The sequence below is a fragment of the Pseudomonas sp. S2_H01 genome (genome assembly GCF_054668305.1).
The window spans coordinates 113939-575311 of record NZ_CP162756.1 but is presented as its reverse complement, the minus strand read 5'-3'; the positions used below and the strand labels follow the sequence as shown (position 1 = coordinate 575311).

At 58.7% G+C, this 461373-nt stretch carries 399 protein-coding genes, 2 tRNA genes, 3 rRNA genes, 1 other RNA gene and 11 pseudogenes (2 of these 416 only partly in view); 258 read left to right on the top strand and 158 right to left on the bottom strand.

The window, feature by feature from the left end:
• Positions 1-190, bottom strand: partial view of an ergothioneine biosynthesis protein EgtB gene (gene egtB / locus AB4N84_RS02615; RefSeq protein ID WP_460045154.1) — the 5' portion only. Its footprint begins 1958 nt before the window's first position; 190 of the gene's 2148 nt are visible here — the first part of the coding sequence; it begins with the start codon at positions 188-190; its stop codon lies beyond the left edge, outside the window.
• 170 nt (positions 191-360) lie between these two features.
• On the bottom strand, positions 361-717 hold the full coding sequence (locus AB4N84_RS02610) for a DUF427 domain-containing protein (protein ID WP_460045152.1): 357 nt from the start codon (positions 715-717) through the stop codon (positions 361-363).
• A 282-nt stretch (positions 718-999) separates the two neighbouring features.
• Between AB4N84_RS02610 and AB4N84_RS02605 the strand changes: the two genes are divergently transcribed.
• The 6 genes from AB4N84_RS02605 (at position 1000) to AB4N84_RS02580 (ending at position 9496) form a co-directional block, all read left to right on the top strand.
• Complete coding sequence (locus tag AB4N84_RS02605) at positions 1000-2172, top strand: XdhC family protein (protein WP_460045151.1); 1173 nt, start codon at positions 1000-1002, stop codon at positions 2170-2172.
• 394 nt (positions 2173-2566) lie between these two features.
• Entirely contained in the window at positions 2567-4246 is a 1680-nt protein-coding gene (locus AB4N84_RS02600) for an MFS transporter (RefSeq protein ID WP_074759179.1), read from the top strand.
• Between the two features lie 101 nt (positions 4247-4347).
• Positions 4348-5454, top strand: coding sequence for an HlyD family secretion protein (locus AB4N84_RS02595; RefSeq protein WP_460046925.1), 1107 nt, complete (start codon positions 4348-4350; stop codon positions 5452-5454).
• 798 nt (positions 5455-6252) lie between these two features.
• A protein-coding gene (locus tag AB4N84_RS02590; RefSeq protein ID WP_460042898.1) for an IS3 family transposase occupies positions 6253-7607 on the top strand; the annotation gives its coding sequence in 2 pieces (ribosomal slippage) (positions 6253-6712 and positions 6712-7607; 1356 coding nt in all).
• A gap of 330 nt (positions 7608-7937) precedes the next feature.
• A complete protein-coding gene (locus tag AB4N84_RS02585) occupies positions 7938-8198 on the top strand; it encodes a DUF2790 domain-containing protein (protein WP_460045150.1) in 261 nt (86 codons plus the stop codon).
• Between the two features lie 74 nt (positions 8199-8272).
• Entirely contained in the window at positions 8273-9496 is a 1224-nt protein-coding gene (locus AB4N84_RS02580; RefSeq protein ID WP_460045149.1) for a cytochrome c biogenesis protein DipZ, read from the top strand.
• Between the two features lie 12 nt (positions 9497-9508).
• On the opposite strand, the gene AB4N84_RS02575 is transcribed toward AB4N84_RS02580, so the two are convergent.
• Complete coding sequence (locus AB4N84_RS02575) at positions 9509-10051, bottom strand: cytochrome b (protein WP_074759187.1); 543 nt, start codon at positions 10049-10051, stop codon at positions 9509-9511.
• Between the two features lie 651 nt (positions 10052-10702).
• Between AB4N84_RS02575 and AB4N84_RS02570 the strand changes: the two genes are divergently transcribed.
• The 12 genes from AB4N84_RS02570 (at position 10703) to AB4N84_RS02515 (ending at position 22180) form a co-directional block, all read left to right on the top strand.
• Positions 10703-11902 (top strand): transaldolase family protein, encoded by a 1200-nt coding sequence (locus AB4N84_RS02570; protein WP_460045148.1) that lies wholly within the window; start codon positions 10703-10705, stop codon positions 11900-11902.
• On the top strand, positions 11899-12636 hold the full coding sequence (locus tag AB4N84_RS02565; RefSeq protein ID WP_460045147.1) for a sulfotransferase-like domain-containing protein: 738 nt from the start codon (positions 11899-11901) through the stop codon (positions 12634-12636). The genes AB4N84_RS02570 and AB4N84_RS02565 overlap by 4 nt, the downstream gene beginning before the upstream one ends.
• Complete coding sequence (locus AB4N84_RS02560; protein ID WP_460045146.1) at positions 12633-13364, top strand: SDR family NAD(P)-dependent oxidoreductase; 732 nt, start codon at positions 12633-12635, stop codon at positions 13362-13364. The genes AB4N84_RS02565 and AB4N84_RS02560 overlap by 4 nt, the downstream gene beginning before the upstream one ends.
• Positions 13365-13396: 32 nt before the next feature.
• Positions 13397-14581 carry a hypothetical protein gene (locus AB4N84_RS02555; protein ID WP_460045144.1) on the top strand — a complete coding sequence of 395 codons (1185 nt, stop codon included), beginning with the start codon at positions 13397-13399 and terminating at the stop codon, positions 14579-14581.
• A complete protein-coding gene (locus AB4N84_RS02550; protein ID WP_460045142.1) occupies positions 14541-15353 on the top strand; it encodes a class I SAM-dependent methyltransferase in 813 nt (270 codons plus the stop codon). Before AB4N84_RS02555 ends, AB4N84_RS02550 begins: the two co-directional genes overlap by 41 nt.
• A 21-nt stretch (positions 15354-15374) precedes the next feature.
• A complete protein-coding gene (cysC, locus tag AB4N84_RS02545; RefSeq protein ID WP_460045140.1) occupies positions 15375-15986 on the top strand; it encodes an adenylyl-sulfate kinase in 612 nt (203 codons plus the stop codon).
• A gap of 98 nt (positions 15987-16084) precedes the next feature.
• Entirely contained in the window at positions 16085-16720 is a 636-nt protein-coding gene (locus tag AB4N84_RS02540) for a CGNR zinc finger domain-containing protein (RefSeq protein ID WP_460045139.1), read from the top strand.
• 1166 nt (positions 16721-17886) lie between these two features.
• Positions 17887-18276, top strand: coding sequence for a hypothetical protein (locus AB4N84_RS02535; protein WP_460045138.1), 390 nt, complete (start codon positions 17887-17889; stop codon positions 18274-18276).
• Positions 18221-19138, top strand: coding sequence for a DUF72 domain-containing protein (locus tag AB4N84_RS02530; RefSeq protein WP_460045137.1), 918 nt, complete (start codon positions 18221-18223; stop codon positions 19136-19138). The genes AB4N84_RS02535 and AB4N84_RS02530 overlap by 56 nt, the downstream gene beginning before the upstream one ends.
• Positions 19135-19929 (top strand): endonuclease/exonuclease/phosphatase family protein, encoded by a 795-nt coding sequence (locus tag AB4N84_RS02525; RefSeq protein ID WP_460045135.1) that lies wholly within the window; start codon positions 19135-19137, stop codon positions 19927-19929. The genes AB4N84_RS02530 and AB4N84_RS02525 overlap by 4 nt, the downstream gene beginning before the upstream one ends.
• Positions 19926-21176: a cardiolipin synthase ClsB gene (clsB, locus tag AB4N84_RS02520; protein ID WP_074758381.1), complete on the top strand. Its 1251-nt coding sequence runs from the start codon at positions 19926-19928 to the stop codon at positions 21174-21176. Before AB4N84_RS02525 ends, clsB begins: the two co-directional genes overlap by 4 nt.
• Positions 21173-22180: a lysylphosphatidylglycerol synthase domain-containing protein gene (locus tag AB4N84_RS02515; RefSeq protein ID WP_460045133.1), complete on the top strand. Its 1008-nt coding sequence runs from the start codon at positions 21173-21175 to the stop codon at positions 22178-22180. Before clsB ends, AB4N84_RS02515 begins: the two co-directional genes overlap by 4 nt.
• A 75-nt stretch (positions 22181-22255) precedes the next feature.
• Here AB4N84_RS02515 and AB4N84_RS02510 read toward each other — a convergent pair.
• From AB4N84_RS02510 to AB4N84_RS02500, 3 genes and pseudogenes are all read right to left on the bottom strand, one after another.
• A pseudogene (locus tag AB4N84_RS02510) lies at positions 22256-22687 on the bottom strand (methyl-accepting chemotaxis protein); the annotation flags it as partial.
• Positions 22688-22840: 153 nt separating this feature from the next.
• Positions 22841-23476, bottom strand: a pseudogene (locus AB4N84_RS02505) (PAS domain-containing protein); the annotation flags it as partial.
• A gap of 728 nt (positions 23477-24204) precedes the next feature.
• Entirely contained in the window at positions 24205-25131 is a 927-nt protein-coding gene (locus AB4N84_RS02500) for a MurR/RpiR family transcriptional regulator (RefSeq protein WP_074758389.1), read from the bottom strand.
• A 235-nt stretch (positions 25132-25366) separates the two neighbouring features.
• On the opposite strand from AB4N84_RS02500, the gene AB4N84_RS02495 reads away from it, so the two are divergent.
• From AB4N84_RS02495 to AB4N84_RS02430, 14 genes are all read left to right on the top strand, one after another.
• Entirely contained in the window at positions 25367-27304 is a 1938-nt protein-coding gene (locus tag AB4N84_RS02495) for a bifunctional 5-dehydro-2-deoxygluconokinase/5-dehydro-2-deoxyphosphogluconate aldolase (RefSeq protein ID WP_460045132.1), read from the top strand.
• Positions 27305-27366: 62 nt separating this feature from the next.
• Entirely contained in the window at positions 27367-28302 is a 936-nt protein-coding gene (iolE, locus tag AB4N84_RS02490) for a myo-inosose-2 dehydratase (RefSeq protein WP_460045131.1), read from the top strand.
• Positions 28303-28304: 2 nt separating this feature from the next.
• A complete protein-coding gene (gene iolB, locus AB4N84_RS02485; RefSeq protein WP_074758395.1) occupies positions 28305-29114 on the top strand; it encodes a 5-deoxy-glucuronate isomerase in 810 nt (269 codons plus the stop codon).
• A gap of 28 nt (positions 29115-29142) precedes the next feature.
• Positions 29143-30642, top strand: a complete 1500-nt coding sequence (locus AB4N84_RS02480; protein WP_074758397.1) for a CoA-acylating methylmalonate-semialdehyde dehydrogenase — start codon at positions 29143-29145, stop codon at positions 30640-30642.
• A gap of 171 nt (positions 30643-30813) precedes the next feature.
• The gene (gene iolD / locus AB4N84_RS02475; RefSeq protein WP_460045130.1) at positions 30814-32745 is read left to right on the top strand and encodes a 3D-(3,5/4)-trihydroxycyclohexane-1,2-dione acylhydrolase (decyclizing); all 1932 of its coding nucleotides are present in this window, start codon (positions 30814-30816) and stop codon (positions 32743-32745) included.
• 180 nt (positions 32746-32925) lie between these two features.
• Complete coding sequence (locus AB4N84_RS02470) at positions 32926-33945, top strand: Gfo/Idh/MocA family protein (protein WP_460045128.1); 1020 nt, start codon at positions 32926-32928, stop codon at positions 33943-33945.
• Positions 33946-34263: 318 nt separating this feature from the next.
• Positions 34264-34521 (top strand): hypothetical protein, encoded by a 258-nt coding sequence (locus AB4N84_RS02465; protein WP_460045127.1) that lies wholly within the window; start codon positions 34264-34266, stop codon positions 34519-34521.
• A 59-nt stretch (positions 34522-34580) separates the two neighbouring features.
• Complete coding sequence (locus tag AB4N84_RS02460) at positions 34581-35510, top strand: sugar ABC transporter substrate-binding protein (protein ID WP_460045125.1); 930 nt, start codon at positions 34581-34583, stop codon at positions 35508-35510.
• A gap of 84 nt (positions 35511-35594) precedes the next feature.
• The gene (locus tag AB4N84_RS02455; RefSeq protein WP_460045123.1) at positions 35595-37163 is read left to right on the top strand and encodes a sugar ABC transporter ATP-binding protein; all 1569 of its coding nucleotides are present in this window, start codon (positions 35595-35597) and stop codon (positions 37161-37163) included.
• Between the two features lie 59 nt (positions 37164-37222).
• Positions 37223-38245, top strand: coding sequence for an ABC transporter permease (locus AB4N84_RS02450; RefSeq protein WP_074758532.1), 1023 nt, complete (start codon positions 37223-37225; stop codon positions 38243-38245).
• Positions 38246-38585: 340 nt separating this feature from the next.
• Positions 38586-38990 carry a TraR/DksA family transcriptional regulator gene (locus tag AB4N84_RS02445; protein ID WP_062390457.1) on the top strand — a complete coding sequence of 135 codons (405 nt, stop codon included), beginning with the start codon at positions 38586-38588 and terminating at the stop codon, positions 38988-38990.
• Between the two features lie 130 nt (positions 38991-39120).
• The gene (locus AB4N84_RS02440; protein ID WP_460045122.1) at positions 39121-40821 is read left to right on the top strand and encodes a methyl-accepting chemotaxis protein; all 1701 of its coding nucleotides are present in this window, start codon (positions 39121-39123) and stop codon (positions 40819-40821) included.
• A 307-nt stretch (positions 40822-41128) separates the two neighbouring features.
• Positions 41129-42595: a T6SS phospholipase effector Tle1-like catalytic domain-containing protein gene (locus AB4N84_RS02435; RefSeq protein ID WP_460045121.1), complete on the top strand. Its 1467-nt coding sequence runs from the start codon at positions 41129-41131 to the stop codon at positions 42593-42595.
• A gap of 136 nt (positions 42596-42731) precedes the next feature.
• Positions 42732-42920 carry a hypothetical protein gene (locus AB4N84_RS02430; RefSeq protein ID WP_074758412.1) on the top strand — a complete coding sequence of 63 codons (189 nt, stop codon included), beginning with the start codon at positions 42732-42734 and terminating at the stop codon, positions 42918-42920.
• 29 nt (positions 42921-42949) lie between these two features.
• Here the strand turns inward: AB4N84_RS02430 and AB4N84_RS02425 are convergent, their stop codons facing one another.
• Positions 42950-43192, bottom strand: coding sequence for a DUF2789 domain-containing protein (locus AB4N84_RS02425; RefSeq protein ID WP_074758414.1), 243 nt, complete (start codon positions 43190-43192; stop codon positions 42950-42952).
• A 341-nt stretch (positions 43193-43533) separates the two neighbouring features.
• On the opposite strand from AB4N84_RS02425, the gene AB4N84_RS02420 reads away from it, so the two are divergent.
• Positions 43534-44001, top strand: coding sequence for a hypothetical protein (locus tag AB4N84_RS02420; RefSeq protein ID WP_460045120.1), 468 nt, complete (start codon positions 43534-43536; stop codon positions 43999-44001).
• 976 nt (positions 44002-44977) lie between these two features.
• On the opposite strand, the gene AB4N84_RS02415 is transcribed toward AB4N84_RS02420, so the two are convergent.
• From AB4N84_RS02415 to AB4N84_RS02390, 6 genes are read right to left on the bottom strand one after another with little or no spacing between them, the layout of a single operon-like run.
• Complete coding sequence (locus AB4N84_RS02415) at positions 44978-45346, bottom strand: Na+/H+ antiporter subunit G (protein WP_074758417.1); 369 nt, start codon at positions 45344-45346, stop codon at positions 44978-44980.
• Positions 45343-45621, bottom strand: a complete 279-nt coding sequence (locus AB4N84_RS02410) for a K+/H+ antiporter subunit F (RefSeq protein WP_074758419.1) — start codon at positions 45619-45621, stop codon at positions 45343-45345. The genes AB4N84_RS02415 and AB4N84_RS02410 overlap by 4 nt, the downstream gene beginning before the upstream one ends.
• Positions 45618-46106 (bottom strand): Na+/H+ antiporter subunit E, encoded by a 489-nt coding sequence (locus AB4N84_RS02405; RefSeq protein ID WP_460045118.1) that lies wholly within the window; start codon positions 46104-46106, stop codon positions 45618-45620. Before AB4N84_RS02405 ends, AB4N84_RS02410 begins: the two co-directional genes overlap by 4 nt.
• A complete protein-coding gene (locus AB4N84_RS02400) occupies positions 46103-47782 on the bottom strand; it encodes a monovalent cation/H+ antiporter subunit D (protein WP_074758423.1) in 1680 nt (559 codons plus the stop codon). Before AB4N84_RS02400 ends, AB4N84_RS02405 begins: the two co-directional genes overlap by 4 nt.
• On the bottom strand, positions 47779-48123 hold the full coding sequence (locus AB4N84_RS02395) for a Na+/H+ antiporter subunit C (protein ID WP_062390475.1): 345 nt from the start codon (positions 48121-48123) through the stop codon (positions 47779-47781). Before AB4N84_RS02395 ends, AB4N84_RS02400 begins: the two co-directional genes overlap by 4 nt.
• Positions 48123-51059 (bottom strand): monovalent cation/H+ antiporter subunit A, encoded by a 2937-nt coding sequence (locus tag AB4N84_RS02390; protein WP_460045116.1) that lies wholly within the window; start codon positions 51057-51059, stop codon positions 48123-48125. Before AB4N84_RS02390 ends, AB4N84_RS02395 begins: the two co-directional genes overlap by 1 nt.
• A gap of 827 nt (positions 51060-51886) precedes the next feature.
• Here AB4N84_RS02390 and tusA point away from each other — a divergent pair.
• Complete coding sequence (tusA, locus tag AB4N84_RS02385; protein WP_460045115.1) at positions 51887-52141, top strand: sulfurtransferase TusA; 255 nt, start codon at positions 51887-51889, stop codon at positions 52139-52141.
• Positions 52142-52228: 87 nt separating this feature from the next.
• The gene (gene pdxB, locus AB4N84_RS02380) at positions 52229-53377 is read left to right on the top strand and encodes a 4-phosphoerythronate dehydrogenase PdxB (protein WP_460045113.1); all 1149 of its coding nucleotides are present in this window, start codon (positions 52229-52231) and stop codon (positions 53375-53377) included.
• Here pdxB and AB4N84_RS02375 read toward each other — a convergent pair whose 3' ends face one another.
• Both AB4N84_RS02375 and AB4N84_RS02370 read right to left on the bottom strand, forming a co-directional pair.
• On the bottom strand, positions 53378-54358 hold the full coding sequence (locus AB4N84_RS02375; RefSeq protein WP_460045112.1) for a zeta toxin family protein: 981 nt from the start codon (positions 54356-54358) through the stop codon (positions 53378-53380).
• Positions 54359-54515: 157 nt separating this feature from the next.
• Positions 54516-54692, bottom strand: coding sequence for a PA1571 family protein (locus AB4N84_RS02370; protein ID WP_167362122.1), 177 nt, complete (start codon positions 54690-54692; stop codon positions 54516-54518).
• A 298-nt stretch (positions 54693-54990) separates the two neighbouring features.
• On the opposite strand from AB4N84_RS02370, the gene AB4N84_RS02365 reads away from it, so the two are divergent.
• A complete protein-coding gene (locus tag AB4N84_RS02365; protein ID WP_460045111.1) occupies positions 54991-56790 on the top strand; it encodes an ABC transporter transmembrane domain-containing protein in 1800 nt (599 codons plus the stop codon).
• 18 nt (positions 56791-56808) lie between these two features.
• Here the strand turns inward: AB4N84_RS02365 and ppnP are convergent, their stop codons facing one another.
• The gene (gene ppnP / locus AB4N84_RS02360) at positions 56809-57096 is read right to left on the bottom strand and encodes a pyrimidine/purine nucleoside phosphorylase (protein ID WP_460045110.1); all 288 of its coding nucleotides are present in this window, start codon (positions 57094-57096) and stop codon (positions 56809-56811) included.
• 88 nt (positions 57097-57184) lie between these two features.
• Positions 57185-57727, bottom strand: coding sequence for a 3'-5' exonuclease (locus tag AB4N84_RS02355; protein ID WP_074758534.1), 543 nt, complete (start codon positions 57725-57727; stop codon positions 57185-57187).
• 330 nt (positions 57728-58057) lie between these two features.
• On the opposite strand from AB4N84_RS02355, the gene AB4N84_RS02350 reads away from it, so the two are divergent.
• Entirely contained in the window at positions 58058-58888 is an 831-nt protein-coding gene (locus tag AB4N84_RS02350) for a substrate-binding periplasmic protein (protein ID WP_460045109.1), read from the top strand.
• 40 nt (positions 58889-58928) lie between these two features.
• On the opposite strand, the gene AB4N84_RS02345 is transcribed toward AB4N84_RS02350, so the two are convergent.
• Positions 58929-59096, bottom strand: a complete 168-nt coding sequence (locus tag AB4N84_RS02345; protein WP_074758439.1) for a DUF2897 family protein — start codon at positions 59094-59096, stop codon at positions 58929-58931.
• 145 nt (positions 59097-59241) lie between these two features.
• Entirely contained in the window at positions 59242-60606 is a 1365-nt protein-coding gene (gene eat, locus AB4N84_RS02340; RefSeq protein WP_460045108.1) for an ethanolamine permease, read from the bottom strand.
• A 398-nt stretch (positions 60607-61004) separates the two neighbouring features.
• On the opposite strand from eat, the gene pyrF reads away from it, so the two are divergent.
• A complete protein-coding gene (gene pyrF / locus AB4N84_RS02335; RefSeq protein ID WP_167362124.1) occupies positions 61005-61703 on the top strand; it encodes an orotidine-5'-phosphate decarboxylase in 699 nt (232 codons plus the stop codon).
• Positions 61704-62021: 318 nt separating this feature from the next.
• Here pyrF and AB4N84_RS02330 read toward each other — a convergent pair whose 3' ends face one another.
• Positions 62022-63149 (bottom strand): glycerophosphodiester phosphodiesterase, encoded by a 1128-nt coding sequence (locus tag AB4N84_RS02330; RefSeq protein WP_460046924.1) that lies wholly within the window; start codon positions 63147-63149, stop codon positions 62022-62024.
• Positions 63150-63449: 300 nt separating this feature from the next.
• Between AB4N84_RS02330 and AB4N84_RS02325 the strand changes: the two genes are divergently transcribed.
• The 5 genes from AB4N84_RS02325 to AB4N84_RS02305 all read left to right on the top strand — a co-directional run bounded on the left by AB4N84_RS02325 (position 63450) and on the right by AB4N84_RS02305 (position 68568).
• Positions 63450-64808, top strand: a complete 1359-nt coding sequence (locus AB4N84_RS02325) for a diguanylate cyclase domain-containing protein (protein WP_460045106.1) — start codon at positions 63450-63452, stop codon at positions 64806-64808.
• 58 nt (positions 64809-64866) lie between these two features.
• Positions 64867-65802, top strand: coding sequence for a 2-hydroxyacid dehydrogenase (locus AB4N84_RS02320; RefSeq protein WP_460046923.1), 936 nt, complete (start codon positions 64867-64869; stop codon positions 65800-65802).
• 65 nt (positions 65803-65867) lie between these two features.
• Positions 65868-66632, top strand: coding sequence for an SDR family oxidoreductase (locus AB4N84_RS02315; RefSeq protein ID WP_460045105.1), 765 nt, complete (start codon positions 65868-65870; stop codon positions 66630-66632).
• A 221-nt stretch (positions 66633-66853) separates the two neighbouring features.
• The gene (locus tag AB4N84_RS02310) at positions 66854-67543 is read left to right on the top strand and encodes a fumarylacetoacetate hydrolase family protein (protein WP_074758451.1); all 690 of its coding nucleotides are present in this window, start codon (positions 66854-66856) and stop codon (positions 67541-67543) included.
• A 116-nt stretch (positions 67544-67659) separates the two neighbouring features.
• Positions 67660-68568 carry a helix-turn-helix transcriptional regulator gene (locus tag AB4N84_RS02305; RefSeq protein WP_460045103.1) on the top strand — a complete coding sequence of 303 codons (909 nt, stop codon included), beginning with the start codon at positions 67660-67662 and terminating at the stop codon, positions 68566-68568.
• Here AB4N84_RS02305 and AB4N84_RS02300 read toward each other — a convergent pair.
• On the bottom strand, positions 68565-69956 hold the full coding sequence (locus AB4N84_RS02300) for a GntP family permease (RefSeq protein ID WP_460045102.1): 1392 nt from the start codon (positions 69954-69956) through the stop codon (positions 68565-68567). The two genes, AB4N84_RS02305 and AB4N84_RS02300, sit on opposite strands and share 4 nt — an antisense overlap.
• 139 nt (positions 69957-70095) lie before the next feature.
• Complete coding sequence (hisD, locus tag AB4N84_RS02295; protein WP_460045100.1) at positions 70096-71403, bottom strand: histidinol dehydrogenase; 1308 nt, start codon at positions 71401-71403, stop codon at positions 70096-70098.
• Between the two features lie 186 nt (positions 71404-71589).
• On the opposite strand from hisD, the gene AB4N84_RS02290 reads away from it, so the two are divergent.
• A complete protein-coding gene (locus AB4N84_RS02290; protein WP_460045099.1) occupies positions 71590-72654 on the top strand; it encodes a LacI family DNA-binding transcriptional regulator in 1065 nt (354 codons plus the stop codon).
• 33 nt (positions 72655-72687) lie between these two features.
• Here AB4N84_RS02290 and AB4N84_RS02285 read toward each other — a convergent pair.
• Positions 72688-73577: pseudogene (locus AB4N84_RS02285) on the bottom strand (LysR family transcriptional regulator).
• A gap of 89 nt (positions 73578-73666) precedes the next feature.
• Between AB4N84_RS02285 and AB4N84_RS02280 the strand changes: the two are divergent.
• Complete coding sequence (locus AB4N84_RS02280) at positions 73667-74374, top strand: CTP synthase C-terminal region-related (seleno)protein (RefSeq protein ID WP_460045097.1); 708 nt, start codon at positions 73667-73669, stop codon at positions 74372-74374.
• 15 nt (positions 74375-74389) lie between these two features.
• Here AB4N84_RS02280 and AB4N84_RS02275 read toward each other — a convergent pair whose 3' ends face one another.
• Positions 74390-75931, bottom strand: coding sequence for an MFS transporter (locus AB4N84_RS02275; RefSeq protein WP_460045096.1), 1542 nt, complete (start codon positions 75929-75931; stop codon positions 74390-74392).
• A 152-nt stretch (positions 75932-76083) separates the two neighbouring features.
• Here AB4N84_RS02275 and AB4N84_RS02270 point away from each other — a divergent pair, with 152 nt between their 5' ends.
• Positions 76084-76572 carry a MarR family winged helix-turn-helix transcriptional regulator gene (locus AB4N84_RS02270; protein WP_460045095.1) on the top strand — a complete coding sequence of 163 codons (489 nt, stop codon included), beginning with the start codon at positions 76084-76086 and terminating at the stop codon, positions 76570-76572.
• Between the two features lie 359 nt (positions 76573-76931).
• Here the strand turns inward: AB4N84_RS02270 and AB4N84_RS02265 are convergent, their stop codons facing one another.
• A complete protein-coding gene (locus AB4N84_RS02265; protein ID WP_460045094.1) occupies positions 76932-77858 on the bottom strand; it encodes a DMT family transporter in 927 nt (308 codons plus the stop codon).
• Positions 77859-77960: 102 nt separating this feature from the next.
• Here AB4N84_RS02265 and AB4N84_RS02260 point away from each other — a divergent pair, with 102 nt between their 5' ends.
• The 7 genes and pseudogenes from AB4N84_RS02260 to AB4N84_RS02230 all read left to right on the top strand — a co-directional run.
• The gene (locus AB4N84_RS02260; protein ID WP_460045092.1) at positions 77961-78266 is read left to right on the top strand and encodes a LysR family transcriptional regulator; all 306 of its coding nucleotides are present in this window, start codon (positions 77961-77963) and stop codon (positions 78264-78266) included.
• A gap of 75 nt (positions 78267-78341) precedes the next feature.
• Positions 78342-79709: a hypothetical protein gene (locus AB4N84_RS02255; protein WP_460045091.1), complete on the top strand. Its 1368-nt coding sequence runs from the start codon at positions 78342-78344 to the stop codon at positions 79707-79709.
• Positions 79706-81721, top strand: coding sequence for a hypothetical protein (locus tag AB4N84_RS02250; protein ID WP_460045090.1), 2016 nt, complete (start codon positions 79706-79708; stop codon positions 81719-81721). Before AB4N84_RS02255 ends, AB4N84_RS02250 begins: the two co-directional genes overlap by 4 nt.
• 13 nt (positions 81722-81734) lie before the next feature.
• Entirely contained in the window at positions 81735-83837 is a 2103-nt protein-coding gene (locus tag AB4N84_RS02245; protein WP_460045089.1) for a hypothetical protein, read from the top strand.
• Entirely contained in the window at positions 83834-84343 is a 510-nt protein-coding gene (locus AB4N84_RS02240; RefSeq protein WP_460045088.1) for a hypothetical protein, read from the top strand. The genes AB4N84_RS02245 and AB4N84_RS02240 overlap by 4 nt, the downstream gene beginning before the upstream one ends.
• Before the next feature lie 444 nt (positions 84344-84787).
• On the top strand, positions 84788-85405 hold the full coding sequence (locus AB4N84_RS02235; protein ID WP_460045087.1) for an MBL fold metallo-hydrolase: 618 nt from the start codon (positions 84788-84790) through the stop codon (positions 85403-85405).
• 199 nt (positions 85406-85604) lie between these two features.
• Positions 85605-85730: pseudogene (locus AB4N84_RS02230) on the top strand (LysR family transcriptional regulator); the annotation flags it as partial.
• Positions 85731-85968: 238 nt separating this feature from the next.
• Here AB4N84_RS02230 and AB4N84_RS02225 read toward each other — a convergent pair.
• Positions 85969-91038, bottom strand: coding sequence for a hypothetical protein (locus tag AB4N84_RS02225; RefSeq protein ID WP_460045086.1), 5070 nt, complete (start codon positions 91036-91038; stop codon positions 85969-85971).
• 787 nt (positions 91039-91825) lie between these two features.
• On the opposite strand from AB4N84_RS02225, the gene AB4N84_RS02220 reads away from it, so the two are divergent.
• Positions 91826-92320, top strand: a complete 495-nt coding sequence (locus AB4N84_RS02220) for a hypothetical protein (protein ID WP_460045085.1) — start codon at positions 91826-91828, stop codon at positions 92318-92320.
• Positions 92321-92665: 345 nt separating this feature from the next.
• Here AB4N84_RS02220 and AB4N84_RS02215 read toward each other — a convergent pair whose 3' ends face one another.
• The 4 genes from AB4N84_RS02215 to AB4N84_RS02200 all read right to left on the bottom strand — a co-directional run bounded on the left by AB4N84_RS02215 (position 92666) and on the right by AB4N84_RS02200 (position 97448).
• On the bottom strand, positions 92666-93958 hold the full coding sequence (locus AB4N84_RS02215) for an MFS transporter (RefSeq protein ID WP_460045083.1): 1293 nt from the start codon (positions 93956-93958) through the stop codon (positions 92666-92668).
• A gap of 803 nt (positions 93959-94761) precedes the next feature.
• Entirely contained in the window at positions 94762-95511 is a 750-nt protein-coding gene (locus AB4N84_RS02210) for an SDR family NAD(P)-dependent oxidoreductase (RefSeq protein WP_460045082.1), read from the bottom strand.
• 47 nt (positions 95512-95558) lie between these two features.
• Positions 95559-96308 (bottom strand): SDR family NAD(P)-dependent oxidoreductase, encoded by a 750-nt coding sequence (locus AB4N84_RS02205; RefSeq protein WP_460045080.1) that lies wholly within the window; start codon positions 96306-96308, stop codon positions 95559-95561.
• A gap of 330 nt (positions 96309-96638) precedes the next feature.
• Positions 96639-97448 (bottom strand): helix-turn-helix domain-containing protein, encoded by an 810-nt coding sequence (locus AB4N84_RS02200; RefSeq protein ID WP_460045079.1) that lies wholly within the window; start codon positions 97446-97448, stop codon positions 96639-96641.
• A 210-nt stretch (positions 97449-97658) separates the two neighbouring features.
• Here AB4N84_RS02200 and AB4N84_RS02195 point away from each other — a divergent pair, with 210 nt between their 5' ends.
• On the top strand, positions 97659-99050 hold the full coding sequence (locus AB4N84_RS02195; RefSeq protein WP_460045078.1) for an MFS transporter: 1392 nt from the start codon (positions 97659-97661) through the stop codon (positions 99048-99050).
• A gap of 20 nt (positions 99051-99070) precedes the next feature.
• Complete coding sequence (locus tag AB4N84_RS02190; RefSeq protein WP_460045077.1) at positions 99071-101038, top strand: glycoside hydrolase family 127 protein; 1968 nt, start codon at positions 99071-99073, stop codon at positions 101036-101038.
• A 243-nt stretch (positions 101039-101281) separates the two neighbouring features.
• Here AB4N84_RS02190 and AB4N84_RS02185 read toward each other — a convergent pair whose 3' ends face one another.
• On the bottom strand, positions 101282-102040 hold the full coding sequence (locus tag AB4N84_RS02185) for a substrate binding domain-containing protein (protein ID WP_460046921.1): 759 nt from the start codon (positions 102038-102040) through the stop codon (positions 101282-101284).
• 18 nt (positions 102041-102058) lie between these two features.
• Positions 102059-102187 (bottom strand): annotated as a pseudogene (locus AB4N84_RS02180) (helix-turn-helix domain-containing protein); the annotation flags it as partial.
• Positions 102188-102393: 206 nt separating this feature from the next.
• Here AB4N84_RS02180 and AB4N84_RS02175 point away from each other — a divergent pair.
• From AB4N84_RS02175 to AB4N84_RS02165, 3 genes are all read left to right on the top strand, one after another.
• Positions 102394-103443 carry an SDR family oxidoreductase gene (locus AB4N84_RS02175; protein ID WP_460045076.1) on the top strand — a complete coding sequence of 350 codons (1050 nt, stop codon included), beginning with the start codon at positions 102394-102396 and terminating at the stop codon, positions 103441-103443.
• Between the two features lie 358 nt (positions 103444-103801).
• Complete coding sequence (locus tag AB4N84_RS02170; RefSeq protein WP_460045075.1) at positions 103802-104698, top strand: NAD-dependent epimerase/dehydratase family protein; 897 nt, start codon at positions 103802-103804, stop codon at positions 104696-104698.
• A gap of 1003 nt (positions 104699-105701) precedes the next feature.
• Positions 105702-107039, top strand: coding sequence for an OprD family porin (locus AB4N84_RS02165; protein WP_460045074.1), 1338 nt, complete (start codon positions 105702-105704; stop codon positions 107037-107039).
• A gap of 148 nt (positions 107040-107187) precedes the next feature.
• Here the strand turns inward: AB4N84_RS02165 and AB4N84_RS02160 are convergent, their stop codons facing one another.
• The gene (locus AB4N84_RS02160; protein WP_460045073.1) at positions 107188-107937 is read right to left on the bottom strand and encodes an SDR family NAD(P)-dependent oxidoreductase; all 750 of its coding nucleotides are present in this window, start codon (positions 107935-107937) and stop codon (positions 107188-107190) included.
• Positions 107938-108149: 212 nt separating this feature from the next.
• Between AB4N84_RS02160 and AB4N84_RS02155 the strand changes: the two genes are divergently transcribed.
• Together AB4N84_RS02155 and AB4N84_RS02150 are read left to right on the top strand one after the other, a co-directional pair.
• Positions 108150-108554 (top strand): alcohol dehydrogenase catalytic domain-containing protein, encoded by a 405-nt coding sequence (locus tag AB4N84_RS02155; RefSeq protein ID WP_460045072.1) that lies wholly within the window; start codon positions 108150-108152, stop codon positions 108552-108554.
• Positions 108547-109128 (top strand): zinc-binding dehydrogenase, encoded by a 582-nt coding sequence (locus AB4N84_RS02150; RefSeq protein WP_460045071.1) that lies wholly within the window; start codon positions 108547-108549, stop codon positions 109126-109128. The genes AB4N84_RS02155 and AB4N84_RS02150 overlap by 8 nt, the downstream gene beginning before the upstream one ends.
• Before the next feature lie 61 nt (positions 109129-109189).
• Here the strand turns inward: AB4N84_RS02150 and AB4N84_RS02145 are convergent, their stop codons facing one another.
• Positions 109190-109855, bottom strand: a complete 666-nt coding sequence (locus AB4N84_RS02145; protein ID WP_460045070.1) for a glutathione S-transferase family protein — start codon at positions 109853-109855, stop codon at positions 109190-109192.
• A 154-nt stretch (positions 109856-110009) separates the two neighbouring features.
• Here AB4N84_RS02145 and AB4N84_RS02140 point away from each other — a divergent pair, with 154 nt between their 5' ends.
• The 3 genes from AB4N84_RS02140 to AB4N84_RS02130 all read left to right on the top strand — a co-directional run bounded on the left by AB4N84_RS02140 (position 110010) and on the right by AB4N84_RS02130 (position 112514).
• Positions 110010-110900, top strand: coding sequence for a LysR family transcriptional regulator (locus AB4N84_RS02140; protein WP_460045069.1), 891 nt, complete (start codon positions 110010-110012; stop codon positions 110898-110900).
• Positions 110901-111194: 294 nt separating this feature from the next.
• A complete protein-coding gene (locus AB4N84_RS02135) occupies positions 111195-111797 on the top strand; it encodes an NADPH-dependent F420 reductase (protein WP_460045068.1) in 603 nt (200 codons plus the stop codon).
• A gap of 246 nt (positions 111798-112043) precedes the next feature.
• The gene (locus AB4N84_RS02130) at positions 112044-112514 is read left to right on the top strand and encodes a hypothetical protein (RefSeq protein ID WP_460045066.1); all 471 of its coding nucleotides are present in this window, start codon (positions 112044-112046) and stop codon (positions 112512-112514) included.
• A gap of 213 nt (positions 112515-112727) precedes the next feature.
• On the opposite strand, the gene AB4N84_RS02125 is transcribed toward AB4N84_RS02130, so the two are convergent.
• A complete protein-coding gene (locus tag AB4N84_RS02125) occupies positions 112728-113057 on the bottom strand; it encodes an EF-hand domain-containing protein (protein WP_460045064.1) in 330 nt (109 codons plus the stop codon).
• A 740-nt stretch (positions 113058-113797) separates the two neighbouring features.
• On the opposite strand from AB4N84_RS02125, the gene AB4N84_RS02120 reads away from it, so the two are divergent.
• Positions 113798-114808: an alpha/beta fold hydrolase gene (locus tag AB4N84_RS02120; protein WP_460045063.1), complete on the top strand. Its 1011-nt coding sequence runs from the start codon at positions 113798-113800 to the stop codon at positions 114806-114808.
• Positions 114809-114812: 4 nt separating this feature from the next.
• Here the strand turns inward: AB4N84_RS02120 and AB4N84_RS02115 are convergent, their stop codons facing one another.
• Positions 114813-115406, bottom strand: coding sequence for a TetR/AcrR family transcriptional regulator (locus AB4N84_RS02115; protein ID WP_460045061.1), 594 nt, complete (start codon positions 115404-115406; stop codon positions 114813-114815).
• Between the two features lie 411 nt (positions 115407-115817).
• Between AB4N84_RS02115 and AB4N84_RS02110 the strand changes: the two genes are divergently transcribed.
• Positions 115818-116147, top strand: a complete 330-nt coding sequence (locus AB4N84_RS02110; RefSeq protein WP_460045060.1) for a YciI family protein — start codon at positions 115818-115820, stop codon at positions 116145-116147.
• An 85-nt stretch (positions 116148-116232) separates the two neighbouring features.
• Here the strand turns inward: AB4N84_RS02110 and AB4N84_RS02105 are convergent, their stop codons facing one another.
• Positions 116233-116874: a TetR/AcrR family transcriptional regulator gene (locus AB4N84_RS02105; RefSeq protein ID WP_460045058.1), complete on the bottom strand. Its 642-nt coding sequence runs from the start codon at positions 116872-116874 to the stop codon at positions 116233-116235.
• Positions 116875-116981: 107 nt separating this feature from the next.
• On the opposite strand from AB4N84_RS02105, the gene AB4N84_RS02100 reads away from it, so the two are divergent.
• From AB4N84_RS02100 to AB4N84_RS02080, 5 genes are all read left to right on the top strand, one after another.
• A complete protein-coding gene (locus tag AB4N84_RS02100; protein ID WP_460045057.1) occupies positions 116982-118001 on the top strand; it encodes an MDR/zinc-dependent alcohol dehydrogenase-like family protein in 1020 nt (339 codons plus the stop codon).
• A gap of 166 nt (positions 118002-118167) precedes the next feature.
• Positions 118168-119142 (top strand): zinc-dependent alcohol dehydrogenase family protein, encoded by a 975-nt coding sequence (locus AB4N84_RS02095; RefSeq protein WP_460045056.1) that lies wholly within the window; start codon positions 118168-118170, stop codon positions 119140-119142.
• A 395-nt stretch (positions 119143-119537) separates the two neighbouring features.
• Positions 119538-120038, top strand: a complete 501-nt coding sequence (locus AB4N84_RS02090) for an alcohol dehydrogenase catalytic domain-containing protein (RefSeq protein ID WP_460046920.1) — start codon at positions 119538-119540, stop codon at positions 120036-120038.
• 208 nt (positions 120039-120246) lie between these two features.
• Positions 120247-121518, top strand: coding sequence for a GGDEF domain-containing protein (locus tag AB4N84_RS02085; RefSeq protein ID WP_460045054.1), 1272 nt, complete (start codon positions 120247-120249; stop codon positions 121516-121518).
• A gap of 14 nt (positions 121519-121532) precedes the next feature.
• On the top strand, positions 121533-122249 hold the full coding sequence (locus tag AB4N84_RS02080) for a substrate-binding periplasmic protein (RefSeq protein ID WP_460045053.1): 717 nt from the start codon (positions 121533-121535) through the stop codon (positions 122247-122249).
• A 77-nt stretch (positions 122250-122326) separates the two neighbouring features.
• On the opposite strand, the gene AB4N84_RS02075 is transcribed toward AB4N84_RS02080, so the two are convergent.
• Positions 122327-123208, bottom strand: coding sequence for an NmrA family NAD(P)-binding protein (locus tag AB4N84_RS02075; RefSeq protein ID WP_460045051.1), 882 nt, complete (start codon positions 123206-123208; stop codon positions 122327-122329).
• 114 nt (positions 123209-123322) lie between these two features.
• Here AB4N84_RS02075 and AB4N84_RS02070 point away from each other — a divergent pair, with 114 nt between their 5' ends.
• A complete protein-coding gene (locus AB4N84_RS02070) occupies positions 123323-123895 on the top strand; it encodes a TetR/AcrR family transcriptional regulator (protein WP_460045050.1) in 573 nt (190 codons plus the stop codon).
• A 4-nt stretch (positions 123896-123899) separates the two neighbouring features.
• Here AB4N84_RS02070 and AB4N84_RS02065 read toward each other — a convergent pair whose 3' ends face one another.
• The 3 genes from AB4N84_RS02065 to AB4N84_RS02055 all read right to left on the bottom strand — a co-directional run bounded on the left by AB4N84_RS02065 (position 123900) and on the right by AB4N84_RS02055 (position 125561).
• Positions 123900-124076 carry a hypothetical protein gene (locus AB4N84_RS02065; protein ID WP_460045049.1) on the bottom strand — a complete coding sequence of 59 codons (177 nt, stop codon included), beginning with the start codon at positions 124074-124076 and terminating at the stop codon, positions 123900-123902.
• A 262-nt stretch (positions 124077-124338) separates the two neighbouring features.
• The gene (locus AB4N84_RS02060; protein ID WP_460045047.1) at positions 124339-124905 is read right to left on the bottom strand and encodes a TetR/AcrR family transcriptional regulator; all 567 of its coding nucleotides are present in this window, start codon (positions 124903-124905) and stop codon (positions 124339-124341) included.
• Positions 124906-124955: 50 nt separating this feature from the next.
• The gene (locus AB4N84_RS02055) at positions 124956-125561 is read right to left on the bottom strand and encodes a TetR/AcrR family transcriptional regulator (protein ID WP_460045045.1); all 606 of its coding nucleotides are present in this window, start codon (positions 125559-125561) and stop codon (positions 124956-124958) included.
• A gap of 260 nt (positions 125562-125821) precedes the next feature.
• On the opposite strand from AB4N84_RS02055, the gene AB4N84_RS02050 reads away from it, so the two are divergent.
• The 6 genes from AB4N84_RS02050 (at position 125822) to AB4N84_RS02025 (ending at position 134197) form a co-directional block, all read left to right on the top strand.
• Complete coding sequence (locus AB4N84_RS02050; RefSeq protein WP_460045044.1) at positions 125822-126805, top strand: LysR family transcriptional regulator; 984 nt, start codon at positions 125822-125824, stop codon at positions 126803-126805.
• Between the two features lie 42 nt (positions 126806-126847).
• On the top strand, positions 126848-127411 hold the full coding sequence (locus AB4N84_RS02045; protein WP_460045043.1) for a TetR/AcrR family transcriptional regulator: 564 nt from the start codon (positions 126848-126850) through the stop codon (positions 127409-127411).
• 314 nt (positions 127412-127725) lie between these two features.
• Complete coding sequence (locus tag AB4N84_RS02040) at positions 127726-128961, top strand: efflux RND transporter periplasmic adaptor subunit (protein ID WP_460045042.1); 1236 nt, start codon at positions 127726-127728, stop codon at positions 128959-128961.
• A gap of 8 nt (positions 128962-128969) precedes the next feature.
• Entirely contained in the window at positions 128970-132104 is a 3135-nt protein-coding gene (locus tag AB4N84_RS02035) for an efflux RND transporter permease subunit (RefSeq protein ID WP_460045040.1), read from the top strand.
• Positions 132105-132148: 44 nt separating this feature from the next.
• Positions 132149-133606, top strand: a complete 1458-nt coding sequence (locus AB4N84_RS02030) for an efflux transporter outer membrane subunit (protein WP_460045038.1) — start codon at positions 132149-132151, stop codon at positions 133604-133606.
• A gap of 261 nt (positions 133607-133867) precedes the next feature.
• Positions 133868-134197 (top strand): YciI family protein, encoded by a 330-nt coding sequence (locus AB4N84_RS02025; RefSeq protein ID WP_460045037.1) that lies wholly within the window; start codon positions 133868-133870, stop codon positions 134195-134197.
• A 560-nt stretch (positions 134198-134757) separates the two neighbouring features.
• On the opposite strand, the gene AB4N84_RS02020 is transcribed toward AB4N84_RS02025, so the two are convergent.
• The 4 genes from AB4N84_RS02020 to AB4N84_RS02005 all read right to left on the bottom strand — a co-directional run bounded on the left by AB4N84_RS02020 (position 134758) and on the right by AB4N84_RS02005 (position 136610).
• A complete protein-coding gene (locus AB4N84_RS02020) occupies positions 134758-134964 on the bottom strand; it encodes a hypothetical protein (RefSeq protein ID WP_460045036.1) in 207 nt (68 codons plus the stop codon).
• 52 nt (positions 134965-135016) lie between these two features.
• Complete coding sequence (locus tag AB4N84_RS02015) at positions 135017-135217, bottom strand: hypothetical protein (protein ID WP_460045035.1); 201 nt, start codon at positions 135215-135217, stop codon at positions 135017-135019.
• 88 nt (positions 135218-135305) lie between these two features.
• Positions 135306-135875 (bottom strand): RNA 2',3'-cyclic phosphodiesterase, encoded by a 570-nt coding sequence (thpR, locus tag AB4N84_RS02010; RefSeq protein WP_460045034.1) that lies wholly within the window; start codon positions 135873-135875, stop codon positions 135306-135308.
• Positions 135876-135893: 18 nt separating this feature from the next.
• Positions 135894-136610 carry an SOS response-associated peptidase gene (locus tag AB4N84_RS02005; RefSeq protein WP_460046919.1) on the bottom strand — a complete coding sequence of 239 codons (717 nt, stop codon included), beginning with the start codon at positions 136608-136610 and terminating at the stop codon, positions 135894-135896.
• A 100-nt stretch (positions 136611-136710) separates the two neighbouring features.
• On the opposite strand from AB4N84_RS02005, the gene AB4N84_RS02000 reads away from it, so the two are divergent.
• The 4 genes from AB4N84_RS02000 (at position 136711) to AB4N84_RS01985 (ending at position 139682) form a co-directional block, all read left to right on the top strand.
• Positions 136711-137142, top strand: a complete 432-nt coding sequence (locus AB4N84_RS02000; RefSeq protein ID WP_074757881.1) for a LexA family protein — start codon at positions 136711-136713, stop codon at positions 137140-137142.
• Positions 137129-138409, top strand: coding sequence for a Y-family DNA polymerase (locus AB4N84_RS01995; RefSeq protein ID WP_460045032.1), 1281 nt, complete (start codon positions 137129-137131; stop codon positions 138407-138409). Before AB4N84_RS02000 ends, AB4N84_RS01995 begins: the two co-directional genes overlap by 14 nt.
• A 23-nt stretch (positions 138410-138432) precedes the next feature.
• Positions 138433-138672 (top strand): hypothetical protein, encoded by a 240-nt coding sequence (locus AB4N84_RS01990; protein ID WP_460045031.1) that lies wholly within the window; start codon positions 138433-138435, stop codon positions 138670-138672.
• 638 nt (positions 138673-139310) lie between these two features.
• Positions 139311-139682: a histone-like nucleoid-structuring protein, MvaT/MvaU family gene (locus AB4N84_RS01985; protein ID WP_460045030.1), complete on the top strand. Its 372-nt coding sequence runs from the start codon at positions 139311-139313 to the stop codon at positions 139680-139682.
• A 666-nt stretch (positions 139683-140348) separates the two neighbouring features.
• Here the strand turns inward: AB4N84_RS01985 and AB4N84_RS01980 are convergent.
• The gene (locus AB4N84_RS01980; RefSeq protein ID WP_460046918.1) at positions 140349-141257 is read right to left on the bottom strand and encodes a LysR family transcriptional regulator; all 909 of its coding nucleotides are present in this window, start codon (positions 141255-141257) and stop codon (positions 140349-140351) included.
• 137 nt (positions 141258-141394) lie between these two features.
• Here AB4N84_RS01980 and AB4N84_RS01975 point away from each other — a divergent pair, with 137 nt between their 5' ends.
• A complete protein-coding gene (locus AB4N84_RS01975; protein ID WP_460045029.1) occupies positions 141395-142048 on the top strand; it encodes an NADPH-dependent F420 reductase in 654 nt (217 codons plus the stop codon).
• 106 nt (positions 142049-142154) lie between these two features.
• Here AB4N84_RS01975 and AB4N84_RS01970 read toward each other — a convergent pair whose 3' ends face one another.
• Positions 142155-142556, bottom strand: a complete 402-nt coding sequence (locus AB4N84_RS01970) for a GNAT family N-acetyltransferase (RefSeq protein ID WP_460046917.1) — start codon at positions 142554-142556, stop codon at positions 142155-142157.
• 373 nt (positions 142557-142929) lie between these two features.
• Between AB4N84_RS01970 and AB4N84_RS01965 the strand changes: the two genes are divergently transcribed.
• Complete coding sequence (locus tag AB4N84_RS01965) at positions 142930-143445, top strand: GNAT family N-acetyltransferase (RefSeq protein WP_460045027.1); 516 nt, start codon at positions 142930-142932, stop codon at positions 143443-143445.
• Positions 143446-143749: 304 nt separating this feature from the next.
• Here AB4N84_RS01965 and AB4N84_RS01960 read toward each other — a convergent pair whose 3' ends face one another.
• The 4 genes from AB4N84_RS01960 to AB4N84_RS01945 form a co-directional block, all read right to left on the bottom strand.
• Positions 143750-144052 carry a hypothetical protein gene (locus tag AB4N84_RS01960; protein WP_460045026.1) on the bottom strand — a complete coding sequence of 101 codons (303 nt, stop codon included), beginning with the start codon at positions 144050-144052 and terminating at the stop codon, positions 143750-143752.
• Positions 144049-144555 (bottom strand): nuclear transport factor 2 family protein, encoded by a 507-nt coding sequence (locus AB4N84_RS01955; protein ID WP_460045025.1) that lies wholly within the window; start codon positions 144553-144555, stop codon positions 144049-144051. Before AB4N84_RS01955 ends, AB4N84_RS01960 begins: the two co-directional genes overlap by 4 nt.
• Positions 144556-144644: 89 nt before the next feature.
• A complete protein-coding gene (locus AB4N84_RS01950; RefSeq protein ID WP_460045023.1) occupies positions 144645-145265 on the bottom strand; it encodes an NADPH-dependent F420 reductase in 621 nt (206 codons plus the stop codon).
• Between the two features lie 118 nt (positions 145266-145383).
• A complete protein-coding gene (locus tag AB4N84_RS01945) occupies positions 145384-146325 on the bottom strand; it encodes an SDR family oxidoreductase (protein ID WP_460045022.1) in 942 nt (313 codons plus the stop codon).
• A gap of 187 nt (positions 146326-146512) precedes the next feature.
• On the opposite strand from AB4N84_RS01945, the gene AB4N84_RS01940 reads away from it, so the two are divergent.
• Positions 146513-146965, top strand: coding sequence for a winged helix-turn-helix transcriptional regulator (locus tag AB4N84_RS01940; RefSeq protein WP_460045020.1), 453 nt, complete (start codon positions 146513-146515; stop codon positions 146963-146965).
• Positions 146966-147729: 764 nt separating this feature from the next.
• Entirely contained in the window at positions 147730-150285 is a 2556-nt protein-coding gene (locus tag AB4N84_RS01935; protein WP_460045019.1) for a TIR domain-containing protein, read from the top strand.
• A 73-nt stretch (positions 150286-150358) separates the two neighbouring features.
• Here AB4N84_RS01935 and AB4N84_RS01930 read toward each other — a convergent pair.
• From AB4N84_RS01930 to AB4N84_RS01910, 5 genes and pseudogenes are all read right to left on the bottom strand, one after another.
• Positions 150359-150478 (bottom strand): annotated as a pseudogene (locus AB4N84_RS01930) (IS30 family transposase); the annotation flags it as partial.
• Between the two features lie 194 nt (positions 150479-150672).
• Positions 150673-151569: a TIR domain-containing protein gene (locus tag AB4N84_RS01925; RefSeq protein ID WP_460045018.1), complete on the bottom strand. Its 897-nt coding sequence runs from the start codon at positions 151567-151569 to the stop codon at positions 150673-150675.
• Positions 151570-151749: 180 nt separating this feature from the next.
• Complete coding sequence (locus tag AB4N84_RS01920; protein ID WP_460045017.1) at positions 151750-152586, bottom strand: hypothetical protein; 837 nt, start codon at positions 152584-152586, stop codon at positions 151750-151752.
• Entirely contained in the window at positions 152583-153773 is a 1191-nt protein-coding gene (locus tag AB4N84_RS01915; RefSeq protein WP_460045016.1) for a toll/interleukin-1 receptor domain-containing protein, read from the bottom strand. The genes AB4N84_RS01920 and AB4N84_RS01915 overlap by 4 nt, the downstream gene beginning before the upstream one ends.
• Before the next feature lie 6 nt (positions 153774-153779).
• Positions 153780-154355 (bottom strand): TIR domain-containing protein, encoded by a 576-nt coding sequence (locus AB4N84_RS01910; protein WP_460045015.1) that lies wholly within the window; start codon positions 154353-154355, stop codon positions 153780-153782.
• Between the two features lie 245 nt (positions 154356-154600).
• Between AB4N84_RS01910 and AB4N84_RS01905 the strand changes: the two genes are divergently transcribed.
• A complete protein-coding gene (locus tag AB4N84_RS01905) occupies positions 154601-154969 on the top strand; it encodes a hypothetical protein (RefSeq protein ID WP_460045014.1) in 369 nt (122 codons plus the stop codon).
• A 682-nt stretch (positions 154970-155651) separates the two neighbouring features.
• Here the strand turns inward: AB4N84_RS01905 and AB4N84_RS01900 are convergent.
• Positions 155652-156125: an antitoxin Xre/MbcA/ParS toxin-binding domain-containing protein gene (locus AB4N84_RS01900; protein WP_460045013.1), complete on the bottom strand. Its 474-nt coding sequence runs from the start codon at positions 156123-156125 to the stop codon at positions 155652-155654.
• Positions 156126-156188: 63 nt separating this feature from the next.
• Positions 156189-156725 carry a hypothetical protein gene (locus AB4N84_RS01895; protein WP_460045012.1) on the bottom strand — a complete coding sequence of 179 codons (537 nt, stop codon included), beginning with the start codon at positions 156723-156725 and terminating at the stop codon, positions 156189-156191.
• A gap of 241 nt (positions 156726-156966) precedes the next feature.
• Between AB4N84_RS01895 and AB4N84_RS01890 the strand changes: the two genes are divergently transcribed.
• Positions 156967-157422, top strand: a complete 456-nt coding sequence (locus AB4N84_RS01890) for a helix-turn-helix domain-containing protein (RefSeq protein WP_460045011.1) — start codon at positions 156967-156969, stop codon at positions 157420-157422.
• A 469-nt stretch (positions 157423-157891) separates the two neighbouring features.
• Positions 157892-158455, top strand: a complete 564-nt coding sequence (locus tag AB4N84_RS01885; RefSeq protein WP_460045010.1) for a LysR substrate-binding domain-containing protein — start codon at positions 157892-157894, stop codon at positions 158453-158455.
• A gap of 25 nt (positions 158456-158480) precedes the next feature.
• Here AB4N84_RS01885 and AB4N84_RS01880 read toward each other — a convergent pair whose 3' ends face one another.
• The 3 genes from AB4N84_RS01880 to AB4N84_RS01870 all read right to left on the bottom strand — a co-directional run bounded on the left by AB4N84_RS01880 (position 158481) and on the right by AB4N84_RS01870 (position 161551).
• Positions 158481-159899 (bottom strand): short-chain fatty acid transporter, encoded by a 1419-nt coding sequence (locus tag AB4N84_RS01880; protein ID WP_460045008.1) that lies wholly within the window; start codon positions 159897-159899, stop codon positions 158481-158483.
• 207 nt (positions 159900-160106) lie between these two features.
• Positions 160107-160763, bottom strand: coding sequence for a CoA transferase subunit B (locus AB4N84_RS01875; RefSeq protein ID WP_074758480.1), 657 nt, complete (start codon positions 160761-160763; stop codon positions 160107-160109).
• A gap of 86 nt (positions 160764-160849) precedes the next feature.
• Positions 160850-161551: a CoA transferase subunit A gene (locus AB4N84_RS01870; protein WP_062390523.1), complete on the bottom strand. Its 702-nt coding sequence runs from the start codon at positions 161549-161551 to the stop codon at positions 160850-160852.
• A gap of 132 nt (positions 161552-161683) precedes the next feature.
• On the opposite strand from AB4N84_RS01870, the gene AB4N84_RS01865 reads away from it, so the two are divergent.
• The 4 genes from AB4N84_RS01865 (at position 161684) to AB4N84_RS01850 (ending at position 165466) form a co-directional block, all read left to right on the top strand.
• Complete coding sequence (locus tag AB4N84_RS01865; protein ID WP_074758482.1) at positions 161684-162577, top strand: LysR family transcriptional regulator; 894 nt, start codon at positions 161684-161686, stop codon at positions 162575-162577.
• Between the two features lie 167 nt (positions 162578-162744).
• Positions 162745-164115: a GntT/GntP/DsdX family permease gene (locus AB4N84_RS01860; protein WP_460045007.1), complete on the top strand. Its 1371-nt coding sequence runs from the start codon at positions 162745-162747 to the stop codon at positions 164113-164115.
• 323 nt (positions 164116-164438) lie between these two features.
• Complete coding sequence (locus AB4N84_RS01855) at positions 164439-164714, top strand: hypothetical protein (protein ID WP_074758486.1); 276 nt, start codon at positions 164439-164441, stop codon at positions 164712-164714.
• 146 nt (positions 164715-164860) lie between these two features.
• Positions 164861-165466 carry a LysE family translocator gene (locus AB4N84_RS01850; protein WP_460046916.1) on the top strand — a complete coding sequence of 202 codons (606 nt, stop codon included), beginning with the start codon at positions 164861-164863 and terminating at the stop codon, positions 165464-165466.
• A gap of 177 nt (positions 165467-165643) precedes the next feature.
• Here the strand turns inward: AB4N84_RS01850 and ssuE are convergent, their stop codons facing one another.
• The 17 genes from ssuE to AB4N84_RS01765 form a co-directional block, all read right to left on the bottom strand.
• Positions 165644-166225, bottom strand: a complete 582-nt coding sequence (ssuE, locus tag AB4N84_RS01845; protein ID WP_460045006.1) for an NADPH-dependent FMN reductase — start codon at positions 166223-166225, stop codon at positions 165644-165646.
• Positions 166226-167499: 1274 nt separating this feature from the next.
• Positions 167500-168582 carry a polysaccharide biosynthesis/export family protein gene (locus tag AB4N84_RS01840; RefSeq protein WP_074758492.1) on the bottom strand — a complete coding sequence of 361 codons (1083 nt, stop codon included), beginning with the start codon at positions 168580-168582 and terminating at the stop codon, positions 167500-167502.
• Positions 168583-168762: 180 nt separating this feature from the next.
• On the bottom strand, positions 168763-170175 hold the full coding sequence (locus tag AB4N84_RS01835; protein WP_460045005.1) for an undecaprenyl-phosphate glucose phosphotransferase: 1413 nt from the start codon (positions 170173-170175) through the stop codon (positions 168763-168765).
• 13 nt (positions 170176-170188) lie between these two features.
• The gene (locus AB4N84_RS01830; protein WP_460045004.1) at positions 170189-171427 is read right to left on the bottom strand and encodes a glycosyltransferase family 4 protein; all 1239 of its coding nucleotides are present in this window, start codon (positions 171425-171427) and stop codon (positions 170189-170191) included.
• Between the two features lie 96 nt (positions 171428-171523).
• A complete protein-coding gene (locus AB4N84_RS01825) occupies positions 171524-172564 on the bottom strand; it encodes an acyltransferase family protein (RefSeq protein WP_460045002.1) in 1041 nt (346 codons plus the stop codon).
• Between the two features lie 9 nt (positions 172565-172573).
• The gene (locus AB4N84_RS01820; RefSeq protein ID WP_460045000.1) at positions 172574-173695 is read right to left on the bottom strand and encodes a glycosyltransferase family 4 protein; all 1122 of its coding nucleotides are present in this window, start codon (positions 173693-173695) and stop codon (positions 172574-172576) included.
• Between the two features lie 111 nt (positions 173696-173806).
• Positions 173807-175129 (bottom strand): hypothetical protein, encoded by a 1323-nt coding sequence (locus AB4N84_RS01815; protein WP_460044998.1) that lies wholly within the window; start codon positions 175127-175129, stop codon positions 173807-173809.
• 102 nt (positions 175130-175231) lie between these two features.
• Complete coding sequence (locus AB4N84_RS01810) at positions 175232-176482, bottom strand: glycosyltransferase family 4 protein (RefSeq protein ID WP_074758502.1); 1251 nt, start codon at positions 176480-176482, stop codon at positions 175232-175234.
• Positions 176479-177480: a glycosyltransferase gene (locus tag AB4N84_RS01805; protein WP_460044997.1), complete on the bottom strand. Its 1002-nt coding sequence runs from the start codon at positions 177478-177480 to the stop codon at positions 176479-176481. The genes AB4N84_RS01810 and AB4N84_RS01805 overlap by 4 nt, the downstream gene beginning before the upstream one ends.
• 264 nt (positions 177481-177744) lie before the next feature.
• Positions 177745-178269 carry a transcription/translation regulatory transformer protein RfaH gene (rfaH, locus tag AB4N84_RS01800; RefSeq protein ID WP_074758506.1) on the bottom strand — a complete coding sequence of 175 codons (525 nt, stop codon included), beginning with the start codon at positions 178267-178269 and terminating at the stop codon, positions 177745-177747.
• A gap of 6 nt (positions 178270-178275) precedes the next feature.
• Positions 178276-179076 carry a WbqC family protein gene (locus AB4N84_RS01795; RefSeq protein ID WP_074758508.1) on the bottom strand — a complete coding sequence of 267 codons (801 nt, stop codon included), beginning with the start codon at positions 179074-179076 and terminating at the stop codon, positions 178276-178278.
• A 37-nt stretch (positions 179077-179113) separates the two neighbouring features.
• Positions 179114-181330 carry a polysaccharide biosynthesis tyrosine autokinase gene (locus tag AB4N84_RS01790; protein ID WP_074758510.1) on the bottom strand — a complete coding sequence of 739 codons (2217 nt, stop codon included), beginning with the start codon at positions 181328-181330 and terminating at the stop codon, positions 179114-179116.
• The gene (locus tag AB4N84_RS01785; RefSeq protein WP_074758512.1) at positions 181331-181783 is read right to left on the bottom strand and encodes a low molecular weight protein-tyrosine-phosphatase; all 453 of its coding nucleotides are present in this window, start codon (positions 181781-181783) and stop codon (positions 181331-181333) included.
• On the bottom strand, positions 181773-182702 hold the full coding sequence (locus AB4N84_RS01780; protein WP_074758514.1) for a glycosyltransferase family 2 protein: 930 nt from the start codon (positions 182700-182702) through the stop codon (positions 181773-181775). Before AB4N84_RS01780 ends, AB4N84_RS01785 begins: the two co-directional genes overlap by 11 nt.
• A gap of 14 nt (positions 182703-182716) precedes the next feature.
• Positions 182717-184231, bottom strand: a complete 1515-nt coding sequence (locus AB4N84_RS01775; RefSeq protein ID WP_460044996.1) for a lipopolysaccharide biosynthesis protein — start codon at positions 184229-184231, stop codon at positions 182717-182719.
• Between the two features lie 48 nt (positions 184232-184279).
• Positions 184280-185401 carry a DegT/DnrJ/EryC1/StrS family aminotransferase gene (locus AB4N84_RS01770; RefSeq protein WP_074758518.1) on the bottom strand — a complete coding sequence of 374 codons (1122 nt, stop codon included), beginning with the start codon at positions 185399-185401 and terminating at the stop codon, positions 184280-184282.
• 82 nt (positions 185402-185483) lie between these two features.
• Positions 185484-186269, bottom strand: coding sequence for a hypothetical protein (locus tag AB4N84_RS01765; RefSeq protein ID WP_460044995.1), 786 nt, complete (start codon positions 186267-186269; stop codon positions 185484-185486).
• 905 nt (positions 186270-187174) lie between these two features.
• Here AB4N84_RS01765 and AB4N84_RS01760 point away from each other — a divergent pair.
• Positions 187175-188983 (top strand): aminopeptidase P family protein, encoded by a 1809-nt coding sequence (locus AB4N84_RS01760; protein ID WP_460044994.1) that lies wholly within the window; start codon positions 187175-187177, stop codon positions 188981-188983.
• A 60-nt stretch (positions 188984-189043) separates the two neighbouring features.
• Here the strand turns inward: AB4N84_RS01760 and AB4N84_RS01755 are convergent, their stop codons facing one another.
• The 4 genes from AB4N84_RS01755 to rhtA form a co-directional block, all read right to left on the bottom strand.
• A complete protein-coding gene (locus AB4N84_RS01755) occupies positions 189044-189637 on the bottom strand; it encodes a 2-hydroxychromene-2-carboxylate isomerase (protein WP_460044992.1) in 594 nt (197 codons plus the stop codon).
• Positions 189638-189697: 60 nt separating this feature from the next.
• On the bottom strand, positions 189698-190438 hold the full coding sequence (locus AB4N84_RS01750; RefSeq protein WP_074758526.1) for an SDR family oxidoreductase: 741 nt from the start codon (positions 190436-190438) through the stop codon (positions 189698-189700).
• A 257-nt stretch (positions 190439-190695) separates the two neighbouring features.
• On the bottom strand, positions 190696-190986 hold the full coding sequence (locus tag AB4N84_RS01745; protein ID WP_074758528.1) for a hypothetical protein: 291 nt from the start codon (positions 190984-190986) through the stop codon (positions 190696-190698).
• Positions 190987-191168: 182 nt separating this feature from the next.
• A complete protein-coding gene (gene rhtA, locus AB4N84_RS01740) occupies positions 191169-192053 on the bottom strand; it encodes a threonine/homoserine exporter RhtA (RefSeq protein ID WP_460044991.1) in 885 nt (294 codons plus the stop codon).
• Positions 192054-192679: 626 nt separating this feature from the next.
• Between rhtA and AB4N84_RS01735 the strand changes: the two genes are divergently transcribed.
• The 7 genes from AB4N84_RS01735 (at position 192680) to AB4N84_RS01705 (ending at position 201787) form a co-directional block, all read left to right on the top strand.
• Positions 192680-194216: ribosomal RNA gene (locus tag AB4N84_RS01735) — 16S ribosomal RNA — on the top strand.
• A 64-nt stretch (positions 194217-194280) separates the two neighbouring features.
• A tRNA-Ile gene (locus AB4N84_RS01730) sits at positions 194281-194357 on the top strand.
• A 26-nt stretch (positions 194358-194383) separates the two neighbouring features.
• Positions 194384-194459 (top strand) — tRNA-Ala (locus AB4N84_RS01725).
• 248 nt (positions 194460-194707) lie between these two features.
• Positions 194708-197600 (top strand): 23S ribosomal RNA (locus AB4N84_RS01720).
• Positions 197601-197755: 155 nt separating this feature from the next.
• Positions 197756-197871, top strand: a 5S ribosomal RNA gene (gene rrf, locus AB4N84_RS01715).
• Together the 16S, 23S and 5S rRNA genes with 2 tRNA genes alongside form the textbook arrangement of a ribosomal RNA operon.
• A gap of 383 nt (positions 197872-198254) precedes the next feature.
• Complete coding sequence (locus AB4N84_RS01710; RefSeq protein ID WP_460044989.1) at positions 198255-199355, top strand: WD40/YVTN/BNR-like repeat-containing protein; 1101 nt, start codon at positions 198255-198257, stop codon at positions 199353-199355.
• Between the two features lie 50 nt (positions 199356-199405).
• Positions 199406-201787 carry an efflux RND transporter permease subunit gene (locus AB4N84_RS01705; protein WP_074758706.1) on the top strand — a complete coding sequence of 794 codons (2382 nt, stop codon included), beginning with the start codon at positions 199406-199408 and terminating at the stop codon, positions 201785-201787.
• A gap of 240 nt (positions 201788-202027) precedes the next feature.
• Here the strand turns inward: AB4N84_RS01705 and AB4N84_RS01700 are convergent, their stop codons facing one another.
• Positions 202028-202879, bottom strand: coding sequence for a 3-hydroxybutyryl-CoA dehydrogenase (locus AB4N84_RS01700; protein ID WP_460044988.1), 852 nt, complete (start codon positions 202877-202879; stop codon positions 202028-202030).
• A gap of 14 nt (positions 202880-202893) precedes the next feature.
• Positions 202894-204078: an acetyl-CoA C-acyltransferase family protein gene (locus tag AB4N84_RS01695; RefSeq protein WP_460044987.1), complete on the bottom strand. Its 1185-nt coding sequence runs from the start codon at positions 204076-204078 to the stop codon at positions 202894-202896.
• Positions 204079-204273: 195 nt separating this feature from the next.
• On the opposite strand from AB4N84_RS01695, the gene AB4N84_RS01690 reads away from it, so the two are divergent.
• Positions 204274-205287, top strand: coding sequence for an AraC family transcriptional regulator (locus AB4N84_RS01690; RefSeq protein ID WP_460044986.1), 1014 nt, complete (start codon positions 204274-204276; stop codon positions 205285-205287).
• Between the two features lie 26 nt (positions 205288-205313).
• Here AB4N84_RS01690 and AB4N84_RS01685 read toward each other — a convergent pair whose 3' ends face one another.
• On the bottom strand, positions 205314-208433 hold the full coding sequence (locus tag AB4N84_RS01685) for a glycosyltransferase (RefSeq protein ID WP_460044985.1): 3120 nt from the start codon (positions 208431-208433) through the stop codon (positions 205314-205316).
• 349 nt (positions 208434-208782) lie between these two features.
• Between AB4N84_RS01685 and AB4N84_RS01680 the strand changes: the two genes are divergently transcribed.
• On the top strand, positions 208783-210024 hold the full coding sequence (locus AB4N84_RS01680; RefSeq protein ID WP_460046915.1) for a glutamine synthetase family protein: 1242 nt from the start codon (positions 208783-208785) through the stop codon (positions 210022-210024).
• Positions 210025-210078: 54 nt separating this feature from the next.
• On the top strand, positions 210079-211536 hold the full coding sequence (locus AB4N84_RS01675; protein WP_460044983.1) for an MFS transporter: 1458 nt from the start codon (positions 210079-210081) through the stop codon (positions 211534-211536).
• Positions 211537-211545: 9 nt separating this feature from the next.
• On the opposite strand, the gene AB4N84_RS01670 is transcribed toward AB4N84_RS01675, so the two are convergent.
• Positions 211546-211983, bottom strand: coding sequence for an SDR family NAD(P)-dependent oxidoreductase (locus AB4N84_RS01670; protein ID WP_460044982.1), 438 nt, complete (start codon positions 211981-211983; stop codon positions 211546-211548).
• 236 nt (positions 211984-212219) lie between these two features.
• Between AB4N84_RS01670 and AB4N84_RS01665 the strand changes: the two genes are divergently transcribed.
• Together AB4N84_RS01665 and AB4N84_RS01660 are read left to right on the top strand one after the other, a co-directional pair.
• On the top strand, positions 212220-212966 hold the full coding sequence (locus AB4N84_RS01665; protein ID WP_460044981.1) for an SDR family oxidoreductase: 747 nt from the start codon (positions 212220-212222) through the stop codon (positions 212964-212966).
• Positions 212967-213112: 146 nt separating this feature from the next.
• Positions 213113-214063: a GlxA family transcriptional regulator gene (locus tag AB4N84_RS01660; protein ID WP_460044980.1), complete on the top strand. Its 951-nt coding sequence runs from the start codon at positions 213113-213115 to the stop codon at positions 214061-214063.
• A 121-nt stretch (positions 214064-214184) separates the two neighbouring features.
• Here AB4N84_RS01660 and AB4N84_RS01655 read toward each other — a convergent pair whose 3' ends face one another.
• The 4 genes from AB4N84_RS01655 to flgA all read right to left on the bottom strand — a co-directional run bounded on the left by AB4N84_RS01655 (position 214185) and on the right by flgA (position 216764).
• The gene (locus AB4N84_RS01655) at positions 214185-214925 is read right to left on the bottom strand and encodes a flagellar brake protein (protein ID WP_074758724.1); all 741 of its coding nucleotides are present in this window, start codon (positions 214923-214925) and stop codon (positions 214185-214187) included.
• Positions 214926-215007: 82 nt separating this feature from the next.
• Positions 215008-215475, bottom strand: a complete 468-nt coding sequence (locus AB4N84_RS01650; protein WP_460044978.1) for a flagella synthesis protein FlgN — start codon at positions 215473-215475, stop codon at positions 215008-215010.
• Positions 215476-215524: 49 nt separating this feature from the next.
• The gene (flgM, locus tag AB4N84_RS01645) at positions 215525-215842 is read right to left on the bottom strand and encodes a flagellar biosynthesis anti-sigma factor FlgM (RefSeq protein WP_460044977.1); all 318 of its coding nucleotides are present in this window, start codon (positions 215840-215842) and stop codon (positions 215525-215527) included.
• A gap of 160 nt (positions 215843-216002) precedes the next feature.
• Positions 216003-216764, bottom strand: coding sequence for a flagellar basal body P-ring formation chaperone FlgA (gene flgA, locus AB4N84_RS01640; RefSeq protein ID WP_460046913.1), 762 nt, complete (start codon positions 216762-216764; stop codon positions 216003-216005).
• Between the two features lie 76 nt (positions 216765-216840).
• Between flgA and AB4N84_RS01635 the strand changes: the two genes are divergently transcribed.
• The 7 genes from AB4N84_RS01635 (at position 216841) to AB4N84_RS01605 (ending at position 224741) form a co-directional block, all read left to right on the top strand.
• Complete coding sequence (locus AB4N84_RS01635; protein WP_074758730.1) at positions 216841-217773, top strand: chemotaxis protein CheV; 933 nt, start codon at positions 216841-216843, stop codon at positions 217771-217773.
• 41 nt (positions 217774-217814) lie between these two features.
• Positions 217815-218642, top strand: a complete 828-nt coding sequence (gene cheR, locus AB4N84_RS01630; protein WP_074758732.1) for a protein-glutamate O-methyltransferase CheR — start codon at positions 217815-217817, stop codon at positions 218640-218642.
• A 1044-nt stretch (positions 218643-219686) separates the two neighbouring features.
• The gene (gene flgB / locus AB4N84_RS01625) at positions 219687-220094 is read left to right on the top strand and encodes a flagellar basal body rod protein FlgB (RefSeq protein WP_074758734.1); all 408 of its coding nucleotides are present in this window, start codon (positions 219687-219689) and stop codon (positions 220092-220094) included.
• 3 nt (positions 220095-220097) lie between these two features.
• Positions 220098-220541 carry a flagellar basal body rod protein FlgC gene (gene flgC / locus AB4N84_RS01620; protein ID WP_074758736.1) on the top strand — a complete coding sequence of 148 codons (444 nt, stop codon included), beginning with the start codon at positions 220098-220100 and terminating at the stop codon, positions 220539-220541.
• Between the two features lie 15 nt (positions 220542-220556).
• Positions 220557-221252 (top strand): flagellar hook assembly protein FlgD, encoded by a 696-nt coding sequence (gene flgD / locus AB4N84_RS01615; RefSeq protein WP_074758738.1) that lies wholly within the window; start codon positions 220557-220559, stop codon positions 221250-221252.
• Between the two features lie 28 nt (positions 221253-221280).
• Positions 221281-222603, top strand: coding sequence for a flagellar hook protein FlgE (gene flgE, locus AB4N84_RS01610; RefSeq protein WP_074758740.1), 1323 nt, complete (start codon positions 221281-221283; stop codon positions 222601-222603).
• Positions 222604-222932: 329 nt separating this feature from the next.
• Positions 222933-224741 carry a flagellar hook protein FlgE gene (locus AB4N84_RS01605; protein WP_460044976.1) on the top strand — a complete coding sequence of 603 codons (1809 nt, stop codon included), beginning with the start codon at positions 222933-222935 and terminating at the stop codon, positions 224739-224741.
• Positions 224742-224953: 212 nt separating this feature from the next.
• Here AB4N84_RS01605 and AB4N84_RS01600 read toward each other — a convergent pair whose 3' ends face one another.
• A complete protein-coding gene (locus tag AB4N84_RS01600; protein ID WP_167362128.1) occupies positions 224954-225130 on the bottom strand; it encodes a hypothetical protein in 177 nt (58 codons plus the stop codon).
• Positions 225131-225416: 286 nt separating this feature from the next.
• Between AB4N84_RS01600 and AB4N84_RS01595 the strand changes: the two genes are divergently transcribed.
• The 68 genes and pseudogenes from AB4N84_RS01595 to AB4N84_RS01260 all read left to right on the top strand — a co-directional run bounded on the left by AB4N84_RS01595 (position 225417) and on the right by AB4N84_RS01260 (position 307218).
• The gene (locus AB4N84_RS01595; RefSeq protein WP_074758744.1) at positions 225417-226157 is read left to right on the top strand and encodes a flagellar basal body rod protein FlgF; all 741 of its coding nucleotides are present in this window, start codon (positions 225417-225419) and stop codon (positions 226155-226157) included.
• Positions 226158-226204: 47 nt separating this feature from the next.
• Positions 226205-226993: a flagellar basal-body rod protein FlgG gene (flgG, locus tag AB4N84_RS01590; RefSeq protein ID WP_346829844.1), complete on the top strand. Its 789-nt coding sequence runs from the start codon at positions 226205-226207 to the stop codon at positions 226991-226993.
• Between the two features lie 110 nt (positions 226994-227103).
• Entirely contained in the window at positions 227104-227817 is a 714-nt protein-coding gene (gene flgH, locus AB4N84_RS01585) for a flagellar basal body L-ring protein FlgH (RefSeq protein ID WP_074758811.1), read from the top strand.
• 13 nt (positions 227818-227830) lie between these two features.
• The gene (locus tag AB4N84_RS01580; protein WP_346829846.1) at positions 227831-228940 is read left to right on the top strand and encodes a flagellar basal body P-ring protein FlgI; all 1110 of its coding nucleotides are present in this window, start codon (positions 227831-227833) and stop codon (positions 228938-228940) included.
• Positions 228941-228950: 10 nt separating this feature from the next.
• Positions 228951-230225, top strand: a complete 1275-nt coding sequence (flgJ, locus tag AB4N84_RS01575; protein ID WP_074758750.1) for a flagellar assembly peptidoglycan hydrolase FlgJ — start codon at positions 228951-228953, stop codon at positions 230223-230225.
• A 10-nt stretch (positions 230226-230235) separates the two neighbouring features.
• Positions 230236-232281 carry a flagellar hook-associated protein FlgK gene (flgK, locus tag AB4N84_RS01570; RefSeq protein WP_460044975.1) on the top strand — a complete coding sequence of 682 codons (2046 nt, stop codon included), beginning with the start codon at positions 230236-230238 and terminating at the stop codon, positions 232279-232281.
• 13 nt (positions 232282-232294) lie between these two features.
• On the top strand, positions 232295-233905 hold the full coding sequence (locus tag AB4N84_RS01565; protein ID WP_460044974.1) for a flagellar hook-associated protein 3: 1611 nt from the start codon (positions 232295-232297) through the stop codon (positions 233903-233905).
• Between the two features lie 121 nt (positions 233906-234026).
• Positions 234027-237608: a glycosyltransferase gene (locus tag AB4N84_RS01560; RefSeq protein WP_460044973.1), complete on the top strand. Its 3582-nt coding sequence runs from the start codon at positions 234027-234029 to the stop codon at positions 237606-237608.
• A gap of 170 nt (positions 237609-237778) precedes the next feature.
• Positions 237779-240721, top strand: coding sequence for a TIGR00180 family glycosyltransferase (locus tag AB4N84_RS01555; protein ID WP_460044972.1), 2943 nt, complete (start codon positions 237779-237781; stop codon positions 240719-240721).
• A gap of 25 nt (positions 240722-240746) precedes the next feature.
• Entirely contained in the window at positions 240747-241748 is a 1002-nt protein-coding gene (gene pseB / locus AB4N84_RS01550) for a UDP-N-acetylglucosamine 4,6-dehydratase (inverting) (RefSeq protein WP_460044971.1), read from the top strand.
• The gene (gene pseC, locus AB4N84_RS01545) at positions 241745-242911 is read left to right on the top strand and encodes a UDP-4-amino-4,6-dideoxy-N-acetyl-beta-L-altrosamine transaminase (protein ID WP_460044969.1); all 1167 of its coding nucleotides are present in this window, start codon (positions 241745-241747) and stop codon (positions 242909-242911) included. The genes pseB and pseC overlap by 4 nt, the downstream gene beginning before the upstream one ends.
• A 13-nt stretch (positions 242912-242924) precedes the next feature.
• The gene (locus AB4N84_RS01540) at positions 242925-243545 is read left to right on the top strand and encodes a pseudaminic acid biosynthesis-associated methylase (RefSeq protein ID WP_460044968.1); all 621 of its coding nucleotides are present in this window, start codon (positions 242925-242927) and stop codon (positions 243543-243545) included.
• Entirely contained in the window at positions 243542-244243 is a 702-nt protein-coding gene (gene pseF, locus AB4N84_RS01535) for a pseudaminic acid cytidylyltransferase (protein WP_460044966.1), read from the top strand. Before AB4N84_RS01540 ends, pseF begins: the two co-directional genes overlap by 4 nt.
• Positions 244240-245742 carry a UDP-2,4-diacetamido-2,4,6-trideoxy-beta-L-altropyranose hydrolase gene (pseG, locus tag AB4N84_RS01530; RefSeq protein ID WP_460044965.1) on the top strand — a complete coding sequence of 501 codons (1503 nt, stop codon included), beginning with the start codon at positions 244240-244242 and terminating at the stop codon, positions 245740-245742. The genes pseF and pseG overlap by 4 nt, the downstream gene beginning before the upstream one ends.
• On the top strand, positions 245735-246787 hold the full coding sequence (pseI, locus tag AB4N84_RS01525) for a pseudaminic acid synthase (protein ID WP_460044963.1): 1053 nt from the start codon (positions 245735-245737) through the stop codon (positions 246785-246787). The genes pseG and pseI overlap by 8 nt, the downstream gene beginning before the upstream one ends.
• Before the next feature lie 495 nt (positions 246788-247282).
• A complete protein-coding gene (locus AB4N84_RS01520) occupies positions 247283-248215 on the top strand; it encodes a ketoacyl-ACP synthase III (protein WP_460044962.1) in 933 nt (310 codons plus the stop codon).
• Positions 248216-248308: 93 nt separating this feature from the next.
• Positions 248309-249604, top strand: a complete 1296-nt coding sequence (locus tag AB4N84_RS01515; protein ID WP_460044960.1) for a motility associated factor glycosyltransferase family protein — start codon at positions 248309-248311, stop codon at positions 249602-249604.
• Positions 249601-249861, top strand: a complete 261-nt coding sequence (locus tag AB4N84_RS01510; RefSeq protein ID WP_460044959.1) for a hypothetical protein — start codon at positions 249601-249603, stop codon at positions 249859-249861. Before AB4N84_RS01515 ends, AB4N84_RS01510 begins: the two co-directional genes overlap by 4 nt.
• Before the next feature lie 283 nt (positions 249862-250144).
• Positions 250145-250915, top strand: coding sequence for a glucose-1-phosphate cytidylyltransferase (gene rfbF / locus AB4N84_RS01505; RefSeq protein WP_460044958.1), 771 nt, complete (start codon positions 250145-250147; stop codon positions 250913-250915).
• Positions 250897-251970: a CDP-glucose 4,6-dehydratase gene (gene rfbG / locus AB4N84_RS01500; RefSeq protein ID WP_460044957.1), complete on the top strand. Its 1074-nt coding sequence runs from the start codon at positions 250897-250899 to the stop codon at positions 251968-251970. The genes rfbF and rfbG overlap by 19 nt, the downstream gene beginning before the upstream one ends.
• Entirely contained in the window at positions 251963-253285 is a 1323-nt protein-coding gene (rfbH, locus tag AB4N84_RS01495) for a lipopolysaccharide biosynthesis protein RfbH (protein ID WP_460044955.1), read from the top strand. Before rfbG ends, rfbH begins: the two co-directional genes overlap by 8 nt.
• Positions 253285-255309, top strand: coding sequence for an N-acetylneuraminate synthase family protein (locus AB4N84_RS01490; RefSeq protein WP_460044953.1), 2025 nt, complete (start codon positions 253285-253287; stop codon positions 255307-255309). Before rfbH ends, AB4N84_RS01490 begins: the two co-directional genes overlap by 1 nt.
• Positions 255310-255341: 32 nt before the next feature.
• Positions 255342-257141 (top strand): thiamine pyrophosphate-binding protein, encoded by a 1800-nt coding sequence (locus AB4N84_RS01485; RefSeq protein ID WP_460044951.1) that lies wholly within the window; start codon positions 255342-255344, stop codon positions 257139-257141.
• A gap of 101 nt (positions 257142-257242) precedes the next feature.
• On the top strand, positions 257243-258295 hold the full coding sequence (locus AB4N84_RS01480) for an FkbM family methyltransferase (RefSeq protein WP_460044949.1): 1053 nt from the start codon (positions 257243-257245) through the stop codon (positions 258293-258295).
• 157 nt (positions 258296-258452) lie between these two features.
• Positions 258453-259754: an FkbM family methyltransferase gene (locus AB4N84_RS01475; RefSeq protein WP_460044948.1), complete on the top strand. Its 1302-nt coding sequence runs from the start codon at positions 258453-258455 to the stop codon at positions 259752-259754.
• 102 nt (positions 259755-259856) lie between these two features.
• Positions 259857-263387 (top strand): glycosyltransferase, encoded by a 3531-nt coding sequence (locus AB4N84_RS01470; protein ID WP_460044946.1) that lies wholly within the window; start codon positions 259857-259859, stop codon positions 263385-263387.
• A gap of 68 nt (positions 263388-263455) precedes the next feature.
• Positions 263456-264511 (top strand): NAD-dependent epimerase/dehydratase family protein, encoded by a 1056-nt coding sequence (locus AB4N84_RS01465; protein WP_460044944.1) that lies wholly within the window; start codon positions 263456-263458, stop codon positions 264509-264511.
• Between the two features lie 363 nt (positions 264512-264874).
• Positions 264875-265726: a flagellin domain-containing protein gene (locus tag AB4N84_RS01460; protein ID WP_460044943.1), complete on the top strand. Its 852-nt coding sequence runs from the start codon at positions 264875-264877 to the stop codon at positions 265724-265726.
• A gap of 291 nt (positions 265727-266017) precedes the next feature.
• Positions 266018-266866 (top strand): flagellin domain-containing protein, encoded by an 849-nt coding sequence (locus tag AB4N84_RS01455; protein ID WP_460044942.1) that lies wholly within the window; start codon positions 266018-266020, stop codon positions 266864-266866.
• Between the two features lie 72 nt (positions 266867-266938).
• Positions 266939-267328: a flagellar protein FlaG gene (locus tag AB4N84_RS01450; RefSeq protein ID WP_460044940.1), complete on the top strand. Its 390-nt coding sequence runs from the start codon at positions 266939-266941 to the stop codon at positions 267326-267328.
• 77 nt (positions 267329-267405) lie between these two features.
• Positions 267406-268836, top strand: coding sequence for a flagellar filament capping protein FliD (gene fliD, locus AB4N84_RS01445; RefSeq protein WP_460044939.1), 1431 nt, complete (start codon positions 267406-267408; stop codon positions 268834-268836).
• A 120-nt stretch (positions 268837-268956) separates the two neighbouring features.
• Positions 268957-269352, top strand: coding sequence for a flagellar export chaperone FliS (gene fliS, locus AB4N84_RS01440; protein ID WP_062386028.1), 396 nt, complete (start codon positions 268957-268959; stop codon positions 269350-269352).
• A 10-nt stretch (positions 269353-269362) separates the two neighbouring features.
• On the top strand, positions 269363-269659 hold the full coding sequence (gene fliT / locus AB4N84_RS01435; RefSeq protein ID WP_460044938.1) for a flagellar protein FliT: 297 nt from the start codon (positions 269363-269365) through the stop codon (positions 269657-269659).
• Between the two features lie 168 nt (positions 269660-269827).
• A complete protein-coding gene (locus AB4N84_RS01430) occupies positions 269828-271303 on the top strand; it encodes a sigma-54 dependent transcriptional regulator (RefSeq protein WP_460044936.1) in 1476 nt (491 codons plus the stop codon).
• A gap of 141 nt (positions 271304-271444) precedes the next feature.
• Positions 271445-272665, top strand: a complete 1221-nt coding sequence (locus AB4N84_RS01425; RefSeq protein ID WP_244165926.1) for a sensor histidine kinase — start codon at positions 271445-271447, stop codon at positions 272663-272665.
• Positions 272662-274089, top strand: coding sequence for a sigma-54-dependent transcriptional regulator (locus AB4N84_RS01420; protein WP_074758774.1), 1428 nt, complete (start codon positions 272662-272664; stop codon positions 274087-274089). The genes AB4N84_RS01425 and AB4N84_RS01420 overlap by 4 nt, the downstream gene beginning before the upstream one ends.
• Positions 274090-274338: 249 nt before the next feature.
• Positions 274339-274668, top strand: coding sequence for a flagellar hook-basal body complex protein FliE (gene fliE / locus AB4N84_RS01415; RefSeq protein WP_074758776.1), 330 nt, complete (start codon positions 274339-274341; stop codon positions 274666-274668).
• Positions 274669-274682: 14 nt separating this feature from the next.
• Positions 274683-276461 carry a flagellar basal-body MS-ring/collar protein FliF gene (gene fliF, locus AB4N84_RS01410; RefSeq protein ID WP_074758778.1) on the top strand — a complete coding sequence of 593 codons (1779 nt, stop codon included), beginning with the start codon at positions 274683-274685 and terminating at the stop codon, positions 276459-276461.
• Positions 276454-277473 carry a flagellar motor switch protein FliG gene (gene fliG, locus AB4N84_RS01405; RefSeq protein WP_074758780.1) on the top strand — a complete coding sequence of 340 codons (1020 nt, stop codon included), beginning with the start codon at positions 276454-276456 and terminating at the stop codon, positions 277471-277473. Before fliF ends, fliG begins: the two co-directional genes overlap by 8 nt.
• 15 nt (positions 277474-277488) lie before the next feature.
• Positions 277489-278307 (top strand): flagellar assembly protein FliH, encoded by an 819-nt coding sequence (gene fliH / locus AB4N84_RS01400; RefSeq protein ID WP_460044935.1) that lies wholly within the window; start codon positions 277489-277491, stop codon positions 278305-278307.
• The gene (gene fliI / locus AB4N84_RS01395; protein WP_074758784.1) at positions 278297-279655 is read left to right on the top strand and encodes a flagellar protein export ATPase FliI; all 1359 of its coding nucleotides are present in this window, start codon (positions 278297-278299) and stop codon (positions 279653-279655) included. The genes fliH and fliI overlap by 11 nt, the downstream gene beginning before the upstream one ends.
• A 6-nt stretch (positions 279656-279661) precedes the next feature.
• Positions 279662-280111 (top strand): flagellar export protein FliJ, encoded by a 450-nt coding sequence (fliJ, locus tag AB4N84_RS01390; protein WP_074758786.1) that lies wholly within the window; start codon positions 279662-279664, stop codon positions 280109-280111.
• Positions 280112-281213: 1102 nt separating this feature from the next.
• A complete protein-coding gene (locus AB4N84_RS01385; protein WP_074758788.1) occupies positions 281214-281519 on the top strand; it encodes an STAS domain-containing protein in 306 nt (101 codons plus the stop codon).
• Complete coding sequence (locus AB4N84_RS01380; protein ID WP_074758790.1) at positions 281516-283228, top strand: ATP-binding SpoIIE family protein phosphatase; 1713 nt, start codon at positions 281516-281518, stop codon at positions 283226-283228. The genes AB4N84_RS01385 and AB4N84_RS01380 overlap by 4 nt, the downstream gene beginning before the upstream one ends.
• A gap of 51 nt (positions 283229-283279) precedes the next feature.
• Positions 283280-283648, top strand: a complete 369-nt coding sequence (locus AB4N84_RS01375; protein ID WP_460044933.1) for an Hpt domain-containing protein — start codon at positions 283280-283282, stop codon at positions 283646-283648.
• Between the two features lie 81 nt (positions 283649-283729).
• Positions 283730-285163: a flagellar hook-length control protein FliK gene (locus AB4N84_RS01370; protein WP_460044932.1), complete on the top strand. Its 1434-nt coding sequence runs from the start codon at positions 283730-283732 to the stop codon at positions 285161-285163.
• Between the two features lie 256 nt (positions 285164-285419).
• Positions 285420-285923, top strand: a complete 504-nt coding sequence (gene fliL / locus AB4N84_RS01365) for a flagellar basal body-associated protein FliL (RefSeq protein WP_460044930.1) — start codon at positions 285420-285422, stop codon at positions 285921-285923.
• A 9-nt stretch (positions 285924-285932) separates the two neighbouring features.
• Positions 285933-286901 (top strand): flagellar motor switch protein FliM, encoded by a 969-nt coding sequence (gene fliM, locus AB4N84_RS01360; protein ID WP_074758796.1) that lies wholly within the window; start codon positions 285933-285935, stop codon positions 286899-286901.
• Between the two features lie 76 nt (positions 286902-286977).
• Positions 286978-287442: a flagellar motor switch protein FliN gene (gene fliN, locus AB4N84_RS01355; RefSeq protein ID WP_074758798.1), complete on the top strand. Its 465-nt coding sequence runs from the start codon at positions 286978-286980 to the stop codon at positions 287440-287442.
• 72 nt (positions 287443-287514) lie between these two features.
• Positions 287515-287949, top strand: a pseudogene (gene fliO / locus AB4N84_RS01350) (flagellar biosynthetic protein FliO); the annotation flags it as partial.
• A gap of 86 nt (positions 287950-288035) precedes the next feature.
• Positions 288036-288779, top strand: coding sequence for a flagellar type III secretion system pore protein FliP (gene fliP / locus AB4N84_RS01345; protein WP_460044929.1), 744 nt, complete (start codon positions 288036-288038; stop codon positions 288777-288779).
• A 25-nt stretch (positions 288780-288804) separates the two neighbouring features.
• Positions 288805-289074 (top strand): flagellar biosynthesis protein FliQ, encoded by a 270-nt coding sequence (fliQ, locus tag AB4N84_RS01340; RefSeq protein ID WP_346829880.1) that lies wholly within the window; start codon positions 288805-288807, stop codon positions 289072-289074.
• Between the two features lie 7 nt (positions 289075-289081).
• On the top strand, positions 289082-289867 hold the full coding sequence (gene fliR / locus AB4N84_RS01335; RefSeq protein WP_460044928.1) for a flagellar biosynthetic protein FliR: 786 nt from the start codon (positions 289082-289084) through the stop codon (positions 289865-289867).
• Position 289868: 1 nt separating this feature from the next.
• Positions 289869-291008, top strand: a complete 1140-nt coding sequence (gene flhB / locus AB4N84_RS01330) for a flagellar biosynthesis protein FlhB (protein ID WP_460044926.1) — start codon at positions 289869-289871, stop codon at positions 291006-291008.
• A gap of 1319 nt (positions 291009-292327) precedes the next feature.
• The gene (gene flhA, locus AB4N84_RS01325) at positions 292328-294457 is read left to right on the top strand and encodes a flagellar biosynthesis protein FlhA (RefSeq protein WP_460044924.1); all 2130 of its coding nucleotides are present in this window, start codon (positions 292328-292330) and stop codon (positions 294455-294457) included.
• A gap of 11 nt (positions 294458-294468) precedes the next feature.
• Entirely contained in the window at positions 294469-295827 is a 1359-nt protein-coding gene (gene flhF / locus AB4N84_RS01320; RefSeq protein WP_074759341.1) for a flagellar biosynthesis protein FlhF, read from the top strand.
• Between the two features lie 119 nt (positions 295828-295946).
• Positions 295947-296780, top strand: coding sequence for a flagellar synthesis regulator FleN (gene fleN, locus AB4N84_RS01315; RefSeq protein WP_062385964.1), 834 nt, complete (start codon positions 295947-295949; stop codon positions 296778-296780).
• On the top strand, positions 296777-297517 hold the full coding sequence (gene fliA / locus AB4N84_RS01310) for an RNA polymerase sigma factor FliA (protein ID WP_074759340.1): 741 nt from the start codon (positions 296777-296779) through the stop codon (positions 297515-297517). Before fleN ends, fliA begins: the two co-directional genes overlap by 4 nt.
• Before the next feature lie 267 nt (positions 297518-297784).
• On the top strand, positions 297785-298159 hold the full coding sequence (locus AB4N84_RS01305) for a chemotaxis response regulator CheY (RefSeq protein WP_175500148.1): 375 nt from the start codon (positions 297785-297787) through the stop codon (positions 298157-298159).
• Positions 298160-298178: 19 nt separating this feature from the next.
• Positions 298179-298967, top strand: a complete 789-nt coding sequence (locus AB4N84_RS01300; protein WP_074759339.1) for a protein phosphatase CheZ — start codon at positions 298179-298181, stop codon at positions 298965-298967.
• Between the two features lie 130 nt (positions 298968-299097).
• Positions 299098-301392: a chemotaxis protein CheA gene (locus tag AB4N84_RS01295; RefSeq protein ID WP_460044922.1), complete on the top strand. Its 2295-nt coding sequence runs from the start codon at positions 299098-299100 to the stop codon at positions 301390-301392.
• 198 nt (positions 301393-301590) lie between these two features.
• Positions 301591-302751, top strand: coding sequence for a protein-glutamate methylesterase/protein-glutamine glutaminase (locus AB4N84_RS01290; RefSeq protein WP_460044920.1), 1161 nt, complete (start codon positions 301591-301593; stop codon positions 302749-302751).
• The gene (locus AB4N84_RS01285) at positions 302751-303491 is read left to right on the top strand and encodes a flagellar motor protein (protein ID WP_074759336.1); all 741 of its coding nucleotides are present in this window, start codon (positions 302751-302753) and stop codon (positions 303489-303491) included. The genes AB4N84_RS01290 and AB4N84_RS01285 overlap by 1 nt, the downstream gene beginning before the upstream one ends.
• Positions 303492-303498: 7 nt before the next feature.
• Positions 303499-304380 carry a flagellar motor protein MotD gene (motD, locus tag AB4N84_RS01280; protein WP_460044918.1) on the top strand — a complete coding sequence of 294 codons (882 nt, stop codon included), beginning with the start codon at positions 303499-303501 and terminating at the stop codon, positions 304378-304380.
• Positions 304381-304419: 39 nt separating this feature from the next.
• Positions 304420-305208, top strand: a complete 789-nt coding sequence (locus tag AB4N84_RS01275; protein ID WP_074759334.1) for a ParA family protein — start codon at positions 304420-304422, stop codon at positions 305206-305208.
• A gap of 114 nt (positions 305209-305322) precedes the next feature.
• Positions 305323-306270 carry a CheW domain-containing protein gene (locus tag AB4N84_RS01270; protein ID WP_460044917.1) on the top strand — a complete coding sequence of 316 codons (948 nt, stop codon included), beginning with the start codon at positions 305323-305325 and terminating at the stop codon, positions 306268-306270.
• Positions 306271-306342: 72 nt separating this feature from the next.
• Positions 306343-306822, top strand: coding sequence for a chemotaxis protein CheW (locus AB4N84_RS01265; protein WP_074759332.1), 480 nt, complete (start codon positions 306343-306345; stop codon positions 306820-306822).
• A complete protein-coding gene (locus AB4N84_RS01260) occupies positions 306823-307218 on the top strand; it encodes a DUF2802 domain-containing protein (RefSeq protein WP_074759331.1) in 396 nt (131 codons plus the stop codon). It abuts the gene before it with no gap.
• A 254-nt stretch (positions 307219-307472) separates the two neighbouring features.
• Here AB4N84_RS01260 and AB4N84_RS01255 read toward each other — a convergent pair whose 3' ends face one another.
• Positions 307473-307790, bottom strand: coding sequence for an EscU/YscU/HrcU family type III secretion system export apparatus switch protein (locus AB4N84_RS01255; protein WP_460044916.1), 318 nt, complete (start codon positions 307788-307790; stop codon positions 307473-307475).
• The gene (gene fliK, locus AB4N84_RS01250; RefSeq protein WP_460044915.1) at positions 307790-309418 is read right to left on the bottom strand and encodes a flagellar hook-length control protein FliK; all 1629 of its coding nucleotides are present in this window, start codon (positions 309416-309418) and stop codon (positions 307790-307792) included. The genes AB4N84_RS01255 and fliK overlap by 1 nt, the downstream gene beginning before the upstream one ends.
• Positions 309419-309625: 207 nt before the next feature.
• Between fliK and ccmA the strand changes: the two genes are divergently transcribed.
• From ccmA to AB4N84_RS01190, 12 genes are all read left to right on the top strand, one after another.
• On the top strand, positions 309626-310261 hold the full coding sequence (ccmA, locus tag AB4N84_RS01245; RefSeq protein WP_460044914.1) for a cytochrome c biogenesis heme-transporting ATPase CcmA: 636 nt from the start codon (positions 309626-309628) through the stop codon (positions 310259-310261).
• Complete coding sequence (ccmB, locus tag AB4N84_RS01240) at positions 310258-310929, top strand: heme exporter protein CcmB (protein ID WP_074759327.1); 672 nt, start codon at positions 310258-310260, stop codon at positions 310927-310929. The genes ccmA and ccmB overlap by 4 nt, the downstream gene beginning before the upstream one ends.
• Before the next feature lie 116 nt (positions 310930-311045).
• Entirely contained in the window at positions 311046-311849 is an 804-nt protein-coding gene (locus tag AB4N84_RS01235; protein ID WP_460044913.1) for a heme ABC transporter permease, read from the top strand.
• A complete protein-coding gene (gene ccmD, locus AB4N84_RS01230) occupies positions 311846-312022 on the top strand; it encodes a heme exporter protein CcmD (RefSeq protein ID WP_074759326.1) in 177 nt (58 codons plus the stop codon). Before AB4N84_RS01235 ends, ccmD begins: the two co-directional genes overlap by 4 nt.
• On the top strand, positions 312019-312498 hold the full coding sequence (ccmE, locus tag AB4N84_RS01225) for a cytochrome c maturation protein CcmE (protein WP_074759325.1): 480 nt from the start codon (positions 312019-312021) through the stop codon (positions 312496-312498). Before ccmD ends, ccmE begins: the two co-directional genes overlap by 4 nt.
• 3 nt (positions 312499-312501) lie before the next feature.
• Positions 312502-314475 (top strand): heme lyase CcmF/NrfE family subunit, encoded by a 1974-nt coding sequence (locus AB4N84_RS01220; RefSeq protein WP_460044911.1) that lies wholly within the window; start codon positions 312502-312504, stop codon positions 314473-314475.
• Complete coding sequence (locus AB4N84_RS01215) at positions 314472-315008, top strand: DsbE family thiol:disulfide interchange protein (RefSeq protein ID WP_074759323.1); 537 nt, start codon at positions 314472-314474, stop codon at positions 315006-315008. Before AB4N84_RS01220 ends, AB4N84_RS01215 begins: the two co-directional genes overlap by 4 nt.
• A gap of 80 nt (positions 315009-315088) precedes the next feature.
• Positions 315089-315541 carry a cytochrome c-type biogenesis protein gene (locus AB4N84_RS01210; protein WP_074759343.1) on the top strand — a complete coding sequence of 151 codons (453 nt, stop codon included), beginning with the start codon at positions 315089-315091 and terminating at the stop codon, positions 315539-315541.
• A complete protein-coding gene (ccmI, locus tag AB4N84_RS01205) occupies positions 315538-316743 on the top strand; it encodes a c-type cytochrome biogenesis protein CcmI (RefSeq protein ID WP_074759322.1) in 1206 nt (401 codons plus the stop codon). The genes AB4N84_RS01210 and ccmI overlap by 4 nt, the downstream gene beginning before the upstream one ends.
• Before the next feature lie 26 nt (positions 316744-316769).
• Positions 316770-317183 carry a hypothetical protein gene (locus tag AB4N84_RS01200; RefSeq protein ID WP_460044910.1) on the top strand — a complete coding sequence of 138 codons (414 nt, stop codon included), beginning with the start codon at positions 316770-316772 and terminating at the stop codon, positions 317181-317183.
• A gap of 470 nt (positions 317184-317653) precedes the next feature.
• Entirely contained in the window at positions 317654-318247 is a 594-nt protein-coding gene (locus AB4N84_RS01195) for a hypothetical protein (RefSeq protein ID WP_460044908.1), read from the top strand.
• Positions 318248-318574 carry a hypothetical protein gene (locus AB4N84_RS01190; protein ID WP_460044907.1) on the top strand — a complete coding sequence of 109 codons (327 nt, stop codon included), beginning with the start codon at positions 318248-318250 and terminating at the stop codon, positions 318572-318574.
• Positions 318575-318944: 370 nt separating this feature from the next.
• Here AB4N84_RS01190 and AB4N84_RS01185 read toward each other — a convergent pair whose 3' ends face one another.
• From AB4N84_RS01185 to AB4N84_RS01165, 5 genes and pseudogenes are all read right to left on the bottom strand, one after another.
• On the bottom strand, positions 318945-319943 hold the full coding sequence (locus AB4N84_RS01185; protein ID WP_460044905.1) for a sulfate ABC transporter substrate-binding protein: 999 nt from the start codon (positions 319941-319943) through the stop codon (positions 318945-318947).
• A gap of 110 nt (positions 319944-320053) precedes the next feature.
• On the bottom strand, positions 320054-320911 hold the full coding sequence (locus AB4N84_RS01180) for an ion transporter (RefSeq protein WP_460044904.1): 858 nt from the start codon (positions 320909-320911) through the stop codon (positions 320054-320056).
• A 45-nt stretch (positions 320912-320956) separates the two neighbouring features.
• Entirely contained in the window at positions 320957-321841 is an 885-nt protein-coding gene (locus AB4N84_RS01175) for an urea transporter (RefSeq protein WP_460044903.1), read from the bottom strand.
• 602 nt (positions 321842-322443) lie between these two features.
• A pseudogene (locus AB4N84_RS01170) lies at positions 322444-323031 on the bottom strand (methyl-accepting chemotaxis protein); the annotation flags it as partial.
• A gap of 318 nt (positions 323032-323349) precedes the next feature.
• A pseudogene (locus tag AB4N84_RS01165) lies at positions 323350-323937 on the bottom strand (cache domain-containing protein); the annotation flags it as partial.
• Between the two features lie 719 nt (positions 323938-324656).
• On the opposite strand from AB4N84_RS01165, the gene AB4N84_RS01160 reads away from it, so the two are divergent.
• Positions 324657-325067, top strand: a complete 411-nt coding sequence (locus AB4N84_RS01160; RefSeq protein WP_074754450.1) for a response regulator — start codon at positions 324657-324659, stop codon at positions 325065-325067.
• 3 nt (positions 325068-325070) lie between these two features.
• On the opposite strand, the gene AB4N84_RS01155 is transcribed toward AB4N84_RS01160, so the two are convergent.
• A complete protein-coding gene (locus AB4N84_RS01155; RefSeq protein WP_074754448.1) occupies positions 325071-325679 on the bottom strand; it encodes a TetR/AcrR family transcriptional regulator in 609 nt (202 codons plus the stop codon).
• A gap of 160 nt (positions 325680-325839) precedes the next feature.
• Here AB4N84_RS01155 and AB4N84_RS01150 point away from each other — a divergent pair, with 160 nt between their 5' ends.
• The 4 genes from AB4N84_RS01150 to AB4N84_RS01135 all read left to right on the top strand — a co-directional run bounded on the left by AB4N84_RS01150 (position 325840) and on the right by AB4N84_RS01135 (position 330472).
• Positions 325840-326769, top strand: coding sequence for a DUF808 domain-containing protein (locus AB4N84_RS01150; protein WP_074754446.1), 930 nt, complete (start codon positions 325840-325842; stop codon positions 326767-326769).
• A 30-nt stretch (positions 326770-326799) separates the two neighbouring features.
• Positions 326800-327024 (top strand): hypothetical protein, encoded by a 225-nt coding sequence (locus tag AB4N84_RS01145; RefSeq protein ID WP_074754444.1) that lies wholly within the window; start codon positions 326800-326802, stop codon positions 327022-327024.
• Positions 327025-327295: 271 nt separating this feature from the next.
• Complete coding sequence (locus tag AB4N84_RS01140; protein ID WP_074754440.1) at positions 327296-327577, top strand: hypothetical protein; 282 nt, start codon at positions 327296-327298, stop codon at positions 327575-327577.
• An 81-nt stretch (positions 327578-327658) separates the two neighbouring features.
• Positions 327659-330472, top strand: coding sequence for an RHS repeat domain-containing protein (locus AB4N84_RS01135; protein WP_460044901.1), 2814 nt, complete (start codon positions 327659-327661; stop codon positions 330470-330472).
• 104 nt (positions 330473-330576) lie between these two features.
• Here AB4N84_RS01135 and AB4N84_RS01130 read toward each other — a convergent pair whose 3' ends face one another.
• The 7 genes from AB4N84_RS01130 to puuE all read right to left on the bottom strand — a co-directional run bounded on the left by AB4N84_RS01130 (position 330577) and on the right by puuE (position 337853).
• Positions 330577-331365: an outer membrane protein OmpK gene (locus AB4N84_RS01130; protein WP_074754438.1), complete on the bottom strand. Its 789-nt coding sequence runs from the start codon at positions 331363-331365 to the stop codon at positions 330577-330579.
• A gap of 358 nt (positions 331366-331723) precedes the next feature.
• The gene (locus AB4N84_RS01125) at positions 331724-333079 is read right to left on the bottom strand and encodes a nucleobase:cation symporter-2 family protein (RefSeq protein ID WP_460044900.1); all 1356 of its coding nucleotides are present in this window, start codon (positions 333077-333079) and stop codon (positions 331724-331726) included.
• 232 nt (positions 333080-333311) lie between these two features.
• Positions 333312-334616, bottom strand: a complete 1305-nt coding sequence (locus AB4N84_RS01120) for a urate hydroxylase PuuD (RefSeq protein WP_460044898.1) — start codon at positions 334614-334616, stop codon at positions 333312-333314.
• Between the two features lie 48 nt (positions 334617-334664).
• On the bottom strand, positions 334665-335168 hold the full coding sequence (locus AB4N84_RS01115) for an ureidoglycolate lyase (protein ID WP_460044896.1): 504 nt from the start codon (positions 335166-335168) through the stop codon (positions 334665-334667).
• Positions 335169-335377: 209 nt separating this feature from the next.
• Positions 335378-336373, bottom strand: coding sequence for an allantoicase (gene alc, locus AB4N84_RS01110; RefSeq protein ID WP_074754431.1), 996 nt, complete (start codon positions 336371-336373; stop codon positions 335378-335380).
• Between the two features lie 41 nt (positions 336374-336414).
• A complete protein-coding gene (gene uraD / locus AB4N84_RS01105; RefSeq protein WP_460044895.1) occupies positions 336415-336930 on the bottom strand; it encodes a 2-oxo-4-hydroxy-4-carboxy-5-ureidoimidazoline decarboxylase in 516 nt (171 codons plus the stop codon).
• A complete protein-coding gene (puuE, locus tag AB4N84_RS01100; protein WP_460044894.1) occupies positions 336927-337853 on the bottom strand; it encodes an allantoinase PuuE in 927 nt (308 codons plus the stop codon). Before puuE ends, uraD begins: the two co-directional genes overlap by 4 nt.
• A 383-nt stretch (positions 337854-338236) precedes the next feature.
• Between puuE and uraH the strand changes: the two genes are divergently transcribed.
• The gene (gene uraH / locus AB4N84_RS01095; RefSeq protein WP_460044893.1) at positions 338237-338590 is read left to right on the top strand and encodes a hydroxyisourate hydrolase; all 354 of its coding nucleotides are present in this window, start codon (positions 338237-338239) and stop codon (positions 338588-338590) included.
• A gap of 259 nt (positions 338591-338849) precedes the next feature.
• Here uraH and AB4N84_RS01090 read toward each other — a convergent pair whose 3' ends face one another.
• Both AB4N84_RS01090 and AB4N84_RS01085 read right to left on the bottom strand, forming a co-directional pair.
• A complete protein-coding gene (locus tag AB4N84_RS01090) occupies positions 338850-339476 on the bottom strand; it encodes a LysE family translocator (protein WP_460044891.1) in 627 nt (208 codons plus the stop codon).
• A gap of 171 nt (positions 339477-339647) precedes the next feature.
• Positions 339648-340955, bottom strand: a complete 1308-nt coding sequence (locus AB4N84_RS01085) for an NCS2 family permease (RefSeq protein ID WP_143024422.1) — start codon at positions 340953-340955, stop codon at positions 339648-339650.
• A 413-nt stretch (positions 340956-341368) separates the two neighbouring features.
• Between AB4N84_RS01085 and AB4N84_RS01080 the strand changes: the two genes are divergently transcribed.
• On the top strand, positions 341369-342133 hold the full coding sequence (locus tag AB4N84_RS01080; protein WP_460044890.1) for a GntR family transcriptional regulator: 765 nt from the start codon (positions 341369-341371) through the stop codon (positions 342131-342133).
• A 148-nt stretch (positions 342134-342281) separates the two neighbouring features.
• Here the strand turns inward: AB4N84_RS01080 and guaD are convergent, their stop codons facing one another.
• From guaD to xdhA, 4 genes are all read right to left on the bottom strand, one after another.
• A complete protein-coding gene (gene guaD / locus AB4N84_RS01075; protein WP_460044889.1) occupies positions 342282-343586 on the bottom strand; it encodes a guanine deaminase in 1305 nt (434 codons plus the stop codon).
• Between the two features lie 23 nt (positions 343587-343609).
• A complete protein-coding gene (gene xdhC, locus AB4N84_RS01070; protein ID WP_460044888.1) occupies positions 343610-344461 on the bottom strand; it encodes a xanthine dehydrogenase accessory protein XdhC in 852 nt (283 codons plus the stop codon).
• A 269-nt stretch (positions 344462-344730) separates the two neighbouring features.
• A complete protein-coding gene (gene xdhB / locus AB4N84_RS01065) occupies positions 344731-347139 on the bottom strand; it encodes a xanthine dehydrogenase molybdopterin binding subunit (protein WP_074754412.1) in 2409 nt (802 codons plus the stop codon).
• A complete protein-coding gene (gene xdhA / locus AB4N84_RS01060; RefSeq protein WP_460044886.1) occupies positions 347132-348601 on the bottom strand; it encodes a xanthine dehydrogenase small subunit in 1470 nt (489 codons plus the stop codon). The genes xdhB and xdhA overlap by 8 nt, the downstream gene beginning before the upstream one ends.
• Positions 348602-348911: 310 nt before the next feature.
• Here xdhA and AB4N84_RS01055 point away from each other — a divergent pair, with 310 nt between their 5' ends.
• The 6 genes from AB4N84_RS01055 to AB4N84_RS01030 all read left to right on the top strand — a co-directional run bounded on the left by AB4N84_RS01055 (position 348912) and on the right by AB4N84_RS01030 (position 359995).
• Entirely contained in the window at positions 348912-349571 is a 660-nt protein-coding gene (locus AB4N84_RS01055; protein ID WP_460044885.1) for a GntR family transcriptional regulator, read from the top strand.
• Between the two features lie 3 nt (positions 349572-349574).
• Positions 349575-353063 (top strand): chromosome segregation protein SMC, encoded by a 3489-nt coding sequence (gene smc, locus AB4N84_RS01050; RefSeq protein ID WP_460044884.1) that lies wholly within the window; start codon positions 349575-349577, stop codon positions 353061-353063.
• Between the two features lie 264 nt (positions 353064-353327).
• Positions 353328-354185 (top strand): cell division protein ZipA, encoded by an 858-nt coding sequence (zipA, locus tag AB4N84_RS01045; RefSeq protein ID WP_460044882.1) that lies wholly within the window; start codon positions 353328-353330, stop codon positions 354183-354185.
• Positions 354186-354396: 211 nt separating this feature from the next.
• On the top strand, positions 354397-356754 hold the full coding sequence (gene ligA / locus AB4N84_RS01040) for an NAD-dependent DNA ligase LigA (protein WP_460044880.1): 2358 nt from the start codon (positions 354397-354399) through the stop codon (positions 356752-356754).
• A 91-nt stretch (positions 356755-356845) separates the two neighbouring features.
• The gene (locus AB4N84_RS01035) at positions 356846-358012 is read left to right on the top strand and encodes a zinc-binding metallopeptidase family protein (RefSeq protein WP_460044879.1); all 1167 of its coding nucleotides are present in this window, start codon (positions 356846-356848) and stop codon (positions 358010-358012) included.
• Between the two features lie 177 nt (positions 358013-358189).
• On the top strand, positions 358190-359995 hold the full coding sequence (locus AB4N84_RS01030; protein WP_460044878.1) for a putative bifunctional diguanylate cyclase/phosphodiesterase: 1806 nt from the start codon (positions 358190-358192) through the stop codon (positions 359993-359995).
• An 18-nt stretch (positions 359996-360013) separates the two neighbouring features.
• Here AB4N84_RS01030 and AB4N84_RS01025 read toward each other — a convergent pair whose 3' ends face one another.
• The gene (locus tag AB4N84_RS01025; RefSeq protein ID WP_460044876.1) at positions 360014-360502 is read right to left on the bottom strand and encodes a GNAT family N-acetyltransferase; all 489 of its coding nucleotides are present in this window, start codon (positions 360500-360502) and stop codon (positions 360014-360016) included.
• A gap of 145 nt (positions 360503-360647) precedes the next feature.
• On the opposite strand from AB4N84_RS01025, the gene ffs reads away from it, so the two are divergent.
• Together ffs and AB4N84_RS01015 are read left to right on the top strand one after the other, a co-directional pair.
• Positions 360648-360744: signal recognition particle sRNA small type (ffs, locus tag AB4N84_RS01020), an RNA gene on the top strand.
• A gap of 348 nt (positions 360745-361092) precedes the next feature.
• Positions 361093-362175 carry a type I restriction endonuclease gene (locus AB4N84_RS01015; protein ID WP_460044875.1) on the top strand — a complete coding sequence of 361 codons (1083 nt, stop codon included), beginning with the start codon at positions 361093-361095 and terminating at the stop codon, positions 362173-362175.
• A 171-nt stretch (positions 362176-362346) separates the two neighbouring features.
• On the opposite strand, the gene AB4N84_RS01010 is transcribed toward AB4N84_RS01015, so the two are convergent.
• The gene (locus AB4N84_RS01010; RefSeq protein WP_460044874.1) at positions 362347-363666 is read right to left on the bottom strand and encodes a hypothetical protein; all 1320 of its coding nucleotides are present in this window, start codon (positions 363664-363666) and stop codon (positions 362347-362349) included.
• 674 nt (positions 363667-364340) lie between these two features.
• Here AB4N84_RS01010 and AB4N84_RS01005 point away from each other — a divergent pair.
• From AB4N84_RS01005 to AB4N84_RS00980, 6 genes are all read left to right on the top strand, one after another.
• Positions 364341-364616 (top strand): metal/formaldehyde-sensitive transcriptional repressor, encoded by a 276-nt coding sequence (locus AB4N84_RS01005; RefSeq protein ID WP_074754392.1) that lies wholly within the window; start codon positions 364341-364343, stop codon positions 364614-364616.
• A gap of 25 nt (positions 364617-364641) precedes the next feature.
• A complete protein-coding gene (dmeF, locus tag AB4N84_RS01000; protein ID WP_460044873.1) occupies positions 364642-365610 on the top strand; it encodes a CDF family Co(II)/Ni(II) efflux transporter DmeF in 969 nt (322 codons plus the stop codon).
• A gap of 189 nt (positions 365611-365799) precedes the next feature.
• Positions 365800-366702, top strand: coding sequence for a type I pantothenate kinase (gene coaA, locus AB4N84_RS00995; protein WP_244165862.1), 903 nt, complete (start codon positions 365800-365802; stop codon positions 366700-366702).
• Complete coding sequence (locus AB4N84_RS00990; RefSeq protein ID WP_460044872.1) at positions 366690-367070, top strand: Rap1a/Tai family immunity protein; 381 nt, start codon at positions 366690-366692, stop codon at positions 367068-367070. Before coaA ends, AB4N84_RS00990 begins: the two co-directional genes overlap by 13 nt.
• 108 nt (positions 367071-367178) lie before the next feature.
• On the top strand, positions 367179-367757 hold the full coding sequence (locus tag AB4N84_RS00985; RefSeq protein WP_460044871.1) for a TetR/AcrR family transcriptional regulator: 579 nt from the start codon (positions 367179-367181) through the stop codon (positions 367755-367757).
• 39 nt (positions 367758-367796) lie between these two features.
• On the top strand, positions 367797-369020 hold the full coding sequence (locus tag AB4N84_RS00980) for an MFS transporter (protein ID WP_460044870.1): 1224 nt from the start codon (positions 367797-367799) through the stop codon (positions 369018-369020).
• Positions 369021-369158: 138 nt separating this feature from the next.
• Here AB4N84_RS00980 and AB4N84_RS00975 read toward each other — a convergent pair whose 3' ends face one another.
• The 5 genes from AB4N84_RS00975 to AB4N84_RS00955 form a co-directional block, all read right to left on the bottom strand.
• The gene (locus tag AB4N84_RS00975) at positions 369159-369995 is read right to left on the bottom strand and encodes a PhzF family phenazine biosynthesis protein (RefSeq protein WP_460044868.1); all 837 of its coding nucleotides are present in this window, start codon (positions 369993-369995) and stop codon (positions 369159-369161) included.
• 123 nt (positions 369996-370118) lie between these two features.
• Positions 370119-371045, bottom strand: coding sequence for a LysR family transcriptional regulator (locus AB4N84_RS00970; protein WP_460044866.1), 927 nt, complete (start codon positions 371043-371045; stop codon positions 370119-370121).
• A 196-nt stretch (positions 371046-371241) separates the two neighbouring features.
• On the bottom strand, positions 371242-371472 hold the full coding sequence (locus AB4N84_RS00965; protein ID WP_460044865.1) for a hypothetical protein: 231 nt from the start codon (positions 371470-371472) through the stop codon (positions 371242-371244).
• Between the two features lie 53 nt (positions 371473-371525).
• Positions 371526-373157: a methyl-accepting chemotaxis protein gene (locus AB4N84_RS00960; protein ID WP_460044864.1), complete on the bottom strand. Its 1632-nt coding sequence runs from the start codon at positions 373155-373157 to the stop codon at positions 371526-371528.
• Between the two features lie 173 nt (positions 373158-373330).
• On the bottom strand, positions 373331-374332 hold the full coding sequence (locus tag AB4N84_RS00955) for an AraC family transcriptional regulator (protein ID WP_460044862.1): 1002 nt from the start codon (positions 374330-374332) through the stop codon (positions 373331-373333).
• 326 nt (positions 374333-374658) lie between these two features.
• Between AB4N84_RS00955 and AB4N84_RS00950 the strand changes: the two are divergent.
• From AB4N84_RS00950 to AB4N84_RS00925, 6 genes and pseudogenes are all read left to right on the top strand, one after another.
• A pseudogene (locus tag AB4N84_RS00950) lies at positions 374659-374766 on the top strand (OprD family outer membrane porin); the annotation flags it as partial.
• An 88-nt stretch (positions 374767-374854) separates the two neighbouring features.
• Positions 374855-375583 (top strand): DUF969 domain-containing protein, encoded by a 729-nt coding sequence (locus AB4N84_RS00945; RefSeq protein WP_460044861.1) that lies wholly within the window; start codon positions 374855-374857, stop codon positions 375581-375583.
• Positions 375580-376530, top strand: coding sequence for a DUF979 domain-containing protein (locus tag AB4N84_RS00940; RefSeq protein WP_460044859.1), 951 nt, complete (start codon positions 375580-375582; stop codon positions 376528-376530). Before AB4N84_RS00945 ends, AB4N84_RS00940 begins: the two co-directional genes overlap by 4 nt.
• Positions 376531-376977: 447 nt before the next feature.
• Complete coding sequence (rbsK, locus tag AB4N84_RS00935) at positions 376978-377898, top strand: ribokinase (protein WP_460044858.1); 921 nt, start codon at positions 376978-376980, stop codon at positions 377896-377898.
• 80 nt (positions 377899-377978) lie between these two features.
• Positions 377979-379310 (top strand): L-fucose:H+ symporter permease, encoded by a 1332-nt coding sequence (gene fucP / locus AB4N84_RS00930; RefSeq protein WP_074754367.1) that lies wholly within the window; start codon positions 377979-377981, stop codon positions 379308-379310.
• On the top strand, positions 379307-380392 hold the full coding sequence (locus AB4N84_RS00925; RefSeq protein ID WP_460044856.1) for an aldose 1-epimerase family protein: 1086 nt from the start codon (positions 379307-379309) through the stop codon (positions 380390-380392). Before fucP ends, AB4N84_RS00925 begins: the two co-directional genes overlap by 4 nt.
• 126 nt (positions 380393-380518) lie before the next feature.
• Here AB4N84_RS00925 and deoR read toward each other — a convergent pair whose 3' ends face one another.
• Positions 380519-381289 (bottom strand): DNA-binding transcriptional repressor DeoR, encoded by a 771-nt coding sequence (gene deoR / locus AB4N84_RS00920; RefSeq protein ID WP_460044854.1) that lies wholly within the window; start codon positions 381287-381289, stop codon positions 380519-380521.
• 143 nt (positions 381290-381432) lie between these two features.
• Here deoR and deoC point away from each other — a divergent pair, with 143 nt between their 5' ends.
• Entirely contained in the window at positions 381433-382113 is a 681-nt protein-coding gene (deoC, locus tag AB4N84_RS00915; RefSeq protein WP_460044852.1) for a deoxyribose-phosphate aldolase, read from the top strand.
• A gap of 457 nt (positions 382114-382570) precedes the next feature.
• A complete protein-coding gene (locus AB4N84_RS00910) occupies positions 382571-383524 on the top strand; it encodes an alpha/beta hydrolase (protein WP_074754359.1) in 954 nt (317 codons plus the stop codon).
• Here the strand turns inward: AB4N84_RS00910 and AB4N84_RS00905 are convergent, their stop codons facing one another.
• Positions 383525-384256: a CatB-related O-acetyltransferase gene (locus tag AB4N84_RS00905; protein ID WP_460044851.1), complete on the bottom strand. Its 732-nt coding sequence runs from the start codon at positions 384254-384256 to the stop codon at positions 383525-383527. It lies immediately after the preceding gene.
• A 277-nt stretch (positions 384257-384533) separates the two neighbouring features.
• Here AB4N84_RS00905 and AB4N84_RS00900 point away from each other — a divergent pair, with 277 nt between their 5' ends.
• Positions 384534-385373 (top strand): AraC family transcriptional regulator, encoded by an 840-nt coding sequence (locus tag AB4N84_RS00900; RefSeq protein ID WP_460044850.1) that lies wholly within the window; start codon positions 384534-384536, stop codon positions 385371-385373.
• Positions 385374-385786: 413 nt separating this feature from the next.
• Here the strand turns inward: AB4N84_RS00900 and AB4N84_RS00895 are convergent, their stop codons facing one another.
• From AB4N84_RS00895 to AB4N84_RS00875, 5 genes are all read right to left on the bottom strand, one after another.
• Positions 385787-387034 (bottom strand): aspartate aminotransferase family protein, encoded by a 1248-nt coding sequence (locus AB4N84_RS00895; RefSeq protein WP_460044849.1) that lies wholly within the window; start codon positions 387032-387034, stop codon positions 385787-385789.
• Between the two features lie 101 nt (positions 387035-387135).
• Positions 387136-387960 (bottom strand): ABC transporter permease, encoded by an 825-nt coding sequence (locus AB4N84_RS00890; RefSeq protein WP_074754352.1) that lies wholly within the window; start codon positions 387958-387960, stop codon positions 387136-387138.
• 5 nt (positions 387961-387965) lie between these two features.
• A complete protein-coding gene (locus AB4N84_RS00885; RefSeq protein WP_460044847.1) occupies positions 387966-389213 on the bottom strand; it encodes an ABC transporter permease in 1248 nt (415 codons plus the stop codon).
• 10 nt (positions 389214-389223) lie between these two features.
• On the bottom strand, positions 389224-390303 hold the full coding sequence (locus AB4N84_RS00880) for an ABC transporter ATP-binding protein (RefSeq protein ID WP_074754348.1): 1080 nt from the start codon (positions 390301-390303) through the stop codon (positions 389224-389226).
• A gap of 166 nt (positions 390304-390469) precedes the next feature.
• Entirely contained in the window at positions 390470-391531 is a 1062-nt protein-coding gene (locus AB4N84_RS00875; protein WP_074754346.1) for an ABC transporter substrate-binding protein, read from the bottom strand.
• Positions 391532-391907: 376 nt separating this feature from the next.
• On the opposite strand from AB4N84_RS00875, the gene AB4N84_RS00870 reads away from it, so the two are divergent.
• On the top strand, positions 391908-392543 hold the full coding sequence (locus AB4N84_RS00870) for a cupin domain-containing protein (protein ID WP_083370713.1): 636 nt from the start codon (positions 391908-391910) through the stop codon (positions 392541-392543).
• 37 nt (positions 392544-392580) lie between these two features.
• Here AB4N84_RS00870 and AB4N84_RS00865 read toward each other — a convergent pair whose 3' ends face one another.
• Complete coding sequence (locus tag AB4N84_RS00865) at positions 392581-393480, bottom strand: LysR family transcriptional regulator (protein ID WP_074754344.1); 900 nt, start codon at positions 393478-393480, stop codon at positions 392581-392583.
• 104 nt (positions 393481-393584) lie between these two features.
• A complete protein-coding gene (locus tag AB4N84_RS00860; RefSeq protein WP_460044846.1) occupies positions 393585-394121 on the bottom strand; it encodes a 2,4'-dihydroxyacetophenone dioxygenase family protein in 537 nt (178 codons plus the stop codon).
• A gap of 229 nt (positions 394122-394350) precedes the next feature.
• On the opposite strand from AB4N84_RS00860, the gene AB4N84_RS00855 reads away from it, so the two are divergent.
• On the top strand, positions 394351-394743 hold the full coding sequence (locus AB4N84_RS00855; protein ID WP_460047192.1) for a cupin domain-containing protein: 393 nt from the start codon (positions 394351-394353) through the stop codon (positions 394741-394743).
• A gap of 101 nt (positions 394744-394844) precedes the next feature.
• Here AB4N84_RS00855 and AB4N84_RS00850 read toward each other — a convergent pair whose 3' ends face one another.
• On the bottom strand, positions 394845-395729 hold the full coding sequence (locus AB4N84_RS00850) for a LysR family transcriptional regulator (protein ID WP_460044844.1): 885 nt from the start codon (positions 395727-395729) through the stop codon (positions 394845-394847).
• Between the two features lie 128 nt (positions 395730-395857).
• Here AB4N84_RS00850 and AB4N84_RS00845 point away from each other — a divergent pair, with 128 nt between their 5' ends.
• The 8 genes from AB4N84_RS00845 to dctM all read left to right on the top strand — a co-directional run bounded on the left by AB4N84_RS00845 (position 395858) and on the right by dctM (position 404963).
• Positions 395858-396697, top strand: a complete 840-nt coding sequence (locus AB4N84_RS00845) for an HTD2 family dehydratase (protein ID WP_074754340.1) — start codon at positions 395858-395860, stop codon at positions 396695-396697.
• A 66-nt stretch (positions 396698-396763) separates the two neighbouring features.
• On the top strand, positions 396764-397927 hold the full coding sequence (locus AB4N84_RS00840) for an acyl-CoA dehydrogenase family protein (protein ID WP_074754338.1): 1164 nt from the start codon (positions 396764-396766) through the stop codon (positions 397925-397927).
• A 10-nt stretch (positions 397928-397937) separates the two neighbouring features.
• On the top strand, positions 397938-399287 hold the full coding sequence (locus tag AB4N84_RS00835; RefSeq protein ID WP_074754336.1) for an MmgE/PrpD family protein: 1350 nt from the start codon (positions 397938-397940) through the stop codon (positions 399285-399287).
• A 178-nt stretch (positions 399288-399465) separates the two neighbouring features.
• Positions 399466-400665 (top strand): CaiB/BaiF CoA transferase family protein, encoded by a 1200-nt coding sequence (locus AB4N84_RS00830; protein WP_460044842.1) that lies wholly within the window; start codon positions 399466-399468, stop codon positions 400663-400665.
• Between the two features lie 74 nt (positions 400666-400739).
• Positions 400740-401564: an HpcH/HpaI aldolase/citrate lyase family protein gene (locus AB4N84_RS00825; RefSeq protein WP_074754332.1), complete on the top strand. Its 825-nt coding sequence runs from the start codon at positions 400740-400742 to the stop codon at positions 401562-401564.
• Positions 401565-401952: 388 nt separating this feature from the next.
• A complete protein-coding gene (locus AB4N84_RS00820) occupies positions 401953-402948 on the top strand; it encodes a TRAP transporter substrate-binding protein (RefSeq protein ID WP_074754330.1) in 996 nt (331 codons plus the stop codon).
• 99 nt (positions 402949-403047) lie between these two features.
• Positions 403048-403680: a TRAP transporter small permease gene (locus AB4N84_RS00815; protein WP_460044841.1), complete on the top strand. Its 633-nt coding sequence runs from the start codon at positions 403048-403050 to the stop codon at positions 403678-403680.
• Positions 403680-404963, top strand: a complete 1284-nt coding sequence (dctM, locus tag AB4N84_RS00810; RefSeq protein WP_074754326.1) for a C4-dicarboxylate TRAP transporter large permease protein DctM — start codon at positions 403680-403682, stop codon at positions 404961-404963. The genes AB4N84_RS00815 and dctM overlap by 1 nt, the downstream gene beginning before the upstream one ends.
• Before the next feature lie 1166 nt (positions 404964-406129).
• On the opposite strand, the gene AB4N84_RS00805 is transcribed toward dctM, so the two are convergent.
• Positions 406130-406930 carry an aldolase gene (locus AB4N84_RS00805; protein WP_460044839.1) on the bottom strand — a complete coding sequence of 267 codons (801 nt, stop codon included), beginning with the start codon at positions 406928-406930 and terminating at the stop codon, positions 406130-406132.
• A 10-nt stretch (positions 406931-406940) separates the two neighbouring features.
• Positions 406941-407657, bottom strand: a complete 717-nt coding sequence (locus AB4N84_RS00800; protein ID WP_460044838.1) for a haloacid dehalogenase type II — start codon at positions 407655-407657, stop codon at positions 406941-406943.
• Between the two features lie 106 nt (positions 407658-407763).
• Between AB4N84_RS00800 and AB4N84_RS00795 the strand changes: the two genes are divergently transcribed.
• Positions 407764-408633 carry a LysR substrate-binding domain-containing protein gene (locus AB4N84_RS00795; RefSeq protein ID WP_460044837.1) on the top strand — a complete coding sequence of 290 codons (870 nt, stop codon included), beginning with the start codon at positions 407764-407766 and terminating at the stop codon, positions 408631-408633.
• Between the two features lie 180 nt (positions 408634-408813).
• Here the strand turns inward: AB4N84_RS00795 and AB4N84_RS00790 are convergent, their stop codons facing one another.
• Complete coding sequence (locus tag AB4N84_RS00790; protein WP_074754320.1) at positions 408814-409746, bottom strand: hypothetical protein; 933 nt, start codon at positions 409744-409746, stop codon at positions 408814-408816.
• Between the two features lie 413 nt (positions 409747-410159).
• Here AB4N84_RS00790 and AB4N84_RS00785 point away from each other — a divergent pair, with 413 nt between their 5' ends.
• From AB4N84_RS00785 to AB4N84_RS00775, 3 genes are all read left to right on the top strand, one after another.
• On the top strand, positions 410160-410636 hold the full coding sequence (locus AB4N84_RS00785) for a GNAT family N-acetyltransferase (protein WP_074754318.1): 477 nt from the start codon (positions 410160-410162) through the stop codon (positions 410634-410636).
• Between the two features lie 369 nt (positions 410637-411005).
• Positions 411006-411269 (top strand): DUF1652 domain-containing protein, encoded by a 264-nt coding sequence (locus tag AB4N84_RS00780; protein ID WP_074754316.1) that lies wholly within the window; start codon positions 411006-411008, stop codon positions 411267-411269.
• A gap of 371 nt (positions 411270-411640) precedes the next feature.
• Positions 411641-412057 carry a hypothetical protein gene (locus AB4N84_RS00775; RefSeq protein ID WP_460044836.1) on the top strand — a complete coding sequence of 139 codons (417 nt, stop codon included), beginning with the start codon at positions 411641-411643 and terminating at the stop codon, positions 412055-412057.
• 20 nt (positions 412058-412077) lie between these two features.
• On the opposite strand, the gene AB4N84_RS00770 is transcribed toward AB4N84_RS00775, so the two are convergent.
• On the bottom strand, positions 412078-412392 hold the full coding sequence (locus tag AB4N84_RS00770; protein WP_074754312.1) for a hypothetical protein: 315 nt from the start codon (positions 412390-412392) through the stop codon (positions 412078-412080).
• Between the two features lie 904 nt (positions 412393-413296).
• Between AB4N84_RS00770 and AB4N84_RS00765 the strand changes: the two genes are divergently transcribed.
• The 4 genes from AB4N84_RS00765 to AB4N84_RS00750 all read left to right on the top strand — a co-directional run bounded on the left by AB4N84_RS00765 (position 413297) and on the right by AB4N84_RS00750 (position 416257).
• Positions 413297-414727, top strand: coding sequence for a pyridine nucleotide-disulfide oxidoreductase (locus tag AB4N84_RS00765; protein WP_460044835.1), 1431 nt, complete (start codon positions 413297-413299; stop codon positions 414725-414727).
• 197 nt (positions 414728-414924) lie between these two features.
• Positions 414925-415470 (top strand): 2-dehydropantoate 2-reductase N-terminal domain-containing protein, encoded by a 546-nt coding sequence (locus AB4N84_RS00760; protein ID WP_460044833.1) that lies wholly within the window; start codon positions 414925-414927, stop codon positions 415468-415470.
• A gap of 51 nt (positions 415471-415521) precedes the next feature.
• Positions 415522-415866: a ketopantoate reductase C-terminal domain-containing protein gene (locus tag AB4N84_RS00755; RefSeq protein ID WP_460044832.1), complete on the top strand. Its 345-nt coding sequence runs from the start codon at positions 415522-415524 to the stop codon at positions 415864-415866.
• A gap of 148 nt (positions 415867-416014) precedes the next feature.
• The gene (locus AB4N84_RS00750; protein WP_074754306.1) at positions 416015-416257 is read left to right on the top strand and encodes a DUF465 domain-containing protein; all 243 of its coding nucleotides are present in this window, start codon (positions 416015-416017) and stop codon (positions 416255-416257) included.
• A gap of 374 nt (positions 416258-416631) precedes the next feature.
• Here AB4N84_RS00750 and csrA read toward each other — a convergent pair whose 3' ends face one another.
• From csrA to AB4N84_RS00735, 3 genes are all read right to left on the bottom strand, one after another.
• Positions 416632-416820 carry a carbon storage regulator CsrA gene (csrA, locus tag AB4N84_RS00745; RefSeq protein WP_062380972.1) on the bottom strand — a complete coding sequence of 63 codons (189 nt, stop codon included), beginning with the start codon at positions 416818-416820 and terminating at the stop codon, positions 416632-416634.
• A 514-nt stretch (positions 416821-417334) separates the two neighbouring features.
• Positions 417335-418687, bottom strand: a complete 1353-nt coding sequence (locus AB4N84_RS00740) for a GntP family permease (protein ID WP_460044830.1) — start codon at positions 418685-418687, stop codon at positions 417335-417337.
• A 115-nt stretch (positions 418688-418802) separates the two neighbouring features.
• Positions 418803-419318, bottom strand: a complete 516-nt coding sequence (locus tag AB4N84_RS00735; protein ID WP_460047191.1) for a gluconokinase — start codon at positions 419316-419318, stop codon at positions 418803-418805.
• 273 nt (positions 419319-419591) lie between these two features.
• Between AB4N84_RS00735 and gntR the strand changes: the two genes are divergently transcribed.
• The gene (gntR, locus tag AB4N84_RS00730; protein WP_074754300.1) at positions 419592-420608 is read left to right on the top strand and encodes an HTH-type transcriptional regulator GntR; all 1017 of its coding nucleotides are present in this window, start codon (positions 419592-419594) and stop codon (positions 420606-420608) included.
• A gap of 161 nt (positions 420609-420769) precedes the next feature.
• On the opposite strand, the gene AB4N84_RS00725 is transcribed toward gntR, so the two are convergent.
• From AB4N84_RS00725 to AB4N84_RS00700, 6 genes are all read right to left on the bottom strand, one after another.
• Positions 420770-422950, bottom strand: a complete 2181-nt coding sequence (locus tag AB4N84_RS00725) for a malate synthase G (protein ID WP_460044829.1) — start codon at positions 422948-422950, stop codon at positions 420770-420772.
• 253 nt (positions 422951-423203) lie between these two features.
• Complete coding sequence (locus AB4N84_RS00720) at positions 423204-423611, bottom strand: heme-binding protein (RefSeq protein WP_460044827.1); 408 nt, start codon at positions 423609-423611, stop codon at positions 423204-423206.
• Positions 423612-423660: 49 nt separating this feature from the next.
• Positions 423661-424884, bottom strand: a complete 1224-nt coding sequence (gene glcF, locus AB4N84_RS00715) for a glycolate oxidase subunit GlcF (RefSeq protein ID WP_460044826.1) — start codon at positions 424882-424884, stop codon at positions 423661-423663.
• A gap of 3 nt (positions 424885-424887) precedes the next feature.
• Positions 424888-425985 (bottom strand): glycolate oxidase subunit GlcE, encoded by a 1098-nt coding sequence (glcE, locus tag AB4N84_RS00710; protein ID WP_460044824.1) that lies wholly within the window; start codon positions 425983-425985, stop codon positions 424888-424890.
• A complete protein-coding gene (gene glcD, locus AB4N84_RS00705) occupies positions 425985-427484 on the bottom strand; it encodes a glycolate oxidase subunit GlcD (RefSeq protein ID WP_074754290.1) in 1500 nt (499 codons plus the stop codon). Before glcD ends, glcE begins: the two co-directional genes overlap by 1 nt.
• Before the next feature lie 237 nt (positions 427485-427721).
• Positions 427722-427880 carry a hypothetical protein gene (locus tag AB4N84_RS00700; protein ID WP_460044822.1) on the bottom strand — a complete coding sequence of 53 codons (159 nt, stop codon included), beginning with the start codon at positions 427878-427880 and terminating at the stop codon, positions 427722-427724.
• Positions 427881-427915: 35 nt separating this feature from the next.
• Here AB4N84_RS00700 and glcC point away from each other — a divergent pair, with 35 nt between their 5' ends.
• The 3 genes from glcC to hppD all read left to right on the top strand — a co-directional run bounded on the left by glcC (position 427916) and on the right by hppD (position 430629).
• On the top strand, positions 427916-428734 hold the full coding sequence (gene glcC, locus AB4N84_RS00695; protein WP_460044821.1) for a transcriptional regulator GlcC: 819 nt from the start codon (positions 427916-427918) through the stop codon (positions 428732-428734).
• 43 nt (positions 428735-428777) lie between these two features.
• Positions 428778-429410: a maleylacetoacetate isomerase gene (maiA, locus tag AB4N84_RS00690; protein WP_460044820.1), complete on the top strand. Its 633-nt coding sequence runs from the start codon at positions 428778-428780 to the stop codon at positions 429408-429410.
• Between the two features lie 142 nt (positions 429411-429552).
• The gene (gene hppD / locus AB4N84_RS00685) at positions 429553-430629 is read left to right on the top strand and encodes a 4-hydroxyphenylpyruvate dioxygenase (protein WP_074754284.1); all 1077 of its coding nucleotides are present in this window, start codon (positions 429553-429555) and stop codon (positions 430627-430629) included.
• A 145-nt stretch (positions 430630-430774) separates the two neighbouring features.
• Here the strand turns inward: hppD and AB4N84_RS00680 are convergent, their stop codons facing one another.
• Entirely contained in the window at positions 430775-431566 is a 792-nt protein-coding gene (locus AB4N84_RS00680) for an IclR family transcriptional regulator (RefSeq protein ID WP_460044819.1), read from the bottom strand.
• Between the two features lie 110 nt (positions 431567-431676).
• Here AB4N84_RS00680 and hmgA point away from each other — a divergent pair, with 110 nt between their 5' ends.
• Complete coding sequence (gene hmgA, locus AB4N84_RS00675; RefSeq protein ID WP_460044817.1) at positions 431677-432993, top strand: homogentisate 1,2-dioxygenase; 1317 nt, start codon at positions 431677-431679, stop codon at positions 432991-432993.
• Entirely contained in the window at positions 432990-434285 is a 1296-nt protein-coding gene (gene fahA, locus AB4N84_RS00670; protein WP_460044816.1) for a fumarylacetoacetase, read from the top strand. The genes hmgA and fahA overlap by 4 nt, the downstream gene beginning before the upstream one ends.
• 264 nt (positions 434286-434549) lie before the next feature.
• Here fahA and AB4N84_RS00665 read toward each other — a convergent pair whose 3' ends face one another.
• From AB4N84_RS00665 to AB4N84_RS00650, 4 genes are all read right to left on the bottom strand, one after another.
• A complete protein-coding gene (locus AB4N84_RS00665; protein ID WP_460044814.1) occupies positions 434550-436007 on the bottom strand; it encodes an N-acyl-D-amino-acid deacylase family protein in 1458 nt (485 codons plus the stop codon).
• 3 nt (positions 436008-436010) lie between these two features.
• Positions 436011-436871, bottom strand: coding sequence for a MurR/RpiR family transcriptional regulator (locus AB4N84_RS00660; RefSeq protein ID WP_460044812.1), 861 nt, complete (start codon positions 436869-436871; stop codon positions 436011-436013).
• On the bottom strand, positions 436872-438221 hold the full coding sequence (locus tag AB4N84_RS00655; RefSeq protein WP_074754272.1) for a GntT/GntP/DsdX family permease: 1350 nt from the start codon (positions 438219-438221) through the stop codon (positions 436872-436874).
• A 254-nt stretch (positions 438222-438475) separates the two neighbouring features.
• Positions 438476-439456 carry a GlxA family transcriptional regulator gene (locus AB4N84_RS00650; protein ID WP_460044810.1) on the bottom strand — a complete coding sequence of 327 codons (981 nt, stop codon included), beginning with the start codon at positions 439454-439456 and terminating at the stop codon, positions 438476-438478.
• A 109-nt stretch (positions 439457-439565) separates the two neighbouring features.
• On the opposite strand from AB4N84_RS00650, the gene AB4N84_RS00645 reads away from it, so the two are divergent.
• Positions 439566-440246 carry a DJ-1/PfpI family protein gene (locus AB4N84_RS00645; RefSeq protein WP_074754268.1) on the top strand — a complete coding sequence of 227 codons (681 nt, stop codon included), beginning with the start codon at positions 439566-439568 and terminating at the stop codon, positions 440244-440246.
• Here the strand turns inward: AB4N84_RS00645 and AB4N84_RS00640 are convergent.
• On the bottom strand, positions 440243-440872 hold the full coding sequence (locus tag AB4N84_RS00640; RefSeq protein WP_074754266.1) for a TetR/AcrR family transcriptional regulator: 630 nt from the start codon (positions 440870-440872) through the stop codon (positions 440243-440245). The genes AB4N84_RS00645 and AB4N84_RS00640 overlap by 4 nt on opposite strands.
• Positions 440873-441094: 222 nt before the next feature.
• On the opposite strand from AB4N84_RS00640, the gene AB4N84_RS00635 reads away from it, so the two are divergent.
• Positions 441095-442192 (top strand): MBL fold metallo-hydrolase, encoded by a 1098-nt coding sequence (locus tag AB4N84_RS00635; RefSeq protein WP_460044809.1) that lies wholly within the window; start codon positions 441095-441097, stop codon positions 442190-442192.
• 9 nt (positions 442193-442201) lie between these two features.
• Here AB4N84_RS00635 and AB4N84_RS00630 read toward each other — a convergent pair whose 3' ends face one another.
• The 3 genes from AB4N84_RS00630 to AB4N84_RS00620 all read right to left on the bottom strand — a co-directional run bounded on the left by AB4N84_RS00630 (position 442202) and on the right by AB4N84_RS00620 (position 444540).
• Positions 442202-442366 (bottom strand): hypothetical protein, encoded by a 165-nt coding sequence (locus AB4N84_RS00630; protein WP_167362082.1) that lies wholly within the window; start codon positions 442364-442366, stop codon positions 442202-442204.
• Positions 442367-442421: 55 nt separating this feature from the next.
• A complete protein-coding gene (locus tag AB4N84_RS00625) occupies positions 442422-443969 on the bottom strand; it encodes an FAD-dependent oxidoreductase (RefSeq protein ID WP_460044807.1) in 1548 nt (515 codons plus the stop codon).
• Positions 443970-444054: 85 nt separating this feature from the next.
• A complete protein-coding gene (locus tag AB4N84_RS00620) occupies positions 444055-444540 on the bottom strand; it encodes a GFA family protein (RefSeq protein ID WP_074754260.1) in 486 nt (161 codons plus the stop codon).
• Between the two features lie 194 nt (positions 444541-444734).
• On the opposite strand from AB4N84_RS00620, the pseudogene AB4N84_RS00615 reads away from it, so the two are divergent.
• The 3 genes and pseudogenes from AB4N84_RS00615 to AB4N84_RS00605 all read left to right on the top strand — a co-directional run.
• A pseudogene (locus AB4N84_RS00615) lies at positions 444735-445454 on the top strand (MCP four helix bundle domain-containing protein); the annotation flags it as partial.
• A gap of 42 nt (positions 445455-445496) precedes the next feature.
• The gene (locus tag AB4N84_RS00610) at positions 445497-446360 is read left to right on the top strand and encodes a methyl-accepting chemotaxis protein (protein WP_425262237.1); all 864 of its coding nucleotides are present in this window, start codon (positions 445497-445499) and stop codon (positions 446358-446360) included.
• A gap of 265 nt (positions 446361-446625) precedes the next feature.
• The gene (locus tag AB4N84_RS00605) at positions 446626-447870 is read left to right on the top strand and encodes a D-mannose isomerase (RefSeq protein WP_460044806.1); all 1245 of its coding nucleotides are present in this window, start codon (positions 446626-446628) and stop codon (positions 447868-447870) included.
• 33 nt (positions 447871-447903) lie between these two features.
• Here AB4N84_RS00605 and AB4N84_RS00600 read toward each other — a convergent pair whose 3' ends face one another.
• On the bottom strand, positions 447904-448983 hold the full coding sequence (locus tag AB4N84_RS00600; RefSeq protein ID WP_460047190.1) for an AbrB family transcriptional regulator: 1080 nt from the start codon (positions 448981-448983) through the stop codon (positions 447904-447906).
• A 122-nt stretch (positions 448984-449105) separates the two neighbouring features.
• Here AB4N84_RS00600 and AB4N84_RS00595 point away from each other — a divergent pair, with 122 nt between their 5' ends.
• The 5 genes from AB4N84_RS00595 to AB4N84_RS00575 all read left to right on the top strand — a co-directional run bounded on the left by AB4N84_RS00595 (position 449106) and on the right by AB4N84_RS00575 (position 453809).
• Positions 449106-450008 carry a LysR family transcriptional regulator gene (locus tag AB4N84_RS00595; RefSeq protein ID WP_074754254.1) on the top strand — a complete coding sequence of 301 codons (903 nt, stop codon included), beginning with the start codon at positions 449106-449108 and terminating at the stop codon, positions 450006-450008.
• A 61-nt stretch (positions 450009-450069) separates the two neighbouring features.
• The gene (locus tag AB4N84_RS00590) at positions 450070-450285 is read left to right on the top strand and encodes a hypothetical protein (protein ID WP_074754252.1); all 216 of its coding nucleotides are present in this window, start codon (positions 450070-450072) and stop codon (positions 450283-450285) included.
• 168 nt (positions 450286-450453) lie between these two features.
• On the top strand, positions 450454-452268 hold the full coding sequence (atzF, locus tag AB4N84_RS00585; protein WP_460044805.1) for an allophanate hydrolase: 1815 nt from the start codon (positions 450454-450456) through the stop codon (positions 452266-452268).
• Positions 452269-452328: 60 nt separating this feature from the next.
• Positions 452329-453042, top strand: coding sequence for a GntR family transcriptional regulator (locus tag AB4N84_RS00580; RefSeq protein ID WP_460044804.1), 714 nt, complete (start codon positions 452329-452331; stop codon positions 453040-453042).
• A 227-nt stretch (positions 453043-453269) separates the two neighbouring features.
• Entirely contained in the window at positions 453270-453809 is a 540-nt protein-coding gene (locus tag AB4N84_RS00575) for a cytochrome P460 family protein (RefSeq protein ID WP_460044803.1), read from the top strand.
• A 52-nt stretch (positions 453810-453861) separates the two neighbouring features.
• Here the strand turns inward: AB4N84_RS00575 and AB4N84_RS00570 are convergent, their stop codons facing one another.
• Positions 453862-454989 (bottom strand): alkene reductase, encoded by a 1128-nt coding sequence (locus tag AB4N84_RS00570; RefSeq protein ID WP_460044802.1) that lies wholly within the window; start codon positions 454987-454989, stop codon positions 453862-453864.
• 148 nt (positions 454990-455137) lie between these two features.
• Between AB4N84_RS00570 and AB4N84_RS00565 the strand changes: the two genes are divergently transcribed.
• Positions 455138-456067 (top strand): LysR family transcriptional regulator, encoded by a 930-nt coding sequence (locus AB4N84_RS00565; protein WP_460044800.1) that lies wholly within the window; start codon positions 455138-455140, stop codon positions 456065-456067.
• A gap of 158 nt (positions 456068-456225) precedes the next feature.
• On the opposite strand, the gene AB4N84_RS00560 is transcribed toward AB4N84_RS00565, so the two are convergent.
• The 5 genes from AB4N84_RS00560 to AB4N84_RS00540 form a co-directional block, all read right to left on the bottom strand.
• Positions 456226-457098, bottom strand: coding sequence for an NAD(P)-dependent oxidoreductase (locus AB4N84_RS00560; protein WP_460044798.1), 873 nt, complete (start codon positions 457096-457098; stop codon positions 456226-456228).
• Between the two features lie 100 nt (positions 457099-457198).
• Positions 457199-458035: an ABC transporter ATP-binding protein gene (locus AB4N84_RS00555; protein WP_460044796.1), complete on the bottom strand. Its 837-nt coding sequence runs from the start codon at positions 458033-458035 to the stop codon at positions 457199-457201.
• Complete coding sequence (locus AB4N84_RS00550; RefSeq protein ID WP_074754236.1) at positions 458023-458826, bottom strand: ABC transporter permease; 804 nt, start codon at positions 458824-458826, stop codon at positions 458023-458025. Before AB4N84_RS00550 ends, AB4N84_RS00555 begins: the two co-directional genes overlap by 13 nt.
• A 13-nt stretch (positions 458827-458839) precedes the next feature.
• On the bottom strand, positions 458840-459826 hold the full coding sequence (locus AB4N84_RS00545; protein ID WP_460044795.1) for an ABC transporter substrate-binding protein: 987 nt from the start codon (positions 459824-459826) through the stop codon (positions 458840-458842).
• A gap of 333 nt (positions 459827-460159) precedes the next feature.
• On the bottom strand, positions 460160-461373 hold the 3' portion of the coding sequence (locus AB4N84_RS00540; RefSeq protein ID WP_460044793.1) for a GMC family oxidoreductase. 457 nt of this gene lie beyond the right edge of the window; 1214 of the gene's 1671 nt are visible here — the last part of the coding sequence; the start codon falls outside the window, past its right edge — the gene reads right to left on this strand; it ends in the stop codon at positions 460160-460162.

The window sequence follows — 461373 nt, the reverse complement described above, 5'->3', positions numbered from 1 at the left end:
TTTCGAAAAACCAGGTAGTGTGCGCCATGTGCCATTTCGCCGGGCTGGCGTCGGGCATCGACTGCACCACCATGTCCTCGGCACTGAGGGGAGCCACCAGTTGTTCAGTGCGAGTACGCACGCCCTGATAGCGCTTGCACAGAGGATACGTGGCGGATGTTTCGCGAAGCTGGCGTGAATGGCGCGTCATCGGGTGTTCTCCGGATCTTGCCGGCGCCCGGTTGGCTGAGTCGGTGCAGCCAGGCGGTACGGCTTTCCTGCGTTCTTCTCATGAGCGGGCCGCAACGGTGTTCGTTGCGGCCCGGACGTCGTGTGGCAAAAACGATGGAGCGATGCAGCGAGGCCATGACTGGGAAGGACTCAGTGAATGTCCAGGGTCACCTTGTCCGGGTAGAACGCGACGTGGCCCTCGATTTCTTTCACTGAGGGATACGCCTCTTCATAGGTCCAGACGGCGTTTTCAGCGGTTTGGCCGTTGGCGTTCAGGCTGAAGTAGCTGGCATCACCCTTGTAGGGGCAATGGGTTCGATGTTCGGTTCTTTCGTAATGTTCAATCGAAATATCCGAGCGGGGCACATAAATGACTGGCGGATAGCTGGCTTCCTTCAGTTCCAGTGCCTTGTCGCTTTGCGCGACCTGGACGCCATTGAACTGAACCGTGACCCGGCCGTTGAGTGGGGAAAGGGTAATGGGGTGATCGGGACCTGGAATTTTCATGACGATAATCCTGTGGCGATGAATTCTGTTTTACAGAAGAGACCGACAAGCCAATACCCGTCGGCACGTTGACACCGAAGAAGGAAAAGCAGTGTAGTAGGAAGCAATATGGATGAACGTATTTTTTTGCGTTGCTCTGTGCGGGGTGCCTGTGCGGAATGATTGAACGCTTGAACCTGAGGCGCTGCCGGCAGTCAGCAAGTAAACGCACCAATATGCTAGGCAGCGATGCCTTGCCGATTGAACAGTACCGTTTCAGCTCATGACTCAGTGGGGACATGCATGAATGATCTATCCAGTCTGCTCGCGGCGCTCGATCAGGCGCAGGCCGGGCAGCAGGAAACAGTGATCGCCACGGTGGTCAAGGTCGAGGGTTCGGCTTACCGACGACCCGGTGCGCGGATGGTCATCGCGCAGGTGGGTGAAGCCACGGGAACCGTCAGTGGGGGTTGCCTGGAAAGTGACGTGAGCAAGAAGGCCTGGTGGTTGACGGCCAGTGGCAAGCCGTCGATCCGTGCGTACAGCACCGGCGACGACGACGATGAACTGGAAGAAGCCGAGTTGAGTTTTGGCCTGGGTTGCAATGGCACGGTGCATATCCTTTTCGAACGCGTGCTGCCAGAAGGTGAAAGCCTGGTGGTGGACATACTGCGCGAGGTCAAGGCCAGCGGTCACGGCGCCGCGTTGGCGACGGTGATTGGTTCGCACAACGAGCGGCAGGTCGCGGTCGGTGAGCGGGTCGCATTGTCCCCGTCGAGCGGGTTGCGCACGCACATGCATGAACGCCGGCTGGCGCAGGTGATTGCCGAGGATCTTCGTGCGGTACTCAGTGCCCGTCGTTCTGCCACTCGAACGTATGAAGGGGCGGGCGGGGAGATCGAAGTGCTGCTGGAATACATTCCGGCGCCGCGTCGGCTGGTGATTTTCGGGGCCGGTCATGACGCTTCTCCGTTGGTGAGCATGGCGCGCTTGCAGGGCTGGCACATCACGGTGATCGATGCCCGCCCGCATTTCGCCCGGGCTCAGCGGTTTCCCGAAGCAGACCGGGTTCTGGCGGCGCCGCTTCAAGCCTTGCCCGATCTCACCGCGATGGTGGCGGATGCCGCTGTGGTGGTGATGACCCATAGCCTCACGCAGGATCGTCACTGGCTCGGTCAGGTCCTCGACGGTGCGCCGCGCTACATCGGGCAACTGGGGCCGCGCAGCCGCACCGAGCGGTTGCTCGATGAAATGCCTGCTCAACTGCGCGAAGGCCAGGCGTTCTCCACCCTGCATTTCCCCGTCGGCCTGGACCTGGGCGGTGACACGCCGGACAGCGTGGCGTTATCGATCCTGTCGGAGATCAATGCGGTGTTCAACGGCCGTGCGGGTGCCATGCTCAAGCACCGCGAGGCGAGCATTCATGCGGTGGACGTGAAGCTTGAGCAGGAGCCAGGATTGCGGATGATCGGGTGAGCCCGGCGACCGTTCGCTCGCAGGTCGCCCTCGAGCGATGTCAGCGTGCAGAACCTGTGGGGTCAGGTTGCTCACGGGTACTGAGTTTCAATCTTGGCAGGCCGGCTGGATGTTCCGGCCTCTTCGTCAGCACGCTGACTCCCACAGGTGATGTGCCTGATATCGCTTATGGGTATTGCTGACAGTCTGCTTGCTTTCGTCGTGGGCAAGCCAGGTTAGCAGCAGGGTTGCAGGTGAACTCCACGCGCTGCATATCCGTCGGTAACATCTAAACTCCCTCAAATGAATCCTCAGACACTCGACAAATAATGCCGAATCATCATCACGCGCGAGCGGCCGGTGAGTCATATCGTTCTGGTCACGGTCTCAGGACAGCATCCATCAGGTCTGCTCGATGAACGACAAGTACACGCCTCATAACTGGGCTCCCCATGAGCGGCCGACCATACCGGGTTCGCCTTCCACGCCGTTGCACTCGACGCCCAAGCGGCTGGCGTTTGCCATTGTCGGCGTGATCGTCGCGCTGACCGGCGGGTTGGGTAATGCGCTGGTGGTTGCCAACCTGCAATACCTGCAGGGCGCGCTGGGGGCCACGCAGGCAGAAATTGCCTGGCTGCCAGCCGCGTACGTCATGACCAACGTCTCGATCAATCTGTTGCTGGTGAAATTTCGCCAGCAATACGGACTCCGTGCGTTTACCGAAGGCTTTCTGGTGCTGTATGCGTTGGTGACCTTCGCCCATCTGTTCGTCAATGACATCAACTCGGCCATCGCGGTACGCGCGGCGCATGGCATGGTCGGTGCGGCCCTCAGTTCGTTGGGGCTGTATTACATGATTCAGGCGTTCCCGCAGAAGTGGCGGATGAAGGCCCTGGTGCTGGGGCTGGGAACTGCACAGTTGGCGACCCCGCTGGCACGGTTGGTCTCCGAAGACTTGCTGCAGATTGCCGAGTGGCGGGGGTTGTATCTGTTTGAGCTCGGCATGTGTTTGCTGTCGCTGGGGTGTGTGCTGGTCCTCAAACTGCCGCCGGGCGACCGCTTCAAGGCGTTCGAGAAGCTCGACTTCCTGACCTTTGCATTGCTGTCCTCAGGCTTTGCGGCCCTGTGTGCGGCGTTGTCGCTGGGACGGATCGAGTGGTGGCTGGAAGAGCCCTGGATCGGCATGGCGCTGGCGTTTTCCATCGCGACGATCTGTGCAGGGCTGGCGATCGAACACAACCGCACGCGACCGCTGCTGATCACCCGCTGGCTGGGCAGCGGGCGAATGCTGAGGTTTGCCTTGAGTGTGCTGTTGACGCGCATTGTGCTGTCCGAGCAGGCAACGGGGGCCGTGGGTTTTCTACAGGGCCTGAACCAGGGCACGGAGCAGTTGCACACTTTATATTTATTCATGTTGCTGGGCAGCGTCGCCGGGCTGCTGGTCAGCGCCATGACCATCGACCCGCAGCACCTGTTCAAACCCCTGATCATCTCGCTGGCGCTGATGGCCATCGGTTCCGGCATGGACAGCTTTTCCACCAGCCTGACCCGTCAGCCACAAATGTATTTCAGTCAGTTTTTGCTGGCGTTTGGCGGTACGTTCTTTCTGGGTCCAACCTTGGTACTGGGCATCAGCGGGGTGATCAGCAACCCGCGAAACATGGTGAGTTTCTCGGTCATGTTCGGGATCACCCAGAACGTCGGCAGCCTGATCGGATCGGCCTTGCTGGGGACGTTTCAGGTCTGGCGCGAGAAGTTTCATTCGTCCTACCTCGTCGAGAACGTGACCTTGCTCAACCCGCAGGTCCAGTCACGTTTGCAGAGTTCGAGCGGGTCGTTACTGTCAGCGATTGCTGACCCGACCTCACGCACCAGCCAGGGCATACGCACCCTGGCGACGGCCGCGACCCGCGAGGCCAATACGCTGGCCTACAACGACGTCTTCATGCTCATTGCATTGATCGCGGTCTTGACGATGATCTGGATCACCAGCCGTGCGACCTGGTTGTGGATCACCACAGAACCGGTGGCGCCGTTCACCCCGTCGGCACCTGCACCTTCCTCCGTTCCCTCTTCTGGCGCGCACTCTTCATGACAGAACCCGGCAATCCTTCGGACAAACCTTCAGGCGATGCGTCCGGCAACTCCGCAACCCAATCGACACCGACCACCGGGCCGGCGCCTGCTCCCGCGGTGATGCCCGCCACCACGCAACCGCGCTCGGCACGCATTCGTCTGGTGTCGTCGATCCTGTTTGGCGGCGTCGCGCTGGCGGGCGTGTTGATCGTGCTGTACGCCTGGCAGCTGCCGCCGTTCAGCAGCCCCATCGAAAGCACGGAAAACGCGCAGGTGAGGGGGCAGACCACGATCATTTCGCCGCAACTGAGCGGCTACGTTTATGAAGTGCCGGTGCAGGATTTTCAGTGGGTGAAGGCGGGTGACCTGCTGGTGCGCATTGACGACCGGATTTATCAACAGCATCTGGATCAGGGGCTGGCGCAACTGGGGATCCAAAAGGCCGCGCTGGAGAACAACCTGCAGCAGCGGCGCAGTGCCGAAGCCACCATCGTGCAGCGTCAGGCGACTGTTGCAAACGCCGAGGCGCAGAGCCAGAAGGCGGCGGCGGACCTGCGCCGCAGCAACGCGCTGGTGACCGATGGCTCGGTGTCTAAAAGTGAACTGGACGTGACCCGCGCGGCAGATGCGCAGGCGCGTGCGGCGCTGGCTGAAGCCAAGGCAACACTTGAAATCGCCCGGCAAGATTTGCAAACGGTGATCGTCAATCGAGGCTCGCTGGAGGCGTCGGTCAAAAACGCCGAAGCCGCCATCGAGCTGGCGCGCATCGACCTGACCAACACCCGCATCACTGCACCTCGTGACGGTCAGTTGGGGCAGATCGGTACGCGACTGGGCGCTTACGTGAACTCGGGTGCGCAGTTGATGGGGCTGGTGCCGCGTCCGCGCTGGATCATCGCCAACATGAAGGAAACGCAGATGGCCAATGTGCGTTTGGGTCAGCCGGTGTCGTTCACTGTGGATGCCTTGGAGAACCGCAAGATGCGTGGACGTGTGCAGCGGATCTCGCCGGCGGCGGGGTCGGAGTTCAGCTTGTTGCCCGCTGACAACGCGACGGGCAACTTCGTGAAGATTGCCCAGCGGATTCCAGTGCGTATCACGGTGGACGGCGGTCAGGATGATCTGGCGCGTTTGCGTCCGGGCATGTCGGTGGTGGTCAGTATCGACACCAGTCAGGACGGCCCGATTCCGCCGGATCCGGTGGATGGGTCGGTTGAGCAGCCGTAAACAGTTAGCCTGCCTCGTGCTTGGCAGTGAGAGTACGGTGCCATGCCGTCCAGGATTTGGCCTAACGGCCAAACTGTTCCGCCTTCGGCGGGTTACTTGATAACCCCAAGTAACCAAGGGTTGAACTCCCGGCTGGGCTCCTCCTTCGTCGGAGTACCTTCACTCCGGCGACGCTCCGTGGGCCCGCCGCCATCCGCCATCCATGGCGGGGGGCGGCTCTCGCGGCATCCATGCCGCTCGGCCCACTCCGCGCCACCTGCGTTCAGCCTGCACCCAAGTCGCGTTTTGTGGTGTCTGGGCTGTCGCGTAAAAGAGCAACGTGGCTGGAGCTAACGCTCTTCGCGTCTTGATTCGTGCATCAATCTCCCTCGCTCCACTCTTTAGCGTAGGAGCGCGCTTGCCCGCGATCTGGCGGGAACCGGCAGCAAAACCGGTGCATGCGGTATGTCAGGCATAACCGAGTTGTCTGATTTTGCTACCGCTGCGCGGTAGATCGCGGGACAAGCCACGCTCCTACAAGATTCGCGTCATTCGATGCTTTTGATTTTGCTGTTCTAACGCGATAGTCCGAACACCACAAATCGCGACTTGGGTGCAGGCTGAACGCAGGCGACGCGCAGTGGGCCGAGCGGCATGGATGCCGCGAGAGCGCCGCAAGGACATGGATGTCCGTTCGGCGCGGGCCCACGGAGCGTCGCCGGAGAGAGGGTATCCCGACGCAGGAGGGACCAAGCCGGGAGCCTCAAACCTGAACTGACCCCCGAAAGTTGGACACCCAGTCCAACCGAGGGAACAGCCATGACGAAGTACGATCCAGCCTTCAAACTCAAACTGGTTAAACAATGCCTGGCCGGCAGCAGCACCAACGGGGTTGCAGTCAAAAATGGTATCGGTCATTCCATCCTGCAGCGCTGGGTGCGCAGCTATCAGCAACACGGTCTGCCCGGCCTTGCGAGGCAGTACAGCCGCTATGACGCCCAGTTCAAACTCAGTGTTCTACAGCGCATTGAGCAGGATGGATTGTCGGACCAGCAAGCCGCCATTCTCTTTGGCATCCGCGGGCAAAACAGCATCGGGGAATGGAAGAGGCTGTACCATGCCGGAGGTATCAATGCGCTGAAGCCGCATCGGGAGAGAGAGCCTGCCATGCCCCAAAAACCATCTGAAAAAGCTGTACAGCCTTGCCCTGGCGATGACGAGCGTACTCGCCAGGAACTGCTCGATGAGCTGGGTTACCTGCGAGCGGAGAATGCCTACTTAAAAAAGCTCGATGCCTTGATCCGGGAGCAGAATGCAGCGCGAGCCAAAAAGCGCACATAATCCAGGGATTGAGGCATGAGCATTCGATGCAATGGCTGTTGCGTGCTGCCGGCTTGGCCCACAGCACGTTCTACTATCAGGCCAAGGCCGTTGCCCGCGATAAACACGCCGGGCTCAAGGCTCACGTGCGACGCATCTATGAGCAGCACAAGGGACGTTACGGCTATCGCCGTATCACCGCGGTCCTGAGACAGATAGGCGAACATGCCAATCACAAGACGGTACAGCGGTTGATGCAGATGATGGGGCTCAAGTCGTTGGTCAGGATCAAGAAATATCGCTCCTACAAAGGCCCGGAGGGCGAGACAGCGCCTAATCGGTTGGCGCGCCAATTCAAGGCCGACCTTCCCGACCAAAAATGGGTGACCGATGTCACCGAGTTCAAGGTCAACGGGCAAAAGCTTTACCTGTCACCAGTACTGGATCTTTGTACCCGGGAGATCGTGGCTTACCAGACCAGCAGGCGGCCGGTGTTTGAGCTGGTGTCAAAAATGCTGGAGAAGGCTCTGGCACGACTGGGGCCAGAGCAGACTCCTTTGCTGCACTCGGACCAGGGGTGGCAGTATCGTCAGGTTAATTACCGGCATCGGCTGGCCCAAAAAGGCCTTCAACAAAGCATGTCGCGTAAAGGGAACTGCTATGACAACGCTGTGATGGAGCGCTTCTTCGGCACTCTGAAGAGCGAGTTTTTTTACCTTGAGCGCTTCGACACCGTTGAGCAATTAGAAGCCGGGCTCGACGAGTACATCCATTACTACAACCACGAGCGGATCAGCATGAAGCTCAACGGCCTCAGTCCGGTACAATTTCGAAGCCAGATAATGAGTCTGTAATTTGTCCAACTTTCGGGGGTCAGTTCAAACCCTTGGTTACTTGGGGTCATCAAGTAACCCGCCGAAGGCGGAACGCTTCTGCCGCCAGGCAGAACCAATCTATCAGCGCCACCCAGATAGTGGATGTACCGAGCTCTGATAGCGCCGACCGTACGCCAGCGCAGCCCACCCATTTGTATCGCACTGTATCCACACCCCCCTGCGACACGTAGCGATGCCATTGACCGCTTTGCTGACACATCCGCGATACCTCCAGACCGTTCAATAGGCGCCATCGAGGAACAACGCCTCGGCCCACTTGAACCATCAGCCATCGCTCTGGAGATCGCCATGAACTGGAAAAATCTTTCAATCGCCACCCTGTTTGCCGCCCTCAGCCTGGGCGCTCTGTCCGCTCAAGCGCAGGACGCCGTGAAGTCTGAAACCTACACATACGGTACCCATCTGGACATCAAGAAAGTGATCTCGTCCAAAGAAGGCACCACCCCCGCCTGCAGTGTCGTGACCTCGCAACTGACCTACCTGGACTCGACGGACCAGGTCCACGTCCTCGACTACCTGAGCATGTCGGACGGCTGCCACGACAACTGAGTCGTCCCTTCAAGACGCCGGTTTCCAAGGGGCGAGGTTAACGCTCGCGCCTTTTCTGATTGCAGGTAATGCGTATGTTGCTCATCGCTTTTCTGGGCGGGATCGTCACGGTCCTCAGCCCGTGCATCCTCCCCGTCGTGCCGTTTCTGTTCGCCCGCGCCGACCGCTCGGCCTCTTCAGTGCTGCTGACGTTGCTGGGGCTGACGCTGACCTTCGCGTTGGTCTCCAGTCTGGCGGTGGTGAGCAGTGACTGGGTGGTGACGGCCAACGGCATCGGTCGCCAGGTCGCGCTGGTGGTGTTGGTGTTGTTTGCGCTGTCCTTGCTGTCGGCGAAGGTCGGGAGCTGGTTGATGTGGCCGTTGGTGACCCTCGGCAACCGGCTTGACCCGGCCACCCGACGGCTGTCAGGTCCTTCGGCTTCGCTGTTGATCGGCGTGGCGACCGGGCTGTTGTGGGCGCCGTGTGCCGGACCGATTCTGGGGATCATCCTGACCGGTGCCATGCTGCAAGGACCGAGTGCGCACACCAGCCTGTTGTTGCTGGCGTACGGGCTGGGGAGCGCAGTGTCGCTGGGCACGCTGATATTTGCCGGACGCGGTGTGCTGACCCGAATGAAACTGTCGTTACCGGTGACCGCGTGGCTCAGGCGCGGCGCTGGTTGCGCAGCGTTGCTGGTGGCTGTCGTGATCGCCAGCGGGAACCAGAATCAACTGCTGGCCGGGACATCCTCAGAAGGTGCAGCGGCCATTGAGCAGCGCGTACTGACTGGCGTGCCGGCGGTCATCGATTACCTGGTGGACAGCGTGAAGGCTGCCACGGCGCCTGATGTCAGCAACAAAGGGGACATGCCATCGCTGTCCGGCGCGGTGCAGTGGTTGAACTCGCCTGCACTGAGCAAGGCGTCATTGAAGGGCAAGGTGGTGCTGGTGGATTTCTGGACCTTCGACTGCATCAATTGCCAGCGCAGCATTCCCTACGTGAACGGTTGGGCGAAGAAATACGAGAAGGACGGTCTGGTGGTGATTGGTGTACACACCCCCGAGTACCCCTACGAGCGCGTCATCGACAACGTGCGCAAGAACGTGGAGAAGCTGGGCCTGAGCTACCCGATCGCGATCGACAATGACTACGCCATCTGGCGCGCGTTCGGCAATCAATACTGGCCCGCGCATTACATCATCGATGCGCAGGGCCAGATTCGATACACCCACTTCGGTGAGGGCAGCTACGACATCCAGGAACAGGTGATCCAGCAACTGCTCGACGAAGCCAAGGCCCAGGCCAAGCCCAAGGGCTAGTGCCGGGTGGGGTTACACCATGCGCCGCACGGTATTGTCCTTGCGCACGAAGTGATGCCAGACCGCCGCAACCACGTGCAAGCCGATGACGTAATAGAAGATCGTGCCCAGCAACACATGGAAGTGTTCCAGGGTTTGCGCGGTGTCCTTGGCGATATCGAAGGGCGCCGGAATGGTCAGCGACGTCAACGGGACCGGCAGCGCGCCGCGTTCGAGCAGCACGGTGAACAACCCCAACAGCGGTTGCGCGAAGAGGAATGCATACAACGCGTAGTGCGACAAGGTGGCGGCCAGCCGCAGGATTCCTTCCAGCGGCGGGGTAACCCCCGGCGGCGTATGACGATGACGCTCCGCCACCCGGAAAAACGCCATGATCAGTACCACGATCCCCACCCAGAAATGCGATTGCACGACAAAGGTTCGCAGGTCGGTACCCTTGGCGAACTGACTGCGGCTGAGTATCAGGGCATACGCCAGCACAATCAGGGCAGCCATCACCCAGTGGAACCAGCGAGCCCGGTAGCTGTAGCGTTCAGTGTTCAGTGGTGTCGTCACGGTCAGGTCCCTCGATTTTTTGATGTTCTCGCCTGATTTAAGCAGGTTGCCGATAAGAACACGATGCTCGCTACAGGTTTCAGCAGGCCTTCACATGAACGCCTCGACAGGAATGACGAGTGCAACTTGCAAGCGCTGTAAGAGTTATTCCAAGACGTGGATGTTCTGTGCATCAGGCCGATCTCATAATGGCGATTGAATAACTGTCCACTAAACGGCTTAATGATGTCATTAAGCCTTCAATGAAGTTTTCCCGGCTAGCCACGTTATATGGGGGATATCATTGATCCGTTTGTTAATGTCGGTTGTACGATGTTCTAATAGTATATGTCTGAATGTTTCTTATTCTTCTCCATATGAAGTTATTCAAACGAGGGGGTGAAACGTGTTTGAACGCGTTTGCTAATGGCGTCATATAAAGTTCTGTTCTTATACGTATTCGTGATTAACAAACCATCAAAACGAGTTTGACAGGTAATCCGCTTGGATCCATCTTTACCCCGGAAGGTTCAGAGCGTCTGACTATCAGTCTGATCAGACTGGCATTTTGCCCAGCTTTGCTGGGGCCCTCGTCATCATTAATGGATACCTGCATACAGGACTCTTCACATGGAAGTCCCCGGATTCGCTTGCCTTTTGAAAAAGAACACTGTGGATTCCGAACTATGGTGGGATTCGTCTCCGACGATCTATGGCGCCTTTAAAGATCGAATGATTACCCAATACCCGAGCATGTTTAACGTGATCGAGAGTTGGCTTCCCGATAACTTTTCAGCCAGTCAATCAGGTCTCAGCGGTGCAACTACCAATCCACGACTGGTTGCACGTGCGGTACTGGAAGATCCTCAACGGTGGCAGGATTTTGCCGACCGTCTTCCCTCGCAGCTGACGGATTGCGACAAAGCGCGTCAGCTCTACGACCAGGTGATCGTGGAGGGGGCGGGGAAACTTCGCGCGTTTTGGGATGCTACGCAGCAACGTCAGGGCTGGTTGTCGGCACAAATCGAAGGCGGCGAATGGATGCACGAACGCCTGCTCGTCACACGCGGGCTGCAACTGGCCAGTCTGGCCCCCAACGTGATGATCAAGGTGCCCGGCAGCGAGCAGGGGTATCGGGCGATCGAACAGCTGGTCGCCCAGGGGTGTTCGATCAATAACACCTTCTGCTTCACCGTTTCGCAGTTCGCCGCTTGCCTGAAGGCCATCCACAGCGGTCGTCTGCGCGCACGGGTGACGGGGGTGAACACGGACCGGGCGCGTTACGTCATCACATTCATGATGGGGCGGCTGGGTGCCGAACATGAATTTGAACGTCAAGCCGCGCAGCGGCGGCTGTGCCTGACCGCGACGGACCGGCGCTGGGCGGAACTGGCGGTTTATCAGGCGATTCAGGCGTTGATGCGGCGTTGGCAGACACCGGCGCGGTTGTTGCTTTGCAGCCTGAAAGTCGACACCGATGTGCGCGGGCGTGAGCATTGCTGGCACCTGCAGCGCACGGGCGCAGACACGACCTTGTACACCCTGACGCCGGACATCCTTGAGTTTCTCATCCGCCGGCAACAGCTCAATCAGCCGGTGACGCCCGCCACCGAATGGGTGCAAGTACCACGGCGGGTTCTGAATCGGCTGATGGCGATTCCTTACTTCAACCAGGCGTACTTCGAAGGTGAACTGGCGCCGTCACGGTTCGCGCTGCATCCTGCGTTCGTCACCGCCAGCCACGACGCCCGAGAAGGACAAGCGCAACTGCTGGCGTTTGTGAAAGGCCCCAGCAACACGGCGTTGTTCCCCGAGATGAGACCCCTGAGCGATCTGGCCATGCGTGATATGGCGATGGGGCGTGTGTCATGAATCGCATGATCGCGCTGTGGGCCCATCCGCGTTCGCGCTCCACAGTGCTGGAGCGCGTGTTCATCGAACGGGGGGACTTCGAGGTATTCCACGAACCCTTCGCGCACATGGCTTTCAATGAGCAGTCGGCCATTCCCCACGACGATCTGGACTGTGGCCTGCCGCGGACCTACGAGGGGATCAAGTCCTTGCTGCGCAGCACCCGTGAGCGGCGCAACGTGTTTCACAAGGACATGTGCTACCACTGCCTGGATGAACTGAAAGCAGACACCGACTTTCTGCTTGAGCAGCAACATGTGTTCATCATTCGCGAGCCAGGTCGGGCCATCGTTTCGCACTTCGCGATGTTCGCTCAGATGCCCTTGCACGCCATCGGCCACAAAGCCCTGTACGACGTGTTCTGTCGGGTCACCAAGCTCACCGGCAAGATTCCGTACGTGATCAACGGGGACGATCTGGCGAACCAGCCGGAAGAAACGCTGCGCAGGCTCTGCGATCACTTGCAGCTGGAGTTCCTCCCCGAAGCGCTCAGTTGGGCGCCGTCCTGCCCGCCCCAATGGCAGGCCTGGCGTAGCTGGCACAAAGACGCCGAACGCAGCACGCACATCGTCGCGTCGACATCGGATTTCGACGAGCGACAGCTCACTGCCCACCCGCATCTGATGGGTTACTACCACACACACCGGCCGTTCTACGAACGCATGAATCAATTTACTCAGCAGGGACGCTCATGAAAAAAATTGTCATCACCGGCGCTGCCAACGGCATAGGCAAAGCAACCGCCATTGCCTGTGTGGAAGCAGGTTATTACGTCATTGCCGCCGACAAGGACAAACAGGGTTTGCGTAACCTCCAGGACCTTTTGCCCGCCCATCGGCTGGAAGCGCATGTTGCCGACTTCTCCAGGCCAGACACTTATCAGTCCTTTATCAGTGAGCTGTACCAGCGTGACGATCGCCTCGCGCTGCAGGGACTGGTGAACAACGCGGGTCTGTACCACGGCAAAAGCGTTTACGAATACAGCGATGAGGAGATGGAAGAAATGTGGGCGGTGAACCTCAAGTCACTGGTCTACCTGTCAAGGGACTTCGCCCGTCACGAGCTGCAAGCGCCGCACGCGCGCTGCATCGTGAACATCACATCGGTGGCCGGTGAGGTCGGCAGCATGGATGCGCTCTATGGCGCCACCAAGGCTGGCGTCATTGGCCTGACCAAGGCCAATGCCTGGAATTTCGCGCCCCGTGTACGCGTCAATGCGGTCTCGCCGGCCTTGATCCGGGAGACCTCGATCCATGACCGCATCCCCGAACATCGGCGCAAAGAGTACGAGCGACAGGAAGTGCTCAAAGAGCCGATTCATCCGGAGGGGGTCGCCGATGTGATCCTGTTTCTGTTGTCCGATCAGAGCCGTCACCTGACCGGAAAAATCATACCCGTGGACAACGGTGCCTACCCGCGCTGATGCGCAGTCTGGACACTCAGGGAGATGAAATCATGCAACGCAAAAAATTGCTCATCGTGGGCGGCGGCAACCTGTGCCTGCAGGTTTTGCAAATCCTCGCGCCCCGCAATCAATTCGACTTTCATGTAGCCAGCCGCAACCTGGAACAGGCGACCCGTTTGTGCAACCTGGTCAGCCTGGGTGCGCTGCAGCTGAATGTGTCGGTCCGCATTCAGGCGTGGGAAATGGACCTGACGGAGTCCGCGATCGAACGCAACGCCGAAACGCTGTCCCGGATAAAACCGGACGTCATCCTCAATTGCGCGTCTTTGCAGTCCTGGCGGGTGATCACGCAACTGCCCAAGGCGACGTTTTACGCACTGGATCAGGCTCAGTTGGGGCCTTGGCTACCGATGCACCTTGCCCCGGCGTACGCGTTGATGCGTGCGGTGAAACAGTCCTGCCCCAAAAGCCTGGTGCTCAACGCGGCATTCCCCGACGCGGTCAACGCCGTGTTGTACAAGGTCGGGATGGCGCCGGACGTCGGCGTGGGCAACATCGCAAATCTGATTCCCGCCACGCGCTGCGCCATCGCCCGTCTTGCGCGGTGCGAGCCGTCGCGGGTCTGCGTCAAACTGATCGGCCAACACTTTTTCAGTCACTACGTGCCACGCCATGGTTTGCCACAGCAGGCGAACTTCAATCTGTCTTACTGGATCGATGGCCGGGAACGCACGGATGAATTCAGTGCCGACGTGATCTTTCGCAGTGTGGCGGACAACTTCCGTCGCCTGGGGGGCGTCGATGGGCAGTACCTGACGGCGATGTCGGCCATCAGTGTCCTGGACAACCTGTTCGCCGACGAAGAGGTGCATGTGCATGCACCCGGACCACACGGTTTGCCGGGCGGGTATCCGGTGAAGGTCGGGATGGGGCAGGTGCTGCTCGGACTGCCTTATGGCGTCCGGCGTGAGGAAGCCATTCAGGTTAATGAGGCCGGGCAACGACAGGACGGCATTCAGTCGATCATGGCCGATGGCACGGTCATGTTCGGGAGTGCGCAAATGAACGTCATGGAGCAGATGCTCGGCTACTTCGTGGCGGGCATGAAGGTCCAGGACGCCGCCGAATGCGCCAATGAGCTGGGTCAAAAATATCAAGCGTTTGCTCACAACATCAGCCAACAAGGAGTCAGCCATGTTCCCCAGCAACGCATCCTCACCCGTCAATTCGGCTGATTGCCTTGACCTGAGCGGTGTGAGGCAGGCCGTCGCGCCTGCCGCCTATACCGAACAATACAACGCTGATTTTGTCAGTCGCTGGGACGAGTTGATCGACTGGAACAAGCGCGCGGAGGGAGAGGGGCCATTCTTTTCGCAGCTGCTGTTGCAGGCCGGCGCGTGCCGGATATTCGATGCCTCCTGCGGCAGCGGTTTTCATTCGGTACAGCTGCGTCGCGCAGGGTTTGATGTGACGGCCTGCGACGGTAGCCCGACCATGGTCAGGCAAGCGAAAGCCAACTTTGCCAGCCGAGGCCTGGACATTCCCACCCTGTGCTGCGACTGGCATGACCTGGACCCTCGGCAATTGGGCACCTTCGATGCGGTGCTGTGCCTGGGCAGCTCGCTGTGCCATGTCTTCGAGGAGGCCGAGCGCATCGCGGTGTTGAAGCGGTTCCGTCGGCTGCTCAATCCGGGAGGCTTGCTGCTGGTGGATCAGCGTAATTTCCAGGCCATTCTCGCCGGGCAGTTCTCGTCATCCGGTCGCTACTACTATTGCGGCAAAACGGCGAAGGTCACGTTGGGCGAGTTGCACGAGTCGTTGTGCGAATTCGTTTACACCTTCGCCGACGGTGCCAGGTATCGCTTGCGGGTGTTCCCGATTCTGCCGGGTCGGCTTCGAGGCGAGATGAGAGCGGCCGGGTTCGTGGTGAAGCAAAGCTACGGCGATTTCAAATCGGTCTACGACCCGATGGCCGCCGATTTCATCATTCATCAGGCGCATGTTTAAGTCACACAAGGAGGTGTACTCATGGATATTCAACAGCAGCCCCAATCGTCGCGTCACAACCTGTTCGCCTACAACTTCGCCCACGGCACTGCGCCGCAGGGGCAGCCGACGCCTCATGTGATCTGGCTGACAGGGCTGTCCGCTGCCGGAAAATCCACCATTGTCGACGGGCTGAACCCGGTGTTGCAGGCGCGCGGGCTCAAGACCTGCATTCTGGATGGTGACTCGTTACGCAGCGGCCTGTGCCGGGACTTGGGGTTTACGGATCACGACCGTGACGAAAACGTTCGGCGTGTGGCCGAAGTCGCGGCATTGATGGCCGACGCCGGCCTGACGGTCATGGTGGCGCTGATTTCGCCCACCCGTGCCGCGCGGCATTACGCCCGCTCGATCATCGGCAACGAACGCTTCGTCGAAGTCTTCGTCGATGCGCCGCTGGCAGTCGCCGAAAGCCGTGATCCCAAAGGGTTATATCGCCGTGCCAGAGAGGGCGAGATACGCGGTTTTACGGGCATCGATTCGGTGTACGAGCCACCGGTCTTTCCGGAGCTGCATATCCACAGCGACCAGGTCAGTGTGGCGACAGCGGTAGAGATGATCGACGACTGGTTACGCCATTCGCGGGGATTTTAGAGGCGATTCCGCGCAATTCGAGGGGGGTTGGTCAGAAAGTCCGGTGTGTTGGCCCATCTCTGCCATTATTTAGGCTTCAGCCAATGCCGGGGTGGGCCATGTCCGTCGGTCAATTGAAGATCAACGCTATTCGTTTGGTGGGTGGCGCGAGTGTGCTCGACTATCTGAATACATGTGATGGCCGAAGGCCCGGCACATCGCTGACGGCGGTGGTGGATAAGCTTTCGAGCCTTGAGGAGATCGTGCACTGGTTTCTTCACGCCGGGCTGATCGGTGAGGCCGAGCACGCCCGGTGTGTGGAGCTGGTGCAGCAATCGTCCTGGCATTCGGTGACGGCGTTCAGGCGGTTGATCGGTTTTCGTGAGTCGCTTTACCGGCTGTTTCTGTCTGTGGCGTTGGGAGAGCCGGTTGACGCTCGCGAGCTTGAGGCGTTGAACGAGGTGCTGGTGTCGACGTCGTCGCAACGCGCGCTGATTTCGATACCTGCCGGTTTCGCCTGGACGTGGCGCCCGTGCGAGACCCTGGATGGGATGACGTCCGGTTTTACGGGGCGGATCGCAGTACAGGCGGCGGCGCTTCTCACTTCTCCGGACTTGGCGAGGCTCAGGCTGTGTGCCTTGCCGGATTGCGATTGGTTGTTCGTGGACACGTCGAAGAATGGTCGTCGGCGGTGGTGTCAGATGAACGTATGCGGGGCCAAAGAGAAAGCGCGGCGCGCGGTGGGGCAATTTTAAGCTGTTTTTTTGGTTTGGCAGTTGGCATTGGGCCGATTCATGACTGTTTCTTTAAGGGGGCGCTGGCTTCTGGTTCTGCCTAACCGGTGACGCCAGGGGTAGGGTGCTTATCCGCTTGCTCGGGTGTTGCTGAGTTTTCGGGTTGGCCTAACGGCCAACTGTTCCGCCTTCGGCGGGTTACTTGAAAAGACCCCAAGTAACCAAGGGTTGAGGCTCCCGGTTTGGCCTCGACTTCGTCGAGGTTCCTTCACTCCGGCGACGCTCCGTGTGCCCGCCGCCATCCGCCATCCATGGCGGGGGGCGGCTCTCGCGGCATCCATGCCGCTCGGCCCACTACGCGCCGCCTGCGTTCAGCCTGCACCCAAGTCGCGTTTTGTGGTGTCTGGAAGTACGTGGTATGAAGATCAAAAGCGAGAGCAGGAGCAGCTTGGTGCTCTGCTTTTGATTCTGCCGAAGGCGTAGGAGCGCGCTTGCCCGCGATCTACCGCGCAGCGGTAGCAAAATCAGGCGACTCAATCATGTCTGGCACTCCGCATGCACAGGTCTTGCTGCCGGTTCCCGGCAGATCGCGGGCAAGCGCGCTCCTACAGTTGAAAATGCAGTGCGGGAGATGGATGTACGAACCAAAAATGCGAAGAGCGTTAGCTCCAGCCCGCGTTGCTCTTTTACGCGACAGTTCAGACGATACAAATCGCGACTTGGGTGCAGGCCGAACGCAGGCGACGTGGAGTGGGCCGAGCGGCATGGATGCCGCGAGAGCGCTGCTAGGACATGGATGTCCGTTCAGCGCGGGCCCACGGAGCGTCGCCGGAGTGAGGGTACGACGACGAAGGAGTCGCCAAACCAGGCTTCAACCCTTGGTTACTTGGGGTCTTTTCAAGTAACCCGCCGAAGGCGGAACGTTTCTGCCGTTAGGCAGAACCAAACGTATAAGCGTCACCCCAAAAACGGATAAGACCCCAATCCCATCCCAATCCCAATCCCAATCCCAATCCCAATCCCAATCCCAATCCCAATCCCAATCCCAATCCCGCATGCGGACCTCTGGCCAACCCGCTCAGGTCTGACCGATAAACGGCCCCCAAAAACCCTGAACACCCACCCCCGATTATTTTCAAACACTTCATGACCCGCCCCAAAAACCGCAGACAACCCCAAGGTGCGCCATGAAAAAGAACCTGATGGACCAACCCGGCTTACAGAACCCACTCTCCCAAAACCCCGGCACCGACTACGACGAACTCCTCGATCCTGTCTTCACCGACGGTGGAAAAGTCCTTGAAGGTGACGATGTCCGCACGCCAGGGGCCGATCCCAGCCGACCTGAAACATTGCCCAATGGACCCGACGTCATCGACGACACCCACCCCGACCCGAAAAAACGGGCATCTGACGCCACAGCGACAAAAACCAGGGAACCTGCCTGTTTCCCAAGCTTCTTATCTCTTGTTCAAGGCAGTCGCGACACCGGTCGTGGCCCAGAGCACAGAGAGCACTTGCATGAGCGATATTCGTATCGGCATCTCGGGCTGGCGCTACGTGCCGTGGCGCGGTGATTTCTACCCGGAAGGTCTGGTTCAGAAAAACGAACTCAAATTCGCCTCCAGAGCGGTGAACAGCATTGAAATCAATGGCTCGTTCTACTCTCTGCAGTCGCCGGATCTCTATGCCCGCTGGTACGCCGACACGCCCAAAGGCTTTGTCTTCAGCCTGAAGGGGCCGCGCTATATCACCCACGTCAGACGCCTGAACGACATCGCTGAGCCCATCGCCAATTTCTTCGCTTCGGGCATTTTTCAGCTCCGGGACAAACTGGGCCCGATCCTCTGGCAGTTTCCGCCCAGTTTCAAATTTGATGCCGAAAAATTCGAAGCGTTTTTGCTGTCGTTGCCGTTCGACGGCAAAGCCGCCAAGGCCTGCGCCAGGCAGTGCGCCGCACGCATGGAAAAGCCGGGTTATCTGGAGATCCCCGCGAAAGCCAAACTGCGCCACGCCGTGGAAATTCGTCATGAGAGTTTTGCCGTTCCGGCGTTCATCACCCTGCTGCGCAAGTACAACGTCGCGTTGGTGATCGCTGACACGGCGGGCAAGTGGCCGTATCTGGAAGACCTGACCAGCGACTTCGTCTACCTGCGCTTGCACGGCGACAAAGCGCTGTACGCCAGCGGTTACACGCCCAAGGCGCTCAAGCGCTGGGGCGATCGCATCGATGCGTGGCAGCAGGGCTCGCAGCCGAAGGACGCCCATCTCACTGCCCCTAAGTCACCTCGCGTGCGCAAGTCGCGGGACGTTTATTGCTATTTCGACAACGACATCAAGGTCAGGGCGCCTTATGACGCCCGCGCGTTGCTGGAGCGTTTTGACCTGACCGCCGACCTGGAAGTCGCCCCCGGCGATCTGCAAGGAGTGAAGTTTTGACCAGTGCCCTGACCCCCGAAGGCATCGCCAGCCGCCGACAGAACGCGTCCACCGACGTCACGCTCAACGTGCTGACGATGAACATGCACATGGGCTTCGGCTTCCTCAATCGACGTTTCATCCTGCCGGAGCTTCGCGATGCCGTACGCAGCGTGTCGGCGGACGTCGTGTTTCTGCAAGAGGTCCACGGTGAACAGCAAAATCACGCCCAGACGGTTAAGAACTGGCCGACCACCTCGCAGTATGAGTTTCTCGCCGACAGTATGTGGAACGACTTCGCCTACGGTCGCAATGCGGTGTACCCCCACGGCCATCACGGCAATGCGTTGCTGTCGAAATACCCGATCGTGCGGCACGAAAACCTCGACATCTCGATTCTCGGTACTGAAGAGCGAGGCTTGTTGCACTGCGTGTTGCAGGTCCCGGGTTTCGGTGAAGTCCACGCCATTTGCGTGCACCTTGGCCTCAAGGAGGTGCACCGTCAGCAGCAGCTGTCGTTGATGGCGGAACTGGTGTCGCGCTTGCCGCCAGAAGCGCCGGTGATCATTGCCGGAGACTTCAACGACTGGCGACAGAAGGCCGACGCGGCGTTGATGCCGACCGGCTTGCGCGAGGTATTCGTCGAATCGTTCGGCGCCCCGGCCAAGAGTTTTCCGGCGCGCTTCCCGTTGCTGCGGCTGGACCGAATTTATGTTCGCAATGCCCGTCCCCGGGCGCCCAGGGTGTTGTCGAACCGACCCTGGTCGCATCTTTCCGATCATGCGCCATTGGCGGTAGAGGTCACACTATGAAGGCGTTCAATGATCAATGTGGCATCTGGCAAGACGGCAATTCCGTCGAGCTGCTGATCAATGGCGAGGATTTTTTCAGCAACGTTTTTGAACACATTCGCACGGCGCGGCGGGAGGTGTTGATCGAGACGTTCATCATTTTTGAAGATCGCATTGGTGAAGGCCTGCAGCAGGCGGTGATCGAGGCGGCCAGCCGTGGCGTGCGCGTGGTGATTACGGTGGATGACTACGGCACCAGCGACCTGAGTACGTCGTTCGTGCAGGAAATGGTCAGCGCCGGCGTGCAGATTCAATTGTTTGACCCGCGCCCGAAATTCATGGGCATGCGCACCAACCTGTTTCGTCGGCTGCACCGCAAGGTGGTGGTGATCGATGCCGAACTGGCGTTCATGGGTGGCATCAATTACAGCGTTGACCACATGTCCGACACGGGCGTGACCGCCAAACAGGACTACGCAGTGCTGGTGCGCGGCCCTATCGTGGCCGACATCTACCGGTCCACGCTGGGCATGCTCGGACCGGCGTTGCGCGGGTCCTTCGCGCCGCTCAAGGCGATGACACGCCAGGCAGGCAGCGCACGCATGCTGCTGGCCGAGCGAGACAATCGTCAGCACACCACCGACATCGAAGAGCAGTACCTGCTGGCGATGCGCGGCGCTACCCAGCGCATCACCATCGCCAACGCGTATTTTTTCCCGAGCTACCGGTTCTTGCGCGAGCTGCGCAATGCGGCCCGCCGCGGCGTGAAGGTCACGCTGATTCTGCAGGGTCAGCCAGACATGCCGTTCGTGCGCATGTGCTCACGCCTGACGTACACCTGGCTGCTGCGTGAGGGCGTGGTGATCCATGAATACAAGCAGCGCGCGTTGCACGGCAAAGTCGCGCTGATCGACCATGAATGGTCGACGGTGGGCTCCAGCAACCTCGACCCTCTGAGTCTGGCGTTGAACCTGGAAGCCAATCTGTTCATCCGCGATCACGCGCTGAATCAACACCTGCACGAGCATCTCACGGAACTGGCCGCTGCCCACAGCAAGCAGGCCAGCCTGAAAGGTCTGGCGAAAGGGCAGTGGTGGAGGGCGCCGATGATTTTCCTGAGCTTCCACTTCCTGCGGCATTTTCCAGCAATTGCCGGGTTGTTTCCGGTGCACGGGCCGCGTTTGAAGCCGGTGCGCTCGCCGGACGTGATTGCGCAAGCGAGCGAACTCAAGCGCGAGCTTTCGCCTGATCAGGAGAAGTCGCTATGAACGGGGTGTCGCAGGCGTCCACCGGGCAGGACAAATCCTCTGCCCCGGGCAAACACAAGGCTTGGCTGACCTGGGCCAAACGCGCTTTCACCGTGTTCTTCTTCATCGCTGTCCCGGCCTTGCTGTTCATGCTGGTGAAGAACCTCGACTGGAACGAGGTGGTGCATGCGCTGGAGTCGTACAAGGCAAGCACGCTGGCGCTCGGTTTTCTCGTTGCGGTCGGCAGCTACCTGACCTACTGCGGATTCGACGTGCTGGCGCGGCGTTACACCGAACACAAACTGTCGGTGAAGCAGATCGTGCCGGTGACCTTCGTCTGCTACGCCTTCAATCTGAACCTGAGTTCGTGGGTCGGCGGCATCGCATTGCGGTATCGGTTGTATTCGCGCCTCGGTCTCGACGTGCCAACCATCACCCGGATTCTCAGCCTGAGCCTGATCACCAACTGGCTGGGTTACATGTTGCTGGCGGGGTTCGTGTTTGCCGGCGGTTTCATCGACTTGCCCGAGGGCTGGAAGATCGGCGACACCACCCTGCAACTGATCGGCTTCGTGTTGCTCGCCGTGTGCTTCGGGTATTTCCTGGCGTGTCGGTTTTCCAAACGCAGGACCTGGACCATTCGCAAGCAAAAACTGGTACTGCCGTCGCTCAATCAAGCACTGCGTCAGGCGTTGTTGGGGGCGCTGAACTGGGGCCTGATGGCGCTGTTGATCTTCATACTGCTCCCGGAAAAAGCGTTCTACCCGGCCGTCCTGGGGATTCTGCTCATCAGCAGCATCGCAGGCGTCATCGCGCACATTCCGGCGGGGTTGGGTGTGCTGGAAACGGTCTTCATCACCCTGATGCAGCATCAATTCAGCAAGGGCCAGTTGCTCGCGGCGCTGATTGGCTACCGCGTTATCTACTTCCTGATTCCGCTGATGTTGGCGGTGGTGGTGTACCTGGTGCTGGAGAAGCGCGCCAAATCCATGCGCAGTAAGAATGAAGCGCGCAATGCAGGCTGATCCCTTGCCGGCACCGGCTGCTGGCGAAAACTCCTTGTAGGAGCCAGCAAGCCGACCCCTAGAGGAGTGGAAACCTCAATCCTTCCCCGCAAACATCCGCACCGCTTCCACTGCTTCGTTCGTGCCATTACTGATCTGCACGATCGCCGAGCCCGCCTGATCGGCGAGATCCACGCCTTTGGCCGCGTTGTTGCGGGTGTTGTCCATGCTGAGGATCGCCTGACGGGTTTCGGTCTGGATCAACTGGATCATCTCGGAAATTTCCTGCGTCGAACGACTGGTGCGGCCTGCCAGTTGCCGCACTTCATCCGCCACCACAGCAAAACCTCGGCCCTGATCACCGGCGCGCGCCGCTTCGATGGCTGCGTTAAGCGCCAGGAGGTTGGTCTGATCGGCGATGCCATGGATGGTGTTGACGATGGTGGTGATCTGCTCGGACCGCTCACCCAGCTGACCAATGATGCGCGACGAATCGTCAATGTTGCGTGAGATCTGGCGCATTTCGCTGGCCGCTTGCTGAATCACCTGAGTGCCTTGCTCGGCGACTTTCTGCGTTTGCACGGAAATGTGATACGCCTGCGCGGCGCTGTGAGAATCCTGTTCGTGCTTCTCGATGCGCGCGGTCACGTCGGAGGCAAATTTGACCACCTTGAGCAGCTTGCCGCAGGCGCCGTACACCGGGTTATAAGACGCTTCGAGCCACAGCGTTTGGCCGTGCCTGCCGATGCGTTTGAACTGGCCGCTGAAAAACTCGCCCTTGTTGAGCTGGCGCCAGAAGTCCTGGTATTCCGGGCTGCTGGCGACTTCTGCCGGGCACAGCAGCTTGTGGTGCTTGCCCAGCAACTCCTGGCGGTTGTAACCGAGCAGGCGCAGAAAGTTGTCGTTGGCGGCGATGATGCGGCCGTCCAGATCGAACTCGATCACGGCCATGGCGCGGTCGATCGCCTGCAACTTGTTGCGGGTTTCGCTTTCGGATTGAAGCTTCTGGGTGACGTCCATCGCGAATTTGACGACTTTCACCACCTTGCCGTCGATATCCCTGATGGGGTTATAGCTCGCCTCCAGCCATACCGTGCTGCCGTCGCCCGCCACGCGCTGGAAGGTGGCCGAGACGAACTCGCCATTGCGCAGCCGAGACCACAACTGTGAGTACTCGGCGCTGCGGGCGTACTCAGCGGTGCAGAACATCCGGTGCTCCTTGCCGATCACCTGTTCCGGGCGGTAGCGCAGCGTTTTGAAGAAATTGTCGTTGGCACTGAGCACGACGCCATTGAGATCGAACTCAATGCTGGCCATCGAACGGTTGATGGCTTCCAGCAGGCTTGCCTGGTGAGCGACGGTCAGTTGCAGGTCTTGGATGGTTTTGTTCTTGGACGAGTTGAAAAACATGATGGCGGCTCAGGCAAGTGGAACGGCAGGGTTTTCCGTTCCATGGCCTGAAGAGCGAATGTCAATACTCAGCTGCGATTTCCGTCTGCAGTGCAAAGATCATCACAAAAGTGATATCAAAAAGCTACAAAATAGTTGTACAGCTCGTCGGTTTTTGTACAAGTTATTGGCCGAGGGTGGATGAATTCTCGCGCACGTCGACGTTCATGGCGTCGGCGATGTGTTTTTCGATTCTGGTGGTAGGCCGTAGCAACTGTCCTCCTCACGCTACATGTACAGCCGCTTCTGGAGGCTTTGATTCTGCCCGCAGGGCGTAGGAGCGCGCTTGCTCTGGGCCGCAGTCGGACGATCTGGCGCGCAGCGGCAGTGAGTCCTGCAAACACGATCAGCCTGGCACACCGCGCTGGATGATTTCAGGACCGCTGCGCGCTCCATCGCGTCCGTCGTAACCTCCGAATGCTCCCACGCCCTCCGGGCAGAAGCGGGATTGCGGTCTGCCTGCACGCCCTCCGGGCAGAAGCGGGATTGCGGTCTGCCTGCACGCCTTCTGGGCGGTAGCAACGTCGCAATAGGCGTGACGGTATGCGATTGGTTTTTCATTCTCGCCGCAGTCCGGAGCGCGTCAACAAAAGCGCTCAGTCTTCAAACCCGACCTGCTCCGACATCTCGTCCACCTTCAACTCCAGCCGGTACGCCACGGCGATGAACAGTGCCTGGCACAGGCACAGCGTGGCGCTGAGGGAACGGAAGGCGAATGAGCTGCCTTCATTGACCAACAACACCGAGTTGGCGCGCTTGGCCAGTGGCGAGAGGTTGCTGTCGGTAATGATCAACGTCTTGGCCTGATGGTGCTGAGCGATGCGCAGGCAATGTTGGGTTTCCTTGCCGTACGGGGTGAAGCTGATGGCGATGACCAGATCGTTGGCGCGCACGCTGCGCATCTGCTCGCGATAACTGCCGCCCAGGCCCGAGATCAGGTGGATGCGTTTGTTGGTGTGTTGCAGGTTGTAGACCAGGTAATCCGCCACGGCGAACGAGCGACGCACCCCGACCACGTAGATGTTGTCGGCATTGACCACCAGATCCACGGCTTTCTCGAATGCTTCATCGTCCAGTTCCAGCGCCAGGCGTTCCAGCCCGGAAAGCGTGGCGTTCACGCATTCGCGGGCCAGATCGCCGCCGCTGGCTTTTTGCGACTTGTTGGCGATCATGCTGCGGATACGCTGCTGGTAGTTCTGCACCGGCGTGGCTTTGTGGGTGTAGGCCTCGCGGAACAGCGCCTGCATTTCACTGAAACCGCTGAAGCCGAAACGCTGGGAAAAACGCACGATGGCAGAAGGGTGGACTTCACATTCGCGGGCGATGTCGCTGATGCGGTCGACCATGATGCGGTCGCTCTGCTGGCTCATGTAGCTGGCAATGCGTTTGAGCTGGCGCGGCAGGCTTTCGTATTCCGTGGTGATCAGCTTGAGCAGAGACTCCGCGGTTTCCGGCGCGGTGACCTGGGAGGACGCCGCGTCGGCGCCGGTATCGGACAAGGAGGGCTGATCGGTGCTGGACATACGGTTGAATTCCTCAGGCTTTCTTATGACGCGAAGTTTACAGCGCTTCGCGTTTATATCCTGCCTGTTTAGCACGAACTGCCAGTCTTTGCGCAAAGTGGAAAAAATATTCCACATGAAAAAAATATAGAAAAAATCATTGATCCTTGCCCTTGAGCGTTCTAGTCTGCATCCACGAACAGCGCTTCAGGCAGACGCTGCTGAAGCCAGGCTTATAAAAATAACAGGAGCCAGCATGGGCCAGACTCGTTTTGCCAGTGGACGTCAGTTAGACGTGGTGTGCCTCGGACGTCTGGGCGTCGATCTCTATGCGCAACAGGTCGGCGCGCGCCTGGAGGACGTCAGCAGTTTCGCCAAATACCTCGGCGGGTCCTCTGCCAACATCGCCTTCGGTACCGCCCGCTTGGGTGTGAAATCCGCCATGCTGACCCGCGTCGGTGACGATCACATGGGGCGGTTCCTGACCGAATCCCTGGCGCGCGAGGGCTGCGATGTCAGTGGGATCAAGGTCGATGCTGAACGCCTCACCGCCATGGTTCTGCTGGGCATCAAGGACCGTGAAACCTTCCCCCTGGTGTTCTACCGCGAAAACTGCGCCGACATGGCCCTGAACGCCGAAGACATCGGCGAAGCGCAGATTGCCTCCAGCAAGGCGTTGTTGATCACCGGCACACATTTCTCCACCGATCAGGTGTTCAAGGCCAGCAGCCAGGCGCTGGACTATGCCGAGAAGCACAACGTCAAACGCGTGCTCGATATTGATTACCGGCCGGTGCTCTGGGGCCTGACTGGCAAGGCCGACGGCGAAACCCGCTTCGTCGCCAACCAGAACGTCAGCCAGCATGTACAGCGCATTCTGCCGCGCTTCGACCTGATCGTTGGCACCGAAGAAGAATTCCTGATTGCAGGCGGCGCCACCGACTTGATCGCTGCATTGCGCAACGTGCGTCAGCTGACCGCCGCCACGCTGGTGGTCAAACTGGGCCCGCAAGGTTGCACGGTGATCCACGGGGCAATTCCCGCCCGCCTGGAAGACGGTGCGATTTACCCGGGCGTGCGGGTTGAAGTGCTTAACGTGCTGGGCGCCGGCGACGCGTTCATGTCGGGTTTCCTCAAAGGTTGGCTGAACGACGAGAGCGATGAACGCTGCTGCCAACTGGCCAATGCCTGCGGTGGTCTGGTGGTGTCGCGGCATGCCTGCGCACCGGCCATGCCGACGCCGGTCGAACTTGAGTACCTGTTCAACAGCCCGGTGCCGATCACCCGGCCTGATCAGGATCTTATGCTGCAGCGCCTGCATCAGGTCAGCGTGCCGCGCAAAGAATGGAAGCAGCTGTTCATCTTTGCCTTCGACCATCGTGGCCAGCTGGTGGAGCTGGCGCAAAAAGCCGGTCGCGATCTGGCGTGCATAGGGCAGCTCAAGCAGTTGTTCATTCAGGCCGTGGAGCGGGTTGAGGCGGACCTCAAGAAGCGCGGGATCGAAGCGGACGTCGGCCTGCTGGCCGATCAACGCTTCGGGCAGGATTCGTTGAACACCGCCACCGGTCGTGACTGGTGGGTGGCTCGGCCGGTGGAAGTGCAGGGTTCGCGCCCGTTGGCGTTCGAACACGGCCGTTCCGTTGGCAGCAATCTGCTGGCCTGGCCGAAAGAGCAGATCATCAAGTGCCTGGTGCAATACCACCCCGATGACGAGCCGATGCTGCGCCTTGAGCAGGAGGCGCAGGTGATGGGCCTGTATCAAGCCTCCCAGGCCAGCGGTCATGAATTGTTGCTGGAAGTCATCCCGCCGAAGGATCATCCCTCGACGCACCCCGACGTGATTTACCGTTCGCTGAAGCGCCTCTACAACCTGGGCATTTTCCCGGCGTGGTGGAAGATTGAAACGCAATCCGCTGAGGTCTGGGAAAAACTCGACGCGCTGATTCAGGAGCGCGATCCGTACTGCCGTGGCGTGGTCCTGCTCGGTCTTAATGCTCCGGCCGAAGCCTTGGCCGCAGGCTTTCGGGAAGCCAGCAACAGCACCTCATGCCGAGGCTTTGCCGTGGGCCGGACGATTTTCCATGAGCCGAGCCGTGCATGGCTGGAAGGTGAGATCGACGATGCGGGATTGATCAGCCGGGTGCAGAGCACCTTTGGTTTCCTGATCGAATCCTGGCGCGACGCCCGAGCGTGAGCCTGCAAACTGAATCAGCCGTATGAACCTGTTAAAGCGAAGAAAACAATAAAGGTGCAGCCATGCCCGCTTCCGCAATCCGAATTGGCATCAACCCGATTTCCTGGAGCAACGACGACCTGCCGGCCCTGGGCGGCGAAACGCCGCTGAGTACCGCGCTCAGTGAAGGCAAGGAAATCGGTTATGAAGGGTTTGAGCTCAACGGGAAATTTCCCAAGGACGCCAAAGGCGTCGCCGATGTCTTGAAGCCTTACGAACTGGCGCTGGTGTCGGGTTGGTATTCCAGCCGTCTGGCCAGCCGTTCGGTGGCGGAAGAGATCGAGGCCATCGCCGGGCACGTCGACCTGCTCAAACACAACGGCGCCAATGTGCTGGTGTACGGCGAGGTCGCCGACTCGATTCAAGGCCAGCGTATTCGTTTGGTCGAGCGCCCGCGTTTTCACAGCGACAGCACCTGGCAGGCGTACGCTGACAAACTCACGGAGCTTGCGCGCTTCACCCTGTCGCAGGGTGTGCGGCTGGCGTACCACCATCACATGGGCGCTTACGTCGAATCCCCTGAAGACATCGACCAGTTGATGGCGCGAACCGGCAGTGAAGTCGGTCTGCTGTTCGATTCGGGCCATTGCTACATGGGCGGCGGCGAACCGTTGCAGGTACTGCGCAAACACATTGCTCGCGTGTGTCACGTCCATTTCAAGGACGTGCGCAAACCGGTGGTGCAATTGGCGCGTAACAACCTGTGGAGTTTTCCGGATTGCATCGTCAACGGCACGTTCACCGTGCCGGGCGATGGCGACATCGATTTCGCGGCCTTGCTGGACGTCTTGATCGAGGCCCGTTACGAAGGTTGGCTGGTGGTCGAGGCCGAGCAGGACCCGGCGGTTGCGCCCAGCTACGTCTATGCGAAGAAAGGCTATGAAACGCTGCGCGATCTGCTGGCAGCTGCTCAAGAAAGCCACTTGGGTTTACATCAGCCTGCACAAAGGAGCCTGTGAGCATGAATCTCCTGGTCAAGAGCAAAGCCGAGGGCCGCGATGTGGTTGCGCTCGGTGAAGGCGTGCTGGAATACGTCGGTTTCGCTGCCCATCGTCTGACCGTCGGCGAACGTCTGCCGGTCACCGCTGGTGACAAGGAATTGTGCCTGGTGCTGCTCAGCGGTCGCGTCAGTGTCAGCGGCGAAGCGCCGGGGCAGGGCGCGTTCAATTGGGAAAACATCGGCGACCGGCAATCGGTGTTCGAAGACAAATCCCCGTTCGCGGTGTACCTGCCGCCCAACAGCCAGGCGCAGGTCACGGCGTTGAGCGCGGTACAGATCGCCGTGTGTGCCGCGCCGGGCGACCCGAGCAAGGACTTGCCGGCGCGGCTGATCACGCCTGACGCGATGAAACGGAGCGTGCGCGGCAAGGCCGCCAACACCCGTTACGTGTGCGACATCCTGCCCGATTCCGAGCCCGCGCATTCGTTGCTGGTGGTCGAGGTGCGCACGCCGTCCGGTCATTCCTCCAGCTACCCGCCGCACAAGCACGACAAGGATGATCTGCCGCACGAGAGCTTCCTCGAGGAGACCTATTACCATCAGGTCAATCCGCCCCAGGGTTTTGTGTTCCAGCGTGTCTATACCGATGACCGCAGCATCGACCAGGCCATGGCCGTGGAAAACAACGATCTGGTGACCGTGCCCAAGGGCTATCACCCGGTCAGCGTGCCGTATGGCTACGAATCCTACTACCTGAACGTGATGGCCGGGCCGAAACGCGCCTGGCAATTCCACAACGATCCCAAGCATCAGTGGTTGCTGGATCTTTGAGTTCACCCCTGTTTTGAAGGAGCCCGCAATGAGCAATGCCCCGATTATCGGCCACTACATCAATGGCCAGATGCACGACGCGAGCGAGCGTTTCAGCGATGTATTCAACCCGGCGACCGGCGCCGTGCAGGCCCGTGTGGCCCTGGCCGAACTGAAGACCGTCGACGAGGCCGTCGCTGCTGCCCAGGCGGCGTTTCCCGCGTGGGCCGATCAGTCATCCTTGCGCCGCGCGCGGGTGATGTTCAAGTTCAAGGAATTGCTCGATCAGCACCATGACGAACTGGCGGAAATCATCTGCCGCGAACACGGCAAGGTGTTCTCCGATGCCAAGGGCGAAGTGGTGCGCGGCATCGAAATCGTCGAGTTTGCCTGTGGCGCGCCGACGCTGCTGAAAAGCGATTACAGCGACAACATCGGCGGCGGCATCGACAACTGGAACCTGCGCCAGCCACTGGGCGTATGCGCCGGTGTCACCCCGTTCAACTTCCCGGTGATGGTGCCGCTGTGGATGATTCCCATGGCACTGGTGACAGGCAACTGTTTCATCCTCAAGCCTTCCGAGCGTGACCCATCCGCCAGCCTGTTGATGGCGCGACTGTTGAAGCAGGCCGGCCTGCCGGACGGCGTGTTCAACGTGGTGCAGGGCGACAAGGTGGCCGTGGATGCGTTGCTGCAACACAAGGGCATCGAGGCGATTTCTTTTGTTGGCTCGACGCCGATTGCCGAGTACATCCATCAGCAGGGCACCGCGCACGGCAAGCGCGTTCAAGCGTTGGGCGGTGCGAAGAACCACATGATCGTGATGCCCGATGCCGACCTGGATCAGGCCGCCGACGCGCTGATCGGCGCCGCGTACGGCTCGGCGGGTGAGCGCTGCATGGCGATTTCCGTGGCCGTGGTGGTGGGCGATGTCGGCCAGAAACTGATCGACAAACTGTTGCCGCGCATTGACGCACTCAAGGTCGGCAACGGCATGAACGCCGACTCCGACATGGGGCCGCTGGTGACGGCAGTGCACAAGGCCAAGGTCGAGGGCTACATCGATCAAGGCGTGAAAGAGGGCGCGAAACTGATCGTCGACGGGCGCAATTTCAAGGTGCCTGGCGCTGAAAACGGGTTTTTCGTCGGCGCTACGTTGTTCGATGACGTGACCCCGGAGATGACCATTTATAAGGAAGAGATTTTCGGGCCGGTGCTGGGCATCGTTCATGTGCCGGACTTCGCCGCAGCGGTCGAGTTGATCAACGCTCACGAGTTCGGCAACGGCGTGTCGTGCTTCACCAGCGACGGCGGCATTGCCCGTGCCTTTGCGCGAAACATCAAGGTGGGCATGGTCGGCATCAACGTGCCGATTCCGGTGCCGATGGCCTGGCACTCGTTCGGCGGCTGGAAGCGCTCGTTGTTCGGCGACCACCATGCCTACGGCGAAGAAGGCCTGCGATTCTACAGCCGCTACAAGAGCGTCATGCAGCGCTGGCCGGACAGCATCGCCAAAGGGGCGGAGTTCAGTATGCCGACGGCGAAATGATCGAGGTCTCCATTTGAAATGCGATTCTTTGTGGGAGCGAATTCATTCGCGAGAGGCCGGGAAATTCGACACAAAAATGGGTTGGCTGTCAGATCGCATCGCGAATGAATTCGCTCCCACAGAAGACCTCATCGCCCCGAACACCGCCTCCAATAACAACAAGGTGCAAGCATGACCACGACACGGTTGACCATGGCTCAGGCCCTGGTGAAATTTCTCGATAATCAGTACGTCGAAGTGGACGGCGTGCAGAGCAAGTTCGTTGCCGGGGTGTTCACGATATTCGGTCACGGCAACGTGCTGGGCCTGGGTCAGGCGCTGGAGCAGGACAGCGGCGAGCTGATCGTGCATCAAGGGCGCAACGAACAAGGTATGTGCCACGCGGCAATGGGTTTTGCCAAGCAGCACCTGCGGCGCAAGATCTATGCGTGCACCTCGTCGGTCGGACCGGGTGCGGCGAATATGATCACCGCGGCGGCGACTGCGTCGGCCAACCGCATTCCGCTGCTGTTGCTGCCGGGTGACGTCTACGCCAGTCGTCAGCCCGATCCGGTGTTGCAACAGATAGAACACTTCCACGACCTCAGCATCAGCACCAACGATGCGTTCAAGGCCGTCAGCAAATATTGGGACCGGATCAACCGGCCCGAGCAATTGATGAGCGCCGCGCTCAACGCCATGCGCGTACTGACAGACCCTGCCGACACCGGCGCCGTGACCCTCGCCTTGCCGCAAGACGTGCAGGGCGAGGCGTACGACTACCCCGACACCTTCCTGCAAAAGCGCGTGCACCGTATTGATCGTCGTCCGCCGACCCAGGCGATGCTCAAGGACGCAATGGAGCTGCTCACGGGCAAGCGCAAGCCGTTGCTGATTTGCGGCGGCGGGGTGCGTTATTCCGGCGCGGCAGCCGAACTTCAGGCGTTTGCCGAGCGGTTCGACATTCCGTTCACAGAGACCCAGGCGGGTAAGAGCGCGATTGTCTCGGCTCACCCGCTGAACATGGGCGGCATCGGCGAAACCGGGTCGCTGGCAGCCAACACGCTGGCACGCGAGGCGGATCTGATCATCGGCGTCGGAACGCGTTACAGCGACTTCACCACCGGCTCGAAATCGCTGTTTCAGAACCCGGACGTGCAGTTTCTCAACCTCAACGTCGGCGCATTCGATGTGCAGAAACTCGACGGTGTGCAAGTGCTGGCCGACGCGCAATTGGCACTGCAATCGTTGAGCGATGCGCTGGGTGACTACACCGCCGGTTGGGGGGATGCGCCGAAGCAGGCCAGGGCGGCGCTGGATGCCGAGGTGGATCGGCTGTACGCCGTGGAGTATCAGACTCAGGACTTCGAACCCGAAGTCAGCGGGCACCTCGACCCCCAGGTGCTGCGCGATTTCATCGAAATGACCGGCTCATGCCTTACCCAGAGCCGCGTGCTCGGGATACTCAATCAACGGTTGCCTGCCGATGCGGTGATCGTGGCGGCAGCGGGCAGTCTGCCAGGCGATCTGCAACGGGCCTGGCGCAGCACCAGTGTCGACAGTTACCACGTCGAATACGGGTATTCCTGCATGGGCTACGAAGTGAATGCAGCCCTCGGCGCGAAGATGGCTGCGCCCGAACGCGAGGTTTATGCACTGGTCGGCGATGGCTCCTACATGATGCTGCACTCGGAGCTGGCGACCTCGATTCAGGAGCGGCGCAAGATCAACGTGGTGCTGCTGGACAACATGGCGTTCGGTTGCATCAACAACCTGCAGATGGGCAATGGCATGGGCAGCTTCGGCACCGAGTTCCGCTTCCGCAATCCCGAAAGCGGGTTGCTCGATGGCGAGTTCGTGCCGGTGGATTTCGCCATGAGCGCCGCCGCGTATGGCTGCAAGACCTACACGGTGAAAACCGTCGAGGCGCTTGAGGCCGCCTTGATCGACGCGCGCAAACAAACCGTGTCGACGCTGATCGACATCAAGGTTCTGCCCAAGACCATGATCCATGGCTACCTGTCGTGGTGGCGGGTGGGCGTGGCCGAAGTGTCGACGACGGGCACCACCGCAGAGGCCTACGAACGGCAGAAAGCGATGCTGGCCAAGGCCCGTCAATACTGAATTAAGTAACCCCTGTAGGAGCGTGGCTTGTCCCGCGATCTGCCCGGGTTTGCGTCCGGCGCATCGGCAGTAAATCCATCGAGCGCAGCGTGTCAGGTTTATTCGGGTTGCAGGTTTCACGACCGGTTCCCGGCCGATCGCGGGACAAGCCACGCTCCTACAGGAAACGGAGAACACATTATGAAAATCGGACTCATCGGCTACGGCAAGGGCGGGCGCTTCTTTCATGCGCCGCTGCTGGCCAGCATGCCCGGCGCAACCTTTGCCGGTGTGGTGACGTGCTCACCCGAACGACGCCAGGCACTGAGCCAGGATTACCCCAAGGTCCCGGCCTTCGACAGCCTGGCCGACATGGTTGCGGCGGGCGTCGATGCCGTGGTGATCTCCACACCCTTGGCCTCACGGCGTGCGTTGATCCTGGAGGCAATCGAACTCGGTGTGCCCGTGGTCAGCGACAAACCTTTTGCGCCCGACGCCAAACAGGCGCAGGAACTGGTGGATGCCGCCGAACGCCGGGGCGTGTTGCTGGGCGTGTACCAGAACCGTCGTTGGGATTCGGATTACCTCACGGTGCGCAAGTTGATCGATCAAGGCGTACTGGGTGAGGTCAGCCGCTTTGAGTCCCGCGTGGAGCGCTATTCACCTTCATCGGTGGGCAAGGAAAGCGGCGGCGGGATTCTGCGGGATTTGGGCAGTCACCTGGTGGATCAGGCGTTGCAACTGTTCGGGCCCGTTAAACGGGTGTACGCCGAACTCGAATTCGCAACCCCGGAACAAAAGGTCGATCACGGCTTCTTCGTTTCACTCATTCATGCCAGCGGCGTGACCTCGCATCTGTGGGGCAACTGCCTGCAAAACGCTCAAGGCCCACGCTTTCGGGTCAATGGTTCGCAAGGCTGCTATACCGTTGATGGCCTCGACGGACAGGAGGCGGCGGCGCTGGCGGGGCTGTCCCCCAAATCCGAGGGCGAACGCTGGGGCGTCGAGGAGCATCGCCGCTGGGGCTGGTTCGAGCAGGGCGAACACCGCGAGCGCGTGCCTTCCGAGCGCGGCAGCTGGCCAGAGTTCTACCGGCAGTTGCAGGACGCGGTGATGAATCAAGGGCGTAACCCGGTGGACGCACGGGATGCCGTCGCATCGGCGAAAGTGCTGGATGCCGCCAGGGTCAGCGCGCAGGAAGGGCGGGTGGTGGCGCTGTAACGGTTGCCAAGGGGTCAAAGGGTGGGACGAATTCATTGGCGAAGCACTGTGTCAGGCGATAGGGACGTGTGGAATGTGCCTGCCTCTCGCGAATGAATTCGCCACAGTAGGTGTGCATCAGCCGTTTTTCCGCAAGGTTGCATGCAGTGAAAATCAAAATAGAAATAAATTCTAAAATCTGTTGAAGTAGAAATTATTTTCCAATAGAGTCATTTCCAGGTTGCCGACTATCGACGTCCGAACCTGCTGTCGGATGCTTGCGACGCCAGGCCGGACGAACGAACCAAAACAAGAAAGCCAAAAAGACAGGTACCGTCGATGAACATTTTCAAACATGCCGCCAGGGCTTGCCGATCAGTATCCCGCGCGCTTCTCGTTGCTCCCCGCGTCGTCCTGCACGCGAAACCCTTTGTGACCCCTGCCATTGAGCGCGTCTTGGAAACCGTTGCCCGCGTGCTGTGCGTGGAGAGCCACGGCGTGATGGTGTGCGGCACCTCGGCGGCGTCGGTCGCGCACTTCACCAATCCCCACTTCTCGAATCAAAGCACCGTTCTCAATAAACCAGCAGTCCTCTGAACACCCAGCAGTCGTTAGCCAATTCACTACAACAACAAGAATTTGGAGAAAGACCGTTCATGATTACCAAAGCCCGTTTTACCTCTCTTGCACTGGCCCTGATGCTCAGCAGCGGTGCCGTCATGGCCGCCGACCTGAAGATTGGTGTCGCCATGTCGCAGTTCGATGACAACTACCTGACCTACATGCGCGAAGACATGGGCAAGAAGGCCAAGGAAATGGGCGGCGTCGACCTGCAGTTCGTCGATGGCCGCAACGACGTGAACAAGCAGCTTGACCAGGTGCAGGAGCTGATCGGCAAGAAAGTTGACGCGCTGATCGTTAACCCCGTAGACACCGCCGCCACCGGGCGCATCACCAAAGCCGCTACTGAAGCCAAGATCCCGCTGGTTTACGTCAACCGTCGTCCAGATGATCCCAAGTTGCCCGCAGGCGTTGCCTCCGTGACCTCTGATGACAAAGAGGCCGGTCGGATGCAGATGCAATACATCGCCGACAAACTCAACGGCAAAGGCACCGTGGTGATCCTGCTGGGCGAACTGTCGAACAACTCCACCCGCGACCGCACCGAGGGCGTCAAAGAAGTCCTGAAAAAATACCCTGCCATCAAGATTACCGAAGAACAGGAAGGCGCATGGGACCGCCAGAAAGGCATGGACATCACCAACAACTGGTTGACTCAAGGTCGTGATTTCAGTGCGGTGCTATCCAACAACGATGAAATGGCCATCGGCGCGTCCATGGCCCTGAAGCAGGCGCGCAAAAAGCAGGGCGACGTGCTCGTCGCCGGTGTCGACGGCACGCCTGACGGTCTGGCGGCGGTCAAGAAAGGTCAATTGACCATCTCGGTGTTCCAGGACGCCAAAGGCCAGGGCGAAGGCTCCATCGACGCGGCCGTGAAGCTGGCGAAGAAGGAGGCCTTGCCGCAACAGGCCATCGTGATTCCGTTCAAGCTGATCACGCCGGAAAACGTCAGCACCTTCAAATAACGTTCACAACACAACAACTGACAGGACGCAGAGGTCGGCAGTGCCGCACCTCTGTCACCGATGTCACTTGAGGAGCCTGTGACCATGTTCGCTTCCGCTACTGCTTCGACCGCGGCCCCGACCGATGCAACGAGCGATGTCGCTGCAACCACCGCCGAGCATCCCTACCTGCTGGAAATCACCAACATCAGCAAGGGGTTTCCTGGCGTGGTGGCGCTGGACAACGTCGAACTGCGCGTGCGTCCGGGCAGTGTGCTGGCCTTGATGGGGGAAAACGGCGCGGGCAAGTCCACCCTGATGAAAATCATCGCCGGCATTTACCAGCCCGACACCGGTGAGATCCTGCTGCGGGGCAAGCCGGTGGTGTTTGAAACGCCGCTGGCAGCGCTGCAATCGGGCATCGCGATGATTCACCAGGAACTCAACCTGATGCCGCACATGAGCATCGCCGAGAACATCTGGATCGGCCGCGAGCAGCTCAACGGCCTGCACATGGTCGACCACCGCGCCATGCATCGCTGCACTGCCGAACTGCTGGGGCGCTTGCGCATCAATCTTGATCCCGAGGAGCAGGTGGGCAACCTGAGCATCGCCGAGCGGCAGATGGTCGAGATTGCCAAGGCCGTGTCCTACGACTCTGATGTGTTGATCATGGACGAGCCCACTTCTGCCATCACCGAAACGGAAGTGGCGCACCTGTTTTCCATCATTGCCGACCTGCGTGCCCAAGGTAAGGGCATCATCTACATCACCCACAAAATGAACGAAGTATTCGCCATTGCCGACGAAGTCGCGGTGTTTCGCGACGGCGCTTACGTCGGCTTGCAACGCGCCGACAGCATGGACGGTGACAGCCTGATCTCCATGATGGTGGGCCGGGAATTGACGCAGTTGTTCCCTGAGCGGGACCAGCCCATCGGCAAGCTCATGCTGTCGGTGCGCGATTTGTCGCTTGAGGGCGTCTTCGAGGGTGTGTCGTTCGATCTGCATGCGGGCGAAGTCTTGGGTATCGCCGGGTTGATGGGGTCAGGGCGCACCAACGTGGCGGAAACCATTTTTGGCATCACCCCCTGCACCCGTGGAGAAATCCACCTGGACGGTGCGCCCATCAAAGTCACGGACCCCCATTTCGCCATCGAGAAAGGCTTTGCGCTGCTCACTGAGGACCGCAAGCTCAGTGGCCTGTTTCCCTGCCTCTCGGTGCTGGAAAACATGGAAATGGCGGTCCTGCCGCATTTCGTTGGCAACGGTTTCGTGCACCAGAAAGCCTTGCGCGCCTTGTGCGAAGACATGTGCAAGAAGCTGCGGGTGAAAACGCCGTCGCTGGAGCAGTGCATCGACACTTTGTCCGGTGGTAATCAACAGAAAGCCCTGCTAGCGCGCTGGCTGATGACCAACCCGCGGGTGCTGATTCTCGACGAGCCCACGCGCGGTATCGACGTGGGCGCGAAGGCTGAAATCTATCGGCTGATCGCGTTGCTCACCAGTGAAGGCATGGCCGTGATCATGATTTCCTCCGAGCTGCCGGAGGTCCTCGGCATGAGCGATCGGGTGATGGTCATGCACGAAGGCGAAATGATGGGCACCCTCGACCGCGCCGACGCGACTCAGGAGCGGGTCATGCATCTGGCGTCGGGTAATTCGACTCATTGAAGGCCCGTTTGCCAATGGCCCGCTGCGGGTCTGAACAAGAATAAGAGGCACGTATGAAGATGAACGCGATACTGGAAAACAAACCGGCTCTGGCACCGACCAAGCACAAGCGCCGCCTGCCCACCGAACTGAGCATCTTTCTGGTGCTGATCGGCATCGCCCTGATCTTCGAAGTGTTCGGCTGGGTCGTGCGCGATCAGAGTTTCCTGATGAATTCTCAGCGGCTGGTGCTGATGATTCTGCAGGTGTCGATCATCGGCATGATCGCGATCGGGGTGACTCAGGTGATCATCACCACCGGGATCGACCTGTCCTCGGGCTCGGTGCTGGCGCTGACGGCCATGATCGCGGCCAGCCTCGCTCAGTCCTCCGACTACACCCGAGCGGTCTTTCCTTCGTTGACGGATTTGCCGGTGTGGATACCCGTTGTGGCCGGACTCGGGGTCGGTCTGCTGGCAGGTGCGATCAATGGCAGCATCATTGCCATCACCGGAATTCCGCCCTTCATCGCCACGCTGGGCATGATGGTGTCGGCCCGCGGCCTGGCGCGTTTCTACACCGGCGGTCAGCCTGTGAGCATGCTCAACGACTCCTACACCGCCATTGGTCAGGGCGCGATGCCGGTGATCATCTTCCTGGTGGTCGCGGTGATCTTCCATATCGCCCTGCGCTACACCAAATACGGCAAGTACACCTACGCCATCGGCGGCAACATGCAGGCGGCGCGGACTTCCGGCATCAACGTCAAGCGCCATCTGGTGATCGTCTACAGCATCGCGGGGCTGCTGGCGGGACTGGCGGGTGTCGTGGCGTCGGCGCGTGCCGCGACCGGTCAGGCGGGGATGGGCGTTTCCTATGAGCTGGACGCCATCGCCGCCGCGGTGATCGGCGGCACGAGCCTGTCGGGCGGCGTCGGCCGGATCACCGGCACCGTCATCGGCGCGCTGATTCTTGGGGTCATGGCCAGCGGATTTACCTTCGTGGGCGTCGATGCCTATGTACAAGACATCATCAAAGGGTTGATCATCGTCGTCGCGGTGGTCATCGACCAATACCGCAACAAACGCAAGCTCAAGCGCTGAGTGTTTGAGAAACGTTGAAAAGGGCCTGGTTCAGGCCCTTTTTGTTTTTAGCGAGTTTGAACGCGGACGCGCGTGACGGGTCAGACACCGTCGGCACTGTACCTGCGACGATCGGCGTGAGGGCACGCACAAACCCGGTTTCGCCCAGCACTGGCGGGGATTTGAGGGCTTGTTGAGCGAATCTTGTTCAATTATGTTGCCGAGTACGAAACCCGGCCTTAGACTGCCGCCCCTCGTAAATTGAGTGCCCGATGGCGCTTGGAGACTACGGCGCTTTTCAAACACGGGCCAAGGCGCTCCCTTGATTCGCCTTAATGCACGTTTTTTTATAGAGAAATCAATGACCAAGGAAAAGTTGCTGGCGATGCCGGCCGATGACTACATGAACGCGGAGCAACACGCTTTCTTCGTCAAGCTGTTGCAAGACATGAAAGTGGAAATCCACGAGCGCATCGAGCAGAGCCGTATCGCTATCGAAAGCCTGGACACCCCGGCTGATCCTGCTGACGCTGCTTCCGTCGAAGAAGAGCGTCACTGGCTGGTCAACGTGATCGACCGCGATCAGCGCATGCTTCCGCAGCTGGAAATGGCCCTGACCCGTATCGCCGAAGACACCTTTGGCTGGTGCGATGACAGTGGTGAGCCTATCGGCCTGAAGCGTTTGCTGATCAGCCCGACCACCAAGTACTGCATCGAAGCCCAGGAACGCCACGAACAGATCGACCGCCACCAGCGTCAGGCCTGATCCAGCCGACGTGAAGGCCAAGGCCCGACTGCCTGTATGCAGGCAGTCGGGCTTTTTGTCGTCCGCAGTTTGCTGAGTTGCACCAGACTCACCTTCATTTGTAAATCCGACCGACTACCACCATCGGCTCATGGCGCATGGCCGCCATGTGGCGTTTAATGCTTGCAAAATAATAAGCAGGTGGGTCACGGATATGGCTGCGAATGGACGTTACACAGGGACGCTTTCCCCACAACTGCAACCGGCCGTTGCACAACCCCCTGCACCGTCCTGGCGCCGGGTGGGGATCTCGATGCAGAGCGTCGCGCTGTGCGGGCTGTTCGCGGCCATGGCGTGGGGCGATGTGTCGGTGTATGCCTGCCTGCCATTGGGTCTGTTGACGCTGTGGTTGCCGCGTCTGCTGACGCCGCGTGCGGTGGCCGCGCCGCGCGCCGTTGAGGAAGACGCCATCGGCAAGCTGACCCGCGACCTTTCCCGCAGCACCAGCCACAATGCGCTGTCTGCGGCAGCGGTGGCGTTTTCGGTCAAGCAACTGGCGGGCAAGCTGCAGTCTCAGGTCGATGCGGCCGAGCAGATCGTCAGCAGCGCCGACGTGATGATCGCCACCGAACGCGCGACGTCCTCCCTCAGTCAGCAAGCCCTGAGCGCCGCCAGCGAGGCGCGGCAAAGCAGCGATGCGGGACTGACCGTCCTCAACGAATCCATCGCCCTGATGCATCAGCTCAGCGAACGCGCCGACAACAGCCGGCACTTGATCGAAGCCCTCAGCCAGCGCAGTGAGGACATCCAGCGGGTGACGGCCGTGATTCAGTCCATCGCCAGCCAGACCAACCTGCTGGCGCTCAACGCCGCTATTGAAGCCGCCCGGGCCGGTGAGCATGGTCGCGGCTTTGCCGTAGTCGCCGATGAAGTACGCGGGCTGGCGCGGCGTACCGCCACGGCCACCGGCGAAGTCGGGGACATGGTGGCCGACATTCAGCGACGCACCGCGCAGGTGGTTGAACAGATCCGCCAGTTGTCCGGCGACCTGAACGGCGGTGTCGCGCACGTGGAAATGACCGGTCAGCAGCTCGCCAGCATTGCGCGACTGGCGGCGGGTGTAGAGGGGCAGGTCAATGAGATTGCCTTGGGCGCGCAGACCAATCAGGCGCAACTGAGCAGCCTTTTCGTGGCCGTGGAACAGATGCGCAGCGACCTGGCCATCAGCGACGACCAGACGCGCCAACTGGCCAAGTCGGCGGTGCAGATGGAAGGGCAGGCGGAGACGATCAGTGAACGCCTGGCGGAGGTCGGGCTGGACGATTATCACCAGCGTGTTTATGACCTCGCGCGTGAAGGCGCCAGCCAGATTGCGCAACAGTTCGAACGGGACCTCGATCAGCGGCGGGTGAGCCTGGAAGACTTGTTCGACCGGTCTTATCAGGCCATTGCCAACACGTTCCCGACCAAATACCAGACCCGTTTCGACCGTTACACCGATCAAGTGTTGCCGGTCATTCAGGAGCCGTTGCTGTCGCGTCATGAGGGCCTTGTGTTTGCGATCGCCTGCACCCAGCAGGGGTATGTGCCGACCCACAATCAGGCGTTCAGCAAACCGTTGACAGGCGATGGCGCGGTCGACGCCGTGAGCAACAGGACCAAGCGCAAATTCGATGACCGAACGGGCATTCGCTGCGGCAGCCACCAGCAACCTGTGCTGCTGCAGACCTACACCCGGGACACCGGTGAGCTGATGCACGATCTGTCGGTGCCCATCATGGTGAAGGGCAGGCATTGGGGAGGTCTGCGCCTGGGGTACAAGCCGGAAAGTGGAACCAGCAAGATCGGTTGAGGGTGCGATAAGCGGGGGCTGACCGACAGCGAGGTCGGATGAGAGGGGTCAATAAAGAGCAGGCGGTTGTATCTAAGGGTTGTTTAAACGGGATTTGTTTGTTTAGTTTTGCAACGGGCGCTCGGAGATAATTGCTGGATAAGTGGGATAAATGAGGTTGACGGTTTTAATGGTCTGATAAACGAGTGGGACGTTTCTGAAGTTCAATTCTCCCCGTTGACGCTGTCAGGGGTGTGAGCATTCTGTGAGTGATAGGTCCGGTTACAAGAAGTCCGGATTAACGTCAACCCTCACAGGTGATTAACTTATGACAGCACTACTTGCACAAACAGGTTCAGGCTCCGCGGCGAGCGCGTTGAGCGCTACCGTGCGCATCGGCGTGTTCTTTGACGGGACGGGCAACAACCGTGTCAATAGCCAGATCGGCGCCGATTGCCAGGCAATGGCTGAAATTTATAACAATGCTCATATCAAGGAATGCGGTGGTCGACATTCCGATCCCTCCAGCAGTTACAGCAATGACCTCACTAACATTGCTCGACTGGCCGCGTTATATCGGCGTCAACCGAAAGCCATGAACGCCGGTGACGGATTGCGGGTGTATCACGCCGTGTATGTTGAAGGCGTGGGTACAACGTCTGGCGGGCGAGATTCCAGAGTGTCCGGCCAGGGATTTGGCCGAGGTAATACGGGCGTCGTTGCGAAAGTCTATCGAGGCGTCAAAAAGATTGGCGATGTACTCGATACCTTTGAAACTGACAATCCAGGGTGCGTGATTGCAGCACTCGAACTGGATCTGTTCGGCTTCAGCCGCGGTGCGGCATCTGCCCGCCATTTCGCCAATGAAGTGCTCAAAGGGCCGCGTGGTGCCCTTGTGTCGATTCTCAATCCTCGCAAGCTGCCGCTGGCTGCAGAATTCTCCTGGGACAGCGGCTGCATACGTCTGAAAGTGATCGGGCTGTTCGACACTGTGGCGGCAGTGGGTGGCATTTCCGACCTGGGTAACGTCCGCGATGGGGTCAACACCCGGGTCAATCTGTTTCTGCCTCCGGGGTGTGCGCAGCAGGTTCTGCACCTGGTGGCCGCCGACGAGCACCGACGTAATTTCTCCTTGAACAGCGTGGCGCCTGACTGGCCCCGGGAAATCGTCGTGCCGGGGAGTCATTCCGATGTTGGCGGCGGATACCACCCTCAGTCGGTGGAGAAGATTGCACTGACCCGACCGCGTCGCAGCCAGGTCAAGGCAGACACCCCATTCGATAGCACGGATGCTTGGCTGGAAACCCACGCCGAGATGGTTCGCGTGGATGCGCAGCGCTGGATCGACCCGCTGGACGATACGGCATCGATGGGGGTGGAGTGCATCGAGCGAATGATGCAGCGCGGGTCAGGGACGAAGAGCGTCGTGGCGACCGTGATGTTGGAGCGCCGGGTGTTCGGTCATCTGTCCAGAGTCTACCTGCGCGTCATGCACGCGTTGGCGTGCGACGAAGGCGTGCCGTTTCAACCTGTTCCCGAGTCGCCGGACCTGAGCCTGCCACCGGAGTTGCGGGAGGTCGCGGTTAAGCTGATTGCTCATGCGCGCGGGCAGGGCGGGTCATTGAGCGAAAGCGATCTTCAGATGCTGTACCGACGCTACATTCATTGCTCGGCGCATTGGAACAGCACGCTGGGGCGACGTGGGACGCTGGTGGACAGCTTGTTTGTGCATGCCCCCGCCCGTGGCGGACGACTGCGGTTTCCAAACGAGAGTCAGTCGGGGTATCCGCATTAGTCCGGCCTTGTGGTTGAGACGGGTATTTTGTTACCGATCATGCAAGAAACCTATTCCGCAGATAGCTTTTTCCCCAGCTGGTCGGTGATTAAGATGCAGCTATCAGACAATGCTCCTGAGATCCCCGGAGGATGCGATGCAGAGCAAGATCGATGTCGCCGTGATGATTGGCCTGGGCGTACCCCAATCGTTTCGAGACAGGGGCCAGCGTGTTTGCTGGGTCGTGTTAATCAACGGCGAACAACGTGGAACGGCTTTTTCAAGCCGGGCCGAAGCCGAAGAATGCCGCAGCGCGTGGATGCGGCAACTGACAATGGCGGCCTGAAGGGCCGCCATTGCTTTCAGGGCCGTCGCTCAGTCGGCTTTGGTCGAATGGAGCAGTTCGTTGAGCTCGTCCACGACGGGCGCCCATTCGGCGTCCACGTGTAACTCCTCTTTTAGAAAGCGTGCCTGTTGCGGTGTCCAGAAGTCCGCATCAATCAGCTTCACGTCATCGGGCAACGAATGGGCGCTGACAAACGCGTCGATGCTCGCCTGATCGGAGTCAAGGCCCAGCTGTTCGAACAGCGTCGCAAGTGTCGGTGGAGTAAGTTCCATGGTGTCTCCCTGGCGGGTCAAAGACCCGGGTTAGCGTGGGCGTGAATGAAGCATGTGCTGCATGTGAGTCCTTTGAGGGGGCAAGAGTTCTCAGTGTTCGCCTTAACGATTCAGCGGCCGCCGTTCGGGTTGTCCAGAGGATTGGACACAGCACTGTCGGGACGTTCGTGCACAAAATTGGCCACATAACGGACGAAAGGCATATATCCCGTATAGACTCTGAGCCGGTAGAATCCACAGCCATGCCAGTCCCCGGCAACCGGGGGCGTACCGTTTTTCTCGTGTTTTCCTTGCCTGGCCCCTTGGCCGGGCGAGTTCATATCAGGTTGGGAGTTTGTACATTGGCAGTAAGTAATCTGGATACCCATGCGTTATTCGTACTCGGCGATTTGCGCGCGAAGTTGGTAAAGCAGTTCCAGGCACGTTTCGTTTACGTCATCGAGCAGTCCCCTGAAGGCATCTACATGTCTGAAATCGACACCGAAACCGCATTGGTGGTCGATGACAAACCGCGTCTGGAGTTGAAAGTAGGCGACCACTTTCGCGCCGCCGTACTGCCCAGTCGTGAAGGCGGCAAGTTCGAGATCAAGTTTCGCGACATCAAGATGACCCTCTATGGTCTGGGCGAGTACGCGTTTGTCGATGTGCCGGAAGGCCACGGTATTGTCTTCAAGGAATCGCACTGCGTGTTCATGGTGTTTGCTGCCCATGAGCAGATCCAGCTGGGGTTGAGCAAAGTGCTCAAGTCCGCAACGGCCAAGGCCGCCAAATGGCGCAAGGGCGAACTGGTGTTCAAGGCCAGCGAGTAATCCACTGGCGTGAATCGTGATGACGGTTTAGAAGCGCGTTTGTACGGCGAGTTACTTGAAAACCGGAACGCGGGACCATCCCCAAGTCACCAGGGGGATTGTCCTGGTTCTGCCTAACGGCAGAAGCGTTCCGCCTTCGGCGGGTTACTTGAAAAGCCCCCCTCTTTGTTTCAAGAGGCAGCCAAGTGTCCTGGCTCCTGGTTGGGCTTCTCCTTCGTCGGAGTACCCGCACTCCGACGACACTCCGTGGGCCCGCGCTGAACGGACATCCATGTCCTGGCAGCGCTCTCGCGGCATCCATGCCGCTCGGCCCACTGCGCGTCGTCTGCGTTTGGCCTGCACCCAAGTCGCGATATGTGGTGCCTGGACTATCGCGCTAGAAAAGCAAAATCAAAAGCATCGGATCATGTGAATCCTGTAGGAGCGTGGCTTGTGTCTGGGCCGCATCCGGACGATCTACCGCGCAGCGGTAGCAAAATCAGACGACTCGGTTGTACCTGATACACCGCATGCACAGGTCTTGCTGCCGGTTCGGAACATCAGGTTGACGCAGTCATTGTAGGAGCGCGCTTGCTCTGGGCCGCACTCGGACGATCTACCGCGCAGCGGTAGCAAATTCAGGCGACTCCGTTTTACCTGACACACCGCATGCACCGGATTTGCTGCCGGTTCCCGGCAGATCGTCCGAGTGCGGCCCAGAGCAAGCGCGCTCCTACAGGGGGGACGGCAGGTTTAGGATCGTTCCCACGTCGCTGCGTTACCACGCGGAGCGTGGGAAAGAGCGCGAACGACGGATGCACGCATCAAGAATGCGATGAGCGTTAGCTCTAGCCCGGTTGCTCTTGTGCGCGTTAGTCCAGACGCCACCAAACGCGACTTGGGTGCAGGCTGAACGCAGGCGGCGTGCCCACGGAGCGTCGCCGGGGTACTTCGACGAAGGAGAAGCCAAACCTATACCCCGACCCCAACCCCCGCATCACTTCCCCTCACGGCCTCCCTCGGAAACCTCAGGCGGTACATCTCCATCCCCCGCCATACGCTTGCGAAACAACCCCGTCCGGGCCAACAGCAAGGTCGTCACCGGCACCGTGATCGCCAACAGAATCGGGATCAGCCAGGCATGCAGCACCGGTGCTTCCTTCATCGCCGAGAAATACACGATCGAGGCCAGCGCCACACACCACGCACCCAGCGTCGAGGCCAGAGCAGGCGGGTGCATGCGCTGAAAAAAATCCTTCATTCCCAGCAGCCCCACCGCACCGACCAGCGCGAACAGACTGCTCAACACCAGCAGTACCGCCGTCAGCACCTCCACCCAGAAGGGCAACACGTACAACGAATTCATTCGATCACCTCGCCGCGCAACAGGAACTTCGCCAGGGCGAATGAGCCCACGAAACCAAACAACGCAATCAACAGCGCCGCTTCGAAATACGTGTCGCTGGCGTAGCGAATCCCCAGCACCAGCATCATCAGCATGGCGAGGATGTACAGATAATCCAGCGCCAGTACCCGGTCCTGCGCAGAGGGGCCTTTGAACAGCCGAATCAGGGTCAGCACCATCGCGACCGTGAACACGGACAAGCTGAGCAGGATGGCGTGGGCGAGCAGCGGGCTCATTGGAAAATCTCCATCAGCGGACGTTCGTACGTGGTCTTGAAGTGCTCGATAAACTGCACTTCGTTGTCCAGGTCGAACACATGCAGCAGCAATACGCTGCGGTCCAGCGCCAGTTCCGACCACACCGTGCCGGGCACCACCGTGCAAATCATCGACAGCGCCGCCAGACCGTGAGCATCGTGCAAATCCAGCGGCACCTTGATGAACGCAGAGCGCGGCGGTTTCTGGCGAGCACGCAAAACGCCCCACGCCACCTGCAGGTTTGACGTGATCACATCACGTCCGACCACCCAGAACAATGTGAAGGCCACACCCGGCTTGCGAATGCGTGCAGGCAAAGGACGAAGGGGGGCGAACATGATTGGGGCGAGAAAACCCAGCAGTGCGCCGAGCAGCAGATTGCCGACACTCAGCGAGAGGTTGAGCAACAACCACAGCGCCCACAGCGCCAGTGACAACAGCGGCGCAGGCAACAGACGCTTCATGGCTGCACCCCCGTCGTGGCGGTGGTCGGGCCGGGTATCGGTTTGGCGGCCATGACCGACAGCACGTACTGCTGAGGATCGTGCAACGCCTGCGCCGTGTCCTGGGTGTAGCGCAACAGCGCCTGGGCCTTGAACGTGAGCACGATGCACGCGCAGAGCAGCAAGGCAATGGGGATGCACTCGTTACGTCGCAATGCAGGCGAAGGCCGATCCTGCGCGGTCCAGAAACGCTTGATGCCCACGCGCACGAAGGCGAACAGCGACGCGAGTCCCGACACGATCAGCAAGGCCACCAGCGTCCAGCTGTCCGCGCGAATGGCCTCGTCTTTGGCCACGTCCAGACCTAACGGGTTCAGCAGGGCGCTGATCAAGGTGAGTTTGCCGAGGAAGCCCGACAGCGGCGGCATGCCGATGATCAGCAGCGCGCAGACGATGAAGCTCAGTCCCAGGAACGCCATGGTCCATGGAATCACCTGGCCGACCACGGCTTTCTGTTCGTCATCCAGGTTGGTGCCCGGCACCGGGTGCAGCGATTCCATGGTCTTGGGCAATTGGTCGGCGTCGTCTTCCAGCGGGATTTCATTGGCCGAGCGCGAACGTTCGATCAGTTCTGCCAGCAGGAACAACGCACTCAGCGCCAGCGTCGAGCTGACCAGATAGAACAGTGCACCAGAGGTCAGGCTCGGCTGACCGAAGCCAATGGCCGACAGCAGAATACCGGCCGACACCAGGATGCTCAGGCTCGCCATGCGCTCAAGGCGCTGGGCAGCGACCACGGAAATCGCCGCCACGGCCAGCGTGGCCATGCCGCCCCAGATCAACCAGTCACCGCCGAAGAAGGCCGAGTCACCGGCTTGCCCTGAGAACAGCAGCGTCCACAGGCGCAGCAGCGTATAGGCACCGACCTTGGTCATCAGCGCGAACAACGCTGCGACCGGCGCGCTCGCGGCGGAGTAAGCGGGCACGAGCCAGAAATTCAGGGGCCACATGCCGGCCTTGGCCAGAAACGCCACGGCCAGAATCGCGGCGCCTGCGTGCAGAAGCCCGATATCGGCCTGTGAAACCTGCGGGATCTTCACGGCGAGATCAGCCAGGTTCAGCGTGCCGGTAACCCCGTAGATCAATGCCGCGCCGATCAGGAACAACGACGAGGCCAGCAAATTGATCGTGATGTAATGCAGACCCGCCGACACCCGCGCGCGTCCCGAGCCGTGCAGCATCAGACCGTAGGAGGCCGCCAGCAACACCTCGAAGAACACGAACAGGTTGAACAGGTCGGCGGTCAGAAAGGCGCCGTACAATCCCATGAGTTGAATCTGGAACAGCGCATGGAAACTCGCACCCGCCCGGTCCCAGCGCGCTAGCGCGAACAACAGGGCACAGAAGGCGACGATACCTGTCAGCACCATCATCAGCGCCGACAGGTGATCGACCACCAGCACGATGCCAAAAGGCGACTCCCAGTTGCCCGGCAGGTACACGCCAATCGAGCCGGTGGTGCCTGTCTTCTGTACCCACATCATCAGCGTGATCGAGATCGCCAGGCCGAGGGCCGTCGACAGCAGGTTGATGCGGGCTTTCAACGGCCGGTGTTTTTCACCGAGCCAGAGCATCAGCGCGGCGGTCAGCACCGGCAGCAGGATCGGTGCGACGATCAGTTGGTTCATCAGACTCATTCACTGCTCTCCCGACCGTCGACGTGGTCGTTGCCGGTCAAGCCACGGGACGCCAGCAGCACTACCAGAAACAGCGCGGTCATGGCGAAGCTGATCACGATAGCGGTCAGCACCAGCGCCTGGGGCAGGGGATCGGTGTAATTGAGCAGGTCATGGGGCACGCCGTCCTTGATGATCGGTTCCTTGCCGATGAACAGGCTGCCCATGCTGAAGATGAACAGGTTGACGCCGTAGGACAGCAGGCACAGGCCCATGACCACCTGAAAGGTCCGTGGGCGCAGGATCAGCCAGACGCCGGAGGCGGCGAGCACGCCAATGGCAATGGCAATGACTTCTTCCATCAGATGGCTCCTTGTGTCGGGGTTGGCGCTGCAGGTTCGATCGGCTGCGGCAACGAGGTCGGCCGATGGCTGCGCACCGACTGGTGCGCCAGCGCCGTCAGAATCAACAGCGTGGAGCCGACCACCACGGCGTACACGCCGATGTCGAAAAACAGCGCGCTGGCGACGTGGACATCACCCAGCAATGGCAGGTGCAGGTGTGCGGTATGCGTGGTCATGAACGGGTAGCCCAGCGCCATCGAACCGAGTCCGGTGATGAGCGCGAAGAACAGCCCGGTGCCCATCCAGCGCAGCGGTCGCAGGCTCATGTTGGCCTCGACCCACTGCGTGCCGGCGACCATGTACTGAAGAATGAACGCGACCGACATCACCAGGCCAGCGACGAAGCCACCCCCCGGCTGGTTGTGGCCGCGCATGAACAAGTACATCGACACCACGAAGGCGACCGGCAGCAGCAGGCGCACCAGCACCGCCGGGACCATCATGAAGCCCAGCGCCGTGTCCTTCGCGTGGCGCGGGTTGATCAGATCGGTGACCACATCGCGGGCCAGCAGACGTTGCTGCGCAGGCAGTGCGATGCTTTCTTTCGGCGGGCGGAAGCGTCGCAGCAGGGCGAACACGGTCAGGGCGACCACTGCCAGCACGGTGATTTCGCCAAACGTGTCGAAGCCACGGAAGTCCACCAGCATCACGTTGACGGCATTGGTGCCGCCGCCCTGGGTCAGTGCCCGACTGAGGTAAAACTCTGAAATCGTGTTCGGGGTCGGGCGCGTCAGCATCGCGTAGGACAACAGCGCCATGCCGCCACCGACCCCCACAGCGAGAATGAAGTCGCGTACCCGCCGCACCCGTGCGCGGTGGCGTGAGCGAGTCGTTGGGGCAACGTTCTCGTTACGCCGTGGCAGCCAGCGCAGGCCCAGCAGGATCAGCACGGTGGTCACCACCTCGACCGCCAGTTGCGTCAGCGCCAGGTCAGGCGCGGAGAACCAGACGAAGGTCACGCAGGTCATCAGCCCGCAGACACCGACCATGGTCACGGCGGCAAGCCGGTGATATTTGGCCTGCCAGGCCGCACCCACGGCGCAGGCAATGGCGATCAACCAGAGCATGACGAACACGCCGGAACCCGGAATCTTCGGGCGATCGCCCCAGCTCAGGCCGTTTTCGTACATCGGCACAAAGCCTGCGATCAGTGCGACAGCCACCATCAGGAACAATTGTGCCTGCAGGGGTCGGGTGGTCAGTAAGCCTTCCAGTGTGCGTGCGACACGCAGTTTGAGGATCAGCACGCGCTCGAACAGTCGCTTGCCATTCAGGCGCCAGATGATCGGCGGCCCCACGAAACGCTCGCGCCTGAGCGGTTTGCGCAGCAGCAGATACAGCAAGATGCCAGCGCCCATGGCAATCAGGCTCATGATCATCGGGGCGTTCAAGCCGTGCCAGATAGCCAGGCTGTATTCGGGCAAGGTGCCGCCCACGACAGGCTGCGCGGCGGCGGCCAGCAATGGGCCTACTGAATGGGCCGGGAAAATCCCCACGATCAGGCAGGCGAGCACCAGCAGTTCGACCGGCACGCGCATCCAGCGCGGCGGCTCGTGCGGGGTGTGCGGCAAGTTGTTGGCTTTCGGGCCGAAGAACACATCGACCGTGAAGCGCAGGGAATAGGCGACGCTGAAGGTCCCCGCCACCGTGGCAATCACCGGGAGCGCGGTCTCCACCCAGGCCGTCGAGGTGATGAATACGGTTTCGGCGAAGAACATCTCTTTGGACAGAAACCCGTTGAGCAGCGGCACGCCGGCCATCGACGCGCTCGCGACCATCGCCAGTGTCGCGGTGTATGGCATCAGCTTGATCAGGCCGCTGAGTTTGCGGATGTCACGGGTGCCGCTTTCGTGGTCGATGATGCCGGCGGCCATGAACAGCGACGCCTTGAAGGTCGCATGGTTGAGGATGTGGAACACCGCCGCGACGGCGGCCAGCGGGCTGTTCAGCCCCAGAAGCAGGGTGATCAGACCTAAGTGGCTGAGGGTGGAATAGGCGAGCAAGCCCTTGAGGTCGGTCTGAAAGATGGCCGCGTAAGCGCCGATCACCAATGTACAGGCACCCGCGCCGCTGACGATCCAGAACCATTGCTCGCTGCCGGACAATGCTGGCCAGAGCCGCGCCAACAAGAACACCCCGGCCTTGACCATGGTCGCGGAGTGCAGATACGCCGACACCGGCGTCGGCGCGGCCATGGCGTGTGGCAACCAGAAATGGAAGGGGAACTGCGCGCTCTTGCTCAGCGCGCCAATCAGGATCAGCGTCAGCAAGACCGGGTACAACGCGTGGGCACGAATCGCATCGCCTGAGGCCAGTACTCGGTCCAGGTCGTAACTGCCGACCACGTGCCCGAGCAGCATGACGCCGACCAACAGCGCCAGTCCGCCAGCGCCCGTGACCATCAACGCTATATAGGCGCCACGGCGCGCGTCGGCGCGGTGGTGCCAATAGCCAATCAAAAGGAATGAGAAGACGCTGGTCAGTTCCCAAAAAAACACGATCTGGATCAGGTTGCCGGACATGACCAGCCCCAGCATGGCGCCCATGAACGCCAGGAAAAACGAGAAGAATCGCGGTACCGGATCGTCCGGCGACATGTAGTAACGCGCGTAGAGCGACACCAGCGTGCCGATGCCCAGCACCAGCATCGAGAACAACCAGGCGAACCCGTCCAGGCGCAGCACGAAGTTCAGGCCCAGGCTGGGCACCCAGAAAAACTCTTCGCGAATGACGCCGCCGTGGGCAATTTGCGGGTACCAGAGCGCAACCTGAACGGCACCGATCAAGGCGATCACGCCTGCCAGGATGGATTCACTGTTGCGTGCGTTGTGCGGCAAAAGCGCCGCCAGACAGCTGCCAATGAACGGCAGAAGCAGTAGAACTATCAGGGACATAGGCTTCTAATCTGCGGGAAAAATGTCAAGGATCATACGTGCCGGGTCATGCATCACCAACCGTCAAGATGTCGCAGAATCCTACAAACTCTGTAGGCAGCAGCGTAGTAGAGCGGTGTGAACCCCGAAGGGTAAGGCCCAAATACAATGCCCCTGTGGGCGTTCCAAGGTTTCAAGCCTGTGGTGTCAGTCCGCTTCTTGAGAGTTGCAAAGCCTGACAGCATTCGCCACATCCCTGATGACGCAGAGCGTCATTGGATGTGTTACCACGCGGAGCGTGGGAACAATCAGCAATCTAAAGAGCGCAAAGCCCGCTCTGGCTTTTGATCTTCATACCGCAGCAGCCCAGACACCACAAAACGCGACTTGGGTGCAGGCCAAACGCAGACGACGCGCAGTGGGCCGAGCGGCATGGATGCCGCGAGAGCGCTGCCAGGACATGGATGTCCGTTCAGCGCGTGCCCACGGAGCGTCGTCGGAGTGCGGGTACCCGACGAAGTCGGGCCCAACCAGGAGCATAGGACACTTGGTTACTTGGTGTCTTTTCAAGTAACCCGCCGAAGGCGGAACAGTTTGGCCGTTAGGACAAACCCAACCATCAGCGTCACTCCAAATAGTGGAAATGCACACGATACACGTTCAGCTTGCTAACCAACGCGGCGTACCAGTCAATGACGTGTTGTCTTGCCTGACGCCTTCGTCGGAATGCCGCCCAGACCAAGCTCACTCCTACAGGTTTGTGTCCCCAAAGGCATGGCAACCTATCAGGCGGATTTGGCGCCTCGCCACATTTAGGCGACAATGCCCGCCAGTTTTTGGAGCGCCCCATGTCTGATTCCATCGAAAGCCTCGCCGTCGACGCCGTCCTCGACGCGACCGGTCTCAATTGCCCGGAACCTGTAATGATGCTGCACCAGAAGGTACGCGACCTGCCGGCGGGCGGTTTGCTGAAGGTCATCGCCACCGACCCTTCGACCGAGCGGGACATTCCCAAGTTCTGTGTTTTTCTGGACCATGAGCTGGTTGAGAAGCAGGCCGCCGATGGCGTGTACCTGTACTGGATTCGCAAGAAACAGGGCTGAGTCTTCCCGCTCCTGGCTGCGGCGTTGCACCGCGCTGGCCCGCCCGCGTGCGAGCGCCTACACTGCCGCGACTCCAGGGAGCCCATCATGCGCATAGTTGCTGACGAAAACATTCCACTGCTCGACGCCTTCTTTTCCGGCATAGGCGAGATTCGCCGATACCCCGGACGTACCCTCGACCGGGCAGCCGTGGCCGACGCCGATATCCTGCTCGTGCGGTCGGTGACCAAGGTTACCCGCGAGCTGCTGGAGGGCACACCGGTCCGTTTCGTCGGCACCTGCACCATTGGCACCGATCATCTCGATCTGGACTATTTCAACGACGCGGGTATTCAGTGGTCCAGCGCACCGGGTTGCAACGCCCGAGGCGTGGTGGACTATGTGCTCGGCAGTCTGTTGACCCTCGCGGAAATCGAAGGCGCTGACCTCACTCAACGCACCTATGGCGTTGTCGGGGCGGGGCAGGTCGGCGGCCGCCTGATCAAGGTGTTGCGCGGGCTGGGCTGGAATGTGCTGGTCTGTGACCCGCCACGACAGGCGCAGGAGGGCGGCGATTACGTCAGCCTCGACGAGATCGTCGCTCGCTGCGACGTCATCAGCCTGCACACGCCGCTGAACAAAACGGGCGACCTGCCGACCTGGCATCTGTTCGACCGCGCCCGTCTGCTGGATCTCAAGCAGGGTGCCTGGCTGATCAACGCGGCCCGTGGGCCCATCGTGGATAACTCGGCGTTGCGTGACGTGCTGCTCGAGCGCGAAGACCTGCAGGCGGTGCTGGATGTCTGGGAGCAGGAGCCGTTGGTGGACGTCGAGCTGGCCGAGTTGTGTGTCATCGGCACCCCGCACATCGCCGGTTACAGCCTTGACGGCCGCCAGCGCGGCACTGCCCAGATTTATCAGGCGTTGTGCGCGCACCTGGGGCAATCGCCGACTATCAGTCTCGACGATTTGCTGCCCAAGCCCTGGCTTGCTCACGTGACACTCGATGCCGCCACCGATCCCGCATGGGCTCTGAACATGCTTTGCCGGGGAGTCTACGATCCCCGCCGCGACGATGCGGACTTGCGTCGCAGCCTGGTCGGTGACTCCGCCAGCCAGCGGCTGGCCTTCGATGCGCTGCGCAAACACTACCCGCCGCGTCGGGAAATCGACAGTTTGAACGTAAGCATCAACGGCCAATCCGACGTCTTGCGCAGGATGGTGGCGGCGCTGGGTGCCGTGTGCGTCAGTGACTGATCACTCCGTGTATTTTTTGATGTAGGACCACAAGGTCTCGGCGAGGCGAGGAGGCGTCTGCTGCCAGAACGTTCTCATGCGGGCCAAGGCCGCGTACGCTTCCTGCCAGGCCTCTTGGCGATCCTGCTCGCCGGTGATCGGCGCGTGGACTAATGCGGTGAAGCTGGCGAAGCTGCAAGGCACAGGGTATTGCTCGCTGCGCACGATACGGTGAGTCTGTTCCTGCACGGAGACGACCGTTCCTTCGTCGTCGGTAAATGCGTGTGGCGTCAGGGTGGTGATTTGGTCGCATCGGCTGCTGCACAGCATTTTGCGGTTTCTCAGCTCGCCAAAGCCTCGTTCGTACATGCTGATCGTTGAGCCGCTGACCCTCATGCACGCTGTTTCAAAGGCATTCAGGATCACCTCCGCGTTATCGATGCTGGTTTCGATGGTCGCAATGTCGACAAAACGCTCGAGCGTACCTTTCTCCAGCGCATCGAGCGCTCGCTTGATGGTGGACAGATGCACGAAGTCCTTCTTGCAGCCGATCAGGTGAACATCAAACTGGTAATCGGCCAGTTCGTCGCCTGAAATGACGTTGGCGAAGGCGCGGGTATCCAGCGCCGTTTCCATGATGATGTTGAACTTGTTCTTGTGCGCGTGGCTGAAGATACGACTGCACAGCTCCCAGATGAAGGTTTCGGTGTGCTTGTAACGGCTGGTCACGTCCTGGTCGGCGAACTCGGCATAACGCGGGTGCAGCTCACGAAAGCTCTCCAGGTAAAGGCGCACATAGTTGCTGTAACGCGGGTCCTTGAGCAGGGTGTTGTTCAGCATGTAGGTTTTGCCGGAGCCCTGAACGCCTGCCACGACGAGGATTTTTGGGGACGGCAGACCGTCCTCTCCAATGTCTCGTTTAACGCCGAACAAGGTGGTTTCCAGCGTGTGGTAAACGGAGTCGAGTTCTGCGCAGGTGTAGCTGTAATGAGTAGCGGACATCGTGATGTTTCCTGGATTGTCTGGATTTGAAGGGCCGGACGTAATCGCAGGAAGTGAATGACCGCAATGGGGAGTCGGTGGGGCATGTGTTGCGGAATGTTTTTTCTCCCGCATAAAAAACCCGGCATCGAGGCCGGGTTTGAATTCAGTAGGCTCATCAGTCTTGTTTTTCAGGCTTGACCCAGTACTTTTCGCATTCCTGACATGCGGCCTGAACCATCTCTTCAGTAATCAGGATTTCCTGCCCGTTTTCGTCGAAGATCGCACCCCCCAGTTGTGCCTGGGGTTGGGGGCGAACGACGGGTTCGTGATTGCTGCTGTTCTGCAAGCTCATGGCCTGTCTCCTTCATCAGGTTGTGCGCTTCAATTTACCCACGCTCGATGACTGCGCCATGACATCCCTGGGCGCTTCAAGCGTTCAATCAGTCCACCAGATGACGGCGAAAACCGCCACCCTCTCGTTAGACCGATCCGCTCTAAACCCCCGCGCTTGTGTTCATAACGCAGCCCCACACCGCGTGGATACCTTTACCCAGACTGGCGTCTGTCGGTTCAGTTCAGCAAAAGTCGACGAGCGTACATCGGGGTGCCGGTGTAGGCTCTGCGCTTGAATCGTCTATCAGGTGCATCCCATGGCTTCAGTGTTTTCCGGGCGTCAGCGCCATGCCATTCGTCTGGCTTGGCGGATGATCGCGCCGTACCGCAAGCAGGCCATCGGTGCACTGGTGGCACTGATCGTGACCGCCGGGATTACCCTGTCGATGGGGCAAGGCATTCGCCTCATGGTCGATCAGGGGTTCATGACGCGCTCGCCGACCCTGCTCAACGAGACGATTGCGCTGTTCATGGTGCTGGTGCTGGCGCTGGCGGTCGGTACGTTCACCCGGTTTTATCTGGTGTCATGGATCGGGGAGCGTGTGGTGGCCGATCTGCGCAAGCAGGTGTTCGACCACTTGGTGAGCCTGCATCCCGGCTTTTACGAGAACAACCGCAGCTCGGAAATCCAGTCCCGTCTCACCGCGGACACCACCCTGCTGCAATCGGTGATCGGATCGTCGCTGTCGATGTTTCTGCGCAATGCGCTGATGGTGATCGGCGGGGTCATCCTGCTGTTTTTCACCAACCCCAAGCTGACCAGCATCGTGGTCATCGCGCTGCCGCTGGTGATCGCGCCGATCCTTATATTCGGGCGGCGCGTGCGCAGTCTGTCCCGTGAGAGTCAGGACCGGGTGGCGGATGTCGGCAGTTATGTTTCCGAAGCGCTTGGTCAGATCAAAACCGTGCAGGCGTACAACCATCAGGAACAGGATCGCCAGCGCTTCGCACAAACCGCCGAAGACGCGTTCGACACCGCTCGCAAGCGAATCTTGCAGCGCTCATGGTTGATTACCCTGGTGATCGTGCTGGTGCTCGGCGCCGTGGGGGTGATGCTGTGGGTCGGCGGGATGGATGTCATTGCCGGGCAAATTTCTGGCGGCGAGCTGGCGGCGTTCGTGTTCTACAGCCTGATCGTCGGCAGCGCATTCGGCACGCTCAGCGAGGTGATTGGCGAGATGCAACGGGCGGCGGGTGCGGCTGAACGCATCACCGAGTTGTTGCAGGCGCGAAGCGAAATCACGCCACCGGCCAGCCACCTGCTGACGTTACCGGAACGGGTCAGCGGCCGATTGGCCCTGGAACGTATCAGCTTCGCGTACCCGTCACGGCCCGAACGCAATGCGGTCGAGGGCTTGAGCCTGACGGTCGAGGCAGGGGAGACGCTGGCGCTGGTGGGGCCATCGGGCGCGGGCAAGTCAACGCTGTTCGATCTGCTGCTGCGCTTCTACGATCCGCAGCAGGGGCAAATCCTCATCGAAGGTTTGCCTGCTGAGCGCCTCGACCCTCTGGACCTGCGTCGCTGCTTTGCCTGGGTATCGCAAACCCCGGCGCTGTTCTTCGGCAGCGTCGAAGACAATATTCGCTACGGCAACCCCGTCGCCAGCGTCGAGCAGGTCGAAGCCGCTGCACGCATCGCTCACGCCCACGAGTTCATTCAATTGCTCCCTCAGGGGTATCAAACGCATTTGGGCGACGGCGGGATGGGACTGTCGGGCGGCCAGCGTCAGCGTCTGGCGATCGCTCGCGCCTTGCTGGCCGATGCGCCGATTCTGTTGCTCGACGAAGCCACCAGCGCGCTGGATGCGCAGAGTGAACATCTGATCCAGCAGGCATTACCGACCCTGATGAAGGGCCGAACCACGCTGGTGATCGCCCACAGGTTGGCGACGGTGCAGAACGCTGACCGGATCGCCGTCATGGATCAGGGGAAACTGGTGGCGGTGGGCACGCATCGGGAGCTGATCGCCAGCAATCCGCTGTACGCGCGACTGGCGGCGTTGCAGTTCAGCACGGGAACGCAGGATGTCGCGGTTGAGATGAAAACGGCGCCTTGAGCGCCGTTTTGTGAATCATCAGTGTTTGTGGTATTCGCAGAGGTAGGCGGTCTCTTCCAGGACCTGCAGTTTGAATTTGCTGTTGGCCGGCACGGGAAACTGAGCGCCGGTCTTGAAGTGTTCCCATTGCGTGCTATCGGGCAGCAGGACGCTCAGGGAGCCAGAGACGACATGCATGATTTCGCGATCAGCAGTGCTGAACTCGTATTCACCCTTTGACATGACACCAACGGTTGCTTCGCCGAGTTCTCGCTGGAAGGCGATGGACTTGACGGTGCCGTTGAAATACTCGTTGACTTTGAGCATGACTGATCTCCACGGAAGGGCTGAAAAAGGTTGGACAGTATGCCCAACGTACAAAAGGCCGTCATCCGCTTTGAGAAATGCGTCACGATCAGCCGGGAATGACCAATGGAAGCAGCCGGGCGGTGTTGCGCGCGTCGGTCAGGGCACGGTGCTGCTGCCCGTTAAAATGCATGCCTGCCAGTTGCAACGCGGTGTTGAGGCCACAGGGTTTCTGCAGTTGGCGTGCCTGGGCGAAGCGCTGCTTCAGGTTGATGTGGGCCAGACCGCTAAGCTCGCTGGTGAGCTGGTGCTGCTGCCATTGCACTTCAAATTGCTGGCGGTCGTAGTCACCCCAACTGACCCAGCCGAGCAGGCGGGTGCGGTGATGGCTCAGCCAGCGCTCGAACTGCGGCCAGACAGCGGTGAACAGTGGCGCGCTGTCGATCTGCGCCTGTTGTATGTGCGTCAGCTCACGACAGAACGAGGTGAGCATCGGCCTGCGCGCGGGCCTGACAAAGCGCTCGAAGTGGTCCACTTCGCGTCCGTCCGAGTTGACCACGCAGGCGCCGATCTCAATGATTTCCATCTCTGCCACCGGCCATCCACCCTCTTCGGTGGTGGCCTCCAGATCTATCACCAACCAATGTGGCATCTCGAACTCCAGTTTCTTAACCTGTGGCACCGTCATGGAGCGTAGTCATATTCGGTTGATCGCGTCCAACGGCTGAACACGCCCCTGACTGATGCATGGGACTCGAATGAGGGACGATGGTTTGCCCCAGCGCTGCTTTTTATCGTGCAGGCTGAGCGGAGCCTCGGAGAAGCGCTTGCCTGGCTGACGGGCTCGGCATAAATTGCGGCGCGACAATGACTCAAAGATTCGGGTTGTGAATAAAGCGGTTCTGACGTCGTTTGACCGTTGTCTAATTGTTCGCAAGCGCATAGCTTACGTACTCCGATTCGCCAGAGGTGCTTTGTCTTGATGTCTACGCCAGTGCGGATGGTTGTTAAAACGCTGCTGTTGGCAACCACGACGCTGTGGGCCTGGCAAGCGGGTGCGGCACAGGTGGTGCGCATTGGCGCGGCGCACTTTCCGCCGTACACGATTCGCCCTGAGCGCGGTGAAGACACAGGCTTGCTGCCACAGATGATCAGTGCGCTGAATGCCATGCAGAGCGACTACCGGTTTGAAATGGTCCCGACCTCGATTCCCCGTCGTTTCCGGGATTTCCAGCAGGCTCGCTTTGACATGGCAATCTTCGAGAACCCCGCTTGGGGCTGGAAGGACATTCCTCACCAGGATGTCGACATGGGGCTGGAGGACGCCGAAATTTTCGTCGCCCATCGCGCCCAGGGTCGCTCGCAACATTATTTCGATGACCTGCATGGCAAGCGCCTGGCGCTGTTCAGCGGGTATCACTACGCCTTCGCCCATTTCAATGCCGACCCCAGGTTTCTGGCAGAGAATTACAACGCCACCTTGACCTACTCCCACGACAGCAACTTGCTCATGGTGCTACGGGACCGGGCAGACATTGCGTTGGTCACTCGTTCCTATCTGAGTACGTTTCTGTCCAGCAATCCCGCCGACGCCGATCAGTTTCTGGTGTCGGACCGAGTGGACCAGGTCTACCGGCACTTCGCTTTGTTGAGGCCCAATGCGCCGATTACCGGGGAGAAGTTCGGTGAATTGCTGAAGCAACTGCGCGAGAGCGGGCAGATGTTCAAGATCTTCCAGCCCTTTCGCATTGCCGTGACGCCGCAGGCAAGCCATCACGCCATTGCGCTGGATGAAAGTGACAGTCGGGATTGAAAGCGCAAGGCGGGCGGTGAGTGACCACCGCCCGAGGGTGTCAGCGGTCGCGTGCTTCCTTGGCGTCCATTTCAGCATTGCGCTCGTGGACGCGCTTGAGTTGTTCTTCGGTCAGGGGCAGTTTTTTCGCTGAGTCCTTGAGCATCAGCAAACCACCGACGATCGAGCCGATTGCAATAACCAGAATTAACCAGGCGTACCAGGGCATGAGGCTCTCTCCTTCTTGTGATACCGCTTTGAGCAACGGCGCTGCCCAGTGGTTCAATTGTAGGAGACGCCCGGTCTGAGCGGTATAGGTCAAGGCACCTTTGCAGGCGCCGGGTTGCCGACGCCTGCACGGTGTCGTGGGTGCGTCAGACCCCGGTCAGCATCGAGTCGGCCGGCGCCGCTGAGCGTGCGTTTGCGGTCAGGCCGAAATAGATGAAGCCCACCGCCATGAACGCCAGGAAGATCAGACCGATCAGGGCATTGAACCAGGCCATGGCAATCAGGCAGACCACCGCGAGCACCAATGCGATGCCGGGCACGATCGGATAACCCGGAGCGCGGAAGGTGCGCTCCAGCAGCGGTTCGGTCTTGCGCAGCTTGAACAGGCTCAACATGCTCATGATGTACATGACGATGGCGCCGAACACCGCCATGGTGATCATCGCGGCGGTGAGGGTCATGCCGCTGAGGTTGATCAGGCCGTCGCTGTAGATCGCTGCGATGCCGATCAGCCCGCCCGCGATGATCGCGCGGTGCGGGGTCTGGAAACGCGACAGTTTGGCCAGCGATGCAGGGAGGTAGCCGGCGCGGGCGAGGGCGAAGAACTGCCGCGAATAGCCCAGGATGATGCCGTGGAAACTGGCCACCAGCCCGAAGAGGCCGATCCACACCAGCATGTGCAGCCAGCCCGAGCTTTCGCCGACGACGGCTTTCATCGCTTGAGGCAATGGGTCGTTGATGTTCGACAGGGCTTTCCAGTCACCGACGCCGCCTGCGAAGAACATCACGCCCATCGCCAGCAATACCAGGGTGATGATGCCGCTGATGTAGGCCTTGGGAATCGTGCGCTTGGGGTCCTTGGCTTCTTCGGCCGCCATGGCCGCACCTTCAATGGCGAGGAAGAACCAGATGGCGAACGGGATCGCGGCGAACATCCCGGCAATCGCGGGCGCGCCGAAGGTGTCTGAGCCGGCCCAGCCGTTGAGTGCGAAGTGACTGAAGCTGAACGCCGGGGCAACCACACCCATGAACACCAGCAGTTCCAGCACTGCGAGGACGCAGACCACCAACTCGAAGGTTGCGGCCAGCTTCACCCCCAGAATGTTAAGGGCCATGAACACGATGTACGCGCCCACGGCCGCATGTTTCGGGTCCAGCGCCGGGAACTGCACGTTGAGGTAAGCGCCAATCGCCAAGGCAATGGCGGGCGGGGCGAAGACGAATTCGATCAGTGTGGCGAGCCCTGCGATGAGTCCGCCTTTCTCGCCGAACGCCCGGCGACTGTAGGCGAACGGACCGCCTGCATGAGGGATCGCGGTGGTCAGCTCGGTGAAGCTGAAGATAAAGCAGGTGTACATCGCCGCGACCATCAGTGACGTCAGCAAGAAGCCCAGCGTTCCGGCCACTCCCCAGCCGTAACTCCAGCCGAAATATTCACCGGAAATCACCAGACCGACGGCGATCCCCCACAAATGCAGTGTGCCCAGCGTGGGCTTCAGTTGCGTATTCATGCGTCACTCCCTGGATTGATTGGATCATCGGGACAGAGCGCGCTGCAGTGGTCGTGCCAGCGGTTGGCAGGTAGGTCGTAATGTTTCGAATAGGGTCGTATACAGGATGCTTGTTCGGCGATTCAGAGCCGATCGTGCCTGATTGGTGCGCAGTGGCAGTTGCCGGGAGACAGAATGTGGCACGGCGCAGGCGAGCGTCCCTGTGGGAGCCAGTTCATTGGCGAACGATGTTCCAGACGACGAATCCATGGCGACCGAATTGGCCCATCGCGACTGAATTCGCTCCCACAGCTGTAATCCGTGCTCTGCCCGAGCACCATTTACCGATCGCCGGGTCCCGTCCCGCGGGATGATCAGCTACAATGCGCGCCGATTTCGACTTGCCAGAGAACCCGCTCATGTCCGCCTGCCAGACCCCTATCATCGTCGCCCTGGATTTTCCGACCCGCGAAGCCGCGTTGAAACTGGCTGATCAGCTGGACCCCAAGCTGTGTCGGGTCAAAGTGGGCAAGGAGCTGTTCACCAGCAGTGCGTCGGGCATTGTCGAAACCTTGAACAGCAAGGGTTTCGAGGTGTTTCTGGACCTCAAATTCCACGACATCCCCAACACCACGGCGATGGCGGTCAAGGCCGCTGCCGAGATGGGCGTGTGGATGGTCAACGTGCACTGCTCCGGTGGCCTGCGCATGATGGCCGCCTGTCGTGATGTGCTGGATCAGCGCAGCGGGCCGAAACCGTTGCTGATCGGTGTGACCGTGCTGACCAGCATGGAACGTGAAGACCTGGCGGCGATAGGTCTGGACATCGAGCCGCAAGAGCAGGTGTTACGTCTGGCGGCGCTGGCCGAGAAAGCAGGCATGGACGGGCTGGTGTGCTCGGCGCTGGAAGCCCAGGCCTTGAAAACCGCGCACCCGTCGTTGCAACTGGTGACGCCGGGCATTCGTCCCGCTGGCAGCGCGCAGGATGACCAGCGCCGCATTCTGACGCCGCGTCAGGCCCTGGATGCCGGTTCTGATTACCTGGTCATCGGCCGCCCGATCAGCCAGGCGGCCGATCCGGCGAAAGCGCTGGCGGCCGTGGTTGCAGAGCTGGCGTAAACGCTCCACTTGCGTCCTGTAGGAGCCGGCTTGCTGGCGAACGCCGCGGGCCAACCACCACTGATGTATGGTTTCTGACGCATTCGCCAGCAAGCCGGCTCCTACAGGTTTTTTGTTTAGCCAGTAAAAAGTGCCATAGACCTGAATAGCGTAATGCGCACTTCGCTTTGTTGATCGTTCCCACGCTCCGCGTGGTAACGCAGCGACTGACGCTCTGCGTCAACGTGGGCGCGGAGCGTCTTGGCAGGCATTCCCACGCAGAGCGTTGGAACGATCCCACAGGTTTTGTGTTCAGCCAGTGACACGTTTGTGAGATGCCTAGTACCCGATCCGCTTCAAGATTGAATCCATGCTTTCTTTCGACGGCCGTCCGTAGAACTTCAACAGTTCCGACGCCCGGTTGGTGAAGAAACCATCGACACCGCGCTGGCTGATGGCCTTGAAGTCCACCGCGTCATCCACGGTGTACGGATGAACGATCAGGCCACGATCGTGGGCCATCTTGTTCATCCACGGTTGCACCAGATCCATGTAGCTCTGGTCGCCACCGTTTTTCAAAGCGGACGCAGGGCCGGTGCCGATCGCGCCGTGTGCTTTTGCCCAGTCCATCCACGCCGCGAACTCTTCCTTGGACTTCACTTGCTGAGTCGCATAGAAGCTGGCTTTGTCTTTGGCGCCGGAGTCTTTGAAGGTCTTGTCGGATGCCGCCTGGATAGAGCCGTCGCCCAGCCACAGCAACAAGATTTTCGGCGTGTTCGGCATGGCCTTCTGCAGCAGCTCCAGGCTCGGTTTTTCGAACGTTTGCAAAATCACCCGGCCCGGCATGTGCGCCACGTTCACATGACCTTTTTCCGCCGCGGGGCGCTGACTCAGCCAGCCGCGTTGTTCCAGTTTCTTCTTCAGGTCTTCTTCGATGCCGGGAAACTGCGCCGGCACCTTCGTTTCGATGTACAGGCCGGGTTTGTTCTTGCCGCCTTCGGCAATGTCGATCACCTCGTCCAGCGTCAGAATTTTCAGCCCTGCGTAGCTTGCGCGTGCGCGGTCAGGGTGTGCCTTGTTGAACCAGGAGCCTGCATCCAGGCGCTTGATCTCCTCCAGGGTGAAGGTGCTCAAGGGGTCTTTTACCCGATTCGGATAGACCTCTGCGATGTTAGTGGTGCGCTCAAGGGTGTCGTCGTGCAGGGCGATCAGCACGCCGTCCTTGGTGCGCTGGATGTCCATTTCCAGGTAATCGGCACCCAGTTCACGGGCGAGGGTGTAGGACGGGATTGTCTCTTCCGGCGCATTGAACGAAGCACCGCGATGCGCAATGACCGCAGGCCAGGGTACGCCGATCTTGGCGGCAAGCGCCTTGCCGGGCTCGTTAGCGGCCATGGCAAACCCTGACGACAACATGGCACCGGCCAGCGCGGCGGTGCCCAACGTTCTGGAAATTCCTTTGAGCATGGTGATGACGTTCCTTTTGTGCATGATTCATTCATGAAGCGGTGCGAACCACCGCAGCGCGTACCGGCGTATTTGCCGCTACTGTTATCCAGGCGCACCACTCAGACCTTAAACAGCAATGTCGGGTGCCGGCAACCGGCGTGTCGCTGCTGGAAACGAGCGGTCGTTGTGAGGTTATGCTCATTCGGCACATAGCCGAACGCAGGGCGTTTGGGCACTATGGCGACGAGTTTCAGGATTTTTCATGACGCTAAATCGTCAGGCGCATGACCGTTTGACTCTGCAGGTGGCTTTTCTCGCATGGAAACAAACACATACGCGGCATTGACTGGATTTGTCGACCTGCTGATGGACGCCATCTGTGTGGTGGACGTACAAGGTCGGTTCGTCTACGTCAGCGCCGCCTCGGAGCAGATTTTCGGTTACCTTCCGCACGAGCTGATCGGCCTCAAGATGATCGAAATGGTCCATCCCGAGGACCGTGAGCGCACGCTCGCCGCCGCCGGTGAGATCATGTCGGGGCAGCCTAACGTGGGTTTCGAGAACCGCTACGTGCGCAAAGACGGCCGGGTGGTGCACATCATGTGGTCGGCACGCTGGTCGGAGGTCGACCAACTGCGTATCGCCGTCGCCCGGGACATCACTGAACGCAAACGCTCGGAGTCCATGCGAACGGCGCTGTTCCGCATTTCCGAAGCGGCTCATGTGGCCAGTGATCTGCCTGCGCTGTTCAAGGAGATTCACCGCGTCATCGGTGATTTGCTGCCCGCCCGCAATTTTTTCGTCGCGCTGCTCGATAAATACAGCGGATTGCTCAATTTCCCCTACCGCGTCGACGAGCTTGATCCGACCCTGGCGCATCCCATGGCCGATGCACTGGCGACTGAAATCGTCGGGACGGGGCGCACGATGCTGGTGGCCCCTGCCTGCGATCTCCTTGGCACCGGCCATGCGGTCCCTGACTACCTGAGGCGGATGCAGGGCAACGATGGCCTGTCCTGGCTCGCAGCGCCGCTGGAGACGCAACACGGCATCATTGGCGCGCTGCTGGTCAAGAGTCACCCTGACTGTCCGCAGTACGGCGAGCGTGACAAGGAACTGCTGCAATTCGTGTCAACCCAGGTCGCGGCCGCCATTGAACGCAAGCAGTTGTACGACCGACTCAAGAGCATGGCCCAGTACGATCAGTTGACTCAACTGCCCAACCGTATGTTGCTGCAAGAGCGCCTGCTTCAATCACTGGAGCGGGCGAAAAACAGTAAAGGGCGTCTGGCTTTGCTCTATCTGGATCTGGACAAATTCAAACAGGTCAACGACACCCTTGGCCACGCCGCAGGTGATCTGCTGCTGCAGGAAGTGGCCCATCGCTTGAAACAGTGCGTGCGCGAAACCGATACCGTGGCGCGCATCGGCGGGGATGAATTCGTGATACTGCTCGACCGGGTCAACAGCACCGAGGACTCCGGCAAGGTCGCGGAAAAAATCTGCAAGACCCTCAACGTGCCCATGGTCCTCAAAGGCCATGATTGGCAGATCCTGCCCAGCATCGGCATCGCCAACTACCCGGAAAACGCCATTGACCTTGCGCAACTCTTCCGCCATGCCGATGAGGCGATGTATACCGCGAAGAAGTCTGGCGGGAATCGGTCTCAGGGGTGAAAACCGCTCTAACTCGCGCTACTGTCTGTCCCATCGAATTTTCCGGGGCGCAGTGATGATGACGAAGACGGTGCTGGTGTTGGTTGAAAGCGTGAACGAGTACTTGCCGATTCTGGAGGAGAGCGGTTTTCGTTTGATTCTGGCGCCGACGCCTGCAACGCGGGCGGAGGCGGTCGCGACCCGCGGGGATGAAATCGATGCGGTGTTGACGCGCGGACCGTTGGGTTTCAAGGCTCATGAGATCGCGGCGCTGCCCAAGCTGGGCATCATTTGTGTGATCGGGGCGGGTTACGAACAGGTCGATCTGCTGGCCGCCGAAGCGCGCGGCATTACGGTGACCAATGGCGCCGGGGTGAACGCGCCGAGCGTGGCTGATCATGCGATGGCGTTGCTGCTGTCGGTGGTACGCGATATTCCTCAAGCCGATGCATCGGTACGCCGCAGCGAGTGGCGCAAGGTCACGCGGCCGTCGTTTGCGAACAAACGCCTCGGTATTTTGGGCCTGGGTGCAGTGGGGATGGCGATTGCCAAACGGGCGCTGGGCTTCGACATGCAGATCAATTACCACAGCCGTTCGCCGCGCGCGGACGTCGATTTTCACTACTGCGCCACGCCGCTGGCACTGGCCGCCGAGTCCGATTTTCTGATGGTGGCCACGCCGGGCGGCGCCGGAACGCGGCATTTGATCGACAAGGCCGCGATTGAAGCGCTGGGTGCGGACGGTTTTCTGCTGAACATCGCGCGGGCCAGTGTGGTGGACACCGAGGCGTTGATCGACGCCCTGCAGCACGGCCGTCTGGCCGGTGCGGCGCTGGACGTGTTCGACGACGAACCCCAGGTGCCGGATGCGCTGAAAACCCTGAACAACGTCGTGCTGACCCCGCATGTCGCCGGCCTGTCGCCGGAAGCCTCGCGGGGCACGGTGCAGTTAGTTGCCGATAACCTGCTGGCGTTCTATGCCGGCAAACCGGTGCTGACCCCGGTGCATAGCTGAGGCAGCCAGACCACCGGATTGATTGCGGTTACAACCGATCCCCTCTAATAAAAAAGGAAACCCACATGTCTTCATCGTCTGCCCTGAAAGTCGCGCTGGTCACCGGCGCTGGAAGTGGTATAGGTCGCGCCGTCGCGCTCCAGTTGCTCAAGGACGGCTATGCCGTAGTCCTCGCGGGGCGTCGTCTGGAGCCGTTGGTCGAGCTGGCCGAGCAAGCGAAAGCCTCAGGGCAGCAAGCCTTAGCGGTGTCGACCGACGTGCGTGATGCGGCCAGTGTCGAGGCGCTGTTCGCGCAGATTGAAAGCACGTTCGGTCGCCTGGACGTGTCGTTCAACAACGCCGGCATTGGTGCGCCTGCGGTGCCGATGGACGAGTTGACGGTCGAGCAGTGGAAAAACGTGATCGATACCAACGTTACCGGCATGTTTCTATGTGTGCGTGCAGCGTTCGGTCTGATGCGCCGGCAGGTGCCGCAAGGCGGGCGAATCATCAACAACGGCTCGATCTCGGCGCACACGCCGCGGCTGTTCAGCTCGCCGTATACCTCCAGCAAACACGCAGTGCTGGGCCTGACCAAGAGCACCTCGCTGGACGGTCGTCAGTACAACATCGCCTGCGGACAGATCGACATCGGCAACGCCCTGACTGAAATGACCGATCGCATGACCAAAGGCGTGTTGCAGGCCGATGGCGAGCTGCAGGTGGAACCCACGATGAACGTGCAGCATGTGGCGGACGCGGTCAGCTACATGGCGAGTCTGCCGTTGTCGGCGAACGTGCTGGCCATGACCGTGATGGCCAGCAGCATGCCGTTCGTTGGGCGCGGCTGACCAGTTGACGCGAACCTGTAGGAGCGCGCTTGCTCGCGATCTGCCGGGAACCGGCGGTCCACTCAGGCGCCTTGGTCGGCGGGCAAGTGCGCCTGCAGAAAGACGGCGCTGATACGACTGCGTTGTTTCGTCCAAAACCCCGTGGGATCTGTCCAACCCGGCCCGTGGTTGTTAGCACACACTGTGGTCATGTCGATCAACCTTCCATCAAGGACATGACCATGAGTGAATTCGTCATTGCACCGGTCGCTACGCCATCGCTGGCCGTGGCGGGTACTTCCAGCCGTTTTCCGATCCGCCGCGTCTTTTGCGTCGGCCGCAACTACTCTGAACACGCGCGCGAAATGGGCCATGACCCTGACCGCGAACCGCCGTTTTTCTTCATGAAGCCTGCGGACGCGGTCGTGCCGGCTGAGGGCAACATTGCTTACCCGCCGCTGACCCAGGACCTGCACCACGAGATCGAACTGGTAGTTGCGATTGGCAAGGACGGCGTGGACATCTCTGCGCAAGACGCCTTGAGTCACGTCTGGGGTTACGGCGTCGGGCTGGACCTGACCCGTCGCGACCTTCAGGCGCAGGCAAAGAAAATGGGGCGTCCATGGGAATGGGCCAAGGCGTTCGACGCCTCGGCACCCGCCACCGCGCTGCTGCCAGTCAGCAAGATCGGCCACCCGGACACCGGTTCCATCTGGCTGGACGTGAACGGCGAAAGCCGTCAGCGCGGCGATCTGGCCGATCAGATCTGGGCAGTCAGGGACGTGATTGCGTACCTCTCGCAATCGGTGGGTGTCAAAGCCGGTGACCTGATCTACACCGGCACGCCGGCAGGCGTCGGTGCGCTGCAGCGCGGCGATGTGGTGACGGCAGGCATCGAAGGCATCGCCGAGCTGACCGTGACCCTCGTTTGATCCCGACATCGATCATCGTCCGCAGGCACTGAACGCCCTGATAATCCCTTGGTTCGACGGCTGCTGTTGGCCTAACATGCGCCAGATCGAACCAAGTGATTTCAGGTGTTTCCGCGATGGCCAACCCGTCCCGCATCCAGACCTATGGCATGCAACAGCGCAGCGACCGGATGGATTTCTACATCCGTGACAAGTCCGCTCGTCCTGCCCTGACATCACCCCATCGTCACGAATATTTTCAGATCCAGATCAATCTCGGCGGCGACACCGTGCAGCATATCGGCGGCGCTATCCGGCCGTTTCCGCGCAACACCCTCGCGTTCATCCTGCCGCATCGGCTGCATGTGATTCCGCACCCTGAAGACGGCAACTTCGTGCTGATCAATTTCTCTCAGGAATTTTTGCTGCATCACCTGCAATGCGATCCGATGGACCTTGAAGATGTCTCCCTCACCGAGGCACCGGAGCTGGCGCCTTTTCGCTTCCAGGAGCATCTGGATTTCATCCTGCAGGACGCTGATTTCGCGCAAGTGACCGCATTGCTGGAGCAGATGCGCGAAGCGGACCTGTCGCGGCAGCTGGGGTCAGGCTCGATTCTGCGCGGTTACCTGCTGCAACTGATCGGCAAGGTCTGCAACCTGTTCGAGCCTCAGTTGCTCGGGTTGTCGGCCAACAAGGCCGAGCGAAGAGGGCGGCGCGATGCGATGGGCCGGGTGATGGAGTACATCCGCGCGCACATGGCCGATCCGGCCATGAGCCTGACTGACGCTGCAGCCGCAGCCTTCTTGTCGCCGAATTACCTGACCCACCTGCTGCGCAAGGAGACGGGCAGTACGTTCTCGGAACTGGTGCTGGAGCGGCGCATGCGCCTTGCGCGCACGCACCTGATGAACAGCGACAAACCCTTGAGCCACATCGCCCAGATCTGTGGATTCGCCGATGAAGCGTACTTTTCCCGGCGTTTCCGCAAGGCCCACGGCGTCCCGCCGGGGCAGTTCCGGCGGGAGCAGGCGGCCAGGCGTTAAACCAGGCCGGTCGTGTAATACACGCCAATCACGAAGAACGCCGCCAGCACTTTGAAGATCGTCATGCCGAAAATGTCCTTGTAGGCCTCGCGGTGGGTGAGGCCGGTGACGGCCAGCAACGTGATCACGGCGCCGTTGTGCGGCAGGGTGTCCATGCCGCCCGCTGCCATCGACGCGACCCGGTGCATCACTTCCATCGGGATGTGCGCGGCATTCGCAGCGGCAATAAAGGTGTCGGACATCGCCGCCAGCGCGATGCTCATCCCGCCCGAGGACGAACCGGTGATCCCCGCGAGGATGTTGATCGTGATTGCCTGATTGATCAGCGGGTTGGGAATCGCCTTCAGCCCGTCGACCACCACCAGAAACCCCGGCAACGCTGCAATCACCGCGCCGAACCCGTATTCCGAGGCGGTGTTCAGCGTCGCCAGCATCGCCCCGCCCACGGCCGTCTTGCTGCCATCGGCCAGTTTGCTGGCGACGGTGCGGAAGGAGAACACCAGCACCGTGATGATGCCCACCAGCAGCGCGGCCTGTACCGCCCAGATGGCGGTCAGCTTGGCCACGTCGGTCTGGATCGGCGCCTTTAGCCCCGGCAGGTGAATGCCGTAGGAGCCGCCGTACCAGCCCGGAATCCATTTCGTGAACAGCAGGTTCATCACCCCGACCAGCACCAGCGGCAACAGGGCGATCAACGGGTTTGGCAAGGCGATCTCTTCAGGCGTTTCCGGTTCGTTGCGCAGGTTGGTGCCGTAGCCTTCGCCTGCGCGCGCGGCTTTGCGGCGCTGATGCTCCAGGTACAGCATGCCGCACACCAAAACGAACAGCGAACCCAGCAGGCCGAGCCACGGCGCGGCCCAGGAATTAGTGCCGAAGAAGGTGGTCGGGATGATGTTCTGGATCTGCGGCGTGCCCGGCATCGCGTCCATGGTGAAGGTAAACGCGCCCAGCGCGATGGTCGCCGGCATCAGCCGTTTGGGGATGTTGCCCTGACGGAACATCTCGGCGGCAAACGGGTAGACCGCGAACACCACCACAAACAGCGAGACCCCGCCGTAGGTCAGCAATGCGCAGACCAGCACGATCACCAGAATCACCTGGCTGCTCCCCAGCAGGCCGATGACCGATTTGACGATGGCACGGGAAAACCCTGACAGCTCGATCAACTTGCCGAACACGGCACCGAGCAGGAACACCGGAAAATACAGCTTGATGAAGCCGACCATCTTGTCCATGAACAGGTCGCCGAACACCGGCGCCACGGCGGTGGGGTCGGTCAGCAATACGGCGCCCAGGGCAGCCAGTGGCGCGAAAATGATGACGCTGTAACCCCGATACGCAGCCAGCATCAGAACGCACAACGCCAGAACGGCGATGACAACACTCATGAGGACATCCTTTCGAAGCGGTACGGCGAGCCATCCCCGGAGCCGCATGGGGCTCGGCGATGGCTCGCAGTCGGTTGATTGTTTTTATTGTCGGGCGCGCGTTTTACCGCTCGCCCTGTCCCGCAAAGAACGCGATTTTTTACTGGGCGGCACCGGCGTACGGCACGTTCTTGTGGCCGTACCGACGCACGCGGATGTTGGCTTGCTCGCCATGCCCGGCGAAGCCTTCCAGGGCGCACAGGCGCGAACAGTACTCACCGATCATCGAAGAGGCTTCGTCGGTGGTGACCTTCTGGTAGGTGCAGGTCTTGATGAATTTGCCGACCCACAGCCCCCCGGTGTAGCGCGCCGCTTTTTTGGTCGGCAGGGTGTGGTTGGTGCCGATCACCTTGTCGCCGAACGAAACGTTGGTGCGTGGACCCAGGAACAGCGCGCCGAAGTTGCGCATGTGCTTCAGGAAATAGTCCGGGTCTTTGGTCATCACCTGCACGTGCTCGAAGGCCAGGTCGTTGGCGATGGCCAGCATCTCCTCATCGTCCTCGGCGACGATGACTTCACCGAAGCTTTCCCAGGCGCGGCGCGCGATGTCGGCGGTCGGCAGGATCTGCAGCAGGCGCTCGATTTCGGCCATGGTTTCGCGGGCCAGTTTTTCCGACGTGGTCAGGAGAATGGCCGGAGAGTCCGGGCCGTGTTCGGCCTGGCCCAACAGGTCGGTGGCGCACAGCTCGCCGTCAACGCTTTCATCGGCGATCACCAGTGTCTCGGTCGGCCCGGCAAACAGGTCGATGCCCACACGGCCGAACAACTGGCGCTTGGCTTCGGCGACAAAGGCGTTGCCCGGGCCGACCAGCATGTCCACCTGAGCGATGGATTTAGTGCCCAGCGCCATGGCGCCGATCGCCTGAATGCCGCCCAGACAATAGATTTCGTTGGCGCCGGCCATGTGCTGCGCGGCGACGATCGCCGGTGCCGGTTTGCCCAGGAACGGCGGGGCACAGGTGATGATGCGTGGAACGCCGGCGACCTTGGCGGTGATCACCGACATGTGCGCCGAGGCCAGCAGCGGGTATTTACCACCAGGGACGTAGCAGCCCGCGGCGTTCACCGGGATGTGCTTGTGGCCCAGGATCACGCCCGGGAGGGTTTCCACTTCGACGTCGACCATGGAGTTGCGTTGATGCTGGGCGAAGTTGCGCACCTGGGTCTGGGCGAATTCGATGTCCTTGAGGTCGCGGTCGCTGAGTTGATTCATGCACGCCTGGATCTCGGCGTCGCTGAGGCGGTAGTCCTCACGGTCCATCTTGTCGAAGCGAATCGCCAGCTCACGAACGGCAACATCGCCACGGGCTTCGATGTCGGCCAACAGGTTTTCGACGGTGTCGCGCACTTCACGGGCAGCGGTTTTGATGACTTCTGCTTCGGCGCCTTGTTTGAGCCACTTAGCCACGGTGTTCTCCTGCGAGGTTGTTGTTATTGAGTGAGGAAGGCTTGCATACGTATGCAACGTCGCCGATGGTAATGGATGATGGGCAGATTGCAAACCCCCTCGGCGCAAGTGGGGCGAATTTCATGTGCGGGCTGTGGGAGAACCGATTGGCAGGTATGATCATTTTTTTTCGGCGGTTAAGGCGATATGTCAGAGAACATGGAGCGAGGGCGGCGTCCGGTCACGGCCCACGATGTGGCTCGGCTGGCGGGGGTTTCCCAGTCGGCGGTCTCACGCACGTTTACCAAAGGCGCCAGCGTTTCCCCCGACACCCGGCGCAAGGTGGAGGAGGCTGCTGCCAGCCTGGGTTACCGACCCAATCTGGTGGCGCGCTCGCTGATCACGCGGCGCTCCAACTTGATTGGCGTGGCCATTCCTGGCATGGCCAACCCGTTTTACGCGCGAGTGCTGGAATCGCTGTCGGCGGCGTTCGAGCAGCTTGGCTACCGCATCCTGCTGTTCTCCATGGCCAACAACGAAGACTCCGACCCGGTGCTGGAAGAAATCCTGCGATATCAGGTGGACGGTCTGGTGCTGGTGTCCGCCAGCCTGTCTTCACGATTCGCCGAAGAATGCCGAACCATCGGCCTGCCGGTGGTGTTGTTCAACCGCACCAACGGCAGCACCTCGGTGTCCAGCGTGACCAGCGACAACATCACCGGCAGCCGCACCATCGCGCGTTTCCTGTTGGCAGGCGGGCATGAGCGGCTGGCGTTCGTTGCCGGCAAGCAAAGCTCGTCCACCAACCGTGACCGCGAAGCGGGTTTCAACGCGTACCTGCAAGAGCAGGGCAGGCCGCTGCCACTGCGCGAAGTCGGGGATTACACCTTCGACGGCGCCATCACGGCGGCCCGACGCTTGCTGGCACAGGATGCGCCGCCAGACGCCATCTTTTGCGCCAACGACCTGATGGCGTTGGCCGCGATCAACGTCTGCCACGAGCTGCGCATGCAGCCGGGCAGGGACGTGTCCATCGTCGGCTTCGATGACTTGCCGCAAGGGCAATGGCCGATCTTCGGTCTGACGACGTTCGAGCAGCCTTTGGCCGAGATGATTGGACGCGCGGTGAATATCATTTGTGCCCAACTGGCGGATCCCGGTACATCGGCTATCCAGGAAATCGTGCCGGGCAGAATGATCGTGCGCCAGACCGCAAGGCTGCCCGCGAGCGGGATGGTCGAGGTCGATGGCGAACGTATCTGGCAGCCTTGATTCGAGGTATCGATCCCGCGCCTGCCTTGCCGCTCAGTCGATGGAGGCCAGCGCGAGGTTTCGGCTCAATTCGCTGAACAGCGCCGACACCGAGCGCAACGCCCGGCAATCCGGACGGGTTAGCAGCCACAGCGCCGTGTCGTAGCCTGCGAGCGGCTCGCCCAGTCGCCGGAGTTCCCCTTCACGCAGCATGAAGTCAGGCAGCGCCGCGACCCCCATTCCGGCGCGTACCAGTTGTGCCACCGCCAGCATCGAACTGCAGCGATACGCCAGGTTTACCCGAGGCCATTGCTGGCGCCGCCAGGTGACGGTGGGGTGGTCCGGTAGAAAATCGTCCGGTGCAATCCAGTGCAGGTCTTCAAGTGGGACAGAGCCCGCGCGCTGCAGGTATTCCTCGCTGGCGCAGACGTGGTACGCCACGGTGCCCAGCCGCGTGCCGACCAGATGCTCAGGCGGCGTATTGGTCAGACGCAGGGCGATGTCGGCGTCGCGACGGCTCAGGTTGGCGAAGGTGCTGGAGGTGTTCAGTTCCAGTTTCAGGCCCGGATAGGCCGGCATGAAACGGCGTAACGCGGGCAGCAGCAGGCTTTGCATCACCGCTTCGGTACACGTCAGGCGCACCGTTCCGCTGACGATCTGTTGCCCCTGCTCAAGACTGATCTGCGCCAGAGCCAGCGCTTGTTCCGCGCTTTCCGCCTGTTGAGAAAGGGCGAGCGCTGCACTGGAGGGTTGATACCCGGCACGGCTTTTTCAAACAGCGCGGTGCCGACCGACGCCTCCAGCCGACGCACCGAGCGAAACACCGTCGACACATCTACGTTGAGCTGTTCGGCAGCGCGCGCCAGGGTCCTGCCGCGCACCAGCGCGAGGATCAGGGCGAGGTCGGCGTGGTTGATTCGGTATTGCACGGCTGCATTGATCATTTGCTTGGCCGCCCATATTGATTGCACAGCGACAAGCTTATAGTCCCGCCCGGACCTATCGCAAAGCGTTTTGATATCAGGGAGCAGGTATGAAGCAGAAGCACGACATCCGCATTGCCTTGGTGGGTGACTATGACGAGAGCGTACCGGCGCATCAGGCGATTCCCGTGGCGCTGGACCGAGTGGCAGGCGAGACCGGCATCGTCGTCGAGTTTCACTGGCTGCCAACGCCCGAGGTGGGTGAGGGTGCCGGGCTTCAAGCGTTTGACGGGATCTGGTGCGTCCCGGCCAGCCCCTATCGCGACATGAAGGGTGCGCTCACGGCCATACGTTACGCCCGCGAAAAACAGGTGCCGTTTCTGGGCACGTGTGGCGGTTTCCAGCACGCGTTGCTGGAGTACGCGCGCAATTACCTCGGCTGGTCGGACGCCGAGCACGCCGAGACAGCGCCGGATTCTGCGCGGGCCATCATCACACCGCTCAGTTGCTCGCTGGTCGAGGCGTTCGCGCCGATTCGGCTGCTGGCGGGTTCGCGGATTGCCGAGGCCTATGGCGCGCTGCACACCCAAGAGCGTTATCGCTGCCGTTACGGGCTGCGAAAGGCGCTGGAAGCGGAGGTTTTCGCCGGGCCGCTGAAGGTCAGTGGATACGATGACGAAGATGAAGTGCGCGCGATGGAACTGCAGGGGCATCCGTTCTTCGTCGCCACGCTGTTTCAACCCGAGCGCGCGGCGTTGCAAGGCGACACTCCGCCGCTGGTCAGGGCATTTGTGCAGGCGTGTGCCACGGCAAACTGAACAGATCCGTGGCCGTTATTCCGCCTGAGGCACCACAGCACCAGGGTTCTCGATATGACGTGGCGTCGGTGCGGTGTCGGCGCTGCGTACCAGCAACCACGCCAGCAAGGCGGCGATAAGGGCGATACCAGCACCTACCCAGAGGATGGCCTGGTAACCGCTGCCGAAACTGTGCAACGCCAATGCCTGCAGATCGATGCCGCTTGACGATGCCAGGGGGCCGCCCGACAGGTCGCCCGCTGCGATGCGGCGGGTCAACGACACTGGATCAATCGCCGAGTCGGCCGGCAAACCGCTCGCCAGCGTCGCCGACACCCGAGAAAACAGAATCGCCCCCAGCGCTGCGAAGCCCACCACAATGCCGGTGAAACGCACCGTTCCTGAAATCCCCGAGGCCATGCCGGCACGTTCTGGCGGGATCACCGACATGCTGACCTTGGCGGTTTCACCATTGAGGATGCCAGCGCCGATACCGGCGATCAGCAGGCCGGCGACCATCGAGGTGTAATCGAAACTCAACGCGTGGGCGCCCAGCCACAGCAGGCCGACGCCGATGGTTGCCAGGCCGAGGGTCAGCAACGCGCGGCCGCTGAAACGGTGGGTCAGGTAGTTGGCGACGATGCGTGGGACCACAAACAACGGCACCGCGATGGGCAGCATCAACAACCCGGCCTTTTGCGGGCTGAGCCCCAGGCCGCTCTGAAAATAAATCGGCAGATACGTGAACATCGTCAGCAACGCCGAGGCGTAGGCCAGCCCCGCGATATTGGCGCCGATGTAGGTCGGACGGCGGAAGAAGCTGAGGTCGAGCATCGGACGATGCTGCTTGAGTTCCACAATGAGAAACAGGGCGAACAGCACGGCCGCGCTGGCGAATTCGATGAGAATCTGCAGGCTGCTCCAGCCTGCGTGGTTACCGGTAATCAACGCCAGCGTGATCAGGAACAGGCTGCCACAGAACGTGATCGAGCCCGGTACATCGATCTTGCGTGCGTGGGGATCGCTGGATTCCTTCACGGCGTACAGCGTCAGGGCAATCATCACGACGCCTATCGGGCCATTGATGTAGAACACCCATTGCCAGCCGAAATGCTGCGTGATGAAACCGCCCACGACCGAGCCCCAGAACGCAAAAGCCCGCGCCCGATGCGGACCGCGAAACGTGTGCGACAGGGTCGCCAGCGCCGAGCTCAGCAAGATCGCCGCACCGACGCCTTGCAAGGCTCGGGCGCCGTTGAGCAGTGCGACACTGCCCGCTGCACCGCAGAACAGCGAGGCCAGGGTGAACACGGCCAGGCCGATCACCAGCATGCGTTTGCGACCATAGCGGTCGGCAAGCGCGCCGGCCGGCATGACGCAGGAGGCGAAGGTCAGCGTGTACGCGCTGATCACCCATTCGATGTCGGCGAAGTCGGCGTGCAGGGACTGTGCGATGGACGACAGCGAGACCGCGACAATGTTGGAGTCCAGGTTGATCATGAACGAGGGGATCGACACGCACAGCAGGATCAGAAACCGCTGTAAGCCTGCGGCAGGAGAAACGTGTTCGGCGTTCATGGCTAGCTCTCGAAGGCAAACGAACAGTGGATTAGAGGTATATGCTCCTATTTCAATTTGCGGGTATATGCCAGTATCGGTCAAGGCTTATTTTCATCAATGGACCGCAGGCGCCGGATGGGCCTGCGCGCAACGTCCTCGGAGGAGGGAAGATGAGTAACGTGCACAACAAGGCAGCGACGGTCCCGGAAGGCCTGCACATTCCGCAGAACGTGGTCTGTCACGCCACCCATCTGCGCAAGGCCACGCGCCGTATCACGCTGCTCTACGATGCGCTGCTCGCGCCTTCCGGGTTGCGCTCGACCCAACGCTCGATCCTGATGCAGATCGCCCGCAGCCAGGTCACCAGCCTGTCGGAGCTGGCGGCGATTCTGCTGATCGACCGCTCAGCGCTGGCGCAGAACCTCAAACCCCTTGAGCGTGAAGGCTGGTTGTCAGTCACCGTCGACCCTGCCGACAAGCGCAGCCGACGCGTGAGCCTGACCCAGGCCGGGATGAACAAACTGCTCGAAACCCAACCCCTGTGGGAGCAAGCCCAGGCCAGCTTCGAAAAGGGCTACGGCCTCGAACAAGCCCTGGCATTGCGCAAGGCACTGATTGACGTGGCGGCGGGGGAATATGAAGGGGTGGATAAAGCGTGAGTTCGGATCACATGCGCTTTTGTGGGCCAGCTTGTCGGCGATTGGAGTGAGGCAGCCACATCAAGGGTGAAAGCCCCACCGCATTCGTCAGCAAGCTGACTCCCACAGGTTTTGTGTTGCACCTGTGACAGGCGAACCGCCCCCCAGATCGCGGGCAAGGTGGAACGCCACCCCGGTCGCTTACATTGGCTGAAGATTTATATACAGGATCGTTCCAACGCTCTGCGTGGGAATGCCTGCCAAGACGCTCCGCGTCCCCGTTGACGCAGAGCGTCAGTGACTGCGTTACCACGCGGAGCGTGGGAACGATCAGTTACAAGTCGTCCCTACCGGCCGTGTCGTCAGGTCCAAGTCTGGTTCTATACGGTCGAGGCTGCTGCGGCCTTGACTGGAACCTCCCGCGCCGCCACCCGTCGCCCGCTTTGCAACACAAACACCCCACCCAGAATCGCCGCAATCGCCACAACATCCAGCGCATGCGCCGGCTCACCCGCGACGAAAATCCCGATCAACAGCGCAATCACCGGCGGAATGTACGTCGCAGAAGCCGCCACCACCGCACCGAGCCGTTCAACGATGAAGTAATAAAGGATGTACGCCACGCCGGTTCCCAACAGACCCAATCCAAGGGAAACCCCGATCATCGCCTTCGGGCTTTGGGTGATGTGCTGCATGCCGGTCTTGTCCGTGACCAACAACAGAATCAGCAGCGCCAGACCGATCTGGTAGGTGCACAGCGCCACCGCCGAAATGTTCAGGCCGGTCAGGAAGCGCTTGGCGTAGACGAACGAGCAACCGATGCTCAGCGAGCCAAGCATCATGTACATCACGCCCTGCACCGAAATCGCCGCGTCACCTGTAGCCCAGGGCCGTGCGATCAACAGCACGCCGAAAAAGCCCAGCAGCACACCCATCGTCATGCGCGCATTCAGCTTTTCTTCCCGCAGAAACAGAAACGCACAGCCGAAGGTGAACAACGGAATCACACCGCTCAGCAAACCGGCGACGCTGGACAGCAACAGCGTGGTGCCCTGGGCGTACAGGTAGTAGTAGATCGCCGTCGCCAACAGCGCCATGACCAGGAAATGATGGATGTACCTCACGTGGCTCCAGCTCAACGCGCGGGTCGCCAGCGCATAGATCAGGATGGGCAGAAAGCCGAAGAACGAACGAAGCAGCACGATCTGCGCGGGTGAAATCCACTCCACCGCCCACTTCATGAACATGAAGTTCGTGCCCCAGATCAGCCCGAGCAGGGCGAAGGCCAAGTAGGCGATGTTTTTCATGGTGTGTGCTCAGCCGCATGAAGGGTGGGATAGCGATTGTGCGCGGCGATGTGATCCGTTACAAATCATCATCTCTACGACATGAAGTAGAAAAACGACATCATGAAAACGTCTCCGCCGCTTAAAGCCTTGCTCTGTTTTGATGCCGCGATGCGATTGAACAGTTTTTCTCTAGCGGCCGATGAGCTGAGCGTGACGCCCGGCGCGGTGGGGCAGCAGATCCGAAATCTGGAGCAATGGCTGGGCGTGGCTTTGTTCACGCGACAGATTCGACAGATTCAACCGACGCCCGACGGTCAGGCGTACTGGTCGCAGATTCAGCCATCGCTCCTGCAGATCATCAATGCCAGTCATGCGCTGCGCGACCGTCATAACAACAACGTCTGGCTGAACATGCTTAGCCGTTGATGCCGAAACCACTATACGGGAGTTGCGATAACCCATAAGTCAGCTAGCGTACAAGCATCCGTGAAGGAGCTCATCATGACCTTCGGCCACCAGACCATTTATACCGACAGCGAGTACTTGTCGCTCGCCGGGTACGGCAAGGTTGCGATGCTGCCTTGCATCTTCGACAGCAGGCCTGGTTACCACCGGCTCGGAAGTCGATTCCTTATTGATCGTGGATTGGGATTATGGGAGCCGAAAACTCATGGCGCGATACCTAGCGTGTATCCACCGTCCGCGAAAAGTCTTAAAAATTATGCTGAACGGCTTTGCAATTTTCTCGAGTGGTGTGAAATAAGAGGCTTAGAATATTTGGCGATTGAATATTCCCAAGACCTCATAGGGAAATATCAGTCGGAAATGTTGATTGGAAGTTGGTCTCGGGATGGTAGAGCTCTTTCGGAAAGAACAATCAATACGCGTGTAAGAACAGCAATTGAGTTTTTAAGTTGGGCTGCTGATAAGGGCTATCGAGAGCCTTTGCTTATTCCTGAGTCGATAAAAAGCTACTGCCAGACAGACTTTCGTTCGTGCGCTGATAGTGTAAAAAAAGTTGTTGTTAGGAAAGGGAAATTACGGGAGAGTAAACGGCGGCTTGGGTTTCCCGACAAGACGGAGCTTTATCATTGGCTCACAAAAATCTATGAGCGGCCGGTCAGGGGGGAGGTCGATGGGCTTATCGCCGAGCTGATTTTAGAGACTGCTATCAGGCGGGAAGAGGCTGCCTGTTGGAGACTCGATACACTGCCATTAGAGGTCTCTGACTGGAAAATAGCTAATCCCAGTGCCCCAGAGGAGCATCAGGCCGTACTGGTTGATCTACGATTTGGAACTAAAGGTATTGAATATGGGCGCGATAATGGTGATAAAATAGGGCCAAGGGGCACAATACGTGTACCGTTGTCTGTCGCGCTGAAACTACATGCTTATCGCCAGTTTCTCCGGCCAAAAGCCCTCGCGCTTGCAGTAGCAAAAGGACGCACGCTCAATGCTCAAAAGAGCATTTTGTCTAAGTCTGTCCATTTGTTTTTGAATCCCATAACTGGTGTACGGTATACCGGCGATAATATTTACGATTTTTGGCGGTATGTCGACAGGCCGAAAGGATGGTCCCCCCATAAGGCTAGGGATTACTGGGCATGCACTTTGCTTTGGGAAAGAATGCAAAGGCAGATAGAACTAATTGATATTGCAAGGCAAGGTAGTATTGATGTTGTCATAGTAAAAGCCCTGCAACTTAATGTGACTTCAATAATTCAGTTGGAAATACAACCCCAGCTTAGGCATCGGTCTATAGAGACTACTGTAGTTTATCTCCAGTGGGTAGTCGATCGCTTAGGTTTTAATTTGAATTTATACGAGTCGTGGTCAAATAGTCTAGAAGTGAAGGGGGACTGGCAATGAGTCTCCGTTATTATGACAAAGATCATGCATCAAATCCGAATGTTAAAGGAGCAGGCGCTTCAGAGCTATTAGCCATTCCGAACTCAGAAAATCCGCTCCAATTTTGGGCGAAAGGGGTGGACAAGATTGTCTACGTTGATCTTCAAGAGTTTTCTGACGGCCATGGTGTAATGCCGGAGTTTGGGGCTTTTACGGGAAGGCCAAAGTTGATTCGTCAGATCGCTCCCGAGATTAACACATCTATGACTGGCCTTAGCAGCGGAGCAGTGCGTTTGAGGCTGACGATGCTGCGTGCATGGTGGAAATTGTTTGATTCATTTGACACGTTATTGAACGGCGCCGAAAGTTTTCATAAGGTTGACGAAGTGTGCGACATCACCCGATTTCATTGCGAATATGCAAAGCAGATTGGGATTCGGGTCGACTTATATACAAGGTTCCTTGGTTTAGTAAATGCAGTACTTGCACAGCTGGGTAAACCCTCTCTGGTGTCGAATATTGCTGCTCCTGCCAGACGTTATCGGTATCTGCCAACAGAAAGTCAGGTATCCATACTGCGAGTTGGTATGAAACAAGCATGGGAAGCAGTTAAGAAAAAGTGGCTGCTACACGAGCGTATCCGGTCAGTAAATTTCATGCCTCAGTCTGGTGAAGAGGAGGAGTTGCTGCGGAATTGGCTTTATTTTCATCATAAGCAAGAAGAGTGCAACTGTATGTTGCCTACATCAAACCAGCTTCGTAACCAAATTGAAAGCAAGCACTTTTCCACTATGCTGGGCCTCAATCTTCTCACGATGAGGTCTGTCGCATTTCCCACCACGTGGGATGCAAACACTGCGTTTCATATGTGTTTGTCAGGCACAGGGTGGAATCCGGCGGTACTGTATAGCTTGAGTGTTAGCGATAAAGCCCCTTTTTTACAGACCAATATGTATGATACCACCCGTTATATTCTAACTGGAAAAAAGGCTAGAGCGCAGGGGAAGGAACAAGTAGTAACAGGGCTTTGGAAAACATCATGGGGGCCTGGACCAATCATTAGAGATTATCTAGAAAAGGTTAAACCTCTTCGTGGGATTTTAGAGTCTGAGCTGTTGGTTGCGCAAGATAAGCTGAAGGAGCTGAAAGAGAACAACGCATCAGACCAAGATCTTGTTAAGCAGCACAATGTGATAAAAACATTAGAATTTGGCTGCCGAAGTGTTTGGCTCTTTGTGAATAGGAACGGGGAAATTGGATGGCTTACAGAAGGCCGTACTCGGTTTCATTACTTGGATGGAAAACAAGTGCCATACTTGCACGTTTTAATATCTAGAATAAATGATCGACGTGCACGTAGTGGTGATTCCCCAATTGAGCTTGTAACCGCGTCAGATTTTCGAGATATTTTTGCTCTGTATGTATGGCGCCAGAGTGGTGGAAATATTCTCGCGGTAATGAGAGTCTTAAACCATTTTCAGCTAAAAACGACTCAAGGTTATCTCGATAATAATATTTTGAACAACGAGCGTGACGATCAGCTTAGAAGTTTTTTAAATAATCTATTTGTAGAATTGGATAAGGGCAGACTGGATATTACGATTTTGGCGCACTTGCACCGTTACGGCAGTTTGCCTGAAGAGTTAGAAAGCAGGCTTGTGAGATACCGAGCGCTTGAGAAAAGTCGACTAGATGTAGCCTGTCTAGACCCATTTAATCCACCCCGGTATATTCAACCTCCTACATCGGGCGCAGCGCGTCGCTGTAGTACGCAACGGTGTTTGTTATGTGCAAAGAATGCAATAATTTTACCTGAGTCTCTCTCAGGTATTGCAATGCGAGCGGAAGAAGTTATAGCTATCCAGGCGAGAATTTCAGTTCAAGACTGGCTTGTCTCTAGTTTTTCGGAAGAGCTTGATAATTGCTTGGTCGCACTTTCTGTATTTCCAGAAGAAGAAGTTTCTAGAAGGCGAAAATACTGGGCAAATGCGATTTTGAACGGTACGCATCGGGTGCCTGGATTGTTAGGTTAAACAGGGCTTCGTAATGCCAAAAGGTAATGCTTTTATTTTTGCATCTAAGTCGGCCTCTGCTGAACAGTATAATGATGCGTCTTCGTCCCAAGATTGGGAACTTTCGGATTTTCAGAATTTCAGCAGGGGTTCAATTATTGCCTGCCAGCATGTGGCAGGGCATGGTAGCGTGTTTGGAGTTTGGGAGACCCCTGAGGAAATTACGGGGCAGCAGCTGAAAGCAAATTTACGCAGGATAGTCTATCGCCATCGGATTATCAGTTTTGTCTCCGCTCAAGCCCTAGATGATCCGAGGGTGGGCGATGTTCTCGATGAAGCCGAAATTTGGATAAGCAGATATGCGTTGCTGCTTAGGTTCGGGCCAAGCTCAATGGTCAGGCGAAATAGTAGCTTTTCTTTGGATGTCACCTCAATTGCGGGGATTTTAACCAACATAATTCCGAAGATTATCGGGTTCGCGGTCTGTAGAAAATTAGCGGATGCAGGATCATCGACTTCGGGAAATTTACTTTCATATTTAACAGATGTTGATATACATTTCCTAAAGTCTACGAGGGCAACGCGTGGTGAGATGAACCGCGTAGATCGTCTAGTTGCTCTGGGGCTCTGGAGTGACAGCTGCCATGTTCTCAAACTAGGCTCTATAACGGATCCAACGGGAGATCCGTTGCCAGTTAGTGCTGAACCGCAGGTATGCCCTTTTTTGCCGTTTTCGGACAGTTACCTTGCCGAGTTTGGTCCCAGAGTACTTTGGACTATTTTGGATCTTGGTCCTAATTTGATAGATTTAGCAAAAAGCTTGCCAAGCGTAATTGGTGGTTTGAAATCCCCTCGGGGAGAATTTCAACGTAGGATAGCGCGATATTTTTCCCAAACTCCGTGGTTGGATCGTGACGGAGAAATAATCCGGAGTCCTCCATTTAAGCTGAGAACTGGAAGCAATCATCACCCGTTTCTTGAGAAAGATGTGGCAGATTATGAGTGGCCTCCGCGGACGTGGCAGCAAGTTTATGGGCTACTCACTACTCTGCAAAGTGCTCACCTATGGATCGCGCTTTTATCTTTGGCGGGCAGGCTTCAAGAAGTGTTAATGCTGACCAAGGATTGTGTCGAACAAAATTGTGATGGTCAGTCCCATGTGAATGGGAAGACTTATAAGTTGAGCCCGTTACTTGCGGGGGAGGATCGGGAATGGCCCGCTCCCGAAATACTGGGCGTTGCTATAGCTCAGCAGGTCCAGCTAATCGAAGCCTGTGAAGACGTTAGCTGGATCAACTTGGGGGATACGTCCACAAAAAAAGGAACGCATCTTTGGTGGTCTTTTGGGACTGGGGGGGCAATCCCAGGAGGGAGGCTCGTCGAAGTAAATCATGCATTAGTTACGCTGGCAATGAGACTTGATTTACCGATTGCCCCGGATGGTCAGAATATCCACGCCCATAGATTTCGTAAGACGATTGCACGCTTGGCTGCGCTTGCAATTGTCGAGAGTCCACGGGTACTAATGCAGCTCTTTGGTCATCGTGATATTGCTATGACGCTGCATTATATTCTCACGGACAAGGCGTTGCAGACTGATATTGAGCAGATATCTAGGGAGTTGCGGATAATGCGTTGTACAGACGTTGTCGAGGATATTTATGCTTCGCTTCATAATTCCAGCTTACCACCGGATGGAGGGCACGGCGGCGGAGGCGTTCGTTATATTTCAGATGCTATTAAAAACAAGGAAGGCTATTTAAAATTAAATGATGACAAATGGAGCGCAACGTCTGCTTACGAGCTTGCTGTAGCTCTTACATTAAATGGACAGTATTTTAGAATAATTAGGCCGGGAGTACTCTGTATGAGACCGGCAAAGGACTTTGAGCCCTGCGAATGTAAGTCTGATTGCGTGAATCGAATTGAGAGCCAGACCGCAAGGCGGGATCTTGTGGAGCTTATACCCTTGCTTCTCGCAGAAGGGAATCGTGCGTTGGAAAATGGGCAGCTGTTAGTTGTTGCTAATATTGTTGGGCAGTTAGAAGATGAAATATCACGTTTTGAAGATTTTAATAAAGTTTGGAGCGATCATCCTGATGTGATGAAATTACGCAAAGCGCTGGAGGCAGAATGACTGAAAGACATGTGACTGCTGCAAGGGTCCGTGGATTGAAGCGTACGGACGAAATTTGGCGCAAAATAATCTCAATTATGTCAGTTATTTCTGAGGAGCTAAAAAATAATGACGGCATTTATCCGAACAATGGAGGAGTTTTGAGCAAGAATGAGGTTGCTAGGCGAGCAGGTATCGGAAAAACTACATTGTTTTCTGCGGCGCAGAAAGAACTAAACTGTAAAGTCGACCTCTGGCTCGATGGTTTAAAAAACTCTACCTTGCCGCCTCGATCAGTTGCGAAAGGGAAGTATCTACAACGTTTAGATGCCTGGAAAGCTAAGTATGATGCTCTTGAGAACAGTCACCGCAAGACGGAGCTAGATTTGCAAACGTTGGAGGCTGAACATGAAAAGCTGCTTTCAAAGTTGGCGGATATGCGAGTGATCATTGATGGGCTAAGATCAGCTGAAAAGCTATTGACTAGCGCTAATATTCTTTACCTTCCTTCAGATAAACATAAGTAAATTTCATTCTTGCACTCTTAGACCAGCGAACCGGGCAAGGCAGTGTGCGAGAGATCCGCTTTGTCGTCAAACTTTCTGATCTCGACCGCGCCTGGCCTCAAGCCGGCAACTGGTGAGGGCTCTGTTTGCCATGCGCTCCCATTATCGGTTAATCCGCTGCTTGCTCTGGGCCCCAATGCTCTACGAGGCACTGCTGTTCCTTGCGGTCGATATCAATCTAGTGAACTCTTTCTGGTGGAGCCAAGCGTCGCTGTACTCGAAGGTCGCCTCGCCCTAGAGGGGCCCACTCGAGTAGCTGCCGAACCTTAAACCAGAGTTTTCGGCTACATCGGGACAAAACGCTGCATCAGCCTATACAAAAGTCTAGATGAGCTATGCGCATTGATACTGGTGGGGCGCCGTGGATTGCCGGATTCTGCACCGAAATTTCTCGGGAGAAGATTAATGAACCGGTACCCGTCGTCAATTATTGCTGTTGCGTTCTCGCTGGCCGCCATTGGGCAGTCGTACGCCGCAACGCCTGAGCTCAAGATGTACCGCTTGGACTGCGGTTATATGAGACTTGGCGACAAATCGATGATGTCGGACTCCGGCCCCAATAAAGGTCAGTCTTACGATATTGTCGTGTCCTGCTACCTGATAAAACACGGCGGCGACTGGTTGCTATGGGATGCCGGACTACCCAAGAAATATCTTCCTGGCCCATTGGTCGAGGGATCGCTCACCACAGGGCTTAATCGAACGATCGTTGATCAGCTTCACGACCTTGGCCTGACCCCCGATGACATCAAGTACGTCGCTGTCTCCCACGCACACAGCGACCATGCCGGTCAGGTGAATGGCTTCCCTAATGCAACGCTGATCATCCAACGCAAGGAGCTCGAGGCGCTGGCGGACACCAAGACAGCTTCCGAGCACTTCATAGCGGCAGACCTTTTCAGCACTCATGTCGAGGGTCGAAACCTGAAGAAGGTGATGGTGATCGATGGCGATGTCGATCTTTTCGCAGACGGTACGTCTGAACACCATCCAGACGCTTGGCCACACACCGGGGAGCGATGATGTGCCGCTCTTCGGATTTGGTTGTTTGCATGTTTTTACCCTGGATTTAGACGAACCCTTGGCTGGCGCGAAATGACCGAATCACGTCCGGCCATTCGACATACAGCGCCAGATTGCGACGTTATTTACTCGGAGCGCTTTTCGAAGATACCTTTGGCGATGTCTGCCGCCGACATTGCGTTCGGCCAACCGGCGTAGACGGTTAATCCGTGTTCTTGAAGACTGGTCGCCAACTTTTCCCGGATATCACCTATATTATCCGAGCCGCAGGCAGTCCTTGCCAGCCTTTGCACTGATAGTCAATGCGCTCCGCTGCAAGAGTTAAACGACTCTGCGGTGAAATCCAGTATTGGTTGCGATTTTCTCATTGGTGACCGACAACCTCCAGCAGTTGATCAACACCTTTATCAATGTCTGCTTTTGGCTGTGGATTCAACCGGTAGACGCAGCGGTCTAAAGGTAACCCAGCAAGAGGAGTGTTCTTATGAAGCAACGGCCTCGGATCTACTCCGCCGACACGAAAAAGGCCCTGCTGGGGTTTGGAAGGTTAGTTCGCCGGACGCTTACCTTTGAGTGCCAACCGTTGAAGGCGAAGTCGCCAAGTAGTCCCGAAGCTGGAATCCGAGCGACGATCCGGCGTCAACAAGCCGATCGAGTATGTCGAGTGTTGCCCTGCGCAGGTTGATGTCTCGAATCAGGATCTCTCGATGATCATGCACTGCTATTCGGCAGATAGTCTCCGCGTGCCACAAGCTGTTTCCGTCGTCGAGTAAGTCGGCGGGAGCTCTGCCCAAGGCGTCTCGCAGTTGGGGGAGTGCAGAAGGGATCGCGGATTTACGACCGACACCCGCTATCAGTTGTAACAGGAGCTCTAAGCCTTTCCGGCTATCGCCTACAGCAATTAAGCAGCTTGAGATGAAATGTGGGCGGGACCTGAAGAGCGCTAAGTCATGCCAAGCCTTCGGCCAGGGCGTTGAGCACAGTAAAAGCGTCCTCAGTATTTTGTCGAATCGATTATAGAATCTCCGACTCTCGGTTCTGAGCGAGTCTTCCCCGAAGACCCTAGCAGTCGCGCGATCCCATACACGCCATAAGCTTGCGGCGTTTGCGAACTCCTGCTTCATGCACTCGCTAAGTACAGATTCCAGAACCCTTTCGCTGAGTTCAGGTGCTCTCTCGATACACTGGTCAAACATATCAAAGAGGGGTGAGCTCTCATTTGACTGCGCCATGAGCTCGACTGCGATCAAGTCCCCAAACTCCCACCTCGCCTCGAAGTCAATATAGTCGGGGTCATGCCGCTGAACCCTTGGCCCTTTCTCATGTTCCACCATCAGCCTAGTAAGCGTCATGAGCGTATGTACTCGCCAGGTCTCGGGCATCTCGCCACGCGCAGCATCAAGAGCTATTGCCCACTCCTTGAGGGCCGCCAGACTCTTCGGTGAAGGACGCTGGCCAGGCTCCAGCTTTTGCAGTGCAGTGTTAAGTGAATCAGCCGTAGCTGCGCGGGCTTCACTGACGAAATCATGGGGCCTTCTACGCGGATGTTGGATAGTTAGGTCCAGTGCCTCGGCATACTGAGCGAGACCGTTAGTTAGCACTTCGGCTAGCGTAGGCTGCTTCGGCCTCAGCTCGTCTGAGATTGCTTTGGCTGCAGCCCGGCGTATTTTCCACATCGGCTCAGTCACGATGTTGACTAATGCTTCAACCATCATGGGTAGAGATGGGGCGACTGCTGCAATTGAGACAACCGCTCGCGCCCGGGCTTCCCCCCTCAGGTGGTCTCGGTGCAGCCATGCATCATTATCTTCGATAACAGCAGTGCGTTCGAGGACAAGAGCCCGGGCCCACTGTAGCGCCTGTGAGGTATCGACGGGCCACTTGTATATCAGAGCGCAAGCAAGCTCATCTTCGAGGCCAGCGAGCAAACTAACTTCCTCTTCTTGGATCTCATTACAGAGGCGAAGGAATTCTTCATAGGGCTCAGACGGCAACGAAAATCGTTCTGTCGTTCCTGGCTCTGCTGTGGAAAATCTTCCCGTGATTGCTGCAGCCCAAGCACTCACGGCACTAATGCGGTTCATCCGCTGCATATCGGCCTGAGCTTTGTCACTGGCTTGCTGCAATTCGGGTTCTAGGTTGGCAATCTCCAGGGATACTCCCTTACCATCTCCAGTGAATTCTCCGAGTTTTAATCCACGGATGTCCATACGTTTCAGCGCCATACGCCAGCCGTCTGGTACCTCCTCCGCTCCATTCAGCGCTTTCGAGTGGCTGTCCAGAATCCTGTGGATAGTCTCAAGAAGGTCTGGATGGTTGAACTGCAGTTGAAGAACTAGATCTTCCAGGTACCGCCGTCTATGTGGCAACTGATTGCTTGCCAAGCGCTCCTGCTGCCTAGAAGCTTCCAGCCCATCGTGGCCTCCGTGGATGGCTAGCGCACCTGCCTCTTGTATTCTACGAACAATGTCGTCGGAGAAGAATTGCGGGCATTTGAAGATGGAAAGCATCTTCTCGGTTACGAGCTGAGGGTGGGCCATCAAGACCCCTGCCACCATTCCTGTAGTGAAACTCGACTCTCCCAGCTCCAGGATAATCTCAAGTACCTTCGAGATAGTCGTGGGCTGCCCTTTGGCTTCTATAAGCAGGCGTTCTTCCAGCGCCATCAAAGCCGCATTCAGGAGGTAGCTGGTGACGGAAAGACTGCGATAGGTTGCCCATAGACGATAGTCATGGATGTGTGGTCGATCATTGGGGCTTTGCTCCCGCGGAATAATTGAAACTTCATTCGGGCGCATCGTGGCAAACGCCTTAGCTGCGTGGTTGCATAGATCAACCACGAAGCGCACGCTCTTTGGCCAGGCGTAGAGCAATAGTGATCGGAAAGGTCCCTGTAAGGCCGACGGTGGAAAGAATTCCTGATCTGCTAACTGACTAAGTCCCATTGCGGACTCCCACCCGATCATGCCGAAGTCTCGTTCAACTTCCGGTTCGGACTTCGTATAGAGGCTCCAGAAGACCTTCCACACCAAGTCGGGAACAAAAAAGCTAACCTCGCGGCAGTTTTTGACATTGACCAGGAACTGAAGACGTTCCTCAGCATAGGAGTGGCGCATATCGGCGCCAGCCAGGAAGCGCTGCAAGAGTGCCTCAGTGAATGTCGTGAACCGGCGAGTGTCTGCACCTAGGCAGCGACACAAAAGCGCATAGAAGCGCTTGCTAATCGATTGCTCACGGTACCAATCCTCTTCATCGCGCAAGCAGAAGTGTTCAGCCATATTGAACACGTCAACCGTCCGCCGGGTGGGCTTGTGCCAGTTCTCGTCGTGAGAAGTGGCGTCTTCTGCCAGCTGGACAATCCAGGAGTGGTTTTCCGACGGCAGGTCGGGAAACGCCTTTGCAACTAACCCGATTACTACATCCCAAGCTTTGCCAACGGGGGCAGCCATACCGATCCGTAGCATGAACTCTCTGTTAGCAGGATCCTCTGCAAGGTGGGAGTAGTCGATAGAGGTTGGCCCTTTGCATGCAACGCGAAGGAGGTGGCTTAGGCGCTGTAGGAGATTTGCGCTGTTGAAGAAGATACAGTTATCCAGCTTTGCGATTAAGTCTTCCACACGTTCGGAGCGTAGTAATCCAATGGCCACCTCGTCTCGCCAAAGCTGTGGAATGGTCGAGTTTAGTTTGAGAGCGGCTTCGAGCAGCGCATAGGCATCTAGGTCATCTTCAGCTGAGCGCTGCGCTGTCCAAGTACGCAACGCCCGGCGCATGCCCGCGTGTGAGCCAAGCTTGCCGAAAAGCACACCCCATGCCCTCTCGGCACCGCGTACTTCCTGGTCGACCCGGAAGAAGAGTGACCAATCTTCCAAGACATCATGAGTGGGAGCCACTCGGAGCGCGGCGTCTTGTGTTAGCACCCCGTCTTGCACGAGAAGAGCCACTGCTTCAGCGTCCCCTGGTGCTTTTACGAACTGGGCAAAGCGCTCCGTGCGCTCGTAGCAGACCTGGTTAAATGCTATTCGACGGCGTTCAGCCATCCCTGCTAGCAATCCCCGACTGGGAGCGACCAGTTCTGTCCACAGCCGCAAGCGCAAGTCATTGCCAGCGGCCTGGGGAAGAGTTGCCCCAGTCGCAGTGTAGTTGAACGCAAGGCGCAGATAGTAAGGTGCTCGGAGAACTTCTCGTACGCCACCGTCCCTAGCCGTAATATCTTCGAGAACCGTTCCGGTCACTGCCGAAAATATCTCCGCATCTGTCAGTAAAGGGACGTCGACAACTTGGTATGGGAAATCGGCGAGGAAAATGGAGTAAAGAGCGTTGAGAGCATAGGAGCGTGTCGTCACGCACAACCTCACCCCTTTGTGCTGGCGAACAAGCGCCAGCAGCTCTTCAAGGGCACCTGGGCTCCTGGCTTCGAGCGCCTTTTCCAGCGAGTCGATGACGACAGTTGGTGTGCCGCAGCGCAATAGACTCTCCATGCTGAGCACAGCATCCGGCATGCTACTAAGTGACTGAACTGCGGCTAGGCTTGGCTGGCTGAGCTCATCGGCTCGAAAGAAGAACAGCGGGCCAGACTCAAGAAGGAGTGGTGCAAGTTCTGCGATGACCGCTGACTTACCCGCACCAGGGCCGCCTGTGATTATGACGAGCTGTCGCTCATCGAAGCTCGAGAGCACTTTGGCAACGCACTGGCCGCGGGGAATGTGTGTGCCGTTGGGAAGCTTCGTTGAGATGAGCGAGAGCTGATGTCTAGCCCGATCTCTGAATTGCTCGGCAATGCTGCCAAGGCCACCTCGACCAGTGAGGCGGCTGACAGCTTTTTGGATACCAACTTGCGCAGTCGTTTTCCAAGTTTCAGGTGTAATAGTACCGACCCTAATGCCTTGTTCTAGGACATAGGAAAACAGCCCGTTCCATACCTGCTCGCCGGAATCTCCAGGCTGGTTCGAAGCCAATAGGGCTTGAACCAGACTTAGCTCTTGCGAGCCCTCGGTTCCGAGGTCATGTATGTCGACACGTAGCCGTAGCAGTAGGTCGAAGACAAGCTCGTCGGAATATTTGTCGGCCAGCGCGTTCCTTGAAACCTCCTTGAAGGCACTCCACGTACGCTTGTGCTGTGCGTCAAAAAGCTTGGAATCGAGCTTTTGGAGGAAGTCGGCCAAGTTCAGTGAAGATCGAGATAACTCACAGAGCCGTTTGGCAGCTTGGTTGGCGGGTGTCGCTGGTGCCACGGTAGCAAGAATCAGAACATCACACACCCGATTAAAAGGGCTGCCCTCTACTCCTAGATAGTCGCGCCAAGCCCCCTGCAAACCATCAATGAAGTCTTCGTCGCTAGCTGCAGCATTAAGGCCGCGCTTGCACTGGATGAGCTGAAGTCGGGACTGCCCGCTGTCACTAACCTGACAATAGATATCGTCGGTGTGAGCGCCTGTGTAGCGTGCCTCAAAGCGAAGTGACTCTACCCGGGCGCCGTGCAGCCCAAAGGCACTCGGCGCCCCTGTTAGCATATTTGCGAGATACAGGGCGCCAACCCGCGCTTGAAATACCCCACCGCCGCCGCCAGTAGCAATGGTGCTAATTAGCTGTGTGCCTTGAAGGGGTGCACGTTTCGATTTTTTTTCTTTGCTCATCCGGAAATATCCTCGCCGCTCCTCGGCACATCTGTATTAAGCATAAAGGTTCTGTAACCGTCACTGCTGGAATGTCTACTCTGTGCGCCCGGCAGGTATTGGCGCCAGACCTTAGCAATGTCTGCTATTGGCCGATTCTGTTGAAAAAGTCGGATATGGTTTCCACGGCAGAAAAGTGCGTGAGATTGAAATCTCGAATCGCCTTAAAGGCATTCAGACTCAGATTTCACGTAGTAGTACGGGAAAAAGGAGCTTTCACCGATCAGTCTTCTGGCCGTTTGAGAAAACCGACTTTTTCAACAGAATCGGCCGATAGCTGTCAGGAGTAGCCATTCGGGCGTAGCATGGAAGCTAACCCCATCAACCCCGGGAGGGCCTTCCCTAATGAGTAAATCCTTGCGGACAATCGTAAAATGCCAAGATCCAGGTGATGGCAGCGGAGACGTCATTATCGATCTCCCACCGGATCTCCTTGCAGAAGTGAACGTCGGGTTGGGTGATTCCTTGAGCATCGAGCTGCTCGGCGGATCGATAGTGCTAAAGCCAGTCCGCGACACTGACACGCAATCTTGAGGCGACTATCGACCCAAAGCGGACGCATACGACCGATCTCCCCGTGCGCTGCTTCCGTTACCAGGCATTGAAATTCAATGCGGGTCCGCACCCCGCAAAATCCTGCAGCGCATCGTGAAAACAAACAGACCGTCAAACATTCATCTAATGTTAAGCGAGGTTGGCGAAGCAGTCGGATTCACGTCGTGCTCATCATTTTCCAGGGAGGGCTTTGATGCGAAAACGTTATTTGATCATGATTTTTGTGATATTTGCCATTGAGTGCCTGATCGTGGTCGACAAGCTGATTTCGTCTACGTGGCCCGAACCGTTGGAGGTGGCTGTCGGGACGTTTTCCGTCAAAACAGGTGGGCGAGACGAGTACTTGTCAATCGGCAATGAGCAGGGGGCTGTTGTTCTCAGTTGCTCTCTGGGTATCAGTGGCACGACGCGATGCTTTTCCGAAGAGCAGCTTCAAGCTTTGACCGGTAGGCGTGTAATAGCTCTTTGGTATCGTCAGTCATTTTATGGCGGAATCAGAAAGAACAAGCTCGTTTCACTTGTTGATGGCGAAAAACTCATACGTGATCCAGAAAGAACCAAATCTTTGGATCGATCTAATATAAAGCACTCGGCCATTGTTGGCGGTGTAGTTGTAGGTGTTATATTTATAGTGTGGGGCGTATTTGTATTACGACTGAGAAGTCGGCATGACGTCGCCCGTAGCTAAGAATGTAGTGACTGGTGCGACTTCTGGCCGGTTGCTGCCTGTCGGTAAGGGGAGCAACCCACTCATAGTGGTCGCCCCGAAAGCCTCTGAGGTCTGAGGTTCTGCGACAGTCAGTGGTATCAAGCTCGCCATTACAGCTAGCTATATTGATCGAGATTTGTGCACTTTTAGCAGGGTGTATCGAGATCGACAGCAGCTTGGGTCAGAAATCCGAAGGCGCGAGAATCATGTGATAGAACACCGTGATCTTTTCGGCTCTTCCAACGCAGATCGATAGTGAGGTACGGTGGTTTCCAGCTCAACGAAAAGTGCAGTCGTTGAGCTGGCGCCCTTTGCTATCAAATCTTAAGGGGTAGCAAACTCAGATGCAGGTTTCTTCTGCCTGATGGTCATAATTATTCCCGCAGCAAGCAAGCACAGTACACCAGCCGTAAAAAACGCCGGCAGGTAGCTAAACAGATTTACTCGGGACCACCCAGCTCCGTAAGCAGCTACCGCAGCACCAATCTGGTGGCCTGCGAATACCCACCCAAACACCAAGCCTGCACGCTCTGGCCCGAACTTATTGACGGCCAGTCGAACTGTAGGCGGGACAGTTGCGATCCAGTCGAGCCCGTAGAACATCGCGAAGGCCGATAACCCGAAGATCGTGAAGTCCGAATACGGTAGTGCGATCAGCGAAAGACCGCGCAGCGCGTAGTACCAAAACAGCAGATGCCGGCTGTCGTAACGATCCGAGAGCCATCCTGAAAGAACAGTGCCGATCAGGTCGAAAACGCCCATCGCTGCAAGCAGACCTGAAGCTTGAATCTGATTAATACCGAAGTCGCCGCACAGCGGGATCAGATGTACTTGAACCAAACCAGCGGTACTCGCGCCACAGATAAAAAAGGTGGCGAACAAAATCCAAAACACGCGCGTTTTGGATGCATCGCGCAGCGTATGTAAAGTCGCCGTGAACACTGACTTACCGCTTGCGTCCGGTTCAACGATTGGTTCAATGCTCGTATTGCCGTACGGTCGCAGCCCTAGATCGCTCGGGCGGTCGCGCATGAACATTAGAACAGCGAACGCAGCCAGGGCGAGCAGCGAAGAGAGCACAACGAGCGCCCAACGCCAGCCATATTGTTCGGTGATGCTTGCGAGCAGCGGCATGAAAACAAGCTGGCCTGTGGCGTTACTTGCGGTTAATACACCGATCACAAGACCTCTGCGCTGGTCGAACCAACGCGACGATACGACTGCCCCCAGTACCAAGGCAGTCATGCCGGCCCCTACGCCAACTCCCACTCCCCATAATGCAACCAACTGCCAAAGCTCGGTCATATTGAGCGATACAAGGAGACTTGTCATGATTAAGATAATTGCTGCGACTGTGACCTTGCGAGGCCCGTGTTTACTCATCAGTGCAGCGGCGAACGGAGCCGTCAGACCAAACAAGACAAATCGAATTGAAAGTGCTGACGAGATTTCCGACGTGTTCCAACCAAATTCCATCTGCATTGGTACGATGAAAATGCCGGGCGCCCCTACCGCTGCGGCGCTCACCAAGGCAGCCATAAATGTTACGGCGACCATCGCCCAGGCGTAGTGGGATCCTCGGCGCGTGAGTAGATTGGAGAGCCATTCTGAAAGCATAGATACCTCTAAATTTTGCCGCGTAGCGATTAGAAAAGAGCAGTCAGCTGGCCTGTCCAACCATCTGCAGCTCCGTTGCGTTTGCCATCAGGTATTCTCACTAACTTGACATGTGCATATTCAAAGTATGTTCAAAGCGAGCCCGTTAATAGTCAGAATAGTGTTGCCGAATATCATTTTTGAACGCGTGCATTCTGCTCTGGATCTTGCATACCTTTTGCGAGAGCCGCCGAAATATTCGTTCAGACGAAGGAATGGCCTCGCCTCGATCTGTCCTGAAAAATAGTCGTAACATACTTTGTGGGGGGGGGGCATCGGCTTATCTCGAAAACTGGGATTTGGCTAGGTTCAAAGATTCTCGTTTTTGATGCATTCAATTCTTACAGATTGCTACTGCTCCAGCCTAGAAAAAGTCATGCGAGCTGTCAGATAGCGTTGGTATTTACTGCGCGAAGTCAAGTAGAGTTCAATGTCGCATTTACACGTCTAGCATTAAATCAGTCGATTTTTAAGAGTGTCATGCAAATAAGTAACAATATTAATCGTTAAGGTAAATTAAGACTAGGTTGCCATTGACTCGTAGCTATGAAATAGCCCTAAGGCATATAAGTCATCTTGCTGTAGAAGAAGTGCTTAATGACACTAAGGGCCAGTTCACGATCGCCGGAATCCCATTGGCGCTTAGACCCTCGCTGAAAATCCCAAAGCCGGAAAGCAACCGCTGGTGAAGCGGCGCCTCCAAGCCATCTACTCTCTAAAGTAAATTTATGGCGACAGCATTATGTGTATTGGTCGATCTCATCCTAGATCTGGGTGAAGCCGCCATCCACGAACATTTCCGAGCCCGTTGTGAAGCTACTGTCGTCGGACAAAAGGAAAACAGCTGCTTTGGCGATCTCATCAGAACGGGCCATTCGACCTAGGGGAATGGTCGAGGCAATACGGGTCTTGATCTGAGCGGTCTGCTCGGCGGATACGCCCGGTGAATCGAATGCAGGAGTATCAGTGGGACCGGGGCTGATTGCATTAACACGGATGTTTCGGGACTTGAGGTCGTTCGCCCACGAACGTGCAAATGATCGAACTGCCGCCTTCGAGGCTCCGTAGATGCTGCGGCCTGGGTTGCCTTTTGAACCTGCAACAGATGCCATCAACAGAACGGAGGCGCCGTCCGGCAACAATGGTAGAGCGCCTTGTACGGTAAGCAAAGTGCCGCGCACGTTTACGTCAAAAACACGATTGTACTGCTCGATGTCGATCGCACCCAACGGCGCACTGGCTTGAGTGGCCGCATTGGCAAATACCATGTCGAGCCGGCCTTTCTCTTCAGTGATGAGTTTAAACAACCGATTTACGTCATCAATATTACTCATGTCGCCTTGGACACCTGTCACATTGCGACCGATCAAGCTAACTGCATCATCCAGATTAGCCTGACGACGACCCGTGATGAATACGTGCGCGCCTTCGTCCACCAACAGGCGTGCTGTCGCGAAACCAATGCCTGAACTGCCACCGGTGACGAGTGCAATTTTCCCTTCCAATTTTTTCATGCTGCATTCTCCAGTAATTTAGCAAAGCCATCCGTATGTTGCGGCGACTAGATGTTGTAACCACCATCGGCATCGATGGTCGTGCCAGTGATATAGGATGCGGCAGGGCTTGCAAGGAAGAGAATCGGTGCAACAACCTCTTCCAGTAGGCCAAATCGTGGGAAGCACAAGCGCTCGACTAATGGCGACAGAGCGTCTCGCAAATGCGCATTCAGATCCGTTTTCATGAACCCGGCATGAACAACGTTTACCGTGATGTTGCGCTCTGCAAGGTCTCGGGCAACACCCCTGGAATACCCATCGATGGCTGCACGCAGTGCCGCTAGGTCGGCAATTCCCGGCATGCCAGGTCTGTTGCCCAAGTTTGATCCGATCATCACAATTCGGCCCTGATCGCTGAGCACTTTGGATGCTGCTCGCACAGTCGCCATAAACCCTGAAAGCGTAACAGCCCAGAAGCGATCGAATGCTTTAGCGTCGCGGTCAGGATCGTCAACTCTACCCAACTGATCAATGGAGGCGTTGTTGATGAGGATGTCAATACGATCGAACTTGGCGATGACTCGATCGATGAGCGATTGCGCGGCGTCGACGTCTGCCTGATCGGCTTGGAAGGCTTCGCCTCGGACGCCCTGAGCGGTCACGTACTCGATGACGTTGAGCGCTTGCTCCTCGGAAAACACGTAACTGATGGCTACGTCTGCGCCTTGTTCCGCGAGGGCCCTGGCTGTCGCTGCGCCTAAGCCACGTGACCCGCCAGTTACCAATGCAACTTTGCCGGTGAATAATTTGGTCATGCTGAATCCCGTAATGACTGAAGACACTGGTAGGTCTTGAATCAAAGATAACCGGGACACGGACAGGGGATAATCGCTCGAGCCCCGATAACACCTATCGACATACGGAATAAATCAGCATGAATTCAACTTGGCAGTTTCGGTCAGGCCTGCATGTATTCGGCAACCTCGTCAGGCAGTTCGAACTGCGGTCATGCGCGGAACCAGGTCTTTGTAAATACTGTCATCGTGACTCAAACGATGCGGGGCTGATCGGGAGTTCTAGCGGTGACCACCGTCTCTGTGCGTATTTCAAAGCCTCAATGAAGATATGCCATGGATCCAAATAAATTACTCAACATTAACATGCTCCTTGCAGTACAACCGTCGATAGGCAGCAGGGGTCATCCCCACTTTTCTAATGAAAATGCGCCGCATGTAGGCGCTGTCCTTGAAGCCGCAAAGTTGCGCTATGACAGCGATCGTGGAGTCGTTTCTCAAGAGCATCCGTTCCGCCGCAGTAACCCGCTGACGGTGAATCGCCTCTGTAATATTGATACCAAATGCCTGTCGAAATACTCGTCCAAGGTAGTCTGCGTTGCAGCGAAGCCGTTCGGCGATCGAAGATGCGCTAAGTTCATTCCCAAAGCCGATGCCAATCTCTTGTTTGGCACGGTAGGCCAAGGCCACGCCGCGCCCGGCGGTGCCAGATTCCTCTTTGTGACGTGACAGTTTTTGAAGCATTAGCAGTACCAGCAGTCCTAACGTTTCAGGCGGTGCCCCGTCCTCTTGTTCGCCGAGGAAAAGCCTCAGCAAAGCGACGAATCGTTCAGGCTCCGTCACTGCGGTCCGGCGCCGAACCACAAAGGATTCGCTGCCCGGTGTGGTAGGTTGTGCCAGCTCGAAATGCAACCAATAAAAACGCAGCGTAGGGTCATAATCAGTGATCCCTTCATGCAACTGCCCGGGTTGCAGCACGAGGGTTTCGCCCTCACTAAGCACGAATTCCTCGTTTTGCTCGCGCAATGCACGGCTGCCCTTGTCGACGTAGATCAACTCGTAGGAGTCAATGATCCTGCGCGGATGGCGGCCAATCCCGCGGGAAATGAAGTAACCGCCGTTTTGGGCCACTACAGGGCTTGCAAAATTTAAAGCCAACATAAAATTTTCTCCAAAAGCCAAGTGACATTTCGGCTCTCCAAATCCGTTGAAAAGTCGGAATCGTCCCGCTCTTATACCGTTTAGCTCCCTTGAGGAGGGGGAGGGCAGCTGCCAACATACTGGTTAAACCGGGCACGTTTCCAAATGCAACCCGCACAAGCACCGCCGTTCAAGGCGGCGCTAATAATTACAAGAATTGGAGATAACTGCATGACTACGTCAGCCTTGACGTCTTCGGGTGTGGTTTTGACGCCAGCGCCGCTTACAAAATTATCCCGCTCAGAAAAGTTAGGTTATGGTCTTGGTGACGCAGGGGGCACGATCATCACCTGCCTGATCGCTAACTTTCTAACGTTCTTTTATACAGATGTCTTTGGTCTGACCCCCGCATTGGTTGGCACAATGTTCTTAACGCTGCGCTTCGTCGACGCCATTGCCGACCCTTTGATGGGCGCAATCGCCGACCGTACTAACAGCCGTTTTGGACGATTTCGTCCTTGGCAGCTTTGGGCGGCGCTGCCAATTGGATTGGCAGGCATTCTCACCTTCAGCACGCCGGAACTAGGCGCTACGGCTAAGATTGTCTACGCCTTTATCACCTACCTCATGTTGTCGCTCAGCTACAGCGCTATAAATGTGCCGTACTGTGCTCTGATAAGCACGATGACCAAGGAACATCAAGATGTCGTCGCCTGCCAGACTTGGCGTTTTATGCTCTGCGGCGCCGCTGGTTTTCTGGTTTCGGTGGGCTTGCCGTGGATGGTTGACCTGCTGGGCCAAGGGGACCTTGCCAAAGGCTATCACTGGGGCGTCACTGTGCTCTGCGGCGTGGCGGTCGCCATGTTTCTCTGGTGCTTCTTCAGCGTCCGCGAACGCATAACACTAACCGAGCTTGGAACCTTCAGTCTCCGCCAGCACCTGTCAGGCATGCGCCAGAACGATCAACTGATGTTGATGCTTTTGTTGTCTTTCTTGCTTATCAATGTGTTTAACCTTCGCGGCGGCGGCTACTTGTATTTCATTACCTATGTACTGCGGGGGGATACTGCTTACACGTCTTTATTCTTCGGCATGGTGGCGATTGCTACCATTCTGGGCGCCTTTCTTGTCCCATTCCTTTCGCGCATTACTGATCCGCTGAAGTTATACATAGGAGCCAACCTCTGCTTGGCGGCCTGGAGCGGTGGGCTCTATTTCGTACCTGCGTCTGCCGACCATGCAAGTCTGTGGTTAGCGCTGATCTTCATGACCTGCCTTGTTCAAGGCATGACATTGCCGCTGCATTTCTCTTTCATGGCCTTCTCAGACGACTACGGTCGCTGGAAAACCGGTATTCGTTCATCGGGCATGAACTTCGCTGCCAATCTCTTCTGCATCAAACTGGCCTGGGCGTCCAGCGCCGTCATCATCAGCATTCTGTTCACTCTGGTCGCTTACCAGCCGGGCCAGGCAGCTCAGACGAACGCATCGTTGGTTGGCATCTCCCTGTTACAAACCTTGATACCCGCCGCGTTTCATCTCATCCAAGTTGCAGTACTGGCCTACTGCAAGCTTGATCGTGCTTTTCTCAAGCGCATATCCGCAGATTTGAAAACCGCTTAATTGCCCTAGGAAATTTCTCTATGTCTGTTTACGACAGTCCCATCGGAAGCTTGTATACACGGGTCCTGGATGGCTTCTGGACGCCCTACCAGAAACTGGTTAAGGACGTCGTGATTCCCTATCAATGGGATGCCTTGAACGATCGCATCGACGAGGCTGAGCCCAGCCGTGCAATCGAGAATTTCCGCATTGCAGCGGGTCAGCAAAAAGGCGAACACCACGGAATGGTGTTTCAAGACAGTGATGTCACCAAGTGGATTGAGGCTGTGGCGTACCAGGTAGGCCAAGCGAGGGATCCGGTTTGTGAAGCCATCGTTGACGAGTTGGCCGAGCTCATCGGTGCCGCACAGCAAGAAGATGGCTACCTCAACACCTATTTTACTGTGAAGGCGCCAGGGGATCGTTGGACCAATCTGGCGGAATGCCATGAATTGTACTGCGCTGGGCACTTGATCGAAGCTGCGGTTGCCTATTACCAGGCAACCGGAAAAACAGCTCTGTTGGATATTGCAAGACGCCTTACAGATCACATTGATCAGGTCTTTGGTCCCGAGGAGGGACAAATACGAGGTTATCCCGGTCATCCAGAGATCGAACTAGCGCTGACCCGGCTATTCGAGGTTACAAACGAGGATCGCTATTTACGTTTGTGTCGCTTCTTCGTAGAAGAGCGCGGGCAGACTCCGCACTTTTATGACCAAGAATACGAACGCAGAGGACGCACCTTTTTCTGGCCTAGTCACGGGCCTGCATGGATGATCCACGACAAGGCGTACAGCCAGGCGCATGTACCCGTCGTCCAACAGGTGAAGGCAGTCGGGCATGCAGTCCGTCTGCTTTACCTATACACAGGCGTCGCCCATCTCGCGCGACTGAATGGCGATGCTGATAAGGCGGCGGCTTGCCAGCGAATTTGGGAAAACCTGACGCAGAAACAGATGTATGTGACGGGCGGCGTCGGCGCCCAGAGTCACGGTGAGTCCCTTACCAGCGATTATGATCTGCCTAGTGACACTGCTTATACCGAAACCTGCGCCTCGATCGCCCTGATAATGTTCGCCCGACGAATGCTTGAATTGGCACCAGATGGTCGCTACGCCGACGTCATGGAGCGCGCGCTTTACAACACGGTACTAGCTGGCATGGCATTGGACGGTCGGCACTTTTTCTACGTCAATCCTCTTGAAGTACAGCCGTCGGCCCTAGCGGGTAACCACATTTACGATCACGTCAAAGCGGTACGTCAACAGTGGTTTGGTTGCGCCTGCTGCCCGCCAAACATCGCGCGTATTTTGGGTTCATTGGATCAGTACATATACCTCCTGCATCAAGATGTGCTCTATGTGAATCTGTATATAGGCAGCGACTTGCGCTTCGAAGCTGCCGGCAAAAAGTGGCATCTGCAACAGCGTGGGAGCTATCCATGGCAAGGGAAAATCAGCTTCACGCTCAATGGCGGCGAAGGTGCTGTGCTGACTCTAGCGCTTCGTATGCCGAACTGGTGCATGGCTGCCGAGGTATGGGTGAATGGCGAACGATTCCAGTCCGAGGCATCAATGCTCGCGGGTTACTGTCGAGTAGAGCGTGAGTGGCACGAGGGAGATCGTATCGATGTGGTTCTGCCGATGTCACCTATGCTGCTCAAGGCTAACCCCGCCGTACGCAAGTTGGCCGGGAAGGTCGCCATCCAGCGCGGTCCGATAGTTTATTGTCTGGAACAAGCGGACAACGGTCCGGAGTTGCATCAATTGACTTTGGCGCAAACGGCTGATTTCACCGAGATCTCTGGTCAAGGAGTATTGGAAGGAATGGTGCAGCTCAAGGCTGAGGGCATGCGGCTTTCTACCGTTGATTCAGAACAAGCGCAAAGTCTCTATAGTCAAACCCCCGCCACGAAGCTAACCGCGCAGACGCTGACGTTCACACCTTATTTCGCGTGGGCTAATCGCGGCGAAGGTGAGATGCGGGTGTGGGTGGACGAGCGATAGCGGCGTGTAACACTTGGCTATATCTCTGAGAGCGCTGTGTGAGTTACGAAAGAGAGAATGTCCCCCCTGTTGTCGATCTGCTTTGATAGTCGATATCAGGGGGGGCGAGCGTGTATCACCAGCAACAGTTCCGCAAGCGGCGCGAGCTACTGCATCCTCTCGGAGATTGCAATGCGAAACGGCAGGTTGGCGCCGGACGAGGACTGACGCCATGGATATCTAACAGAGGCAGCGTCAGATGGGTCAGTTGTGTTGTGTGCTGAACGAGCCCGGAATGATAGAGACAAGATGCTGCACGAAAAGCCTTGTTTTCTTTGAGGGCTCGCGACCACCCGGAAAAACTGCGTGAACGCTAACTGAGGGCACTTCAAAGTTGGTCAAAACCGGAACTAGGCGCCCAGCGCGCACTTCATCACCTGCAGACCACCATGAGCCAATCGTTAGTCCTAGCCCAGCGAGTGCGCATCCGATGAGGGATTCGGCCGAGGCCACCTTTACCAGAGGCTCGATCTTCACCAAAAATGTCTTCCTTCCCTGCAGCAGCGTCCATTGGGGCTTGTCTGATCCACCCGGGCCCACTAAAAACTTATGATGGTCTAAATCTTCCAGAGTCGTGGGAGTGCCATTCAGAGCCAAATAGCCTGGTGAGGCCATTATCATTCTTGGAACTGTCGCTATTCTTTTTGCGCCGAAGGAGGAGTTTTCGAGATCTCCGAAGCGGATAGCAATGTCGACACCTTCTGCCACGAGGTCGTGATGTCTATCGGCGGTTAACAGTTCCACTTTGAGACCCGGGTGCTTGCTCATAAACCCCGGAAGGCTAGGTATAACCGCACTCGTCGCTAAAATTCCCGGTAGTGCGACTCTCAGTATTCCGCTAAGGCTATCCGTTGCCCTTGCCGTCTCCTCTGCATCCTCCAGCAGCCTTAATGCTTCCTTCGCTCTACTTAAAAAAGCTATCCCTGCTTCAGTCGGCACGATTCGTCGAGTGGTGCGTAGCATCAACCGTGTTCCAAGCCGCGCCTCGAGCTCGGATATTACCCGTGATACCGATGGCTGCGACAATCCCAAACTTCGTGCAGCCGCGGAAAAGCTACCTGATTCGGCAGCTCGCACGAAAATAGTCAATTCCTGAAAGCGGTCATTCATTTGTTAAGCAGATAACTGATGTTCATTGAGGATAGGTTCCGAAGGTATCACGGATGCAGGAGGATAGGTTTCAGGATTTTCCCGCTTCACTCATCCAAACCTATGTCCTTAGACCCGGAGTTGATTATGCGCTCAGTACACGGAATTCGTTTATCGGCACCCTATGTTGCGGCACCCGCAATCCTTGCCCCCGTAGGAGCGTCAGTATGAGTACTCTTCGAAATGCCTTAGTGGTCGGCAGCAGTGGAATCATCGGCAGTGCCGTCGTTAACTCGTTGGTGGCTGACGCGCGATGGACCGTCCACTCTCTGCGTCGAAATCCTGATCCACTCAATAGAGCCATTCATTGCGATCTTGCTGATGAGCAAGATACGTTAAACGCGCTTGCGCATTCCGGGCACATTTCGCACGTGTTTTACGCTGCCTTAAAGCCGGAGAAGAATGCCTTGGTCGAAGCTCAAACGAACGCGAAAATGCTACTGAACGTTTTGAATGGGCTCAAAGCTGCTGGCGCCAATCTGCAGCGAGTGGTGCTCTATCAAGGTGCAAAAGTCTACGGGGGGCATTTGGGGGGACCAGTCCCTACGCCATTCTATGAAGATGCTTCCCGACATTTACCTGCCAATTTTTACTTTGCTCAAGAAGACGTCCTACGTAAGAAACAGCAGGATGGAGAGTTTGATTGGGCAATACTTCGGCCTGATGCGGTTTTGGGCGACGTCCCGGGAGCCCCCTACAACATTGCGCTGGTCATAGGCGTTTATGCAGCGCTCTGTAAGGAGGCGGGAGTGCCGCTGAAATTTCCAGGGTCTCTTTACACGTACAGCGGCATGTACGCCCAGTTGACTGATGTTAGATGGTTGGGGCAAGCGAGTATCTGGGCCGCCACAGCTGATAATGCGCGTAACGAAGCATTCAACTTGGTGGGAGAGCCTTTCCGCTGGAATTATCTGTGGAAAAAGTTAGCGGCTGCTATGGACATGGCTATCGACGAACCGCAGCCAATGTCCTTGAGCACCCACATGCCTGATCAGGCTGAGGCGTGGCTAGGGCTGGTCAAGAAGCATGGTCTGGATACGCTTCGCTATGACCGGCTCGTGAATTGGGGCTTCGGCGATTTCGTGTTCAACATCCAGCAGGATCTACTCTCTGACATGGGGAAAATCCGTCGCGCCGGCTTCACCGAGCCCATGAACACTGAATCAGCTTTGCTCGACATGATCCAGAGTTTAAAAACTCAGCGCGTCCTGCCTTAACGCCGCGCACTGGCGTGCAAAATCCTTCGCGTAGAAAAAAAGTGTTTCCGGTTTTTCGAGGCGTGGGACGGTCCCTCAGCACGCCCAACCACTCTCCCATGCCGAACTGGGTGCGCTTCGCACTGGCACGTTTGCGCGAGAGTGGGTTTGAACGCTTCTGCGTGACGACTCTGGCATTGGTCCTCGCAGCGCCTTATCCATGTTAAAGAAAGATGTTGAGGAAGGCGGGATTCATCCGCTTTCCGAATGACTGATAGTCGGAAGCGCCGTCTACTGTCTCTGATCGAATTAATCAATGCTTTCCCTAGGCCAAGCGGTGAGGCCGCTTGTTTTGTCAAAAATTGAAAGGAAAGTGCATATGAAAGTCTTTGTTACTGGAGCAGCAGGGTATCTGGGTGGATCGATCAGCCAACGCCTTGTAGCCGCAGGCCATGAGGTAGTCGGATTAGTCAGATCCGAAGAGCAAGCGGCGTGGTTGGAAAGCCACGGAGTTACACCAAAATTTGGCAGCTTAGACGACGCCATGTTGCTGGGTGAGCTGGCTCTAGATGCCGACGCTACCATCAACGCCGCCAACTCCGACCACTATTTCTCGATTCGCGCTTTGATCAGCGCGCTCTCCGGTTCGGGTAAGACGCTTATCCACACTAGCGGTGCGAGTATTGTGTGTGACGACGCCTCTGGAGGGGGAGGGACCGATGTTGTGTATGAGGACGACAGCCCCTTCCCGGTAATGCTTCATCGAATCCCTCGCTTGGAAATTGACAGGATGGTGAGAACCGCAGGGGTACTTGATGGGATACGCGCTTTTGTTATCTGCCCGTCAACGGTCTATGGGAAAGGTCTGGGTTTGAAGACTGAAAGTGACCAGTTGCCAAAGATTGTTTCCAAATCGCGTGAGCGTGGAGCAGGGGTGTATATCGGAACCGGTGAGACATCTTGGTCCAATGTTTACATCCAAGACCTGGCTGATCTGTATGTCATCGCCTTGGAAAAAGCTCCAGCGGGAGCATTGTTCTATGCGGAAAACGGGGTCAGTACATTCAAGTCCATTGCTCAGGCTGTGAGCACCTCCTTGGGATTTGAGGGACGGGTCGTGAGCTGGGATATCGATGATGCCATTTCCGAACTCGGAGGTTTCGCACGTGTGGCGCTTGCTACGAATGCCCGAGTCAGGGCGAAAAACGCGCGCCAGCTTTTGGACTGGCGCCCGGCTGGGCCCTCGCTAGAAAAAGCGGTGATAGAAGGGCTGTAATTCGGATTCGCTCTGCTCAATCACGAAAGCTTTGTGTAGTGCAAAGCGTTGCATCCCTCGACAGAGGGATGCATTCACAACGACCTAGGGGCAGCAGCACCTAAAAATGCTCTCAAGATTTTAGGGAATGAACCTCGTAGACGACCACCTTTTCAAAATCTTGGCTGAAATTAGTGGATTAAAGAGAGGGTGGAGCTTGACTCATTAATTGTGATCGATTTTAATGGGTTCACGCCAAACCAACCCCATTTGCGGGGCTAAACAAAGGTCACATTGACGCGACGAATTTATTTTTTCTGCTCAGCTTTCAGCATGGCTGCCGCCGCTGAGGGTTCCGCAGGCAGTTTGTCTATCGGTCAGCTCAGTTCTCAGCTGCCAATCTGTCTATCCATCCGTCTAGAGATGGGACAGTTTTCGTATATTTCGTAATTAGCTTTCTAGGTTGATAGCAGTGGCTGTGCAGTTCCGCAGATTCTGAGCAGACTGTAGTAGGTTAAGACGCCTTTGTTTCTCGGCGGGAAGTTTCGTGCCCTGCTTTTTTGAAATAACTTGGTCGCTTATAAAGACCGGCTAAATGAGATTAGTTAGGGTGGCAGCTGTGGTCGGCTGGTAAACCGGACAAAGGAACCGGCAGCACGAAGCCTCCGAACCACAGTCGCCATAAAAATAAACGCAGTAGCAGATTATAGATGAGATACAACTGCTACTGCGCCTATGTTAATCGGGTTACCATGCCCGGCCTCTCGAATCAGAGACGAGCGAAGAATAGCGGTGAGTTTTATGGAGCGCAATACTTAAAGTTGGAAAATTTGAAATATCGAGTTTGGTAATAAATCGTCTTTTAGACCGTCGCCAATAGCAGCTACGAGAGTTAGTCTTGAGCTGGCGATATAGTGGTGATCTTTATTCGGGCGAAAAGTGATTCGCGAAAAAACTGCATAAAATTTCAAATGTGAGTACCCGTCAACAGCAATAATTTCAAACCCAAAGGAGCAAGGTCACCATGAGAGTGATGAAGTGGAGCGCAATCGCCCTGGCAGTTACTGCGGCCAGTACCCAATTGGCATCGGCTGCGGCATTCGTAAGCGATCAGTCCGAAGCAACTGGTTTTGTTGAAGGTAGCAAGCTGGACGTAAAGGCTCGTAACTACTACTACAACCGCGACAAGATGAACGGTGGCGTAGACGACAAAGACTGGACTCAAGGTTTCTGGGCTAATTACAGCTCCGGCTACACCCAAGGCCTGATAGGCGTGGGCGTTGATGCGTTCGGCTATGCCGGCTTCAAACTGGACGGCTCCGACAAGTACTCGGGTTCGGGCAACTTGGTGACCGACAGTAACGGCAAAAACGAAGACAGCTTCGGCAAGGCCGGTGGTGCTGTTAAGTTCCGCGTCTCTAAAACCGAACTGAAAATCGGTGACATGCAGCCACAGAACCCGGTGTTTGCAGTCGGCGGTTCCCGTTTGTTGCCACAAACGGCTACTGGCGTGACCTTGCAGAGCAGCGAAATCAAAGGTCTGGACGTTGAAGCGGGTCGCTTCACTTCCGGTACCAGCCAGGACGAAACCAACCGTAACGGCGATATCTGGGCGACCTACGGTGGCGTGACTTCCAAGTCGGCTACCTACGGTGGCGGTAAGTACTCGATCACCGACAACCTGGGTGTTGGTTTCTACTACAACAAACTGGAAGACGTGTGGAACCAGTACTACGGCAACGTGAACTACGCACTGCCGTTGACCGATGACCAGTCTCTGGCCTTCGACTTCAACTACTACAACACCCAGGACACTGGCAGCAAGAAAGCAGGCGACATCAACAACAACGCCTACTCCCTGTCTGCAGCCTACTCGTTCCTGGCCGCTCATACCCTGACCCTGGCGTTCCAGAAAGTTAACGGTGATACACCGTTCGACTACATCGGTATCGGCGACAACAACCGCGGTGGCGACTCGATCTTCCTGGCGAACTCGATTCAATACTCCGACTTTAACGCCCCGGGTGAGCGCTCGTGGCAAGGTCGTTACGACCTGAACATGGCTCCGTACGGCGTACCTGGTCTGAGCTTCATGGCTCGATATGTAAGCGGTACTAATATAGACGGCACCCACCTAGCCGCTAACTCAACTTATCGGAATTCTGACGGTACGTCGCTCTATGGTTCAAACGGCAGCCACCATGAGACCAACGTTGAAGCCAAATATGTTGTTCAGACTGGTCCGGCAAAAGATCTATCGTTCCGCATCCGTCAAGCGTTTCACCGTGCTAATGCGGATGAAGGCGAAGGTGATATTAATGAGTTCCGGTTGATCGTGGATTATCCGATCTCCGTTTTATAATCGCCTGATGTCAGCGAGTGTGGATGACCGCAGCCGCTGATGATGCAAAGTTTTGGAAAGAGTGACAAAGCCTGAGACCGCATAGGTCTCAGGCTTTTTTATGTGGGTTGGGTCTTTCTTCAACTCGCACGGTCAATCGGATATGGAGTCAGGCGTTGTAACCGCCGTCGGCGTCGATGGTCGTACCAGTGATATACGAAGCGGCGGGGCTAGCAAGGAATAGGATGGGGGCAACGATTTCTTCCAGGCGGCCAAAACGTGGGAAGCACAAGCGCGCAATCAATGGCGCCAAACCTTCGCGCAGATGTGCATTGATATCCGTTTCCATAAAACCGGCGTGAACCACGTTTACGGTGATGCTGCGTTCCGCCAGATCACGAGCGACTCCGCGGGAATACCCATCAATGGCTCCTCGTAGCGCTGCCAAATCGGAGAGGCCAGGCACACCTACACGAGTACCAAGATTCGAGCTGATCATAATAATTCGGCCTTCATCACCGAGTACTTTTGATGCCGCTTGAACGGTAGCCATGAAGCCGCTTAATCCGACTGCCCAAAATCTCTCGAATGCTGAGCTGTCGCGATTGGGGTCATCAACCCGGCCCATCTCGTCGATGGAGGCGTTGTTGATAAGAATGTCAATTCGGCCAAATTTTGCCAAGACCTGGTCGATCAAGGCGTGTGCTGCTGCAGCGTCTGCTTGGTCGGCTTGGAATGCCTCGCCGCGAACACCTTGCGCAGTGACTTGAGCAACCACCGCTTGTGCCTTCTCCGCGGAGTACACATAGCTGATGGCAACGTCTGCACCCTGTTCTGCCAGCGCTTTGGCTGTTGCGGCGCCCAGTCCGCGCGATCCGCCGGTGACGAGTGCTACTTTACCTGCCAATAGTTTTGTCATTTGAATCCGTCGTCGCTCAGTGCTTATTGATGGAGCACAGAGGCTATCTGGATGACCTTGAGCGGAGAATGACCCAGAGACCGATAACACTTATCGGAATGTGGAATGAATTCCGGCGAACGGCAGGGATGGGGGTAGATAACATTGAAAGTGACCACTATGATAACGGTGGTTCTTTGAATCCTCAATCCCTTCGTCCAGGTGAGCTACGCATGAAAGCGATCCAGATAAAAGCATATGGTGACCCTCTCGAAGGCCTCGAGGTGATCGACATCGCCGAGCCTGCTGAACCAGCGGCGGGTGAGGTTTTGATCGGTGTCGAGTTCGCCCCAGTGAACCACAACGACCTGCTACTGTTTGGCGGTAAATTTCCAGTGCATCCGCCGCTTCCAAGCGTCGTAGGTAACGAAGCCGTTGGCATAGTGCTCAAGGTTGGAGGAGGGGTAGACAACGTCAAAGTGGGAGACCGTGTTACGCCACCTCTCTACAGCTTCACCTGGCGCGAGCGCATGACCATTCCCGCCCTTGGACTGTTTGCTTTACCTGATGATGTAGACATTCAACAGTTGGCGATGCTTCGTATTAATCCCCCCCACAGCAGCTCTTTTGTTGAGTGAGTTCGTAGATCTTCAGCCGGGGGACTGGGTGGTTCAGAACTGCGCCAATTCAGGCGTGGGTCGAGCCGTGATTGCCATTGCTAAAGGACGAGGATTTCGTACGGTCAATTTCGTGCGGAGACCGGAGCAGGTTGCTGACGTCGAGGCGGCAGGCGGGAACATCGTACTGGTAGACGAAGGTAATGCAACTGAGCGAGTGCAGGACATGATAGGTGACGGAATCGTGCGCTTGGCCTTGGACGGCGTCAGTGGCGATGCAACTGCCAGATTAGTGAGCGCACTGTCATTGGGTGGCAAGCTGGTGAACTATGCGCAGATGAGTGGTGAGATGTCAGCTCCAGGCGACTTCAGGCCGCTGATGAGAAAGAGCATCACCATGCACAACTTCTATCAGAACAAGAAAGAATATGCGCCGAAAATCCCGACCATATTGCTGGAAGCGGTTGAGTTGATTCGGACTGGTAAGCTCCATGTTCCAGTGGCTAAAGTGTATCCGCTGTCGGCGGTCAAGGAGGCCATCGTCCACACGCGTAACGGCGGTAAGGTTCTGCTGGACATTGGTGGTGCTCGCTGATTCGCTAGAAACAGGAAAAGCGCTCGACCTATACGACAGGTCGAGACGCTCATGCTTTCGGTCAGAAGGTGATACCGAATGCGTTGAAGGCTGTGTCCATGCGATCGTCGAGCAATTCCTTGGTCTCTTTCCAGGCAGGAACCTCATCCAAAAGGCGTTGCTGCCATGCCAACAGGTTGGGGAACTCATCGTATGGGAGCTTGGTTCGAGCCATCTGTGAGAACGGGGCTGCAATGTCGAAGTCAGCTAGTGTCACTTGATCGCCGACGACGAACTTATGTGTCTCGAGATGCTTGTCGAGGACTGCGGCGTTGCTGCGAATGTTTTCCAGAATGAATGCAACCATTGTTGGGTCTTCGGACGCGCCCATGACCCGCTTGCCGATGCGCTCATTGAACAGATAGCCAGAGAATGTACGCCAGTGTTCCGCTGACCAGAACATCCATTTCAGCGTTTCATATCGGGCGCTGCCTTTCGGCAGAAGGGGTGAGTCGAATTTTTCGGCAAGATAAATATTGATTGCAGAGGCTTCGGTAATGACGGTTTCACCATCTACCAATACTGGCACGCGTCCGGCAGGGTTCAAGGCCAAGAACTCTTGTGCGTGGCTCTCCCCTTTGAGCAGGTCAACCGGAATATGCTCAAACTGGATACCCATTTGTTTTGCAGCGGTCAAAACTCGGCGAAAACTGCCGGAACCGATATCACCGTAAATGCTAATCGTCATAATTGCCTTCCTACTGATGGGGTGTGAATTTCTTCAGGGGGGTAAGCCTAACGGAACTGCATCCGACCGTTAATCAGGCTAAAACCGATATAATTTATCGGATTTTGGAATATATAGAATTGTTAGTGGTGAATGTGTGGATCGACTTTTAGCAATGGAAACCTACGTCCGAATTGTAGAATTGGGCAGTTTCTCTAAAACAGCGGTTGAGTTATCAGTAAGTCAGTCCACGGTAAGCAAGCAGATAACAGATTTGGAGAAGCAGCTTCAGGTTAAGCTATTGTCACGTACTACGCGCAGCCTGGTTTTGACGTCTGCGGGTGAAAAGTTTTACGAGCATGCAAAGTTGATACTTGAGCAGTACGCAGTCGCAGTCGGCGATACTGAAGAATCCCAAAGGGCAGTCTCAGGTCGCTTGAGAATTTCCACGCCAATATTATTAGGGCGTAAACAGCTCACACCGCTTTTACCAAAATTTCTTGCTAAATACCCTAATATTATTGTGGAGCATTTTCTAAATGACTCGGAAACGGATTTGATTCGCGATGGGGTCGATATATCTATTAGGGTAGGTGAGCTGAAGGACAGTTCTCATCGAGCCCGCAAGCTTGGGATGCTGCAGCCTGTTACCGTCGCATCACCTGAGTTGCTTAAGCGCGTTCCACCGATTCACCACCCCGACGATCTAGCAGCAGTCCCGTGTCTGATTTACCTTCGCCACACTAATCCATACCAATGGACCTTTACGGGAGCGCATGAAGAAACCTTCTCTGTCAGTGTCGATGGTCCTTATCGCGTTGATGTTTTCGAGGCATTGTGCGATGCCGCTATCGCTGGCGTAGGGGTGCTTCGAGCGCCACTCACGGCTTGTGGTGATGATCTCGCGGCAGGGCGTTTGGTGAGAATTTTGCCCGCCTTTGACTCAGCTTATGTCCCTGTCTATGCCGTCATGCCTTCCACATCATGGATCCCCCGAGCCACGCGGGTGATGGTAGATTTTTTAGTAGAAGAATTTCAGAAGAGTGAATGGCTTAGGTGTCCCTAACCCATCGAGGCGAAGGCTAGGTAATTACAACGGCAACGAATAATCAAAGAGGTGATCCTTGGCGCCTCGCGTTAAGCACACAGTCAGCCCTCGGTCTCGCCCTACGCTCTATTCAGCGCACCAGCGCTCCCTGTATGTATCTCTTGGGAAGCTGGTGGTCTCTGAGCGTGCAGTGTAATCACTTAATTAAGAATCACTCGCTCCAAAATTCCTTGACGTTGAGTTTTTCTAAGGGCTAGTATGGATATTGGTAGCAATCGCTCCAAAATAATCGATAGCGTCGTTGGAGATGTCATGAAAATAGGTATGCTGGGTGCCGGAACAGTTGCACTTTCAATCGCACGCCACGCTATTGAGCAGGGCCATGAAGTTCTCTTAAGCAATCAAAGTGGGCCTGACAAGCTTGCAGATGCGCTTAAAGCCTTGGGACCAAGAGCTTCGTTTGCCGGAATTAACGAAGCTGCGTCTGCGCCTGTCGTACTGCTGGCTACCCCATGGACGACGGTCAAGTCAGTGCTCCAAGGTTTGCCTGCTTGGGACAATCGCATCCTCATAGACGCAACTAATCCCTTCCTCCAAATCGTGCCGGAATGGGTGTTTGATGACTTGGGCGGCCGCGGCGCGAGTGAGGTGGTGGCCGAACTGGTACCAGGCGCTCGAGTGGTCAAAGCCTTTAACAGCCTATTGATGTCTAATTTCAATGACGGTCCAGTGTGTCAAAGCGCCCGTCGCGTCTTGTTCGTCTCTGGAGATGACGCAGAAGCGAAGAATTTTGTCCTAGATTTCATTCAAAAAATGGGGTTTCGAACGATTGATCTCGGCGGGCTAAAGGAGGGTGGAAGGTTGCAGCAGGCGGGTGGGCCGCTCGCTGGTCCAGACTTTCTCCTTCCCGATTAAAGGCATTATCCTGATGTAAGCCTGACACGGCCCTACCGCTGGTGACTGTGATGAAACACTGAATTGGAGTGGTCCCGATGAATTTTACGATTCAGGCACGACTGCGCCAGTGGCTACTTTTTTGCGAAAATTTAGACCGCTTTTTGCTTAGTGTGAAAAGTAGGATTTCTAATTAAGCTAGGCTGAGATCAAATGTCACACTATGTTAGCAGAATGTCAGTTAATTCCTGGACTAAAAGACTCATCATGGCAGTCATGTTGTTACTTTCGCCCCTGATGTGTTCCGCTGCATTGAAATCCAATACTCCAGAGGAAATATGCGGCGTTCTTAAGGATAATCAGCTTCGTGCGGGAGGTTGGGATACAATTCAAGATGATATCGAGGGGTGTTCTAGCACACGTCGCCCGCTATCAAGTAACAGTACTGGTAGCGCTCGTATCACATTTGCTGCGAAGGGTACTGCTGGCGCGGCAACTCAGGTGTCGTTAGTTATTACCGCGATCGCCGATCAAGATAAAGATGCCGCCAGCAGAGAGCTGATAAGAGCTGCCAAAAGGCTTTCAGTCCGTGTGCTGGGAGTCTCCATGCCCCAAAGCATGGTAGGGGCTATTACGAAGGGAATGCCGATGCATTTGCCCGCAGGCACTGGAACGATCGTGCTTATGACAAATATGGCAGGGGACAAGCTCTATGAGATGACTCTAGTGATGGAGTGATCCTTGGGGTACGTCCTGACGCAGCATTGCTTTGCATAGACGGATCGGAATTCAAGCTCTACGGCAGATTGCGGAAGAGTATTTTGACGTGGCTTCACACCGGAATCGGAACAATCCTATCAGCAAATTTTAGTGGAAGTTGGAAGCATGGCCGTTTCGCTCTCCGATAGTGACCATGCCTTCCCTGGCCGTCTCTCTAATCGCTAGAGTGCATTAACTCCGGCGGGACCAGAATTTTGTTGCCATGGCTGACCCTTCCGCCAGAAATTGATTGGTCGCTTGCTCATTCGCAGATCCATCGGCGTTGCGGGTGTAGGCATCGATAAGCGACTGGAACAGGGCCGTGGCCTTTTCGCCTCCAGCCTTGATGCCTGCGTAGTATTCGTCTAGCGAAAGCGATCCGTCTCCCGACGTATCGAAGTTCTTGAACATTGATTTGGCACGACTGGAGTCGACGCCAACGATCGCCAGTTGCTTTGAAAATTGATCAACATCAAGCTTTCCACCTCCCCCCCGGCGCGAACAAAGAGTTGTGGAGCCCATGCTTCGCTCAGAGGCATTTCACTCTTGATATGTCCTTCCGGAATGATGCCAAGCCGCAATGCCTCTACGCCCTCTTCTGGGGTCAGAGTAATTCCTTTTTCCCCTCTGGCGTAAGCAGCTAAACCAGGGAATTTTTTCTCATCGACCGCAGAAGTTTTGGCTGCACTTTCAGACGGTGCCTTCGAGGACGCCTCCGACGGCGCTGAGCTAGCTCCTTGCTCCGTCGAAATTGGATTCTGAGTTGTGCTCAACGTCACGATAGTGGACGGGCGTACCGAAGATTCAGACACCTCTAGTGGTTCTGGCGAAGTGGTAACGAGCGCTCGACTAGCTGGAGACACCGCTTCGGTAGTTACTGCTGTGGAGCCGCTTACGCTTGAAATAGGCATCACAAACCTCCGAGAAAAATGATTAGACCTGGGTCGGCATTTGCATGATTTCCGTCATGTGATCTCACGTCCTCTGCCCGCCTGAGTGGACCTAGGATCAACGCCTGAGCGTGCGTGGTAGACGATGAAATTTTGTTAGCAAATCCGTTGACAGCCTCAGTCCAAAGGCTGATAAAGAGCATATTAGTAGCGAACGCTATCAAATAGAAGCGTGAGGTGTACTCAGCGTCGTGATAGGTCTCCATTGGTGAGCTGGTAGGTTAGTCATGCGGGGCTATGCTTCACCAGGACGGAGGCTGCCGGAGGGGCGACATTCAAACCGGATGATATTTGGCCGAAAGGTAGGTGCTCATGAAAACTGATCCGAACGGCGGCGTGTCGCGTCGCCTGCTCTTGCAATCAGCCCTGCTGTTGGCGGCAGCTGGAAGATCTCGGACTTTGCTCGCGCAGTCCGCACCTGTGCCGGATCCTCGTCCCCCGTTTTCTAAAAGCGCTAAAGGCGCATATGCGGAAAAGCAGGTAGAACGGGAAGGGCACCAGATATACGTTCGCGACTATCCTGGCCGAGGCCCAACCTATGTGATGGTTCATGGGTTTCCGGACAATTGCCGCATCTATGAAGACATTGCGTCACGATTATCCGCCGATGGACATCGAGTTGTTACTTTCGATTTCCTCGGATTCGGCATGTCGGATAAACCGGAAGGTTTCGCTTATAACTTTGCTCAGCAGATGGCTGACCTCAATGCCGTGGTCGATGACCTGAAGCTGGGTAGCGTCATCCCTGTCGGACATGACGCGGGGGGACCTGCGGCAGTGAATTTTGCGCTGGATCATCCTGATCGGGTCACTTCACTAGTTTTGCTCAACTGCTATTACGCCAATTCCCCTGTACTGGCGTTCCCCGACTTCATCGAGCTGTGCTGCAATCCGAAGACCAAATTGTTGGCGCATGCGATGATGAATGATCCCAAACAAGCGGGATATCTCTTCAATTTTCAGCAAGGGTTACTCCTGCAGAATATGACCCCTGCGCTCCGGCAACGCTTTGAGCAGGAGCTTCAACCTATCATTGCTCAAAACTTCACACAGCAACCCGGCGCGATGCCTGCTTTTCTCGCTATGACTGGCGACGCATATGCGAACTTGGCAGCGAATGATTTACGTATCAAGGACATGGGCAATTTCAAAAAGCTAGTGAAGCTGATTTGGGGTGTCTGGGACAAATACCTCAGCAAGCCCGTGGCACTGGATATTGCCAGTCATTTTCCTCACGCCACTTTTGTTGGGCTTGAGGCTGAGCATTGGCCTCAGTTCGACGTACCTGACCAGGTTGTGACGCACATTTTGGCTACCACCTGAATTCTTATGAGGAAGACTTGCCGGCAACCAACATGAGGCTTTCTCTGGTGGCTGTAATGATCTCAGCTGCAAGTTTTGGGTCGGTGGATGTGGTCGCACGAGCCAAGGCGACTGTTCCTACCATGCTGCACATGAAGAACAGGGCGTTACGTCGGGCGTCCTCATCATCGAAATCTTTCGTGAGCACGTCATTCAGAACGCCGGCCATGTCTTGGAGCCCCTGAGTGAATGTGTCCTTAACCGGTGCATCCTGGCTCTTGATCTCCGATGCGTAGGCCGCCATTGGGCATCCATCCGCTGGGTCATCCACGTGCATTGGGGACACATACGAATCAACGATGGTTTTCAAATCGTTGGCTGGATTTGCCCTCATTGCCATCCATGCGCCGTGGCATGTTGAGAAAGCTTTTTGGCAGGCGGCCTGAATGAGCAATGTCTTGGATTTGAAATGCGCATAAAAAGCGCCTTGCGTAAGCCCAGCTTCCTCGCTGATCTGGGCAACGCCAGTCGCAGCAAACCCTTGGGCTTGGAAGAGTTTGGAAGCTGCGGCGATGAGTGCATTACGGTTCAGGATGTTTTGCTCTTTTGAAACCTTCACTCTGTCTCCTTCTGATTCACCGAATTTCTTCAATTAATGGGGGTATTCGTAAGCCGGTTTGCAACCGATCACTATGATAGGCCCGCTTTGGGCACAATCAACAAATTTATCCGGGGTTTTGCTGGGTGCGAAGGTAATGATCAGCCCAACTGAACCGGTCTGATTTTGGGCGTTTTACCGAATGAATCTGAGGCTTTGGGTCTGAGCACTGATGCGGGGGATATGACACTGACCCGCTCAAGCGGATTTGTTCGTAACGACCACATTCTTGGACACTTCCGGATATGGACCTTTACAGGAAGTGTATGCGAGCAGCACTCGTGCATACCGTCGTTCGAGGAGCAATACCCCAACCACGGCAGAACACTGCCGATTCTTGTTATGGCGATTTCGCCTGATGGAGTACCAATCATGATTGATGAAAACGGTCCCCACTATTTTGTCGCGTTCCAGACTCCTGGTCCAAAGTGGGTCCAAGGAGTGAAATACAATGAGCAGCCCGAGTTCATGGACCATGTCAATTACATGGTCCAGATGCAGGAGAAGGGGATGACGGTGCTAAGCGGGCCGTTCATGGAGAAGGCGGGCGGTCTGAATGGCGTGCTAGCTGACGGCGGAATGACCATATTCAAAGCGGCAAATCTTGATGAGGCTATAAAAATCGGCACCGATGACCCGACAGTTAAGTCGGGAATGCTTAATGTCGAAGTCAAGATGATGTGGGTACCGTTCCACTCCTGACATGTGTCGTTGCTGAGAGAGGTATGGCCATTTCGCTACAGAACTTTGAGGGGACGGAGTTGGCGCTTGGTGGTGTCCGCCCCTCTCATTTCACCGCGGCTTTCTTCAGGTCAGGAAAAACTGACACCGCAATATCTGCGATGGCTAACAGCTGATCTGGGGTTGCGCCGTCACGCGCGCGAACTGCCAGTCCTCGCGACAATGCATTAAAAAAGTCCGCCATAGCCTTCACGTCAGTGTCGGGCGCCAGGTCACCGTCCTCAACGCCTTTCTGAACTCTTGCCTCCATGGCTGCGCCCGATGCCGCACGATGCTCGGCCATCATGTCTCGAACTGAATGAAGTGCAGGCGGCACGTGTACGCATGCCAGAGAAATCATGCACCCAGTAGGCATGTCTCCTCTGGTGAACTCGGTAGCGGTGGCTTTCAGGAGGCGATGGAAGGCCGTACGAGTGTCGGTATTGGCGTTCAGAATCCCAAGAAACCACTCACCCGAAGCGGTCAGATAGGCGTCAGTCGCTTCGGCGTAAAGCTGTTCCTTGCTCCCAAAGGAGTTGTAAAAGCTGGATGGACTTATCCCCATCGCGGCAGTCAATGCGTCGAAAGATGTCCCCTCATAACCAGATTCCCAGAACAATTTCATCGCCTGCTTTACCGCTGTTGCCCTGTCAAAAGAAGAAGGCCGGCCGCGACTGCGTTTTTTTACCTCTGATGTTTTTGTCTCCATCGCTCCAATATTCCTTGACGAATGGTTTTTCATAGTCCTAGTATCGCATATAGGAGTGCTCACTCCAAAAATATTTAACAATGAAAACGGGCAGGGGGATATTTCAGATGAAAAGCATCATACATCGCCATTATGGCTCGCCGTTGTCTGTCCTAGCTGTTGAAGACTTACCTGAGATCACCGAGTTACCAGCGGGCTCTGTTCGAATCCGCGTACTGCTGAGCCCCATTCACCAAGGGGATCTCCAAGGTATAGCCGGTTCGCCTGCTGCCGGTTCAGTTTCGCCAATCAGTGAGTTGGGACGTGGTCCAGGCGTGGAGGGTGTAGGCGTTGTCGTTGACCTGGGTTCAGCTGTGGACCCTGCGCTGGGGCTCTCGGTGGGTGTCCGCGTCGCCTTTTTTCCGGTCAGCGGTGGGTGGAAAGATACGGTGATAATCCCCGCGACTGCGACCGTTGTCGTCCCCGAAGATGTAACTGATCAGGTCGCTGCGCAGATGCTGGTGAATACCATCACCGCACGGATGCTAATGCGTGCCGGGCATAACTCGTTGTCCGCAGACAAATTAAAGGATGTGGTCGTGCTTCAAACCGGAGCCGGATCTGCGGTGGGGAAATTACTCAGCAAGCTGCTGATCGACGCTGGAGTAACTCCGATACGACTGGTCCGCAGTGCTCAGAGCGCGCAGATCTTGAATACTGTGTTACCAGGCTCTCCGATCGTCTCTACCGATAACTCCAACTGGAAATCGCTCGTCAAGCACCACGCCGACGGGCGAAAAATCCACGTCGCCCTGGATGGTGTTGGCGGCTCGCTGCTGGCCGAGATTGCCACGCTTGTTGAACCTCAGGCGACCATCGTCAATTTCGGCACACTCGGTGGAGAAACGACAGACATCCGATGGTTCGTGCCACGAGCGCTCGTGCTTAAGGGTGTTTCCATTGCTTATTGGGCGGGTGAACCGGCTGATCTCCGTAATGCGGATATTGAAGCCGCTCTTGGACTGGCCCAATCCAGTCCTGAACTCTTCGAGCTAGGTGGCGAGTACGCCCCATCGGAGCTCGAGAGTGCAATTCAGCATGTCATTGATCGAAAACACGGTACCGCTTTTTTCTCCTTCCGTACCTGAGGCGAGCCATCGCAAATCCTCGTTCTGCAGGTCAACTCCACAACTCTTTTCGTCATAGGAAGCATTTGCCGTCAGATGAGACTGGCAAGCGGTTCATCTCCAACTGCGGTGTTTTCTACGTTTCTCAATTCATCGGCTTATTCGGCCTTCATCAGGAAAGCTTTGCATGCGTGCGATTCTAAATTTTGCATTTGGAGAACCCACTCAAACCCTGAAACTTGTCGACCTGCCTGAGCCTGAAGAACCCGAGGCTGATGAGGTATTGGTGGCAATGGAATTTGCACCCATCAATGGCAATGACCTGCTGGTTGTCAAAGGGGTCTTCGCCTTTAGGCCTCAACTGCCAGCGGTTGCTGGAAATGAAGGCGTGGCGAAGGTCCTCGCGGTCGGCCAGGGCGTGACTAACGTTCGTGTAGGCGATCGTGTGTTGCCTCCACTCTACGGATCGACCTGGGTAGAACGTCTGGTGATTCCCGCCAAGGGCCTTTTCGCATTACCCGAAGAGGTTGATCCACAACAGCTCGCCATGCTGCGGATTAATCCGCCGACTGCTGCGTTGCTGTTGAGTCAGTTCGTAGACCTGCAACCAGGCGACTGGATCATTCAGAACGCGGCAAATTCGGGTGTTGGCCGCGCAGTTATGGCCATCGCGAAGTCTCGTGGATTGAAGTCCATCAATCTTGTGCGACGCCCGGAATTGATCGAAGAATTACAGGCGAGCGGGGGAGACGTCGTGCTCTTGGATGAACCGGGTTCCGCACAGAAAGCTTCCGCGCATGTGGGTGATGGCAAGGTCCGCCTCGCCATCGACGGCATCAGTGGAATCGCAGGGGCAAGTCTCATCCACTATCTATCACCCGGCGCGACATTAGTGACCTACGCTCTGATGAGCGGGGAGTTCACTGTACCCGTCAACGTCATGGATACGATCTTCAAACGCATCACAGTGAGGGGTTTTTTCCAGAGCCATCCTCAATACGATGCGCTAATTCCCGACGCGCTCAAGGGGGCTGCGCAGCTCCTTGCTGATGGTCTCTTGCATGCGCCAGTTGCTGCCGTTTATCCGATGTCCGAGATCAAGCAAGCCGTCGCACACGCCGAACGAGGCGGAAAGGTCTTGCTCGATATTCAGGCGAGTTGAGCACTGCGTAGTTGCTTCAAAACCGAATCCATTTCATCCCTTGAGCGGCGCTGGTACAGGCCGCTTTTTTTGTCTTGCGTCCAGTTATTGAAAGGGCCTTCGCGCTCTCAAAACGTCGTCAGGCATGTTACTGCTCTCGATTAAATACCATCGCTTTCTGCCTTGACACATTGATAGTGATCACCTTCAATGTAATCGTGTGGTCGTCTTCCCAGGCTCTGCGACAGAGCTTAAGTGTGGGAACTCCTGAAGGGGTTATCAATATGCGAGCTGTTCTTCGCTACGCTTGCGCTTCAGCAGGAGCTCTCGTTCCGGCAGTTTTGCCTGAGCCACCATTACCTGGTTCCGGCGAAGTATTGATCTCCATGGAGTTTGCACCCGTCCGCATTGAGGATTTGGCTTTCCAAGCGAGCCCAGTCAATACGTCGGGCCATTTTCCTACGTTGGTAGGTGTTGACGGGGTTGGCCGAGTGATCGCAGTTGGCGGTCAAATCGAAAACGTCCGGGTGGGCGACCGTGTTTTTATTCCGCAGGGTGTGCATACGTGGCGGCAACGATTGGTCGTAGCTGCCGATGGCTTGTATGCGCTTCCCAGGACCATTGACCCACGCCATTTGGCCATGTTGTTGAGGCGCCCTAGTGCGGCTGTATCAGGCGGGGCTCGAAGCAACTCCCTAGATTTTCAACTTCGGTCCCTTCGCCGCAAAATCGCGCTGGTTGTACATGGACGATTGAAAATGCCCGCGCCCAAAGTTTTTCCGTTATGGAGGATTGCGGAGGCAGTTGAGGAGGTACGCGGCGGAGCGCGCGTTCTTCTTGATCTACAAGCTGCACCGAGATCCGTTCAAGAAAACCAAGCCCGGTGGCGTGGTTTTCAAACTCGCGATTTGAGGTAGCGCCAAGTAGCCCAGAAAGCCTTACTTAATAAGCGCACTGCGGGCTAGTTTTCTGACGAATAAAAGGATTTGAGTATGAGTCACATTGCCGGGCCGCGACTTTACGCACGCAAGGCGTGTGAGGCGGTGCTCTTTGTTTGCTAGCCCAAGGATGACATACGAGACGGATGAATCACTGCCGAAGGTCCGGCGCACGCTGGGACAGCGCATGGTGCTCATCACTCTGGTCTTCTGTGGGTTATTCACCGTAGGTGCGGTAGCCGTGCGTACGTGGTTTGCCTGGAGCAGTAATTTTCGAAACATGCAGATTGAGCTGCAGTTGATCGACCAAGTGTTTCAGGGCTCGCTGTCAAAAGCGGTCTGGGAGATGGATGACAAGTCCATTGCGGCGCAGCTCGACAGCGTGGCATTGGCATCCTCTTTAGGACGCGTACAGCTCCGGATACTTAAACCTGGACGTTCACCTGCATTGCTGGAGCATCGAGCGCCGACGTTCACCGAGTCGGATCTGGTTCCCAAACTGACTCGGGACCTGGTGGTGTCGCCATACGAAGGTGTCTCCGAAAAGGTTGGAGACCTTACAATCGAAGGGAGTGAGGAGGTGTTGTGGGCACGCCTATGGCAAGAGGTAGTCAGCATTATCCTCACGCAGATGTTGCAATCGCTTGCGTTGGCCGTGCTGATCATGGCGATCTTTAATCGCTCGGTGACGACCCACGTTCGCAAGATCGCAATCCACCTTGGCCGGATTTCCGCAAATACTCTCGACCAGAAATTGGTGCTTGATCGTCCATCGTCTGTCGAAGATGAGCTCACGCTGCTAAAAATCGGCGTGAACGATCTGCAGGACAAGCTGGCTGCCTATCTGGTACGGCAACGTGCTGACGAACAGGCGATGGCGGACAGTCATGCGCGGCTTGCCGATCTGGTAAGGGAGCGCACTTCGGAACTGGAAGAGCTCAACAGGCGGCTCGAAGATCTGACCCGTAGAGATCCATTGACGGGTCTTGCCAACAGGCGGCAGTTCGAAGAGATGAAGGTGCAGGAGTTCGACCTGGCCAAAGAGAGGAGGTCTCCTCTATCGGTGCTCATGTGTGACGTCGATTTCTTCAAGCTCTATAACGACACACTTGGACACGGGAAGGGCGATGAATGTCTGAAGATTGTGTCTCGAGTTATTCAGTCGGTGGTGAATCGAAAAACCGATGTGGCAGCTCGGTATGGTGGTGAGGAATTCGCGCTACTGTTGCCAGGTATTGGGGTTGCTGAAGCTCAACTGTTGGCGGACAGAATTCGAGACAGGCTGAAAGAGAGAAGTGTCGCGCACCCAGCGTCACCAACTTCAGAATTCGTCACACTAAGCATCGGCATAGCTGGTCTCAATCATTTCACGACAACCAGCTTCGATGAGCTGTTGAAGCAGGCAGACGATGCACTCTACCGTGCCAAAAAGCAGGGGCGCGACCGGGTTAGTTTCTAATTGGAGAGGTATGGATGAAGGCTCTGCTCCTAACGTTCGGTTTGATCTGGGTTGGTTCAGCAGGAGCTGACGCTATCGAAGTCGTCACGGAGGACTCATCCTATACCTACGTACAACAGGGAAAAGTCGTTGGCCCCGCCACCGAGGTGGTAAAGGAAACGTTGAAGCAAGCAGACATCGCTGACTACCATTTAACGCTTTACCCGTGGGCCAGGGCTTACAGTCTTGCGACACAAAGACCGAACGTGTTGATTTACCCGATCGTTAGGACGCCGGAGCGTGAGACGTTGTTCCGCTGGGTGGGAGAATTGGCGACCGTAGCAATATTTCTCTACAAGTTTCGTGATCAGACGGGCGTGCGAGTTGACAGCTTGGAGGCGGCGAAGGCGTACACCATCGGTGTGGTCAGAGATGATTCACGAGAGCAATACTTACGCGCTCAAGGCTTTCAGAAACTGGTGGTGTCTGCGGACAATGATGAGAATTTTCGACTGTTCAGTTTGCATCAGGTACAGATGATTCCGATGCCTGAGAGAGACGCCAAGTCATTCTGTGCCGAGAAGCACATTCCCTTTGGGGATCTCGAAGTCGCCTACCCGTTGCATGATTTGAAGAAGGGAATCTTCATGGCCTACAGCCTCGGTACTTCAGACGAACTGGTATCGCGGACGTCCCAAGCCTTTAGATCGGTTGTGGCAAGCGGCGCGCTGCGAAAAGCGATGGGTGAGTGACAGGAGCGTTGCAGCTATTGCAGCGCCGGCGCCCTGAGGTGACATTTGTTGCCTCAGGGCGTCATCGCTCAGAATGCTCAGGCGTTGAACAGGTCCCGGTGTAGCGTTACAAACTCCTGAACCGTCATCGGCGCCTGACCGGTTACGTCCCTGATGATCGAGTCCTCCCCCTCAAAGACGCCGTGCTGATAGTCCTTAGCGACTTCAATCAAGTGCTGGATAATAAATGGCGGCAATCCTGCGTCGGCCATTTCCTGATGATACTGCTCAAGGGTGATAGGAACGTATTGGACTGGACGCCCCAGTACCTCTGCGACTGCATCAGCCACACCTTGCTGACTGAGTTCAACAGGACCATGCAGGGTGTATGTCTTGCCATGATGCGGTTGCGGGTTTAGCAAAATATCGGCAATCAGACGCGCTTGGTCTTCTGCTGCGATCGGGGCATGACGGCCGTTACCGAATGGGAGGCGAATTTCACCGTCCTCTACGATGTGCTTGCGCCAATGCGGGTAGATCAACCACTGCGAGAAGTAGGTTGGACGCAGGTGCGTCATCGCGAGACCTGACCAGTCAAATACACGTTCAGCGGTGTAGTGATCCAAGGCTGCGTCGCTCTGCGCCACCCGGCGCGCTGAGATCTGCGACATGTTGATTACCGATTCAACGCCTGCCTCCTTTGCCGCCAGCGCAAAGCGAGCAGTGGCATCGATTAGGCCTGGAGCAATCGGAAAAATGAAGTAAGCCGATTGAATGCCTTCCAATGCTGCACGTACTGCGTCGAGGTCTAGCAGATCGCCGACCACGACCTCCGCTCCAAGACCGCGTAGTTCCTCAGCTCGGTCATCATCTGTCCGTACGAGGGCGCGCACCGCGACGCCTTTGTCGCGAAGGATTTCGACAGTTTTTCTGCCGGTAAAGCCGGTTGCACCGGTTACAAGGATGGTTGCTTTGGTCATGAGTCTGTCCTCAAAAAGCTGCTTGCGCAGCGCAGATGTTTATATGATGATTGCAATATTATTAGATGGTGGTCACCATCTAAGTCAACTTATTTTTTGATCCAGGTGGATGCGATGCGCAGAACCAGAGAAGAGGCGGCGGCCACGCGGGATAAGATTGTGGAAGCCGCAGCGGTAGAGTTTCGTCGTCACGGAATAGATGGCAGCGGTCTTACAGGGTTGATGGCCGCGGCGGGTCTTACGCAGGGTGGGTTCTACAAGCACTTTTCATCCAAGGCGCAGCTGGTAGCTGAAGCAACGAAGGTGGCGGTCGATGGACTCGTCGAAGAATTGCAAATGCTGCTGCCAAAGGTAGAGAGCAGAGAAAGGTTCGGCGTCCTGGTGGGTGGATATCTTTCGCAGTCACATCGAGATGGTGTCGCTGGTTGCCCTTATGCGGGGGTGGGCAGTGAGCTGGCGCGTGCTGAAAAACCAGTACGGGACGTCGCCTTAGAGGGGTTTGAACGCATGGTGACGCTGCTGGCTGATCAGTTGGAGGGTCAGAGCAAAACCTTAACGCGAGAGCAGAGCTTATTGGCAATGTGCGCGATGATGGGGGCGCTGACCATTTCGCGGATGGCGGAAGGTGCGCCGTTGGCCGACGAAGTGCTTGAGGCTGTGGGCAACCGATTAGTCGATGTGCGTTAGTCGGTCAACCGATCGCTTCTTCAAAAGCCTGTCGCGCAGGTCGGTCAACGCCGCGAGCAGCTTCATTACGTCCTCGAACAGTAGGTGAATGGCTTCTGGACGCAATTTGGTCCAGCGCGCGTGCTTTAAGCGCCTGCTCCTCTCCGGTCAGCTTGACCCGTACCTGACGTTCGTCGTTCATATCCCGGCTACAGGAAACCAAGCCGGTTTCCAGACGCTTGACCGGCGGGTCAGGTTGCTGGACTCCAGCATTGTCTTTGATATGTCGCTAGAGCTTCGGCTTCGGGATTTGTGAGGCGTCGGCAGCAAATCTCATTGTTGTGCTTAGCTGACTCGCGAATCGCTGTCGCCAGAATTGCCTTAAGGTCTTTAATACCTGCCCGGCACGCCAGGCAATTCCATTTCACCACGCTTGCGATGGGGCCGCGATGATCAACTTGGACTCAAGTTTTCGCAGGTTCCTCGGCCCACAGTTTGATCACGGACGACATGAATTTTTTTGCGAGTGCAGGATCGCTGGAGGCCCGAGCGATCAGAAGGGCGCCGGCCATCGAAGACATCATCTGCATGGCGCGCTCTTCCGAGGTGTGATTGGAGTCACCATCCTTCTTTTCCATGATCACAGCAAGCATCCGCCGTAAGCCCTCTGTATAGGTTTCACTGACTGCGCCACCCATGCGTGCTACATCGGCTGCAAGGGTCGGCATCGGGCAACCGTCCTGCTTATTCTGCAGATGGTCATTGCTAAGGTAACCCTTAACGATGGATTTCGCCGAACGCTTCGATGACCATAACTCGCAATACTCGTCGAATGTGCGAGCGATCGCGTCGGACACCAGTTGCTCTTTGCCCTCGGGAAACTGGCGGTAGAAGCCGCCGTGAGTGAGGCCGACGGACTTTGACAATTCGCCGATTCCGATGCCGTCGATGCCATGTTCGCGATACAGTTTGGAGGCCGCGACTAGGATTTTTTCCCTGTTTAGCGTGCTCTGTTCTTTCGTTACTTTCATGGCAGCCTCTGGCTAAATCCGTCTCTGAAGTATACCGCCCGGGTGGCAGATCACCGATGTTGCTCGTCATCATTCTGGCCATAGATATCCGACGTTTTAACGTCAGCAGACCAGTAGCCTGCGACTGTTTCGGTCAAGTCCCTGGACAGAGCGCTGTCGTTGAGGGCATTAGCCATCAGCATGGCTCCGGCCATCGAGGCGAGTAGACACATGGTCTTGGTGCGCGCTTCGGGGTCGGTGTTCTCACCCTCAAGGTGGCGTTGCAGTGAGCTGATCATGTCCTTCACGCCTTGAGTGAACGCATCGCGGATCTTTTCTCCGCATCTGGCGACATCTGAACCCAGTGTTGGAATCGGGCATCTCTCTTTAGGGTCGCGGTGCAACTGCTCCGCAAGGTAGTGCCCCACTATGCAATCAAGTGATTCAGCGGCGTCCCATTCTCGAAGCACATCGGCGAACGCCCCGCATACCGCTTCAGCTGCTAGTTGTTCCTTGCCGCCAGGGAAGTGGCCATAGAAGCCGCCATGCGTCAGCCCCGCGGCTTTGGTGAGTTCACTGATGCCGATGCCATCGATACCGCGCTCCCGATAAAGGGCGGTGGCTGCGCGCAGAATGGCTGCCTTGTTGAGTGCTGCCTGTTCTTTACTGACTTTCATTTGCCTCCTTAGGAACACCTGAAAAAGCATATTGACAAGATCGGGCTTCGTCGTAATGATGATAGTCGTAATCTTTGAAGATGAAAATCCTCCATGGCTAATTGCACTCAGCCGAAGCCTGTTTCGGCGACGAGAGGCGACTGGCAGTCACCGTGCGTGAGGTTTTTGGCAGAAGATCTGCCAGCATTAACCACGCTTTGGTGCCAAGGAAAGGTTGAGACTGACGGTCCTTTTTGCCCTATGAATGGGAGACGTTCTGTATGACAGATGGCTCCCTCAAATCTTTCGATCTGAATTTACTGATCGTATTCTCGACGTTGATGAAAGAGAAAAGTGTCACCCAGTGCGCCTGCAAGCTGAACGTAGGTCAGTCTGCGGTGAGCAATTCACTCGTTCGCCTGCGCGCAGCCTTCGACGATCCTCTGTTCATACGTGCAGGAAGAGGTGTCGAGCCCACACAGAAGGCGCTCAACATTGCTCAACTCATCGGACCAGCGTTGGACCTCATACAGTTGGCACTCGAAGAGCCTAAAGAAGTTTTTAAGCCCGAGGCCTGCCGAGAAGAGTTTTCAATAGCCGTCAGCGGCGGCGTCTGCGCGTCATTGATTCTTGGGCTGATCACGCCGATCAGGGAGCAAGCTCCCTGGGTTGCGATGACTGTTGAGCGTGCGGAGTCCAGCGCTGTTCCAGGTCTTCTGGCTCTGAGTGATTCTTCAGTGGGGATCGGCTATTTCAAGCACGATATCAAGGGCTTCGAATCCTCAACGTTGGTTCCGTGCCGAAGCGTTCTAGTCAGAGCGCAAGGAACGCCCCCAGTGACCTCTATCAGCGACTTGTGCGGTCGCCCCCACGCTGTTGTGCCTTTCGGTGACGGATTGGAAACCGATGTAGATAAGCAAATTGCCAAATTCGATATGCAGCGGCGGATCGCTGTGAAACTTTCCAGTACGGACGCCCTAGAGGATGTTATCGCTGGCACAGACATCGTTGCGGTGATGCCTGACTTCGAGGCACACCGACTAAGGGACCCTTCCCGGTTTTCCGTAGACGCGCTTCCGGATGAGCTGGAGTCGAGCTTTGATCTGCGTATGACCTGGTCGGAAGGCAAAGCCGTTTCAGCCCCCGACGTTTGGTTCAGAAAACAGGTATCTGATCTGATTCAAGCCGTATCGCATGAGTTTTCTCAGCCGGGCCGCGCTTTCAAAAGTTTGGATGAAGCGGGTGCACAGTGCATAAAGCAATGAGCCGGGGCTGTTCCTTGAAAACATTACGCAGTAGGAGACCATATGGCTCGTTACGGTCCAGATAGGGCGTCGCTAACGCGCGCTCGAGTGGTCGAATCTGCGGCCAGGCTTGTACGCGAGCATGGCGTCGATGGAGCAGGGCTTAAGCTCATCATGCATTCGGTCGGACTTACGACTGGCGGTTTCTACAAGTATTTCAATTCCAAAGATGAGTTGATGGCAGAAGCCCTCACAGCAGCTACGGCCCCGCTCGATGATCTTGATGCATCCAAGGTTTCCGTTGCCGAAGCACTTGATATCTATCTCTCCCGAGAGCATCGAGACCGGCCAGGATCAGGGTGCGCGGTCGCCGCAGTCGTCAGTGATGCCAGCCGATCCGCTGGATATGTCAAAGACGCATATACCGAGAAAGCGATTTTCAAGCTCGACTTCTTTGAGACGCTTATGGGGCAGCGACCGGATGCGCGTGAGCTAAGCATATTGATGGTCTGTGCATGCCTCGGTGCAGTGAATCTATCGCGGGCTGTTAGTAGTGAGCATCTGTCTGACGAAATCCTCGAAGCGGTCTCCAAAAAACTGAAGGCTCTTGAGGATCAGGCGTCGTAAAAACTCCTGATCGTCCGCCGCCATTTAATTTGGTTTCACCCAGCAGAACCAAACCGCGAGGGCTAAATCACCTCGCGGATTCATCAAGCACGTCACCCGTTCAACCTGTAGTCGACCTCGCTTTCCGTGAAGTCCGTTCAGCGTATCGCTCCTATTGATAGCGATCGACATCTTTACACTATTAATGGTGAGGCTTATCATCATTAAATCGCTAGGGTAGGTCGTATTTCACCCTGCGCCATTACCAATTGCGTGAAACGGGGCAGCCTGGCTTGGCCCGTTAACTTTGTGGGCCTAAGCAAAGGGGATATCCCGTGTATACAAAACCGTTCGAACCGCAGATGCGGTCGGCCAAAGGCCGCCTGCTCAGCAACAAAATGTTCGTCAAAGCCATTGGCGGAAGCCTGTTGTCGGCAGCCATCTGCGCGGGGCTTTTCATTGGCCTGGGCGAGACCGACGTATCGGCAGCCGACGCTGCACCGCCGGCCGCAGAGGTCGTTGTCAGCAAGCCTCTCGTTCAGGATCTGGATAAGCGGCTGAGCTTTCTCGGCCAGTTCTCCGCCGTCGACAAGGTGGAGCTGAGAGCGCAAGTGGGTGGCACCCTAATGGGCATTCACTTCAAAGACGGGCAGTTAGTTCAGAAAGGTGCGTTGCTGTTCACCGTCGACCCCGTCCCCTACGAGATTCGGCTGGCACAGGCAAAATCGCAGTTGCAGCGCGCAACTGCTCGTCTGGCTTACGCGAAGAGTGAATATCGCCGCGCCGACGAACTGGCCCGTAATGACGCAGGGTCAGTGCAGAGCCAGGAACAGCGCAAAGCTGAGTGGCAGGAAGCTGAAGCTGCAATCGCGGATGCCAACGCGCAAATCAGAGACGCCCAATTCGACCTGGACCATTGCCAGATCTATGCCCCTTTTGCAGGGCGCATGGGCAATCACCAAGTGTCAGTGGGTAACTTGATCGCAGGTAGCCGCGCCGCAGGCGCGCCTACCACGCTGCTGGCCACCGTTGTGTCTCTTGATCCCATCTATCTCGACTTCGACATGAGCGAATCGGATTACCAGAAATACAAGGGTTTTAAGGCGAGCAACAAAGCGGATAGCCCGGACAAAGTTCAGATCGCCTCCGGCGGCGGACATGACTATTCGAGCGAAGGCTCTCTGGACTTCATCGACAACGTCTTGAACCGTTCAAGTGGAACGATTCATGCCCGTGCCACCGTGAAGAACACGGACCGCAGGCTTACGCCCGGGGAGTTCGCGCGGGTTCGAGTGGTAGCCGTTGCGGCCGCTCCCACATTGCTTATCCCTGACAACGCAGTGCTTCCAGACCAATCGCACTTCGCCGTAATGACCGTCAACAAGGATGGTCAGGTTGCGCCGAAGACCGTAGAAGTTGGCGATATGCGCATGGGTCTGCGTGTCATCAAGTCCGGCCTGACACCTGATGATCGCGTGATCATCGGAGGGCTGCCATTCGCAGCGCCAGGTGCAACGGTAAATGCCAAGGATGGTGAAATCAAAGCTGATAGCGATGAAGCGAAGGAATAGGCCCCATCATGCGTATAGCCCATTTTTTTATTGATCGCCCGCGGTTCGCGGTAGTGGTGAGTTGTTTCCTCACCCTGATCGGCCTCGGCGCCATGTTCGTACTGCCTGTTGCGCAGTATCCGGAAATTGTTCCACCGACTGTGCAGGTGGTGACGTCATATCCCGGGGCTTCGGCAGAGACCATCGCGCGCACTGTTGCAACGCCGCTTGAGCAGCAGATCAACGGTGTCGAAAACATGATTTACATGAGCAGTCAGTCGACTGGCGACGGCAAGCTCACAATCACGGTGACATTCCGTATTGGCACTGATCTGAACGTGGCTCAGAACCTGACGCAGAACCGCGTACAAAATGCTATTCCGAGGCTGCCGGAGGACGTTCAGCGTCTTGGTGTTCAAGTAAGAAAGGCAACGCCTAGTATCTTGCTCGCTGTGCACCTTTACTCCGATGACAGCACCAAGGACACGCTATACCTCTCCAATTACGCCACTCTTCATATCAAGGATGTTCTCGCCCGAATTCCAGGTGTGGGTGATGTGCAGTTCCAGGGAGGTCGCGAATACGCGATGCGGATATGGCTCGATCCCGATAAGGTCGCGGCGTACAACCTGAGTGCGAGTGAAGTGCTCTCCGTACTGCGTGCACAAAACCTCCAGGTTTCGGCCGGCGTGCTGAACCAGCCACCTATCAAAAGTTCTTCGGCGTACCAGATCAACATTGAGGCCCTGGGACGACTCACCACGCCTGAGCAGTTCTCTGAGATCGTGGTGAAGAGCGATGCCAATGGTCGCGTTACGCGAATTGCAGACATCGGCCGGGTGGAAGTAGGGGCGGTTGATTACGGTTCAACCGCTTTCATGGACACTAAAGATTCCGCTTCACTGCTGATATACGCACAGCCAGGTGCGAACTCGCTTGACGTCGATCACGACGTACTCGCCGCTATGGAAGAGCTGCAAAAAGACTTCCCGTCGGGTGTCGCATACAAAATCATTTATGACCCGACCATCTTCATCGGCAAATCGGTGCACGAGGTAATCCAGACGATCCTTGAAGCAATCGCGTTGGTCGTCATCGTAGTGTTCTTGTTCCTGCAGAATTGGCGCGCCACGATCATTCCCGTGGTTGCAATCCCGATCTCCCTATTGGGCTCTTTTACCGTTCTGTATCTGCTTGGCATCTCGCTGAACAACCTTTCACTGTTCGGGCTGGTACTGGCGGTGGGTATCGTCGTCGACGATGCGATCGTGGTGGTGGAGAACGTTGAGCGAAACATACACGATGGTATGTCCTCTACAGAAGCTGCGCATCGGACCATGGACGAAGTAGGCGGAGCGTTGCTTTCGATCGCCCTGACGCTGTGTGCGGTCTTCGGTCCTGCAGCATTTCTGAGCGGGATCTCGGGACTGTTCTTCAAACAGTTTGCGGTCACCATCGCAGCATCCACCATCATCTCGTGTGTGGTCTCGCTGACTCTGAGTCCTGCACTATGTGCTGTGCTGTTCAAAGCCAAAAAACACGAAGATCATGGACGCCATGGGGTGCTGCGCCGGGGAATGGACGCAACGTTTGGCCGGTTCAATCGTGGGTTTGACAAGCTTTCGCATGGTTATGGTGATTTGACCCGTCGACTTGCACGTTATCTCGGCCTAGTGCTGGCGGTGTACCTTGGCTTGATATTCCTGACCGGACTTGGCTTCCAGCGCACGCCGACTGGCTTCATTCCTGAACAAGACCAAGGCTATCTGATCACTATCGTTCAGCTTCCACCGGGCTCGTCATTGGATCGCACCGAAAAAGTCGTTCGGCAGGTTATCGATATCGCGTTGGCCACTCCTGGGATCGAGCACGTAGCTCCTTTTGTTGGACTGGACGCGACATCTTCGACCGTCGCGTCTAATGCGGGCACCGTTTTCACCGGCCTGCCATCCCTCTACAACCATGAGATGCCGGGAGTCACTGCACAGTCGGTGTTGGCCGATTTACGCCAGCGACTGTCGGTCATCAAGGAAGCCTACGTGTTGACCATCCCGCCGCCGCCTGTTCAAGGGTTGGGCAGTTCGGGCGGCTTCAAGCTGATGCTCGAAGACCGCGCAGGTCTGGGCTCAAAGGCTCTGGCTGACGCTTCGAACAAGCTGGTGGCGGCGGCGCGGCAAGATCCACACTTTGTAGGAATGTTCACTCTGTTCAATGCAGGCTCGCCTTCCATCTTTACTGACATTGATCGCGTGAAGGCAGAAAAAGTCGGTCTCAAGCCTGCCGACATCTTCTCGACGCTTCAGGTTTACCTTGGCTCCCAGTACATCAACGACTTCAACTATCTGGGGCGCACCTACCAGGTCATTGCTCAGGCAGACGCTAAATTCCGGGCATCACCGGAGGACATCACCCGCCTGAAAGTCCGTAACGAAGCAGGCGATATGGTGCCTATTGGCTCGGTCGCCAGCGTCGAAACCAGCACCATTCCTTACCGAGTCCCGCGCTACAACCTATACCCAGCGGCAGAAGTGTTAGGTGCCGCCGCTCCTGGTGTCGCAACCGGCACAGCACTGAAAGCTATGGAAGAGCTAGCTCAGAAAACTCTGCCTAAGGGCATTGGTTTTGAGTGGACAGAGCTTGCATACCAACAACAGCAAAAAGGCACACCTACCTTGCTGGTGTTTGGCGCCGCAGCCCTCTTCTGCTTCCTCGTGCTGGTTGCTCAATACGAAAGCTGGAGACTACCTCTTGCGATCATCATGATTGTGCCGATGTGTATTCTCGCCGCCATTTCTGGACTGATCACACGTGGCATGCCGATCGATATCCTGGCGCAGATCGGATTTATCGTGCTGATAGGACTAGCGGCCAAAAACGCGATCCTCATCGTCGAGTTTGCCAAGCAGAATCAGGATGAAGGTGCGAGCGCTGTAGACGCAGCAGTCCACGCAGCCAAGACTCGTTTGCGCCCGATCTTAATGACGTCCTTCGCATTCATCCTGGGCGTTGCACCACTGACCCTCGCAACTGGTGCTGGGGCCGAGATGCGTCAATCGCTAGGCACCACTGTGTTCTTCGGCATGCTGGGAGTGACTTGCTTCGGCTTGCTGTTCACACCCGCGTTCTACATTTTCATCCGTAAATATTTCCATGGGAGGCGTTGATGCTAGGTAAAACTTTTCTCGACCCTCAGATGGAGGCTACCAGTATGAGGAAAAAATCGGGTGTGTTCGCATGGGCGCTATTGGCTGCCTTCGGCCTGTCCGGGTGCATGGTTGGACCGGACTACAAACAGCCAGAGGTGACACTGTCACCCTTCCATAACCAATTGGCCAAAGCCAACCAAGGTCAAAGCGACTCCGCGGAACTCGCCACTTGGTGGACGGGTTTCAACGATCCGGTTCTGGTGGATATCGTCAACCGTGTAACCGCGCAGAACCTTGATCTTGCCGCGTCGCTCGCGAGAGTTGAGCAGGCGAGGGCAGTGGCTAATGCTGCCGGTGCTGATCTTTATCCCACGTTGGACTTTGATGGTTCCGCTTCGAAGCAGCGCCAGAGCCTCCAGAGCCCCCTTGGCTCCCTCGGCAGAAATCTGCCTGGTTACGAGCGTAACCAGAAAGAGTTGACGGCCGGGCTTACTGCGAGTTGGGAAGCCGACCTTGCGGGCGGTTTAAGACGTGGTGCAGCCGCTGCACGGGCAGACGCCCAAGCGGCAGAAGCGGCACATCTCGGAACGCGAATCACCGTGGTGGCTGAAGCTGCAGATGCCTATATGCAGATTAGAGGTTACCAGGCACGCCTTGCGGTAGCGGCAGACCAGATCAGTACCGACGAGCGTCTTCTGAAAGTTGTGAACTTTCGACGCAGTGTCGGCGATGTCACCGGTCGTGACGTCGCTCAGGCTGAGGCATTGCTCAGGCAGGCCCGCTCGACGGTGCCAACTCTGCGCATAGGGCTTGAAGCCCAGATGAATCGGCTAGACGTGCTCATGGGTACTCAGCCTGGGACCTCAGCTGAACAGTTGTCAAAAAACACGCTGATTCCAGCGCTGCCATCAGTCAAGGACAGCCTTGCGCCGGCAGATGTGCTTCGTCGACGCCCGGATATCATGGCAGCCGAACGCAAACTTGCTGCTTCCAATGAACGTATTGGTGCTGCCATTTCGGACTATTACCCGAAGGTCTCGCTGTCCGGTGCTCTTGGCTATGACAGCGTCACCGGCAACCGGATGTTCAGCTCCCGCTCTTTCCAGCCATCGATTACAGGTCTCGTCCGTTGGCGCCTGTTCGATTTCGGCAAAATCGACGCAGAGGTCGCGCAAGCTAAAGGCGAGAACGCAGAGGCTTTGGCGGAGTATCGCCAGTCAGTCTTGAAAGCTGCTGAGGACGTGGAAAATGCGCTGGTTTCTCTGTCTCAAACGCAGGAGCGTACCGATGAGTTAACGGAAGAAGTCGCTGCACTGACGCGCGCGCGCGATCTCTCCGAGAAAGCCTACAAGGCCGGCGCAACGCCGCTCACTGACGTGTTGGATGCCAACAAGGATCTGCTGGTGGCCAGGGACGGTTTGAACAGCACTCAAGCTGATTCTGCCCGCGCAGCAGTCAGTCTTTTCCGTGCCATCGGCGGTGGCTGGGAAAGCCCGCGACCGACAACCACGCAACGGTAACGAGTAGGGAAGGGGAGCATCGGGCTATCGTTCGCAGCTCCCTTTTTTCCAAAAATATTCTGGCCCATTGAGACGATTTTATTTTTGATTGTTTCGCTCCATAAATACTTGACGGGTGCTCCTGCCTGCATTAAAGTCATTTAAGGAGTTATCGCTCCACAAATGAATTTCAGCGAAATGCTGCAGCTTGAAATCGCTGCTCGGGCCCAGTCCAAACGATGATTTCTTGTTGCCTTAAATTACTTTTCCGGAGTTGAAACGATGGTTGACGAAAACGGCCCACACTACTTTGTAGCTTTCCAAACCCCTGGCCCGAAATGGGTTCCTGGCGTTAAGTACAACGAGCAGCCAGAGTTCATGGTGCACGTGAACTACATGATCGAGATGCATGAGAAAGGCCAGACCGTTCTCAGCGGTCCATTTATGGAAAAAGCAGGCGGCCTTAATGGCGTGCTGGCAGACGGCGGCATGACGATTTTCAAAGCGGCGGACCTTGAGGAAGCTACCAAGATTGCGAATGATGATCCGACTGTGCAATCTGGTTTCCTGAATGTCGAAGTCAAAATGATGTGGGTACCGTTTCACGATTGATTTCGAGAACAGGCGATCCTCTTAAGTGTTGCGGCCCGGTGAGTTGCGTGCAGCCACGGGCTATTACCAGGCCGCATTTTCATCTGAGGGGATCGCTGCGAACCGCAAGCGCGGTGAAGTGCCTATGGAAATCCCGAATTCGAGTTGGGTGCGGAACGTGGCGTAGGTGACAACATCGTGAATGCACTCCGAGTTTTCGTGGTAGCCATGAGCGGGAATGTCATCAGCAACGCTGGGCACTATCTGCAAGAAGAAGCTCCGAATCTCATAGCCGCAGAGCTAATCGAATTCTTCGACTAGGCGCGGGGACTCCAAGGGTCGATTTCTTAGGGGCGGGGTTTCGTTCTCGAAGTTCCTCTAAGGTATTTGCTGTGAACCGCTGGGGCTGGATGGTGCTCAACCAGGTATCACGTCAGCGGAAAACATCATGGCTGAAGAGAAGAAAGAACTTCCTAAAGAGACGTTCCAGCTCATTCAACCGAGCAAGAAAAGCAGCGATTGAAAAATTCCAATGGGAGGAATTCCGCCTGGTTCAAGCTAATGGCTGAGCCATAGGGGCGTTAGGATCTTTTGGCGCATTGCTCGGAGAGATATTGCGCCAAGGCTGACACTCGGGAATTGAGCGCATCCAGCTTAGCAAGCACGTCCTCAGCTTCTAAAGCATGCCCTTGGTTGAAGGCGGCGCCGACGGTAGCCTCGATTGTAGCTGCCATCTCGACTTGGTTCTCGATGACGTTTGTATATGCAGTTGTAAATTCGTCCTTCATTTTAAAATCCTTTTGTTATTTTAAAGCATCCCCGGAAGCTGAAGCGCGCAGGTCAGTGCTCGCTCATCTGCACGATCTTTCCCACCCCTGCATCCTTTGCATGCTGGCGAATCTTTGCCTCTGCGCCTTGAATGCTTTTTGCCAGCTCAATGAGCCGGATGGCTTCTTGATCTTGACCGGCTTCCGCCAAGCGCACTGAGGCGCTTAACAAGGAAGTGTAGGAGCTGTTCAGGGTCGAGGCGACCTCACGCATACTCCTGATGAGCTCTGCTGTTGGAGCATTTCGCTGTGCACGTTCGCTCACAAGACTATGCCTCGTCGGTGAGTGGGAAAACTCGCAATCACGAGCTTACCCTAGCTGTCTGAGCTCCATCTGCAGGTTGAACGAGCGGCCAATCTGCTATGAGGGTGTACTGCCCTTTGTGAGATCGGTAAAGCCCGAAGCGGTCGGCTCTGAGAAAAAACTCCGGCGGACTGCCTGCCTCTGGAACTGCAGACTGATAATCGCGCGACAAGGTGAGGTGAGGCCGAAATTCCTTTGCCCCCTTATCGTCCGCAAATTTCAACATTGCTTGGTCTAGCGCGTATGAGAGCCGCATCAGTTCTGGCGGAGCATCGTCTGGGGTCAGCACCAATGCCTTTGATTTACGCCATACATCCAGCCGGTCAAGAGCTAGCGTCAACGGCTTCCCTGGCACCTTAATCTTCGATGCGGCTGCGCAAATGTCTGCGATCTGGGCCTTATTGACATCGCCGAGAAAAAGTAGCGTGAGATGAAAATTAGTAGCAGGAACTGGCCTACCGACCCGAAGCGAAAGTGATGCCCTCCATTGGGAAATCATCTTTCTAAGAGCAGGTGAGCATGTGAGCGCGAAAAACAGTCGCGATTGCGGTTCATTGATCAACGTCATACCTCGCTCCACACCAAATTACTGTTCCTCTGGGCCCTCACGCTTCACTTCAACGGGCTCAATCAGATGCGGCCCCTGGTTACGGACATTGCCGACATCCTTTCCAACTTTGTACCAGTTAAAATCCGCGACGGGGCGGCAGTGCTCGATTGCGATCTCTGCCGCACGCTCAGGTGACGTTTCTGGATCTATCCACTCACGCGCATGCTCGGGAGCGAGCACCAATGGTCTGCGATCATGGATGTCGACCATCCCTTGATCGCTCGCAGCAGTGATGATGACGAAGCCGTCTCGCTCCTCCGGTTCAAGGCCTTGGTGCACTTGAGCCAACCCCGCAAAAAACATCGGAATCTGCTCTTTCAACGTGATGAAGTAAGGCTGTTTCTTCTTCGCATCGATGGGATCTTTGACCCACTCGTACCATCCGTTAGCCGGTGCCAAAATACGTCCGTTTGGCCACAGCTGTTTGAAGAACTTTCCCGTCATGACCGTCTCGACCCTGGCGTTTATCGGATCAGGGCGCTTGCCTTTGGCCCAGAATGGAGCCCATCCCCATTTCACCTTGTCGACACTCAACCCGCCCGCAGTTGGACGGATGATCTCCACGCGTGTCGTCGGCGCGACGTTGTAGCGTTCAATCGGCCAGAGATCGTATCCATTGATCACCAGCTGCTTTGGAGCGAGCTCCTTGAGGTAGTGATCCATGGATTCGTAGATCGAGTACCGTCCACACATGCTGTCACCCGTCGAAATTTCCTGCTTATGAGATTGACCGCAAGCAGCGTAAATCGTTAACTGTATATACGTACAGTTAATCAATCTCAAGGTTTGCATCATGAGCGTCACGATCATCGGCCCAGTGGCAGCGGGCGGCGATAAACTGCCCCTTTACTCGTTTCATGTCCCTGCAGGCTTTCCATCGCCGGCGGCGGATCACATCGAGAAGCATATCTCCCTGGACGAGCTATTCGACATCCGCGCGCCTCATGTGTACCTCGTGAAGATCGATGGCGACAGCATGCAAGGCGCTGGCATCTACCATGGCGACCTAGTGATTGTTGATCGCAGCCTGTATGCCGAGCACGGTGACATCGTAATTGCGGCGCTCAACACGGAACCACTCTGCAAGCGTCTGCACATGCGTGAGAACGAGGTGATCCTCATGTCCGAAAATCCCAAATATCCCGCGCGTCACGTGATGGAAGGGGACGAACTCGTCATATGGGGCGTCGTCAAATACAGCGTTCGCGATCATGACAAAACCTGAGCCGGTCTTTGCGCTGATCGACTGCAACAGCTTCTATGCGAGCTGCGAGCGCGTCTTTCGACCCGATCTTGCGAAGACTCCCATCGTAGTGCTTTCGAACAATGACGGCTGCGTGATCGCGCGCTCCTACGATGCAAAACCATTTGTGAAAATGGGCCAGCCGTTTTTCCAGATCAAAGACCATCTGCGTAGAAATGGCGTGGTCGCATTTAGCAGCAACTACGCGCTCTACGGCGATATGAGTGAGCGCGTCATGATGATCATTGAGTCCATGGTGCCAGCCCTTGAGGTGTACTCAATTGATGAAGCCTTTGCTGATCTGACCGGTGTGCCTGGCGATCTCACAGCGTTTGGCCGCAAGCTACGAGCGACCATTTTCAAGTACACCGGCATCCCGGTAGGCGTCGGGATTGCGCGTACCAAGACCTTGGCCAAGCTAGCGAATCACACAGCCAAACGGCTGCTCGATAAGACAGGTGGTGTCGTCGATCTCTGCGATCAGTTCAAGTGTGACTGGACGCTTCGCAACACCGAGGTCGGTGAAGTGTGGGGTGTCGGTAAGCGGATGAAAGCGCATTTTGAGGTCATGGGCATCAAGACTGCGATGGACTTGGCGAAGGCCGATGCCTGGACACTCCGGCAGAAATTCAGCGTCGTGATCGAGAAGACGGCTCGCGAGCTTGCCGGCACGTCATGCCTGGAGCTCGGAGAAGCTGATCCGCCCAAACAAGAGATCTGCTGCAGCCGGATGTTCGGCAGTCGCTTGACCGACATTGAGCCGATCAAAGAAGCCGTGGCCACGTACACCCAGCGCGCGGCTGAAAAGCTTCGGGCGCAGAACTCACTGTGCAAGAAGATCCGCGTCAGCATCCGTACAGGGATGTTCAATCCCGAAGAGGCCAAGTACGCCAGTGGGGCTTTGGTCGAGTTGCCGTATCCCACCAATGATGTGCGACTCATGACCAAGGCTGCCACCGAGGCGGTGAATCGCCTGTTTAGGCCAGGTTTCAAGTACAGCAAGGCCGAGGTCTTGCTGATGGATCTGCGTCAGCCTGATGAGTTCACCGATGACCTATTCGCTCATTCACAGCCAGCCATTGCCGATACATTGATGGGAGTACTGGATGACATCAATAGCAGGTGGGGAAGAGGAACGCTCCGTGTTGCCAGCGTGCCCAGAAACCCTGGATGGGCCATGCGTCGCGACTTGATGAGCCAGAGCTATACGACTCGGCTGGATCAGCTGTGGACGGTCAAAGCCATATAGGGAAGGGGCAAGAGGAAGCCGACATGAACAATCCAAACCAAAACCTACGCAGAGATTTGCAGGGTCTAGCAGCTGATCTCAAGTGGTCGGCCGTTGAGCTCATGAGGATTGCAGAGCGGCTGAGCCAAGCCGGCAATGATCCTGACGCTCAGGCTCTGCACCGTATGATTGCCATGTTCCAGCGTGAAGAGGATCGTCTTCAATGCTTGGTGAACGACGTTGCTGAAGGGCGGATCGTTCATGTGGAAGTAGTGCCGGGCTGACCCTGATCCTGTCCGAATAATTCCATACTGTCTTAGCTATCTATCATCCCTGCGGCAGGACGCTCAGGGGAAAGTCGAAATTTCGCATGCTGTGATGCGGTTTATCTCCGCACCTGGCTGAGCCGGCTGAGGGCTCGGGATTGGCATATCGCCAGTGCACTGTGCGCTCAACGCGAGGGGCGAAGCGCGGAGGCGCAATTCGCTAAGCATTACTACCGACTGCTGGGGCCAGTGGGCGACTAATACCATCCCTCCATCAATGTGATTTCTGGAAATACCATCGCAGGTGTGTCACCGATCCTGGGCTAGGACTGGAGATTGATGCGCTTGGGCGCTGACCTAATGGCAGACGTGTGTGGCATCACTGAAATTGCGTGATGCAGATAACGCCAGGCTGGTTGTTCACAAATACGAAGTCGGCGTCCAACTTGCAGCAGAGCGAGTCAATGATCTTCACCCCTAGGTCAGCGGTTCATCAGCCGAGGGTCAGTAACAGCTTTGTTAGCTGTGAACCGCGTGCCTGATGAACCTTTAGGCGAGACGATGCCTAATTATCTTGCCGCGCGCGTGCTGACTTGCCCTAGGCTTTCAACTAGGATGATACCAGCAGTGCCATCATTAGGATTAAGGAGCTTCACATGTCTCGTCTCGCCGAGTTCCGCAAACTCGAACAACAGCTTGCCGCTCAACTGGCCGAACTGGAAACGCTGAAAAACGACAGCGGCTTGAAGAAAGAAATCGAATTTGAATCAAAACTGCGAGACCTGTTAGGTGAATACAGTTTTAGCTTGCGTGACGTAGTCAACATTCTGGATCCGGAAAGTGGCAAAAGCCGGAGGAACGCTCCGGCAGTTGCCGAGAAAGCGACTCGCAAGGCACGCTCGGTAAAAGTCTACAAGAGCCCGCTTACAGGCGAAGTAGTGGAAACGAAGGGCGGAAACCATAAGTTGCTCAAGGCGTGGAAAGCCCAGTTTGGTAGCGCAGAGGTTGAGTCCTGGCTGACCAAATGATCTCCGGTGGTGAGTATAGGAGCCGTCCAAGCTACGGCTCTCTTGGGTTTGGAAATAGGCATCCATATCTAATAGTTTGCCCTGGTAAGACAAACTCGCCCTAAAGATCAAGCTCTAAATTGATTCAGGGTGGTCTTGAATGCTGACGGCGACCGTCTGTTCCGATTGGTCAGGCTTCAAAGACGACTATTCGATACGAGCCATCCGTGCATTTGTTTCCTTGAGATCTAAAGGGAATGCAGTGTGCAAGAAGAGGAAAAGGGTCCTACTGGTCTAAATGACTGCTTTTGGCCGATAGCCGACACTCCAGATTCCTCAGGTTCAATTCCGGACTTGGGTCACTGCCGTACACTCAACGCTAAATCAGCCCGCCGCACAGACGGTCAATCACTTTTTGCGCTTCTAATACGCCAAGGTGGTCCTGGACTGCACAACGCCAGCCTAGTACCGCAACGTTATATTGCTGCTTCTCTTCTTCCTTGATTTGTCGGTGCTCGCCCGGCCTACATTGTCGATGTCAGCTGATGCTAACCAATGGGCCAGATAAAATTCACGCAGTTTGCCGGTTGAGCCTTCCTTTTCGACAAGCGTGGTTGGCCAACCAAGCCTGGGGTCTTTATCGACGGCGTCGGATCTCAAACGCTGGCTGGGCCCCCGTCTACACCGTCACCTCATTGAACCCGGATCAATTTCAAGTTCTGCCACCACTTGTTCGATAAAGCTGCGCAGCTTGGGCGGCATACGCCGGTCGCTCGCATACAACAGGTGAACCGGTCGTGCTGGTGTCTGGAGCTGGGGAAAGAGGCGTACCAGGCGACCTTCACGAATATCGTCTGCGAGCATGATCTCAGCCCCCACGATAATGCCCAAACCGTCGCAGGCCGCAGCACGCTGTGCGCGTGCATCGTTGACTTGAAGCCGACTTTGCCGGGCGAGCTGTTGCAGATTTTCTCCGCCCAGCATTCTCCACTCGCCTGACACCGTCGCGGGCCAGGCGTTTGATCCCAGGCAATGATGACCGGTGAGGTCGTCGGGCGACAGTGGGGTGCCGTGCTCGGCAAGGTAACTTGGGGCGGCGCAGGCAATTAGCCGGTAGGGGGCCAATGGACGAGCGATAAGGCTGGAGTCGTCCAGCTTCCCGATCCGGATCGCGACCTCGAAGTCATCATCGACAAGATCCACGAAGCGGTCATTGAGCGACAGTTCTACCTTTACCTCCGGATACCGACGCAGGTAGCGGTTCAACAGTGGCATCAGGCAGTAGGTGCCGTAGGTCACAGGGGCGCTGATGCGCAACCGGCCACGTGGCGCTTCCGTGTAGTTCTCGGCCACGGCGTCGGCGGCTTGGGCTTCGGCCAGCACGCGCTTGCAGCGTTCGTAATACTGCTGGCCGATCTCGGTCAGGCTTTGCCGACGTGTCGTGCGATTTAGCAACTTCACGCCCAGACGCTCTTCCAGAGAGCTGACATGTTTGCCAGCCATCTGCGAAGAAATGCCCAGAGCTACTGCGGCCGCGGAGAATGAGCCGCTGTCTGCGGCCTTGATAAACACGGCCATGCTTTGCAATTGGTCCATCATTCAATACTCATGGTTTCGACTATCGCAATCTAAAGCCAATATTTAATCCGCCCGATTTCAAATAGCATCCTGACTATCGAGCTGACGGGCAAGGGCCTTTCAGCAATATCTCTCTGGAAAGCAGGAGTGGAACAATGCGAATAGGCATTATCGGAGCGGGATTCATCGGTGGGGCAATCGCTGCCCTCGCCATGAAAAATGGGTGCGAGGTCATGCTCAGCAACTCGCGCGGGCCCCATACATTAACCAGCACTGTCGCATCGCTGGGATGTCAGGTCGGAACGGTCGAGCAGGCCGCAACCTTTGGCGACCTGGTGTTACTCGCTATTCCTTTTGGCCGCTACTCAGAGCTGCCAGTACAGGCGTTTACCGGCACAATCGTGCTGGATGCTGGTAACTACTATCCCCAGCGTGACGGCCAGATCGCCGAACTGGACAACCATGAAAGCACCACCAGCGAGATATTGGCGCGGCGTCTCTGCGGTGCCAGGGTGGTCAAAGCATTCAACGCCATTCTGGAGCGCGATCTCATTGCACATTCACATCCGGACAGTTCGATGTGGCGCCGGGCATTGCCGATTGCGGGTGATGACGCGGACGCCAAGCGTAGGGTCATCGAACTGCATGAGCGGTTCGGGTTTGATGTGGTCGATGCGGGTGCCCTCGCAGAAGGTCATCGTTTCGAGCGGGCTCGTCCGGCCTACTGCCGGCCGCTGGACATCGCTGGCTTGCGCGAAGCCTTGGCCGACGATGGGCCCGATCAGCTTCAAGGTGCATGGAGAAGGTGATGAAGACTGTGGCGCGAAGGTCTGAGCGAGTTGGACAGACTGCACGTAAAGAATCTTCCAGGCCTAAGGTCGCGCCGGGTAGATTCTGGACGATAGCCAAAAAAACTTAGAGGTTTTTGATCTGGACTATGTGGGTCGCGTGAGCGTCGTCTGTTCGAGTGAAGCCGCAGCGCAGATAAAAAGCGCTCCCCTCTGAGGTGTCGGTGTACAGACGCACACTTTCAAAGTGCAACGCGGCGTGGGCAAGCAATGCGCTTACCAGTCTGCGGCCAACCTGCTGCCCACGTGATGCAGGCGCCACATACACACGTCGCAACCTTCCTGTACGGTCATGCGTGAACGGATCAACACACAAACCCGCAATGCCCACCAAGCGCTGGTTCAGATACGCCGCCATGAGGGATTCGCCGGGCGCATCGAAGCGATTGGTGCCGGAATTCCATTCTGAAATCAGTCTGGTGAGAAACCTGAAGCCTTCTGCAACTGCTTCTTTCTCAAGGGTAGCCATTTGTGGCGGCAGGTGCGTGAGCTGTTGAACCTTCAAGGGGTCAATCCTCCTTGAATTGGTGCGTAGTCTTCTTTGCCAAGAGATCTTGATGGGCGGGCAGGAAACGCGCAAATGGCCGCTTTCGACCCGTAGCGGACATTCAATCATGAACCCATGGCCGACGCAGCCTGTCGTCAGGCGCTAAGTCCGACGCAAGTCAGATCGTTGTAATGATCGCCTCGCGACCAAAGCGAACCGTATCAATACATCTGTTGCCGTTCGAGCGGCCCCTCCACACCCGATGCGGCTGGCGTATCACCGGTAACCCAGCGGCCCTATCTGAATCATGTTAAAAACGAGTAATGAGCACGAGTTTATACAAGGAGTTCACAACATGAATTACGCGTTTACCACTTCCATGCCATGCCTTGAGACTGAGCGTCTTACGCTTCGTGAATACAGGCGCGATGATTTCGATGCATTCGCGGAACATCTGGCGAATCCTGAAAGTGCGGCCCATCTCGCCTTGGCTGACCGCCAAACAGCGTGGCGGATATTCAACTCACACGCGGGACTATGGCTACTGGATGGTGCTGGTTGGTGGGCGGTAGAGGTGCGGCAGACTGGTCAACTCGTGGGGAATGTTGGAGCATTCTTTCGCGACGGGTCAATTGTGATGGAGCTTGGCTGGAACACTTATCGTGCATTCTGGGGACAAGGATTCGCGAGCGAGGCAGCGGCAGCAGCTATGCATTATGCCCTAGAGGTTCGTCGAGAGCCGAGGATCCGGGCACTCATCACTCATGGCAATGAGTCATCCCTTAGTCTCGCCAAGCGCCTTGATCTGACCTTCGAGGCAGAAATTGAAGTACATGGCAAAGCCATGGGCGTCTACACGCGTGAGCCCTAAACCAAAGCGTCCGGTTGTGAACAACAAAGGTCTGGCGATCAAAAATGGTCACTAATGGACGAATTGCGCACCGTGAAGAATGTCGTCCATTGCCATACTGCGTTCCGAAATCCTGCTAATGACACCGGAGCCCGAATGAAACGTGTTCCTCGCGGAAGCCGGTCTTGTGTAAACGTCCACTTGAGCCCGTTTTCCACCTTATTCGATGGGCCGCTTTTGGCCGATAGCGGTCTGTCGCAGCCGGCTGCTTTCGACCCAAAGCGGACGTCCAGGGCGAGCTTCTGAGAATGGTCGATAAGACGTTTTACGCGGCAAAAGTAAGCACCCTTACCTCTTGAGTATCTGCTATGAACGCATTGACTTGCTCTTGCGGATGCGGGGAAAGCTCTGGGTATTCATCTGCAAGATATTCGATGACCGTATCTTCTTCCCAAGGGCCGAGTGAAGTCATGTAGTCAGGGTACTGATTTTGAATTTCTCTCCATGATTGGTAAGGATGCTTGGAGAGCAATATGACTGTTCGGGTGTAGATAATATGAATCTGCACGAATCTATTTCCGTATGTTGACGTTTGAGAAATCGCCAGGCGAGTTTGAATCCTTTTCAAGATTGCCTTCCTGTCGGCAGCTTTTGCATGAAGAAAAGTGGTGGGCTGGACGTCCGCTCCTGGCCGATAGCTGCCACTCTATGTTTACCGCGCGACGAACCGCTCTCGTTTTTTTGGAGGCTCTTGCCAAATGCTTGCGTGTCGACGTATTCGCGGATGTGTTTCGCCCTGCCAGTGTGGACAGTCACGGCAAAGACAAAGTGGTCTTCGAACGTCTTGCCCGTGGCGTTTACTTTCCCAGTGGCAAATCCGATCACAATAACTCGATCTCCTTGGGCTACAAAGTTGGGTGGCTCCGGAAATGAGGTTTGTATTTGTGAGGCTTTCTGAAGCAGAAGGGCCAAGCCTTCGTGCCTGCGGTACGTGCCCGCCAGAGGCCAATCCTCGCCCGGAATGACCCATTCGATGTCTTCGTCAGACAACGCCAGCAAACTTGGCTTATCGACGCGGCTGACGGCGGCAAGAAAGTCTTTTACAGTCTGGACATTCTCTAGTGTGCTCATTGAAATCTCTCTATTTCCGTTACCTGGCATCGTGTCCAATTCGATCGGACACGATGTGGGCCTGAGAGTGAGGACTTGGTGTCAATCGCTCACCCGATATCGACTTTCGTTGCGATGTCCCAAGTTCCGGCGCCGTTTTTAGCGAGGCCGATCATCATCAGTCCAAGCCACTCCAGCGACTGTGCCATTTGCAAGCTGCCGACATCCAATGGACGCAGTCCGAGACTTTCCAGTAGCGTCGAGACGCGTGTCTTCGCATCGGCATCGTCCGCCGCGATGAATGCATCCAGTCGTTCACCCTTGGCGAGTACGTGGCCGAAAAGCGTATTGAACGCCTTGACGACATGCGCGCCGGACGGGGCGCCCTTGGCAATCTCCTGTGCGCCGGAACTGCCTTGGGGCGTGACGAGGCCCGAGAGGTCGGGAGCGACCGGGTTGGTGATATCGACGATCACCTTGCCGTCAAGGGCCTCTCCAAAGTCGGCCAGTACCACCAACGCACTGGTGTATGGCACGGCGAGGATGACGATGTCACCCGTAGGCCTGTCTCCGTAAGCCCGTGTGATTGTCCCGGATGCGAGCTTGTCGGCCAGTGCCTGGGCCTTGGCGGGATCGCGGTTAATGACCTCGACGGTTTTGCCGGACTTGGCGATCCGGCCGGCGATTGATGTCGCCATGCCCCCGGAACCTATGATGCTGATAGTGCTCATGAGCTGTCTCCGTTCTGAAATCAGGTATTTCTGTCTTTTCTGGATGGGTTACGCCGACGCGGTTTTACAAACACCATCCGCTGGGCGCAGTGCGTCCCAACGGTTTGACGTTGGCTCGTCAGTCGGCCGGGAAGTAATGACCGTTATCAAGATCGGCGAAGAGTCCGGGCTGGGCCGGTTCCCAGCCAAGAAGCTGGCGCGTGATAGTGTTTGATGTCGGGGTGTCCAGCGTGACCAGGTTCGCAAGGAACCCGAAATAGCCAGGTAGCATCAGCACGTCTGCGGGAATGGGCACGGCCGGCAGATTTAACCGACTGGCAATGGCTTCGGCGATTTGGCGGTAAGGGACAGCCACATCAGCGATGGCATGCCAGCTTCTGCCTGCGGCGCCTTTCTCCAACACGAGGCGAAACACGGTGGCGAGATCACGTGCGTGCACGGCTCCCCAGTGATTGGCGCCGTCTCCGGGGTAGCCGACGATCCTCTTCTCCTTTGCCAGCCCGATCAACAACGGAAGGAAACCGGCGTTATCGGTGGAGCTGTGCATGATCTCGGGGATTCGTACGATCGAAGACCGTATATCCTTTTCGGCAAGACCGATCACTGTGGTTTCGACAATGTTCCGAACCCGCAGGGTGTTCTTGTGCGGGTCGCCGCCGGGAAGGGGCAGGTCCTGTTCAGTGGCCGGCCGGCCCAGGCCCTCCCACCCTGGCGAGCCGACGCTGCCAGAGACAACCAGCGGCTTTCCGCTTCCGGCCAGTGCCTGGCCATAGGCAAGCATGATCTCAACTTCTGCCGCCGCAACTGCGTTAATCCCGCCAGTGGGCATTAGGTCCTGCCGGTGCGCAACGTGGATGACGCCGTCCGAAGCGGCGGCAGCCTCTTTAAGCCCGTCGAGATCCTCAAGACTGCCGCGACGAACGTTGGCCCCCAACGCAATAGCTGACGCTGCGGCCTTATCGGACCGAGCCAGTGCAGTGACCTCATGGCCGGCAGCGATCAGGTCGGAGATGATGTACGGGCCAGAATGGCCGGTGCCTCCGGTAACGAAAACGTGCATGTGATGGTCCTTTTTCAGCAATGTGATACGAGAGGTGCTGGCGTTTGTGCTCAGCCGTGACGCTGATGCCAACCGCAAAATGGGTGTCTGTGACCCAGTGGAAATCATGCTGGTCTTTTCACTTGTAAAAAGCAAGTGATATGCCTAGATGTTACTTGCTATGTGCAAGCGATGCTAGAATCCAGTGATGAAAACGACACCTAAAGAGGCCTTCCGGTCTCACTGTGCAGTGAATTACGGCGTGGAGATATTCGGTGACCGATGGTCGCTGCTGATCATCCGCGACATCGTCTTTACCGGGAAAAAGACCTATGGCCAGTTCCTTAAATCGGAGGAGGGAATTGCGACCAACGTCCTCGCGTCTCGTCTGGCCTTTCTTGAGGAGCAGGGAGTTCTTTCAAAAGAGCCCATCCCCGATGACCGGCGCAAGGATTTTTATGAGTTGACGGAGAAGGGCATAGACCTCGTTCCCATCCTGCTGAACATTGTGATGTGGAGTGCGAAACACGATTCGCAATCGTACGTGCGTCAGGGCTCTAAGCTCTTTGAGCAGTTGAACCAGAACCCAATACAGACGATTGAAGAGGTGAAAGCGCTAATACGTAAGGGCGGATGCATCTTCCCCACGGCTGACGGATAAGTTGCCAGCGCGGGCGCCGTGACCCCGTTCTGACGGAGAGCCAAGGTGCTCGTGAATTGCACAGTAACTTCGGCTCCTGTGGATGGCGTTCTGCGAGGGGCTGCCGCTTGTGAACGTCTGGCTCATTGGCGGCGACGCAGATGCATCCGTAAATAATGTCGACAACACCGCCGTCGACGCGCAGTGCGTCACCGGTCATTGCGGACGCCCTTTTGCCATTCATCTGGAGGTGACAACGGCAAGAAAAACCCCAATCCATGGGAAAACCTTCGCGATTTCCAACACCCACTCTGGTCGATCTTGCCCCAGGGGTGCCCACAAGAATCTCTGACTTGCTCAGAGGCTGCTTCCGACCCAGAGCGGTCGGTCCTGACAGGCGGAAATCGGTCGAGGCTGTGTAAAAACGCTTTCGAACGCAACCAGCACTCATAACTGTTTTTACGCAGCCTAGGCCAATAGCGGACCCTCAACACCAGACATGCTCCTCGCCGAAGAGGGATATTCGACTGATTTCAGTTTCAGTTAACGGCATTTACTTGATATAGATTGAGTGATCGCGCATTGTGATCACGCCCCCCCGTTCAACCGGCTTTACCTTTCGACTCACCGCCGCCTTCCGGCATATACTCTGAATGTTGATCTGAGGAGCGTGCGTGCGGCGCAGTAGGTAATCGGACAGGTGTACTCGTTATTAAGTATCGGTTGAAACGTTTTTACGATTATGATTGCCAAATAACTATCGGTCGGTTTAGCAAGGAGCCGTAATGAGCAAGGCTTTTCTGTCGCACAGCAGCAAGGATAAAGGTTTCGTAAAGGGCGTGGCCGATGCGCTTGGCAGCGCGCTTTGTCATTGTGACGAAAGAACTTTTGAGCCGACTGGTGATTCGGCTGATGAGATACTTTTGGCGTTGGGGAGTTCTGAGGTATTTGTCCTGTTCTATTCGCAGAATGCTTTAGATTCACCTTGGGTTCAAAAAGAAATCAGATATGCCAAGCATATGTTTTTTGAGGGGAAAATTACTAGCGTTGCGATTTTTCCATTAGATAAAACCCCGCGCGACATGCTAGATCCTTGGCTACGCCCGTTTGTTGTACAGACCTTAATGGTTCAAAAACTCGTGGGGCTAAGAATTCGCTCAATGCTCATTACGCAAGATGTGATCTCATCCGCTCGATTTATTGGCAGAGACAACGAGCTTTCCACTCTGAAGTCAATGTTAAGAGACCGATCGGCTGCCAGGCCATCTGCGGTAATGATTTCTGGCATAAGTGGAATTGGAAAACGTCGCTTATTAGGGCGCGCATATGAGGATCTATATCCTTTCATTCCAAAGCACTGGGTGCAGATTGAATTAGGATCATACGAGGGCGAAGCTGTACTTTACGAGCGATTGCTTGAGTATTTCGAGCCGGCACCTGATTGGAGTGCCTCTTTAAAAAAACTCGAATCTTTTCTTGAGCTCACTTCTGCAGAAAAAACATTAGAGTTGTCGCGACTGTTTGGTGAGATCGAAAAATCAAAGCAGGTCGTTGTCGTAATTTTCTCAAACGATATAGTTAACTCTGATGGTAATTTCGAGGAATGGTTGCTAAGTGCAATTAGAGCCTCAAGTCCTAGCTATCCTGTCTTGGCAGTTTCTACCGTCCGTGGCCCTGGGCCGAGGTCATTAGCGTCAATTGGTGATATTCCCTACTTAAAGCTAAACAGTATTGACGATAAAGATGCGAGGCACCTTTTTGAGCTTTTGTGCGATGATTCTAACAGTGCAGCGTCGGAAATCTTAATAGATCAGGTGGTCGCATCTGTTGGCGGACATCCGGGTCTTTTAGAACTTTCTGCGAAGTTAATGAAAGCGGCTGGTGTGGCTCGTTTTAAGATAGATTTGTCATCTAAAGATGGCAAGTCGGCATTGGAAGAGTATGTCGAGAAAGCGCTTGAGAACGTTCCTTTGTCTGATGTCGAAAAGGCTATCATTATTCTTGTTGACGAATTGGGAGGTGCTACGCCAGAGGATGTCTTATTCGGATTTACCAATGACGAGCATTACGAAGATGTTTCCGCATCGCTCGCCAAGCTTTTAGATTACGGCATGCTTGAGGATTCGGGAGAAAACCTACGAGCCGCTTCCCATCTAAGATTGGTAATGCGTCGGTGGAAAAAACATCGAGGTCTTCAAGGATTATTGGTGCCAGTTCGTAAAAATCTTGTTTCTATTTTGGATCAAGCACAAAATCTTGAAGGCGGTTCCTATTTAGCCCTTCGGGCTTCTATTGCTGCAGCAATCCGAGCGGATGGCGAATTCAGCAGTGTGCTAGTAAGTAAACCTTTACTTGCTGCTCAACAGTTACGTGTCGCTCGTAAACTATACGATGAAAGAGCGTTCATTCCGGCTGCTGAAAAAGCTAAAGCTGCGTTTGAAAACAGGATTGCGCTCAGTGACGAAGGCATCGTTGAAGTGCTAAGGATATTAGGCCTTGTGGGGGTTCGTAAGAACAACGACACTCTGAAAGAGTTTAGTTATACCGAACTTGACAGAATCGCAAGCGGTAAGACACGAAAGATTGCTGCGTTTATCCGAGGCTTCGAAAAGCGTTTGGCTGGTGATTTCCGTGGAGCGGAACAACAGCTGATGGTAGCGTTGGGTAACGGAGGAACCGGTGACTTCCATGTTCTTCGGGAGTTAGCGGCCTCACTTTTGGAGCAGGGCCGAGCGCAGGAAGCTGAACAACATGCTCGAGGAGCACTACGCATCGCTCCAACGAACCCCTTTGTTATGGATATTCTGGTTGCTTGTTTGATAGATCGCTTTCGTGATTCGATTCACGACCAAGGTCTAAAGGAAGAAATCCGAACTCTATTATCTAGGCTGGCATCTTCTGACGAGCGTGAGCAGCAATCATTTAGCCCTCGTAGAGAGATTGGGTTTGCCATGGCGAGCCGTCGTTATCCCGAAGCCAAGAGTTTGCTGGATAGCCAAAAGAAGAATAGCCATACGGTTTGGTATCGCGCATTGCTAGCGGAATGGCTACTGCGCAGTGGCGACTCCCGGGAGGCGTTAACAACTTTAGACGGATTGCACCGGCCTCCTCAGAATGATGATGCAGACGAAGGTGTTCTCGAATTTGCTCTTGTCCGAACGACGAGAATCCTCGCCCTCGCTGATTCTGGCCGATTTGACGAGGCTATAATTGACTATGATCGTAATGCTAGATTTCTCAGTTCGAAAAGTGCTGAAGAATTGCGAAAAGTCTTAGTGGAAGAGATTGCTCGAGCACCAGGAGTAAAATCTGAGGCTGTGAGGGATTTCGCGAAAAAGTAAATTTTTATCTCGTTGCTTTGGTTTTTCCGGCCATAAGCGGGCCTGATTCGAACGTCCGCTTGTGGTTGTGGATTCAACCGGTCGACGCAACAGATTGGGTAAATAGCTCCGCTGGCGTTTGGTAATTTAGTGTTTTTCGAGGCCGGCTATTCAGCTGCCTCGCCACTTCATCAAGCATGGCTTGCGAGTGTTCCGCCAAAATCGCCCCGAACTTGCTTTTATACGACTGTCTGCTCGAACCGAACGGCAATATGGCTGCTGAGGCTAATGCTTGGTACGTTGGTGCGCTTAACGATGCACGGTTCGGTCAGGATCTGGATAACGGCGGTCGCGTAATTGATCCGCTCATTGGGCTTACCGTTCAAGCACTACTTCCGCTCATTGGGCTTACCGTTCAAGCACTACTTCCGCTAGCTCCTTAGCAATTTCCTCGATCGTCATAAGCGACGAGTTGAGCGCAACCTTGTCGGCTAGGGTGGGGCTAAATTTGATAACCTCGCTTTTGGACGTTTTGTGCCATATAGGGAGGATCATCTTCCTGCCATCCATCTCCAGAGCGGTCATCCCGTCCAATTCGTACTGAGGCCACTGCTTAGCAAAAAACGCTGATGACAGGACCACAGTGCCGAAACGAGAATTCGATAGCCCTTGGTCGATCTTCTTGCGCAGGCTGTCTCCGACCCTGAGAGTGAATTTGTCGTACCACACCTTCACTTCCAGTGCTTGAAGAGCTTTTACAAGAGGCTCGACCAAGTCGTCTTTATCGTTAGAAGCATGAGAGATAAACAGGTCGTACTTAATCTTTGGTTCGTCATCTAGAGAGGCTACTGAGGAGTGGGCCTTAGTAAGCTTGCTGCTGGCAGCGCGCTCTGCATTGAGCTGACGCTGCAAAAGCAAATGAGCTGCTTGCCCTTGTCGTACGAGGTCGTTCTCCTTTCGGATTTCGCGTTCCCTGGCTGTTGAAATGCGTTTGCGTTCACGCTCCTCCTCCTTTGCTAGATCTAGCTTCGCTTTCAATAGCTGGCTGTTCTTTTCAGCCTCCTTTTTTGCAAGTGTTGCTTTTTTGCTCGCAACCGAAGCTACATCTTTTTGTTTACGCGCAATTTCACTGAGCTTGCTATTCAAGGTGCTTACTGACGTGTTCTTGGTTATTGAACGCTGGATCTGGCCAATACGACCGATCAGGTCGGCTTCTTTTTTTACCTCCTGGCTTATGCCCCTGGAAATGTCCGCCAGCTCCCGTTGTAACCGGTTGATGGTGCTTGTCAGCGAGGAAATTGACATACCTGACCTCAATATGGTGCCTCTCTCCGCAGCAAAGTGAAGGAGAAGCTGAAAATGAAAAAAATCGTGTGTAAGTTGTCGCCACGCATCATCTGCCAGCAAGCCATTTTTTCGCCAGCATCGTTCTAGCAATGAGAAGCGCAGATCGGCACCGCTGAAATGCGCTACCTGAGTTGCGCGCTAGGTTGCGATCTTTAATCCTTCTGTTTTGACCAATTGCATCAGCCCGCGCAGGATTAGCGTTATAGCTTGGTCTACGTGCGGGGTACATGCGAGCGTTGCATTCTCCTCGTCGGTCAAACCGTTATTCAGGTTCGCGGTAGTGAACGCGGCGAATTCACTGCGATGAGCCCATCCAGGATTAGATGTCGGTCGAGGCTGTATTAGGCCTAAGGTTTCAGCGATATCACGAGTACACCCTCCAAAACCGCCGACTAGGAAAATCGCCATACCTGCCCTCAATGAAAGAAGCACCTCTTCGGCAATACCCGGCATAGTCCCCTTGTAGCCTTCTACTCGACCACCCACGACGATTCTTGCGTCAGAGTTCGACATCATGGTGATACGCATGGACGTAAGTCCGTTTGCCCAGTCTTGCTCTGTAGGTACTTGAGGCGGAAGGCCGCGACGCTCTTCAATGGGTAGCCCGCTACCGTCAATTCGCAGGCAAACGAGCTCCGCTGAATCCCCAAGGTCGGTAATTTGTGTTTCAAGATCAGCCGTTTCTTGAAGGATGTGGACCGGCCATGCGAGATAGTTTGTCACTCCGCTAAGGCTATCACCTTCGTTTGCGTCTCGACGATGCCGGGCAACAAGTTCGAATAGTAGGTCGCTGAATCCATACTGTCGTAAATCCCCTCCATAGATCAGCCTCGCTCCGAGCGCGAGCAAGTGACGGGCTATTTCCGCCATGGCATCTCGCAAATGTTCGTTACCCAGACCTAAGACAGCCATGTCTGGGCTCTCCGAAATGGAGATCGCTATGGTCTTTTGTCCGAGAATCTCCTGATAGCTCATCGTACAGCCCCCGCTTTCCATTCCGTAAGGCTACGTAGCTGAACCCGAGGTGATATCTCTGCGAATAGCCGCTCTTCTTCTGCACTGAGTGGCGGATCCGGATAAACAATAACCGGATGTGGCACATCCGCCTCGGAGGGCAGGCTCGCAAGTGAAATGAGCTCTGGGGGTCTGGGTACGAAAAACACCGTGGGATTGAGCTTTTCGCCGGAAAGCTCAAGCGCAATACGGCAGCGCCATAGGAAGTTTTTCAGAACCTCGTCGAGCAGCCGGGCAATTACGAAGTCTATGCGATCGGCACCGCCTGGTTCCAGACGGACCACCGGAACGTTGCCCATATAGGGGAAGCCGCGCTCGTCGATGTCGCTAATACTATTGGCTACAACAAGAGGTACGTGCCAACGCTTCGCCTCAATAATCTCTTTGCGACACCATTCACGTGACGAGTAAGAATCAGTGTGGATGGCGACCATCGCGCTCACGCGCACTTTGTGGATCAGCACTTTCTGAAAATGAAGACCGGCTGGAATGTCATAGACATCGAAAAAGCTGTCCATCCCTGGCGTGTTGTGGAGCCTGCTTCGGACGTTTCGGGCGATATCTTCGCCATGCTGGTCGTGTTTTGAATGGCTGAGGAATATCTGTACCTTCTTTAGGTAAGCCTCAAGTGCTTCCTCCTCCACTTCGGGACGCGTGAGGTGCTCTAGGTAATGCCGTAACAGGCGGCAAAATGCGTATGTCAATGCCGCCGTCAATCGACGGCCACGTTCGGTAAGTTCTCCATCCCAGCGTGCCCATAGCAACGCTTGCTCCATAGTTCCTAGGCGCGTCAGCACATCGGTATCAATTTCGACGGGGAAGACTCTCGTTCCTAAGCCCGCCGCCTCAGTACGATGGCAGAGTTCTTGGACGTAGGCCGTCCAGGCAGTATCGCCGACGAGATTGTTGTCGGCGAGGACTACAATGGCGGCAGTGTCCGCGTCCGCGAGGTCAATAGGCAGAGGTTGAGTGGATTCCGGTGCCACAACATATCTGTATATGACGCTAAGCCCAGTACCTCCTGCGATATTTTCGTAAAGCTTTCGGCGAAAATGTTGCCGAAGGATCTCGGCGATGACAAGGCCGTCGGAAAAAGCCGGGTGCCAAACGACGTACACCACTAGGAACGGGCGGGTTGAATCAGTCATCTGCGCTTATCCGTTGCGGACACGACGTGCCCGAGTGTTATTGATTTTTAAAACACTTCGGTTTTTTGCCTCTGCAATGTGCTGACCAAGCTGCGCTGTGCTAGCTGTAATTTGGTCCCACGTAAGCCATGACGCGAAGCCGGAGTTGATATTGTCAAGGAGCCGATCAGGGACGAGGACATACTGATTATCAGGAGTTAAGCGGGCAGTTGGTAGGCGGACGCCAATGAGCGCGTGGCCTTTTTCAAGTGTCGCCGAGATTTCCCAATCGATGTACTTCCGCTTCGGACTTTCCGCACCAACAAGCACGATAGTACAAGAGGTGCCTGTAATGTGGTTTTCCCGAATACGGCGCATCACGTAATTGACGTCATCGCTATCGATGCTGCGTTCAAGGGAGTTGTCGTAGATCACGTTGTAGGTATCGTGAAATGCTTTTGAAAAAGCGTCGTAGTAAGCCTGGTCACCGTGGTGGTGATAGCTCACGAATATTTTGTGTTTCACCGGCGCCTGGGGACGGTAAGCGCCACCAAAATTCCCATAATTCATCAGCTTTCCCTTGAAATTGTCGTCGATAGTCAAGTCCTATTCCGGACGTTATTGACCCTTGCTCAGGTTGTCCAGCATGAAGGGCTCACGGCTTGGGTGCTAGGAGAATCCGCCTCAGTGACGTAATCAACCAATGACCGCTTCTGGCCGATAGCAGTCGGGTACGAGAAACTGTCATCGATCTGAAGGCATTTCAAAGAAGCTTCTCCGACTATTTCCAGTATTTTTAGGCGACAATCCAGATGTAATGGGGAAGCCAGACCAGAGGATCGAGCCACATGACTGACCGCTTGGCATCAAGCAATCCTGACTTATACCGTGCTTTCGACGCAATGGAGCCCTCCACGAAAAAGCAGGTAGCTACTCGTATTGTTCTCTGGGCGATTGATGAGGTTGGTGGTGATTCTAACGAGGTCGCTGAACTGTTGTCGCGTGAAGGTCATGCTCGACTTGCGGCTTTATGTGCTGAAATGGAGGAAAAATACTTCGATCTGCTGGAGCGCGATGAGCATCAATCTTGCGCCTGGTTTTGTAAGGCTCGCGCATACAACGCCAGCGTTCTCCTTGCGCGTGAAGAGCTTGATGACGCGGTTTACGAGTCAATTTTCGCGACTGAGAAACCGATACAGGTCAGCGATTTCTTGTGAAACGTCCTAGGGTAGGGCGCGAACGATGTCGGGCGCTTGCTGAAGCATGTGATAGTGTCACTGTCACTGATACATTGCCCTAAGACAAAGAAAAAAGTTGACTTAGCATTATTCTCCGATCAACAAAATGGACAGCTAAACTCGGAGACCTGCCAGGCTGCTGCGTGCTTGCTCGAAGGTAGCGAAATGTTTGAAACTTCGCAGGTACCCTTAAGGCAAAGGGCAGCGACTGTTGAATGCAATCGGCTGTAGGAAATAAAAGGGATTTGAAGACTTCACTCATTATGGTTTGCAAACTACATGGCTTTTCCCCTTTCAACGGCCTGACAGCGAACTGGTTTTGCTGAGAATCCAATCCTTCACGGGCTGATGCTGATAAGGAAACGATCAGTTGGTGGCGCGCGCATGACGTGCTCCTGCGAGCACCCCCAAAGGCTCTCTGGCGTCTGTACTAGCTACTGCAATAGATAAAAATTTACCAACTCTGCGCAAATGGTCTTCGGATTGTAGAATCATCCTAGCCTCTGCCAAAAACTTGGCTTTCATGCGCCATTTCGCTGTTTTAAGCTTCCGCCGTCCTTTCATCATGCTTCCTTCGCAATCACCCACTCATGCAGAATTGTATCTGGTGTTAAGTCGGTAGAGCTTTGCACTGTGACCTCATAAACCGCTTAGGCTAAGGTCACTGATAAACTCCATATTCAATCCTCTTGAGATACTCCTCCACCGCCTGTGCCCCAATCACGTTTTCAACCATGCTCAGCGGGACATTCCCATCTAAAAATTTGCATGGCTGGCCCAGCCATTCTTCGGCAAAAGTCTGGGTGCCGAACACCCTAGTCGAACGCTCGAGCACTTGTGCGTATTGATAGGCCAATGCGCTTTGCAGAGCCGTAAGACGGACATCTCCTTTGTCATTTCGGTGACGTTGGTATGCGCGGGTCGACATGCCCAGACCTCGGAGCATTGTGCGAGTGGTCGACTCAAGCACACATCCCCCCAGTAACGCTCGCATGTCTTTTGTCGAAAAGCCCTCCATGATGCGTCGATAGATCATAGCTAGGCTAAACTGATCAGCGCGGTTATGTAGCAAGCATTCCGTAGGAAGACAGGCCGAGGTTTTGGGGGCTAGCTCCTGCAGAAGAGATTTGATCATCACTGGTTCTCCATCTGTCGGATCGCATTGCAAGTGAAGACAGCGTCAAATACGCAATCATTCTCACTTACCGCGTAGGTGCTTATCTGCGTCGAAGATCACGCTCACAACCTTCGCAGTCCGCAATTCGTTCCCGCCGTTAAGGAAGTATGAGTGGCCTCCCGAGACATCCACGCGTAAGCCATATCCGCCCTCGGCACCCGGTAGCGCAAGCACTACAATTTTTGTTAACGGCTCCATCATCCAGCGGCTCAGGTCATTAACGTGTGGTGGGGAGACGAACTGGATCTCCTCAATCCAAATCAAATTTGATTGGCGGTCAGCCAGTTCTCTCAACTCATGGGCATGTTGAATCATCATCATTGACGCGGAGGATTCGGTCCGGCCCCATCTCCCAATTTGCACATAAAACCAAGAATGGATGATTTCCTGCTCAACGCAGCGCCAAATTTGAGTCGCCGGTGATTCAGGATAGCCCTCAATCACCATCTCTGAGGATCGGTAGGTGGTAAACATAGCGTCGCCTAAAATGAGCACTGTAATTTGAAGCCCTTTCAAAGCGCGCTCTGAGACTAGAGGTTGCTCAGCGGCATTCAGCACGTATATCACTTTGATGGCACCATTTCTGAATGAACTTAATCTCGCAGACGGCACCATGAGTGGGTCAACCGGTCGTTAGCTGGGATACGAAGGCTCGTCGATCAGTATGTGCTGAGGTCGGGGTAACTCTTGCGTACCTGAGGCGCTTGCGGTTGTGCGTTATTAGTGCATGTTATACCCCCACGATGTGATGCGTCAAAGCGTGGCCTTATTATCTCTTTTGTGAGTACACGGAAGAGAGATGGACTATTTGGAGGCTTTGGGGCAGATCCTGAGGGAAGTTCGAGTTGCCGCAGGGATCAGCCGAGAAGGCTGCGCACAGGTACTAAACCGAGATCATCTAGCCAAGGTCGAGCAAGGGCGTCAGCCCATTTCTGTACTCAAATTCAATTCATTATGCGAGTACCTCGGCATCTCGCAAAGCCTTGTGCTTACGGCGGTAGAAGCGCGCTTGGTTGGTATCGAGTTAAAGGCGTATCGGGACCAGCAACAGGCTGACTTCAATAGACTGGTCGAAGACGGTGTGCTTAGCAGTGTAGTCAAAAGAGGGGCGATCCGCGGAGTTCGAGGTAAGCGGGCTGACGACAACCGATTGGCTATCCAGATGCTGCAGGCTGAGGGATTACCGAAAATGGCGATCGTTCGTAGGCTAGGCCTTAGTCGAGCAACAGTGGATCGTTACTGGGTCAAGCTCTGAGCTATAAGCCACGCTCATACTGGCCGCTTGATGGAGATGAAACCGTCCAACACATCGCGAAAAAATGCCAAGAAACACCGAAAACCTAAGGCTGGGATAATCGAAAGGATATTCAAGCCTGCAGGCATAGGGATATGAATACGTAGAGTTGTTCTGAAATCAATCCTGGCCGATCAACCATTGAGTGGTGTTGGGCAAGCCCTAAGGTGCTCGAAGGTCACCGTGGTGCGAACTCCGAAACGCGGATTAGAGGTTTTCCCAATTGCTACAGCGATGTCTGGCGCTGATACGGTGCAACCTCCCAGACAGATCAGAGATGAAAGCACAGAAACCACCAATTATTCGGCTATTTTTCCAATAGCGCTATATCTAATAATTTCATTATAAATCAGCAGTTTAATTTACAAATAGCGCTAGCTAACGTCTAAACCACGCGCCCAGTCTGGCGGCCAAATGGTTTGCGCGGCGTATGGCCGGCTTTCTTGAAAGCCATCCCACTGTCGCGCTGCACCTGAGTTCATCGACCACACTGGCCGATTTCAGCAGCGAGCGGGTCGATCTGGCGATTCGGCATTTCGACGGGCATGCGCCGGAGCTGGACGTCGAGTTGTTGCATCAGGACGACGCGCGCGTCTATTGCAGCCCTGCTTATGCCGAACAGCACGTTTTGAACAGCCCGGGCGACCTGCGACGTGCGACGTTGCTGCACAACACCTTGCACCCGAACTGGCCGGAGTGGTTGCAGCGCTTTGCCGGTATAGGTGAGCAGGAAGGGCGGAACATTCCCGGCATCCACTTCGACCAGTCTTTGATGGCCATTGAAGCGGCGCGGCGGAATCAGGGCGTGGTCATCACCAGCGAATGGCTGACCCAGGAGGAGGTGGCGAGCGGGGCGCTGATTGAACCCTTCGAGCAGCGTTTGCCGCTGTCGAAGGGGTATTACCTGGTGCAGCCCAGACATTCGATACTGCGCCCGACGGTGCAGGCGCTGAAGGTCTGGCTGATGGGGGAGGCGAGGGACGCGTCAAAATGAACACGACCCACGCTCCGACAGTTTTTTACGGCATCACAGGCGGAATGTACGCCAGCGTGGTGCCCAGCGCCCACAGCAGGAACAGCACCAGCGGTGTGTGCACCAGCAACTGCACGAACGAGAAACCGATCAGGTCGCGCGCTTTCAGGCCCAGTACACCCAGCAGCGGCAGCATGTAGAACGGGTTGATCAGGTTCGGCAGCGCTTCAGCGGCGTTGTAGATCTGCACTGCCCAGCCCAGGTGGTATTTCAGGTCGTTGGCGACTTGCATTACGTATGGCGCTTCGATGATCCACTTGCCACCGCCCGACGGAATGAAGAAGCCGAGGATGGCCGAGTACACGCCCATCAGCAGTGCGTAGGTGTCGTGGGAAGCGATGCTGGTGAAGAACAGTGAGATGTGGTGCGCCACGGTTTGCGCGTCACCGCCCTTGACCGTCGTCAGCAGCGCGGCAATCGAACCGTACAGCGGGAACTGAATCAGCACGCCGGTGGTGGTCGGCACTGCGCGGGCCACGGCATCCAGGAAGCTGCGCGGACGCCAGTGCAGCAGCGCGCCGACCATGATGAACAGGAAGTTATACGTGTTCAGGCCGGAAATTGCGGTGATCGCAGGCTTGGTGCTGAACTCGTTGAACAACCAGCCGGACGCCAGCACGACCATCAGGATGATCAGCAACGGGCTGTATTCCAGCCATTCGCCTGGACGGGTGCGCGGGGGCAGCGGCGGCAGGCTGAACGCTGGATCGACGCCGCATTCCTTGGCGTCACGGGCGTTGGCCGGGCCAGGCGCGGTGGCGTAAGCGACGATGATCGAGATCACCACCAGCGCCAGCAGCATCACGCCGGATTGCCACAGGAAGATGGTCTGGGTGAACGGGATCATCCCGGTGATCGCCAGAATGGACGGGGGCAGGCTGGCCGGGTTGGCTTGCAGCTGTGCAGCCGACGACGACAGACCCAGCGCCCACACCGCGCCCAGACCCAGATAGGCGGCGGCGCCAGCAGCGCGGTAGTCCATCTTCAAATCCGTGCGACGTGCCAGAGCCCGGACCAGCAGGCCGCCGAACACCAAGGACAGGCCCCAGTTCAGCAGCGAAGCGACCATGGAGATCAGCGCGACCCAGGCCACGGCCGAGCGGCCGTTTTTCGGGATGCGTGCCAAACGGTCGATCAGTTTGACCGCAGGCGGCGAACTGGCGACGACATAGCCGCCGATGACCACGAAGGCCATTTGCATGGTGAAAGGGATCAGGCTCCAGAAACCGTCACCAAAGGCCTTGGCGGTGTCGGAGGGTTTAGCGCCGATGACTAGCGTTGCGAGGGTGACGATGACCACGGCAAGGGCGGCGAACACCCACGAGTCAGGGAACCAGCGTTCTGCCCATTTGGCGCAGCGCAGGGCAAATCGGGCGGAGCGGCTTTCTTCGATATCGGCGGCCACGTTGTTTTACCTCTTGGAGTTATTGTTCGGGTGCTATTTGAAATAGCTGTTTTTAGTGTTGGCAGTGACGCAAAAAAGGTTCGGCTCTAGATACAGCAAAGCCCCTTCATGACTGAAGAGGCAGAATGGCACAACGGTATGACGCCGGTGTATCAAGAGAGTAGAGGATGGCGCGCTCCTACAGGGGAACGCGACCCATCAGACCCTTCAGAATTTCATCTCGACCACATCGTCCGGCACGATCAGCTTGCCGGCGGTCTTGGCGACGATTTCCTCAACGGTCACGCCCGGTGCGGTTTCGCGCAGGATGAAGGCGCCGTCCTTGATTTCCAGGTACGCCAGGTCGGTCAGGACTTTCTTGATGCAGCCAGCGCCGGTCAGCGGCAGGCTGCAGCGCGACAACAATTTGGATTCCCCGTCCTTGGACGCGTGGGTCATGGTCACGATGATGTTGTCGGCACCGGCGACCAGGTCCATCGCGCCGCCCATGCCTTTCACCAGCTTGCCGGGAATCATCCACGAGGCGATGTTGCCCTCGACGTCGACTTCGAAAGCGCCCAGCACCGTCAGGTCGACATGGCCACCACGGATCATGGCGAAGGACTCGGCGGAGGAGAAGATCGACGCGCCTTTGCGCGCGGTCACGGTCTGTTTGCCGGCGTTGATCATGTCGGCGTCGATGGTCGCTTCCGTCGGGAACTCACCCATGCCGAGCAGGCCGTTTTCCGATTGCAGCATCACGTCGATGCCGTCGGGCACGTAGTTGGCGACGAGGGTCGGAATGCCGATACCCAGGTTCACGTAGAAGCCGTCTTGCAGTTCGCGCGCAACGCGCTGTGCCATTTGTTCGCGGGAGAGTGCCATGATCGTGGGTCTCTTTTATTGTGTCCGGCAGGCTCAAGAATCGTCTGCGGAAAAATCAATGGAGGGTGTCGAGTCGACTCGGCGCGTCAGGATTTCTTGATCGTGCGCTGCTCGATGCGTTTCTCGAAAGTGCCCAGGATCACGCGATCCACATAGATGCCAGGGGTGTGGATCTCGGTTGGCAGCAATACGCCCGGCTCGACAATCTCCTCGACTTCCACCACGGTGATCTTGCCCGCAGTGGCAACGACCGGGTTGAAGTTCTGCGCGGTATGGCGATAGACCACGTTGCCGAAGTGGTCGGCTTTCCAGCCTTTGACGATCGCGAAGTCGCCGGTGATGGCTTCTTCCAGGATCACATTGCGGCCGTTGAACTGGCGGGTTTCTTTGCCTTCAGCCACCGGTGTGCCGTAACCGGTAGCGGTGTAGAAAGCGGGAATGCCGGCGCCGCCAGCGCGCAGTTTTTCAGCGAGGGTGCCTTGCGGGGTGAGTTCGACTTCAAGTTCGCCGCTCAGCAACTGGCGTTCGAACAGGGCGTTTTCGCCGACATAGGAAGAGATCATCTTGCGGATCTGACGGTCTTCGAGCAGGACGCCCAGACCAAAACCGTCGACGCCGCAGTTGTTGGAAACCACCGTCAGGCCTTTCACGCCCATGCGCTTGATCTGCGCGATGAGGTTTTCCGGGATACCGCACAGACCGAAACCACCGGCCAGAACAGTCATGTTGTCAGTCAGCCCGGCAAGGGCTTCTTCGTACGTTGCCACTCGTTTGTCGAGTCCAGCCATGATGATGCGACCCCGCTTCGTTGTAGTTGTGTCTGACAATCGGGCTGTCAGAGAGCGTTGACTGCATCTTCTCTCTGCATCAATGATTTGTTAATTTTGTTTTTTTCATAGATTGATAAGAAAACCAAATATATGAACGTGAAGCAGCTTCGGGCGTTTCTGGCGGTGGCGCAATGTTTGAGTTTTGCTCAGGCCGGAGAGCGGCTGCACCTCTCCCAGCCCGCGCTGAGCCTGACCATCAAGGCGCTTGAAGACGATCTGGGTGGGCAACTGCTGGCGCGTACCACGCGCAATGTCAGCCTGACGCCGGAAGGCGAGGCGCTGTTGCCGCTGGCCCGGCAACTGCTCGCCGACTGGGACAACACCGAAGAGCTGTTGCGCCAGCGCTTCACGCTTCAAATGGGCAAGGTTTCGGTCGCGGCGATGCCGTCGTTCGCCGGCAACCTGCTGCCTATTGCGCTCAAGGTGTTTCGCGAGCGCTATCCACGGGTCAACGTGGCGGTGCACGACGTGATCAATGAGCAAGTGCTGGAAATGGTGGATCACCGTCGGGTCGAACTTGGCATCGGGTTTGAGCCCGAATCGAGCAACAACCTGACCTTTACCTCGTTCTACCTGGACCGGTTTGTCGCCGTAGTGCCGATGGATTCACCGCTGGCCGAGCGTGCGCAAGTCACTTGGGACGAACTGCTGCACCATGACTTCATCACCCTGCAACGCCCGTCGGCGGTGCGTCTGTTGTTGGAGCAGGACCTGCAGACCCAGCACGGCAAGCTCTCGGTTGCATTTGAAAGTCATCAACTGTCGACGGTGGGACGTATGGTCGCCAACGGTTTGGGCGTAAGCGCGGTGCCTTCGTTGTGCATTCAGCAGATGGAAGAGTTGGGCGCGCGCTGCATCGCCCTGGAAGGCCCGCGCATCGAACGACGGATCGGCCTGATGACCTTGGCCGATCACAAGTTGTCGGCCGCGGCGCAGGCGTTGAAGGATGTGTTGATTGAATGCGCCCAAGCGCCTGTGGTTTAAGCGACTGAACCGATTCATTTAGATGAATGGATGAATGACAGGTCTTTTCGGCCACTTTCTATGAAAAAATCGCTGCGACGTCTTGCCGCATCCGGTATCGTTTGGCCATCTGAAACAAATTGTTTCAGATCATCTTTCAATAAGAATCGAACGATAAGGGGTTCCGCTTGGATTTGTCGTCTGCTGCGTGGGTGTTCCATGACACCCGCTTGATCATCTGCTGCCTGATCGCCATCGCCACGATTATCGTGCTGATCAGCGCCACCAAACTCCCGCCGTTTCTGTCGATTCTGGTGGGCACTTTCATCGCAGGGATAGGCGCGGGGTTGCCAGCGGAGGCAGTCGCAAAAGCGTTCAGCAAGGGCGCGGGCGGGATTCTGGGCGAGGCCGGGATCATCATCGCGCTGGGTGCGATGCTGGGCGCGCTGATGGCCGAGTCGGGAGCGGCAGATCGAATTGCATCCACCTTGCTCAAGTTGGGCAAAGGCAAGACGCTGCCGTGGGTGATGGCGTTGGTGGCGATGGTCATCGGCTTGCCGCTGTTCTTCGAAGTGGGGCTGGTGATGATGGTGCCGATCATCTTCGTCATGGCGCGCCAGTCCAACCAGCCGCTGCTCAAAATTGCCATTCCGGCACTGGCGGGCATGACCACGCTGCACGCCCTGATGCCTCCGCATCCGGGGCCACTGATTGCGGTCAGCGCGTTGCACGCCGACCTGGGCCTGACCATGTTGCTGGGTTTCTGCATCGCTGTTCCTGCGGTGATTCTCGCCGGCCCGATTTATGGCAACTGGTTGTCCAAGCGTCTGCATATCGAAGCACCGGCTGAATTGGGCGAGCTGTTTTCGGCCAGGCCCGGTGTCACCCGTCAGCCGGGTTTTGGTATCTCCCTGCTGATCATCCTGCTACCGGTGATCCTGATGCTCGGCAGTACGCTGGCCAAGATCGCCCTGGAGCCGGAGAGCAACCTTGCACTGACCCTGAAATTCCTCGGCGAGCCGTTGGTGGCGTTGGGCATTGCCGTGTTGGCGGCCACGGTTTGCCTGGGTTGGGCCAATGGCATCTCCCGGGAGCACGTGGGCGGCACGCTGCGCAAAAGCCTGGCACCGATCGCTGTGCTGTTGCTGACGATTGGCGCGGGTGGCGGCCTCAAGCAGACGTTGCTGGATGCCGGCGTCAGCCAGACCATCAGCAAAGTGGCCGAAGGCGCGCACATGCCTTACCTGCTGCTGGCGTGGCTGATCGCCGTGGCACTGCGTCAGGCGACAGGCTCCGCGACCGTTGCGACCACGACGACCGCAGGCATCCTCGCGCCGATGATGGCCGGCCTTGCGCCGATTGAAGCGTCGCTGGTGGCGCTGGTGATCGGTGCAGGTTCGGTGTTCTTCTGCCATGTGAACGATGCGGGCTTCTGGATGGTTCGCGAGTACTTCGGCCTGCAACTCAAACAGACGATCTGGGTCTGGTCGGTGCTGCAGACCATCGTCTCGGTGGTCGGACTGATCGGCACGCTGCTGTTGTGGCATTGGTTGGTTTAACAGTTTCCGACCTTCACCGATCCTCTGTGGGAGCTGCCGGAGGTTACGACGGTGGCGAATGCAGTACGTCAGGAAGACCGCGTTTACCGCATTCGCCACCGTCGTAACCTCCGGCAGCTCCCACAGGTCACGCGTTTTCTGCTCCATGCCGATAAGGCAGCTCCCACAGGTCACGCGTCTTCTGCTCCATGCCGATAGGGCCGGTGAAGCAGGCAGACCGCGTCGGCACAGCCAATACCGACTATCAAGACGACTGATTTCTGCTCGAACGGGGCGGGGCGTAGCCTTGGCTCATTCCCGAAACGAGCCGAATGGAGTCTCTCATGAACCGTCTTCTTGCCCTTGCCATGCTGCTTTCAGTTGCCGTTCTTTCTGGCTGTGCCGCTGGCAATCATCCTGAACTGCGCCCTTACACCGCTGAAGAAACTCACCAACTCGCCCTTGAAGACCTGAACCGTCGCGGCTTGTCCTACGACGACTATCAGGCTCGCAAAAACCAGCTGATGGCTCAGCCACAGATGCAGCAAGCGCACGAGTTCGATAACCGTGGTGAAGTCAACGCTCAGGTCAATACACCGTCCAAAGCGCGCCAAGGCTGAGTGGGTTGCTTCGAGGTGGTAACAGTTTCCTGACGATTGCGATTTACTTGAAACTGTATGGTTAAAAGTCAGTGTGTCTGTCTATGTGTTTCCGGTCGGGCTTTCGATAGCGTGGTGGCCTGAAATCAAGACATTCCTGGACCCGCATCATGCTGACTGCCGACCTGCTGCTCGCCTTCATTCTGTTCGCTTTCGTTTCATCGATCACGCCCGGTCCGAACAACACCATGCTGTTGTCTTCAGGCGTGAACTTCGGTTTCAATCGCACCATTCCACACATGCTCGGCATCAGCTGCGGCTTCGCGCTGATGGTGCTGGCGGTCGGCTTTGGATTGGGCGCGGTGTTCAAGGCCTACCCGATTCTGTACACCGTGCTGCGATACGCAGGCGCGGCGTATTTGCTGTACCTGGCGTACAAGATCGCCACTTCCGGCCCTGCCAAGGACAGTGATCAGAGCAATGCCCGGCCCATGAGTTACCTGAGCGCGGCGGCATTTCAATGGGTGAACCCCAAGGCGTGGGTCATGGCGATCGGCGCGATCAGCACCTACACGCCCATGAATGGCTACTTCACGAATGTCGCGATCATTGCCTTGGTGTTTGGCATCGTCAATTTGCCCGCCGTGAGTCTGTGGGCGGGGTTTGGCAGCCTGTTGCGCAATGTGTTGCGCGATCCGTTGTGGTTGCGGGTGTTCAACGGGGTGATGGCGGCGTTGCTGGTGTTGTCGTTGTATCCGTTGCTGGAGCATTGATCGCATCGGCTTCTGACCGAGCGAGCGGTGGCTCAGACCGCAATCTCCTGTGGGAGCGAATTCATTCGCGATTGGCCGGCAGGATCAACACCTCTCTTTTGCATGAGCCATCTTTCGCGAATGAATTCGCTCCCACAGTTGATCTGCGTTCGGCGGGATGATTGTTGTGAAGGGCGATCACAACGCCAGCTTCAAATGCCCACCCGCTTCCTTGTGCCGCGCGTTTGTGCGGTGCTGCAGACCGAGATGAAAATGCTCCAGGCCGTCTTGCAGGCGCTGGGTCAGCAGCTCGTCCAGATCGCCGCCGAGGTCGTTGTCGCCGTAGCTGATCTGGCTGTCGATGGCGAAGACGCCGTGCAGCACTTCCTGGCATTTGAGCGCGGACAGCACCGGCTTCAAGGCGTAATCCACGGCCAGCATATGGGCGATGCTGCCGCCGGTGGCCAGCGGCAACACGACTTTGCCGTGCAGCGAGCGTTCTGGCAGCAGGTCCAGCAGGGTTTTCAGTGCGCCGGAGAACGACGCTTTGTACACCGGGGTGCCGATCAACAGCCCGTCGGCCTTGGTCACGGCATCGATGAAGGCAGTGACTTCGGGGCTGTCGAACCGGGCGTATAGCAGGTCTTCGGCATTGAAGTCCTGAATGCGTACGGCCTTCACGTCTACGCCGTGATCGGCCAGCCATTGCGCGGCGTGTCTGAGCACCACGCCGGAGCGGGAGCGGGTGGAGGGGCTGCCTGAGATTGAAACTACCAACATGTCGTAGGTCCTTGGGGTCGGTCACCCGAGGTGCTGCGTGGCACCGTGCAGGTCGCGGTTAACGCGATGGGATGGGCGGATAGACCCTTTGGAAGGTTCAAAGCAGCATGCGTGCCAGGCTCGGCGATGGTCCTGAACGGCCGTGAAACCGGGGGCTTTAGGGGGTTCAGGGGGAATGTGTTTGGAGGGAATGATTGATTCTGGAGGGGGTAACTGTTGATTGGCTGTTGCTGGGGAAACACTTGGATGTTCAGGGTTCAGGGTTCAGGGTTCACGGTCATGGCTGGTGTCAGGGTGGGCATTGGGTTCTGAGTGTATATCCATTATTGAGGGTGGCGCTGATTACGGTTCCGCTCTTACAGCGGGTCACTTTTTCCAAGAGCCGAAAAAGTAACCAAAAAGGCCCTGCTCCTGGTTTGGCCCTCCTGCGTCGGGTACCCGCACTCCGACGACGCTCCGTGGGCCCGCGCTGAACGGACATCCATGTCCTAGCAGCGCTCTCGCGGCATCCATGCCGCTCGGCCCACTGCGCATCGTCTGCGTTTGGCCTGCACCCAAGTCGCGTTTTGTGTCGTCTGAACGTTGTCGGTATGAAGATCAAAAGCGAGAGCAGCAGTTCTCTGCCCCGCTTTTGATTCTGCCGAAGGCGTAGGAGCGCGCTTGCCCGCGATCTACCGCGCAGCGGTAGCAAAATCAGGCGACTCGGTTGTATCTGATACACCGCATGCACCGGATTTGCTGCCGCTACGCGGCAGATCGCGGGCAAGCGCGCTCCTACAGGGTGGTGTGCGGCAGGCCGATGCACGGACCAAGAATGCGAAGAGCGTTAGCTCCAGCCCGCGTTGTTCATGTCCGCGCCAGTCCAGGCACCACCAAACGCGACTTGGGTGCAGGCTGAACGCAGGCGACGCGGAGTGGGCCGAGCGGCATGGATGCCGCGAGAGCCGCCCCCGGCCATGGATGGCCGATGGCGGCGGGCCCACGGAGCGTCGCCGGAGTGAAGGAACCCGACGAAGTCGGGCCCAACCAGGAGCATAGGACCCTTGGTTACTTGGGGTCTTTTCAAGTAACCCGCCGAAGGCGGAAGAGTTTGGCCGTTAGGCCAAACCTACAGGCGCCACCGAAATCAAGGATGCACCCCCCCAACCCCAGCACCCCCAGCCCCCCAACCCCAAAAAAAGCCCAAAAAAATCCCCGCAGTCGGCCTCTGCGGGGATTTTGGCTTTCGTCTTACGCTTAACCGACAACCCGAAAGTTGCCGCTCGAAACAGCCATCAGTTCCGGAACATCGCACCCGTCTGGATGATGTTGTTCGAACCCAGCAGTTGACTCACATAACGGCTCCAGCGGGTAATGTTCGCAGGCCCCACGAACACCACATCCTGCGCCGCCAGCTCAAACCCTTTGGCCAATGCATAAGCGGTCGGCTTCTTCGCGTTCAAGTGATACACCGTGGCCGAATGCGTCGCATCCTGCGCACGAATCACGTACACCGCCTCACCATCGGCCGCATCGGGGCTCAAGCCACCGGAGGTACCCAGCGCCTCAAGCAGCGTCACGCTGGTGGTGCTGAACGAGATCACCTGTGGACGCTGAACCTCGCCCAACACGTAAATCTTGTTCTTGGAGTTGCTGTTCAGGTGCAGATAGTCGCCGTCTTTCAAGTAAATCTTGCTCAGCTGCGAATCCTTGCGGTTGAGCGAATCAACGTCGATCACGTAATCCTTGCCGTCGCGACGCAGGGTCAGGCCGGCGAGGTTGGCGTCGGTCAGATCAACACCAGCCTGGCTGATGGCCTGAACCAGGCTCAGCGGAATGTTGGTGACCGGCTGTGGGCCAGGCGTTTTGAACGCACCCGACAGCAACACGCGCTGGCTGTTGTAACGCAGCACTTTGACGTCGACCTTGACCTCGGTGTACTGCGGCGCCAGGCCCATGCGCAGCTGTTCACGGATCTGGGAAACGGTCTTGCCACCGGCCTGGATACGACCGACATAGGGGAAGAACACGGTGCCGTCGTGCAGCACTTCCCGGGTGTTTGCGTCGAGCTGATCCTGGGAACCCGGAGCGGTCAGCTCAGGGTGTTCGAACACCGTGACCAGCAAGGTGTCGCCTGGGCCGACGATGTATTCAGGCGTCTTGTAACTCAGCAGCTCAGGTGGCAGTGGTTTGGTCATCGCCGCAGCCGATTTCTGCTGTTGGGCCAGGGTGGTAGGGGTGATATTGACGAGGGTGACCGCGGGACCGTCCGGGTCTTTATCGGTTACATCATCGAGGGACATGTATTGACCAGGGGCGAATGCGCAGCCTTGCAAAACCAGACTGGAAAGCAGCACTACCGCTAACGTTACTTTCATATGAATGTTCCTTCTAATCCTAAAAGGTGCGTACTGGCACCGCAGTGATTTCGTTGCATCCCTTACTTACACCGAACTTCGGATCACAATCGTTCAAACACTCAAGCACCTCCCGCCGAGCTTAGTAGCCATCGGCCATCTTTGTTGTTATTGGCAGACATTCTTTTTTTTAACGAGCGTTTAGAAGGCGTTCTTGTTGACGAAGCCTTTGAAGAGCGTCAGCAGGATGATTTTCATGTCCAGCCAGACCGACCAGTGCTCGATGTACTGCAGGTCGAATTCCACGCGTTTCTGCATTTTGTCCAGCGTGTCGGTTTCGCCGCGCCAGCCATTGATCTGTGCCCAGCCGGTGATGCCTGGCTTGACCTTGTGCCGCAACATGTAGCCCGACACCTGCTTGCGGTACTGCTCGTTGTGCGCCACCGCGTGAGGGCGCGGGCCGACGATGGACATGTCGCCGCGCAGCACGTTGAAAAATTGCGGCAGCTCATCAAGCGACGTGCGACGCAGGAACGCGCCCAGTGGCGTGATACGGCTGTCGTTGCGCGTGGCCTGGGTCACCACAACGCCGTTTTCCTGCACGCTCATGCTGCGGAATTTCCAGACCATGATCGGACGACCGTCCAGGCCATAGCGGCGCTGACGAAACAGCACCGGGCCTGGCGAGGTGAATTTGATCGCCAGGGCAATCAGCATCAAGGGCAGGGCAATCATCGTCAGGATCACACTCGACAGCACGATGTCTTCCACGCGCTTGACCATGCTCCAGGCGCCATCCATGGGCGAGTCGAAAATGCTGATGCTCGGCAACCCGTTGATGCTTTCGCTACGGGCGTGCAGCAACTCGAACATGAACACGTCAGGAATCACGTAGACCGAGGCGGTGGTGTCGCTGAGGCCTTTGATCAACTCCTGCAGACGCGCTTGCGCGCCCAGGGTCAGGGTGATGTAGACCTTGTCGATCTTGCCGTCGCGGGCGTCCTGGATCAGTGCGTCCAGATCGCCCAGTACCGGAATGCGTCGGCCAATGCGCGCCAGGTCCATCTGCTCGGGCGACTCGTCGTAAAACCCCAGCAGGTTCAGGCCCATCCAGGGTGCTCGCTCGATGGACAACGCCAGGCGTTCGCCACAGTGACCGGTGCCGACAATCGCCACGCGGCGGGTGTTGAATCCGTGGCTGCGCAGTGTGTGCAGCAGGCTGCGAATGGCCAGGCGATAGCCACACAGTGCGACCAGCACGGCGGCAAACCAGGCCATCTGGCTGTTGTCCGCCAGATTGTCGGGCTGCAACAGCATGTAGTCCACGAACAGCAGCAGGACGAAGGCCAGTCCCCAATAGTTGGCGACTTTCAGCAGTTCACGCAGGATGCGTTCGCCGCGCCAGGAGCCGTACAACTGGTGATATTCGGCCAGCCAGTGGAAGGCCACCGCGGCCAGCAGAATCTGCATCCATGTTTCGGTGCTCATCGGGGTGCCGGTGAACAGGTTGACGCTGTAACCGCCCAGGGTGATCACCGCCAGGTCCAGCAAACGGTGGGCGACGGACAACGTCGATTGATGAGCATGCAAGATGCCGCGAAGTGGTGTGCTCATATTCTGTGCTCGCTCAGACGGATTTGATCGGAACAACGCGGGCGGATACATCGTTGGCATGTAACGTGGGCGCGACCAGGGTCGGAGGAATCTGAGTCGCGCGGAACTGCATGGACAGACGGGCCTGACGCGAGGCGCTCAAGCGCAGCTCGACGAATTGCCGCATCTCTTGCTCGAAGCGCGCTTCGCTGAAACGCTCGGCGTTGGCCCGGCAGGCGTGCGCGGTAATGCGGTCACCTGACGCCTCGAACGTCTCTATCGCCGCGATCAGCGACGGGACGCTTTGCTCTTGGTAGAACACCCCGGTCGGTTGCGGGTGATCCAGGCCACAGACCGTTTCCAGCACGCCACCCTTGCCGAAGGCGATGACCGGCGTGCCGCACGCCTGGGCTTCCACCGGGCTGATGCCAAAGTCTTCTTCAGCGGCAAACACAAATGCCTTGGCGTTGCGCATGTGTTCCTGCAACACCGCGAACGGCTGGTAACCGAGCAGGGTGACATTCGGCGCGTTGGCGGCAATGGCCTTGGCCTTTTCCATTTCCGGACCGTCACCGACCATGACCAGACGCTTGTCCGGCATCGCTGCGAAGGCTTCGACGATCATCGGCATGCGCTTGTAGGGGACCATGCGCGAGGCGGTGAAGTAGTAGTCCTGCTTTTCTTCCTGGATCGTGAAACCGCGGGTGTCGACCGGCGGATAAATCACGGTCGACTCGCGGCGATACGACTTGGTGATGCGCGCGCCGATGAAGTGCGAGTTGGCGATGAAATCGTCCACGCCGGCGGCGGTGCGCTGATCCCACATGCGCATGTAATGCAGGATCATCCGCGCCACTTTGCCTTTGAAGCCAGCGCTCATGTTGGCTTCTTTCAGGTACTGGTGCTGCAGGTCCCACGCGTAGCGAATGGGCGAGTGCACGTAGCTGACGTGCAGTTGGTCCGGGCCGCACAGCACGCCTTTGGCGACGGCGTGGCTGCTGCTGATGATCAGGTCGTAGCCGGACAGGTCGAGCTGCTCGATGGCCAGCGGCATCAACGGCAGATAGCGCTGGTATTTGGTTTTGGCTTTGGGCAGGCGCTGGATGAAGGTGGTGGTGGCGACCTTGCCGCCCAATTGGGCGCGGTCCTGGTCGCTGAGAAAGTCGATGACGGAGAACAGATCCGCCTCGGGCCAGATTTTAATCAACGATGCCAAAACCCTTTCGGCACCGGCATACGTCACCAGCCAGTCGTGGACGATTGCGATTTTCATTGGAATTCTCTGCAGTAACGGCTTACAGAAATCCGGCACGTCGAGCGAAGCTCGCGAGGATTTCCCCAAAGCGTTGATATTTGCGCAGGCTCTACTTCAGACGCTTAACGGTTGCGTCTTGGCTTTGCGATTATTGAGGCGTTTTCCAAGCTGGATAAAAGGCGCTTCGATGAAGTGGAAACACAGATGAGCGGCACCCAGCGTCAATAGCGTGGCGAACAGCGCGACGATCAGCGCTGACGCCCCGGTGCGTGCCAGCACGAACTCGGCCAGCATCCCCATCGTCGGGTGCAACAGGTACAGCGAGTAGCTCACCGCGCCCAACCACACCAGGGCGGGGTGGTCCAGGCGCACGCTACGGGTCAGCAGCAGAAAACTGCTGATCGCCACGGCGTAGGTGAAGCAGTAACGGCCCCAGGTTTCCCCGGTGCCCATGTCCTGGTGATACGCCATGATCAGCGTCGGTGGCAGCAGCACCACAAACGCAATCAACAGCATCTTGAGGTTACGTGTCAGCTCCTGGCTGTGTTCGGCCAGCAACCATTGACGCCACACCGAACCGAAGAACATCAGCGAGAGCGCCAGCGGCAAGGCCACCGGCAGCTTGCGTTCGGTCAGCGCGCGAACCACACCCATCGCCAACGCCATCAGCAGAAAGGCCAGCGAGCAGCGCGCGCGAAACGTCTGGTCGTACAGCTTGCCGCCCATGAACAGCGCCAGGCACAGTCCGTAGAACACCAGCTCGATGAACAGCGTCCAGTACAGACCGATGACATCGTCAAACCCCAGTGCCGCTTGCACCATCGTCAGGTTGGCGATGACCTGTTTGAGCGGCGGCAGCGGTGCGCCGGTCAGGCCCAGCATCACCACGAACAGCAGCAGCGACACCCAGTACGCCGGATACAACCGCATGAAGCGCGAGATCAGAAAGCGCCGCGCGCCGTCGGGCACCGGCTTGAGGCTGTAAGGAATCACCACGCCGCTGATCATGAAAAACCACAGCACGCCGAGCTTGCCGGGGTCGATCAGGGCGTCGAAGACCCAGGCATGACCGATGACCGGCAAGAACAGGTGGGTGAACACCACCATCAACGCTGCGACGCCACGCAGCGCATCGAGATAGGCCAGACGTTTCATGGGCATGCCTCAAAGCTTGCTGGAGGATTCGCGACGCAGCGCGTCGTTGCCGGTGCTGGCGCGACGATCCCTGGGCTGATTCAGCAACGCGTCGATGCGTTGAGAGACACGGCGTGCCGATTCGTCCCAGGAAAAGCGCGCCACATTGTTCAGGCCGCGCCGGCGCAATGACTGGCGCAGCGGCAGATCCGTGAGAATCCGCTCCATGGCCGAGGCCATGTGCGTGATGTCCATCGGGTCGAAATACAACGCGCTGGCCTGCAGCACTTCGGGAATCGACGCGGCGTTGGCGGCCAGCACCGGGCACCCACAGGCCTGCGCTTCCAGCGGCGGGATGCCGAACCCTTCGTACAGCGAAGGAAACACAAACGCCGTGGCGCCCTGGTATTGGGCAATCAGTTCGTCATCGTTCAACCGACCGAGAAAGCGAATGCGCCGGTCGCGGCTGGCCAGGCGTTGCAGGTTGTCATCGGCGAACACGTCACTGGCGCCACCGACGATGTGCAATTCCAGATCATCGTGGTCGCGTAGCATCAGGAACGCCTGAATCATGCGGCTGAAGTTTTTGTGCGCGCTGGGCGAAGACACGGCCAGCAGGTATTCCGGTTGGTCCTTGAGCGGCGGGCCGGGCTGAAAGGCCCCGCTCACGGCGTTGGGCACCACGAAGATCTTCTTTTCCGGGTAGTTGTAGAACTGCGATATCTCGCCCTTCGAGAAATTGCTGACGGTCAGCAGGGCCTTGATCCGCGACAGCATGATCGGTGTCATGGTCCGGTACAGCAGGCGAAACATCCGGGTGTAGCTTTCCGGGTGACGCACATAGGTCACGTCGTGGTGGGTTGCGATCTGATTGCCGTAAAACAGCGGCGCCGTGCTGCACAACGAAATCAGCAGCGGGCTGCCCTGGCGTTTCAGATACAGCGGCAAGTCCAGCTGTTCCCACAGGTGGCCGCTGTTGCGACCGATGCACTGCACGTCCAGTGCCTTGGCGCTGTCGTGCATCTTGATGCCATGAGGGGCGACGAAGACCACGTCGTCGCGTTGTTGCTTGAGCGCCAGACAGGTCTGTTCGGCGAAGCGTTGAACGCCGCGCAACTCCTGAGTGAGAAAGCGTGCATTGATCACAATCATGGTGGACGACCTGTTGAAGAGGTAAATGAGTCATACGCGACGCAAAGGTCCGGGAGCGCCCTGAGTGAAGGGGCGCTCTCAATGCGGACGTGAAAAAGATGAAGAGATGAATCAGGGCAAGGCGAACAGGGCAGGGCGGGTGCCCAGGCTTATTATTTTCGGGAACTCATCGATCGGTATCTGTGCCGAGCAGCGGCCCTCGTTGCAGTTCCAGGGAATGCCACTGTCGACCTGGCCGTTCTGGGGCTCGCGGGTATCGATGTACTGCACATTGCCGCGTAACACGCTGCTGGCGTCCACCTTGATCGGTCTGGGCAAACCGGCCGTCCAGGCGACCATCACCTGATCCGAACCCCGGGCAAACCGCAACAGATACTGCGAGTCGATCTCACGACTCTTCTCGGCGTCATACCGGAACTGATGCAGCGTCGGGCTGATGGCTTTCAGCGTCAGGTAAGCCTGCTTGATGCTCAGGTCCTGGTTGAGCAGACCAAAGTTCTGCTCGGGGTCGCTGTTGTCGGGGCCATCGTTGAGCAGACCGTTCCACCACATGCCTTTGATGTTCGGCATCGTCTGGGCCAGAAAGAAGCTGCGCGCCAGAAAGGCTGCCTGCGTCTTCTCGTCGCCGCCGCAGCGTCCTGTGTTGCTGGGCCAGCCCATTTCGGTCAGGTACAGCGGCACGTCCGTTTTGTTTTTGGTCTTCTCCTTGAGGTCTTCGTTGATCCGCCTGAGCCAGGCAATCCAGTTTTCCGGGGTGTTGCGTTCATCCGAGCGGCAATGCACGTAAGGATGCAGCGACAAGCCGTCGACGTGATTGAGGATTCCCGACTCGACCAGCCGATCCGCAAAGCCCAAATCCATCCCTTGGCTGGTGACCGCACCCGCGAGGATCACCATCGGTCTCTGGTTACTGCGAATGCGCCGGGACGCTTCTTCGATCAGGACGCTGTAGTCCTTGGCAAACGCCGGGTCAACGGGGTTCTCCTTGTCCCATTCGTTCCAGATCTCATAGAAGTCCACGCTGTCGGTCAGCTGCTTGGTCACGAAGCTGACGTAGTTGCCGTAGGCCTCGCGCACATTGGGTTTTCGCGGTTTGGCGTAGTTGTCGTAGAACGGGTTGCCGTAACCGAGCACCAGCAGCGGCCGTAAATGATGCTCCTGAGCCTTGCTCAAGTACGCCTGCCAGGCCGGTTCAATTCTCATCAAGCCTCGTCGGGGCTCGGCACTGGACCAGTAAGCGTCATCACGCACTGAATCCACGCCCGCCGCTTCGAGCAATTGCAAGGCCTTGGCCGACGTTGTGTTTTTGTTCATCAGGTGGGTATCGACCCCGATGATGAAGGTATCGTCGGCAATGCTTGCGCAGCTGATGAACCACCCCAGCAGCAGAAACGCAGAATGTCGTCGTAACCTCGTCAGGCGCTTGATGGGCATGGCTTGTCTCAATGAAGAGGCACGGTCCGGAGCGCATGCTCAGGTAGGTCTCGGGCCGTCGGCAAGTGGATCGGCATCGCGCGTAGGCAAGGCCGGGCGTCTTCAAACCGTGTGAGGCAAGGCCGGGTCGCGGTGCGCAATGTTGTCCAGCAATGTCTGGGCGAAGATGCTTTCGTAACTGTCGAGCATCAGCTCCAGATTCAGCAGCGCGGCGACACTGACACGCGCCTGACTGCTCAAGCGGGCCAGCAGGTCCGGTTGTTGATGCAGTCGAAGCATCGCGTGCCCCAGCGAGTCAGGATCATTCGGGCTGCAGAGCAAACCGTTGAGCGGGTCCTGGATGATTTCCGGCAACCCGCCCATGCGGCTGGCGATTACGGGTACCGAGTGCGCGCACGCCTCGACTGCGACCATACCGAACGGTTCATTCCAGAGGGATGGCACGATGGCGACATCGATCTGGCTGTAAAACGCTTCGGGTTTCTGGTAACCGACGAAACTGATGTTCGGCGATGTCGCCAGAGCCTTGAAGGCTGCTTCGTCGCTGGCCTGACCACGGCCGGCAAGCTGCAGAGTGGCGTCAAACGGCAGACGCTGAAACTGTTCGATGAGCCAGCGTACGCCTTTCTGCTCGGACAGGGTGCCCATATATCCGAAACGCAAAGGCGCTTTTTTCATCGACGGATCGAGCTGGCGCTGCTTGCTCGGTGAGTTGCGCACCGCGGCATACGGGCTCGCGTTGTGCACCACATACCCTTTCGCCGCGCTGAAATAACCGCGCTTTTGCAGCTTGTCGAGAATGAACTGGCTGACCCCGACCACCGCCGAAACCTGTGCGGAGCGGGCGTCATGACCCTTGCGAAACGACTGGCAGCTGCTGCATTGCTGCTGGCAGCACTGACCGCGCTTGAACATGTTGCTGCTCGGGCACATCAGGTACATGTCGTGCAACACCTGCACGATCGGCAGTTCGGCAGCGGTGATCTCGTCCCACACCGACACTGACCAACCGGACAGGTTATGGCACACGACCAGTTGCGGTTGCTCGTCCTTGATCACTTGCTTTACGTACGAGCGCATCGCGCCGTTGTAGCGGTCGCGCAGGTGCCAGCCCAGGCGCGCCAGGCGTCCCGGCCGCTGTGCGCCGAAGTGCCAGTAGAAATTATGCAAACCGGCGCGGTACACCTTCACACCATTCACGGTGTCGGTGGCCAGCCCCGCGTCGGGACCGGTCACCAGCACGCTGACCTGGCAGCCGCGTTGTTGCAGGCCTTCGACGGTGCGCTGAAGAATGATCTCCGCGCCGCCGCCGACGTGAGGTGAATACAGGCTGCTGATGAACAGTATTTTCATAGTGGATACGACTGATTCAGACCCAGTACGCCGGACTCACCGTCACGGATGGCTTTTTCGATCAAACCCAGACGCTCTTCAGCGCCGCGCCGCTTGGCGATCAACCGCAACAGCCGGAAGAACACCCAGCGGTTGAGGCTGTACAGCAGCGACGAATTGGCCCAGATGTTCTTGTCGAACCAGGCCTGGTTGCGCGCGCCGTAGTAGGCCCGCAAGTCCGAACCGCCCAACAGGAAACTTTCGTAGATGTTGTTGGTGTGGGCCTTGATGTTCCAGGAGTTCTCCAAGTCATCGAGCACAGCGTCCGGAACCAGGAAAATCCGTCCGCCGCCTGCCGTGATGCGCCAGGTGTATTCGCTGTCGTCGGCGTAGAGCAGCAGCGCATCCAGCGGCAGGCCGATTCTGCGGTACAGGTTGCGGTGGGCAAGCAAGCCGCCGTAGGTCGCGAAGGGCAACTGCACCATCGGCAGTTTGCTCTGCGGGCTCTGCGGCGCGCCCCATGGCAGGCGACGCCAGACCTTGTAAGGCAGTTGCGCGATGTGGAAGCCAAAGAAGCTGGAGCGCAATTGAATCGCAAAACGCTTCGGCACACCGGCGGCAATGTCGGCCTGATGCGTGGGACGAAAGCCCAGCACGGCGGCCTTGTCATCGCCGTCGACGATTTTGCGCTCTTCAAGCACCTTGTGCAGCGTGGCGATCGCGTTGATCGTTGGTGCGTTGTCATCGTCCATCAGCCAGATGTGTTCGGCGCCCGCATCCAGTGCGGCCTGAATGCCTACCGAGTAACCACGGGCCGATCCAGTGTTTTCATGCAGGTAGATGACGCTCACCTGGCCCGGCCAGGTGCGACGCAATGTTTCCAGCGGCGCGGTGGAGGCATTGCTGACGATGATCACACGGTCGATGAGCGGGCTCTCGAGCGATCGGCTGACCAGCGTGTGCAGGTAATTGAAACGATCACCATAGGTGAGCGTCACCAGCGTTGTCTTGTGGGTCATGGTGAGTTCCGGGCGAAAGGGGTTCAAGAGGCTGAAAGTGTCAGCCCCGAGGGAATCTGGAGTGCTGTTGAGGTAGTTCTGTAGGAGCGTGGCTTGTCCCGCGATCTGCCGGGCATCGGCAGTAAATCTTTGCATGCGGTGGATCAGACGAACCGCATTTACTGATTTTACGACGGGTTCCCCGCCGATCGCGGGACAAGCCTCGCTCCTACAGGTATCGCGGTGAGACGTCTGGATGCGCTCCAGGTGCCCGCAGGCATCAGATCAAGCCCGCGCTTCCATCCGCGACAGGCTGCTGACCGGCAAGGTCACTTTCTGTTCGCGTTGCAGCAGGTTGAGCAGGATCACGGCACGTTCATCACCGTCGGCCGCGAGGAAAATCGCCTCGACGTCGTTGAAGCCGTCTGCGGTGATTCGCACGGTGTCGCCGTGCTGAAAGGTCTCTTTGGGTGGCGGTGCGAGCAGGCGTTCACGGATCTGCTCGATCAGCGCGTCTTTCACCGGCACCGGCAAACCGCCGAAGGTCACGATACGCGCCACGCCCCGGGTGGAGCGGATCGGGTACCAGTTATCGTTGGTCTGGTCCATGCGGATGAACAGGTAGCCGGGGAACAGTTCCTCTTCGGACGGGGCGCGGGAGCCGCGTTTCTTTTCGCCATGCTTGACCGGTCGGTAGCATTCGAAATGCTGACGCTGCAGGTGTTCCTGAGCACGGCCTTCCTGGCGAGGTTTGGTTTGAATCAGGTACCAGCGCGCTGGGCTGCTCGGGTTACTGTCGGCATGAGACATAATTCTTCACTCCACTGCAATGCGGTTCGACAGGGTTGAAACTGGCTCAGGGTGTTGCGTCAGTCTGGCCAGCACGCCGGGTTCGGCAGCGGGCGGGTGCTTGTCCAGTCGGTATTGGGTCAGCATCTGCTGGACCTGCTCGACGCAGTTGAACATCAGCACGTCGATGATGGACAGGTTGGCGACGAAAGGTTGCCTGAACTGCCGATACTCCACCGGATTCATCCGGAAAAACCTCACCAGTAAGCGGTTGCGCGCAAAGTGATCGCGGTCATACACCACCGATCCGCCCTCGGGCGTGATAAACGTCGTCGCCTCGAACGTATGCGCGATACGGATGATGCGCTCCTGTTTGTCGACAGGGCTGCCAAGAATCAGGTCAGAACTGCGCATGATCGGCGTGACGATGTGTAGATAAGCACACATTTCACGAATTGCATGTTCGGCGTACAGCGAGATGTTCGGTTGTGGGAAGTGGATCAGGCGTTCGACCAGCGGCATGACCTGAGCGAAATAGGGCGCTTCTTTATAACTCTCGGCAATCAGGCGAATCAGCCGTTCGGCCTCATCGCTGAAGTGATCGCACAGTTGCCGTTGATTGATCTGCAACTGAAAGCGGTCTTTCTTCAGCGGGAAGGTGATCAGCCGCGCTTCATCGTTATGCAGAATGCGATTGCGGTTGACCCAGCCGGACCGCACATATTGCAGATCGTCTCCCAGGACGAAGACGTCTGCAGCGGCGATGAGCTGAAAGTAACCCAGATAAGGAAAGAGATAGGGTTGCATCACTGCAATGGTCCTGGCCATCAATACGTCTCCTTTACTTCAGTGACTCACAGCGCGGTCATTTGCGAACCGTGGTGTAGTCGTAGCCATAGGCTGCGCAGTCATAGTCGGCGGTCGAGGCCTTGCGCAGGACGCCGTTGAAGATTGCACCCTTGATCAGGATGCCGTTGTGCAGCAGGCGGCGTTTGCACGCTTCGATTTCCTTGGCGGTGCTCAGCCCGAACCGGGTGACCAGCAGGCACGTACCGGATTGACGGCCCACCAGCGTGGCGTCGGTGACGGCCAGGATTGGCGGGGTGTCGACGATCACCAGGTCGTACAGCGGTGACAGGTCGGTGATCAACTTGTTGAAGTTGTCATGCATCAACAGCTCCGACGGGTTGGGCGCCGCGAATCCACAGGAAATGAAGTCCAGGTTGCGCACTTCGGTGTGGTTGATCACTTCCTTGCTCTTCAAACGGGCGGCCAGGGTGTCGGACAGACCGTGCTTGGGCGTCAGGTTGAACAGCTTGTGCAGGTAGCCTTTGCGCATGTCGGCGTCGATCAACAGCACGCGTTTGCCGGTCTGGGCAATGATCACCGCCAGGTTGCTGGAGACGAACGACTTGCCCACGCCCGGCGTCGGGCTGGAAATCATTAGCACGTTGTTGCGGGCTTCGAGCATCGCGAAATGCAGGCTGGTGCGCAGACTGCGCAACGATTCGATCGCCAGCTCCGTTGGCGCGCTGACGCTGAGCAGGCGAGGTTCCTTGCTGCCACCGCGGCTCTGGCTTGCCTTGTCCATGCGTTCCTGCTGACGCGAATACGGCAGCGATGCGTAGACCGGCATGCCAAGGTTCTCAATGACGTCCGGGTTGTCCACACCGCGATAGAACGCCTGGCGGACGAACACGGTGGCCACGGCCAGCAGCAGACCGACGAGGGCGGCGACCAGCACGATGATTTTCTTCATCGGCTTGACCGGCTCTTCGACGTTGGCGTCGGCGTTGTCGATGATGCGCACGTTCCCGATGCTGCCGGCACGAAGAATGTCTTGCTCCTGGCTCTTGTCCAGCAACAGGGTGTAGGTCTGCGAGGTGACTTGCATGTCGCGAGTCAGGCGCAGCAGTTCCTGTTGGGTGGCGGGCAGGGTTTCGATTTTCTTCAGCAAGGCTGCTTTCTGGGCTTCCACCTGACTGATCTGAGTCATCAGGCCGCGATAGGTCGGGTGCTCAGGGGTGTACAGACGCTCGACGTCGACGCGCTTCATCTTCAGGTCAGACAGCGTGCCTTCCAGCTTGACCACCTGGTCCAGGACCGATTTGGTCTCCACGCTCAGGTCCACCGACTTGGCGCTGGTCTGGAAGTTGTTCAGGGCGATTTCCGACTGCTCCAGCTGCTTGCGCACGGCAGGCAGTTGCGAGCGCAGGAATTCCAGACGCTGGGCGGCTTCGGCCGAACTGCGCTCAACGTTCTGACGCACATACAGGCGGCTGACTTCATTGAGGATGCGTTTGGCCAACACAGGATCGGCGTCCTGAATTGACAGGTAAACGATCCCCGAGTCCTTGCCGGCTTCAATGATCTTCAGACGGTCCTGATAATCCAGGGCGGCGGTCAGGGTGCGCTGACGTATCACGGTAAACTCGGTGCCGGGACGGCCATTGAGCGCCGCGACCTGAATTTTCACGCCACTGCCTTCGACGGTTTGACCGACCGGGCCGCTGAGCAGCTTGTTGTGGTCTTCGTCATACAGACTGAAGCTGTCAGGCTTGTCCACGACCATGGTCAGCTTGTCGCCCAGCAGAGCGTCAGGCACTTCCAGCTGGAAGATGTCGATCTTCTCGCCACCCCACGCGTAGCTGTCCAGACCCAGGAGGGGCGAGGCCAGTTCACCGTCGTGATCAGGCTTGAAGTGACGGGCCATGTAGGCGCCGATGCCCGGTACGTATTTGGGTTTCTGAATGATGTTGAGCTTCAGGTCGTCAACGACCTTGCCCAGCACCGCGCGGGATTTGATCAGCTCGATCTCGGTGGTCGCCTGGGACACCGACAGCGGCTTGGCGCTGATTTCGGTGCGGCCCTCGATGCCGATTTTCTTCGGCTCGATCTGAATCATCGCGTTGGCCTGAAAGATCGGTGTCGCGAGCACGGCGTAGGTCACGCCAATCAGGACGCAGACACCGATGATCGATGCAATCATTCCCTTGTGATCGAAAAGTGTGCGCAAGATAGTCGCCAAATCGATCCGGGAGTCCTGGACCTCGTCCAGGGAAGTACGGTTCATAGCGGTCATTTATCTTGGATCTCCTGACTGAAGATAAGGAAGCCAGTCGTCGACGCAACGCGAAAGCTGCTCGTAGGTCTGTTCAAAGGCTAGTTTCGGGCGCCGGTACGGGTCGGCTATTTCCAGTTCTTGTTGCCATTTGCCAATCAGAAACGTCTTGCCGCGCACCTCGGGGGCGAGCTTGAGCACGCTTTGGGTCTGGCGGTGCTCCATGAGCAGGATCAAGTCCGCGTCGTAGAGCATTTGCCGAACCACCTGTCGGCTCTTGTGCCGGTGTGCCTCGACACCGTTGACCTGCAACACGGCCCTGGCGAGTGGGTCCATGGTGGAGCTGAGCATGGCGTGGGTGCCTGCCGACGAAATCACGATGCGGTCGTTCTGCACGCGCTGTCGGAACATGGCTTCGGCCATGGGGCTGCGACAGATATTGCCGACGCAGACCACCAATACGTTACTGAACATGGCCTTTGTTAAGCGTCGTCATCAGTCTCTTGCCGATGTTGGTGCTGAAATTTCGCCCGACTTGCAACAGGGTCTGAACCTTGCGCTGAGGGGTGATCGCGGAGAGCGAGTAGCCGACCAGTTGCATCAGGAAGTACTCGTAGAGTTCATCGTTACCCAGGCGGTTGTAGTAGTTGGCCAGCGCGCCGGACGTCTGCAGGGCCATGTGCAGCTTTCGCTTGTTGGAACGCATGGAGAACACACCGCCCGGGTGCAGGCGATACATCGCAGGCTTGATCTCACCCATGAATTTGCCCTTGCCGTAGGCACCCAGCAGCGACCACCAGACCAGATCGTTCAAAGGCGCCGCAGCGAGTTCTTTGGGCAGTGAGTCGAAGACGTTGCGAAACACGGTGGTCAGCGTCGAGATCGGGCGCGCCTTCTGCAACCCCAGGGCCGTGGCGTCAGCGCGAAGCTCGTCTTGCAGCTGAATGCCGTATTGGCCGTTGGTGTCGAAGGAAATGGCGTCGTGGTACGTCAGGGCGTAATCGGGGTGGCTTTCGAGAAAGTCCACCTGGATTTGCAGCTTGCGCGGGTCGGTCCAGTAATCGTCGGCTTCGCAGTAAGCGATGTAGCGGCCACGGGCCTCACCGAACAGGCGCGGTACCGATGGGTTGCCTTGCGAATACTGGTTCGTCTCGTGATAGAAGGCGCGGATCAACGTCGGGTAGCGCTTGACGTAGTCGGCAATGATGCGGGCTGTTCCATCCGTGGAGGCGTCGTCGTTGACAAGGATCTCGAAGTCAAACGTGGTTTGCTGCATCAGAAAGCCTTCCAGCGTCTGAGCGACGTAGGCTTCCTGGTTGTAGGCTGGGCAGACGATGCTGACCAGGGGTGCGGCAGACGGCGAAGGGCTCGTCTTTTTGCTAGTAGCATCCATGGCTTAATACTCGTTTAGAGACTCGGTTTGCTGAACAGGACGGAAATCTTCGTCACCAGTGGCTTGTAGCTTGCTGCTACCACCATCAGCGTGATCAGGCCGCTGACGGCCAGACCCAAAAACGTGTTGATGCGGCTTTCGCTGGCGATCATGCGTAACACAGGTTCGCTGATTGCCAGGCCCACGGCAGTCATCACGCTGATGCGGATGATGTCGCGCAGCCACTGGCTGTGAATGCCCGGCGCCAGGCGCTGGTGAACGATCATGGGCCAGATGGCGAACGACACCAGGCGCAAGACGAACCAGGCAATGGCAGCGCCAAAAGCGCCTTGGTAATGAATCGCCGCAAACATCGTCGGCACGGTGATCACGGCTGAAACGACGCTGTACCAGACGTGCAGCCGCATCTGCCCGTAGGCGTACTGCAAGTAGAACTGAAAGGCACTGACCGCCATGATCGCGCTGCCCAGCGAATACCACGGCAACACCGAGCGGCTCCATTCGGCGGCGGGCTCGTCGCCGGACCAGGCGTAGACCATCTCGTGAGCGTGCAAGGCAATCAGCGCCGCCAGCGGAAACAGGAACGTGCAGACAAAACGGTTGGCCGCGAGGAACAACGCGTGCATGTCATCGCGACGCCCCTCGGCCATCAGCACGGTCAGTCGCGGCAACAACGTCTGCGCCAAGGGATTGCTCAGCATCATGATGCCGGTGGTGATCAGCGCCACCAGCGAGAAGTAACCGTACTCGTTGAGCGGTAGCAGCTCCGACAGCAGCACCTTGTCGATCTGGGTCAGCACGATCCACATCACCGCCGTGCCCGACATGCTCGCTGCGAACGGGATGATAGGTTTGACCAGTTGCCAGTCGAAGCCGGTCAGCCAGGAGGGCGTCGGCATCTGTTGGTAGGCGCGGGCAGCGAAGATCACTGTTTCGACCACGCCCACCAGCACCTGAAACTCAAAAAACAGCACCGGGTCGCTGGAAATCGTGCTCACCAGAAACAACCCGCCGAAGTAGCGCAGGGTGGCGATGATGACGTTGGCGATGTTCAGCCAGGCGTGTTGTTCAAGGCCTTGAATCCCGCTTTTATAAAGCGTTGAGTACAGACGCAGCGCGATCACGATGCCCATCAGGCAGATGCATTCGATCAGCGTCTGTGTCGAGAGCTCCTTGGCATTGAGCCAGCGCACCGCGATCCAGTCGCTGCCCAGGTACATCGCGATGCAGCACAGGCTCGCCAGCGGCAGGAAGATGATTTCGAACGAACGCAGCAGGCGTCCCGAATGCCGGTCGGCGAGGTCGGCACCTTGTTGATGCGCCACCGCCCGGACCAGGCTTGGCGACAGACCCGCGTCCAGCAATTGCAGCCAGGCCTGCAGTACCGAGAAGAATCCGATCAGGCCGTACGCCTCGGCACCCATGTGGCCGAGGTAAAACGGCATGATCAGGATGCCCACCAGCAGCGTGTAGGCTTGTCCTGCATAGCTCAACGCAGTGTTGCGTATGACTGAGCGTTTGGTTTGCATGGGGTGTCCTTTCTCGCCAAAACGTATGCGTCTTCCCGGAACCGGGTACTAGATGACCTGTGCCAGGTTCGGTGTGCGATACGGCGCGCGGCCCAGACTGCATTCGGCGATCACGGTGTTGATCACGCGTTCCTGATCCTCCAACTGCAGGCCCGGGTAGATCGGCAGGCACAGCACGCGTTCGCTCAAGGAGCGCGAGGCGGTTTGCGCCGCCTGCGGTTGCAGGTATTCCAGCGTGTCCAGCGATGGGTAGAAGTAACGGCGTGGATTGATGCCGTTGGTGTTCAGGGCGCTGCGCAGGCGCAACAACTGCTGTTCGTCGCTCAGGGCGATCGGGTAGTAGCTGTTGTTGAGCTGGCTGTTGTCTTCCGGCTTTTGCAGGTCGACGTAATCGCCCAGGCGCGTGGTGTAGCGGTGAGCGATTTCCGCGCGCTGCTGAAGGATGTTCTCGATGTCGTCGAGGATGCACAGGCCCATTGCGGCCGAGAATTCGTTGAGCTTGGCGTTGATGCCGATGCCGTCGATCTTGTCGACGTCAACGATGCCGAAGTTGCACAGCAGGTGAACGCGACGTGCGAGCTCATCGTCATTGGTGATGATCGCGCCGCCTTCAATGGTGTGGAACAGCTTGGTTGCGTGAAAGCTCAACGTGCTGATGTCGCCCCAGTTCAGCACCGACTGCCCGGCGTGACGCACGGCGAAGGCATGCGCGCCGTCGTACACCACTTTAAGATTGCGACGGCGGGCGATTTCTTCGATGCGTTCTACGGCACAAGGGTTGCCGAACACGTGAGTGCCGACGATGGCCGTGGTGTCCGAGACGATGCGGCTTTCGATGTGCTCCGGCGAAATGTTCCAGGTCTGCGCGTCGATGTCAGCGAAGATCGGGCGAATGCCTTCCCACTGCAGTGAGCTGCTGGTGGCCACGAAGCTGAACGGCGTGGTCACCGCGCTGCCGCTCAGGCCCAGAGCGCGGTAGGCAACCTGAAGGGCGAGGGTGCCATTGTTGGTGAGGATGACGTGCTTGACGCCCAGATAGTCTTTGAGGCGCTGCTCCAATTCACACACCAACGGCCCATGGTTGGTCAGCCAGCCACGGGAATAGATGCCTTCGACGTAAGTCTTGAACTTGTCGATATCGCCCAGGTAGGTTTTGGTTACGTTGATCATCGAATTCTCCATTTCTGACGCAATGCTTAAGGCGTTGTGTGAGGCAGCCATGCTTTCGGGGCGTGAACGTGTGCGAACCGGGCTAGCTCTGTGTGGGAGCGGGTGGCTGGTTGCCGGCTTTGTTGCTCATCCGTCGTGCCCGACCCTGGTTGATCCTGAGGATCAGGCGAGTCGCCAGACTTCCTGTATGTGGGTCACCGAAATGGAACAGCGCCGTCGCGCGCTTGACCTCCGGGCCGCACGGCTTGTTGGCGTGCAGGGTGCGATAGCCCCAGAAGAAGTAAACGTTGCCCGGCTCCAGGCGCAGGATGTAAGGCTTGAGCCAGTTGCGCTGCATGCCCTTGATGATCCAGCCTCGGGTGAAGGTGTTCTGCAGCAGCGCCTTCTCGAAAACGTTGAACAACACCCAGGTACGTACGCGACGAATATTGGGAAACAGCATCAGATCACCGCGCTCTTCACCTTCGGTCGGGATGAACACGGGAATAAGTGCGGTCACCAGGCTGGCGTCGTAGTGAAAGCTGTTGGATTCGCGTTTGCCTTGGTTGCCCTGGACGCAGCGCAGGACCGGGAAGATTCGGTCGCTGGGGGCGTCGGTCTGTGCCGCGTGCCTATAAAGGCCGGCAAGCAGCGACTTGAAGCGCGGGTCAGCCCAGTAGCTCGCCAGCAGGCTTTCCCCCAGCATCGCTTCGCCGTGATACGCAAAGTATTCGCCCTGATGTTTCTGCGCTTGCTCGTCAGTCCAGGTGCGTAACTGTTGCAGATCGGAATCAGTGACGGCACCGCTCAGTTTTGCAAAGCCGTTGGTATCGATTTCGTCAGCCAGGCGGAGTACCAGCTGCTCATCCATGTCGAATGATAGGGGCATTGCATCGCGTCCTCTTGACACGTGGGAAGGACACGGCAGGGTGATTCAGTGCCTCAGGCACGCTACCGCCCGAATCTGCAGATCCTGCCGTTCTTTTCGGAAGTGGACGGTGCCTGTCGAACGCTTGAACAGGATTGCCTTATCAAGTCGTTGGGCAAAGCTACCGCCCTACCGAGCACTTTCAGTAATTTTGAAAATTTTCTTACAGCCAACAATTGCCCACCGGCGCAAGCAACGCACCGTTGTGTTCATTAACTTCGTTGGCAGGTACAGAGTGATGAAATCGCAATGTCTTCTGCGCGCAGCTCTGCGGCTACGCAGCTAACAACAAGAAAACAATGGACAGGCATATATATCGACGGCGGCGCAGTGTCTGTCAAATTATTTCGCCAACATTCTGTTAAATTTTTGATAAGCGGGAATTCTATCGATCTAACTCATTGATTTATATAGCAGTCAAAAAACCATCAGCGCCCTATCACGGTGCGCTGACGCTTTGTATGGCCTCCTGTGTAAGGGCCGTGAGTCACGTAAAAATGACGGATTGGCATTTTTCCAACGCCAGAAAGCGGGCGCGGGTGGGGAGGATCGGTTTTATGGCGCTCATTAATTGAACGGGTAAGTTGAAGGGTTAAAGTTGAAAAGTGCCGAGCGCCCTAATGCATGTAATAAAGAAGCTGTCTCGTTTATGTTTTACCCAGTATTGGGGGGCTTTAATAAAACAATGAAGTCCTCGCGCAACTTTTAGTGAAGGTTTATGTCGTCGATTTTCGGGCGAGTACGAACCGTGCTGCTCGTCCTTTTAGTACCTGTCATCCATGACGTTCTGTACGAGGTTGCTCCTGAACGATGCGTCCGCCATTATCTGGCCGTTGTGACGCACACATTTCGGGTCAGGAGAGTCAATGAATACGCAGTCGAAAACCAATGGAGTGGTGGCGCAACGCCTGGCGCAGGCGCGCGCCCTGATGAGTCGCGAAGGTATCGATGCCTGGCTGGTGCCGTCGGCCGACCCTCATCTTTCCGAATACCTGCCAGGCTACTGGCAAGGCCGGCAGTGGCTGTCGGGTTTTCACGGTTCGGTGGGGACGTTGATCGTCACGCAAGACTTCGCCGGCGTCTGGGCCGACAGCCGTTACTGGGAGCAGGCGACCAAAGAACTGTCAGGAAGCGGGATCGAGCTGGTCAAACTGCAGCCTGGGCAACCCGGCCCGCTTGAATGGCTGGCCGAACAGGCGAAGGCCGACTCGGTGGTGGCCGTCGACGGTGCCGTATTGGCGGTGGCGTCTTCGCGCACGCTGGCCAGCAATCTGTACGCGAAGGGCGCCAGGCTGCGCACGGACCTCGATCCGCTGACCGAACTGTGGGACGGTCGTCCGACGCTGCCGCCCCAGGCTATTTATGAGCACGTGGCCCCGCAGGCTACCCAGCTGCGCAGCGACAAGCTGACCCGGTTGCGTGGGGTATTGGCCGAGCGCGGCGCCGACTGGCATTTCCTGGCGACACTGGATGACATCGCCTGGCTGTTCAACCTGCGCGGCGAAGATGTTTCCTATAACCCGGTGTTCATTTCCTTTGCGCTGATCGGCCCTGACAGCGTCAGCCTCTTTGTGGCCTCTGAAAAGGTGAACCCTGCATTGCGTAAAACGCTGGAGAGCGAAGGCATCACCTTGCGTGAGTACACCAGCATCGGCGCGGCGTTGCGCGAGGTCCCGCGTGAGGCGCGCCTGCTGGTCGATCCGGCACGGGTGACGTGCGGTCTGCTCGATTACCTGGACAGCGAAGTGACGCTGGTCGAAGGACTGAACCCGACGACGCTGTTCAAATCGCAGAAAAGCGCGGCGGATACCGCCCACATTCGTCAGGCCATGGAGCAGGACGGCGCCGCGTTGTGCGAATTCTTCGCCTGGCTGGAATCGGCACTGGGTCACGAACCCGTCAGCGAGCTGACCATTGACGAGAAGCTCAGTGCTGCACGGGCGAAGCGTCCGGGCTATGTCTCGCAGAGCTTCGCGACCATCGCCGGTTTCAACGGCAACGGTGCGATGCCGCACTATCGCGCGACGCAAGAGGAGCACTCACAGATCGAAGGCGACGGCCTTTTGCTCATCGACTCCGGCGGCCAGTATCTGGGCGGCACCACGGACATCACCCGCATGGTGCCGGTTGGCACACCGACCGCCGAGCAGAAGCGTGATTGCACCCGTGTGCTCAAAGGCGTGATCGCGTTGTCTCGCGCGCATTTCCCGCGCGGCATTCTTTCACCGTTGCTGGATGCTATCGCTCGTGCGCCGATCTGGGCCGAGGGCGTCAACTACGGTCACGGCACCGGCCATGGTGTGGGCTATTTCCTCAATGTGCATGAAGGCCCGCAGGTCATTGCCTATCAGGCACCGGCGACGCCGCAGACGGCGATGCAACCGGGAATGATCACCTCCATCGAGCCCGGCACGTATCGACCGGGGCAGTGGGGCGTTCGTATCGAAAACCTGGTGATCAATCAGGAGGCGGGCAAGACCGAATTTGGCGAGTTCCTCAAATTCGAAACGCTGACGCTGTGCCCGATCGACACCCGTTGCATCGAGGTGAGTGTGCTGACTCAAGAAGAGCGCGACTGGTTGAACGCTTATCACGCTGAGGTCAAAGCACGTTTGAGCCCGCTGCTGGAAGGTGCTCCGCTGGCATGGCTGAACACTCGCACGGCTGCTGTCTGATTGAGTCTCACGACATCGCCGCCTTGTGCGGCGATGTCGTGCCTTCCCCGCAACCTGGTATCAGGCGGTGAGCGCTTCCCTTACAAAGTCGACGCGATCCTGACCAAAGAACAGGTCGTTCCCGACAAACATGCTCGGCGCCCCGAAAATACCCCGCGCAACGGCCGCCTCGGTCGCTGCTTTCAGCGTTTCCTTCACCTGCGTGTCGTTGACCCAGCCGAACACCTGCGCAGGGTCGAAGCCACCTTCCTTTAATGTCGTACTCAGAACGCCTGGATCGTTGAGATTGCGGGCGTCGATCCACATCGCCTTGAACGTCAGCTCGAGGAACTCAATGAACCGCTCCGGTTGCAGGCGCTGCACGGCAACGATGGCGCGCATCAGGTTCAGCGTATTGATCGGGAAATAGGGATTGAACACCAGCGGGACGCCATAGCGCCTGGCAAAGCGGTCGAGATCGATAACCGAGTAACGCGCTTTGGCGGGGACCTCATTGGGGGAAGCGTTGCCCGTGGCCTTGAACACCCCGCCAAGCAGCATCGGTCGGAAGCTCAGTGTGCTGCCGGTTTCATCACAGACCTTTTGAAGCTGCGTGTACGCGAGGTAACTGGTCGGGCTGCCCACGTCGAAGTAGAACTCCACGGTTTTGCTCATCGCCGGCTTCCTTCTTCTATAGAGAGGTGAGGTTGTTATGGGTGATAGGGCGGGGGCCTCTCACCAGCGCTCATTCCATGGCCGCAGGTCCAGTTCAAAGGTCCAGGCGTCGCGCGGCTGACGGTGCAGGTACCAATAGTTTTCGGCGATGTGTTCGGGGTCGAGAATGCCGTCCTCAGACTTGAGCGCGTAACGCTCCGGGAATTGGGTGCGGATGAAGTCCGTGTCGATCGCGCCATCGACCACGACATGCGCCACATGAATGTTCATGGGTCCGAGTTCACGCGCCATGCTCTGAGCGAGCGCGCGAATGCCATGTTTGGCGCCTGCGAAGGCTGCGAAGTGTGATGCGCCTCGAAGGCCGGCGGTGGCACCGGTGAAAAGAATCGTGCCGCGTTTTCTGCTGGCCATTCGAATGGCCACTTCGCGAGCATTCAAAAAGCCCGAGAAGCAGGCCATTTCCCAGATCTTGAAATATTTTCGTGCGGTTTCTTCCAGAATGCTGCAAGGCACATTGGCGCCGATGTTGAACACAAAGGCCTCGATGGGCCCGATGTCATTCTCGATCTCTTCGATCAGGGCGACGACATCCTCCTCTTTGCGGGCGTCCGAGGCGAACCCGTGCGCCTCGCCGCCTGCCTGCCGAATGCTGTCCACCAGCGGCTGCAGCTTGTCGGCGCTGCGCCGAGTGACACACGCCACATAGCCTTCTCGGGCGAAGCGTCTGGCAATCGCTCCTCCCGTCGCATCGCCTGCACCGATGACCAGAACCACCTTTTTCTTGTTCGTATCGACGGTCATTGCATTTCCTTGTTCAAGCGGTCGTTTGCTTGAAGGACGTTAGGCTATGGGGTCTCAGGCGTCCACGGGGTGAACCGGCTAATGCATGTGATGATTCAGCCTTGGTCTGCAGGCATCGGGAACTCGGCCGCAGACGCCGGCTGGACAAGGGAGGGGGTAAGCGGCTCTGTGTGTGCAGGAAGGGGATAGGCGATAGGCACAACAATCCAGCCGTTGTTCTGCTGTGTCGGCAGAAGCAACGGACTGAGGACGCGGGATTAAGGCTTCTGCGGTTTCTTGCAGATGATGATCATGCTGCGGCTGGTATAGCCGGCGGGATTCAGCCCCAATGGGAAATCACCGGGATCTTCTGCGGAGTCCCCTGATTTGGCAATGACCCGATACTGCTTCGACTCACAGGACTCGGTCGCCATTTCGTAGCATTTGTCCCAAGAAGACGAGAGTCCGGAGCAATTGATATGCAGGCCTCGTTTGCTCATGACTGGCTTGGCGTTGGCCGCGCACCCGGCGACGGTCAGCACTGCCATTATTATTAAAATGTACTTCATTCACTTCCTTACCTGACCGGAGTCATCCGCTCAGTCTCTAGCCTTGAATTCGCTCGCTTGCCTGAAGCCAACAGTCATGCCCGTCCGGGTGGTTCTCCGCAATGGAGGAGGGCTTGGGCGTAAACATGGCGCAACAGCGTTACAAATGCTAGTGACATCGTGTAACGAACGGAAAAAAGCAATCAGTCCGAGGGCATCAGAGCGGCGGGTTCCGGTCGCGTCGTCAGCGTAGCGCCTGCAGACGCTACGATAATCGCGCCGATGGCCAACCATTGGGTCAGCGTCAGGCTTTCGTGCAGAAACAGTAAACCTGAGACCGCCCCCACCGCGGGTTCCATGCTCATGAGTGTGCCGAACGTGCGAACCGGCATGCGAGTCAGTGCAACCATCTCCAAGGTATAGGGTAACGCTGTAGAGAGGATGGCCACCCCGATCGCCACAGGAATGAGAGAGGGGTCGAGCAAGGCGCCGCCCGCATGTGCAATGCCGATAGGCGCGATGAAGACCGCCGCGATCACTACACCGAGTGCTGCCGTCTGGACGCCGTGATCGGCCCCTGCCTTCTGTCCAAACAGGATGTACCCGGCCCAACACACTCCGGCACCTAGTGCATATAAGGCGCCGGTCAGGTCAAGGCTGTGCGCCTGACCCGTGGGGATCAGCAATGCCAACCCTGTCACTGCGAGTACGATCCAGATGAAGTCGGTGATCTTGCGTGAGTGGAACAGGGCGACGGCCAGCGGCCCGGTGAACTCCAGCGCCACGCCGACGCCGAGAGGGATGGTGCGGATCGCCATATAGAAGAGGAAGTTCATCCCGCCCAAGGCGATGCCATATATAAGCACCGTGCGCAGGGAGCTGGCCGTGAAAGTCGTACGCCAGGGGCGAAGGATCAAGAGCATGAGAAGGCTGGCGAAGATAAGGCGCAAGGTCGTGGTGCCTTGAGCGCCTACGGCCGGGAAGAGTGACTTTGCCAAGGAGGCGCCTGTCTGTACTGACGCCATGGCGATTAACAGCATGCCAACGGGAAGGAGGGCCGAAATCAGGCTGCTTTGTTTTACGTTCATTGCTTTATAAGGATCCGCAGGCGGTGAGAGTCAGGAACAAAGGCCGCCATGATGCTCAAGAACGGCTTTCTGAGCAATATATTGCTCAACGTTCCTGTTTTAAGCTGAATTTGCCGAAAGTGAAATTAAGTGTTGACGCCCCTCTGAATGTCTCTATAATTCGCCCCACTTCCGGCGCAGACGAAACGGAAAACTCCTTGATAATCAACGAGTTGGACGAAGTAAGCAGCGAGGAAGCGCTTCGGTTCAGATGCTTGAATCGACAGCGGTGAGAAAGGAGTTGACAGCAGATTGTAACGCTGTAGAATTCGCCTCCCGCTGACGTGAGACGGTAAGTCGAACGAAGCGCAAGTGGTTGAAGTTGAAAAGGAAACTTTGAAAACTTCTTAAAATAACCGCTTGACAGATACAGAGGGTGCTGTAGAATGCGCGCCTCGGTTGAGACGAAAAGGTCTTAACCAACCGCTCTTTAACAATTGAATCAAGCAATTCGTGTGGGTGCTTGCGCTGTAAGACTGAAGTCAACTGATTATCAGCATCGCATGTTGCTCCACGAGAAATCATGGTTTAACCAACGATTGCTGAGCCAAGTTTATAAGGTTTTCTCAAAACCTAATTGCAGTATTGAACTGAAGAGTTTGATCATGGCTCAGATTGAACGCTGGCGGCAGGCCTAACACATGCAAGTCGAGCGGATGAAGGGAGCTTGCTCCCTGATTCAGCGGCGGACGGGTGAGTAATGCCTAGGAATCTGCCTGGTAGTGGGGGACAACGTCTCGAAAGGGACGCTAATACCGCATACGTCCTACGGGAGAAAGTGGGGGATCTTCGGACCTCACGCTATCAGATGAGCCTAGGTCGGATTAGCTAGTTGGTGAGGTAATGGCTCACCAAGGCGACGATCCGTAACTGGTCTGAGAGGATGATCAGTCACACTGGAACTGAGACACGGTCCAGACTCCTACGGGAGGCAGCAGTGGGGAATATTGGACAATGGGCGAAAGCCTGATCCAGCCATGCCGCGTGTGTGAAGAAGGTCTTCGGATTGTAAAGCACTTTAAGTTGGGAGGAAGGGCATTAACCTAATACGTTAGTGTTTTGACGTTACCGACAGAATAAGCACCGGCTAACTCTGTGCCAGCAGCCGCGGTAATACAGAGGGTGCAAGCGTTAATCGGAATTACTGGGCGTAAAGCGCGCGTAGGTGGTTTGTTAAGTTGAATGTGAAATCCCCGGGCTCAACCTGGGAACTGCATCCAAAACTGGCAAGCTAGAGTAGGGCAGAGGGTGGTGGAATTTCCTGTGTAGCGGTGAAATGCGTAGATATAGGAAGGAACACCAGTGGCGAAGGCGACCACCTGGGCTCATACTGACACTGAGGTGCGAAAGCGTGGGGAGCAAACAGGATTAGATACCCTGGTAGTCCACGCCGTAAACGATGTCAACTAGCCGTTGGGAGTCTTGAACTCTTAGTGGCGCAGCTAACGCATTAAGTTGACCGCCTGGGGAGTACGGCCGCAAGGTTAAAACTCAAATGAATTGACGGGGGCCCGCACAAGCGGTGGAGCATGTGGTTTAATTCGAAGCAACGCGAAGAACCTTACCAGGCCTTGACATCCAATGAACTTTCCAGAGATGGATGGGTGCCTTCGGGAACATTGAGACAGGTGCTGCATGGCTGTCGTCAGCTCGTGTCGTGAGATGTTGGGTTAAGTCCCGTAACGAGCGCAACCCTTGTCCTTAGTTACCAGCACGTTATGGTGGGCACTCTAAGGAGACTGCCGGTGACAAACCGGAGGAAGGTGGGGATGACGTCAAGTCATCATGGCCCTTACGGCCTGGGCTACACACGTGCTACAATGGTCGGTACAGAGGGTTGCCAAGCCGCGAGGTGGAGCTAATCCCACAAAACCGATCGTAGTCCGGATCGCAGTCTGCAACTCGACTGCGTGAAGTCGGAATCGCTAGTAATCGCGAATCAGAATGTCGCGGTGAATACGTTCCCGGGCCTTGTACACACCGCCCGTCACACCATGGGAGTGGGTTGCACCAGAAGTAGCTAGTCTAACCTTCGGGGGGACGGTTACCACGGTGTGATTCATGACTGGGGTGAAGTCGTAACAAGGTAGCCGTAGGGGAACCTGCGGCTGGATCACCTCCTTAATCGAAGACTCAGCTTCTTCGCAAGTTCCCACACGAATTGCTTGATTCATTGAAGAAGACGATTGGGTCTGTAGCTCAGTTGGTTAGAGCGCACCCCTGATAAGGGTGAGGTCGGCAGTTCGAATCTGCCCAGACCCACCAATTACCGGTGCACCCTGTAGCGATACGGGGCCATAGCTCAGCTGGGAGAGCGCCTGCCTTGCACGCAGGAGGTCAGCGGTTCGATCCCGCTTGGCTCCACCATTACCGCAGTAGTTGGGTACAGGCAGTTGTCCGCGAAAGCTTAGAAATGAGCATTTCCTTCGGTTGAAGGCTAAATGTTGATTTCTGATCTTTGTCAGAATCGTTCTTTAAAAATTTGGGTATGTGATAGAAAGATAGACTGGATGGCACTTTCACTGGTGTTCATTCAGGCTAAGGTAAAGTTTGTGAAATGCAAACTTTCGGCGAATGTCGTCTTCACAGTATAACCAGATTGCTTGGGGTTATATGGTCAAGTGAAGAAGCGCATACGGTGGATGCCTTGGCAGTCAGAGGCGATGAAAGACGTGGTAGCCTGCGAAAAGCTTCGGGGAGTCGGCAAACAGACTGTGATCCGGAGATGTCTGAATGGGGGAACCCAGCTGTCATAAGACAGTTATCTTACGCTGAATACATAGGCGTAAGAGGCGAACCAGGGGAACTGAAACATCTAAGTACCCTGAGGAAAAGAAATCAACCGAGATTCCCTTAGTAGTGGCGAGCGAACGGGGACCAGCCCTTAAGTTGATTTGAGATTAGCGGAACGCTCTGGAAAGTGCGGCCATAGTGGGTGATAGCCCTGTACGCGAAAATCTCTTGTCAATGAAATCGAGTAGGACGGGGCACGAGAAACCTTGTCTGAACATGGGGGGACCATCCTCCAAGGCTAAATACTACTGACTGACCGATAGTGAACCAGTACCGTGAGGGAAAGGCGAAAAGAACCGCGGAGAGCGGAGTGAAATAGATCCTGAAACCGTATGCGTACAAGCAGTGGGAGCCCACTTTGTTGGGTGACTGCGTACCTTTTGTATAATGGGTCAGCGACTTATTTTCAGTGGCGAGCTTAACCGAATAGGGGAGGCGTAGCGAAAGCGAGTCTTAATAGGGCGTCTAGTCGCTGGGAATAGACCCGAAACCGGGCGATCTATCCATGGGCAGGTTGAAGGTTAGGTAACACTGACTGGAGGACCGAACCGACTACCGTTGAAAAGTTAGCGGATGACCTGTGGATCGGAGTGAAAGGCTAATCAAGCTCGGAGATAGCTGGTTCTCCTCGAAAGCTATTTAGGTAGCGCCTCATGTATCACTGTAGGGGGTAGAGCACTGTTTCGGCTAGGGGGTCATCCCGACTTACCAAACCGATGCAAACTCCGAATACCTACAAGTGCCGAGCATGGGAGACACACGGCGGGTGCTAACGTCCGTCGTGAAAAGGGAAACAACCCAGACCGTCAGCTAAGGTCCCAAAGTCATGGTTAAGTGGGAAACGATGTGGGAAGGCTTAGACAGCTAGGAGGTTGGCTTAGAAGCAGCCACCCTTTAAAGAAAGCGTAATAGCTCACTAGTCGAGTCGGCCTGCGCGGAAGATGTAACGGGGCTCAAACCATGCACCGAAGCTACGGGTATCATCTTTTGATGATGCGGTAGAGGAGCGTTCTGTAAGCCTGTGAAGGTGAGTTGAGAAGCTTGCTGGAGGTATCAGAAGTGCGAATGCTGACATGAGTAACGACAATGGGTGTGAAAAACACCCACGCCGAAAGACCAAGGTTTCCTGCGCAACGTTAATCGACGCAGGGTTAGTCGGTCCCTAAGGCGAGGCTGAAAAGCGTAGTCGATGGAAAACAGGTTAATATTCCTGTACTTCTGGTTATTGCGATGGAGGGACGGAGAAGGCTAGGCCAGCCTGGCGTTGGTTGTCCAGGTTTAAGGTGGTAGGCTGGAATCTTAGGTAAATCCGGGATTCTAAGGCCGAGAGCTGATGACGAGTGTTCTTTAGAACACGAAGTGGTTGATGCCATGCTTCCAAGAAAAGCTTCTAAGCTTCAGGTAACCAGGAACCGTACCCCAAACCGACACAGGTGGTTGGGTAGAGAATACCAAGGCGCTTGAGAGAACTCGGGTGAAGGAACTAGGCAAAATGGCACCGTAACTTCGGGAGAAGGTGCGCCGGTGAGGGTGAAGGACTTGCTCCGTAAGCTCATGCCGGTCGAAGATACCAGGCCGCTGCGACTGTTTATTAAAAACACAGCACTCTGCAAACACGAAAGTGGACGTATAGGGTGTGACGCCTGCCCGGTGCCGGAAGGTTAATTGATGGGGTTAGCTAACGCGAAGCTCTTGATCGAAGCCCCGGTAAACGGCGGCCGTAACTATAACGGTCCTAAGGTAGCGAAATTCCTTGTCGGGTAAGTTCCGACCTGCACGAATGGCGTAACGATGGCGGCGCTGTCTCCACCCGAGACTCAGTGAAATTGAAATCGCTGTGAAGATGCAGTGTATCCGCGGCTAGACGGAAAGACCCCGTGAACCTTTACTATAGCTTTGCACTGGACTTTGAATTTGCTTGTGTAGGATAGGTGGGAGGCTTTGAAGCGTGGACGCCAGTTCGCGTGGAGCCATCCTTGAAATACCACCCTGGCAACTTTGAGGTTCTAACTCAGGTCCGTTATCCGGATCGAGGACAGTGTATGGTGGGTAGTTTGACTGGGGCGGTCTCCTCCTAAAGAGTAACGGAGGAGTACGAAGGTGCGCTCAGACCGGTCGGAAATCGGTCGTAGAGTATAAAGGCAAAAGCGCGCTTGACTGCGAGACAGACACGTCGAGCAGGTACGAAAGTAGGTCTTAGTGATCCGGTGGTTCTGTATGGAAGGGCCATCGCTCAACGGATAAAAGGTACTCCGGGGATAACAGGCTGATACCGCCCAAGAGTTCATATCGACGGCGGTGTTTGGCACCTCGATGTCGGCTCATCACATCCTGGGGCTGAAGCCGGTCCCAAGGGTATGGCTGTTCGCCATTTAAAGTGGTACGCGAGCTGGGTTTAGAACGTCGTGAGACAGTTCGGTCCCTATCTGCCGTGGACGTTTGAGATTTGAGAGGGGCTGCTCCTAGTACGAGAGGACCGGAGTGGACGAACCTCTGGTGTTCCGGTTGTCACGCCAGTGGCATTGCCGGGTAGCTATGTTCGGAAAAGATAACCGCTGAAAGCATCTAAGCGGGAAACTTGCCTCAAGATGAGATCTCACTGGAACCTTGAGTTCCCTGAAGGGCCGTCGAAGACTACGACGTTGATAGGTTGGGTGTGTAAGCGCTGTGAGGCGTTGAGCTAACCAATACTAATTGCCCGTGAGGCTTGACCATATAACACCCAAGCAATCTGCGACTCGATGAGCACAGATTGCGGTGACTGTGAAGACGACACGCACCGAAAGTTTGCAGGACACAGGCAAGACACCTGATCACATACCCGATTTGCTGAAGCGAGGCCATACGGTCACGAGTCAGTACCCGAATTTCTTGACGACCATAGAGCGTTGGAACCACCTGATCCCATCCCGAACTCAGCAGTGAAACGATGCATCGCCGATGGTAGTGTGGGGTTTCCCCATGTGAGAGTAGGTCATCGTCAAGATTAAATTCCAAAACCCCATTTGCGAAAGCAGATGGGGTTTTGTTTTTGCGCCCGGGAAACTCGCGCAAAGCTTGCCGTCTTACGCCAGCGTCAGCTCATCCCAGTATCAACGCCGTGCCTCTATCCAAAGATGGCTCATTGCTTGTATGTCGACCCTCAGCCTACCCCAGCGTCTAGAGTTGCCAATCAACCGGAGTGATAGGGCTCTAATCACCATGTCGTTGCTTAACAAAAGATAACGTCATGTCGATTGTCATACGTTTCTAAAGCTGGATAGGATGGGTTCGCTTCGGTAAGGCCACGTCTGACGCAGGCTAGAGCGCTCGCTGCTCCTGCACTGGCCCCCAGGAGAACCTAATAAAAATAAAGGAAGGGGAAGCTCCATGCGTGAGCCAGTCATTCGGCGCACTCGGTCCGCGGTCATTCATGGCAATGACGGTTCCCGGACGTTTTACACGAGCAAGCCTCTGCACGTTGTGGTGGCGCTGCTCATCTCCATGACCTTGTACGGCACCGCTTTAGCGGCTGACAGTACCCCGGCCGATGCCCAAGGCAATGCCGGCGATGCAGCTGTCTTCGCGCTCGAATCTGCGAAAGCCTCCCGTAGCCTTTTGCTGGACGTCACCCATGCTGGCAAGCGCATGGTCGTCGTGGGGGATCGTGGGCACATTCTCTATTCCGACGACCAAGGTAAAACCTGGACTCAGGCCAGCGTGCCGACCCGCCAACTGCTTACTGCCGTGTACTTCGTCGACGACCAGCATGGCTGGGCGGTCGGTCACGATGCGCAGATTCTGGCCAGCGCCGACGGTGGTGCAACCTGGAAGAAACAGTTCGAGGACCTCAAGCGTGAAGCGCCGTTGCTGGATGTCTGGTTCAAGGATTCGTCCACCGGCATTGCTGTGGGGGCGTACGGAGCGATGCTGGAAACCGCCGACGGCGGTCAGCATTGGGAAGACATCGGTGAGCGTCTGGACAACGAAGATCAATTTCACCTTAACGGCATTGCTTACGTGAAAGATGCCGGCCTGTTCATCGTGGGTGAAATGGGCAGCATGTTCCGTTCGGCCGACGACGGCCAGACGTGGGAAAAGCTTGAGGGCCCTTATCAAGGCTCGCTGTTCGGCGTAATAGGTACAGCGCAGCCCAACTCGCTGCTGGCCTACGGGTTGCGCGGCAACCTGTTCCGCTCTACCGATTTCGGCAGCAACTGGGAGGCGGTTTCCTTGCAGGGGGAGCGTGGGCCGCTGGAGTTCAGTATTGCAAATGCCTCTCTGCTACCCGACAACTCCATTGTGCTAGTAGGCAACGGAGGCAGTGTCATGCGCAGCACCGATGACGGAGAAAGCTTTACGGTCTCCAATCGTTCGGACCGGCTCTCGCTCGCGGGTGTCGCGGAGGGCGACAAGGGCACTTTGATTCTGGTAGGACAGGGTGGCGTTCACGTCACCTCGCCAACGGGCGCAGATGTCACTCAGCAGTAAGAGCTGATTGCGCTCAACAATAAGAACTGACCAGGCCAGGACGCTTTCGCATGACAAACCTTCAACACCCTCACGATAAACCGACGCTGCTGGAGCGGTTGATCTTCAACAACCGTCCGACCGTGATCGGCATTTGCCTGCTCGTCAGCATCGTCCTGTTCTGGCAGGCGACGTTGGTACGTCCCTCCACCAGCTTCGAGAAGATGATCCCGCTGAGCCACCCGTTCATCCAGAACATGATGGAGCACCGCAATGATCTGGCGAACCTGGGCAACACCGTGCGAATTTCGGTCGAAGCCAAGCAGGGCGACATCTTCTCCAAGGAATACATGGAAACATTGCGTCAGATCAACGATGAGGTCTTTTATATCTCCGGTGTCGACCGCTCGGGCCTGAAGTCGTTGTGGAGTCCAAGCGTGCGCTGGACGGAGGTAACCGAAGAAGGGTTCGCCGGCGGTGAAGTCATCCCACAGAGTTACGACGGGTCGCAGGAAAGCCTCGACAAGCTGCGAAACAACGTTCTGAAGTCCGGTCAGGTCGGGCGTCTGGTCGCCAATAATTTCAAGTCCAGCATCATCGACGTACCGTTGCAGGAGTTCTACCCGGACCCCGCCGACCAGGGGAAATTGCTGCCGCTGGATTACCGGCAGTTCTCCCACCAGTTGGAAGAGAAGATCCGCGACAAATATGAGGCACAGAACCCTAACGTCGAAATCCACATCGTAGGTTTCGCCAAGAAGGTGGGCGACCTGATCGACGGCCTGATCATGGTCGTGATGTTCTTCGGTGTCGCCTTCCTGATTACCCTGGTGCTGCTGATGTGGTTCACCCGCTGTACGCGCAGCACCGTGGCGGTATTGAGCACGACGCTGATCGCGGTGATCTGGCAATTGGGCTTGATGCACGTGGTGGGTTTCGGCCTGGATCCTTACTCGATGCTGGTTCCGTTTCTGATCTTCGCGATCGGGATATCCCATGGCGTGCAGAAGATCAACGGTATCGCGTTGCAGTCCAGCGACGCAGAGAACGCATTGATGGCTGCACGCCGGACGTTCCGTCAGCTCTTTCTGCCGGGAATGATTGCAATTCTGGCGGACGCGGTCGGTTTCATCACGCTGCTGATCATCGACATCGGTGTGATCCGCGAGCTGGCGATCGGCGCTTCCATCGGCGTTGCGGTGATCGTGTTCACCAACCTGATCCTGCTGCCCGTGGCGATTTCTTACGCGGGTATCAGTAAAAGGGCAGTGGTACGCAGTAAAGAAGATGCGGTCCGCGAGCACCCGTTCTGGCGCCTGCTGTCGAACTTCGCGGCGCCAAAAGTGGCGCGCGTGTCCGTAGTGCTGGCCTTGCTCGCGCTGGCCGGAGGCCTCTGGTACGGCCACAACCTGAAAATCGGTGACCTCGACCAAGGGGCACCGGAGCTGCGGCCGGACTCTCGCTATAACCAGGACAACAACTTCATCATCAGCAACTACTCGACCAGTTCCGACGTGCTGGTGGTCATGGTCAAGACGCCGCCTGAGGGGTGCTCGGCCTATCAGACGTTGTCGGCCATCAACGAGTTGTCCTGGAAAATGGAAAACACGCCCGGCGTGCAATCGGCGATATCCCTGGTCACGGTGTCCAAGCAAGTGATCAAGGGCATGAACGAGGGCAATCTGAAGTGGGAGTCGCTGTCGCGCAACAAGGATGTGCTCAACAGCTCGATCTCTCGTGCCGATGGTCTCTATAACAACACCTGCTCGTTGGCACCGTTGCTGATCTTCCTCAACGATCACAAGGCCGAAACCCTCGATCGCGCGGTGCATGCCGTTCAGGAGTTTGCAAAGGTCAACAACAAGCAAGGCCTGGAATTCCTGCTGGCTGCGGGTAACGCCGGGATTGAGGCGGCGACCAACGAAGTCATCAAACAGGCAGAGTTGACCATTCTGATTCTGGTCTACATCTGCGTCGCGGTGATGTGCATGATCACCTTCCGCTCGTGGGCGGCCACGCTGTGTATTGTGCTGCCCTTGGTGCTGACGTCGGTACTCGGTAACGCGCTGATGGCGTTCATGGGGATTGGCGTGAAAGTCGCGACGTTGCCTGTGGTGGCCTTGGGCGTGGGCATCGGCGTCGATTACGGCATCTACATCTATAGCCGCCTGGAAAGCTTCTTACGTGCCGGGTTGCCGTTGCAGGAAGCCTATTACGAAACATTGAAATCCACGGGCAAAGCGGTACTTTTCACCGGTTTGTGCCTGGCCATCGGCGTTTGCACGTGGATCTTCTCCGCGATCAAGTTTCAGGCGGACATGGGCCTGATGCTGACGTTCATGCTGTTGTGGAACATGTTCGGTGCGTTGTGGTTGTTGCCAGCGCTCGCACGGTTCCTGATCAAGCCGGAGAAGATGGCTGGCAAGGTGGGCAATTCGCTGTTCTCACACTGATCGGCGGATGAAATAAAAAACCGCAGCCTGTTGAAGGGCTGCGGTTTTTTTATAGGTAAAACACGAGACTTGTAGGAGCGCGCCTGCCCGCGATTGCGGAGTGTCAGCTTCAAATCCGGAGACTGAAACAATGCAATCGCGGGCAAGCGCGCTCCTATAGGTTAGATGCTCGGCACTAGAGGATTGATTGCCGCAGTCCTGTGTGGGTCTTGGCAGGAGTGCCAACTGAGGCCGGGTTTATCAGTTATAGACAAAGAACCCACGCCCGGTTTTGCGTCCCAGATAACCCGCGGCAACCATCTCTTTGAGCAGTGGAGCAGGGCGGTATTTGCTGTCGTTGAAGCCATCATGAAAGGCTTCGATGATCGCCAGCAACGTGTCCAGGCCGATCAGATCCGCCAGCGCCAACGGCCCGATGGGCTGGTTGCAACCCAATCGCATGCCGTCATCGATGTCTTGCGCAGTCGCCAGCCCTTCCTGCAATACCAGGATCGCTTCGTTGATCATCGGGACGAGGATCCGGTTGACCACGAAGCCTGGACGGTTGCCGGCCGTGATAGCGGTCTTGTTCAGTCGCTCGGCCAGCTTGATCGCTACCAGATGCGTTTCATCAGCGGTTTGCAGGCCGCGAATCACTTCAATCAGGCCCATCATCGGCACCGGATTGAAGAAGTGCAGACCGATGAAACGCTCCGGGCGGTCGACACTGGCCGCCAGCTCGGTGATTGATAACGATGAGGTGTTGGACGCGATCACGCAGTCTGTACCGACGTTCTCGGCAATCTGCTTGAGCAGGCGCAGCTTGAGGTCGAGGTTCTCGGTGGCGGCTTCGATCACGACCTGTGCGTCGCTGAGCAGCGCATAGTCTGTGGTGCATCGGATGCGGCCCAAGGCATCTTCTGCCAGTTCGGCCGTCAGCGTGTGCTTGTTCACCTGGCGTTCCAGGTTTTTGCGCACGGTCGCCAAGCCTCGCTCAAGCGCGGCGTCGTTGATGTCCAGCAGCGTGACGTCGAAGCCGGCAATCGCGCACACCTGGGCGATGCCGTTGCCCATGGTGCCGGCGCCGATCACGGCAATGTGATGCATGGTCATGGAAATCTCTCCTTTCACACGCGTTCGAAGATGACGGCGATGCCCTGACCGCCGCCGATGCACATGGTCACCAGCGCATAACGGCCGCCGATACGGTGCAGCTCGTGGATGGCTTTGGTGGCGATGATCGCGCCGGTAGCGCCCACCGGGTGCCCGAGGGAGATGCCCGAGCCGTTCGGGTTGACCTTTTCCGGGTCGAAGCCGAGCTCACGGGCCACGGCGCAGGCTTGCGCGGCGAAGGCTTCGTTGGACTCGATCACGTCCAGATCGGCGACGGTCAGCCCTGCGCGTTCCAGCACTTTGCGGCTCGCCGGAATCGGACCCAATCCCATCATCGACGGCTCGACGCCGGCATGGGCGTAAGCGACCAGACGCGCCATGGGCTTAAGGCCGTGCTCACGCACCATGTCGCCGTTTGCCATGACCAGCGCCGCCGCCCCGTCGTTCAGGCCCGAGGCATTGCCTGCCGTGACGGTGCCCTCTTTTTTGAACGCGGTTTTCATTTTTTCCAGCTGCTCGGCGGTGACGTCGCCGCGTACGTGTTCGTCCTGTGCGAAGGTCACGGTACCTTTGCGGGTGGCGATTTCAATCGGGACGATCTGGCCTTCGAATCGGCCTTCGGCGATGGCGCGGGCGGCGCGTTGTTGACTGGTCAGCGCCAGCGCATCCTGATCGGCGCGCGTGATGCCGTAGTGCTCGGCGATGTTCTCCGCCGTGATGCCCATGTGGATGTTGGCGAACGGATCATGCAGCGCGCCGAGCATGTAGTCATACGCCTGCACGTTGCCCATGCGCGCGCCCCAACGGGCCTGGGGCATGATGTAGGCGCCACGGCTCATGGACTCCGCGCCACCGGCCAGTACGGCCTGGGCATCGCCGAGCATCAGCGACTGTGCGGCCGAGACAATGGCCTGCAGGCCGGAGCCGCACAGACGGTTGACGTTCATAGCCGGCGTTTCTTTGGTCAGGCCGGCTTCCAGGGCAATGACCCGAGACAGATAGGCATCGCGCACTTCGGTCGGAATCACGTGCCCCATGACCACATGCCCAATGTGCTCAGCGGCCAGGCCCGCTTTCGCCAGGGCGGCGCGGCTGACCTGGGTGCCCAGCTCGATGGGCGAGACGTCCTTGAGAGACCCGCCGAATCCACCGATGGCGGTACGCAGTGCGCTGACGACGAAAACTTCGGTATTGCTCATGTCGACTCCTGAAACCTGTTGAATTTATTGTGGGTGGCACCGACAAACGGCATTTCGGCCAGGTGCTGTTTGCGGGCAAGTCTAGATCGGCGTTCGAGGCGGGCCTATGCCAAAACTGTCCAGATCGACTGGCGTTCTTTACCATCGGTGCCTTGGCGTGTTTGGAGCGCACCACGAGAAAAGGAAAGGCGGCTCATGCGGGAAAAGGATTCGGTGTCGATCTACTTCGTCCAGTTGGTGGTTCATGCGTTACGCGACCAACCGCTGCGCCTGCAATCGGTGCTGGAAGCAGCCGGGATCGACATGGCGCTGCTCAGTGATTCTGAGTCGCGGGTTCCGGCCAGTGCATTTGCGACGCTGTGGCTGGTTCAGATCAAGGAGCTTGGCGACGAATTCTTCGACCTGGATTCCCATGGCATGCCGCCAGGCAGTTTCGCGCTCATTTGTCGGGGGTTGATTCAGGAGCCCAACCTGGAAAAAGCCCTGCGTCAGTGCCTGGCGAACTTCGGGCTGTTCCTGCGCGACTTTCGCGGCAGCCTGATCGTGCGTGGACAGCGCGCGATCATTGCGGTCGACAATCACGCCACCGATCCGGTCAAACGGCGCTTCGGTGAAGAGACCTTTCTGCTGTTGATGATCAGCCTGTTGTGCTGGTTAGGCGGGCGTCGTATCACCATTGACCGTGCGCAGTTTCGTCACAGCCGTGACCGGCTGAGCGACGACTCATTGCTGTGGGGGTTCAACCTGAGCTTTGGCGAGCCGCGCACCGAGGTCGAGTTTTCCAGCCACTACCTACGGCTGCCCGTGGTGCAGTCGTTGCCTTCGCTGAAGTCTTTTCTGCGCACCGCGCCACAGTGGCTTGTCATCCGTTTTCGCAATCAGCGAGGGCTGGCGGCGCAGGTGTACCAGCGTCTGAGAAACAGTCATTACGGCCATTGGCCGACATTGCTTGAAATGGCGGATGAACTGAAACTCAGTCCCACCACGTTCAGGCGTCGGCTTGAACGCGAGGGCTGTGCCTTTCAAGGGATCAAAGATGACGTGCGACGCGGGATCGCTCAGCAGAAGCTGCGAGAAACCGACATGAGCGTGGTCGAGATCGCGGCGCTGGTGGGTTTTCAGGAGCCCAGCGCGTTTCACCGGGCGTTCAAGAAGTGGACAGGTGAGAGTCCAGGTGCCTACCGACGAGCGCGATCCGACGAAGTGTGAAGGTACTCAACCCGGCCAGGAACTGATCAAGGCAGCCATCCCTCAAGCGATGCCTTACAACGGGATGCGTCTTGAATCCAGTCATTGAGCACGGTGCTGCGCAAGGCCTCCCCTTGTTTGATCCTGCCCCCCGTGTCGTGCAAGTGCTGAGCTATCTCTGCGAGCCATTCGTCGGCGGCATGACCCAGGCGTGTGACGGGTAGTCCTGTCCGGAATCCGCTGACGTCGCTACAGATCACAGGCACGGCACAGGCTCCGTATTCGAGCAGCAGACTGTGGTCGCGGCAATGATTGCTCAGGTTGTCGGATAGCGGGATTAACGCCAGATCCAGGTTTAATGAAGCAAGTGCATCCCGGTCATCCCTATAGTGGACGTTGCGGTGTACCTCGCGGGCAGCACCCATGAGACGTGGATGAACATGACCCAGCAACACCCAGTCGACGTTGGGCAGGCGGCTCATCAGTGTCTCGACCAACGAGAGATCGGAAACACGTTCACTGCTGACGTAACATCCGATTCGCAGACGTGAATTAAGGAGCCTTGGCGTCAGCGGTTGGGCCCAATGCTGTCCCAGGGCAGTGGACAGGATCACGACCTGAGCCGCAGATCCAGTCAATAAATCGGCCAGTTCCGGCGTCGACACGACGATACGGTCAACGAGCGATTGAACGGTTTTTACCGCCCCTTGCATCTCCAGCTCGCTCGGCAGGCAGTCCAGATCGAGCGTTTTGAAACTGTTAGAAAATGCCTTCAGATTCTTCAGCACCTCCAGACGAGGATTATTCAAACGACGCTGAAGCACAATCGCATCGGGCTGGTAGCGCTCAACATCGATCACCCCAGGCACATAGGTGGTTATCACGCCATCGATAGCACCCTGTTCGCGCAAAGCTGTGAACGGCTGGAAAATTCGCCGCTGTGCCGATGCCGATAAGTCAGCTGGGTGTGCCAGTATCGCAGGCAATGACGGCAGTTTTACTGGACGCCAGCTCCACTCGGTTCGCCCCTCCAGATCAAAACCGTTTCCAGTGTTGGAAAGATTGCGGTTGTAGGCGGGATCTTTAGCCAGCGTGGGTAGCCATTTGCGATACATCGCATGCTGCTCTGCCGTAAAACGTTTAAGTTTGGCGGCGAAGCTCGCTCGGTCTGTCTGGGTCTGACTGACACTTCCTTCATGAATCAGCACGACTCGAGGAGTCCATACCGTCAAATAACCTTGAGCGCCTACTTTCAGACAGAGATCCACATCGTTGTAAGAAACCTTGAAGTGCTCTTCGTCCATCCCGACAACATCATCGTAAACAGAGCGTCGGATCATCAGGCATGCGGCAGTCACCACATTGTAGTTTTGATCGACTATCAAACGCTGCATGTAGCCATGCGCGGCTGCGGGCAAGCCGATAAAGGGATGGCCTGCCGGGCCGCCGAGGCCGGTTATAACTCCTGCGTGCTGAATGTAACCGCTGGGGTAAAGCAGCTTGACGCCAACGATTCCGACCTCTGGTCGTTGCGCATGATTGAGCAACTCGTCAAGCCAGTCTTCCTGAATGATCGCGGTATCGTTGTTGAGCAACACGAGGTACTCGCCATGGGCATGACCTACGGCGAAGTTGTTGATGGCCGAAAAGTTGAAGGGGTGCGGGTACGACAGAACACGGATTTTCTGCCCGCCGATTGCGTTGATTTCCGCCAGCCAAGTGATTGAATCTCGCTCCTGGCTATTGTTATCGACGATGATCACTTCGTAGTTGAAGTACCGGGTTTTCTCCAGCAATGACTCGACGCATCGCCGAAGCAGAGGCAATTGATCCTTGGTTGGAATGATGATCGAGACCAGCGGTTGCGTTGAATGCCCGTAAGTGACGTGGTAGTGGCGTGTTGGATACTCGTGCACGTGATGCGCAGCGTACCCGCGATTACGCAGGTGGCTTTCCAGGGCGGCGATTTCGTCCGGGTTGCTGTCCAGGGCTGGCGCAGGGCAACTGATCAGCGGCTCGGCTATGTGTTCGATGCTGTTGATGCCCTGAGTCTCGATCAATCGCAGAATAAGATCGAACTCCATCGCCTGTGGCCACCTGGGGTCGAAGCCGCCGCATGCCAGCACCGCTTCGCGGTTGAACAGCCAGTGGCCAGCCATAATCACCGGCAGGCTGAGCAAATAGTCGAGGTTGACGCCTGGACGAAAAACCGCGCCTACATTGCAACCGTGATGATGAATTTCGTCGCAATAGACCATGCTGGCCGAGGTTGGCCCCAGATGCTGGTCGAGCATGCAGATGCCGCTCTCGATCAACTCGTCCCCGGCATCAAGCATCAGCAGCCATTGACAGTCCGAGTTTCCCAGCAGCCCGTTTATTTGCGAGGCCGGACAGGCTGCAAAGGTTTCTGCAGCGAAGTCGGATGCGTGCTGTGGAGCAGGTGATAACACGCTGAGGACATGCACGCCAACCTTCCCGGCCGATTCATTTCGCCACAGTCCTACGCTGGTCAAGGTTTTTCTCAGCGGCTCCGCCAGCCCATACTTGTCCCGCACGATGACCATCACGCCAGGCTGACACGTTGCAGCCTGACTCTGCTGTAAATGTCGCCGTTGTATCGCCGAGAGCGTGCGCGCTTTGAGCCAGTCTGAAACACGCGGGAGCATACGCCGTTGCTGGTCGCGGGCGGTCTGCTGAGTCAATTCGATCAGTTGTTGTAGCTGATCGGGGTCCGGCAGAGGCCCGGGCAGCGCGATCGTCAGAATATTTGCGTCATTGGCGCCATGGGATGCCTCATCCGAGTAGTAGAACATCAGGTCGGTATCTTCGCCGCCAACCTCCTTGATCATTTGGCCCTGTGCGGCATCGAGGATATAGCGCACGACCACGATGCTCGACATCGGGTTGCCGTCCACCGATCCGGGGTAGATCGTTATCGGAAGGCGTTTTTCGGCCTGATGCCGGTCCCTGATCTCCTGTGTCAGTGCAGGTACCTGTGGGTCATGGTCAATATGGGCCGAAGCGGAGATATACGCTTCGTAGCCGGTCAGCCTAAGCGCATGACACAAACGATGCATAATGCTGCCGGTGCCTGCAGACTGCAGACCGCTATCGGCATACACGTAGTAAGGATTACGGGTGTCTTGCTGCGGATGACCGGTGATCAAATCCTGCTCCCTTAAGTGACAAGTGATGGGGGGGCGAAACAGTCTGGGTGCTGCCATTAAACTGACTTTCCGACGGCTATTCGGGTATGACGAGCAAAAAACCGGCCAGATACATCCGGAGCTGCCGCGCTCGTGCGGCCAAAGGGAATAGGGATGCTTCAGTACTTTCTTGATATTCCGAACGGCTGATGCTTATTTTGTACGCCTTGCCGCCGTGCGGCCTGCACAACCATTAAAGGACTGAGTCATGAGTAGCGATGGCCACAATTCACTCGCGCAGCGATTGATGGGCATTGATGAAATTGAATGTGTCACCCCGGATCTGAACGGCGTGCCACGCGGGAAAGTGATGACGGCCGAGGGTTTCCTTGAAGGCCGACGCTTGCAGCTGGCGCGCGGTGTGCTGCTGCAATGCATCATGGGCGGCTATCCGCCGGCGAAATTTTACGGCAGCGACGACGGTGACCTGGCGCTGATCGCAGACCCTCGGCAGATTCATCGATTGCCCTGGAGCGAGGAACCCCGTGCGTTGGCGATCTGCGATGCCGACGAGCTGGACGGCGAGCCTTCGAACCTGTCGACGCGGGGGCAGCTCAAGTCGGTCATTGCCCGTTATGCGCGTCACGGATGGTCGCCGGTGGTGGCCACCGAGCTCGAGTTCTTCGTCTTTGCGCCCAACAGCGACCCCAATCAGCCGTTCAAGCCTCCCATTGGTCTGGACGGTCGCCGTGAAGATGGTCAGTCGGCGTTCAGTGTCAGTTCCCATAACGGCCTGCGTCCGTTCTTCAGCGAAGTCTACAAGTGCATGGCGGCGCTGGACCTGCCGCGCGATACGTTCATGCACGAGATGGGCGTCAGTCAGTTCGAGATCAATCTGCTCCACGGCGACCCGTTGTTGCTGGCCGATCAGACGTTCCTGTTCAAGCACATGCTCAAAGAAGTGGCGCTCAAGCACGGGCTGACCGTGGTGTGCATGGCCAAACCGCTGGCGCATACGCCGGGCAGCTCGATGCACATTCATCAGAGCGTGGTCGACAGCGTGACCGGGCAGAACATTTTCAGCGACGCCCAAGGCGAACCGACGTCGGCATTCCATCACTTCATTGGCGGTCAGCAGGCGGCGATGGCAGATTTCACCGCTTTGTTCGCGCCCAACGTCAATTCGTATCAGCGTTTGTGTCATCCTTTCGCCTCACCGAACAATGCGTGCTGGTCTCACGATAACCGTGCGGCAGGTTTGCGCATTCCGGCCAGCGCACCGGTCGCGCGTCGTGTCGAAAACCGTTTGCCGGGCGCAGATGCCAACCCGTATCTCGCCATTGCAGCTAGTCTTGCAGCCGGGCTTTACGGAATGGAGCAACGGCTGGAGCCGTCGGCTGCGATCCAGGGGGAATTCTCCGTGCCGGACAATCTTTCGCTGCCATGTACCTTGCATGCCGCGCTGGAACGTCTGAAACGCAGCCCTTTGGCCAAGGAACTGTTTGGTGCCGAATTCATCGAAGGGTACATCGCGTCGAAGACGCTGGAATTGACCAGTTTCTTCAACGAAATATCGCCTTGGGAGCGACGAGTGTTGGCTGCCCAAGCTTAAAAATCGTGGTTCGGAAACCCTCCATTGAAGAGGGTTTCCTCTTTTGGAAAGCCGATGCGCCAAATCTGGAAGTCCTTTCGAGCGCTGTATTTTGCCTCGCTGATGATGTTGATCGGCTCGGGCCTGCTGAGTACCTACCTTGCCTTGCGTCTCGCTGCCGATCAGGTCGATGGCCTGTGGGTCGGTGCGCTGATGGCCGCCAACTATGTGGGCCTGGCGCTGGGCGGCAAGATCGGTCACCGGCTGATTGGCCGGGTCGGGCACATCCGTGCCTACGCCACCTGCGCGGGTATCGTCGGCGCGGCGGTGCTGGGGCATGGCCTGATCAACTATCTGCCGGCCTGGATCTTCCTGCGGATGATCGTCGGTCTGGGAATGATGTGTCAGTACATGGTCATCGAGAGCTGGCTCAACGAGCAGGCATCGCCCAAACAGCGAGGTCTGGTGTTCAGCGGTTACATGATTGCGTCCTACATGGGCCTGGTGCTCGGTCAGCTGATTCTGGTCATCCATCCTCAGTTGGGGCTGGAACTGCTGATGCTGGTTGCGATGTGCTTCACCTTGTGTCTGGTGCCCGTGGCGATGACCCGCAGCATTCACCCCGCACCGATGCGTCCTGCGCCGCTTGAGCCGTTGTTCTTCATGCGCCGCGTCCCGCAATCGCTGACGACCGTACTGAGCGCCGGGTTGATCATCGGTTCGTTCTATGGCTTGGCGCCGCTGTACGCCGCTCAGCAGGGGTTGTCTACGGAACACGTCGGTATGTTCATGGCGTGCTGCATCGGCGCCGGTCTGCTGGTGCAGGGCCCATTGGGCAAGCTCTCGGACCGTTATGACCGTGCCTGGTTGATTCGTGGCGTCGCGGGGTTGCTGGTGCTGGCGGCATTGCCGCTGGCGATCTTTCCCAATGTGCCGATGGAAGTCCTGTTTGCCGTCGGGTTCGTGGCGTCGCTGCTGCAGTTTTCGTTGTACCCGCTGGCCGTGGCGTTCTCCAACGACCACGTCGAAGGCGAGCGCCGGGTTTCGCTGACGGCCATGCTGCTGATGACCTATGGCGTCGGGGCGAGTATCGGGCCGTTGGTGTCGGGCGTGCTGATGAAGCAGTTTGGCAGCAACATGCTCTATGCCTTCGTCTGTGTTACCGCGCTGGTGCTTGTGCTGCGTATTCGTCCGAAAGCTGTCACCAACCTGCACCAGGTCGAGGACGCGCCGCTGCATCACATTGCGATGCCTGACAGCATGTCCAGCTCGCCCTTGGTGGTCGCGCTCGATCCGCGTGTCGACGAACAAGTGGTTCAGGACCAGATGCAAACTGCAACGGAGCCTGCTGCGCCGCCGGAACACGAGCCCGAGGTTGAAGGTGAGGCGCCGGAGCGGGTTGTGCCGTCAGGCGAAGGCGTTGTGCGCCCAGTGGCGGTCGTCGATGAAGCCGTCAGCGCCGAACCCCAGGCGGCACGACCTGACGCTGCACACGATGCATCACGGGACGTCGGGGTGGACCGGCCGCTGTAGCGGCTCGTCTCAATGCGGCAGGCCTGTGTTGCGCATCCCCAAAAGGTACTCAGTCCAAGCCACATCCTCCGTCGGGCACGGGGCTTTGCCGGTCACCTCGACCACGGCCCCTCGGCGGCGCCTCATGAATCCTGGCTTAAGCGCCCGCCAGAGGCCGCTGGAGCAGGACAGGGGAGCGGCGTAGTTCACCAGCAGCGTGATGCTGGCGTCCTGACTCAAAGCGCGCGCTATGCGCTGGCGGTCTTGCTCGACGCTCAGATTGCCTGCTATCACCTCCACGGACTGACCTGACGCATCGGTGATACGTCTGGCCAGTGTGTGGAGCCGCTCCAGGTCCTGAGCGATCAGGATCAGGTCGTAACCGTCGACGGCCATTTGGCGGGCGTAGGCCTGGCTGCGGGCTGACGATACGCCGGTGATGACGACGGTGCCTCGGTGCTTGAACATGGTGGGTCTTCTGTCGCAGCGTTCTCAGGCATAAGGGTAAGAGGATCTCCGACCGTAGATCGGCCATAAAACCCACCTATCCAGACGTCTTTTCCGGCCTTGCAGCGAATGGCCGAAAAGGGTGGTTTTACGACAGATGCCGGGTGGTTCATCGCTCTAACATCGGTTCTCGAAATGCACGACACGGCTCGAGCTGGCACGTGTTGCGCATCACCCCTTTCCCTCGGAGAACCGACATGAACCTCACTGACAACACCATCTTCATCACCGGCGGCACTTCCGGCATCGGTCGTGCCTTGGCCGAAGCGCTGCATGCTCGTGGTAACAAAGTGATCATTGCGGGACGTCGCAAGGCGTTGCTCGAACAAGTGACCGGCGCCAACCCGGGCATGGAAGCCGTGACACTGGACGTGGGTGATGCGGCCGACATCGCCCGGGTTACCGCTGACATCATCCGTCGTTTTCCGGACTTGAACGTGCTGATCAATAACGCCGGCATCATGCAGATCGACGACGCGAGCAGCGCGATTGACGAACAACTGCTGATCGATACGCTGACCACCAACGTGTATGGCCCGATCCGTGTCACCTCCGGTTTGATCGAGCATCTTAAAACCAGGCCCCAGGCCGTTGTCATGAACGTGTCGTCGGTACTGGCGTTCGTGCCGCTGGCCGTGACGGCCGTGTACAGCGCGACCAAAGCCGCCATGCACTCGTATTCGATGTCCCAGCGCTTCATGCTGCGCAACACGTCGGTACGGGTTCTGGAAATCGCGCCGCCTTGGGTTCAGACCGACCTGCTGGGCAGCAACGACGAACCGCGCGCCATGCCGCTGGCTGAGTTCATTGAAGAAACCATGGCGGTGCTGGCAACCGACGCCGATGAAATTCTGGTCGAACGCGCCGTTCCCCTGCGCGCCGCCGTAGGGCCGAACGAAATGGGTTTCGTGACTGCCTTCAATGAGTCATTCCTGGCGGGCTGAATCGTCCAGAAAGTGCGCCGCCACATCAACCGGTGTGGCGGTCAACCGTCCGTCATCCATCGCGCAATACCGAGGCCTTGCAGGCAACGCTTGCGTGCAAGGCGCCGGGGTCTAGAATCGATATCTTTGTGGCGGACCCAGCCCTCATGCAAACCGTTGCTCTCATTGTCAGGCCTGACTTTCAGGTCATGAGCCTGGCAGCGCTGTCGGCGTTCGAGTTCGCCAACATTGCCGCCGAAAAAAAGCTGTATGACATCCATCTGCTGTCAGAGCACGGCGGCCTTGTGGCGGCCAGCTCGTTGTTCACGTCGGTGTCGACCCAGCCATTGGATCATGCGCAGTTCGACACCTTGCTGATCAGCGGCGCCATGGATCGCTCATCGGCATCGCCGGCCATCAATGCGTTCCTGATCGAGGCTTACGCCCATTCCCGCCGAGTGGGCGCTTTGTGCGTGGGGGCATTCGCGCTGGCGGAAGCCGGACTGCTCGACGGTCGTCGGGCGACGGTGCACTGGGCGCGGGCGCGTGAAATGCGCCAGAACTTTCCGGCGATCAAGGTCGAGGAAGACCGGATCTACATCGTTGACGGCAAGATCTGGACGTCGGCCGGGATGTCGGCGGCGCTGGATTTAACCATTGGCATGGTGGAAAAGGACCATGGCCCGGAGCTCGCGCGCAAGGTGTCGCAGCATCTGGTCCTCTACCACCGCCGTGCCGGCGGTCAGTCGCAGCACTCCGCAATGCTGGAAATGAGCCCGAGCTCGGACCGGATCCAGATGTCCCTGGAATACGCCCGCAAGAACCTGCGCCGCGAATTGTCGGTTGAAGAGCTGGCCGATGCCGCGTGCTTGAGTGCGCGTCAGTTCAGTCGTTCGTTTCGGGCCGAAACCGGGATTTCGCCCGCCAAGGCGGTGGAAAATCTGCGCCTGGAGGCCGCACGTCTGATGATGGAGCAAGGGCGTCACTCGCTGGAAGCGGTGGCCAGTGAAACCGGATTCGGCGATCGGGAAAGGATGCGGCGGGCGTTTCTGCGCGTCTACGGGCAGTCGCCACAGTCATTACGGCGCAGTTTCGGGCCGGTGGTGGATGCGTTTTAGCCAGGTGGGACGTTGAGGCAGCGCCCACAGGATCCCGTGCAGATGCGCTCGATGGCGTTCAGGTGAAGAGAGGGCAGGCCCACAGGATTTGCATTGGCTACAAACCCTGTGAGCGGCCTGATCAGAAGTCGTCGTCTTTATCGAAGCGACGGGCTTCGCGTTGCAGCTGGTAGACGAAACGCTCGACCTGACGCTGCACCAGTCCACTGATGTTGTGAAAGCGCACGCCGGCAAAGGTGGTGTTGATTCGTTCTTCGAAGTGCAGATACCGCAGCTCGACCGGCGTGGTCATGCTGCCGAAGGGCAGGGAAGCGATGAAGCGCTCGTAGACCTGACCCAGCTGCATGCGTTCGGACACATCGCCTTCGAAGCGCAGTTTGCAACCGGTCGCGGAAATGTCCAGCAGCTTGCCCCTGAGCGGAAACTTCAGCTTGTCGCCACCGATTTCGATATCGACCAGAGACGCCAGTTTCAGGGCGGCGCGGAAGGCATTGCGGCGCTGGTGATACACCACTTCTTCAGGCAGGGGCCCACGATAACAATGCGGGTCCTCGATGATGGTCATCTGCGCTTTGACTTCCCAGGCGATGCGCACACCGTCATGGAAACCTTCGACACGGAACGCTTCACCGTTGGCCAGGAAGCGTTCACCGTCACGCGGGATCATCTCATCGAGCGAGATCTCGTTGCTGTCACGGTCGACGTCGATCACATAGCTCTGGAAGCGTTGGCTGCGTTCGTGGAAGGTGATGATCAAGGGATCATGGCTTTCCATCAGCAACCGCAGGTTGGCGGCAATTTCCAAAGGCGTAGTAAGTACCTTCGGGGGCTGCGGAACATCTTCCGCGCTTGAGGCATTCACGGTTTATCCATCTCCAGGCAAAAAACGACAGCGTGCGGCGGGCGGCATTTTGCCATCATGTCGCACGCCTTGATACAAGAACTTACGCCTGGCTGAGCGGACGTGGTCTGATCTTCCCGGACGTCGATCCCCGGCTGTCGTACAGCGCTGGAGTATCGCCACCGTTGAGGATTCTGAGCTGTTGGGCCGTGGTCAGCTGCTGGAGCTGGATCAGACTGCCATTCTGCTCGTTGGCGGCCTGACACTCGGTCATCAGCGCGCTCAGCTCATCACCCGCTTGCAACAACGCTTCACCGACCGATGAATGCTTGGCCACTTCTTCGAGTCCCGCGCGATTGGCGGGCAGGCCTAGACTGGTCATCAGTTGGCTACGTCTGCGTCCGTGCTGTTCGAGCACGATCACCAATGCCTGCTTCTGCGCCAGGATGTGTTCCATTTCGACCATATTGCGGCCGTGAAGCGCCAGTGACTCGGCCCTCAGGATGTCCAGCAGATGCCGGGTCGGCGCAATATCGTCCGTGATCAGTTGAAGCAATGTAGTGTCTTGCATCGCATGCCCTGGGATTTAAGCGTCCAGAAGCCCCTGCGCGTACCGGGGGCTAGCGCTGGGCTTCGAAATTAAGCAGTTTGTTCGCAACACGGTTGCTGTCGACCTTGTAGCTGCCGTCCGCAATAGCCTGTTTCAACTCAGCCACGCGGCTGTTGTTGACGACGGGCTGATCACGCAACGAATCAGTGATCTTCTGCAACTGTTGAGCTTCACTGCTCAAACTGACTGTCTCGCCGCTACCGCTGACGCTTCCAGAAGTGCTGACCGTCGCCGGGGCTTCGGTTTTGCTGGCTTCTTTGGTGTTGACGGTACGTGGAGTACCTCCAACGGTAGTGGAGTTATTCAAACGACTGAAGTCGATGACCATGATTGAAAACCTCTGGGTTCTAGGACGCTTGCCTTGGTTTCGGCCAAACCCGGAATAACTTTAGGGCCCGTGCGAAAACAGTCTTGAATTGACTTCGCACTGGGCATATCGGTTCCGAGTGTAGAAAAAGCGCAGGCGTAGCGCCAGAGGTCAATACCCGTCACATAGCAACCTCTACCTGGCCGGGGGCCACGATGTTGGCCTTGATCACCCGTTTGGAGTTCAGGTTTTTCACCCGTATTTGCTCGTTGAAACCGCCGTCGGACAAGGCTTCGCCCGGCATGCGCACGCTCATTGACCCACTGCGTGCGCTGATTACCACCTGATCGCCCTTGTGAACCATTTGCGGTTGTTCCAGGTGGACGGGCGTCAGCACTTGATCGATGACCGTTGGTCGGACAACTTTCTGCCCGACCGCCTGATCCAGCGAATCAAGGAAACCTTGTCCCAGCGTGCCTACGTCGCGCTCGCGCATCGCCACATCAGCCTCGGAAACGATCGCGTCCCGCTTCATGGGGCGGATGGCCGTCACCACGTTGCGAAACAAATGTACCTGGGCTGGCACGAACACCGTCCATGGAGCACTGCCTTCGCAACGCAGCTTCACGGTGACCCGGCCAATTGGCTGCGCCGGGCTTTCCAGCGACGCTGTCAAATCCCTGTCGCAATGCGGCATCCGCAAACGGGGATCGAGCTGTTTGACCTCGATTTCATAGCGGCCCTGGGTTTGACTCGTCGCCAAATAGTCTTCCACTGTGAATTCAAGAAAGCCCTGGGTGACGCCGATAAGTTGTTCAGGCAGGGTCACGTTGTCTGCTCGGCTCAGGCCGGCGGTGCCCAGCAGGCACACTGCAGCCAACACGCCCAAGAAATGGCGGGTTGCGGATGTCGGGCGTCGAGATACTGTCGTTTGTGTGTTCATGACGGGATAAATAGCAAGGCCCGTGCCGTTTGCCATCTGGCAGCGCGCAATTGGTCGTTTTGGGAAGGAGTGGGGCATGGCTGGTGTTTTGGATTCAGTGAACCAGCGCACTCAACTGGTAGGGCAGAACCGCCTTGAATTGCTGCTGTTCCGTCTGGACGGCAAGCAGTTGTACGGGATCAACGTGTTCAAGGTAAAAGAGGTGCTTCAGTGCCCAAAACTTACCCACATGCCCAAATCCAGTCCGATTGTGCGCGGAGTGGCAAATATTCGAGGCGGTACGATTCCGATCCTCGACCTGGCGATGGCCACCGGCTCGGCGAAGCTGGGCAGCATTGACAACGCGTTCGTGATCATCACGGAATACAACACCAAGATTCAGGGTTTCCTGGTGCATTCGGTCGAACGCATCGTGAACATGAACTGGGAAGACATTCATCCGCCGCCCAAGGGAACCGGTCGCGATCACTACCTGACGGCGGTGACGCGGATCGACAACCAGTTGGTGGAAATCATCGACGTGGAAAAAATCCTCGCCGAAGTGGCGCCGGTGTCGGAAAACATTTCCGCAGGTGTGGTCACCGAGGAGGTCGCGCACAAGGCATTGTCGCTGCGGGTACTGACGGTCGATGACTCGTCGGTGGCGCGCAAGCAGGTGACGCGTTGCCTGCAAACGGTGGGCGTCGAGGTCACTGCGTTGAATGACGGTCGTCAGGCACTCGAATTCCTGCGCAAACTGGTGGACGAGGGCAAGAAACCGGAAGAGGAGTTCTTGATGATGATCTCCGACATTGAAATGCCGGAGATGGACGGCTACACCCTCACTGCTGAGATTCGTAGCGATCCGCGCATGCAGAAGCTGCACATCATCTTGCACACGTCGCTGTCCGGGGTGTTCAACCAGGCGATGGTGAAGAAAGTAGGTGCCGATGATTTTCTGGCCAAGTTTCGGCCGGACGATCTAGCAGCTAGAGTGGTAGATCGTATCAGGGCGGCAGATATCAGCTGAGGAAGCACTTCCTCGGCTGTTCACATGATTTGAGAGGCGGCATGTCTACAGGTAATTTGGATTTTGAACAGTTCCGGGTCTTCCTGGAAAAAGCCTGTGGCATTTTGCTGGGTGAAAATAAGCAGTATCTGGTCTCCAGTCGCCTGAACAAGCTGTTGGAACAGCAGGGCATCAAGTCCCTTGGGGAGTTGATCCAGCGCATCCAGAGCCAGCCGCGCAGCGGGTTGCGCGAGCAGGTGGTGGACGCGATGACCACCAACGAAACCCTGTGGTTTCGCGACACCTACCCGTTCGAGGTGCTGAAGAACAAGGTCTTGCCGGAGCAGTTGAAGGCAAGTCCCGGCCTGCGTCCTCGTATCTGGTCCGCGGCGTGTTCGTCGGGGCAGGAGCCGTATTCGCTGTCGATGTCGATCGATGAGTTTGAGCGCAGCAACCCGGGGCAGTTGAAGGCCGGTGCGCAGATCGTGGCCACGGACTTGTCGGGCAGTATGTTGAATAACTGCAAGACGGGTGAATACGACAGTCTGGCGATCGGGCGCGGTTTGTCGCCTGACCGTTTGCAGCGTTATTTTGACCAGAAGACGCCTGGGCGCTGGACGGTGAAGGCGCCTATCAAGAGTCGTGTGGAGTTTCGTTCGTTCAACCTGCTGGACAGTTATGCGGCGTTGGGCAAGTTCGATATCGTGTTTTGTCGCAACGTGCTGATCTATTTTTCGGCTGAGGTGAAGAAGGACATTCTGCTGAGGATTCATTCAACGTTGAAACCAGGCGGGTATTTGTTCCTGGGGGCTTCGGAGGCGTTGAATGGTCTGCCGGATCACTACCAGATGGTTCAGTGCAGTCCCGGGATTATTTATCAGGCCAAATGATTTCGCTGGTTATCTGAAAAAACCTCGCTTTGGCGGGGTTTTTTTATTGGTAGGTTTTGATGTGTTCTAGTTTCTTGGTGGCGCTGGTTATTGTGTGCATATCCTTTTTTGAAGGCGAGGCGGATTGCGGTTCCGCTCTTACAGCGGGTCACTTTTTTCAAGAGCCAAAAAAGTAACCAAAAAGGCCCTGCTCCTGGTTGGGCCCGACTTCGTCGGGTTCCTTCTCTCCGGCGACGCTCCGTGGGCCCGCCGCCATCGGCCATCCATGGCCGGGGGCGGCTCTCGCGGCATCCATGCCGCTCGGCCCACTGCGCGCCGCCTGCGTTCAGCCTGCACCCAAGTCGCGTTTTGTGGTGTTTGACCCGTTGGTGTACAAGAACAAAATCAAAAGCAGGAGCGGAACAAAGCATCAGGATTTCGCAATCTCTGTAGGAGCGCGCTTGCCCGCGATCTACCGCGCAGCGGTAGCGAAATCAGGCGACTCGGTTGTACCTGATACACCGCATGCACCGGATGTGCTGCCGGTTCCCGGCAGATCGCGGGCAAGCGCGCTCCTACAGGTATCGCGTCATCCGATGCTTTTGATTTTGCTTTTCTAGCGCGATAGTCCAGACACCACAAATCGCGACTTGGGCGCAGGCCGAACGCAGGCGGGCCCACGGAGCGTCGCCGGAGTGAGGGTACGACGACGAAGGAGTCGCCAAACCAGGAGTTCAGACCCTTGGTTACTTGGGGATGGTCCGGCATTCCGGTTTTCAAGTAACTCGCCGGAGGCGAAATAATTTGGCCGTTAGGCCGAATCGTGGCGATTACGGATATGTCCCGGTTCTCGAAGACAAACTGGCAGTTACCGCGTCAGCGGCAAAAAAACGGCACCCACCTTGCCGCTTGCCTCCCCACCAGCGGAAATCGCTTGCCGCTTTTCTGGCATCACCCTTGCCGATCGCCTCCGAAACCCCCGGAATACGGGCGTTTCTAAAAGTGGCACGCCGCTTGCTATCTCTCTGTCACGAACATCTGGTCAACCGGTAAAGGTTTCCCGACATGAGCATCAGCTTCGACAAAGCACTGGGCATTCACGAAAAGGCGCTGAACTTCCGCGCCCAACGTGCCGAAGTGCTGGCCAACAACATCACCAACGCCGACACGCCTAACTACAAGGCGCGCGACCTGGACTTCTCCAAGGTGTTGGCCGCTGAAAGCGACAAGGCCAACAACGGCACCTTCGCCCTCAACATGACCAACAATCGTCATATCGAAGCGCAAGGCATGACCGATGGCGACGCCAGCTTGCTGTACCGCACGCCGTCGCAGCCTTCGCTGGACCAGAACACCGTCGATTCCCAGGTCGAGAACGCCAACTACGCCGAGAACGCCATTGGCTTTCAGGCCAGTTTCACGTTGCTCAACAGTAAGTTCAAAGGGCTGGTAGCAGCCCTGCGTGGAGAGTAATTCATGTCGCTATCCAGTGTTTTCAATATCGCCGGCAGTGGCATGAGTGCGCAGAACACTCGCCTGAACACCGTCGCCAGTAACATCGCCAACGCCGAGACTGTTTCGTCCAGTCTGGACAAGACCTACCGCGCCCGTCACCCGGTGTTCGCCACTGTGTTTCAAGGGCAGGAGTCCGGCGGCAGCGCGTCGCTGTTCGAAGATCAGGGGCAGGCCGGCACCGGCGTGCAGGTGTCCGGCATCGTCGAAGATTCTTCCAATCTGGAAGCACGTTACGAGCCCAACCATCCAGCAGCCGACAAGAACGGTTACGTCTATTACCCGAACGTCAACGTCGTCAATGAGATGGCTGACATGATTTCGGCGAGCCGCTCGTTCCAGACCAACGCGGAAGTCATGAACACCGCCAAAACAATGATGCAGAAGGTCCTGACTCTGGGTCAGTGATAAGGGGCGAATGCAATGAGCGTGACTAACGACACGACGACCAGCGACTACCTCAAGTCGTTGCAGACGGTGACCTCCGGCAAGACCGGCGACTCCGCCACGGGCGCCAGCACGCTGGGCAAGGACTCGTTCCTGCAGCTGCTGGTCACCCAGATGCAAAACCAGAACCCGCTCGACCCGCAAGACAACAGCGAATTCGTGGCGCAACTGGCGCAGTTCAGCAGCCTGGAAACCATGCAGAACCTGAGCACATCGGTTGATGCGATTGGCGGCATGTACCAGTCATCGCAAGCGCTGCAAGCGTCGTCGCTGGTGGGTCGCTCGGTGATCGTCGACAGCGGTTCGACCAACGTGGACACCACTAAGGGCATGACCGGTCAGGTCGTTCTGCCTTCTACCAGCACCGTGACCAGCGTCGATGTTTACGACAGCACCGGCACCATCGTGCGCACGATCGACCTCGGTGAGCAGAAAGCCGGCAATGCCAGCTTTACCTGGGATGGCAAAGACGACGCGGGCCAGACACTGGCGACCGGTAACTACAGCTTTAAAGCGTCGGGCAGCCTGGACGGTACGAAAACAGGGCTCACGACCTACCTCCCTGCGACGGTGACCAGCGTCACCATGGGCACGGCTGGCACTGCCATGACGCTTAACCTGGCCAACGGCGAAAACATCGCCTTGTCCAAAGTTCAACAAATCGGAATCTAGAGCCGACTCGACGGCGCAGGAGTGATACATGTCTTTCAATATCGGTCTGAGTGGGCTCTACGCAGCAAATAAAAGTCTCGACGTCACCGGCAACAACATTGCCAACGTCGCGACCGTCGGCTTCAAGTCGTCCCGTGCCGAGTTCGCCGACCAGTACGCGCAATCCATTCGCGGTACGTCCGGTGGCACCAGCGTCGGCAGCGGCGTGACCACCGCAGCGGTCACGCAGAACTTCACCCAAGGTGCGTTGACCACCGGTACCGGTCGTGATCTCGACCTGGCAATCAACGGCAACGGCTTCTTCATGGTCAGCAACAATGGCGAGAAGCTGTACACCCGTGCCGGTAACTTCCACACCGACACCGCCGGCAACGTCATCGACACCAACGGCAATAATCTGCAGGGTTATGGCGTTGATGCCAATGGCAACGTGAAGACGGGCGTTTTGACCAACCTCAAGGTCGACACCTCGAACATGCCGCCGAAGGCGACCAGCGAGATCACCATCAGCTCGAACCTGAATTCCGCTACAGAAATCAACACCGCTGCGGCGTTCGATCCGGCGAAGGTCGAGACCTATGACCTGACCTACAGCACCAAGATCTACGACAGTCAGGGTAACGAACACCAGCTGAACCAGTATTTCCGGAAGACGGGACTCAATACCTGGGACATGTACACACAGATCGACGGCCGCAGCATCAGTGACCCGACGCAGACCACGCCGGATGTGACCAATCTGACGTTCGATTCGGCGGGTAACATGGTCACCACGCCAGCGCCGACTTCGACTGCCAACATGGTGGTGAACGCCGACGGTACGTTCACCATCGCGAACTGGATCCCAGGCCAAAGCAAGACCGTAGGCTCCACCACCACCTGGGCAGCCAACGGCGCCGCCGCAGCAGCGGGTGGCATGAAGTTCGACATGTTGGCGACCACGCAGACCAATGCTACTGGCGGTGCGATCTCCAAGAATCAAAATGGTAACTACACCGGCCAGATCAGTGCGATGAGCGTTGACTCCTCGGGTAAGCTGTTCGCTACCTACACCAATGGTTTGTCTCAGACTATCGGCCAGGTAGCGTTGACATCTTTCGCCAACGTCCAGGGCCTGTCTCCGGCGGGCGGTACCATGTGGCGTGAAACCTACGCTTCGGGCATTCCGGTGACCGGCGCGCCGGAGTCCGGTACGTTGGGCAACATTACCGGTTCGGCGCTGGAAGAGTCCAACGTTGACCTGACCACCGAACTGGTCGAGCTGATCAAGGCGCAAAGTAACTATCAGGCGAACGCGAAGACCATTTCGACTGAAAGCACCATCATGCAGACCACGATTCAGATGACCTGATAACGGTTCTTTTTTATTGAGCCCCTCCTCGGAGGGGCTTTTTTTTTGAGTGTTAGAAACTGAATCGGGTTCGGCCCTCAGGACGAACCATCAGCGTCATTCCAAACAGGATCTTCATCCGAATCACAGCAGCACAGCCGCCCCATGCGGTGCAAAAAACATCAAGAGTCATCCCACTCTCTTCCTGGAAATTTCCTACTTCCGTTAATGCGAGACTCAAATTCGCTGACAAATAAATGCCATTGAAAGGTCGCTTTCGATCGCATTCGTTTGCCTGCGAAACCCATGCATTGACGGACGTGCCGTGCATAGCGGCTCAGGGAGAGTTCATGTCATTCAACATCGCAGTGGCCGGTCTGCACGCGGCGCATAAACGAATGGAAGTTGCCGGCAATAACATTGCCAACGTCCATACCTCAGGTTTCAAGTCTTCGCGCGCGGAATTCGCCGCGGTTTATTCTTCTGCAGGCCTGGGGAGCGGTCGATCTTCAGGTGATGGCGTACGCGTGGCGGATGTCTCGCAAAACTTCGCGCAGGGGGGCGCTAAATCGAGCGAGGGACGCCCGCTAGACATGCGGATCCAGGGCCAGGGTTTTTTCGTGATGAGCGACGGCGGCGCATTGAGCTACACGCGCTCGGGGGCCTTTCACATGGACAAGGAAAACTTCGTGGTCGATGCCCAGGGCAGTCGGTTGCAAGGGTATGGCGTCAATAACGAAGGCGAACTCATCAGCGGGGTGCGAAGTGACCTGAAAATCGACACCGCCAATCTTGCACCTGAACCCACGAGCAAGGTGGGGCAGACCGTAAACCTTGACGCCGCCACGGCTTCGCTGGCGGCTGTTCCGCGTTTCAATCCCGATGATTCACGTACGTATACACGTATGGTCAGCCGCACGATTCAGGACGCGGGCGTGCCGGAAGTGAAGGAGGTTCTGGGTATCGACGCTGCGGGGAACAGCACCGTCGTGGTCCCGGCAAAAGCCGCTGTGCCACCGCAGGATCATGAGCTCAAGCAATACTTCGTCAAGCTCGATGACAACACCTGGACCTCGTATATCCTCATCGACGGCATCAATCCGCTGGACCCTTCTAACAGGTCGCCGCTGGAAGTGGGGTTGCACACTGCGCCCAACGGCGCGCTGTCCCTGACCGGCAATTCGGCGGCGATCGACAAGACGTCCAACACTGAACTGGCCCTGCGAGACTGGCGCCCGGCGATCAAGGTCAATGGCGGCTGGGTGCCGAGTGACGCGGCCAATGCCGGTCCGATTTCCATCCCGCTCAGCGATGGCAGCGGCAGTTTGCTCAGCCCGACGGACGCCGTCATCCCGCGTCCGGTTCCGACGTTCAACCCGAACGACCTGTCCACCTACAACAAGGTGTTCACCTCAACCGTGTTCGACAGCCTTGGCAACGCGCACCCGATGGCGCAGTACTTCGTCAAGGACGGCAGCAACAGCTGGAAGATGCATGTGCTGGTCGACGGTCTGAACCCCCAGGACCCCAGCCGCAAGGATCCGGTGACGGCGAGCATGCTGTTCGACAGTCGTGGCAACTTGCAGTCGTTGGTTGGCGGTGCCGGGTTGGTGGGGGCGAGCCAGACATTGACCCTGACGGGCTGGGTGCCGGCCAAGCCGATGGAGGGCGGTCGCCCCGGCAGTTCGTGGGGCAGCAATGGCGCTTCGGCCAACGGTGACGGGATCGTCATGGACATGAGCAAGCTCAGCCAGTACCGCGCACCCACGGCCTTGACCTCGCCGGTGGTCGATGGGCATGCGCCGGGGGAAATCCGGGCGATCTCGATTGATCGCACGGGTGTCATCAGTGCCGGTTTCAGCAACGGCCTGCACCGCAAGATCGGTCAGGTCATGCTTGCCAGTTTCACCAACGAACAGGGTCTGCAGGCCATCACCGGCACGCGCTGGAAAGAAACCCATGAATCGGGCGTCGCCCAGTACGACGGGGCGGCGATCGGCAGTCTGGGCAGTATCGCCGAGCAGTCACTGGAGGGCTCCAACGTCGATTTGTCGCAGGAGTTGGTGGAGCTGATTCAGGCGCAGACGGCGTACCAGGCGAACTCGAAAACGCTGTCCACTGAGGCCGAGTTGATGCAGACGTTGATCCGGGCGACGTGATCGAGAGGATGGCGGCGTGCGCGGATGCCGGGTGCGCCGCCTTTCCAAAGGCTATCGACTAACCCTGTGGGAGCGAATTTATTCGCGATGCGGTCGAGCTGGCGATGGATCTCTATCGCCTGCCCACGCCTCTCGCGAATGAATTCGCTCCCACAGGCGTGGACTGGATGCTTGCTTAAAGGGTTAATGATTGTGCCAGCACCCGATTCAACTCAAATAGAACAATCAGCCTTCACAAACCCTCTGCTGACCTTGGTCCAGCCCTTGCCAGGGCTGGTCTGTGCGCAGACGGTTTTGTCCTTTCCTTGCCACAGGTAATACGGCGCTCGCGCGGCAACGGCCACGGTGGAGCAGGCGAGGAGGAGGGCGAGGACGAGCGGCAAGCGCATGGCAGGTTCCTGTGGCAAAAAAGGCCGGTGAGCAAATCGCTGCAATTATCGCTCCTCGGTTAAAGCGCCTCACGCGAAATTTTTTTGGCGGCGCAGACGACGGATTTCGCACAAAGCGGCGGTCCACCGTCGCGGCTGGAAATCGTCTCGGTCAGCGACAGTGATTTGGCCCCGTAAGCATTGGAAAATCAGCACTTTGTATCGCCGCTGAAAAACTGGTTCGATTATTGCTATGACCTCTGCAGTACAGCTACAGGCGGCAAACGTCTGTCGGAGGAGGAAGACTGTGGACAAGTTGCTTTACGTGGCCATGAGCGGTGCGTCGGAAAACGCCATTGCGCAAAAGGCCCATGCCAACAACCTGGCGAACGTCTCGACCAACGGATTTCAGCGCGACCTTGAACAGGCCCGCTCGATGCCGGTGTTTGGCGAGGTTAACCCGTCGCGCGCCTATGCCATGAGCGAGCGTCCGGGCACCGACTTCAGCCAGGGTTCGATGATCGACACCGGTCGTGAACTGGACGTTGCCGTCAAGGGCAATGGCTGGATGGCGGTCCAGACCCCCGACGGCGGTGAGGCCTACACCCGCACTTCCAGCATGAACATTGACGCCCTCGGCGTGCTGCGTGATGGCAATGGTTTGCCGGTCATGGGCAACAGCGGGCCGATTGCCGTGCCGCCTCAGCAGCAGATCGAGATCGGCGCCGACGGCACGATCAGCGTTCGCTCCCTGGGTGAAAGCCCGCAGGTCATGGCTGAGATTGACCGCATCAAGCTGGTCAAGCCGAACCTGGCGAACATGGAAAAAGGCCCCGACGGTCTGATGCACACCAAAGACGGCAAACCGGCGCAGGCCGATGCCGATGTGCAGGTGGAATCCGGGTTCCTGCAGTCGAGCAACGTCAACGCCGTCGAGGAAATGACCTCGGTGCTGGCGTTGTCCCGTCAATTCGAACTGCACATCAAGATGATGAAGACCGCCGAGCAGGATGACGAGTCGATGGCTCGCGTCTTGCAAATGGGCTAATGACTGACAGCTTGCGCCGATAATCAGGCGCTCGAGGAGAAACACGAATGCTTCCGGCACTCTATGTAGCGAAAACCGGCCTGGCGGCTCAGGACACCAACCTGACCACCATTTCGAACAACCTGGCCAACGTCTCGACCACGGGTTTCAAAAGTGATCGCGCCGAGTTCCAGGACCTGCTCTACCAGATCAAGCGTCAGCCAGGTGCTCAGTCCACTCAGGACAGCGAGCTGCCTTCCGGTCTGCAGTTGGGTACCGGTGTGCGCATCGTCGGCACGCAGAAAAACTTCACGGCGGGCAGCCTGCAAACCACCAACCAGCCGCTGGACATGGCGGTAAACGGCCGTGGTTTCTTCCAGATCCGTCAACCTGACGGCACCCTGGCCTACACCCGCGACGGTACGTTCCACCTCGACCAGAACGGCCAGATCGTGACCTCCAACGGTTATGCGCTGGAGCCTGCGATTGTCGTTCCACAAGACTCGCAGACCTTCACGGTCGGTGAAGACGGCACCGTGTCGATCACCACGTCGACCAACACCGCGACGCCACAGATCATCGGCAACATCCAGACCGCCGACTTCATCAACCCGGCCGGCCTGCAATCGCAAGGCGGCAACCTGTACCTGGAAACCGCTTCCAGCGGTGCGCCGCAGGTCGGTACGCCAGGTCTGAACGGTCTGGGCGTGGTCAAGCAGAACACCCTGGAAAACTCCAACGTCAGCACCGTGGAAGAGCTGGTGAACATGATCACCACTCAGCGCGCCTACGAGATGAACTCCAAAGTCATCTCGACCGCCGACTCGATGCTGCAGTACGTGACGCAGAACTTGTAATCCGGCGTTGTAAACGGAGCCTGAGACACCTGATGTTCTTCAACGAAACACCTGATCAATCCGATGGGGCGCCTGAAAACCGCCTGCTACACCGCGAGGTTTTAAGTGTCATGAAACGGCTTTCTGTATTGCGGCTTTCCCTGTTGGCAGCACCGCTGTGCGGTATCGCGCTGCTGACAGGTTGCGTTGCGCCTTCGGCCAAACCCAATGACCCTTACTACGCGCCGGTGTTGCCACGAACGCCGCTGCCTTCGGCGGCGAACAACGGTTCGATCTATCAGGCCGGTTTCGAGCAGAACCTCTATGGCGACCGCAAGGCCTACCGGGTCGGTGACATCATCACCATCACCCTGTCCGAGAGAATGGCAGCCAGCAAGGCGGCCAGTTCCGGGATCAGCAAGACCAGCAAAACCAGTGTCGGCCTGTCGTCGCTGTTTGGCGTGGGCGTGAACACCAATAATCCAGTGGGCAGCGGCGACCTGAGCCTGGACGCCGGTTACTCCGGCGACCGCGCCACCAAGGGCGACGGCAAGGCCGCGCAGAGCAACAGCCTGACCGGTTCGATCACCGTTACCGTGGCCGATGTGCTGCCTAACGGCATTCTGTCGGTGCGTGGCGAGAAATGGATGACGCTCAACACCGGCGATGAGCTGGTGCGTATCGCGGGCCTCATCCGTGCCGATGACATCGCCACCGACAACACCGTGTCGTCCACTCGCGTGGCCGATGCGCGCATCACATATTCCGGTACAGGGGCGTTTGCCGATTCCAGTCAGCCAGGCTGGTTCGACCGATTCTTCCTGAGCCCGTTGTTCCCTTTCTGATACCGGGATAGCCATGATCACGTTCAAGCAACTGATAGCGGCAGCGCTGCTGTTCACCACGGCCATCGGCGCACACGCCGAGCGCCTGAAGGACATCGCCAGCATTTCCGGCGTGCGGACCAACCAATTGATCGGTTACGGTCTGGTGGTGGGCCTGAACGGCACGGGTGACCAGACCACCCAGACGCCGTTCACCCTGCAGACCTTCAACAACATGCTCTCGCAGTTCGGCATCAAGGTGCCGGCGGGTTCGGGCACGGTGCAGCTGAAAAACGTTGCGGCCGTGGCGGTGTACGCCGACCTGCCACCGTTTGCCAAACCGGGTCAGCAGATCGACATCACCGTGTCGTCCATCGGTAACTCGAAAAGCCTGCGCGGCGGCAGCCTGTTGATGACCCCGATGAAAGGTATCGACGGCAACGTGTATGCGGTCGCTCAGGGCAACCTGGTGGTTGGCGGTTTTGATGCCGAAGGCCGTGACGGTTCCAAGATCACTGTCAACGTTCCGTCGTCGGGTCGTATCCCGGGCGGTGCATCGGTGGAGCGCGCGGTGCCGAGCGGTTTCAATCAGGGCAACTCGCTGACGCTGAACCTTAACCGCAACGACTTCACCACCGCCAAACGCATCGTCGACAAGATCAACGACATGCTTGGCCCTGGCGTTGCTCAGGCACTGGACGGCGGCTCTGTGCGCGTGACCGCGCCGCTGGACCCTAACCAGCGCGTCGATTACCTGTCGGTGCTGGAAAACCTGGAAATCGATCCGGGCCAGACCTCGGCCAAGGTCATCATCAACTCGCGTACCGGCACGATCGTGATCGGTCAGAACGTCAAGGTGTCGCCTGCTGCGGTGACCCACGGCAGCCTGACCGTGACCATTACCGAAGACCCGGTGGTCAGTCAGCCGGGTGCGTTCTCCAACGGCCAGACCGCCGTGGTCCCGCGTTCCAAGATCAACGCGCAGCAAGAGCTGCACCCGATGTTCAAGTTCGGTCCCGGCACCACGCTGGACGAAATCGTGCGTGCAGTTAACCAGGTGGGCGCAGCCCCGGGTGACTTGATGGCCATTCTCGAAGCACTCAAGCAGGCCGGCGCATTGCAAGCCGATCTGATCGTGATTTAAGGGCGCAGCGATGAGTATTCCAAGTGGCGGTCCGTCCAGTACTGCTGGCGATTCGGGGGCGTATACCGACCTCAATCGTCTGACCGCCTTGAAGACAGGCGACCGCGACAGCGATGCCAACCTGAAGAAGGTGGCGCAGGAATTCGAGTCGCTGTTCGTCAGCCAGATGCTCAAGGCCATGCGTTCGGCCAACGAAGTGCTGGCCAAGGACAACCCGATGAACACCGCAGCCACGCGGCAGTATCAGGACATGTACGACCAGCAATTGTCGGTGAGCATGTCTCGCGAGGGCGGTGGTATCGGTCTGCAGGACGTGTTGATGCGTCAACTGTCCAAGAACAAGACCACCGAAATCGCGCCTGCGACCAACGCACTTAATGCCGCTGCCAAGCCTGACGCCGCTTCGGCGCAGCCGGGGTTGGCAACTCGAATTGCCCAGCGTCCGCTGTGGGCAACACGTTCCGTTGCCGCGCCTGCCACGTCGGCCGACGGCACGCCGCACAACGACGTCGCCGCCCTGAATTCCCGTCGCCTGTCACTCCCGAGCAAGCTCAGCGACCGGATCCTGGCAGGTATCGTGCCGAACACCTCGGGCACGCAGGATGCCGCTGCCAGTGCGACCACGCTGAAGAATCGCATCGCCGTTGCCAATGCCGTCGACGCCGCCAAAAAAGCCGGCAGTCAGGGCAATGGCGACTGGACCATCGGCCCGGAATTCAACGCCCAGGCCAATGCCTATGTGCGCAGCCGGGTGCAGACCCCGTTGGCACCGGGCAAGGCGGCGTTCGCCAACGCCGACGAATTCGTCTCGACCATGCTGCCGCTGGCCAAGGACGCCGCCGCGCGTATCGGCGTCGATCCGACCGTGCTGGTGGCGCAGGCGGCGCTCGAAACCGGCTGGGGCAAATCGATCATGCGTCAGTCCGACGGCAGCAGCAGTCACAACCTGTTTGGCATCAAGGCACAGGGTAACTGGCAAGGCCCTGAAGCCCGCGCGATCACCAGCGAGTTCCGTGACGGCAAGATGGTCAAGGAGACGGCGGACTTCCGTTCCTACGACTCGTACGCCAGCAGCTTCCATGACCTGGTGAGCTTCCTGCAGAACAACAATCGCTATCAAGCGACGCTGAAATCGGCCGATAACCCGGAACAGTTTGTGAAAGAGCTGCAGAAGGCCGGTTACGCCACGGACCCGGACTATGCCAGCAAGATTTCTCAAATAGCGAAACAGATGAAGAGTTACCAGAACTACGCAGCCGCATCGGGCTCTTCCACGACTTTATAAGGTTTGAACCATGTCACTGATTTCAATTGGGCTTTCGGGACTGAACGCCAGCAGTGCAGCGATGACCACCATCGGCAACAACACTGCGAACGTTGACACGCTGGGTTACTCGCGTCAGCAGGTGATGACCACCTCCGGTGCGCAGCAGAACATCGGCGTGGGTTTCATCGGCACCGGTACCACGCTGTCCGACGTGCGCCGGATCTATAACGGCTTCCTGAATACCCAAGTGCAAACCAGTACATCGCTCAACTCCGACGCCCAGGCGTACCTGGGGCAGGCGAGCAAGCTGGACTCGATCCTGTCTGACAGCTCCACCGGGATCAGTTCGGTCTTGAGCAAGTTTTTCTCTAATTTGCAGGCACTTTCGTCCAAGCCGACGGGCTCGGCTGAGCGCACTAACTTTCTGACCAGTGCCTCAGCGCTGGCAGGGCAGTTCAACGCCATCTCTTCGCAGATGAAGGACCAGAATGCGAGCGTCAATACCCAGCTGACCTCGCTTTCAGGTCAGGTGAACTCGCTGGCGTCTTCGATTGCCAACCTGAATTCCCAGATCACCCAGGCCAAAGCCACCGGTGCCGAGCCCAACTCGCTTCTCGACTCCCGTGACGAAGCGGTGCGCCAGCTCAACGATCTGGTAGGCGCCAAGGTCGTCGACAACAACGGCAGCTACGACATCTACATCGGTACCGGTCAGCCGCTGGTCACCGGCAACAAGGCCAACACGCTGAGTGCCGGCCCAAGCGACAGCGACCCGAACGTCTACTCGCTCAAGCTCAATTACCAGAACAGCAGCGTCGACGTATCGTCGGTCGTGACCGGCGGCACCATCGGCGGTCTGCTGCGCTATCGCAGCGACGTCTTGCAGCCTGCGCAAAATGAGCTGGGCCGTCTGGCGCTGGTGGTCTCCGACCAGATGAACCAGCAGATGAATCAGGGTGTGGACGCCAACGGCGACTTCGGCTCGAACCTGTTCAACAGCATCAACGACCCGAGCCTGACCAGCCAGCGCAGCATTGCCACCAAGGGCAACAGCGCAGGCTCAGGTAATCTGGACGTGACCATCGCCAACACAGGCGCTCTCACGACCAACGATTATCAGGTGACGTTTACCAGCGCCACCGGTTACAGCGTCACCCGCCTGCCGGACGGCAAGGACATGGGCGCCTACAGCACGACCACGACGCCACCTCCGGTCATCGACGGCTTCTCGCTGAAGCTGAGCGGCGGCGCAGTGGCCGCCGGTGACAGCTTCAAGGTCAGTCCGACGAACACTGCCGCCAGCGGTATCAAGACGGTGATGACCGATCCGAAGACCCTCGCCGTGGCCGCGCCGCTGACAGGTACGACCGGCAGTAACACCGGTACCGGCACGTTCTCCCAACCGACCCTGACCACGCAGGCCGATATCTACAACCCCACGGCCACCGCGGACATGCGCAAGGCGATTGGCGGCGCGACGCCGATGCGCCTGCAGATGGGGGCGCTTCTTGCGGATGGCAGTCAGAGCTACGCATTGCTCGATTCAAAGGGAAACGCGGTTAACGACAAGAACGGCAACCCGATCACCGGCAGTATCGTCCCTGGTAAGAACAACGACATCAGCATGGAAGTGGGGTACACCGACTCTTCCGGCACCGCGCAGTCCTTCAAGATCGGCATGTCCATCTCAGGATCACCTGCATCGGGCGACACCTACAGCATCAACCTGACCGGTGCGGGCTCCTCCGACAACCGCAACGCCGAGCTCGCGATGGGCCTGCAGACCAAGCAGACGATAGACACGGCCTCGGGCAACGGCACCGGCATGAGCATGAGCGATGCCAACAGCAAGATGATCACGACGGTGGGGTCTCAGGCCGCTCAAGCCAAGGACGATGCCACGGCGACGACGGCCGTACTGGCCCAGGCAAAAAGCTCGCGGGACAGTGTCTCAGGCGTTTCGCTGGATGAAGAAGCCGCCAACCTGGTCAAGTACCAGCAGTACTACACGGCGTCATCGCAGATCATCAAAGCGGCTCAAGCCATCTTCAGCACGCTGATCAACAGTCTTTAAGGGGTCGTAATCCATGCGTATTTCTACTTCTCAGTTTTACGAAACCAGCGCTGCAAACTACTCGCGCACCTATGCCAACGTCACCAAGACCGGTGACGAAGTCGCCAGTCAGATCAAGCTGAATACGGCTGCCGATGACCCGGTGGGTGCGGCGCGTGTGCTGCAGCTGCAGCAGATGGGCACGATGCTCAATCAGTACACGTCCAACATCGACACCATCAACACCGGTGTGGTGAACACCGAAACCGCGCTGAACGCGATCACCTCGTCTATCCAGCGCGCTCAGGAGCTGGTGCTGGCGGCGGGTAACGCCACCTACACCGACAAAGACCGTCAGGCGAGCGCTGCCGAGCTCAAAGAATTGCAGACGCAGATTCTGGGCCTGATGAACAGCAAGGATGCCGACGGCTCCTACCTGTTCTCGGGCTCCAAATCCAGCACGCCGCCGTATGCGGTCAACCCGGATGGCACCTACAGCTACCAGGGCGACCAGACGCGCAACACACTGGCGATCGGCAGCGGCATCAGCATGGCCAGCAACACCACAGGCTGGGATGCGTTCGAGCAGGCGGTCAACACCACGCGCACCTCGACCACGCGCACCTCGCCGGCGACCGACGACGGCATCGTCTCGTTGTCCGGCGGCAGCGTCAGCAATTCGGCCGATTACAACAGCAAGTTCACGGGGGGGCAGCCTTACAGCATTACCTTCCTGAGCAGCACGCAGTACAAGATCACGGACGGTTCCGGGGCAGACGTCACGGCCGAAGCCACCTCCGCCGGCAAATTCAGCTCCACCAGCGCGGCCAACCAGACCATCGGCTTCCGTGGCCTGGAACTGAACCTGAACATCAACCTGACCGACGCTCAGTACGCGGATTCGTCGTTGGCCGATACGGCCCTGACCACGCCCGCGCACAGCTTCCAGTTGGCCGTGTCTCCGAGTACCGTCAGCACGGCGCGTCTGCCGGGTAACCCGTCGACCACCGTGATCACCGGATCCACGGTCACGGACCAGGCCACGTTCGACAAGACCTTCCCGTCCGGCGGCGCCATTCTTCGATTCACCAGCGCCACCAACTTCGATCTGTACGCAGCACCTTACGACCCGGCCACCAGCTCGCCGGTGTCCAGTAGCACCCTGAGCGGCACGCCGGTCGCCAACCAGGCGGTTGCAGCCGGTGTGACCTTCACGCTCAGCGGTACACCACCTGCGCCGGTCGCAGGTGATCAATTCACCGCTCAGTCGTCGAGTCAGCAGACCCAGAACGTACTGAACACGTTGTCGAACATGATCACTGCACTCAACGGCAAGGTCGATGGCGACCCCGTCGCGAAGCAGAACCTGCAAGCTACCTTGACCTCGACCATTGGCAACCTGACAAGCGCGGCCAACCAGATCAGCGACGCGGTGAGCGATGGCGGTGCCCGCTCGGCCACAGCGACCGACCAGGGTGTGACCAACCAGAATCTGCTCGACAACGGTACCACCGAGTCGAGCACGATCACGGCGTCTGACCCGGTGGATGCCATTGCGCGTCTGACCTTGCAGAAAACCATGCTGCAGGCATCGCAACTGGTGTTTACCCAACTGTCCGCGCTGAACCTGTTCAGCAAGTTGTAATCGCACCACCGGAAGGCGGCGTCCTGTGTGACAGGCGCCGCCGCCGCTGAGCATCAACCGTTATTGTCAGCGGTTAGGCCGATCCTTGGAGCAAGGGGAGGCGCCGCTCGTGAGTCCGCCCGTGAATTCAGTTCCTCTCGTCAGCATCGTCATTCCCGCCTACAACCCCCGTTTCTTTCAAGCGGCACTTGCCAGCGCACTGACCCAGACCTACAGCCGTCTGGAAGTCATCGTCTGTGACGACTCCCGTGGCAACGAGATCAGTGACGTCGTCGAGAGTCTCCGAGCGCTGAGCAGCGTGCCGTTGCGTTATGTGCGCAATCCCCAGCGTCTGGGATTTGTTGGCAACCTGAAGCAATGCTTGTCCCAGGCGCGTGGTGAATACATCAAGTTTCTGTGCGACGACGACCGTCTGTTCCCCGGGTGTGTGACGCTACAGGCCCAGGCCTTCGATCAGAACGCTGACGTGAACCTGGTGCTGGCGCAGCGTTTTCTGTGGGATGCGGACAGCATCCAGCTGCCTTCGCGCCTCGAAAACACCCCTGTGGCCCCCAAAAACTCAGTTTTTCTGGGCACTGACATGCTGGCGATTTTCGAGAATTTCCCCTCCAATTTTCTCGGCAGTTTCACCAGCGCCCTGTTTCGGCGTGCGGACGTCGAGGCGTTCTTTCCGGCGCTGACGGGGGCAGAGCAGGGCTTCGCTGCCATGCTCGATCTGGCGCTTTATACCTGTCTGCTGCGTCGCGGAAATCTGGTCGTGCTCAACCAGGTATTGAGCGTGGAGCGTCTTCATCCGGAGCGTCTGAGCCGCCAGCAAGCGATGCGCACCGCTGCCGTCAATGAACTGCAGTGGCTGGTGGACCTGCTCAAGGCACGCACCAGCGAGCCGCCCCCGGCCCAGGGTTGGGTGCGTTATGTGGAGCTGGAGAACGCGGGCAAACAGCCACGTGTCTGGGAGGAATTGGCGCTGAGCCGAACGTTGGGCAGTCAGCAGGCGGTGCTGCCACTCAAGGTCGGTGTCGACAGCCAGAGCTTCGCCGAGTTGTACGCCCAATGGCTCAGTTGCCGCACCTTCACGCCGCAGCAGTTGGCATTGCTGCCTGACCGGCTGCATCGCTTGCCGATGCAGCCGAAAATCGTCGCAGTGGTCGTCGACGACCATAACCGCAGTGCCCGTCGTACGCTGACGCTCGACAGCCTCGCTGAACAGTTTTATCCGGCAGATCTTGTACTCTTGCTGAGCGAGTCGGTCAGCGAGCCAGTGCTGGAAGACCGTGTGTTCAAGCTGCCGCTGGAGAGCGACTGGCATACACAGTTGAACGGTTTACTGGCTCAGCTTGAGGGCGCGGATTGGTTCTATCTGCTCCGTGCAGGTGACCGTTTGGTCCGCCCGGCGTTGCTCACCCTGGCCGATCGCATTGCCACGTCGCCTCAACTGGCGTGTCTGTACAGTGACGAAGGTGCGCTTCGCGAGGGCGAATCGGCGGAGCCGGTGTTCAAACCGGCGTTCAACCTCGACTTTTTGCGCAGCTATCCCTACGTTGGCCGAGCGCTGGCATTCAACCGTCAGCGTTTCCTGGACCTCGGTGGATTCGACGCCGATTTCGGCGAAATGGCACCCCATGACGCGTTGTGGCGTCTGGTTGAGGCTGACGGCGACGCGGTGGTCGGCCATGTGGCCGACCTGTTGCTGGAAAGCCAGTTCCCGTTGGGGCAATGGCTGACCTCCAGCGCTGTGATCGAGCAGAATCCGCGCGTGGTGCACGCGCATCTGCAACGTTGCGGGATCGCCCATCAGATCCGTGAGGGTCATCAGGCGCTGTTGAACCGTATCGACTACCGCCATGACGATCGGCCACGGGTGTCGATCATCGTCAGTCATCGTAATCAGCTGGCCGCGTTGCAGCGCTGTGTTGAAACCGTACTTGAGCACACTGCTTATGCTCACTACGAACTGCTGATCGTCGACAATGCCAGCGACAGCACAGACGCGCTGGCCTGGTTGAACGAGCTGGCCGGTATGGGAGGCGACAAGGTGAGGGTGTTGTTTTGCGAGCAGCAAACCAGCGTCACCCACTTGCGCAATCTGGCGGCCCTGCATGCACGCGGCGAATACCTGCTGATGCTGAACCCCTACATCGTCATCACTCAGGGGGATTGGCTGGATGAGCTGCTGATCCATGCACAACGGCCTGAGGTCGGTGTGGTCAGCGGCAAACTGTTCGATCCCAATGGTGCCATCGTTCATGCGGGCATGATCCTGGGTCTGCAGAATGCCGCAGCGACGCCGTTCTACGGCGAGTCACTGCAGGCACCGGGTTACATGCAGCGCTTGCAGGTGGTTCAGGACCTGAGTGCCGTCGGCCCGGACTGCCTGATGGTGCGCAAGTCGGTATTCGATGAGGCGGGGACGCTGGACGCTGACGCGTTCGCCGATACGTTCAGCGAAGTGGATCTGTGCTTGCGTATTCGGCAACTCGGCTATCGGGTGGTCTGGACGCCGTATGCAGTGATGGCGCTGGGCGATCAATCGGGCAGCCCGGTGGATGAAGCGGCCCAGCAAAGCCGCACCCAAGCGCTCGAAACCTTGTACCTGCGCTGGCTGCCGATCGTTGCCCGAGACCCTGCCTACAACCCGAGCCTGACCCTTGACGCCTACAGCTTCCGCCTTGACCCCGGCTTGCGCACGGGGTGGTCGCCGTTCTCCGAGCGCTCGTTACCCAGTGTGTTGGCGTTGCCGATGAACGCGACCGCAGTGGGTCATTATCGGGTGACCCAGCCGTTTACCGAGCTGGCCGCGGCGGACAGGATCATAGGGCAGATCTCGTACGATGCACCGACCACCATTGAGCTGGAGCGTCGTTCGCCCGACGTCATTGTGCTGCAGGGGCGTTATCACGAAGCGTCCATGGAAGACACGGTGCGATTGAAGACCTTCTCGAATGCGCGTCGGATCTTTGAGCTTGATGACTACGTGATCAGCGTGCCAAAGAAAAACGCCCATGGCCGACACATGCCCACTAACCTGGAGGCAGTGGTGCGCCGGGGGATCAGTCTGTGTGACCGCGTTGTCGTGTCGACCCAGGCATTGGGCAATGCGTTGTCGTCAATGCATCACGACATCCGTGTGGTGCCGAACATGCTTGCTCCCCACCTGTGGACGGGGCGTCGAGCCCAGCGTCGCACGTCGTTCAAGCCGCGAGTGGGCTGGGGTGGGGGCACCAGTCATGGCGGCGATCTGGAGATCATTGCGCAGGTCATCCGTGAACTGGCCGATGAAGTGGATTGGGTGTTCTTCGGCATGTGCCCTGAAGAACTACGGCCCTACCTCAAGGAGTTTCATGCGGCTGTAAGTCTTGAGGCCTACCCGGCCAAGTTGTCCAGTCTCAACCTCGACCTGGCACTGGCGCCGCTGGAGTACCACATTTTCAATGACTGCAAGAGCAACCTGCGTCTGCTGGAGTATGGCGCGTGCGGCTATCCGGTGATCTGCACGGACACCGAGGCGTATCGGGGTTACCTGCCGTGTACCCGCATCACCACCAACTCCACCGAGGAGTGGCTGGAAGCGATTCGCATGCACCTCGCGGATCCTGATGCGAGCTATCGCATGGGGGACGACCTGCTCGAAGCGGTGATGCGCGACTTCATGCTGCGCGGCGATAACCTTCAATATTGGGTCAACGGCTGGCTGGCGGACTAGGCATCGATGACCGGCACTGGCCGCTGATGAACCCACGCCAGCGAACCGAGCTGGCGCGTTTCCTGCAATCTCCCCTGAATAACGCCATGCACCGCAGATTTTCCGGCGCGGTGCATGGCCTGTGAGGCCGATTATCAAGGCCTCGACTTCAATTTCGGTGGGGATGGGCAATGTCCGGCGTTACGACTCAAGCGTCCAGTGTCAAAAAAACCGCAGCGTCAAGCGAGCTCAATACACTGGTCGTGCTGACGCAAGACCGGTCTGACTTTTTGCGTCGCACGCTGCAGTACTACCGTGCTTACGCCGGCCCGGTGCTGGTGCTGGACTCATCGCTTCTGGCAGAGGGCGATGATTGCATCCGAGCACCCCTGGTCACTTACCTGCACGTGCCACAGCTCGCCCAGGCCAGTGAGCAAGACAAGCGTGCCCATGTTGCCGAGCTCGTCACCACGCCTTACCTGACCTTTGCTCATGATGATGACTTCATCCTCCCTGATGCGATGGCCGAGAGCGTGAGTTTTTTGCAGGACCATCCTGACTACGGTTTTTGTCACGGTTACTCGCTCAGCTATCGCAGTACCGGCCACCAGGTCGACTACTTCCGCCGCGATAAAAAAGTCCTGGAGAATTTCAGCTCGGAGAACGTGCAGGAGCGAATTCTGCAGGCGATGGGCGCATTCATCTCGCCGTTTCACGCCGTCACGCGTACCGAATTGCTGCGTCATTGGTACCGTTCCATGCCACAAGGCATCAGTTCGCAATGGCACGAAATCGGCGTCGCCTGGTACCTGTTCGCCAGCGCCAAGGCGCGCGTGCTGCCGATGCCTTATGCGGTGCGCGAGGTGGCGGATGCGCCCGCTCGCAATAAGGCGCAACAGGTCGCCGCGTTGAGCAACGCCGATCCGGCATCCAAGGGCTCGCGAGAATCGTTCGCCGAGTTCCTGGCCTCGATGTCAAAGACGGCGCTGGGGCACGACGCGCGGGCTGCGCAAGGGTTTGTACTCAAAAGCTTCGAGACACTGCTCAAATGTGTTCGTGAGGACGCCGCCTCGGCCCATGAACTGATTGTCGAGTCGACATGGAAAAGCCCGCTGGCGGATCCGGTCCGACAGTTCGGCTCGAATCAGTACGTGGAGTTGCCTTTCTACAATCAGATGTTCTTCGACCAGTTGGCCGACATCGAATTTCTCATCGGTGCGATTCCAGCGGGCGATGCGCAACTGCTAGCGCTGGAAGGGGCTTGGGTTGTGCAGGCGCAGTTATTGGCGCGGCATGACAACGATACACCGGAGACCATTACCGACCGCCTGTGGAAAGCGCTGGACATCAATGTGTTCAACACGGCAGTGATTGCGCAACTGGCCGATCAGTTGGACACGCTCAATGAGCCGGACGAAGCACGCGGCATGCACGCATGGCTGCAACGTCTGGGCGAGGTCGCCACCGTTGATCGTCATCAGTTGCTGCAAGCCACGCCGTCAGGGCAATTGCTCCAGTGGCTGGATGCCCGTCTTCCGAGCGCCGATGAGGCCGCTCGAGCCAACGAGTCCCTGATCCGGCGCGGCGCAGCGCCTCAGTTCGGCATTTTTCTGCTGGACCTTGACGACGATCTGGAAAAACTTCAGGTCACCCTGGACAGCCTCGTCGAGGGTGCGTATCGGTCGTTCAAGATTGTCGTGTTCACCACAGGCGAGCCACCGGTGGCGACCTCGGTTCAGAACACGCTGCATTTCGTCAAAGTCAGCAAAAGCAACTACGTCGACAAACTCAATCAGATCGCACGGCAGTCGATGTCCACCTGGTTGCTGCTGGCAGAGGCGGGCGATCAATTCATCTCCAGCGGCTTGCTTCGCGCTGCACTGGAGTTGCAGGATGCGCCGCAAGTGCGTGCGGTAGCGGGGGATGAAGTCCAGCGTTCGTCCAATGGCGCGCTGAAGGACATCTTCAGGCCGGGGTTCAATCTGGACCTGCTGTTGCGAGTTCCTGCATTGATGGCTCGCCATTGGTTGGTGCGCAAGGATGTGCTGCTTGATGTCGGCGGTTACTCCCCGGATTACGCGGGCGCTCTGGAGTTCGATCTCTTGCTGCGCATCATCGAACAGGGCGGCCCTGCGTGGCTGGCACACCTGGATGAGCCCCTGCTGATCGCTGATGCGCCAAGCCTGCAAGACAATACTGACGAGCGGCTGACGCTCACCCGGCACCTCAGTGCGCTGGGTTACAAGGCTCAAGTCACCTCCTCGTTGCCGGGCACCTGGCAGATTGACTACCGCCACAGCGAGCGCCCGCTGGTCTCGCTGATCCTGCGCAGCGAGGACAATCAGGCTCAGCTGCAACGTTGCCTGACAGCCATCCTGCAGCGCACGCGCTACACCCGTTATGAGGTGCTGATCGCCGATAACGGGAGTCAGTCCGCTGAGCTGCGAGAGTGGCTCGACCGCCAACAGCAGCAGAACAAACGTATCCGTATCCTGCGCAGTGAGACGCGTCTGAGCAATGCGGCATTGGCCAACACCGCCTCGCAGCACGCCGAGGGTGAATACCTCGTCTTCTTGTCGCCGGAGAGTGAGGTGGTCAATCCAAATTGGATCGACGCGCTCCTCAATCACGCCATGCGTCCAGAAGTGGGTGTGGTGGGCGCCAAGCTGATCGATCGCGACGGTGCAGTCACCGGCGCGGGTCTGATCCTGGGCATGAACGGCGCAGTCGGGTCGGCTTTTCTGGGGCAGGCCAAGGATGCACCAGGTTACCTGCAACGTCTGATGCTGGAGCAGAACTATTCGGCGGTGAGCGGGGCCTGCCTGATGGTACGCAAGGCGCTGTTCAACGCGGTGGACGGTTTCGATGACGATCAGTTTGCCCTGGCGTACGCAGACGTCGATCTGTGCCTGAAAATCGGGCAGAACGGGTTCCTCACCGTTTGGACCCCTCAGGTGCACATCATTCACCCTGGCCACCAGCCTGATGCTCCAATCGCTCTGGCTGCCTTGCAGGAAAAATGGGCCGACGCGTTCGATCACGACCTGGCCTATAACCAGAACCTGGCATTGACCGGAACCGGCTTCACCCTTGGCGCAGCCAGCGGTGTGAACTGGCAGCAGTGGCTCGTCTGAAGTCGCCTCGTTAAAGGACGCAGTCATGTTTAACGGCAAATCAATCTTCATCTCTGGCGCGACCGGCTCGTTCGGTCGTCAGTTCATCCGCACGCTGCTGGAGCGCTATCAGCCCCGGCGCGTGGTGGTGTTCTCCCGCGACGAGCTCAAGCAGTACGAAATGCAGCAGGAATTCAATGCGCCCTGCATGCGTTATTTTCTTGGCGATGTGCGCGACGCCGACCGGTTGCAGCAGGGCATGCGCGGCATCGACTATGTCGTGCACGCGGCAGCCCTGAAGCACGTGCCCGCGGCGGAGTACAACCCGACCGAGTTCATCCGCACCAACGTCAATGGCGCGGAAAACATTATTGCGGCCGCGATTGCCAACGGCGTGAAGAAAGTCATCGCGCTGTCCACCGACAAGGCCGCCAGCCCGATCAACCTGTACGGCGCGACCAAGCTGCTGTCGGACAAACTGTTCGTGGCCGCCAACAACATCGGCGGGGAAGAGCAGACTCGTTTTGCGGTAGTGCGCTACGGCAACGTGGCGGGTTCGCGCGGTTCGATCGTGCCGTTCTTCAACAAGCTGATCGCAGGCGGTGCCAGGGAACTGCCGATCACAGACCCGCGCATGACGCGCTTCTGGATCACCCTGGACCATGGTGTCGACTTCGTGATGCAGAGTTTCGAACGCATGCACGGGGGTGAAGTCTTCGTGCCCAAGATCCCTTCGGTGCGCATCGTCGATCTGGCCCACGCCATGGCGGCCGAACTGCCGCACAAGGTGGTCGGGATTCGTCCGGGCGAAAAGCTTCACGAGCTCATGGTCCCGCAGGATGACGCCCGCATGACCCTTGAGTTCAAGGATCACTACACCATCGTGCCGTCGATCCGGTTCAACAACGTCGACACCGATTTCGCTGTCGACGCGACGGGCGAAAAAGGTCAGCCGGTGTCCGATGACTTCGAGTACCGCTCCGACACCAACCCCGACTTCATGTCGGTCCGCCAGATCGGCGATCTGCACGCTGCCATCCAGCCATGATTCCGTATGGTCGCCAGAGCCTCGATCAGGCGGACATCGATGCAGTGGTCGAAGTGCTCAAGTCCGACTGGCTGACCCAAGGCCCGACGATTGAGCGTTTCGAAGCAGCCATGGCCGAGCGCTGTGAAGCGCGCTTTGGCGTGGCGGTCAGCAATGCCACGGCGGCGCTGCACATCGCCTGTCTGGCGGCCGGCCTGGGCGAGGGCGACGCATTGTGGACCAGTCCCAACACGTTTCTGGCGTCGGCCAACTGCGGTCGTTACTGCGGCGCCGACGTCGATTTCGTCGACATCCACCCGCTGACCTGGAACCTTGATGCTCAGGCCCTCGAACGCAAACTCGAAGCCGCCGAGCGCACCGGCACACTTCCCAAAGTGCTGGTGGCCGTGGCGTTTTCGGGGCAGAGCTGCGACATGCGCGCGGTGGCTGAACTGGCCCGTCGTTACGATTTCACGGTCATCGAAGATGCGTCCCACGCCGTAGGCGCGCGCTACGCCGGACGCCCGGTGGGCTGCGGTGAATTTGCCGACATGACCGTGTTCAGCTTCCACCCGGTGAAGATCGTCACTACAGGCGAAGGCGGTCTGGTGCTGACCAATCGTCCCGAGCTGGACGAACGGCTGCGTCGGCTGCGCAGCCACGGCATGACCCGCGATCCCGCGCAGATGGACGAGCCCAGCCATGGGCCGTGGTATTACCAGCAAATCGAGTTGGGCTTCAATTACCGCATGACCGACATGCAGGCCGCGCTGGGTTTGTCGCAGTTGAACAAGCTCGAGGGATTTCTGGCCCGTCGTCGCGAACTCGTGGCGCGCTATCAACGCCTGCTTGCCAATCTGCCGCTCACCCTGCCGACGTTGCAAGCCGAGGCCGAGTCGGCGTGGCATCTTTACGTCGTGCGTCTGCAGACCGCGGGTCTGACCCTCGGCCATCGGCAGGTGTTCGAAGGCTTGCGCGCGGCGGGCATCGGCGTCAACGTGCATTACATCCCGGTGCATCTGCAGCCGTACTATCGGGACCTGGGGTTTATGGCGGGTGACTTCCCCGAGGCAGAAGCCTATTACGCGCAAGCCATCAGTCTGCCGCTTTTCCCGGCGATGACCGATGCCCAACAAGACTATGTGATTGATCAGCTAAAACAGCTGTTGATCGTTTCTGAATAGACGGACGCAAGACATGCGTGATCTGACTGAACAAGAACAATTCTGGCAAGGCGATTTCGGCGATCAGTACGTGGAACGCAATCAGGGGCACGCGCTGGTGTCGGCCAACGTCGCGCTGTTTGCCAAGGCGCTGGGGCGCGCGCACGGGCTCAAGAGCGTGCTTGAGCTGGGGACCAACACCGGCAACAACTTGCTGGCGCTGAGTCAATTACTGCCGACCTGTGAATTCCAAGGGGTCGAAATCAACGTCAAGGCGCACGCACAGGCGCAATCGCTGAACATTGGCGACATCTGGCAAGGCTCGCTGTTCGACTTCCCCCGTGAGCGCCGGTATGACCTGACCCTCACCAAGGGCGTGCTGATTCACCTGGCGCCCGAGCTGCTGAGCAAGGCGTACGACCAGCTGTATCACCTCAGTTCGCGCTATGTGTTGATCGCCGAGTACTACAACCCGGCGCCGGTGGAGGTCTCTTATCGCGGTAACAGCGGCAAGCTGTTCAAGCGGGATTTCGCGGGCGAGATGCTCGATCGTTTCGCCGATCTGCACCTGCTCGATTACGGCTTCGGTTATCACCGTGATCCGCAGTTTCCGGTGGACGATATCACCTGGTTCCTGCTGGAAAAACGTCCATGAGCGCGGTGGCGATCATTCCGGCGCGCGGCGGCAGTCAACGGATTCCTCGCAAGAATCTGAAGCTGTTCAACGGCGAACCGATGATCGTCGGGTCGATTCGCAAGGCCCTGGCCAGCGGCCTGTTCGAACGCGTCGTGGTCAGCACCGACGACGATGAAATTGCCGACGTGGCGCGTGCCCATGGCGCAGACGTGCCGTTCATGCGGCCTGCCGACCTGGCCGATGCCTACACCGGCACGGCGGCGGTGATTCAACATGCCATTCAAACGCTGGATCAACGCTACGATTTCACCTGTTGCATCTACGCGACTGCGCCGCTGCTGCAAGCCCGCTTTTTGCGTCAGGGCTTTCAAGCCTTGCAAGCGGCGCCGGATAAATCCTATGCCTTTTCCGTCTGTGGTTTTGGTTTCCCGATCCAGCGGGCGCTGCTGATCAACGACGATGGCAGCCTGGACTCCATGCACCCCGAATACCGCCACGTGCGCTCCCAGGACTTGCCCGCGGCCTATCAGGACGCGGGGCAGTTTTACTGGGGTCGCAGCGACGCGTGGTTGCGTGGCGACGTGATTTTTTCGTCGCAGAGTCTGCCGGTGGTCCTGCCACGTCATCTGGTACAGGACATCGACAACGAGGAAGACTGGGTGCGCGCTGAATACCTGTATGCGGCGCTCAAGGCGGGCGGAGAACTGGAACCGTGAGGGTACTGATTCGGGCGGACGCGTCGATGGCGATCGGCAGCGGCCATATCGCGCGCTGCCTGACGCTGGCCAATGCCTTGCGCAAGCATGGCGCGGAGGTGATATTCGCCTGTCGGCAATTGCCCGGGCACCTGCTTCAGCGTCTAAGCGATCACGGTTATTTCGCCCTTGGATTGCCGGAGCGCTACCCGCAGGAGGCGTCTGGGGCCGACATCGAAGCGTGCTTGCCGTGGCAGGCCGATATCGATGCGCTGGCGAGTGCGCTGGGCACTCAGCAACGCTACGACTGGCTGATTGTCGATCACTATGGGCTGGATGCGCGATGGGAAAGGGCCGCTCGCCGGTTCGCCGACCACCTGATGGCGATTGACGACCTCGCCAACCGTCCCCATGCGGTGGACGTGCTGCTGGATCAGAACTTCGCCGCGCAAGCGCAGAATCATCCTTACGCGCAATGGATCGAGGGCGACTGCAAGACGTTCCTCGGCCCTCGCTTTGCGCTGATGCGCGATGAGTTTCAGTGCGAGCCGATCACCGTCAAGCCGCGCGTGGAACGGGTGATGGTCAACTTTGGTGGCTTCGATGCGGCGCGTCAGGTGTATGCCACGATGTTGGCACTGCAGGGTTTCGATGACCTGTACGTAGACTTCGTCGCAGGGCTGGACAATCCCGAATGGGAAGCCATGAGCGCACTGGCCAAGGCGCATCCGAACTGGCGACTGCACACCTTGGTGAGCGATTTTTTTGGCCTGATGCAGCAGGCCGATCTGTTCATTGGCGCGGGTGGCGGCACCACGTGGGAGCGCGCGGCTTTGGGCTTGCCGACGATCTGTATTACCGTCGCCCACAACCAGCAACTCAACGCGCAATTACTGGCGCAGGCGGGTGGGCATCTTTACCTGGGCGCGCATGACACCCTCGATCCGCAACGGCTGGTCGACGCTGTCGCGGTATTGCGGCACAACCGCGATTTGCGCCAGAGTTTCGCCGAGCGTTCTCGGGCGCTGGTGGACGGCAAGGGCGCGCAACGCCTGGCGGTCGTACTGGCAGCGCCGGTCCTGGCGCTGCGTCGGGCCACCGAACGGGACGCCACGTTGCTGTTTGAAGGGCGCAATGCTGCGCATGTCCGGCAATGGGCCTTCAACCGCGAGCTGATCGACTGGGACAACCATGTCGCCTGGCTTGCGAGCAGCCTTGAGCATCCACAGCGACTGATCCTGATCGGCGATACCCCAAGAGGGCCGGTCGGCATGGTGCGTTACGACCGTGAAGGGGACAGCGTCGAGGTGTCGATCTATCTGTTCGAAGGCCATGCAGGCGTCGGTTGGGGTCAGGTTTTACTGGCCAGTGGCGAGCGCTTTCTGCGACGCCACTGGCCGGATACCCGCCTCATTCAGGCGCAGGTGCTGGCTGACAACGCCGTGTCCGTTTCTCTTTTTCAGAAGGCCGGGTACGCCCAGGCCGAGCGTCATTTTCAGCGAGTGCTCAACGATGAATAGTTTCAAGATCGGTTCCAGAACCATTGGCCCGGACGCGGCGCCGTTCGTCATCGCGGAAATGAGCGGCAACCATAACCAGTCGCTGGATCAGGCACTGCGCATTGTTGAAGCCGCCGCGAAGGCTGGCGCTCATGCGCTCAAGCTGCAGACCTACACCGCCGACACCATGACCCTGGACATCGCCGAGGGTGAGTTCTTCATCAAGGACCCGAACAGCCTGTGGGCCGGTTCGTCCTTGTACGCGCTGTATGAGCAAGCGCACACCCCTTGGGAGTGGCATGCGCCGATCTTCGCCCGCGCCAGGGAACTGGGGTTGCTGGCGTTCTCCACGCCATTCGATGAAAGCGCCGTGGACTTCCTCGAAAGCCTCGACGTTCCGGCCTACAAAATCGCCAGTTTCGAGAACACCGACATCCCGCTGATTCGCAAGGTAGCGGCCACCGGCAAGCCGATGATCATTTCTACCGGCATGGCGAGCATCGCCGAACTCGACGAAAGCGTGCGTGCCGCGCGCGAAGCCGGATGTAAGGACCTGGTATTGCTCAAATGCACCAGCACCTACCCCGCGTCACCCGAAAACAGCCACATTCGGACCATTCCGCATTTGGCGGGACTGTTCGGCTGCCAAGTGGGGTTATCCGATCACACCATGGGCGTCGGCGTGTCCGTCGCGGCGGTCGCGATGGGGGCGACGGTCATCGAAAAGCACTTCACCCTGGACCGTGCCGACGGCGGCGTCGATGCGAGCTTTTCGCTGGAGCCTGCGGAAATGGCCAGCCTGGTTGTCGAGACCGAGCGCGCCTGGCAAGGCTTGGGCCGTGTGCAATACGGCGCGACCCAGGCTGAGCAGAAATCGCTGGTGTTCCGTCGCTCACTCTACGTGGTGCGGGACATCGCAGAGGGCGAGGCCTTCAGCAAAGACAACGTGCGCGCGATCCGACCCGGTCTGGGGCTGGCACCCAAACACATCGACAGCGTCCTCGGCCGCACCGCCCGCCGAGCCCTCGCCAGGGGAACTGCCCTGAGTTGGGAGGCGATTGGCTAGGAACGCGGTGTGTCCGACACTGAGGATGTCAACCACCCATCGCATTTGTCTCTCGTCACGACGCCATACGTGTAGGAGCAGCCCGAGGTTACGAGCTGGGCCGCACTTCGGACGAATGCGGTGGTTCAAACACCGGTGATGTTGACTGACTCAACCCATGTGTCCAAACGCTGCCTGCACCAAAACCGCGTCGTTGATCGGGATCGAATCAGTGACGCCTTCATGTCTATTCCCTGTCTGAAAGGCAATCGACCCTTGCACCGGACCCATCGGTCAGCTAAAAGCTTGTAAAACTTTTGGTGACCTGTGAGTCATAACGGGCATCTTCACTGTATCGTGCTTGCAGGCGATGAAGGCATCAGGCTGATTTCAGAGACTTTCTGAAGCCGCCAGAGTCTTCCGGTTGCCTTTTTTTTCGGCTTCAAGCCCCGGATTTTCAATGCCTCGCCTTTGGGCGACGGGCGATGTTCAGCAGTTTTTGATTGGGAAGCCATGATGATTGGCATTAAAAGCATAGCGAGTTACGTGCCAGCAGCCGGCGTTGACAATTACGCGCAGGGTGCCAAATTCGGGAAGGATGAAGACTTCATCCTCGGCAAGATCGGTTCTGCTTTTTTGCCACGCAAGGACGATGCTCAGGAAACCTCCGACCTGTGCGTCGAAGCAGCCAACCAGCTGTTCGCCAACAACCCTGAGCTTTCGCGCGACGCCATCGATGTGGTGATCGTGGTCACCCAGAACGGTGACGAAGAAGGCCTGCCGCACACCGCAGCCATCGTTCAGCACAAACTCGGCCTGCCGACCCATGTGGCGGCCTTCGACATTTCGTTGGGCTGCTCGGGTTACGTTTACGGTATCTACGCGCTCAAAGGCTTCATGGAAGCCACTGGCCTGAAAAACGGCCTGCTGATCACCGCTGACCCTTATTCGAAGATCGTCGACCCGGAAGACCGCAACACCACCATGCTGTTCGGCGACGCCGCGACCGCCACCTGGATGTGCGACGGCGCGCCGTGGCAACTGGGTAAATCCAAGTTTGGCACCGACGGCGGTGGCGCAGAGTTCCTCAAGACCACCAACGGCGCCTTCTTCATGAACGGTCGTCAGGTGTTCAACTTCGCGCTGGTCAAGGTTCCGGCGCACCTGAACGAGCTGCTCACCGATTCGGGTCTGCAATCGACGGACATCGATGCGTTCTGTATCCACCAGGGCAGCGCCGCGATTGTCGACGCGGTGGCCCGCCGTTTCGAAGAAGGCAGCTCGCCTGAGAAGTTCGTCAAGGACATGCTCGAGACGGGCAATACCGTGTCGTCGAGCATTCCGCTCCTGCTAGAAAAGCACGTGCTCAACGCGACCTGGAAGCGCGTGGCACTCAGTGGTTTCGGCGTAGGCTTGTCCTGGGGTTCGGCGATCATTTATCGTCCCTGATCCTGACCTGCTTCTGATTGAGCCCACACAAACGGCGACACTGGATTTCAGGTCGCCGTTTTCATTTCTCCCGTTTTTATAAGGACAGTCGCGGTGGACGAGATTTATCAGCGCAACAGCGCCGTTGTGGCCGAACGCTGGCCCGCAGTCATGCAGCGCCTGTCCGGCGAAGATCCATCCTCTGTCCCGGCTCAAGTGCTCGAAGGACAAGGCTCGACCCTGAGCGTTGCGGGCATCCAGCTCACCAGCCGCCACGACCGTCTCGCCGAAGCGCAGATACAGGCGGACAGCCTTCCTGCAGAGAGTCCCGTGATTCACCTCTACGGCACAGGCCTGGGTGATTTGCAGCGCGTGCTCTTGGCCTGCGACCGTCTGCAGCAGCTGCATGTGCACATCCTCAATGGCGCGCTGTTCGCCCTGGTGATGCAATTGCTTGAGCAAAGTGACTGGTTCAGCGACCCCCGCGTGGTGCTGGACTACGCCGATGCACGTACGGAAATCCAGCTACCGTTCTTCGCGCTGCCCGCCGAGCTGGTGCTGGCCGACGATGCCAATGCGCGAATCCGCGATCGTCTGGTCAGTGAAGTGCATGTCGATTTCAATAATCAGGAGTTTTCGCCCGACAACCCGGAAAACGTCCGGCGACTGGAGCAGGGCAGACCGCTGTTGGAGAGCGACATCGACGTCGCGGCGCTTTTTGGTACTCAGGCCGGGCGAGACGTGTTTGTCATCGCCACGGGTCCGAGCCTGCAGCAGCACCTGCCGCGCTTGTCGAGCACCTTTGAGCGTGCTGATCGGCCGCTGTTCATCTGTGTCGACACCGCGTATGTGCCACTGCGCAAGCAAGGGATCAAGCCGGATCTGGTGGTCAGCATCGACCACCGCATCACCTCCCGTCATTTGCCTGCTGACGATACTCAAGGCATCGCATTGGTCTACCTGCCACGTCAGGACGCTGCGATGCTTCAGGCATGGCAAGGACCGCGCTACGTCGGCTATTCCTCCAGCCCGGTCTACTCGCGAATTCGTCAGCAGGTCCCGCGCGCCAACTTGCATGTGGGGGGCAGCGTGATTCACCCGGCCATCGACCTCGCGGTGAAAATGGGCGCGACGCGCATCATCCTGTTTGGCGCCGACTTCGCCTTCCCGGGCGGCAAAACCCACACCGGCTGGCAGGACGGCGATCTGGGGCCTGAAATGAGCATCGCCAGGCATTGGGTGCTTGACGGTCGCGGCAACAAGGTCAAAACGCAGCTCAACTTTCGCAGCTACCTCATTGAACTGGAGCGCTACATCGTCCAGCACCCTGAGGTGCGAGTTTTCAACACCAGCCGCGACGGTGCCCTCATCGCCGGCACCGAGTTCGACCCGGAGTGGACCGCGCCATGACCTCCAATGCTCAAATCATTGCCGACGCAGAGCACTGCGCCCGCCTGTTTCGCCTAGGGCGCGATATTGAAGCTGCGTTGAACATGGTCGAACTGATCGATATCGCCATGCCGCTCTCAACCCGGTTAGCGCCCGAGCAGACGGCTCAATGGACGCAGGTCTTGACTGAACTCTTGCGCTGCCAGGAACGGCAGGACTGGTTAGGTGTGGCGGACTGGTTGGAAGTGGAGTTTGTCGGGCTGTTAGAGGCTGCTTGATAATCCTGCCGGTCACATAATCTCCTTCTCCCCCGGACAGCCGCCAGGACAATCAGCCGTCCTCGCCCCGCTGCCCCCGCTGCCTCATCTTGAAAGTCGAAAATGGTACGAATGTTGCTCAAGGGTCAGTGGGCGGCAAAATCGTCGATGGAATCGCCGACTTATTGGCGTCGTCTCGAACCGACGTACCTCTGACGTATCGGGTGTTCCCAGTGCCGGAGCGCCATGGCGATAAGAGGCAATCAGTTGATGTCTAGGCAGTTGGATTTTTTGAGAGAAGCACATGAAGGCAGTCATTCTGGCCGGGGGACTCGGGACTCGCATCAGCGAGGAATCTCATCTCAAGCCCAAGCCCATGATCGAAATCGGCGGTAAACCGATCATTTGGCACATCATGAAGATCTACTCTCACCATGGCATCAACGATTTTGTGATTTGCCTGGGGTACAAGGGTTACCTCATCAAGGAATACTTCGCCAACTACTTCCTGCACATGTCGGACGTGACGTTCGACATGGCGGAAAATCAAATGCACATTCACCAGCGCCACGCCGAGCCTTGGCGTGTCACGCTGGTCGATACCGGAGAAAGCACCGGCACCGGTGGTCGACTCAGGCGTGTGGCCGATTATCTTGACGGCGAGAGTTTCTGCTTCACCTATGGCGACGGTGTCAGCGACGTCAATATTTCCGAGCTGATTCGCTTTCATCGTCAACACGGCAAGCTGGCCACTGTCACTGCCGTACAGCCGCCCGGGCGTTTCGGTGCCCTGGAGCTGGAGGGCGCTTGCGTGCGCGGCTTTCAAGAAAAGCCTCGTGGAGATGGCAGCTGGATCAATGGCGGCTTCTTCGTACTCGAACCTGCGGCACTGGAGTGTATCGAGGGCGATGCGATCACCTGGGAGGCCCAACCGCTGCGTCAGCTGGCGGCGCAAGGGCAGTTGATGAGCCATTTTCATGAAGGTTTCTGGCAGCCTATGGACACGATGCGCGACCGTGTTTTCCTCGAGGAGCGCTGGAACAGCGGGCAGGCGGAATGGATGCTCTGGCGTTGAAAGCGTTCTGGTCGAACAAGAGGGTCCTGCTCACCGGACATACCGGTTTCAAGGGTGGTTGGCTCGCCGTGTGGCTCCAGCAATTGGGTGCCGACGTCCGCGGCTATGCATTACCTGCCGGAGCGACACCTTCCTTCTGGAGCGTTGCCGGGCTCGGTCAGCGTGTGACAGGTGATCTTGCGGACATCACCGATGCAGAGGTACTCAACCGTGCCGTTCGGGCATTCGAGCCGCAGATCGTTTTGCACCTGGCAGCTCAGCCACTGGTCCGGGAGGCGTACCGCAACCCCGCGCAAACGTACGCCACCAACGTCATGGGCACCGTCAACCTGCTTGAAGCCGTGCGTCACTGCCCCAGTGCGCGCGCCTTGGTCGTGGTGACCACCGACAAATGTTACGAGAACCGTGAGTGGTTCTGGCCTTACCGCGAACAGGATGTGCTCGGTGGTTTCGACCCTTACAGCAACAGCAAGGCCTGCGTGGAACTGGTTTGCGCTTCCTACCGCGATTCGTTCTTCCGTGAGTCTCAGGTGGCGCTGGCCACGGCGCGCGCGGGCAATGTCATCGGCGGCGGTGACTGGTCTGCCGAGCGTCTGGTGCCGGATATCTTGCGTGCCTGGCAGAGCGGCGAGCAGGTGGTCTTGCGTTATCCCCAGGCGACGCGGCCTTGGCAACACGTGCTCGAACCCCTGATGGGCTATCTGATGCTGGCCCAGGGGCTATTTGAGGAACCCGAGAAATATGCGCAAGCCTGGAATTTCGGGCCGGACAGCTCAAGCGTCGCTACGGTGCAGACCATCGTCAGTGAATTGGCGCAACGGTGGCCAAACCCTGTGCGCTGGAGCGTCGATCCACAGGCGCACCCCCATGAGGCCGGCATTCTGGCACTGGACTCGAGCAAGGCCCGGCAGTTGCTGGGCTGGCAACCGCGCTGGTCACTGCGCGAATCACTGCAACGCACGCTGGACTGGCACATGGCCTGGCAAGACCAACGTGACATGCACACCTTCACCCGCGCACAGATCGCGGACTACCAGGGCTCAACCCATGAGTGACAGGACTTCGCAGCAACTGCGTCAACACATCATCGAGCTGGTGGGGGAATACGCACAACTGCAGTACCGCTCGCACGTGTTCGTCCCTGGCGAGACCACCGTTCCTCCGGCGGGAAAAGTCATCGGTGCAGGCGAGCTGCAGTCGATGACGGACGCTGTGCTCGACGGCTGGCTGACCACCGGGCGCTTCAACGATGCCTTTGAGAAACGCCTTGAGCAATACCTGGGCCGCCGCAGCGTACTGACGGTCAATTCGGGGTCGTCCGCCAACCTGGTGGCGTTCTCCGCATTGACCTCGCCACGTCTGGGTGATCGTGCGATCAAGCCAGGTGATGAGGTCATCGGTGTCGCCGCGGGTTTTCCGACCACGGTCAACCCGATCCTGCAATTTGGCGCAGTGCCCGTGTTCGTCGACATCACGTTGCCCACCTACAACATCGACCCGGCGAAAATCGAGGCTGCCATCACCCCCAAGACAAAAGCCATCATGTTAGCCCACACACTGGGCAACCCCTTCGATCTGAGCGTGATCCGGGCCCTGTGCGACAAGTACGAACTGTGGTTGATCGAAGACTGCTGCGACGCGCTGGGTTCGACGTACAACGGCCAGATGGTGGGAACGTTCGGTGACATCGGTACGCTGAGTTTTTACCCCGCGCATCACATCACGATGGGTGAGGGCGGAGCGGTGTTCACCAATAGCCCGCTGTTGAGCCGGATCATGGAGTCGTTCCGCGACTGGGGCCGCGATTGCTATTGCCCACCCGGCCAGGACAATACCTGCAAGCAGCGCTTCTGCCAGCAGAAGGGCGACCTGCCTGAAGGTTACGACCACAAGTACACCTATTCGCACTTGGGCTACAACCTCAAGATTACTGACATGCAGGCGGCCTGTGCATTGGCCCAGATGGATCGTCTGGACGATTTCATTGTCGCCCGTAAGCGTAATTTCGACTGGCTGAGCACACGGCTGGCAACTTGCAACGACTTTCTGATACTGCCGCAGGCGACCCCCAACAGCGAGCCTTCCTGGTTCGGTTACCCGTTGACGCTGCGAGATGGTTGCGGGATCAAGCGAGTGGAATTACTGCAGTACCTCGATGCTCAGCGCATCAATACCCGGCTGTTGTTCGCTGGCAATCTTGTGCGCCAGCCTTATATGACCGGACGCAACTACCGCATCAGCGGCGAACTGACCGTCACCGACAAAATCATGCACGACACCTTTTGGGTGGGGGTATGGCCAGGATTGGGCGAAGAGCACCTGGAACATGTGGCGCGTTGTCTTGAACACTTCTTCGGACTGAGGTCGTAATGGGTACTTATCCGGTCATTCCAGCGTCAACTGACAGCAATCAGCCGACTTACCAGCATCGGTTGACCTTGGCTCCCCTTCGCGTCAAGCCCAATGCCATGACGCTGGATAAAACAGACGCTGCGCAGGAGCATCTTTTCAAGATCGACGATTTTGTCATCGGCGCAGACCGCACGTTCATCATCGCCGAGATCGGAAATAACCATAACGGTTCACTGGAGCTCGCACGCCGGCTGGTCGATGTCTCGATCGAGGCAGGCGCCGATTGCGTGAAGTTCCAGTTGCGCAACCGTGAAGCCTTGTACCGGCGCAAGGCTGATGGTTCTCGGGCCGAAGACCTGGGCGTGGAATACATCCAGGACCTACTCGACAAGGTTGAGATGGACCTTCATGACCACGAACAGATTCGTGCGTATTGCGCGCAAAAGGGCATCAGTTACATTTGCACGCCCTGGGATGAGCCAAGTGTTGACGTTCTGGCAGGTTTTGACGTGCCGGCGTTGAAAATCGCCTCTGCGGATCTGTGTAATCCTTATCTGATCGCAAAGGCCGCGAGCCTGGGCAAACCGCTGATCGTCTCCACTGGTATGTCGCTCGACCACGAAATCATACGCGCGGTCGCTCAACTGAAAGGGCTGGGCGTGCCATTCGCCTTGCTGCATTGCAACAGCACCTATCCTGCGCCTGAAAGCGATATCCAGCTGGGGTATCTCAACCGTCTGCGCGAAATGCATGATCTGATCGGCTATTCGGGGCACGAGCGCGGTACGGCTATCAGCATCGCAGCGGTTGCGTTGGGGTCAAAGATCATCGAACGGCACATCACGCTGGACCGGGGGATGGAGGGGCCCGATCATCTGGCAAGCCTTGAGCCCGTCGAGTTCCGGCACATGGTCGATGGTATCCGCCAGGTGGAGAAAGCCCTTTCGAGCACCGGGCGCAAGCGTCACGCCAGCCAGGGCGAATTATTGAACCGGGAAAACCTCGGCAAAAGTGTCATTGCGGCGCGGGATATCGAACCGGGTGAAGTCTTTACCGAAAATATGTTGCGCGTCGCCAGTCCTGGTCAGGGACTGGCGCCTTATCGCTTGAGCGATCTGCTGGGCAGAAAGGCCGGGAGACGGATCGCTCAGAGTAATTTTCTGTTCGACAGCGACCTAATCGAGCAGGAAGAGGTGCGTCGCAACTTCGAGATGCCGATTCCGTGGGGCGTGCCGGTGCGGTATCACGATTTCCGCCAGTACGAAGAATGGATCAAGCCCGACCTGTTCGAGTTCCACCTGTCGTACCGCGATCTCAGCGTCGATCCGACTCCGTATCTGAAAAATGTGCAGTGCTCGCGTCTGGTCGTGCACGCGCCCGAACTTTTCGAGAACAGCGAACTGCTGAACCTGGTGTCCGATGACCTGGAGTACCGTCAGCGTTCCATCGCCAATATCCAGCGCATCGTCGATGTCACACATCAGATCGCCGAATATTTCCCAAATGCGGATTCTTTGCTCATCGTGGCGAATGTTGGCGGTTTTTCGGCCGATAAGCCTTTGCCGGTAGAACATCGGGCGGAGTTGTATCACCGCTTCAAGGCGTCCTGTGCGCAGGTGGATTTCGGTCGTTGCGAGTTGATTCCGCAAAACATGCCTCCATTCCCCTGGCATTTTGGCGGGCAGCGTTATCAGAACATTTTCATGGCGCCGAACGAGCTGGCCGAGCAGGCCCAGGTGCTGGGACTGCGCCTGTGCCTGGATCTGTCGCACTTGCAGATGACCTGTTTCCATTTTGGGCTGGATTTTCAACAGGAACTTGAGCGTTTGTTGCCGCACACCGCACACCTGCATGTGGCCGACGCCAAGGGCAGTAATGGCGAGGGCGTGCTGATGGGCACCGGCGACGTCGACTGGGCTGCGACCTGGACCCAGCTCAAGCGTTACCCGACCACCAGCTTCATTCCAGAGGTTTGGCAGGGTCACAAAGATCACGGTGCCGGTTTTTGGGCGGCGCTTGAATTCCTGCACTCATTGAATTGAGCCGAGCGGCTCTGCACATTGGATTTTTCGATATGAGTACCACCATGCGGGTTGCTGATTACATCATGAACAGGTTGGCGAAACTGGGCATCAAGCAGGTGTTTTTCCTGCCAGGCGGGGGCGCCATGCATTTGAATGATGCCCTGGGCCGTCATCCCGACCTGGAGCCGATCCTGTGCCTGCACGAACAAGCCTGCGGTGTCGCAGCCGAGGCTGCGAGCAAACTGTCAGGTCTGCCCAGTGCATGTATGACGACCTGCGGGCCGGGCGCCACCAACGCCGTGACTGCCACGCTGGGAGCCTGGCTCGATTCGACGCCGGTCTTTTTCATCTCGGGTCAGGTCAAGACTGCTGACCTCAAAGCCGATACAGGCCTGCGAATGCTGGGCGTGCAGGAAGCCGATATCGTTTCGATCGTTTCTTCGATCACCAAGAAAGCGGTGACGCTGACCGATCCCGAGGCGGTCGCGGAGGTTTTCGATGAACTCGAACACGCTGCATTGACAGGCCGTCGTGGTCCGGTCTGGCTTGACGTGCCGCTGGATGTCCAGGCTGTGCAGATCGATCCGTCCAGGTTACGTCGCGCAACATTGCCGCCTGTCGCCGCCGCGCCGGACCTCAGCGAACCCGTCGCGCGTACCCTGGCGTTGCTTCTGAGCGCCAAACGTCCTGGCATTATCGCGGGAAGCGGCATCCGCATGGCCGGTGCGGTTGAGGCCTTTACCCGTCTGGTCGAGCGGGCGGGTATTCCCGTCATGCCCACGTGGCTGGCGATGGACCTCATCGAAGATGATCATCCCCTGTATGGCGGCCGACCGGGTTCGATTGCGCCGCGCTGGGCGAATTTCACCCTGCAGAACTGCGATCTGCTGATCGTGCTGGGGTCGCGTCTGGACATGGCGTTGACGGCTTACAACCACGCGCATTTTGCACCGGGTGCGAAAAAGGTCGTGGTCGATATCGATCCTGCCGAAATAGCCAAACTGCAAATGCCGATCGATGTGCCAGTCGTCAGTGACGTCAAGCCCTTCATTGAGGCATTGCGCGCCACCATTGAGGTGCAACCGCTGCCTGCCTACTCGGCGTGGCAGGCCCGCATCGACAACTGGCGCGTTCGCTACCCCCTGCTGCAACCCGAGCATAGCGATGACACCGATGGTGTGAGCATGTACCACTTCACCGATCGGCTCTCCACGTTCTTGAAAGAAGGGGATGTGATTGCGCCCGGAAGCTCCGGATTCGCCGCCGAACTGTTTTTGCTCAATATCCGCCTAAAGAAAGGTCAACGCTGCTTCCACAATCGGGGCACCGGCTCCATGGGGTTTGGTATTCCTGCTGCCATCGGCGCCTGCCTGGCCTCAGGGCGCAGGCAAACCATCTGTGTGGAAGGTGACGGCGGTCTGCAGATGAACATTCAGGAGCTGGCGACCCTGGCCGGGCAAAACCTGCCGGTCAAATGCTTCGTCATCAACAACCAGGGTTACGCCTCAATTCGTACTTCTCAAAACGCGCATTTCAAGCTGCTGGTTGGCGCCGACGCGACAAGTGGTCTTGCTCTGCCGCAACTGGAACAACTGGCCGCCGCTTACGGTGTCGGTTACGCCCGTATCGACGCTCACGCCGGGTTGGATAGCACCTTGCTTGACGTGCTCGAGCGAAGTGGTCCGGTGATTTGTGAAGTCATGGTTCAGGTCGACGAAGCACGCGTGCCACGTGTAATGACCCGTATCAACGAGCAGGGCAAGCCGGTGACAGGCGCTCTGGAGGATCTGTACCCGTTCCTGCCGCGCGATGAGTTCGAGCAGCAGATGCTCAATGAAGAGATCGTTTGAGATGGCGAAAGGTTGGCTGCGCTGTCCACGAGTGCCGACTGACGACCGTCGGCCAACGCCATCGAAGCCGGGCGCGGATGCCTTCAGTTCGGGAGAGTCCCATGTTTGATGAGCAATGTTTCGATCACGTCCTGGTATACGGTGCCGGGCTGGCTGGCCAACAGGTTCAGGCCTACCTGTCGGACCGTGGCGTCGAGGTGTCCGGGTTTCTGGACCGGAACACCGCGTTGAAGCCAGGAGCAGGTCTCGCAGTCACGACTGCCGCTCAATGGGCAGAGCTTCACGATCCGGCTCACGCCTGTGTGTTCATCGGGTTGTTCAACAGCGGTGTGGATGTCGGGGAGGTGGTCGAGCAGCTCAAGCAGCTGGGCTACCGCCGTGTGGTCAGCATCGTGGAGTTCGTACGGCATTACCCTGACGATCAGCCATTTCGTTTCTGGCTGGTGGATCCGCGTTTTCTCGAACGACACAGCGACCGTGTGGCGGCGATGCGCGCTCGTCTGGCGGACGATGCCAGCCGTGATCTGCTCGACCGCATCGTTGCCTTCAGAACCCACGGCGACTATGTCCTGAATCCCCCGGTCCCACAGCAGTACTACCCGCACGACCTCCCGGCATGGCCTCAACCGTTGCGTTTCATCGATTGCGGCGCCTACACCGGTGATACAGTCCAGGCCATGCGCGCTGACGGCTTCACCTTCGAGGCCGTGGCGACGTTCGAGCCGAACTTGGTCAACTACCAGGCGCTTGTGCGTGTGCTCAGTGACGTCAATGCGATGAATTTTCCTTGCGGCGTGTCCGACGGCAACAGGCACGTCGGTTTTGACGGCTCATTAGGGCAAGGCGGACATCTGGTGGACTCTGGGGGCGAGCGGGTCACGTGCGTGCGTCTGGACGATGCTTTGCCGGGTTTCGTACCCAACCTCATCAAGATGGACATCGAAGGTGAAGAGCCTGCCGCGCTTGAGGGTGCGCTCGGACTTCTGCGGCGCTATCGACCCCATCTTGCGATCAGCGTCTATCACCGTGCCGATCATCTCTGGAGCATCTTCGAGCAGATCGACGGGTATGGGCTCGGGTATGAGTTTTATTTGCGCTGTCACGCGCACAGTTCCTTCGAGACCGTGCTGTATGCGATGGCGCCGCAACCGTAAACGTTGCACTGCATGGGGCATGCTTGCTGCGAAGGTCGCTGCGCGATTGCGTAATGATCCTGAAAAGTTCGCCAGCCTGGATGACGCACACAGCGATTAATTGTTAACAGCATTGAGGGCCATCAACAGGCCTTCATGCAGATTGAGGGCAGGCGTTATGAGTTTCAAACTGGTTTCCGGAAAAGCGGCTTTGACGAGCGAAAACGCCGATACGCTGTTACTGCCCGATGGCGTCTGCATCCCTGTGCGTCTGTCCGGCTTGCCCCTTGCCAGCGTCGAAGAGGCGGTGTTGGTGCGGTCTAATGATGACCTCGATGTGCTTTCCCGATTGCAGGAATACCCGCACGTCTACAACCTTCTGCATGGCGACGACCTGCGCGCGTTTCTGAACCAGCGCAAGGCCCAGATGCAACGTTGGCTGCAAGAAGGCATCTACATTTTCGGCGCTTACAAAGTCGGCACCTACGTTGCCCGGGAAGCGCGTCAGGTCGGCGTCACCATCAAAGGCTTCATCGACAATGATGCCGCCAAGCGAGGAACGATCTTCGACGGCGCACCGGTATTGGGTCCCGCGGATCTGGATTGCAGCGACGCCACCATCGTCATCGCCAGTGGTCGCTACAGCAACCAAATCATCGAGCAGTTGGGCACCCAATGCCGCAAAGTGCTGAACATGAGCGAGTTTCTGTACGCGGCCGACGCCTCTCATGGTCCGGAAAAGTATTTCTCCAGCGTGGTTCATGAACCCATCGATCAGACTTACCGATACATCTCGACGTTTTTGCGTCTGGTGGATGAGCCTTCGCGTCAGGTCTTCAATGGTTTGATCGGCATGCGTACGACGCTGTCCATTAGGTCGGCGCTGGAGACCAAGTCAGCCTTTCAGGATGAGTACTTCGACAAGGATTTGGTCAGCACCGAAAACGCCCGCTTTTTCGTCGATGCAGGCGCCTACACCGGTGATACGCTGGCCAGTCTCGAACAGCATTTCGGTCCTGTCGAACAGGCCTACCTGTTCGAGCCGGAGCTTGCGCCTTACTACGAGGCACTCAAACGCTTCAGTGATCGTGAGAACGTGCTGGTGTTCAACATGGGGCTGGATCAGCAGCCATCGCGCTTCAAATACGACCCGGCGCTGTCCTGCAACGTGACGAACGAGATCGACGGGCCGGTTTCGCCAAGCGTCGTTTCCTACATCCAGGGCGTGCGTCTCGACGGTCTGGTCCACGGCAAGGTCGGTTTGTTCAAACTCGACATCGAGGGCATGGAAGAGCGTGCCTTGCTGGGCGCGCGGGCGTTGATTCAACGTGAAAAGCCGGTGCTGGCGGTATGTGCCTATCACCGCGCCGACGACTACTGGAAGTTGATTGACGCAGTCGATTCCATTCGCCCGGACTACCGAATATCTATCCGCCACTACGCCGATATCCTCCACGACATTACCTTGTATTTTCATTGATGCATGAATCGCTGGTGCGAATCCCGCCGCCGGGGTCCAGGCCCTTGCCCGTCATGATCGGCCGTCTCTTCGTAATTTTTGATGTGTTCCACCGGGGTGTTGATGAAACGTTCACTGTATGCGTCTCGACCAAATCCGTATTACATCCTCGCCCCCAATTTCCGCAAAAATTCCGCGGGCATTCGGGTACTTCACATGCTGTGCGATGCTTTGATCAGGTCGGGTCAGGAAGCCTATGTGACCGCCGATGGCTTCAGCCCGGCGTTGATGACGCCACCGTTGAACAACGCGGTGCTGGGCTACCACAAGGCAGATGGAATCGAGCCGATCGTCATTTACCCTGAAGTCGTGGACGGCAACCCGTACGAATCCGAGGTGGTGGTTCGTTACCTTCTCAATACCCCGGGTCTGGTGGGCGGGCAGGGCTGTTATGACGACCGCGATATTCTGTACGCGTTTACCCAAGGCCTGCTGCTTCCGGGAATGCCTGAGCAGAACGTACTGTTCCTGCAACCTGTCGATCTCAGCGTCTTTCGACCGCCAGCGGACCCTGCCAAGCGTGTTTCGGGCAAGGTGTGCTTCTATCAGGGGCGATCGGGTTCGGGTGTTGACGAATCGCGTCTTCCCCCTGATGCGATTCGCATCACCACGGGGTTCCCGTCCACCTGGGAAGAATTGGTGGATATCTTCCAGACGTGCGAATTTTTCTATTCGGCGTCAACCACAGCGTTGTCGGCCGAAGCAGCGTTGTGTGGTTGCATCGGAGTGGTCATTCCCGGCGTTGATTCACCGTTGAATTTTTCTGCGCAGGAAACCGGCTCTCATGGCGTTGCGTGGGGCGACAGTCCACACGAAATTGACCGCGCACGCAGGACATTGCCGTTACTCAGAGAAAGTCTTGAGAAACAATCCAGAGAATTCTGGCCAGCCCTCGATCATTTCATTCGGATCACTCAAGAGGCTGCCGCTGAAGTGACTCGGCGCAAGGCCGGCGGCAGGATCAAGGAATGGCTGAGCAGGCGAACACCTTCGGCGGCTCAAGCACGGTTGATTGAGCAGCGGCTAAGGTCTGAGGCTGCCCCGTGTATTTTGGTGGTGATTATCGATACGGATGTCGATCCGACCGGCCAGCGAATGAGGGCAACCCTGCACAGCATGGCGGCCCAACATTGTCCCAGTCTCGCGCTCAAACCGGTTGTGGTGTCGTCTCGTGGTTTTTCTCATCCCGATGTCCAGGTGGTTCATTTCGAGGACGAACATCTGGTTGGCGCCATTAACCAGACCATTTCCGGATGCGTGGCGGACTGGTTTGTCATTCTGCGTGCCGGTGACGAACTGACCGATAATGGACTGACAGCGGCGGCGCTGGATCTGATCGGAGCGGACGCCTACCGTGCGGTTTACTCCGACCTCATCATGCGTCAAAGCGATGGCGAATCTGGCATGCTGCTGCGGCCGAATCTGAATATCGACCTGCTGTTGAGCTTGCCGGTGACGATGGTTTCGAACTGGCTGTTCCGACGTGAAAACTGGCTGCAAGCCGGCACCTTCGATGAGCGGTTCAACGAAGCATTCGAGTTCGATTACATCTTGCGTCTTGTCGAAGAGCAGGGGTTCTCAGGGATTGCGCATCTCAGCGAACCGCTTCTGGCGTCGGGGCTGTCCATGTTGGGCGACCGCGGCGAAGAGCGGCAAGTGGTCGAGCGACACCTGCACGCTCGCGGCTTTGAGTCTGCCCGGGTCGAGCGTTCAGCCCTTGGTAGCAATGAGCTGGATTACCGTCACTTGCAGCAGCCCAAGGTCAGTATTCTGTTAACGGTGATGGACGACCTGCTGAAAATGAAGCTCTGTCTGGCACTCTTGCTGGAAAATGCAGCGTACGAAGACTATGAGGTACTGTTCTTGGATCAAGGAGGATTCAGTCCGTCTGTCGAGCAATGGCTTTCGGACGTCGATCACGTGAGTGACGAATTGATGAGAGTCGTGCGGCTGCCGGTCAACGTCAGCCTTGAGCAGGCGCGCAATGCCGGTGCTCTGCAGGCACTGGGTGAGTTCCTCATTTTCCTGGACCCCGAGGTCAATGTGCTGGGCAGGGACTGGGTGCAACGTCTGCTCAACCATGGACTACGTCCGGAAGTCGGTGCGGTCGGCCCCAAGATCGTCAAGCCAGACGGCACTATTTACAGCGCTGGTCTGCATCTAGGACTCAAGGGACCTGCTGGCACGGCGTTCAGCAATATCGCAGCTGACGACACCGGTTATCTGCTGCGCCTGCAAGTCGATCAGAACTATTCCGCGCTCAGCGGTAAATGCCTGATGGTCCGACGTGAATCGTTCATGTCGGTCGGCGGCTTCGACGAATCTCCGCAAATGGCCATCTGGGCCGACGTCGATCTGTGTCTCAAGCTGCAGCAGGCCGGTTTTCTGAACGTGTGGACGCCGCATGCAAAAGTAATGTTCACGGACGACAAAGAAACCCGGTTCTGCGCTGAATCCAACGCAGCCGTCTACGCTAAGTGGCTGCCGGTGATCTCGAATGATCCTGTGCAGAGTCCCAACGTTTCGTTGAGAGGAAAGGGATTCGAACTGGAAATGGACCTTGCCTCGAGCTGGCAACCCACGAACGCGCGGCCTTTGCCAGTGGTCATGGTGGTCAGTCCTGTACCGGGTATGCCTAACCCCTCAAAGGCGCGCGAACGCTTCGAGGCGCTAAAGGCTGCGCAAATCGTGGACGGGATAGTGGTGATGTCGCGTCCTTCATTACCCGAGCTCTACCGCTACGCTCCGGACGTTCTGGTATTGCAATACCCGTTGTCCGACCAGGCGCTTGTGTGGCTTAAGTCGGTCAGGGAGCTGACAGACACGTTCGCAGTGCTTGAGGTCGACGCCCTGGGTCAGGTAATCAAGGGAACTCAGAATTCGGACTTGGGGCCGCATGCGCGACCCCTTCTGCAGCAGTGCTTCGATCTTGTTGACCGGGTTGTGGTTCCCAACGCGTCGATGGCTGGCGCGCTAAGCGGGTTGCATCAGGATATTCAGGTCGTACCTGCGCGGCTGTCGCCGACGGGTTGGGGCAATGAAGGTGTTTTGCGCGGTCGCGTCGACAAGCTGCGGGTCGGATACGTGTCCGAGCGGGGCCGTCAGGATACGCTTCAACTCATTGCCGACACTGTGCGTGAGCTGGCTGACAGGGTCACCTGGGTGTTTCTGGGCGAATGCCCCGATGCCTTGCGGCCTTTCGTCAATGAGGTCCACACCACCGTTGGCAGCGAGGAATATCCGCGGAAGCTGGCAGCATTGAACCTGGATTTAGCCGTTGTCCCTTCGGCGCCCGACTGGCCTCATGAACATGCCAGTGAGCTGCAGCGCCTGCTGGAGTTCGGCGCCTGCGGTGTGCCCGTAATCTGCAGCCATCGAGAATCCTGCGTTGGCGATTGGCCGGTGACCGTGGTAGGCGATGGTACGGCAGACTGGGTGTTTGCAATCGAATCCTGTATCGCAGATGTCGCTGCAAACGCACAGCGGGGCATCACGTTACGCGCGGCGGTACTGCAGGAGGGTATGTGGAATGCTGACGCTTTGCAGGTGTTGAGCAGCAGTTGGTTGCCTGACCCAAGCCGGGCGCGTACATGACTGGGCCGATCGAGGGGGTACCTGGCCTCGGTCTGCCTGCCCTTCGTGCCTGACGTGAGTGTATGACAATGAATGTAGACCTGGCATCGGCAGAGATCCGGACGCAGGTGCAGCTGGCACTTGAGCGGATCACCGTCGTCCCGCAGCTTGCAGGCAAGCATCTGCTGATAACCGGAGCAACCGGCTTTTTTGGCAAGTGGCTTCTGGCGGTCATCGCGGGCATGAACGCGCGAGGCGCAGAGATTGCAGTCACTGCAGTCTCTCGCTCGCCTGAGCGTTTTCTCGCGCAATATCCCCTTTATCGCGACGTCGCCTGGGTGACCTGGCTTGAGGGGGATGTCCGCGCGTTGGCGCCTGTCAAGCTCGTGCGCGCCCCTGATCTGATCCTGCATGCTGCGACCGACACGTCCGCGGCAGGACAGGCGGACGGTTTGCACACATTTGACACGATCGTTGAGGGGGCCCGTAGTGTGCTTGAACTGGCCGAGAGAACCGGGGCCGGGCGCGTGCTGTTCACTGGCTCAGGTGCTCAGTATGGGCCTTTGACGCCAGGGGTACCGGTGCGCGAGGACGATTTCCAGGGCTGCGACAGCGCCAGCGCCGACAGCGCATATGCCGAGGCCAAGCGAGCTCAAGAGCTGCTTGCTGCCCTCTTCGCCAAGCAACATGGCATCGACGTCATCCTGACTCGATGTTTCGCTTTTGCCGGCCCGGGATTATCACTTGATGGCCATTTTGCGATCGGCAATTTCGTCCGGGATGCGCTCACGCGCGAGGAACTGATACTGAATTCCAGCGGACAATCGGTGCGCAGCTACCTATACGCCGGGGACCTGGTCGTCTGGCTGCTGACGCTTCTCATCGTCGGTCAATCAGGGCAGGCCTACAACGTGGGCTCAGATCAGGCGCTGACAATCACAGAGCTCGCGCAAAAAGTGCTCGAAAGAATTGCACCGCACAAGCCACTCCGGATTCTGGGGAGTCCTGACAGCGGTCCAGTGCGCTCCTGGTATGTGCCAGACATCCAAAAGGCAAGGGGGCTGGGCCTCGATGTATGGACATCGCTGGACCGCTCCATCGACAGCATGGCTGCCTGGGTGCGCGAGCAACGCAGCTTCGATTGACTGCCCTTTCTTTGTCGGGTCTGGCGCGCCGATACGCAAGACGCGCACTCGAGCTCGTCCTCATCCTTAGATCGCGCATTGCCTTCGCCTTAACAGTTGCGGAATCTTCCTACTTGGAAGGCTGTTAGAGGGTAGGGAGTCGATGCCGGTCTTCACATTTTTATAGTATTTTTATTTGTTAGTTATATGAATGACTTAGCAGGATAATTATCCGTCAAATGTCGTGATGGCACTGTTTTGTCTCGCGCTAAGTTGCTCAAGCCTGCTTTCTGATCGTCGATAACGAAACTGTAGGTTTTCCGGGAGAAATGGACTTCCCCGATTTTTGAAAACCTGCCGTTTCTATCAACGAGGGAATTCAAAATGGCTTTAACCGTCAATACCAATATCGCGTCGCTGTCGATTCAGACAAAGCTCAATCGTACCAGTGATGCACTGAGTACTTCCATGAGCCGCATCGCCTCCGGCCTGCGTATTAACAGTGCTAAGGATGACGCTGCCGGCCTGCAAATCGCTACCATGATGACCAACGATGTGAGAGGACAAGTGGTTGCATTGCGAAATGCGAGTAACGGAGTATCCATGGCACAGGCTGCCGAGGGCGGGCTTGATCAAGCGGCTCAGATTCTGCTCAGGATGAAGGAGTTGGCGACTCAGGCACGAGATGACACTAACGGGACCGTTCAACGCACAGCGCTGAATAATGAGTTTGCATTGATGAGCAATGAGCTTACACGGCTTTCTCAAAATACCAAGCTCAACGGCCGAGCTCTTCTTGATGGTTCAGCAGGTAATATGGAGTTACAGGTAGGTACCGGCACAACGGCGGCCGATCGAATCAGTCTTGACCTCAGTGCTAAGTTTGATGCCGCTTCATTGGGTGTCGATTCAGCTGTGATGGCGCTTTCGGGAGCCACTGTCGCGGAGGCTCACACAAATACAGACGCCGCTATGGTGGCAATCGACGCCGCACTGGCGACTGTCACATCCACGCGGGCGGGTTTGGGTGCCTCACAGAACCGGCTTTCTTCGACTGTCACTAATCTGCAGAGCATGAATGAAAACACAGAAGCCGCCCGCGGCCGCATCCAGGACGTCGATTTCGCCGCTGAAACCGCTGAGCTGACCAAACAACAAACCCTCCAACAAGCCTCAACCGCCATCTTGGCTCAGGCCAATCAACTGCCAGCCGCGGTATTGAAGCTGCTTCAGTAACCGTCTGTCCGCTACAGAACCTTGACCTCCGTGCACGTGAGAGGGCGTGTACGGAGAAATAAATCATATGAATCAGAAAGTTATCGCTCGGGTTAAAGATTGCGAAGGTCACGCCGAAACGTTGTGTAACCCCCGTCAAAAGCAGGGGTGGCGCTCTGGTGGCAAAAAATTTTCAAATTGTCCTCAAGCTCCTTCCAGATACGACGATAAACATTACGAAGGTTCTCTAGGCCACACCCGGCGCTTGCCAGGGCCGGAAAGCCGCAGTACCCAACCAACGAGGAATTCATCATGGCTTTAGGCGTAAACACTAACGTAGCTTCCTTGGCTGTTCAGAAGAACCTGGGCAAAGCTTCCGATGCACTGTCGACTTCGATGACTCGTCTGTCTTCCGGTCTGAAAATCAACAGTGCTAAAGACGACGCAGCCGGCCTGCAGATCGCTACCCGCGAAACTTCGCAAATCCGTGGTCAGACTGTAGCAATCAAGAACGCCAACGACGGCATCTCGATGGCTCAGACCGCTGAAGGCGCTCTGCAAGAGTCGACCAACATTCTGCAGCGTATGCGTGAACTGGCTGTTCAGTCGCGAAACGACACTAACGGCACTGCTGACCGTACCGCTCTGAACGCCGAATTCGGCCAGATGTCCGACGAATTGACTCGTATCTCGGCTTCCACCAACCTCAACGGCAAAAACCTGCTGGACGGTTCGGCTGGCACCATGACCCTGCAAGTCGGTTCGAGCACTGGTTCGGCCAACCGCATCGACCTGGTTCTGAGCTCCAAGTTCGACGCCACCTCTCTGTCGGTTGCCAGCGGTTCAGTTGCCATCACCGGCACCAGCGCCACTGCGTCCACCAACATCGACAACGCGATTACTGCAATTGACGCTGCTCTGGCAACGATCAACGCCACCCGTGCAAACCTTGGTGCTTCGCAAAACCGTCTGACCAGCACCATTTCCAACCTGCAAAACGTCAACGAAAACGCCACCGCTGCACTGGGCCGTATTCAAGACACCGACTTCGCCGCTGAAACCGCTAACCTGACCAAACAACAGACTCTGCAACAGGCTTCCACCTCTGTTCTGGCCCAGGCTAACCAGCTGCCATCCGCTGTACTGAAACTGCTTCAGTAATATCGGTTAGAGTTTTAGCGGGGGAGTGTGCTTGCGTGCTCTCCCGCTTTTTACTTTTAGAGGTGAGTGGACATGGACATTAGCAACCGGTTGAGCACGGTCTACCCTGCGGTGCAGTCGTTGCCAACGGTGCCTGTGGTTGCTGACAAGCAAGCCGTGGCGCCTCAAGTCGTCTCCGCGCCCGCAGCGTCTGCGAAGTCGGATACGGCGACAAGTAAAGACGCTGACCCTCAAGAGAAGTCAAAAGACTTGAAAGCAGCTGTGCAGGAAATGGAAAAATTCTTTCAGTCGGTTCGCCGCAATCTGGAGTTCTCGATCGACGAGGGATCCGGTCAGGTGGTCGTGAAGGTCATTGCCACTGAAACGGGCGAAGTCGTGCGGCAATTGCCGTCAGCCGAAGCTCTGAAAATCGCCGACAGCCTGAAGAATGCAAACAGTCTGTTGTTCGACGCAAAAGTGTAAATGGCATGAAACGTGAACGCAGTTCTTCTGAGCTGGCACGTAGTCAAAAGACTGACTCAAACTGAAAGGAGACACAAATGGCTAGTCCAATCACCCCTTCAACCGGCTTGGGATCTGGCCTGGCGATCGGGGAGATCGTCACCGCGCTGGTGAACTCCGACAAGCTCGCCAAGCAGACACAGATCACTACACAAACCAAGCTGGTCACCACCAAGCTCTCTGGGATAGGCACGCTGAAGTCGGCGATGTCGGCGTTTCAGACATTATTGAAGCCACCCACCGGCACCACCAGCACGTTGCAATTCGCAGGTTACGCGGCCAAGTCGTCTGACGAAACCAAAGCAACCGTAACGTCCGACAACAGTGCAGTTCCGGGTAACTACACCGTCAAGATCAACAAGCTGGCCACCAGCTCCAGTGTGGCGACCGCTGCATTTTCTGGCGGCTCTAACAGTGCTATTCCGAGTGGCAATCTGACCGTCACTCAAAATGGCATTTCCAAAAGCTACACGATCCCGACAGGCGCGACGTTGGCCTCGGTCGTCAAGCAGATCAACGCTGACACCAAGACCACGAACATCAGTGCCAACATCATCACCGACGCCAACGGTTCACGCATGGTGTTGGGTTCGAGCACAACGGGTGCGGGTTCGGACATCACGACAAGCAGTGATATCACCGGCTTTACCATTGCATCGGGTGTGGCGATCAACACTGCATCAGCGACCTCTGCCGGTTATATCGGTAGCCCGCCGATCAGTGCGGACGTCGATATCAATGGTTTCAACGTGATCAGCAAGAGCAATACCATTGACAAGACACTCGGCGGTATTTCTCTGCAATTGGCGGCGGTGGGAACAACGACTGTCAACGTCTCGACCAACACCGATGGTCTGAAGACGTCCTTGCAGGCGTTTATCGACTCGTACAACGCTGTGGTCAAAGCTATTTCCACGGTGACCAAGGCCACCGTCAGTGATACCCCGGACCCGACAACCGGTGCGACCGTCACCCCGGCTGCCTTGACAGGCGATGCGATGCCTCGTTCGATCCTGTCGGCGATGCGAAACGAGTTGGTGACAACCGGCGCCACGGGCAATCTTTCAGTGTTGTCGCAGTTGGGTATTACCACCACTCAGTCAGACGGCACCCTCTCGCTTGATGCCACCAAATTCACCGCGGCCATGGACAAGGGCTTGGCCGGCGACGTGCAGCAGTTGTTCAGCGGCACCGGCGACGGTTCCAACGGTCTGATTGCGCGCATGAACGCGGCCATCACGCCTTATACCCAGACGGGTGGCATTTTTGACACGCGTACCACGAGTCTGAACAAACAGCAGAATGATCTGCAGGACCAGCAAGCTGCGCTGGACCTGCGTGTCACCAACTTGACCGCAACCCTGACCGCCAAGTACAACGCCATGGACTTGCTGGTAGGGCAGCTCAAGGCCTCTGCGACCAGCATTACGTCGTTCTTCGACTCGCTGAACGCGCAGAAAAGTGGCTGATCATTGAAATGAAAACAAGGACCCGGCCCAGTGCCGGGTTTTTGGCATCTGGCCTTAAAGTTTCTCAAGGCCGTGTCGATACCCTGAATATAGAAACTTCGAGTTGTGTGAGGTAAGTACATGAACCGGATGGCAGCCCTTCGGCAGTATCAGAAGGTCAATTCACACGCACAGACCGCCGTGGCCACGCCGCACCGTCTGGTGCAGATGCTGATGGAAGCGGGACTGGACCGTATCGCCCAGGCCAAAGGTGCGATCGAGCGCAAGGACGTGGCCGCCAAGGGCACGTTGATTGGCAAGGCCATCGAGATCGTGGGTGGCCTGCGTGAAGGTCTGGACATGGAGAAGCAGGCAGAGGCCCTGGCCCATGTGGACAACCTGTATGTGTACATGATGAAGCGTCTGGCGGAAGCCAACATCAAGACCGACCCGAAAATTCTCGACGAAGTCAGCGGTTTGTTGACTACCGTGAAGGAAGGTTGGGACGCGATTGGCGATCAGCAGCAAGCGCTGTAAGGAGATAACCATGAGTGCTGCACTCAAGCGAATCGAAGAAACTCGCGAAGCCTTGGTCGGTGCCCTCGCCGAGCGAGATTGGGAGGCGATCGGCAAGCTCGATCTGGCTTGCCGTGCCTGCGTCGACGAAGTCATCCGCGAGGCGACTGACGACGAGCCTGAGGTGCGCAGCAATCTGGAAGAGTTATTGGGCGTGTATCGGCAGCTGATCGATATCGCTGCAGGGGAGCGTCAGGCAATTGTCGATGAAATGTCGCAGATCCAGCGAGCGAAAAGCGCTGCAAAGGTTTACCATCTGTTTGGTTGACGCTTGGTTGATCTGAAAAATTTGTGCGCCATAAAATTGACTGTGTACGGTTTTTTGACTTAACTAGTGATGTTCACTAATTTCTGGTTGATGTAGCGTCCTGCGGACAGTACAAATGCCAAGCTTGCCCCTGATGGGCATCGAGTTGACTAGGGAAGTTGCTATTGCATGTGGCGTGAAATCAAGATTCTGCTGATCGATGACGATAGCCAGCGCCGCCGTGACATGGCGGTGATTCTGAATTTTCTCGGCGATGAGAACCTCTCCTGCTCCAGCACTGACTGGCAGCAAGTCGTGGGTTCTTTGACCTCCACTCGAGAAGTCCTCTGCGTGCTGGTCGGCTCGGTGAATTCGCCCGGCAGTCTTCAAGGGCTGCTTAAGACCGTCGCTGCGTGGGATGAGTTCCTTCCTGTCTTGCTGATGGGCGAAAATTCTTCTTCCGAGTTGGCCGAAGACCTTCGCCGACGCGTGTTGTCCACCGTCGAGATGCCGCCCAGCTACAGCAAATTGCTGGACTCCCTGCACCGCGCCCAGGTCTATCGTGAAATGTACGATCAGGCCCGTGAGCGGGGTCGTCAGCGCGAACCCAACCTGTTCCGTAGTCTGGTCGGCACCAGCCGCGCGATTCAGCATGTGCGTCAGATGATGCAGCAAGTGGCCGACACCGACGCCAGCGTCTTGATTCTGGGCGAGTCGGGCACCGGCAAGGAAGTGGTTGCACGTAACCTTCACTACCATTCAAAGCGTCGCGATGCGCCGTTCGTGCCCGTCAATTGTGGCGCGATTCCGGCCGAGCTGCTGGAAAGCGAACTGTTCGGCCACGAGAAGGGCGCGTTCACGGGCGCGATCACCAGCCGGGCAGGGCGCTTTGAGCTGGCCAACGGCGGCACGCTGTTCCTCGATGAAATCGGTGACATGCCGTTGCCGATGCAGGTCAAGTTGCTGCGGGTCTTGCAGGAACGCACCTTTGAGCGTGTGGGCAGCAACAAGACCCAGAGCGTCGATGTGCGGATCATTGCAGCGACCCACAAAAACCTCGAAGACATGATCGAGACCGGTGGCTTCCGTGAAGACCTGTATTACCGCCTGAACGTGTTCCCGATCGAAATGGCGCCGTTGCGTGAGCGCGTGGAAGACATCCCGCTGCTGATGAACGAGCTGATTTCGCGCATGGAGCACGAAAAACGCGGTTCTATCCGTTTCAACTCGGCCGCCATCATGTCCCTGTGCCGCCACGGCTGGCCGGGCAACGTGCGTGAACTGGCCAACTTGGTGGAACGCATGGCGATCATGCACCCCTACGGCGTGATTGGCGTTGCCGAGCTGCCGAAGAAATTCCGCTACGTCGATGATGAAGACGAGCAACTGGTGGACAGCCTGCGCAGCGATCTGGAAGAGCGCGTGGCGATCAACGGTCACACGCCCAACTTCGCCAACAGTGCGATGCTGCCGCCAGAAGGCCTGGACCTGAAGGATTACCTCGGTGGTCTGGAACAGGGCTTGATTCAGCAGGCGCTGGACGATGCCAACGGTATCGTGGCGCGCGCCGCCGAGCGCTTGCGTATCCGCCGCACCACGCTGGTGGAGAAGATGCGCAAGTACGGCATGAGCCGCCGCGACGGCGATGATCAGGTCGACGACTGACACTCGTTTGACGCGCTAAAAATAAGCCGCTGATTTCTCAGCGGTTTTTTTTCGGCACGAGGATTGCTAAGTCTCTTGCAACATACCGTTTACTGACGGTTCGCCACGCGAGAGATCAACACTATGCCCCAGGCCGCTCAGATGTCTTCCGAACCTGTTTTACCGGGTTCGCAAGTGCAGCCGTCCCCGGAAGTGGAAAGTCGCCAAGGACTGGAACAGGCATTTGCCCTGTTCAACCAGATGTCGACACAACTGACTGATTCCTACAGTTTGCTGGAGGCGCGGGTCACCGAGCTCAAGGGTGAGCTGGCGGTCGTCAGTGCTCAGCGGATGCAGGAGCTGGCCGAGAAAGAGCGTCTGGCCAACCGCCTGCAGAACCTGCTCGACCTGCTGCCGGGCGGTGTGATCGTCATCGATGCTCACGGCAGGGTCCGCGAGGCCAACCCGGCAGCCCTCGATCTGCTGGGCGAGCCGCTGATCGGCATGCTCTGGCGCCATGTCATCGCGCGTTGCTTTGCGCCGCGAGAGGACGATGGTCACGAGATCTCGCTGAAGGACGGTCGTCGCCTGTCGATTGCGACCCGATCCCTCGATGCAGAACCCGGCCAACTGGTGCTGCTCAACGATTTGACTGAAACCCGTCATTTGCAAAGTCAGCTGGCGCGCCATGAGCGTCTGTCGTCGCTGGGCCGCATGGTGGCTTCGTTGGCGCATCAGATTCGCACGCCCTTGTCTGCCGCGATGATTTACGCCAGTCATTTGACCGAACAGGCGCTGAATGTGGAAACGCAGCAGCGTTTCGCCGGCCGTTTGAAAGAGCGGCTGCACGAACTCGAACATCAGGTGCGCGACATGCTGGTGTTCGCGCGCGGCGAGTTGCCGCTGACTGACCGCCTCACGCCCAGTCAACTGGTCGGTGCCCTTGAGTCTGCCGCGCAGACCCATGTGCGTGATGCGGCGGTGCGTTGGCAGTGCGATGACCTCAATGGCGAACTGCTGTGCAACCGGGACACGTTGGTCGGCGCGTTGCTCAATCTGATCGAGAACGCGGTGCAGGCGAGCGCCGGTCGGTCGCGCATCAAGGTTCATGCGTACAGCCGTGGCAATACGCTGCGTCTGTGTATCAGCGACAATGGCAGCGGCATTGATGCTGCTGCGTTGGCCCGCATCGGTGAGCCATTTTTCACCACCAAGACGACGGGCACCGGGCTGGGTCTGGCCGTGGTCACCGCCGTTGCGCGGGCTCATCAGGGACAGGTGCAATTTCGTTCGCGTCCGGGGCGCGGCACCTGTGCCATCGTTTCCTTGCCGCTGATTCCGGGTCTCAGCGCAGCGGTCGCCACGGTGGGTGATGACTCATGACGATCAACGTACTGCTGGTCGAGGACGACCCTTCACTGCGCGAAGCCTTGGGCGAAACCCTGACGCTCGCGGGGCATGACTACCACGCGGTCGGTTCGGCGGAGGAGGCCCTTCTGGCCGCTGCCCAGGCGTCGTTCAGCCTGGTGGTCAGCGACGTCAACATGCCTGGCATGGACGGGCATCAATTACTCAATCAGCTGCGAACGCGTTACCCACAGCTGCCTGTGCTGCTGATGACGGCGCATGGCGCGGTGGACCGTGCGGTCGAGGCGATGCGTCAAGGCGCCGCCGATTACCTGGTCAAGCCGTTCGAGCCCAAGGCATTACTCGCCCTGGTAGCGCGCCACGCCCTTGGGCGTCTCGGGCCGGCCGACGGCGAGGGGCCGATTGCGGTCGAGCCCGCCAGCATACAACTGTTGAACCTGGCGAGCCGCGTGGCCAAGAGCGACTCCACGGTGTTGATTTCGGGTGAGTCGGGAACCGGTAAAGAAGTGCTGGCGCGTTTTATTCACCAGCAATCGCCTCGTGCCGGGAAGCCATTCATTGCCATCAACTGCGCGGCGATCCCGGACAACATGCTCGAAGCGACCCTGTTTGGTCACGAAAAAGGCTCGTTCACCGGCGCTATCGCGGCCCAGCCCGGCAAATTTGAACAAGCCGATGGTGGCACCATTTTGCTCGACGAAATTTCCGAAATGCCCATGGGTTTGCAGGCCAAGCTGCTGCGTGTGCTGCAGGAGCGGGAAGTGGAGCGGGTCGGTGCGCGCAAGCCCATCGAGCTGGACATTCGTGTGCTGGCGACCACCAACCGCGATCTGGCGGGTGAGGTCGCCGCGGGCCGTTTCCGAGAAGACCTGTTCTATCGCCTGTCGGTATTCCCGTTGGCGTGGCAGTCGCTGCGTCAGCGTCCCGCCGATATTTTGCCGCTGGCCGAGCGTCTCCTGGCCAAACACGTCAATAAAATGAAGCACGCGCCGGTGCGCCTCTCGGCTGACGCGCAAAAGTGTCTGGTCGGATACAGCTGGCCGGGCAACGTGCGCGAACTGGACAACGCAGTGCAGCGGGCGCTGATTCTGCAGCAGGGCGGGGTGATTCAGGCGGAAGATTTTTGCCTGACCGGCCCCATCACCTTCGCATCCCTGCCGACGCCTGCGCCGGTCCTTCAGGTTCTGCCGACGGTGCCGACACCCTCCGGCGCCATGGATTCGTCGTTCGAGACGCCCAGCGGCGATCCGGGCGGTGCATTGGGTGAGGACCTGAGGCGTCGTGAGTTTCAGATGATCATCGACACCCTGCGGGCCGAGCGCGGTCGCCGTAAAGAAGCCGCCGAGCGCCTGGGTATCAGCCCGCGTACGTTGCGCTACAAGCTGGCGCAGATGCGCGATGCCGGAATGGATGTCGAGGGGTATCTGTTCGCTTCCTGAATGAACGCAAGCCTGTAGGAGCGCGCTTGCCCGCGATTGCGGTCAGTCAGCCAGGTCTTTGTTGACTGACCTGCTGCGATCGCGGGCAAGCGCGCTCCTGCAGGTTCAAAACCTGCAGCGTTGCAATCCTCCCAATACTTTCATGAAAGCTGGCACTGTGCCTCCATTGGTCTGGCACCGTTGTTGCTACTACATGGGTAATCGCTAAATCCGTGTCAAAAATTTGCGGGCCCTTTGAGAGAGAAGTCCATGAGCCAAGGTGTTGAATTTAATCGCTTGATGTTGGACATGCGCTCCATGCAAATGGACGCCATGGCCAAGCCCAAGGCTATCGAGGCGCCGGAGCAGACGGGCGCGACCAGCTTTTCCGACATGCTCGGCATGGCGGTGAACAAGGTCAACGATACCCAGCAAGCGTCAGGCCAATTGGCGACGGCCTTTGAGATGGGCAAGAGCGGGGTGGATCTCACCGACGTGATGATTTCCTCGCAGAAAGCCAGCGTGTCGTTTCAGGCGCTGACCCAGGTACGCAACAAGCTGGTTCAGGCGTACCAAGACATTATGCAAATGCCGGTTTGAGGACGATCTAAGTCATGGCTGAAGCCGTCGCCGATAACGTACCCGCCAAAACGGGTGCGACAGGAAGCAAACCGCCGATGTTCGGTTTGGCGTTCCTGCAAAATCTGTCCGAGATGACCATGCTGCGGCAGGTCGGCCTCATGGTCGGTCTGGCTGCGAGCGTGGCGATTGGTTTTGCCGTCGTGCTTTGGTCGCAACAGCCGGACTACAAGCCGCTTTACGGCAGTCTGTCCGGGATGGACACCAAGCAGGTCATGGACACGTTGGCGCAGGCCGACATTCCGTACACCGTCGAACCGAACTCCGGTGCGCTGCTGGTCAAGTCCGATGACCTGGCCCGCGCACGCATCAAGCTCGCCGGTGCCGGCATCGCGCAGACCGATGGCAACGTCGGTTTTGAGATCCTCGACAAGGACCAGGGGCTGGGCACAAGCCAGTTCATGGAAGCCACGCGTTATCGCCGTGGTCTGGAAGGCGAGCTGGCGCGTACCATCTCCAGCCTGAACAACATCAAGGCCGCTCGTGTGCACCTGGCGATTCCGAAAAGCTCAGTGTTCGTTCGCGACGATCGTAAACCCACCGCTTCGGTGCTGGTGGAGATGTACGCCGGTCGCAGCCTTGAGCCGGGTCAGGTCATGGCCATCGTCAACCTGGTGGCAACCAGTGTTCCGGAGCTGACCAAGTCCCAGGTCACCGTGGTCGACCAGAAAGGCAACCTGCTGTCCGATCAGGCGGAGAACTCCGAGCTGACCATGGCCGGCAAGCAGTTCGACTACACCCGTCGCATGGAGAGCATGCTGACTCAACGCGTGCAGAACATCCTGCAGCCGGTGCTGGGCAATGACCGTTACAAGGCTGAGGTCTCGGCAGACGTTGACTTCAGTGCAGTCGAATCCACCGCTGAGAGCTTCAACCCTGACCAACCTGCATTGCGCAGTGAGCAGACCACCAATGAACAGCGCTCCAGCAGCAGCGGTCCGCAAGGCGTTCCGGGTGCGCTGAGCAACCAGCCACCTGGCCCGGCGACTGCTCCGCAGAACGCGACCGCTGGTGCGGGTGGTGCCACAGGCCCGATCGCTCCCGGTCAGCCGCTGCTGGACGCCAACGGTCAACAGATCATGGACCCGGCCACTGGTCAGCCAATGCTGGCGCCGTACCCGTCGGACAAGCGTAACCAGTCGACCAAGAACTTCGAGCTGGACCGTTCGATCAGCCACACCAAACAACAGCAGGGCAAGATCAATCGCCTGTCGGTTGCGGTGGTCGTGGACGATCAGGTGAAAGTGAACGCGGCCAATGGTGAAACCACCATGGTGCCGTGGACCGCCGACCAGCTGGCACGCTTTACCCGTCTGGTGCAGGACGCCGTGGGCTTCGACGCCAGCCGTGGCGACAGCGTCAGCGTGATCAACGTGCCGTTCTCGGCCGATCGCGGCGAAGTGATTCCGGACATTCCGTTCTACTCGCAACCGTGGTTCTGGGACATCGTCAAACAGGCCATGGGCGTGCTGTTCATCCTGGTGCTGGTGTTCGGTGTGCTGCGTCCGGTGCTGAACAACATCACCAATCCGAAGAGCAAGCACGGTGACGGTGACGTCGAACTGGGCGGCATGGTCGGCCTGGACGGTGAGCTGGCAAACGACCGCGTAAGTCTGGGCGGTCCGCAAAGCATTCTGCTGCCTAGCCCGAGCGAGGGTTATGACGCGCAGCTCAACGCAATCAAGAGCCTGGTGGCTGAAGACCCGGCTCGTGTGGCTCAGGTCGTAAAAGAGTGGATCAACACAGATGAGTGATAGTCGCGCTGCAGCGGTCAAAATGACCCGAGTTGATAAGGCCGCCATCCTGCTGCTCACCCTGGGTGAGACAGATGCTGCGCAGGTGCTGCGTCACATGGGCCCTAAAGAGGTTCAGCGTGTCGGTGTGGCCATGGCGCAAATGCGCAATGTGCACCGCGAGCAGGTCGAGCAGGTGATGAGCGAGTTCGTCGACGTCATCGGTGACCAGACCGGCGTCGGCATCGGCTCGGACGGCTACATTCGCAAAATGCTCACCCAGGCCTTGGGCGAAGACAAGGCCAACGGCCTTATCGACCGGATCCTGCTGGGCGGCAACACCAGCGGTCTGGACAGCCTGAAGTGGATGGAGCCGCGCGCGGTGGCGGACGTCATTCGCTACGAGCACCCGCAGATCCAGGCCATCGTCGTTGCGTATCTGGATGCCGATCAGGCCGGTGAAGTGCTGAGCCATTTCGACCACAAGGTGCGCCTGGACATCATCCTGCGTGTCTCGTCGTTGAACACCGTGCAGCCAGCGGCACTGAAGGAATTGAACCAGATCCTCGAGAAGCAGTTCTCGGGCAACGCCAACACGTCGCGTACCACCCTGGGTGGTATCAAGCGTGCAGCGGACATCATGAACTTCCTCGACAGCTCGATCGAAGGCCAGCTCATGGATTCCATCCGCGAAGTGGACGAAGACCTGTCGACGCAGATCGAAGACCTGATGTTCGTCTTCAACAACCTGTCCGACGTCGACGACCGTGGCATTCAGGCCTTGCTGCGCGAAGTGTCCTCCGATGTACTGGTTCTGGCATTGAAGGGGTCGGACGACGCCATCAAAGAAAAGATTTTCAAGAACATGTCCAAGCGTGCCGCCGAGCTGCTGCGCGACGATCTGGAAGCCAAAGGCCCGGTTCGCGTCAGCGACGTGGAAGCAGCTCAGAAAGAGATCCTCACCATTGCCCGTCGTATGGCGGAGGCCGGGGAAATCGTTCTCGGCGGCAAAGGTGGCGAGGAAATGATTTAACAGTAGGTGCAGTCGATGTTCAGCTCCGATAAAGAAGCACCCAGCGAGCTTATCCGCGCCAAGGACCTGCGCGGATTGGATGTCTGGGCCTTGCCCAGCTTCGATCCTCAGGTGGCGGAGCCAGAGCCTGAACCGGTGGCTGAAGAGCCGGAGCCTGCCGAAAGCGAAGAAGTGCCGCTGGAGGAAGTCCAGCCACTGACCCTGGAAGAGTTGGAAAGCATCCGCCAGGACGCCTACAACGAAGGTTTCGCCATCGGTGAGAAAGAAGGTTTCCATAGCACGCAGCTCAAGGTGCGTCAGGAAGCGGAAGTCGCCCTGACCGCCAAGCTGGAGGGTCTGGAGACCTTGATGACGCACCTGTTCGAGCCTATCGCCGATCAGGACGCGCAGATCGAAAAATCCATGATTCAACTGGTCGAGCATCTGGCTCGCGAAGTGATCCAGCGCGAATTGAAAACCGACTCCAGCCAGATTGGCAAAGTGTTGCAGGACGCATTGCGCCTGCTGCCGATGGGCGCCAACAACGTTCGCATTCTGGTCAATTCCCAGGACTTCGCCCAGGTCAAAGCCCTGCGTGAACGTCACGAGGAAAGCTGGCGCATTCTTGAAGATGACACCTTGCAGCCAGGCGGTTGCCGGGTCGAAACCGAACACAGCCGCATCGACGCCACCGTCGAGACCCGGCTGAGCGTGGCGATCGCCAAGATGTTCGATCAGTTGCATGAACAGGCCCTGCACCCGGCTGCGCCGGACGTCAGTGTCGACCTGGAAGCGGCGATCAAAAGCGCCGAAGAAGTGATGCACAAGCACGCGGACGCTTCCGATGCGTCTTGATCGCACCAGCTTCGGCAAGCGCCTGAGCACCTACGCCGACGCGATTACACTGCCGGTACAGCCGGTGGTCGAAGGGCGCCTGCTGCGCATGGTCGGCCTGACCCTCGAGGCTGAAGGCCTGCGTGCCGCCATGGGTAGCCGCTGTGTGGTGATCAACGACGACAGCCATCACCCGGTGGAAGTCGAAGCCGAAGTCATGGGGTTTGCCGGCGGCAAGGTGTTTCTGATGCCGGTGGGCAGCGTCGCCGGGATCGCGCCGGGCGCGCGCGTGGTGCCGTTGCCGGACACCGGGCGTCTGCCGATGGGCATGACCATGCTCGGCCGCGTGCTCGATGGCGCCGGTCGTCCACTAGACGGCAAAGGCGGCATGAAGGCCGAAGACTGGGTGCCGCTGGACGGCCCGACCATCAACCCGCTCAAGCGTGACCCGATCAGTGTGCCGCTGGACGTGGGAATTCGTTGCATCAACGGTTTGTTGACGGTCGGTCGCGGCCAGCGTCTTGGTCTGTTCGCCGGTACCGGCGTGGGCAAGAGTGTGCTGCTCGGCATGATGACCCGCTTCACCGAAGCCGACATCATCGTCGTCGGGCTGATCGGCGAACGGGGCCGGGAGGTGAAGGAATTCATCGAGCACATCCTGGGCGAAGAAGGCCTCAAGCGTTCGGTGGTCGTGGCATCCCCTGCGGACGACGCGCCGCTGATGCGTCTGCGCGCGGCCATGTATTGCACGCGCATTGCCGAATATTTTCGCGACAAGGGCAAGAACGTCCTGTTGCTGATGGACTCCCTGACCCGCTTCGCCCAGGCCCAGCGGGAAATCGCGCTGGCCATCGGCGAACCCCCGGCGACCAAGGGTTATCCGCCTTCGGTGTTCGCCAAGCTGCCGAAACTGGTGGAGCGTGCGGGTAATGCCGAGAAGGGCGGTGGTTCGATCACGGCGTTCTACACCGTATTGTCTGAAGGCGACGACCAGCAGGACCCGATCGCCGACTCGGCGCGGGGCGTGCTGGACGGGCACATCGTGCTGTCCCGGCGCCTGGCCGAGGAGGGGCATTACCCGGCCATCGACATCGAAGCGTCGATCAGCCGGGTCATGCCGTCGGTGGTCGATCCCCAGCACATGGTGCAGGCGCAATACTTCAAGCAATTGTGGTCGCGTTATCAACAGAGCCGCGACTTGATCAGCGTCGGTGCGTATGTGGCCGGGGGTGATCGCGAAACCGACCTCGCCATCAACCTGCAGCCACAACTGGTGCAGTACCTGCGTCAGGGCCTGCACGATAACGAAAGCATGCAGAGCAGCGAAGCTCAGTTGGCGAAGATCTTCAATCCCCAGGGTGGGAGCTAGTAGGTCATGACGCAGAGTCGCGCGGCCCGCCTGGCTCCGGTGGTGGACATGGCTGAAAAAGCCGAAAAAACCGCGGTCCAGCGTCTGGGGCATTTTCAGGGGCAGGTCCGGCTTGCCGAGACGAAATTAGGCGATCTGGAGAAGTTTCGTTCCGATTATCAGCAGCAGTGGATCGACAAGGGCGCGCATGGTGTGTCGGGTCAGTGGCTGATGAACTATCAGCGCTTTCTCAATCAACTGGAAACGGCGGTCAGTCAGCAACGTCAGAGCCTGGCCTGGCATCAGAACAATGTGAACAAGGCGCGCGGTGAGTGGCAGAAGGCTTATGCGCGGGTCGAGGGTTTGCGCAAGCTGGTGCAGCGGTACATCGATGAGGCGCGTGCGCTGGAGGACAGGCGCGAGCAGAAGCTGCTGGATGAGTTGTCGCAGCGGTTGCCTCGGCATGAGGCGTTTTGAGGTTTTGAGGTTTTGAGTTTGTGAGTGTTTGGATCGCTGTGGATCAGTTCTTTCGGTGGTGATCTTTAGGGTCTGGCTAACGCCAGAGCTGTTCCGCCTTCGGCGGGTTACTTGAAAACCGTAATGCCGGACCATCCCCAAGTAACCAAGGGTTGGCTCCTGGTTGGGCCTCGACTTCGTCGTCGTACCCTCACTCCGGCAACGCTCCGTGGGCCCGCGCTGAACGGACATCCATGTCCTAGCAGCGCTCTCGCAGCATCCATGCCGCTCGGCCCACTCCGCGCCGCCTGCGTTCAGCCTGCACCCAAGTCCCGATTTGTGGTGTCTGGACTATCGCGCTAGAAAAGCAAAATCAAAAGCATCGGATGACGCGATACCTGTAGGAGCGCGCTTGCCCGCGATCTGCCGCGCAGCGGTAGCAAAACCATGCGACTCGATCATGCCTGACACCCCGCATGCGCAGGGTTTGCTGCCGGTTCGAAATATCAGGCTAATGCAGTCACTGTAGGAGCGTGGCTTGTCCCGCGATCTGCTGCGAAGCAGCAGTAAAACCGGACACCTTGGCAGTATCAGGTAAACCGCATCCACAGGATTAGCTGCCGGTTCCCGGCAGATCGCGGGACAAGCCACGCTCCTACAGTGACTGCATCAGCCTGATATTTTCGCTCCTGCTCCTGCTCCTGCTCCTGCTTTTGATTTTCCTGCCTCGTCAGTCCAGACACCACAACGCGCGACCTGGGTGCAGGCTGAACGCAGGTGGCGTGGAGTGGGCCGAGCGGCATGGATGGCGGCGGGCCCACGGAGCGTCGCCGGAGTGAAGGAACGACGACGAAGGAGTCGCCAAACCGGGAGCCAACCCTTGGTTACTTGGGGTTTTCAAGTAACCCGCCGAAGGCGGAACAGGTCTGGCGTTAGCCAGAATCAGGGCAAACACCTGTATGTCAGAGTGGAGCGACAACCGGACTTTTCAAGTCACTCGCCGAAGGCGAAACAATCTGGCCGTTACGCCGAACGTAAGTGCTGCAATCTTCCATTTGCCGCGCCGCACAAGCAGTGCTAAAACTTCAACCGTCTGACGTCGTTTCATATAAAGGATTTGTCCATGTCAGTAACTTCCAATCGTTCACCAGACGAGCAGCAACTGACCATCAAGATCAAGGGACGCTTCGATTTTTCGACGCATCAGGACTTTCGCGGTGCTTACGAAAAAGAGACCAAGGCCAAGCGTTACGTGGTCGATCTGAAAGAAACCAATTACCTCGACAGCTCGGCGTTGGGCATGCTGCTGCTGTTGCGCGATCACGCCGGGGGCGAGCGGGCGGATGTGCGGTTGGAAAACTGCAGTGCCGACGTCGTCAAAATCCTCGCCATCTCCAACTTCTCCAAACTCTTCACAATCGGCAAATGACGGGATCTGTGCCACCTGAGCGCCTGAAGATTCTCATCGCCGACGACAACGCCACTGACCGCATGCTGCTCTCGGCGATTATCAGTCGCCAGGGGCATGAGGTGCTGAGCGCGAGTGATGGTGCCGAAGCGGTGGCGCTGTTCGAGCGCAATCGTCCGCAACTGGTGCTGATGGACGCGTTGATGCCCGTCATGGACGGTTTCGAGGCGGCCCGGCAAATCAAGGCGCTGGCAGGCGAAGCGCTGGTGCCGATCATCTTCCTGACCTCCCTGACCGAAGGTGAAGGGTTGGCCCGTTGCCTGGATGCCGGCGGTGACGATTTCGTCGCCAAGCCTTACAACCAAGGCGTACTGGCCGCCAAGATCAATGCGATGAACCGTCTGCGACTGCTTCAGGAAACCGTCTTGCAGCAGCGTGATCTCATCGCTCGACATCACAAATACCTGCTCAACGAGCAGCGTGTGGCGAAGGCCGTGTTTGACCAGATCGCCCATTCCGGCTGCCTGAGCGCCCCGAACATTCGCTACCTGCAATCGCCTTACGCGTTGTTCAACGGCGATCTGCTGCTCGCGGCGTGGGCGCCCTCCGGCAACATGCATGTGTTGCTCGGCGACTTTACCGGCCACGGCTTGCCTGCGGCGGTGGGGGCAATGCCGTTGGCGGAAGTGTTTTACGGCATGACTGCCAAGGGCTACGGCTTGCCGGAGACCCTCCGCGAGATGAACGCCAAGCTCAAGCGCATCCTGCCGGTGGACATGTTCTGCTGCGCGGCGCTGATCAGCGTGAATTTCAAACAGCACCTGGTGGAGGTCTGGAACGGCGGTCTGCCGGACGGTTATCTGCTGCACGCCGATGGCCGGCCGCATACGCCGCTGGTGTCAGCGCACCTGCCGTTGGGTGTGTTGAGCGCCAACAGCTTTGACGACAACACCCAGGTGTATCCCTTTGGCGCGGGGGATCGTGTGTTTCTGTTGTCCGACGGGGTGGTCGACAGCACCGACGAAAGCGGCGAGATGTTTGGCACCCGGCGCCTGCAGAACGTATTCGTGTCCAACCGCAATCCCGCGATGCTGATCGAGGAAGTGCAGTGGGCGCTTGCGCGGTTCCGCGGGCAGGTGCGTGATGACGTCAGCATGGTCGAAGTCGGCTTCACCCAGCCTGAGTTGCTGGGGCCGCCTTCGGTCATCTACACCGACAGCGGCGATTCAAGCCCGCTGGACTGGTCGGCGAGTTTCGAATTCCGCGCCTCGACGCTCAAACGCTTCAATCCGTTGCCGTACCTGTTGCAACTGCTGCAAGAGGTTCACGGCTTGCGCCTGCAGAGCAGCGAGTTGTACATCGTGCTCTCCGAGCTCTACAGCAATGCGCTTGAACATGGCGTGCTGGGACTGGATTCCGCGCTCAAACGCGATGCCGAAGGTTTTGCGCTTTACTACCAGCAACGTGGCGAGCGACTGGACGCGCTGGCGCAAGGGTTCATCCGCTTTAATTTTCAGATAATCCCGGTCGGGCAGGGTGGTCGCCTCATCGTCGAGGTGCAGGACAGCGGCAGTGGCTTCGACGCTCAGCAGGTCTTGTCGCTGCCGCCGGCGATTGACCAGTTGTCCGGCCGTGGCTTGAGCCTGGTCCGTCAACTCAGCGACCGCTGCCAGTGGTCGCCGGATGGCCGTACGGCCTGTGTGGAGTTTGCGTGGGAGGGTCTGGCATAATCCCGCGATTCTTGATCAAGGAGCGAGCAAGTGTCGGAAGAGCATGTGGATATGAGCGTTCTCGGAACGTTGCGTGAAGTGATGGAGGGCGAATACCCGTCATTGCTGGACGTTTTCATCAAAGATTCGGAGAAGCGCGTCAGGGCGTTGAACCAGCTCATCCGCACACCTGGTTTCTCGGCCGAGTCGGCCGCGCAATTGCAGCCGTTGGGCATGATGGCCCATAGCTTTAAAGGCAGCAGCAGCAACATGGGCGCCACGCGACTGACCGAGTTGTGCCGTTTACTCGAAGAGCTAGCGCGCAACCAGTCCGCCGCCAATGGCGCGGCGGTCAGTCAACTGGTGCAGGCGATCACCGACGAGTTCAGCGTGGTACGTGACCTGTTCGACGTCGAGTTGCAGGCCTGCACGCTTCGGTAATGTCCCCGTCCATCATCGCTTTGCCGAACTGGCCCGCCATTTGCTAGATCTCTGTGCAATCGTGCTCTTGCGGAGATCAACATGGCCCTTGCCAACAATCCTTTACTTGCGGCTCTGACGGCTGCCAAAGCCCAGAAAGCCAGTGCCAGCACTTCGGTAAAGGCGCCCGACCCCGTCAAGGACAAGACTTCCAGCTTTTCCAGCGTCTTTGCCAAACAGGCAGCGCCCAAGCCTTCCAGTGTCGACGATACGCCGGCCAAGCCTGCGAGCGCCAAGAGTTCGGCAGTCGACAAAAAGGACAGCGTCAGTCATTCGTCTGCCGCTCCTGACAAGACCGTTGCCGATAGCGGCAATGGCTTGCCTGCCAAAACGGTCAACGGTAAAGACGACAACGGCGCCGGCAACAGTGGCAGCGACGATAACGACGATGACACCGAAGACGACACCACGAGCGCAGCGGATGCGTCCGTCGACGCGACGCTGGCGGACGCGCCGGTCACCGACCCGGCACTGGACCCCACGCTGGTCGTGACCCCGCCCGTTCAGGATCCCGCCCCGCAAGTGGTGGCATCGCAAGCCGTGGTGGATCCCGCAACGTTGCTGTCCAACAGCGGCGCACCGGTTGTTCCGCCTCCGGTCGTGCAGGCGCCGACTGACGCCACCGACGCCAAATTCGACCCGTCGGCCGACCCCTTGGAAGGGCTGACGGCCGTGCAAGTCGCGCTGGCAAACAAGGCGCAACAAAACGCCCAGGCCACGGGACACACTGCCGAGTCGGGCAAGACGTCAGGCAAGCAAGACCCGAACGCCGATCCGGCACAATTGCTGGCCGGGAATCTGGCGGCAGCCGGTGATCAGCCGGTCGACAAGAGCACCACCGAAGGCGGCGGCGACAAGGCGTTCAGCGGGTTGCTCGCTGACGGTTTGAAAGACGTGAAGGGCGCGACCAGCGATACGCGCGTGGATAATTTCGCCGAGCGTCTGGCAGCACTCTCCCAGGCCGCTCAGACCAAAACCAGTGCCGCCACCCCTGCGCCGCTGATGAACCAGCCCTTGGCGATGAATCAGAACGGCTGGACCGAGGGCGTGGTCAACCGCGTGATGTACCTGTCCAGCCAGAGCCTGAAACAGGCGGATATTCAACTGGAACCGGCCGAGCTGGGCCGCCTCGACATTCGCGTCAATATGGCGGCGGACCAGCAAACCCAGGTGACCTTCATGAGCGCCCACGTCGGCGTGCGTGAAGCGCTCGAGAGCCAGATGTCGCGTCTGCGTGACTCCTTCGCCCAGCAGGGCATGGGGCAGGTCGACGTCAACGTTTCGGATCAGTCGCGCAACATGCAGCAGCAGGCGCAGCAACAGTCCGGCGGTGACGCCCAGCGCGGCAACGGCACCGGTCGATCCGGTGGCGGCAGCGACCTGATCGCCGACGGCGCACCGGTCGATGCGGCAACTGCAGCAGCGAACGCGCCGTTGACGGTGGTCGGTTCGAGCGCGGTCGACTATTACGCCTAACCCTGCGTGTGAACAACGGTGGGAGCGAGCGTGCTCGCGAAGGCTTAAGGTCCGGCACTGGAGAATGATCCGCCGGGCCTTGGTTTTCGCGAGCAGGCTCGCTCCCACCCTTCGTTTCATGGCCGATAACCGGCGCCGTCGGTCCATCGGCTTTGAATTGAAAGCTTCAAACTCCTCCCGCGCCAACTCTGGCACAACCCTTGCTCTTCCTCTGTCACGCAACACAGAACCCCTTGGATAGTGACGGATTATTGGCATGGCGAAGAGCGACGACGCAGTTAAAGACCCCGCGAAAAAAGGCAAGCTGAAGGTCATCATTCTGATAGTGGTGGGCTTGTTGCTGGCGATCGGTCTGTCGGTCGGCGCTACGTGGTTCATCATGCACAAGGCTGAAAGCAAGCCCGACGCTGCGGTGGCCGCCGAGGAGGCGAACGTCAAGAAGGAAGCGATCTTCGAACCGCTGACGCCGCCTTTTGTCGTTAACTACAACGTCAACGGCCGTCAGCGTTACATGCAGGTCAGCATTACTTTGCTGGCTCGCGATCACGCGGACCTGGAAGCGTTGAAAGTTCACATGCCGGTCATTCGCAATAACCTGGTCATGATGTTCTCCGGTCAGCCGTTCGACACCATCGCGACTCCGGTCGGCATGGAGATGCTGCGCCAGAAAGCCGCTGCCGTGGTGCAGGAAGTCGGCCAGAAAGAGCTGAACAAAAGCGTCATCGAACAGGTACTTTTCACTAACTACGTATTGCAGTAGGACCACGACATGGCCGTGCAAGACCTGCTGTCCCAGGATGAAATCGACGCGCTGCTGCATGGCGTGGACGATGGTCTGGTGCAGACCGAAAGCGTTATCGAACCTGGCAGCGTCAAGAGTTACGACCTGACCAGCCAGGACCGCATCGTCCGTGGACGCATGCCGACCCTGGAAATGATCAACGAGCGTTTCGCCCGCTACACCCGCATCAGCATGTTCAACCTGCTGCGTCGCTCTGCCGACGTCGCCGTGGGCGGTGTGCAGGTGATGAAGTTCGGCGAATACGTGCACTCGCTCTATGTGCCGACCAGCCTGAACCTGGTGAAGATCAAACCGCTGCGCGGCACCGCGCTGTTCATTCTGGACGCCAAGCTGGTGTTCAAGCTAGTGGATAACTTCTTTGGTGGCGACGGCCGGCACGCCAAGATCGAAGGCCGTGAATTCACGCCGACCGAGCTTCGGGTGGTGCGCATCGTCCTCGATCAGGCGTTCATCGACCTCAAAGAAGCCTGGCAGGCGATCATGGAAGTCAATTTCGAGTACATCAACTCGGAAGTAAACCCGGCCATGGCCAACATCGTCGGCCCGAGCGAAGCGATCGTGGTATCGACCTTCCACATCGAACTCGATGGCGGTGGCGGCGATCTGCACGTGACCATGCCGTATTCGATGATCGAGCCGGTCCGCGAGATGCTCGACGCCGGGTTCCAGTCGGATCTGGACGACCAGGACGAGCGTTGGGTCAATGCGTTGAAGCAGGACGTGCTCGACGTGGCGGTGCCGATGAGCGCCACTGTCGCTCGTCGCCAGCTGAAATTGCGCGACGTGCTGCACATGCAGCCCGGCGATGTGATTCCGGTGGAGCTCCCAGAACATCTGATCATGCGCGCCAACGGAGTGCCCACGTTCAAGGTCAAGCTGGGTTCGCACAAGGGCAATCTGGCCCTGCAAGTGGTCGAACCGGTAGAGCGCCGCTGACGGACTGCCGTCGGTGTCAGAACGTAGTGTTTAAACGAATTGCTGTGTCAACGAATATTGCTCGCCGAGGACAACCATGGCTGATGAAAACGAAATGAACTCCACAGACGACCAGGCACTGGCCGACGAGTGGGCTGCCGCCCTGGGTGAAGCGGGTGAGGGTGGTCAGGCTGATATCGACGCGCTGCTGGCCGCCGACGCCGGCAACGCCTCCACCAACCGTCTGGCGATGGAAGAGTTCGGCAGCATGCCGAAGAACAATGCGCCGGTGACGCTGGACGGTCCGAACCTGGACGTGATCCTCGACATCCCGGTGTCGATTTCCATGGAAGTGGGCAGCACCGACATCAACATCCGCAACCTGCTGCAACTCAACCAGGGCTCGGTGATCGAGCTGGATCGTCTGGCGGGTGAGCCGCTGGATGTCTTGGTCAACGGCACGTTGATCGCCCACGGTGAGGTGGTGGTGGTGAACGAGAAGTTCGGCATTCGCCTGACCGACGTGATCAGCCCGAGCGAACGCATCAAGAAGCTGCGTTAAGTGGGCGGTTTTCTTGTGAAGGGGCTCAGGGCGCTGTCAGGCCTGTCGTTGCTGGCGCTGTCATGGGCCGTCATGGCGGCTGATTCCGCCGCCCCCGCTGCAAGTGCGCCTGCTGCACCGGCTGCGGTCGCGGCAACGGCGCCTGCCGCTGCGCCAGTGTCCGTGCCGCCCGTGTCGAGCGCGCTGAGCAGCGGAGTGGGCAGCCAGTTGCTGCAACTGGTGCTTGGCCTGTTGTTGGTGGTCGGTCTGATTTTCGTCCTGGCCTGGCTGATGCGTCGCGTGCAGCGCGCCGGCCCTGCGGGCAATCAGGTGATCGAGCTGGTGGGCTCGCGTGCACTCGGTCCGCGTGACCGGCTGGTGCTGGTTCAGGTCGGCAATGAGCAAGTGTTGCTCGGTGTTTCGCCGGGGAGCATCACGGCGCTGCACGTGATGAATGAACCGGTTGCAGTGCCCGAAACGCAGAACGCCACGCCAGAGTTCGCCCGACGCCTGATGGAAGCATTGGGCAACAAAGGCATTGCCGCGCCGCGCGCCGACAAAACGCGTCCAGGCGCAGACGGTTCCGGCAACCCGGGTCAGAAGGATAAGAACTGATGCGCATTGTTTTGACGCTGCTGTTGCTGCTGGCAGCGCCATTGGCGTTTGCCGCCGACCCTTTGTCGATCCCGGCGATCACGCTGGGCACCGGTGCCAATGGTCAGCAGGAGTATTCGGTCAGCCTGCAAATCCTGCTGATCATGACCGCGCTGAGTTTCATTCCGGCGTTCGTGATGCTCATGACCAGCTTCACGCGGATCATCATCGTGTTCTCGATTCTGCGTCAGGCCCTGGGCTTGCAGCAGACGCCGTCGAACCAGATTCTCACCGGCATGGCGCTGTTTCTGACGCTGTTTATCATGGCGCCGGTGTTCGACCGGGTGAACAACGACGCCTTACAGCCCTACCTGGCTGAAAAACTCAGCGCGCAGGATGCGGTGGCCAAGGCCGAAGTGCCGATCAAGGACTTCATGCTGGCGCAGACCCGCTCCAGCGACCTGGACCTGTTCATGCGCCTGTCCAAGCGAACCGACATCCCGACGCCTGATGCCGCGCCGCTGACGATCCTCGTTCCGGCCTTTGTGACGTCGGAATTGAAGACCGCGTTTCAGATCGGTTTCATGATTTTCATCCCGTTTCTGATCATCGACCTGGTGGTCGCCAGCGTGCTGATGGCCATGGGTATGATGATGCTGTCGCCGCTGATCATTTCGCTGCCGTTCAAGATCATGCTGTTCGTGCTGGTGGATGGCTGGGCGCTGATCATCGGTACGCTGGCCGGCAGTTTTGGTGGCGTATGAGTCTGTTTGACGAGGAGTGCGCAGCATGACCCCAGAAGTGGCCATTGACCTGTTTCGCGAAGCGTTGTGGTTGACCACCACGATGGTGGCGATCCTTGTGGTGCCGAGCCTGATCGTCGGCCTGATCGTGTCGATGTTTCAGGCGGCCACCCAGATTAACGAACAGACCTTGAGCTTCCTGCCGCGTCTGCTGGTCATGCTCGTGACCCTGATCGTTGTGGGTCCATGGCTGGTGCGGACCTTCATGGAATACATCATTTCGCTGTACACCAGCATTCCTCAAGTCATCGGCTGATTGTCGAATGGAACCTGTGCTGGCGCTGACCGACACGCAGATCAGCACGTGGGTGGCGGCCTTTATGTTGCCGCTGTTTCGCATCGCGGCGGTGCTGATGACCATGCCGATCTTCGGTACGACGCTGGTCCCGACCCGCGTGCGTCTTTATCTTGCCCTGGCGATCACGGTGGTGGTCGCGCCCAGCCTGCCGCCCATGCCGGCGGTGCACGCTCTGGACCTCAGCGCGCTGTTGCTGATCGCTGAGCAGATCATCATTGGCACGGCGCTGGGGTTGTCGCTGCAAATGTTCTTTCAGGCCTTTGTCATCGCCGGGCAGATCATTGCCGTGCAGATGGGCATGGGCTTCGCGTCCATGGTCGACCCGGTCAACGGCGTTTCGGTGGCGGTGATCGGGCAGTTCTTCACCATGTTGGTGACGCTGTTGTTCCTGTCGATGAACGGTCACCTGGTGGTCTTCGAAGTGCTCATTGAAAGCTTCACCACGCTGCCGGTGGGCGAGGGCCTGGTGGTCGCCAATTTCTGGGAGTTGGTGCTGCGTCTGGGCTGGGTGCTGGGCGCGGGGTTGATTCTGGTTTTGCCGGCGATCACCGCATTGCTGGTGGTCAACGTCGCCATGGGCGTGATGACCCGCGCAGCCCCGCAGTTGAACATCTTCTCCATCGGTTTCCCGCTGACGCTGGTGCTGGGCATGGGGATCCTGTGGATCACTCTCGGCGACATTCTCAATCAGTACCAACCGCTGGCGGTCGACGCCTTGCAGTTGCTCAAGGAAATCATCAGGGCGCGCTGACATGGCTGAAAGCGAGAGCGGTCAGGACAAAACAGAAGACCCCACGGACAAGCGAAAACGTGAGGCCAGGGAGAAGGGCGAGATCGCCCGCTCCAAAGAGCTCAATACGGTCATCATCATGATCGTCGGGGCCGCCGGTTTGCTGGCGTTCGGCGGGTCGATGGCGGAAATGATGATGCAGCTGATGCGCGACAACTTCACCATCACCCGTGAAGCGCTGATGGACGAGCGCAGCATGGGCCTGATGCTCATGACGTCCGGCAAGGCGGCGTTGTTGGCGGTTCAGCCGATTCTGGTGGCGTTGACCATCGCGGCGTTGGTTGGTCCGATCTCGCTCGGTGGCTGGCTCTTCGCGGCAGGCTCCCTGGCGCCCAAATTCAGCCGGATGAACCCGGCGGCGGGCCTTAAGCGCATGGTGTCGCCAAAGGCATTGATCGAGCTTCTCAAGTCGTTGGCCAAGTTTTTTATCGTGCTCATTGTGGCGCTGGTGGTGCTGTCCAAGGACAAGGCCGACCTGGTGTCCATCGCCCACGAACCCATGGAAATGGCGATCGTGCACAGCCTGCAACTGGTGGGTTGGAGCACGTTGTGGATGGCGTTCGGGCTGGTGATCATCGCCGCCGTGGACGTGCCGGTGCAGTTGTGGGAGGCGCACAACAAGCTGTTGATGACCAAGCAGGAAGTGCGTGACGAGCACAAGGACAACGAAGGGCGCCCGGAGGTCAAGCAGCGGATTCGTCAGTTGCAGCGCGAGATGTCGCAGCGGCGGATGATGTCGGCGATTCCCGAGGCCGATGTGGTCATCACCAACCCGACCCACTACGCGGTGGCGCTCAAGTACGATCAGGACAAGGGCGGGGCGCCGGTGTTGCTGGCCAAGGGCAGTGATTTCATGGCGCTGAAGATTCGCGAGATCGCCGCGCAGCATCAGATCCTATTGCTGGAGTCGCCTGCGCTGGCGCGTTCGATTTATTACAGCACTGAGCTTGAGCAGGAGATTCCGGCGGGGTTGTACCTGGCGGTGGCTCAGGTGTTGGCGTATGTGTACCAGATCCGGCAGTTCCGGCAGGGGCGTGGCAAGCGGCCTGATCCTCTGCGGGAAGACTTGCCGATTCCGCCGGATTTGAGGCGGGATTCGTAACGGGCGCTTGAGGCTTGAGGTCAAGGTCAAGGTCAAGGTCAAGGTCAAGGTCAAGGTCAACGGCGCTTCGTCCTAACGGCCGAACTGTTTCGCCTTCGGCGAGTTACTTGATAACCGCAAGTAACCAAGGGTTTCAGGCTCCCGGTTGGGCCCGACTTCGTCGGGTACCCGCACTCCGACGACGCTCCGTGGGCCCGCGCCGAACGGACATCCATGTCCTGACGGCGCTCTCGCGGCATCCATGCCGCTCGACCCACTGCGCGTCGTCTGCGTTTGGCCTGCACCCAAGTCGCGTTTTGTGGTGTTTGGACTCTCGCGCATGAAGAGCAGGATCAAAACCAGAGCAAGTGAGAGGATCGCCTCCCGCCTTTGATTCTGCCGAAGGCGTAGGAGCGACCGGGGTGGCGTTCCACCTTGCCCGCGATCTGCCGGGAACCGGCAGCAAATCCGGTGCATGCGGTTTATCAGATACAACCGGGTCGCCTGATTTTACTGCCGCTGCGCGGCAGATCGCGGGCAAGGTGGAGCGCCACCCCGGTCGCTCCTACAATTTGGGGTGCGTTCGGACGTTTGATGATCGAATCAAGAAGCGAAGAGCGTTTGTGATCGTTCCCACGCTCCGCGTGGTAACGCAGCGACCGACGCTCTGCGTCAATGTGGACGCGGAGCGTCTTGGCACGCATTCCCACGCAGAGCGTGGGAACGATCCTGACGCCATCCCAAACTGTAGGAGCGCGCTTGCCCGCGATCTGCCGGGAACCGGCAGCACATCCGGTGCGTGCGGTGTATCAGGGACAACCGAGTCGCCTGATTTTGCTACCGCTGCGCGGTAGATCGCGGGCAAGCGCGCTCCTACAGGGACTGCGTCAGCCTGATATTTCTGCCGGTGCTCATGCTTTTGCTTTTGATCTTCATACCGAGAACGTTCAGGCGCCACAAAACGCGACTTGGGTGCAGGCTGAACGCAGGCGTCGCGCAGTGTGCCGAGCGGCATGGATGCCGCGAGAGCGCCGTCAGGACATGGATGTCCGTTCGGCGCGGGCCCACGGAGCGTCGTCGAAGTGAGCAACCGACGAAGTCGGGCCCAACCAGTTCAGACCCTTGGTTACTTGGGGTTATCAAGTAACTCGCCGAAGGCGAAACATCGGCCGTTAGGCTGAGCCCTTTCGGGCAGGCACAAAATGCCAACCACCCCACAAACCCCATACTGGCACCTTGCTATTTTCAACCCATTCCAAGAGTTGGACAGGTTTTTGCAATACCTGCGTTACAACGCCTCTGGCGTCAAAAGTTTGATTTAGCGCGCAGGTACAGAATCGGTGGATCGCTCTCAGTTAATCTCTAACGCTCGCATTGGACTGGTCGGTCTGGGCCGTGGCCAGTTGGGTGTTCCGTTGCTGTTGCTGGTCATGCTGGCAATGATGATGTTGCCGATGCCGCCGTTCCTGCTGGACGTGTTCTTCACGTTCAACATCGCGCTGTCGATCGTCGTACTGCTGGTCTGCGTGTACGCCCTGCGTCCATTGGACTTCTCGGTCTTCCCGACCATCCTGCTGATCGCGACGCTGTTGCGCCTGGCGCTCAACGTCGCGTCCACCCGCGTCGTGATGCTCCACGGTCAGGACGGTCACGCCGCTGCCGGTAAGGTGATTCAGGCATTCGGTGAAGTGGTAATCGGCGGTAACTATGTCGTCGGTATCGTGGTTTTCTCGATCCTGATGATCATCAACTTCGTCGTGGTGACCAAGGGTGCCGGTCGTATCTCCGAGGTGAGCGCGCGTTTCACCCTCGATGCGATGCCTGGCAAACAAATGGCAATCGACGCTGACCTCAACGCCGGTCTGATCGATCAACCCGAAGCCAAGCGTCGCCGTCTGGAGGTCGCCCAGGAGGCCGAGTTCTACGGCTCCATGGACGGTGCCAGCAAGTTCGTGCGCGGTGACGCGATCGCTGGCCTGCTGATTCTGTTCATCAACCTCATCGGCGGCATGCTGGTGGGCATCATCCAGCACAACATGACCTTCGCCGACGCGGGCAAGGTGTATGCCTTGCTGACCATTGGTGACGGTTTGGTGGCGCAATTGCCATCGCTGCTGCTGTCCACCGCCGCCGCGATCATGGTGACCCGTGCATCCGGCTCGGAAGAAATGGGCAAGCTGGTCGGTCGCCAGATGTTCGCCTCGCACAAGGCGCTGGCCGTTTCCGCAGGCATCATGATCGTGATGGGCCTGGTGCCGGGCATGCCGCACTTTTCGTTCATCAGCCTGGGGCTGGTGGCGGCGGGCGGTGCGTACCTGCTGTGGAAAAAGCAGAACATGGTCAAGCTGGCGGCGATTCAAGAGGTCAAGCGTCAGCAGGAATTGCTGCCAGCGCCGAGCCGTGCGCAGGAGTCCAAAGAGCTGGGCTGGGATGACGTGACCCCGATCGACATGATCGGCCTGGAAGTGGGCTATCGCCTGATTCCCTTGGTGGACCGTAACCAGGGTGGTCAGTTGCTGGCGCGGATCAAGGGCGTGCGCAAGAAGCTCTCGCAAGAGCTGGGCTTCCTGATGCCGACCGTTCACATTCGCGACAACCTCGATCTGGCACCGAGTGCCTATCGCTTGACCCTGATGGGCGTGACGCTGGCTGAAGCCGAGATTTATCCGGACCGTGAGCTCGCGATCAACCCGGGCCAGGTGTTTGGCAGCCTGAACGGCATCAATGCCAAAGACCCGGCGTTTGGGCTGGAAGCGGTGTGGATTGAAATCAGTCAGCGCGCTCAGGCGCAGTCGCTGGGCTACACCGTGGTGGATGCCAGCACTGTAGTGGCAACCCACTTGAACCAGATCCTCTACAAACACTCTCATGAGTTGATTGGTCATGAGGAAGTCCAGCAATTGATGACGTTGCTGGCCAAGAGCTCGCCAAAGCTGGCCGAGGAGCTGGTGCCTGGCGTGCTGTCGCTTTCCGCGCTGCTCAAGGTGTTGCAGGCGCTGCTGGCCGAGCAGGTCCCGGTGCGCGATATTCGCAGTATTGCCGAAGCCATCGCCAACAATGCTGCGCGGAGTCAAGATACCGCCGCATTGGTGGCGGCCGTGCGCGTCGGTTTGTCCCGCGCAATCGTCCAAAGCATTGTCGGCATTGAGCCGGAGCTGCCTGTTATCACGCTTGAGCCAAGGTTGGAACAGATATTGCTCAATAGTCTGCAGAAGGCGGGTCAGGGTCAGGAAGAAGGCGTTCTGCTCGAACCGAGCATGGCTGAGAAACTTCAGCGCTCGTTGATCGAAGCGGCGCAGCGTCAGGAGATGCAGGGTCAGCCGGTTATTTTGTTGGTTGCAGGTCCGGTTCGCGCCATGTTGTCTCGCTTTGGACGCCTGGCAGTACCGAATATGCATGTTTTGGCTTACCAGGAAATTCCTGACAATAAGCAAGTCACCATCGTAGCGACTGTCGGGCCGAACGGCTGAGGTAGTGAGTCATGCAAGTTAAGCGTTTTTTCGCCGCCGATATGCGACAAGCCATGAAACTGGTTCGTGATGAGCTGGGCGCTGAAGCCGCCATCATCGGCAACCGGCGCATTGCCGGCGGCGTGGAACTGACAGCCGCGCTGGACTACAAACTGTCCGCGCTGGCGCCGCGTGTGCCGAACATCGAGCTCGAAGACGAGCTGCGCAAGACTCAGTCGCGCATCGTCACGGCTCAGGCTGAGCTGACCCATCGCAGCGAGCTGGACACGGTCGCCAACCGTCAGTTGTTCGCCGGTGTTTCGATGGACGACAGCAAGCAGATCGAACCGACGCTGGATGAACCGTTTCGCCCGTCGATCCATGCAGCCATCGCGGCGGATCGTGCCGAACGCGCAGAGCGTCAATCGGCTGCCGAGCCTGCTGTGAGCCGGCATGCGTACGACTCGATGCGTTCGGAATTGAACGGGTTGCGCGAACTGCTGGAAGTGCAGCTGGGTTCGCTGGCCTGGAATCAGTTGCAAGGCAGCCGTCCGCAGCAGGCGAACCTGTGGCGTCGTTTGCAGCGCATCGGCCTGTCCGGTCCGCTGTCTCGCGACCTGCTGGCGATGGTGCCGGACGGCGGCGATCAGGCCCACACCTGGCGCATGTTGCTGGCGCATCTGGCGCGCATGATTGCGACGCCTGACGTCGAGCCGCTGGAAGAGGGCGGTGTCATCGCCATGGTCGGGCCTGCCGGTATGGGCAAGACCACCACGCTGGCAAAACTTGCCGCGCGATATGTGTTGAAATACGGCGCGCAAAACATCGCGCTGGTGAGCATGGACAGCTTCAGGATCGGTGCTCAGGAACAACTCAAGACGCTGGGACGTATTCTCAATGTGCCGGTGACTCACGTCGATCCGGGGCAGTCCCTGGCTCAGGCACTGGAACCGTTGCTGCGCAAGCGTGTGGTGTTGATCGACACTGCCGGCCTGCAGGCGAGCGATCCGGCCCTGCGTCTGCAACTCGAAAGTCTGGCAGGTCGTGGCATCAAGGCGCGTAACTACCTGGTGCTGGCGACAACCAGCCAGAAGCAGGTGCTGACAGCGGCCTATCACAGTTACAAACGTTGCGGCCTGGCCGGGTGCATCCTGACCAAGCTGGACGAAACCGCAAGTCTCGGCGAAGTGCTGAGCCTGGCGGTGACTCACGAGTTGCCCGTGGCCTACCTGACGGATGGTCCACGGATACCGGATGATCTGCATCTCCCACGTCGGCACCAGCTCGTGAGCAGGGCTGTCAGCGTGCAGATGCAGGAGGAGCCTAGCGAGGAAGCGATGGCGGATATGTTTGCGGATCTTTATCACAGCACCGGCAAGCGCGCGGGCTAGGGTAAGGAAAATGACATTGGAAAATACCTGCATCGATGGTCTGCCAAGCATTGTTCACACAGTGAACGTGCAGCCCGAAATGTGGCTTAGGTCTAAGCAAGACAAGGTAAAAAATTAACATGGGCAGCATGCATCCCGTTCAGGTTATCGCGGTGACCGGTGGCAAAGGTGGCGTAGGCAAGACCAACGTGTCAGTGAACCTCTCGCTGGCCCTGGCCGAGCTGGGACGTCGCGTCATGTTGCTGGACGCCGATCTGGGTCTGGCCAATGTCGACGTATTGTTGGGATTGACCCCGAAACGCACCCTTGCCGATGTCATCGAAGGGCGCTGCGAGCTGCGCGATGTCCTGTTGCAGGGCCCCGGCGGCGTGCGCATCGTGCCGGCGGCGTCGGGCACCCAGAGCATGGTTCACCTGACGCCCGCGCAACACGCAGGCCTGATTCAGGCGTTCAGCGATATCGGCGACAACCTGGATGTGCTGGTGATCGACACCGCTGCCGGGATTGGCGAATCTGTGGTCAGCTTCGTGCGCGCCGCGCAGGAAGTCCTGCTGGTGGTCTGCGACGAGCCGACCTCGATCACTGACGCCTACGCGCTGATCAAGCTGCTTAACCGCGACTACGGCATGAACCGCTTCCGCGTGCTGGCCAACATGGCTCAGAGCCCGCAGGAAGGGCGCAACCTGTTCGCCAAGCTGACCAAGGTGACCGACCGCTTCCTCGACGTGGCGCTGCAGTATGTGGGCGCCGTGCCTTACGACGAGTGCGTGCGCAAGGCTGTGCAGAAGCAACGCGCGGTTTACGAGGCGTTTCCACGTTCCAAATGCGCGCTGGCGTTCAAGGCCATCGCGCAGAAGGTCGATACCTGGCCACTGCCGGCGAACCCGCGTGGCCACCTTGAATTTTTCGTTGAACGTCTGGTTCATCAGACCAGCGCAGGGCCAGTGTCATGACACCGAGCGGGTATCGCATGTACAGCAAATCTTCCAAAGATTCCCAGTATGAGCTGATCGAGCGTTATGCCCCTCTGGTCAAGCGCATCGCTTACCACCTGCTGGCGCGTCTGCCGGCGAGTGTGCAGGTCGAAGACCTGATCCAGGCGGGCATGATCGGTCTGCTTGAGGTATCGACCAAGTACGACTCCACCAAGGGTGCGAGTTTCGAGACCTACGCGGGTATCCGTATCCGCGGCGCGATGCTCGATGAAGTGCGCAAGGGTGACTGGGCACCGCGCTCGGTTCACCGCAATACGCGCATGGTCAGCGACGCAATTCGTGCAATTGAAGCAAAAACCGGCCGTGACGCTAAAGATCACGAGGTTGCTGCCGAACTTCAATTGAGTCTCGACGATTACTACGGGATTTTGAACGACACCTTGGGCAGTCGCCTGTTCAGCTTCGACGACCTGTTGCAGGACGGCGAGCATGAAGGGCTGCACGAGGACGGCGCGAGCCAGTCGCTCGAACCGTCGCGCGATCTGGAAGACGAGCGTTTCCAGAGCGCATTGGCGGACGCCATTGCCAACCTGCCCGAGCGTGAACGCCTGGTGCTGGCGCTGTACTACGACGAAGAGCTGAACCTCAAGGAAATCGGTGAGGTCCTGGGGGTCAGCGAGTCGCGCGTCAGTCAGCTGCACAGTCAGTGCGCTGCGCGGTTGCGGGGTCGGTTGGGCGAGTGGCGCGCGCGTTGACTCATCGAACGCAGGCCGTGGTGTCTGCGTGATGCATGTAAGGCCGGCTGTGCAATAACCGTTGTGTGGGTGAGAAGGGAGACAAGGCAGGAGCCGGTCGGATCAGGTCTTTCAGAGTCCGGTTCCGCTGTGCTCGTCCGTTGTCGATTCGCAAACCCCCTTAATTGTTTTCGCAGACTGGTCATTGGGTTGTGCCGGTATTGATTGAACGCGCGTCCAGGTGCTGGACGCGTTAAAGACTGCTTGGAGGTCGAATTGGACAAGAACATGAAAATCCTCATCGTTGATGACTTCTCAACGATGCGGCGGATCATAAAAAACCTGTTGCGTGACCTTGGGTTCACCAACACGGCCGAAGCAGATGACGGTACCACCGCATTGCCGATGCTGCAGAGCGGGGCTTTTGACTTCCTGGTGACTGACTGGAACATGCCTGGCATGTCCGGCATCGACTTGCTGCGTCAGGTGCGTGCCGATGAACGCCTGCGCCATCTGCCGGTGTTGATGGTGACTGCCGAAGCCAAGCGCGAGCAGATCATCGAGGCTGCTCAGGCCGGCGTGAACGGCTACGTGGTGAAGCCATTCACTGCACAAGTGCTCAAAGAAAAGATCGAGAAGATATTCGAGCGCGTCAATAGCTGATGTCCGCTGCGAGGGCGCTATGGATTCCAAAGATTCGACAATGGGTGACTTCGAGTCGACCCTGAAGAAACACGCACAGGAACTCGTCGCCAGCCTTGAAAAAGGCAAGTTCGGCGACGCCGTGCAACTTATCCATGAGCTTAATCAGACCCGGGATCGCGGCCTGTATCAGGAAGTTGGCAAGCTCACGCGTGAACTGCACAGTGCGATCGTCAATTTCCAGATTGACCCGCACATGCCGCAAGCCGAAGAAGTGTCCCAGATCACCGATGCCACCGAGCGCCTCTCGTATGTCGTCAGGCTCACGGAAGGTGCGGCCAACCGCACCATGGATCTGGTGGAGCAAAGCACGCCTTTGATGAACGGCCTCAGTGCCGACGCGAAGGCGTTGAGTGCCGACTGGGGGCGTTTCATGCGTCGCGAGATCGGCGCTGAAGAGTTTCGTGACCTGGCCCGCCGCGTCGATGGTTTTCTGACGCGCAGCGAGAAGGAAACCCACGAGGTCGCCAGCCACTTGAACGACATTCTGCTGGCTCAGGATTATCAGGACCTGACCGGTCAGGTGATCAAGCGCGTCACGCAGTTGGTGACGGAAGTGGAGAGCAATTTGCTCAAGCTGGTGCTGATGGCCAGCCAGGTCGACCGCTTTGCCGGGATCGAGCACGATCAGGAAGTGTTCCGTAAGCAAAAAGAAGAAGAAAAACTTCATTCCAAGGGTGAAGGTCCGCAGATTCATGCCGATAAACGTGAAGACGTCGTATCCGGTCAGGATGATGTAGACGATCTGCTATCCAGCCTTGGCTTCTAACTTCTAGATCCCAGGTTCTATGTGAAAGTGGTTGTGGTGCTGCGCGCGAATGCTTCGACGAAGGTAATGCGCGCCGCCCCTCGATGCAGCCTCTGGATCGGTTTGACGGTTAATTTTAGGAGCACCCCCAATGAGCTTCGGCGCCGATGAAGAAATCCTTCAGGATTTTCTGGTAGAGGCCGGCGAGATTCTGGAGCAGCTGTCTGAGCAGTTGGTCGAGCTGGAAAGCCGACCTGACGATGCGGACCTGCTCAATGCAATTTTTCGCGGTTTTCACACTGTAAAAGGGGGCGCCGGCTTCCTCCAGCTCAACGAGCTGGTTGAATGCTGTCACATCGCCGAAAACGTGTTCGACATCCTGCGCAAAGGTGAGCGCCGGGTCGACGCGGAGCTCATGGACGTCGTACTCGAAGCACTGGACACCGTTAACAGCATGTTCGGTCAGGTCCGCGAACGGTCGGACATCACACCGGCCACGCCTGAGTTGCTTGCCGCGCTGTCGCGTCTGGCAGAACCTGCGTCGGCTGACGAAGCCGCGGCCGCACCTGCTCCTGAGGTCGAAGCGGTTGCCGAAGCGCCGTCCGACGACATCACCGATCAGGAATTCGAACAACTGCTGGATTCGCTGAACGCGGTCAAGGCCCAAGCAGCCGGTGCTACGGTGTCGGCGGCAGCGCCTGCCGCTGCGGTATCGACGCCTGCTCCAGCGGCGGACGCGGCCAGCGACGAAATCACCGATGCTGAATTCGAATCACTGCTCGATCAGTTGCACGGTAAAGGCCAGTTTGCGGCCGACGCCGTGGCTCCTGCGGCGGCTGCCGCACCCGCTGCGCCACCTGCCAGCGACGAAATCACCGATGACGAATTCGAGGCGTTGCTGGACCAGTTGCATGGCAAGGGCTCGTTTTCGGCCGACGCCAGTACTGCTCCTGCTCCTGCTGCTGCTCCAGTGGCGCCTGCTGCTGCGACCGACGCCAAGGCCGCTGCGTCGGATGAAATCACGGACAACGAATTTGAAGACCTGCTGGATCAACTGCACGGCAAGGGCAAGTTCGAGCCTGCGGTAGCGGCGTCTGCGGCCACCGCGACTGCGCCAGCCAAGAAAGCCGAGCCTGCTAAAGCGGAACCACCGAAGGCCGAGCCAGCCAAGGCGGCTGCTGCTTCTGCTGCACCTGCCAAGGCTGCTCCGGCGCCTGCAGCTGCACCTGCGGCAGCACGTGCACCGGCGCCGGTCGCCGAAAAAGCACCGACCGAAGCCGAAACCACCGTGCGCGTCGACACCGCACGGCTGGACGAAATCATGAACATGGTCGGCGAACTGGTGCTGGTGCGTAACCGCCTGGTGCGCTTGGGCGCCAACAGTTCCGACGAAGCCATGTCCAAGGCCGTGTCCAACCTGGACGTGGTCACCGCTGACCTGCAGACCGCGGTGATGAAAACCCGCATGCAGCCGATCAAGAAAGTGTTCGGTCGCTTCCCGCGACTGGTTCGCGATCTGGCGCGTCAGTTGAAGAAAGAAATCAACCTTGAACTGGTGGGTGAAGAAACCGACCTGGACAAGAACCTGGTCGAGGCGCTGGCCGACCCGTTGGTGCACTTGGTGCGCAACGCGGTGGACCACGGCATCGAATCGCCGGAAGAACGTGAAGCATCGGGCAAGGCCCGGGGCGGTCGCGTGGTGCTCTCGGCGGAACAGGAAGGCGACCACATCCTGCTGTCGATTTCCGATGACGGCAAAGGCATGGACCCTGCGGTACTGCGCGCAATCGCGGTCAAGCGTGGGGTCATGGACAAGGATGCGGCGGACCGTCTGAGCGACACCGACTGCTACAACCTGATCTTCGCGCCGGGCTTCTCGACCAAGACCGAGATTTCCGATGTGTCGGGCCGTGGCGTGGGCATGGACGTGGTGAAAACCAAGATTGCCCAGCTCAACGGCTCGATCAACATCTACTCGACCAAGGGCCAGGGTTCGAAGATCGTCATCAAAGTGCCGTTGACGCTGGCGATCATGCCAACCCTGATGGTGATGCTGGGCAACCAGGCGTTCGCCTTCCCGCTGGTCAACGTCAACGAGATCTTCCACCTCGACCTGTCGACCACCAACGTCGTCGATGGCCAGGAAGTGGTGATCGTGCGCGACAAGGCACTGCCGCTGTTCTACCTCAAGCGCTGGCTGGTGAGTTCGGCCGCGCATGAAGAACAACGCGAAGGCCACGTGGTGATTCTCTCGGTCGGCACTCAGCGCATCGGCTTCGTCGTCGATCAGCTCGTGGGGCAGGAAGAAGTGGTCATCAAACCGCTGGGCAAGATGTTGCAAGGTACGCCAGGCATGTCGGGCGCCACCATCACCGGTGACGGCCGCATCGCCCTGATCCTCGACGTACCGAGCATGCTCAAGCGTTACGCCGCACGGCGTATTTGAACTCGGCGATGCGATGAACTGTGTGGGAGCGAATTCATTCGCGAAAGATGTCTCAGGCGACGTGGCTGTGTCGTTTGAGCTGGCCAGTCGCGAATGAATTCGCTCCCACAGGTTTTTTATCCACCGTGGTAATTCCGGTGGGGCAGATGTTGACGAAGCGGGCTGTGCAACTGGCCGGTTTTGTCCAATGGAGTGTTTATGGCAGTCAAGGTTCTGGTGGTAGACGACTCCGGCTTTTTTCGCCGGCGAGTCTCGGAAATTCTTTCCTCTGACACAACGATTCAAGTGGTCGGCACCGCCACCAACGGCAAGGAAGCGATCGAGCAGGCCCTGGCCCTCAAGCCCGATGTGATCACCATGGACTACGAAATGCCGATGATGGACGGCATTACTGCCGTTCGCCACATCATGCAGCGCTGTCCGACGCCGGTTCTGATGTTCTCCTCGCTGACGCACGAAGGCGCCCGCGTCACCCTGGACGCGCTGGATGCGGGTGCGGTGGATTTCCTGCCGAAGAACTTCGAAGACATCTCCCGTAATCCCGACAAGGTCAAGCAGATGCTGTGCGAGAAGGTGCACAGCATTTCTCGCAGCAACCGTCGCTCCACCGGTTTTGGTGCGGCAGCCGTTGCCGCGCCTGCTGCCCCGGCCCCGGGCGCGTTGCGCAGCCAGGCCCCGACGGCAGGGACGGCGCGTACTGCACCGGCTCGTCCTCTGGCCGGGACGTCCAGTCACGCTGCGCCCGCTCATCATGCGTCGGCGCCTGCCACGCACCACTCGCCGGCGCCCAAGCGCAAGGCCTACAAGCTGGTCGCCATCGGCACCTCGACGGGTGGCCCGGTTGCGCTGCAGCGCGTGCTGACTCAGCTGCCCGCCAATTTTCCGGCTCCGATCGTGCTGATTCAACACATGCCTGCGGCGTTCACCAAGGCCTTCGCCGAGCGCCTCGACAAGCTGTGCCGCATCAGCGTCAAGGAAGCCGAAGACGGCGACATTCTGCGTCCGGGCCTCGCGCTGCTGGCCCCTGGCGGCAAGCAGATGATGGTCGACGGCCGTGGCGCGGTGAAGATCCTCCCGGGGGATGAGCGGCTCAACTACAAGCCGTGCGTCGATATCACCTTTGGGTCGGCGGCCAAATCCTACGGCGACAAAGTGCTCGCGGTCGTACTGACCGGCATGGGCGCGGACGGTCGTGAAGGCGCACGTCTGCTCAAGCAGGGCGGCAGTCATATCTGGGCGCAGGACGAATCCAGCTGCGTGATTTACGGCATGCCGATGGCCATCGTCAAAGCCGATTTGGCGGACGCCGTTTACAGCCTGGACGATATCGGGCGTCATCTGGTCGAGGCGTGTCTGTAATGGATGTTTTGACACTTATCGGGATCATTCTGGCGTTCGTCGCCATCATCGGCGGCAACTTCCTGGAAGGCGGTCACCTGGGCGCCTTGCTCAACGGGCCTGCCGCGCTGATCGTGCTGGGCGGCACCCTTGCGGCCTGCCTGTTGCAGACGCCGATGAGCGCGTTCAAACGCGCGATTCAGATCTTCGTCTGGATTCTGTTTCCGCCGCGCATCGACCTGGCAGGCGGCATCGACCGTGTCGTGTCCTGGAGCCTGACTGCGCGCAAGGAAGGCCTGTTGGGCCTTGAGTCCGTGGCCGATGGCGAGCCCGATGCGTACTCGCGCAAAGGCCTGCAATTGCTGGTCGACGGTGCCGAGCCGGAAGCCATTCGCAGCATCCTGGAAGTGGACTTCATGACCCAGGAAAGCCGCGACATTCAGGCGGCCAAAGTGTTTGAAAGCATGGGCGGCTACGCGCCGACCGTGGGCATCATCGGTGCGGTCATGGGCCTGATCCACGTCATGGGCAACCTCGCCGATCCGAACCAGTTGGGCAGCGGCATTGCGGTGGCTTTCGTGGCGACCATCTATGGCGTGGCCTCGGCGAACCTGATCCTGCTGCCGGTGGCCAACAAGCTCAAGGCCGTGGCCATTCGTCAGTCGCGTTACCGTGAAATGCTCCTCGAAGGCTTGCTGTCGATTGCCGAAGGCGAGAACCCGCGTTCGATCGAATTGAAGCTGCAAGGCTTCATGGAGTGATGGACTGATGGCCCGTCGACGTCGCCACGAAGAGCACGAAAACCACGAACGCTGGCTGGTGTCCTACGCGGACTTCATCACGCTGCTGTTCGCGTTCTTCGTGGTCATGTACTCCATTTCTTCGCTCAACGAAGGCAAGTACAAGGTGCTGTCCGAGGCGCTGGTCGGCGTGTTCAACGAAGCCGAGCGCAGCGTGAAGCCGATCCCGATCGGCGAGCAGAAACCGCAGACCGTCCGGCCTGCCGACCCCCTGGTTCAAGACAGCGAGCAGACCGATGCCGCCTTGGGGCAGGGCGCGCAGGACCCGCTCAAATCCATCGCCGATGACGTGAATGCCGCGTTCGGCGATCTCATCGCCTCCAAGCAGATGACCGTGCGCGGCAACGAACTGTGGATCGAGATCGAACTCAACTCCAGCCTGCTGTTCGGCAGCGGCGATGCCATGCCCAGCAACCTGGCGTTCGACCTGATCGACAAAGTGGCGAAAATCATCAAGCCGTTCGACAACCCGATTCACGTCGAAGGCTTCACCGATGACCAGCCGATCAATACGGCTCAGTTCCCGAGCAACTGGGAATTGTCCTCGGCACGTTCGTCGAGCATCGTGCGCATGCTGGCCATGGACGGGATCAATCCGGCGCGCCTGGCGTCGGTCGGTTACGGTGAGTTCCAGCCGCTGACGTCCAACGCCACCGCTGATGGCCGTGCGCGCAACCGCCGTGTGGTGCTGGTGATTTCTCGTAACCTGGACGTGCGCCGCAGCCTGACAGGCTCTGGCACCGCGGCCAATGCGAAACCGGATGCTGCACTGCGCCGTGCTGGCACACAAACTGCACCTGTCCCAGCCAAGCCGTCGCAAGGCGTCAAATCTTCGTCATCTGCCCCTTAATTCTCGGTCACCGTTTGGGTCCGGGGGGAAAACGAACACATGAGAGTCTGGGCAGTAGCCAATCAGAAAGGCGGGGTCGGCAAGACCACCACCTCAATCGCTTTAGCCGGGTTGCTGGCCGAGGCGGGCAAACGCGTGGTCGTGGTCGACCTGGACCCTCACGGCTCGATGACCAGTTATTTCGGCCACAACCCTGACGCGCTGGAACACAGTTGTTTCGACCTGTTCCTGAATAAAGGCGCCGTGCCCGATGGCTTGCCCGGTCAGCTGTTGTTGCCCACCAGTGACAAACGTATTTCCCTGCTGCCTTCCAGCACCGCGCTCGCCACCCTTGAGCGCCAGTCGCCGGGTCAGAGCGGGCTGGGCCTGGTGATTGCCAGGAGCCTTGCGCAACTGTGGCAGGATTTCGATTACGCCATCATCGACAGCCCGCCGTTGCTGGGCGTGTTGATGGTCAACGCGCTGGCGGCCAGCCAGCAACTGGCGATTCCGGTGCAGACCGAGTTCCTGGCGGTCAAGGGCCTGGAGCGCATGGTCAACACGCTGGCGATGATCAACCGTTCGCGCAAGGTTCCGCTGCCGTACACCATCGTGCCGACGCTGTTCGACCGCCGCACGCAGGCGTCGATGGGCACCTTGAAGTTGCTGCGCGACAGCTTCCCAGAACATGTGTGGAACGCCTTTATTCCGGTGGACACGCGCTTGCGCGATGCCAGCCGTGCGGGCGTCACGCCGTCGCAGTTCGACAGCAAGAGCCGGGGTGTGCTGGCGTATCGGGCGCTGCTCAAGCACATGCTCACCGAACAGCTTGTGGGACAGGTGGCCTGACATGTCCGCTGATCGTTTTATCCCGGGCAATGCGCCTGCGCGCTCAAGTCGGCCTGTTGTTCAGCCGATATCGGGTATAGGCGGTAATCGCATCACTTATTTTCGGGCTCCCGTATGAACCGCCCTCTGGACATCGCATCACGACCGCAACTGGCGCTGCAGAACTACCTCGACGCGTTGCTTCAGGACGCCACCGAAGAACTGGAAGTCGTCGAAAGCATTGATGAGTTTCAAGCGGCCGTGCTCGAAGAGCAGGCCCATGATGCACGCATGCGCTCGGCCGTTGCCGAAGCCGTTGCGGCGGCCGTGCCGGTCGGCCGACCTGCGCCGGTGTCGCTGGCGTTTACGCCTGAGGCCAGGCCTGAGCCGGCTCGCGAGACAGCACCGGTGGCCAGACCGCTTGCTGAACCCGTGACGACCACATTATTGAAAGCGCCGGTTATTTTGCCGCCGGTGATCGCGCCGCCCGTTGTCGCTCCTGCCGTCGTCGAACCGGCTGCTGCGGAACCGACAGTGGCGCTGGTCGAGCCCGTGGCCGAGGTGCACTTGCCGGCGCAACGCACGCCAACGCCGCCGCCGACGTCCGATGAGCGTCCGGCCTGGGCAGACGAGCCGTTCGAATGCCTGCTGTTCGATGTCGCCGGGCTGACCCTGGCGGTGCCGCTGGTGTGTCTCGGTTCGATCTATCCCTTGGCTGGGCATGACCTGACGCCGCTGTTCGGGCAACCGGACTGGTTCCTCGGCATCCTGCCGAGTCAGGCCGGCAACCTGAAAGTGCTGGACACCGCGCGCTGGATCATGCCGGACCGCTACCGCGATGACTTCCGTCAGGGTTTGCAGTACGTCATCTCGGTTCAGGGCTACGAGTGGGGACTGGCGGTGCATCAGGTCAGCCGTTCGCTGCGCCTGGACCCGAAAGAAATCAAATGGCGCACCCATCGCGGTCAACGTCCGTGGCTCGCCGGGACCGTGATCGAACACATGTGTGCGTTGCTTGACGTTTCCGAATTGGCCGAGCTGATTGCCAGCGGTGCGGTCAAGCAGATGCAGGCGCGTAAATAAACACCATCAAATAAACACAGGCCGGTGCTGAACGCGTCGGCCGCACAGCACAATACGCAAGGGGTTAGGGGTATGAAGAAGTCGTCAGCACAGGGTTCCGAAGATCCGATTCTGCAGTGGGTCACCTTCCGCCTGGACAACGAAACGTACGGCATCAACGTGATGCAGGTTCAGGAAGTGCTGCGCTACACCGAGATCGCGCCAGTGCCGGGTGCGCCAAGCTACGTGCTGGGCATCATCAACCTGCGTGGCAATGTGGTCACCGTGATCGACACCCGCCAGCGCTTCGGCCTGTCGCCGGTTGAAGTCAGCGACAACACGCGTATTGTGATCATCGAGGCCGATAAGCAAGTGGTCGGGATCCTGGTCGACAGCGTCGCTGAAGTGGTTTACCTGCGTCAGTCGGAAGTCGAAACCGCGCCGAACGTGGGCAACGACGAATCCGCGAAATTCATCCAGGGCGTCTGCAACAAGAACGGCGAGCTGCTGATCCTCGTGGAGCTGGACAAAATGATGTCCGAGGAAGAGTGGTCCGAGCTGGAGAACATCTGATTGATTCTTGAGGTTGCGGTCATTTTTCTGGCGGTGTTGTGGGTCGCGACGGTTGCGATGTTCATGGCCCACACCAAGCGCCTACGTACACTGGCCACGCAGCAGGTCGAAGCCGACTCGCTGCGTGATCAGCGCATCCGCGAACTGGCCCGGCGCCTGGAGAACTACCAGGGCGGTACGGTGAAGATGGGCGAAGATCTGCACGAACTGCGCTCCATCGTCGCGCCGCTGCCGGACAAGATCACCGCGCTCGAACAGCGCGACCCTTCCACCCTGTCGTTTGCCCAGGCCGCACGCCTGGTCAGCATGGGCGCCAGCGTCGACGAACTCACCCAGTCCTGCGGTCTGACCCAGGCCGAGGCGCAGTTGATGAGCAAGTTGCACGGGAATAATTGATAGCGGGGTTGTTGGTTCTGCCGTTGTTGGGCACGGTGTGTATATCCGTTTCTTCGGTAACGGATGCCACTGCGCATCGCCTGCGTTCGGCCTGCACCCACGTGGCGTTCTTCGGCGCCTGACATTTCTCGCAACAAGATCAAAAGCCAACGCCTATCCAGGCTTCGCCCCGGACGTGTAGGAGCAGTCGGAGGTTACGACGGCCGCGAAAGCGGTGGATCAGATACAACGCCTTCGCATCGGGATAGCACCTATCAACGCGGCGTAATATCCCGCTCAACCGGCTGCGGATCCTGATCAAACCCCACCGGAAACTTGCCCTTCAGGTGCCAGGCAAACGCGATGATTTCGGCGATGGTCAGGTACAGCTCTTTGGGAATGCTGTCGCCCAGTTCCAGGCGCGCGAGCATTTTCACCAGTTCGGCGTTTTCGTAGATCGGGACGTTGTACTCGCGGGCGATGGCCAGGATCGCTTCGGCCAAGGCGTCGTCGCCCTTGGCCGTGAGGGTAGGGGCTTGCTGGCCGTCGTAGCTCAGGGCAATCGCCTGCCGCGGATTCTGGTCGGTGTTCATCAGGCGTTCTCGTCGATCCAACGTTGTTCCAGCACCGTGCGCGGCCCATGGGTCGGTGTACCACGGTTGCACTCCAGTTCCTTGACGTTCAGGCCGACCGCCACCAGACGGGCGCGCAGGTTGTCCAGCTCGCCGGAAATCAACGCCGCGCTGCCCTCGCGTTCCGCCCACAGCTGACTGGACAGGTTGCCCGCGATGAGCTGTGCCTGCACCTGCAACGGGCCCAGCGGTTCCAGATCGAAGGCCAGTTCGACGCGCCAGAGCTTTTCCTTTTCCCTGACGTCCTGTGCCGCCGTCTCAGGCGCGTCTTCACGCTCCGGGGTGTCTTCGCGCTGAACCCTGACCTGCAGCGGCACAATGTCGTGGGCGTTGCGCATGGGGATTTCCAGCTGCCAGGTCGTGACCTGAGTGCCATCGGCGTTGGTGCGGGTCTGTTCCAGTCCGCCCAGCTGATGGCTTTGCAGGCGCGAAATAGCGCCTGCAGCCAGTTTGAGCAGGGTTTCCAGATCGTCCTTGCTGTCCGGGCTGCCCAGCGTGCGTGCCGGTAATGGAAAGTTGATCGGCACGTTCGGCGCAGCGACCAGTCCCAGCGTGCCCAGGGCATTGCGAATCACGCTGGGCATCGCCCGGGCGAGGGTATTGGCGGCCGCGGCGCCGTCGTAACTGACGTTGCCCGGCAAACCCGGAAGGATTTGGGCAATGACCCGCAGCAGATTCGCTTTGAGGTCTGGCACCAGGGTCGGGTTTTCCCCTGCCAGCAGGCGCGACTCCATGAACAGGCCACTGGCGTTCAGCGCCTGCGCCACACCTTTGGCGGTGGTCAGTTGTTGCACATCCGGCAGGTCTGCGAGCAACTGGTCAATGCTGCTGCGCAAAGACGGTGGCAGATTGTCCTGGCTGTTCGTTGCGGCAGGCGGCAGGTTTTGCAGGGCGGTCAGCAGGCTCTGCAACGAGCCTTGCCGGCTTTGTTGGGTCGACAGTTGCTGGGCCAGCGCCAGCTCGTCCAGTCGATTGGGCATGGCGATGAAGTTCAGCGCCTGGCTGTTCTGAACCTGCGCGCTGAGCAAACTGCCCACGCGCAAAGGCTGTGGGCTATCAACGGTCAGGCTGCTGCCCGCCAGCGCGGTATTCAGCAGCATGACAATGGAGCGGTAGTTCGCGGTCGGCGTTGCGGTGCTGCCTGCGGGTTGCCCTGCCAGTTGCGCGACGTTCTGGGCCATGACTTGCGTTGTCAGCACCTTGCCTTGCAGCAGCGTGCCCGCAGGCAGTTGGCGGGTGTCGATGCTGGTCAGGCTGTTGGCGATCGCTTTCTGCAGATCCTGCACGCTGATCGTCAGGGTATCGGCCGAACCCTGGGCAACGTTGACGTTGGTGCCGGGCGTCAGCGGAAGGGTGCTGCTGACGGGCAGGGTGGTTTGCTGGCCATTGTTCATGGTCAGTTTGAGCAGCAGCTGAAAATCCTGGCCAAGTTGCTTGAGGCTGACCACTTCGGCGTTCGCGACCTGACCGGAATTCAGCAGGCCCGCGCGTGGCTCCATGAGCTTGAGCACTTCGCCCGGCGGAACGCCTGCGCGTAACAAGGCGGTGGCCGCCGCTACTGGAGAAAGATTGGGTATGTCGCCTGTCATCAGATCCCGACTCGGTAAAGGTGCGCTCTGGGCCGCCAGTCCTGGAAGCTATCGCCGTGTCAGCCTGCGCACGGCAACAGCGCCTATCTATGTATAATCCTGCGCCGACGTCATCGGCGGGCTACCGTTAAGCTGCATCAGTATAACGGCCGTCACAACGTTGACTTGAACCGCCGTGCACACCTGCTATCCGAAAAGAAGGTCCCCATGTCGATCCCTGTTCTTGAAGCCGTGTCGCTTGCTTGCGAGCGTGACTGGCGCCTGCTGTTCGAGAAGCTCGACCTGCGGCTGGCGGCGGGTGACATGGTGCAGATCAGCGGCCCGAACGGCAGCGGCAAGACCAGCTTGTTGCGCCTGTTGAGCGGCTTGATGCAGCCCACGGCCGGCGATGTATTGCTCGACGGTAAACCTCTGTCGCAGCATCGCAGCGAACTCGCCCGCAACCTGTTGTGGATCGGCCATGCCGCCGGTATCAAGGAACTGTTGACCCCGGTTGAAAACCTCACCTGGCTGTGCGCCTTGCACCACACTGTCGAATCCGATGCCATCTGGCACGCCCTTGACGCGGTTGGACTGCGCGGTTTCGAAGATGTCCCGTGCCATACGTTATCGGCTGGACAGAAACGCCGTGTCGCGTTGGCCCGCCTGTATTTGCCAGGGCCGGCGCTGTGGATGCTCGATGAGCCCTTTACCGCGCTGGACAAACAAGGCGTGGCGCAACTTGAAGCGCATCTGGCCGATCACTGCGAAAACGGCGGCACCGTGGTGCTGACCACCCACCACACGCTGAGCCGCACACCGGCCGGTTACCGCGATCTGGACCTGGGGCAGTGGGCCGTATGAGTCATGTGTTCACCTTGCTGATCGCCCGCGAAACCCGCCTGCTGTTTCGCCGTCCTGCCGAACTGCTCAACCCGTTGGTGTTCTTCGCGATCGTCATCGCGTTGTTTCCCCTGGCCGTTGGGCCAGAAGCGCAATTGTTGCAGACCCTGTCACCGGGGCTGGTCTGGGTGGCCGCCTTGTTGTCGGTGCTGTTGTCGCTGGATGGCCTGTTTCGCAGCGACTTTGAAGATGGTTCACTTGAACAGTGGGTGCTTTCGTCGCACCCTCTGTCTTTGCTGGTGCTGGCCAAGGTCCTGGCGCACTGGATGTTCTCCGGTCTGGCGCTGGTGCTGCTGGCACCGCTGCTGGCACTGATGCTGGGACTGCCGACCGCGTGCCTGCCGGTGCTGCTGTTATCGCTGTTGCTGGGCACGCCGGTTCTGAGCCTGCTGGGGGCGGTGGGTGCCGCGTTGACGGTGGGCCTCAAGCGCGGCGGTTTGCTGCTGGCGTTATTGATTCTGCCGCTGTACATCCCGGTGTTGATTCTGGGCAGCGGCGCGTTGCAGGCTGCACTTCAGGGCATGCCTGCGACCGGCTATCTGCTTTGGCTTGGCAGCCTGACCGCACTGGCTATAACCCTGACACCTTTTGCAATTGCCGCTGGCCTGAAAATCAGCGTTGGCGAATAATCAGGTTCTGACCGATCGGACAAGTTTTAATCTTCAGAACCACAGGACGCTTCACTCAATAGAAGCGCCAGAACAGAACCAGACTATGAAAAGCACCGTGATGAAAAGGCAGCGTGATGAACACAAGCGCCAAGGCTAAAGGCGGTATCAGTTGGGCCTGGTTCCACAAACTGGGCTCGCCGAAATGGTTCTACGGCATCAGCGGCCGCCTGCTGCCATGGCTGAGCATTGCCGCCGCGTTGCTGATCGGCATCGGCGTGGTCTGGGGCCTGGCGTTCGCGCCGCCGGATTACCAGCAAGGCAACAGCTTTCGCATCATTTATATCCACGTGCCGTCCGCGATGCTCGCGCAATCCTGCTACGTGATGCTGGCCGTGTGTGGCGTGGTCGGTCTGGTGTGGAAGATGAAGATGGCCGATGTCGCGCTGCAGTGCGCCGCGCCCATCGGCGCCTGGATGACGGCCTTGGCGCTGGTCACCGGCGCCATCTGGGGGAAACCGACCTGGGGTTCGTGGTGGGTCTGGGATGCCCGACTGACCTCCATGCTGATTCTGCTGTTCCTGTACTTCGGTCTGATTGCGCTGGGCAACGCGATCAGTAATCGTGACAGCGCCGCCAAGGCCTGCGCGGTGCTCGCGATCGTGGGCGTGATCAACATCCCGATCATCAAGTACTCCGTGGAGTGGTGGAACACCCTGCATCAGGGGGCGACCTTCAGCCTGACCGAAAAACCGGCGATGCCGGCTGAGATGTGGCTGCCGCTGCTGTTCACCGTGCTGGGGTTTTATTGCTTCTTTGGTGCAGTGCTGCTGGCGCGGATGCGTCTGGAAGTGCTCAAGCGCGAGTCCCGCGCCACCTGGGTCAAGGAAGAAGTCTTGAAGCGCCTCGGGCAATCCCCTCGACAAGGAGCCGGGCAGTGAGTTTTGAATCGTTCGGCGATTTTCTCGCCATGGGCAAACACGGGCTGTTCGTCTGGACCGCCTATGGCATCTGCTTCACCGTACTGGCGATCAACGTCGCGTCACCGCTGTTGGCGCGTCGGCGTTACCTGCAACAAGAGGCGCGCCGTTTGCGCCGGGAGAGCAACACGTGAATCCGCTGAGAAAAAAGCGACTGTTGATCATCGTGGCGATTCTCGCCGGGGTCGGCATCGCCGTGACGCTGGCGCTCAGCGCCCTGCAAGAGAACATCAACCTGTTCTACACCCCGACCCAGATTGCCACTGGCGAAGCGCCCCATGACACCCGCATTCGCGCCGGTGGCATGGTCGAAAAGGGCTCGCTGCAACGCTCCGCCGATTCGCTGGACGTGACCTTCGTCGTGACCGATTTCAACAAGTCGGTGACCATTACCTACCGCGGCATCCTCCCGGACCTGTTCCGCGAAGGGCAGGGCATCGTTGCGTTGGGCAAGCTCAATGCCGACGGCGTGGTCGTCGCCGATGAAGTGCTTGCCAAACACGATGAAAAATACATGCCGCCTGAGGTCACCAAGGCCTTGAAGGACAGCGGCCAGTCAGCACCCGGCGCGGCGGCCCAGCCAGGCGCTCTCCCGGAAAAGCAGGGGTAAACCATGATTCCCGAACTCGGCCATCTGGCCATGATCCTGGCGTTGTGCTTTGCCGTCGTGCAGGCCATCGTCCCGTTGTTCGGCGCCTGGCGCGGTGATCGGCTGTGGATGGGCCTCGCCCAGCCAGCGGCCTGGGGCCAGTTCGCCTTCCTGCTGTTTTCGTTCGGGTGCCTCACCTACTCGTTCATGGTCGACGACTTTTCGGTGACCTACATCGCCGAGAACTCCAACAGCGCCTTGCCGTGGTACTACAAGTTCAGCGCCGTCTGGGGCGCGCACGAAGGGTCGTTGCTGCTCTGGGCCTTGATCCTGGGCGGCTGGACCTTCGCGGTGTCAGTGTTCTCGCGTCAATTGCCGCAAGTCATGCTGGCGCGGGTGCTGGCGGTCATGGGCATGATCAGCGTCGGCTTCCTGCTGTTCCTGATCCTCACCTCCAACCCGTTCAGCCGTCTTCTGCCACAGATCCCGCAGGACGGTCGCGACCTCAACCCGTTGCTGCAGGACATCGGCCTGATCGTTCACCCGCCGATGCTGTACATGGGGTACGTGGGCTTCTCGGTCGCCTTCGCCTTCGCCATCGCGGCCTTGCTCGGTGGACGTCTCGATGCGGCATGGGCACGCTGGTCGCGCCCCTGGACCATCGTCGCCTGGGCGTTCCTGGGCATTGGCATTACGTTGGGCTCGTGGTGGGCGTATTACGAGCTGGGCTGGGGCGGCTGGTGGTTCTGGGACCCGGTGGAAAACGCCTCGTTCATGCCCTGGCTGGTCGGCACGGCGCTGATTCACTCGCTGGCCGTGACGGAAAAACGCGGCGTGTTCAAAAGCTGGACCGTGCTGCTGGCCATCGCCGCCTTTTCGTTAAGCCTGCTGGGGACGTTCCTCGTGCGTTCCGGCGTGCTGACATCGGTCCACGCCTTTGCGTCCGATCCTGCACGCGGCGTGTTCATCCTGATCTTTCTGTTGATGGTCGTCGGCGGCTCGTTGACGCTGTTCGCCATCCGCGCGCCGGTGGTGAAAAGCCACGTGGGTTTCGGTCTCTGGTCGCGGGAAACCTTGCTGCTGGGCAATAACCTGGTGTTGGTGGTCGCAGCGTCGATGATCCTGCTTGGCACGCTTTATCCGCTGGCACTGGATGCATTGAGCGGGGCGAAGATGTCGGTCGGCCCGCCGTACTTCAACGCGCTGTTCGTGCCGCTGATGGGGCTGCTCATGGCGGTAATGGCCGTGGGCGTGCTGGTACGCTGGAAAGACACGCCGATCAAGTGGTTGCTGAGCATGCTCGCGCCGGTGCTGATCGGCAGTGCGGTATTGGCGGTGATCGCCGGTTTTGCCATGGCCGATTTCCACTGGGCGGTGCTCGCCACCTGCCTGCTCGCCGCCTGGGTGCTGCTGGCCGGGGTGCGTGATCTGCTGGACAAGACCCGCCACAAAGGTTTGCTCAAGGGCATGCGCTCCCTGACCCGCAGTTATTGGGGCATGCAAGTCGCACACATAGGCATCGCGGTGGTTGCACTGGGCGTGGTGCTGTCGAGCCAGAACAGCGCCGAACGCGACCTGCGTCTGGCCCCTGGCGAGTCGGTCGAACTGGGCGGCTATATGTTCGTGTTCGATGGCGCCAAACACGTTCAAGGCCCCAACTTCACCTCCGACAAAGGCACCATTCGTGTGCTGGAAAAAGGTAAGGAAGTCACCGTGCTTCACCCGGAAAAACGCTTGTACACCGTTCAGCGCTCGATGATGACCGAGGCCGGTATCGACGCCGGTTTCACCCGCGATCTGTACGTTGCGCTGGGCGAGCCGCTGGACAATGGCGCGTGGGCCGTGCGCGTTCACGTCAAACCTTTCGTGCGCTGGATCTGGTTCGGTGGCTTGATCACCGCGCTGGGCGGATTGCTGGCAGCGCTGGACAAGCGCTATCGGGTCAAGGTCAGAGCGAAAGTGCGTGATGCACTGGGGTTGTCGGGGGCGGCGGTATGAAGCGTTGGGTGTTATTGATTCCGCTGGTGCTGTTTCTGGGCATGGCAGTGTTTCTCTACAGAGGCCTCTATCTGGACCCGTCGGAGCTGCCGTCGGCGCTGATCGACAAGCCATTCCCGGCGTTTTCCCTGCCGGCCGTGCAGGATGGCAAACCGCTGACGCGGGAGAACCTGCTGGGCAAGCCGGCGCTGGTCAACGTGTGGGGCACGTGGTGCATCGCCTGCCGGGTCGAGCACCCGGTGCTGACCAAACTGGCCCAGCAAGGCGTGGTGATCTACGGCGTCAATTACAAGGACGTCAACGCCGACGCCTTGAAGTGGCTCAAGGACTTTCACGACCCGTATCAACTGAACATCAACGATGAGGCCGGCAGCCTGGGCCTTAATCTTGGGGTGTACGGTGCGCCGGAAACCTTCCTGATCGACCGCAAGGGCATCATCCGTTACAAGCATGTGGGCGTGATCGATGAGACGGTCTGGCGGGAAAAACTCGCCGGTCTGTATCAAGGGCTGGTCGACGAGGACAAGCAATGAGGCCTCTTGAAGATGCAGTGACAGCGCGGGCCTCTTCGCGAGCGAGCTCGCTCCCACAGGTTGGGCGGCGCTTGTTTGCGATGGTTTTGCTGATGCTGGCAAGTGCGAGCATTGCTCAAGCCGCCATCGACGCCTACACCTTCAAAGACGAAGCCGAACGCGCCCGTTACACCGAGTTGACGCGTGAACTGCGTTGCCCGAAATGCCAGAACCAGGACATCGCCGATTCCAACGCGCCCATTGCTGCTGACCTGCGTAAAGAGATCTATCGCATGCTTGGCGAAGGCCAGAGTAATCAGCAGATCATCGACTTCATGGTCGACCGTTACGGCGAGTTCGTACGTTACAAGCCTGAGCTGAACGCGCACACCTGGCTGCTGTGGTTCGGTCCTGCCGGGCTGTTGTTGGGCGGTGTGCTGCTGATTGGCGTGATCGTTGTGCGTCGTCGCGGCCAGCGCAGTGAAGACGCCGATGTGCTTTCCGACGAGGAGCGTCAGCGCCTCGCCCACCTGTTGGATAAAAACCACGAATGATCGATTTCTGGCTAGCGGCCGGCCTGCTGTTGCTGGTGGCCCTGAGTTTTCTGCTGATTCCCCTGGTGCGCGGCCGTCGCGCTCAAAGCGAAGAAGATCGCACCGCCCTTAACGTCGCCTTGTATCAGGAACGTCTGGCCGAACTGCAAGCACAGCAGGCTGAAGGGGTCTTGTCGCCCGCGCAACTGGACAGCGGTCGGGCTGAAGCCGCCCGTGAGTTGCTGGCCGACACCGAAGGCGCCGCGCCCGAGCGTGTCTCGCGCCTGGGCAAGCCGCTGCCGTTGCTGGTCGCGGTGCTGGTGCCCGTGCTGGGGCTGGGGCTGTACCTGCATTTTGGTGCGAGCGACAAGGTCGAGCTGTCACGTGAGTTCGCGCAGCCTCCGGGCTCGCTGGCGCAAATGACCAATCGTCTGGAGCGTGCGGTCAAGGCCCAGCCGGATTCGGCCGAGAGCATTTACTTCCTTGCCCGTACGTACATGGCGCAAGACCGGCCGGCCGACGCGGCGAGCATGTTCGAGCGCGCGGTGGGGCTGGCAGGGCGTCAACCCGAGTTGCTTGGGCAGTGGGCACAGTCCCTGTACTTCGCCAGCAACAAAACCTGGACGCCTCAGGTTCAGGCGCTGTCCGACGAGGCGTTGAAGCTTGATCCCAAAGAAGTCACCAGCCTGGGTCTGAAGGGCATCAATGCCTTCGAAGGGCAGCGGTATCAGGAGGCGGTGGATTACTGGAAGCGCCTGCTGGCTGTGCTGCCGCCCAACGATCCCTCGCGTTCGGCGCTGGAAGGTGGCATTGCGCGCGCCAGTGACAAGTTGGTGCAGAACGGCGGCACCGTAGAGGACACGCCACCGGTCGCCGCTCAAGGTGCGCGGCTCAAGGTTCACGTCACGCTGTCCGATGCGCTCAGAGGCAAGGTGGAGCCGGGCGACACGGTCTTCATCTTCGCCCGCGCCGTGTCCGGTCCGCCTGCGCCGTTGGCAGTCAAGCGCGTGACCGTGGCTGACCTGCCGGTGGACGTTGAACTGACGGATGCTGACGCGATGATGCCGCAGCTGAAACTGTCGAACTTTCCGGAAGTCCAACTCGTTGCCCGGGTATCCCGTGCAGGCCAGCCCACCGCCGGTGAGTGGATCGGTCGCAGTCAACCGTTGCCCAGTAACGTGACTGCCCGACAGGCCTTGACCATTGACAGCCCCGATCAGTAACCCTGATCCGTAGAGAGCCTTCGCTTATGTATCGCGTCGCACGATTTGCCTTGTTGAGTGTGGTGGTGGCGCTGAGCGCCGCGTGTGCGGTCCAGCGCCCTGGCCCACAGAGTTCAGAGCCGATTCCGACCATCCCGGGGCCGTCACCGACGCCTCAGCCGGGAACCCCGCGCACGACGCCACAGACGCCGCCGTCAATGCCGATTCCTTCGGGCCCCAAAACCTCCGCTCACTTCGCGCCACCGCCAGGCGGCAACAGCCATTGGGATGCCCGGCTGGGCGTGCATGTGCTGGATAACGTGCCGAACACCTTTTACCGTCAGCGCACGTACTACCGCTGGAACAACGGCTGGACGTGGTCCACCTCCCCAAGCGGCCCTTGGCAGGAGACCGATTCCAGCGGCGTGCCACCGGGGTTGAGTAAGCAATTCGGGAATTGAAGAGCGTCTGGCTGATGCCAGACGTGTCTTGCTGGTTTACGTGTAAGAGCAGTTGATCGTTCCCACGCTCCGCGTGGTCACGCGTTGATTGACGCTCTGCGTCAAAGAAAAACGGACGCAGAGCATGGGAACGATCAATCCCCATGCGGTACAAGGCCTTGCGCGAAGTGTGGACAGATGAGATTTCCAGTGGGAGACGTCGGAGGTTACGACGGCAGCGAACTCGGTGGGTCAGTGAAATGAATGTGTGCTAACCACCGCATTCCCGGCCGTCGTAACCTCCGACTGCTACAGGTTGATTTGTCGTTTCCGTGTTCTGCGGCGCCATAAAGATCGCATGGTTCGGGGGCATGCAGCTTTCGAAAGAGGCTACAGAAGCTTCAGTAACTTCCTACGCATTATCGGTTTACATAGAAGGCTTTCTGTAGAAATATCCTCGGCTGTCTGAATAATATGCGGCGGTCGAGGATATGACGGTTGAAGGATTTTTGATGAGGGCCTGGCTAGGACTTGCGTTGCTGGTATTTACCAGTGTCGCGCTAGCGAGCGATCAATGTGCTTACAAGCCACCAACGTTCGAAGCATTGCCCTACAAAGAGGGTGATTACCTGCCGGTATATTTTTCAAAGTTTCAATTGAGTTTACCTTCCAAACCAGTCGCTTTTTTGAGTACGAATGGCTTTATCGCTGTCTACCCTGATAAAAAAAATGTGGGTATGAGCCACATCGGCACGCGTGAGATGGAAGGAACTCTGGAAAGGCTGGTGCCTGAACTGACCAAGGTGTCTGAATATTATCGCCTTATCTACGGAGCTCCAACTTCGATACGCTCATGGGACAGCCAAGAACTTAAGTTGCAGCGAACGCTCGCAGAGTTGGATTGCACCTCAAAAGTTAAGTTTTTTAGGATTAATGACGTAGAGGTTATCTTTCACAGGGCGGAGGATAAAGGGGGTTTTCATAGAATAATTGTCATGGACGGCGATAGCGTAGAGTTGATCACGGTCTTTGGAGCTGATGACATGGCGTTACAGATTGTAAGTAGCATAAAACGGAGATTATAGATGCTGTTAATGGATCATTCTGATGAGCGCGTTCTAAAAGAAGTATTGGTGAAATGGTATGGTCCGCAGGCAAGAACTTGGGATATTAATGAGTCAGTAGTGAAGGTTCTGATGGAGATGCTGGAAAAAATGCATCGTTGTACCTCCATTATGCATTTTGTTCCAATGCCGACGACATTTGGCAGCCAAATAGGGCAACTGACCAAAGCTTATTTGAAGAAAGTTATCGGAATCCTGAATGACCACACAGATGTCTATTTGACGTGTTCAAGAAGTATTATTTTGGGGTATCGAACCAAAATGCAGGAAGCGTCGTTAGGATTGTGATCGTGGATACCTCGTTTTTGATCGTTCCCACGCTCCGCGTGGTCACGCGTTGATTGACGCTCTGCGTCAAAGAAAGACGGACGCAGAGCATGGGAATAATCAATCCCCATGCGGTACAAGGCCTTGCGCGATGTGTGGGCAGATGAGATTTCCAGTGGGAGACGTCGGAGGTTACGACGGCAGCGAACGCGGTGGGTCAGTGAAATGAATGTGTGCTGACCCACCGCATTCGTCCGAGTGCGGCCCAGACCCTCGTAACCTCCGACTGCTCCCACAGGGTGTCTGGCGTTTCTATGCGATCCATAAAGGCCCGTGACTACGAAAAAAAACGGCGACCTCTTCAGGTCGCCGTTTTGCATCCAACCCAGGCTTACTTGGCCGGGTAGATGTCGTCGAACACGCCACCGTCGTTGAAGTGGGTCTTCTGGACGGTGCGCCAGTCGCCGAAGGTTTTCTCGACGTTGAGGAAGTCGACTTTCGGGAAGCGGTCGGTGTATTTCGCCAGGATTGCCGGGTCACGCGGACGCAGGTAGTTGTTGGCGGCGATTTCCTGGCCTTCTGGCGACCACAGGTACTTCAGGTAGTCCTCGGCCAGGGCGCGGGTGCCTTTTTTGTCGACGACCTTGTCGACCACGCTTACCGGCGGCTCGGCCTCTGCGGAAACGCTCGGGTACACCACTTCGAACTGATCGCGGCCGAATTCGCGGGCGATCATTTCCGCTTCGTTCTCGAAGGTCACCAGCACGTCGCCGATGTGGTTGGTCATGAACGTGGTGGTGGCGCCGCGACCGCCGGTGTCCAGCACGGGCACGTGGCTGAACAGCTGGCCGACGAATGTCTTCGCGGCCGCTTCATCTCCGCCGTTTTTCAGGGTATATCCCCAGGCCGAGAGGTAGGTGTAGCGGCCGTTACCCGAGGTTTTCGGGTTCGGTACAACCACTTCAACGCCATCCTTGATCAGGTCCGGCCAGTCTTTCAGGGCTTTTGGGTTGCCTTTACGCACGATGAACACGGTGGCCGAGGTGAATGGCGCGCTGTTGTTCGGCAGGCGGGTGACCCAGTTGTCCGGCACCAGTTTGCCGTTGTCTGCCAGCGCGTTGATGTCAGTGGCCATGTTCATGGTGATCACGTCAGCCGGCAGGCCATCGATGACCGAACGCGCCTGCTTGCTCGAACCGCCGAAGGACATCGTCAGGGTCACGTCTTCCTTGTGCTCGGCTTGCCAGTGCTTCCGGAAGGCGGCGTTGTAGTCCTTGTAGAAGTCGCGCATCACGTCATAAGAGACGTTGAGCAATTCGGGCGCGGCGTGGGCGGCACTGCCAAACGCCAGTCCGGCGGCCAGCAGGGAAGCGGAGAAGAGTTGTTTCACTGCAAATTCCTTTGTCGTGTCAGAAAGTTATTCTTATATAAAAAGCGATGGCTAATCGCCGCGACTATAACGAAAACGGGCAGTCGGCCCTAGATTAAAAACGTCTGTGCTTATGCCTTGTCCGCAGGCTCTCTGGCTGAAATCGAGTCCACTTTCGGGAACAGCGCGTTCCCGCAACGCGAGCAAAACGCAGCGGCAGGTTCATGGCTGTGTTTGGCGCACACCGGGCAATCGTGCTCAATCTGATCGCCGCGCATGGCATTGGCTAGCTCAGCAGTAAATATCCCCGTGGGCACGGCGATGATTGAGTAACCGGTGATCATCACCAGCGACGACAGTATTTGCCCCACCGGCGTCTTGGGGACGATGTCGCCGAAGCCCACCGTGGTGAGCGTGACAATCGCCCAATAAATACCTTTGGGAATGCTGGTGAAGCCATGCTCCGGCCCTTCGATGACGTACATCAAGGTGCCGAACACGATGACCAGCGTCGACACCGTGACCAGAAAGACGATGATCTTCTGTTTGCTGCCGCGCAGCGCCGCCAGGAGGTAATTGGCCTGTTTCAGATAAGGGCTGAGCTTGAGCACGCGGAAGATTCGCAGCATCCGCACGATACGTACGATCAGCAGGTACTGCGCGTCGCTGTAATAGATCGCGAGGATACCGGGCACGATGGCCAGCAGGTCGATCAGGCCATAGAAGCTGAAGGCATATTTGAGTGGCTTGGGTGAGCAATACAGGCGAAGGATGTACTCGACCAGAAACACGAAGGTGAAACCCCACTCGATGTACGCCAGAACGTCGGCATAACTGCGGTGCACGGCTTCGATGCTGTCGAGCACGACGATCAGCAGACTGCTGAGAATGATCAGCAGCAGGAGTTTGTCGAAGCGTCGACCGGCCTTGGTGTCCGTTTGAAAAACGATGATGCGTAGCTGTTCGCGCCAGCCGGTGTTGCTGTCCATGGGGCATTTCCGAGTGCAAGGTCGGGAGAGCCTGTGACAAACCGCTCAGGAGCGCAACCGCAGATCGTTGGCCGATTGCTTCAACAGCCTGCTGGCGGCCTGAACCAGCCAGCACGCCAGAATGAACGGCGCGGTCAGCGTTGCCAGCCCCAGCCCCGAGAACCCCGGTTGCAGGACAATCGCCAGCACAATCGCAATGCCAGGCAGCCAGGGTTTATAGCGCACATGACTGAACGCCAGCGCCGCCAATGCCGGGTTATAACCGCAGAGCCCCAGCAATGCGAGATTGCTTTCCTGTTGCCACACTGCGAAGGCGACTCCGCTGATGCAGCCCACCGCCGCCCACAACGCGGCGGTACGGTTGGCGATGAGCAAACCGATCCCGATCAGCACGCCTGCCAGTGGGTGATCCAGCAGAAACACCTGACCCAGACCTGCGGGCAATGCCTGAATCAGCGTGGCGTCGGCGGGCGGCGCGTTCGGTAGCGGCGCGGCGAACACCAACAGCACCCAGCTGAACAGCACGAAAGGCGCTGTATACGCCTTGAGGCAGGAGGCACGAGGCGCGCGTTGCAGCCAGGCGTGCATCAGCATCGCGCTGAGCCCGCCACAGGCGATGATCAGCAATGGCAACAGCGGGGACCATTCGAATCGGTAACTGATCAGCAAGCCCAGCAGCACGCCGTTGTAGCTGTAGACGCCGGACTGACGTTCGGGTTTGGCGTAGCCGCGCCGTTGAGCCGTGAGCAAACCTGCCACCGCGCCGAGCAATGCGCCGCCGAGGGAGGAGGGCGCACTGATCAGAATCGCGAGCAGGCAAAACAGACCGCACACGGGATTGCGTTGCAGCAGCACCTGACTGAAGCCGTTAAGCAGGGCTTCGGCCCAGTCGGGGCAATGGGAGGAGGGGGCAGCGTTCAGGGTTTCCATGGATGTATTCAATAATTGTTCTTATTGTATACATAGTGGCTGAGCGCGTTGCCATGAGCAAGTCCCATGCGTGGATGACAGTTTGCTCGCGATGGGCGTGAGCCAGTTTCATCACGGGTGAATGACACACCGCATTCGTCAGCAAGCTAACTCCCACAGGTTTTGTGTTCAGCCAGTGACAGGAGTTGTTTACCCAAACACCGCAAAGCGCGCTCTTGCTTTTGATTTTCATACCGCAGCAGCCCAGACACCGCAAAAACGCGACTTGGGTGCAGGCTGAACGCAGGCGACGCGGAGTGGGTCGAGCGGCATGGATGCCGCGAGAGCGCCGTCAGGACATGGATGTCCGTTCGGCGCGGGCCCACGGAGCGTCGCCGGAGTGAGGGTACGACGACGAAGGAGTCGCCAAACCAGGAGCCAACCCTTGGTTACTTGGGGTCTTTTCAAGTAACCCGCCGAAGGCGGAACAGTTTGGACGTTAGGACAAGCCAAACCATCAGCCTCACCCCAAATAGTGGAAATGCACACCCCACGTTCGCCAGCAAGCCGGCCCGTACGGTTGATACGCTGTTTCCAGTGATGCCCCTATCGCATGCCCCCCGTCAAACCTTGAACTGCCTCAACAACCCGTTCAACTGCTCACTCAAGCCTTTGAGTTGCGCACTGGCCGCGCTGGAATGCTCGGCCGCAACGGCCGTGCTTTGCGACAGCTGCGCCGCCTGCGTGACGTTCTGGTTGATGTCCTCCACAACGTGAGACTGCTGCAGCGTCGCGCTGGCGATCGAGGCATTCAGGCCGTTGAGATTGCGCAATGCCTGGCTGATCGACGTCAGGCTCTGGCCTGCCAGATTGGCCTGCTCGATGGTCAATTGCGACGCGCGGCTGCTGTCGCCGATCACCTTCACGGCAGCGTCGGAGTGACTTTGCAGGCGTTCGATCATTGCCTGGATCTCAGCAGTGGACTTCTGCGTGCGTTGCGCCAGCAAGCGGACTTCGTCGGCCACCACCGCAAACCCTCGGCCCTGATCACCCGCCCGTGCCGCTTCGATCGCAGCGTTCAAAGCCAGCAAGTTGGTCTGCTCGGCGATGGAGCTGATGACTTCCAGTACGCCGCCGATCTGCGTGCTTTCGCTGGACAGCGTACGGATCACTTCCACCGCCTTGTCGATGGTGCCGGACAGGTGATCGATCTGCTTCAGGCTGCTGTCGATATTCGCCTGACCTTGTTGCGCCTGGGACTCGGCATTGCGCATCTCGCTGGCGGCGTGCTCGGCATTTTTCGCCACGTCCTGAACGCCATAGGTCACTTCGTTGACCGCCGTGGCGACCTGTTCCATCTGCAGCGACTGCTGCTGGCTTCGTTCCTGCGCCTGCACGGCGTTGGTGCCCAGGTCGCTGGACGCCTGACCCAGCCCGACGGCCGACAGTTGAAGCTCGCCTACGACCCGGCGCAGTTTTGCGGTGAAGGCGTTGAAATGAGTGGCCAGTTGCGTGATCTCGTCATTGCCCTGTGTTTCCAGGCTACGGGTCAGGTCACTTTCGCCGCTGGCGATATTGGCCATCGCGTCGACGGTGTTCTTCAGTGGGCCCGCAATGCTGCGGCCAATGAGCGTCAGCAGCAGGGCCATGACCAGAATGATGCCGATGCTGATCGACAGCGCCTTGATCACCTGTTGCTGGAACTCGGCCTGCACATCGTCCACATACACGCCGGAGCCGATGATCCAGCCCCATGGCGTGAACAACGAGATGTAGGAAGTTTTTTGAACGGCATCGCTGGCTCCCGGCTTCGGCCAGCGATAGTTGACCATGCCGGCACCCTTGGCCTTGGCCAGCGTGACCATCTCGTTGAAGACCTGAAAACCATCGGGGTCTTTGACGCCCGACAGGTCCTGGCCCACCAGCTTGGGGTTGGCCGGGTGCATGATCATCACCGGGCGCAGATCGTTGATCCAGAAATAGTCGGTCTGGTTGTAGCGCAAGCCGCGAATGGCATCCATCGCCTGCTGCTGGGCCTGTTCTCGGGTCAGCGTTCCGGCGCTTTCCAGGCCATGGTAGTAGTCGAGCAGGCCGCTGGCGGTTTGCACCACATGCATGGTTTTCTGCGCCTTGGCGTCGTAGAGGTCGTCGTGGATCTGTTTGAGCATGGCCACGGCCAGCGTGAACAACATCAAAACAGCGACGATAAGGATCAGCCACAAACGCCGGCTGATCGAGAGATTGCGCATAGTCATAACCGTCACTCCGTTCATTGTTCTTGTTATTACGCCAAACCGTTTCTGAGTCCGGCTTGCGTGAGGGGGAATCTTCCACGCCCGCAGCTGGCAAAAGCGTGCCCGTCATAAAGCATCTCGGCTCCGCAGAGACAAACCTGAGAGCGTTGTAGGGCATTTCTCAACTAGTCGTCGAATAAGTCTGAATCGTCGTAAGTGATGACCAAAAAGTGACGTCAGAATTTTTACAGATATGGCGAAAGGCTTACACGAAGTGGAGATTTTTGCTCTAGGTTGGATCCCATTTCAGAAGTACATTGGATCCATCAACTGCAGCAATGGACCGCTGCAGGATCAGGGACGATCGACCGTTGCCAGGCATTGGCGGCCGACAGGAAGTTGGACGGTCTTGCAAAAACCCGCTTCGGCGGGTTTTTTTATGCTTGCGAAAACGACGCTTCCGTCCCTGCGCGCGGCCTCTGTTACAACCGTTTCGACCAAATGTCATCACTTAATGGAATTTCCAGCGCTTGCGCCGTTCACAGTACGGACGACAACCCGAGTCCAGGACAGGGCCGGCCGGGCAGGCAATGGGAAGAATTATGGTGGACGCAGCGCAAATGGAAGCAAACGGGCAGCAAAAAGGACTCATTCTGGTGGTGGAGGATGAGTCGATCATTCGCGATTTTGTGTGTGAGATTCTGGGGGACGAGGGATTTTCAACCCATGCCCTGGAGAGCGCAGACGAGGCCGCGAAATTTCTCGACGATCACGCCGAGCGAGTGTCGCTGCTGTTGACCGACATTTTGATGCCGGGCACGTTGAACGGTGCTGACCTGGCAAATCTGTCGGGGAACAAATGGCCGCAGATTCCAATTCTCATCATGTCGGGTCACGAGACGCCAGAAAGCTCCGGCGTCCAGCACGCTGTGACCTTTATCCGCAAACCCTGGAGCTTTGGCCAGCTGCTCGACGGTGTCGACAAGGCGCTGCAAGGCGGCAAGGCGCTTTAGGGATCAGCGGTCGGGCTCACAGCCTTTCAGCACAAGACGGATGATGGTCTGGGCGGCGGCTTCATAGTCGGCGTCGTCCAGCTTCGGCTTGCCCGTGACCGTGGAAATCTGCCAATCGAAATCCGCGTACGTCTGGGTCGCCGCCCAGATGCTGAACATCAGGTGGTTAGGGTCGATCGGGGCGATCAAACCGTCGTCGATCCAGCCCTGGATACAGTCGATGTTGTGCTTCGCCTGGCCATTGAGCTGCTCGACCTGCTCGGGCGTCAGGTGCGGCGCGCCGTGCATGATCTCGCTCGCAAACACCTTCGAGGCGAACGGCAGTTCCTGTGAAATACGGATCTTGGAACGTATGTAGCCGCTCAGCACGTCAGCGGGCACACCCTCGCGATTAAAAGGAGTCGATGCCTGCATGATGGGCTCGATGATGCTTTCGAGCACCTCGCGGTAAAGGTTTTCCTTCGACTTGAAGTAGTAATAAACGTTGGGCTTGGGCACACCGGCCTTGGCGGCGATGTCGCTGGTCTTGCTGGCGGCGAAACCCTTGTCGGCGAATTCTTCACTGGCTGCGCGCAGGATCAGTTCTTTGTTGCGCTCGCGGATGCTGCTCATAAAGCTGAATGTCCTTGCCTGCTCGGCGGTGGCGAATGGTAGCACCGGCGTCGCGGCAGGCTCAAGATTGCTGCCGGAGCGGGCCAGCGTCCGCCCGACAGGTTATGCTCGGCACTTAAAATGCACTCCATCGGAACACCTCTGGAACAGGACAACGCACATGGCAGGAAGCAGTTTGCTGGTATTGATCGATGACATCGCGACCGTCCTCGACGACGTTGCGCTGATGACCAAGATGGCGGCCAAGAAAACCGCTGGCGTGCTGGGTGACGATCTCGCCCTCAATGCCCAGCAAGTGTCGGGCGTGCGTGCCGAGCGCGAGTTGCCGGTGGTCTGGGCCGTCGCCAAGGGTTCGTTCGTCAACAAACTCATTCTGGTGCCCGCAGCGTTGGCCATCAGCGCCTTCATTCCTTGGGCCGTCACGCCCCTGTTGATGCTCGGCGGAGCGTACCTGTGTTTCGAAGGTTTCGAAAAACTGGCGCATAAATTCCTGCACAGCCCGCAAGACGATCAAGCGGAGCACGCGCAACTGACCGACGCCGTGGCAAACCCGGCGACCGATCTGGTGGCGTTCGAGAAAGACAAGATCAAGGGCGCGGTGCGCACCGATTTCATTCTTTCGGCGGAAATCATCGCGATCACGCTGGGCACGGTGGCCGAGGCTTCGCTGACGCAGCAGGTCATCGTGCTGTCGGGTATCGCGATCGTCATGACCGTCGGTGTGTATGGCTTGGTGGGCGCCATCGTCAAACTCGATGACGGCGGCCTTTACCTCAGTGAACTGAAAGGCGAGGGCGGACTGCGGCGCATGCAGCGGGCGCTGGGTCGAGGCGTGCTGAGCGCGGCGCCGTACATGATGAAAAGCCTGTCGGTGATTGGTACGGCGGCGATGTTTCTGGTGGGTGGCGGCATCCTGACCCATGGCCTGCCGGTGCTGCATCACGGCATCGAAAGCCTGGCGTCTGCAGCCGGTGCTCTGTCGTTTGCGGTGCCCACGCTGCTCAACGCGGTGGCGGGAATAATTGCCGGTGGTATTGTGTTGGCGGTGGTCATGGGAGCAGGAAAAATCTGGCGCCTTTTCAAGGCCTGAACGGGTATTAGGTGGCGAGGTGTCGGCAGAATGAACAGCCCTTTGTTTTCCAGTGTGGTCGCTTACGCCCAGCATTGTGAGCGGCAGCTGGTGGAGATCCTCCATCGTCGACCGTCGCTCGACCGGCAACAGGTCATGACGTGGGTGGATGAGCAAAGTCATGCGATGAAAGACCGTGATCCTCTGGACCTGTTGCGCTCGCTCAACGCCCGGGTCCGTGCTGGCAAACCGTTGCCGTGGGAGAGCCATCCCTGAGGCCCTCCGTGGGCGCACGCAACGGCGGATTGCCTCAATTGGCAGTGACCTGCCCGTAGGCCTTGGCCAGTTGGCGGTTGTCAACCGTTCCCGCGCTCACCTGCAGCGCCATGAACGAAACCGTGGCCGCTGCACTGGCGGACAGTGCGCGACCCGCCGCGCAATCCACCGTGTGAGGAGGAGTACAATGCCGGTCGGCGTGTCGATAAGCGAAGCCGCTGATTGAGTGTCCAGGATTGAAATCAGGAGAGATCCCATGCATGGAAATGGAATGTCCGGAGACTTGTTGCACCTGTGTGTTTATCTGTTGACCATCGTTGCCTGGTTGTACTTGTGGCTGACGTGTGTGTTCAGCGCAAAAGTGCCGTTCAAACGAAAATTGGGAACCCATGCGTTGCTGATCTTCGCACTGGGCGTGCCCAGTCTGGCGACTGTCATGGTAGGCGGCGCTTTTCTGCTGTTCGGGCTGGAGTACATCCTCTGGAGCCTGATGGTGGTCGGGGTCGGGTTCCCACTGGCCAGCGCCCAGATGGTTCGCGCTCACCGGATCTGACGACCGTGCGTCGCCCTTGAACGCTCACTGCCGCGTTCGTGTCTAGCCTTAATCCATGGCACAGACATGGATGTCGGCACAATGAACCTTCACTCCCATACGCCTTCGCTCATGGTCATCGACGCCCGCGGGTTGTCGGTACGACACGTTCGTTTCTGCCGCGCCGAAGAGCTAGCGGCTGCCGAAATCCGGCTCGTCAGGCAGGTCTTCGACCTTCCCGGTCGGCGGGTGTCCAGCTTCGATTCCCGACTCGACATTCCCCATACCTCCACGATTACTGCCCTTTCCAGCGCCGCGTTGCTCACCGAGAGCGTCGATGCGGGCTGGCGATTGAGCCTGTGGGGCGAATCGGGACAGGTGCTGGAGACATGGGACAGCCGGGGCAGCCGATCCTCCATCAGCCACGACGCCCTGTTACGGCCGGTGGCGGTCGTTGAGCAATTGGAGGGCCAAGCGGCCGGGACGGTGGAGCGCTTCACGTATGGTGATGCTTCGAACCAATCCGCTGCTCTTAACCAATGCGGGCAACTGTTGCGAAGGGATGACCCTGCCGCAAGTACCGCATTTCTGGCATTCGGTCTGACGGGTGCGTGTTTACGTCAACGGCGGCGCTTTCTATTGGAACTCGATCAACCGGACTGGCCAGATGCGCTCTCGGAGCGTGATGCATGGCTTGAGGTTGAAGGTCATGTGTCGTCGAGTGTTGTCGGTCCATTGGGCGACGTGATTGAAAGCTGCGACGCTCAAGGGCATCGGCAATTGAGGGATTTCGGACTCAGCGGGCAGCTCAAACGCGTCAGTGTGAAACTGGCCACCGCTGAGTCGACGCAGACGCTGGTCAGTGATATTCACTACAACGCATTGGGCGCTGCGGAACAGGAAGCCGCGGGCAACGGCGTCATCAGCACGGCCGTCTACGACGAGGGAAGCGGGCGTTTGCTCAGGCTTCTGGCGCAGTCTGCCGAGCGGACATTTCAGGACCTGAATTACACCTACGATCCGGTTGGCAACGTGGTGAGCATCGAAGACGCCGCGCAATCGACCGGGCATTTCAGCCAGCAGCGCACGGACCCGATCAATCGCTATCGATACGACAGCCTGTATCAACTGATCGAAGCCACGGGGCGAGAAGTCGCTGCGTTCAGTCATGGACCGCACCTGCCTTCATTTCAGACGTTGCCCCTGGATGCCGGTTGCCTGATCAATTACACCCAGCGCTTTGACTACGACCCGGGCGGCAACCTGATTGCCCGTCATCACAGCGGGACCGACACGTGGCGCATGGCAACGTCGACGACCAGCAATCGCAGCGTGCCTCAGCGTGCGGACGGTTCGCTTCCCGGTGATGAGCAGATTGCTGCCGGATTTGATGGCAACGGCAATCTCATCGAACTCCAGCCCGGTCAAATTATGCACTGGGACGCGCGGAACCAGCTCAGCGATATCACGTCGGTGGTTCGGGACGACGGCCCGAACGATGGCGAGCTTTATCGTTACGACGGTGACGGCCAGCGTGTGCGAAAAGTGCGTTTTGCACAGACCCGCAGCCTTACCCTGACAGGTGACGTTCGTTATTTGCCAGGCCTGGAAATCCATCGTAATGACGCCACCGCAGAAGTCAGGCACGTGCTGACGGTCGAGGCAGGACGTTGCACCGTGCGCATGTTGCGCTGGGACTCGGGCAAGCCGGATGAGGTGGTTAACGACCAACTGCGCTACAACATTAGCGATCATCTTGGCTCAGCCACGCTGGAACTCGATGACGCCGCACACCTCATCAGTCATGAAGGCTATTACCCGTACGGCGGCACCGCATGGTGGGTAGGACGCAGTGCCGTGGAGGCCAAATACAAAGTCGTGCGGTATTCAGGGAAAGAGCGGGATGCGACAGGGCTTTATTATTATGGACTGCGGTATTACGCGCCGTGGTTGCAGCGGTGGGTCAGTCCGGATCCAGCGGGGAATGTGGACGGGCTGAATCTTTATCGCATGGTTGCTGACAACCCGATTAGCTGTTCTGACTTTCAGGGGTTAATCACTATTCCTGCCGACATATTCGTCAGCGACATCATGAGCATTGAAGCCCGATCAATCAGTACTGGCTGGTTTGAGGAACTGCAATGGGACACAGAGAGTAGGCAGTTTCACGCCAGGGACGAAGTCTACGGTCGAGGGATGACCGTTTACAAAGAGGAACGCCCCAGATGGGAATTGTCCGAAGACGGCAGCGCGATTGCCTTTTTCCGAGACGCTGAGCAGCGACTGCGCCTGTTTACCAATACTTACCAGCAACACATGGGAATTCAGCCAGCTATGGGGCTGCCGCTGGTTGCTGGCGTTCTTCGCATGGAAGACGGGCAGTTGATCGCCGACAACCATTCCGGTCATTACAAACCCCCAGCGAATATTGATGTTCAGGCGTTGTTTGAGGAGTTCGCTCCAGGCTCGACCGTGCAGTATCGACCGATTTCCGAACCGAGAGATTTCAGCTCAATCCCACGGTTGAGCGAATTACAGTCACCTGAAGACTACGCCGATGCCATTGAGCGCTTTAAAATCCCGGACAAGCAACCGCTTATCTCTTTTTTAAAAGATCAAAGGGTTTGGGAGCCATTAACGGAAGCATCAACGCTCACTTTCGGGTTGAAGATATTGAAGCGGATTGATTCAACCGGCGAAGGCCATGCCGAAGCGGCGAACGCACTGACCCGCCAAGAGATGCTTTCAGCGTCCAAGCCGCCTGCAGTTCGGGAGGGCAGAAAACCGATCGCCAGACCTGCAACGCCCGTCGCAGTGCCTTCGAACGTCAGGGCAAACGGATCGTCCCGCAGCGGTTGGCGCAGTGCGTTGTCAAGCCTGTCTGGAAAGGCGAGTTCATTCCTCAATCGAAGATGAACCTTCATCCCTGCGCCCAAGTGGAGGTGGCAGAAGCAGCGCAATGGATGATCAGCCAATCGGTCAGGCAGTGCGCACGCGACCGTGTGCGCACCGCAGCGACGTCAGAAAAACACTTTCACCAGCAAACTCGCGGTGTTCTGGTCGGTGTCGAAGTAACGGGTGTCGTTGATCCCGTACTTGTTGGTCCAGTAGTCATACTCGATACCCACGTACAACTGTCTTTCCGGCAGGTTCATCGCTTTGCCCAGGTCGTACTTGATCTGCGGGTTGAAGTGCAGGTTGGAGTGGTAGTCGCCTTTGGTGTTGGACTGCTTGTTGTCCACGACCCAGTCCATGAAACCGTCGATCAGGATGTCGGACTTGCCCACGGGAATGGTGTAGGACCAGACCGGGGTGATCTGCCAGGCGCCGTAGCCGGCACGATGACCGTCGTTATAACGCTTGTAGAAGTTCAGCTGGAAGTAGTCGAAGCCCGGGATGTTCAGGTCAAAGCCCGGACCGATGAGGTAGGACTCGACATCGCCTTCGCCGAACTCGTAAGTGCCTGCCAGCAGCACGTCCTTGATTGGACCCAGCTCGAATTTCTGATCGAAGATCTTGCCCAGGGACAGGCGAGGGGAGAACTCACCGTACAGGGTGTTATTGCCCACACCCGCATCTTTCTTGCCGTTGTAGAAGATGTTATCGACGAACAGGAAGTTGTCGCCGTATTTCCAGCCATCAGCATGTTCAAAGGTAAAGGTTTGCTGAATTTCCGGGTTCACGGCGAAGTCTTTGCCGTAAAGGTACGTCAGGCTGTTGCTCTGCCACTGCAGCAGATCGCCGGACATGGCCGGAGCGGCGGCAAGCAGGCTACCTGCGGCCATCAGGCTGGAAAGCGTACGGTTCATGCGGTTACTCCCTAAGGTTGAAAGTCGTTGTTGCCCATGGTTGACGCTCTGTCCAGGCGCCTTTTTTTTGCTGATTAAGTTGTCTAATTGGTCAGCTTTGTGTTGATAGCAAGAGCTGAGCCAACACCCTGAAAAAAGACAAAAAAGTCTCGTCGGCTGTTTAGAAAACAGTCGATTCGCGGATTTCTTCGTGCCTTTTCGAGTGTGTTGAGACTGATCGGTAATCTGTCCGACCAGTCAGGATAAAGTCAGCGGTCGTTCCGGGCTGATTTCGAGCGGCGGCGGAGGATACTGACTCGCGCAGCCGTCCTCAAGTGCTCTGCGACAGAGCACCCGAGTCGAAAACAGGGCAGTGGGTTTAGTGCGAGTGTGCCGGCCCGGCCATGGCTGCGCGTTCGGCACCGCCTAACACGTTGAACAGCAGGTTCAACAGCACTGCGCTCAGGGTCGCCATCGCGATGCCGCTGTGGGTGATCGGGCCCATCCAGTGAGGCAACTGGCTGAAAAACTCAGGCCGTACCACCGGGATCAGGCCCATGCCGATGCTCACCGCGACCAGCAACTGGTTGCGGCGATCAGAGATATCGGCTTCCTGAAGGATCTTGATACCCGTCGCCGCCACCATGCCAAACATCGCGATGGCCGCGCCGCCCAGGACTGCAGGCGGAATCGACGCCACAAGGTACGCCGCTTTGGGCAGCAGGCTGAGGAGGATCAGGAAACCACCGGCGACGATGGTCACCGAGCGGCAACGCACGCCGGTCATCTGCACCAGGCCGATGTTTTGAGCGAACGAGGAGTGGGTGAAGGTGTTGAGGAAACCGGCGAGGAACGAGGCTGCGGCATCGCATAGCAAGCCGCGACGCAGCATGCCGGGTGTGACTTCGCGATCGGTGATCTTGCCCAGCGCCAGAAACATCCCGGTGGACTCGACGAAAATGATCACCACCACCAGGCACATCGAGAGGATCGGTGCGAGGCTGAACTGCGGCATGCCGAAGTGCAGCGGCGTGACCACTTTCACCCAGTCGGCCTGGGCCAGCCCGCTGAGGTCGACCATGCCGATGAAGCCGGAAAGGATGTAGCCCAGGCCCATGCCGATCAGCACCGAAATGTTGACCCAGAAACCGCGCATGAAGCGATTGATCAGCAGGATGGTCAGCAGCACGAGAGCAGCGACGCCCAGATAAAGCGGGTCGCCGAAGCTGACCGCTTTGTTGCCGCCGCCCGCCCAGTTCACCGCGACGGGAAACAGCGACAAACCGATCGAGGTGATGACGGTGCCGGTGACGAGCGGTGGAAAGAAGCGGACGATTTTCGACATGAACGGCGCGATCAGCATGCCGAAGAACCCGGCCGCGATGGTTGCGCCGAAGATACCCGGCAAGCCCACGCCCGGCATGCCTGCCATGGCGACCATGCTGCCGACGGCGGCGAAGCTGGCGCCCATCATGATCGGCATGCGAATGCCCAGTGGGCCGATGCCCAGCGACTGCACCACGGTGGCGATGCCGGCGACGAGCAGGTCAGCGTTGATCAAAAAGGCGATTTCTTCACGGGAGAGGCCAGCGGCCTGGCCGATGATCAGCGGCACCGCCACGGCACCCCCGTACATCAACAGGACGTGTTGCAGGCCCACCAGAATCAGTTGCATCAGTGGCAGGGGCTGTCGTGGTGGCGCAGCAGGGATGCGCGCGTGAGTTGACTCGGACATGCAACACCTCATTTGTTCTTATTTTTTGAGTACGCCCGTTGCGGCTGGGCGGTGAAACGTTGGTTGAGCACATTCTCTGTAGGAGCGAGGCTTGTCCCGCGATCGGCGACGAAGTCGTCGTAACGGCAGCGATGCGGTTTTTCAGATACACCGCGTTCACCGAATTCACGACTGCTTCGCAGCCGATCGCGGGACAAGCCACGCTCCTACACTGGGCGCGTGGCTCGGCCGCTTAATTCGTCTGCGCCCCCTTATCAATCCACTGCCCAAGCAGGTCGCGTTCCTGTTGAGTCATCTGGGTGATGTTGCCCAGCGGCATGATCTGCGCGGTCACGGCCTGGGCCTGGATGCGCGGCGCCAGTTGCTGGATCTGTTGCGGGGTGTCGAACATGATCCCGGCCGGTGCGCTGCTGAACAGCGGGCTGGTCGGTTTGGCCGAGTGGCAGACCGCGCAGCGCTCCTGAATTACGCTGTGCACCTTGTCGAAATCCACACCACCGCCGTTGCTGGCCTGTGCAGGCGCTGCGGCCGGAGCAGGGGCAGGCGCGACTTCCGGTTTGGGTTCATCGGCACGGTGACCGCCAATCGCCGTGGCAGGCAGCGGCTGGTATTCGATCCTGGCGACCTCCGGACCACGCGGCATTTGCGCAGGGCCCGTCACGTAAGCCAGGCAGATCATGCCCAATGCGCCGACCGGCAAGGCCCAAGCAAATTTGTGGCTGTTGTGACGGGTGTTGAAGTAGTGACGCACCAGCACCGCACACACCGCGATCGCCGCCAGAATCAGCCAGTTGTACTGACTGCCGTAGGTGCTCGGGAAGTGGTTGCTGATCATGATGAACAGCACCGGCAAAGTGAAATAGTTGTTGTGACGCGAACGCAGCAGGCCTTTGGCTGGCAGCATCGGGTCCGGCGTGCGGTTCTCTGCAATGGCCGCGACCAGCGCGCGCTGCGCCGGCATGATGATGCGGAACACGTTGCCGACCATGATGGTGCCGATGATCGCGCCGGTGTGCAGGTACGCACCTCGACCGCTGAACACCTGGCTGAAGCCGTAGCACGCGCCGATGACCAGCACGAACAGCACCAGACCCAACAGGCCGGGACGCTTGCCCAGTGGCGAGTCGCAGAGCAGGTCATAGATGAACCAGCTGGCAATCAACGCACCGACGCCGATGGCGATGCCTTCGCCGCCGCTCAGCGTGCTGCCGGGGGCCAGCAGGTAAAGGGTAGGGTTGGAATAGAACACGATGCACAGCAGCACGATGCCCGACATCCAGGTCCAGTAGGCTTCCCATTTGAACCAGTGCAGGTTGTCCGGCATGGTCGGCGGGGCCAGCTTGTATTTTTCCAGGTGGTAGATACCGCCACCGTGGATCGCCCACAGATCCCCCGAAAGCCCGTCGCGCGGGTTGGCGCGGTTGAGGTTGTTCTCCAGCCAGACGAAGTAAAAGGACGCGCCGATCCAGGCGATCCCGACGATCATGTGAATCCAGCGCACGCCCAGATTCAGCCATTCCATCAGATGTGCAGCCACAGTCTTTACCGTTAGTCTTCCGCCACTTAACGAGCGGTCAGACCCTCATTATTTTTGGGGATCGAGAATCATCTTCTGACTCTCTTCGAAGAAATGCTCATCGCAGTTATTGCCACTGCCACTGCGATCAACCACCAGGAAGTCATCCCGCTTTTCGATCGTCAGCACCGGGTGGTGCCAGACGCCGCGATGGTAATTAACACCCTGCCTGCCATTGGAAATGAAGGCGCGGGTCAACTCTGGCTCAGGTACATCGCCAAATGGCGCGACCACGACCAGAAAAGGGTTGCCTAGCAGCGGAATGAAAGCCTGGCTGCCCAGCGGATGGCGCTCCAGCATGCTGACGGTCAATGGCATGTCCTGCGCGTCGGCGCGGAAGATGCTGATGATCGCCTGGTCGTCCGGGGTGGCCGTTTCCACGGTCGCCAGACGATGAAAGCGCATGGTCGAGCCGTTGTTGATCATGAAATGATCGCTGCCATCGGTTTCGATGACATCACCGAAAGGGGCGAAGGCTTCTTTGGTCAACGGCTCGATAGTCAGTGTGCGCATGCGGGTTCTTCTTTCTCGAAATTCGTAAATGAAAACACAGCAATTTTTGTCTTTACGCGATCTTCTGTAGGAGCGCGGCTTGTCCCGCGATCGGCGACGCAGTCGTCGTAAATCCGAGAGATGCGGTCGGTCTGATACACCGAATTTGCCGGTATCACTGCCGCTTCGCGACAGATCGCGGGACAAGCCACGCTCCTACAGACTCAGCATTACTTCGCGACCTTACCCAACACGCGCAACCGGCTCACACCGCCGTCCGGGAAAACGTTCAGGCGGATGTGGGTGATCGGGCCCAGGCTTTTGATCTGCTCGACGAAGCTATGCTCGGCGTGCATTTCCAGCTTCTGGCTCGGCAGCAGTTCGCGCCAGAACAGGCTCTGGGTCTCGATCTGGCTGTCGGTGCCACCTTTGACGTAGGCGCCCTGAATCGAGCAGCTGTCCGGGTAGTTGCCTTTGAAGTGCAGGGTGTCGACGACAATCTGCTCGACTTCACCGGCATGACCCAGGGCCACGATGACCCAGTCGTTACCAGGCGTGCGACGACGTGCCGTTTCCCAGCCGTCGCCCATGTTCACGCCACGGCCCGGGTTGAGGATGTTGCTCATGCGGCCGAAGTGCTCGTCGGAGCAGGCCAGTGCGCGACCACCATTGAGCGCCGCGGCCAGATCGACCTGTTCGTTGTCGCCCACGGCAGACCAGTCGCGGTGCGGCACGCCGTACACGCGCAGACGCGCCACGCCGCCGTCCGGGTAGATGTTGAACCGCAGGTGGCTGTAGGCCTTGGTGTCGCTGATTTCGTGGTAGTGATGGCTGTCGCCTTTGAGCTCCACGGCGGGCAGCACTTCGGTCCACTCGGTGCTTTCGTCTGGCTCGCCCGAGGCCAGGAAGCAGGCTTCCAGCGAGGCCGATGGCGGGTAGTTACCGGTGAAGTACGAGGTGTCGATGTCCACACCTTTGATCGAACCGGCCACGCCCAGGCGAATCACCGCGCTGTCATAACCTTCGAAGCGCTTGCGGCGCGATTCCCAGCCGTCCATCCACTTGCCGTTGTCATCGAACACGCCTTCTTTCCATACGGCCGGGGTCGGCTGGAACAGGCGGTTGGCATCGGCGAACCAGTCGTCGGTGACGGAAATGATTTTGGTGCCCAGACGGGCGTCGGCAAGATTGACGAATTTTTCGAAGGGTACGGCGTAAGCTTTCATTATTGTCTGCCTCTGGTAGTGGGCGTGGGGATGGTCACGGCTCAAAGGGTCTGCAAACGGAACATCGCGATCTTGTTGATTTCGGCCAGCGCGCACGCGAACTCGACGTCGGGCGAGTTGTGAATGCGCGTCTCGAACGCCGCGAGGATCTGATGCCGGTTGCTGCCTTTTACCGCCATGATGAAGGGGAACGCGAACGTGGCCTTGTAGGCGTCGTTCAGCTCGGTGAAGCGTGCGAACTCTTCAGCCGTGCATTGGTGGATACCGGCGCCAGCCTGTTCATTTGTGCTGGCTTCGGTCAGTTGGCCTTGCACGGCGGCTTTGCCGGCAAGATCCGGGTGAGCGTTGATCAGTGCCAGTTGCGTGGCGCGATCGGCGCTCAACAGGATATCGCTCATACGTGCATGCAGGACGTCGATGTCATCGATGTCGCTGTCGTGCCCCAGGTCATAGGCTTTCTCGGCGACCCAAGGGGAATGCTCGTAGATGTCGGCGAAGGCTTTTACAAAGTCTTCACGGCTCAAGGAAGAGGGTGTCAGGGTCTGGAAACGGCTCATTTTGCGTCTCCCTTGAAGGGATGGACGTCATGCCAATGGCGAGCGATTTCGACGCGACGGGCAAACCACACCTGCTCATGGCCTTTGACGTATTCAAGGAAACGCTGCAGCGAAGCGAGGCGGGCAGGGCGGCCGATCAGGCGGCAGTGCAGACCGATCGACAGCATTTTCGGCGCGTCGGCGCCTTCGGCGTACAGCACGTCGAAGGCGTCCTTCAGGTAATCGAAAAAGTCGTCACCCTTGTTGAAGCCTTGCACCTGGGTGAAGCGCATGTCGTTGGTGTCCAGCGTGTAGGGAATCACCAGGTGAGGTTTGCCGGTCGGGTTGTTGGGTTCCCAGTAGGGCAGGTCGTCGTCGTAGGTGTCGCAGTCATAAAGAAAACTGCCTTCTTCCATCACCAGCCGACGGGTGTTGGGGCCGGTGCGACCGGTGTACCAGCCCAGCGGGCGTTCGCCGGTGAGCTCGGTGAGGATGCGGATCGCTTCGAGCATGTGCTCGCGTTCCTGCGCCTCGTCCATGTTCTGATAGTCGATCCAGCGGTAACCGTGGCTGCAGATCTCGTGACCGGCTTCAACCATCGCGCGGATGACGTCCGGGTGGCGCTGCGCGGCCATGGCCACGGCGAAGATCGTCAACGGGATGTCGAATTGCTTGAACAGCTTGAGGATGCGCCACACACCGGCACGGCTGCCGTATTCGTACAGCGACTCCATGCTCATGTTGCGCTGGCCTTGCAGCGGTTGCGCCGCGACCATTTCGGACAGGAACGCTTCGGATTCCTTGTCGCCGTGCAGAATGTTGCGCTCGCCGCCTTCCTCGTAGTTGAGTACGAACGACAGCGCGATCCGGGCATTGCCTGGCCAGTGTGGGTGGGGCGGGTTACTGCCGTAACCGATCAGGTCGCGTGGATAGTCGGCGCTCACTGCAATCTTCCTTATCTACGTGTTGTCTGTGGCAGGGCCTTCGTTGAATCATCAGGCCGCCGCTGCGATGGGTAGATTGTATACAACTTTATTTCGGATTTGTAAGCCTGTTTTTTCGCTTTTTCTGTGCCGTACGTCACTGCAAGAAACTTGCCTGAGTGGTCAGGATCCGTGGAAAAACCCTAATAATTTCCGAGATGCCCGTGAATTCGGGCGTGTCGGTAGTCGAGCGGCGCTCGCGTCATAAAATCTGATTTTTATTGTGTACAATATTTTTGAAAAGTGTCTTAATCGGTCATCGGTCGCACCCGAAGGATTGCCATCACGGCACCAAATGGGTGCGGCTCCTCGACATCCAACCACCAATGAGGCACTGACACGCCATGGGACGACTGACCACACACGTACTGGACGCCGCGCACGGCTGCCCCGGCAGCGGAATCCGGATTGCCCTGTACAGGGTCGAAGGCGAGCGCCTCGAGAAAGTCGCCGAAGCGCTGACCAACAGCGACGGCCGCTGCGACGCCCCCTTGTTACAGGGCGATGATTACCGTTCAGGTGTCTACCAGCTGCAATTCAGCGCGGGGGACTACTACCGCGACAAAGGCGTCAAGCTGGGTGATCAAGCCTTTCTGGATGAAGTCGTGCTGCGCTTCGGCATCGATGCCGCTCAGGACCACTACCATGTGCCTCTGCTGATTTCGCCTTACAGCTATTCGACCTATCGCGGCAGCTAGCCATCCCGTTTCACCCGCTTCATTGCTTTGCCCCTGTTCCTCTTGCCCGCCCCACACTGCGGGCTTTTTTTCGTCTGGTGAAAACGGTGCTGACGCTTCATGACTGTAGGAGCGTGGCTTGTCCCGCGATCGGCTGCGCAGCAGTCGTAAACTCATATGCATTGGCAATATCTGATAGGCGCATTCACATGTTTTACGACGACTGCGTCGCCGATCGCGGGACAAGCCACGCTCCTACAAGGGCGAGGCGTGTGCGGCATCAATGACTGATCAACGCCGCCGTCCCCGCCGTACCAAACAGCCCGGCGCTGATACGGTTGAACCAGCTCTGACCCTTGCCGGTGCGCAGGTAACGCGCCGCGCTCTGGGCGCTGAGGCCGTAGAACAGCTTGCAGGCCAGGTCGAGCAGGGTCCAGGTGATGATCATCGTGAGCAGTTGGCCGAGGAAGGGTTGGTCGGCCTTGAGGAACTGCGGCAGAAAAGCGGCGAAGAACAGAATGTCTTTGGGGTTACTGCCGCCGAGTACGAAGGCGCGCCAGAACAGTGAGCCGAACCCTGGATGACTGATCGCGCCAGGCACGTCGGCGCCTGTTGCGGGCTGGCGTGATTGTTTCCAGCTTTGCCAGGCCAGATAGAACAGGTACAGCCCGCCGACGATCTTCAGCGCGCTGAACCCCTGTTCCGACGCCATCAGCAAGGCGCCCAAGCCCAGCGCCGACGCACTGAGCAGGCAGATCGAGGCGCAGACCCCGCCGAGAAACGCCGGGTAAGAACGCAGCAGGCCATAGTTGAGGCTGTTGCCAATCATCAGCAGCGACAGCGGTCCCGGGATCAGAATCACCACCAGCGCAGCGCCGCTGAACAGCAGCCAGGTTTCCAGGGTCATGCGGGTTTCTCCTTGTTGAACATCAGAAAAGCAAAAACGCCTTTCGGCGTTGATGTAGAACCCTTGTAGGAGCGCGCTTGCCCGCGATTGCGTTCTTTCCGTCACCAGATCCCTGGCTGAGATGACGCATCGCCGGCAAGCGCGCTCCTACATTTGGGTATTCATACGGGCTTACAAAAACACAAACTTGGCAATGAAGATCGCACACAGCGCCCAAAGGCTCACTGAAATCTCTTTGTGTCGCCCGGTGCAGGCTTTCAGCACCACGTAGGTGATGAAGCCCAGCGCAATCCCGTCAGCGACCGAGAACGTCAGCGGCATCATGATCGCGGTCACGATGGCGGGGATCGCGTCGGTCGCCTCGTCCCATTCGATGTGCGCCATGCCGCCCATCATCAACATCGCCACGTAGATCAATGCCCCTGCGGTCGCATAAGCGGGAATCATGCCAGCCAGCGGCGCGAAGAACATCGCCGCGACGAACAAGACACCGACCGTCACCGCGGTCAGGCCAGTACGACCACCGGCGGCCACACCCGAAGCACTTTCCACATAGCTGGTGACCGGCGGCACACCGACCATCGCGCCGAACACGCTTGAGGCGCTGTCGGCCTTGAGGGCGCGGGACAGGTTCTCGATGCGGCCGTCGTCATTGACCAGACCTGCGCGCTGGGCCACGCCCATCAACGTGCCTGCGGTGTCGAACATGTGCACGAAGAGGAAGGCCAGGACCACGCTGATCATGCTGACGTTGAAAACGCCTGCGACGTCCATCGCCATCCAGGTCGGCGCCAGGCTCGGCGGGGTCGAAAAGATGCCGTTGTAATGCACCAGCCCCAGGCCCCAGCCCGCCAGCGTCACGGTAATGATGCTGATCAGGATCGCACCGAACACGCGGTGATAACTGAGCACGGCAATCATCAGGAAGCAGATGGCGGCCAGCAACGGGCCAGGCTCACGCAGCGAACCCAGCTTGATCAATGTTGCAGGGCTGTCGACCACGATGCCCGCAGTCTTCAGGCCGATCAGCCCGAGGAACAGGCCGACACCGGCGCCCATGGCAAAGCGCAGGCTCACCGGGATGCTGTTGAGCAGCCATTCACGAATGCGCGACAGGGTCAGGACCATGAAGATCAGCCCCGAGATGAACACCGCGCCCAGCGCCGTTTGCCAGCTGTAGCCCATGGTGCCGACCACGGTGTAGGTAAAGAATGCGTTCAGGCCCATGCCTGGCGCCAGGCCGACGGGCCAGTTGGCGTAAAGGCCCATCAACAGGCAACCCAGCGCGGCAGCGATGCAGGTGGCCACGAAGGCAGCACCATGATCGATACCGGCGTCGGCCATGATGTTCGGGTTGACGAAGATGATGTAAGCCATGGTGATGAAGGTCGTCAGCCCCGCCAGCAGCTCGGTTTTGACCGTCGTGCCATGCAGGCTCAACTTGAAGATGCGTTCAAGCAGACCGGTGCGAGGCGGCATGCTTTTGAGATCGGTGGCTTCAAGTTGAGTGGCATCCAGCGGCGCGGCTTCGGTTTTGCGACTTTCCACAGTGAATTCCTCGGAACGTTTTTGTTGTTTTTTTCAGAGCCGGTAACTGCTCCGTGAGGCGACTTGACCTGTCAGTGTGATTTGTTGACTGAAAGGTCAGAAACGTGCACGAGCGAATTATGCTTTTGTATACAAAAATTGCAAATAATGTTTTTGGTTTTGTCGTGAGTATTTTCGGGATTGTGTGCATAACGGCTTGATGAGCAGAAGCGTGTTCAGACTTTGCACACTGTGTACAATGCGCCATTACTTTTACTGTGACTTTTGGGCGATATCTGCTATTGATTTGCTCATTACCGATCACGGTCACGGCCCCGCGCCGGATTCAGTTCTTACGAGTGCCCATGAACGATCAGCTGCAACCCCTCAAGAAACAACCGCGCGCCGCCAAGGCTGGCCGCAGCGGCACCCAGGACGACATCGTCTACGCGCACATCTTCGAGGCCATCCTCGAGCAGCGGCTGGCGCCCGGCACCAAGCTGAGCGAAGAAGCGCTGGGCGAGATCTTCGGGGTCAGCCGCACCATCATCCGTCGTGCCTTGTCGCGCCTGGCCCATGAAGGGGTGGTGTTGTTGCGTCCGAACCGTGGCGCGGTGGTTGCGAGCCCAAGCGTTGAAGAAGCGCGCCAGGTGTTCTTCGCTCGCCGCATGGTCGAGAAGGCGATCACGGAACTCGCCGTCGAGCACGCGACGGCCGAGCAGCTCACTGAACTGCGCAAGATGGTCAGTGACGAGCGCGACAGTTTTTCCAGGGGCGATCGCGGGGCGGGCATTCGTCTGTCCGGCGAGTTTCACCTGAAACTGGCAGAGGCGGCGAAGAATGCGCCGCTGATCAGCTTCCAGCGCAGCCTGGTGTCCCAGACATCGCTGATCATCGCCCAGTACGAAAGCGGCAACCGCTCGCACTGTTCCTACGATGAGCACACCCAACTGATCGACGCCATCGAAGCCCGCGACGCGGCGCTGGCGGTGAACCTGATGATGCACCACATGGACCACATCGACAGCAAGCTCAACCTCGACGAAGAAAGCGCGTCGGACGACCTGCACGCGGTGTTCTCGCACCTGATGCTGCCGAAGAAGAAAGCGGGGCGCAGCACGTCGGTTTGATGGAGTTTGATCGTTCCCACGCTCCGCGTGGGAATGCATCCCTGGACGCTCCGCGTCCAAAGTCGACGCAGAGCGCCGAGAAAGGCGCTACCACGCAGAGCGTGGGAGCGATCAGAAAGGGCGCGCTCATGACACCAGGCTTCGAGCCTCAGCGCTTATGCACCAAAACCCCCGCCGAATACGTCTCGCTGACCGTCCTGTCATCCCCCAGCGTCATCAGCACGAACAACTTCTCTTCAATACTGGTCGCCTGTTTCATGCGATAGGACAGCAGCGGCGTGGCGTTGAAGTCCAGCACCACGAAGTCGGCCTCGGTGCCTTCATGCAGGTTGCCGATCTTGTCTTCCAGACGCAGCGCTCGCGCACCGCCGAGCGTCGCCAGGTACAGCGACTTGAACGGGCTCAGCTTGGCGCCTTGCAGTTGCATCACCTTATACGCCTCGTTCAGCGTCTGCAGGATCGAGAAGCTGGTGCCGCCGCCAACGTCGGTGCCCAGGCCGACATTGACCTTGTGCCGCTCGGCCATCGGCAAGTTGAACAGCCCGCTGCCGAGGAAAAAGTTGGACGTGGGGCAGAAGGCGATGGCCGAGCCGGTTTGCGCCAGGCGCTCGCATTCCTGATCACACAGATGCACCCCATGCGCAAACACCGACCGCTCGCCCAATAGTTTGAAATGGTCGTAGACGTCCAGGTAGTTCTTGCGCTCCGGAAACAACGCTTTAACCCATTCGACTTCCTTCAGGTTTTCACTGATGTGGGTCTGCATGTACAGGTCCGGGTACTCGGTCAGCAGTTGGCCCGCAAGGGTGAGCTGCTCCGGTGTACTGGTCGGCGCAAAGCGCGGCGTGACGGCGTAATGCAAGCGACCCTTGCCGTGCCAGCGCTCGATCAGCGCCTTGCTGTCGACGTAACTGGACTCGGCGGTGTCCACCAGATAATCCGGGGCATTGCGGTCCATCATCACCTTGCCGGCGATCATGCGCAGGTTGAGCTTCTCGGCGGCGGTGAAGAATGCGTCCACCGATTCCTTGTGACGGCTGCCGAACACCAGCGCAGTGGTGGTGCCGTTGCGCAGCAGTTCCTTGATGAAAATATCGGACACTTCAGCAGCGTGGCCAGGGTCGGCAAACTGCCGCTCGACCGGGAAGACGTAGGTGTTGAGCCAGTCCAGCAACTGTTCGCCGTACGAGCCGACCATGCCGGTCTGCGGCAGATGGATGTGGGTGTCGATGAAGCCGGCGGTGATCAGCGCGTCCGTGTAGGTCACCACTTCGACGTCGCTGGCGAGGCTGCCAAGGAGGTCTCGGGTGTGGCCGACGGCCGTGATTTTGCCGTTCTCGACCACCATCAGGCCGTCTTCGAAATACTCGTAGGAGGCTTCGACGACTACCTCGGCAGGGTCGGCGATGCTGTGGACGATGGCGGCGCGGTAAGCTTTCTTTTCAATAGTCATGTTCAGGATTCGTTCGTCTTAATTCATTGAGCCTGACTGCGGCGCGAGACCGGCAGCAGCTTGGCAACAGGTTCGGCGTTTGAGCGTTGCTCACCGCTCTCCATGCCGAAGCAGGCGTTGTAGGTGGCGATCACTTCTGCGGCGACCGAGACCGCAATCTCTATCGGCAGCTTGCCCTTCACCTCGGCCAGGCCCATCGGGCAGCGCATGCGCTGAACCAGGGCCGGATCGAAGCCGCGATCACGCAAACGGTGTTCGAATTTCGCGCGTTTGGTTTTCGAGCCAATCAGGCCGAACCAAGTGAAGTCACCGCGCTTGAGAATCGCGGCGGTGAGCTCCAGGTCCAGTTGATGGTTGTGGGTCATGACGATGCAGTAACTGCCGGCGGGCAGATTGTCCACTTCATCGACGACCTCCTCGCTGACGATTTTGGTCACGCCTTCAGGCAGGTGCGCCGGAAATTCGGCGTCCCGCGAGTCGATCCAGCGCACGCGACACGGCAGGCTGGCGAGCAGCGGCACCAGCGCGCGGCCGACATGGCCTGCACCGAAGACCGCGATCTGTGCGTGCGGCTGGCCCATCGGTTCGAACAGCAAGACGTTCACGCCGCCACAGCACTGACCCAGGCTGGCGCCCAGGCTGAAGCGCTCCAGCCGCGTTTGCTGGCTGCCGCTGTCGAGCATTTCACGGGCAATCGCCATGGCCTTGTATTCCAGATGGCCGCCGCCGATGGTGTCGTAGATCCGCTCGGCGCTGACCACCATCTTCGAGCCCGCATTGCGCGGCGTTGAGCCACGCTCCTCGATGATGGTCACCAGCACGCAGGCTTCACCTTGGGTTTGCAACTCGGCGAGGGCGCTGATCCAGTTGTTCATGTGTTTCTCCTGATCACCTGTGTGGCAGATCAAAAATTCTGGTTGTCCTTTCGGGCGTCATCGCGAGCAAGCTCACGCCTACAAGGGACCGTGTTCCTACTGTAGGAGTGAGCTTGCTCGCGATAGGGCGGTGCGGACACCCCAACAATCCCGGCAAACTACGTCGGTCCTTCTGGCCAATCGCGAATGAATTCGCTCCCACAGGTTTACCGCGTACCTCCTGTGGGAGCGGATTCATCCGCGATGGCGTCGGTCCAGACGACAGTCTGTTAAACCGGCGAAACCGTCAGCTCATGGGCCACGCCTTCCGCTTCCGGCGCTGCGGCCTTCAACTGGCGCATCTGCTCACACCCCCACAGCACTCGCTCCGGTGTTGCCGGTGCGTCGATCTTCGGCTGGTGCCGGTAATCGCCCAGGCTCGCCACCGCATCCTTGATCGCACACCACGCCGCGATCCCCAGCATGAACGGCGGTTCACCCACGGCCTTGGAGTGGAACACCGTGTCTTCGGGGTTCTTGCGGTTCTCCACCAGTTTTACGCGCAAGTCGGCTGGCATGTCTGCCACCGCCGGGATCTTGTAGCCGGCCGGACCGTTGGTCATCAGCTTGCCTTTGGCGTTCCACACCAGTTCTTCGGTGGTCAACCAGCCCATGCCTTGAATGTAGCCGCCCTCGACCTGACCGATGTCGATCGCCGGGTTCAGCGAGGCGCCGACGTCATGCAGGATGTCGGTGCGCAGCATTTTGTACTCGCCGGTCAGTGTGTCGACGATCACCTCGGTGCACGCCGCGCCAAAAGCGAAGTAGTAGAACGGCCGGCCGCGTGCCTGACTGCGGTCGTAGTAGATCTTCGGCGTTTTGTAATAGCCGGTGCTCGACAGCGACACCTGCCCCATCCATGCCTGCTGCGCCAGGGTGTCGAAGCTGATCACCTGCTCGCCGACGCGCACGTGGCCGTTGCGGAACTCGACCTGCGACGCTTCGCACTGATAGTGTTTTGCCGCGAACTCGATCAGCCGTTGCTTGATGGTTTCGGCTGCATTCTGTGCCGCCTTGCCGTTCAGGTCCGCGCCGCTGGACGCTGCGGTGGGCGAGGTGTTCGGCACTTTGTCCGTGTTGGTCGCAGTGATCTGCACGCGGTCAATGCTGACCTGAAACACTTCCGCCACGACCTGCGCGACCTTGGTGTTCAAGCCTTGGCCCATCTCGGTACCGCCATGGTTCAGGTGAATGCTCCCATCGGTGTAAATGTGGATCAGCGCACCGGCCTGATTGAGGAAGCTGGCGGTAAAGGAAATACCGAACTTCACCGGGGTCAGCGCCAGGCCTTTCTTGAGGATCGGGCTGTTGGCGTTGTAGGCCATGATCGCCTTGCGACGCTCCGCGTACTGACTGCTTTCTTCCAGTTCGGCGGTCATCTCTTCAAGCATGTTGTGCTCGACGGTCTGATAGTAGTGCGTGACGTTGCGCTCGGTCTTGCCGTAGTAGTTGGCCTTGCGCACGGCCAGCGGATCCTTGCCCAGATGCCGGGCAATCGCGTCCATCACTTCTTCGATGGCGACCATGCCCTGCGGGCCGCCGAAGCCGCGGTAGGCCGTATTGGAAGCAGTGTTGGTCTTGCAGCGATGGCCGTTGATGGTGGCATCGCCCAGGTAGTACGAGTTGTCGGCGTGGAACATCGCCCGGTCGACGATCGAGGCCGACAGGTCAGGGGAGCAGCCGCAATTGCCCGCCAGTTCCAGCTGAATCCCGTGCAGACGGCCGTCGTTGTCGAAGCCCACGTCGTACTCGACGTAGAAGGGGTGGCGCTTGCCGGTCATCATCATGTCTTCGACGCGCGGCAGGCGCATCTTGGTCGGCTGACCGGTGAGCCGCGCCACCACGGCGCAAAGGCAGGCAGGGCTCGCCGCCTGTGTTTCTTTGCCACCGAAACCGCCGCCCATGCGACGCATGTCCACGACCACCTTGTTCATCGACACGTCGAGCACTTCGGCGACGAGCTTCTGTACTTCGGTCGGGTTTTGCGTGGAGCAGTAAACGATCATGCCGCCATCTTCGGTCGGCATCACCGAGGAGATTTGCGTCTCCAGGTAGAAGTGTTCCTGGCCGCCAATGTGCAGCGTGCCTTGAATGCGGTTCGGCGCGGTTTCCAGCGCCCCGGCTGAATCGCCGCGTTGATGGGTGTGGCTGTCGAGCACGAAATGCTTCTTGCGGTAAGCCTCGACCACGTCGAGCACCGGCTCCAGATCCTCGTATTCGATGATCGCGGCCATCGCTGCTTTGCGCGCGGTTTCGTGGTCGCGCGCCGCCACGGCAATCACCGGTTGACCGACGAACTCGACGGTGTCGATGGCCAGCAGCGGGTCGCCGGGCAGCAACGGGCCGATGTCTTTCAGGCCGGGAATGTCTTCGTGAGTAATGGCGATGCGCACGCCTTCGAAGTCGTAGCACGGCGAGACGTCAACGCTGACGATTCGCGCGTGCGCCCGGTCGGACATCCGCGCATAGACGTGCAGCTGATTGGGAAACTCCAGCCGGTCATCGATGTAGATCGCTTCGCCCGACACGTGCTTGTCGGCGCTGTCGTGCTTGACGCTGCGGCCAACGCCGGTGGTGAGGTCCTGCTGGAACAGGGCGACCAGTTCTTCTTGAGTCTTTTGGGGCGCGTGATTAGACATATGCAGTCACCCGAGTCTCGATGTGTGGCGTTTGCAGCTCGATGAAGTATTTGCGCAGCAGGTTCTGCGCGCTCAGCAGGCGGTATTCCTTGGTGGCGCGGAAATCCGAGAGCGGCGTGAAGTCTTTTTCCAGCGCAGCACAGGCGCGCTCGACGGTGGCCGACGTCCAGGGCTGACCGATCAACGCCTGTTCGCAGTTCGCGGCACGCTTGGGAATCGCCGCCATGCCGCCGAATGCCGCGCGGGCGTCGACGATGGCGCCGTTCTCGACCTGCAGGCGAAAGGCTGCGCAGACGGCCGAGATGTCGTCATCCAGACGTTTGGACACTTTATAGGCGCGGAAGGCCTGTTTGGCATTGGCCTTGGGCACGATGATCTTCTCGATGAACTCGCTTTCCTGACGTGCGGTCACGCGGTAATCGATGAAGTAATCTTCCAGCGCCAGGGTGCGAGACGTGTCGCCTTTGCGCAGGACGATCTTCGCGCCCAGTGCGATCAGCAGGGGAGGCGAGTCGCCAATTGGCGAGGCATTGCCGATATTACCGCCCAACGTGCCCTGATTGCGGATCTGCAACGATGCAAAACGGTGCAGCAGTTCGCCGAAATCCGGGTATTGGCTGCTCAGCGCTTCGTAGCAATCGGTCAGTGCGGTGGCGGCGCCGATCTCGATACGGTCGTCGAAGTGTTCGATCTTCTTCATCTCGGCGACGTTGCCGACGTAGATCATCACCGGTAATGGACGATGGAACTGCGTGACTTCCAGCGCCAGGTCGGTGCCGCCGGCCAGCAAGCGTGCCTGAGGGTACGAATCGTAGAGGTCGGCGAGGTCCGCGACGGTCAGCGGCACCAGGCAGCGTTTGTCGCCGCTGTTCAGCTCGGCGGTTTCCTGCGGTTTGATGGCTTTCAGGCGGGCGATGGTCTGCGCCTGGCGGGTGTCGAACTGGTCGGGCTGACGCTGGCTGCAGCTCTGTTCGGCGGCGGCCAGAATCGGGCGATAGCCGGTGCAGCGACAGAGGTTCCCGGCCAGGGCTTCATGGGCCTGAGCGTGTTTGGCCTGAGTCGAGTCCGCCTCATTGCTGTTCTTCTGCAAGGCAAACAGCGACATCACGAACCCCGGTGTACAGAAGCCGCATTGCGAACCGTGGCACTCGACCATGGCCTTTTGCACGCTGTGCAGTTCGCCCTGGTGCTTGAGGTCTTCGACGCTGATCAGCTGTTTGCCATGCAGCGATGCCACGAAGGTCAGGCACGAATTGAGACTGCGATAGCTCAGGTGATCCTGACCGTCGTCATCGGTGTTCAGCTCGCCCACCACCACGGTGCAGGCGCCGCAGTCGCCGCTGGCGCAGCCTTCCTTGGTGCCGGATTTGTGCAAATGCTCACGCAGATAGTTGAGCACCGTCATGTTGGGGTCCAGAGCATGCTCGGTTTTCAGCTCTTGGTTCAGCAAAAACTGGATCACGGGTCGCGCCTCGTCTTCTTGTAATGGATAGCGATCTTGGAAAGGTATAACGGAATCTGTGATTGAACCTGCCGATGAATCTATCAGTTCTGACTATTGGGTCAATTAAATTCTGACCTTTAAGTCAAGAAAACGGTTTTTCCGGTGACTGGCCGATTAACGGCAACATGCCCTTGCAATGAAACGGTGTGGAGACGCTCAAAGTTTTGCTTATTTCGTGCCAGTTTCCGTGCATATGGCCCTGCGCCACAGGTATCCAGTGCGATACACTGCGCCGCTTGTGTGCAGCTATTGGATTTAAAGGAAAGACATGACGTTCAAGGCACCGGACAGCCTCGCTGAGCAGATCGCTCACCACCTCGCCGAGCGGATCATTCGCGGCGAGCTCAAGCCAGGGGAGCGGATTCAGGAGCAGAAGGTCACTGCTGCACTCAACGTCAGCCGCGGCTCGGTGCGTGAAGCGCTGCTGATCCTCGAGCGCCGGCACCTCATCGTGATCCTGCCGCGCCGTGGCGCCCAGGTGTCGGTGCTCACGCCGCATAACGTCACCAGCCTTTGCGCACTGATGAGCGAGCTCTACATCCTGCTCGGCCTCGCGGTGGCCAGAAGCTGGACGGAAGAACTCGAACTGGCGCCTTTCCTGCAGATCCAGCAGCGTCTGATCGCCAGTTGTGAGCGCCAGGATGTGAAGAGCTTCGTCGAGGACAGTTTCAACGTGATGCGCGCGGCGTATCCGTTTGCCAACAACCCGTACCTGGAAGAGACCGTCGAGAATCTGCAGCCGTCCATGAGCCGTTTCTACTATCTCGCGCTGGAACAACGCCAGGCCGAGATGAGCGAATACCTGACCCTGTTCGGTCAGTTGCTCGAAGCGGTGGTTGCACGAGATCTGGCGCGCATTCGCGCCGTGCTGACCCGCTACGCCGAGCGCAGCTGCCAGTCGATCCTGTCTGCCTTGGCGGCCAGCTGACCCATGCGCCTTAAATGCATCAGGCTGGCGGGGTTCAAGTCGTTCGTCGACCCGACGACGGTGAACTTCCCCAGTAACATGGCGGCCGTGGTCGGCCCCAATGGATGCGGCAAATCCAACATCATCGACGCGGTGCGCTGGGTCATGGGCGAAAGCTCGGCCAAGAACCTGCGCGGCGAGTCGATGACCGACGTCATTTTCAACGGTTCCACCAGCCGTAAACCGGTCAGTCAGGCCAGCATCGAGCTGGTGTTCGACAACTCGGACAGCACCCTGGTCGGCGAATATGCCAGCTACGCGGAAATTTCCATTCGCCGCAAAGTGACCCGCGACAGCCAGAACAGCTACTACCTGAACGGCACCAAGTGCCGTCGTCGGGACATCACCGACATCTTCCTCGGCACCGGCCTTGGCCCACGCAGCTATTCGATCATCGAGCAGGGCATGATCTCCAAGCTGATCGAAGCCAAGCCTGAGGACCTGCGTAACTTCATCGAAGAAGCAGCGGGCATTTCCAAGTACAAGGAACGCCGTCGCGACACCGAAAACCGCATCCGCCGCACCCACGAAAACCTCGCGCGCCTGACCGACCTGCGCGACGAGCTGGGTCGTCAGCTGGAGCGGCTGCAGCGTCAGGCACAGGCCGCCGAAAAGTATCAGGAATATAAAGCCGAAGAACGCCAGCTCAAGGCACAGCTGTCGGCGTTGCGCTGGCAGGCCCTGAACGAACAGGTCGCCCAGCGCGAATCGGTCATCGGCACTCAGGAAATCGGTTTCGAATCCCTCGTGGCCGATCAGCGCAGCGCCGATGCCTTGATCGAGCGTCTGCGTGACGGCCATCACGACCTGTCCGAACGGTTCAACCTGGTGCAGGGCCGCTTCTATTCGGTGGGCGGTGATATCGCGCGCGTCGAGCAGAGCATTCAGCACGGTCAGCAGCGCTTGCGCCAGTTGCAGGACGACCTGCGCGAAGCCGAACGTGCGCGGCAGGAAACCGAATCGCACCTGGGCCATGACCGCACGTTGCTGGCGACCCTCGGCGAAGAGCTGGAGATGCTCGAGCCGGAACAGGAAATGACCCTCGCCGCCGCCGAGGAATCTGCCGCATCGCTGGAAGAGGCCGAAGCCTCGATGCACAGCTGGCAGGAGAAGTGGGATGCCTTCAATCTGACCTCCGCCGAGCCTCGTCGCCAAGCCGAGGTTCAGCAGTCGCGCATCCAGCAACTGGAAACCAGCATGGAGCGGCTGGCCGAGCGTCAGCGCCGTTTGGGCGAAGAACGCCAGTTGCTGGCCGCCGATCCTGAAGACGCCGCCATTCTTGAGCTCACTGAAGACCTCGCTGCACGTGAGATGGCCTTCGAGGAACTGACGGCTGAAGAAGAACAGCTGATCGAACACCTTGAGGAGCTGCGCCTGGAACTGCAACAGGCCTCGCAATCCCAGCAACAGGCGCAAGGTGATCTGCAACGCCTGAACGGGCGTATCGCCTCGCTGGAAGCGTTGCAACAGGCGGCGCTCGATCCCGGCACCGGCACCGCCGAGTGGCTGCGCGATCAACAGCTCAGCGAACGCCCGCGTCTGGCCGAGGGCCTGCGCGTCGAAGCAGGTTGGGAGCTGGCGGTGGAAACCGTGCTCGGTGCCGATTTGCACGCGGTCTTGGTGGACGACTTCTCAGGGCTTGATCTCGCCGGTTTCAGTCAGGGCGATTTACGTCTGGTGAGTCCGGCCGCAGACAAAACGCGCATTCCCGGCAGCCTGCTGGACAAAGTGGACACGCAGGTCGACCTGACCCATTGGCTGGGGCAGGTCAGGCCGGTCGAAACCCTGGACGATGCGTTGTCGCTGCGTGCACAACTGAGTGCCGGACAGAGCCTGATCAGCCGTGACGGCTACTGGGTCGGTCGGGATTTTCTACGGGTTCGTCGTGCCAGCGAAGCCGAGAGCGGTGTGTTGGCGCGTGGTCAGGAACTGCAGCGTCTGGCGCTTGAACGTGAAGAGCGCGAAGCGACCCTCGCGGCGCTGGAAGAACAACTGCTGACGCAGCGCGAGCAGCAACGGTTGCAGGAAGGCAATCGCGAGCAGTTGCGCCGGCGACTGCAGGATGAAACCCGTCAGCAAAGTGAACTCAAGGCACACCTGTCGGCGGCCAGAGCCAAGGTCGAGCAGTTGACCTTGCGCCGCACGCGGCTGGATGAAGAACTCACCGAACTGGGTGAGCAGCGCGCCATGGAGCAGGAAAGTCTCGGTGAGTCGCGGCTGCAATTGCAGGAAGCCCTGGACAGCATGGCGCTGGACACCGAGCAACGCGAGTTGCTGCTGGCCCAGCGCGACAGCCTGCGTGAACGGCTCGACCGGGTGCGTCAGGAGGCGCGTCAGCACAAGGACCACGCCAACCAGCTGGCCGTGCGGCTCAGCTCGCTACGGGCACAGCACGACTCAACGCGTCAGGCGCTGGAGCGTCTGGAAATGCAGTCAGAACGGCTGACCGAAAAACGCGAGCAGTTGAACCTCAACCTGGAGGAGGGCGAGGCGCCCCTTGAGGAGCTGCGCCTGAAGCTCGAAGAGTTGCTGGAAAAACGCATGGTCGTCGACGACGAAATGCGCACTGCGAAAAACGCGCTCGAAGACGCCGACCGTGAGCTGCGCGATGCCGAGAAACGCAGAACTCAGGCCGAGCAGCAGTCACAACTGTTGCGTGGACAGCTGGAGCAGCAGCGCCTCGAATGGCAGTCACTGACCGTGCGCCGCAAGGCCCTTCAGGAGCAACTGCACGAAGATGGCTACGATCTGAATGGTGTCCTGGCGACGCTGACGCCCGAGGCGACCGAGAAAGACGCCGAGGAAGAGCTGGGGCGTATCGACGCCCGTATTCAGCGTCTGGGTGCGATCAACCTTGCGGCCATCGACGAGTACCAGCAGCAGTCCGAGCGCAAGCGTTATCTGGATGCTCAGGACGCTGACCTGGTGGAAGCGCTGGAGACGCTGGAAAACGTGATTCGCAAGATCGACAAAGAGACCCGTAATCGCTTTAAAGAGACCTTTGATCAGATAAACAGCGGAATTCAGGCACTTTTTCCAAAAGTTTTCGGTGGTGGCAGCGCTTACTTGGAACTGACGGGCGAAGATTTACTCGATACAGGGGTGACGATCATGGCGCGTCCCCCGGGCAAGAAGAACAGCACGATCCATTTGCTGTCCGGTGGCGAAAAAGCCCTGACCGCATTGGCGCTGGTTTTTGCCATTTTCAAACTCAACCCGGCACCGTTCTGCATGCTCGACGAGGTCGACGCGCCGCTGGACGACGCCAACGTGGGTCGCTACGCCCGACTGGTCAAGGAGATGTCGCAAACCGTGCAGTTCATCTACATCACCCACAACAAGATCGCCATGGAAATGGCCGATCAGTTGATGGGCGTCACCATGCATGAGCCTGGGTGTTCGCGCCTTGTGGCCGTTGACGTAGAGGAGGCGATGGCACTGGTGGACGCGTAGCGGACTGCCACGCGGTCAAACAGATTAACGAGGGAAAAGTGGCGCTTCGAAGGCACGGCACAGGAATAACTGTCGTAGCGGTACAGATGCTCGCGACATGCAGATGTAACAGACGGTGTAAAGTTACCTTTGGTCGTGCTAGCTTAATGTCCACTTTTTCATTTTGCGTGGGTAAAAGGCCATTCAGAACATAGAGTTGGCTCCACGTTTTAAAGGGGTTTACGCCCTTAATTTTCAGAATTTTCATTAGAGGCACGGGATTACATGGAAATCGGTCTGCGAGAGTGGCTGATCGTCATCGGCATCATTGTCATTGCCGGTATTCTTTTTGACGGCTGGCGCCGGATGCGCGGCGGTAAAGGCAAGTTGAAATTCAGGCTGGACCGCAGTTTCTCGAACCTGCCGGACGACGAAGAAGGCTCGTCCGCCGAGGTATTGGGCCCTGCACGTGTCCTCGACACCCAGAAAGAACCGCAGCTCGACGAGCATGACCTGCCCGCCATGAGCGCGGCCCGCGAGCGACCGGAACGCCCCGAGCGCGAAAGCAAACGCAACAAGCGCAAGGATGAGCCGCAGCAGGGCGACCTGAATCTGGATGTCGACGGCCCGAGCCTGTTCAGCGCCCGCGACGACGATTTCCCGGACGACAAGCCGCCTCAGCGCATCACCGAAGACAAGGATCTGCCGCCGGTCGAAGAAGTGCTGGTGATCAGCGTGATCTCCCGCGACGAAAGTGGCTTCAAAGGTCCTGCGTTGCTGCAGAACATTCTGGAAAGCGGCCTGCGTTTCGGCGAAATGGACATTTTCCACCGCCACGAGAGCATGGCCGGCAACGGTGAAGTGCTGTTCTCCATGGCCAACGCGGTCAAGCCGGGCGTGTTCGATCTGGACGACATCGACCACTTCAGTACCCGTGCAGTGAGTTTCTTCCTGGGTCTGCCGGGTCCGCGCCATCCGAAGCAGGCGTTCGATGTGATGGTGGCCGCTGCTCGCAAGCTCGCTCACGAGTTGAATGGCGAGTTGAAAGACGATCAGCGCAGCGTCATGACCGCGCAGACCATCGAGCATTACCGCCAGCGCATCGTCGAATTCGAACGCCGCGCCCTGACTCAGCGTCGTTGATAGGGCTAACGGGTCCTTATGACGAATGAGGACCCACTGTGGGAGCGAATTCATTCGCGAAAAATGCTTCAGACGATATAGCTCTGTCGGCTGTACGCCCGCCTCGCGAATGAATTCGCTCCCACAGAGAGCAGTGTGGCGCCGTGATTGCGCGGCAGCACCATGAATTGAGCAGCTCCGGCTGCTCTTTTGCATTCTGAGAGAACACCGTATGAAAGCCGCCGAAACCCGAATCCTGGAACTGCGCGCAGAGCTGGACCTTCACAACTACCGCTACCACGTTCTCGACGAGCCGAGCATTCCGGACGTTGAATACGACCGTCTGTTCCACGAGCTCAAGGCGCTGGAAGCTGAAAATCCGCATCTGGTCACGCCGGATTCGCCCACGCAGCGGGTCGGCAGTGCGGCGCTGTCGGCGTTCACTCAGGTGCGTCATGAAATCCCCATGCTCAGCCTGGGCAACGCCTTCGAAGAAACCGACATGCATGAGTTCGACCGGCGTGTCACCGAAGGTCTGGACTTACCAAACGACGGGTTGTTCGCAGAAAAGGTCGAATACAGCTGCGAGCCCAAGCTCGACGGTCTGGCGGTGAGCCTGCTGTACCAGAACGGCGCATTGGTCCGGGGTGCCACGCGTGGTGATGGCACGACCGGCGAAGACATCAGCGTCAACGTGCGCACCGTGCGCAATATCCCGCTCAAGCTGCACGGCGAAGGCTGGCCGGAAACCCTCGAAGTGCGCGGCGAGGTGTTCATGTCCAAGGCGGGCTTCGACCGCCTCAACGAAAGCCAGCTGGAAGTCGGCGGCAAGACCTTCGCCAACCCGCGCAATGCCGCTGCGGGCAGCCTGCGCCAGCTGGACTCGAAGATCACCGCCAACCGGCCGCTGGAGTTCTGCTGCTACGGTATCGGCCAGGTTTCGCACGACATCTCCGACACCCATATCGGCAATCTGAAGCAACTGAAAGCGTGGGGCATGCCCATCAGCCGCGAGCTCAAGGTGGCCGCCGGCATTGAAGACTGCCTGAAGTACTACCACGACATCGGCGAGCGTCGCCTGTCGCTGCCGTATGAAATCGACGGCGTGGTGTTCAAGGTCAATAGCATCGCCGCGCAGCGTGAACTGGGTTTCCGCGCTCGCGAGCCGCGCTGGGCCATCGCCCACAAATTCCCGGCCATGGAAGAGCTGACCGAGCTGCTCGACGTGGAGTTTCAGGTCGGCCGTACCGGCGCCGTGACCCCGGTCGCGCGTTTGAAACCGGTCAAGGTCGCTGGCGTGACGGTCGCCAATGCCACGCTGCATAACATGGACGAAGTGGCGCGCCTGGGCCTGATGATCGGTGACACCGTGATCATCCGCCGTGCCGGTGACGTGATCCCGCAAGTCGTGCAAGTGGTGCTTGAACGGCGTCCTGACAACGCGCGCAAGGTCGAGATCCCGCAAACCTGCCCGGTCTGCGGCTCGCAGGTCGAGCGCACGCAACTGATCAAGCGCAGTAAAGGCAAGGAAACCGTCAGCGAGGGCGCGGTGTATCGCTGCGTCGGGCGTCTGGCGTGTGGCGCGCAACTCAAGCAGGCGATCATCCACTACGTGTCCCGTCGTGCGATGGACATCGAAGGCCTGGGCGACAAGACCATCGAGCAGTTGGTGGACGAAAAGCTCATCGGTTCGCCCGCCGATCTCTACAAGCTCGAATACGACCAGATCATCGAGCTGGAAGGCTTCGCCGATATTTCCAGCAAGAAGCTGCTGAAGGCCATCGACGACAGCAAGACGCCGACGCTGGCGCGCTTCATCTACGCACTGGGCATTCCCGATGTGGGTGAAGAAACCGCCAAGGTACTGGCCCGGTCTCTGGGGTCGCTGGAGAAGGTCAAGGTCGCGCTGCCGGAAGTATTGACCTACCTGCCGGACATCGGCCTGGAGGTCGCCCACGAGATTCACAGTTTCTTTGAAGACGACCACAACCAGAACGTCATTGGTGCGCTGCTGGGCGAATGCAAAATGCAACTGCAGGACACGGGCGATCTGGGCGCCGAGTTCGCCGCCAGCGCGACGCTGGGTGGCATGCTCGACAAACTGAACATCCCGTCCATCGGGCCGGGCGGCGCACAGAAACTGGCGGACAAGTTCGGCACGCTGGAAGGCGTGGTCAAGGCCGACTGGCTGGACATGCGCCAGACCTTGCCGGAAAAGCAGGCGCAGTCTGTCAGAGCATTTTTCGATGTTCCGGAAAACGCCGAGCGAGCGCTCAAGATCGAACAGCAGCTCAAAGACTTCGGCATGCACTGGCAGAGTGAGAAGAAGGTGGTCGAGGGCTTGCCGCTGACCGGCCAGACCTGGGTGCTGACCGGTTCGCTGGAGCTGATGAGCCGCGACGTGGCCAAGGAAAAGCTCGAAAGCCTTGGTGCGAAGGTGTCGGGCTCAGTGTCAGCCAAAACCCACACCGTGGTCGCAGGGCCGGGGGCGGGCTCCAAGTTGACCAAGGCCAATGAGCTGGGCTTGAAAGTGCTGGATGAAGAAGCGTTCGTGGCGTTTCTCAAGCAGCATGATATTTCGGTGGAGTAAGCCGCTCCTGCAGGTGGTGCGGCGCAAACAAATCATGGAACCGCCGCACCCCCCAACGATCTAGTGCTTGCAGCCCCTTCAGGAGATCGCCATGTTCCAGTTCTTCGAACAACTCAGCACACGGATCGCGGCGCCCTTCGCCGGCGAAAGCAAGCGCAACAGCAAGGTCTGGCAATGCCATTGCGGACAGTCGGTGTTCTTCCGCAACAGCCAGTGCCTGGCGTGTTCAGCCGCGTTGGGGTATTTGCCTGAACAAAGCAAAATTGCTGCCCTTGAACCGGGCCCCGACCTCCATACCTGGCGTCTGAGCGACGAGCCGCAGGCCGGTCTCTATCGTCGCTGCGCCAACCTCGACACACCGGCTGCCTGCAACTGGCTGTTTCCGGCGCACAACGCCGGGGAGTTTTGCATTGCGTGCAGCCTGAACAGGACCATCCCCGATCTGTCCGTCCCGGAAAACGCCGAGCGCTGGCGCAAGATCGAGATCGCCAAACGCCGGCTCGTCGCACAGCTCATCACGCTGGGCCTGCCCGTCATCCCGAAAAGCGTCGATGAAGAGCGCGGCCTCGCCTTCGAGTTTCTCGGCGTCGACCTGGAAGGCAACCTGCCCACCACCGGCCACGCCAATGGCCTGATCACCCTCAACGTTGATGAAGCCGACGACGCGATTCGCGAGAAAGTGCGCGTGCAGATGCACGAACCCTACCGCACGCTGCTCGGGCATTTCCGTCATGAAGTGGGGCATTACTACTGGGACAGGCTGATCGCGAACACCTACTGGCAGGACGGTTTTCGCCATCTGTTCGGAGACGACCGCGCAAGTTACGCCGACGCGCTCGATCACCATTACCAGCACGGCGCGCCAGCGGACTGGCAGCAACGTTATGTCAGCGCCTACGCCACGATGCATCCCTGGGAAGACTGGGCCGAAACCTGGGCGCATTACCTGCACATGATGGATGCCGTCGACACGGCGCTGAGTCTGGGCATGAGCGCACGCGACATGGACCTCGACTATCAGCCCTTCGAGCTGGAAACCCTCTACGATCCGCAGCATCCGGGAGGGCCTTCGTTCCTCGCCTTCGTCAATGCCTGGATCGAGCTGGCGGGCATGCTCAACGAACTGTCTCGTGCGATGGGCCAGCCGGATTTCTACCCGTTCGTGCTGCCGCCAGCGGTGATCACCAAGCTGCACTTCATTCATCTGGTGATACAGGGTGCGGGCGGCAAGGCAGATGAAGTGCTGCAGGTTCAGTGACCCACTCATCTGGAGGGTGAGGGCCCGGGCGCTGCAACATGTTGCAACTTTGTTGGAGGGGCTCGGCCATTGCCGTCGGTCTGCGAGTGCCTGCAGGCCGTTGAATCTAGTGCTACTTTGCCTAGCAATATCGTTTTGATACTACTGGCGTAGAGCAGTTGCACAGGGATTTCGCATATGGCCAATAGCGCTCCAATACCGTTGAACGAGGCCTCACGGCTGTCCCGCATCACCCACATGGGGCTTCTCGATTCAGCCGCTGACGAGGTGCTGGATCACATCGTCGACATGGTTGCTCACTACTTCGACGTACCCATCGCGCTGGTCTCCATTGTCAGTGAGCACCGGCAGTGGTTCCGCGCGGGCACCGGCCTGGACGAGCGTGAAACACCGCGTGAAATTTCTTTTTGTGCCTACTCCATTCTCAGCCACGACGTGTTTCAGGTCCCCGACGCACTGCTCGATACCCGCTTCAATGACAACCCGCTGGTCACGGGCGAGCCGCACATTCGTTTCTATGCTGGTGTGCCGCTGGTCACCGCCGACGGATTGGCGCTGGGCACGCTCTGCATCATCGACAACCAACCCCGACCGCCGCTGGCGCCGCGCGACCTCACCATGCTGGAAATGTATGGCCAGCTGGTGATGAAGCGGCTCAACAACATGCGCAAGGCCAGCTATGTCGATCAGCCAACCGGGTTGTTCAATCGTCTGCGCCTGGAAGAAGACATCATGGCCCTGGCTGAGCGCGACGATCATGCGTTGGTCGCCCTGGACATGGTCAACCCGGTGTTCCTCGATAGCATCATCAAAGCGCTGGGTTACAACTTCGCCCAGGAATTGGTGCGGTGCATGATCGATAGCTGCCGCGAGCAACTGCCGGCCGACACGGCGTTGTACAAGGTCAGCCCGACACGCATCGCGCTGCTGACCCGACACGACGGGCCTGAGCAGGCAGAGCACCTGTTTCGCCGGTTGATCAAGCATTTTCAGCGCCCGTTGATCTGCCGCAACATCCCGATCCAGATGGACGTCGGCATCGGTGTGCTGCCGTTGGGATTGGGCCGTTGTGATGAAAAAGACTGGATTCGTCTGGTGGTCAGCGCCGCCGACGAAGCCCGCGGCAAGGCGACGGGCTGGCGCTGGTACGAACCACATCTGGATTTCGCGCAGCAACGCGCCTTCCTGCTGCTGGCGTCACTGGCCGACGCCGTTCGCAGCCCGGATCAGCTGTCGCTGGTGTTTCAGCCGCGGCTCGAAGTCTCGACCGGGCGTATTGTCACCGTCGAGGCGCTGCTGCGTTGGCAGCATCCTGTCCTGGGGCCGATCAGCCCGGCCGAGTTCATTCCTCTGGCGGAGAAGACCGCACTGATTCGCTCGCTGAGTCTGTGGGTGCTGCGCAACGCCGTCGAGCAGGCGAGGAGCTGGCAGCGCCAGGGTTATGCATTCAAGGTCGCCATGAACGTGTCTGCCATCGACCTCGCGAACTCGCAGTTCAGCGACGCGCTGTTCGAGCAATTGGCGATCAGTGGCCTCGACCCAGGCCGCTTTGAGCTCGAATTCACCGAGAGCGCGCTCTGTGATAACCCTGATGTCACCCGGCAGCAACTCGAACGCCTGCGCGCGTTGAACATCGACATTGCCATCGACGACTTCGGCACCGGCTACAGCAACTGGACTTACCTGCGCCAGTTGCCCGCCACCACCGTCAAGCTCGACAAGTCGCTGGTGGAGAACGTGGACGCTAACGAAAAGGATCGGCGGCTGGTGGAAGCCATCGTCGACCTGGCACGGCGTCTGGGTTATCGCGTCGTCGCGGAAGGGGCGGAGACGGAAGACGTCTACGAGATTCTTTGCCAGCTCGGCTGTCATGAAGTGCAGGGCTACCTCATCGCCCGACCCATGACCGTCAGCGCGCTGGAACACTGGATGAATGGCGAGCGCAGCAACAAGGTCAAGCAACTGCGCGCGCTGGGGCGCTGATGGCCTGACCTCCGCGTGCTAAGGCAGTTTGAGCAGCATTCGGCGCTCGAACCCCACCAACGCCCGGTCGGCGTCGCCGTAGTCCTGCCAGCCAAGGCTCCGGTACAGCGCGTGGGCGGTCGTGTTTCCCAGATCGACCGCCAGCATCAGTTGCCGGGTCTCAGGCCACAGTTCGCGAACCAAGCCCGGTAACTGCTCAAGGCAGTTTTTCCCCAGCCCACGGCCCTGGTATCGCCGATCAATCATCAAGCCGTGCAACGTGACCGTCTGACCGTTCGCCCAGCGCGGCAACAGCGACCGGCGCTTGAGCAGGAAAAAGCCACGGGCAACGTCATCCACCAGCAGGGCGTAGCCCTGAATGTCAGACGCCGGTCGCGCTGTCAGCCCATGCACGGCGCCGTAGGCGTCCCCGACCAGGGTTTTCTGCTCACCCAGCAACTCGATCTCCAGCACCTGCTGACGCTGCAACGCCGAGAGCGTTTCGTATTTCTTCAAAATGCTTTTCATGAACGCCACCATGCCGCGTCCACAGCCACCCGTGCAAGTGGTTGAGCCCTATCAAATTTTTTATCTGAAACCAGAGGTTGTAACTTCGCGCCAGACCGGTACAATGGCGCGGCTCGCCGACTGGCGAGCGTCGTTATGGTGACCCCATCGGTCCCCCCGCAACGATTACCCGTGAACCTGGTCAGAGCCGGAAGGCAGCAGCCACAGCGGGAACATTGTGTGCCGGGGTGTGGCTGGTGGGGTTGCCTCCATAACGAATCCTCTTCGGAGTTTTCGCTCCCGCTTCAAACACCATGCTGCTGAACGACAATCCTTCAACTTTCTTCATTTCTCTGAATCAAATGCCCACTCACAGGCCTCCAGACGCCTGTATCTCATCGGCAACAGCTCTCGACCCTGCATAGATCGAACAACGTAAGACTGGCTCGGTTGATACACCCGTTTCGGTTTCGTGGCGAGCCTTCGAGGAATGTAGGAGCAATGGGGACGTTTCGGTCAGATTCTTCTGATTTCACTCGCCGTTGCATGATCTGTAATTGCCAGCATTTCGGGTTGCTACTACGCTGAGTTTTCTCAGCAAGGAGCGAGCGATGGAATTTCTAGAGCGAGTGAACGCCTTATCGGCAAAGATCCAACAGCAAAGTGCAGCGATTCAGACTGAAGAGGCGACCAAAACAGCCTTTGTGATGCCATTTATCAACTCAGTTCTTGGCTACGATGTGTTTGACCCCTCCGAGGTTACGCCCGAGTACGTTTGTGATGTCGGGACGAAGAAAGGGGAGAAAATCGATTACGCCATTATGAAAAATGGCGAAGTTCAAATTCTCATTGAGTGCAAAAAAGTCGGCGAACCCTTGCACATTAATCATGCCAGTCAGCTTTTCAGATACTTTCATGTCACCAGTGCACGCATTTCCATTTTAACCAACGGCCGGTTATATCGGTTTTATACCGATCTGGATGCGCCGAACAAAATGGACGAGAAACCGTTCCTCGAGCTCGATCTGCTGGATATTGATGAACACGCATTGCCTGAACTGCAGAAGCTGACCAAGTCCGCTTTTGACGTTGATTCGATCATCAGTGCAGCGGGAGAACTGAAGTACGTAGGTCAGATAAAGAAGGAAATTGCTGCTCAATTCACACAGCCTGACGATGACTTCGTGAAGTTTTTTGCAGCGCGGGTATACGACGGAATCATCACACAAAAGGTCCGCGAGCAGTTCGCTTCCTTGACGCGCAAGGCTGCGGCCCAGTTTCTAGGCGATCAGGTTAATGATCGTCTGAAATCGGCGATGAGTGGGCCCGTTCAACCTTCATATGCGCTAGCGTCGATCGAGTCTAATGCTACGAGTCAACCTTCAGACGAAGATGAAGATGATCGGGTTCAGACCACGCTGGAAGAGCTGGAAGGCTTCCATGTCGTCAAAGCGATTGTCCGGTCGGTGGTCGATGCCAAACGAATTGTTCATCGGGATACGCAAAGCTATTTCGGGGTACTGCTTGATGACAACAATCGGAAACCCATCTGTCGTCTTCATTTCAATCGAAGCCAGAAGTATATCGGTATCTTCGATCATGAGAAAAATGAGACACGCCACCCCATAGCTTCAGTGGATGACATCTATGGTTTTTCGGAGCAGTTGAAGGGTGTTATTTCCTATTACGGATAGATAGTCTCTTAAAGATAGTTGGCTCGCATCAGCCCACGCCCAGGGTACTGGCGATCGGTGTGCGAGCCAACGGCGCTTGAATTCGCTTACCTATTGGTCAGCGCGTTGGCCTATCTAGACGCCTTTGAATTTGCGTAAACCCAACTGTTACCTGCTCGATTTACGCGTTGGTCATTCCCCGCCACTCGACATTTGCATGATCGCCGACCCGATCTCACTCCCTCCCTGAATCAACTGCGCAAAGCGGAACATCATTTCCGGCCCCGAGTCGTTCATCAGTGCGTCATACAACAAACGGCGTACCACTTCGGCTTCAGGCAGGTTCGCAGCGTCTGTGCTTTCCTCGGGCTGCAATTCGGCGAAGCGCGCCAGAACGTCGCAACCCGGCGTGTCTTCATCGATGCCGAACAGTTCGTTGAACAGCATGCCCAGCGTGCCGGCAGGCTGGTAGTCAGGCCGGTCCCATTTGCGAACGGTGGAGCCTTCTTTCTCGATCTTTTCCAGGGTTCGGCGGATCTTTCCGGGTATCGTCGCGGTGGCCCGGATTTCGGTGTAGTACACCAGCCTTGCAAGGCTGGCGGCGTCCTTCACGTTTTTCCAGATCACAAACCAGATCTGCGAGACGCTGTGGGTTCTGAGTCCGTTTCGAAGCGTACTCCTGATCTCATTGAGCTGGTTTTCATTCAGATCGTGGTGAAACGCCCTGCATTTATCCAGCAAGTAGCAAACCGTATCGGCGCAGGCAAAGTCGAGCCACAGGTTGAATAGCGCGGCGCTGTCGCAAAATTCTCTGGCGAGCAACATTTGCATCGCTTCTTCGTTTCGCCCCAAGTGCTGGTCGGGTACCAAAGCGTAAGGAATGAAATGCGTATTCACCATCAGGTTGTCGTCGCGCAGAAAATAGGTGCCTGGGGCTGCGCTATGGGGCTCTTCACGCACTACGCCCGCGGTTTTCAGTTTGTCGATCAGTAAGGCCACGTCCATCGGCGCCAGCGCTTTGCATTCATCGATAGTGAAGGACGCGTTGATCAGTCGTGGCGAGATGGCTATATCCAGTGCCAAAAGCAACAGAACTGCATCATCGCCCAGTTGGTGGTAGTCGATTGGCCCGCGAGGCAGTCGCTCCACATAGGCATTAAGACGCAGCTCGAGCGCGGCCGCAGCCGCCGCCTGTTCCGCCCGCTTTTGCCGCACCTGCGCTTCTTCACAGACGGGACAGGGCGAAAAGGATTTTTGTGGGTTTTTCTTCACCGCCGAACGGCTTTTGACTTCCATGCAAGCGTCGCAATGCGGACAGGTGAGGTTGTTATCGAATGCGCGGCAAAGCTCGCGAACATGGCTGGCGAGTGTTCCGCTGTGCGTGATGTGGCGGAAGGGCACCAAGTCGATCACCTTCTCCAAAAACTCCCCGGTGTCACTCATCGCCCAGTAGCGAACAGCCAGTTGCCTTTCTTCGGGGTCGTCCGTCATCAGTTCAAGGTATACGGTCATTATCAGTTCAATCCAGTTTTCATGATGATCCAGAAAACAGGGAAAGACCGGCGTTATGCAGCGGCTCCCCTGCGACGGCAGAAACAACAAGTAACTACCGGCGCACAGGGTCGCTGTATGTAGGCAAAGCATCTGTAGGTCGACGATGTCCGGCTGTGTAGGTGGGGTCCGGAAAATACACCGCGACGTCTGTAGGAACTGTCGCTGCAGGAAGGCAGCAAACGGCCGAGCCTGCTGCCAAGGGATCCGATGTCTGACTTATTGCTTTATTTGAAGGGGCGGAACGCTCATCACCTCTCGTTCGCCCATGCCTCCGATGAGCGCGCCGCTCGCTCACTGGCAAACTGTTTCCCTTGAGCCGTGCGCTCTGCTACCACGCATCCATCCCTGACAGACACGGATGCATAGCCCTGATCCCTGAGGTAGAGCAGTGCGGTGAAATCCAGCGGGTTGACTCTGGACGTCGCTCCATCCGTGAGCGTTTGAAGAAGTCGAATGGCCAACGATTCAAGCCGCATGAAGCACGCCTCGGGTGGTGTGTGGGGGATAGTGGCTATTCGTCACCAGCGGGCATTGTGTAGTTCCATTTATTTGCGCTGATGACGCTTGAATGTCGGTTGCGCAGGCAAGCGGATAAGTTCATCATGCCGCCCAATATAGGTAGGGGGTATGGTATGGCGCATTTGCACGCCGAGAAAGACGATCTGCTCAAGCGCGTCAGGCGCATTGCGGGGCAGGTGCAGGCGATCGAGCGGGGTCTGGAGTCGGATACCGATTGCGCCAAGACCCTGCATCTCGTGGCCGCCACCCGCGGTGCGATCAATGGTCTGCTTGACCAGATCATCGAAGCCCATGCTCGCGAGCATGTGGCTCATCCAGATTTGAGTGATGAAGATCGGGCGCAAGGGCTTGAAGATTTGCTCGAAGCGATTCGTCGGTATTCAAAATAAGTCGCAGGCGACACATGGAGGCCGCATGGTCCTTTCGCAGAAGCACACACACGAACATGTTTTCCTCAGTCAGTCTCACGACGAAAATGCTCGCCGCACGTTATGGGTGGTGGTGCTGACCTTCGTGATGATGGTCGGGGAGATTGCCGCCGGTTACGTCACAGGCTCCATGGCGCTGCTGGCCGACGGCTTTCATATGGCAACCCATGCCGGTGCATTGGGCATCGCGGCGGCGGCCTATTCGTTTGCGCGGCGCAACGCCAATAACGGTCGCTTCAGTTTCGGCACCGGCAAGGTAGGCGATCTGGCGGGGTTCGCGTCGGCGCTCATTCTGATGATGGTCGCGCTGGGCATCGGCATCGAGTCGCTGATGCGCCTGTTCGAACCGACGCAGGTGGCGTTCGGCGAGGCCACCTTGATTGCGGTGGTCGGTCTGTTGGTCAACATCGTCAGCGCCTTCATGCTGTCCGGCGGCCATGGCCACCACGGGCATCACCACCATGGGCATCACTCGCACGATGATCACGATCACCATAGCCACGATCACCACGCCCACGAAAAGCATCATGGCCACGGCGGGGACAACAACCTGCGCTCCGCCTATGTGCACGTCCTGGCCGATGCATTGACGTCGGTATTGGCGATCGGTGCATTGCTGGCAGGACGTTACCTGGGCTGGGTCTGGCTCGATCCGTTGATGGGCGTGGTCGGCGCGGTGGTCATCGCCAAGTGGTCTGTCGGCCTGATCAAGCAGAGCGCCAACGTGTTGCTGGACGTCACCGATGAGCACGTCGCAGAAGAAATTCGTGAAGTGCTCGAAGCCGATGGCAACGTGCAGATCACCGATCTGCATGTGTGGAAGGTCGGTCCGGATGCCCGTGCGGCGATTGTCAGCGTGCTGGCGAAGGTCGAGGTGACGGCAGAGGCGATTCGTGAGCGGCTCGGTGTCGTGCACGAGGTGTCGCACCTGACCATCGAGTATCGAACGGCCTGAAGGGCGGCTTCATGCTGAATCGTATCCAGCGCTTTTCGGGGCGCTGGAACGATGCCGAATCCGCCAATAATGCGTGTCAAATCAAAGAAATCTGCCCCGTTTTTAGGGCAATACGATAGTCTTCGCACCATTGTCGATACAGACACCTGGATTGGAAGGCTATAGATGGCGCCTGATGACTATCTCGTAATGACCAGCAAGGAGTGGGCGGGGCTGCGCGCCAGTACGCCACTGACCTTGTCCGAAGAAGATCTGGCGGCGTTACGAGGCGTAAACGAAGATATTTCCCTGGAAGATGTGGTCAACATCTACCTTCCGCTGTCGCGCCTGATCAATCTGCACGTCAGCGCCGCGCGCAATCTGGCGAGCATCAAGGACACTTTCCTCGGGCGTCCGGCGAAAAAACAGACCTATGTCGTGGCGGTTGCGGGCAGTGTCGCGGTCGGCAAAAGCACGTTTGCCCGTGTCCTGCAGGCGCTGATGGCGCGCTGGCCGGATCATCCTCGGGTCGATCTGGTGACCACCGACGGTTTCCTGCACCCGAACGCCCGGCTGGATGCGGACGGCATCATGCACCGCAAGGGTTTTCCGGAGAGCTACGATCGCAAGCGCATGGTCAAGTTTCTCTCGGACCTCAAGGCGGGCATTCCCGTGATCAGCGCGCCGGTCTATTCGCACATCAGCTACGACATCGTCCCGGATAAATTCATCGAGATCAGCCAGCCGGACATCCTGATCTTTGAAGGTCTGAATGTGCTGCAGACCGAGGGCAATGACGGCCAGAAGCCTGGCAGCATCGTGTCGGATTTCTTCGACTTCTCGATCTACCTGGACGCGGCCGAAGGGGATATCGAGCGTTGGTACGTCGAGCGCTTTCTCATGCTGCAACGCACTGCATTTCGTGCCCGGGGCGCTTATTTCCGTGAACTGGCCGACTTGCCGCCCGAGAAATCCCCGGACGCCGCGCGCAAGATCTGGCGCGACATCAACCGTCCCAACCTGCTGGAAAACATTCTGCCAACTCGCGAGCGGGCAAGCCTGGTGGTGCGCAAGGCAGCGGATCATTCGGTGAAAGAGCTGTGGCTGCGCTGACGATCGGCGCTGCCGTGCGCTTTTCAGCATTGCTCGCCCTGTGCTTCAGCGCTGCCGCGATGGCAGACGGCAACAAACTGCTGCTCGAATGCCAGGACGGTATCAACAGCATGAGCGGCGGGGTGGCCAAGAACCCGGTGGGGATTGGCCATTGCGTCGGCGTTTTGCAAGCGACCATGGACACCCTCGACATTTTTCACGAAGCCGGCGGCGTGCCCAAGCTGGTGTGTGTGCCGGAAGGCGGGATTCCGATGGTGCAGTCCATGCGCGTGGTGGTCCAGTCTCTTGAAGCACATCCCCAGAGTCTGCACCTGAACGAATCGGTGCTGGTCGTCTCCGCGCTGAAAAACGCCTTTCCCTGCCGCTGATCACCTCCCAGTCTTGATGGCCGTTCGTCGTAGCCGGTGATCAATGCTGGTTTTTTTTGCTTCGAGGTCTATCCTTACCGGTCAGTACAGTTCAATTGAGAGGCGACCATGCCGACCACCCGAGACGCCAGCGTCAATCATCAACGTCTGATCGACGCGGCCTCCGCGCTGTTTTTTCGTGACGGGATCAATGCGACGGGAATTGCCGCCGTGGCGGAATTTGCGGGCGTGTCGAAGATGACGCTGTACGCCCACTTCGCGTCGAAGGACGAGTTGATCGTGGCGTTTTTGGACAAACGCAATGAGCGCTGGGAAGCCGCGGTGGAGCAGACGTTGGCGGCCAGCGAGGCGCCAGCCGAGAAACTTCTGGGGCTGTTCGACCTGCACCGGCAGTGGCTGCGCGAAGGCGGGTTGCGCGGCTGCCCTTATGTGAACTCCGCTGCAGAGTTTCCGGACCGCAGTCACCCGGTTCGCCTGGCGGTGGATCGGCATAAACAAGGGGTGAAGCAACACCTGCTGGACCTCGCTGAAAGGGCGGGGCTGACCGACCCGCAAACGTTGGTAAGACGATTGTTCCTGTTACTGGAAGGGGCGTTTCTCACAGGCGCCCTGGAAAACGACGACAGCGTATTTCTGGTGGCGCGAGAACTGGCCGCAGAGCTGATTGACGCGGCGCAACCGGCGTAATCCTGTTCTCTCCTTCACATTCAAGAAAGGAAGCTGACCATGCGTATCAATGCACTGATTGTCTCGCTGCTCACCGGGCTGGTGGCGGCGACGTTTGGTTTCGGTATCTACCTGTTCGCGCAACTGGTGCCCGACATGCGCGCCAGCCTCGGTTTTGACATTGCCTACGTTGGCACCATTACCGCGTCCGGGCAGTTCGGTTTCCTGCTGTGTGCGTTGTTGGCGGCGTGGATCACCCCACGGGTGGGCGGGGGTTGGGTGATTTTCGGTTCCGGGGTGGTGTGCGCCGTAGCGCTGCTGCTGATCCCGCTGACCCACAATATCCTGCTCATCGGCGCCTTATTGACGGTGTTGGCGGGCACGGCAGCGACCGTTTTCGTGCCCATGGTCGACGTGATCTCCCGCACGGTTGCCTATAAATCACGCGGCATGGCGATGGGTCTGGTGTCCAGCGGCACTAGCTATGGCGTGTTCATCAACAGTCTGTTGGTGCCGCTGTATGCGCCGCAGGGCGAGTGGCGCATGGTGTGGTGGATCGTCGGGCTGATCACCGTGGCGCTGGCGGTTGGCGTGATGGTGGTGTTCAAGCGGGCGCGGTTGTTCGTCCATGAAAAGGTTTCGGCACCCGAGACTGAACAGACCGCACTGGCGGGCAGAGCCGCGCTGAAGCAGCCATGGGTGCTGACGGTGTGGACGATGAACTTCCTCCTCGGTTTCTCGACCTTTCCTTTTCAGAATTACCTGTCGTCCTACCTGCGCAGCGAATTGAATTTCGACGTGACCTACACCGCGCACATCTGGGCGAGTGTCGGTTTCGTTGGCATGTTTGCCGGGCTTGCCGTCGGTGGGTTGTCGGATCGCATCGGCCTGCGTGCGGCGATGGTGCTGGTCTACGCCTGTGTAGGCGCGGCGGCGTTGATCTTCGTTGTTCATCCTGTCGGTTACTGGCCGTTGGCAGCGGGGGTTCTGTTCGCGGTGGCGTTTTACCCGATCTTCGGCTTGATCCCGGCGTATGTGTCGAAGATGGCGGGCAGTGCGACGCTGGCCGTGACGATTTTTGGCGTGGCCAACATCCTGCAAGGCGTCGGCGGCATGATCGGAAACTTCTGCGGCGGGTTGCTGGCCAGTTTCAACGGCTCGTTCGTGGGTGTTTACGTGGCCATCGGCATGGTGGCCGTGTTGCTGGCGGTGCTGACGCTGCGTTTGCCGAAGGAGGCTCGCGATCTGGAGCAGGATGACGCGCTGGCCTGCGTGAATGGCTGATTATCCGAGGCCGGGCGCGGGTGCAAGCCGCCCGGATGGGGTGTCATTCCACCGCCCCATTCAGGCAGCATCATTGTTGATCGCCGCGCCTGAAGTTCCGGCCGGGCTGATCCTTGGATCGGCGACGCAGCCCGTGGGTTACAGCGTGACATTCCCCGCGATGCAGGTCTGCACCTCACCGCCGACCCAGATTTGATCCCCGACCTGTTCGACGGAAACGCGTCCGCGGTGGCCGAGCACGGTGCCTTGGCGCGTGGTGTACTGGCGCGGCGCGAGACCGGCCGGGATCAGCCATTGTGCAAGGCTGGCGTTGAGGCTGCCGGTCACAGGGTCTTCGGCGTTGAGGTCGCCGGTCAGGGCCCGCACCTCGAAGTCGGCCTCGGCGTCCGGCCCGGTCCAGGGGGCGACGATGCCTACATTCAGGCCTTTGAGTGCCGCGTAATCGGGACGGATCGCCAAGACCTCTTCACGGCTCGACAGCATCACCGCGACCCAGCCCGGCCCGTTATCCGCCCACTGACTGCCGATGATCTGTTCGCGGCGCACGCCAAGCCCGGCTACCAGACTGGCCAACACTTCGTCTTCCACCGGGCCGCTGCGCAAAAGCGGCGGGGCGCAGAACGCCAGACGTGAGCCGTCCCGGCGAATGCGCACCAGCCCTGCGCCGCACTCCTGAACCACTTCCTGGGCTTTGGCCGCGCCGCCGTCATCCAGCCAGACGAAACAGCTGCCCAGCGTCGGATGACCGGCAAACGGCAATTCACGCGTGGTGGTGAAGATGCGCACACGGTAGTCCGCTTCCGGGTGAGTAGGGCGCAGCAGGAAAGTCGTTTCACTGAGGTTGGTCCAACGGGCGAACGCGGCCATTTGCGCGTCGGTCAGGTCATCGGCGGCACTGACCACGGCCAGCGGATTGCCTTGGGTGGCGGCGCTGGAAAACACGTCAACCTGCTGGAATTTGAGGATGTGTGCCATGACGTTATCTCCTTGGACGGTGGCGGGATCGGCCACTCTAGGGAGGCGGTACGAGGCTGTACAGAGACAGATGACCGTGATTTTTTTAGCCGTCTGAATGGTTCAGGCGGCTGTCATCCACGGTTACGCCTCACCGCCCGCCAGCACGAAGCCTGTCGGCATTTGTTGCGCGTATTCGCTCACCACCTCGCGTGTCAGGCCGACGATGTCCTCCACCAACTCCATGCCCGCGCCGGTTCGCCAACTGGCGACAATGTCCATGACCGGCGGCAGCGGCACATTGTCGATGCGCGTCAGCACGCCTTGAGTGAGTTCGCCATGCACCAATGTGGCGGGCAGGGCGCCGATGCCGAAGCCGTCGCGCACCAATCGGGTGATCGCGGACGCTGAGTTCACGCAGTTGATGCGCGGCGTGACGATGTCGGCCGTGTGCAGCATGTTGAGGATGTCCTGATGCGGCCGTGAATGACGGGAAAAGGTCACGATGCGCGCCATGGCAATCTCTTCCAGCGTCACGTCCGCGCGGTCGAATTCTGAGCCCGTCGGCACCACCCAATGCAGCGGGTATCGGGCGAGCACCGCGTTGCGAACGGTGTCGAAGCGCAGGATGTCGGTCTGGAAAATGATGTCCTGGTAACCCTTTTCCAGTTGCGAGCACAGGTTGCTGGCCGTCTCGGCGGTCAGTTCGATCTCAAGATTGGGGTAACACTTCATCAAGCGTGTTACCAAGGGACTGAGCCAGGTGTGTATCACCGTATCCATGGCGCCGATGCGAATCCGTCCACGCACCTGGCTCGGGTCCTTGATCGCTGCCTTCATGCTTTGCAGGGTGTCCATGATGTGCTCGGCGTACTCGAGCACCCGCAAGCCCTCGGGTGTCAGTGACACGCCTTTGGAGTCACGCACGAACAGCCGCACGCCCATTTCGTCTTCCAGCGCCGGGATCCGGCTGGAAATAGAGGCCTGCGTGCTGAACAGTTTTTCCGCCGTGAGCCGGAAGCTTTTCAGCCGTGCAACCCAGACGAAGGTTTCCAGAAACTTGAGGTTCACCGAATGATTTCCTTGAGCGGGGTGCGACGATGCGCGCTGGACGGGATGAACCGTCTAACGCCTTCGCCCGCGTTGGCATGCATGTCATGGAGAGACAGCAGGTTGCATGCCAGTCGATCAATGGAAATTCTTATCGGGGCGCGCGATTTTTCTTGTTTGACGTCGCTGTCACGTTCTGCCGCCCCGACCCAAGCGCTTATTTGACCAGGTACAGCGCTGGCCTCCGGGGCTGCGACTGAGGCCCTGTTGCTGGCTGATTTCGGGCCAAGGCTTGCAGCTGGATGTTCAGTTTCTCGGTGGCGATGAGGAGTTTTCTCAGGGCATCAAGGAGGATTTTTTGACCTTCAATGTCCAGGTCGCACCGTTTCTCGGCGATCTCCTGCAGCAGCGTTGTCAGGTTCATGCTCAATTCGTTGATAGGTTCCATGGCTAATCCTGGCTCAATCCTTCCTGTAGCGGTTGTCGTGCCGCGTCGCGTGTTCACCCGAAGGTGAATCCGTCCAGGCGCTGCTTGAGTGCGACGGCGATCTGCGCCAGTTCTTCACTCGCGGCTCGGGTCTGATCGGAGCGCACCGACGACTGCACCGAGAGGTCGCGAATGCGGATGATGCTGCGGTCCACATCCTTGGCGACCAGGGCCTGCTCTTCACACGCCGTGGCGATCAGGGCATTGCGCTCGTCAATGCTGTTGACCGTGGTCGTGATGCCTTGCAGCGCCTTGTTGGCGGAAGCCGCCTGTTCGCGGGTCTGCGCGGCTTGAATGGCGCTGTCGTTCAACGCGCCCACGGTGTCCTGAGTGCCGTTCTGGATATGGCCGATCATGCGTTCGATATCCATGGTCGACGTACTGGTGCGGTGCGCCAGCGATCGGACTTCGTCGGCGACGACGGCGAACCCCCGTCCTGCTTCCCCTGCGCGTGCGGCTTCGATCGCGGCGTTAAGCGCCAGCAGGTTGGTCTGGTCGGCGACCGAACGAATCACCTCAAGCACCTTGCTGATTTCCACGGTGTTGGCCGCCAGAATGCCTGCGCGCTCGGAGGCGCCGTTGACGCTGGTGTCCAGCCGGGTGATCGCATTGAGCGTCGAGGTCAGTTCCTGCTGGCCATCGCGAGCGAGATTCAGCGAGGCCCGCGACTCCTCGCATGTGCTGCTCGCGTTGCGTGCGACCTCGTCCACAGCCTGACTCATCTCGGTGATGGCGGTGGCTGCCTGTTCCAGCTCACTGTTCTGCAACTGCAGGTCTTCGTTGCTGGTGCTGACGAGCATGCTCAGCTCCTCGGCAGCGCTCGAAAGCTGGCTGGCGGCCTGGTGCACACCGGTCAGCGTCTGACTGAGGCTTTCACGCATGGTCACCACCGCTCGCAGCAATTGCGCAGCCTCGTCATTGCCACTGACGTCCAGTGCGGTTTCACGCAGATCGCCCCGCGCGATGGCGTCGGCAGCGTGCAGCGCCTGCGCGACAGGGCGTGCAATGCTTTCGGTCAGGCGATAGGCGATGACGATCGCGCCCAGCGTCGACAGCACGATCACGATCAAGGTGACACGAAGCGAGGTCTGATACGCCTGCTGCCCGGCCGCGCTTGCGGTTTGCTGCGCCTGGTCGTTGAGCAGCTCAAGCTCGCCCAGTGTTTTGGTCATGGCCTGAGCGAGGGTCGACATTTCGCCGTTGACCAGCGCGTTCGCGTCGTTGGAAGCGCCTTGCTTGAGCAAGTCATGAACGCGGACGGCAGAGGTCCGGTACTGTTCGAAAAGCGTGCCAATGGTATTGAACAGGGTCCGTTCCTGATCCCCGCTGATGATCGGCCGATAGGTGTCCTGAGCTGTCGCGAACTCCCGGGTGTCGGAGACAAACGCCGCATAGTTGCTGTCCAGCGCGCTGTCGCTGGTGGAAGTCAGCAACCGAATCACGCCGAAGCGGGTTTTGGTAAAGGCCAGCGTGATGTCGTCACCCAGAGCGATGCCGGGCAGGGCATCCTGTTCGACCACCAGACTCGCCTGACGTATTTCCCTGGCTTGATACATGGCAAAGGCGCCCACGCCCATCAGCGCCGCGATCACCAAGGCAAAACACAGTCGGATTCGCATCGCGAAATTAAAACGTCTTAGCTGCATCGTTCGATTTATCCACGTGAAGGTCAGGTCTTACTGCCAATTCTCACCTTGTTAGTAGCGTGATGAGTAAGACTGTCCTGCCGCGGATAAATGAAAACCGGATGCGGATAACAATTATGGACGGCGCGTTACTGCATGTTCCCGACTATCGGTTACGCCCGCTTTCGAATACCTCAGGCCCGTCTGCCCAGGCGATAAGTACCCGGAGACATACCGAACCATCGTTCGCATGCTTTGTTAAACGCGCTGGGGTTTTTGAAACCCACGCTGTATGAAATCTGTTTAAGGCTGAGCGACGTGTTCATCAACAAATGGTGACTGTGTTGCTTCTTAACGATGTCCACCAGCTTTTGAAAACGCTGCCCGTCTTTGTCCAGCGACCTGATCAATTGATGGTTGGAGAGCCCCAGCGTCTTTGCGATGTCTTCCATGCCAAGTGCCCGGGCTTGATTGAGGTGTTGCAGTATTGCGCCGGTGGTCCTTGCGGTGATGCTGTCGCTGTTCTGCTCGTCCTGACAGCGTTTCAGGTATTGATCGTGGATATGTTGCAGGGAAGGATCGAAGGTGGCGACGGCATGCTCTGCGTCAGCCCGCTGGAACGTCAACGCATTCACCGGGCATGAAAAGCGTAGGTCGGTACCGAACAGTTGTTCGAGTCGCCCCGTGTTCCGGGGCTGCTCGTACATGAATTCCGCTCTGACCGGCGTAATTCGCAGCGATGGGGCGAGCCAGTGGAGCAGGCCCAGCGTGATCGACGCCACCGCATCGACGAAGACCCGGGGCAATGCGTTCTGTGGGGTCGCAGACAGCCCGGCCATTCTGAGGGTGCTCGCCGTGCTGTCCATAAACATGCAGAAGCCGGTGCCGATCATGGTGTGGTGTTCCACCATCCGCGCCATGGCCTCGCTCAGTGTGGCGCTGGACATGGCCGCGTAGCCCAAGGCTCCCAAGTGAGCCGGGTGGGCCTTTTCATAGGCCAGCAGCCCAAGGTCTTCATTCCCGCTGCGCGCCTGAACGTCTTCAATGAGCCGTGAAAGTTCATGCAGGGGTATCCGCTCAGGCGTCAACGGTGCGGTCGTTTTGGTGAGCGTTACTGCAAGCGGATTAATCGGTGTATCGGCACTGCCCATTGCCTCGATAAGTGCGAGGGCGAACGCAGAAGAAATACTTTGCATATCGATTCCATTGGGAGAGTTATCGAGCTCCTGTTGTTCTTGTTGTGCGAGGTATTATTGTTGACTCATTGATCAGGAAAATAAGACGGACATTTCCAGTGTGGTGTCATGGGAAGCGTTCGAGCGCATTCAGGACACTTTTTCATACAGCGCAAGTTTGCGACTCATTAAAGGCGGGCGTTATTCCAGTCAAATACCTGAGCCCGCCGCTGAACAGAAAATGTTATCGGGCATAGTGGTTTTTTCCCGTTGGACGCAGCGCCCCGGCCTGCAGAAAGATGGCCGTCGAGAAGAGCAAGGGACGCCGCCGGAGTGGACGCAGCACGCTGGAAAACCTCGGCCTGAAGTGGCGCAATGCGACCGTGCGCTCGAACGTCGGCAATGACCTGGACGAGAACCGCTTGATCGTCAGCTTTACCGTGCCGATGGGGTAGGCGCGTTGGCATCTGCGCCGAATTGGTCGGTCCACCGTCGATGTGTCCATTCCCCGAATCAGGGCACCACAACCACGAGATCTCGATTATGCAAACCGCTATCAACCTCTGGCCGCTGCTCGGTGTGCTGGTGATCGTTCTGGGATTTGTCCTGCGCTTCAATCCGATGCTGGTGGTGGCGCTGGCGGCACTGGCCACGGGCCTGGCCGCGAGCATGCCGCTGGACACCCTCCTTGCCACCATCGGTACGGGGTTCATCAAGACCCGCACGCTGCCGCTGATCATCCTCCTGCCGCTGGCCGTCATCGGTCTGCTGGAACGGCATGGCCTGCGTCTGCACGCGCAGAACTGGATTGCGCGGTTCACTGGCGCCACCGCCGGACGCTTGCTGATCGCTTACCTGTTCGTGCGTGAAACCACGGCGGCGTTGGGGCTGACCAGCCTGGGCGGGCATCCGCAAATGGTTCGCCCTTTGCTTGCCCCGATGGCCGAAGGCGCCGCCGAATCCCGCTTCGGCACATTGCCCGAAGCGCTTCGCATCAAGCTGTTGTCGTTGTGCGCGGCGACCGACAACGTCGGGCTGTTCTTCGGTGAGGACATTTTCGTTGCGTTTGGCGCCATTGCCTTGATGCACACCTTTTTGCTGGGCTCGGGCATCGATGTCGACCCGATGCACATCGCGTTCTGGGGCATTCCGACGGCAATCTGTGCGTTCGTCATCCATGGGATCCGTCTGCACCGATTCGATCAGCGACTCAATCGTGAGCTTAATGCGTTGCCACAACCCTCCACGGTCGTCACGGAGATCGCGCCATGATCATTTCCATCCAATACCTGTACTGGCTGGCAGGTGTGATTCTGGCCATCACAGCGTTCATGACGCTGACCGACCGCAGCAATCCCAAACGCTGGAGCACCGGGGCGTTCTGGGGGTTGTTTGCCATAGCCTTTCTGGTGGGCGATCGCCTGCCGCCGGTGTGGGTCGGCGTCGGGGTCATCGTCATGGCATTGATCGCCGGGTTCGGCGGAGTGGGTTTCGGCCAGCACGACACCCTGCCAGACACAGCGCGTCGCGAGAGTGCAGGGCGCCTGAAGAACAAGCTGTTCATTCCGGCGCTGGCGATTCCACTGGTCACGGTCATCGGTGCGGTGCTGCTGAAGAACATCAAGTTTGGCGACGTGTTTTTGCTGGATCCGGCCAACAGCACCTTTGTCTCGCTCGGGATCGGCAGCCTGGTGGCGCTGGCCTTGGCCTGCTGGCTGACCCGCGACACGCCGGTGCAGGCGATGCGCGAGTCCCGACGTTTGACCGAAGCCTTGGGGTGGGCGCTGGTGTTGCCGCAGATGCTGGCGATGCTGGGCCTGGTGTTCAACGATGCGGGCGTGGGCAAGGCCGTCGCGCATCTGGCAACGGCGTACATCAATCTCGATTTCCGCCTGGTGGCGGTGATGGTGTACGTGTTGGGCATGGCGCTGTTCACCGTTGTGATGGGCAACGGTTTTGCGGCATTTCCGGTCATGACCGGCGGCATCGGTGTACCGGTGTTGGTGGGCATGTACGGCGCCAATCCTGCGGTGATGGCCGTCATTGGCATGTTCTCCGGCTACTGCGGCACGCTGATGACTCCCATGGCGGCAAACTACAACATCGTGCCAGCGGCATTGCTGGAATTGCCGGACAAGTACGCGGTGATCAAGGCGCAGATCCCGACGGCGTTGGCGATGCTGGTGGTGAATATCGTGCTGCTGTATTTCCTGATGTAGTGCGCAGGGCGTTTGGTCCTGCCCGATATACCTGACACACCGCATGCGCCTGTTTTGCTGCCGGTTCCCGGCAGATCGTCCGAATGCGGCCCAGACCAAGCGCGCTCCTACAGTGAATCGCGTTCAGCCAGATGAGCGTGGGGCGCACGGTGAAGGTGTTTAGCCGTATGGGCGTGCGGCTGGCAGCGATCTCGAGATGACGAAAAAAGGTGATCGCAAACGATTGCGACTGGCGGAGGTCTGTATAGACCAACGGCGCCAACCCCTCTAAATCCAAGGTTTTCACGGGCCAGGCAGCGATGTCCGGCCCGTTTTCGTCTGTGCAGCACGACCGCCTATAAAAAATAGGTTGAATAGTCACAACAAATGTTATTTAAATAACAAAAATAATAACGCGCTGTGGTTCGTTTTCCAGAACCTCACCGCGTGCACAAGGTAATCACACACATGAACAAGATCGCGGTCATCGGCAGCAACATGGTGGATTTGATCACCTACATCGACCGGATGCCGGCTCAGGGCGAAACCCTTGAAGCGCCGAATTTCGCCATGGGGTGCGGTGGCAAGGGGGCCAACCAGGCCGTCGCGGCTGCCAAGCTCGGCGCCGACGTGCTGATGCTGAGCAAGGTCGGCGACGACATGTTCGCCGACAACACCCTGGCCAACTTCAAGCGCTTCGGCATCGACACCCATTTCGTGCAGCGCGTGCCTGGCGTATCCAGCGGCGTCGCACCGATCTTCGTGCAGAGCGATTCGCACAACAGCATCCTCATCGTCAAAGGCGCCAACGCGCACCTCAAACCGTCCGACATCGACGCCGCGCACGCCGCATTGCGCGACTGCAAACTGATGGTGCTGCAGCTGGAAATCGAGCTGGAGACGGTTTACTACGCCATCGAATTTGCCAAGGCCAACGGCATCCCGGTGTTGCTCAACCCTGCGCCCGCCGTCAAAGGCCTGAGCCGTGAGCACCTGTCGCAACTGGACTTTTTCATCCCCAACGAGACCGAGCTGGCGCTGATTACAGGGCAAGTCGTCGACTCCCTGGAGGCTGCCCGCGCTGCCGCCTTGCAACTGGTGCAGGACGGCATTCGTCACGTCATCGTGACCCTTGGCGAGAAGGGCGCGCTGTACGTGGGCGAAGAGGGTGAATTCCGCGTCGAGGGCATTAAGGTCAACGCCCGCGACACGACAGGCGCAGGCGATGCCTTCATCGGTTGTTTCGCTCGCCACTGGAGCGAGGACGGTGACATGCGCAATGCCATGACCCAGGCGGTGGCCTACTCCGCCTGTTCGGTCACCGGCCTGGGCACTCAGAGTTCCTATCCGGACGCTGCCACGTTCGGGCAATTCCTCGAAACGCTGTAAGTCATCCACGCGCCGCCGCGCCATGACCGATTACTGCATCGGCGTGGCGCGGCAGTCCCTGCACTTCACGGAGAACAACAATGACAAAACCCGCGCTCCAACAATCACCGGACGGGTTCTACCTGAACCGCACGCCCTGGTTCGCCTTCCTGCTGCTGTGCTGCTGTTTCGCGTTGTGGGCGGCGGCGGCGAGCATGAACGATGTGCTGATCGCGCACTTCAAGAAGGCCTTTCTGCTCAGCGATTTCCAGACCGCCTTCGTGCAGTCGGCGTTCTATCTGGGTTACTTCTTCGTGGCGATTCCGGCGGCCATGGTCGTCCGGCGTTTCAGCTACAAGACCACCATTCTGATCGGCCTGTTGTTGTACATGGTGGGTTGCTCGCTGTTTTTCCCGGCAGCGTCCATGGCCAAGTACGGCATGTTCCTGATGGCGCTGTTCGTCATCGCAGCGGGGCTGTCGTTCCTGGAAACCGCCTGCAACACTTACTCCACCCTGATGGGCCCTCGCGAAACCGGTACTCGCCGCCTGAACATCTCGCAGACCTTCCACCCGTTCGGCGCCATGGCGGGCGTGTACGTCGGCAGCTTCGTGATGTTCAAGGACACCGACGCCACCCGTGAGCAGCTGACGCAGATGAGTGCCTCCGACGCGGCGATCCAGCAACTGGAAATGATCCAGTCGACCCTGCTGCCGTACAAATGGATGATCGCGGTACTGATTCTGATGTTCGTGCTGATCGCCTTCACCAAGTTCCCGGCCTGCAAAGGCATCGTCAAAGCCAGCGTCAAATCCAGCAGCATCGGCCAGAGCCTATCGCGCTTGTGGCGCAATCCGCGTTTCACCTTCGGTGTGCTGGCGCAGTTCCTGTACGTCGGGGCGCAAGTCGGTGTGTGGAGCTTCACCATTCGCCTGGCGATGCAGATGGGTGGCATGAACGAACGCAGCGCGTCGTGGTTCCTGCTGACCACCTTTGCTGCTTACTTCGTCGGCAAGATGATTGCCAACCTGCTGATGCGCAAGATGCACCCTGCAAAGGTGCTGGCGATCTACGGCGTGCTGACCATTGCGCTGCTGGCGTACACGATTCTGGTGCCGAACATCAGCGCGGTTTACGCCGCGGTGGGTGTGAGTATCTTCCTCGGCCCTTGCTGGCCGACGATTTATGGCCTGACCATTGATGGCCTGGGCGAAGACACTGGCGTGGGCGGCTCATTGCTGGTCATGAGTATTGTCGGTGGCGGCGTCATGCCGATCTTCCAGGGCCTGCTGTCCGATGCCACCCACGGCAATATGCAGATTGCCTACACCGTGCCGCTGTTGTGCTTCGTGGTGATCGTCGCCTACGCGATCAAGTGCATGCGTGATCCGCGCAGCGAAACAGCACCTGTCGGTGCGGTGACGGCATCATGACCGGTCTCGACACACGCACCACGATCTCGCTCTACCCCGAGCTGTTCGGTGGCGACGAGAAAACCCTGCTCGAATCGGCGGATTTTCGCGTGCTCGCGTGGACGTACCCAAGCGGTGTAAAGGCGCTGGCGCTGGAGAACAATCGCGGTCGCGTGGTGGTCTTGCCGTATCAGGGGCAGATGATCTGGTCGGCCGTGTTCGACGGTTGCGACCTGACCATGCGCAACATGTTCGAGCACCCGCGCCCGAGCGCGTCCGTCATAGGCACTTATGGCTGCTTTATGTTCCACAGCGGCCTTCTGCGCAACGGCTGCCCGACCCCGCAGGACGATCATCCGCTGCACGGCGAAATGCCGTGCGCGCCCATGGACAGTGCCTGGCTGGAAGTCGGCCAGGATGCGGCCGGCGCGTTTCTGCGCGTAGGCGGCGAGTATGAGTACGTGATGGGCTTTGGCGATCACTACCGCGCCCGGCCCAGCGTGACGCTGCGTGCCGGTTCGGCGCTGTTCGACATCGGCATGGACGTGCGCAACCTGGCCGGCAAGCCGATGGAACTGATGTACATGGCGCACATGAACTACGCCTACGTCGCGGACGGGCAATTCGTCGAGCCGCTGGGCGTTGAACGCACGCGGGTTCGCAGCAGCGTGCCGGCGCATGTCAAGCCGACTCCTGCATGGTCGGCGTACATGGCCGAGCTGACGGAAGATCCCTCGCGCTTGCAGACCTTGAACACGCCCGAGCTGTATGACCCGGAGATCGTCTGTTTCTTCGACGGCGTTCAGGCGGACGCCAGGGGCGATGCGCATTTTCTGCTCAAGCACCCCGACGGGCCTGCGTTTTATACCCGTTACAAACCGCAGCAGTTCGACCACGCGGCACGCTGGATTCTGCACAACGTCGATCAACAGGTGGCGGCGTTCGTATTGCCCGCCACCTGTGAGCCCGAGGGATACCTGGCCGAGAAGTCCAAGGGCAATGTGCGGATGCTGGGGGCAGGGGAGAGTGCGTCGTTCAGCGTGACGACGGGGTATCTGGCGGCGGGTGAAGTGCGGCAACTGGAAGGTGATTTGAAACGCTGATGCCATTTCTTTTGTAGGAGCGCGCTTGCCCGCGATGGCGGTGTATCAGACGCCACTATTGCAACTGACAGACCGCAATCGCGGGCAAGCGCGCTCCTACAAGGGCCAGCGTCTGTCAAGACAACATCACATCACCAACTGCGCCCCATACCCTTGAATCAGGTCGCGGTAAGGTTTGGGCAGTTTCTTGTCGGTGACCACCACATGGAAGCTCTCCAGCGCGGCGAAGTGCGCGGTGCGCACGGCGTCGAATTTGGTGTGGTCGGCCAGCAGCATGCAGTGGCGCGCCTGGCGCAGGACTTTCTGCTTGACCTCGACCTCGTTGAAGTTGAAGCAGGTCACGCCGAATTCATCGCTGACACCCGCAGCCGAGACAAAGGCCCAGGTCAGGCGAATGCCGTCCAGGATGCTGGCTTCGCTGTGATGCTCGAAGACCTGGTTCTTGCGATGAAACGTGCCGCCGCACAGCACGATGGTGCAGTTGGGTTTCTGCTGCAGCTTGAGCAACACGTTGAGCGAGTTGCACACGGCAGTGAACTCCAGCTCGTCGGGGATGAAATCGATGACGAAAGGGATCGTCGTGCCGCAGTCGAAGAACACGGTGTCACCCGGCTTGATGAAGGCGGCTGCCAGTTTGCCAATGCGGCGCTTTTCTTCGACGTGGCGCGTGCCTTGCTCGGTGACCTTGTAATCGCTGGCGTCGGACGGATCGAAGGCCAGCGTGATGTGCCCGCCCAGCAGGTGGAATTTGTCGGGATGACGGCCCAGGTCACGGCGCAACGTCATTTCCGAGACGTCCAGCAGGTCAGCCATTTCACGCAGGTGAATGGCTTTCTGATCCTGCAGGGCTTGTTGAATCAGTTTGATGCGGTCGGATTTTTTACTGTCCACAGGCATTCCGGCTGTCGATTGAATATGGTAAAAAAATAACATTTACTGTTATATATACAACACAAAATGAAGCGCACAGGCTTGCAGCTTAAAGCGTGTCGCTGGTAACTGCTTCTCTTACCCGCTCCCCGACAGGAAGAAGGACCGAAATGAAGATCGAACCCGCAGCACTCGCGCAGTATATCGACCACACCTTGCTGGCCGCCGATGCGACTCGCGAGCAGATCGCCACATTGTGCCGTGAAGCGCAGGAGCATGGATTCTATTCGGTGTGCGTGAACTCAGGCCAGGTGCCATACGCCGCCTCGCTGCTTACCGATGGGCAGGTCAAGGTCTGCGCCGTGGTCGGCTTCCCGTTGGGCGCCGGCTTGAGCGACACCAAAGCCTTCGAAGCGAAGCAGGCGATTGCGGCAGGGGCTGGCGAGATCGACATGGTGCTGAACGTAGGCGCGTTGAAAGATGGCCTGCTGGATCAGGTCGGTGACGACATCGCCGCCGTCAAACAGGCTTGCGGTGATGTGCCGCTCAAAGTGATTCTGGAAACCTGCCTGCTCGACGATGCGCAGAAAACCAAAGCCTGTGAAATCTGCCGCGAGCTGAACGTGGCGTTCGTCAAAACCTCCACTGGTTTCAGCCGCAGCGGCGCGACCCTCGAAGACGTTGCCCTGATGCGCAAGGTCGTGGGGGCCGACGTCGGCGTCAAAGCGTCGGGTGGCGTGCGCGACTACAAGACGGCCATCGCCATGATCGAAGCCGGCGCCACGCGTCTGGGCACCAGCTCCGGGATTGCCATCATCAGCGGCGCTGAGGCGTCGAGTTCGGGGTACTGAATCCTTCCGCCGTGTAAAACGATTCGCCAGCCTCCAGGTTTGCGCATCGGCACAATACCTGTGGGAGTTAGCTTGCTCACGAAAGCGGCATTCCGGCGAAGCGGTGTGTCAGTTGACGATGATGTTCAATGGTCTACCGCCTTCGCCAGCAAGCCAGCTCCTACAGTATCCGCGTCATGCTCAAGTCTTTGGTGCCCCCGATTCTTTGGTGCCCCCGATTCCTGTAGGAGCAATCGGAGGTTACGACGGTCGCGATTGCGGTGTGTCATTCACCCTTGATGCTGCTGACCCACCGCAATCGCCAGCAAGCCACAGATTCAAACCACCTCGCAGGCTTCGTCAGTCCTCTGACGTTCAAGCATGCAAGGCTGGCTTTCCTTTCAGCAGACAGACATGACCTGCCTCGGTAATGAGTGGCACACTGCCCCTGTACGTCCTCTCACACCGGAAACGCTTTATGCCGCAACTCTCCCTGGCCCACTTCAAGGCGCGCTGGTTTTTCTGGCTGTGCATGCTGTTGATCGTCGTCGGCCTGCCGGTCGGGTGCGCGGCATTGCAGCACAAGGAGCGGGAGCTGGTGTTCATGATCGAACCGGGCGTCGCCAGTTGGTATCACGGGATCCCGGAAGACGTTCAGGTCCTGGAGCTCAAGGCGCCGTCGTTTGGCGTCTCCCAGAACATCCACGCATGGTGGTGGCTGGCGGAAAAAAAGGACGCGCCCGCTGTGCTTTACCTGCATGGGTCGCGCTGGAATCTCACCGGTCAGTTCTTTCGCATCGAACAATTGCATGCCTTGGGCTTTTCCGTGCTGGCCATCGACTATCGCGGCTTTGGCGAAAGCAAAGGGCAGCTGCCCTCTGAAGCCTCGGTGTACGAGGATGCGCGGATCGCCTGGGAGCGGTTGAAGCAACTGCAGCCCGATCCGCAGAAGCGCCTGATCTACGGGCATTCGCTCGGTGGTGCGGTGGCCGTGGACCTGGCCGCCGAGCTGGGCCGCGATGCGCAAACGGGAAAGGAGCCAATACAGGCGCGCGGCCTGATTATCGAGTCGACCTTCACCAACCTCGCCGATGTGGCGGCGTCCGTTGCAAGTACGCGAACATCGCTGCCGGTGCGCTGGCTGGTGTCGCAAAAATTCGACTCCATCGACAAAATCGCCGAGGTCCACATGCCGCTCCTGATCGTTCACGGGACCGCCGATCCGTTCGTCTCGCCGCGCTTCAGCCAGGCGCTTTTCCAGGCGGCGCAAGAGCCCAAGCATCTGCTGATGGTGCCCGGTGGCAATCACAACAACAGCATGAACCTGGGACGACAGGCCTACAATCAGGCGATTCAGGCGCTGCTCAATGCCAGGATGCCTGACGCGCATGCCACCAACGACGCGGCGGTCAGCACGAAACAGTCGGGTTAGTCACTGCGCTGCGTGGTAGTCCACCGCAAATGGCTGGTTGCGCACCAGGACCTTGCCCGGGTGACTGTCCGGCACGACAAAACCTTTCAACGCGTCCAGCAGCGCCTCGGGGTCTTCAATCGGCAGTTCGGCGAGTTGATGCGGGGTCAGGTTCCACCACTGGCTGGCGAGCAATCCGTCGATGATGTGCGGCTCGAAGCGATAGCGCTGCACCTTGCCCGGCGACCCCGTCACGATGGCGTACGGCGGAACATCCTTGGTGATGAGCGACTGAGCGCCAATCACCGCGCCGGTGCCAATGGTAACGCCTTCCAGAATCAACACGTCCATGCCGATCCACACGTCATGCCCGACGACGGTCTGCTTGACCTCCTCGTGAGTCGAGGTGGCGGGGCTTTGGCGCTGACGCAGGCCGACCAGACCACTGTGGGAGCTGAGCCAGCTCAGTGGATGCGATTTCCGGTTTTGACCGATGGTCACATTGCGGGCAATGGAGCAGTAGCGGCCGATGCTGGAGACATTTTGCAGCTCTGAACCGCTGACGATATCGGTGTAGGCGCCGATGCTCAGTTTGCTGGCGTTGATCTTGATCTGGTGCAGCTTCACGCCGTATTCCAGGATCAGCTCCATATCCTTGCGCAGGCCTCGGATGCCACTGTCCAGTCGGCATTTGTTGCGGGACAGGGAGTGTTTGAGCTGTCGATCAAGCACGCTACGGCGCAGAAAATTCATAGTGAGGCAGTCCGCGTAAATAAGGAGGCATCAAGGGCTGCGTGTGCCGAATCGGTCGATGCCACGCGCCTGTTTTTATTTGAGAACGGTTCTCGATGGTGTCACATTAATGGCCATTCCGGTAAACGAGAACCCGTGGGTCACGCGTCAGTCGTCTGAAAGGTGCTGGATCAATCTGACGCAGCCCGTTGGACCGTCCATGCACCTGAACATTCCCAATAATGTTGCCAGATGGTATCTGTGTCGCGTTGCAACCTTTCGATTATGAGTCGTCACGATGGATAAATATTCAAACGGAGAAGCCCACCTCGCCCATTCCGAGCGGGACTGGGTGGTGCGTGCCAAACCGTTACCGCAGATGGAGCGGATCGAGGCGTTTTTCCATGGCCATGGTTTCGAGATGCATCGGCACGACACCTATGCCATCGGGCATACCTTGTCGGGCGTGCAAAGCTTTCAGTACGGCAAGGAGCGGGTGAACAACCTGCCAGGTCAGACCATGGTGTTGCACCCCGATGAGCCGCACGACGGGCATGCGGGCACCGAAGACGGTTTTCGCTATCGGATGTTCTACCTGGAACCGGCGATGATTCAGGATGTGCTGGGCGGCAAACCGTTGCCGTTTATCAAAGGCGGTGTGTCCAGCGATCCGCGGTTGTTCAAAGCGACGCAGGGGTTGTTGCAGGACTTGCACACAACGCTCGATCCGCTGGAGCTGGACGACGCCGTGTTCGACATTGCCATGGCGCTGCAGGACGCGGCGGGCGTGCGCAAGGGGCGGCAATCGGTTGACTATGCGGCTGCCGAGCGTGCGCGGGAGTTGCTGATGGCGAGCCTGGAGCAGGGCGTCAGCCTCGACCAACTGGAGCAGGCCAGTGACACCGACCGCTGGCGCCTGTCGCGGGATTTTCGCGTGCTGTTCGGCACCAGCCCGCATCGCTACCTGACCCTGCGAAGACTGGATCTGGTGCGGCATTCGATTTCACTGGGCGTGTCGCTGAGTGACGCGTCCGTGATGGCCGGATTTTCCGATCAAAGCCACATGACGCGGCATTTCGTGAAGACCTATGGTTATCCGCCAGGCCGGTGGCTGAAGATGCTCGGCACTCGAATGTGATCTCAAGCCTGAGAGCGGGGGAGTGCATCAGTCACCGGCGATGTCACTGACCCACCTCCTTCGTCGGAATGCCGCCCAGACCAAGCTCGCTCCCACAGGTTGAGTGTCCACCGCAAATTCTGGTAACCCCGCATTACCTGTAGGAGACGTCGGAGGTTACGAGGGTATGGGCCGCACTCGGACGAATGCGGTGTGTCATGCAGCATGGATGTCGCTGACCTACCGCATTCGCCAGCAAGCCGGCTCCTACAAATCGATGTGTGCCGCAAAATCCCCGAAACGCCGCGATACCTGTAGGAGACGTCGGAGTTTACGAGGGTATGGGCCGCACTCGGACGAACGCGGTGTGTCATGCAGCATGGATGTCGCTGACCCAACGCATTCGTCAGCAGGCCGGCTTTCAGGGCCAGCCTTCAAGCGTCGGCAAATGCCGGCTTCAATTTTGCGGCAGCGGTTTCAAATGCCGCTTTCATCGCGTCAATCACCTCGTCGGTATGCTCGAACGAAATGTAAATCCGTCCGTAAGGCGACGGCATCATCAGCAATCCCGCTTCACGCAGCGCCAGGTGAAGCGCGGTGGTGAATGCAGGGTTCGCCTTGTGCGCCGCTTGCTCATAGGTCACCGGCGCGTCCGCTGAAAGCCAAATGCCAAAGACGTTTCCATAGCCGCTGGTGACCACCGTGATGCCCTGGGATTTGAAGGCAGCTTCAATCGACTGACGCAGCGCGTCGCCGCGTTCGATCAGCGCCTCGAAGTCGCTTTCGTCCAGCTGCGCCAAGGTGCTGGTCACGGCGGCGCAGGCCAGCGGGTTGCCGCTGAACGTGCCGCCGCGTGCCACACGACCTTCCTCGAAACCCGCCAGAATCTCGGGCTTGCCGACCACCGCCGACACCGGAACGCCATTGCCGATGGCCTTGCCGACGCTGGCCAGGTCAGGGTCCAGCCCTTCACGCAAACCGGCGAGGCCTGCGTACAGGCGAAACCCCATCAACACTTCGTCGCAGATCACCAACGCGCCGTGCTGGTGGGCGATGTCCTGCACATGCTTCAGATAACCGGGCAGCGGCATGATACAGCCGGCGTTGGCGAGCATCGGTTCCAGAATGACCGCCGCAATGTCCTGATCTTCGGCGAACAGTCGCTCTACATCCTCGAAGTCGTTGAAGCGCAGCAGCGTGGTCCGCTCGGTCGTGGGGCGAGCGCCATTGCTGAAACTCGCTTCGTTCGAGGTCACGTTGCCGAAGCTGACGTCATCGAACCAGCCGTCGAAACCGGCCGCCATCTTGGCTATCTTCTTGCGACCGGTGTACGCCCGCGCCGCGCGGCAGGCCAGGTGCACTGCCTCGCTACCGGAGTTGGTGAACATCACTTTGCTCAGCGCACCGGTGTGCTGCGCCAGCGCCGTGGCTGCGCCGTGTTCGCGAACGTGCGCCCAGGAAGGCGCCGCACTGTCCGCCAGGGCTTGGGTCACGCCGGCGTTGACCGAGTCATTGGCGTGCCCGAGCAACACCGCGCCGAAACCCAGCGCGGTGTCGATGTACTGGCGGCCCTTGTCGTCCCAGAGATACGCGCCCTTGCCGTGACGAATGAACAGCTTCTCGCCGTTCAATTCCGGAAGGATGCGGGCAGCGCTGGATACATCGCCAACTAAGTTAGCCATTTTGAACCTCTGAATCTGGACAGTAGTTTGCCGTCCCGAAGGCGGTCCGGGAGGCGTCACGTGGTTTTCTTCAATGCGGCCGACAGGGCGGCGCGGCCTGCTTATTCTTGTTTTACCTTCAGTTTTTCGTTGCGCCGCCTCAGCACCTCCAGCGTCAACAACATCAGCACCGACAAAACGACCATGATGGTGGCGACGGCGGCGATGTTCGGGCTGATGTTCTCCCGGATCCCGGCGAACATCTGCAGCGGCAGGGTGCGTTGCGACGGGCTGGCGAGGAACAGCGTGACCACCACTTCATCGAAGGAGGTCGCAAACGCAAACAGCCCGCCGGAGATCACACCCGGCGCAATCAGCGGCAACACGACCCTGAAGAACACGGTCAACGGCGGCGCGCCGAGGCTTGCTGCGGCGCGGCTCAGGTTGGTGTTGAACCCCTGCAGCGTGGCGTTGACCGTGATCACGACGAAGGGCACGCCGAGCATGGCGTGGGCCAGCACCAGACCGATGTAGCTGTTGAGCAATTGCAGCTTGGCGAAGAAGAAGTACAGGCCGACCGCCACGATGATCAGCGGCACGATCATCGGCGAGATCAGAAACGCCATGACCACGCTTTTGAAGCGGAAGTCACCCCGGCACAGACCCACCGAGGCCATGGTGCCGAAGACCATCGCCAGCAACGTGGCGCCGGGCGCGATGATGAAGCTGTTCTTGAACGCCTGCTGCCAGTCCTGCGAAGACATCAACTCCTCGTACCACCGCAAGGAAAAACCGTCCATGGGGTACGTCAGGAACGACGACGAATTGAACGACAGCGGAATGATCACCAGGATCGGCACGATCAGGAACAGCAGGATCAGGATGGACGCCGACACCAGGGCGAACCGGGCGAGCTTTTCAGCGGGAGACGCGTAAGGCTGCAACATGTCGATTACCTCGCCTGGGTCGGTTGGGTGAGCTTGCCGTACACCACGTAGAGCAACAGCGTCGCGATCAGCAGCAGGCTGCCGAGCGCCGACGCCATGCCCCAGTTCACCGTCTTGTTGGTGTAGAACGCGACGAAGTAGCTGACCATCTGATCGGCAGCGCCGCCTACCAAAGCGGGGGTCACGTAGTAACCGATGGCAAGGATGAACGTGAGCAAACCGCCCGCCGCCAGCCCCGCGAAGGTCTGCGGAACATAGACGCGCCAGAACGCCACGAACGGGTGAGCACCCAGGGAAATGGCGGCACGCACGTAGTTCGACGGAATGCTTTTCATGACGCTGTACAGCGGCAGGATCATGAACGGCAGGAGCACATGGGTCATCGCGATGATCACCCCGGTCCTGTTGAACACCAGTTGGATCGGCGCATCCACGACGCCGAGGAACATCAAGGTCCGATTGATCAGACCGTCCGATTGCAACAGCACGATCCACGCCGCCGTGCGCACGATCAACGAGGTCCAGAACGGCAGCAGCACGCAGATCATCAGCAGGTTGCTTTTGCCTTCCGGCAGGATCGCCAGCCAGTAAGCCACGGGAAATCCGAGCAACAGGCAGAGCACCGTGACGATGGCGCCAATGTAGAACGTGCGGGCGAAGATATCGACGTAGATCGACTGATTGGGGTCGGCCTTGACGATGCTGCCCGTCGCCGAATCAAAGCGATGATCCAGCGAGGCCAGCAGGTAATACGGCGTCAGTTTCGACGAAGCTTGCTTGAGCGCTTTCCAGTAGGTGACGTCGCCCCAGGCCTTGTCGATCTCAATGAGCGCGTCGCGTTTCGATGCGGCGCTGTCGTCCGGCAACTTGCGCAAGGTCTTGGTGATGACCGTGCGGTAGTCCGGAATTTCGTAACTCAGGCGTTTGCTCAGCGCCAGAATCTGACCGTTCTCTTTGGCATCGGCCAGGTCCTTGATCAAGGCCACGTAGGTGCGTTCATCAGGCAGGGCATTGCCTTGCCAAGTGCTCAAGGCGGCAGTCGTCGCCGGCATCGCCGTGTTCACTTCAGGGTTGTCGACGCTGCGACTGAGCATCGTGCCGATGGGGAATGCAAAGCACACCAGCACGAACAGGAACAACGGGGCGATCAGCGCAAGGGACTTCAGTTTGTAGGCGCGCTGGGACTTGCGCAGCTTGGCCCTCAGGTCGAAGGTATCTTCATCGCCCGGAAGCAGTGTGGCGGTCTGGCTCATGATCGGCGCCTCAGTGCTGGATGACGTCGAGGGCGCGAATATGCTCGGGCGCCCACGAGAGGGAAATGGAGCTGCCGACGGTCCAGCTGCTGTCCATCTGCGCGGTCGGCAGCTTGATCATGAAGTCAGGCTGGCCGGCGATTTCGGTGATCATCCGCACGTGGTCACCGAGGTAGATGTACTCGCGGATGCGCGCGGTCAAAGGCGTTGTTCCGGCGGCGCTGACAATCACGCGCTCAGGGCGGATGCACAGCGCGACGGACTCGCCCGGTTGCGCGTCGGTGACCGTGATTGCCTGCACGATGCTGCCGTCCTTGAGACGAACGCTGGAGTGGGTCGCGTCTCTGGAAAGCACGGTGCCCAGCAACGTGTTGTTCTCACCGATGAACTGCGCCACGAAGCTTTTGGTCGGGGTTTCGTAAATGGCGGCCGGGCTGTCGATCTGCTGAATCACGCCGTCGTTGAACACGGCCACGCGATCCGACATCGTCAGGGCTTCGCTCTGATCATGGGTCACGTAGACGACGGTGAGCCCGAGTTGCTTGTGCAGGTGTTTGATTTCCAGCTGCATGTGTTCGCGCAGTTGCTTGTCGAGTGCGCCTAGCGGTTCGTCCATCAGCACCAGCTTGGGCTCGAACACCAGTGCGCGCGCCAGGGCGACACGTTGTTGCTGGCCGCCGGACATTTGCGCCGGGTAGCGTTTTGCGAAATCGTTGAGCCGGACCATGTCCAAGGCACGCCGGACTTTCTCGGCACGCTCGATGCGGTTCATCTTGCGCACGGACAGCGGAAACGCGAGGTTTTCCTCAATGGTCATGTGCGGGAACAGCGCGTAGTTCTGAAACACCATGCCGATGTCGCGCTTGTGCGGCGGCAGGTTATGCAGCGGCTTGTCTTTCAGGAAAATCTCGCCGTGGGTGGGCGTTTCAAAACCGGCCAGCATCATCAGACTGGTGGTTTTGCCCGAGCCGGAAGGGCCGAGCAGGGTGACGAATTCGCCTTCCTTGATGTCCAGGTTCAGGTCTTTGACGACAGGACGAAAGCCGTCGTAGGTTTTTTGTATGTTCTTGAAGCTGACCAGGTGTTTCATGTCGCAGCCCTCATCAGGGAGTAGGCAGAATCCGTTTTCGCTACTCATCTGCCTGCTCACGCAAAATGAAGAAGCAAACAGTGACCGCACCTCGCGAACAGCGCGAGGCGGGGATCGTTCATGGGTTAAACCGCCGCCCTGAAGCGGGCGGCAGGGAAGGTGAGTCTTACTTCTGCGCGATCCAGGCGTTGAAACGCTCGGTCAGCGACTCGGTGTTGTCGACCCAGAACTCGACGTCCAGCGGCAGCGCGGCGGCGAGATTGTCCGGCGTGGTCGGCAGGTCGGCCTTCAGGTCTGCCGGCACCAGGTCGTTGGCTTTCTTGTTGGGCAGGCCGTAGGCGATGAACTTCGGCAGCTTGGACAGGTTTTCCGGCTTGCTGGCGAACGCGATGAAGTCCATGGCGGCTGCTTTGTTTTCGCTGCCCTTGAGCACGGTCCAGGAGTCGATCGCCGACACGCTGCCGTTCCACAGGAACTTGAAGTGCTTGCCTTCGTTACGGTTGAAACCGGTGATGCGGCCGTTGTAGGCCGAGCTCATGACCACGTCGCCCGCGGACAGCATCTGCAGCGGCTGAGCACCGGCTTCCCACCAGACGATGCTGGATTTGATGCTGTTCAGCTTGTTGAACGCGCGGTCCACGCCTTCAGGGGTGCGCAGCACTTTGTACACGTCGGCGGGCTTCACGCCGTCGGCGATAAGGGCGAATTCCAGCGAGTATTTAGGGCCTTTGCGCAGGCCGCGTTTGCCAGGAAATTTCTGCGTGTCGAAGAAGTCGGCCCACGAGGTCGGTGCAGTTTTCAGCTTGTCACCGTCCCACGCCACACCGGTGTTCCACACGATCGCGCCGACGCCGCAGTCGTTCACGGCTTCGGGGATGAAGTCAGCCTTGTTGCCGACTTTCGCCCAGTCGATTTTTTCGTAGAGCCCCGAGTCGCAACCCAGCGCCAGGTCTTCGGCTTCCACTTCGACGACGTCCCAGTTCGGGTTGCCGACTTTCACTTTGGCGTCGAGGACACCCACGCCACCGTCCCAGCTTTGGTCGAGGACTTTCTTGCCGGTTTGCTGGGCAAACGGCGTGAAGAAAATTTCCCGTTGCGCGTCCTGAAAGTTTCCTCCCCAGGAAACGATGGTCAGGTCACGGGCGCTTGCAGTCTGTGCGGCGGCCAGACCGGCGACGGCAAACGCGAGAGCGGCTAACGCGTGGCACGGCTTGTGCTTCTTGTGCATTTGGAACCTCGACGCAGATGGTGTGTGTTGTGGTGGTAAAAATTTTTACCACTGCGAAATCTGCGACGCAAGTTTTATTTTCGTGCGCCTCTGAAAACTGAAATTGCCCGGATGACCGGTAAGCGATTGATTTTTCATGCCTGAAATTTGATATTCGGCCACACGGATTTCCGCGCCCGCTGTCGCCTGCACGCTCGCCAGGCAGCGCCTTGCCAGACCGAGCGCGATTCCCGCCTGTTACTTTTGCGCTTGTCAGGTGACGCGCGTTGGTGCGAAATACCCAACATGGTGCGCCGCGATTCCCTTGGCATCGCGCGCGCGCAAACCACAGCACGGCAGCGCCGTGATGTGTCGCGTTCATTCGAGGAATAACACCGTGACCGATACGCCGGCGATCAGCCGCAACCCCCACGCGCCGGAAGAGCCGCCTGAAGACGAGATCGCGGGCGAAGAAACCGACTCCGTCGGTGCGCGGCTCAAGGCCCTCCGACAAAGCCGGGGCTTGTCCATACGCGGCCTCGCCGAACTGGCAGGCGTGCCTCACGCCACGCTGTCGATCATCGAGCGGGACAAATCCAGCCCCTCAGTCAGTATCCTCAAGCGCTTGCTCAAGCCACTCAACGTGACCTTGAGCGTGTTTTTTTCAGACTCCGCCGTGGTCGATCGCGCGGTGTTCTACAAGGCCAACGAGCTGGTCGAACTGGCGGACGGCAAAATGCTGTCGTATCGACAGGTCGGCGCCAACCTGACCAACAGCTCGATGATGATCCTGCACGAACGCTACGAACCCGGCGCCGACACCGGCCAGGAAGGCGAAGAGCTTTACTCCCACGAAGCCGAGGAGGGCGGCATCATCATCGAAGGCCGGCTGGAAATGACCGTGGGCGATGAGGTGCGGGTCCTGTCGGTCGGAGACGCGTACTACTTCGACAGCCGCCTGCCGCACCGGATGAGAAACCCCTTCGATGAAGTGTGCGTGGTGGTCAGCGCGGTGTCGCCGCCGACGTTCTGACGTCTGTGCCTGCGCTCAGGCGCGCGGATGCAGGGCATTAATCCCAAGGCGACTCCCGCAGCCTGTTCTCCAGAAAATCGCGAAACACGCGGATTCTGGGGCTCAGGTGCTTTCTGTTCGAATAGATCAGGTACAGCGGCTCTTTGTCCGGCAGGTCGAATTCGGTCAGCAACGGGACGAGTCGCCCGGCACGAATGTCTTCGCCGATGTGAAACTGCGCCAAGCGCACGATTCCTGCGCCGCCCAGCGCTATCTCGCGTAGCAGGTCTCCTTGAGCGAACGCCGCTTTGGGCGTGATGGGCACCGTCACCACGCCTTCCGGTGTCGAGAACCGCCAGTTGTTCCAGGCGCTGGTGAAACCAAAATTGAAGCAGTCGTGGGCGAGCAAGTCCTGCGGCCGGGACGGCGTGCCTCGTCGCGCCAGGTACGCGGGCGACGCGCAGGTGATCCACGCGCTTTCGCCGATCTTTTTCGCCACTCGGGACGAGTCAGACAGCACGCCGCTGTGGATTGCGACATCCAGCCCCTGATCGAAAGTGTCCACGTACTGCGCGCCCACCTGAATGTCGACGGTCAGCCCCGGGTAAGTGGACAGGAATTCCGGCAGCCACGGCAGAATCTGATGTTTGGCGAACGTGGTCATGGTGTGGATGCGCAGCGATCCGCTGACCCGGTTCGGAAAGGCTTCGGCCAGCGAGTCCGCTTCGGCCATGGCATTAATGACTTCGCGCGCGCTGAGCAGGTACGCCGAGCCTTCTTCCGTCAGGGTGAGGCTGCGTGTGCCGCGCTGAAAAAGCCGGGCCTGCAAGCGGTTTTCAAGGCGAGTGATCAGCTTGCTCACCGCTGACGGGGTCAGCCCGTGCGCGCGCCCTGCAGCGGAAAAGCTGCCGTGTTCGGTCGCCCACATGAACGCCAGCATCTGTGAGTAGTTATCCATCCGCCTCTCGCGACCGCCAGTGATTTGCCATGCAGCCTGCCAGTATTTCGACCCTCGAACAACACACGCACCCACGGCGCGCCTGTCGTCTCTCGCGGCGCCACTCAGCGAATGAACTGCTCGATGTAATCGTCAGGCAGGCCCAGGGATTTGTAGTGTTTACGTGCGGCTTCAAGCTTGGTGAACACGTCTTCGTAGCCGACCGCGACCCCCTGAGGATCGACATAGGTGTAGCCGCCCTGAACGTGGAACCAGGTGATCATTTCCTCGACGTCTTCCGGCACGAACAAAGTATGGGTTTCACCTGGCGGCTCGTAGGCAAAAGAGCCCTCTTCGGCGACCCAGTCGTGCTCCAGGTAATACCAGCGACCTTTCAAGACGATCGCGTGAACCCCGCCGCTGTGGCGATGGCGGGACAGCACACCACTCTGGCGAACGCGCAGCAGGTTGATGTAGTAGCCCCCGGTGGTGCTGAGCAGCAGCGGCTTGAATGAAACGGAACGGGTCACTGGCACCCAGAGGTTGTCGTCGTCGAGCCAGGTCGTGAGCACGCCAGGGTGCACCATGTCTGGCGTCATATACGGCACTTGTGGCAATTGATAGGGAATGGCGAGTTCGTCTGGCTTGGCGGGTGTGCTCATCGGCGGCTGCTCACGGTAGGTGATCTGAATCCCGGGATGCTCGAAGGTCCAGGGTTGAGTTCAGCCTATGCCGTTCCTGAAAGAGGAAAAAGCCCCTTGCTGGCACACCTGCTATGAACCTGTGTCACAGGTAACAGCCATGGCGCGTGCAATAACGTACAAGACGTTCCCGGCGGGTACCCCTTAGATTCACCGCTCCACCGAACCCTTTGGAGTCGCTCACGTGTCTATCCCCGATACCGCGCATACCCGCTCAACCGTCCATACACCCATCAACTTCGCTCAGAAATACAGCCTGTTCACCGAGCAATGGCAGCCCAAGGTCGTTGCACAAATGAACGACTACCAGTTCAAGCTGGCGCGCCTGGAAGGGGACTTTTTGTGGCACAGCCACGCCGACACCGATGAAACCTTCATCGTGCTCGAAGGCTGCCTGCGCATCGATTTTCGTGACGGCTTCGTCGAGCTCAACGCCGGCGAGTTGTACGTCGTGCCAAAGGGCCTGGAGCACAAACCCTATGCCGAGAAAGAAGTGAAGCTGATGCTGATCGAGCCGGCCGGCGTGATCAATACCGGCGACGACACCAACGAGCGCACGGCGCAAAATGACGTGTGGATCTGAGTGCTGAGGCGCCTGACCCGCCGCATCCGGATGAAGACTGAATTTTTGACGCTCCAGATCAGACAGCCATACGGGCACTTTCAGTGAGTGCGGTGTTTTCGCTAACCCGGCATCAACGTCGCAATCAACGCCCTGACCACGCCTGGCAGGGCGTCCAGTTCCCGGACCAGAATGCTGCGCTCGCGTACAGCCCATGGCTCGTCCAGCTCAATGGTCACCAGCTTCATGGTTTTGCTGTGCCGCAGTGCCGCCGACTCGGGGATGATGCCGATGCCCACGCCCGCTTCCACCATCCGGCAAATCGCTTCGAAGCTCGACACCTGAATCCGCAACGAAAGATTCTGTCCCAGCCGCTCGACGTGATCGCGTAGAAAACTCAACAACGTGCTGCCTTCGTGCAGACCGATGTGCTGAAACGCCAGGGTCTGTTTGAGCGTGACTTTCTTCTGCTTCGAAAGCTCGTGTCCTTCTGGCACCGTCAGCACCAGGCGGTCGGTGCTGAAGTGGATGATCTGCAAGCCTGCGGCTTCGACGGGGCCGGCAATGATGCCCATGTCGGTGCTGCCGTCGAGCACGCCGCGCACGATGTCGCGCGATAACCGTTCCTGCAGGTCCACCGTCACGCCTGGCCGCTTGGCAAGAAACCCGGCCAGCACTTCAGGCAAAAACTCGGTCACGGCGGTGGTGTTGGCGAAGATGCGGATGTGCCCGGCCGAGTCTGTCCCGTAATGGGTGAACTCACTCTTCAAGTAATCCACCTGACTCATGATCAGCCGCGCGTGCTTGAGCAGACGTTGCCCGGCCGGGGTCAGTTCGACCCCCCGGCTGTCGCGATAGAGCAGGCGCGTATCGAGCTGACCCTCAAGTGCCTTGATGCGCGCACTGGCGGCAGCAGGAGACAGAAAAGCACGGCGAGCGCCTTGGGTCAGGCTTGGGGATTCACCGATGTGAATGAAGAGGCGCAAGTCAGCCAGGTCGAAGTGCATGGTTGTGTCCGAACATTGCAGAAGGCGTTCAGCATACATGAACGCCGGTATATGCAAATGCAAATTCACAGAATGCCGGACAGCTCCCATGATCTGCCAATAACAACAAACGCAGAAGGTTCCTTGCCATGAGTGCTTCAGATTCGCCTGTGGATTTCAGTGCCTGGATTGGTCGAACCGAGCAAGCGCAGGATCACTTGAGCCACAACCTGATCAAGCGCATTGCCGCCACCTTTGGCGAGCCCACGCCTGCCGATGGTGATGCATTACCGCCACTGTGGCAGTGGTGCTTTTTTCAGGAACCGGTGTTTGAAGCGCAGCTGGGCGGCGACGGTCACCCCGCGCGCGGCGGCTTTTTGCCTCCCGCCGACAACCGCAATCGGATGTGGGCCGGGGGGCGCGTGGAATTCATCCAGCCGCTGATCGTCGGCGCGGATGCCCATCGTCTGTCGACCATCCTGCACATCGAAGAAAAGCACGGCCGCACGGGTTCGCTGCTGTTCGTGACGGTGCGTCACGACTATTCGCAGCATGGCGAACTGTGCGTGCGCGAAGAACAGGACATCGTGTACCGCGAACCCAATCCGCCCAAGCTCACCAGCGGCGAACCGCCTGCGCAGGGTGACTGGAGCGAGACCGTCGAGCCGACGCCGACCCTGCTGTTCCGTTATTCGGCCGTGACCTTCAACGGTCATCGCATCCACTACGACTACCCCTACGTGACCGAGACCGAAGGCTACCCGGGGCTGGTGGTGCATGGTCCGATGATCGCCACGTTCAACCTGCGTGCCTTTATCCGTGGCAACCCGGGCAAGCGCGTGCGTCATTTCGCTTATCGCGGCGTCCGGCCGCTGAACGTCCCTGATGCGTTTCGCGTCGGCGGTCGCATCGTCGAACCCGGCAAAGCGCAGCTGTGGGCGGGTAATGAAGCCGGTGTCGCGCAGAGCGCTGAAGTCAGCTTCGACTGAATCCTTCTTCTTATAGATCGCCAGGCCCGGCTATACACGGGCGGCTGGCAGACGCGAGCAAGCACGATGAATCCATACGAAAACGAAGACCTGAATGCCATCCGCGAAGGCGTGCGCGCCCTCTGTGCCGAGTTCCCGGCTGAATACTGGCGCAAGATCGATGAAGAAAAGGGCTTCCCCGAAGCCTTCGTCAAGGCGCTGACCGACGCGGGCTGGCTGTCGGCGATGATCCCGGAAGAATACGGCGGTTCGGGCCTGGGCCTGGCGGAAGCCTCGGTCATTCTCGAAGAGGTGAACGCCTGCGGCGGCAACTCCGGCACCGTGCACGGCCAGATGTACAACATGTTCACCCTGTTGCGTCATGGCAGCGAGGAACAGAAGCGCTACTACCTGCCCAAGCTCGCCAGCGGCGAACTGCGCCTGCAATCGATGGGTGTCACCGAGCCCACCACCGGCACCGACACCACCAAGATCAAGACCACGGCAGTGAAGCAGGGCGACAAGTACGTGATCAACGGCCAGAAGGTCTGGATCTCGCGCATTCAGCACTCCGACCTGATGATCCTGCTGGCGCGCACCACGCCGTTGGCTGAGGTGAAAAAGAAATCCGAAGGCATGTCGATCTTCCTGGTCGATCTGCGTGAAGCCATCGGCAAAGGCCTGACCGTTCAGCCCATCGCCAATATGGTCAACCACGAAACCAACGAACTGTTCTTCGACAACCTTGAGCTTCCGGCCGACAGCCTGATTGGCGAAGAGGGCAAGGGCTTCAGGTACATCCTCGATGGCCTGAACGCCGAGCGCACCCTGATCGCCGCCGAGTGCATTGGCGACGGTCGCTGGTTCATTGAGAAATCCGCGGCCTATGCCCGCGACCGCGTGGTGTTTGGTCGCCCGATTGGGCAGAACCAGGGCGTGCAGTTCCCGATTGCCGAAGCGCACATCGAGATCGAAGCCGCCGACCTGATGCGCTGGCGTGCCTGCGAGGAATACGACAGCGGCAAAAACGCCGGCGCCAGTGCCAACATGGCCAAGTACCTCGCGGCCAAAGCTTCATGGGAAGCGGCCAACGCGTGTCTGCAGACCCACGGCGGTTTCGGCTTTGCCTGCGAATACGACGTGGAGCGCAAATTCCGCGAGACCCGTCTGTATCAGGTCGCGCCGATCTCCACCAACCTGATTCTTTCCTACGTCGCCGAGCACTTGCTCGAACTGCCACGCAGCTTCTGAGGACACCGAGATGAGTCATACCCAGGCATTGGCGGGCTTCCTCGCCGAGCTGACCTACGAACAGATCCCGGGCCATGTGCTGGACCGGACCGAAGACCTGTTTCTGGACTGGATCGGCTCCGGCCTCGCCAGTCAGGGCGCGCGGCCGATTCCGATCTTCGAACGTTATGCCGAGCGCATGGGGCCGGCAGACGGCAAGTCGAAGATTCTGGTTAACGGACGCGGCACCTCGGCTTACTTCGCGGCGCTGGTCAACGGTGCGTCCTCGCACTTGGTCGAGCAGGATGATCTGCACAACAGTTCGGTGTTGCACCCGGCGACCGTGGTGTTCTCCGCGGTGCTGGCCGCGGCGCAGGACCTGGATAAATCCGGGCAGGACCTGTTGCTCGCTTCGGTGGCCGGTTACGAAGCCGGGATCCGCATCGGCGAGTTCATGGGCCGCTCGCACTACCGCATCTTTCACACCACGGCCACGGTCGGCACCCTCGCCGCAGCGGTCGCAGTGGGCAAGCTGCTGAATTTCGACAAAGAGCAGTTCATCAACCTGCTGGGCAGCGCCGGGACCCAGGCGGCCGGTTTGTGGGAATTTTTGCGCGACGCCGCCGACTCGAAACAGCTGCACACCGCCAAAGCGGCGGCGGACGGCTTGCTCGCCGCCTATATGACCCAAGACGGTCTGACCGGCGCGCGCAACATTCTCGAAGGTGACCAGGGCATGGCGGCGGGCATGTCGACCGACAGCGACCCGGGCAAGTTATCCGACCGGCTTGGCTCGCGTTGGGCGCTGGTGGAAACCTCGTTCAAGTTCCATGCCTCGTGCCGTCATACGCATCCGGCGGCCGATGCGCTGTTGCACCTGATGCAGCGCGAGCACCTGCGTCATGACCAGATCGCCAAGGTCGTCACGCGTGTTCACCAAGGGGCGATCGATGTGCTGGGGCGGGTCGATGTGCCGCAGACCGTGCACCAGGCCAAGTTCTCGATGGGCGCCGTGCTGGGCCTGATCGCCGTACATGGCAGTGCGCAGCTGATCGAGTTCCGCGATCTGGCCCTGACCGATGCCGACGTGGCGGCCTTCCGTGAAAAAGTGACGATGGAGCTGGACCCTGAAGTCGATGGCGCCTATCCGGCGCGTTGGCTGGGACGGGTGGTCGTGACGACCACTGACGGGCGCACGCTGACGGCTGCCATTGATGATCCGAAGGGCGATCCGGGCAATACCTTGTCGCGGCGGGAGCTGGAGGACAAGGTCCAGCGCCTGCTGGCGTTCTCCGGAGCCCGCACGCCGGAACAGGGCCAAGCCTTGATCGAGCGTGTCTGGCACCTGCGCGATGCGCGGGATTTGGCTGATTTGATTTAACTGCAAGCGGATTCCCCTGTAGGAGCGTGGCTTGTCCCGCGATCTGCCGCGTAGTGGCAGCAAATTCGGAGTTCCCGGAGTGTCTGGCACACCGAGGTGTCTGGTTTTACTGCCGGTATCCGGCAGATCGCGGGACAAGCCACGCTCCTACAAGGGAGCGTATGAGAGGTTTCCACACATGAATCAACAAAATCCCCGTCCACTGGACGGCATCACCGTCGTCAGCCTGGAGCACGCGATCGCGGCGCCGTTCTGCACGCGGCAACTGGCGGATCTGGGCGCGCGCGTGATCAAGGTCGAGCGTCCGGGCGTTGGCGACTTCGCCCGTGGTTATGACCAGCGTGTCGATGGCCTGGCCTCGCATTTCGTCTGGACCAATCGCTCCAAGGAAAGCCTGACGCTGGACCTCAAGCAGGACCAGGCGGGCGACATTCTCGAGTCGTTGCTTGGTAAGGCCGACGTGCTGGTGCAAAACCTGGCACCGGGTGCGGCGGCGCGCATGGGCCTGTCATTCGAGGCGCTGCATGAGCGTTTTCCGCGGCTCATCGTGTGCGATATTTCCGGCTACGGCGAAGGCGGACCTTATGAAAAGAAGAAAGCCTACGACCTGCTGATTCAGAGCGAAGGCGGCTTTCTGTCGGTCACCGGCGGCCCGGGCGAAAACGAAATGGCCAAGGCTGGATGCTCCATTGCCGACATTGCCGCCGGCATGTACGCCTACACCGGGATCCTGTCGGCCTTGTTGCTGCGCGACAAGACCGGCGAGGGTAGCCGCATCGACGTGAGCATGCTGGAAAGCCTGGTGGAGTGGATGGGCTATCCGATGTATTACGCCTACCACGGCGCGCCTCAGCCACCAAGGGCGGGCGCTTCACACTCGACCATCTACCCGTACGGGCCGTTCCCGACGGGCGGTGGCGGCACGATCATGCTCGGCTTGCAGAACGAGCGCGAGTGGGCGCTGTTCTGCGAAAAGGTGCTGCTGGACAAGGCCTTGGCGACTGACGAGCGCTTCTCGGCCAACTTCAAACGCTCGGAGAACCGTGAGGTGTTGCGTCAGATCATCGTCGATGGCTTTGCCTCGTTGAGCGTCGACGAGGTGGTCGCACGGCTTGAAGACGCGCAGATCGCCAACGCACGCGTCAATGACATGCAAGGGGTGTGGAATCACCCTCAGCTCAAGGCTCGCGACAGCTGGCGCGAAGTGGACAGCCCGTCCGGTCCGTTGCCATCGCTGTTGCCCCCGGGACGCAACGCAGCGTTCACCCCGCGCATGGACGGCGTGCCGGGATTGGGACAGCACACAGGCAGCATCCTTGGCGAGTTGGGTTTCAGTGACGAGGACCAGGCGCGGATGGCCGCGGCCGGAGTGGTTTAGCGCCCCACACATTCTTCTGTAGGAGCGCGCGCTGACCTCGTGCGCCCGAACTTTTATTCAGGAGTTGATCCACCATGCCCCCATCCACCGTCCGCTCAGCACTGTTCGTGCCTGGCAGTCGACCCGAACGCTTCGCCAAAGCCCTGGCGGCTGGCGCCGATGCGGTGATTGTCGACTTCGAAGATGCCGTTGAGGAACCGCTCAAGCGTCAGGCCCGGGATCATCTCTCGGCGTTTCTGCACGCCAATCCGCAGGTCTCGCTCTGGGTGCGGGTCAATGCCCCCGATCACGCCGAGCACGTGGCGGATCTGGCGTTCTGCAAACAACACGCCGGGGTCACTGGCGTGTTGCTGCCCAAAGTCGAAAGCGCCGCACACGTGGCGGCCGTGTGGCAAACCGGTAAACCGGTCTGGCCGATCATCGAGAGCGCCAAAGGCCTGCTGGCGCTGGAAGCCATTGCGCATGCACCCGGGGTGCAGCGCCTGTCATTCGGTGGGCTGGACCTGGCGCTGGACCTGAACCTCAACAGCGGCACGCCTGCTGCGCAGATGTTCCTCGATCAGGCGCGGATGTCGGTGCAGTTGCATTCACGAGGCGCAGGGTTGTTGCCGCCGCTGGATGGTGTGCACCCGGCCATCGGCGACCCCGATGGCCTGCACCGCGCGATTCGCCATGCCTATGACATGGGCTATGGCGGCGCGCTGTGCATCCACCCTAAACAGGTGGCGGTCATCCATGCTGCGCTCGCGCCCAGTGCAGATGACCTGAGCTGGGCCCAGCGAGTGGTGGATGCAAGCCAGGCGGCGAAAGGCGCCGGGGCGTTTCAGCTGGACGGGCAGATGGTCGATGCACCGGTTTTGCTGCGGGCTCAACGGCTGTTGGCGCTGGCGAGTGAGTAGAAACCTCTGATCACGGCACATTTTCTCTGGGAGCGAGTTCATTCGTGATTGGCCGGTGAGCGTGATGAATCTCTATCGCCTGGCAGTTTTTTCGCGAATGAATTCGCTGCCACAGGAGGTGGCCGCGCCGTTCTCGAGGTGCATGAACAGCCGGAGAGTAGTGGCACTTTTCTCTCAGCGTGCTAGTTTCCGTGAGACACGCTGTCTAGCACGCGGGTGAGGGGGAGAGCGCCACAAGGCTCGGCGTTCAGCAATGCCGAATGCCGGCTTACAAAAAAGCTAATTCTCTAAACACCTCGTGTTCGGCATCGTTAGATGGCACAACGCTCAAGCGACACCTACTGCTCATACAAAAATAAGCTCCTACAACAATAAGAAGGTGATATCGATGTTGAAGCTGACCAAGGCGCTTTTCTGCGCCGCTGCAGTGTCCATGGCCGGCATGGCCTGCGCTGACCCAATCGTCATCAAGTTCGCCCACGTGGTGGCGGAAAACACGCCAAAAGGCCAGGGCGCCTTGATGTTCCAGAAGATGGTTGCCGCCGATCCGGCCTTGAAAGACAAGGTCAAGGTCGAGGTCTACCCGAACTCCTCGCTGTTCGGTGACGGCAAGGAAATGGAAGCGCTGTTGCTGGGGGATGTGCAGATGCTTGCCCCGTCGCTGGCCAAGTTCGAGCAATACACCAAGAAGGTGCAGATCTTCGACCTTCCGTTCCTGTTCAATGACCTCGCCGCTGTCGACCGCTTCCAGCAAGGTCCTCAAGGCAAGGCGCTGCTGACCTCCATGGACGACAAGGGCATTCACGGCCTGGCTTACTGGCACAACGGCCTGAAGCAACTGTCCGCGAACAAGAAAATGATCGAGCCCAAGGACGCTCGCGGTCTGAAATTCCGCGTACAGGCCTCCAGCGTGCTGGAAGCCCAGTTCGTGGCCCTTCACGCCAACCCGCGCAAGATGAGCTTTGCCGAGGTGTATCAGGGTCTGCAGACCGGCACCGTCAACGGCACCGAAAACACTTGGTCGAACTACGAAAGCCAGAAGGTCAACGAAGTACAGCCGTTCTTCACCGAAACCAACCATGGCCTGATCGACTACATGGTGATCACCAACTCCAAGTTCTGGAACGGTCTGCCGGCTGATGTGCGTGATGAGTTGCAGAAAATCATGGATCAGGTGACGGTCGAAGTGAACAAGCAGGCTGAAGCCCTGAACCAGACCGCCAAGCAGAAAATCGCTGATTCCAAAACCAGCGAAATCGACACGCTCACGCCCGAGCAGCGTGCCAAATGGCGCGAAGTCATGAAGCCGGTCTGGGACAAGTTCTCCGACGAAATCGGCGCGGATCTGATCAAGGCTGCGGACGACTCGAACAAGGCACCTTGATTCTCAAGGCCGCTTGATCGACACAGGCAGTGATGTCTGCGTGGCCACCCGGAGCAAGGGTGGTCACCCTCTACGTTCGAATACGTTCGGAGAATTCTTATGCAATCGCTGACGCGACTCTGGGAGCATCTGGAGGAGGGCATGATCGCCTTTCTGCTCGCTGCCATGACGCTGGTGACATTCGTCTACGTGGCGCTGAACAACATCTACACCCTGTTTTACACCCTCAGTGACCAGTGGGCGGTCAGCAGTGACTTTTTCGCAGGGATTGGCGATCACTTGATGGGCTACGCACAGGGCATGACCTGGAGCGTGGCGCTGACCAAAGCCCTCTTCGGCTGGCTGATCTTTTTCGGGATTTCCTACGGTGTGCGCACCGCCGGGCACTTGGGTGTCGATGCGTTGGTGAAGAAAACCAGCAAACCGGTCCAGCGCTACCTGGCGATGCTGGCGTGTGCCTGCTGCCTGGCGTATGCCGGGCTGTTTCTGGTGGCAAGTTACAAATGGGTCTCGGCATTGTGGGTCGCGGGCATCGGCGCTGAAGACCTGGACCGGTTCGGTATCAAGGTGTCTTACATCACGATTATTGTGCCCATCGGTTTCGCGCTGGTGATTGCCCGTTACCTGGAAATCCTTTATCGCATCTGGACCCACCGGCAGACCGGTCTGGGTCTTGCCGACGAAGCGGCCGAAGCGAGCAAACTGGCCAACCCTGGTGAGGAGCAACACTGATGACGGTTATCTGTTTGTTCCTGCTGCTGTTCGTGTTCATGTTCCTTGGCGTGCCTATCGCGATCTCGCTCGGGCTGGCCGGCGCGACCTCAATTCTGCTGTTCAGCCCCGACTCATTGAGTTCGCTGGCGATCAAGCTGTTCGAGACGTCCGACAGCTACACCTTTCTGGCGATTCCGTTCTTCCTGCTGTCCGGTGCGTTCATGACCACCGGCGGCGTGGCGCAACGTTTGATTGACTTTGCCAACGCCTGTGTCGGCCACATTCGCGGCGGCCTGGCGATCGCGGCGGTGCTGGCGTGCATGCTGTTCGCCGCGTTGTCCGGCTCATCCCCGGCGACGGTAGCGGCGGTGGGTTCGATTGCCGTGGCGGGCATGGTGCGCTCCGGTTATCCGAAAGAGTTCGGCGCCGGGATCATCTGCAACGCCGGTACGCTGGGCATTCTGATTCCTCCCTCCATTGTCATGGTGGTGTATGCGGCAGCGACGGAGACCTCGGTTGGCAAGCTGTTCATCGCCGGTGTGGTGCCAGGGATCTTGCTCGGCGTGGCGTTGATGGTGGTGATCTACATCGTCGCCCGGGTCAAAAAGCTGCCCGCCCAGCCTCGGGTGACCTTCCGTGAATGGCTGCACACCGCGCAACGGGCGTTCTGGGGCTTGCTGCTGCTGGTGATCATCCTCGGCGGTATCTACAGCGGCATGTTCACCCCGACCGAAGCCGCAGCGGTCGCGGCGGTCTATTCCGCTTTTATCGCGCTGTTTGTTTACAAAGACATGAGCCTCAAGGATTGCCCGAAGGTCTTGCTGGAGTCCGGGCGGTTGACCATCATGCTGATGTTCATCATTGCCAACGCGATGCTCTTTGCGCATGTGCTGACCACCGAACAGATTCCGCAGCAGATTACCGCCTGGGTCATTTCCGAAGGCCTGACGCCAATCGGCTTTTTGATCATGGTCAATATCGTTTTGCTGATCGCCGGCAGTTTCATGGAGCCCTCGGCGATTATCCTGATTCTTGCGCCGATCTTCTTTCCGATTGCGATGAAGCTGGGGATTGATCCGATTCACCTGGGTATCGTGATGGTGGTGAACATGGAGATTGGACTGGTGCATCCACCGGTGGGTCTCAACCTGTTCGTCACCTCCGCAGTCACCGGGCTGACGCTCGGGCAGACCATTCGTGCAGCACTGCCTTGGCTGTCGATCCTGCTTGTATTCCTGTTGTTGGTGACCTACGTACCGTTCATATCCCTTGCTCTGCCGAACTGGCTGGGGATGCCTTGAGGGCTGTTCGAGCCCTGAAATAGAACTGTGAGCGCAGTGCCTTGGCCCTCGTTGACGTTGAGTCTTCGGGGGCTTTTTTATGGTCGGGATTTGAGGTGTTCTGGATGTTTGGTGGTGCTGGTTTTTGTGTGTATATCCGTTGTTGCAGGCGACACGGATTCACCTTTTCGCCCCTCGGCGAGTCACTTTTGAAAAGGGGCCAAAAGTAACCAAAAATCGCCTTGCTCCTGGTTTGACCTCGACTGCGTCGAGGTACCTTCACTCCGGCGACACTCCGTGGGCCCGCCGCCATCCGCCATCCATGGCGGGGGGCGGCTCTCGCGGCATCCATGCCGCTCGGCCCACTCCGCGCCGCCTGCGTTCAGCCTGCCCCAAGTCGCGTTTTTTGGCGTTTGGGCTATCGCGCTAGAAAAGCAAAATCAAAGGCATCGGATGACGCGAATCCTGTAGGAGCGTGGCTTGTCCCGCGATCTACCGCGCAGCGGTAGTAAAATCAGGCGACTCGATCAGGCCTGACACCCCGCGTGGACAGGTTTTGCTGCCGGTTTCCGGCAGATCGCGGGACAAGCCACGCTCCTACAATTACCGGGGTGGCGTTCCGCCTTGCCCGCGATCTACCGCTCAGCGGTAGCAACATCAGGCGACTCGATGAGGCCTGATACACCGCATGCACCGGATTTGCTGCCGGTTCCCGGCAGATCGTCCGAGTGCGGCCCAGAGCAAGCGGGCTCCTACAGTTAAGAGTGCAGCGCAGATAAGGGTGGAAAGCGGACGAATGATGCACGCATCAAAAAAGCGAGGAGCGTTAGCTCCAGCCCGCGTTGCTCTAGTACGCGACAGTCCAGACACCACAAAACGCGACTTGGGTGCAGGCTGAACGCAGGTGGCGTGGAGTGGGCCGAGCGGCATGGATGCCGCGAGAGCGCCGCCAGGACATGGATGTCCGTTCAGCGCGGGCCCACGGAACGTCGCCGGAGTGAAGGAACCCGACGCAGGAGGGCCCAACCGGGAGTTCAGACCCTTGGTTACTTGGGGATGGTCCGGCATTCCGGTTTTCAAGTAACCCGCCGAAGGCGGAACGCTTCTGCCGTTAGGCAGAACCAGAAATGCCAGTGGCACCACAAAATTACGGATAGACACAAAAACTCAGCGCCAAAACCCCAGACTCAATCAACATAATCCGGCTCAGTCCGCGCCAGCACCCGCTTCACACTCTCCAGATGCAACCGCGCACTTTCAGCATCCTCTTCACTCATCTGCCGCGCCGTACGCAGCAGCACCTCCTGATCGATCACCTTCAATGGACGCCCGGAACTCATCGCCTTGAGCTGCACCTCAGCCGCCCGCTCCAGGTAATACACATCATCCCAGGCCTGCGCGATGCTGGGTGCCGTCACCATCACCCCATGGCTCTTCAAAAACACAATGTCCGCCTGACCCATCGAGGCCGCAATCCGGTCGCCTTCCTGATTGTCCAGCGCCAGGCCGTTGTAATCCTCATCCACCGCCACACGCCCATAAAACTTCAACGCCGTCTGACCCGCCCAGACCAAAGGCTGACCTTCCAGCATCGCCAGCGCCGTCGCATAGGGCATGTGCGTATGAAACGCCGCCACCGCGCGTGGCTTATGCAGGTGCAGCCGCGCGTGGATATAGAAGGCCGTCGCCTCAGGCTTGCCATCCCCCATGATCACGTTGCCGTCGAAATCACACACCAACAGGCTCGACGCCGTGATCTCTGCGAAGGCCAGGCCATAGGGATTCACCAGAAACAGCTCCGGATAACCCGGCACCAGCGCTGAAAAGTGATTGCAGATGCCCTCGCTCAAACCCAGCCGCGCCGCCATGCGAAAGCTGGCCGCCAGATCGATGCGGGCGGCGTGGACCTGTGGGGCGGTCAGATGCGGATAGCACCTGTCGTAACGATCATGCAGCGGGTCACCGGAAACACGCAGATCGTGCGCCATGAGTCTCTCCTTATTCGTTCACCCAGCCTTGGCTGCGGAGGTAATCCGGCACGTTCGCCAAGTCTGGCAGTGTAGCGTCAGGCGTGTAGTCCGGGAGTGGTTTGCGTTGGGTTCCCCGGTCGATCCAGACGCAACGGAACCCCATACCCTTGGCGGCTTCGAGGTCCAGGTGCGGGCTGGCGCAAATGTGCAGCACGTCATCAATGCCCACACCCAGTTGCGCGTGAGCATGCAGGAACAACCGATGGTCCGGCTTGTACGCCTGCGCCTGTTGAGCCGTGATCACCCGGTCGATGCAACCGCCCAGTTGAGCGACGTTACCCGCGATGATGTCGTCATCAGTGTTGGAGACGATGCACAGCATGAAGCCCTGCGTTTTCAACCATTGGAGCGTAGCGACCACCTCGGGAAAGGGCGGCATCTGGCCGATGCGCCGAATCAGGCGTTCGCCATCATCCGGCTCGAAAGCCATACCCAGTTCTTCAAGCGTCAGGGACATCGACGCCCTGGAAATGTCGGCGAACGAGCGGTGGGGAGGTGTTTGCTCCAGCCGGTGTTCGTGGCGGTCATAGACGGCGATAAAACGGGCAACGTCCAGGTCCGTGTTGCCCTTGCGCTGCAGCAGGTCGCGGACGCAATCGAGCAGGCCTTCGTCCCATTGAATCAAGGTGCCGTAGCAGTCGAAGGTCAGCCAGCGAGGCCGGGTAGGGGAAGTGGTCATGGTCAACTCCGTGGTCAGGGTGCGTACCCCACTCTAGGAAGCAGTGGTGTGGATCGTAAAATTAAATTAAATTGAAAAAATAATTCGATAGTCGAATGAAAGGCCCACCACCATGTTTGATCTTGAACTGCTTCACACCTTTGTCTCCGTGGTCGATGCAGGCGGCTTTACCAAGGCAGGGGAGCGGGTCAATCGCACGCAGTCCACGGTCAGCCAGCAGATTCGCAAGCTTGAGGAGCAGTTGGGTCGGCCGCTGTTGTTGCGTCAACGCGCGAGCAAGCATATTGAGCTGACCGAGGATGGTGAGCGCCTGATGGGCTATGCGCGCCGTCTGGTTGCATTATCGCTGGAAGCGCACAGCGTGCTGTGTCGCAGTGATGACACGGGCGTGGTCAAACTCGGCGTGCCCGAGGATTTTGATGTGCAGCGCCTGATGACCTTACTTTCGGGTTTCGCACAGCAACACCCGCGCATTCGTCTGGACACGGTGAATGGCCTGAGTGTCGACCTGCATGCACGGCTCGAGGCCAGGGAGATCGATCTGGCGTTGGTCAAACGAGACCTTCCTTCCCGTCAGGCCCAGCGAGACGAGCCTGCACTGGCGAGCTGGCCTGAGCAAGTGAACTGGGTCGCCGGCCGGGAGGTGAGGGTCATCGAAAACCCGGTGCCGCTGGTGGTTTATCCCCAAGGCTGTATCTATCGCAACCGCATCGTGCATGCCCTGGAGTCGTCTGGCCGGCGATGGCGCGTGGCGTTTGCCAGTCAAAGTCTGGTGGGGATTCAAGCGGCGGTGTCGGCAGGATTGGGGATCAGTCTGCTGCCAGCATCGGCGATGTTGGCGGACCACCGTCTGCTGAACGAAGAGGAAGGATTCGCGCCGGTGCCGGCCTCTGAGCTGGCGTTGATTGCGGGGAACCGTTTGTTGACTGACGTGCAACGCACGCTGGTGACCTACATGAAGCAGGCGATGGCCGCGAACTGATCGGTCACGTGCCGGATGTCAGGCAATAAAAAATCCGCGTGGGCCTGACAGAAACTCAGGGCGCCACGCGGATCGTCTACGACTCGGTCAGTGCATGAACAGGGCGATCAGGATGATCACTGGAATCGGCACACCCAGGAACCACAGCAGTAATGAGCGCATAGCGTTTCTCCTTGATACTCAGCGAATGTTGGAAGTAGTGGTGTAGGCACGGGCTTCGACGTAGGTCACGGCGTCGCGACGACGGCCACCCCAGATCGCTGCAAGGCTGGCAACGAAGGCACCGCACAGCAGGGCAACGAAGGTCCACAGCGCACTCATGGCGGCTACTTTGGCAGCGGTTTCAGCCGCCTGTTGAGCTTTCAGCTTGGCATCGGCCACCGCTTGCTTAGCCTGGCCATACACCTGATCGACGCGGGCTTGTGCATCAGCCTGACTGAGGTTGGTGCGCTGAGCGACCAGTTGAGCCAGGTAGTTACGGTCTTCAGGCGCCAGCTGACCGTCGTTGGCCAGGGTCTTGGTAAAAATCCGTACGACAACGCCGCGTGCAGCATCGTCGCTGACCGCAGCTGGACGGTCGTCGCGGAACAGGGTGTCGACGAAGTAACCATATTGATCTCCACTGGTGTTGCCTGCTGCAGTGCCTGCAGCAACAGCGGCGGTACCGGCTACCCCGGCAACTGCACTGGCACCCGCTTTGACTCCGCTGCCCACCAAACCGCTCACGGACCCAATGATCAGCACGGCGGCGACCAGGGTCGCGATAGCCCACGACAGGAAGCCGTGCGCGGTGTCGCGGAAATACACTTCATCGCCATGCATGTTCGACCACTTCACCCGCAGACGACCGGCCAGGTAGCCGCCCAAGCCGGACGCGACGATTTGCGTGAACGCCAGCCAGACCACCGTTGAAATCCCGATGGTTTTGGCACTGACCCCTTCGTTGGCCCAAGGCGACATTGCCGAGAAACCAAGACCCGAGCCCAGCAGGACGAGTATCAAGGATAAAGCGGCGGCACCCGCGGCACCGGCGAAAATAGCGCCCCAGGACACGCCCGAGACAGAGGAGGGTTCTTCTACAGCGGCAGGGTAAGCATCAGGCGAGACATTCATTGTTATGCAGCTCCATGCGAATAAGGGTGTGACGTCGCAGGGATAGGTGCAGCGCTTGTGCCAGATCGATAATTTTAAAAATACCCCTAAATATCAATAGCTTGTTTTTGTAATGAAACGTCTGGTTCATGCAAATTGCATGAATGGCCCGGTCGGCGCATGCGTTATGCCCGGTTTGTAGAAGTTCAACGTGTTCAGTGGCTTGCGACGGCCTTTTAGCGTCCGCTCAGACGAGATTGAAACACCTTGGGACTATTTTTTTAAAAAAGTTGTCCTATGCGTTCAGCACTGACACTGTGCAATCGCCGACCTGACATATAAATGTGCTTCTGAGCGGATTCGCTAATGTCCTCGTGCCAGTGTTTGACCTATAGTTTCCGCTCTGCGCCTATTTCTTCGAGAGGTAAATCGTCATGTTTCTACATCGTCCCCTGGAAGAAAAAGACATCCCGGCTGTGTGCGACATGCCACAGAGTGTCGACGAGCTGTTTTACATGTTCCCCAAAGCGGTTTTCCCGCTGACGCCCGCGCAGCTGCGCGACTCGATCGAACAACGGTCCGACAACACGGTGATCGAACTCGATGGCGAGGTCGTCGGCTTTGCCAACTTTTCGCGCTATGACTTCCGCGGACGCTGTTCGATGGGCAATGTCATCATTGCGCCCCATGCCCGCGCCAAGGGCGTCGGTCGGTACATGATCGGCTGCATGATGGAGCTCGCGTTCGGCAAGCATGAGGCGAAAGAGCTGACGGCTTCGTGTTTCAACCACAACGTGCCCGGCCTGTTGTTTTATCCCAAGCTGGGCTTCAAGCCCTTCGCGATAGAAGAGCGTCAGGACAAGAAGGGCGCTCGCGTTGCGCTCATTCACCTGCGTCTGCCTCGGGAATAAGGCCCACACACGTCATTCGTCGGTCGGCGTTACAGTCACCGACGAGTGGACGCCCCCAAAACTTCTCCTCTCGCCCCTGCCAGACGGCATCCGTGCCTCTGCATCAGAAGAAACCCCTTCTTTTATCTGCACGTTATCGCTGATGAAACGTTTTTTCTGAAATCCTGATCTTTATTTACCGCATTGAGGCACGCGTATTTGCTTGTTTGCTTCAAGTTGGGGCCAGGCGTATAAGTTGGACAGGCGTCATTCTTGTGATCGAGGCGGCGATTAACGCTCAACCTCAGTACAAGGAAGCCATTAATAACGACGTGTCAGGCGAGCGACTGTACATGTGGTGACAGGGACCGCCTCTGGAGGATATCGCTAATGATTGCATGCACACTCTCCAACCTTGAACTGCGCAGCATAATTGAAAGTGCGTTCCTGCCCCTGCGGTGCAATTGCACCGTTCTGGACGACACCATGACGGTTGAGGTCATTGATCCGGCCACCGAACACGTAGAGCTGCTGGTCACCGGGATTGCCCTGGACCGGCTGGACACCAGTCGGGCGCTGTGCGAGTTGATTTCCGAGCTGCACGCTGAGTTAAATAACAGTCGACACACTCACAGGCATGCGTTGGCCAGTTAATTTTTCGTTCACCGCTTCATTTGCTTTACTACGGTACGCCCATGATGCAGTCGTTATCATGGGCGTTGTTGTATCTGGCTCGCTTTTAACGGGGTTGGGCATACACCCTCATAAGCGTGGAAGTTTGAAAGAGTCGTTGCCAAATGAGTAGATGTTTTAAAAGATTGAGCAGTCCTTATCCCTTCTCGATAGAGGAGCCCGTGGCCAGCGAACAAGCACACTGTCCCAAAGTGATGAGCGCGTTGAGACCTTTGCTACCAGACAGGCACCCGGGCGACACCCCAAATGAATCTGGCAAACGGCGCGTTTACCTTTTATCTTAAGGTCGATTACGGCGGTTGAGCGCCGACTTTAAATCTCAAGGGGAACGCATGGCGCATCACCAGCCCAATGACCTGGGACTGCCAGACTCTGACGATTCGAGAAGAATGATTCGCCGACGCCGAGTGCTGTGGGGTGTTGGCTCACTTCTGAGTGTCGTGGTGATCTGTGTCGCCGTCATGATGACGATGTTGCAACGTCTCGAAGACAGAACCGCCAGCTTCCAGCCACCCATGACCGCGCTGGAGCGCCAGCGCCTCCTGCCCAAGGACCCTGTTCTTGAGGCTGCACCCAGGCTGGATGGGTTGCGCTACGGAGATGGGGCGGAGTCTGACGCCACGCATTACTCGGTCAGGGAGGTAGAGGCGCAGGGGCGCGATGCGCCGCTCGGGCAGACATTGATTCTTCAGCAAACCCATCTGCACGCCAACACTGAGGATGGCCTGCGGTCAGCCAGGCAAAACTGACCGGCCTTACCCTTGCCTGATCAGTGCACCCGGCGACGGTGCTCATTCTCGAACAGCACTTTAAACCGTTCCTCGCCCTCTTCGTCGGCCGCGTAATGTTCGCGAATCGGGCCTGCTTCTATCCTGCCATCCAGGGCAATGCGGATGATGGCGGACTTGGGCAGGTAATCCGGTACGTCGCCAATAATGGTCAACTCCCTCAAGGTGTGCCCGTCTTGCTCGACCGTCGCCAGCCTCACCCGGCAAGTGGCCTGCATCGGGATCGGCCCGAAAAGGGTGTCCCGGGAATAATCGATTTCGGCAATGCTGGACCGAAGGTTTTTCTCAGCATTCATGTCAGCGACCTCTATGTCAGTTTGAAAGCGGGCAGGAGCCTGATAATGGAGACGGATCCGACTGAAATAGTTCGGCTTTTTTTTCCGCGGGTGTGACCATTCATCGGTGGGCGTCCTGACGCTGGCTTATCGGCCTGCACGGGTTGAGAGAAAACCGGCGCCATAAAACAGGTCGCCGCTCTAAAATCATGCAACTAAAGAGAAGATTTCGCATTGGCAAAATGCTCCACTTTTTAGTACGACAAAAAACCGGCAACTCGTGAGAGCGGAGGTGCGGCGAAACACGCTGTCTTAGTTTGTGACTGCCAAAAAAGGAATTTTTTAATGTTAAAAATGCATGGCGCGTGGTGCAGTTTACGGAAATCCGACGTCAAAAAATAAAAAACATACAAATCAATGAGTTGGGCTGTCTGATTGTCATTTTTGATTAATTCTCGAAAATTTGACACTTGATGTGATTTTTGAAACTATCACGTTACGGATTTTCTCTTGTAATAGTTTGTAATAGATTCCCGGCGACGCTCACAGCATGGACGAGACACTTGATCCAGGGCGCCTGGTGAAAGGGCGGTAGCGTCCGTCATTGCTCCACCACGGCCGCCAGCCCGTCATCTATTCCCTCTCTTTACCGTTCGTTAAGTTCAGGCCAGACGCAGGCGTTCGTATTGCTTGTTCACGGCGTCCATTGAACATGAAGTGCATGTGTTCTTTTCGTTTAAACCCGACTGTCCTCGCTGTCAGTTGTAACGGTAGTCATGCCTGAATTTTACCCGTTGCACATGTTATATACCCAGTTCGATATAAAAAGAAGTCTCGTCAGAACGGGCGGTTGTTTGTGCCTGTTATTCAGGGCCCAGAAGATTTGGGCGCGCTCAATGCATCGACTAAGTTCGGAGTTACGATTATGTATGGAGATCATCTGGAAACCGTTTGTGGTTGCGTAGTAGGGGGAGCCGGACCCGCAGGCATGGGGTTGCTTTTCAATGCGTTGAAAAGCGGCGCCATGCCTGAGCTTGCCAAGGAAGGCTTGATCATTGTCGATGCGAGCCCCAATCCCGGCACGGGTCGGTTGGGTGACTACAGAATCACCGCCAACTCGGTGGGCGATGTCTTCCTCGATTGTCTGCGCGACCCTGCGTTGCGAGACGTGTTCGAGCCCCTTGAGCACTCGCCCGCCTACTGGCGCATTCGTCGTCAGGCGCAAAGTGCGCCACAGCTTTCGGATGTTGCGGAGCTGTTGGCCGAGGCGTCGACGCTGGTGCTGAACTTCATTGTCGAACACTACGGCGTGAAGCTGTGGACCAGCACCACCATCACCGAAGTCGTGCATGAGGATGACGAATACCAGGTCTGGGTGGAGTCGGAAGGCCGCAGCCGCCGCATCCGCTGCCGAGCCGTCGTGCTCAACCTGGGCGGCCGTCAGGATCCCCGGCATTTGCTGAACAGTCTGGCCGATCAGGGATTGGCGGTGCCACCCGCTGCCAAGGTGCAAAGTGCCGATGAGTTGCTGCGCATGAACGGCGTGCAATTGCGCAATTTCTTCGCACCGACCCTGGCACGTCAAGGCCGGGTGAGCGTGGTCGGTGGCTCCCACAGCGCATTCTCGGTGTTGGAGAATCTCGCCGATGCGCTCGAGTTTGCAGGGCTCAGTGAAGTAACACTGGTGCATCGCTCGCCCATCCGCCTGTTCTACGAAACCGCTGAGGCAGCCATCGAAGCCGGCTATTCGTTCGATCCGCTTAAAGACGTATGCCCGGTGTCAGGGCGCGTCAATCGCTCGGGCGGATTGCGTTACCGTGCGCTGGATGTAGGGCGCGAGGCACTGGCGCGCGGCCACATCGGCAAGACCGGGGTGCGCGTGCAGCTGCTGCAGACCCAGAATGGCCCTGAAGGCCAATTCGAACGTGCGCGGCAAGCCTTGGCCGAATCCGAGGTCGTGGTGCAATGCACCGGGTATCAGCCACTGTTGCCGGCGCTGACATACGCTGGCGGGGCCGCCGTCAGCCTGATGGAAGTGAAGGGCGGTCTGGATTCCGATCCGTCTGGCTGTCCGCTCGACAGCAACGGACAGCGCCTCTACGGGCTGCACCTCTTTGGTCTGGGCGCCGGGCTTGGCGTTGACCCGCGATTGGGGAGCGAGGCGTCGTTTGACGGCCGCATCTACGGCGTATGGCAATTCCACAACGACGCCAGCGGCGCCGTCATCGATGCCGTGCTTGCGCGTCTGCAACAGCCTGTGATCCAGCCCGTCAGCCTCAGTCGTCGGCTGGTCGTCAACCGCGAAGAACAGCGCCAACCGTTCCTCTGGCCTGCGCTGGCCAACGCGCAATCCTGACTCTCCTTGCAACACGTATCCCGGACCGCCTGGCGCGCTCCGGGATTTTTTTTGCCGGTGCCTCTGACCTTGATGTATCGATGCTTTGAAAAAACAATATGTTGGCCATCATTCCACGGTTGGATAGAGTGGACGCCTTCATCTATTCTGGGGTGTCCCAACCCTCTCTGGCTGACTCGACAAGGAATCAACAGATCATGCGAATTTTGATCGTGGGTGCAGGCGCGATAGGTGGCTATTTTGGCGGCCGGCTGCTGGAAGCCGGGCGCGATGTCACGTTTCTGGTTCGCCCGGGTCGCGCGGAAGAGCTGGACCGTAATGGCCTGATCGTGCGCAGTCCGCTGGGGAACATCCTGTATCCGTCACCGCCGCACGTGATGACGCCGATGCTGGACCAGACCTTCGACCTGATCCTGCTCAGTTGCAAGGCTTACGACCTTGATGCGGCCATGGATTCTTTCTCTGCGGCAGTCGGCGCACAGACGATGATTCTGCCGATGCTCAACGGGATGGCGCATCTGGATCGATTGGCCGAGCGCTTTAAGCCTGAGAACGTCCTGGGCGGGCAGTGCCTGATTTCGCTTGATCGTGATGCTTCCGGTGCGATCCTGCATTTGAACGACACCAACCAGCTGTCCTTTGGCGAACTCAGCGGTGCGTTGACGCCGCGCATTCTCAAGGTCGCCGAGGCGCTGGCAGACGCCGGCTTCGATGCCAACCTGAGCCAGCAGATCGTTCAGTAAATGTGGGAGAAATGGTGTTTCATCGCCACGGGCGCGGGGATCACAGGCTCGATGCGCGCCAGCATCGGCGATGTGATTGCCAGCGGTGGCGAGGGGATGATTCTCAAGTTGCTGGCCGAATGCGCGCAGGTGGCGGAGGGCGCCGGTTATGCGATTCGACGCGACGTCAGGCAGCGCTTTCAAACCATGCTGACCACCCAAGGCTCGAAGATGACCGCGTCCATGCTGCGTGATATCGAGCGCGGCGCCTCGATTGAGGTCGAGCACGTGATCGGCGATATGGTTGCCCGCCGTTCCAGCACCGATAAATCCCCGAAAGGGCAGCTATCGATGCTGGAGGCTGTTTACGTCAATCTCAAGTCCTACGAAGCCCGGCGGGTAAGGGAGGCGGGCTGATCGGTCGCGCGCCGGCTTTTTGAACGGGTCTGTGCATGTCGGTTTGCGACGAGGATGCAGCTCGGTCGATTGCATTGCACAAATGCCGAACCTTTGGGGTGAGCTACCCTCAATCATTCAACATCTGTCATCAGAGGAGAGGCGCACCATGCCGGTCAAGCACGATTTGTACGCGGATTTAAGTGTCAGCAAGGACGAGTTGGGCAAACTTCGCAGCAAGGATGCCAAGCTCAACCAACTGGTCGACCAATACGAAATGATCGACGCTGACATCGTCAAGGCGGAGGCCGGATCGGCCGGCGACATGTCGGACGACCAACTCAAGAAGCTTAAGGAAAAACGCCTGCTGGCCAAGGACAATATCGTTGACCACCTGCCGCCTTCGAACTGAATCTTCCTGATTCCTGAATAACAGACGGCCGGTTTTCATTGGAAAACCGGCCGTTTTTTATTGAGCGCTCACGTGAACGCGCACGGCAACGAAGCCGCGGCCTCTTCCGAAAAGTACGAGCCAGAGCGGTTCTTTGAACCTGTCAGTTAAGTAGCGAGCTAACTTGTTAGTTGACGGCAACCAATGGTTAAGCGGCGGCGGGCGCTGAGGGAGCGACGGCTGTCATGGATCCAAAAGTGTCGCCGAAAATAAACGGCGCCGGGCGTACGCCGTTTAATGTGTCTGCCGCCGGGCAGCAGCAGACGCGTGACTTAAACACTAAACCCGGGTGGCTAACATGCGCACGGGTGGGCAAGTCAGCTGCACCGGGTGGTTCATTGGGGTTCTTGGTTCGGTGCGATTTCGGCCTGAATACGTTTGTAAATTTCTTCACGGTGTACTGAAACATTCTTCGGGGCGTTGATGCCGAGCCTTACTTGAAGGCCTTGTACGCCCAGAATGGTGACAGTGATTTCGTCACCGATGTTTATGCTTTCGCCGACTTTGCGGGTGAGTATCAACATAATCTTTTCCTTGATGGCCTCTTGAAGCGCCTCTACCAGGAGGCTGGCGTTAGCCTTTTGGGTGGTGGTAATGCCGAGTGCATCCAAATGCGTCCGTCAGTATGACGCTATGGATACGGTTTTAATTCCCCAGGACCCGCTTCTTATCATTGGTATGGGTGCTCCCGAGGCGAGACGGCATGCGAATTTTGCCTGTTTTTGGCAGTACATCCCCTTAGTGATTGGCTATAACCCTGATAGCCGGATCCGGGGCGGCGCCTATTGCACACTCCTTTCGCATTTATTGCAAAGAACTCGTGCCAGACGGCGATGAAATTTTCATTAGCCTGCTTGTACGTGATCTCCTAGAGCAGTGTAGGAGAGTTCCGAATTGCGTGGCGGCAAAGTGAGATGAGTTTGAGCAAATCAGCGACAGGCTGCGTGAGTCCCGCAGCGTGCGAGCGAGCAGAGGCGGGAGGAGGGCAGAAACAACATGCCCACCGCGAGGGTGGGCATGGGTGCAGCGGTCAGGGAATCAGACCACCAGCGACAGCAGCATGATCAGGATGATACCCACCACGGAGAGGATGGTTTCCATCACGGTCCAAGTCTTCAGGGTTTCAACCACGGTCATGTTGAAGTACTGCTTCACCAGCCAGAAACCGGCATCGTTGACGTGGGACAGGATCAGCGAGCCTGCGCCGGTGGCCAGCACCAGCAGCTCGCGGTTGACGCCTGGCACCAGTGCAACGACGGGGGCCACGATCCCGGCGCCGGTGATGGTGGCAACGGTTGCAGAACCGGTCGCAACGCGGATCACCGCAGCCACCAGCCACGCCAGCAGGATCGGCGAAATCTGCGCCTGCACGGCCATGTGACCGATCAGGTTGCCGACGCCGCTGTCCACCAGCATTTGTTTGAAGCCGCCACCCGCGCCCACGATCAGCACGATTGCGGCGACCGGCGCCAGGCTCTGGTCCAGCAGTTTGATGATCTGGTCGCGGCTGAAGCCGCGTGCCGAGCCAAAGGTGTAGAACGCCAGCAGCAACGCGAAGAGCAGGGCGGCGATCGGGTGACCGATGAAGTCCATCCAGATGCGGAAGATATGGCCGTTCGGCAACGCGACGTCAGCGAAGGTTTTCAGCAGCATCAGGAAAACCGGCAGCAGGATCGTGACCAGCGTGATGCCGAAGCTCGGCAGGTTCTCGTTGGTCGATTCCTTGGCGATCTGGTCCATCAGCTCTTTGGACGGGTTGCCAGGAATGCGTTTGGCGATCCATTTACCAAAGATCGGGCCGGCGATGATTGCCGTCGGGAAAGCGACGATCAGGCCGTAGAAAATGGTCTTGCCGATGTCAGCGTTGAAGATGCCGATGGCCAGCAGCGGGCCCGGGTGCGGTGGCACCAGACCGTGTACCGCGGACAGGCCGGCAAGCAGCGGGATACCGATCTTGACGATGGAGACGCCGCTGCGACGGGCAACGATGAACACCAGCGGGATCAGCAGCACGAAGCCGATTTCGAAGAACAGCGGGATACCGACCAGAAAGGCCGAGAACATCATGGCCCAGTGAACACGATCCTTGCCGAAGCGACGAATCAACGTCTGGGCGATCTGGTCGGCACCGCCGGAGTCAGCCATCAACTTGCCAAGCATGGTGCCCAGGCCAAGAATGATACCGACGAAACCCAGAACGCCGCCAAAACCGTCCTGGAACGATTTCATGACTTTGTCTACTGGCATCCCGGAGGTCAGCCCGAGAAAACCTGCTGCGATGGTCAGTGCAATAAAAGGGTGGACTTTGAACTTGGTGATCAATAGCACGAGGCCAATGATGGTCACCAACGCATCGACGAGTAGATACGTGTCTTGAGTCATACCGAACATGGGGTGTCTCTCCGTTGTATTTTGTTTTTTTGGAGCTACTGCTCAGCGCTGTTGTTCACTGCCATGTGCACACAAGAAGACAGCGCTGTCTTTGTCGCTCACGCCGGATCCAGGATCAAGAGCCGGTGAGAGCGTTGGCAGATTGGGTTTGCGAAGCGGTCCACCAGGTCGCCGCTTCGGCACCGATGGTCTCGATGGTTTTGGTCGCATCGACGACCAGCGTCCGGTCCTCACCGTAGGGCGGCTCGAGGGTCGCGAACTGGCTGTCGACAAGACTGGCCGGCATGAAATGCCCCGGGCGGTGCGAGCAACGCTCGGTCGCCAGCTCCTTGGTCAGTTCCAGAAACACGAAACCAAGCCCTGGCACAGCTGCACGCAGACGGTCACGGTAGATGAGTTTGAGGGAGGAGCAGGTCAGGACCGGCTTTTCGCCATTCTTCAGCGCGTTGGCCACTTCTTCGCCCAAGCGGGTCAACCAGCCTGCGCGGTCTTCGTCATTGAGAGGATGGCCAGCGCTCATCTTGTCGATGTTCGCCTGAGGATGGAACGCATCGCCTTCGATAAGGCGACCGCCGCAGTTCTTGGCAATTTCAGCGCCGACGGCGCTTTTGCCGCAGCCGGAAACACCCATTACCACAACGGCGGATATTGCATGTGGAGCAGTAGTCATAAAAACCTCGTCCCGAAGACAGCGCTGTCTTTGCCGGATGGTGTGCAAAACCGGCAAGACTGTTTCCGGGTGTAGTCATTGTTATGGGTATCTCGCTGATCCATGAGATGCATCGGTTCCGTTCGTGAGTACGATCGAAGAAAGTTGCGGGCCTCCGTGAGATAGCGCTACCTTAGAGCCCATCCGAAACAATCGCAACCCCTTCAGCTTTTCCTTCCAATCAGTTGGCAACGCATGACACGCATTGGTTCCCGCTCCACCGGTCGTCCCACACTCAATGAAGTCGCGAAACTGGCCGCCGTCTCCCCGATTACCGCTTCCCGAGCACTGCGTGGCGTGGCCACGGTGGCGCCGGAACTGGTGGAGAAAGTCCGTGCCGCTGCGCAGAGTCTAGGCTATGTCGCCAACCCTGCTGCCCGTGCGCTGGCTTCCTCGCAAAGTCAGTCGGTCGTGGTGCTGGTGCCGTCCCTGTCCAACCAGTTGTTCATTGAGACACTGGAAGCCATTCAAACCGTCTTGCGCCCGCGCGGGCTGGAAGTGGTGATCGGTAACTATCACTACTCGCCTATAGAAGAAGAAAACCTGTTGCGCAGCCATCTGGCGAACCGACCGCGTGGCATTTTGCTGACCGGCTTCGATCGCAGTCAGGCTGCGCAACAGCTGCTGGCGGCGAGTGGTGTACCGTGCGTGCACATGATGGAGCTCGACCCTGCGCGCGCGGAGCCTTGCGTGGGGTTTTCCCAGCAGCAGGCGGGCGCCGAGGCGGCGCGGCATTTGTTGAGCCGTGGGCGTCGGCGTCTGGCGTATGTGTCGGCGCAACTCGACCCACGGGTGATTCAGCGCGGCACGGGGTTTCGCGGCGCACTGGAAGCGCAAGGGCTGTATGACGAAACCTTGCAGATGGCCTCGCCGCTGCCGTCCTCGATCGGCCTGGGCGGCGAGTTGTTTGCGCGTCTGCTGGCAGAGCATCCGGACGTGGACGGGGTCTTCTTCTGTAACGACGACCTGGCGCAAGGGGCTGCGCTGGAGGCATTGCGTCGCGGGATCAAGATTCCTGAGCAAGTGTCGCTGATCGGCTTCAACGACTTGCCAGGCTCGGCCCATATGGTGCCGCGTCTGACCTCCATTCGTACCCCCCGTGAAGAAGTCGGTCAGCGCGCCGCGCAATTGCTGCTCGGCTTGCTGGACGGCAATGTTCAGCAGGCGCAGGTCGATCTGGGGTTTGAGCTGGTGGTGCGGGAAAGCACCTGATCACGATGGTGTGCGTACCGGGATTTCTGGCTGACACATCTCGTTGCGGGAGCCGCAGGAGGTAACGACGGTGGCGAATGCAGTGTGTCAGGTAAACCGCTTTCGCCACCGTCGTAACCTCCTGCAGCTCCCACAGGTGCTGCAGTCTTCCTGGGACAGCTTTACTTGTCTTCTTTCTTGTACGCCAACCGGAACGCGTGCAGCAGCGGTTCGGTGTATCCGCTTGGCTGTTCACGACCTTTGAACACCAGTTCATATGCGGCCTGAAACGCGACCGATTTGTCGAAGTTTTCCGCCATCGGTTTGTAGGCCGAATCGCCGGCGTTCTGCTTGTCCACGACCTTCGCCATGCGCTTGAGAGCTTCCAGTGCGTAGTGATCGTCGATCACCTTGTGGCGCAGCCAGTTGGCGATGTGCTGACTGGAAATGCGCAGCGTGGCGCGGTCTTCCATCAAACCGACGTTGTGGATGTCCGGCACCTTGGAACAGCCGACGCCTTGCTCGACCCAACGCACGACGTAGCCCAACAGCCCTTGCGCATTGTTCTCCACCTCTTCGCGAATCTGCTCGTCAGTCCAGTTCGCTTCGGCCACAACCGGGATGCTCAACAGGTCGAGCAGAATGTCTTCGCTGACGCTGTCCAGATCAACCTGTTCCAGCTCCAGTTGCACCGCCTTCACATCGACCTTGTGATAGTGCAGGGCGTGCAGGGTGGCGGCGGTCGGTGAAGGCACCCAGGCGGTGGTCGCACCGGACTTCGGATGGCCGATCTTTTGCGCCAGCATGTCGGCCATCTGGTCCGGCATTGCCCACATGCCTTTGCCGATCTGCGCCCGACCGCGCAGACCACACGCCAGACCGACCAGCACGTTGCTGCGCTCGTAGGCCTTGATCCACGGCGTGGCCTTCATGTCGCCCTTGCGCAGCATCGCGCCTGCTTCCATCGAGGTGTGCATCTCGTCGCCAGTGCGGTCGAGGAAGCCGGTGTTGATGAACGCCACCCGTGCGGACGCGGCGTTGATGCAGGCCTTGAGGTTGACACTGGTGCGCCGCTCTTCGTCCATGATCCCCATTTTCAGGGTGTTGCGCGGGATCTTCAGAACGTCTTCGATGCGGCTGAACAGTTGATCGGCGAAGGCCACTTCGGCCGGGCCGTGCATCTTCGGTTTGACGATGTAGACACTGCCCGCACGCGAGTTGCCGCGATTGTGCAGATCGTGCAGCGCGATCAGGCTGGTGATCACGCCGTCGAGAATACCTTCCGGAATTTCCTTTTTGCCGTCGTAAAGGATCGCCGGGTTGGTCATCAGATGGCCGACGTTGCGGATGAACAGCAGCGAACGACCGTGCAGGGTGACACGGCTGCCGTCGGCGGCGGTGTATTCGCGATCGGGGTTGAGTCGGCGAGTGATGGTCTTGCCGCCCTTGACCAGCGCTTCGGTCAGGTCGCCCTTCATCAGGCCCAGCCAGTTGCGGTAGATCACCAGCTTGTCGTCGGCGTCAACGGCCGCCACGGAGTCTTCGCAGTCGATGATCGTCGACAGTGCCGCTTCTATCAGCAGGTCTTTGATGCCCGCAGGATCGCTGCTGCCGATCGGGCTGGTCGGATCAATCTGGATTTCGATGTGCAGGCCGTGGTTTTTCAGCAGGATCGCAGTGGGCTGCTGGGAGTCACCCTGATAGCCGACGTATTTTTCCGGCTGTGCGAGGCGCGACTGGCTGCCGTCGGCCAGGGTCACCCGCAGTTCGCCGCTGTCCACGGCGTAGGCCTTGGCGTCGACATGGGAGCCGGACGCCAGCGGTGCTGCTTCGTCGAGCAGCGCACGGGCGAAGGCGATGACTTTTTCGCCACGCAGCGGGTTGTAGCCGGCCTTGATCTCCGCACCGTTGGCGCTGGAAATGGCGTCGGTGCCGTACAGCGCGTCATACAGCGAGCCCCAACGGGCGTTGGCGGCGTTGAGTGCGTAACGCGCATTGGCGGCGGGCACCACGAGCTGCGGACCGGCCTGTTCGCTGACTTCAATGTCGACCTTGCTGGTGGTCGCCTGAACCTCGGCCGGCACCGGTTGCAGGTAGCCGATGGAGTCGAGGAAGGCGATGTAGGCAGGCATGTCGGTGACAGGGCCCGGATTGGACTTGTGCCATTTGTCCATCTGCACCTGAATCCGGTCGCGCTCGGCCAGCAGTTCACGGTTGATGGGCGCCAGGTCGTGGACCAGCGAGTCAAAATCGGCCCAGAAGACGTCCGGGTCCAGTCCCGTTCCGGGAAGCACGTCCTCGTCGACAAAGCGTTTCAGGTTGGCCGCGACCTTCAGGTTGTGGCTGTTGACGAATTCGGTCATCTCGGGTTCTCCGTTAAAAACATGTCTATGCACCTTCCGTCGATGGCGGATGGGCATTTCTGCATCACGCCTTATGTGTAGGAGCGCGCTTGTTCTGGGCCGCACTCGGACGATCTGGCGCGAAGCGGCAGTAAACCCTGATCGCGCGAAACCTCTGACACTCCGCGTATGGATCATTTGCTGCCGGTTCCCGGCAGATCGCGAGCAAGCTTGCTCCTACGCCCTCCGGGCAGAATCAAAAGCAGTGCAGCATTTATCCCGCGTTCACCGCTGCGACACCGACCTTGGCGACTTGCGCATCCTGGTCGGCTTTTACGCCGGACACACCCACCGCACCGATGGTTTCGCCGCCCACGATCACCGGCACGCCGCCTTCCAGCGAGGTCAGCAGCGGCGCGGTCACGAATGCGGTGCGACCGCCATTGACCATCTCCTCGTAGCCTTTGGACTCGCGACGGCCCAGCGCCGAGGTGCGGGCCTTTTCGATGGCGATATAGCCGCCAATCGGCGCGCAACCGTCCAGGCGCTCGAAGCCCAGCAGGTGGCCGCCGTCGTCGGTCACGGCGATGGACACGGCCCAGCCGTTGGCCTGAGCTTCGGCGCGGGCGGCGGCGAGGATTTGCGTGACTTCGGTCTGGGTCAGTACCGATTTGGTTTTCATGAAGTTCTCCTGATGAAGAGGGTGGCGAAAGGGAGAAGACGGTCTGCGATCAACTTGGATGCAGCGCGTCCTCGATGAGTTCGATCCAGTGCTTGACCGGTGTGCGGCCCGCGCTGGCCAGGTGGGTCTGGCAACCGATGTTGGCGGTCGCGATGACCTCAGGTCGGCCGCTTTCCAGCGCATTCATTTTGTTGTCGCGCAATTGCTTCGACAGCACCGGTTGGGTGATCGAGTACGTGCCTGCCGAGCCACAGCATAGGTGACTGTCAGGAACCGTGGTCAGGTTGAACCCCAGTCGGGTCAGCACCGCCTCCACCGCGCCGCCGAGTTTCTGCGCGTGCTGCAGGGTGCAGGGACAATGAAACGCCAGTTTTGCGCTGGTGCAGGCCCCGAGTTTTTCCAGGGGTTCGACACGCAGCACCTCCACCAGGTCTTTGGTCAGGGCGCTGACTTTGGCTGCCTTGTCGGCGTACGCCGGATCGTCGCGCAGCATTTGGCCGTAATCCTTGACGAACGCACCGCAACCGCTGGCCGTTTGCACAATGGCTTCGGCACCGGCCTGCACGCTCGGCCACCAGGCATCGATGTTGCGCCGGGCGCGGTCCAGGCCTTGTTCCTGTGCATTCAAGTGGTAATCCACCGCGCCGCAGCACCCGGCCTGCGCGATCGATTTCACGCTGATTCCCAGGCGATCCAGCACCCGCGCGGTTGCGGCGTTGGTGTTGGGTGAAAGGCCCGGCTGCACGCAGCCTTCAAGAATGAGCACCTGCCGGGCATGTTGTTGCGTGGGGCGGGCTTTGGCCGGACGAATGTTGCCGGGCAACTTGTCCTTGAGCGAGCCCGGCAGCAGGGGGCGAAACGAATTGCCCATCTGCGTGAGCGTCTTGAACAGGCCGGCGTTCGGCACCACGGCGCGCAGGCTCTCGCGCAACATGCGCTGGCTCAGGGGACGGGGCACGGCGGCGTCGACCACGGCACGACCGATGTCCAGCAGGTTGTGATAATTCACGCCGGACGGGCAGGTGGTTTCGCAGTTGCGGCAGGACAGGCAACGGTCCAGGTGCAGCTGGGTTTTCTCGGTGACTTCCTTGCCTTCCAGGACTTGCTTGATCAGGTAAATTCGCCCGCGCGGGCCGTCCAGCTCATCGCCAAGCAGTTGGTAGGTCGGGCAGGTGGCGTTGCAGAAACCGCAATGCACGCAACTGCGCAAAATGCTTTCGGCTTCTTCGCCGCGGGGCAGGCGTTTTGCCTGTTCGCTCAGGGTGGTCTGCATGGTTCAGATCTCTGCGTACATTCGGCCCGGATTGAAGATTCCGTGCGGATCGAGTTGCGCCTTGAGCTGGCGGTGATAGCGCAGGAGCGGCGCTGCCAAGGGCTGAAACGGGCTGTCGTCCAGGCCGTGGCTGTAAGAGAGCGCATGCCCGCCAACCGCGCTGACGATGGCGCGAATCTCGCTGCCGCTGGCGTCGGATTTGAGCCAGCGTTGCGCGCCACCCCAGTCGATCAATTGATCGCCCGGCAGGTCGAGCACAGCGGTATTGGTCGGCAGCGACAGCCGCCACAGCGGTCGGCCATCGGTGAAGAAGTCCAGCCGATGCTCGTTCAGCGCTCGCCAGTAAGCCGGGTCGATGGATTCACCGCCCAGGCGATCGTGGGCCGCCGCCACCGAGCCTTCGCCACCTTCCAGGCGCAGCCTCAGCACACGGCCATCGTGACTGGCCGCACTGATCGGTAACGGCTGCTGGCCCCACTCAGCCAAGCGGGCGAGGGCACGGGCGCTGTCCATCTCCAATGCGATGCTGGTGCACAGGCGTGGCTTGGGCAGCACTTTCAGTGAGACTTCGGTGATCAATCCCAGGCAACCGAAACTGCCGGCCATCAAACGCGAAAGGTCATAACCGGCGACGTTTTTCATCACCTCGCCGCCGAATTTCAGGTGTTTGCCCAAACCGGTGATGACGCGTGTGCCGAGAACAAAATCGCGCACCGAGCCTGACCAAGGCCGGCGCGGACCGGACAAGCCCGCCGCGATCATGCCGCCCACCGTTGCATCGCCTACGCCGCCGTCACTGAAGGTGGGCGGCTCGCACGGCAGCATCTGTCCGGCATCGTCCAGCGCAGCGTTGAGTTCGCTGAGCGGGGTTCCGGCGCGGGCAGTGATGACCAGTTCGGTCGGGTCGTACGTCACGATGCCGCGATGAGCCCGAGTGTCGAGCACTTCCCCGGCGACTTCCCGGCCCAGGAATGACTTGCTGTTGGCGCCCTGAATACGCAGCGGCAGGCCGCTTTCAATGGCTTGGTTAACCTGTTCCTGCAGCACGTCGCTGGCGTCGCGATCCTGCGCGGTGAAATGGGGTTGACGTTCGGCACCCATCAGAAACGCTCCAGTTCAGGGAAGGGCAGCTTGCCCATGTGCACGTGCATCGCACCGAATTCGGCGCAACGATGCAGCGTCGGGATGTTCTTGCCGGGATTGAGCATGCCGCTGGGGTCAAACGCCGCTTTTACCGCATGGAACAACGTCAGTTCGTCGCTGTTGAACTGCGCGCACATCTGATTGATCTTCTCGCGGCCGACCCCGTGCTCGCCGGTAATGCTGCCGCCGACTTTCACGCACAGCTCGAGAATTTTGCCGCCCAGCGCTTCGGCCCTGTCCAGCTCGCCCGGTTGGTTGGCATCGAACAGAATCAAAGGGTGCATGTTGCCGTCGCCGGCATGAAACACGTTGGCCACGCGCAGCCCGTATTCTTCGGACAAGGCCGAGATGCCTTTGAGCACGCCCGGCAATTCCCGGCGCGGAATGGTGCCGTCCATGCAGTAGTAATCGGGTGACAACCGACCCACCGCAGGAAACGCATTTTTACGACCGGCCCAGAAACGCACGCGCTCGGCTTCGTCTTTGGCCTGGCGCACTTCGGTGGCGCCGGCTTTTTCAAGCACGGCGCGAACCCGGTCGCAGTCGTCGTGAACGTCGGCTTCCACGCCGTCGAGTTCGCACAGCAGAATGGCTTCGGCGTCGACCGGGTAACCCGCGTGAATAAAGTCTTCGGCGGCCCGGATCGCCAGGTTGTCCATCATCTCCAGCCCGCCCGGAATGATCCCCTCGGCGATGATGTCGCCCACCGCACGCCCGGCTTTCTCCACGGAGTCGAACGCCGCCAGCAGCACCCGCGCGACTTGCGGTTTGGGCAACAGCTTGACGGTGACTTCGGTGATGATGCCCAGCATGCCCTCGGAGCCGGTGAACAGCGCCAGCAGGTCGAAGCCGGGCGTGTCCAGTGCGTCCGAGCCCAACACCATACGTTCGCCTTCGACGGTCAGGATGTCGACCTTGAGCAGGTTGTGCACGGTCAGGCCGTACTTGAGGCAGTGCACGCCACCTGCGTTTTCCGCGACGTTGCCGCCGATGGAACAGGCGATTTGCGACGACGGGTCGGGTGCGTAGTAGAGGTCGTGAGGCGCAGCAGCCTGAGAAATGGCCAGATTGCGCACGCCGGGTTGAACACGGGCGAAACGTCCGGCGGGGTCGATATGCAGGATCTTGTTAAAGCGCGCCATCACAAGCAGCACGCCTTTTTCCAAGGGCAGGGCGCCACCGGACAAGCCTGTTCCCGCGCCGCGCGCCACGACGGGCACGCCGCGCTCGTGGCAGACCTTGAGCAGCGTCTGGACCTGTTCGACCCGCTCCGGCAGCACCACCAGCATCGGGGTGGTGCGATAGGCGGAGAGGCCGTCGCATTCGTAAGGACGCAGTTCTTCTTCGCGATGGAGGATGTCCAGATCAGGCAGTCGCGCTTGCAGGGCCTGAAGCAGCTGAGCCTTGTCGATAGCAGGCAACGCGCCATCGACGCGTTCGTCGTACAGAATATTCATGATGGGTTCGCAACCCTGTTGTTTTTATATAAAGCGGTTTTATGGAGGGCCCGTTCTTTGACGGAACGTTCTACCGCTGACTTGCATCATTGGCTGTGAGCGTCTTACTGTCCATGTCTTAAAGCACTGGTCGAACCAGTTTTTTTTGTCATTTGCACAACGTCTGTTGAAAAATTGGTTGCTTATCAAGGTCTTGGTATCGGGTCGTTTCCTCGATATCTTCACGTTTATCACTGGTCATACCAGTTGGTTCGGCGTGAATGGATACTGCTCTTCCAATGCTTGATCAAAGAACGCTGTCTTGTAGGAGCCGGCTTGCTGGCGAATGCGGTCAGGCAGAAAGCTAAAGGGTAGCTGACCCTCTGCGTTCGCCAGCACGCCGACTCCTACAGGCATGCACAGGAATCACCCCTATCGCGGACGCTGGATCAATGGAAACGCCTGCAAACAAGCTCGCGCCTCAAGTCGCCGATGTGGTCAGCGAGCGTATCGAACGGCTGATCGTCGACGGTGTGCTCAAGGTCGGGCAGTTGTTGCCCTCCGAGCGGCGCCTGACCGAGAAGCTCGGCGTATCGCGCACGGCGCTGCGTGAAGGGCTCAAGCTGTTACGCGCCAGAGGTATCATCGAGACCCGACAAGGCAAGGGCTCGTTCGTCGCCCAGATGGGTGGGTTGGGGCTGACCGCCGCCTCGCCCTTGATGCACTTATTCGCCTCTCAACCTCGCACGCTGTACGACCTGTTCGAGGTGCGCAGCCTGCTGGAAGGGGAATCCGCTCGCCTGGCAGCCTTGCGTGGGACCGACGCTGATTTCGTGCTGATCAGCCGGGCCTACGACGCGCTGGTTGCCGCTCACGACCATGAACTGTCGGCCTCCGAACACGCACGCCTCGATCATGCCTTCCACCTGGCAATCTGCGAGGCCTCGCACAACCCGGTCTTGGTCCAGACCCTGCGCTCGCTGACCGACCTGTTACTCAACACGGTGTTTGCATCAGTCAACAACCTCTACCACCGCGAAGCGCAGAAGCGCCAGATCGACCGCCATCATGCGCGGCTTTACAACGCCGTCACCGGGCGGCTGCCGGAACAGGCGCGCAAGGCGGCCGTGGCGCACATTCAGAGCATCTGCGACAGCCTGCGCGAGATCGAGAACGAAGAGCAGCGACTGGTGCGGGCCACCTTGCGGCTGGAGGGGGTGGACCTGACCTTGACAGCTGACAGGTATTGCCGCAATTTACGCATTGCGTAAATCGTTTACGAATAAAACAAGAAAACAACGCGAAGGCCTGCCCGTGGATCTTTATACCTACTACCGATCAACCTCCAGCTACCGGGTGCGGATTGCCCTGGCGCTGAAAGGGCTGGAGGTCAATGCCATCCCCGTCAACCTGATCCGCGACGGCGGCGAGCATCGCAAACCTGACTACCTGGCGATCAATCCTCAGGGTCGCGTTCCCGCGCTTCGGCTCGACACGGGCGAGGTCATCATCCAGTCGATGGCGATCATCGAATACCTGGAAGAGCGTGCATCCCTCCCGGCGTTGCTGCCCGGGGATCTGATTCAGCGAGCCCGGCATCGAGCGGTGGCTGCGTTGATCGGCTGCGACATTCATCCTCTGCACAACGTCGCGGTGCTCAATCGGTTGCGCGGTCTTGGGCATGACGAAGGCAACGTGACGGCCTGGATTGGACACTGGATCGGTGAGGGCTTTGCCGCGATTGAAGCGATGATGGGCGACGAAGGCTTCTGTTTCGGCGAGGTGGGCCTGGCCGATGTTTACCTTTTACCGCAGCTGTATGCGGCACGCCGCTTCAATGTCGACCTGACCGCGTTCCCGCGCATCTGCCGGGTCGAGGCGCTGGCGTTGCAGCATCCGGCCTTTCAGGCCGCGCACCCTGATGCGCAATCCGACAAGCCGGAGTAACCTCTCTTTCATGAAAATCTTCGGTCTGCAACTGATCTTCGGCGACTTCCTCGCCCGCAGTGTACGGGGCATTCCCTGTGCGCCACCCGCTGAACTGTGACCCTCGCCGCTGTGCCTCTCACTTTTTAGCAGGAGCAAGACCGTGACTGATCTCTACGAAAACCCGATGGGCCTGATGGGCTTCGAATTCATCGAATTCGCCTCGCCGACCCCCAATACGCTGGAGCCGGTGTTCCAGATGATGGGCTTCACCAAGGTCGCCAACCACCGTTCCAAGAACGTGGCGCTGTACCGTCAGGGTGCGATCAACATCATCCTCAACAACGAGCCTCATAGCGAAGCGTCCTACTTCGCCGCCGAGCACGGTCCTTCTGTGTGCGGCATGGCGTTCCGGGTCAAGGATTCGCAGCAGGCCTACAAACGCGCGCTGGAACTCGGTGCTCAGCCGATCGAGATCGGGACAGGCCCGATGGAGTTGCGTTTGCCTGCGATCAAGGGCATTGGCGGCGCGCCGCTGTATTTGATCGACCGTTTTGGTGAAGGCACTTCGATCTATGACATCGACTTCGTGTTCATCGAAGGCGTCGACCGTCACCCTGAGGGCGCAGGCCTTAAATTCATCGACCATTTGACCCACAACGTCTATCGCGGGCGCATGGCGTATTGGGCCAACTTCTACGAGAAACTGTTCAACTTCCGCGAAATTCGCTACTTCGACATCAAGGGTGAATACACGGGGCTCACCTCCAAAGCGATGACCGCGCCGGACGGGATGATCCGCATCCCGCTCAACGAAGAGTCGTCCAAGGGCGCTGGCCAGATCGAAGAGTTTCTGATGCAGTTCAACGGCGAAGGCATTCAGCATGTCGCGTTCTTCACCGAAGACCTCATCGACACCTGGGACCGACTCAAGGCCCTGGGCATGCGGTTCATGACGGCCCCGCCTGAAACCTATTACGAAATGCTCGAAGGGCGACTGCCGAACCACGGCGAGCCGGAAAGCGAACTCAAGGCGCGCGGCATTTTGCTGGACGGCACATCAGACGGCGGCAACCAGCGCCTGCTGCTGCAGATTTTCTCGGAAACCCTGATGGGGCCGGTGTTCTTCGAATTCATCCAGCGCAAGGGCGATGACGGCTTCGGCGAGGGCAACTTCAAGGCGCTGTTTGAATCGATCGAACGCGACCAGTTGCGGCGTGGGGTGTTGACGGCGGATTGATCTGCGGCGTCTGGCGCTGTTCTGCCTGTAGGAGCGAATTCATTCGCGAAAAATGTTTCAGGCGAAAGAGATTTGTCGGTCGTACCGGCAATCGCGAATGAATCCGCTCCTACAGGGTTTATCGGTGTCCGAGCCGTATCAGGGATCAGACCTTCGGCATTTCACCGCCCATCCGCGCGCTGATCGCTTGGGCTGTGTTTAACAGCTTCTGCGCTGCCAGCGCCTGGCGTTCATCGGTGAGCACCGATGCCGAGCCCACCACGGTCACCACGCCCACCAGCGTGTGGCCCATGGCGAACACCGGTGACGACACGGCGTTGACGCCCGCCATCAGCATGCCATGAATCTGATGCACGCCGGTGCTGCGGATTTCCTCGAGGTGGCGATCGATGTCCTTCAGCTGTTTCGCGTTCAGGGACGCGGCTTCCGCTTTTCTTAGCGCTGCCGTCTCGGCGGGCGATAGGAAGGTGTCGAACACAAGCCCAGTCGATGAACTGAGCAGCGGCAGCACCGAGCCGATCTGCGTGACCAGCGTCACCGCGCCCAGCGATTGCTCGACATACACCACGGTGGGGCCTTTGTTGCCCCACACCGCGAGGAAGCAGGTTTCATTGAGGTCGTCGCGCAGCGCAATCAGTTCAGGTGCCGAGGTCTTGAGCACGTCCAGCTGACTCAGCGCCGCAAGGCCGACCTGCAGCGCCGAACGTCCCAACCGGTAATGGTTGGTGACCGGGTCCTGCTCGGCGAAGCCGCTGTCCACCAATGCCTGTAAGTAACGATGCACCTTGCTGGCAGGCATGCCCACGTATTCGGCGAGTTTCGACAACGAGGTGGCGGGGGCGAGTTCGGCCAGCGCTTTGAGAATGCCGACGCCGACTTCGGCGGACTGCACTTTCTGTTGGCGCGAGCCTGCGGGGATTGCGGATTCTTCGGTCATGAGCGGGGCGTGCGCCGGTCTGGAAAGGCTGCTTTATAGCTTGACCGACCTGCAAACTCAAATTACGTTATGCGTAATCTGTTTACGTAAAATAAAAACAAGAGGTCGAGATGTTCACAGCACCTGCATCCGAGGCTTTGAGGTATCAATCCGGCTTCGGCAATCAATTCAGCAGCGAGGCCGTACCGGGCGGTTTGCCGGTGGGACAGAACTCGCCGCAACGTCACCCCCTCGGTCTCTACGCCGAACAATTCTCAGGCACTGCCTTCACTGTCCCTCGCGCCGAAGCCCGGCGTACCTGGCTGTACCGTATCCAGCCCTCGGCGGCGCACCCTCAGTACCAACGTCTGACGCGGCAGATCACCGGCCAGCAGCAAGGACCGATCACCCCCAATCGCCTGCGCTGGAATGCGTTTGACGTGCCCACTGAGCCCACCGATTTCATTGACGGTCTGATCGCCCTGGCGAGCACGTCGGCGGCGGATCAGGCTGAAGGCGTCAGCGTGTATGTGTACGCCGCCAACCGCTCCATGCAGCGCGCATTCTTCAATGCCGATGGCGAATGGTTGATCGTTCCGCAGCAGGGGCGCCTGCGCATCGTCACTGAGCTCGGCCTGCTGGACATCGAGCCGCAGGAAATAGCGGTAATGCCCCGTGGCCTGAAATTCAGCGTTCAGCTGCTCGACGAAATGGCGCGCGGTTATATCTGCGAGAACCATGGCTGTGCCTTGCGCCTGCCAGACCTCGGGCCGATTGGCAGCAACGGGCTGGCCAATCCCCGCGACTTCCAGGCGCCGGTGGCGCACTTCGAGGACAGCGAACAACCCACCGAACTGGTGCAGAAATTCCTTGGCGAGCTGTGGAGCGCACCCCTCGACCACACGCCTTTCGACGTGGTGGCCTGGCACGGCAACAACGTGCCTTACAAATATGACCTGCGCCTGTTCAACACCCTGGGCACGGTCAGTTACGACCATCCTGATCCGTCGATCTTCACCGTGCTGACCTCGCCGGGCGCGGTTCACGGGCAAGCCAACGTCGATTTCGTGATCTTCCCGCCGCGCTGGATGGTGGCGGAAAACACCTTCCGTCCGCCGTGGTTCCACCGCAACCTGATGAACGAATTCATGGGCCTGATCGACGGCGCCTACGATGCCAAAGCCGAGGGTTTCATGCCCGGCGGCGTCTCCCTGCACAACTGCATGAGTGCCCACGGACCGGACAACGCCACGGCCGAGAAGGCCATGGCCGCGGACCTTAAACCGCACAAGATCGAACAGACCATGGCGTTCATGTTCGAGACTGGCAAGGTCCTGCGCCCCAGCCGTCATGCGCTGGAATGCCCACAATTGCAAAGCGACTACGATGCCTGCTGGAAGGGCATCGCCAGAACGTTCAAACCCTTCGATACGGACAGCCAACGATGAGCACTTCCCGACACCCCCGCAGTTGGGTGACCAGCGCCAACGATCACCCTGATTTCCCGCTGCAGAACCTGCCATTCGGCGTGTTCAGTGTTCCGGGCCTCGGCAAACGTGGCGGGGTGGCGATCGGCGACTTCATTTTCGATCTGCAGGTCGCGCTGGAGGCAGGGTTGTTCAGTGGCGCTGCGCAAGTGGCGGCAGAAGGCGCCAGTCGCAGTCAGTTCAATGAGTTTTTTGCGCTGGACGCTTCTGCTCGCCAGGCCTTGCGCTCCCGCTTGTTGCAGTTGCTGGATGAACACAGCCCGCAGCGCGAACAACTGCAGGCACTCGGCAACCTGTTGCAACCGATGAGTGACTGCCAGATGCACCTCCCGGCGCAGGTCGGCGACTACACCGACTTCTACGTTGGTATCCATCACGCGATGAATGTCGGCAGGCTGTTTCGCCCCGATAACCCGCTGCTGCCCAATTACAAATACGTTCCCATCGCCTACCACGGCCGAGCATCCACGCTCTGCGTGTCGGGGGAACCAGTCAAACGTCCCCAGGGTCAGACACTCGCACCGGGTGCAGAGGCGCCGGTATTCGGGCCGAGCAAGCGGCTTGATTACGAGCTGGAAGTGGGCGTCTGGATGGGGCAGGGCAACGAAGCGGGCGAGCCGATTCCAATCGCGCAAGCCAGCCAGCACATTGCCGGTTTCTGCCTGCTCAACGACTGGTCGGCGCGAGATCTGCAGGCCTGGGAATACCAGCCGTTGGGGCCTTTTTTGTCGAAGAGCTTCGCCACCAGTATTTCGCCGTGGGTGGTGACCGCTGAAGCCCTGGCGCCGTTCCGCAGGGCACAACCCGCGCGGCCGGACGGCGACCCGAAACCGCTGGACTATCTGTTCGATGAACATGACCAGCAACATGGCGCACTGGACATCGAGCTGGAGGTATTGCTGCTTACCGCGCACATGAAACAGCAAGGCCTTGCGCCACAACGCCTGGCGCTGAGCAACACGCTGAACATGTACTGGACCGTCGCGCAGATGGTCACCCATCACAGCGTCAACGGCTGCAAACTGCAGCCGGGCGACCTGTTCGGTACCGGCACATTGTCCGGTCCGCAAGCCGGGCAGTTCGGCAGTTTGCTGGAGATGACCGAGGGCGGGAAACAGGTGGTCGAATTGTCCAGCGGCGAGACGCGCACATTCCTGCAAGCCGGCGACGAAGTGATCCTCAAAGCGCGCTGCCGCAAGGATGGCGAGGTGAGCATCGGGTTTGGCGAATGCCGTGGGGTGGTGGTGGGGTAAGCCGCGATACGTGTAGGAGCCGTATTCGTCGGAATGCCGCCCAGCCCAAGCTCGCTCCCACAGGTTTTGCGTGATCTCACAGGGCTTTTCCAGCGACGCGGTCCTTGTAGGAGACGTCCGAGGTTACTAGGGTATGGGCCGCACTTCGGACGAACGCGGTGAGTCATTCAGCATTGACGTCGCTGACCCACCGCATTCGTCGGAATGCCGCCCAGACCAAGCTCGCCCCCACAGTTTCAGCGTGCTTGTCCAGACCTTGTTGTATCAAGTGAATCCCGAAACCAACGAACCTTCACGAGGCAGGAACCTGCCGTGTCTTTCGCCCTGCGGCTTGCCGTCGGCATAACTCAAGTGTCCATTGACCCAAACCCCATCGATCCCTTCGGCTGCGCGCTTCGGTTCTTTGAAATCGGCGACATCGCGAACCGTCTCGGCGTTGAACAGCACCAGATCGGCCCAATATCCCTCACGCACGAACCCACGCTCATGCAGGCCAAAGCGCGTGGCGGTCAGCCCCGTCATCTTGTGCACGGCGGTGTGCAGCGGGAACAGCCCCACGTCCCGACTGAAATGCCCTAACACCCTCGGGAAAGCCCCCCACAGGCGCGGGTGCGGGAACGGGTCTTCCGGCAGGCCGTCCGAACCGATCATCGACAACGGATGCTTCATGATGCGCTGCACGTCGTTCTCGTCCATGCCGTAATACACCGCGCCCGCCGGTTGAAGCTTGCGGGCGGCATCCTCCAGCGACAGGTTCCAGTGCGCGGCGATCTCGTTCAGGTCACGGCCGCCCTGATCCGGGTGAGGCGTCGACCAGGTGATGGTGATGCGGTGGGCGTCGGTGACTTGCTTCAAATCCAGCGTCGAGGAACTGGCGGCGTACGGGTAGCAGTCGCAGCCGACCGGGTGCGTTAGAGCGGCTTTTTCCAGCGAGGCCAACAGCTGCGGACTGCGACCCCAGTTGCCGGCGCCGGCGCATTTAAGGTGGGAAATCACCACCGGCGAGCGGGCATGGCGACCGATCGCGAATGCTTCGTCCATCGCTTCCAGCACCGGCTCGAACTCACTGCGCAGGTGCGTGGTGTACACCGCGCCGAAGTCGGTCAGTTCTTCGGCCAGTTGCTTGACCTCGTCGGTGTCGGCCGAATAAGCCGAGGCGTAGGCAAGTCCGGTGGAAAGCCCCAGCGCGCCGTCCTGCAGACTCTCGCGCAACTGGTCGCGCATGGCGCTGATCTCCTCGGGCGTGGCCGTGCGGAACAGGTTGTCCAGATGGTTGCTGCGCAAGGCCGTGTGGCCGACCAAGGCCGCGACGTTGACCGCTGGACGCGCCTTGTCCACGGCGTTGCGATAATCCATGAAGCGCGGGTACGCAAAGGCCTTGGCCGGACCCAGAAGGTTCATCGGGTCGGGTGGATCACCGGCCAGGGTGACCGGCGAGGCACTGATCCCGCAGTTGCCGACGATCACCGTGGTCACACCTTGAGTGATCTTCGGCAGCATGTCCGGCTGGCGAATGACCACGGTGTCATCGTGGGTGTGCACGTCGATGAAGCCCGGCGCCAGCACCCGGCCGGCAGCGTTGATGTCTTCCTTGGCCGAGACACCGTTCAGGTCGCCGATGCGCTGAATGCGGCCGTCGCGAAGGGCAACATCAGCGTGGTAGCCTGGCGTGTCGCTGCCGTCGATCACCAGCGCGTCGCGAATGATCAAATCGTAAAGCATGGTTCAGTCTCCAAGCGGCAGGCCGTCGTCGCCGCCGCGGTAATCATCGAGGGCCAGCTTGATGCGCCGCAGCCGCTCCTGATTGTCATCCGGGGCGATCAGCGCAAGCTCGGTGGCGAGCACGTCGATGGTCAGCAGCATGCCGTAACGCGCTGCCGTGGGTTTGTAGATGAAATTGGTTTCGGCGATCTGCAATGGCAACACCGCATCGGCGAGACCGGCCAGCGGAGAGTCGGGCAGGGTGATCGCCACGGTCTTCGCGCCATAGCTGCGCGCAAGCCTCACGGCATCGAGCAGTTCGGGCGTACGACCGCTCAATGAACACACAATCAGGCTGTGATCCGGGCCGAGGGTGGCGGCGATCAGGCGCATCATCACTGGATCGCGGCTGGCGGCGATCGGGTAGCCGAGGCGCACCAGACGGGTCTGTAATTCTTCGCTGCACAGACTCGAACAGCCGCCCATGCCGAAGCTGTGAATCATGCGTGCCGGGGTCAGCAGGGCAACGGCAGCCTTGAAGCGGGCGTCGTCGAACCCGGCCAGATGCTGGCGCAGCGTCGACTCGATATCGCCGACGATCTGGGTGAAAAACGCCGATTGCTCAGGCGCCTGTTCCGGATTGAGAAACCGAGTACCAACGCCGCTGGCTTGGGCCAATTGCAGGCGCAAATCGCGCAGATCCTTGCAGCCGATCGAGCGCGCAAACCGCGACAGCGTGGCGCTGCTGACCTCGGCGCGCGCGGCCAACTCGTCGAGGCTGGCGCTGGCGCAGAACGCAACGTCGCTGAGAATCAGTCGGGCGATGCGGCCTTCACCCGCGCTGAATGAATCCTGGCGAGCGCGGATCTGGTAAAGGATGTCCACTCAGATCACCTGGGCCAGGCCAAGGGTGAAGAGGAAGGCGATGACGGAAATCAGCGTTTCCAGCACCGTCCAGGTCTTGAAGGTTTGCGCCACGGTCATGTTGAAGTACTCCTTGATCAGCCAGAAGCCGCCGTCGTTGACGTGAGAAAAGATCACCGAGCCCGCACCGGTCGCCAGCACCAGCAGTTCCGGATGCGGATAGCCCAGGCCCATCGCGACCGGGGCAACGATGCCTGAGGCGGTGGTCATGGCCACGGTCGCCGAGCCGGTCGCCACGCGCATCAATGCCGCGAACAACCAGCCCATCAACAGCGGGGACAGATGAAAATCCTGCGCCAGGCTGACAATCTCGTTGGTCACGCCACTGTCGACGAGAATCCGGTTCAGGCCACCCCCCGCACCCACCAGCAAGGTGATGCTGGCCGTGGGCGCGAGGCATTCCTGGGTGAATTTCAGGATCGCGTCTCGGTTAAAGCCCTGCGCGATGCCCAGGGTCCAGAAGCTTAGCAAGGTCGCCAGCAACAGGGCGATCACGGAGTTGCCGACAAACAGCAGAAAGCTGTTGAACGCGCTGCCGGGTGTGGAAATCAAGTTGGCCCAGCCACCGAGCAGCATCAGCAAGACCGGCAGCAGAATGGTCGCCATGGTGATGGCAAAGCCCGGCAGTTGCTTGCGCGGCTCGCGGTCGAGAAACTGCTTGGCCAGCGGGTTTTCTTCCGGCAGCTGAATGTGCGGCACGATGAACTTTGCGTAGAGCGGACCGGCAATGATTGCGGTCGGGATACCGATAAGGATGGCGTAGAACAGCGTCTGACCGACTGAAGCCTGGTAGGCCTGAACCGCCAGCATCGCTGCAGGGTGCGGTGGAACCAGCGCATGCACCACCGAAAGGCCTGCGACCATCGGCAGGCCGACCATCAGGATCGAGACCCCCACACGCCGTGCGACCGTAAAGGCGATGGGCACGAGCAAGACGAAGCCGACTTCGAAGAACAGCGGCAGTCCCACCAGGAACGCGATGCAGACCATCGCCCAGTGCGCGTTGCGCTCCCCGAAGCGGTCGATCAGCGTGCGCGCCACCTGCTCGGCGCCGCCGGACTCGGCCATCATCTTGCCGAGCATGGTGCCCAGCGCCACGACCAACGCGATGTGACCCAGTGTCTTGCCAACGCCACCTTCATAGGAACTGACCACCGAGGTGGCGGGCATGCCGGCGACCAGGGCCAGGCCCACGGAAACAAGGGTGATGACGACGAAGGGGTTGAGGCGAAAACGCGCAATCAGGACGATCAGGGCGATGATCGCGATGGCTGCGTAGACCAGTAGAGAAAGGCCGGTAGACGGTGGCATGCAACGGTTCCTTGCAGAGAAAGAGGGAGGCCAGGCTGGGCGAAAGGACGTCAGTCCGGGCGCAGGCAAGCGGTGAAAACACTCTCGGCAGTGGGTGTTGCAGAAGGCGCACGCGATAAAGCGGGGGTCGAAAAACGACGATCACAGGCAGGCATTATTGTTATCTCTGATTTCGTGATGAAAATTAAATTACACGAATTCAGATACAAATATCAATTTATGAAAATTAATTTCTTAAACGATTAGCGCAGGCGTCATCCCGCGCTGAACCGCTCACGGTACGCCTGTGGCGTCACCGACACTGCGCGCAGGAAGCTTCTGCGCAATGTTTCCTCCGTGCCAAAGCCGCACCGGTCGGCGATCCGCTTGATCGGTAACGCGCTGTCGCCCAGCAAGCGCCGGGCGGCTTCAACGCGTAACTGTTCGATGGCGCGTGCGGGCGTGTTACCCGTATGGGCACGGTAATGCCGGACGAAACTGCGCTCGCTCATGCCCACTTGTGCCGCGAGGGTGGCAACGGAAAGGTCGCTCGCAAGGTTGTCGAGAATCCAGGCGTGAAGGTCGCCAAAGCGGCTGTCCTGTCCGCGTGTGGCCTGTTGCATCGACAGTGCAGTGCTGAACTGGGACTGGCCACCGGGCCGTTTGAGAAACACCACCAGGTCCCGCGCCACGGCGAGGGCGATGTGTCGGCCAAGGTCGGCTTCGACCATCGCCAGCGCCAGGTCAATACCTGCCGTGACGCCGGCCGAGGTCCACAGTGCTTCCTCATTGATGAAGATCGGTTCCGGATCGACCTGCAACGCCGGATACCGCCGGGCCAGTTCATCGCAACTGTCCCAGTGGGTCACCACTCGATGCCCGTCGAGCACACCGGCTTCGGCCAGCATGAACGCGCCCGTACAGACCGATGCCACCCGTCGCGCGCGGGCGGCCTGGGCACGCACCCAGTGCAGCAAGCCCTGATCGAGCAACGCCGTGTGTACGCCACGACCACCCGCGATGATCAGCGTGTCCGACGGTGTATCCGGCAACGGATGAGTGTGCAGACCAAGGCCTGCCGACGACACCACGCTGCCATTCTCGCTGGCGATGACCATGGGCACATAGGGCGCTGGCAGATGGTTCTCCAGCATCTGCACATTCGCCGACGCGAAGACTTGCAACGGGCCGCTGACGTCGAGCAATTGCACGTTGGGGAACGCCAGGATGTGGATGGGTCTGGGCTGATCGGGCATGGCGCACCTCATCAGAGGGTTGGCGGAAATTGTGGGTGTTATGGCGTATCCGCCAGAGCGTATCTGGCTACAGTGAATTCGTCCAATCGACCTCTCACTGGAGAACCCCATGACTCTGCATATCGGCTTGCTGGTATTTCCCAAGGTTCAACAGCTGGACCTCACCGGTCCCTACGACGTTTTCTGCACGATGCCGGGTGTCGAGGTGCATCTGGTCTGGAAAAACCGCGACCCGCTGCAGTCCAGCACCCACCTGACGTTGACGCCGACCTGCACATTCGACGATTGCCCTGACCTCGACGTGATCTGTGTGCCGGGCGGTGTAGGCGTGGACGCCCTGATGGAAGACGCCGAAACGCTGGCGTTCATTCAGCAGCAGGCCGCCAATGCCCAATACGTCACGTCGGTTTGCACCGGCGCGCTGGTCCTGGGCGCTGCGGGGTTGCTGGAGGGCAAGCGCGCGACGACTCACTGGGCCTCCCATGGCTTGCTGGAAAAGTTCGGGGCGATCCCGGTCAAGGAGCGGGTCGTTCGCGACGGCAATCTGATGACCGGCGGCGGCGTGACCGCAGGCATTGATTTCGCCTTGACGCTGATCAGCGAAATCTTCGATGCAGACACATCGCAGACTATTCAACTGCAGCTGGAATATGCACCCGCGCCACCGTTCAATGCCGGTCGTCCGGACACAGCGCCTGCCCACGTGCTGGCGATTGCCACGGAGCGGGCAACGCCTGGACTGGTCGCGCGTCAGCAGATCGTCGAACGGGTGACAGCAGGCCGTCGTTAAGCGGGCGAGCAGGAGGCGGGGACTTCGTACCAGCACAGGAACAGGTCCAGCGCCGATTCCACCACCGACACCTGCTCCTCGGGTGTCAGCAGTGGTTTATTGAGGGTGACTTGCGGCCAAAAGGCAAAGGCCTTGAGCAGGGCGTGAATCTGTGACGCGGCGAAACCGGGTTCGACGGCCTTGAGGCGGCCGTCCTGCTGGGCGCCGCGCACCCAGACCGTGAACGTTTCCTCACGCTCGTTCAAACGGTTGACCCACGCCTGAGCGCGTTCGGGGGAGTGGATGGTCGCACCGATGGCGACGCGCGCCAGGTCGATAAAATTGCTGTCGCCGAGGGTCTTCATCTTCGCGTCGAGCAAGTCGCGCAACTGATCACGCAAGGGCAGGGTGGGGCGGTAGATCGCCTCGGGCTGTGCGGTGGCGCTGGCCCACAGGCGCTGAAGCATCTCGGCGAAAAGCTCTTCCTTGCTCGGGAAGTGGTTGTACACCGTGCGCTTGGAGACTTCGGCCCGTGCCGCGATGCGGTCCATGCTCGTGACCTCGAAACCGTTGTCCCGGAATTCGGCAATCGCCGCCATCACAATGGCTTCACGTTTTCGGTCGGTCAGTCGCAGGGGAGCAGTCATGGCATCGCTTCTAAAGGGTTGGACGCAGGTCGGGCGAACTCCCGACAATAAAATTACACCGGGCAGTTTACTTCTCTTTGACGATCGTGCAAGCTTGAAACTACACTGTGTAGTGTAAAACACGGTTACAAATTGCCGCTTACTTCTTTCCGTCGTATGCAACATTCTGCAATGCGTCCGCCGTCGCAGAAACCTCCACCCGTTTCATGGAGTCAGCACCTCATGGCCTCGATCGAAAAAAACCTCGATAACGCCTCCTCGTTGCCCGTTCTATCCCGGCAAGAGGGCCGCTATCTCAATCACAAGCCGATGAAGCGCTCCGGGTTTCTCAAGACATTGCGCATCTTCTGGAACGCGATGGTCAACAAACCTCGCCACACCCGTCCTGTGGGCGAGATCCCGGTGCAGCCGCTCTCGCGTCAGCAACTGCTCGCGGCCCCGAACAACACGGTCTATCGGCTGGGCCACTCGACGGTGTTGCTCAAGCTGCGCAATCAGTACTTCCTGACGGACCCGGTCTTCGCCGAACGGGCGTCGCCGATCCAATGGGCTGGCCCGCAACGCTTCCACCAGCCGCCCATCAGCCTGGAAGACCTGCCGCCGCTCAAGGCGGTGATCCTTTCCCACAACCACTACGACCACCTTGACCACATGACGATTCAAGTGCTGAAGGACAAGGCCGAGCACTTCATCGCGCCGCTGGGTGTGGGCGATACGCTGATCAAGTGGGGCGTGGACGCAAAGAAGGTTCAGCAGTTGAACTGGTGGGAGTCGACCGAGATTCATGGCATTCGTTTTGTCGCAACGCCCGCGCAGCACTTTTCAGGACGCAGTTTCAGTGACAGCAACCAAACGCTGTGGTGTTCGTGGGTAATGATCGACGGTGACCAGCGGATTTTCTTCAGCGGCGACACCGGTTATCACAGCGGCTTCAAACTCATCGGCGAGCAATACGGCCCGTTCGACCTGACGTTGATGGAAACCGGGGCCTATAACGTGGACTGGCCGGATGTGCACATGCAACCGGAGGAGACGCTGCAGGCGCATATCGACGTACGCGGCAAGTGGCTGCTGCCGATTCACAACGGGACGTTCGACTTGGCCATGCACGCTTGGCACGAGCCATTCGACCGCATTCTGGCATTGGCGTGGGATCGAAGTATCTCGATCACCACACCGGAAATGGGCCAGCCGTTCTATGTACAGTACCCAAGCCGCGGCGAGGCCTGGTGGATGAAGGTCGAAAAGGCTGTTGAATCCGAGGCGCCGCGCCGCCGTGGTCGTCGCTGCGATCGGCAGCAGGCGACCAGTCGAGGTTAAAGGGCGGGATCAGGGTTTGTTGTGATTCTGATCCCGATCCTGTTCATCACCTTCTGGTTGGCCAGGGTGCCTGGGCTGTTCGCCTTGCTGATTGGCCTGCTTGTGCTGCTCGCCCACTTTCCCCGCATTGTCAGGTTGGTGGTCCAGGTCTTCACGGCTGGATTCTTTAGGCATCACATGTTCTCCGTTAGTTAACAGCTGAGTTCAATGCGCGCGGCGCCTGCGGCGTTCACTGGCTGAGCTGGTGGATCAACATCAAGGCTTCGTCCTTGAACAAAGGTTGTTTCATCCGTTCAGCCAGCAACGCGACTTCACGTTCGCGCTCGCATCCCACGACGCTTCTGACTACCCCTTGTTTGCAGAGCAGCGCGAGGAACGTGAATGTTTCGGGCTCGCCGAGATAGACGATGTCGTCCCAGTCTTCGGCATGCCCCAGACAGTCCAGACGTTTACCGAAGTGGAACGTCCAGAAGTAGGGCACATCGCTGTAATGCTTGTCGTCGCCGAGCATGTTGCTCGCCGCGATGCGCGCGTGTTGTTGCGCCAGACGCCAGTGCTCGATGCGTTGCGGGGTGTCGTTGATCGGGAAGGTCGCGATATCGCCCGCCGCCCACAGACCCTTGCCTGCCTGCATTCCGGCATCCACCCACAGCGATCCGTCCTCTTCGAGCTCAATGCCGTCGATGAACTGCGTCGCCGGCGCCACGCCGATGCCAACCAATGCGGCATCGACCGGCATCCGTTCACCGTTGCTCAACACCGCCACCTTCAGACGTTTTTCCTCAGTGTCCCCGTCGCCTTCGAAGCAAGTGACCTCGACATGGGTGCGGAACAACACCCCGTTCTGTTCATGCAGCGCGCGGATCGCCTTACCGATCCGCTCGCCAAGCTGTTTCGCGAACGGCACTTCGTGGCGGGCGATTACCGTCACTTTGACGCCGTGCTTACGCAGCGCGGACGCCGCCTCCAGGCCGATAAAGCTGTCGCCGACAATCAATACGTGACGCCCCGGTTGTGCCGCCGCCAGAATCTTTTTCGCATCATCTCGGCAGCGCAACGTCAGCACTTGCGGCAGATCAGCGCCGATCAAAGGCAGCGCACGGGGCTCGCCACCGGTGGCGATCAACGCGGCGTCATAAGCAAAACGTCGTCCGTCCGCCAACGTCACGCGTTTGTTGATGACGTCCAGCTTCATCACCTCGCCCTGAATGCGTTCGATGTGATTCTCGTCATAGAAGGCGTCTTCGCGCAGCGGCGGCGTTTCATCGGGACGCATCTCTGCCGCCAACACGAATTTGCTCAATGCCGTGCGGTCGTAACCCGGTGAATCTTCGCGGTCGATCAGCCGCAGCTGGCCGTTGAAGCCCTTTTCCCGCAATGCGCAGGCCGCAGCTGTGCCTGCAGCGCCTGCACCGATGATGACGAAGCAGCGGTCGTCGTCGGCGCGTATCTGCGGCGCGGTCTGAACGGGCTGATCGTCGACGTGGATCTGATCGTCGATCACCTGCGTCGCATAACGCCTCAGCGCGTTCAGCGCAGGCGGCTCACACAGGCGCCCGTCATGGACGGCGAACTCGGCCTTGTGCCAAGGGCAAATCAGATGGCCGTTGCACACGGCGCCATCGGCGAGCGGTGCACCCGCATGAGGGCACTCGCCTTGATACGCGCGCACCGCTTCACCGTCACGGACCAAAACGATTTTTGTCTCGCCAACTTCAACCTGAAAACCGCGATCTTGACGAAGATCGGCCAGGCTAGCGACCCGATGCATAGGCATGTGACTTTCCTCCCAGGCTTTCTTTTGGGAGTGGGCCGCGCATGAAGAGGTTCAGCGAATCTGCCGGGCGCATCAAATGAGTGGGTCAGCGCACCAGCCCCAGGCGCTCATGCCAGTCTGCAATGGACTCATCGGGGTACTGCTGGAACTGCTGATCCTTGGGCCCGGCCTGGACTTCGACCCACGGCGCTTTTGAATTCAGCAACAAATGCGTGTGTTCCGGCGGCGTCGGCAACGGTGTGTCAATGGCCGAGGCGAACGGATGGATCAGCTCCGGCCATTGCGGACTGAACAGCCACAACCCGCTGCCGCACTGCTTGCAGAAGTGTCGTTCTGCGCTGCTGGTGTGGACGTGATGGTGTTCGTCGCGCATCTTCGCGTGGTAGATGGCAATGCTGTTTTTGCCTTTGACCTTGAGGCTTTTTGCATCGCCGCCCAGGTTGATGGAATAGCCGCCACCGCCTTGGGTCTTGCGGCAGATCGAGCAGTAGCAACGTTGATAAGGGTAGGGGTGGGCGCTCGTCAGACTGAACTCGACCGCGCCGCAATGGCAGGAACCTTCCAGGTGCATGGCTTTTTCTCCGTGCTGGTGATCAGGGACACTTAGGTCTAGACCGCTCTGGGTCGTGGGGTTCGCAGTTTTTCTCGAACAGCCGTTCGTTTTCTTCATGTGGCGGGCCCTCAAGAAGCGACAGCGACCGTCGATAAGCGATAGTCGTACGATGAGATACGACCACTGCCACTTATAACAACGAGCCAACGGTCATGAATCTACGCAATTTGACCATCGCCCGCCGTGCGGGCCTTGGATTCACCCTGATCTCCCTGCTGGTGGCGCTGCTGGGCTGGTTTGCCCTGACCCAGATGTCCAACATTCGTCAAAGCGAAGTGGCGGTCGAGAGCAACTGGATGCCGAGCATGCGACTGGTCAACGACATCCGCGAAGCCATGCTGCGCATCCGTACCATCTCGCTGCGCATGGCGCTGGACACCGACCCCAAGAACGTCAGCGTCTACAAAGGGCAAATGGATGCCCGCGCCAAGGTGCTCGCCGACAAGCTGAGCAGCCTCGACGCCTTCATCGATACACCTGAAGAAAAGGTCCTCTACGACAAGTTTCGCGGCACGTTGGCTGACTATCAGCGCGGGCTGGCCCGCTCGTTCGTGCTGGCGGAAAGCGGCGATCTGAAAGCGTTGAACACACTGCTGCTGGTGGACATGAAAACCGCCGTCGACAACTCAGGTACGCAACTGGGCGATCTGGGCGACTTCTATTCGCATCAGGTCGAGCTCGAGGGGGTGGCTGCGCAATCGCAGTACGGGCAGTCGCGCACGGTGGTCCTGGTGTTCGTGCTGATCGCGGCGCTGGCGACGGTCATACTCGCACTGTGGCTGACCCGCAGCATCATTCTGCCGCTGGAACAGGCGGTCACTGCGGCTGAGTTCGTGGCCAAGGGCGATCTGACCCACGACATCCGCGTCGAAGGCAAAGACGAAGTGACGCGTTTGCTCAACGCCTTGCAGCAGATGCAAAACAATCTGCGCAGCACCTTGAGCCTGATCGGCAGCTCCGCCAGTCAGTTGGCGTCCGCCGCGACTGAGCTGAACTCGGTGACCGAAGACAGTCACCGTGGTCTGCATCAGCAGAACGCCGAAATTGAGCAGGCGGCGACGGCCGTCAACGAGATGACCTCGGCGGTCGAGGAAGTGGCGCGCAATGCCGTGTCCACCTCTCAGGCGTCGAGCGAGTCCAACACCGCCGCCCAGGATGGCCAGGCACGGGTCATTGAAACCGTGACCTCAATCCAGAACCTCTCCAGCAATGTGCAACACACCTCGGTGCTGGTGCAGAGCCTGGCCGATCAGTCTCAGGACATCGGTAAGGTGCTGGATGTGATTCGCTCCATTGCCGAGCAAACCAACTTGCTGGCGTTGAACGCGGCCATCGAAGCGGCCCGCGCAGGTGAGTCGGGCCGAGGCTTTGCGGTGGTCGCGGATGAGGTGCGGGCACTGGCGCATCGCACCCAACAGTCGACGCTGGAAATCGACAAGATGGTCTCGACGATGCGCAGCGGTTCCAGCGAAGCGCTGGAGTCGATGCTGATCAGTCGCTCGCGGGCGTCCGAGACGCTGGAGCTGGCGCAGGGCGCGGGCGAGTCGCTGACCCGCATCACGTCGTCGATCAACCAGATTTCCGAACGCAACCTGGTGATCGCCAGCGCGGCCGAGGAGCAGGCGCAGGTGGCGCGGGAAGTGGACCGCAACATCGTCAACATTCGTGATCTGTCGCTGCAATCTTCCTCGGGTGCCAACCAGATCAGCGCGTCGAGCAATGAGTTGTCGCGTCTGGCGGGTGAGCTGAATCAGGTCGTGACGCGTTTCCGGGTTTAATCCCGCTCACGGCGCTTTTTCCGGTGACTTAAGAAAAACCTGTGGGAGCGAATTCATTCGCGATTGGCCAGTACAGCCGACACGCAACTGTCGCTTGCCATGCCGCTTCGCGAATGAATTCGCTCCCACAGGTTTCAGGTGTTGCATGCGTCCTGCATAAACGTTTCATCTCATTCACTTGCCTGCACCGCGGTTGGCTTGCATGATTCGCCCCGACTAATAATTCCTGGCGGGCTGAACCTGCCGAGCAGATAGGTGAATGGCAATGGATAATGTGAATCGCGGTTTCAGCAGCTGGCTGCGCTCCCCCGGACACAAGGCGTGGCTGGCGCAAGAAGGCAATCGGCTGCTGGCGTTCGCCAAGGCGTCGAAGTTGCCTCAGGGCTTTGGCAATCTGGACGAGCAGGGGCGCCTCCCCGCCGACGCCATTGCCGAAACCATGAACACCGCGCGCATGACCCACAGTTTCGCCATGGCCCACATCAACGGCATTCCCGGTTGCGCCGAGCTGGTCGATCACGGCGTTGCTGCGCTGGCCGGCCCATTGCGCGACGCCGAGCATGGCGGCTGGTTCGCCAAACCGCTCGAGCACAGTGCCGATACCGGCAAAGCCGCCTACCTCCACGCCTTCGTCGCGCTCGCGGCCAGTTCTGCCGTTGTCGCACAACGACCTGGAGCCAAGGCGCTGCTGGAGCAGGCCATTCAAGTGATCAGTCAGCGTTTCTGGAGCGAGGAAGAAGGCGCCATGCGCGAGTCGTTCGCCCGCGACTGGAGCCAGGAAGAAGCCTATCGCGGCGCGAACAGCAACATGCACAGCACCGAAGCTTTTCTGGCGCTGGCGGACGTCACGGGGGATGCCCGCTGGCTGGACCGCGCGCTGCGCATCGTCGAGCGGGTGATTCATGAGCACGCCGCCGCCAACAACCATCAAGTCATCGAACACTTCACGCTGCAATGGCAGCCTGTTCCCGAGTACAACGCCGACAAGCCGGATGACGGCTTTCGCCCTTACGGCACCACGCCGGGCCATGCCTTCGAGTGGGCGCGGCTGGTGCTGCACCTTGAGGCCGCGCGGCAGAAAGCCAAACTGGAGACGCCGTCCTGGCTCGTGGAAGACGCGCGGTTGCTGTTTGAAAATGCCTGCCGGTTCGGGTGGGATGTCGACGGCGCGCCGGGCATTGTCTATACGCTCGACTGGGAGAATCGCCCGGTGGTTCGCCATCGTTTGCACTGGACCCACGCCGAAGCCGCCGCGGCCTCGGCGGCGCTGCTGCAACGCACGGGGGAGCAGCAATACGAAACCTGGTACCGCACGTTCTGGGAATTCAACGAAACCCTGTTCATCGACCGTGAGCAGGGCAGCTGGCGACATGAGCTGAACCCGCAGAATCAACCCAGCGCCGATATCTGGCCTGGTAAACCAGACCTCTATCACGCCTATCAGGCGACCCTGCTGCCGGTTCTGCCGCTGGCGCAAAGTCTGGCGACTGCGCTGGAGCATCTGCAGTGAGACGGCAATGCTTTTGATCCTGCCGCTGACCCGTCAGGCCAGGCGCTGGGTTACCCGAATCACCTGCCGCGCGATGTAGGCCCCGGTCACAATGACCCCGAACAGACGCAGGGTCTGCATCGCCAGCACGAAGCCAACGTCGGAGTGGGTGTCGATGGCGATGATCGCCATGGCGTCCAGGCCACCAGGGCTGGTCGCCAGGTACACCGAGAGGAAGTCCTTGCCCATCATTTCGGCGATCACCCAGGCGGAGATCGCGCAGAGCAGGATCAACAGCAGTGCGCCGAAAATCATCGCCGGCAGCCGCCGCCAGACATAACGGATGGTGGCCCGATCAAAGCGCAGCCCAATGTAACTGCCGATGGCGCCATAGGCGATTGCCAGCAGCCAGGTCGGCATGACGATCTGCAGGACGCCACTTAATTGCAGCGCGCCCCCCAGTAACAGCGGCACCAGCAAGGCGCCGGCCGGAACCTTCGATCCGAGGGTCACGCCCACCACGATCACCAGCAGGCTCAGGCCAAGATTCAGCAGGTTGGCGCCTTGCAGCAGGGCATCGCTGCTGTGTGCATCGGTGCCGCCCACGTCAGCGCCGATCAGGCGGCTGACCAACGCGCCGACCATCACCACGCACACCACCCGCACGTACTGCATTGTTGCAACCACACGCGAGTCGGCGCCGTAATCCTCGGACATCGCCACCATCGCCGACGCGGCGCCTGGCGAAGTGCCCCACGCGGCCGTGCTGCCTTGAATACCGCCCCAGCGCGCCAGGCCGATACCGACCACGGCGCTCAAGGCCACGGTCAGCAGGGTGGCGAACACCATCACGTGCCAGGAGTGCAAGGCAGTGAGCAACACGCCCATGGTCATTGAGTGCGCGACCAGCACGCCGACGCTGCCCTGGCCCAGGCGAAACACATGCTTGTGCAGCCGGATGTTCGCGCCGCAAACCCCGAAGCCGATGGCGACCAGCATCGGGCCAAGAAACAACGCCGCGGGAACGTGAAAGTATTTGAAGGCCTGACCGGCGCTGCCCGCCAGAACGATGAGCAGCGACCACTGCACAAGCGAAGGCAGGGAATCGAGGGAAAAGGGTGCAGGGCGTGACAACGAGGATCTCCAGAGCATTGGCAGGTTCCTGGTGGAAGTGTGTCCAATGCCGGGAAGTATCGACAGTTGAATTGATCAAGTCTATTTTCTAATAATCATGAATTGATAACTTTGGTTGATATATGGACCTGCGTGACCTGACCTATTTCGAAACTATCGCTGAGCTCGGTCACCTGGGGCGTGCGGCTGAAAAACTCAATCGCAGCCAGCCTGCACTGACCAAAAGCATTCAGCGCCTGGAAGAATCGTTTGGCACCAAGTTGTTTCAGCGCGACGGTCGGCGGATCAAGCTCACGCCGGTCGGCGAGCTGCTGCAAGCCCGGGGCAAAATGCTCCAGCAAAGCATTGCCCAGACCCAGCGAGAGGTTCGTGATTTCGCCAGCGGGGCGGTGGGCGAGATTCGTTTGGGGTGTGCCTCGACGATGGCTGAATACCTGCTGCCGGAGTTGACTGACGCGTTACTCAAGCGCGCGCCAGACATCACCCTGAAACTGGTGATCGGGCAGGATGACATGCTGCGCGAGCAGCTGCGCTCGGGGCATCTGGACATGATCATCTGCGCGCAACGCAGCATTGAAGACGAGTTCACGGCCCACCCTATTCTCACGGACGAGGCGGTCGTGATCGCCAGTCGCAATCATCCGATCTTCAACGCGCCGTTTCAGATGAGCGACCTGTGCAGCTACCGCTGGGTGTTGCCGCCACCCGGTGTGTCTTCGCGGATCTGGGTCGACGAGGCGTTCGCACGGCACAACCTGCCGCTGCCGGTGGTGCAGATCGAAGCCAATTCCATTTCCCTGTTGCCCCGGCTCATCGCCCAGACCCGTCTGTTGAGCTTCATCGCCAGGGAAACCCTCGAATATGGCAAGAACATGCAATACCTGCGGGAGGTGCCGCTGGAAAATACCACCATGGCGCGGACCATCTGCGTGATCCTGCGCCGCGAGGGCTACCTGTCTCCGGCCGCTCACGCCATGGCGAAAATGCTGCGCGAGGACGGCGGATCGTTTTTCAGCTGGGTGTGATCGCGCCGGGATCTGGAGTAACTTGAAATTGAACATGAAGAGCCGTTAGGAGAATCCTGCAATGCACGTACAGCCACACAAACGCGGCAAGCATCATCTGACACCGTATTTTCTGAACAACGAAGACCCGCATTTCGGCGGCGACCAGTCGCCACTCAACGACGCTGATGCCGACGAAGACAGTGACCCGGAAGGCGATCTTGACCTGGGAGACCTGCGGCTGGACGAGTTTGAAGACTCGGACAAGCTGGACATTGGGTCATCGACGCTGGGTTGAATCCGGCCGGGCACCAAAACCACGCACGGCTGCCTCCTGAGGGGGCATCTTGGTGTGGGCTGGCGCAGCTGAAATCCCTACGACGCCGCGTAAATAAAGGCTTTCAACAAGATGGCCTGCGTTTTGCTTTTGTTGGATTCAAACTTGGATACAAGATGGAATCCACATATGCAGAACGCTCAACACCCCTTGTTCGGTTGGACCGTTAACCAATGGATAGGTGCGTATCAGCGCGGTGAGGTGACCCCCAACGGGTTGCTGGCGCTGCTCGATGCTTTTCCCGCATCGGATAACGCCTGGATCTCGCGCGTCAGCCACGCACAACTCGATGTGCAACTGGCCCAGCTGGCGACTCGTCTTGAAGCCGTTGGCGGCGATATCGGGAAGCTGCCGTTGTACGGGGTGCCGTTCGCCATCAAGGACAACATCGACGCTGAGGGCTGGCTCACGACAGCGGCGTGCCCGGAGTTCGCCTACACCGCCAGTGCCGATGCGACGGTGGTCGCCAGGCTGCGCGCGGCCGGTGCGATTCTGATGGGCAAGACCAACCTCGACCAGTTCGCCACGGGGCTGGTCGGTACGCGTTCTCCCTATGGTGCAGTACCGAACAGTTTCAATCCCGAGTACGTCAGCGGCGGTTCGAGCTCAGGCTCGGCGTCTGTTGTGGCGCGGGGCCTGGTGGCGTTCTCCCTGGGTACCGACACCGCCGGTTCCGGACGGGTGCCTGCCGGGTTCAATAACATCGTGGGCCTGAAACCCACCAAGGGTCGCTTGTCGAATACCGGGTTGGTGCCGGCCTGTCGCACCGTGGACTGCATCTCGGTCTTCGCCCTGACCGTCGAGGACGCTGAGTGCGTGGCCGGGATCGCCGAAGGGTACGACGCCTCCGACGCGTATTCCCGTGCCAACCCCAACACTGCGCCAGTGGGCTTCGGTGCATCGATCAAACTGGCGGTGCCGGCCACACTGGAGTTTTTTGGCGATGCTCATAATCAGGCCGTCTACGAGCAGGCCTTGCAGACACTCGGCGACATGGGGGCCGAGATCACGCGCATCGATTTCGCTCCCTTCAAGGCGCTGGCCGAGCAGCTTTATTACGGTTCATGGGTCGCGGAGCGGACCGTGGCGCTCGAGTCGATGCTCGCCTCCAGCCCGGACGCGATCAACCCGGTGGTGCGGGGGATCGTTGAAAACGGCCTGGGGTACAGCGCCTGCGACGCCTACAAGGCCGAGTACCTGCGTGCGACGCTGAGCCGGCAGATCAACGATGCACTGGCCGGTTTCGACGCGCTGGTGGTGCCGACCTCGGCGACGATTCGCACGCTGGCCGAGATGGCGGCGGAACCGGTGCTCTATAACTCGCAATTCGGGTTCTACACCAACTTCACCAACCTGGCGGATTTGTCTGCTCTGGCGCTCCCCGCGGGGCTGCGGGCGGATGGATTACCCGCCGGCATTACGTTGATCGCACCGGCTTGGCATGACGCAGCGCTCGCGCACTTCGGCAAACAGTGGCAAGCGCATCTCAAACTGCCGATGGGGGCAACGGGGCGCCCATTGCCTGAGCCAGCTGCCGCACCTCAACCGCGTGGCAGTGTCCGCGTGGCTGTGGTCGGCGCACACCTGACCGGTATGCCGCTGAATTTTCAGCTGACCCGCCGCGACGCCGTGTTCGTCGAGCAGACCCTGACCCAGGGTGACTACCGTCTGTACGCGCTGCCCGGTACAGTGCCGCCCAAGCCTGGACTGGCGAAGGCCGAGGGCGGGCAGTCGATCATCGTCGAGCTGTGGGACATTCCGCTGGCGCGCTTCGGTGAGTTCGTCGCCGAGATTCCTGCGCCGCTGGGCATCGGCAACCTCACGCTGGCGGACGGTCGCAGCGTGAAGGGTTTCATCTGCGAACCCTGGGCATTGGCAGACGCGCAAGACATCACCGCGTTCGGTGGCTGGCGCGCTTATATCGCCAGCTTGAACAAGGCCTGACGTTCCTCAGACAAGGCGGCAAGCCTTCGTTTTAACCCCGATAACCGCTCGGACAACACCATGCAGATCCTAACGTCGCAAAAGCCCAAGGAACGCCCGGACAACATGGTCGAGCGGATCTACCAGCAGCTCAAGGACGACATCTTCGAGTTCCGATTGCTGCCGGGTGATCGCTTTAGCGAAAGCGAGGTGGCCGAGCGTGTCCAGGCCAGTCGCACGCCGGTGCGTCAGGCGTTGTACCGGCTGGAGCGCGAAGGTTATCTGCAGGTGTATTTCCGCAGCGGCTGGCAGGTCAAAGCGTTTGACTTCCAGTATTTCGAAGAGCTTTACGACGTCCGAATTGTGCTGGAAAGCGCGGCGGTGGCGCGTCTCGGGCACATGGATATCCATTCCAATCCGGTAATTGCTGAACTCAAAAACACCTGGTTGGTGACAGAAGCCGAACGCGTGCAGGACGGCGCACGGGTGTCCGCGCTGGACGAGCGATTCCACTGCGCGCTGGTCGAGGCCGCAGGCAACACAGAGATGGCGCGCATGCACTTCGAAATCACCGAGAAGATCCGCATCATCCGGCGTCTGGATTTCACCCAGGCGCCGCGCATCGATGCGACGTATGCCGAGCATGGGCAGATCCTCGACGCGATCCTGCAACGCCGTACCGAACAGGCCCAGCAACTGCTGAAACGCCACATCGACATCAGCAAGCAGGAAGTGCGCAAGATTACCCTCCACAGGCTGCATACGGCGCGGCAGCGCAACGTGCCAGGCACCTGAGTACGGCAGCTGACAAAGCGTCTGCTTGACGTTGCCGGCCATCCCTTCGGCGAGGGAGCAATTACCTGACGCTTGACGGCGGTGTGCAGGTTTGTATCGCAGCGTATCCGCAGGGCGCGCGCTTACACGTCCATGCAATACCGCGCTTCGTCGATACACCCTGGATACATCGCCTGCGTACCGTTGCGGCTTAGCCACTCACCTCACCCAGAGAGAGGACGCCGCTCATGAAGCGTGCCCGCATCGGTTTGCTCACCGCCGTTATGGCATCCGCCATTGCCGCGCCGTTTGTGTTCGCGCAAACAAGCCCGCAAAGCAGCCCCCCGCAAAGCGCCAGTGACCATGACGCGAAGGCATCGCCGATCTATGGCGTGACGATCCCGGAAGGTTACCGGCAGTGGCAACTGATCGCGCCCGCCACCGAAGGCGCACCGCTCAACGAGATCCGCGCCGTGCTGGGCAACGACATCGCCATCAAGGCTTATCAGGAAGGAACGCTGCCATTTCCCGACGGCACCGTCCTGACCAAACTGGCCTGGAAGCACGTGCAATCTCCGGAATTTGAACCGGCGGCGGTGCCGGGTGCCGCGACCACGGTGCAATTCATGGTCAAGGACTCGGTCAAGTACAAGGATTCGGGAGGCTGGGGGTTCGGGCGCTTCGTCAACGGTCAGCCCGTTGACGAGAAACAACACCAGACCTGCCTCGGCTGTCATCAGGCCAGGGTCAAGGACCACGATCTGGTATTCACCCGCTGGGCGCCTTGATCGCCGTTCATGTTCTGCGATCAAGGCCCACCATTGCTGGCGTGCAACGGGGTCAGGCGGGTTCGTACGGCGGGTAGTCCACGTAGCCTTTTGCGTCGCCACCGTAGTAGGTGTCACGCTCCGGCGTGGTCAATGGCCAGCCGTTCTTGAGACGCGCCACCAGGTCGGGGTTGGCGATGAATGGCTGGCCGAAGGCAGCGAGGTCGATCAGTCCGGCGTCCACCAGATCCTGAGCGCGCTCCAGCGTCATGTCCCCCGCAAGAATCAACGCGGTCTGACCCAGTTCGTCCTTGCAGTGCGTGAGCAGGGTGCGCAGAGCCTGCTCCTGCGCCGCCGAATCTTCACCCGCGAGGAAGAAGTGCGACTGATCCATGACATGGACGTAGGCGATGCCACGCTGGTTCATGCCTGCGCACAGCGCCGAGTAGGTCTCGTCGATTTCCGGGTAGATCGGCATGTCGAACAGCTGACCGTACGGCGAGATGCGAATGCCGACCCGATTGGCACCGATTCTGGCCCTGACCGCATCCACCACCTCGAACACGAAGCGCAAACGGTCTTGCAGGTCTTTTGCCGAGTAACGGTCCGTGCGGTCGTTGACCAACGGGTTCAGGAACTGCTCGATCAGGTAGCCGTTGGCACCGTGGATTTCCACGCCATCGAAGCCTGCGTCAATTGCGTTTTGCGCCGCCTGGGCGAAGTCTTCGACGACCCGACCGACTTCTTCGGTGGTCAGCGAACGCGGCACCGAAGTCGCCACGAAGCCGGGCTCGCCGCTTTCATCGTAGCCAAAAGCAATCGCGCCTTGCGCGGGCCTGTTTGTGGAGCTCACCGGGGCTTGTCCGTCTACCTGAATCGATGTGTGGGACACACGGCCCACATGCCACAGCTGAGCGAACATGCGACCGCCGACGCTGCGCACCGAGTCGGTCACCAGTTTCCAGCCCTTGATCTGCGCCTCGGTGAAGATACCCGGATTGAACAGGTAACCCTGGCCTTCGCGGGAAATCGGTGTGCCTTCGGAAACGATCAGTCCGGTGGTGCCGCGCTGGGTGTAATGCAGAGCAATCTCGGCAGTGGCGATGTCTTCCGGCGCGCGGGAGCGGGTCATTGGCGCCATGACGAAGCGGTTGTTCAGGGTCAGACCGTGGAGGTCGTAGGGTTCAAACAGATTGATCATGGGGTGAAGTCTCGTTTGGCAGAAGACGAGGCGTGATCGCGGTGTCTTCGTAAAAGATGCAGCCATGGTAGGAGCTTGCTAAAACAGCCACAATGCACCGCATTGGCAAAATACTATTGCGATTACAGCAATTCGATCGAGGCCTCGCATGCACCTCAAAGCCCATAGATTTTTCTCGATGGTCGCGGTCACCGGCAGCTTTTCTGCCACCGCGCGTCACTTTCAGGTTCCGGCGTCATCGGTCTCGCGCTTCATTGCTGCGCTTGAGCGTGAGGTCGGGCAACAACTGCTGTACCGCAATACGCGCGCGGTGAAGCTGACCGATGCCGGTGAGCGCTATTACCTGCAGATCCGCGAAGTGCTGGAGTTGCTGGATGCCGCCGATGAGGAAGTCACCGGCACCGGCAGTGCCGTTCGCGGACTGGTAAGGATCAACGCGCCGGTTGCGCTGGGGCATCTGCATATCGTCAAGCTGTTGAACGGCCTGTACGAGCGATACCCGCAACTGACTGTCGAATTGTCGGTCACTGACCTGTACATCGACCCGGTGCAGGAGGGCGTGGACATCGTGTTTCGGGTTGGGCATCTGGGCGATTCCGGATTGATCGGGCGCAAGTTGTGCGACCAGCAATTCGTGGTGTGCGCGAGTCCCGCTTACCTCGAAAAGTACGGCGAGCCGCAAACCCCGGAAGACCTAAAAGACCACTGCTGTCTTGTCTACAAAGGCAACATCGGGGCGCAGCGCTGGTATTTCCGTCACCCTGAAAGTCATGAACTCCAGATCATCGACGTCACCGGCCCCCTTCGCAGCAACAACGCGCAAGTGCTGGTCGAGGCCGCGCTTGCCGGTCGGGGTATCGTGTTTTTCCCGACCTGGTTGTTCAGCAAGGACAGCTTCATGGAAAAGAAACTGGTCAGGCTGTTGACCTGTTGGGGTGGGTCGGTGGAAGAAGTGCCGAGCCAGATCCACCTGATCTCCCCGGAAAACCGCCTGCGCTCGCAAAAAACCCGCGCGGTGTGGGAGTACTTCCTGGAGGCAATCGGCTCGCCGCCGTATTGGGATGATCTGGAGGGGTAGGGTGTGTGGTGGGTCATCGCCGATGAGGTTGACTGACCCATCGCATTCGCCAGCAAGCCGGCTCCCACTGGTTTAATGCGGTGGGTCAGTGACAGATGACGTCGCCTGATCCACCGCATTCGTCGGAATGCCGCACTACCCAGGGATATCGGCACACATCACGCCGGGTTACGACGCTCCGCGACCTCGGCCAGGACCGCAAGGTCCATTTCACCCTGGCCGTGGTCGACGGCATCCTGCAGGTTGGCGCGGATCATGTCGGCGGTCGGCATCTGTACCGACACCTGACTGGCCGCCGCCAGGATCAGATCCACGTCCTTGAGTCCCAGCACGGCCTTGAATGCGGCGGGCTCGTAGCGGCGTTCCCCGATCAGCGCGCCGTAGCCGGCATACACCGGGCCGGTGAAGATGGTGTTCGACACCAGGTCCACAAGGTCCGCTGATTTGAGGCCGTGGCGGGTGACGAGCACGGCGGCTTCGCTCATGGCTTCAACCGCCGACACCAGCAGGAAGTTCGTCGCCAGTTTCATCGCGTTGGCGGCCGAGGCTTTCTCGCCGAGGCGCCAGGTCTTGCGCCCGATCAGGTCGAACAGCGGTTGAACGGTGTCGATGGCCTGTTCGGGCCCGGCCGCCAGAATATTCAGCTGAGCCGCAGCGGCGACATTCGGCCGCCCCATCACCGGCGCTGCGATGTAGTCGATGCCCTGAGCCTTGTGCAGCTCGGCCAGTTCATCGGCAAACGTTACGGCAATGGTCGCCAGGTTGACGTGAATCAGCGGCGCCTTGAGTTGCTTGAGCAGGCCCGAATCCAGCAGCACCGAGCGCAGCGCCTTGTCATCGGCGAGCATGCTGAACACCACGTCGGCGTCGAACGCCTGTGCGGGTTCTGCCACCGCCTTGGCGCCGAGTTCGACCAGCGGCTGGGACGCTTGCGGCGAGCGGTTCCACACCCGCAGTTCATGTTCGCCTTTCAGCAGATTGGCGGCGATGGCCTGACCCATGTTGCCCAGGCCCAAGAAACCGATTTTCATCCGAAGTACTCCCGTGAGCGGTGTGATGAGTGTCACCTGTGTGGTGAAGGACTCTACCACCGCATGGCGTTACAGGGAGTGATACGAACGTGCTATCGGGTCATAGGTGTTCTTCCGGCCCGTCATGCAACAGATGGAAAATGTTGCGTTTCATGCGGATGAATTCCGGGTCCATGACCATGTCCAGGTTGCGCGGACGGCCAATCGGCACATCGAGCACTTCCTTGATCCGGCCGGGACGCGCGCCCATGACGAAGATGCGATCGCCCAGCAGAATGGCCTCGTCGATGTCGTGAGTCACGAACAAGACCGTCTTCTTGCTGTGCTCCCAGACCTTGAGCAGCAGTTGCTGCATCTGCAGACGCGTCTGGCTGTCGAGTGCGCCGAACGGCTCGTCCATCAGCAGGATCTGCGGGTCGTTGGCCAGGGCGCGGGCAATCGCCACGCGCTGCATCATCCCGCCGGACAGCTGCTTGGCGTAGTTGTCGGCGAAGCGCGACAGGCCCACTTCGTTCAGGTAGAACTCGACGATTTCCTTGCGTTCGGCCGCCGGCATGCCACGGCGCTTAAGGCCGAATTCGATGTTCTTGCGCACGGTCAGCCAGGGGAACAGCGTGTAGCCCTGAAACACCATGCCGCGATCCGCGCCGGGGCCGTCGACTTGTTGACCGCCGACGTAGATGTCACCCGACGTCGGTTCGGCCAGGCCGGCTGTGAGGTACAGCAGGCTGGATTTGCCGCAGCCCGACGGGCCGACCAGCACGGCGAACTGTTGATCGGGGACGTCGAAGGACACCTTGTCCAGTGCCGTGAAGGTGCTGCCCGACGGCGTCTTGTACTGCAGCGTGACATTGTCGACCCGCAGGCGTGGCGTGGCGGCCGTTGTCACGGGAGCGGGGCGTAGCTGAATCGGCGAGGTTGCGGTTACTGAGCCCATGCGGCCACCTTCAAGCGAAGAAATCGGAACAGTTGATCGGTGATCAGGCCCAACAGCCCGATGACGGCGATCGCCAGGAAAATCACGTCCACCTGAAAACCACGCATGGCCTTGAGGCTCAGGTAACCCAGGCCACTGGACGCTGCGACCAGCTCGGCGACCACCAGGTAGGTCCAGGCCCAGCCCATGGTCACGCGCAGGGTGTCCAGCACACCGGGCAGCGAAGCCGGTGCGATGACATGCAACACGGCGTCCGCGCGGCTGGAGCCCAGGGTGTAGGAGGCGTTGATCAGGTCCTTGGAAATGCCCTTGGACACGTCGGCGATCATCACCAGCTGCTGGAAGAACACGCCGAAGATGATGATCGACACACGTTGTTCCAGGCCGATGCCGATCCACAGGATGAACAGCGGAACGAACGAGGTGACCGGCAGGTAGCGGATGAAGTTGACCAGCGGCTCCAGGAAGGCTTGCACGACACGGAAGCTGCCCATCATCAAACCGATGGGCACCGCGACCACTGAAGAGATCACGAAACCGACCATCACCACTTCGACGCTGGCCCACACATGCGGGCCGAGGGTGCCGTCACGGGCCAGGCGCATCGCAGCATCGAAGACCGCACCGGGCGTTGGCAGAAACATCGCCGGCACCACGCCGCCGTAGGAAAGAAAAGCCCACAGGCCGATCAACAACGCCCAGGCCAGACCGCTGGCGCTCCAGATCACCTGGATCGGCAAGCTGGTCTTGGGCGTGAGGCAACGGTTCAGCCACGAATTGCGCTTGGACATGACGTGCTCCTGTTTATTTCGGGCTGATGAAACGGTTGTCGATCAGGTCGCTGTAGCTGACGTTGTACGGTTTGCCCTGCAACTCGCTGGCGGTTTCGTTCGCCAGTTTGATCACTGCGGCGGCGTCGCCGGTGCTGCCGTTGCTGCCGAGCAGTTTTTCGCTCATCGCCTGGTCGTAGAAACGCACCCCTTTGGCCGCGGCTTCCAGTTCAGCCGGGTCGGCCAGGTAACCACCGACGCCTTTGGCCATGATCGCGTAGGCTTCTTTCGGATGGTCCTTGGTGTACTGCACGGCTTTGTATAGGCCTGCGACCAGTGCCTTGACGTCAGCCTGTTGCTTGTCGACCACATCGCAGCTGAGGGCCACGACATCGACGATCACGCCGGGTGTCGTGCTGCTGTCGACGAGCACCTTGCCTTGCTGCTTGTTGCGCACGGTGGTCAAGTGCGGTTCCCAGGTTACGGCGGCCGGTACACGACCGGCAATGAACGCCGTGGCCGCATCGTCAGCGGTCATGTTCTGGATGGTCAGGTCGCTCATCTTCATGCCGGCGTTTTTCAGCAGGTAGTTGAGCCAGAACTGCGAAACCGAACCTTCGTTGACCGCGACAGCCTTGCCTTTGAGGTCCTGCAGGCTGTTGATGTCCTTGCTGACCAGCACGCCGTCGCCGCCGTGGCTTTCGTCGAGCGCGGCGACCGCCTTGAAGCAGAACTGCGGACGGTACTTGAGGATTTCATCCAGGGTCGAAGCGGAGCCGGACAGCTTGCCCGAGGCCTGAGCCGCCATGTACATCGAGGCTTCTTCGATGGTCGGCAATTCGACGGTCAGGCCGTTGTCCTTGAAGTAGCCCAGGTCCTTGGCCAGGTACAGGGTGCCGTAACCTACCCAGGTGGTGTGCCCGATGGACAGGGTGCCGGCCTGAGCGCCGCTGGCGATGCCGGCCGCCAGTGCAGTCAGGGCCAGCGGACGCACACAGCGCGATACGAAAGACTTGATCATGGAACACTCCCGGATGGTGGTTTTTTAATTCGACGTTGTCTCGGGGCAGTGGGGCTAGACGCCAAAACTTGAACCGCTCGTGGCCTCTGACGGACCTTTTGCCTCTGTGGGGCGAGGTTGATGTTGGCCGATGTCGCGGGATACGAAAATTAGTAAATATGTGGTCCCTGACGAGGAAAAAACTGGGGTGGGAAAAGGTGTTCGAAGCTGGGGCAGGCGCACAAAAAACGCCGCTTCCTAGTGCAGGAAAGCGGCGTTTTGGTGAGGCTGTCTAGTGGCTTCTATTCTGCCCGCAAGGCGTCGTGTCCCACGGTCCTGTGGGAGTGAGCTTGCTCACGAAGACTGAGTTTCAGCCGCCGGAGAGGTGGGGGTGGTTCCGGTCTCTTGGCGAGCAAGCTGGCTCTCATAAGGCCGGGTGTTTCTGTTGAGGATCATATCCGCCGCTTTCTCCCCGATCATGATGCAGGGCGCATTGGTGTTGCCGCTGATCAGTGTCGGCATGATCGATGCGTCGACCACCCGCAAGCCTTGCACGCCGTGTACCTTAAGGTCCGGCCCCACGACGCTCATCGGGTCGACGCCCATCTTGCAGGTGCCGACCGGGTGGAACACGGTCGCGGCGCATTCACGCACATAGGTCATCAGTTGCTCGTCGGTCTGCACCTGCTTGCCGGGAAGTATCTCAGTGCCGCGGATGCCATCGAACTGCGGATCGGCCAGGATCCTGCGCGCCAGTTTCAGGCCTTCGATCAGCACCTTGGCGTCTTGGGGATCGGCGAGGAAGTTGAAATCGATCACGGGTTTGCCGTCGCGACCCAAGCGTATTTCGCCAATGCTTTTGGGACGCAGCACGCAGGTGTGGACCGCGTAGCCATGGCCCCATTCGAACAGCCGGCCGCGATGGCTGCGATAACCCGGCACGAAGTGAAACTGCACATCGGGCAGCGTCTCTGCCAGCGGCGTGCGGGCAAAGCCACCGGCCTCGACGTAGTTGGTGGTCAGCCAGCCTTTTTTGCCGAACAGATAACGCAGCGGCGAGGTCAGGATGCTCGGCAGTGAGCCCAACGAAAAGCCCAGGGTCAGCGGGCTTTTCGAGCGCACGGTGATCAGGCCGTCGAGGTGGTCCTGCAGGTTCTTGCCGACGCCGGGCAGGTCATGCTCGACCTGGATGCCGGCGTTCGTCAGGTCGTTCGCTGGCCCGATCCCCGACGCCAGCAGCAGGCTCGGACTGCCCAGCGAACCCGCCGACAGAATCACTTCGCGACGGGCAGTCAGGGTAGTCTGCTCACCCTCGGATTCGACCCTTACACCTCGGGTCACCCGATCCTCAATCACCAGTGACTGCACCGAGCAGTCGGTGATCACGGTCAGGTTGGGGCGCTCGAGCACCGGTGCGACAAACGCGCGGTAACTCGACAGGCGTCTGGCGTCTTTCTGCGTGAGGTTGTAGAGGCCGCAGCCTTCAAGCTGGTCGCCGTTGAAATCATCGTTGCGGCGAATGCCTACCTGTTGCGCGGCCTTCACGAACAGCCGCGACACCGGGTTGG

Coding starts and splice junctions, on each gene's coding strand:
- AB4N84_RS02610 (WP_460045152.1), bottom strand. CDS start 717: ATGAAAATTCCAGGTCCCGATCACCCCATTACCCTTTCCCCACTCAAC.
- AB4N84_RS02605 (WP_460045151.1), top strand. CDS start 1,000: ATGAATGATCTATCCAGTCTGCTCGCGGCGCTCGATCAGGCGCAGGCC.
- AB4N84_RS02600 (WP_074759179.1), top strand. CDS start 2,567: ATGAACGACAAGTACACGCCTCATAACTGGGCTCCCCATGAGCGGCCG.
- AB4N84_RS02595 (WP_460046925.1), top strand. CDS start 4,348: ATGCCCGCCACCACGCAACCGCGCTCGGCACGCATTCGTCTGGTGTCG.
- AB4N84_RS02585 (WP_460045150.1), top strand. CDS start 7,938: ATGAACTGGAAAAATCTTTCAATCGCCACCCTGTTTGCCGCCCTCAGC.
- AB4N84_RS02580 (WP_460045149.1), top strand. CDS start 8,273: ATGTTGCTCATCGCTTTTCTGGGCGGGATCGTCACGGTCCTCAGCCCG.
- AB4N84_RS02565 (WP_460045147.1), top strand. CDS start 11,899: ATGAATCGCATGATCGCGCTGTGGGCCCATCCGCGTTCGCGCTCCACA.
- AB4N84_RS02560 (WP_460045146.1), top strand. CDS start 12,633: ATGAAAAAAATTGTCATCACCGGCGCTGCCAACGGCATAGGCAAAGCA.
- AB4N84_RS02555 (WP_460045144.1), top strand. CDS start 13,397: ATGCAACGCAAAAAATTGCTCATCGTGGGCGGCGGCAACCTGTGCCTG.
- AB4N84_RS02550 (WP_460045142.1), top strand. CDS start 14,541: ATGTTCCCCAGCAACGCATCCTCACCCGTCAATTCGGCTGATTGCCTT.
- cysC (WP_460045140.1), top strand. CDS start 15,375: ATGGATATTCAACAGCAGCCCCAATCGTCGCGTCACAACCTGTTCGCC.
- AB4N84_RS02540 (WP_460045139.1), top strand. CDS start 16,085: ATGTCCGTCGGTCAATTGAAGATCAACGCTATTCGTTTGGTGGGTGGC.
- AB4N84_RS02535 (WP_460045138.1), top strand. CDS start 17,887: ATGAAAAAGAACCTGATGGACCAACCCGGCTTACAGAACCCACTCTCC.
- AB4N84_RS02530 (WP_460045137.1), top strand. CDS start 18,221: ATGAGCGATATTCGTATCGGCATCTCGGGCTGGCGCTACGTGCCGTGG.
- clsB (WP_074758381.1), top strand. CDS start 19,926: ATGAAGGCGTTCAATGATCAATGTGGCATCTGGCAAGACGGCAATTCC.
- AB4N84_RS02515 (WP_460045133.1), top strand. CDS start 21,173: ATGAACGGGGTGTCGCAGGCGTCCACCGGGCAGGACAAATCCTCTGCC.
- AB4N84_RS02500 (WP_074758389.1), bottom strand. CDS start 25,131: ATGTCCAGCACCGATCAGCCCTCCTTGTCCGATACCGGCGCCGACGCG.
- AB4N84_RS02495 (WP_460045132.1), top strand. CDS start 25,367: ATGGGCCAGACTCGTTTTGCCAGTGGACGTCAGTTAGACGTGGTGTGC.
- iolE (WP_460045131.1), top strand. CDS start 27,367: ATGCCCGCTTCCGCAATCCGAATTGGCATCAACCCGATTTCCTGGAGC.
- iolB (WP_074758395.1), top strand. CDS start 28,305: ATGAATCTCCTGGTCAAGAGCAAAGCCGAGGGCCGCGATGTGGTTGCG.
- AB4N84_RS02480 (WP_074758397.1), top strand. CDS start 29,143: ATGAGCAATGCCCCGATTATCGGCCACTACATCAATGGCCAGATGCAC.
- iolD (WP_460045130.1), top strand. CDS start 30,814: ATGACCACGACACGGTTGACCATGGCTCAGGCCCTGGTGAAATTTCTC.
- AB4N84_RS02470 (WP_460045128.1), top strand. CDS start 32,926: ATGAAAATCGGACTCATCGGCTACGGCAAGGGCGGGCGCTTCTTTCAT.
- AB4N84_RS02465 (WP_460045127.1), top strand. CDS start 34,264: ATGAACATTTTCAAACATGCCGCCAGGGCTTGCCGATCAGTATCCCGC.
- AB4N84_RS02460 (WP_460045125.1), top strand. CDS start 34,581: ATGATTACCAAAGCCCGTTTTACCTCTCTTGCACTGGCCCTGATGCTC.
- AB4N84_RS02455 (WP_460045123.1), top strand. CDS start 35,595: ATGTTCGCTTCCGCTACTGCTTCGACCGCGGCCCCGACCGATGCAACG.
- AB4N84_RS02450 (WP_074758532.1), top strand. CDS start 37,223: ATGAACGCGATACTGGAAAACAAACCGGCTCTGGCACCGACCAAGCAC.
- AB4N84_RS02445 (WP_062390457.1), top strand. CDS start 38,586: ATGACCAAGGAAAAGTTGCTGGCGATGCCGGCCGATGACTACATGAAC.
- AB4N84_RS02440 (WP_460045122.1), top strand. CDS start 39,121: ATGGCGCATGGCCGCCATGTGGCGTTTAATGCTTGCAAAATAATAAGC.
- AB4N84_RS02435 (WP_460045121.1), top strand. CDS start 41,129: ATGACAGCACTACTTGCACAAACAGGTTCAGGCTCCGCGGCGAGCGCG.
- AB4N84_RS02430 (WP_074758412.1), top strand. CDS start 42,732: ATGCAGAGCAAGATCGATGTCGCCGTGATGATTGGCCTGGGCGTACCC.
- AB4N84_RS02425 (WP_074758414.1), bottom strand. CDS start 43,192: ATGGAACTTACTCCACCGACACTTGCGACGCTGTTCGAACAGCTGGGC.
- AB4N84_RS02415 (WP_074758417.1), bottom strand. CDS start 45,346: ATGAATTCGTTGTACGTGTTGCCCTTCTGGGTGGAGGTGCTGACGGCG.
- AB4N84_RS02410 (WP_074758419.1), bottom strand. CDS start 45,621: ATGAGCCCGCTGCTCGCCCACGCCATCCTGCTCAGCTTGTCCGTGTTC.
- AB4N84_RS02405 (WP_460045118.1), bottom strand. CDS start 46,106: ATGAAGCGTCTGTTGCCTGCGCCGCTGTTGTCACTGGCGCTGTGGGCG.
- AB4N84_RS02400 (WP_074758423.1), bottom strand. CDS start 47,782: ATGAGTCTGATGAACCAACTGATCGTCGCACCGATCCTGCTGCCGGTG.
- AB4N84_RS02395 (WP_062390475.1), bottom strand. CDS start 48,123: ATGGAAGAAGTCATTGCCATTGCCATTGGCGTGCTCGCCGCCTCCGGC.
- AB4N84_RS02390 (WP_460045116.1), bottom strand. CDS start 51,059: ATGTCCCTGATAGTTCTACTGCTTCTGCCGTTCATTGGCAGCTGTCTG.
- tusA (WP_460045115.1), top strand. CDS start 51,887: ATGTCTGATTCCATCGAAAGCCTCGCCGTCGACGCCGTCCTCGACGCG.
- pdxB (WP_460045113.1), top strand. CDS start 52,229: ATGCGCATAGTTGCTGACGAAAACATTCCACTGCTCGACGCCTTCTTT.
- AB4N84_RS02375 (WP_460045112.1), bottom strand. CDS start 54,358: ATGTCCGCTACTCATTACAGCTACACCTGCGCAGAACTCGACTCCGTT.
- AB4N84_RS02370 (WP_167362122.1), bottom strand. CDS start 54,692: ATGAGCTTGCAGAACAGCAGCAATCACGAACCCGTCGTTCGCCCCCAA.
- AB4N84_RS02365 (WP_460045111.1), top strand. CDS start 54,991: ATGGCTTCAGTGTTTTCCGGGCGTCAGCGCCATGCCATTCGTCTGGCT.
- ppnP (WP_460045110.1), bottom strand. CDS start 57,096: ATGCTCAAAGTCAACGAGTATTTCAACGGCACCGTCAAGTCCATCGCC.
- AB4N84_RS02355 (WP_074758534.1), bottom strand. CDS start 57,727: ATGCCACATTGGTTGGTGATAGATCTGGAGGCCACCACCGAAGAGGGT.
- AB4N84_RS02350 (WP_460045109.1), top strand. CDS start 58,058: ATGTCTACGCCAGTGCGGATGGTTGTTAAAACGCTGCTGTTGGCAACC.
- AB4N84_RS02345 (WP_074758439.1), bottom strand. CDS start 59,096: ATGCCCTGGTACGCCTGGTTAATTCTGGTTATTGCAATCGGCTCGATC.
- eat (WP_460045108.1), bottom strand. CDS start 60,606: ATGAATACGCAACTGAAGCCCACGCTGGGCACACTGCATTTGTGGGGG.
- pyrF (WP_167362124.1), top strand. CDS start 61,005: ATGTCCGCCTGCCAGACCCCTATCATCGTCGCCCTGGATTTTCCGACC.
- AB4N84_RS02330 (WP_460046924.1), bottom strand. CDS start 63,149: ATGCTCAAAGGAATTTCCAGAACGTTGGGCACCGCCGCGCTGGCCGGT.
- AB4N84_RS02325 (WP_460045106.1), top strand. CDS start 63,450: ATGGAAACAAACACATACGCGGCATTGACTGGATTTGTCGACCTGCTG.
- AB4N84_RS02320 (WP_460046923.1), top strand. CDS start 64,867: ATGACGAAGACGGTGCTGGTGTTGGTTGAAAGCGTGAACGAGTACTTG.
- AB4N84_RS02315 (WP_460045105.1), top strand. CDS start 65,868: ATGTCTTCATCGTCTGCCCTGAAAGTCGCGCTGGTCACCGGCGCTGGA.
- AB4N84_RS02310 (WP_074758451.1), top strand. CDS start 66,854: ATGAGTGAATTCGTCATTGCACCGGTCGCTACGCCATCGCTGGCCGTG.
- AB4N84_RS02305 (WP_460045103.1), top strand. CDS start 67,660: ATGGCCAACCCGTCCCGCATCCAGACCTATGGCATGCAACAGCGCAGC.
- AB4N84_RS02300 (WP_460045102.1), bottom strand. CDS start 69,956: ATGAGTGTTGTCATCGCCGTTCTGGCGTTGTGCGTTCTGATGCTGGCT.
- AB4N84_RS02290 (WP_460045099.1), top strand. CDS start 71,590: ATGTCAGAGAACATGGAGCGAGGGCGGCGTCCGGTCACGGCCCACGAT.
- AB4N84_RS02280 (WP_460045097.1), top strand. CDS start 73,667: ATGAAGCAGAAGCACGACATCCGCATTGCCTTGGTGGGTGACTATGAC.
- AB4N84_RS02275 (WP_460045096.1), bottom strand. CDS start 75,931: ATGAACGCCGAACACGTTTCTCCTGCCGCAGGCTTACAGCGGTTTCTG.
- AB4N84_RS02270 (WP_460045095.1), top strand. CDS start 76,084: ATGAGTAACGTGCACAACAAGGCAGCGACGGTCCCGGAAGGCCTGCAC.
- AB4N84_RS02265 (WP_460045094.1), bottom strand. CDS start 77,858: ATGAAAAACATCGCCTACTTGGCCTTCGCCCTGCTCGGGCTGATCTGG.
- AB4N84_RS02260 (WP_460045092.1), top strand. CDS start 77,961: ATGAAAACGTCTCCGCCGCTTAAAGCCTTGCTCTGTTTTGATGCCGCG.
- AB4N84_RS02255 (WP_460045091.1), top strand. CDS start 78,342: ATGACCTTCGGCCACCAGACCATTTATACCGACAGCGAGTACTTGTCG.
- AB4N84_RS02250 (WP_460045090.1), top strand. CDS start 79,706: ATGAGTCTCCGTTATTATGACAAAGATCATGCATCAAATCCGAATGTT.
- AB4N84_RS02245 (WP_460045089.1), top strand. CDS start 81,735: ATGCCAAAAGGTAATGCTTTTATTTTTGCATCTAAGTCGGCCTCTGCT.
- AB4N84_RS02240 (WP_460045088.1), top strand. CDS start 83,834: ATGACTGAAAGACATGTGACTGCTGCAAGGGTCCGTGGATTGAAGCGT.
- AB4N84_RS02235 (WP_460045087.1), top strand. CDS start 84,788: ATGAACCGGTACCCGTCGTCAATTATTGCTGTTGCGTTCTCGCTGGCC.
- AB4N84_RS02225 (WP_460045086.1), bottom strand. CDS start 91,038: ATGAGCAAAGAAAAAAAATCGAAACGTGCACCCCTTCAAGGCACACAG.
- AB4N84_RS02220 (WP_460045085.1), top strand. CDS start 91,826: ATGCGAAAACGTTATTTGATCATGATTTTTGTGATATTTGCCATTGAG.
- AB4N84_RS02215 (WP_460045083.1), bottom strand. CDS start 93,958: ATGCTTTCAGAATGGCTCTCCAATCTACTCACGCGCCGAGGATCCCAC.
- AB4N84_RS02210 (WP_460045082.1), bottom strand. CDS start 95,511: ATGAAAAAATTGGAAGGGAAAATTGCACTCGTCACCGGTGGCAGTTCA.
- AB4N84_RS02205 (WP_460045080.1), bottom strand. CDS start 96,308: ATGACCAAATTATTCACCGGCAAAGTTGCATTGGTAACTGGCGGGTCA.
- AB4N84_RS02200 (WP_460045079.1), bottom strand. CDS start 97,448: ATGTTGGCTTTAAATTTTGCAAGCCCTGTAGTGGCCCAAAACGGCGGT.
- AB4N84_RS02195 (WP_460045078.1), top strand. CDS start 97,659: ATGACTACGTCAGCCTTGACGTCTTCGGGTGTGGTTTTGACGCCAGCG.
- AB4N84_RS02190 (WP_460045077.1), top strand. CDS start 99,071: ATGTCTGTTTACGACAGTCCCATCGGAAGCTTGTATACACGGGTCCTG.
- AB4N84_RS02185 (WP_460046921.1), bottom strand. CDS start 102,040: ATGCTACGCACCACTCGACGAATCGTGCCGACTGAAGCAGGGATAGCT.
- AB4N84_RS02175 (WP_460045076.1), top strand. CDS start 102,394: ATGAGTACTCTTCGAAATGCCTTAGTGGTCGGCAGCAGTGGAATCATC.
- AB4N84_RS02170 (WP_460045075.1), top strand. CDS start 103,802: ATGAAAGTCTTTGTTACTGGAGCAGCAGGGTATCTGGGTGGATCGATC.
- AB4N84_RS02165 (WP_460045074.1), top strand. CDS start 105,702: ATGAGAGTGATGAAGTGGAGCGCAATCGCCCTGGCAGTTACTGCGGCC.
- AB4N84_RS02160 (WP_460045073.1), bottom strand. CDS start 107,937: ATGACAAAACTATTGGCAGGTAAAGTAGCACTCGTCACCGGCGGATCG.
- AB4N84_RS02155 (WP_460045072.1), top strand. CDS start 108,150: ATGAAAGCGATCCAGATAAAAGCATATGGTGACCCTCTCGAAGGCCTC.
- AB4N84_RS02145 (WP_460045070.1), bottom strand. CDS start 109,855: ATGACGATTAGCATTTACGGTGATATCGGTTCCGGCAGTTTTCGCCGA.
- AB4N84_RS02140 (WP_460045069.1), top strand. CDS start 110,010: ATGGAAACCTACGTCCGAATTGTAGAATTGGGCAGTTTCTCTAAAACA.
- AB4N84_RS02135 (WP_460045068.1), top strand. CDS start 111,195: ATGAAAATAGGTATGCTGGGTGCCGGAACAGTTGCACTTTCAATCGCA.
- AB4N84_RS02130 (WP_460045066.1), top strand. CDS start 112,044: ATGGCAGTCATGTTGTTACTTTCGCCCCTGATGTGTTCCGCTGCATTG.
- AB4N84_RS02125 (WP_460045064.1), bottom strand. CDS start 113,057: ATGGGCTCCACAACTCTTTGTTCGCGCCGGGGGGGAGGTGGAAAGCTT.
- AB4N84_RS02120 (WP_460045063.1), top strand. CDS start 113,798: ATGAAAACTGATCCGAACGGCGGCGTGTCGCGTCGCCTGCTCTTGCAA.
- AB4N84_RS02110 (WP_460045060.1), top strand. CDS start 115,818: ATGATTGATGAAAACGGTCCCCACTATTTTGTCGCGTTCCAGACTCCT.
- AB4N84_RS02105 (WP_460045058.1), bottom strand. CDS start 116,874: ATGGAGACAAAAACATCAGAGGTAAAAAAACGCAGTCGCGGCCGGCCT.
- AB4N84_RS02100 (WP_460045057.1), top strand. CDS start 116,982: ATGAAAAGCATCATACATCGCCATTATGGCTCGCCGTTGTCTGTCCTA.
- AB4N84_RS02095 (WP_460045056.1), top strand. CDS start 118,168: ATGCGTGCGATTCTAAATTTTGCATTTGGAGAACCCACTCAAACCCTG.
- AB4N84_RS02085 (WP_460045054.1), top strand. CDS start 120,247: ATGGTGCTCATCACTCTGGTCTTCTGTGGGTTATTCACCGTAGGTGCG.
- AB4N84_RS02080 (WP_460045053.1), top strand. CDS start 121,533: ATGAAGGCTCTGCTCCTAACGTTCGGTTTGATCTGGGTTGGTTCAGCA.
- AB4N84_RS02075 (WP_460045051.1), bottom strand. CDS start 123,208: ATGACCAAAGCAACCATCCTTGTAACCGGTGCAACCGGCTTTACCGGC.
- AB4N84_RS02070 (WP_460045050.1), top strand. CDS start 123,323: ATGCGCAGAACCAGAGAAGAGGCGGCGGCCACGCGGGATAAGATTGTG.
- AB4N84_RS02065 (WP_460045049.1), bottom strand. CDS start 124,076: ATGAACGACGAACGTCAGGTACGGGTCAAGCTGACCGGAGAGGAGCAG.
- AB4N84_RS02060 (WP_460045047.1), bottom strand. CDS start 124,905: ATGAAAGTAACGAAAGAACAGAGCACGCTAAACAGGGAAAAAATCCTA.
- AB4N84_RS02055 (WP_460045045.1), bottom strand. CDS start 125,561: ATGAAAGTCAGTAAAGAACAGGCAGCACTCAACAAGGCAGCCATTCTG.
- AB4N84_RS02050 (WP_460045044.1), top strand. CDS start 125,822: ATGACAGATGGCTCCCTCAAATCTTTCGATCTGAATTTACTGATCGTA.
- AB4N84_RS02045 (WP_460045043.1), top strand. CDS start 126,848: ATGGCTCGTTACGGTCCAGATAGGGCGTCGCTAACGCGCGCTCGAGTG.
- AB4N84_RS02035 (WP_460045040.1), top strand. CDS start 128,970: ATGCGTATAGCCCATTTTTTTATTGATCGCCCGCGGTTCGCGGTAGTG.
- AB4N84_RS02030 (WP_460045038.1), top strand. CDS start 132,149: ATGAGGAAAAAATCGGGTGTGTTCGCATGGGCGCTATTGGCTGCCTTC.
- AB4N84_RS02025 (WP_460045037.1), top strand. CDS start 133,868: ATGGTTGACGAAAACGGCCCACACTACTTTGTAGCTTTCCAAACCCCT.
- AB4N84_RS02020 (WP_460045036.1), bottom strand. CDS start 134,964: ATGAAGGACGAATTTACAACTGCATATACAAACGTCATCGAGAACCAA.
- AB4N84_RS02015 (WP_460045035.1), bottom strand. CDS start 135,217: ATGCGTGAGGTCGCCTCGACCCTGAACAGCTCCTACACTTCCTTGTTA.
- thpR (WP_460045034.1), bottom strand. CDS start 135,875: ATGACGTTGATCAATGAACCGCAATCGCGACTGTTTTTCGCGCTCACA.
- AB4N84_RS02005 (WP_460046919.1), bottom strand. CDS start 136,610: ATGTGTGGACGGTACTCGATCTACGAATCCATGGATCACTACCTCAAG.
- AB4N84_RS02000 (WP_074757881.1), top strand. CDS start 136,711: ATGAGCGTCACGATCATCGGCCCAGTGGCAGCGGGCGGCGATAAACTG.
- AB4N84_RS01995 (WP_460045032.1), top strand. CDS start 137,129: ATGACAAAACCTGAGCCGGTCTTTGCGCTGATCGACTGCAACAGCTTC.
- AB4N84_RS01990 (WP_460045031.1), top strand. CDS start 138,433: ATGAACAATCCAAACCAAAACCTACGCAGAGATTTGCAGGGTCTAGCA.
- AB4N84_RS01985 (WP_460045030.1), top strand. CDS start 139,311: ATGTCTCGTCTCGCCGAGTTCCGCAAACTCGAACAACAGCTTGCCGCT.
- AB4N84_RS01980 (WP_460046918.1), bottom strand. CDS start 141,257: ATGGACCAATTGCAAAGCATGGCCGTGTTTATCAAGGCCGCAGACAGC.
- AB4N84_RS01975 (WP_460045029.1), top strand. CDS start 141,395: ATGCGAATAGGCATTATCGGAGCGGGATTCATCGGTGGGGCAATCGCT.
- AB4N84_RS01970 (WP_460046917.1), bottom strand. CDS start 142,556: ATGGCTACCCTTGAGAAAGAAGCAGTTGCAGAAGGCTTCAGGTTTCTC.
- AB4N84_RS01965 (WP_460045027.1), top strand. CDS start 142,930: ATGAATTACGCGTTTACCACTTCCATGCCATGCCTTGAGACTGAGCGT.
- AB4N84_RS01955 (WP_460045025.1), bottom strand. CDS start 144,555: ATGAGCACACTAGAGAATGTCCAGACTGTAAAAGACTTTCTTGCCGCC.
- AB4N84_RS01950 (WP_460045023.1), bottom strand. CDS start 145,265: ATGAGCACTATCAGCATCATAGGTTCCGGGGGCATGGCGACATCAATC.
- AB4N84_RS01945 (WP_460045022.1), bottom strand. CDS start 146,325: ATGCACGTTTTCGTTACCGGAGGCACCGGCCATTCTGGCCCGTACATC.
- AB4N84_RS01940 (WP_460045020.1), top strand. CDS start 146,513: ATGAAAACGACACCTAAAGAGGCCTTCCGGTCTCACTGTGCAGTGAAT.
- AB4N84_RS01935 (WP_460045019.1), top strand. CDS start 147,730: ATGAGCAAGGCTTTTCTGTCGCACAGCAGCAAGGATAAAGGTTTCGTA.
- AB4N84_RS01925 (WP_460045018.1), bottom strand. CDS start 151,569: ATGTCAATTTCCTCGCTGACAAGCACCATCAACCGGTTACAACGGGAG.
- AB4N84_RS01920 (WP_460045017.1), bottom strand. CDS start 152,586: ATGAGCTATCAGGAGATTCTCGGACAAAAGACCATAGCGATCTCCATT.
- AB4N84_RS01915 (WP_460045016.1), bottom strand. CDS start 153,773: ATGACTGATTCAACCCGCCCGTTCCTAGTGGTGTACGTCGTTTGGCAC.
- AB4N84_RS01905 (WP_460045014.1), top strand. CDS start 154,601: ATGACTGACCGCTTGGCATCAAGCAATCCTGACTTATACCGTGCTTTC.
- AB4N84_RS01900 (WP_460045013.1), bottom strand. CDS start 156,125: ATGATCAAATCTCTTCTGCAGGAGCTAGCCCCCAAAACCTCGGCCTGT.
- AB4N84_RS01890 (WP_460045011.1), top strand. CDS start 156,967: ATGGACTATTTGGAGGCTTTGGGGCAGATCCTGAGGGAAGTTCGAGTT.
- AB4N84_RS01885 (WP_460045010.1), top strand. CDS start 157,892: ATGGCCGGCTTTCTTGAAAGCCATCCCACTGTCGCGCTGCACCTGAGT.
- AB4N84_RS01875 (WP_074758480.1), bottom strand. CDS start 160,763: ATGGCACTCTCCCGCGAACAAATGGCACAGCGCGTTGCGCGCGAACTG.
- AB4N84_RS01870 (WP_062390523.1), bottom strand. CDS start 161,551: ATGGCTGGACTCGACAAACGAGTGGCAACGTACGAAGAAGCCCTTGCC.
- AB4N84_RS01865 (WP_074758482.1), top strand. CDS start 161,684: ATGAACGTGAAGCAGCTTCGGGCGTTTCTGGCGGTGGCGCAATGTTTG.
- AB4N84_RS01855 (WP_074758486.1), top strand. CDS start 164,439: ATGAACCGTCTTCTTGCCCTTGCCATGCTGCTTTCAGTTGCCGTTCTT.
- ssuE (WP_460045006.1), bottom strand. CDS start 166,225: ATGTTGGTAGTTTCAATCTCAGGCAGCCCCTCCACCCGCTCCCGCTCC.
- AB4N84_RS01840 (WP_074758492.1), bottom strand. CDS start 168,582: ATGAAAGTAACGTTAGCGGTAGTGCTGCTTTCCAGTCTGGTTTTGCAA.
- AB4N84_RS01835 (WP_460045005.1), bottom strand. CDS start 170,175: ATGAGCACACCACTTCGCGGCATCTTGCATGCTCATCAATCGACGTTG.
- AB4N84_RS01830 (WP_460045004.1), bottom strand. CDS start 171,427: ATGAAAATCGCAATCGTCCACGACTGGCTGGTGACGTATGCCGGTGCC.
- AB4N84_RS01825 (WP_460045002.1), bottom strand. CDS start 172,564: ATGAAACGTCTGGCCTATCTCGATGCGCTGCGTGGCGTCGCAGCGTTG.
- AB4N84_RS01820 (WP_460045000.1), bottom strand. CDS start 173,695: ATGATTGTGATCAATGCACGCTTTCTCACTCAGGAGTTGCGCGGCGTT.
- AB4N84_RS01815 (WP_460044998.1), bottom strand. CDS start 175,129: ATGCCCATCAAGCGCCTGACGAGGTTACGACGACATTCTGCGTTTCTG.
- AB4N84_RS01810 (WP_074758502.1), bottom strand. CDS start 176,482: ATGAAAATACTGTTCATCAGCAGCCTGTATTCACCTCACGTCGGCGGC.
- AB4N84_RS01805 (WP_460044997.1), bottom strand. CDS start 177,480: ATGACCCACAAGACAACGCTGGTGACGCTCACCTATGGTGATCGTTTC.
- rfaH (WP_074758506.1), bottom strand. CDS start 178,269: ATGTCTCATGCCGACAGTAACCCGAGCAGCCCAGCGCGCTGGTACCTG.
- AB4N84_RS01795 (WP_074758508.1), bottom strand. CDS start 179,076: ATGGCCAGGACCATTGCAGTGATGCAACCCTATCTCTTTCCTTATCTG.
- AB4N84_RS01790 (WP_074758510.1), bottom strand. CDS start 181,330: ATGACCGCTATGAACCGTACTTCCCTGGACGAGGTCCAGGACTCCCGG.
- AB4N84_RS01785 (WP_074758512.1), bottom strand. CDS start 181,783: ATGTTCAGTAACGTATTGGTGGTCTGCGTCGGCAATATCTGTCGCAGC.
- AB4N84_RS01780 (WP_074758514.1), bottom strand. CDS start 182,702: ATGGATGCTACTAGCAAAAAGACGAGCCCTTCGCCGTCTGCCGCACCC.
- AB4N84_RS01775 (WP_460044996.1), bottom strand. CDS start 184,231: ATGCAAACCAAACGCTCAGTCATACGCAACACTGCGTTGAGCTATGCA.
- AB4N84_RS01770 (WP_074758518.1), bottom strand. CDS start 185,401: ATGATCAACGTAACCAAAACCTACCTGGGCGATATCGACAAGTTCAAG.
- AB4N84_RS01765 (WP_460044995.1), bottom strand. CDS start 186,269: ATGCCCCTATCATTCGACATGGATGAGCAGCTGGTACTCCGCCTGGCT.
- AB4N84_RS01760 (WP_460044994.1), top strand. CDS start 187,175: ATGAATACGCAGTCGAAAACCAATGGAGTGGTGGCGCAACGCCTGGCG.
- AB4N84_RS01755 (WP_460044992.1), bottom strand. CDS start 189,637: ATGAGCAAAACCGTGGAGTTCTACTTCGACGTGGGCAGCCCGACCAGT.
- AB4N84_RS01750 (WP_074758526.1), bottom strand. CDS start 190,438: ATGACCGTCGATACGAACAAGAAAAAGGTGGTTCTGGTCATCGGTGCA.
- AB4N84_RS01745 (WP_074758528.1), bottom strand. CDS start 190,986: ATGAAGTACATTTTAATAATAATGGCAGTGCTGACCGTCGCCGGGTGC.
- rhtA (WP_460044991.1), bottom strand. CDS start 192,053: ATGAACGTAAAACAAAGCAGCCTGATTTCGGCCCTCCTTCCCGTTGGC.
- AB4N84_RS01710 (WP_460044989.1), top strand. CDS start 198,255: ATGCGTGAGCCAGTCATTCGGCGCACTCGGTCCGCGGTCATTCATGGC.
- AB4N84_RS01705 (WP_074758706.1), top strand. CDS start 199,406: ATGACAAACCTTCAACACCCTCACGATAAACCGACGCTGCTGGAGCGG.
- AB4N84_RS01700 (WP_460044988.1), bottom strand. CDS start 202,879: ATGACCATGCATCACATTGCCGTGATCGGCGCCGGCACCATGGGCAAC.
- AB4N84_RS01695 (WP_460044987.1), bottom strand. CDS start 204,078: ATGAGCAATACCGAAGTTTTCGTCGTCAGCGCACTGCGTACCGCCATC.
- AB4N84_RS01690 (WP_460044986.1), top strand. CDS start 204,274: ATGCGGGAAAAGGATTCGGTGTCGATCTACTTCGTCCAGTTGGTGGTT.
- AB4N84_RS01680 (WP_460046915.1), top strand. CDS start 208,783: ATGACGGCCGAGGGTTTCCTTGAAGGCCGACGCTTGCAGCTGGCGCGC.
- AB4N84_RS01675 (WP_460044983.1), top strand. CDS start 210,079: ATGCGCCAAATCTGGAAGTCCTTTCGAGCGCTGTATTTTGCCTCGCTG.
- AB4N84_RS01670 (WP_460044982.1), bottom strand. CDS start 211,983: ATGTTCAAGCACCGAGGCACCGTCGTCATCACCGGCGTATCGTCAGCC.
- AB4N84_RS01665 (WP_460044981.1), top strand. CDS start 212,220: ATGAACCTCACTGACAACACCATCTTCATCACCGGCGGCACTTCCGGC.
- AB4N84_RS01660 (WP_460044980.1), top strand. CDS start 213,113: ATGCAAACCGTTGCTCTCATTGTCAGGCCTGACTTTCAGGTCATGAGC.
- AB4N84_RS01650 (WP_460044978.1), bottom strand. CDS start 215,475: ATGCAAGACACTACATTGCTTCAACTGATCACGGACGATATTGCGCCG.
- flgM (WP_460044977.1), bottom strand. CDS start 215,842: ATGGTCATCGACTTCAGTCGTTTGAATAACTCCACTACCGTTGGAGGT.
- flgA (WP_460046913.1), bottom strand. CDS start 216,764: ATGAACACACAAACGACAGTATCTCGACGCCCGACATCCGCAACCCGC.
- AB4N84_RS01635 (WP_074758730.1), top strand. CDS start 216,841: ATGGCTGGTGTTTTGGATTCAGTGAACCAGCGCACTCAACTGGTAGGG.
- cheR (WP_074758732.1), top strand. CDS start 217,815: ATGTCTACAGGTAATTTGGATTTTGAACAGTTCCGGGTCTTCCTGGAA.
- flgB (WP_074758734.1), top strand. CDS start 219,687: ATGAGCATCAGCTTCGACAAAGCACTGGGCATTCACGAAAAGGCGCTG.
- flgC (WP_074758736.1), top strand. CDS start 220,098: ATGTCGCTATCCAGTGTTTTCAATATCGCCGGCAGTGGCATGAGTGCG.
- flgD (WP_074758738.1), top strand. CDS start 220,557: ATGAGCGTGACTAACGACACGACGACCAGCGACTACCTCAAGTCGTTG.
- flgE (WP_074758740.1), top strand. CDS start 221,281: ATGTCTTTCAATATCGGTCTGAGTGGGCTCTACGCAGCAAATAAAAGT.
- AB4N84_RS01605 (WP_460044976.1), top strand. CDS start 222,933: ATGTCATTCAACATCGCAGTGGCCGGTCTGCACGCGGCGCATAAACGA.
- AB4N84_RS01600 (WP_167362128.1), bottom strand. CDS start 225,130: ATGCGCTTGCCGCTCGTCCTCGCCCTCCTCCTCGCCTGCTCCACCGTG.
- flgG (WP_346829844.1), top strand. CDS start 226,205: ATGCTTCCGGCACTCTATGTAGCGAAAACCGGCCTGGCGGCTCAGGAC.
- flgH (WP_074758811.1), top strand. CDS start 227,104: ATGAAACGGCTTTCTGTATTGCGGCTTTCCCTGTTGGCAGCACCGCTG.
- AB4N84_RS01580 (WP_346829846.1), top strand. CDS start 227,831: ATGATCACGTTCAAGCAACTGATAGCGGCAGCGCTGCTGTTCACCACG.
- flgJ (WP_074758750.1), top strand. CDS start 228,951: ATGAGTATTCCAAGTGGCGGTCCGTCCAGTACTGCTGGCGATTCGGGG.
- flgK (WP_460044975.1), top strand. CDS start 230,236: ATGTCACTGATTTCAATTGGGCTTTCGGGACTGAACGCCAGCAGTGCA.
- AB4N84_RS01565 (WP_460044974.1), top strand. CDS start 232,295: ATGCGTATTTCTACTTCTCAGTTTTACGAAACCAGCGCTGCAAACTAC.
- AB4N84_RS01555 (WP_460044972.1), top strand. CDS start 237,779: ATGTCCGGCGTTACGACTCAAGCGTCCAGTGTCAAAAAAACCGCAGCG.
- pseB (WP_460044971.1), top strand. CDS start 240,747: ATGTTTAACGGCAAATCAATCTTCATCTCTGGCGCGACCGGCTCGTTC.
- pseC (WP_460044969.1), top strand. CDS start 241,745: ATGATTCCGTATGGTCGCCAGAGCCTCGATCAGGCGGACATCGATGCA.
- AB4N84_RS01540 (WP_460044968.1), top strand. CDS start 242,925: ATGCGTGATCTGACTGAACAAGAACAATTCTGGCAAGGCGATTTCGGC.
- pseF (WP_460044966.1), top strand. CDS start 243,542: ATGAGCGCGGTGGCGATCATTCCGGCGCGCGGCGGCAGTCAACGGATT.
- pseI (WP_460044963.1), top strand. CDS start 245,735: ATGAATAGTTTCAAGATCGGTTCCAGAACCATTGGCCCGGACGCGGCG.
- AB4N84_RS01520 (WP_460044962.1), top strand. CDS start 247,283: ATGATTGGCATTAAAAGCATAGCGAGTTACGTGCCAGCAGCCGGCGTT.
- AB4N84_RS01510 (WP_460044959.1), top strand. CDS start 249,601: ATGACCTCCAATGCTCAAATCATTGCCGACGCAGAGCACTGCGCCCGC.
- rfbF (WP_460044958.1), top strand. CDS start 250,145: ATGAAGGCAGTCATTCTGGCCGGGGGACTCGGGACTCGCATCAGCGAG.
- rfbG (WP_460044957.1), top strand. CDS start 250,897: ATGGATGCTCTGGCGTTGAAAGCGTTCTGGTCGAACAAGAGGGTCCTG.
- rfbH (WP_460044955.1), top strand. CDS start 251,963: ATGAGTGACAGGACTTCGCAGCAACTGCGTCAACACATCATCGAGCTG.
- AB4N84_RS01490 (WP_460044953.1), top strand. CDS start 253,285: ATGGGTACTTATCCGGTCATTCCAGCGTCAACTGACAGCAATCAGCCG.
- AB4N84_RS01485 (WP_460044951.1), top strand. CDS start 255,342: ATGAGTACCACCATGCGGGTTGCTGATTACATCATGAACAGGTTGGCG.
- AB4N84_RS01480 (WP_460044949.1), top strand. CDS start 257,243: ATGTTTGATGAGCAATGTTTCGATCACGTCCTGGTATACGGTGCCGGG.
- AB4N84_RS01475 (WP_460044948.1), top strand. CDS start 258,453: ATGAGTTTCAAACTGGTTTCCGGAAAAGCGGCTTTGACGAGCGAAAAC.
- AB4N84_RS01470 (WP_460044946.1), top strand. CDS start 259,857: ATGAAACGTTCACTGTATGCGTCTCGACCAAATCCGTATTACATCCTC.
- AB4N84_RS01465 (WP_460044944.1), top strand. CDS start 263,456: ATGAATGTAGACCTGGCATCGGCAGAGATCCGGACGCAGGTGCAGCTG.
- AB4N84_RS01460 (WP_460044943.1), top strand. CDS start 264,875: ATGGCTTTAACCGTCAATACCAATATCGCGTCGCTGTCGATTCAGACA.
- AB4N84_RS01455 (WP_460044942.1), top strand. CDS start 266,018: ATGGCTTTAGGCGTAAACACTAACGTAGCTTCCTTGGCTGTTCAGAAG.
- AB4N84_RS01450 (WP_460044940.1), top strand. CDS start 266,939: ATGGACATTAGCAACCGGTTGAGCACGGTCTACCCTGCGGTGCAGTCG.
- fliD (WP_460044939.1), top strand. CDS start 267,406: ATGGCTAGTCCAATCACCCCTTCAACCGGCTTGGGATCTGGCCTGGCG.
- fliS (WP_062386028.1), top strand. CDS start 268,957: ATGAACCGGATGGCAGCCCTTCGGCAGTATCAGAAGGTCAATTCACAC.
- fliT (WP_460044938.1), top strand. CDS start 269,363: ATGAGTGCTGCACTCAAGCGAATCGAAGAAACTCGCGAAGCCTTGGTC.
- AB4N84_RS01430 (WP_460044936.1), top strand. CDS start 269,828: ATGTGGCGTGAAATCAAGATTCTGCTGATCGATGACGATAGCCAGCGC.
- AB4N84_RS01425 (WP_244165926.1), top strand. CDS start 271,445: ATGTCTTCCGAACCTGTTTTACCGGGTTCGCAAGTGCAGCCGTCCCCG.
- AB4N84_RS01420 (WP_074758774.1), top strand. CDS start 272,662: ATGACGATCAACGTACTGCTGGTCGAGGACGACCCTTCACTGCGCGAA.
- fliE (WP_074758776.1), top strand. CDS start 274,339: ATGAGCCAAGGTGTTGAATTTAATCGCTTGATGTTGGACATGCGCTCC.
- fliF (WP_074758778.1), top strand. CDS start 274,683: ATGGCTGAAGCCGTCGCCGATAACGTACCCGCCAAAACGGGTGCGACA.
- fliG (WP_074758780.1), top strand. CDS start 276,454: ATGAGTGATAGTCGCGCTGCAGCGGTCAAAATGACCCGAGTTGATAAG.
- fliH (WP_460044935.1), top strand. CDS start 277,489: ATGTTCAGCTCCGATAAAGAAGCACCCAGCGAGCTTATCCGCGCCAAG.
- fliI (WP_074758784.1), top strand. CDS start 278,297: ATGCGTCTTGATCGCACCAGCTTCGGCAAGCGCCTGAGCACCTACGCC.
- fliJ (WP_074758786.1), top strand. CDS start 279,662: ATGACGCAGAGTCGCGCGGCCCGCCTGGCTCCGGTGGTGGACATGGCT.
- AB4N84_RS01385 (WP_074758788.1), top strand. CDS start 281,214: ATGTCAGTAACTTCCAATCGTTCACCAGACGAGCAGCAACTGACCATC.
- AB4N84_RS01380 (WP_074758790.1), top strand. CDS start 281,516: ATGACGGGATCTGTGCCACCTGAGCGCCTGAAGATTCTCATCGCCGAC.
- AB4N84_RS01375 (WP_460044933.1), top strand. CDS start 283,280: ATGAGCGTTCTCGGAACGTTGCGTGAAGTGATGGAGGGCGAATACCCG.
- AB4N84_RS01370 (WP_460044932.1), top strand. CDS start 283,730: ATGGCCCTTGCCAACAATCCTTTACTTGCGGCTCTGACGGCTGCCAAA.
- fliL (WP_460044930.1), top strand. CDS start 285,420: ATGGCGAAGAGCGACGACGCAGTTAAAGACCCCGCGAAAAAAGGCAAG.
- fliM (WP_074758796.1), top strand. CDS start 285,933: ATGGCCGTGCAAGACCTGCTGTCCCAGGATGAAATCGACGCGCTGCTG.
- fliN (WP_074758798.1), top strand. CDS start 286,978: ATGGCTGATGAAAACGAAATGAACTCCACAGACGACCAGGCACTGGCC.
- fliP (WP_460044929.1), top strand. CDS start 288,036: ATGCGCATTGTTTTGACGCTGCTGTTGCTGCTGGCAGCGCCATTGGCG.
- fliQ (WP_346829880.1), top strand. CDS start 288,805: ATGACCCCAGAAGTGGCCATTGACCTGTTTCGCGAAGCGTTGTGGTTG.
- fliR (WP_460044928.1), top strand. CDS start 289,082: ATGGAACCTGTGCTGGCGCTGACCGACACGCAGATCAGCACGTGGGTG.
- flhB (WP_460044926.1), top strand. CDS start 289,869: ATGGCTGAAAGCGAGAGCGGTCAGGACAAAACAGAAGACCCCACGGAC.
- flhF (WP_074759341.1), top strand. CDS start 294,469: ATGCAAGTTAAGCGTTTTTTCGCCGCCGATATGCGACAAGCCATGAAA.
- fleN (WP_062385964.1), top strand. CDS start 295,947: ATGGGCAGCATGCATCCCGTTCAGGTTATCGCGGTGACCGGTGGCAAA.
- fliA (WP_074759340.1), top strand. CDS start 296,777: ATGACACCGAGCGGGTATCGCATGTACAGCAAATCTTCCAAAGATTCC.
- AB4N84_RS01305 (WP_175500148.1), top strand. CDS start 297,785: ATGAAAATCCTCATCGTTGATGACTTCTCAACGATGCGGCGGATCATA.
- AB4N84_RS01300 (WP_074759339.1), top strand. CDS start 298,179: ATGGATTCCAAAGATTCGACAATGGGTGACTTCGAGTCGACCCTGAAG.
- AB4N84_RS01295 (WP_460044922.1), top strand. CDS start 299,098: ATGAGCTTCGGCGCCGATGAAGAAATCCTTCAGGATTTTCTGGTAGAG.
- AB4N84_RS01290 (WP_460044920.1), top strand. CDS start 301,591: ATGGCAGTCAAGGTTCTGGTGGTAGACGACTCCGGCTTTTTTCGCCGG.
- AB4N84_RS01285 (WP_074759336.1), top strand. CDS start 302,751: ATGGATGTTTTGACACTTATCGGGATCATTCTGGCGTTCGTCGCCATC.
- motD (WP_460044918.1), top strand. CDS start 303,499: ATGGCCCGTCGACGTCGCCACGAAGAGCACGAAAACCACGAACGCTGG.
- AB4N84_RS01275 (WP_074759334.1), top strand. CDS start 304,420: ATGAGAGTCTGGGCAGTAGCCAATCAGAAAGGCGGGGTCGGCAAGACC.
- AB4N84_RS01270 (WP_460044917.1), top strand. CDS start 305,323: ATGAACCGCCCTCTGGACATCGCATCACGACCGCAACTGGCGCTGCAG.
- AB4N84_RS01265 (WP_074759332.1), top strand. CDS start 306,343: ATGAAGAAGTCGTCAGCACAGGGTTCCGAAGATCCGATTCTGCAGTGG.
- AB4N84_RS01255 (WP_460044916.1), bottom strand. CDS start 307,790: ATGAACACCGACCAGAATCCGCGGCAGGCGATTGCCCTGAGCTACGAC.
- fliK (WP_460044915.1), bottom strand. CDS start 309,418: ATGACAGGCGACATACCCAATCTTTCTCCAGTAGCGGCGGCCACCGCC.
- ccmA (WP_460044914.1), top strand. CDS start 309,626: ATGTCGATCCCTGTTCTTGAAGCCGTGTCGCTTGCTTGCGAGCGTGAC.
- ccmB (WP_074759327.1), top strand. CDS start 310,258: ATGAGTCATGTGTTCACCTTGCTGATCGCCCGCGAAACCCGCCTGCTG.
- AB4N84_RS01235 (WP_460044913.1), top strand. CDS start 311,046: ATGAACACAAGCGCCAAGGCTAAAGGCGGTATCAGTTGGGCCTGGTTC.
- AB4N84_RS01220 (WP_460044911.1), top strand. CDS start 312,502: ATGATTCCCGAACTCGGCCATCTGGCCATGATCCTGGCGTTGTGCTTT.
- AB4N84_RS01215 (WP_074759323.1), top strand. CDS start 314,472: ATGAAGCGTTGGGTGTTATTGATTCCGCTGGTGCTGTTTCTGGGCATG.
- AB4N84_RS01210 (WP_074759343.1), top strand. CDS start 315,089: ATGGTTTTGCTGATGCTGGCAAGTGCGAGCATTGCTCAAGCCGCCATC.
- ccmI (WP_074759322.1), top strand. CDS start 315,538: ATGATCGATTTCTGGCTAGCGGCCGGCCTGCTGTTGCTGGTGGCCCTG.
- AB4N84_RS01200 (WP_460044910.1), top strand. CDS start 316,770: ATGTATCGCGTCGCACGATTTGCCTTGTTGAGTGTGGTGGTGGCGCTG.
- AB4N84_RS01195 (WP_460044908.1), top strand. CDS start 317,654: ATGACGGTTGAAGGATTTTTGATGAGGGCCTGGCTAGGACTTGCGTTG.
- AB4N84_RS01190 (WP_460044907.1), top strand. CDS start 318,248: ATGCTGTTAATGGATCATTCTGATGAGCGCGTTCTAAAAGAAGTATTG.
- AB4N84_RS01180 (WP_460044904.1), bottom strand. CDS start 320,911: ATGGACAGCAACACCGGCTGGCGCGAACAGCTACGCATCATCGTTTTT.
- AB4N84_RS01175 (WP_460044903.1), bottom strand. CDS start 321,841: ATGGAAACCCTGAACGCTGCCCCCTCCTCCCATTGCCCCGACTGGGCC.
- AB4N84_RS01160 (WP_074754450.1), top strand. CDS start 324,657: ATGGTGGACGCAGCGCAAATGGAAGCAAACGGGCAGCAAAAAGGACTC.
- AB4N84_RS01155 (WP_074754448.1), bottom strand. CDS start 325,679: ATGAGCAGCATCCGCGAGCGCAACAAAGAACTGATCCTGCGCGCAGCC.
- AB4N84_RS01150 (WP_074754446.1), top strand. CDS start 325,840: ATGGCAGGAAGCAGTTTGCTGGTATTGATCGATGACATCGCGACCGTC.
- AB4N84_RS01145 (WP_074754444.1), top strand. CDS start 326,800: ATGAACAGCCCTTTGTTTTCCAGTGTGGTCGCTTACGCCCAGCATTGT.
- AB4N84_RS01140 (WP_074754440.1), top strand. CDS start 327,296: ATGTCCGGAGACTTGTTGCACCTGTGTGTTTATCTGTTGACCATCGTT.
- AB4N84_RS01135 (WP_460044901.1), top strand. CDS start 327,659: ATGAACCTTCACTCCCATACGCCTTCGCTCATGGTCATCGACGCCCGC.
- AB4N84_RS01130 (WP_074754438.1), bottom strand. CDS start 331,365: ATGAACCGTACGCTTTCCAGCCTGATGGCCGCAGGTAGCCTGCTTGCC.
- AB4N84_RS01125 (WP_460044900.1), bottom strand. CDS start 333,079: ATGTCCGAGTCAACTCACGCGCGCATCCCTGCTGCGCCACCACGACAG.
- AB4N84_RS01115 (WP_460044896.1), bottom strand. CDS start 335,168: ATGCGCACACTGACTATCGAGCCGTTGACCAAAGAAGCCTTCGCCCCT.
- alc (WP_074754431.1), bottom strand. CDS start 336,373: ATGAAAGCTTACGCCGTACCCTTCGAAAAATTCGTCAATCTTGCCGAC.
- uraD (WP_460044895.1), bottom strand. CDS start 336,930: ATGAGCCGTTTCCAGACCCTGACACCCTCTTCCTTGAGCCGTGAAGAC.
- uraH (WP_460044893.1), top strand. CDS start 338,237: ATGGGACGACTGACCACACACGTACTGGACGCCGCGCACGGCTGCCCC.
- AB4N84_RS01090 (WP_460044891.1), bottom strand. CDS start 339,476: ATGACCCTGGAAACCTGGCTGCTGTTCAGCGGCGCTGCGCTGGTGGTG.
- AB4N84_RS01085 (WP_143024422.1), bottom strand. CDS start 340,955: ATGCCGCCTCGCACCGGTCTGCTTGAACGCATCTTCAAGTTGAGCCTG.
- AB4N84_RS01080 (WP_460044890.1), top strand. CDS start 341,369: ATGAACGATCAGCTGCAACCCCTCAAGAAACAACCGCGCGCCGCCAAG.
- guaD (WP_460044889.1), bottom strand. CDS start 343,586: ATGACTATTGAAAAGAAAGCTTACCGCGCCGCCATCGTCCACAGCATC.
- xdhC (WP_460044888.1), bottom strand. CDS start 344,461: ATGAACAACTGGATCAGCGCCCTCGCCGAGTTGCAAACCCAAGGTGAA.
- xdhB (WP_074754412.1), bottom strand. CDS start 347,139: ATGTCTAATCACGCGCCCCAAAAGACTCAAGAAGAACTGGTCGCCCTG.
- AB4N84_RS01055 (WP_460044885.1), top strand. CDS start 348,912: ATGACGTTCAAGGCACCGGACAGCCTCGCTGAGCAGATCGCTCACCAC.
- smc (WP_460044884.1), top strand. CDS start 349,575: ATGCGCCTTAAATGCATCAGGCTGGCGGGGTTCAAGTCGTTCGTCGAC.
- zipA (WP_460044882.1), top strand. CDS start 353,328: ATGGAAATCGGTCTGCGAGAGTGGCTGATCGTCATCGGCATCATTGTC.
- ligA (WP_460044880.1), top strand. CDS start 354,397: ATGAAAGCCGCCGAAACCCGAATCCTGGAACTGCGCGCAGAGCTGGAC.
- AB4N84_RS01035 (WP_460044879.1), top strand. CDS start 356,846: ATGTTCCAGTTCTTCGAACAACTCAGCACACGGATCGCGGCGCCCTTC.
- AB4N84_RS01030 (WP_460044878.1), top strand. CDS start 358,190: ATGGCCAATAGCGCTCCAATACCGTTGAACGAGGCCTCACGGCTGTCC.
- AB4N84_RS01025 (WP_460044876.1), bottom strand. CDS start 360,502: ATGAAAAGCATTTTGAAGAAATACGAAACGCTCTCGGCGTTGCAGCGT.
- AB4N84_RS01015 (WP_460044875.1), top strand. CDS start 361,093: ATGGAATTTCTAGAGCGAGTGAACGCCTTATCGGCAAAGATCCAACAG.
- AB4N84_RS01010 (WP_460044874.1), bottom strand. CDS start 363,666: ATGACCGTATACCTTGAACTGATGACGGACGACCCCGAAGAAAGGCAA.
- AB4N84_RS01005 (WP_074754392.1), top strand. CDS start 364,341: ATGGCGCATTTGCACGCCGAGAAAGACGATCTGCTCAAGCGCGTCAGG.
- dmeF (WP_460044873.1), top strand. CDS start 364,642: ATGGTCCTTTCGCAGAAGCACACACACGAACATGTTTTCCTCAGTCAG.
- coaA (WP_244165862.1), top strand. CDS start 365,800: ATGACCAGCAAGGAGTGGGCGGGGCTGCGCGCCAGTACGCCACTGACC.
- AB4N84_RS00985 (WP_460044871.1), top strand. CDS start 367,179: ATGCCGACCACCCGAGACGCCAGCGTCAATCATCAACGTCTGATCGAC.
- AB4N84_RS00980 (WP_460044870.1), top strand. CDS start 367,797: ATGCGTATCAATGCACTGATTGTCTCGCTGCTCACCGGGCTGGTGGCG.
- AB4N84_RS00975 (WP_460044868.1), bottom strand. CDS start 369,995: ATGGCACACATCCTCAAATTCCAGCAGGTTGACGTGTTTTCCAGCGCC.
- AB4N84_RS00965 (WP_460044865.1), bottom strand. CDS start 371,472: ATGGAACCTATCAACGAATTGAGCATGAACCTGACAACGCTGCTGCAG.
- AB4N84_RS00960 (WP_460044864.1), bottom strand. CDS start 373,157: ATGCAGCTAAGACGTTTTAATTTCGCGATGCGAATCCGACTGTGTTTT.
- AB4N84_RS00955 (WP_460044862.1), bottom strand. CDS start 374,332: ATGCAAAGTATTTCTTCTGCGTTCGCCCTCGCACTTATCGAGGCAATG.
- AB4N84_RS00945 (WP_460044861.1), top strand. CDS start 374,855: ATGCAAACCGCTATCAACCTCTGGCCGCTGCTCGGTGTGCTGGTGATC.
- AB4N84_RS00940 (WP_460044859.1), top strand. CDS start 375,580: ATGATCATTTCCATCCAATACCTGTACTGGCTGGCAGGTGTGATTCTG.
- rbsK (WP_460044858.1), top strand. CDS start 376,978: ATGAACAAGATCGCGGTCATCGGCAGCAACATGGTGGATTTGATCACC.
- fucP (WP_074754367.1), top strand. CDS start 377,979: ATGACAAAACCCGCGCTCCAACAATCACCGGACGGGTTCTACCTGAAC.
- AB4N84_RS00925 (WP_460044856.1), top strand. CDS start 379,307: ATGACCGGTCTCGACACACGCACCACGATCTCGCTCTACCCCGAGCTG.
- deoR (WP_460044854.1), bottom strand. CDS start 381,289: ATGCCTGTGGACAGTAAAAAATCCGACCGCATCAAACTGATTCAACAA.
- deoC (WP_460044852.1), top strand. CDS start 381,433: ATGAAGATCGAACCCGCAGCACTCGCGCAGTATATCGACCACACCTTG.
- AB4N84_RS00910 (WP_074754359.1), top strand. CDS start 382,571: ATGCCGCAACTCTCCCTGGCCCACTTCAAGGCGCGCTGGTTTTTCTGG.
- AB4N84_RS00905 (WP_460044851.1), bottom strand. CDS start 384,256: ATGAATTTTCTGCGCCGTAGCGTGCTTGATCGACAGCTCAAACACTCC.
- AB4N84_RS00900 (WP_460044850.1), top strand. CDS start 384,534: ATGGATAAATATTCAAACGGAGAAGCCCACCTCGCCCATTCCGAGCGG.
- AB4N84_RS00895 (WP_460044849.1), bottom strand. CDS start 387,034: ATGGCTAACTTAGTTGGCGATGTATCCAGCGCTGCCCGCATCCTTCCG.
- AB4N84_RS00890 (WP_074754352.1), bottom strand. CDS start 387,960: ATGTTGCAGCCTTACGCGTCTCCCGCTGAAAAGCTCGCCCGGTTCGCC.
- AB4N84_RS00885 (WP_460044847.1), bottom strand. CDS start 389,213: ATGAGCCAGACCGCCACACTGCTTCCGGGCGATGAAGATACCTTCGAC.
- AB4N84_RS00880 (WP_074754348.1), bottom strand. CDS start 390,303: ATGAAACACCTGGTCAGCTTCAAGAACATACAAAAAACCTACGACGGC.
- AB4N84_RS00875 (WP_074754346.1), bottom strand. CDS start 391,531: ATGCACAAGAAGCACAAGCCGTGCCACGCGTTAGCCGCTCTCGCGTTT.
- AB4N84_RS00865 (WP_074754344.1), bottom strand. CDS start 393,480: ATGGATAACTACTCACAGATGCTGGCGTTCATGTGGGCGACCGAACAC.
- AB4N84_RS00860 (WP_460044846.1), bottom strand. CDS start 394,121: ATGAGCACACCCGCCAAGCCAGACGAACTCGCCATTCCCTATCAATTG.
- AB4N84_RS00850 (WP_460044844.1), bottom strand. CDS start 395,729: ATGCACTTCGACCTGGCTGACTTGCGCCTCTTCATTCACATCGGTGAA.
- AB4N84_RS00845 (WP_074754340.1), top strand. CDS start 395,858: ATGAGTGCTTCAGATTCGCCTGTGGATTTCAGTGCCTGGATTGGTCGA.
- AB4N84_RS00840 (WP_074754338.1), top strand. CDS start 396,764: ATGAATCCATACGAAAACGAAGACCTGAATGCCATCCGCGAAGGCGTG.
- AB4N84_RS00835 (WP_074754336.1), top strand. CDS start 397,938: ATGAGTCATACCCAGGCATTGGCGGGCTTCCTCGCCGAGCTGACCTAC.
- AB4N84_RS00830 (WP_460044842.1), top strand. CDS start 399,466: ATGAATCAACAAAATCCCCGTCCACTGGACGGCATCACCGTCGTCAGC.
- AB4N84_RS00825 (WP_074754332.1), top strand. CDS start 400,740: ATGCCCCCATCCACCGTCCGCTCAGCACTGTTCGTGCCTGGCAGTCGA.
- AB4N84_RS00820 (WP_074754330.1), top strand. CDS start 401,953: ATGTTGAAGCTGACCAAGGCGCTTTTCTGCGCCGCTGCAGTGTCCATG.
- AB4N84_RS00815 (WP_460044841.1), top strand. CDS start 403,048: ATGCAATCGCTGACGCGACTCTGGGAGCATCTGGAGGAGGGCATGATC.
- dctM (WP_074754326.1), top strand. CDS start 403,680: ATGACGGTTATCTGTTTGTTCCTGCTGCTGTTCGTGTTCATGTTCCTT.
- AB4N84_RS00805 (WP_460044839.1), bottom strand. CDS start 406,930: ATGGCGCACGATCTGCGTGTTTCCGGTGACCCGCTGCATGATCGTTAC.
- AB4N84_RS00795 (WP_460044837.1), top strand. CDS start 407,764: ATGTTTGATCTTGAACTGCTTCACACCTTTGTCTCCGTGGTCGATGCA.
- AB4N84_RS00790 (WP_074754320.1), bottom strand. CDS start 409,746: ATGAATGTCTCGCCTGATGCTTACCCTGCCGCTGTAGAAGAACCCTCC.
- AB4N84_RS00785 (WP_074754318.1), top strand. CDS start 410,160: ATGTTTCTACATCGTCCCCTGGAAGAAAAAGACATCCCGGCTGTGTGC.
- AB4N84_RS00780 (WP_074754316.1), top strand. CDS start 411,006: ATGATTGCATGCACACTCTCCAACCTTGAACTGCGCAGCATAATTGAA.
- AB4N84_RS00775 (WP_460044836.1), top strand. CDS start 411,641: ATGGCGCATCACCAGCCCAATGACCTGGGACTGCCAGACTCTGACGAT.
- AB4N84_RS00770 (WP_074754312.1), bottom strand. CDS start 412,392: ATGAATGCTGAGAAAAACCTTCGGTCCAGCATTGCCGAAATCGATTAT.
- AB4N84_RS00765 (WP_460044835.1), top strand. CDS start 413,297: ATGTATGGAGATCATCTGGAAACCGTTTGTGGTTGCGTAGTAGGGGGA.
- AB4N84_RS00760 (WP_460044833.1), top strand. CDS start 414,925: ATGCGAATTTTGATCGTGGGTGCAGGCGCGATAGGTGGCTATTTTGGC.
- AB4N84_RS00755 (WP_460044832.1), top strand. CDS start 415,522: ATGCGCGCCAGCATCGGCGATGTGATTGCCAGCGGTGGCGAGGGGATG.
- AB4N84_RS00750 (WP_074754306.1), top strand. CDS start 416,015: ATGCCGGTCAAGCACGATTTGTACGCGGATTTAAGTGTCAGCAAGGAC.
- csrA (WP_062380972.1), bottom strand. CDS start 416,820: ATGTTGATACTCACCCGCAAAGTCGGCGAAAGCATAAACATCGGTGAC.
- AB4N84_RS00740 (WP_460044830.1), bottom strand. CDS start 418,687: ATGTTCGGTATGACTCAAGACACGTATCTACTCGTCGATGCGTTGGTG.
- AB4N84_RS00735 (WP_460047191.1), bottom strand. CDS start 419,318: ATGGGTGTTTCCGGCTGCGGCAAAAGCGCCGTCGGCGCTGAAATTGCC.
- gntR (WP_074754300.1), top strand. CDS start 419,592: ATGACACGCATTGGTTCCCGCTCCACCGGTCGTCCCACACTCAATGAA.
- AB4N84_RS00725 (WP_460044829.1), bottom strand. CDS start 422,950: ATGACCGAATTCGTCAACAGCCACAACCTGAAGGTCGCGGCCAACCTG.
- AB4N84_RS00720 (WP_460044827.1), bottom strand. CDS start 423,611: ATGAAAACCAAATCGGTACTGACCCAGACCGAAGTCACGCAAATCCTC.
- glcF (WP_460044826.1), bottom strand. CDS start 424,884: ATGCAGACCACCCTGAGCGAACAGGCAAAACGCCTGCCCCGCGGCGAA.
- glcE (WP_460044824.1), bottom strand. CDS start 425,985: ATGGGTGCCGAACGTCAACCCCATTTCACCGCGCAGGATCGCGACGCC.
- glcD (WP_074754290.1), bottom strand. CDS start 427,484: ATGAATATTCTGTACGACGAACGCGTCGATGGCGCGTTGCCTGCTATC.
- AB4N84_RS00700 (WP_460044822.1), bottom strand. CDS start 427,880: ATGCCTGTAGGAGTCGGCGTGCTGGCGAACGCAGAGGGTCAGCTACCC.
- glcC (WP_460044821.1), top strand. CDS start 427,916: ATGGAAACGCCTGCAAACAAGCTCGCGCCTCAAGTCGCCGATGTGGTC.
- AB4N84_RS00680 (WP_460044819.1), bottom strand. CDS start 431,566: ATGACCGAAGAATCCGCAATCCCCGCAGGCTCGCGCCAACAGAAAGTG.
- hmgA (WP_460044817.1), top strand. CDS start 431,677: ATGTTCACAGCACCTGCATCCGAGGCTTTGAGGTATCAATCCGGCTTC.
- fahA (WP_460044816.1), top strand. CDS start 432,990: ATGAGCACTTCCCGACACCCCCGCAGTTGGGTGACCAGCGCCAACGAT.
- AB4N84_RS00665 (WP_460044814.1), bottom strand. CDS start 436,007: ATGCTTTACGATTTGATCATTCGCGACGCGCTGGTGATCGACGGCAGC.
- AB4N84_RS00655 (WP_074754272.1), bottom strand. CDS start 438,221: ATGCCACCGTCTACCGGCCTTTCTCTACTGGTCTACGCAGCCATCGCG.
- AB4N84_RS00650 (WP_460044810.1), bottom strand. CDS start 439,456: ATGCCCGATCAGCCCAGACCCATCCACATCCTGGCGTTCCCCAACGTG.
- AB4N84_RS00645 (WP_074754268.1), top strand. CDS start 439,566: ATGACTCTGCATATCGGCTTGCTGGTATTTCCCAAGGTTCAACAGCTG.
- AB4N84_RS00640 (WP_074754266.1), bottom strand. CDS start 440,872: ATGACTGCTCCCCTGCGACTGACCGACCGAAAACGTGAAGCCATTGTG.
- AB4N84_RS00635 (WP_460044809.1), top strand. CDS start 441,095: ATGGCCTCGATCGAAAAAAACCTCGATAACGCCTCCTCGTTGCCCGTT.
- AB4N84_RS00630 (WP_167362082.1), bottom strand. CDS start 442,366: ATGCCTAAAGAATCCAGCCGTGAAGACCTGGACCACCAACCTGACAAT.
- AB4N84_RS00625 (WP_460044807.1), bottom strand. CDS start 443,969: ATGCCTATGCATCGGGTCGCTAGCCTGGCCGATCTTCGTCAAGATCGC.
- AB4N84_RS00620 (WP_074754260.1), bottom strand. CDS start 444,540: ATGCACCTGGAAGGTTCCTGCCATTGCGGCGCGGTCGAGTTCAGTCTG.
- AB4N84_RS00610 (WP_425262237.1), top strand. CDS start 445,497: ATGCAAAACAATCTGCGCAGCACCTTGAGCCTGATCGGCAGCTCCGCC.
- AB4N84_RS00605 (WP_460044806.1), top strand. CDS start 446,626: ATGGATAATGTGAATCGCGGTTTCAGCAGCTGGCTGCGCTCCCCCGGA.
- AB4N84_RS00595 (WP_074754254.1), top strand. CDS start 449,106: ATGGACCTGCGTGACCTGACCTATTTCGAAACTATCGCTGAGCTCGGT.
- AB4N84_RS00590 (WP_074754252.1), top strand. CDS start 450,070: ATGCACGTACAGCCACACAAACGCGGCAAGCATCATCTGACACCGTAT.
- atzF (WP_460044805.1), top strand. CDS start 450,454: ATGCAGAACGCTCAACACCCCTTGTTCGGTTGGACCGTTAACCAATGG.
- AB4N84_RS00580 (WP_460044804.1), top strand. CDS start 452,329: ATGCAGATCCTAACGTCGCAAAAGCCCAAGGAACGCCCGGACAACATG.
- AB4N84_RS00575 (WP_460044803.1), top strand. CDS start 453,270: ATGAAGCGTGCCCGCATCGGTTTGCTCACCGCCGTTATGGCATCCGCC.
- AB4N84_RS00570 (WP_460044802.1), bottom strand. CDS start 454,989: ATGATCAATCTGTTTGAACCCTACGACCTCCACGGTCTGACCCTGAAC.
- AB4N84_RS00565 (WP_460044800.1), top strand. CDS start 455,138: ATGCACCTCAAAGCCCATAGATTTTTCTCGATGGTCGCGGTCACCGGC.
- AB4N84_RS00560 (WP_460044798.1), bottom strand. CDS start 457,098: ATGAAAATCGGTTTCTTGGGCCTGGGCAACATGGGTCAGGCCATCGCC.
- AB4N84_RS00555 (WP_460044796.1), bottom strand. CDS start 458,035: ATGGGCTCAGTAACCGCAACCTCGCCGATTCAGCTACGCCCCGCTCCC.
- AB4N84_RS00550 (WP_074754236.1), bottom strand. CDS start 458,826: ATGTCCAAGCGCAATTCGTGGCTGAACCGTTGCCTCACGCCCAAGACC.
- AB4N84_RS00545 (WP_460044795.1), bottom strand. CDS start 459,826: ATGATCAAGTCTTTCGTATCGCGCTGTGTGCGTCCGCTGGCCCTGACT.